The sequence below is a fragment of the Salinicola halimionae genome (genome assembly GCF_003206065.1).
GTDB classification, from domain to species: Bacteria; Pseudomonadota; Gammaproteobacteria; order Pseudomonadales; family Halomonadaceae; genus Salinicola; species Salinicola halimionae.
Map to the genome: position 1 here is coordinate 400,621 of NZ_PZJQ01000005.1, position 455,535 is coordinate 856,155.

A 455,535-nucleotide genomic window follows, 5' to 3' on the forward strand; every position below is an offset into this window, starting at 1 on the left:
CTGTTGCAGGGTGGCGACGGCGGCGTCGAGCAGTTGGGTAATCGTCTCTTTCATGGGCTACTTCGTCGTCGTGGGGCCAGGCTTGGGGCTCGCAGCCCGACCCGGCGCGGGGTTCCGCGGGTCAGAACGCCGTGAACCTGCCGCCACGACGCTGGAAAAAGGCGGCCATTATCAGGGATTGCGCCAACGCTTTAAACCCTGATGCGCGAGCTTGCGACTTTCTGGGGCAAGCCCGGCGCCTACCGCATGGCGGATATGAATGCTGTGCTTAGGCTCGCGATGGTTGGCGCGGCTCTTGGCGTCAGCTCAAAGTCATCGGATCGATGTCCAGCGACCACCGAACCTTGCGCGATGTGCTGCTCTCCAGCCAGCTGCCCAGCCAGGCGCCGGCCTCGTGCAGGGCGCTACGTTTTTCCGACGACAGCATCAACTGCAAGTGGTAACGATTCTGGCGCCGCTCCATGGGAGCGGGCACGGGGCCTAGACAGTGCACGGACGACTGGCGTTCGGCGAGCCACCTGCGCATGGCCTCGCCGGCGCTTTCGGCGGCCTGAAGGGCATCCTCCTCGCGGGTCGCCTCGAAGCGCGTCAGCGCCAGGTGGCGGTACGGGGGCAGGCCGGCCAGGCGTCTTTCCTCCAGCATCTGATAGGCCAGGGCGTCGTAGCCGCTATCGGCCAGCAGGCGAAGATTCGGATCATCGGGGTGCAATGTCTGGACCAGTACGCGGCCCGCGCGATCGGCGCGTCCGGCCCGCCCTGCTACCTGTACCAGTAGCTGCGCACTCTGCTCGAGAGCGCGAAAATCACTGGCGTAAAGGCCGGCATCGGCATTGACCACGACGACCAGTGTCACATGAGGTAGATGATGGCCCTTGGCCAGCATCTGGGTACCCACCAGCAGGCTCGGCTCGCCGCGACGAATCTCGGTCAGGATCTGGTCGAAAGCCTCCTTGCGCCGCGTGCTGTCGCGGTCGATACGATAGACCGGGACATCGGGGAACAGCGTGGTCAGGGTTTCTTCGCTGCGCTCGGTGCCGGCGCCGAGTGGCCTCAGGTCGGCGCTACCGCAGCCGGGGCAGGCATCCGGCTGCGGCGTCTGGTGCTCGCAGTGGTGACAGACCAGGCGCGGCGGTTGGCGATGCAGGGTCATGCGTGAATCACAGTGACGACACTCGGCGATCCAGCCGCACTGGTGGCAGGCCAGCGAAGGCGAAAAGCCGCGCCGGTTGATGAATACCAGCACCTGGCCTTCCGCTTTCAGCGCCTGGCGAATGGCATCGATGGCCGGGGGAATCAAGCCGCCCTGACGCAGGCGCCCTCGCAGGTCCACCAGTTCCAGCTTGGCGGGGGCGTGGCGGCTGGGGCGTTGGGTTAGTCTCAGGTGCCGATAGCGACCGCTGCGCGCCTGGGCAAGGCTCTCCAGCGACGGTGTCGCGCTGCCCAGCAGAATGGGCACGCCATCGCGGTGCGCCCGCGCAATGGCCAGGTCGCGAGCGTGATAGCGCAGGCCATCCTGCTGCTTGAACGAGCCATCATGTTCCTCGTCGACGATGATCGCGCCGGGGCGTGCCAGCGGCGTGAAGATAGCGGACCGTGTGCCGATGACGATGGGCGCGCGGCCGCTGCGCGCGGCTTCCCAGGCATCGAGACGCTCCAGGTCGGTCAGCCCTGAGTGCAACGCCACCACCGGCGCGCGAAAGCGTTTGCGGAAGCGCGACAGTGTCTGCGGCGTCAGACCGATCTCCGGCACCAGAATCAGGGCCTGACGACCTTGACCGAGCACGCCCTCGATCAGCTGCAGATAGACTTCCGTCTTGCCGCTACCGGTAACGCCATGCAGCAGGCACGGATGAAATCGGTCCAGCCCCTCATGCAGGGCGGCCAGCGCTGCTGCCTGCTCCCGGTTGAGGGGTAGGGCCGGCTCGGCCAGCAGGGCGCCTGACCAACCCTCGCTGGCGGTCAGCGGTTCCTGAGTCCGGGTGACGAGCCCCTTGTCGAGCAGGCCTTGGAGTTGAGCGCGGGTATACCCCTGGGCCGTGATCGCGGAGGTGATCATGCCGTGGCGATGCTGGGCCAGCAGCAGGATCAGCTCGCGTTGGCGAGGCGCACGACCGAGGGTATCGAGGGCGGTCGCTTCCGGGCCGTTCAACTGCCAGCGTTCGCGAATTCGGGCCTCGAGCGGGCGTCCCTGACGCAGCGGCCCGGGCAGGGCGTGATGCAACGTATCTCCCAGCGAATGTTGGTAATAGCGGGCAGTGAATTGGCACAGCCATAGCCAGTCTGCCGGCAAGGGTTCGTTGTCCAGACGCGAACTGATTGGCTTGAGTTGCTGAGCAGGCAGCTCGCTCTCCTCCGCGCACGCCATCACGATGCCGACCAGTTGGCGCCGGCCAAACGGCACCTTGACGCGAAGGCCCGGCTGCCAGCCACCTGCGGGCGGCTGCCCGGCAGGGCGATAATCGAACAGACGTCTCAGCGGGGTGGGAACGGCAACGCGAAGCACCCGGGGCACGGGGGGCGGTGCCGTGCGCTTTTCGGGCGCTATTTCGGAATCAGCCAATTGGCCTCCATAAAGAGTTCTGCTAAAATACTCCGCCTTCCGACGTAGGGCGCGTCTTTTATCCGTGGTGTCATCCGCTTGGGTGCGGTGCACTTCGGGATTCCAGGCGTTCCGGTCGCGCGGGAGTGAACCGCGATTCCCTATCCGTGTACGGTGCCTGGCAACAGACCAGGTGGCGGTACACCGCAAAGCGAGGCTTCACGATGAAACAGTCTATTCATCCCGAATACAAGAAAGTCACTGCGACTTGTTCCTGTGGCGCGACCCACGCGATCGGCACGACAGCGAATGACGATTTTCACGTCGACGTTTGCTCTGAGTGCCACCCTTTCTACACCGGTAAGCAGAAGCAGGCGACGACCGGTGGTCGGGTCGAGCGTTTCAACAAGCGTTTCGGTGCTGCCGTGCGACCCACCAAGAGCTCGTAGTATCAGGCGCGATCGGTTGTCGAAAAAGCCCGCCTCGATGGCGGGCTTTTTTGTACCTGCTCGGTGGCTTTTCAAGTTTAAAAAGGCATGGAGTATGACTTCGATCGCTGGAGTGGAAGGGAGGATAAGTAATGTTTTATGGCTGAGCGCTCAGGCATAAGTGTTGCCAAATGCATCTAAGTGGTTCAAACAAGCGCTTAAAATTCATGAAAGAGAGAAAACGGGCGCAAGTTGTACGGTGGGTTGTTTTTCGATAATCTGGCGCGACTTGTCGGCGAACGACGTCGAAAATATCCCCTTATTGTCTTTGGAAAACTTCCATGAATGACGAGAAAAGACAGGCGGCGCTCGATTATCATGCCAAACCCATTCCGGGAAAGTTATCGGTCGAGCTGACCAAGCCGACCGAGACCGCCAAACACTTGGCGCTGGCCTATAGTCCCGGCGTGGCGGAGCCGTGCCGGGAGATCGCGTTGGACCCCGAGAATGCCTATCTCTATACCGGAAAAGGCAATCTGGTCGCTGTAGTTTCCGACGGCAGTGCCATTCTGGGGCTGGGTAATCTGGGTCCATTGGCCAGTAAACCCGTCATGGAAGGCAAGGGCGTGCTATTCAAGCGTTTTGCCGGCATCAATTCCGTCGATATTGAAGTCGAAGTCGACTCTGCTCAGGCGTTCATCGATACCGTCGCTAACATCGCCAACACCTGGGGCGGTATCAACCTGGAAGATATCAAGGCGCCGGAGTGCTTCGAGATCGAGGCGGAGCTCAAGAGGCGCTGCAATATTCCGGTGTTCCACGACGATCAGCACGGTACCGCGATCGTGACGACCGCCGGGTTGCTCAATGCACTCGATATCGCCGGCAAGACGCTGGGCAATGCACGCATCGTCTGTCTCGGTGCCGGGTCTGCCGCGATCGCCTGCATGAAGCTGCTGATCGAGTGCGGCGCCAGAGCCGAAAACATCTTCATGCTGGATCGCAATGGCGTGATTCATAGCGGGCGCAGCGACCTCAACCAGTACAAGGCGCAGTTCGCGACGGAAACGCCCCTGCGTACCCTGGATGACGCGATCGAGGGCGCTGACGTTTTCGTGGGGCTGTCCGGGCCTAACCTGTTCACGCCCGAACAGCTCAAGAAGATGGCAGCCAATCCGGTGGTCTTCGCCTGCTCCAACCCGGACCCGGAGATTCACCCCGACGTGGCTCGAGCGACGCGCAGCGACGTGATCATGGGTACAGGGCGCTCCGACTACCCCAATCAGGTCAACAACGTGCTCGGATTTCCGTTCATTTTCCGCGGCGCTCTGGATGTCCGGGCTACGGCGATCAACGAGCAGATGAAGATTGCCGCCGTTCACGCGTTGAAGGATCTGGCGCGCGAGCCGGTGACGAAAGAAGTGCTGGATGCCTACGAAATCGACTCACTGACGTTCGGCCGTGAATACATTCTCCCGACGCCGGTGGATTCCCGCCTGCTCGAGAAGATTCCGGCAGCGGTGGCGCAGGCAGCAGTGGAGTCCGGTGTAGCGGGCAAACCGTATCCGGCGCACTATCCGCTGAAAAGCGTCAAGGAAATCTACGGGCAGTAACTCACCGGTCGTGGAAACGATGAAGGATACGAAGATGCCGCCCTCCGGGGCGGCATCTTCGTTTTCGGTGTCCAGCATGTGTCTCTTGACGCTGTCTCGCCAGGGTCCTGTGGTTCGTCGCCCGTTACCAGCTATAGAGGAGCGATACCGAAGTCGTGGTATCGGTGCGTGCTTCTGCGCCCGGCGGCGGATGGGTGTTGCTCCTGGCGTCGTAGGAGACGCGCAGCGCAAGGTGCGAGTTCAATTGCGACGTGATCGACGAGAGTGAGCGGGTGGTGACGCTGATGTGCGTCGCTTCCGCCGACAGCTCCTGATCGAAGGAGATGTCGTCGCTGAAGTTGTAGGTGTAGTCCAGCGCCGCGTAGGCCAGCGCCAGATCGTCGCTGCTGCCGCCTTCATAAGCGTCGCCATCGTCATCGTCACTGTCGTCGGCATAGACGTCATGACGATAACCGGGGCCGGCTTCGGCCGAGAGCGTATGCGTCGGCCCGGTCAGAATTTGGCGGCCGTAACCCGCGATGGTGGTGAACTGCGAGTCATAGCCGCTGAAACGGTCGCGTTCCCAGCGCGCGAAGCCGAATAGATAATTGTTGTCCGCGAGCTCATAACGTTCGCGAGCGCCGATCAGGTAGCGTTCCGAGGTGGTATTGTCATTGTCTTGGACACTGCGGGTCTCGGCCCGAAACGTATGCGTATTGCGTCCGGTCAGCCAGGTCAACCTGCCCTTGGCAAGCAGGGTCTGGGTATTGGTGTTGCCAGTCAGCTTGGTATAGCCCAGCTCGGCGCTACCGCTGAAATTGGGCGCGTTTTCATCCGGCGCAGGGGGCGCGTAGAAAAGCTCCGCGTAGGACGGTGTAGCTATCAGGCAGGCGGTCAGCAGCCACCATCGGCAACTGGGCAGGGGCATGACATTTCTCTCAGCGTCGCTGCGACGTCCTGTTGCGGTGAAGAGCGGGTGTGGAGCCCAAAAAGACATGGGACGAAACCGTCGGGGCTTCAGCCCCGACCAGTTAGGTTTCGATCAACCAGGCCTCGATCAATTAAGCCTCGATCAACCAGACCTCGACCAATGTATCAGAAGATGGCTTCGTAGGTACCGGTGCCCTGCGAGCCACTCTCGTCTTCGAGTTCCGGACGTACGCCCCGCGGCTGGTATTCGGGCAGATGGTCCTTGCGGAAGATCTCGCTGATGCCGCCCGACTGGTCATCGTGCAGACGTTTGCCCGTATCCGGATCGATGCGCACGGTCACGATGTCATCCGGTGCTTTCGGAATCACTTCCGGCGTCCCTTCCAGGGCCGGACCCATGAACGCTTTCCAGATCGGCAGTGCCGCCTGGGCGCCATATTCCGCCGTGGTGGTGTTATCGTCCTTACCGACCCAGACGGTGGTCACGATCGAGTTGTTGAAGCCGGAGAACCAGGCATCGCGCTGATCGTTGGTGGTACCGGTCTTGCCGACGATGTCGCCGCGATTGAGCGATAGCGCCCCGCGCCCGGTGCCATGCTCGATGACATCGCGCAGGATGCTGCGCAGGATGTACAGCGCATCCGGGTCCACCACACGAGGTGCGATGCGGCGGGGTTCGCCATCGACTTCTGTCTGCGTGGCACCGGGTGCGCAGTCACGGCAGGCCACCAACGGGTTGGCCTCCTCGACGACGGTATCGTGGCTACCCTGAGTGACCTTCTCGATATACCAGGGCGAGACCTGGAAACCGCCGTTCGCCAGCACTGCATAGGCATTGGCGATCTCCAGCGGTGTCAGCGAAGCGCTACCCAGAGCCAGAGAGAGGCCGTGCGGCAGACGATCCCGCGAGAAACCGAAGCGCTCGAGGAAGTTAAGGGCGTTGTCGAGCCCAAGCGACTGCAGTACGCGGATGGTGACCAGGTTGCGCGAGGTATAAAGCCCGACGCGCAGACGAGTCGGCCCCTGGAACTGACGTTCGGCATTCTCCGGGCGCCAGTCGTCACCGCTGAACTGCGACATCACCACCGGCGCATCGTTGATGATGGTCGCTGCCGTCATCCCGCCTTCCTGTAGTGCTGCCAGATAGACGAAAGGCTTGAAGTTGGAACCGACCTGACGCTGGGCCTGGATCGCACGGTTGAACTTGCTGGCGGCGAAGCTGAAGCCGCCTTGCAGTGCGTCGATCGCGCCGGTCTGCGGGTCGAGCACGACGATCGCGGCTTCCGCGCCGGGGCGCTGCGACAGGCGCCAGTGGTCATCTTCCTTCAGGATTCGAACTAGATCGCCGCGCTGAGCGATCGCCCCGGCATTGGCCGGCACGTCGCCACGCCACTTGGCGCTGTGATAGGTGCGGGCCCACTTGAGACCGTCCCAGTCCAGGCTAATGACCTTGCCATCGGCGTCGAGCACGCGCATCTGTTTGCCATCAGTGGCCGTGACGATGGCGGGTTGAAGCGGACCATATGACGGCGTTCGTTCGAGAACCTTGAGCCAGTTGCTGACATCGCCGTCGACGCCCTCGATCTTGGCCTCGCTACTCTGGGCCGCCTGGCGAGCGGTCTCGATGACTTCGGGAGACTCGGATAGCTCCTCTTCCAGGCCTTGGCGTTCGGTTCGATCCTGCGCTTCGACGAGGCTCGGAGGGACGTCTTTTTCTTCCGCCCCGCGCCAGCCATGGCGCGTGTCGTAGTCGATCAGGCCCTGCACCAAAGCGTCGCGCGCCTCGGCCTGAAGTCGGCTGTCGAGCGACGTGGTGATGCGGATGTTGTCGGTATAGGCCTTGTCGCCGAAGCGCTCGACCGCGTAGGCGCGTGCCATCTCCGCCACGTAGGGTGCATCGACTTCCGCCCGCGCGACATGCCGGCTGGCGGTGATTGGCGCCTTGACGGCTTCGTCGTAGGCTGCCTGATCGATCGAGCCGAGCTGGCGCATGCGGTAGAGAATCCAGTTGCGGCGGATCAGGGCGCGCTCCGGATTGGCCAGCGGATTGAAGCTGGAAGGCGCCTTGGGCAGCCCGGCGATCATCGCGTATTGCGGCAGGGTCAGGTCGGCCAGCGGCTTACCATAGTAGGTATTGGCGGCGGCGGCGATGCCGTACGAGCGGTGCCCCAGGTAGATCTTGTTGACGTAGAGCTCGAGAATTTCCGGCTTGCTCAGGATCTGCTCCATCTGCAGCGCGAGCAGGATTTCACGGATCTTGCGGGTGAATGTCTGATCCAGCGTCAGCAGATAGTTACGGGCGACCTGCATGGTAATCGTACTGCCGCCGGACTGGATGCCGCCCGACGTGGCCAGCTCGACAGCGGCGCGCAGAAGGCCTTTGGGATCGACGCCGGGGTGGTTGTAGAAGTTGGCATCTTCGGCGGCCAGCAGCGCGTCGATCAGAGGCTGGGGGATTTCGTCGTAGCTGATCGGCATGCGGCGTTCTTCGCCGTATTCGCCAATCAACTTGTCGTCTTGGGTATAGATGCGCAGCGGTGTCTGAAGCTCGTAGTTCTGCAGTTGACGAACGTCCGGCAGGCCGGGGGCAAAGTAGAGCCCCGCGCCGACGACTGCCAGTACCACGCCAGCGCAGAGCGCTAGCAGTAGCCAGAAAGCGGACGTCATTAGGCGAGTAAAAAGCTTCATATGAAACGGAGATCCTTGACTGGTGGCGGTCCGGCCGCGTGCGTGCTCGCTATCCTCAGCTTCGGGCATGACTCAGCATCGGGGCATTATATGGATGCGGCAGAGCCGGGGCCAGTTTCGTCCTCGTCACTTCCTGCAAGCAAGAAGAATTAAGTGTAACAAAATGTCTCAAGTTGGCCGTGTCGCCGCCGTTAACTTCAGTTAGGATTTTCGGGTTCCGGCGAGGTGAGACAGTGTTGCGCTTGAAAAGATCCTCTCAAGGATTGGTGGGAGTGGACATTACGTCCGCCACCGTCAAGCTGCTGGAGTTGGGACGTCACGCCGGCGGCTTGAGAATCGACAGCTACGCGGTGCGGCCGCTACGCGAAGGCGCCGTCGTCGAACGGCGGATTCGCGACAAGAGTGAAATCGTCGATGCGTTGCAACGGGCGGTGGAGCACGCGCAGCTGCGCTCTCGGCGTGCGGTGGTGGCGTTGCCCAATTCGGCGGCCATCACCCGGGTCTTATCGTTTCCGGCATCGCTCAGTGACGATGATATCGAAGCGCGGATTCAGATGGAGTCCGACAAGCATATTCCGTTTCCGCTCAATGAAGTCGCTTTCGACTTCCAGCGTCTGGGACGTCACCCCCGTTACGACGATCAACAGGAGGTCATGCTGGTCGCCTGCCGTCTGCAGGATATCGATACGCTGACCTCGACGCTGGATGCCGTGGGCCTCGAAGTGGTCGCCGTGGACGTCGAGGGCTTTGCGCTGGAGCGGGTCTGTCGGGCGTTGCAGGCCCCTCAGGACGAGGAAGAAGAGGGGGAGGAGAGCAGTACGGCACTGATCGATATTGGTGCCAATTTGTGCGCATTCCACATGCTCAAGGGTGGGCGGATCGTCTACAGCCGCGACACGCTGTGTGGTGGGCGACAGCTTACCGATGCCATCAGCCGACACTACGGCATGAGTTTCGACGAAGCCGGGCGAGCCAAGCGGCGCGGCGGGTTGCCCGACGACTATCGTCAGGCGGTGCTGTTGCCGTTCATCGATACCCTGATTCAGCATATCGGGCGCTCGCTGCAGCTCTACTACACCTCGGCGGGGCAGCAGCAGGTTCGGCGGCTGATCCTGGCCGGTGGATCGAGCGCATTGCCGGGTTTTGCCGAGCGGCTGCGTGCCCAGAGTGGCCTGGAAGCCACGCTGGCCAATCCTTTTACCTACATGCGTATCGATCCTCGGCTGGACGTTGGCGCTCTGGCCGCGGACGCGCCGGCGATGCTGACGGCCTGTGGGCTTGCCATGCGGGCGCTGCCATGACGATCGAGATCAATCTTCTGCCCTGGCGAGAGCAGCGGCGTTTTCGCTGTACCCGGCGATTCAAGCAGGGCCTGCTGGTGACGCTGCTGGTCGGGTTGCTGGTTGGATGGGGCATCGCCGAGTACGAGAAGTCTCAGGTGCGGGCTGGGCAGGCGCGCTTGGCAATGATCCAGCGCGACACCGAGTCGCTCACCCGCGATATCCAGGCGATGCGGAATTATCGCGAGCTACGGGAGCGAATGTTGAAGCAGATCGACGTGATCGGCGAGTTGCAGTCGAGCCGCCCATTGACCATCCGCGTTCTCGACCAGCTTACGGCCACGCTGGTCGATGGCATTCACTACACCGAGCTGGATCGCAAGGGTAACCGGCTAGAGCTGAGTGGCGTCGCGGCCTCGAATCGCCAGGTTTCCGATCAGATGCGAGCGCTGGACAACAGTGCCTCGTTCGATGTCCCGCTGCTCTCCGACGTGCAGTCCGCCGAAGGGCGCATGGCCGCCAAGCGATTCCACATGAGTGTCGACGAACATCCGCTCGAGCCTGCGAAGCCGGAGGTCGGTTCATGACGCGCTTCACCCTTTCTCGCCCGGCCCTCAACCGGCTGAGCCTGACCAAGGTTCGCAGCGCTGCCAGGGAGCAGTGGCGCCAGCTGCGCGAACTGCAATGGCGTGAACTCGACGTCAAGGAAGCGGGTACCTGGCCGGTCAGTCTGCAGGCGTTGATTGCACTACTGCTGCTACTCGTATCGATCTGGGTAGCGCAATGGCTGCTGGCGTCCACGCCGCGTGAAACCCATCGGCGTCTCGCAGTAGAGGAGCAGCAAGCGTTGCAGCGTTACGAGACGCTCTCTTATCAGGCCGTCAACCTGCCAGCGATGAAGGCTCAGATGGGAGAGCTCCAGGCGCGTATGCAGAGCGCGCTCGAGATGCTGCCGAGCGACGCCGAAGTGCCGGCGCTGCTGGACGCCATCAGCGACGCCGCACGGGAGCAGCAGCTCGATATCGACAGCATCACGTTACGTCCGGCCGTGGAACAGGATTTCTACATCGAGCAGCCCTTCGATATCCAGGTGCGCGGTGATTTCCATCAGATCGCATCGTTTTTGGCGCGCGTTGCCGCGATGCCTCGCATCGTCACGCTTCACGACTTCACCTTGACGCCGGTGGATGATCATCTGCGCCTGGCGATGCTGGCCAAGACCTATCGCTATCGAGAAGACACCGATTCGAATGTCGATCCCAAAAAGAGAGACGGAAAATCATGAGGTCGAATCGTAGGCATCTTGCCGGCCTGGTGGTCGGAGTGCTCATCTTGGGCGGCCTGGTCGGTTGCGAGGGGGCCGATTTGACGTCGCTGCAGGCCCATCTGGATACGCTGCGGCACAAGCCGCAAGGACAGATTGCCTCGCTGCCGGAAGTGCCTAGGTACCGCAGCGCGAGCTACGACCAGGCAAGTCGGCGGAGTCCATTCGTCGCCGAGCATGCCGAAGAACCCAAGCTCGTGGAGACAGCACCGCTGCCGGATGCCGACCGCCCCCGCCAGCCGCTGGAGGCCTTCGAGCTCGACAGCCTGAGCCTGGTCGGCACGCTTGCGGTAGGCAAGACCCTCTCGGGTCTGGTTGCCGCGCCGGATGGCCGGGTTCATCGGCTCTTCCAGGGAGATTATCTGGGACGCGATTATGGCCGGATCGTCAGCGTCGAGCCTCGGGGGCTGGCTCTGGTCGAGACTGTGCGCGATCCCGCGGGGGGGTGGACCGAACGTCGCCAGCACCTGGAAATGGCAAAACAAGAATCCGACGGTTCCAGCCGGCGGCAACAGTAGCAGGGGAACATGATGACTTCTCGAGGGCGTTTTGCCGCGTGCGTGGCACTACTGACGTTGTGGGGGCTGGCGCTTTCCGCCTGGGCCGCACCGGCGCTGACGACGCCGACGCTGACAGCGATGACGTTTACCGACCGCGGCGCTGGCCGCCTGGATATCGGTCTGAATTTCGTCGGCGGGTTGCCGGAAATTCGTGGTTATCGTACGGACTCCCCGCCGCGATTGGCGCTGGATCTGCTGCAGGCTCAGAACAGCCTGTCGCAGTCGAATTTTGCCGTCGGCAGTGGTGGCGTCAATTCCGTGCGGGTGCTGGCAGCGGGGTCGCGCACTCGACTGGTGTTCGATCTGACATCGCCAACCGACTACCGGCTCGAGCAGCTCGACGACAAGGTCGTCGTTCATCTGGGCGATGATGCCGATATCACCGCCGGCGCTACTGAGCAGGCGCGTCCGGGCAGCATGGCGAACGATGTTGCCTCGCCGGCGGTCTCCGACGAACCCGCGGTGACATCGATCGATTTTAGCCGTGGAACGAATGGTGGTGGGCAGTTGCAGCTGGCACTCAATCGCGCCGGGGTGGCGGCCGAGGTGTCCGCTCAGGGGCGTCAGGTATCGATCACGCTGCCCGGTGTCTCGCTGCCCGATGATCAGTATCAGACATTGGACGTCGGCGATTTCGGTACCGCCGTGCAGCGCATCGTGCCTCGCCGCGGGGCGAATGGCGTCACCTTCGATATCACGGCGTCCGAAGCGGTGGAGCCATTGGTGACCCAGAATGGACGCCGTTTCACCGTCGAGTTGGCGCCAGCGGGAAGTATCGAGCGTCCCGAGACGGAGCAGCGACCCGGTTATAGCGGCCATCGCATCACGCTCGACTTCCAGGACATTCCGGTGCGCGACGTGCTGTCGATCATTGCCGAGGAGTCCGGGCTCAACGTGGTTGCCAGTGACGGTGTGCAGGGCAACGTGACACTCAACCTGACTGATGTGCCCTGGGATCAGGCGCTCGATCTGGTACTGCGCAATCACGGTCTTTCGTCGCGACGGGAAGGTAACGTGATGATGGTGGCGCCGACCGGAGAATTGGCCAGTCTGCAGCGCCAGACGCTGGAAACCCGGGAGCAGTCGCAGCAGTTGGCTCCGCTGGCCACGGAGTTTCTGCAGATTCGCTACGCCAAGGCCGACACGCTCGCGGCGTTGCTGCAAGGAGGCGAGGGCGCTGGCATGATGTCGGCGCGGGGTCGTGTCACCGTCGATCCCCGAACCAATACGCTGATTCTGCAGGACACCCGCGACCAGCTCGATGCCATCCGTCGGACCATCGATCACCTCGACGTGCCCGTCCGCCAAGTCCAGATCGAAGCGCGAATCGTGATTGCCCGCGACAGTGCGACCCGCGAGCTCGGTGTGAACTGGGGGTTGTCAGGCAATGGCGGGCGCCACTTCGATCTCGGTGGGGCTGCCGATGGCAATGCGTCGACGGTGCCGACCACGTCGGACGATCCTGCTTCCTATGGTGGCGGGCTGGCGGTCGACCTGGGCAACGCCACCAATCCGGCCAGCGCATTCAGTTTCGGTTATCTCTCCGGGGATATTTTGATCGATCTGGAGCTGCGGGCACTGGAGAGCGAAGGCAAGAGCCAGACGATCTCACAGCCCAAGGTGATTACCGCCAATCAGCGCACCGCGGTGATCAAGCAGGGGCAGGAAGTGCCCTACCAGGAAGCTTCCTCCAGCGGGGCGACCACCACTGAGTTCAAAGAGGCGGTGTTGTCACTGGAGGTGACGCCGCAGATTACCCCGGACGACCGCATCATCATGGACCTGCGCGTCAACAACGACGATATTTCCGATACGCGTTACGACGGTGCCCCGGCTATCGATACCAACGAGATCCAGACGCAGGTGCTGGTGAATAACGGCGAAACCGTGGTGCTGGGCGGGATTCTGACCTCCGAGCAGCTGCGAACGCTGTTCAAGACGCCGTTCCTCGGCGACATTCCTGTGCTCGGCAATCTTTTCCGCTATACCCAGGAAAGCAACGAGAAGGTAGAATTGCTGGTATTCATCACGCCCAAGATCATCGAGGACGGACTGGCCATTCGCTGATGCGGTCGCTTCCCAATCTTTTTCTCGTCGGCCCCATGGGGGCTGGCAAGAGTACAATCGGCCGCCTCCTGGCGGCCGAGTTGCAGCGCGAATTCCTGGATAGCGATCATCAGATAGAGGGTCGCTGCGGGGCGAATATCCCATGGATTTTCGATGTCGAGGGCGAGCAGGGCTTTCGCGATCGCGAGACCGCGATGATCGACGAAATCAGTCAGCGTAGCGAGATCGTCATGGCCACCGGTGGTGGCGCGATCATGCGCGAGGTCAATCGTCAGCTGCTGCGCGAGCGGGGGACGGTGATCTACCTGGCCACCACCGTCGACCAGCAGATCCGGCGCACCTCGCGGGATCGCAATCGCCCACTGCTGCAGACCACCAACCCCGAGCAGGTGTTGCGGGATCTGTTCGCGATTCGCGATCCGCTCTATCGCGCCACCGCCGACATCGTCGTGCGCACCGATCGACGGGGCCCCAGAAGCGTAGTGGGAGATATCCTGCGTCGGGTTTCGCGCCTGGCGGAGCCGCTCAGCGAGCCAGTTTCTCTCTCTCATCACCGGTAATGTTCTTCTCATATCGAAGGTAACGTCTCATGTCGTCAGTCTCGTCGCTTCCCGTGGAATCGCTGAACGTATCGCTGGGCGAACGTAGCTATCCGATCCATGTCGGAGCGGGCCTGCTGACGAGCCGCAATCATCTGCTGCCTTATCTGGCCGGGCGCCAGGTCATGATCGTCACCAATGAGTTGATCGCCCCGCGCTATCTCGATGCGCTCAGAGAAACGCTGGCTGGTGCCGATCTGGAGATTCGGGAGGTGGTCCTGCCCGACGGCGAGGCGACCAAGACACTGGCCTCGGTCGAGAAGATCTGGGATGCGCTGCTGGCCGCCGGGTTCAATCGTCGCTGCACGCTGATCGCGCTCGGCGGCGGGGTCATCGGCGACATGACGGGCTATGCGGCAGCGAGTTACCAGCGCGGCGTCGCTTTCATCCAGATCCCCACCACGCTGCTGGCGCAGGTGGACTCCTCCGTCGGCGGCAAGACCGGAGTCAATCATCCGCGCGGCAAGAACATGATCGGCGCTTTCTGGCAACCTCGGGCGGTGCTGGTCGATACCGATACGCTGACGACGTTGCCGCCGCGAGAGCTTTCCGCCGGGCTGGCGGAAGTGATCAAGTACGGCTTGATTTGGGATGCTTCCTTTCTCGAATGGCTGGAGAGCAACCTGGCGGCGCTGCGAGCGCTGGAAGAAGCGGCCATACGCCACGCGATCCGACGCAGCTGCGAGATCAAGGCCGAGGTGGTGGCCGAGGACGAGACAGAGCAAGGCGTGCGAGCGCTGCTCAATCTGGGCCACACGTTCGGGCATGCCATCGAAGCGCACCAGGGTTACGGCAACTGGCTGCACGGCGAAGCGGTTGGGGCGGGCATGATGATGGCCACTCGGCTATCTGCCGAACGCGGCTGGCTGAGCGAGGCCGATGTCGAGCGTGTCGCTGCGATTCTAGGTGCGGCGGATCTGCCGGTGACGGCGCCCGTCAACATGCAAGCCGAGGATTTCCTCTCTCGAATGCGACTCGACAAGAAGAATGTCGACAGTCGCTTGCGTTTGATCCTGCTCGAAGCGCTTGGGCGGGCGTGCATTCGAGATGATACCGGTCCAGAACGGCTCGAGCGGCTGCTGACGGATTTTCCCCGAGCCTGATTCCTGGTCAGAGCCTCACCTCCCTTTCCTGGGGTTTCGTCCTTGTTCACCCTAGGTCGGCCGCTATCGCTGACGACTTCCTCTGGCGGTGTCAGTTGATGCAGTTTCTTGCTCTATCATGTCTCCAATGGCGCGCTTTGTCTGGCCATTGTCGAGATTCAGTGGCTCTTTTCCGATTCTAATTTTCCGGCTGGCCGTTTTCCCAGCGGCATCCGATGGCGACGATCTGGTGTAGGCTTCGTTTTGTGGAGCGTTATCCTTATAATTGGTATGCTCCATGCCGTATCGGTATGGTCTTCGCGCATCGATCTCGCAGTGATCGAGCCATGGCGTCAGAGAATAAGACTTTCGTCTACCTGCGGGTCTAAGCCTTTGTGCCAGCAGCGTATTTTTATGCGGTTAAAGCTAAGTCCCAGATTTCTAATGCGTTTGCGGATTGTGCGGCGGTGCGTCGAATTGCGCTGAAGCAGGTAACTGGCTATTCTGTCCGGCCTTTTGGCGACCGCCAGCGGCAAGATTTCGGTGCCTTTAGACGGAAAATAACCCGATTGTTCAGCTATAGATGCGGTTATAAGAATAAAAAAACCTTTAATTATGTCTTTTTACTAGACCGAATACAAGACCCTGTATTCTGACACTGCTTTGTGAGGCACGCCCATGATGAGAGGTCTTCACCAGCCTGGCGAATTCCGCGACAACTGCGGGTTCGGCCTGATTGCTCATATGGAAGGGCAGGCCAGTCATGATCTGCTCAAGACGGCGATCGAGTCCCTGACATGCATGACCCACCGCGGCGGTATCGCAGCGGATGGCAAGACCGGCGACGGCTGCGGCCTCCTGCTGAAGATGCCGGCGGGCTTCATGCGAGAGCTGGCCCAGGATCTGCTGGGGATCTCGTTGGGAGATCGCTTCGCGGTCGGCATGGTGTTCTTCCCCGATGACGACACCCGCGAGCAGCGCGCGCGCGAGATTCTGGAAAGCGAGCTGGCCGAGCGAGGTTTGAGCGTCAAGGGTTGGCGCGATGTCCCCACGGATCCGAGTGTCTGCGGTCCAATGGCGCTGGAATGCCTGCCGCGCATTCGTCAGGTGTTCATCGAAGGGGATACGTCTCAGTCCGATTCCGCCTTCAACGTCGAGCTGTTCATGGCCCGTCGTCTTGCCGAGCAGAAGCTCAGCCAGGAACAAGAGTTCTACGTCTGTTCGCTCTCGTCCAAGGTGGTTTCCTACAAGGGCCTGATGATGCCCGCGGATCTCCCCACCTTCTATCAGGATCTGGGGGACGAACGTCTCGAGACCGCCGTCTGCGTCTTCCACCAGCGTTTCTCGACCAACACGGCGCCGCGCTGGCCGCTGGCGCAGCCGTTTCGCTTCATGGCTCACAACGGCGAGATCAATACCATCGAGGCCAACCGCAGCTGGGCCAACGCGCGCAAGGCCAATTTCGTCAACGAGCTGTTGCCGGATATCGACGGCCTGGACGAAATCGTCAACACGGTCGGCTCCGACTCCTCGAGCATGGACAACATGCTCGAGGTACTGCTGACCGGCGGTATGGATCTCTACAACGCGGTGCGCATGATGGTGCCGCCGGCGTGGCAGAACGTCGAGACCATGGATGGCGATCTGCGCGCCTTCTATGAGTACAACTCCATGCATATGGAGGCATGGGATGGCCCGGCCGGCATCGTGATGACCGACGGCCGCCATGCCGTCTGCATGCTCGATCGAAACGGGCTGCGTCCGGCGCGCTGGGTGATTACCGATAACGGCTACATCACGCTCTCCTCCGAGATCGGAGTATGGAACTACCAGCCGGAGTCCGTCGTCGCCAAGGGCCGCGTCGGGCCGGGGCAGATTCTCGCTGTCGATACCCAGACCGGCGAGGTGCTGCATACCGACGATATCGATCAGCGGCTCAAGTCTGCCTACCCCTATCGCCGCTGGCTCAAGGAGCACGCCCACTATCTCGAGTCCGCGTTGACCGAGCTGGCGCGCTTCCAGCCGATGGAGGCCGACGAGCTCAACGTCTATCAGAAGATGTTCTCGGTGACGTTCGAGGAGCGTGATCAGCTGCTCAGGCCGCTGGCCGAAAGCGGCCAGGAGGCGGTCGGCTCGATGGGCGATGACACCCCAATGGCGGTGCTGTCCCGCCAGAATCGTCTGCTTACCGATTTCTTCCGACAGAAATTCGCTCAGGTCACCAACCCGCCGATCGACCCGCTGCGCGAAGCGATCGTGATGTCCCTGGAGACCTGCTGCGGTGCCGAGCTCAACGTGTTCGAGGCAACACCCGAGCACGCCCATCGTTTGATTCTGACCACGCCGGTACTGTCACCACGCAAGTTCACTGCGCTGGTGACCCAGGAAGACCCCGCGTTCGCCTCGCTCACCCTGCCACTGCAGTACGATCCGGAAACGACGTCGTTGCGTCAGGCGCTGATGTTGCTGTGCCAGCAGGCCGAGCAGGCAGCGAAGGACGATAAGGTCATTCTGGTGCTGTCGGACGCCGAGCTCGAGAAGGGCAAGCAGCCGATCCAGGCGCTGCTGGCCACCGGCGCGGTACACCATCATCTGGCCAGGTTGGCGCTGCGTCCCCGTGTCAACATCGTGGTCGAGACCGGCTACGCTCGCGATGCGCATCAGATGGCGGTGTTCTTCGGCGTCGGCGCCACCGCGGTCTATCCGTATCTCGCCTATCAGGTGATGGCGGACATGCACCGCACCGGCGAGTTGGTCGGCAACCCGGCGGATGCGCGCGAGAACTATCGTAAGGGCATGCAGAAGGGGCTCTACAAGATTCTGTCGAAGATGGGCATCTCGCAGATTTCCTCCTATCGCGGTTCGCAGCTGTTCGAAGCGGTCGGCCTGGGTTCCGAAGTGATGCAGATGTGCTTCGACGGCATGATGTCGCGCATCGAGGGCACCGGCTTCAGCGAACTGCAGATGCAGCAGGAGCTGGCGGCACGCGATGCCTGGATTCCGCGCAAGGGCATCCGCCAGGGCGGGCTGGTCAAGTTCGTTCACGGCCACGAGTATCACGCCTATAACCCCGACGTGGTGATGACGCTGCAGCAGGCGGTTCAGCAAGGCGACTACGCCAAGTGGAAGGCGTTCGCCCGGCTGGTCAACGAACGCCCGGTGGCGACAATTCGCGACCTTTTGACGCTCAAGCCGGCCGCCGAACCGCTGCCGCTGGATGAGATCGAACCAGTCGAGGACCTGCTGCTGCGCTTCGATAGCGCCGGGATGTCGCTGGGCGCGCTGTCGCCGGAGGCGCACGAGGCGCTGGCGCAGGCGATGAACGAAACCGGCGGACGCTCCAACTCGGGCGAGGGCGGCGAAGATCCGGCCCGCTACGGCACTATCCGCTCGTCGAAGATCAAGCAGATTGCTTCCGGACGCTTCGGGGTGACGCCGGCTTATCTGGTCAACGCCGAAGTATTGCAGATCAAGGTTGCCCAGGGCGCCAAGCCCGGCGAAGGGGGGCAGCTGCCGGGCGGCAAGGTCAACGAGATGATCGCACGGCTGCGCTATGCCGTGCCGGGCGTGACCCTGATCTCGCCGCCGCCGCACCATGACATCTATTCGATCGAGGATCTGGCGCAGCTGATCTTCGATCTCAAACAGGTCAATCCGAGCGCTCAGGTATCGGTCAAGCTGGTCTCGGAGCCCGGCATCGGCACGATTGCCACCGGGGTGGCCAAGGCCTATGCGGATCTGATCACCGTCTCCGGTTACGACGGCGGCACCGCAGCGAGTCCGATCACCTCGATCCGGCATGCTGGTAGCCCGTGGGAGCTGGGTCTGCCGGAGGTCCATCAAGCTCTGCGCATCAACGGTCTGCGCGACAAGATTCGGCTGCAGACCGACGGCGGTCTCAAGACCGGTCTCGACGTGGTCAAGGCGGCCATTCTGGGCGCCGAAAGCTTCGGCTTCGGCACGGCGCCGATGGTGGCGCTGGGTTGCAAGTATCTGAAGATCTGCCACCTCAACAACTGCGCCACCGGCGTCGCCACCCAGCACCAGGAGCTGCGCGACGAACACTTCCGCGGCACGGTCGACATGGTCAAGCACTACTTCCGGTTCATTGCCGAAGAAGTACGAGAACTGATGGCGCTGCTGGGCGTACGTCAGTTGACCGATCTGATCGGGCGTACCGATCTGCTCGAAGCGCTCGAAGGCGAAACGCCGGCGCAGCGCAAGCTCGACCTGAGTCCGCTGCTGCTCAACGACTTCGTGCCCAAGGATGCGCCGCAGTTCTGTCAGGTCAGTCGCAACGTGCCACATGATCCTGGCGCCAAAAACCAGGAGGTGTTCGACGCACTGCTACCGGCGATCGAATCGAAGTCCGGCGGTGAGTTCTCATTCAAGATCACCAACTGCGACCGCTCGGTGGCGGCGCGGGTATCCGGCGAGATCGCCAAGCGGTACGGCGAGGCGGGACTGGAAGATGCGCCGATCACGGCGCGCTTCGCCGGTGTCGCGGGCCAGAGTTTCGGGGTGTGGAACGCACGCGGGCTGAACCTGTATCTGGAAGGCGATGCCAACGACTATGTCGGCAAGGGGATGAACGGCGGCAAGGTGGTGATCGTTCCGCCCAAGGCCAGCCGCTTCAAGAGTCACGAGACGGCGATCATCGGCAACACCTGCCTTTACGGCGCCACCGACGGCAAGCTGTTCGCTGCGGGAATGGCCGGCGAGCGCTTCGGCGTGCGCAATTCCGGCACCCATGCGGTGATCGAGGGTGCTGGCGATCACTGCTGCGAATACATGACCGGAGGCCTGGTCTGCGTGCTCGGCAAGACCGGTATCAATTTCGGGGCGGGTATGACCGGCGGCTTCGCCTACGTGCTCGATGAGGATCGTGGCTTCGTGGATCGCTATAACCACGAGCTGGTGGAGATTCATCGGATCAACACCGAATCGATGGAAGCCTATCGTCGCCACCTGCGCGAAGTGATCACCGAATACGTGGAGGAGACCGATTCGCCACGCGGGCATGCGATTCTCGAGGATTTCTCCGATTTCATCCGCCACTTCTGGCTGGTGAAACCTAAAGCGGCAAGTCTCCACGGCCTGCTGGCTCAGTCCACGCGACAGCCTGAATGAGGCATGACGGCAGCTTGAGCAAGCGTAGTGGCAGTCAGAGTCAGCGAGCGTCGTCGGCCCAGTGAGGAGAGAAGACATGGCAAACCGTTTGAGTAACGACTTTCAGTTCATCGACGTGGGGCGACGCGATCCGCAGAAAAAGGATGCGCGTAGCCGTGCGAAGGAATTCGCGGAAATCTACGAACCGTACAAGCCCAGCGAGGCGGCCAGTCAGGCCCACCGCTGTCTGCATTGCGGCAATCCGTATTGCGAGTGGAAATGTCCGGTTCACAACTACATTCCCAACTGGCTGAAGCTGGTCAGCGAAGGCAATATTCTCGAAGCGGCGGAGATGTCGCATCGAACCAATTCGCTGCCGGAAGTGTGCGGTCGCGTCTGTCCGCAGGATCGCCTGTGCGAAGGCGATTGCACCTTGAACGATGGCTTCGGTGCCGTGACGATCGGCTCGGTGGAGAAGTACATCACCGATACCGCCTTCGCCATGGGCTGGCGTCCCGACATGTCCAATGTCGTCATGACCGACAAGCGCGTGGCGGTGATCGGTGCCGGGCCCGCCGGGCTGGGCTGTGCCGATGTGCTGGTCCGCAATGGCGTCACGCCGGTGGTGTTCGATCGTTATCCGGAGATTGGTGGCCTTCTGACGTTCGGGATTCCCGAGTTCAAGCTCGAAAAGCACGTGATGGAGCGGCGTCGCGCGGTGTTCGAGGAAATGGGAATCGAGTTCCGACTCAACACCGAGATTGGTCGCGATATCACCTTCGAACAGCTCTTTGATGAGTTCGATGCGGTGTTTCTCGGCATGGGTACCTATAAATACATGGTCGGTGGTTTTCCCGGCGAGGAGACGGACGGTGTCTACAAGGCGCTCGATTTCCTGATCGCCAACGCCAACCACCACCTCGGTTTCGAGCAGGAGTCGTCCGACTATGTCTCGATGGCCGGCAAGCGCGTAGTGGTGTTGGGCGGCGGCGATACCGCGATGGACTGCAACCGCACCTCGATCCGCCAGGGAGCGACGAGCGTAACCTGCGCCTATCGTCGCGATGAGGCGAACATGCCCGGTTCCAAGCGCGAGGTGACCAACGCTCGCGAGGAGGGAGTCGAATTCCTGTTCAACCGTCAGCCGGTCGCGATCGTTGGCGAGGACAAGGTCGAAGGCGTCAAGCTGGTGCGTACCCGCATGGGAGAACCGGACGAGAAGGGCCGTCGCAGCGCGGAAGTGGTGCCGGGTTCCGAAGAAGTACTGGCCTGCGATGCAGTGGTCATTGCCTTCGGTTTTCAGCCCAGCGAGATCGAATGGTTCGATACCCACCAGATCGATATCGACGAGCGTGGCCGCGTGCTGGCGCCGGAGATTCCGGCACAGATTGAGCGCTTCACCTATCAGACCAGCAATGAGAAGGTGTTCGCCGGTGGCGACATGGTGCGTGGTTCCGACCTGGTCGTGACTGCAGTCTACGAGGGGCGTCAGGCAGCGGAAGGCATCCTCGATTATCTCAAGGTTTGAGTTCAGGATCTGAGTTCAGGGGCCGATAGTGCGTTGGCCTCTCGACGGTAGAAATCGACCGACGACGGGGGCTGTCGGCAGCGTTGGTGCCCGTCGGTCAGCGCGCGCTGCCGTCTTCGATGGGGGACAATAGTCTCTCAGCGGTAGTATAAAGGAGAGGTAGCCTTTAGAGTGGCGCGCTCGAAACGAACCGCAATCTTCGGAAGGTCAAACCATGATCAGGCTTGAACGCAACATTCTCGACCACGCTAATACCCAGCTGCGCGTGCTGGAAGATCATGTGCTGGATCAGGACGGTGGTGATCAGGCCATCATGATCAGTGGTCAGCTGAAGGCGCTGTTCTCACTGGCTAAGCTGCATGACAGCGGGATGTCGGACGAGTGTGCCGGCATGCTCGAAGAAATTGAACGTCGCTCGAATATCCTTACCTCGCGCCTGCCGGAACGCGGCTGAGGCGTCCTGGCGATGCCGGCATCTCCGTTGCCGTGTTCTGGTCTCACGATCCCGGCAATGATTGCAGCCATCGGGTCGATGGCCATGAGATAGCGAAAAAAGCGTCAACGTTGCCGTTGGCGCTTTTTTATTGGCCGATTTCCCGATCGGACAGCGACTCGCGGTGACGATAGAATGCGCGCCGAAACACCGGCAGCGCCGTTTGCCTGTGCCCTCCTGTCGGGCCACCTCATTGTGGAGAATGTAGCCATGTCATCCTGGTTTCCCCGCTGGCAGCGCGTCGATGCCAGTCAAGGTGGTCTGGTCGCCCCTGACCAATCGCTGCCGCCAGCACAAACATTGATGATGGGCGTTCAGCACGCCGTCGCGATGTTCGGTTCCACCGTGCTTGCGCCGTTGTTGATGGGGTTCGATCCCAATCTGGCCATTCTGATGTCGGGGATCGGCACGCTGCTGTTCTTCCTGGTCGTCGGCGGCCGGGTTCCCAGTTATCTGGGGTCGAGTTTTGCCTTCATTGGCGTGGTGATTGCGGCCACGGGGTACGGCGGGAGCGGTGGTAATCCGTCGATCGGGCTGGCGCTGGGCGGTATCATCGCCTGCGGTGCGATCTACGCCATCATCGGTTTGATCGTCATGGCGTCGGGAACGCGTTGGATCGAGTTCCTGCTGCCGCCGGTCGTGACCGGTGCCATCGTCATGACCATCGGTCTCAATCTGGCCCCGGTGGCGGTGTCCAGCGTGGCCGGCTCCAATTTCGACGCCGCGATGGCGCTGGTGACCATTCTCTGCATAGGCCTGGCGGCTGTGCTGACTCGCGGCATGCTGCAGCGGCTACTGATTCTGGTCGGATTGATCGCGGCTTACGTGATCTATGCGTTGGTCACCAATGGCTTGAGGTGGGGGACGCCGATCGACTTTTCGGTGATCGCCAACGCTGCCTGGTTCGGAATGCCGGCGTTCACGGCCCCCGAGTTCAGCCCGCATGCGATGGTGCTGATCGCGCCGGTCGCGGTGATTCTGGTGGCGGAAAATCTGGGCCATATCAAGGCGGTGGGCGCGATGACCGGCCGCGATCTCGACCCCTACATCGGTCGGGCCTTCCTGGGTGACGGCCTGGCGACGATGGTTTCCGGTGCCGCCGGCGGCACCGGGGTGACGACCTATGCCGAAAATATCGGCGTAATGGCAGTCACGCGAGTCTATTCGACGCTGATCTTCGTCGCCGCGGCCGGCTTCGCCATCCTGCTCGGGTTTTCTCCCCGTTTTGGCGCGCTGATCCAGACGATACCCGGCCCGGTGCTTGCCGGTGCCTCGATCGTGGTGTTCGGTCTGATCGCCGTGGCCGGCGCTCGTATCTGGATCCAGAATCAGGTCGATCTGGGTGACAACGCCAATCTGATCGTCGTGGCGGTGACGCTGGTACTGGGGGCAGGCAACTTCACGATCGATATAGGCGGTTTTACCCTCGACGGTATCGGGACCGCGACCTTCGGTGCGATCTTGTTGCATCTCGTCCTGCGTCATGGCGCGGGTCGCAGACAGCGCGACTTGTATTGAGGTTCAAGGTTCCTGCAGATGCCAACTAGCGCTTCGTTTTATGCCGATTGGACGTTAGTCTGGGGTGACGGTATCGGTCAGGCCGGTGCAGTCGTCCGTCATTCACGAATCATACCGATCGCGTCCCCGAGATAGAGCCCCCAATGAGTGAGCCGCAGTCCAGCGATATCAGCGCCGACGAAAAGACTTCTTCGCAGAAGTCGATCGCCATGACACGCGAGGTGCTGGAGCAGGACCTGATTCGCCGCCACTTCGAACACGTGTACCCCGAAGTGGCCTTGAAGAGCCACCAGGAACTGCGCAGCTCGATCCATCATATTCTGAATACGGCGCCGGCCGGTGTGCGGGATGGCGATGGCGTCTATCTCTTCGCCTATGGCTCGTTGATCTGGAATCCCTGTGTCGAGGTTGCCGAGCGCCATACCTGCCGGCTTTATGGCTATCATCGCGACTTCTGCCTCAAACTCGATCATGGCCGCGGCACGCCCGAGACACCGGGCTTGATGCTGGCACTGGCGCCGGGCGGATCATGCCACGGCGTCGCGCTCCGCGTTCCCGGTGACCACCTCGAGCGTGAACTGACCCTGGTGTGGCGGCGCGAGATGCTGACCGGTGCGTATCGTCCGCGCTGGATCAAGCTGAAGACGGACGTCGGCCCGATCTGGGGCATCGCGTTCGTGATCAATCCGCATCATGATCGCTACATCGGGCGCCAGCCCGACGAGACGGTGGTGCATCTGTTGCGTACGGGCCGTGGCGTACTGGGATCTTGCCGCGAATATCTCGACAACACGGTGGGCGATCTCCACGCGCTCGGTATCCGGGATCGACGTCTGGAATCGCTGCAGCGCGCTGTCGCGAGCTGACGCGCTTTTGGTCTCGTGTGCTGATATCACGGCGTTGATGCCCTAGTGTCACTGTCTTGATATTGGACCGAGCGATCCAAAATTGAGCCTTTCGACCGAGTCTGGTAATCTGACGTCCCATCCTGGCCCGACTTTCTCCCCCGGGTCTTTTCTCACGAGCTACGACCACGATTCGACAGGTTTTCCATGACGCGATATATCTTCGTGACCGGCGGCGTTGTGTCCTCACTGGGCAAGGGTATTGCATCCGCCTCGCTGGCTGCGATTCTCGAGGCCCGCGGCCTCAAAGTCACCATCCTCAAGCTGGATCCTTACATCAACGTCGATCCGGGCACCATGAGTCCGTTTCAGCATGGCGAGGTATTCGTCACCGAGGATGGCGCGGAAACCGATCTCGATCTGGGGCATTACGAGCGCTTCATTCGTACCAAGATGACCCAGAGCAACAACTTCACCACCGGGCGGGTCTACGAGCACGTGCTGCGCAAAGAGCGTCGCGGCGATTATCTCGGCGGCACGGTGCAGGTGATTCCGCATATCACCGACGAGATCAAGCATCGCGTGATCAAGGGGGGGGAAGGTTACGACGTGGCGCTGGTGGAAATCGGCGGCACCGTGGGCGATATCGAATCGCTGCCGTTCCTGGAGTCCATCCGTCAGCTGCGCAGTGAAGTGGGGGCCAATCGCGCCTTGTTCATGCACCTGACGCTGGTGCCCTACATCAAGACTGCCGGCGAGACCAAGACCAAACCGACCCAGCACAGCGTCAAGGAGCTGCGCTCGATCGGTATTCAGCCGGATATTCTGATCTGCCGCAGCGAGGTGGAACTCGAGGAGAGTGAGCGGCGCAAGATCGCACTGTTCACTAACGTCGAGGAACGGGCGGTCGTTCCGCTGCAGGATGCCGACACCATCTACCGTATCCCGCTGATGCTGCATGAGCAGGGCCTCGATGAGATCGTCTGTGACAAGCTACGTCTCGAAGCACCGCAGGCCGATCTCGCCGAGTGGATTCATGTCCTCGATGCCAAGCTCAACCCGCTCAAGACGATCAATATCGCCATGGTCGGCAAGTACATGGAGCTGCTCGACGCCTACAAGTCACTCAACGAAGCGCTGATCCACGCCGGCATCCAGACCCGCGTGAAGGTCAACGTCGAGTACATCGACGCCGAACTGATCGAACGCCACGGTACCGAACGCTTGGCCGGCAAGGACGCCATTCTGGTCCCCGGTGGATTCGGCGAGCGAGGCGTGGAAGGCAAGATCCAGGCTGCGCGTTTTGCTCGCGAGAACGATGTGCCCTACCTGGGTATCTGTCTCGGCATGCAGGTGGCGGTGATCGAGTTCGCGCGCCACGTGGCGGGTTGGAGCGATGCCAACTCCACCGAGTTCACCCGCGATACTCGCCATCCGGTGGTCGGCCTGATTACCGAGTGGATCAATGCCGAAGGGCAGATCGAGCTGCGCGACGAAGCCTCCGATCTGGGCGGCACCATGCGCCTCGGTGGGCAGGAGTGTCAGCTCAAGCCGGGCTCTCGGGCCCATCAGGTCTACGGTCTGGACACCATCACCGAACGTCACCGTCATCGTTTCGAGGTCAACGACCAGTTCGTCGAGGAGCTCGAAGCCGCCGGGCTGATCGTGTCGGGCAAGAGCGGCGACCAGTCGCTGGTCGAGATGATCGAACTGCCGGACCACCCCTGGTTCGTGGCGTGTCAGTTCCATCCCGAGTTCACTTCGACGCCGCGCGACGGACATCCGCTATTCACCGGCTTCGTGAATGCAGCGCTGGAGCATAAGGTTCAGCGTCAGCGCCAACATGGCATGGCGCATCAGGAGTGATTTCAGGCGGGGGATGAAACGATTCATCCCCCGCTTCCGTTTTGGGCCCCGCAACCGAGAGTGGTGGACCCAGAGGGATCACTCTGGCTAAGCTCCAAAGCTGTTAACATGTTTCAGGATCATCGCGCCCGGCATCCGTAGGTCATGGACCGGGCGTTTTACGCTCAACGTATGGTGTGATCGATTAACGTACTGAGCGATCAACTGACAGAATTTCCAACCGACAGGACGACGTAACATGGCTGAGATCGTTGATATCCGCGCCCTCGAAGTGCTCGATTCCCGCGGCAATCCCACCGTTCAGGCACAGGTCACGCTGAGTGGCGGCATCACGGGCAGCGCCTGTGCGCCCAGCGGCGCTTCCACCGGCTCTCGTGAGGCGCTGGAGCTACGCGACGGCGACAAGTCACGCTACCTGGGCAAAGGGGTATTGAAGGCTGTCGACGCCGTCAATGGCAAGATCCGTGAGCGTCTGTTGGGCATGGATGCCAGCGACCAGCGTGCGCTCGACGACGCCATGCTCGCTCTCGATGGCACCGACAACAAGGCAAGCCTGGGCGCCAACGCGATTCTTGCGGTATCGCTGGCGGCGGCCAAGGCATCGGCGACCGAGAAAGGCGTGCCGCTATACGCGCACATTGCCGAGCTCTACGGCCAGCCGGGCCAGTACACCATGCCGGTGCCGATGATGAACATCATCAACGGCGGCGAGCACGCCGACAACAACGTCGATATCCAGGAGTTCATGGTGCAGCCGGTGGGCGCGCCCAACTTCCGCGAAGCGCTGCGCATGGGCGCCGAGATCTTCCATTCGCTGAAGAAGGTGCTGACGGCTAAGGGCCTATCCACGTCGGTGGGTGACGAGGGCGGCTTTGCGCCCAACCTGGCTTCCAACGCCGAGGCGCTTGCGGTCATCAAGCAGGCGGTCGACGATGCCGGTTACACCTTGGGCGATGATGTCACGTTGGCACTCGACTGTGCTTCCAGTGAGTTCTATAAGGACGGCACCTACGATCTGTCTGGCGAAGGGAAGCAATATGACGCTGCCGGCTTTACCGACTATCTGGCCGATCTCTGCGATCAGTACCCTATCGTCTCGATCGAAGATGGCATGGACGAGTCAGATTGGGACGGCTGGAAGGCGCTTACCGAAAAGCTGGGCGACAAGATCCAACTGGTCGGTGACGATCTATTCGTCACCAACACCAGGATCCTGAAGCGTGGTATCGACGAGAAGATCGGCAACTCGATTTTGATCAAGTTCAACCAGATCGGCTCGCTCTCAGAGACTCTGGATGCGATCAAAATGGCGCAGGATGCCGGATTCACTGCGGTCATCTCCCATCGCAGTGGTGAAACCGAAGATACCACCATCGCCGACCTTGCCGTGGGCACCGCCGCAGGCCAGATCAAGACCGGCTCGCTGTGTCGTTCCGATCGTGTCGCCAAGTACAACCGTCTGTTGGTGATTGAACACGAGCTGGGTGACAAGGCCGCCTATCCAGGCTTGAAAGCCATCAAAGGACAGTGATGTCGGCTTGATTGACCCATGAACACAAGAAGGCCGCTCGATGAGCGGCCTTCTTCGTTTGCGACTGGTATCCGGTCGATGCCGTGATCAGCGTTCCAGCAGTTCGATCTTGTTGGGTTTGCCGTCCCACTCCTTGGCATCTTCCGGCGGATCTTTCTGCTCGGCAATATTCGGCCACACTTCGGAGAGTTCGGCATTCAGCTCGATGAACGGCTGTTGGCCTTCGGGCAGCTCGTCCTCCGAGAAGATCGCTTCCGCAGGGCATTCAGGCTCGCACAGGGCGCAGTCGATGCACTCGTCGGGATGGATGACGAGGAAGTTGGGCCCCTCGTAGAAGCAGTCCACCGGGCAGACTTCGACGCAGTCGGTGTATTTGCATTTGATGCAGTTTTCGGTGACGACGAACGTCATGGGTGTTCTCTCCTGATTGACGGCCCGGTCGTGGCCCCTGTCTCGGTCTTTCGCTATCACGATCTTGGCGGATAGGCTTTTTCGAGTTCACCGCTCGCGCAGTGCCGCCGACACTATTCGAATGGCGCCATATTCTAGGCGGCCGGCGCCAGGCCGGGCAAGCGGGCGCTGTGAACATCGAGGAATGGCCTTATAGCTTCCCGTCCCTCGGTATGATTACGCCAGGCTCAGTGTTGATCGCGCCAGGCGTAGAGAAGCTCCAGCGCCGCCCGCGGCGTCAGCGAATCGATGTCCAACGATTCCAGCGCCTCAAGAACCGGATGCGGCGTCGCGGCAAACAGATCCGCCTGCTGTGGCCCGCCGGCCGCGGGGCGGCTGTCGGATGCCGGTGGCAGTGTCGTGGGCTGCTCGAGGCTTGCCAGCTTATCGCGGGCGCGGGCGATGACGTTTTGTGGAACGCCGGCCAGCTGGGCGACCTGCAGGCCGTAGCTCTGGCTGGCCGGACCTTCCTCGACACGGTGCATGAAGACGATGCCGTCCTTATGCTCAGCGGCGGTCAGGTGGACGTTGGCGACCGTTTCCTGCTGCTCGGCCAGCGCGGTCATCTCGAAGTAGTGGGTCGCGAACAGCGTGAAGGCACGCTGCGCGGCCAGGTGCTCGGCACTTGCCCAGGCCAGCGAGAGGCCGTCGAAGGTGCTGGTGCCGCGGCCGATCTCGTCCATCAGTACCAGGCTTTCGGCCGTGGCGTTGTGCAGAATGCTCGCGGTCTCTGTCATCTCCACCATGAACGTGGAGCGGCCACCGGCCAGGTCGTCGCTGGAACCGATTCGGGTGAAGATGCGATCCACCGGACCAATTTCGACGCTGTCGGCGGGCACAAAACTTCCGGTGTGGGCGAGCAGGGCGATCAACGCCGCCTGGCGCATGTAGGTCGACTTGCCGCCCATGTTGGGACCGGTGATGACCAGCATGCGGCGGTCATCGTCGAGAATCAGGTCGTTGGGCACGAACGGATGCTGGCTGACGTGTTCCACCACCGGATGACGGCCGCCGCGGATATTGAATCCGGGTGTTTCCAGCAGATGCGGGCGCACGAATTCCAGATGTTGGGCACGCTCGGCGAAGGCGCAAAGGACGTCCAGCGCTGCCAGCGCGCGGCCGGTGGCCTGGAGAGCGTCGAGTTCGGCGTTGAGCGTGTCGATCAGACTCTCGTACAGCAATTTTTCCCGTGCCAGCGCGCGAGACTTCGCCGATAACGCCTTATCCTCGAATTCTTTGAGTTCGGGAATGATGAAACGCTCCGCGTTTTTCAACGTCTGGCGCCGAATGTAATCGGCCGGAACGTCGCGCGCCTGGGCACGCGGAATTTCGATGTAGTAGCCATGGACGCGGTTGTAGCCGACCTTGAGGCCGGGCAGGCCCGAGCGCTCCCGCTCGCGCAGCTCGAGCTGAATCAGATAGTCGCCTGCGTGTTCGGCCAGGCCACGGTACTCGTCGAGCTCGGCATCGAAGCCTTCGCAAATGACACCGCCCTCGCGGAGCACGACTGGCGGATTGTCCATCAGCGCCCGGGTCAGCGTCTCGGCCAGCTCGGGGTAGGGGCAAATGTGGCGGCCGAGATCGTTCAGCGCGCTCTCGCCTTCGACGCGCTGTAGATCCTGCTGCAGTGTCGGCAGTGCGTTGAGCGCGTCGCGCAGGCGGGCCAGATCCCGGGGACGGGCGCTGCGCAGTGCCACGCGTGCCAGGATACGTTCGACGTCGCCCACGGCGTTGAGCGGCTCGCGAAGCAGTAGATACTGATCGTCGTCGAGCAACAGCTGCACGGCGGCCTGACGCGAGCCGATCTGGGCGCGATCGCGCAATGGCCGGTTGAGCCAGCGTTTGAGCAGTCGCGAACCCATCGGCGTCACGGTCGTGTCGAGTACGCTGGCCAGAGTGTTGTCGCCAGTGCCGCCGAGATTGATATCGATCTCGAGATTGCGCCGGCTGGCGGCATCGATCACTACCGCTTCGTCGCGGCTCTCCACCCCCAGCGCGGCGACGTGGGGCAGGCGGGAGCGCTGGGTGTCGCGGGCATAGTCGATCAGCACGCCGGCGGCGATCAGTGCGGTTTCGAGATGCGTACAGCCAAAACCGCGAAGATCGGCGACCTCGAACTGATCGCACAGCAGCCGACTGGCCGTCTCCAGGTCGAAATGCCAGTCGTTCTGACGCCGCAGCCCAGATCGCTCGGCGAGCGCCGACGGCAGATCCAGGCTCTCGGCCGCCAACAGCTCCGCCGGCTGCAAGCGGTGAACTTCGGCCAGCATGTCGGCTTCGGTGTCGACCTCCAGCACATTGAAGCGGCCACTGGACAGTTCGAGCCAGGCGATACCCCAGCGTTCGCCGGCGCTGTGGAGCGATACGAGAAGGTTGTCGCGGCTGGCATCCAGCAAGGCTTCGTCCAGCAATGTGCCCGGCGTGACGATGCGCACGACGCGGCGTTCCACCGGGCCCTTGGATGTGGCGGGATCGCCGATCTGCTCGCAGATGGCCACCGACTGGCCGGACTTTACCAGGCGGGCCAGATAGGACTCGGCGCTGTGATAGGGGATGCCTGCCATGGGGATCGGCTTGCCCGCCGACTGCCCTCGTGCGGTCAGCGTGATATCCAGCAGCTGCGAGGCGCGCTTGGCATCTTCGAAGAACAGCTCGTAGAAATCGCCCATCCGGTAGAAGAGCAACACGTCGGGATGCTCGCGCTTGATCTTGAGGTATTGCGCCATCATCGGCGTGTGCTGGGCACTCTTGCTGGAAGCCGCGTCCTGCATGATATCTCGGTAAGCTCCGTCGATTCTGGGGGTGCCGATGACACATCGGCGTGCCGGATGCTGCGATGAGCGGCAAGGTTACCACGCAGGGCCTGCGCCCAGCACGGCGTGACGCGAAGGATGTGCTTGTCTCGTTCACCCATGGCGATCATCATCGCCTTAGAAGGGATCATGCCTCAGGTCTAGTGATTTCAACCTGAGTACCCGTCCATAACTCGTTACAGTGTTGAAAACCGGCTTCCGAGGACTCCCAAATGGCCCGGTTGGTGCTCAACCATCTTAGCGATTCCACCTATCGGTTACTGGCGATCGAGGCCAATAAGCGTAACGTCAATCTCAGCGAACTGGCCGTGGTGCTGCTGGAAATTGCGGTCGCCGAGCTGGCCGCTCGTCATCCGGCCGTGCTGCCATCGCCGAACGGGGGCTCCCCCGATTCGAATTGAGGCGGTCAACATTGTCTCGTTCCAACCCTCATCTCACTATCGTCATCTTTACCGCCGTCGTCGGCTCGTAACGGCGCGTGCGCCCTCGGTGGGCGTCGATTAAAGCGCGGCGTTGCATCAGTGCCGATTCCTCGCATACTGGATGACACTCGATTTTCCATCAGTATCGAGCTCGCGGTTCGCCTCCCCCCGGATCGTTGTGGGATGCGCTGTGTCATTCGCCCATCAAGGAGAGCCACGTATGACAGATTCCATGCCCCCCGACGTTGAGCGCAGCATCGAAACACTGTCTCGGCGCTTGGGCCAGGCCTGTCTGGCTCGGGGCATTCGAGTGACGACGGCGGAATCCTGCACCGGCGGGGGGGTCGCCAATGCGATCACCGCGATTGCCGGTAGCTCCGCCTATTTCGAAACCGGTTACGTGACCTACGCCAACGTCGCCAAGCAGCGGTTGTTGGGGGTATCAGGTGCTACGCTGGACGCTCACGGCGCCGTCAGTGAGGCGACCGTGCGCGAAATGGTCGTCGGCGCCTGTCGCGATAGCGGGGCGGAGCTGGGCATTTCAGTAAGTGGCGTTGCCGGCCCAGGTGGCGGAAGTCCCGATAAGCCGGTGGGGACGGTGTGGTTTGCCTGGGGTGATGAACATCGCCAGCGTGTGAGATGCCACCATCTGCCTGGAGACCGCCAAAGCGTGCGCGATCTGGCCGTTTCAATAGCACTTGCCGGGTTGATCGAATCGTTGCAAGAAAACGACGTTGATGCCTAGTCCGCGTTAGATGGGGGCCCCGCTCATGGCTTTCCCCGGGGACATGCTTGAAAATCTTTGATCGGGGATAGGCGCGCAAGCTTTTTTTCGCCATACTACTGTCTAACCATACAGTGCATGACAGATGGTGCATGACAAATCAGTACGCGAGCCGAACGCCGTGAATGGCGTTACCCCGACTCACTCTGCGCATTCATAGGAGACGTTCATGGCACAGGACGAAAACCGCAGCAAGGCACTCAATGCGGCTCTGTCACAGATCGATCGCCAATTCGGCAAAGGCACCGTGATGCGTCTGGGTGATACCCCGCGTACCGCGATTCCGGTGGTGTCGACGGGTTCTCTGGGGCTGGATATCGCGCTGGGTGTTGGCGGGCTGCCTTACGGCCGTGTCGTCGAGATCTTCGGGCCTGAATCCTCGGGCAAGACCACGCTGACGCTGTCGGTCATCGCTCAGGCTCAGAAGGATGGCAAAACCTGTGCCTTCGTCGATGCCGAGCACGCACTCGATCCGAGCTACGCCGAGAAGTTGGGCGTCGATCTCGATGAGCTGTTGGTCTCACAGCCCGACACTGGCGAGCAGGCGCTCGAGATCTGCGACATGCTGGTGCGCTCTGGTGGCGTTGACGTCATCATCATCGACTCCGTCGCGGCGCTGACGCCGCGTGCCGAGATCGAAGGCGAGATGGGCGACTCCCACGTCGGCCTGCAAGCGCGTCTGATGTCTCAGGCACTGCGCAAGATTACCGGCAACATCAAGAACGCCAACTGCATGGTGGTGTTCATCAACCAGATTCGCATGAAGATCGGCGTGATGTTCGGCAGCCCCGAAACCACCACTGGCGGTAACGCGCTGAAGTTCTATTCCAGCGTGCGCCTCGACATTCGGCGTATCGGCGCGGTCAAGCAGGGTGACGAGGTGACCGGCAACGAAACTCGGGTCAAGGTGGTCAAGAACAAGGTGGCACCGCCGTTCCGTCAATCCGAGTTTCAGATCCTTTATGGAAAAGGTATCTACCACGCCGGTGAGGTGATCGACCTTGGTGTGCAGTGCAATTTGGTCGACAAGGCCGGCGCCTGGTACAGCTACAAGGGCAGCAAGATCGGTCAGGGCAAGGCTAATGCCGCTCAATATCTCGAAGAGCATCCCGAGATCATGACCGAAATCGAAACGCAGATTCGGGCCCAACTGCTCGCCGTGCCGGAGACCAAGGAAAAGAAAGCACCCGAAGCTGCCGTCGCCGAGAGCGATGACGCCAGCGACACGCTGCTGTAAACCAGCAGACGGTTGTCTTCGATGTTGGATCGTGACAATGGCACTCCCCGCCGGGGGACTTCCACACAGGACGCTTCTCCCCGGAACGTTCCTGCCCGAGACATAGCCATTCAATTTCTGGCTCGTCGCGAGTATTCTCGCGTCGAGCTGGAAAGCCGGATGCGTTCAAAAGGGGTGGAAAACGAAGAGATTCGCACCACTCTGGATGACCTGGCTCGCGCCGATCTTCAATCCGATGCGCGCTTCGCCGAGGTGTTCGTGCGCTCGCGTGTTGCGCGGGGGCAGGGGCCGGTCAAGATTCGAGTCGATCTGGGGCAGCGCGGGATCTCCGAGCCTCTGATGGTGCTTGCCTTCGAAACGGAATCCCCGGATTGGCAGGCGTTGGCCTGTCAGGCGCTGGCCAAGCGATTCGACGACCCTGGTGCCACGCCTCGCGAACGGGCCAAGCGCGAGCGCTTTCTTGCAGGTCGCGGGTTCGAGTTCGACCACGTTCGCCATGCCATGGCTTATGCCTGGTAGGATGAGGCGTGATATCGAGACTCAGACGCTCAACGCGCTCGACCTTTCTTTCCTTGTCTGTCCTTTCCTTCCTCGCTTATATCTAGCTTTGCATGATCGCCAGGATCGCCGAATTTTAGCGACAGCGGTGTCGCACTCGACAGACTATCGGCCGACCACGTTATACTAATGCGCTTTGCGATGGCCGGAGAGGTGCTCATGGCGCCTTTCCGATGCCGAATTTTGCGTCGCCACGTGGTCTGCTAGCCGCCGTGGGCGCGCCTATCGCCACGGATTGTTTATGAAAAGTGCAGATATCAGACAGGCTTTCCTGAGCTACTTCGAGGAGCGCGGACACACCATCGTGCCTTCCGCCTCTCTGGTGCCGGAAAACGACCCGACGCTCCTCTTCACCAACGCCGGTATGGTGCCGTTCAAGGACGCGTTTCTTGGCCGGGATCAGCGCCCGTACGTGCGCGCCACCTCGGCGCAACGCTGCGTGCGCGCCGGTGGCAAGCACAACGACCTGGATAACGTCGGCTACACGGCCCGTCATCACACATTCTTCGAGATGATGGGGAACTTCAGCTTCGGCGACTATTTCAAGGCCGACGCGATCCGCTATGCATGGTCTTTCATTACCGACGTACTGGGTTTGCCCAAGGATAGGCTCTGGGTCACGGTCCACATCAGTGACGATGAAGCGGCCAGAATCTGGGTCGACGACATCGGCGTCGATCCGGCGCGGCTATCCCGTCTGGACGAGGACAACTTCTGGCAGATGGGCGATACCGGCCCCTGCGGACCATGCTCGGAGATCTTCTACGATCACGGTCCCGAGGTCTGGGGTGGTCCGCCAGGAAGTCCGGAAGAGGATGGTGATCGCTATATCGAAGTGTGGAACCTCGTTTTCATGCAGTTCGATCGCGACGCGTCCGGCAAGATGAACCCGCTGCCCAAGCCCTCGATCGACACTGGCATGGGGCTGGAGCGCATGGCTGCCGTGATGCAGGGCGTGCATTCCAATTACGAGATCGATCTATTCCAGAATCTGCTGCTGGCGGCTGCCGAGGTAACCGGCCACGACGATATCAGGACGCCGTCACTGCGCGTGATCGCCGATCATATCCGTTCCTGCGCCTTCCTGATCGTCGACGGCGTGCTGCCCTCCAATGAGGGACGTGGCTACGTGCTGCGCCGCATCATTCGCCGCGCCGTGCGTCACGGTCACAAGCTCGGCGCCACCGAGCCGTTTTTCCACAAGCTGGTAGCGGCGCTCGACGCCGAGATGGGCGAAGCCTATCCCGAGCTGCGTCAGGCGCGTGAGCAGATCGAGCGTGTATTATTGAAGGAAGAGCAGCAGTTCGCCCGCACGCTGGATCACGGTATGGGCCTGCTCGAGGAAGCACTTTCTACGCTCGAGGGCGATGTGCTGCCGGGCGAGACGATCTTCAAGCTCTACGATACCTACGGCTTCCCCTATGACCTTACCGCGGACGTCTGTCGTGAGCGTGGGGTGACGCTCGACGAAGCCGGATTCGAGCGTGAGCTGGAAGCGCAGCGCCAGCGTGCGCGTGCTGCCAGCCAGTTCGGCAGTGACTACAGCGCTGCCCTCGAGCTCGAGGGCAGCACCGAGTTTACCGGTTACGATCGTCTCGAGGATTCGTCGACGGTGATGGCGATCGTCGACGAAGCGGGCAATGCTCGCGAGTCGCTCGAGGAAGGTCAGAAGGGCGTCGTGGTGCTGGATCGCACGCCGTTCTATGCCGAATCGGGCGGCCAGGTGGGTGACACCGGGTATCTCCAGGCCGGTACCGGTCGCTTTCAGGTCACCAACACCCGCAAGCAGGCCGGACATCACTTGCATGAAGGCGTATCGGTCGACGGTCGTCTGGCCGTTGGCGAACGCCTCGTGCCACAAGTGGATCCGTCTTTGCGTCAGGCGACGATGCGCAACCATTCGGCAACGCACCTGATGCATGAAGCGCTGCGTCTGACGCTTGGCGATCACGTGCAGCAGAAGGGCTCGTTGGTGAGCGCCGAGCGACTGCGCTTCGACTTCAGCCATTTCGAACCGGTTACGCCAGATCAACTGGCGCAGGTCGAGCGTATCGTCAATGCTCAGATCATGGCCAACGCGCCGACCCAAACCGAGCTGATGACGCTCGATGAGGCGAAGGCCAAGGGCGCGCGTGCGTTGTTCGAGGCCAAGTATGCCGACAGCGTTCGCGTATTGACGATCGGCAGCGACGATTTTTCGATCGAGCTTTGTGGTGGTACCCACGTGGCGCGTAGTGGCGATATCGGGCCTTTCCATATCGTCGCCGAGTCGGGCACCGCAGCCGGCGTGCGTCGTATCGAGGCGGTCACCGGTGATGGAGCTCTGGCCTGGTTCGATGCCCAGGAGCGCGAGCTGAACGCCGTCGGCGAGCGGCTGAAGGCGAAGCCGGATCAGGTCGTCGAGCGTCTGGACGCCGTTCTCGAGCGTCAACGGTCACTGGAAAAGGAGCTCGAGCGGCTCAAGGCCAAGCTGGCGAGCGCGGCCGGTAACGACCTGTTGGCCGAGGCCCAGGATATCGCCGGTATTCGAGTGCTGGCGACCCAGCTCGAGGGCATCTCGGGTAAGGAGCTACGGGGTCTGCATGATCAGCTCAAGCAGAAGCTGGGCTCCGGGGTGCTGGTGCTGGCGACGGCCCAGGATGGCAAGGTCAGCCTGATCGCCGGGGTCACCGACGATCTGACCGCCAGGGTCAAGGCTGGCGAGCTGGTCAACCATGTCGCCGCGCAGGTAGGCGGCAAGGGCGGCGGGCGCCCTGACATGGCGCAAGCGGGCGGTAGCGATCCGTCGCAGCTGCCGGCGGCGCTGGAAGGCGTGCCGGCCTGGGTCGCGCAGAAACTGAGCTAAGACTAAGAGACGCTCGGCTAAATGCATTCACGTCCGGCGTTCGCGCCGGTCGCCAACGCTAGGGAGCGATAAGCAGACTCATGGCGCTATACGTACAGAAGTTCGGAGGCACATCGGTCGGCTCGGTCGAGCGGATCAAAGCGGTGGCCGAAAAGGTCAAACGCGATCGGGATGCAGGCCATCAAGTCGTGGTCGTGTTATCGGCGATGAGCGGGGAAACCAACCGTCTCATCGGCCTGGCCAGTCAGATCAACGAAGATCCGACGCCACGCGAGATGGACATGCTGGTCTCGACCGGCGAGCAGGTCACCATTTCTCTGCTCGCCATGGCTCTGCACCAGTTGGGCGTGCCGGCGACGTCGTATACCGGCGCCCAGGTGGGCATTCGTACCGATAGCGCGCACACCAAAGCGAGGATCCAGCGGATCGAGACCGATGAGATCCAGGAAGATCTGGACGATGGTCAGGTCGTGGTGGTCGCGGGCTTTCAGGGTGTCGACGAAGAAGGCAACATCACCACCCTGGGGCGTGGCGGTTCGGATACGACCGGTGTTGCCTTGGCCGCGGCCCTGAATGCCGACGAATGCCAGATCTATACCGACGTCGACGGTGTCTACACCACCGATCCACGGGTCTGTTCCAAGGCACGGCGTCTGGAGAAAATCACCGTCGAAGAAATGCTGGAACTGGCGAGTCTCGGCTCCAAGGTACTGCAGATTCGTGCCGTGGAATTCGCTGGCAAATACAACGTACCGCTACGCGTGCTCTCGAGTTTCGAGGAAGGGCCGGGCACGCTGATCGTCGCAGACGAGGAATTCGAATCGATGGAAGAACCGCTGATCTCCGGTATCGCCTTCACGGCGAATGAAGCCAAGCTGACGCTGCTCAACACGCCTGACGTACCTGGCGTCGCCTCGCGAATTCTGGGGCCGATCGCCGATGCCAACATCGAAGTCGACATGATCGTGCAGAATGTGGCGCCTGCCGGTGACTACACCGATTTCACCTTCACGGTGGCCAAGGGCGACTACAAGCAGACCATGCGCATTCTGCAGAACGACGTCATCCCGGCGCTGGGCGGAGGCGATCTACGCGGTGACGAGAACATTGCCAAGGTCTCGCTGGTCGGTGTCGGTATGCGCTCCCACGCGGGTGTGGCTTCCAGGATGTTCCGCGTGCTAGCCGAAGAAAACATCAACATTCGCATGGTGTCCACCTCCGAGATCAAGATCTCCGTGGTGATCGACGAGAAGGCGATGGAGCTGGCCGTACGCGCACTGCATACCGCTTTTGGTCTCGATAAAGACAGTATTCAAAGCGAATAATCGAATAACACCTTCAACAATGTCTCAAGCGTTCTACGCTTAGGGGGAGTTGGAGAGCGGTGGCGGAAAACACACGCTCTTTCAACGACGCCGCGGGTTTTCATGGAAGGCGTCATTGGCCTAATGGTCTGTATGACGCATAATCGCTGCTCGGGTAGGAGGTCTGCTCTGCAGGCGGCCCGAGAGCGTGACCCGAGAATGGAAGAAGGCTCTGAGAAGGAGATCAGATAATGCTCATCCTGACCCGACGAGTGGGAGAGACCCTCATGATCGGTGACGACATTACCGTCACGGTTTTGGGAGTGAAAGGGAATCAGGTGCGTATTGGCGTGAATGCGCCCAAGGATGTGGCTGTCCATCGTGAAGAGATCTATCAGCGTATTCAGCGCGAGAAATCCGAAGATGAAGACGGCGGTCCCGGCGCATGAGTGCTGGATAGGCGCTTTGATACCGTCTGAGCTGGTGAAGTCGTCCCCTTTATCGGCTCGGGCTATTCTGAAGACCTTCTTCGCTCGCGTGTCTTCGCCCGCTGACCTCTGCCTCTCGGTAACTTATTCATCCTCTAAGGTTTTTCACGAAAAAAGTTTAGTCTTCGGCTGGACAATACTCAGCGGAATCGGTAATCTACGCGCCGTGCTGATCGGGAGAGGTGGCCGAGTGGCTGAAGGCGCTCCCCTGCTAAGGGAGTATAGGGTTTATAGCCCTATCGAGGGTTCGAATCCCTCCCTCTCCGCCATTTTCGAGAAATCGGAAATTACGATCGACACCGCGTGAAAGAGTTTGTGGATCAAGCGCCCGTAGCTCAGCTGGATAGAGTACCTGACTACGAATCAGGGGGTCGGAGGTTCGAATCCTCCCGGGCGCACCACCGCTACTGACGAATCAGTCTGGTAGGGTAGTTCCACACTAGCAGCGTCTTTTCACAAGAATTAGCGCCCGTAGCTCAGCTGGATAGAGTACCTGACTACGAATCAGGGGGTCGGAGGTTCGAATCCTCCCGGGCGCACCATAAAGTCAAAAACCCCTGCACTTACTAGTGCGGGGGTTTTTGTTTGTCTGGCATTTGCCCGGGATTCTTCGCTCGATGCGTGCAACATGCGAAGCCGCTTTGCGTTGCGAGCCTAAATGCCAGTTTGAGCTATGCTGGTTTGAGTGATGCTGGTTTGATTAGTGCCAGAGTTTGTCCCACACCAGAGTTTGACCGCTGCCGATGAAGAGGCCTGCTAGATCGCTCTCGAGACGGGGCGAGCCGATGACGAGCCCGGCTCGGAAGCACTCAATCCCATCAAAAAGGGGAGCAGTGCGGTTTCCCGGCGTAGTGCCATGAAGCGCGATGCTGCCTCGGGGTCGCGCCCTCGCATGATGTTCAGCCACTGCTTCAGCAGTGACACGATCACCTTATCCGGCATTCCCGCCAGGCGCTTGGCCTCGGCGTATCGGCATAACATGTCGCTGCGTGCCGACCACGGTGTGGCCAATAGACGTTCGCCGCCCGAAAACTGCCAATGACGAATGCGCCTTGCGAGCCATGGGTCTGCCAGCATCCCCCGCCCCAGCATGACATCACGGCAGCCCGAGAGCGTGCGCGCCTTCCAGTAATCCTCCAGCGACCAGATATCGCCGTTAGCCACTACCGGCACGCTGACCGCGGCACGGATACGGGCGATCCACTCCCAGTGGGCCGGGGGGCGATAGCTCTCGCGGCGCGTTCGGGCGTGAACGACCAGCTCGTCAGCGCCACCGGCTTCGGCGGCCTGCGCGCAGGCCAGCGCCAGCTGCTTGTCGTCGAAGCCGAGCCGCAGCTTGGCGTTGACCGTGACGCCGGCTCGATGACCCACGTCTGCGACAGCCGCGACGACGGCATGTACGCGTATCGGCGTGCGCAGCAGTGACGCACCGCCATCGTGGCGATTGACGGTCTTGGCTGGACAGCCGAAGTTGAGATCGAGGCGTGTTGCCCCCTGGGCGATGGCCTGCTCGGCATTGGCGGCCAACGCCTCGGGGTCAGAGCCTAGCAGTTGTAACGTGACTGGCGTGGAGGAGGGAGTGACCGGTCCGAAGGCTGCTGCGGTCGCCAACTCCGGGCAGTGACGCAGAAATACTCGCGGCGGCAATTTTGCATCGACGACACGCACGAATTCGGTGACGCACCAGTCAAGTGCGCCGTCCTCGCTCAGCAGCGCACGGGTATCCGCATCGATGACGCCCTCCATCGGCGCCAGGCCGAGCCGGCCCGCTACAGCCGAGGGCGACTGAGAGAATGACGTGTTGGAAAAAGGGCTGCCTGAATAGGAGAGAGACTGTGCCATGCGACCTCCGGCTGATCGGCCGCCACGCTAGCACACCTCTCGCCGAGGGCGCATGAAAAGATGAGCGGCGCCCAGGCGGGCCGACCGCTCGTCCCGCCGTTCATCAAATGCTGGCGCGCGCCGCAGCCCGTTGGCGGAGAATGCGTCGGACGGTAAATGCTACGGATAGCACGGCGAGGATCAGTAGCCCGGCCGAGATTGGTCGTGTCAGAAACAGCGTCCAGTGTTCGTCGGCCATCAGCGCTCGGCGCAGATTGGTCTCGGCGATCGGCCCAAGAATCACGCCCAGTACCAACGGGGCCAGCGGATAGTCGAGTTTGGCCAGCAGATAGCCCACCAGGCCAACGCCAATCAACAGATAGAGATCGGTGACACGGTTGTTGAGGGCCAGTGCACCGACCGCACAGCAGACCAGCACCACCGGTACGATGATCGACTTGGGAATCTCGGTGATCCGTAGAAACCAGCGCATGCTGATCAGGCAGAAGGCGAGCACCATGGCTGCTGCCAGAAACATGGCCAGGAACATGCCGTAGACCAGGTCGGCGTTGTCCATGATCAAGCGGGGTCCGACGCTGACGCCTTGCACCATCAAGGCCGCCATCAGCACGGCGTCGACCGCACTGCCGGGAATGCCCAACGCGATCATCGGAATCAGACCGCCGCCGGCCGTCGCGGAATTCCCCGATTCCGAGGCCACCACGCCGTCGGCGATACCGGTACCGAAGCGTTCCGGGGTCTTCGAGGCGCGTTTGGCCTGATCGTAGGCGATCAGGTTGGCGATGCTACCGCCGGCACCGGGTACGGCACCGATGACCACGCCCAGCATCGACGATCGGAGCAAATTTCCAGGACGGCTCAGCACTTCACGCATTACCGCGAACGGTCGAAATTGTATCTTGCCGCTCACCAGGGCCTTCCCCTGGTGTAGTTCTGCCGGATTCTCGACTTCGCTGGCGAGCTGGCTGACCGCAAAGATGCCGATCAGCACCACCAGGAACGGGATACCGGCCGCCAGCACGTCGACACCGAAAGTGAAGCGGGGCACGCCCATCATCGGATCCTGGCCCACCGTGGCGATGAAAAGCCCCAGCAGGCTCATCATCAATCCCTTGAGGATCGACTTGCCGACGAGGCTCGCCACCACGGTAACGGCGAACAGGATCAGCGAAAAATACTCCCATGGGCCGAGTTTGACCGCGATCATTGCCAGCGGCGGGGCGGCGACGATCAGCACCACGGCGCTGATCAATGCGCCGAAGAACGAGGCCCAGATGCCCAGCGCCAGCGCACGCCCGGGTTCACCTTTGCGTGCCATCGGATAGGCATCGAAGGTGGTCGCTACCGCCGAAGGCGTACCGGGAATACCCAGCAGCGCGGCGCTGATCAGACCGCCCGAGCCCCCGCCGACATAGACGGCGAGCATCGTCGCCACGCCTTGCAGCGGTGGCATGGTAAAGGTGACCGGCAGTGTCAGCACGATCGCCATGGTAATCGTGAAGCCGGGAATGGCGGCAGCCACGACGCCTGCCACGACCCCAATCATCATGCTGACGAGGGTCGCCAGCGAAAACAGTTGTTCGACACTGCTGAGCAGCGCATCGGTCATCGGCATGGGAAATTCTCTCGTCCCGTTGGTCTTGTTTGAGTGGGGCTATCGATTTTTCGGGCTGTCGATTTTTCAGGCTGTCGGTTCCGGGCTACCAGAGGCGTCCCGGGGGTAGCGAAATCAGGAACACGTGGCTGAACAGCATATGGAGGCCAAGACCGAAGACCACGGCGATGATCGCGGCAATCAGCAGTCGGCGACCGCGGCGAGCCCCCAGGATGAACTGGACGGCGAGCAGGAACAGCAATGACGCCATCGCAAATCCGATCCATGGCATGAGTAGCGCATAGACAGAAAAGGCTGCCAGCGTCGCGAAGGCCAGACGCCGCTGCAGGAACCACTGTTTCGCCCCGACACTGGCGACCGAGTCGGTCACACGCAGTGCCGTCATCGACTGCACCATGATCGCCAGATTGAAGATCACTAGAGTCCCCAGGATCAGCCGAGGAAACGAGCCTGCACCCAAGGGCTCCCATACCGATGAGGGCAGGTCACCAGCCTGAATGAACAGACCAACGAACAAGGCGGCCAATGCGGCGTTGAAAATGAGGTTGGCGAGCGCCTTGCCGCGCTCGCTGCTGGCCTCCCGCACAGGGCGGGAGACCATCTCGGGGTTGTCGTTCATCGCGCCAGCTTGCCGGAGAGGCGCTTGATCGTTGCATCGATGTCAGCGAGATAATCGGCATAGGCCTGCGGGCCCATGAAATCGACTTCGGCGCCGGCCTTGTTGACCCGTTTGATGAACTCCGGATCCTTGGACATCGTCTTGAAGCTATTGGCCAGCGTCTCTATCTTGGCCGGATCGATCCCCTTGGGAGCGACGATGCCGCGATTGATACTCAGATTGAGATTGTCGTAGCCCAGTTCCTGGAAGGTCGGCACGTCGGGCGTCTGCTTGAGGCGCTCTTTGCTGCCTACGGCGAGGAAGCGCAGGTCGCCATTCTTGACGAACTCCAGGCTCGATGAGATGTCACCGATCGAGGCATCGATGTGACCGCCGACCAGAGCACGAATGCGAGCACCGGTGCCCTCGAAGCCGACATACCGGAACTGGCCACCAATGGCGTCCTCGATCATTGCTGCGTGAACGTGGGGAATGCCGCCGAGCGTTGCGCCAACGCGAATTTCACCCGGATGCGCTTTGGCATATTCGGCGAAATCCTCGAAGGTCTTCCAGTCGCTATCGGCGTTGACCACCAGATATTGGGGCGAGGACGCCAGCGACGCGATCGGCTGGAAATCATCCCAGTTGAGTGTTGTCAGCCCGGTGGCGTTGGAGGCCATCAAGCCCTCGTGGATCTGGCCCACGGTATAGCCATCGGGGTCTTTCTGCGCGAGCTCCTTGAGACCGATAGTCCCGCTGACGCCGGGCATGTTCATCACCGGCATCGGTTGGCCGATGTATTCCTCGGCCGAGTTGGAAATGATGCGCATCAGGGCATCGCTGCCGCCGCCCGGCGACCACGGTACGATGAATTCGATGGCGTGATCGGGGTATTCGTCGGCTTGTGCTATCTGGCTGGTCGCAAGGCCGGTAGCGCCGAGCCCCAGGGTCAGAGAGGCGATCGCGCCGCTGGAGGCGAGCATTCGACCCAATTTTCCATGGGTGGCATTGTGGAGTACGTCGTAGAACATGAGTTGTCCTTATTGATTTGTTGGTTTGACGTCGTATCGTCTGTCTTCGGATCGTTATCTTTCTTGGGGTGCTGCTTTTTCGGCTCGGGTGGTGTCCCACCACTCATCCGAGCAGAAATCCGCCATAGGCCAGGCCCACGAGGACGGCCCATATCGGGTGGAGCTTGAGTCGCCATAGCATCACACTGGCAATCGCACCGAGGATCACGGTGTGAATCCAGCCAGCGCCATCAACGCCCTCGCTGAAAAACGACCAGGTGAGATAGCCCATCAGCACCATGATCACCGGTCTGACCCACTGGCTCATCGATTTGACCTTGATCGAATCCCGGTAGCGATACAGTGCCCCCAGCGCCACCAGCATCAGTATCAGCGAGGGGGCAACGGTGGCGAACGTGGCCACCAGCCCGCCGCCGATGCCGGCGACGTCGTAGCCGATGTAGCCGGCCATCTTGGTGGCGATGGGGCTAGGCAGGGTATTGCCCAGCGCCAGCGTCTCAGCGAACTGCTGGGAGGTCATCCAGCCGTAGCGGCCGACGACCTCGTTCTCGACCAGCGGGATGATGGCCGGGCCGCCGCCATAGCCGATGATGTTGGGGACGAAGAACGCCAGGAACAGATCCCAGTAGATCATGACCTGGCCTCCCCGCTGCGCTCGCGCCGCCGCTCGGGGCGCAGCAGCGCGGCGACCAGAATCGCCGCGATCACCAGGCCTGGATGAATGCCCAGCCCGTAGATCAGGCCGCCGGCGACCGCGCCCATGATCAGCGTCGCGATCCAGCCCAGCGCGGCGCGGGATTTCTGAAAGAAGTCCCACGTGAGCTGCGCCATCATTACCATCACCACCGGCACGACACCCTCGCTCATGCCCTGAATCCAGCGTTGATCGCGGTAGCGTGTGAACAATCCCAGCAGCACCACCATCGCCACGATGCACGGCACGATGACCGCCAGCACCGCATTGATGCAGCCTGCTACGCCGCCGACCCGGTAGCCGATGGTGCCAGCCATCTTGGTGGCGATGGGGCCAGGCAGGGTATTGCCGATGGCAAGGACGTCGCCGAAGTCGTCGTCGTTCATCCACTGATAGCGAGTGACCGCCTCGGCGCGAACCAGTGGAATCATCGACGGGCCACCGCCGAATCCGAGCAGGCCGATGCGCAGGAATGCCATGAACAGTTGGCCTTGAACGGCCAATGAGGACGAAGCCATGGGTCAGAGCACCGCGATGCTGGAGTCGGTGCGCGGTTCGGTGCCACCGCAATACACGCCGCTTTGCGGATCGCGGAGGATGATCTGGCCACGACCATAGGCGGTACTGTCCACGGCCATGACGATCTGATGGCCGCGCTCCGCCATGTCGCGGATCACGTGCATCGGATAGCCGGGCTCGATGCCGATCTTGCGGCCGCCCATCCATTGCCAACGCGGCGCATCCAGTGCCGCCTGCGGATTGAGGCCGAAGTCGATCAGGTTCATCGCCACCTGCATGTGACCCTGGGGTTGCATGAAGCCGCCCATCACCCCGAACGGGCCGATAGCCTTTTCATCGCGGGTCAGGAAACCGGGAATGATGGTATGGAAGGTACGCTTGCCGGGGGCCAGCACGTTGACGTGGTCCGCGTCGAGACTGAAGCCGTGACCGCGATTCTGCAGCGAGATGCCGGTATCCGGCACCACCACGCCGGAACCGAAGCCGTGATAGTTGCTCTGGATGTAAGAGACCATGTTGCCTTCGCTGTCGGCGGTGGCGAGGTAGACCGTACCACCGGCCTGTGGCTGACCGGGCTCGGGGTCGATGGCGCGCTCGCCGATCAGGCGGCGGCGGGTGGCGGCATACTCGTCGCTCAACAGCGAGACCACGCTGGTGCGCATGTGCTCGGCCTGGGTGATGTGATGGTGGCCATCGGTATAGGCCAGCTTCATCGATTCCAGCTGACGATGCAGCAGTTGCGGATCGTCGCGAACGGTAACGTCGAACCCTTCCATCATCCGCAATGCCATCAGCGCCACCATGCCCTGACCGTTGGGCGGGATTTCCCACACATCGTAGCCGCGGTAGTTGACCGAGATAGGCTCGACCCATTCGGGACGATAGTCCGCCAGATCGTCGGCGCGAAGATAGCCGCCCGTCGCCTGCGAGAAGGCATCGATCTTCTTCGCCAACTCGCCGCGATAGAAGCTGTCGCAGCAGCTTTCGGCCAGGGCTTCGAGAGTTCGCGCCTGAGCCTCGTTGCGATGGAGTTCGCCGGGACGGGGCGCGTGTCCGTTGGGTGCAAAGGCCTCGAGCCACGGCGCGATGGCCGGGTCGTCGGCCTTGGCGCGGAATTCGATCTCGGCACGCTGCCACAGCTGGCTGATCACCGGAGAAACGGGAAAGCCTTCCCGGGCGATCCGGATCGCCGGCGCCAGCAGAGTGGCGAAATCGAGCTTGCCGTACTGCTTCGAAAGTTCGGCCCAGGCGGCCGGGATGCCGGGCACGGTAACCGGTGTCCAGCCGTGCAGGGGCATCTCGTCGTGACCCGCGGTCTTGACCGCTTCCGGTGTCAGCCGCTTCGGCGCATGTCCGCTGGCATTGAGGCCGTGAAGTTTACCGCCGCCGTCGTTGCCCTCCGCCAGCCACACCAGAGCAAAGGCATCGCCACCGATACCGTTGCCGCTGGGTTCGACCACGGTGAGGACGGCGGCCGTCGCGATCGCGGCATCGATGGCGTTGCCACCCCGAGCCAGCATGTCGCGACCGGCCTGACTGGCCTGTGGCTGCGAGGCTGCAACCATGCCGCGACTGGCATAGGTGGCGCTGCGGCGAGAAGGAAAAGGATTGTTATGATCGAAAGCGAGGGTCATGAGCGGTTCTCGATTTATTCTTGGCCGGTTCGTCGGACGCCGAAGGTCTTGCGTCGAGGAGGTCTTACCGTAAGAAGGTCTTACGGTAAATTTGCGTCAATCGTTTATGATATGAAAAATCGATTTTTTACTATGGCGTCGATCTCTTGTGCAGGTCAAGCCCTGAGTCAGCAAAACACGTTGTCCACGAAGTCGTGATTTCCGCCACTGGAACAGAAGGTCAGGAGTTATGGGAGCCGAGGCATCCACCGCGAGTACGGCCGCCAGCCAGTTGTATGTGGCATTGAAGCGCGACCTGATTAACGGTCGTTTCACTGCCGGTCAGAAACTGGCCATCACCACACTCAAACAGCACTATCAGGTCGGATTGAGCCCCCTGCGCGAGGCGCTCAACCGGCTGGCGGCCTACGGTCTGCTGGAACAGGAAAACCAGCGTGGCTTTCGCGTTCCTGCGCTGGAGCGCGCGGAGCTCGATGATATCGCCGATCTGCGCAGCCGTTTCGAGGGCCAGGCGCTGGAACAGGCGCTCGAGAACGGTGGCGACGAGTGGGAAGCGGGGTTGCTGGCAGCTTTCCATCGGCTCAAGCGCGCCGATGAGGCGCCGGGGCAGCTCGACCATTGGGAACAGATGCATCTGCAGTTCCATCGTCACTTACTCGAACCCTGTGGCTCACCGTGGCTGGTACGGTTCATCGAACAGCTGCACGATCAGTTCGATCGCTATCGCCGCATGGCGCCGGCCAACGACACCGTACGGGCGATTCTCAACGAGCAGCATGGACGCTTGGTCGATCTGGCGTTGGAACGTGATATCACGGCCGCCCGGACGTTGCTCGAGGAGCATATACGGCTCTCTTACGAGGTGGCGCAAAGTGCCTGCCACGAAGAAGTAGCGAAGGCGTAGCGGAGATTAGTGTCGCAAGCGATGCATCGCGCGCCGGATGGCCAGGGGAATCGGATGCAGAATGGCTGCGAGAGTGGCAGGAAGGGCGTGTGAGTCGTGGAGCTCGGGGCTCGGGTCTCAGGATCGAGCGTTCGCGTCGACGCTCAGAGCCTTGCCAGCGCCCCCTTGAGTCGCTGTTCCAGTGCCGTCATCGGGACGCTGTCGTCTGCCGGCCACGCCAGCGTTAGCCGTGCGCCGTGGCTATCGTACTCGGCATCGGTGACGGGGATGTCACGTTCGGTTAGCCAGTGGCGGGCTTCGGCCTCGTTGCTGAAGTCGACCTGGATCGCGACGACACGCCGTTCGGTGAATTCGCGCCGGGGAAGCGTATCCAGCGCCTTGAGCACGGCCTGGGTGTAGGCGCGCACCAGCCCGCCGGTGCCCAGTTTGGTGCCGCCGAAGTAGCGGGTTACCACGGCGCCGATCTGGCCCATGCTGCTGCCTTCCAGCGCCTGGAACATCGGCCGACCTGCGGTGCCGCCCGGCTCCCCGTCATCCGAAAAACCAATGGCGACTTGCTCGCCCGGTGGACCGGCGATGAACGCGGAACAGTGATGGCTGGCATCGGAGTGCGCAGCGCGCGCCTCGCTCAGCAGCGCCTCGAAGGCGGCGATATCGGGGGTGTGAGCGAGCCAGCAGATGAACCGACTCTTCTCGATCTCGACGCTGTTGACGTGGTGCGCTCGCGGCGCCAGATCGGGAATCGGATAGCGCATCAGGCGGCTTGCGGCGGGTTGCGCATCACGCCCATGACCAGACCGAGCACCTGAACGTCTTCGTTTTTCAGAAAGATCGGCGGCATGGTGTCGTTGGCAGGCTGCAGACGAACGCCGGACTTCTCAATGAACAGCTTTTTCAGCGTCACTTCGTGGTTGTTGATCAGCACTACGGCGGTCTCGCCGTTCTCCGCCGATTCATAGCGTTCGATGATGATCACGTCGCCATCGAAGATATTGCTGTCGATCATCGAGTCGCCGCGCACGCGCAGGGCGTAGGTGTTGCGTCGGACCAGCTTCGCTGGAACGTGAACGGTGGCATTGTCGAGGCAGGCTTCCATCGGGAGGCCGGCTGCGACCTGGCCGAGTAACGGGATCTCGACCATGTCGGTCGCGTCGATGGGTTCCCAGTTGCCGTCGATCAGCGGCAGATTCGGCTGGCGCTGTAGATAGCTCGGTGCGGCGTTTGTCATCGTCTTCTCCCGAGGTGGTGGCGCCATCATAGCAAGGCAAGCGCCGGCGACAAGTCGATACCTTACTCCACAGTGATGTTGCGGTCGGCTATTCCGCGACACTGACGCTGGATATCGATCACGCGGTGCCTTAGGCTCTGCCGAAACCTGCTGTGGCGGGCCGCCATGGCAGGCGGCTCGCCGCCGCGTCACCAGGCCCAGGAGCTTCACTGACCGCATGCGCCTCAAGTCCATCAAACTGGCCGGCTTCAAGTCGTTCGTCGATCCGGTCACGGTACCGTTCGACGGCAATATGACCGCCATCGTCGGACCCAACGGCTGCGGTAAATCCAACATCATCGATGCGGTGCGCTGGGTAATGGGCGAGTCCTCCGCCAAGACGCTGCGCGGCGAGTCGATGACCGATGTCATCTTCAATGGCTCCACCGGCCGCTCTCCCATCGGCCAGGCCTCCATCGAACTGGTTTTCGACAATCGCGACGGTGATCTCGGCGGGGCTTATGCCAGCTACAACGAGATCGCGGTCAAGCGCCTGGTCACTCGCGAGGCGCAGTCCAGCTATTTCCTCAACGGCCAGAAATGTCGCCGTCGCGATATCGCCGATATTTTCCTGGGCACCGGCCTCGGGCCGCGCTCCTACGCGATCATCGGTCAGGGCATGATTTCCCGGCTGGTCGAGGCGCGTCCGGAGGAACTGCGCAATACGCTGGAAGAGGCGGCGGGTATCTCCAAGTACAAGGAGCGTCGGCGGGAAACCGAAAATCGTCTGCGGCGTACCCAGGAGAATCTCGAGCGTCTCGACGATATCCGCGAGGAGCTCGACAAGCAGCTCGAACGGCTCAAGCGTCAGGCCGAGGCCGCACGGCGTTATCGCACCTTGAAATCGGAAGAGCATCGCCTGCGCGGCGAGCTGGCGTTGCTGCGGGAACGGGCGTTGCGCAGCCAGCAGCGCGAGGAAGAGACGCGCGTGCGCGACTGCGAAATCCAGGTCGAGCGCGAGATCCTCGGGCAACGTCAATGTGAAACGCGGCTAGTAGAGGACCGCGAAACGCACGACCTCGTGGCCGCCGAACTGGAAACGCATCAGGCCGCGTTCTACCAGACCGGTGCCGACATCGCTCGGCGGGAGCAGTCTCTCGAACATGCCAGGCAGCGCGAACGGCAACTTTCCAGCGACCTCGATAGCGCCCAGCGCGAGCGTGATTCGCTGGCGCAGCTGGTCGAGCAGGATGCGGCGCGCCGTGAAGAGCTGGATGCTCGGCTGGAAACGCTGTTGCCCGACGCCGAGATCGCGGACGAGGCGCTGCTGACGTTGGAAAGTCAGCTCGAGGAGGCTGAAGCGGCGGCGCATGAAGGCCAGCAGCAGTGGGAGGCATTCAGTGAGCGGGATCGGGAAGCCCGCCATCGAGCCGAGCGTGAACAGGAAACGATCCAACGTCTCGATCGCCAGCTCGGAGAGTTGACCCGCGAGCTGGAGCATCGTCGCGAGCAGCGCTCTGAACTGCCGGACGTCAGCGTTCTCGACGCGGAAAGGGAGTCGCTGCAGGAAGCCTTGGCCATCCTCGATGAGCGGCAACAGACGCTGGAAATTCGCCGCGAGGAGCGTTGGCAATCGCGCGAGCACGTCCGAGAAAGCCAAGCCGAAGCACAGGTGACCAGAGATAGCGAGCGTGAGCGACAGCATCGCTGCCAGGGAGAGCTTGCCTCGCTCGAGGCGCTTATCGAGGCGGCGCTGAACGATGACGACGCCAGTCTTGCCGAACATCTCCTCGACCATCCACTGGGCAGTGCTCCGCGAATTGCCGAGCGTCTCGAGGTGGCGGCCGGCTGGGAACGAACGGTGGCCTGGGTGCTGGCTCCCTGGCTCAAGGCGCGTCTGGCAGACCCGGAAATCGCGCGTGAGCCGATGACGTCATTGACGAGCGGTGAACTGCCGGTAGTTTCGGACCACGCACTGGATCACGCACCGGCGGAGTCCTTGGGGGCCAGGGTAAGCGGCGCCGGTGCGCTGTCGACACTGTTATCGTCGATCCAGTGCGTCGATGACCCGGAAGTCGCCTGGCAAATGGCGGCCGACCTGCCCCAAGGTAAGAGCGTGATCACCCGGGATGGGTTGTGGCTGGCGCGAGGCTGGGCCAGGCGCCTTGGGCGAGACGACGCCAACGCGGACAGCGTGTTGCTGCAGCGTCAGCGACGCGACGCCCTGGTCGAAGATCTGGCGAGGCTCGGAACCACGCTGGCCGAGTGTCAGGCACGGATCACCCAATGGCAGTCCGAGATCGATGCCAGCGAAGCGGCGTTGGAAACCCTGCGGCAGGAAGAGCGCGAACTGGCCGAGCAGCGTCAGAGGCAGTCGACCCGGTTGGCGACCCTGGATAGTCGTCTCGAGCATGTTGCCTCGCGTCTGAAGGAGTTCGATACCGAGCAGGCGCAGGGACAGGACCGACACGCGGCCCAGACGCTGGAACTGGAGGAGTCGCGGGAACGTTGGCAGCAGGCGCTCGATCAGGTCGAGGCGAGCAGCGCCGAGCGCGATGCCCGGCAAGCGGCCCGTGAGCAGAGTCAGTCCCGGTTGGCGGAACTTCGTCAGCAACAGCAGCAGGCACGTCAGACGCAGCAGCAGCTGGCCCTGGAGCGCCAGCGTCTCGAGGCACAGCGCGGCGAACTGCAGCAACAGGCAGAGCGAAGTCGAGAGCAACTCTCCAGACTCGCCGAGCGCTGCGAGCTGTTGCGAGAGCAGCGCGAAACCCTGCATGAGCCCGGCGATGAGCAGCGGGAGCGCCTGGAGCAGTTGCTCGAGACGCGATCGCAGCAGGAAGCCGCGCTCAACCAATGCCGGGATCGCGCCAATCAGATCGGCGAGACGCTGCGCCAGACGGAAATGGATCGCCAGCAGCACGAGCGTCAGCTGGAAGGCTTGCGCCAGCGGCTGCAGGAAGCGCGGATGCAGGTGCAGGCGTTGACCCTCAAGGCGGATGCCCAGCGGGAAACGTTGGCAGAGCAGCAACAGGACATTGACTCCCTGCAGGAAAATCTGGATCCCGATGCCACGGAATCTGCCTGGCAGACTCGCCTGGAAGGCGCCGCTGAGCGCATCCGCCGGCTCGGCGCCATCAACCTGGCGGCGATCGAAGAGTACGAACAGCAAGCCGAACGGCGCGATTATCTCGAAGCCCAGCACGCCGAACTGCGCGAGGCGATCGATACGCTGGAGCGTGCTATCAAGCGTATCGATCAAGAGACACGCACCCGTTTCAAGCAGACTTTCGAGCAAGTGAACCAGGGTCTGATGGCACTTTTTCCGCGAGTCTTCGGCGGCGGGGCCGCGTGGTTGACGCTCACGGGGGAGGATTTGCTGGAGACGGGCGTGGCGATCATGGCACGCCCCCCGGGCAAGAAAAACAGCACCATTCATCTGCTTTCCGGGGGAGAAAAAGCGCTGACGGCGTTGTCATTGGTATTTGCCATCTTCCAGCTCAATCCGGCCCCTTTTTGCATGCTCGATGAAGTCGATGCGCCACTCGATGATGCGAACGTGGGGCGCTATGCGAAACTGGTCAAGGAAATGTCCGAGAGCGTTCAGTTCATCTTCATCACGCATAATAAAATTGCGATGGAAGCTGCCGAGCGATTGATGGGAGTGACCATGCAAGAGCCGGGCGTCTCGCGTCTGGTTTCGGTGGGTGTGGATGAAGCCGCATCGATGGTGGAGGCGTCCTGATGTTGTCGAAAATAGCCAAACCGGCTAATGACGTAATAGGATGTCGCCCATGGGATGGAATTGAAGGGTGATTGCTGATGGGCAAAACTTCACTTGACAAAGAAAAAAAGTAGCCCATTTTTGACAAATCACGCTATGCTAGAGCCAACATGCCGTGAGCATGTTGTCCTCTTCCAGCATAGTGGCACCGCGAACAGGCAAGACGACCCATGGAACTAAGAGAGTGGCTGATCATCCTGGGGCTGGTTTTGGTGGCGACCATCGTGATCGATGGCTTCCGTCGCCTTCAGCGCCAACGTCGGGTTCCGCGCCTAGATCAGGCGATCGGAGACAGTGGAACCGACGACGGATCCGAAGTGGATCCGGAACAGGCGGCCCGTGAGGCCGAGGTCAACTGGGAATTGCCCAATGGAGGGGCACGTATCGTACGTCCGGCGACGTTCGAGCGCAGCGGCAATGGCTCGGAGCCGGTCAGGCCTTCCGAACCCAAACGTCAGGAGCGAATTCCGAAAGAGGAGCTGCAGAGCAGCATTCTCGATCGCGGAACGCGGCCCTCGTTTGCCGACATGCAGCACAAGGTCGACGTGCAGCAAAAGGTCAAGAACGCGGTCCGTGCCGGTGCCAAGCGGTTCAGTGATTCGGCTCAGCGGCTGAGTCACAAACGCGAAGACGCCAGGCGCGATGCCGAAGAAGCGCGTGTTCGCGATTCGGAGCACCACGAGAGAGCGCATCAGGAGCCACGCCTGACGCCGCAGGACGCCGAGATCGCCGACGTGCCAACTCGGCTGCAGATCACCACGCTGGTGCCGCGGGATGGTGACTGGGCATCGGAGCAGCGCGAGCCGATTGCGGAAGCTGAATCGGTGCCGTTGGAGTCGGATCGCGAGTCTACCAACGCCGTCGATGATGCGACGCCGGTCACCGCTTCGAGAGAAGATGCCGATGAAGCGCCGCGTCATGATGTGGTGACACAGCATCCGGCTGTCGAACGTGCCAAACGGCATCACGTCAGTGCGGCGCGCGCCCGTGAGACGCTGGCGCATGCCGAGGAAATCATCGTCATCAGCGTGCTGGCGCGGACAGAGGATGGTTTTGACGGTGCCGATCTGCTCAACCTGATGCTGGCGTGTGGATTGCGGTTCAGTGAGATGGGGATTTTCCATCGATACGAGACCGAATCCGACGACAGCGAGCTGCAGTTCTCGATGGTCAACGTGCTCAAGCCGGGTGTCTTCGATCTCGATAACATGCAGGAAATCGTGACGCCGGGCGTCACCTTCCTGATGCCGCTCCCAGGTGCCAACGATACGTCAGCCGCCTTCGAGGCGATGCTGGAAACCGCCATGGTGTTGGTGCGTAATCTCGGTGGCGAGCTCAAGGATGAAAACCACAGCGTGATGACCGCCCAGACGATCGAGTTTGCACGTCAGCGTGTGCAGGAGTTCGAACGCCGCCATCGGTTGCGTCGCTACCAAGCCAATTGATCCGACCACTCGCGGGATCGAGCGACGGGGCCTGACGGCCCCGTCGTCGTTTCCGTCTTCCTCGAACATCGGGCGCTAGGGCAGTCGCGACCGGCTTCCGCTACAATGCTTACCACTTTTTTGCAGCGATCGAATCGAGCGTCATGAGCCAGATCCCCCAAGCGGTCCGCGAGCGGGCCGATGCCCTGCGCCAGCAGTTGGACGATGCCAACTATCATTACTACGTCGAAGACCAGCCGCAGATCCCGGATATCGAATACGACAAGCTGCTGAGTGAGTTGCAGTCACTCGAGGCTGACCATCCCGAGCTGGTGACGCCGGACTCTCCGACGCAGCGAGTCGGCGCGCGGCCGGCAGATCGCTTTCATGAAGTGACGCATGCCGTGCCAATGCTGTCGTTGGACAACGCCTTCAGCGAAGAGGAACTTTCGGCGTTCGTCAAACGGGTGGCCGACAAGCTCGAGAGTGATGCGGAGACCGTCCGGTTTTGCTGCGAGCCCAAGCTTGATGGCCTGGCGGTATCACTGGTCTATGAAAACGGGCAATTGGTCCAGGGTGCGACTCGCGGTGATGGCCGCACCGGCGAGGATGTCACGTTGAATTTGCGCACGCTCCATTCCATCCCCCTCAAGCTGCGCGGCAAGTCGGTACCGCCGCTGATCGAAGTGCGCGGCGAAGTCTATATGCGCCACTCAGGCTTCGAGGCGATGAACGAGCGTGCTCGAGAGCAGGGGGACAAGGTCTTTGCCAATCCGCGTAACGCCGCCGCCGGCAGCCTACGCCAGCTGAATTCCGCGATCGCTGCCAAGCGACCGCTAGAGTTCTGTGCCTATCAGGTTGCCCGGATCGAGGGCGACGACAGCGCCCGATCCCACTCGGATTATCTGGAACGGCTGCGCGAACTGGGCTTCCGCACCAGCCCGCTGCTCAAGGTGGTCGAGGGTGCCCGCGGCGTGGTGGAGTTCTGTCACACATTGGGCGAGCGGCGTGAAGGGCTCGATTACGATATCGACGGCGCGGTACTCAAGATCGACAGTTTGCGCGATCAGCGTGAACTTGGCTTCGTTTCCCGCGCGCCACGCTGGGCCATCGCCTATAAATACCCGGCCCAGGAGCAGACCACGACGCTCAACGACGTCACGTTTCAGGTCGGTCGCGTCGGCACGCTGACGCCGGTCGCCAAGCTGGAGCCGGTGCAGGTGGCCGGGGTGACGGTGTCCAATGCGACGCTGCATAACATGGACGAGATCGAGCGTCTCGGCGTACGTATCGGCGATACCGTGATCGTGCGGCGCGCCGGCGATGTGATCCCTCAGATCGTGGGAATCGTCGAGTCGCAGCGTCCACACGAAACCCGAGCCATCGAGATGCCCGCCGAGTGCCCGGTCTGCGGTTCGCAGATCGAGCGGCTCGAGGGTGAGGTCGCCGCACGGTGTTCCGGCGGCCTTTACTGCCCGGCGCAGCGCAAGGAGGCGTTGAAACACTTCGCCAGCCGCCGCGCGCTGGATATCGACGGTCTCGGCGAGAAGCTGATCGATCTTCTGGTCGAGCGTGAATGGGTCAAGACGCCGGCGGATCTGTTCCGGCTCAGAGCCGAGCGGCTCGCCGAGCTTCCGCGACTGGCAGAGAAATCCGCCAACAACCTCGTGCAGTCGCTCGAAACGGCCAAGCGTACGACGCTGGCGCGTTTCATCTACGCCATCGGGATTCGTGAAGTGGGCGAAGCCACTGCGGCCAGTCTGGCGCGCCATTTCGGCGTACTGCAGGCGCTGCGTGACGCGCCGCTGGAAGCGTTGACGGCGGTTGACGATGTTGGCCCGGTGGTGGCGCATCACATCCATACGTTCTTCCAGCAACCGCATAATCAGGAGACGCTGAACGATCTGCTCGCGGTTGGCGTGACCTGGGAAGAGCAGACGATCGGCGAGCGCCCACAGCCGCTGGACGGGCAGACCTGGGTATTGACCGGCAGTCTCGAAGACATGACTCGCGACGAAGGCAAGGAGCGTCTGCAGGCGCTGGGCGCCAAGGTCGCGGGCAGCGTCTCCAAGAAGACCGCCACCGTCGTTGCCGGACCTGGCGCCGGCAGCAAGCTGGCCAAGGCCGAAGAGCTGGGAGTCGAAGTGATCGACGAAGCAACATTCGTCGAGCGTCTGAAAGAATGGGAGGCATGAGCATGAGCGACCGCTTTATCGAAATTCCGCATCGAATGTTGCCTGCGGAAACGCTGGACGCGCTGCTCGAGACGTTCGTCACGCGTCAGGGCTACGACACCACCGATGTGGCGACGGACATGCACGACTGGGTGCGTGATCTCAAACGCCAGCTGGAACGCGGCGAATTGTTGATCGTGCACGATCTGCAGACCGAGAGTACCGAGGTGATGACGCTGGCGCAGTGGCGTGGATTCGGTCGTGACATCGCCGATGACGAGGAAGAGGGCTGAGAACGCGCGTTCGGCGGATCAGTTGAAGACACGAAAACGGCGCCCCGTNNACGGGGCGCCGTTTTACATGGCCATTCGTTTGGACTGGCCGTGGCTACAGGATCAAGTGAAGAACAGCGGCACCACGATGCTGGAGATCAACAGGATCAGGGCGCCACCCAGGCGTGACGAGATCTGGGCGAACGGCATCAGCTGCATGCGCTTGGCCGCGGAGAGCACGGCGACGTCGCCGGTACCGCCCATGTTGGCCATGCATAGACCTGCGGTGATCGCCGATTCAATCGGGTAGAAGCCGACCAGCCTGCCGACCAGGCCGGCACCGAAGGCCGCGCCGGCGACGACGGCGAGCACGATCAGCACATAGGTGATGGAGATCGCATCGATCACTTGGCCAAGGTCGGTGTAGGCAATGCCGATTCCGAACAGCAGCGCGAAGGTCCAGTTCTTGGCGACGAACTGGAACCACTGTGCCGCAGCATCGTTGACCGATTCCGGAACGATATTGGCGATCTTGAGCACGGCAACCAGAATGATCATCAACGCGTAAGGGTGTAGCGGGATGACGCTACCCAGAATCTCGCCGGCCACGAAGAAGGTGAGGGCGGCGATGACACCGATGCCCAGTTTGGAAAGGTCCGGCTTGCTCTCGCGCTCTTCGATCTCGACGCCCGGCATCATCTGGCCGTTGCCAGTCAGGCTCGGCATACGATTGGCCAATCCGTTGAGCAGGCCGGCGATGATGATCGCGAAGACGTTGCCCAGTGCCAGCGCCGGCACCAGAATCGAAATGTAGTAGCTGGCCGGCTGGCCCAGCAGTTGCTCGTAGATCTGGCTCATCGGTACCGCGCCTGCGCCCATGCCACCGCCCATGATCGGCAACGCGATGACGACCACCGCGTCCTGCGGCGAGAAGCCCATCACCCAGCCGACCGCGACCGCGAACAGTGCCGCGAACAGTACGGCACAGATCAGCGGCAGCGCATAACGAGAGCCGACCTTGACCAGTACCTTGGAATCCATGCCCAGAATGCTGCCGGTGATCAGCGCGGCGATATAGAAATTGAGGAAACCGCCGCCTTTCATGAACTGAGTCACGTTATCGACGACGCTGGTTGGCAACCACTGCACGTAGACCAGTGCCGCGGCACCGAAGATCGCGAGAATGGCGCCGCCACCCAAATAGCTTTTGACGATCGGCAGGCGATCGCCGATAAAGCCCAGTAGCTCGCCGAAGATCATCATCACCAGCAGGGCACCGATCATGCCGGTTGGGATCGTCTCCGTCGCGATGGAGAGAATCAGCACGCCGGTGGCGATGGCAAAAAGCGGTAGCGGAATACCGAAAATCGGTGTCGCTAGCCAGCTGTCTCGACGGCCGGTGTCAGCGTGCGCGGTTTGCGTCACGGTCGAAGTCATGGTTGGCTCCCCAAGGATTCGCGCCCAAAGGGCGGTAAGCGGTATTTTCCGCCCCGATGGGCGGTACGCAGCCGAGGATAGAGGCCTGACGGTGTCGACCAAGTTTTATGAAATTATTAAAGCCTTTATAAACTATTGAAAGAAATGTGTGGCCGGCTCGCATACCCGCATGCCGTGGGGTATACCACCATGGTCTAAATTTGCAGGTGTTCGCGGAGCCAGGGGCGCCGTGCGTCGATGCGTCAGGCGAGGTCGTTCAGGGGTGTCTACAGGGGAGCTGGGGATGGAGTTCGGGGTCGGTCGACGAAAGACGGAATCGGACGGAAATGCTGGTCCGCGATTACGCTCGGGGAGCGTCGGGTGAAGCGTCTGCGTCTCAGTGCCCAGATATTCATTCTGGTCGCCAGCATGATCGTGCTGACGTTGGGCGTGGCGCTGCTGCTGTTCAACCATCAGTTGCGTGCCAACCTGGAAGAGGCTCAGGGCGAGCGTGTCATCGGTCTGGCGGCGGTGCTGGCCGATCGCGATGACGTCCAGGCCGCGCTCGAGGCTCGTCCGATCGTTCACGACCCTGACTCGGCGTTGCGCCAGAAGATCGAGAGGTTGCGCGAACGCCTGGGCGTGGACTTCATTACCGTCATGGATCTCGATCATCTGCGCCTGACGCACCCCGATCGCGACGAAGTCGGGCGATATTTTCGCGGCGGCGACGAAGGTCCCGCCCTGAACGGTAAATCCTACCTTTCGCGCTCCGAGGGCACTTTGGGGGTGAGTATCCGTGGCTTTTCACCGGTGGTCGATGCGCAAGGGGCGGTGATCGGTGCCGTTTCGACCGGTGTCACGCTCAATCGCGTCGGTCTGCTGCTGGCCGAGCGCCGTCAGGGGCTGTTGCTGGGCATCGTGCTGCTGATGCTGGTAGGTGCCGCGAGTGCCTGGTGTCTGGCGCGCTATATCAAGCGGATTTTGTTGGGGTTCGAGCCGCATCAGATATCCCAGTGGGTTCGCGAGCGTCAGGCGATGCTGGCGTCACTGCACGAAGGGGTATTGGCGATCAACGGCGCCGGGCAAGTCACGCTGGTCAACCCTTCGGCCTGTCAATTGCTGAATCCTATGGGGGCGGATGACGGTTCGGGCATTCCGGCATCGACACTGAAAGAGCTTTTCGACAGCGCGATGCCTGCGCTCAATCGCCGATTGACGCTGAATGGCCGGGCGCTGATCGTCAACCGTGTACCAATCCGTGGCGAACGCGGGGCGGGCGGCAGCGTGGTCACGCTGCGAGATCGCAGCGAGGTCAATCGGCTCGCCGAGGAATTGACTGGCGTGAGTCGCTACGCCCAAGCGTTACGTGCCTCCACCCATGAGTTCAAGAATCGATTGCACGTCATCCTGGGGCTGGTGCAACTACGCGATCTGGGACGGCTGGAACGCTATCTGCGCGAGCTCGACGATACCCTGATCGCTCCGGCAGCGGCGCGGATCGCGGGAGTCAGAGATCCCGTTCTCGCAGGCTTTCTGCTGGCCAAGGGGAGCGAGGCCCGCGAACGCCGCGTGGCCTTCGAGATCGAGCTGGAGAGCGAAATTCCGGCACCCGACGACAGCGAGATCCTTCATCTGCTGGTTTCCATCATCGGTAATCTGGTGGAAAACGCCTTCGAAGCCGTCGCTGGTCGCGAATCGCCGCAGGTCAGCCTGACCCTGGGGGTCGATGGTGGTGCGCTGTCGCTGCACGTGTCGGACAACGGCGGCGGCATGGACGATGACCAGCAGCAGCACGCCATCGAGCAGGGCGTCTCTTCCAAGGGCGAAGGGCGCGGGTATGGGCTCGCCATGGTCAAGACCCATATCGAATCGCTGGGGGGCACGCTGGCGCTCTATTCCACGCTGGGGCGTGGCACCCTGGTCGAGGTGACAGTACCCTATGAGATGGTCATAACGCAGGTAACCGATGGAGTGACGTAGTCCATGCGCGTGCTGGTTGTGGAAGATGATCCAATGGTGATGCGTCTCAACGTCGAATTTCTCAATCGCCTCGACGGTGTCAGCCTGGTCGCGCAATGCGAGGACCTGCCGGCGGCAAGAGAGATCCTGGCGCAGGAACCGGTGGATCTGCTGCTGCTCGATGTCTTTCTGCGCGAGCACAACGGCCTGTCGCTGGTGCGCGATCTGCGCCGGCAGGCTCGTGACATCCAGATCGTGTTGATCACCGCGGCTTCGGAGATGGAAACCGTGCGTGAAGCCAAGCATCTGGGCGTCAGCGACTATCTGGTAAAGCCGTTCGAATTCGAACGCTTCAAGGAGGCCCTGGCGCGGTGTCTGGAGACGCATCAGCGCCTCTCACGGCTGCCTGCGCGGGCACATCAGCGAGATCTGGACGCGCTATTCCGAGAGACAACCTCGAGCCAGCCAACACGGCCCGGCGATCTGCCCAAGGGGCTGACGTCGAATTCCCTGTCGCAGGTAGCGAAGGCCGCCGCGGATCAGGGGGCTTCGCCGTTCACCACCGAGGCCATGAGCGAGAATACCGGCATGTCGCGGGTGTCGGTGCGCAAGTATCTCAAGCACCTGGTGGATCGCGGCGTGCTCGAGGAGTCCTTCCACTATGGCCAGATCGGCCGCCCCTCTTTTACCTATCGCTGCCTCGATGGCGACGCGCTGGCCCGGCTGGGCGAGCCCGGTACGTAGATCGATACGTAATCTGGCACGTCGGGCTAGCGCTTCTCCACTTGTCGAGATTCTCCCGAGCGCCTTCTTGGATCGGGTCGATCTGGCGTCAGCGTCCGCGAATCAGGTCGGCGATGATCCGCCGGCCGGGGTGTAGATGATCGACGAGCTCGCGCTCCAGCGGCATCGGCTCGTCATGAATCCGTGAAGCAATCAGCTCGGCGCAAAGCGGCGCACTGGCCATGCCGCGAGAGCCATGAGCCGTACTCACCCACAGCCCGGGATGGTGATGGCCCGGACAGGCGATGGCACGTTTGGCATCCTTGCTCAGCGCGGCGTAGTCACGTCGCCAGCGAGCAACGTCCGGCAGCGGCCCGGCATAGGGCGTCTTGTCCGGGCTGGCGGCGCGAACGCTGGCACGGCCGCTACAGTCATCGGCAGACAGTCCCGAGAAAAGCTCGGCCAGAGCAGGAGCCGTTCGGCCCAGTTCGTCAAGATTGCGTTGGTGGTCCGGCTGGCGAAGGCCGATGTCGTCGTCGTTGGGGGAGAAGGTCGCACCGAAGGTGAGTTTTCCATCGCGAGCCGGCATCACGTAGCCCTCGGCGCAGAGTACCTGCTGCAGCGGCAAACGTCGGGATAGCGACAGCGTGGATATCTGGCCGCGAACGGACTGCAGCGGCAGGCCATCGAGCCAGTCGCGACTGGCGTGACCGGTTGCAAAAACGACCTGATCGACGCTCAACGTCTCCCGGCCGAGCTGCAGCTGCCAGCCGGCTTCCGTCTGGCGTAGCGAATCGAGTTCGGCCAGACGTGTCTCTACGCCGGGCGTCACCGCGAGGTGGCGACACAGCGCTACCGGGTCGACCCAACCGCCCTGATCGTAGTGAAGCGCCGATTGGGTGATATCGATGCCGGCGAGGGCGGTGGCACGCGCCGGATCGCTGGGCGAAACGACCGCTGGCGGCAGGTCGTAGTTTTGCAGGAATCGAGACTGGCGCTCGACATCACGAGCGTCCCCGGCCAGTTGCAGCAACCCGCAATCCGACCACCAGCGCCGCTCCGGGTCGAGCCGAGCCAGCCAGCGCTGCGTATAGAGCAGCGCGGCGAGATAGAACCGGCTCTGGAGATTGCTCTCGATCGCCAGCTTGACGTAAAGCGCAGCCTGAGGATTGCCCGACGCCCCGCCCGCGACATCCGTACGATCGATCAGGGTCACCTGACTGCCGCGTCGGGCCAGCGCGGCGGCGACGCTGGTGCCGGCGATGCCGCCGCCGATGACCGCGACATGCCCGGCGGCGCCGATGGCGGGCGGCTGAAACCACGGCGTGGCGGCTCGAGGGTAGGGTTGGGGTATCTCGTCCCGCTCTCCTCGCAGCATCTCGCGTTTGCGGCCGAATCCCGGCACCTTGCGCCAGCGGAAGCCGGCCGCCGCCAGTCCGCGGCGAACGAAACCGGCACAGGTGAAAGTGGCGAAGGTGGCCTCTGGCCGGCTGGCGATAGCCATGGCAGTGAACAGTTCGGGCCGCCACATATCGGGGTTCTTCGATGGCGCGAAACCATCGAGGAACCAGGCATCGACCTGGCCATCCAGGCCAGACAGACCGTCCGCCGCGTCGCCGAAGTGCAGGTCGAGGGTGACGCGGGCATCCAGTTGCAGGCGATGAACGCCGGCTACGGCTGGCGGCCACTGGGCGATCAACTCAGCCGCCTGACGCGAGAGTTGCGGCCAGCTGCGCCAGGCTCGCTCGAGCGCTTCACGGGTGAGCGGATGCTTCTCGGTCGAAACCAGATGTAGCCTTGCCTCGGCGGCAGCATGCTCTTCGAAGCAGGCCCAGGCGCACAGCATGTTGAGACCGGTGCCGAAGCCGGTTTCGCCGATCGTGAACGGACGCTGATGATGCCAGTCGGCAAAACGCTGTGGCAGGTCGTTGTTGTCGATGAAGACGAAGCGAGACTCATCGCGGCCATCCTGGCGCGAAAAGTAGACGTCGTCATAATCGGTCGAGAAGGGAGTATCCAGGTCGCTATCGTCGGCTCGCCAGTCGAGCTGGGCATGACGAATGGCACGGCGATGAGCAGATAGCGTCTTGGCATCCATGGGTGGCACGCCCGGTCGTTGATGGCCATTGCGTCTGGCGACAACGTGTTGGTTAAAAATCGAACAGTTTCCGCCAGACGACGGCTTGTCGGCCGCAGCCAAAGCCGTCCGCGGGATCTCAACAGTGTTATCCACAGCAAGTGTGCAAAACCGACACGCCGACTGCTGTGGATAACGCCGATCTCGATGTCAATGACGATGGCGAGATCCTGTGGCGCTAGGGAAGCGCTATTAGCGCAACGCCATCAGCGCAGACCTGTCATTGCAGACCTGTCATTGCAGAACTGTCAGGGCAGAACTCGCTTGAACGGTTTGACTCGGACCCGCGAATAGACGCCGGCAGCGACGTAGGGGTCGGCGTCGGCCCAGCGCTGGGCTGCCTCGAGCGATTCGAACTCTGCCACGATCAGGCTGCCACTGAAGCCGGCATCCCCTGGGTTGTCGCTGTCGATGGCGGGGTGCGGGCCGGCCAGAATCAGACGCCCTTGGTCTTTCAACGCCTCCAGCCGTTTCACGTGCTCTGGGCGAACCGAGAGTCGCTTCTCCAGACTGTCATCGATGTCGTCGCTGATAATGGCGTATAGCATCAAGAGCCTTCCTCTGATTGTGATGACGAAAGATGGCGTGCCAGGAACAGGGCTTGCCCGATCACGAACAGCAACGTCAGGCCCAGCATGCCGAAGAGTTTGAAATCGACCCACGTCGCTTCGTCGTAGTAGCTGAAGACATAGACGTTGAGTGCTGCCATGGCGAAGAAGAATAGCACCCAGGCCAGGTTGAGGCGTTGCCACGTGGCTGCCGGAAGCGTCACGGCCTTACCCATCATTCGCTGGGTCAGCGTCTGGCCACCGAATAACGGCGACAGCAGAAAGGCGATGCCGAACAGGGCGTTGATGACGGTTGGCTTCCACTGGATGAAAGCGGGATTATGGAACGCGATCGTGGCTCCGGCCGAGGCGATCACGATGATCGAGGTGATCAGCAGCATCTTCTCGATGCGTCGCTGACGCCACCAGACCATTCCCAACTGGGCCAGGGTGGCCGGAATCAGCACCATCGTCGCCGTAATGATATCGCCGCTGAGGTGATATACGACGAAGAAGATCGCGATGGGCAGGAAATCGAACAACAGTTTCATACGGGCTAGGCCTCCGGCGGGTGGCGAAGGCGCAGACGATTGACCCGGCTCGTCGCGGCCCTCACCATAGTCGGCCTATTCTGACAAAGACGCTGGCTGGCGTCATGCCCATGAGCGTTTTTCCCATCGACGATACCGAGACCTTGTCCACCGTGCTGCCCGAAACGCTGAACGGCATTCGCGGGGTCGATCTGCATCTTCACTCTACCGCGTCCGACGGCAAGCTTTCCCCTACCGAGCTGGCTGATTTATGTCACGCGCGTGGCCTGACGCATGTCGCGCTCACCGATCACGACACGATAGCGGGTGTGGAAGAGGCGCGACAGCAGTGCGCGCGCCATGGTGTCAGCCTGATCTCTGCCGCCGAGCTTTCTTGCCAATGGCGGGGGATCGGTATCCATATCGTTGGGCTATTGCCCCAGGGCGTTTCCCGGGCTTTCGAGTCGGGGCTGGAAATCTTGAGCAGCGCTCGCGAGAAGCGCTCCCGCGAGATTGCCCACCGACTCGAGAAGATCGGACTGCAGGATGGGCTGGCGAAGGCGAGGCTCGAGGCCGGTAGCGAGCGCCCGCTGGGGCGGCCGGACTTTGCCGCAGCGCTGGTCACGGCTGGCCTGGTGCCGGATCGCAAAGCAGCATTCAAGCGTTATCTCGGCACCGGCAAGCGTGGTGATGTCAAGATGCACTGGCCGGAACTGGCCACGGTGGTCGGCTGGATTCGTGACGCCGGTGGCATCGCTGTCGTTGCCCACCCGCTGCGTTACGGTATGACTCGACGCAAGCGCGATCTGCTATTTTCGGCATTCATCGACGCTGGCGGCGAAGCCGCAGAGCTCGTGAGCGGTTATCAGAATCCTGATTCGACCCACGATCTGGCGCGGCAGCTCGACTTCCACGGCCTCTACGGATCGATTGGCAGCGATTTTCACTATCCCGGAGGGCCGCTGTCGCCGGGGACCATCAGCCCGCCACCGCGCGCCCACGTCAAGCCGGTCTGGTGCCACCCCGCCATGCACGGCTTTGCCAACGGCGAATGACGCCACGTCTGTTACTCTCAAGGTTAACGACCACGCGTAACCGATCGTCGACAGGCGTTTCGCAAGAGATGTCAGCAGAGACTTCAGGCCCGGTTTCAGAAGTGATTTGAGGAGAGCGTGAGATGACCCAGTTTTTCCAGATTCATTCGCAGAACCCGCAAAAGCGTCTGATCGATCAGGCAATCGGTATCCTGAATCAGGGTGGCGTTATCGCCTATCCCACGGATTCAGGCTACGCCCTGGGTTGCCGACTCGGCGAGAAGAAGGCGGTCGAGAAGATCAAGTGGTTGCGTGAACTCGACGACCGCCACAATTTCACTCTGGTCTGCTCCGATCTTTCGGAGATCGGCACTTACGCAAAGGTCGACAACAGCGTGTTTCGGCTGCTCAAGTCACATACGCCCGGTGCCTATACCTTCATCCTGAATGCCACCAACGAAGTTCCCCGGCTACTGTTGCATCCCAAGCGACGCTCGATCGGCGTCCGGGTGCCGGATCACAAAATCACGCACGCGCTGCTCGAGGCGTTGAGAGAGCCACTGATGAGTGTGACGTTGATACCGGTGGGGGAGTCATGGCCAATGACCGATGCGGAAGAGATCCGCGACCGCTTCGGCGCGCATCTGGATGCGATCATCGACGGTGGCGCCTGCCAGCTCGAGCCGACCACGGTCGTCGATCTGCGTGAAATCCCTCCGGTGATCGTGCGCGAAGGGCGGGGGGACCCGGCTCCTTTCCGCTAAGTCTACCTTTCCAACGTGTTGACGAACCTGGCTATCGAAACCCACATGGATCCACGCGGGGCGCTACAGCGCCCCGCAATGTGTTGCAGCGGCGTCAGATCATGACTGCGTCATGGCACGTGAGTCCCATCACTCGCCTAGGGTCGATGGCGTCATGGCTTCGATCATTGAGTCTTCAGCGGTGCCGCCCACGCTTCCAGATCCGCATCGCTCCAGCTGCCGTAGCTAGCGTTGGGGAACATGATCCAGTCCTCGCCGAAATGGGCGCTGTCTTCGGCTACCCGTCGATGCTGGTCCTTCAAGTCGGCATGATGAAAGTCGCTGGAAAAATCAGCCAGTGAATCGCCCAGTTGCAGGATGAGGTCGTAGTCACGTTCGATCGCTGCACGCCTTTCACCCTTGGACGGCCCCAGAAGTCGCACGTGAGTTTCGTCGACCTGGGGTAGCCGCAGGGCGGCGAGGGTGTCGAGCGTGGAAGCCTTGTTTTCCTGATAGCGATCGGAAACATAGAAAATCGTGACCCCGTTGGCATCGGCGTAATTCAGGAAGGCCCGCGCGCCGGGAATCAAGCGTGGGTGTCCCTCGCGCTCCCAAACTTTCCAGGTATCCCAGCCGGTGAAGTCATGACAGGCCTGCATGTCGCGAACCAGCAGCGCCGAGTTGTCGATTACCGTCTCGTCCAGGTCCGTCATGATGGCCAGGTCATCCACATCGGGATTCGCCGCGATCTTCTGCTGCAGTTTCGCCGTGGCCAGCGCGTAGCTCTGCCGCTGCAACGCCTCGATTTCCGCTGACTGCTGTTGATAACGCAGCGCCATCGCATAGGCTTCCGGTGGGCAGGTTTTATCGTCGACGTCGTCGGCCTGGACCGTCGACGCCATGCCCAGGGTCACGATGCTGGATAGCATCCATGGCAGCAGAATCTTCGTTGTCTTGTTCATGATGCCTGCCTGAGCGTTCCTGCAATGTGTCTTGTGGTTCATGTTGTATCCTCTTGGGTTAGCGACCGAGGCCCGGGAAGCGTTCCAACCTAGAGACTTACTGCTTCTCGATCAAACCGGTCACGATGGCGGGCATCGCATCGCTGTCCGCATTGCTGCGGGCGAGCATGACGACGTGGGCACCGCTTCGAAGTGGCTGTTTCTGTCAACCGTCCGAATTCTTCTCGTCGTCATCTGGCGTATCCTCTTCACGAGGCGCATGCGGATCCGGTGTTTCCTCGTCGAGCCAGGTGCCGCAGAAACGGCAGTACTTGGCGTCTCGCTCGTGTCCTTCGTGACCGCAGCCTGGGCAGGCCTCTTCCGAGTAACGTTCGCGCTGGATCGAGCGAATGACTTCAGCGGAGAAGACCCCGGTAGGCACGGCGATGATCGAATAGCCCAGAACCATCATGAATGCCGAGATGAACTGCCCCAGCGGCGTGATTGGTGCGATGTCGCCATAGCCTACCGTCGTCAACGTGACGACCGCCCAGTACATCGCTCGCGGCATGCTGGTAAAGCCGGCTTCCGGAGGTTCGATCATGTAGATGAGCGCGCCGAAGATCGTGATGATCAACAGCACGGTAGTCAGAAACAGCAGAATCTTGCGCTGGCTTCGCTGTAGCGCTTCCACCAGCAAACGACCTTCGCCGACGAATTCCATGAGCCGGAGAACCCGGAACACGCGCAGTACGCGCAACACGCGCACCACCAGTAGCGACTGCGCGCCGGGCAAGAATAGCGCAAGCCAGGTCGGTAGAATCGCCAGCAGATCGAGAACGCCGTAGAAGCTGCGAAGGTAGCGTAATGGCCGATCGAGACAGTAGAGCCTGAGGGCCAGCTCGAGTGTGAAAATCAGCGTGAATCCCCATTCTACGAGGTAGAAAATCTCGCCGAAGCGCTCGTGCAGATGCGGCACGCTGTCGAGAAAAACGGTGGTCACGCTCAGCAGAATGAGCGTGATGAGCACGATGTCGAAAGCCTTGGCCTGCGGAGTGTCGGACTCGAAGATGATTTGAAACAGTCGCTTGCGTAGCGATGAGTCGCCCGATTGCATCAATGAGGTTCCTGTCCTGTTCTGGCGATAAGTCACGAAAGGCGCATGCCCTCGGTAATTCTTCTATATGACGCTAAATTTCGGTTTGCAGGTGCCGATAACGCGAATGATACTTCGGGTTAGCAGAGGTTCATTGATCGGCAGAGCATGCATGCTGACGGTTGGCCGAATCGTTTCGACATTTCCGCGTTATACACAGGCGTGAACTGACGCCAAGGTAGTGCTCCCATGATCGGGTTGATCCAGCGCGTTCTCATTGACCATCTCGAGATCCACCACGGCAAGGCCGCCGTGGAATCGATCGCGGCGCAGGCTGGCGTGCTGTCTCTTGGGCGGCGGATCGATACGGATTACGACGACGCCGACACGCTAGCCTTCTTCGCCGCTGCGGGCGATTACCTCGAGCTCGACTTTGATGCGTTGATGACGCTGTATGCCGACCTATTCATCAAATGGACGCGCCAACACTATCCCATATTCTTCTCGATGGCCGATTCGGCGCAAGCCTTCCTGGGACGTCAGCCGGCGATCCACGCCTCTCTCGGGGCCGGTATCCGCGATCCTCATCTGCGTGACCGTGTGAGCGACAAGTTCCGGGTCGTCGAGAAAAGCGAGCTGAAACTGATCGTCGATTATCGGTCGGCAAACGGGCTTTGCACTCTCTACCGCGCTCTCTTTCTGCGCGTGCTTGAAGAGTACGGTCAGTCCGGCGAACTGGTGGAGACGCGCTGCCAGCATCGCGGCGACGAGGCTTGTCGCTTCGACATGACGTTCGCGGAGGAGTCAGCGGCATGAGCGAAGAGTCCTTGATGGCATCGGACGAAGGTGAAAGGCGCCTGATCGCGCAGGTCGATTCCATCAGCAATCAGCTGTGTCAGGCGGTTGACGGTAATTTCGAGTTCCACATCCATACCGACAGCGATGAAATCGCACTGCAGAAACTGGCTCAGCTCAATAACTTCGTTCTGGATTCGGTGCGGCGCACGATCCGCGATCTCAAGGCCACTCGAGACGAACTCGAAACCCGCGTGGAGGAACGAACGCAGCGGCTCAACCTGGTGTTGACCGCCACCAACGACGGCGTATGGGAATGGGACATCGACAGCGGCAATATCACGCTGTCCCAGCGTTGGTCGAGCATGCTGGGGCTACCCCATGACGGCCAGCAACGTGGTCTCGATGATTGGCTGCTGCGGATTCACGACGACGACCGCGCCGAGGTCCAGAGATCGCTATATCAGCACATTGATGGATTGACGCCATCGGTCAATGTCGAATACCGCATTCGCGATGCTCGAAAAGCTTGGCGTATGGTGCTGTGTCGGGGGCTTTGCCAGCGCGATGGCAACGGCGTGGCCATTCGCATGGCCGGTACCCAGACCGATACCACCGAGCAGCGGCTCGTCGATCCGTTGACGCAGCTGCCCAACGGGGCCTATCTCGATATGGTGCTGCGGGAACGGCTGGCACGGGCACCGCTATTGCCGATGGCGCTGGTCAAGTTCCAGCTGCTCAATGTGGCCTCGCTGTTCGACGGTGTGGCGGTCGATGTCGCCGTTGCCGCGCTGCAGGGTCTGGTTCAGCGAATGCGTCGCCAGTTACCTCCCAGGGTGGCGTTGATCGCGTTGCCGGAGCACACCTTCGCGATGATTTTCGAGACGGATGCTATCGAGAGACTGGATAACGCCCTCGAACCCCTCGAGGCACTGCTCTCGCAGCCGGTGGAGATCGATGGCCAGCAAGTGTGGCTATCGCATGTCAGTGGAGTGGCGGCGTTCAATCCGGCCGAGCCGGTCAGCGTCGACGAATGGCGTCACCAGTCGCGTTTGGCGCTGGCCAATGCACGCCTGTCGGATGTCGGCTCCCGACGCTATTACAGTGAGCCGCTCCGCCATTGGGAGCGCCAGAACAGCCGCGCGGAACAGTTGATCCGTGGCGCGTTGGCGACCCGAGGCGTGCGCTGCTTCGTCCAGCCGATCGTCAATGCGGTGACCGGCGAAATCCGTGGCTTCGAGGCCCTGATGCGTCTCTATGAACCCAGCGAAGGGATCGTGACACCCAGCAGTTTTATCGAAGTCGCGGAACGTTCCGGGTTGATTGCGCCGCTATGGGGGATGCTGATGGAGCAGGCGCTGCCGATGCTCAGAGATGACAAAATTCGCCGGCGCTTTGGCGATGATTTTCTGCTCAGCGTCAATCTCTCGACGCGCCAGCTGATGGACCCGAAGCTGCTCGATGTCATGATCGCGGCGTCGGCGCGCCATGGTGTTTCTTATCGTCGGCTTCAGATCGAAGTGACCGAGACCTCGGTTCTCAGCGACCCGATCAAGGCGTTTCGCATTCTGGACCGAATTCGCGCTGCCGGCATCAGCGTCGCCCTGGACGATTTCGGCAGCGGTTACTCGTCGTTGGCACAGCTGACGTCGATGCCCATGGATACGGTCAAGATCGATCGCGAGCTGGTGATGAACGTCACTTCGTTACCGCGCAAACGTCACGTACTGTCGGCAGTGGTCGCGCTGTGTCAGCGCCTCGACTACCGCATCGTCGTGGAGGGGGTGGAAGAGCGTGACACTCTGGAAATTCTACGCGAATGGGGCGTCACCGATATCCAGGGCTATATCTACTCTCAACCGCTACCGTTGGATCGGCTGGTCGAGGATCTTGCACCGCCCAGACCCTTCCGACCCAGAGCAACAGCCGGAGGGCCTTACGGTTCGTCACTGACGTCGCCGGCCGCTTAAGCACTCAAAGATTGTCAGATTACCGGTCTGGCACTGACGGATCCTGGCGCCTCAGCGTCAGCCAATCCTGACTGCACCAAGGGATCGTGTCTTGGCTCAAGCGTGCCAGGATTCGCTCGCCCGCTAATATTCTCTCGTTTGCCAAGGCCCGATCTTTTGCCAGATCAGACGGGCCAGACGCGCGATCCGCTACGTCCCATTCGGCTTTCCAGCGCCGCACCAGCTGTTCGCACAGCGCCTTGGCCTCGACAAGCCAGGCGGGATCGTGGCTGTCCTGCCAATTGTCGATAGCGTCGATCAGCACGTCCACGGAGGTCTCTGAGCCTGAAGAGGGCTCTTGGCGGGGAGACGGCTCGGGCCAGCCATGACTCAGGCGAGCGGCACGGCTGGCCTTGCTGTGATTGGCCGGACGTGCCGGTAGCATGCCCCTGCCGGGGTTGCCGGCCGCACACAGCGTCTCGGCGAGTTGCCACAGCTGCTCCGGTCGGCCCTGCTTCAACTCGAGTTCGAGTTCGAGGATCGGCAGGCTGGCGCCACCCGCATGAATGGTCCCTTGGTCCAGCGCAATCTCGATGTCGCTGTCGTCGACCTGATAACGCCATAGCCGGCGCTCGAAGTCAGTCGTGAAGACCGGGCTCAGTGCCTCCAGATCTACTTCGGCAAGGGCAGGGTGGTTCAGCGCGCGCAGACCGGGCAGATCGAGGCCGGCCGCATTGCAGTCGGCGTCGTCGATCGACCACTCCCACTCGCCCCGGTTCGATAGTCCTCCGCGACTTTCTGCGGCACTCTTGAGGGTCTGCAGGCGATTGTCTCCCAGGCGTCGAACACGCAGCGCGACGCGCTGAGACTGCAGCACCGCTGCCGGCGTGTCGTAATACTGATTACCCAGAGCGACAGTTTGCGACGCCAGCGTCTGCAGTAGCGGGTGATGACCCAGGTGCTCTGGCCCTTGGGGCGACAGCGCCAGTTTGAGTTCGATTTCTTCGCTCATGCATGCTCCCGCAATGGCTGTCCGTTTGAATGAAAGATAAAAATCGTCTGAAATGATAGATCCGTGCTTCTTGAATGATGAGTCTTTGCGTCTTGAAGGGCATGCATCGGCGTCTAAAATCAGACGCGAACCATCGTCGCCAATATGAATTTTTCATGACGCATCCAGACGCAATCATTATACTGACGCCGCCACTTCCAACGCATCCAGGCCACGTTTTATGGTGAATACCAACCCGTTCTCCGCGCTGTTCGGACGGTCGCCGTTCCAGCCGCTGCTGGCTCATATCGTCAAGACCAGTGAATGTGCCGGTCAACTGCTGCCGTTTTTCGATGCCGCACTGGGTGGCGATTGGGACGAAGCGAAAAAGCACCGCGAGGCGATAACGCGCCTCGAGCATGACGCGGACGAGCTCAAGACGCAGCTGCGTCTCAATCTGCCCAACACCATGTTTCTGCCGGTGTCGCGTTCCGATCTGCTGGAGCTGATCAGCGTTCAGGACAAGATCGCCAACAAGGCGCGTGACATCACCGGGATCATGTTGGGCCGCAACATGATCATCCCCGAACCGCTGGCGGAACCGATGCGCGATTATCTGCGCACCGCGGTGGAGACCGTCGAGCAGGCACGCAAGGCGCTAGAGGAACTCGAGGATCTGCTCGAATCCGGATTCGGTCGCAACGTCTCCGATGTCATGCACGAGCTGATCAAGGAATTGCATGACCTCGAGCACAAGGCCGATGACCAGCAGATCGACATTCGCCGCCAGCTGTTCCAGCTCGAATCGGAGCTGCCGCCGGTCGATGTCATCTTCCTCTACAAAATCATCGAATGGATTGGTGAGCTGTCCGACCGCGCCGAGCGCGTGGGTAGTCGCCTGCAGATACTGACGGCCCGCTGAGTGCGGGTCTTCGTCGTTCTACGCCTTCGTCACGCCACTCAAGCGAACTAAGCCTATGTCCATCATTGCGCAATACGGTGATGTCTTCATCATCCTCGCCTGTGTCTTCGGTTTCTTCATGGCATGGGGGGTGGGGGCCAACGATGTCGCCAACGCCATGGGAACCTCGGTCGGCTCCAAAGCGATCACGATCAAGCAGGCGATCATCATTGCGGTGATCTTCGAATTCCTCGGCGCCTGGTTGGCCGGCGGGCAAGTCACAGAAACGATCCGCAAAGGCATCATCGACCCCGGTCTGCTCGAGAATGACCCGCAAATGCTGATCTACGGCATGCTGGCCTCGCTGCTGGCGGCGGGTTCCTGGTTGATGATCGCGTCGTTCAAAGGCTGGCCGGTTTCCACCACGCATTCGATCGTGGGCGCCATCGTCGGTTTCGCTGTGGCCGGGCTGGGCGTTCAGTCGGTCAACTGGGGGTCGGTGGGTACGATCGCGCTGAGCTGGATCACTTCTCCGCTGATCGCGGGCGTGTTTGCCTTCATGCTGTTTCGCTCGGTGCAGGTATTGATCTTCGATAATCCCGATCCCTTCGCGGCGGCCAAGCGGTACGTGCCGGGCTATATTTTCCTGGTCGGGTTCATCGTCTCGATGGTGACGTTGGTCAAGGGGCTTTCCCACGTCGGCCTGCATCTTTCGTTCGGCGAGAGTCTGCTGCTGGCAGTCGCTTTCGGCGTGGTCATCATGCTGTTCGGGTTGCTGCTGGAAAATCGCATCAACCGCGGTGATCGGCGGGCCCGCAGCAACTATGACTTTTCCAGCGTAGAGCGCATCTTCGGCGTACTGATGATGTTCACCGCCTGTGCCATGGCTTTTGCGCACGGCTCGAACGACGTCGCGAATGCGGTCGGCCCGCTGGCGGCGGTGATCAGTGTGGTCGAGAACGGGGGCAGTGTAACCGGTGCCGCCGCCATGCCATGGTGGGTGCTGGTACTGGGTGGCGGCGGGATCGTGGTCGGTCTGGTCACCTATGGCCACAAAGTCATCGCCACGGTGGGAACCGGGATCACCGAACTGACCCCGAGCCGTGGCTTTGCTGCGACGCTCTCCGCTGCCTCTACCGTGGTGCTGGCTTCCGGCACCGGCTTGCCGATCTCGACCACGCATACGCTGGTTGGCGCCGTGCTCGGGGTGGGTCTGGCCCGAGGCATGGCCGCGCTCAATCTGCGCGTGCTCGGCTCGATCGTGCTCTCGTGGCTGATCACGCTGCCGGCCGGTGCGCTGCTGTCGATTTGTTTCTTCTTCATGTTCAAGGGCATGTTCGGCTGAGCCCGACAACGCCGGTGCCCTGCAAGAAAGACGCTCTGGTATAGTTGAGGCAGACTCTGTTCAAGCCTCATCTCACTGCCGGAGCGTCAACCCCTTGGACTCGCGTTTTCCCTTCGTCGACTGGTTTCGTCACTCATCGCCCTACGTCAATGCCCACCGTGGCAAGACCTTCGTCATCCTGATGGAAGGCGAGGCGATGGCGTCTTCGCGAAGCGGCCAGCTGCTGCAGGATCTGGCGCTGCTGCACACGCTCGGCGTGCGAGTGGTGCTGGTCTACGGTATTCGTCCGCAGGTTTCCACCGTGCTGGACGTCGCGGGGATCAAGCCGGTTCGTGTCGCCGGCCGCTGGGTGGCCGACCGTCAGGTCATGGATCATGTCGAACGCATTGCCGCCGTGCATCGTCTCGATCTCGAAGCCCAGCTCTCGCTGGGGTTGCCCAACACGCCGCTGCACGGTGTCGAGCTGACGGCCGTCTCCGGTAACCTGGTGACGGCGAAGCCGCTAGGCGTGCGAGACGGCGTGGATTTCGATCACAGCGGGGAAGTTCGTCGGGTGCGCAGCCAGGCCATCGAGAGCCTGCTCGCCGGGGGCAATCTGGTGATTCTGCCGCCACTCGGCTATTCCCGCACCGGCGAAATTTTCGATCTCGATGCCTCGGAGATCGCCCAGCACGTGGCGGTTTCGCTCAGGGCGGATAAATTGATACTGCTGGGGGAGTCGGCCGGGCTGCACGACGATGGCGGTCAACTCCAGCGCCAGCTGACGCCCGACGAAGCCGATACGCTACGCGAGCAGGCCACCCCCGGCAGCGAGCTTTCCCGGCACCTGAGTGCGGCCTGCGGCGCGGCCCGCCATGGTGTAGAGCGTACCCACCTGCTCTCCTGGCGCGACCACGATGCGCTGCTGGGCGAGCTTTTCACCCGGGACGGCGTCGGCACCATGATCACGCAGAACCGCTACGAGCTCTTGCGGCAGGCGGTATTGGACGATGTCGGTGGCTTGCTGGCCCTGCTCGCACCGCTGGAGTCCAGCGGCATGCTGGTAGCGCGGACTCGCGAGCGACTGGAGCACGAGATCGAGGATTACGTCGTGATCGATCGCGACGGCATGGCGATCGGCTGCGCCGCTCTGCACGGCTACGCTGAAGCGAAAATGGGCGAGCTGGCCTGTCTTGCCGTTCATGACGATTATCGCCGTGGCGCTCGGGGGGAGACGCTGCTGGCCGAGGTGGAGCGTCGCGCACGTCGGCAAGGGCTCACGCAGCTGTTCGCCCTGACCACGCATACCACGCACTGGTTCGTCGAACGCGGCTTCTCTCTGTCGACCCCGGAGGCGCTACCCGATCTCAAACGTGAGACCTATAATCAGGCCCGGCGCTCCAAGGTACTGTTGAAGTCGCTATAAAGAGACACCCGAAATACCCTGTAGTGTACTTTACCGTCTCCAAATAGAGACTATTTAAATAGCTGATTTTATTATATTTATTATAAATGTCATCAAAGGTGTCTGTTTGTGGAGACGTTTTTGGGGCCATTTAGCGTTGTCTTGACGCCAATCCCACGTCCGGCTCAAACGCTCTCTGTGCAGTCATTTTCAAGTAATTGATTAATATAATTTTTTAATAAGTTGGCACGGGTATCGCTATAGTCTTTATCGAGAGCGACGAGATGGCCTCTCCGGAAGCTATCTCGCCGAATCTTGTCAGGCTCCTAACTACCCTGTGCAGAGCCATCAAGATTCGACAGCGTCTGCTCCACGCGATGTGTGACTTAGGTTGCGATGAGACGGGTGTGGCCCATCGGGCATGGAGATACACCATCCGGGCAAGGATGCCCCGGCAAGGATGCCTTCCCCCTCGCGAGAGGGGACCCATTGCAAGCGGTTGCCGGACTTCCTGAATCAAGCATTCGGAAGTCAGGCGATCGATTCAGAGACGAAGCCGGCGGTTCGCCGCCACGGTATTCGATAGCCCCTGAATGGCTGAGTCGAGTGCTGGCTTCGGGGCCTCCGGGCTCACGGGAGCGATCTCGAGTAGCTGATTCAGGCAGTGTTTCTAGGTCGTTTTCGACCCTTCAGTTCCCTGCGTACCTTGGGCCGGCTCTGCCGGCCCTCTTTTTTTGTCGAGATTTTTTGTCAGAGCTTTTTCAGCGAATTCGCCGGCAGGTCCGGTGTGTGGATATTCCTGGCCCATCCAGGCCTGAATAGGCTTTCAACAATAATGTTATCCTTGCGGAACGATCCATGACCCCGATGGGCATCCTGCATAGAGCGATCTTCATGACCACCGAGCTCTCCCGACGTTGGCGTCCTCGCTCGCTACTTCAATTGGTATTGTTGGCTTTCGTCGTCGTGATGTTGCCGATAGCGGTACTGATGTTTCAGGCTGGCCAGGCGCTTTCGCAACTCTCGACCCTTGCCGATCAAAGTGCGCGGCAGGCCGTCGAAGAGACGCGTCGAGCACGCATGCTGAGTTCGCTGGCGTTACAGATGGAACGCAGCGCGCGCCAGTATGCGGTCATCGAGGAAGAAGGCCTGCGCGACATCTACGACCAGAAGGTTCAGCAGTTCGGCGTGCTGCTGGAGCAGCACGAGCCGTTGATGCGCAACAATGCCGATTTCCAGTCACTGGTTGAGCGCTTCCAGCGCCTGCGCGTCCTTCCCCCGGCGCCGGTGGACGACATGAGCGCCTTCCTGGAAGGTTTCTCCGGATTCGCCACCGAGTCCGAGGCGGTGCGTGACGATACCAACGAGCTGATCGACGCGCGTATCGCCGATATTCGCGAGCAGGCCAATTCGGTCAAGGCGCGTCTGTGGATGCAGACCGCCGCACTCGTCTCTGCCAGCCTGATCCTGATGCTGTTCTTTACCTGGTTGATCACGCGGCCGATTCGACAGCTCGAGCGGCGCATCTTCGGGCTAGGCAGCGGCGACCATAGCGATACGCCGGCGCGTATCCAGGGTCCGGCGGAATTGGTTCAGTTGGGGGATCGGCTGTCCTGGCTGTCGGGTCGACTATGCGAGCTGGAAGCGCAGAAGCAGCAGTTCCTACGGCACATGTCCCATGAATTGAAGACACCCCTGGCCAGCGTTCGAGAGGGGACGGCACTGCTTGGCGATGGCGTGGCCGGAGAGCTCACCGAGCGCCAGAGCGAAGTGGTGAGATTGATCGACGAAGGCGGCCAGGAACTGCAGACACTCATCGAGCAACTGCTGGATTACAATCTGCTCCAGAATAGTCGGCGCATGAAGGTCGCCCAGTTCGATATCGCCACGGTGATCCAGGAGGTGCTGTCCAAACATCGGCTGGCCCTCGATAACAAGGATATGCAGGTCAAGAGCCCGCATCACCCGCTGATGTGGCAGGCGGATCGTGAGCGGACGGCGCGGGTTCTGGATAACCTGATCTCGAACGCCATTGCCTACGGCGCCAACGGCGGTCAACTGGTGATCCGTCTCGCACAGCAGCGCGACTGGCTGGAGGTGGACGTGGCCAATAGCGGTGAACCCATTGCCGAAGCCGATCGCGATCATCTGTTCGAAGCTTTCTATCAAGGCAGCGCGCGCCGCAAGGGGCCGTTGAAGGGGTCGGGGATCGGCCTTTCGGTCGCCTCGGACTGTGCCCGATTGCAGAATGGACAACTGGCGCTGGTCGACGATGCCGAGCTGCCGGTCTGCTTCCGGCTCACGCTGCCATGGGCGGATCGCCGGGCGCGCGGTTCGCAACATGATAGAGCGCAATATGCTAATGAGACTGCTCGGGACGAGGCACTGCCGGGCGGTGATGTAAGGAAGGAACCATGGTCAGTCAGATGAAAACGACGCTGGTACTGGTCGGCGTGATGGCGCTGGCGGGTTGCCAGTCTCTCTCCAGTGAATCCATTCCCGCCGGCTGTGGCGAAATCCCCACCTACGCCGACAATGTTTGCCTGGTCGATTCCTGGGTGGCTTTCGGTCTACAAGCGCAGCGCGGCGACGACGATTGGCGCGAACAGACGCTGGGCAAGGTCGGTCAGCGTCGCATGGAGCAGAAAGCCGTGAGGGCGCTGGTACTCTCCTGGGATGGCCCCGGCGAGTGGCAATACGCGTCGAATCTCTACAAGGCCTCGATCGGCTCGGCTCCGGCCCGACTCCAGCCGTTGCTTCAGCAATGGCTCAACGAACTGGAAGAGCGTCGGAAGCTCTATGCTCAACGAGGCACGGGCGCGAGCCAACAGGGGAGTCTTCACAACGACACGCAGGCACTGAAGAACGAAAACCAGAAGCTGAAGCAACAGCTCAAGGAGATGTCGGACAAGCTCGACGCATTGACCGATATCGAGCGGACGATCAACGCACGCGACTGATAACGGGAACGTTCAGGACTGATTTCGAAGAACGTTCAAGACTGATTTCGAAAACGTTCACGACCGACCTTCGAAGGCACGCGAACGTTTTTCGAAGCAGCAACGCCGCGCGATCGTCAACACTCACGAAAAACCAAGCCAATCGTGCGATTCAAGGCCGTTTCATGGCCACACCGTATCGCACGACCGCGTCACATCGAGCGTGACACGCCCTCTTCGATAACGACGAGGCGAAGCGGTGGCAGAGAGGTGCCTATGTCACTGAACACACAGAATACCCAAGCTCCCAAGACCCGAGCGATCAGAACGCCTGCCATGCAACCGGGGAGGAGCAGTAATACGGCTCATATCCTGCTGGTCGACGACGATACCAGTCTGCTCAAGCTGCTGGGCATGCGTCTGGAAAGCCGCGGATTCCGGGTAACCACAGCGGAAAGTGGCCGCGAAGCGTTGACCCATATCGAAGAGACCTCGCCGGATCTGGTGCTTTCCGATCTGCGGATGGACGAGATGGACGGCCTGGCGCTGTTCCACGAGCTGCAGCGGCGACTGCCCGGCATCCCGGTGATCATTCTGACGGCCCACGGCTCGATCCCGGATGCCGTCAGCGCCACGCGCCAGGGCGTGTTCAGCTTCCTGACCAAACCGGTCGATCGCGACGAGCTGTTCGAGGCCATCGACGAAGCGCTCAAGCAGACCCCGACCACACGCGGAGAGGGCGGCGAGGCGTGGCGTTCGAAAATCATCACCCGCAGCCCGCAGATGGAACGCATTCTCGAGCAGGCCTACATGGTCGCGGCATCGGATGTCAGCGTGCTGTTGACCGGCCCCAGCGGTAGCGGCAAGGAGCTGCTGGCCAATGCCATGCATCAGGCCAGCCCACGCACTGACAAGCCATTCGTGGCGATCAACTGCGGCGCGTTGCCGGAGCAACTGCTGGAGAGCGAACTGTTCGGCCACGCCCGCGGCGCCTTTACCGGTGCGGTCAGTCAGCACGAAGGGCTGTTCCTGGCCGCCGACGGCGGCACGCTGTTCCTCGACGAGATCGGCGACATGCCGCTGCCGTTGCAGGTCAAGCTGTTACGCGTGTTGCAGGAGCGCCAGGTTCGCCCGCTGGGCAGCACCAAGTCGTTTCCCATCGACGTGCGGATCATCTCCGCCACGCACCGGGATCTCGACCGTGCCATGCACGAAGGCGATTTCCGCGAGGATCTCTACTATCGCCTCAACGTGGTCAATCTCAAGTTGCCACCGCTGCGCGATCGCGCCGAGGACATCCCGCTGCTGGCCAAGCACATGGTGTCGCAGATCTCGGCGCGGCATAAACCGTTCGTCAAAGGCTTCTCGCCGGAAGCGCTCAACCTGCTGGCATCGAGCGGCTGGCCAGGCAACGTGCGCCAGCTCGTCAACGTGGTGGAGCAGTGCGTTGCCCTGACCAGCACACCGATGATTCCGGAAGCGCTGGTGTCTCAGGCACTGGTCGCAGAGGAGAACGCGTTGCCCTCGTTCAGCGAGGCACGCGCCGGGTTCGAACGCAGCTATCTGATCAAGGTGCTCAAGATCACCGAAGGCAACGTCACCCAGGCGGCACGCATCGCCGGGCGTAACCGCACCGACTTCTACAAGCTGCTGTCGCGTCACGATCTCGATCCCAGCACCTTCAAGCCGAGCGCGATGCCGGACCCGACGGGCTGATCGCTGCCGAGCGGCTAGCGGCCGTTTTTCGAGATGGCTGCGTGTAGAACCAGATAAATCCCCCCGTCAGACTGACGACGACCCGATCCGGCAAAGTGTTGCCGGATCGGGTTTTTCATGTCGCCGAGACAGCGAGTGCTAGTTCGTGTCAGTACCTGCTTCGCCCGACGCACCCGGGGTCAGTTCGGTAATCCGCTGACGTAGCCATCGGTGAAGAGGATGAGTCGTGGTGCGATCATGCCAGACCATTGCCATGTCGAAACCGGGCACAGGGAGCGGCGGATCGAAAAGTCGCACCCGACCGGCACGGTCATCGGCGACTCGAGTGGGAACCAGCGCGATCATATCGCTGCGCGCAACGATCTCCGGTACCACCAGGAATCCCGGCGCCGACAAGGCTACACGGCGATGAAGCCCGATGGCGGCCAGAGCATCGTCCATGGGCCCGTGAAAGCCGCCGCCTTCCGGCGAGACGATGACATGATCCAGTTCGCAGAAAGTGTCGAGGTCGAGGTGCTGTTCCGGTAACGCAGGATGGTCGGGGCGAACGATGGCGACATATTCCTCCCGGTAGAGTGTGCGCATGCGCAGGTTGTCCGGCGCCGTTTCGGGCGTCGTCAGGGCCAGATCGACCTCTCCGCGCACCATCTGCGCCTCGAGAATCCCGGTGTCTATCGTCCGCCAGGCGATGTTCAGGTTCGGAGCCTCGCGACGCAGTGCCTGCGCCAGCGGCATCAGGATCGAATACTGCACATAGTCACTGGCGGCGATGGCGATCGTGGCCGTGGCGGTGGCCGGGTCGAACGGGCTGCTTTCGGCGACGACCTGGCGCACGCCCTCGAGGGCGGCGTGAAGCGGCGCCTGAAGCTCGAGCGCACGTTGGGTCGGAATCATGCCGCGCTGCGCGGGCAGCAACAGTGGATCACCCAACAACTCACGCAGTCTGGTCAGCCGGGTCGAGATGGCCGGCTGGCTAAGGTGCAGTCGCTTGGCAGCGCGACTGACATTGCGTTCCGCCAGCAGGGTGTCGAGAGTCACCAGCAGATTCAGGTCGAGCCGTTCGATATCCATTTTATTGATACCAAGACATAAATTAAACGATTTCTACAATACCAGACGACGCGTCAGGATCATGGGCCCAACGTGATCATTTCCCCGATCATTGCCACAATGAGGAACCGGCCCATGAGCCATATTCTGATCGTCCATGCGCATCCCGAGCCAAAGTCGCTGACCAGCGCGTTGAAGGATCTGGCGCGAGAAACCCTGCAGGCACAGGGGCATGAGGTGCAGGTCTCGGACCTCTACGCCATGCAGTGGAAAGCGATTGCCGACCGCGAGGATTTCATCGACACGGTCGACCCGGACCGCTTGAGCTACATCGCGGAATCCCGCCATGCCTATGCGTCACAGACGCAAACCCTGGATATCGCGACTGAACAGCAGAAACTACTGTGGGCCGATGCCGTTCTGTTCAGCTTTCCGCTGTGGTGGTTCGGCATGCCGGCAATTCTCAAGGGGTGGGTCGACCGGGTGTTTGCTTTCGGGTTTGCCTACGGTGTCGGCGAACACGGCGGGGAACGGTGGGGCGATCGTTACGGCGAGGGCGTACTGGCCGGCCGTCGCGCGATGCTGATCCTGCCGATTGGCGGCCGCGCGCCGCACTACAGCAATCGCGGCGTCAATGGCAGCCTGGAAGAGATTCTGTGGCCGATACACCACGGCACGCTGTTTTACCCGGGTCTAGAAGTGATGCCGCCGTTCCCTGTCTATCAGAGCGACCGGCTCGATGAAGACGGTTGGCAGCAGGTCGTGGCCAGTTTCAAATACCGTCTCGAGCACTTGTTCAGCGATGCCCCGATTGCTTTTCGGCGACAGAACGGCGGGCACTACGATACGGATCAGCGTCTCAAGCCCGGCCTGGGCAAAGGCGAGGGCGGAACGCGTATTCATCTTGTTCAGACGGGGGAGCCCGAAGAGCGGTGACCTGTCGTCAATGACCGATCGGTAATTTCAGGCCAAGGCTGGCAGCTAAGAGTCGATTTATTCCCGATCGGTAATTTTCCACACTCATCGTCGAACGTCAGCTCTTCAACCGTCGCTTCACTTCCAGCTTCAAGCGGCCTTCGCCGAGGCGGGCCGTTAGCATTTGACCGGGTTGAGTCTGGCTGGCGGCGCGAACGACCTGACCGCTGTCGTCCTGCAGGATCGAATAGCCTCGGGCGAGTACGGCGAGCGGGCTCACTGCATTGAGTTCCCGGGTGATTCCCTGCAGGTTTTGGTGCTCCTGATGCAGGCGACGCTGCTGGGCGGTCTCGAGCCGCTGGCGAAACTGGTCGACCCGTTCGCGGGACTGGCGCAGCGTTCGGCTGGGGTCGTGAAGGTGGAAACGCCGCTTGGCGGCGTCCAGATGCTGGCGCTCACGCTGCAGGCGTTGGCGCATCGCCAGCTGCAAGCGGCGATCCAGCCCCGCCAGATGCTGACGTTGCTGGGCGAGCCGCTCGCCGGGATGGCGCAGCCGGGCGCGTAGGTGATCGAGCCGCTGGGATTCGGCATTGACGCGACCCTGCCAGGCGCGAGCCAATCGCTGGCGCTGCTGGTTCAACGATGCTTCGAGATCGCGGCGATCCGGCACTAGCCGTTCGGCGGCGGCGGAAGGCGTCGGCGCGCGCACGTCGGCAGCGAACTCGGCCAGGGTCACGTCGACCTCATGGCCGATGGCCGCCATTACCGGCAGCCTGGAGTGGAAAATCGCCCGCACCAGGTGCTCGTCGTTGAACGCCCACAGGTCTTCCAGACTGCCGCCGCCGCGGGTGATCAGAATCGCATCGAACGGATCGCTTTCGTCTTCCCGCCGCGCCTGACGATTAATCAAGGCCAGCGCACGGATCAGCGCTGGCGGCGCATCCCGACCCTGAACCACGGACGGAAACACGCTGACGCGGACCATCGGCCAGCGCGCCTGCAGCACCGCCAGGACATCGCGAATGGCCGCGCCGGTGTTCGAGGTGATCAGCGCCAGATGACGGGGCGGATAGGGCAGCGGTCGCGCATTGGCGAACATGCCCTCTGCCTCGAGCTTGCGCTTGAGCCGTTCGTAGGCCGCCATCAGCTCGCCTTCGCCGCTGGGCTGGACGGCATCGACGATCAGTTGATAATCGCCGCGCGGCTCGAAGATCGACACCCGCCCGCGCACCTTGATCCGATCGCCATCCTTCAGCGGCGTGCGCGACAGGCTCGCCCGGTTGCGGAAAAACGCACACTTGAGCTGGGCCTTGGCGTCTTTCAGCGTGAAATAGATATGCCCTGAAGCGGGGCGCGCCAGCCCGGAAATCTCGCCCTCGACCCAGCAGTCGCCGAAGCCGCGCTCCAGCATCTGGCGGGCCTGGCGATTGAGATCGCTGACGGAGATCGCCTGTGGTGACGGTGAGGTGAACGCAGGCATGGGCTGACCCGGACGGAAACGGTTATGGATGGTCGAAAGCCTAACACGAAGCCGGCGGACCTAGTGCTGCTCAGAAACGGTGCTGGTCAGAAACGGTGCTGGTCAGAAACGGTGCCGGTCGAATACAGCGCCGATCGAACCCCGAACCCCTGCTTGCCATTGAGAGGCAACGGCCAAACGACTATAATGCGCGATTAACTTTTCGCGGCCCCGGTCCATGCCGGTCCACACTGCAAGGACCGTCTCCAAGGACACTCGCGGTGCCGCAGGCTGTCACAGGCTCCCCACCACCTGCCAATTGGGTTTCCGACCATGCTACGTATAGCGCAAGAAGCTCTTACGTTCGACGACGTATTACTCGTACCCCGCTACTCGGATGTCCTGCCCAGAGACGTCGACCTCAAATCCCGCCTGACCCGCAACCTGACCCTGAACATCCCGCTGCTCTCTTCGGCCATGGATACCGTGACCGAAGCGCGTCTGGCGATTGCCATGGCGCAGGAAGGCGGTATCGGCATCATCCACAAGAGCATGTCGATCACCCAGCAGGCCGCCGAGGTCCGCAAGGTCAAGAAGCACGAGAGCGTTATCGTCAAGGACCCGGTCACCGTGGGCCCCAACGCCAAGCTGCAGGACCTGCTGGAGATGGCCAAGGAGTACGGCTATTCCGGCTTCCCGGTCGTCGAGGGCGAAACACTGGTCGGGCTCGTCACCGGGCGTGACATGCGTTTCCAGCCGGATTACAGCGACAGCGTCGAAGCGATCATGACCCCGCGTGAAAAGCTGGTCACCGTGCTCGAAGGCACCTCGCTCGATGTGATCAAGACCAAACTGCAGGAAAACCGCATCGAGAAGATCCTGGTCGTCGACAAGGACTTTCACCTGCGTGGCCTGGTCACCGTGCGTGACATCGAAAAAGCCCGCACCTACCCGATGGCCGCCAAGGACGCCGATGGCCGCCTGCTGGTCGGCGCCGCCGTCGGTACCGGCCCGGAAACCCCGGATCGCATCGCCGCGCTGGTCGAAGCCGGCGTCGACGTGCTGGTCGTCGATACCGCCCACGGCCACTCCAAGGGCGTCATCGACCGCGTTCGCTGGGTCAAGGAACACTATCCGGAGCTGCAGGTGATCGGCGGTAACATCGCCACCGGCGACGCCGCCGTGGCGCTGGCTGAAGCCGGCGCTGACGCGGTCAAGGTCGGTATCGGCCCCGGCTCCATCTGCACCACCCGTGTCGTCACCGGCGTTGGTGTGCTGCAGATCACCGCCGTCGCCAACGTCGCCGAAGCGCTCAAGCCGTTCGACATTCCGCTGATCGCCGATGGCGGCGTGCGCTACTCCGGGGATATCGCCAAGGCGATCGTCGCCGGCGCCAGCACCGTGATGCTCGGCAGCATGCTCGCCGGTACCGAAGAGTCACCGGGCGAAGTCGAACTGTTCCAGGGCCGGACCTACAAGGCCTATCGCGGCATGGGTTCCATGGGCGCGATGTCCCAGACCCAGGGCTCCTCGGATCGCTACTTCCAGAGCAAGGATGAAGGCGTCGAGAAGCTGGTGCCGGAAGGGATCGAAGGCCGCGTGCCCTACAAGGGCCAGATGAGCGCCATCGTTCACCAGATGATGGGCGGCCTGCGCGCCTCCATGGGCTACACCGGTTGCCATAACATCGACGAGATGCGCACCCAGCCGGAGTTCGTCAAGATCACCGGCGCCGGGATTACCGAATCCCACGTGCACGACGTACAGATCACCAAGGAAGCGCCGAACTACCGCGCTGGTTGATTGACTCGTTAGTCGGAAGGGGGAAGGGAGGAGTGGGAAGTGCATCTTTCCTCTTCGCTCTTTCCTCTTCATTCTTTTCCGGCCGTGCTTTTGTCTCGGCAATTGAAACCATTACGGCGGTGGCCCCTTCATGACCGACATCCATTCGCACAAGATCCTGATCCTCGACTTCGGCTCCCAGTACACGCAGCTGATCGCGCGCCGCGTGCGCGAGATCGGCGTGTTCTCCGAGATCCGCGCCTTCGATATCACCGAAGAAGAGATCCGCGAATACAATCCCAACGGCATCATCCTCTCCGGTGGGCCGGAATCGGTCTCCGAGCTGGGCTCGCCACGGGCGCCGGCATGCGTGTTCGAGATGGGCCTGCCGGTGTTCGGCATTTGCTACGGCATGCAGACCATGGCCGAACAGCTTGGCGGCGCTACCGAAGGCTCCAACAAGCGCGAGTTCGGCTATGCCCAGATCAGCGTCGCCTCGGAAGACGACCTGCTCGGCGGTATCAAGGATCATGTCGGTAAACGTGGCGATGCGTTGCTCGACGTGTGGATGAGCCACGGTGACAAGGTCGCCCGCGCGCCGGAGGAATTCACCATCACCGCCTCCACGCCGAGCTGCCCGATTGCCGCCATGACCTGGCCGGAGAAGCGCTTCTACGGCGTGCAGTTCCACCCGGAAGTCACCCACACCACACAGGGTCAGCGCATTCTCGAGCGCTTCGTGCTGGATATCTGCAAGGCGGAAAAGCTCTGGACCCCGGCGCAGATCATCGAAGACCTGACCGATCGCGTGCGCGAACAGGTCGGCGACCGCCACGTGCTGCTCGGCCTTTCCGGCGGGGTGGATTCTTCCGTGGTCGCGGCGCTGCTGCACAAGGCGATCGGCACGCAGCTCACCTGCGTATTCGTCGACAACGGCCTGCTGCGCAAGCAGGAAGGCGACCAGGTGATGGAAACCTTCGGCCAACACATGGGCGTCAAGGTGATCCGCGTCGATGCCGAAGACGAGTTCCTGGGCAAGCTGAAAGGGGAGAACGACCCCGAGGCCAAGCGCAAGATTATCGGCAACACCTTCATCGACGTATTCGACCGTGAAGCGGCCAAGATCGACGGCGTCGAATTCCTCGCCCAGGGCACCATCTACCCGGACGTGATCGAATCCGCCGCCAGCAAGACCGGCAAGGCCCACGTGATCAAGTCGCACCACAACGTCGGTGGCCTGCCGGAGACCATGAAGCTCAAGCTGGTCGAGCCGCTGCGGGAACTGTTCAAGGACGAAGTGCGCAAGCTCGGCCTCGAACTCGGCCTGCCGTACGACATGGTCTACCGTCACCCGTTCCCCGGGCCGGGCCTCGGCGTGCGTATTCTGGGTGAGGTGAAGAAGGAGTACGCCGACATCCTGCGCGAAGCCGACGCCATCTTCATCGAAGAACTGCACAACTTCGACTGGTACCACAAGACCAGCCAGGCCTTTGCCGTGTTCCTGCCGGTCAAGTCCGTCGGCGTCGTCGGTGACGGCCGCCGCTACGAATGGGTCATCGCCATTCGCGCCGTCGAAACCGTAGACTTCATGACCGCACGTTGGGCGCATCTACCGTATGAGCTGCTGGAGACAGTCTCCAACCGCATCATTAACGAGATCAGCGGTGTATCGCGTGTGACGTATGATGTCAGCAGCAAGCCGCCCGCGACGATCGAGTGGGAGTGAAGACGGAAACAGTTGCTATCGAAAGGCTCGAAGAAACTTCCAATCTAGGGGGAAGGTAGGGCCAGACGACGCTTTACCGCTTCAAGGCTTCATTGAGGCTAATGAGCTGACTGGCAGTATGACACGGGAAATGCAATAGCTTGGTGACCTAAGCATACAGCCAGTCTTCGACAGTTAATTATTGTTTGGAATTGCACCGAAATCTGCGAAAAATTTTAGGTATTATCGATGGCTAAAACCGGTTTAGTGTTGACGAAATCTATCTTATGGTAGCTTGGCTCCTTTATTTGCCATGAATGGAACCGGTTATTGAAAATTTTTCGGTCGTACCATCAGGACGATTTACCCAAAAGCACTTGGTGCCATAGTCAGCCGACCGAACACTGAAATCAGTAATGCCACATCCAATTTTTGCAGCAGAATCCGGATGATGCTCTAGTGCTGCTTGCAAGATTACTGCGTCGTCGGAGTTGACTCGGTCCCCCACATCATATCGATGAAGCATCTTCTTAAGGTATTCGACTGCATCTCCTCTTTTTTTGAAGTACATGGGGCCGAGGTGTATGGGCTTCGCAGGCATGTGTAACCTCCAATTTTTTTATGTCTATTGTTCTGATGATTAGTCAAAAAGTGAGAGATTTTCGCGCACTTCACGGATGATTATTGCTGGTATATTCATGGCTTGGAATTGATTGACGCGTTCGGCAATCCACTCTATGCACTCTTTCCTGCTGAGGTCATCGCGGGCAATGTTCTCGTACAAGGTAACGGCGCTCATACGGGAAATACCAAGTTCCATAAGCGAGAGAAGCGTTGTCGACGAAACGCCGAACTCTAGTTGCGTTCCGATATCCAGGTCATCTTCGATCAATTCCTTACGACCAATTTCGTGAAGATAAAAGTGCAGCACGTTCATATAAGCAGAGAGGTATTTCGGTGCTCTAAAACGAGCGATTTGCTCTACCAGCTCCATGGTGTCGCGTATTAGCTCAGGAAGCTTGAACGATCGGCCAACTTCTTGGTGCCAGTCGATGCTGTCGCGAATAATCTTCGCGAGCGAGTATCCTTTCAACCATTTAACGACAATCAACGCATATAGCCTAATGCGACCTTGTGGGGTGAAGGCTGGAAATAAGTGCTCGTTGATTCTTCCCATGATTGTGATAAATCGATCATAGCTATCGTTGCTGGAGACATTAGCAGGAAGTAAGTTTTCAACATCCCCAGAGTAGGTGCGAAAAGCTTCAAGAAGGCGCTGAAGACCTATCGCATTTACCCCGGGATGCCGAGAAGCCAGGTCGACGTCGATTTCTATCTTGTCTGCTAGAGAGCCCAGAGTCTGATCGAGCTTGGCAATTGAAGCAGCATCATGTCGTTTTGCAAGACTAGCGGCAGAAATGGAGCCGAGCCGCATAAAGGTAGTAAGCAGATAGGCTCCAACCTGCTCGAATTTATCCTTGTCCTTCATGTTCGACAGATCCGATTTCCCACGCTTAGAGAGATAGTTCTCCATGCTGTCGCCAAGCTCAAGTACAGCGTCGCTTTCCCGCTTAATATGATGGCGAGCTCGATTAGGAATGCCCTCAGGCCAAGCCTGAGTGTCTTCGGGATCAATGCAGATGATATTTCCTTGGAACTCATCGCCCCAACGGCCTGCGCGACCAGCCAGATTCCAGAAGTCGTGCGGTTCCATTGGGTGGCCTTTCCCTTTACGTGGTCCGCGTACCACAATCGTTCGGCAGGATAAGTTCACACCCTCGATCAGAGTAGAGGTGCAGACCAAAAAGCGAATTTTACCTAATCGGAATAGGCGCTCTATCTCCAGTCGGAGCAGTGACGGCATATTGCCATAGTGAAACGCTACCCCTAACTCAACGAGTGGTGCCAATCGGAAATCTTGATGTACGCCCTTACGAGCAAGCTCGGCAAGCTGTGAGAGCTCAGGATCAATGGATTCAAGCTCGGGCAAGAGCTGGCTGATCAGATCAGCGACTTCTTCTGCTTCTCCCGCGCCATTGGTGTAGACGAGTGTTCCGCCTCTTTCGCCGACAGCTGCAGCGATAAACGCGAGTCGCTTCTTGAGCCCCACCGGTTTGCTCGCAAGCTGAAGAGTTCCTATAGGCAGTTCTGAGTCCTGCTGTCGAAGAGTAAGCTCCCAAAGCTTCGATTTACGCGGTAACTGTGCCGCGACCAATAAGTTCTGAAGGACTGTAGATGAGTCACTATTTACGGCTACAGTCTGTACGCCAATGGGGGCGTCCGTAAGTAATTCTTCCGGGTTTTCGGTTGCCGGGCTGATAAAAACAGCTTTTAGTTCTGGGTTGGCACGGGTAATTCTTTCCACTGCATCCTGCAAAATTACACCGCGCTGATTGTCACCGATCTTATGTGCTTCGTCCACGATAAGTAGGTCAACAGAAAATTCATCGTCAAGTACGTTAGCGAGAAGGTGTAATCGTTCTTGCGTAAAAATGTAAATAATTCGTGCGCCACCTGCTCGGGCAGTCCTATAATTAACTGGGAAAGGAAGTGACGTTACATCGATCAGTTCACTATTACCTAAGAGCCTCTTGAGACTGGTTTCTATCTCGGAGACTAGTGCGCGGGTTGGAGCGAGATATACTACCACTCGACTCTCGCCCGCAATAACTTGATCGATTAGCCACTGGAGTACGAGAAATGTTTTACCTGAGGCGGTCGGCGCGGATGCTGAGAGCCAACTAGCTCCGACCGCATTAGCCCAGAAACGTTGCTGAAAATCATTTACTGGTAGCCAAGCTCCACTCGATTGCACAAGGATGGCATGATCGATATCGCGGCGCTGGGCCTCGAGGTGCAACGAGACGCCGAGCCTTCCATGGAGGTTGGTCGCCACCAAGCTACGTTCTGTGGCTAATGTAATGGCCCGAAAATTGGAAAGCTTACCCATTAGGACAATACCAGCATCCGTAAGTGCTTGGTCATCTTTCAAAGTTACTGCAGCGGTTGCGATTCGCAGTGCTGCGTCTTGATCGGTTCTTTTTTCTGAACGTGCAAGAATACTGCCGGCTAGTATTAGTTTGGGCCAGTCAATAGGCTCGGTGGAAGGTGCCGAAATATCTGGCGCTAAATTATCCAGCTCATTGCGTACTGTAAGTCGAATGATCTTATCCAGATCCTCTCGAATGCCTTCTTGGAGAAGCCAGGATTGTAGGTCAATAAGACTCATGATTTTTCAATACCCATTGCTTTGAGAAAAGCGGAACGAAAACCGCCTGCCGAGGGAAGAGGTACACAGAAGACCTCGATTTCTATTCGCTCGAGCTTTTCCAATTTAAGTCGCTCACCAATACGATTGCTCCAATCGGAAAGTGCTGTGCGGGACGCATTAACGATATCTTCAGCAACCGCTTCCGCATTACCATTTGGGTAGAACGGTGCATCGAAGCCTACAAGGGCTACGCCACAATATTTTACCCGCTTTGACATGACCGACGATTTGTCAAAATACATCTTTAAAGCATCGGTAATTACTGGGTCGCTAAGGTCGGCCTTGTCACTTAGCAGCATCAGATCACGCTCTCGCTCTGCTTCTTCATGTTCAGGTTCGATTAAGAAAGGTGAGAGAGAGGAAAAGCAGTCGCGAATCGCAGCACTCGCATCTCTGTATATTTTTGACTCCCCCCAATAGAGCTTTAAAATGCCGTCCGCTGTCACGCCCGCATAAACACCGTCCGCGCCGTGATAGTGCATGCGTGAGTCTGTTTTGAGATCCATCTTGCATAGAATCTGTGGCAGCTTGAGGAAGCGCTCTGCCAGTAGGAACAGCAGCATTTCTCCACCTTCGCCAGTGTTGCCTAAATCGGTAAACGAACGCTTTGCCCGCTCAACTAGCTCGGCGACTGCCTCTGTACTGTTGAATTTACGGTCGCGTGCTTTCGCTTCGGCAAGCTTCGCCCGTGGAATCGCATAATCAACTATCGCGTTTCGCATGAACTCTGCCAGCCTGTGCGGTTGTACATGACCATTTCCATCCACCGAAAGACAGTGGCAGTGGATTTTGACTGAATGACCGTCAATGCGGAGGTCTCGCTCTACCAGCGTTAGGTGGACCTCAAGTGCTTCTGGGTCTCCCGTTAGGCCGGATTCGAGATCGGTGGGGGTAATAGCAGGCAAGCAGCCTCCATTCCATATTGACTAACATATGCTTTCAAATGAATAGAATGAAATCTAATGTAACCGTCCTTAGCTATTTAGTCCACGGACTGATTAAATCTTGATGCTATTGGGACCTCGGCTTTGATGAGGCGGTTTTCGCCTCGGCGAGTGCCCCTTCCCTCGTAGCTATGCACCCTTAAGAGAGCGAACTTCAGGCCCCTTCAGATCGGGGCGATCCGACACCTTCGACCACAGCGTGATTGTCGGCTCGCAGGGTAGCCGCGGCCCGCGGTCGGTCGATGTCGGTCTGGCGGCGTTGACGCTGCTGGTCGCGGAATCCGATCCGGCTAACAAGGAGACGATGATTCGCCTGATCATGAACACGCTCGCCAACGACTTCTCATCTACCTGACGATGCTCGGCGGCAACCCCAAATAATCCGTCAGTCGTCCACTCTAGCGTCGCATCATGAACCCTATTCATGATGAGGTGAAATCATATCGCTTTTCATGCATCCACAGGCTCTGGCATAAAGAGTGCATCCGCTTCGACGGCAGCCGCCATGGCGCCTGTCGGTCGATACGCCAGATATTGCATTGACGGGCGCTGGGCCTTCTGACGGTGCCAGCGCCTCTCTATTACCAGGGTGCCTGTTCGCGATGAGTCACGATTTCACATTCGATATCAAGAGCGTGCGGTTCGACGAGCATTACCGTCCGGCCGAGAACACGCGCACGACCACCAACTTCGCCAACCTGGCAAGAGGGGAGCGTCGCGAGGAAAACCTGCGCAATACCCTGACGATGATCGACAACCGTTTCAACGCGCTGGCGCATTGGGACAACCCCAAGGCGGATCGCTACGCCGTTGAGCTCGACATCATCACCGGTGAGCTGAGCGTGGGAGCCGAGGACGAGGATGACACCTTCCCGGCGATCGAGATGCTGAAAACGACGATCATCGATAAGCAGACCGGCAAGCGTATTCCGGGCATGGTAGGGAACAACTTCTCCTCCTACGTGCGCGACTACGACTTCAGCGTCTGGCTGTCGGAGCACAACCGGGATCGTTCCGAATTCGGCATCCCGGAGGGGTTTGGCGATCTGCACGGCAAGCTGTTCAAGCGCTTCGTCGAGTCCGATGCGTACCGGGCTTCCTTCAGCAAGGCGCCGGTCATCTGCCTCAGCGTCTCCAGCAGTAAGGTCTATCGCCAGACCGACAATCGCCACCCGGTGCTGGGCGTGGAGTACGAAAACGACGAGTCCTCGCTGACGGATTTCTACTTCGGCAAGATGGGCCTGCAGGTGCGCTACTTCATGCCGCCGCATGCCGTCGCGCCGCTGGCGTTCTACTTCTCCGGCGATCTGCTGGCCGATTACACCGATCTCGAGCTGATCAGCGCCATCAGCACCATGGAGACGTTCCAGAAGATCTATCGCCCCGAGATCTACAACGCCAATTCGTTGGCCGGCAAAATCTACCAGCCCAGCCTGAAGCATCAGGACTACTCGCTGACGCGTATCGTCTACGACCGCGAAGAGCGCGGCCAGCTGGCCGTCGAGCAGGGCAAGTTCACCGAGCGGCACTTCATCAAGCCCTACCGCCATGTGCTCGAGCAGTGGTCGGCCAACTACTCCCTTTGATCGACCCGTTCCAACGACTCTTTTTGGTCAACCCGTTACAACGATATTCTTTGATCAACCCGTTATTAAGGTCATTTTTGTATGAAGACTTTGTTGCCCACGTCGACGGCCGGTAGCCTGCCCAAGCCCGCCTGGCTGGCCCAGCCCGAGACGCTCTGGTCGCCGTGGAAACTGCAGGACGAGGAGCTGGCCGAGGGCAAGCAGGATGCGTTGCGGGTCTCCCTGCACGATCAGCGGCGGGCCGGGATCGATATCGTCAGCGATGGCGAGCAGACCCGTCAGCACTTCGTCACCACGTTTATCGAGCATCTTGAAGGTGTTGATTTCGAAAAGCGTGAGATCGTCAAGATTCGGGATCGCTATGAGGCGAGCGTGCCCTCGGTCGTCGGCCCGGTGTCTCGCGTCAAGCCGGTGTTTGTCGAAGATGCCAAATTCCTGCGCCAGCAGACCGACCAACCCATTAAATGGGCGCTGCCCGGCCCGATGACCATGGTCGATACGCTCTATGATGGTCATTACAAGAGCCGCGAAAAGCTGGCCTGGGAGTTCGCCAAGATCCTCAACCAGGAAGCTCGCGATCTCGCCGCCGCCGGCGTGGACATCATTCAGTTCGATGAGCCCGCCTTCAACGTCTTCTTCGACGAGGTGAACGACTGGGGCATCGCCGCGCTGGAAAAAGCCATCGAAGGCGTCGAGTGCGAGACCGCCGTGCATATCTGCTATGGCTATGGCATCAAGGCCAATACCGACTGGAAGAAGACGTTGGGGTCGGAGTGGCGCCAGTACGAAGAGATCTTCCCCAAGCTACAGGCGTCGAACATCGATATCGTCTCGCTGGAGTGCCAGAACTCCCATGTGCCGATGGAGCTGATCGAACTCATTCGAGGCAAGAAAGTGATGGTCGGGGCGATCGACGTGGCCACCAACACCATCGAAACCCCGGAAGAGGTCGCCGAGACCCTGCGCAAGGCGCTCAAGTTCGTCGATGCCGACAAGCTCTACCCCTGCACCAACTGCGGGATGACGCCCTTGTCTCGCCGGGTGGCCCAAGGCAAGCTCAGCGCTCTGAGTGCTGGCGCGGAGATCGTTCGGAAGGAGCTCGCGGCTCGATAGTGGCGTCCTGTTCGGCGATGGCGACGACGACGGCGACTTAGATGATGAGGCCGAGATGGCCCAGACCTAGATATTCGGCCCGGTATTTGCCGTCTATCGGTTCAGGACGGAAGCAGAGGTCATAGAACGTGCCAATGTGTCCCGCGCGTTCGAGACGGGCATGGTCATTCTCAACACCAGCTCGGTGGGCACGGCCTCGGTCCCGTTCGGCGGCGTCAAGCAATCCGGTTATGGTCGCGAGGGCAGTTTCTATGGCATCGAAGAGTACGTGGACGTCAAATACGTGCTGATGAGCGGCTGGATCAGTAGGATCGGTTCCCCCTGAGCGGGGCGACCCGGCGAAAAGAGAACCGCCGGGTTTATAAATCATCGATTATGCTCACCGTGAGTGAACATAATCTTGACAACGTAAACCTCCCCTACAACACCGCTCCATCGAAACCGTTCATCGGCTTACCGATGCACCCATGCAGATGCTCGAGCGCGCTCCGGGCGAGACCCTAGCGGGCCAGCGCTTTGAAGCCACCGTGCGGAAATGGGAAGCGACGTATAGCGAGCTTGGCTTTAGCAACTATTCGTTATTCGAAGGATGCAACCAGTTGGCGATAACCAACCCCGGAACGCGGTCGAACTCCCGCTCGTTATTCGTCACCACCGTTAATCCTCGGCTGCGGGCGTGGGCGGCGATCATTAAGTCGTAGGCGCCGATCGGGGTGCCAGCACGCTCCAGCCCGGCACGAACCTGTCCGAAATGGCTGGCGGCTGCTTCGTCGAAGCCCAACACTGTCAGTCGCGCGACGAAGTTCTCCACTACCGACAGGTTATGCTCCGGCTTGGCCGATTTCTCTGCACCGTAGATCAGCTCTGCGAGCGTGATCGATGAGATGCAGAGCCTGGCAGTATTGTTATTAAATATTTCGCGCAAAGATGGCGGCCGGTTCTTGATGACGTATATGCAGATGTTCGTATCCAGCAGATAGCGCAGCATCAAAAGGCCTCGCGCTTCTGGGGCTCGGGCTGATCGCGACTCTCGTTGATCTCGGCGTCCATGAAGTCGCCAGTCACCGCGTGACATTCATCGGGTTCAAAAAAATCGTCCCAGCTGGTGTCACTAGGCGTGATCAAACGGCTATTGCCGAGGGGGATGATAATGACCTCGGAGACGCCCTCGGGGAATGCTACCGCTTTTGGCAGGCGCACGGCCTGACTTTTGTTGGACAGGAACAGCTTGGCATTCATGGCAATTTCTCCTTATGTATATCCCTGGAGTATCTACCAATTGTGTGCTGACCCGGATGGGCTGTCAAAGCGGCTATCGACGTTTGGCAGAAACCACCCGCAAACTACCGAGGAATCCTCGGCGGCTCTCGGTTGGTGGATCCTCACGAAATAGACCGTGGTCGCAACGCCCGCCCCGGCTCGAAGCGCCTTACCGTCGGCCCTGTCCTTCTGATCGCATCCGGCGCACGGTACCATGCACTCAAGTCAGCGCCTTCCCACTGGGGCTAGCGCTTCACTGCCTGCCGGGGATTTTCTCGCCATGACCACCGTCGCCATCTTCGTCGACACCCAGAACGTCTACTACACCGTGCGCGATGCCTACGGCAAACAGTTCGACTATCGCCGCTTCTGGGCGCGGGTGACGGCGGGCCGCGAAGTGGTGACCGCGCGCTGTTATGCCACCGATAAAGGCGACACCAAGCAGCGCGGTTTTCAGAACACGCTGAGAACGATAGGTTTCGAGGTGAAGCTGAAGCCGTTCATCCAGCGTGCGGATGGATCCGCCAAAGGCGACTGGGACGTCGGCATCACGCTCGATGCCATCGAATACGCGGTGCAGGCGGATGTGATCGTACTGGTCTCCGGCGACGGCGACTTCGACCTGCTGGCGCAGAAGATCCGCGAGGTGCATGGCAAGCGTGTCGAGGTTTACGGCGTGCCGAAGCTCACTGCCAATTCCCTCATCAAGGCTGCGAGCCAGTTCATACCGATCGAGCGCGATCTGCTGCTGGGTTGAGTCGCCGGGGCGGGCGATAGCCGTGGTGATCGGTGAGATTAGCTAGCTTCTTCGGTGGGGCGATTGGTCATGCGATCAAGATTCGAGATAAGTCGTGTCAGTAGCATGCCCAGCTGTTCACACTCCGCTTCACTGAAGCCATCTAGCGCCTCCTGATTGCCTTCCAGGATGACCGAGGTGGCTTCCGGTAGTCGCGCTTTGGCGAGCGCGGTCAGTTCGATGCGGCTGCTACGGCCGTCTTTGGGATCGGACGTGCGGTGAATCAGCCCATCCCGTTCCATGCGTGTCAGCATCTGCGCCATCGGCGGCTGCTCTACCTTGGCAAAACGAGCCAGATCCCGCTGCGTACTCGCGAGGTTTTTCGCTAGTGCTACAAGCACCGGAACCTGGCCGACTCCGAAACCCAGCGGTCTGAGACGGGCAACGCTCAGGCGCGCGAACCCTCGTGCGGCGAGGCTGATCAGGTGGCCTGGCGTATCGAGAACGTTTTTCTGCATATCGATTTTCCGTATTCTTGACTTTTATATATGTGCATATGTAGTTTATTGATTGTCGCCCGCCAAGGCCAGTAGCGGGTGCGGCCTACACCTAGGGGCATCGTCATGCCACACGAGCAGATTGTTATCGTTACCCATGAAGGTGAATGTAAGACTCATATTTTCACCTCTGGAGACAAGCCGGGCGGACCCGCAGTCGTCTTTTATATGGACGCTGGCGGCATTCGCCCTGCCGTGCTTGCCATGGCCCAGCGGTTAGCCGATGCCGGTTTCGTGGTGTTGCTGCCCGATCTGTTTTATCGCTACGGCCCTTATGGGCCGTTCGATCCGCAAGAAGTGTTCAAAGGTGACGTGCGAGCGATTCTTGGGCCTCTGATGGCTACCACAGGTATTTCGCGTTCAGTCGCCGATACTGAGGCATTCCTGACCTATCTGGACACACGAACCGATGTCCGTGGTAGCAAGGTGGGAGCGGTGGGATTTTGCATGGGGGGCGGAATGGCCATTGCCGCCGCTGGCTCGTGGCCTGATCGCTTCACTGCCGTTGCCAGCTTCCACGGTGGAAATCTAGCGACCGATGCTGTCGATAGTCCTCATATCTTTGTGGACACCCTGAAAGCCGAACTCTATATGGCTGTAGCCGAAAACGATGCCAGCTATCCGCCATCAATGGCCGAGCAATTCGAGCACTCGCTGACAAAAGCCAAGGTGCGCTATCAAACAGAGATCTATTCAGCTGCGCATGGCTGGATGAAACCGGATTTTCCTGTTTATGACGAAGAGGCCGCCGAGTATGGATGGCAGCAGATGCTCGAGTTCTTTAGCCGTACGCTTGGATAATTGACCATCAGGTATCGGCGCAACTCAGAGCAAGAACCTGCGGCACCGACAATCTGGCCATCGCGATTCTCTCGCACTTACCGATGCACCCAGTCCAGATGCTCGAACGCGCCCTGGGCGTGATCCTCACGGAACATCTCGTGATCGCGGCGCACGCGGTCGGCGGTCTCGACAGCGAACTCCACCATGTCCTCGGTGAACAGTGCCGGTGGGCCGATGGCGTCGACGATCGCGGGTTCGATGTCGTAGTCGATCCTGCCGGATTCATCGGAAAGCGCGTGTACGCGAGCGAGCACGCGGCCGCAGATACGGGCGTAATTCTTCCATTCGCTCTTGGAGAGGTCATCGAGATCGATGTCATCACGAAACGGCGCGCGCTCTCGCGTCATGTAGCTCAACCCGTCGAATTCGACATGGCCGTAAAACACGTCGCCACGCACCAGATGCACGGCCTGGGCATCGCTGATGCGCTCGGCGAGGCTGTCCATCTCGTAGGGCGAAGGCGGCACCAGGCCGGAGAGGGCGGAGCGACGTGCCTGCTTGTATTCGATGATCAGATCGTCCGTGCCGTCGCGCTCGGGGCCTTCGATCAGCACGTAGTAGCGGTTGAGCCCCAATGAAGCGGTGCCCTGGCCTCGCCGTATCGCCACGTCCTTCACGCGCATGCCTTTCCCTTTCAGCCCTTTCCCGTGACGTGCTTTCCCATGCTGTGCCTTGGCCCTCGTTGGCACCTCGATCCTGTTCTCCTGGATCAGCCGGTCGGTGATCTTCTGGAATTCGTCTCGACGGGAGGAGATCGGTACGAGCTTCTCGGTCGAACGAAAACGGCTTCTGCTCTCGTCGAGATAGTCATCCGTCAGCCATTCGTTGCGCTCTTCATGGGCATCCTTGAACAGCTGGCGAATGATTTTCGGTGCATTGTCGAAGCGCATCTCTCCTTCCTGTTCGTTGCCTTCAAGGGCCAGGCGCTCCATCTCCCTGATGTAGCCGTTGACGAAATGGCGCACGATCTTGACCTGGTGTTTGCGCTTGAGCTCGCCTTCGGTTTTCGCGGCAATCATGAAGCCGGTGGCGCCACGCTTGAGATCCCAGGTGAATGGCGCGTAATAGGCTTCGTCGAAATCGTTGACCGAGAAGATCGGTACGTTGTCGGCATTGGGCATGACGCCGAAGTTTTCGGGGTGAACGTCCCCCAGCGCCAGCACGGTCGGCATCCAGGCGTCGTCGCCGGCCATGTCGCGATAGAACAGCAATGCCGTGCCACGGAAAAACGAGAACAGCGAGCTCGACAGCTTGGCGAACTTGAGATCGGCACCTTCGGCATGGGTCGCAATACGCGTCTGGTGGTCCTCGCGTAGTGTCTGGCGCACATGCTGGCGCCGCTCGAAGCCAGTCAGCGCCCGCGGACGCAGCACGAATTCGCCGGCAGCCACCGCTTCCGCCAATCGGCGAAAAGTCTTGTAGCGTGTCGCGACGACCGGGTCTGTTTTCTCGGACAAATCGCGTTCGAGTGCAGCCGCCAGTTCCGCCTTGCTCATCGAAGAACGCCCTGGGATGTCCTGCTTCTGGGCTTGCTCGTACAGCGCCTGACGCGTGGCTTCCGAATTCGTGGACATGGGCACTCCTTGGCTTTTGGATCTTCGCTCGCTTGGTCCGGGGTCGCGTCGAACGGGCTCAGGATGAATGGATGTCGATGTATTCAGCATGCACGACTTCAATGAATGGTGCATGTGTTGGCCGGGGAGGTATTGATAGGGCAGTCGTGGGCTGCAGGTACATGGCCACTCGAGGAGCTTCGTGGCGCGTGGCGTCCTAATAAGAACAGAGCGGGTAGAAATCCGGTGGGCGAACGTCATGTGTGCCTGCAGGAAAAGGAATTCTATCTTTGTGCCTCGGAGGGCATTTCGCTCTGATCTTGCAACGATATAAACCTTATCTGTGGCTGAGTCATACTGCCACGGTCGGTATTCAATAGATTGACTGGCCGGCAGATAAAGGTTGATCACACATCAGGATTTGCATCTTGGAAGACAGCTTCCACGTTGTTACCGCAAGGATCGATGATGAACGCCGCGTAATAGTGCTCGTGATAATTGGGCCGGAGTCCTGGCTTGCCATTATCTTGACCGCCTGCAGCCAAAGCTGCCGCATGAAATATATTTACCTCGTGCTGGCTTCTGGCGGAAAAGGCCAGGTGGATTGGATCCCGTTTCTGAAGGGGTGCGGCCTCGATGAAGAGCTCGACGCGGTCCCGGCCGAAGCCGGCAACACCACCTTTCGGGCGTTCGGCAAAAAACTTTTGCTGAACGCCCAATGAAGCGAGCGTCGCTTGGTAGAACCTTCGCACGGTGTCGATGTCGTCTGTCCTGATGCTGATGTGGTCAAATAGGCTCATTGCTTATCGCTCCATTGTTCGATGATTCCATTCTGAAGGCTTCAGGTGGTTGGAAGCATGCCGCCGTCCAACCGGATGTTGGAGCCGGTGATGTATGCCGTCCGCGGGCTGGCGAGAAACGCCACGGCGTCAGCGATTTCCGCCAACGTGCCGACCCGGCCGACCGGGACTTGCGCGAAAAGCGGAAGCACGGCCTTTTCCACTTCTGCCCAGGATGCATCCGGTTCGATGCCTTGTTCTGCCGCGATTTCCCGAAACCTCATGTCGAGTTTTGCGCTATGGATCATGCCGGGAGACACGGTATTCACGGTGATACCCTCGGCTGCGACGGCCTTTGCCAGCGATGCCGTCATGGCGATCATTGCCGCCTTGGCCGCAGAATAATCCGGGTTGACCGGAGGCGGCATCAGCCCCGCGAGGCTGGAAATATTGATGATCCGGCCCCATTCCCGAGTGCGCATTTGCAGCAGGACTGCCGTCGTGACCCGCAGGGCAGCCAGCACATTGCGGTCATAGGTTGTGGTCCAGACATCTGACGCCGTCGTGCTCCAATCCGAGCCGTCGCCAGACCCGCCGGCATTGTTGACGAGTATGTCGATGGACCCTGCGGCGGACCGGGCTGCTTGAAGCAACGCAATAACCTCCGCGTCATTTGTCAAGTCTCCAGTCACGACGTGTGCTTGGCCACCCCCGGTTCGGATCTGCTCGGCCACTTCGGATGCCTTGGACTGGTCGCGGCCATGGACGATAATCGTGGCACCTTCCCGCGCGAGCCGCTTTGCAATCGCCTCGCCTATGCCCTTGCTGCTACCGGTCACGAGGGCGACCTTTCCATTCAGATGTAAGTTCACGACTGAGCACCATAAGATAACGTGACCCGAATATAGGAGAGCTGTCATGGACCCCTCAAGAAGGCACGAAAAGGTGCCTATGCCGAATGAGGTAAGAAGCGCTTGTTTAGGGCCGGATGGGGCGGTCGTTCATGTGACGCGCTGTATGCAAATGATCAGCGGACGATGGAAACTGCAGATATTGTTTCGGCTTTATGCGGACGAGGTTCTGCGAAGCTCGCAGTTGCTGCGGGATATCCAGGGCGTTTCACAGAAAATGCTGACCCAGCATCTCCGTGAATTGGAGGAGGACCGGCTAATTGACCGAAGCGATTTCGGCAAGCAGCCACCCCGGGTCGAATACCGCCTCAATGACCGGGGGCGGGCGCTGATGCCCGTGCTGTTGGCAGCGCGGCAGTTCGCGGAAGACCACGAGGCTTAGCTAATCGAATTCAGTGACGGCCTCAAGTCCGGAGGCGTATCGTCTGAGCGAATCAACTTCGAGATGTTTGGCCCCTCGGGATAAGACGGACAAATTTTAGAACGAAGCGATCTCCGACTAAAGTCATAGCCCGCTAGGCCGATTTTCCCCCGAGAGACTTGATACGCTGGGTTTCTTATCGACCCTAGCTGTTTGTCATCGCCGCCTGCGGCGAGCGTCTCTATCACCGCTCCCGAACCGAGCGTTAAGGCGAATCCATGATCATTTCAGGTCCTTCCGATTACCGGCGCGCCGCCAAGCGTCGTGTTCCTCGTTTCCTGTTCGACTATCTCGATGGCGGAGCGGTGACCGAAAGCACGATGCGCGGCAACGTCGAGGCGTTACAGGCAATCCCGCTGCGTCAGCGCGTACTGCAGGGCGGCGGCACGCCTCAGCTCGAAACCGAGGTGCTCGGGAGTCGCTGGAAGATGCCCGTGGCGCTAGCGCCGGTTGGCGCCACCGGGATGTACGCCCGTCGCGGCGAGGTGCAGGCGGCGCGAGCCGCGGAGAAGGTCGGCATTCCCTACACGCTCTCCACGGTATCGGTCTGCTCGATCGAGGAGGTGGCGCAGGCAGCCCAGGGCGAGCTGTGGTCCCAGCTCTACGTGCTCAAGGATCGTGGGTTCATGCAGAACGCGCTGGAGCGGGCCTGGGCCGCCGGCATGAAAACGCTGGTGTTCACGGTCGACATGCCGCTGCCGGGTTCGCGCTATCGTGATCGCCACTCCGGCATGTCCGGCCCGCACGCCAAACTGCGCCAGACCGCTCAGGCGTTGATGCATCCCCGCTGGGCGTTCGATGTCGCGCTCAAGGGCAAGCCGCTGTCGTTCGGCAATATCGAAGCGTATACCGGTCGCCAGATGAACATGGACGACTACATGGGCTTTCTGGCCAAGAACTTCGATCCCTCCATCAGTTGGAGTGAGCTGGAGTGGATTCGGGATAGCTGGAAGGGCAACTTGATCATCAAGGGCCTGCTGGATAAGGAAGACGCGCGCGATGCGGTACGCATGGGTGCCGACGGAATCATCGTCTCCAACCACGGCGGGCGGCAGCTCGACGGCGCGATTCCGACTGCCCAGGCGTTACCGCATATCGCCGAGGCCGTCGGGGACGAACTGACGGTGCTGGCGGATTCCGGCGTTCGCTCCGGGCTGGATGTCGTCAGGATGCTGGCCTTGGGCGCGAAAGGAGTGCTGCTCGGCCGTGCCTACGCCTACGCGCTGGCGGCCGAAGGGGAGCGCGGCGTCTCGCATCTGCTCGAACTGATCGCGGCCGACATGCGCGTGACCATGACGCTGATCGGCGCCCATTCGCCGGCCGATATCAATGCCGACCATCTGGAATCGGTCGAGAAAGCCCTGAAGAGCGACCAGCGCCCGGCGGTCGCGGAGCCCGATAAAGCGGCGTTCTGACTGGCGTTTGTCGCTGCATCGTCCCCTGATAGGTTGAGGACAGCAGCTCGCTTTACGCGCCGGCTGGTTGATCATGAACCAAACGGGTCACGACGCTAAACGATGCTTCTTGCGACTGGCCCCCGGAGGTTGTCCGGTGACGCGCTTATAGGCGCGGCTAAAGGCTGCCTGCGAGTGATAACCGAGACGCAGCGCCACGTCTTCAATATGAAGCCTGTCTTGAGTCAGCCACTGGCCGGCTAGCTGCATTCGCAGCTCTGTGGCATAACGCAGCGGTGGCGTGCCGATGGTGGCTTGAAAACGCTCAGCGAAGACCGAACGAGAAATATGGCATTTGGCTGCCAGCTCTCCCACGCTCCAGTTGTGGGTAGGGTCCCGATGTAACGCGAGGATGCCCATAGCCAATCTGGGATCGCGCAGCGCGGCCACCAGCCCCGCGGCATTATCGCAGCCGCATTCCACCCATCCGCGGACGACCATCGTGGCCACCACGTCGGCGAGCCGGGCGAGGACACCGGCGAACCCAACCCGTCCAGAGCAGATTTCACGTTTCATGGCGGTGAGGATAGACACGAGATCGGGATATCGCTGCCCCGTGGCATCGACCATCATCACGTCGGGCATCAGCCGGCTCAGGCCCTGCATGCCACCAAGATCGAACTCCATGCAGCCGTGAAAGAGAATCGCGCCGGGTGTTTCCTGCTGACTGGGACAGATATCGATGGCGCCAACCGCATCACCGAGAGATGCCACCTCGAAGCTGGAGATGTCCTGAATCGCGAGATCAAGGCCGGATAGCAACTGATGTGCGGTGCCATGCGGCATCAGCACAGCATTGCCCGCTGACAGCTCATACAGCGTGCCATCTTCAGTGCGCAATAGGGCGGAGCCGACCGCGAGGAAGTAAAAATGGGCGTGGTTAGGCCTGGCTTCAAAGCTGAAACCAAATGAAGATCCTGTCTGAATGCGCCGGTACTGGACGCCTCTCAAGCGCATGCCGGTGAGCATTTCGCTGATGAGATCGGAGGAGAGGGCAATAGGATCTGTCGTTGCCATAGTGGTAACCACCTCCGGGGTTTCGATCAAAAAGTTAGGGTTTGGTGTCATGGATCATCCTGTGCTCCGATCATAGACTGCCGCTCATCATGAACTCCAAGGGATATTCTCTGATGAGTAGCAGTGCATGCGGTGCGGTATCTGACGCCAACCTGGAGCGAGCGATCGAGACAGAGCCTACCTCACCAGCCTGGATGGCAGTGTTTTCTCTGGCGATGGGGGTATTTGGGTTACTAACTGCAGAGTACCTGCCTGCCAGTTTGTTGACGCCGATGGCTTCTGCGCTTGAGGTGTCAGAATCGATGGCGGGGCAAGCCGTAACGGTAACTGCGGTGGTGGCGCTCTTTGCCGGTTTATTGGTTCCAAGGCTCACGCGTCGCATCGACCGACGTTTGGTGTTGCTGGGCTTCACCATGATGATGATCGTTTCGAATTTGCTGGTCGCCCTGTCTTCCAGTTTGACCGTTCTCTTGATCATGCGGGTTTTCCTGGGAATCGCCCTTGGCGGCTTCTGGAGCATGGCAGCGGCGGTGGCCATGCGGTTAGTGCCAGCGGCGCTGCTGCCACGCGCTTTATCGATTATCTTCAGTGGCATCGCTGTGGGAACGGTCGTGGCTGTACCGCTTGGCAGCTATATGGGCGGGCTCTATGGCTGGCGTAGTGCCTTTCTGGCGGCAGCTGCGGTCGGCATGATAACGCTCGTCTTCCAGTGGTTCACGCTCCCTCGAATGACACCCAGAAGAACCGCCCGGTTACAAACCGTACTGGAAGTGTTGAGTCGGCCGGGAATTGGCGTGGGCATGTTGGGTTGCATACTGGCTCACACCGGCCATTTTGCTTTGTTCACCTACATTCGCCCCTTTCTGGAAAGTACGACAGGTGTCGGATCGGATGCCCTCGCACTCATGCTGCTGGGGTTCGGCGTGGCGAACTTTATGGGAACGCTGCTGACCGGTTGGTTGATGGAACACAGTTTGAGAGGGGCTCTGGTGCTGATGCCACTACTGGTTGGTGTATCTGCATTGGCGCTGGTGTTACTGCCTTCCTCGGTCATGAGCCAAGCGCTACTGGTCGCCTTCTGGGGAATGGCATTCGGTGGTGTACCGGTTGCATGGTCCAACTGGGTAGCGAATGCCGTGCCGGATCAGACAGAGAGTGCTGGCGGCATGGTGGTCGCGTCGGTGCAGTCTTCCATCGCAGTGGGGGCTGCTGCGGGCGGTGCCATGTTCAGCGTTAGTGGCATCACTGGTGTATTCATAGCTGGGGCCGTCATCATGCTGCTTGCATCGCTGCTGATCACCCTATGGGTCAGGGCATAGCGACGTAAGTTTTAGGGCAATGGGAGATGGCGAAGGGCGCGGTGAGGGTGGCGGTAAGCCTGAAAGCCGGCATCATCCGGGGACTCGCCCAAGTTCGAAGATGGGCCATCGTTTTGGTCGGCTCCTCTTTGACCTCAACGCAAACCCTCGATCTGGCGCAGTCGCGGTGCTGCGAAGTCTATGAACGCTCGGACTTTTGCCGCAGCTCGGCGCCCTTCGACATGTACGAAATGGATCGGCAACGGGGCGGGTTCGTATTCCTCCAGCACGGCCTGGAGATCGCCGGACTCAAGATCGGGCCCAACCTGGTAAGAGAGCACGCGGCACAGGCCCCAGCCTCGTCTGGCGATATCGATGGATGCGGCTACGCTGGTGACCCTGAGCCGCGGGCTCACTCTGACGGCCTGAGATCCATCCGAGCCGAATCGCCATTCGTTCAACGCGGTGGTGGAACCGCTGGAGACGATACGGTGCGAAGCGAGATCGCTCGGTGTCTGTGGATGCCCCCACCTGGCGATGTAGTCCGGCGAGCCGCAGATGACGCGGCGGACCTGGCCGATGCGGACGGCCGAAAGATCAGAGGATGGCAGGTGGCCGATACGCACGGCGATATCGAAGCCTTCCTCGACCAGGTTGACGATGCGGTCCACCATCAGCACGTCGGCGCGGACCTGGGGATGGTCATCGAGAAATTCGGTGAGCAGCGGCGCGACGTAGATTCGCCCGAACTCCTGCGGGCAGGTGATTCGCAGTTGCCCGACGGGTGTATTGGCCGAGCCCGAGGCGATGTCGTCGGCGGCTTGTAGATGAGCGAGGATCTCTCGCACCTCCCCGAGATACGTCTGGCCGACCTCGGTCAGTTTGACTCGCCGCGTCGAACGAGTGAAAAGCCGGGCACCGAGGGCGGTCTCGAGCGTGTTGATGGCTCGCGTGGCGGAAGGCGCACTGAGGCCGGTGGTGCGGGCACCCTTGGCGAAGCTCTCGGCTTCGGCGACGGCGACGAAAACTTTCAGGGCCTGAAGGCGATCCATGACGTTCTGCTCAGTTCGAGGTCAATGATAGTTTCAGAATGCAAAGTAGTGACTTTCATAATAGATGGATTCTTCCGTGATTCGTAAGGATCTACAGTGGCTTCTTCGATAACCCCACTCATCACCGTGATGAAGGAGCCTGTCATGTCGAACGCCGACCTTGAAACCAACGCCCTCACCGATCAGCCCGTAAAACTGTATCGCAACCCCAAGTCCGGCCACTGCCACCGTGTCGAGCTCATGCTCGCGCTGTTGAAGATCCCCTTTGAGGTCATCGATCTCGACATGGTCAACGGCGCCCATCACGAGCCTGGCTACTTGAAGATCAGCCCGTTGGGGCAGGTGCCGGCGATCGATGACAACGGCATCACGCTTTCGGATTCGAACGCCATCCTGGTCTATCTGACTGAGCGCTACGGCGATTCTGCCCTCTGGATCGGCACCGATCCGGTCGAGAAGGCCCGAGTTCAGCGCTGGCTTTCCATCGCGGCGGGCGAGATCGCCGCCGGCCCCTGTGCCGCGCGTCTCGTCACCGTATTCGACGTCCCGCTCGATCACGAGGGCGCCAAGGCGAAGGCGCATAAGCTGCTTGAGATGATGAACATCCATCTCGACTGTCGCGAGTGGCTGGCGGCCGATAGGCCGACGCTGGCCGACATCGCGGGCTACAGCTATATCGCCCATGCGCCGGAAGGTGGCGTCGGTCTCGCCGACTATCCGCACGTCCGGGCCTGGCTCACGCGTATCGAGGCACTGCCTCACTTTATCGGCATGGCGCGCTCGCCAGCACTCGCCTGAGTCGAGGACGTTCGCACGGAGGTCGGTCATGACACACGAAACGACGCCTTTTCACGCAGGAGAAATCGAGGCGCAGCGGCGCGCCGGGGTAGAGGGTATTGCCAGTTCGGCCGGCAGCTTCATTCGCGATTACATGCCCGAGCAGCATCGGGTGTTTTTCGCCCAGTTGCCGTTCATCGTAGTGGCAGCTGGCGATGCGCAGGGGCAGCCTTGGGTCACGCTGCTGGAAGGCGAGGAGGGTTTTATCGATACGCCCGACGCCCGAACGCTAGCCGTTGCGGTAGCGCTCGGTTCTCAGGATCCGCTGGCCTCAGCGATCGATGTCGGGGCCGACGTGGGTCTGCTCGGCATCGAACTGGCAACACGTCGACGCAACCGCCTCAATGGGATGATTCGTGCGTCCGATGACGGCCTGAGCATCGAGGTGCGGCAGAGCTTCGGCAACTGCCCGCAATATATTCGCGAGCGCGAATGGCGGCGTGTCGAATCCACAGCTGGACCTGAAGCGACCGTATCGGATCGACTCGATAGCGGGCAACGTGCGCGAATCGCCGCGGCCGATACGTTCTTTATCGGTTCCGGTTTCGGTGTGAGCTCGCGTCATGAGGGCGAGGAAAGTCGGGCTCGAGGTTACGACGCCTCGCATCGGGGCGGCGAGCCGGGTTTCGTTCGTGTGACCGAGGACGGGACGCTGCAGATCCCGGATTATGCCGGTAATAACTTCTTCAACACGATCGGCAATCTGATCCTCGATCCACGCGTTGGACTGCTCTTCGTCGACTTCGAGACGGGCGGCATGCTGCAGATCACCGGTCGGGCCAAAATCGACTGGGCGCCGACAAGGAGCCACGACCCGAACGCGAAGCGCATGATCGAGGTGACCGTCGAGCAGGTCGTTGATCGCCCGGCTGCACTGGCTCTTCGCTGGCAGCGGGAAGACGAAGCGGCGCTGCGGCTGACAGTCGTCGACAAGGTGATCGAAAGCGATCAGATCACCTCTTTTCATCTGGCGGATGCCCAGGGCGATGCGCTCCCTGCCTTCGAAGCCGGCCAGCATCTGGCGATCGAGCTGGAAGTACCACAACACTCTGGCCGTCTCGGGCGTAGCTACTCGCTCTCGGGATCGCCCTTTGCCGAGACTTATCGCATCAGCATCAAGCGCGAGGGTAGAGGCGTGGTATCAAGGTTTCTTCATGAACAGCTCGTTATCGGCGACCATATCGATGCTCGGCGGCCCTCGGGTGACTTCGTCATGCCTCGGCGACGATGCCCGCTGGTTCTGGTCAGCGCCGGCGTCGGGGTCACGCCGTTGCTCTCGATGCTGCACGCGGTCGCCACGGTAAACGACGGCCTACCGGTCTGGTTCGTGCACGGTGCACGCGATGGTGAATCTCATGCCTTCAAGGCTGAGGTCGACGCGTTGGTGGCCAAATCCGACAACGTGGGGCGTCGTATCTTCTTCAGCGCGCCGGGACCGGGTGACACGCAGGGCATTGATTATGACGCCAAGGGCCGAATTACGGCCAAGGCTCTTCTCGAACTGGAAGCCGGTTCGGAGGCGTGCTATCTGCTCTGTGGCCCGGCCCGATTTCTCGCCGAGATCAGCGCCGGCTTGGAAGATCGGGGTGTCGATGCGAATCGGATCGAGTTCGAGACATTCGGTCCGGCGGGATGAGGGCGCACGGATCGCTCATACAGGCTCGAACCGTCAGGCCTGATGCCGCCTTCGAACGGATAAAAAATACCCCGAGGGCGAGGCCCGTCGGGGTATGGCGTCATGCCGTCATGGGACGCTGACGTTCAGGGTGTGGTGTCGGTTTCGCTCTCGGAGGCGGCTGCCCCCTCTTCCGGAGCAGCGGGTTCTTTATCCGCCGCGTTGGACTCTGCCGATGCCCCGGGCTCATCTTCGGACATGGCGGAGCCATCGGCGGTTGTCGGGGCTTCTCCGTCAGTCGTGGCAGTACTGCCTTCGGACGCGGCGGTTTGGCTCATGCCGCTACCTTGCTCCGAGCTGGCACCGTCCCGCGTGACCCGCCAAACCGCATTGCTCAGGTCGTCGGCGATGATCACCGAGCCATCCGGAGCGACAGTAACGCCGACCGGGCGACCCCGCGTTCTGCCGTCATCGGTGAGAAAGCCGGAGACGAAGTCGACCGGGTCACCGGCGGGCTCTTCGTTCTGAAACGGGACAAAGACGACCTTGTAGCCGACGGGATCGGCGCGGTTCCAGCTGCCGTGTTCGCCGACGAAGGCGCCGTTGGCGAATTGCCCGCCTACGGCATCATTGGAGAAGGCGACACCGAGCGGCGCGCGGTGAGAGCTCAAGCTGTAATCCGGCGCGATGGCCGATTTCACCAGCTCCGGGTTCTCCGGTTTCACCCTAGGGTCGACGTTCTGCCCCCAGTAGCTGTACGGCCAGCCGTAGAAGCCGCCTTCCTGGATCGAGGTCAGATAGTCCGGTACCAGATGCGGGCCGAGTTCGTCTCGCTCGTTGGCGACCGCCCACAGCTCGTTCGTATCCGGTTGGAAGGTTAGCGCGGTGGGGTTGCGCACGCCGGTGGCATATGCGCGGTGCGCGCCGGTTTCCGGATCGATCTCCCAGATTTCGGCGCGGTCGACTTCCGCTTCCATGCCGCGCTCGGTGATGTTGCTGTTGGAGCCGATACCGACATACAAGTGCTGCCCGTCCGGGCTCGCCGCCAGCGACTTGGTCCAGTGATGATTGATCTTGGCGGGAAGCGGCGTCACCACCTCGGGATCACCGCTGGCTTCAGTCTGGCCTTCCTGATAGTCGAACCGCACCAGTGAATCCTGATTGGCCACGTAGAGATCGTTACCGACCAGCGCGAGGCCGTAAGGCGCGTCGAGGTTTTCGGCGAAAACCGTCTGCTCCTCGTAAGTCCCGTCGCCGTCGCTATCCCGCAGCAGGGTCAAGCGGTTGCCGCCCTTGACCGAGGTTTTGCCCTTGGCCTTGATCACGCCGGCGATGAAATCTTTCGGCTTCGTTTTGGGGGCGTGGCCGCCGCTGCCTTCAGCTACCAGGATATCGCCATTCGGCAACACCAACGTCTGGCGCGGAATCTTGAGGTCGGTGGCAATGGCCTTGATGCTATAGCCGTCCGGCACGGTGGGCAGCTTGTCGTCCCATGGCGCCTGCTCGGGTACGCCCATGTTGGGCAGCAGGCCGCGTTGAGGATCGGGCAGTTCCGGATTGGCACCATACTGTGAATCGACGTCGGCGGCATTGGCGCCACCGGCCAGCAGCAGGATCGAAAGTGGAGCGGCGTAACGCAGGCGAGAGTAAGAGCGTGCGTGTTTCATGAATGACCTCCGGTCTTGCGGCTGGTGAATCCGATCCAGATCGCGACAAACGCGAGCACCGCGACGACGACCGACAGGATCAACCCGGTTGGCATCATTGCCCAGGCGTCCCTGGCGTGAACCAGCGCATTGACGAAGCCGAGAACCCAGGTCACCAGCAACAGCACGAAGTAGAGGATGGACAGACCACGACTACCGGCAGGGCGAAAGATCCCGATGAGAGCGCAGATCATCGCAAAGCCGCAGAACACCAGGCCGCCGGCAATCAGCCAGGAGGAAAAAGTGCTCCACAGTATTTCAAAGCTCGTTGAATACATGTAGTCGCTTAGCGCGGCACCCAGGAAGAGGGGGAAGGCGCCGGCAAGCAACATTCCATGAAGTGGATTTGGCCCGGTCTGAACCGGGCGTTCTGCAGTGGCAATCATGGCAAGCTCCTTTTGCGGGTAAGCCAGAACGTCTCTCACATCACGATATTTCCCGATCAGAATAGACCCCGATGCGAGACATTCATCCTGATGCTGATATTTCGTTCGTGTGGCTGGAGTCTAGTCGACGCGGGGAGTCTTCACCCAGACAATAGCTTGGCGCGTGTCATCCTCTGTTTTTGACCTCTTCACGACGGCTCGAGCGCCACGATTTTGCCTCCTGATTGCTTGAAACGAGCGAGATATCCCTCAGGTTCGAGCAACTGATAAGGGAAGTAGAGTCCGGCGGGCGTTGCCGGCTTGCCATCGAGGCCGAGTAATCGCTCGATCAACAGCGCGACACCCAACCCAGTCAGTGGCATCTGCCCGTCGGGATGAACGACCGCGTGACGCGTGTGTAGCGGCTGGTCATCGACATCGATGCCGTGGAGCTCGATCAAAATCTCGGCCGACATCGGCTCGCCATGGGAGTGACCCGCGTCCTGCCTGATGGCCAAATTGAACTCGACGTTGGAGGCGCTGGTCTCCGTTGCGAGCGCGACGACATCGTGGGGCGAGAGCGCCATGGCAGACAGCGTCGTCCCGTCCAGGGTTTGCAGCTCGGCCTTGAGATCGTCACCTTGACGCCAGATCCAGATGCCATCGCGACGCGCTTGAACGGCGGGGATCGTCTGCGTCTGGCGCTCGAGATCGTCGAACCCGGCAGGTCCGGTGGCGTCCTGCTCGCCGAGAACCGCCCCCAAACGAATGGTATCGACTCGCTTGAACGACCTGACGAATTCGAGCGTCGGAATCGTTGTCGCTCCGACCAGCCATTCGGTGCCAAGAACGACCGGCGCAGCCGTTGGTTGATGCATGTACGCTGCGACTTCCGGTCCGACTTCGTGGAGCGCTGGCGAAATACTGATGTACGGTACACGCTGGCGTTGGGCGAAACGGAGCGCGGCGGTCGTCGTATCGGTGAAATAGATCGCGACCGCGCTGACTGGCCGCTTACCAAGGCCCAGATCGGCTGCGGCGAGGTCGATCTTCACGCCCTCGGCATTGCCGATACTGGCTGCCGCCTCTCTCGCTTTTTCAACGTTACGCCCGCCGATCAATAGGGGAGCGTCTGGATGGGTGGAACGCAGGAATTCAGCCGTCTGGCGACCGACGATGCCGGCCCCGCCAATGAGCAGAATGGGATCGAGTGTCATTGCGAATTCTCCTGAGTGCGTGATAAAACCTACCAATAGTAGGTTTTAAAAACGATAATCTACTTTTGGTAGGTTATCAATGAGGAGTGATCGATTGGTAAACGAGGAAAAAAAGGGAAATCCCCTGGAGGAGACGGTAAAGCCTGTGTCTCGCCGGCTTTCCCGAGTTCAGCGGCGACATCAATTGCTGGATACGGCGTTGACGATCGTTCGGGAAGAGGGCGCCGATCGGTTGACGCTGGGGCGCCTGGCGGCGCGCGCCGGGATCTCCAAACCGGTCGCCTACGACCATTTCGGTACGCGTTCGACGTTACTCATCGAACTCTACAAGTCGCTCGACCAGGCACAGGCAGCGGCGCTCAAGGAAGCACTGACCACTGGCGAGCGCGGCATCGAGGAGACCATCACCGCTCTCGCCTCGGCCTACATTCACTGCTACGCCGATACCACTGGCGAATGGCACGCAATCGGCGCGGCGCTGGCGGGGAGCGAGGAGAAAGAGACGGTTTATCAGGAGCTGCTCGATGGTTACGTTCGGCTGTTCGCCGCCGTGCTGAAACCGCATGTCGATCTCCAGCAGGCCGAGCTGGAGCGGCGCTGCATCGGTCTGATCGGCGCCGGTGAAGCCTTGTCAGCCGTGATGGTGCGCGGCAATTGCGGTGAGGCCGAAGCCGCAGAGACTTTCGCATCGCTGATTCGGGGCGGGTTGCGAAACTCCTTTTCATGTCGATCAGACGAGGAGGCGTGAATGGATCTTAAGCCGCACTATGAAGCCTATATCGCGTGTCTGAACGCGCGAGACCTGGACGGTCTCGATGAGTTCGTCAGTGATACCGTCATCCACAACGGCTCGGAGCTTGGCCTAGGGGGGTATCTCGAGATGCTCGCCGGCGACTACCGCGACATACCCGACCTGCGCTTCTCCGTCGAACGGCTGGTATCCGACGCCACGATCGTTGCCAGCAGGCTATGTTTCGACTGTCATCCCAAAGCCGAATTCATGGGGCTACCCGTCGACGGTCGGCGGGTCGTGTTTCACGAGAACGTCTTCTATCGGTTCGCCGAGGGGAAGATCCAGGAGGTTTGGTCGGTCATCGACAAGACGGCGATAGAGCGGCAATTGTAGTTCAACGAAAAGTATTATCTCACGCGCCTATCGATTTCGTCAGATTGAGAGCGTGGAGCGAAGACGAGGATACTCAGCGAATCAACATGCCCCATCAGAAAGCCCATCTTCCGACCAAGACTTGCCCTGTCTGCCAGCGACCTTTCGCATGGCGCAAGAAGTGGGCTCGAGACTGGGACAATGTCGTTTACTGCTCCGACCGGTGTCGGCGGCAGGGGCGCCAACGCTGACTGCCTTTCAAGCGTGTTCGGCTGGTTGTCGCTTCGAGGAAGGAAGTCGAGCTGAAAAATAGAATTCCGTATGCAGGGTCGAAATGGATATCTCCTGACATCCGCCTCTTTTCTCTGTCCACCAGAAGAGGTGAACGTATGAAGAAAAGAGGCGAGTTTTGCTCAAGCGACGTTCAGAAACTCCTTCAAGTCATCCAGGTCGTTATAGTCATCGGAACTGCCCAGTAGTTCGTCGATCTGGGCCGCTAGTCGCTTGTCGAGAACGCCATCCGGGCGGATGATGTCGTGGAGTTCAGTCAGATAGTTCTTGTACTTGTCGAACTCGTTCTCGACCTTGCTGTTGGCGTTGGGGGTCAGCACGTACCAGGTACCTGATTTCTTGAAGTAGATCTGATCCTTGTCCGGCCCGCGTTCGATTCTGATGGAAGCGACATCGACCTTGTCGATATCTTCCTTGAAGTCTCCGAAATTTCCTGGCGATCCGGAATCCCCGAAAATATTGACCGTTCCAGGGTTTTCATTCCAGGCAGCCGGCGCATCGGCATTCAGGTACTGTTTGATGGCGTCGGTATCGTTGTATCGATCGGTCTTGCCGAAGACGTCATTCATCTCATCGACCCGGCGCTGGTCGAGTTCGCCATCGGGACGGGCGATATCATGCAGGTCGGTCAGATAGCGAATGATCTTTTCTCGTGTCTTGCGATCCGAGCTGTCGCCTTCGGACGTGTTGATGATCTGCTTGGTCCCGTCCTTGACGAAGATGACGCGGCCATCATCTTTCAATTCGATCGAGCCGATATCGACGCGGTCGATGTCTTCCTTGAAATCTCCGTAGGTCCCGGGGATGCCGCCGTCCCCAAATACCGGTAATCCGCTCGGGTCGGTTCCGAGATCGAGTTCGTCGCGTAGATCGTCGAGATCGTTGTAATCGTCGGAAGCGCCCTGCAATTCGCTTATCTCGTCGGCCCGTTCCTGATCCAGTTCGCCGTCGGGATGGATTATGGTGTAGAGATTCTTCAGGTAATCGAAGATATCGTTGGCATCACTCTTCGAAAGGCTTCCGCGGTTCTCGGTATCGAGTTGCCAGCGGACTCCATCCTTGATGAAAGTGATCTTGCTGCTGTCGGTCGGGTCGAGTTCGATGGAGTCGATCTCCACGCGGTCGATGTCTTCTTCGAAATCCGAGAACGTTCCGGCTTTGTGCTCGCCATCCTTGCCCAGTAGGTAAGGCTGAGAATCATCCAGAGCACGCTTCAGATCGGTGATGTCATTATAGCGATCTGACTCGTCATGAAGTCGGGTAATCCGGTCGATGATTTTCTGGTCGCTTTCGCCATCGGGGTGGGTTATTTCGTGAAGATCGGTGAGATACTCGATGATTTCCTTGCGTTCGTTTTCACCGGCTTTGTCGCCGATCAACGGATCGATGACCTGCTTGACGCCATCCTTGACGAAAATGACGCGGCCATCGTCGGCCAGTTCGATCGAGCCTACGTCGACGCGATCGATATCCTCCTTGAAGTCACTTGCCGTGCCAGGCTTCCCGTCATCACCGAAGCGGGGCAGTCCGGAGGGATCCGGCGTCCCTTCGCCGATGCCAGTGTCGTGGTCGTCGTCCCAATCGTCGAACCAGCCGTCCGAAATATTGCCGTGATCCGCGACATATTCGGTGAAATCATCGTACTGGTCCGGTCTGGCCTCCCACATGGGGGTATCTTCGGGATAGAGGTCCTCGTAGCCACTGGAACCGTGGTAATAGTTGTATTCATAGCGTGCATGAAGCACGTAATTCAGTTTGTCGCCCCAGTCATCCTCGGTGACGCCAAGATCGCCCCAGGTCCGAAAATCGTCCCGAACTTCCTCTTTTTTCTGGTCCTGCTTCTGCTTGGCAATGACACCGGTCACGATCGCAGCGATGGCGCCGAAGCCAACCCCCGCGATGCCCAGTGCACCTGAAGCCACGCCCAGTGCGGAGGCGGTGGCTGGTCCCGCGATCATGCTGGCCAACTGAGTTCCTGCCATACCGGCGATTCCCACGCCGCCAAGCAATTGCATCGAGGCAGCCGCATATTCGCTCGGAAGTGCATCCGGATTGTCACGCAGCTTGTCGATGGACATCGCGCCCAGGGCCAGATCGAGCACGCCGCCGACCCCGTCCGCGACTCCACCGACCGTGCCGAGTACCGTGCCGACGATTCTGAGTTTGCTGGGTGAATCCATCTCGCCCGGGTCGAGACCCATGTTGCTGATGCGATCGTCGACCATACCCATCACACTGGCGCGGCTATCGGCGTCCAGCTCGTCGAGATCGTCAGCCAGGCTCTGACCATTCTGGCTCCCGGCATTGGATATCCGCTCGTTGGGATCTTCCAGGGCATCCTCGAGACCGACATCGGCATCATCCGGCAAGGGAACGAAACGTGCGCCGTCGCCTTCGTCGGTAGCTATCTCGTCGAAGAAACGCTCGACATCGTCAGCCCAACCCGGAGCGAGATCGGGTTCGTCCAGCTGTGGCGGCGCGCCGGAAATGGCCTGGCGCTGGCTGTCTCGGGATTCCAGCTCGATGACGTCATCCTCGGGTACCGAGACGTTGTCCGTCGAGCCCGGGAAAAGCTCTGCATAGCCTTGGCGAAGCTGTTCGTTGTCTTCTAGCCCCAGTTGGGTCGCCATGCCGGGTTTGTCGAAGAGTGTCTCGAGCGTCTTGGTGGCCGCCAGTGCCATGGCCGGAGATGTTGCCACGGTGATCAGCAGCAGCCGCGCCGCTGCCATGCGGTCTTCCTTCGTTTCTCCCAGATTCTTGTTCAATGTATAGATGGCGGCTGTCGCGGTGAGTATGCCGGCCATGCCAGGCAATACGCCGTTCTTCATGCTGGCTTGCAGCAGGGCAGCCGCGCCGTTTCTCACACCGGTAGGCAGGTCTGGGTTGTTTTGCCCGATGACCTGCGAAATCCGTGAGGAGACATCCTTGATGTCGAAGCTTCCGTTCTCCTTGAATGAGTCGAAGATCGCATGACTGGCGATCTTGACGGCAGCCTTGTAGCTATCCAGCCCCTTCTTGACGTCGTCGGGTAGGTTGCCTTCGCCGTTCTTGAGGTAGTTCTGAACGGCGCGATCGGAGAACGTGATGCCGAAAATGGAGGAAAACGTGCCCTGAAGGCCTTTCTGAACCTGGTCGTTGACGGCTGTCTCGAGCGCTTCGTCGGTGTAGCTGCCCTCTTCGATGACACTGGTGATCTCGTCGATCAGGCCTTTATCGAGCACCTGGCCGCGAACCTCATTCGCCTTGCTGCCATCCAGATAGTCCAGACTCTTGATGTCGTTGGCAAAGCGAGTCTTGGCGGCGTCGTTATTCATCCCCTCGAGCATCTCCAGATACTCGGAGCTCATCATGGTTTCGTAAACCCGATTGGTCAGTCCCGACTTGTCATCGATCTTGTTGACGGAGCCCTGCATCAGGTCATCGACACCGGAGATGACGCTCTCGTTCTGTGAGAGCTCAGCGAGTTTCTGGGAAATCTCCTCTTCCTTGAGCAGACCGTAGGTACTGGCCTGATCCATGATGACCGAGTCCGGCAGGGTCGGCTCCGTATCGCCATCCCAGGGGAAGGCATCTTTCTCCGTCTGGTAGGGAAGAATGCCGTAGCCGTTGACCAATGCGGATTTAGCCTGTATTAGCTCGTAATATTGTCTTCGAGGATCCTCGAGTTCCAGATCGCCCCACGCCTCTTTCATCTTATCGTGAAAGAGTTCGCCAACCGTTTTGTCATCTTCCGTCGTCTTGGCGTTCAGGACGTCCGTCGCTTCGGAGTCTTCGACCTTGACCTCGATATTATTGTCGTTCTGGCTGATTTCCGTGCCTGCCAGCTTGTTCTCCAGTACCGAATACTTGAAGGGCGATATATGTTGAGATACTGCGTAGGTTTCACCTTCGTATTCGAAGGTGATCGTCGTGGTATCTTCACGCCTGGGCTTCAGGTTGCTGACAGGCGGGAGTACGTCGTTCTCGCCCAGCACTTCCCACCCCTCTGCCTTGGCGTTGGCTCTAAAGGCTTCGGCGCTCGAATCGTCTTTGTCGGTCGTCTTGTCATCGTTTGACTTGCGAGATAACTGCTCTTCGATACTGGAAGGCGTAATGAGAACTCCTGACACGGGCATGGCGTGACTCCTGGTCGTTCAGTCTCTCGACTTTCTAAGTCCGATGGTTTTTTGAATTCTGTGTGGTTAGACGTTTGTCTTATAATTGTGATCTGTTATGTGTTTAACGGTGGTCGTTTTTATGTTCAGAGGTGTTGGTGTCCTGAGAGTACAATTTAACGCCACGAAAAAGGGGGGAGTTGGGTTAAGTTAGACGATCGTTACGTATTTTTATGATTTTGTGTGTTTCTGGAAGGTTTTAAATTAGAAATATCCTTCAACTAAGGTGGGTCGACTAGTTTGGCTTTTATTACTCGATAACGTTGCCGTTTGAAAGTCATGATGTCTGATTTTTACATATCATCGATGACCATCTTGACCCACGTGATGGACGCGCTCCGGCGAAGGCGGGATGATCCGCCTGATAGACACGGACGATTCACGAGATCGGTGAAGCACGGATGAAAAAAATGGGTTCATGGCAGCGTTGGTTACTGGCTGCGACGGTGTTGCTGATATCCAGCGTTTGCCTGGCGCAGGAGAAGGGCGCTGCGCAGGACTGGTACGCCATCGACTCGCTCAACACGGGGCTGACTCAGACGCCAGGATCCGTTTCCCTCAGAACGCCTCGGGAATCGATGCGAAGCTTTCGCGATCTGACCAACAAGGGCGACTTCGAGTCGGCGGCGCATATCCTCAATCTCGCCGATCTGACGCCAGCGGAGCAGCGCGGGCGGGGCGCCGAGCGGGCGCAGCAACTCTCCGAGATATTTCAGCGTGGCAAGTCGATCCGAATTTCTCGTCTTTCCGGGCGCCAGGACGCCGCCATCGAGGACCCGACGGGAGAGAGTCCCCATGCCGGTGAGCCGCGTCGGGATATCGAGCTGGCGTCTCTCGAAGCGAACGGGGATACCTATGACATCCGGCTGGGGCGCTATCAGGTCGGGAACGAGGAGCCGATCTGGCTGATCATGCCCGAAAGCGTGGCAGCGATCCCGCCGCTTTATCAGGAGTATGGCCCGCGGGCGTTCGAACGCCATATCCCCGAAAGCCTCAAGAACTCCTTCGGATTGCTCAGGATCTGGGAGTGGATCGCCATCCCGTTGGTACTGTTGGGCGTCGCGCTGATCGGCAAGGGAGTCTACCGGCTGATCGAGGTGGTGACGCGCTGGCTGCCTTCCGGTTCGCCGAGCATTTTCGCCAAGCAGATTCGCGGCCCCATGGCGCTCATCGTGATGTCGCTCCTGACTCAGGCGCTGCTCGATTATGTCGTTTCCTTCTCGGCAGCAGCGACCATCACGCTGCGAGTGGTGCTGATCGCGATTCTGGCCTGGGGAACCGGCACGGTCGCGCTGCGTCTGGTCGACACCATGATGTTGAAGATGACGCGTCGTCTTGCCGGCCAGATCGACGACTCCAAGCCCCAGGATGATCGCAAGCTGCTGACCACGCTTTATGCGGTGCGTCGAATCATCATCCTTATCATGGTGACGGCGGTCACGATCTACGTGCTGGGTCAGATCCAGCTCTTCGAGACGCTGGGGCTGTCGATCCTGGCCTCGGCCAGTGTGCTCGCGGTTCTGGTAGGTGTGGCGGGTCAGGCCGTGCTCGGCAACATTCTGTCGTCCTTCCAGCTGTCGTTGGCGAAGCCGATCCGGGTCGGCGATCTAGTGATGTTCGAGGGCCAGTGGTGCTATGTCGAAGGGATCTTCTACACCCATATTCGGCTGCGACTCTGGAACGAGCGACGTCTGATCGTGCCGGTCACCTATTTCGCCTCCAAAGCCTTCGAGAATCTCTCCTCGAAGAGCACGAAAGAGTATCGAAGTCTCGTGCTGACACTGCACCTGAGCGCCGATATCGCGGTTCTCAGGGAGAAGTTCATCGAGTTCGCCAAGGCGGAAGACAACGTCATCGAGCATCACAAACTGCTCTGTTGTGTGACCGATCAGACTGGCCCTGCGCAGACCGTGACCTGCTACCTGATGACGGTAGATCCGCTCTCTGGATGGGCTGCCGAGGTCAGCGTCAGAGAGAAACTGCTCGCCTTCATCCGCGACAACCATCCGGAATGGTGGCCTAGAGAGATAGTCGTGATCAGCCACCGCGACATCGCTAGGGGACATGCAACGAACGACGCCGCTGAACTGGATCCTTGAGCGGTCATTGAACGATGGCTACGTCGCCGCGTAGCCACGTGGTCGACTATAGCCACGTGGTCGACTATAGCCACGTGGTGGAGTCTAGCCACGTAGCCAAGCTCGTGGTGGCGGCCGTCAGGTTCCGGTCTTGAACGGTGCCATGTTACGGCCATTGCCGAGCACTAGCCTTGGCACGCGGTTTCCCCATCGGCCCACATCCAGTAGCCAGCCCCGAAAAGTAAGCCGACGATCAGGCCGGGGCCCGTCGCGGCACCCGCCAGCACGGCCAAATTCCAGCCGCCTGCGGCCATGCCGGCGGTTTCCACGCCGTAGTGGGCGCAGTCTTCACTCAACCCGCCGTACTCGTGGAGTGAATACTTGATGCCTTGCTTCACCCCCACTGCCGCCAGCGCTGTGAGGTACGGATCGCCGATGGGTGACAGCAAAGGATTGGCCTCGCTGTAGCCATGATCCAGAGCGTAGGCGGTCGTAGCCGCGTCCAGCGCCGTACCTAGACCCGGTGCGCGTGTCGTGGCACAGCCGGTGAGCGTGACGGCTGCCAGCGCGGCTCCTATGAGCATCATCGAACGAGTCAGTTTCGAGCGATTCAGGCTCGAAAGCTTCATGTCGGTGTTGCTCTGGTATCGGTCGCGAAGCGGCGTGACGGCATTGGCTGCATCACCCCATGGCGATCCCGAATAATTCACATCGAAGCCATCATCGACGAGGAGGTCGATCAAATGGAGGCCCAGTTGGGTTGGCCCCCATCGGTCATCGGAGTCGATAAATGCAATATGTTCACCTCGCGCCACCGCGACACCACTGTTGCGAGCATCGGCCGCCCCGCGATTTTGCTGAGTCACGATACGAATGCGTTCATCACGAAACGCGCGACACACCTCCAGGGTGCGATCGACAGATCCGTCGTCAATGATGATCAATTCAAAATCCTGAAACGTCTGATCAAGAACCGACTGAATGGCGTCACCGACACAACGTTCGGCATTGTAAGCGGGTAGTACGATGGAGAAGGTAGGCAGGTTCATGGCATTCACTTTTGCTGAAATAAAGGGAAAATTATTTACCCTTCCTTACAATCAAAAAGCATGCCAACTCTATTTTCATAGTATAAACATTGGCTTAAAAGAATCCCTTCCGCGGGCGCTTCTTAATTTGAAACTAATTGTAAGTGCAGTATGCAATCTAGAAGTCTTAGACTTCGCAAACTGCAAAGGCGAAGAGTGCGTCGAACTGTGTTCCTGACCGATGTCAGGCGGACGCTTCCTGTCCCATCGGAGATACCTTGACGATTCCGCTTCCAGCAAAGGCTGGAGCCGGTGCTAGTCATCGGCCCGATAGAGGCAAGCTTTAATTAGGTTTGTAAGTTTTTCGCCATATATTCCTATGCATCTATTTTAGATGAAGTTTTTTTTACGACCTATGGCTCTTTCCGTTGATAAAACGGAAAGATCGATAGCATGGCTTCGGCACTTGCGAACAGATTTGGGGCTCGATACGCCCGAGCTTCATCGTTTCTCGGGTCGATCAATGAAACGTTCCGGGCTACTTCGCATATCCCAGTGGCGAGCCGATCGCTATTCGGCGCTTCGGCGATATAAGTCGAGTTCTCGGTTCGAAATACCCGGCCCAGGTCGAGCAGCCAGCTTGGGCAAAAGCGGTTAAGCTCGAGATTCGATTGGAGAGGAAGACGGCCGTATGGAACACGATTTCTGGCAGGCGCGGTGGGAGAACGAGCAACTGGGTTTTCATCTCCCTTTCGTTCACCCCATTCTCAAGCGCAATTTGGCGAGTTTCGAACTCGACGCCGACGCGCGGATCTTTCTACCGCTATGCGGCAAGACGATGGATATCGGCTGGCTGCTGGCGCAGGGCTATCGAGTCATTGGCGCGGAGTTGAGCGAGATCGCGGTGGCTCAGCTGTTCGAGAGCCTGATCAATGACCAAGGCATGGCGGAGCCCGTGATCGATGAATGGGTTGGCGGCCAACGCTGGCAGGCGGGAGGCCTGACGATCTTTCAGGGTGATATCTTTCAGTTGACGGCGCAGGATCTGGGTCCGATCGATCTGGTTTATGATCGCGCCGCGCTGGTGGCGCTGCCGCCGGCCATGCGTCCCGCCTATGCCGAGCAAATCGTGGCGCTGACGCGGGGCGCGCCGCAGCTGCTGATCACCTTCGAGTACGACCCTGCCGAAAAGGACGGTCCGCCGTTCCCGGTGCTGGCGGACGAGGTCGAGCGCCATTACGCCGTGCATTACACGACCACCGAATGCTCGCGCAAGGATGTGCTTCAATCGTCTCTCAACTTTCGCGAGGCCGGTGTCACCCGGTTCGTCGAGGTCGCCTGGCGGATGTTGCCGAATTCCGACTCGTAGAGCGTCGTCAGCCACTCCAGAAAGACGCGAACCCGCGGCGACAGATGGCGCCGCTGTGGATAGACCGCATAAAGCGGCAGCGCCGGTTTTTTCCACGCAGGAAGGATTTCCACCAGTTCCCCGTTGGCTAGATGAGACGCCAGTCTGAAACGAGGTAGTTGGATCAGCCCGAAGCCTGCCAGGGCGCTGGTCACGTAGCTCTCGGCATCGTTGACGGTCAACCAGCCTCCGGTGGTAAAGGTTCGCGTCGCGCCATCGACGATCAAGTCGAGGGTCTTGTCGGGCGCGTTGGCCCCGGAGACGAAGTGAATGCCGTGATGGTCGCGGAGCGTGTCGGGTGTGCTCGGTATGCCCATGCGTTCCAGGTAGGCCGGGCTCGCGCAGATGACCTGCTCGAGCGTTACCAGTTTTCGGGCGATCAGGCGGGAATCCTCGGGCTCTCCACTCCGCACCGCGCAATCGATCCCTTCGCCGACGAGGTCGACACGCCGGTCCCCCGTGGTGATGACGAGCTCGAGTGCGGGGTAGCGAGCATGAAAGGCTTCGAGCCGTGGCAGCACGATTCGGCTGGCATGGGTCCCATGCAGTTCGACGCGCAGTACCCCCCGCGGGTTGTCCGCGACCGGCTGTAGAATCGCCTCGGCATCTTCGAGTTCTGCCAACAGGTGAATGCAACGTTCGTGGAACGCAACGCCTTCCGGCGTCGCACGGACCTGGCGCGTGGTGCGTTCCAGCAACCGCACGCCGAGACGGGATTCCAGCTGCTGAATCGCCAGCGTGGCGGTGGCGCGGGGGATGTCTAGCGCGTTGGCGGCCTTGGTGAAGCTGCCACTTTCGACAATGCGCACGAAGAGCGTCATCGAATCGAATCGGTCCATCAGTATTGTTCGCAAAAAATGAATAGTGTTGGCAGATTAGCCGATTTATTCAGGTTAAAGAAACGACAATACTGGCTCCCGTTCGCTTGGCCAGTGTGTCTAGCCCGTTCACTGGTCCCGTTCATTGGGAAAGTGCCAGTCGCCTGGCGCTGTGAGACTCGCTGATGAGTCCGAATTCGATAAGGAGTCGTCGCATGACGAATACCGAACAGAAAGTCGCATTGATCACCGGTGCTTCTCGAGGCATTGGCCGCGCCATCGCTATGCAACTGGCCTCCGACGGCTTCGCCGTGGTGGTCAACTACGCTGGCAATACGGCGCTGGCCGAGGAGGTGGTGGCAGATATCGAATCCCAGGGCGGCCGGGCCTTGGCGGTCCAGGCCGATATCGCCGATGCGAGCGACGTCACGCGTCTGTTCGAGCAGATATCGGCGGCATTCGGGCGGCTCGATGTGGTGATCAACAATGCCGGCATGATGCAGATGGCGAAGATGACCAGCGACAACGTCGAGATTCTCGATAGGACGCTCGCGACCAATCTGCGGGGTAGCTGGCTAGTGATGGCAAAAGCCGCCGAGACCCTGAGCGAAGGCGGCCGGATCATCGCGTTTTCATCCTCGGTGCTTGGCAAATCCTTCCCCGGCTACGGGGCTTATATCGCCAGCAAGGCGGGTGTCGAAGGGCTGGTGAAAGTGCTGGCCAACGAGCTGCGGGGCCGTGATATCGCCGTCAATGCCGTGGCGCCAGGGCCGGTGGGCACCGAGCTGTTCTTCGAGGGCAAGAGCGAGGAGCAGGTCCGATCGATCGCCAATCTGTCGCCGTTCGAACGTCTGGGTCAGCCTGACGAGATCGCCGGCGTCGTCTCATTCCTGGCCGGGCCGCAGGGTCGCTGGGTCAATGGTCAGATTCTGCGCGTCAACGGCGGAATGGTTTGATCGCGTTAACCAAATTTTCGATTCAGGGATAAAATCATGCCATTTGCCAACTACAAGTTCCCCGAGGGCATTCTCGATCACGCCCGCAAGGAAGAGATCATTCATCGCACCACCGACATGTTCGTTGAATATTTCGGCGAGAACGTCCGCCCATACACCATGGTGTTGGTGGAAGAGGTCGCCGACGGCGGCTGGGGGCGTGCTGATGAGACGTTGACGCTGGAGAAGATGGGGTTGCCGCCCAAAAAGACGTGAATCTCGCTGACACCCACACCGCCGGCCTACGCCGGCGGCTTCTTTACGGGCCGATATTTTCTGGCCGCCTCGAATAGCCTCAATTCTGAACAGCGAATGCCGGCGTTCGATCGACCACGCGAATCAGCAAAGCACCCAGCGAGGCCAGCGTCGCCAGCGCGATCACCCCCGGCCAGCCCCACTGCCCCAGCAGCCAGCTTCCCAACGCGGAACCGACGGCCATTCCGACGAATACCATCGTGAACATCACCGCATTGAGACGACTACGAGCCGCGGGATCGAGCCCGTAAATCAATGTCTGATGAGAGACGAGCGTGGCTTGTATACCGAAATCGAAGCCCAGCGCACCGATCACGATAAGCCCCAAAGCCAACGGTGCAGGTAGCCAAGGTTCGGCTGCCATCGCCAGAAACGAGATCACCACGATTGCGCTGCCGATCCGCGTGACCTGATGCGGGCCGCTGCGGTCGGCCATGCGCCCGGCGAGCGGGGCAGCGAGCGCACCGGCGGCGCCGGCCAGCCCGAACGCGCCCGAGACTGCGCTACCGAGTTGATAATCGTCGAGCAGATGGATCGACAGCGTCGACCAGAAGGCACTGAAAGCGATCGAGAGCAACGCCTGCGCCATGGCGGCGCGACGCAGCTCCGGCTGATCGCGCCATAACTGGTAGAGCGTCATCAATAGTCCGCGATAGCTGAGACTCGAGGTCGAATCGAACCGGGGCAGACCCCGCCATAGCGCCACGCCGATCAGCACGATCAGGCCCGTGGCGATGAAGAACATGGCACGCCAGCCCAGCGCCTCTGCCACTACGCCGCTGACGACACGGGACAATAGAATTCCCAGTAGCAGGCCGGTCATGACGGTGCCGACGACCTTGCCCCGTTCCCGGTCGGCAGCCAGCATGGCGGCGGCCGGCACGATATCCTGGGCGATGGTGGCCGTCAGGCCGACGGCCAAGCTCGCCACCAGCAGCGTCGCGATCGACGGCGCCAGCGCGGTGGCGAGCAAGGCCAATGCCAGCAACGCGGCCTTGATCACGATCAGACGCCGACGATCGAAGCGATCACCCAGCGGAATCAACAGCAGAATGCCGAGCGCGTAGCCGAGCTGCGTTAACGTTGGAATCAGGCCGGCCGTGCGGGCATCGATGTCGACGTCTGCGGCCAGAATGCCGAGCAGCGGCTGCACGTAGTAGAGCGACGCGACGCTGAGTCCGGCGCTGATCGCCAGCAGTATGATCAGTCGGCGCGGCACCGAAGGGGCCTGAGCGGGTTCTTTCGATGGTGAGGCCGAAAGCGTGCTCGTCGCGCTCGTGGATGAAGGCGCCATGACGGAGTCCTGAGTGACGGTTTGGATAGGTCGTGCATTCTGATAGTGTATGGCCGTGGCGTGTAGTAGCGTGATTCACACAACGGTTATGCACAGGGTGAATGAAGCGTCATGGATGATTCCCGATTCGGCACCGCCGATCGCCTCGAACTGTTGCAGACCTTCATTCGTATCGTCGAGACCGGTAGTTTGTCGGCTGCCGCGCTTCGGCTGGACGTGAGTCAGCCGACGGTCAGTCGGCGGCTCAAGGCGTTGGAGAGCATGCTGGGCTTGCGCCTGATTCAACGCTCGACTCACAGCCTCAACCTGACCGATGACGGCGAGCGCTGTGCGCGCCATGCGCGGGCAGTCTGCGAGCGCTGGGCTTCGATGGCGGAAGATCTTCAAGGCATGACCGAGACTCCGCGTGGCAGGCTTCGTGTGCTGGTTCCGCATGCCTTCGGTCAGGATCAGTTGCTGGAACTGCTTGAATCCTACCTGCGGGCGTACCCAGAGGTCAGCGTCGAGTGGCTGCTGCACGATCGGTATCCGGATTTCATCGCCGAGGGTATCGACTGTGCGATACGTGTCGGCAAGGTTGAGGATCCCGCGGTGGTCGCGGTGCCCGTGGCAGAGGTACCGCGGATCGTGGTGGCATCGCCTGAGGTGGTTTCCGGAATCGAGATCGACGATATCGACGCCGTGGCCTCACTGCCGTGGCTGGCATTACGCACGTTCTACCGCGATCGCGTCTCGCTGACTCACGCCGATGAGGATCGTGAGCACCACTTCGCCATTGCCCCCCGGGTCAGCACCGATAATCTGGCGGCCATTCGCCAACTCGCCGTTTCCGGCTTTGGCGCCGCAATCGTATCCGCCTGGCGGGTCGCCGACGATCTGGAAAGCGGGCGGCTGATTCAACTGCTACCGACCTGGTATGCCTCGCCGCTGCCGGTCTATCTGGTCTATCCCTATGCCGATGACTATCCGGCGCGTCTGCACCGGTTCATCGAGCTGATTCGAGCCCAGGCCCCCGGCATGTCGGGTATGACGATGCGGCGGTCTGGTCCGCCAGTCCCCCGGTGAGGCCCTGCTAGTTCTGGGGCGGCTGACGACGCCGTTGCTGCAGCAGCAACCGCGCGGCCACCGTTGCAGCCATCACGCCAGCGGCGGCAGCCACCATCATCGCCCAGCGCGGACCGGCATGATCGGCCAGCCATCCGATGATCGGCGCGCCGAGTGGCGTTCCCCCCATGATGACCGCCATTCGCAGTGCCATGACCCGGCCACGCATGGCGGGATCGGTCGTCAATTGCATCAGCGCGTTGGACGCCGTATTGAAAGTCAGTGCGGTGAATCCGGCCAGCGTCAGCATTATGGCGAACACGACGACATTGGGCGCGATGCTGGCGAGGGCACAGGAGATGCCGAAAGCGAGTGTAGAGAGAGCCAACAACCGCATTTTCGGCTGTTCGCGGCGTGCGGCCATGAGCGACCCTCCCACCGAGCCGACCGCCAGGGCTGAGGTAAGAACGCCGTACTGGTCGGCGCCGCCATGGAAGATGGAAACCGACATCGTCGAGATGTAGATCGGAAAGTTGAAGCCGAAGGTGCCGATCAGAAACAGCATCACCATCATTGCTTTCAGATCGGGACGTCGCCACACATAGCGGAAGCCTTCCAGCAGGCCGCCGGCCCGGCGCCCGGGCTTCAACGAGGTGTAGAGCTCGCCGGTGCGCAGCAGGAAAAGCGAGCCAAGCACGGCGGCGAACGAGGCCGCGTTGATCAGAAACACCCAGCCGGTGCCGATAGCGGCAATCAAAACGCCGGCTACCGCGGGGCCGATCATGCGTGCGCTGTTGAACGAGGTCGAATTGAGGGCGACAGCGTTGGCAAGATATCTTTCGCCGACCAGGTCGTTGACGAACACCTGGCGAGCGGGGCCGTCGAAGGCGGTAACGCAGCCAAGACCGAGCGCAAAGGCATAGACCTGCCACAGTGTTACTACGCCGGTGATGGTGACGAGACCGAGCCCCAATGCCAGCAAGCCCAATAGCGCCTGGGTCAGCATGATCAGGCGACGCCGGTCGAAGCGGTCCGCCGCGTAGCCGGTAAACGGTAGCAGCAGCAGTTGCGGACCAAACTGCAGCGCCATGGTAACGCCCACGGCGCTGGCGTTGTGGTCGGTAAGTACCGTGAGTACCAGCCAGTCCTGGGCGACGCGCTGCATCCAGGTGCCGATGTTGGAAACGAGCGCGCCGGCAGTCCAGACCCGATAGTTATAGATTCGCAGCGAGCGAAAGAGGCGGGTATCGCTCATCGCTGGGCGAGTGGTCGATGGCGGGCCAGGGCTGACGTTGAATGATCCGTGGTCATGCGAAGAACGAAGGCTCCTTGTCCATTGAGCCAGCGCCGATCAAAGATCCCTGAGATCGGCGCGGCCCGCTTCCTGCGAGCGCATGGCTGATATCTCAGTGTAACGCGTTTGGCCAGAAGGGCGGAAAGGGCTTGAAGAACGGAGAGGAATTAGAACGGCGGGGCGCGATGTTCGCGCTGACGTTTGCCTGCCTCGGTCCACCACGCTAGATCTTCCGCAAACCGATCGAAAGCGCGCGCAAAGGAATCGCCGGCATCACCGACTGGCGCGCCGTTCTCGTCCAGCGTCCTGCTGATCTGCCCGACGGCGACCGTGCTGGAGACGACCACCATGCCCATCTCGGCAAGGGTCCCATGCCAGGCCATGTTGGCGTGGGCACCGCCGAGACGGCCGGCCGAATAGCTGACGATACCGGCCGGGCGCCAGAACCACTCTTCCAGAAAGTGATCGGTCAGATTCTTGAGTCCTGGCTGCATGCCCCAGTTGTATTCACCGGTAACGAACACGAAACCGTCCGCTTCGCGGATCTTGCTGGCCAGTGTCTCCATCGCTGCAGGCGCTTCGCCCTTGGGGTACTCCTTGTACATTCGATCCAGCATCGGCAGATCGACCTGCATGGCATCGATCAATTCCGCATCGACGCCACGTTCGTTGAGCGCACGAACGGCATAATCGGCGAGCCTTATGCCGGCGCGGTCGGACCGGTACGAACCGTAGAAAACGAGAATGCGATCAGGCATGAAAATTCCTCGAGCAGATGTTGGGGCGAGGCGACCCCAACAGCATAGGCCTAGGCTAAAAAATCAGCGAGGAAGGATCTGACGGTTCTCGCCAGCTTCCCTTCTTGCCGCTTGCCTACCGCATCAGGCACGGACATCTCAGCGAGCGCATGGATGATCCCTTGCCAGGCCGGTATTCGCCTGGCCGGAGGTTCATGTGTCTTGAGTCGCGGTGAAGCGATCGCGTCAATCAGTTCGCCGAACTACTGCTGGCCGTTGCATCACGGTAGCGATCCGCGAAGCGGACCTTGAGCGCCTCGACCTTGGGTACATCGTTGATCCGCAGATACATGTTGTCGGGATGCTTCTGGGCGTAGTCCTGATGGTAGTCTTCCGCCGGATAGAAGTTTTCGCCTGTCGATATCACCGTAGCGATCGGGTTGGCGTAGACGTGTGCCTGCTCTAGCTGCTGCACGTAAGCGCGCGCCACCTGGGCCTGATCATTTGAGGCCGCGAAGATCTCCGAGCGATACTGCGTGCCAACATCCGGTCCCTGACGGTCAACCTGCGTCGGATCATGGGCGACCGAAAAGTAGATCTGAAGTAGCTGGGTATAGCTGACCTGCTCGGGGTCGTATTGGATTCGAATGGCTTCGGCATCATCGTACTGACCGCTGCTGGAATCACGGTAGTTGGCATGGGCTTCGTCGCCGCCGGCATAGCCAGATACCACATCGGTGACGCCGGTGACGTGTTCGAAGACCTCCTCCATTCCCCAGAAGCAGCCCCCGGCGAACACGGCGGTTTGCATGCCGCTGCCCGGCTGGGGCAGTGATTGGCTGGCTTCGGGAATTGTCTTGCCGTAGGGGGTGGCTGCTGAGACGCCGGCCGCGTAAAGCCCAGCCATAATCACGGCGCCGATGGTCACTACCGAAAGGGAACGCTTCAATCCGGGGTGTGAAATGTTCATGTCCGATCTCCTGGCATTCAGTAGGGTGTTTGGCGGTGGCATCAGATACCTGCCCACCAGTTGTAGCCGCGATCTTCCCAATACCCCCCCTTGCCGCCGTGCAGGGTCTTGAAGCTGTCGACGAGTTCGACACGCATGACGTACTTGGCCTGCTTATAGCCCAACTGACGTTCTGCACGAAGTCGAAGCGGCGCACCGTTGGCGATCGGCAGAGCCTCTCCATTGAGATCGTAGGCGAGCAGGGTTTGCGGGTGGTAGGCCTCGATCATATCGAGACTTTCATAATAGAGATCACTGCCGCCGAAGGTGTGATCGGCGCAGTGAAAGACCACGAATCGGGCGTTGTCTTGCGGTTCGGCAAGATCCAGCAGATCGCCCAGCACGGCGCCGGTCCACTGACCAATACAGCTCCAACCCTCGACGCAATCATGGCGCGTGATTTGCGTTCGAGAAGGGAGGTCCCTTAGCTGGGTCAGCGACAGTTCCATTGGCTGGGAAACCAGCCCATCAATACGCAGCCGCCAATCCACGAACTGGCCTTCGGCCATCTGCCGATAATCCGCCTCCTGCGGGTTGATTTCTCCGTTGGGCCGAAAGACCGGGGCAATCTGGCTGGCATCGAACTCCTGTGCCAATGATTGGCGAGACGCGACCAGGCGCTGTGCCTTGCGTGTCAGATTTTCCACCGATCCGACGGCTTGCTGTACGGCCTTGTTGTTCGATAGACGATCACAGCCGCCCAGCATCAGGCCTGCGCCTAGCGCGCCGAGACCCGAAAGAATTTTGCGACGATAGCGATCCGGTTGCTGATCTTCAGAGTCACCCTTGATCAGCTTCTCTTTTATGAGCTTATTCATGGTCACTCTCCGTCCGGTCATGGTCGGATATCTGTATTCGATAGCGACCAGTAATCATCGAGCGTAGATTGTTGAAAACGCCCGAAAGAATAACGAGCGCCAGATGAACGATAAAAAACCCCACCAGGGAAAACGCACAGATGAAATGAATCGTTCGAGCGCTTTGACGACCGCCGAAGAGATGCGTGATCCACGGCCAGGCTGCGTCGATGGTGGGCGACATGGCCAACCCACTCAGCACCATCGCCGGCAGCAATCCGAACAGCACCAGGATATAGGTCAGTTTCTGAATGCCGTTGTAGTCGGCGACATGGTGAAAACGTAGTCGCGCGTGATCGACAAGGGTTTGTGGTATGCCTCGCCATTGAGCCCGGGTAGGAAAGATCAGGCGTCGGCGGCGTCGACTCATCAATGTGTAGAGCAGATAAGCGAAAATCGAGGGGCCAAATATCCACGCGGCGAGGAAGTGCCAATTACGTCCCATGCTGAGCCATTGGGGCCCCGGCAATGTCGCCCATTCGGGAAAGCCGCGCTGGCGCAGTCTGCCGTTGCTTTCGGAGAGCCCCAGCACGCCGGTGGTCGTCATTTCATACCCGGCCAGTTGGACGACGCCGCGCTGATTGCCGTCAGCATCGGTCTTGGCGTGAATGGCGAGAAAGGGCTGTGAAAAAGAGGATTGTTCACCCCAGTACAGTGCCGGGTGCGCGTTGAAAATCTGTAGACCGCTCATCAATAAAATAATGAGGGTGAGAAAGTTGACCCAGTGCCACAACCTTGTGGCCAGGCTGTGACGTTTGATCGTCTTGGTGGAAGTTTGGGCCCGTCCCTCGGACAAGTGCCTGTTTTGAGTGTTGGTATCCGCAGGGACTTGAGTTTGCATGATGGTAGACCTCTGTCACGGGAGCATCGGGCCGCCGGCGCCAAGAGCACCGGCGCGCCCTCCGGCTTTCAGTTGCTGCTGTCGTCCTGCATCATCGAGTCCTTGCCCATCTCGTCGTGATCCATCGAGTCTTTATTCATCGAATCCTGGCTCATCGAATCACTGCCCATGGCATCGTGATCCATCGAATCCTGGCTCATCGAATCACTGCCCATGGCGTCGTGCTCCGTCGAGTCCTGGCTCATCGAATCACTGCCCATGGCGTCGTGATCCATCGAGTCCTGGCTCATCGAATCACTGCCCATGGCGTCGTGATCCATCGAATCTTGAGACATGGAATCCTGGGACATGCTGTCCTGGGCCATTGCCCCCGTCGCGCAGAACAGGCCGCCGGCCAGCAGGCTTGCGCTCAGTACACTCAGGATGCGTGATTGATTGGTTTTCATGGTATTGGCTCCATTGAGAAACATCGTCATTGCCATATCGATTCAATACGGCTGTCTCGCACTGTAGAGGAGCGTGAGTCGGCGAATCATCACGAATTGATAACGTCTTTCGATGTGTGTCTTGCGACGTGTCTCTTTTGTGATGATCTCGTTCAACACTGCCGTTTACACTGAAAGCCCATCATCGAGGACGCCGCCTTCATGTCACGATCCATTCTTTGCGTCGAAGACGATCCCGATATCGGGCGCCTGCTGGTAACGATATTGGAAGAGGCCGGCTACGCCGTGGATTGGGTCATGGATGGAGAAGCCGCACTGGCGCGTTGGGAGTCGGCCTCGCTGATTTTGCTGGATTTGATGCTGCCGGGAATTGATGGCTTGGCGGTCTGTCGTGAGATTCGCGCTCGACATGCCACGCTGCCACTGATCATGTTGACAGCCAGAGCTGGTACCCATGATGTCGTGACCGGGCTCGAAATTGGTGCCGACGACTACCTCACGAAACCTTTCGATAGCGATATCCTGCTGGCGCGTATTCGCGCGCTACTACGCCGGCACGGGCAATCGGAACTCGGGGCGTCTGCTACGTCGATCGTGGCGCATGAACTGGAGATCGATATCGCCAATCATCGCGTTAGTCTGGCTGGGCAGTGGCTGTCGTTGACCGCGCGGGAATTTTCGCTGCTGGTGCTGTTCGCCCAGCATCCCGGACGAGGGTTTTCGAGAGGTGAACTACTGGACCAGGTATGGGGAGCGGAGTTCGAAGGTTTCGATCACACGGTCAACACGCATATCAATCGGCTGCGAGGAAAGATCGAAAAGGATCCGGCCCACCCACGCTATATCCATACCGTGTGGGGTATCGGATATCGCTTTACCGATGACGTGACCGTAGGCAGACAATCATGAAACTGTTACGCGTGTTACGGCGTACCTATCGCAGCCTCTACGCACGTATCGCACTGATTTATCTGGCGAGCCTGATAGCCATGTCGCTGGCAACGGCATGGATTGCGGTAGGGCAGTTCGACCAGCTGGGACGCGAGTGGCTGCAGCGCAGCCAACTGGATCTGGCAAAAAATCTGGCAACGGTCATGCAGACGCCGCTCGAACAGGGGGCGGATAGCGCCGCGGCCCATCGCGCCGCCGAGCGCATCATGAGCATCAACCCGGCGTTATCGGTATTTACGCTAGACGAGCACGGCCTCGTGGTGGCTGCCTACAACGCTCGCGGTTGCGGACTGGGTGCCAATATCGATACGGCTCCGATCCATCAACTGCTATCGAGCACGCCGATGTTGCCTGTGTATGCGCAAATGCCGTGCCGCGATAACGACAATGTCTTTTCCGCCGCGCGGGTAACGCTTGGTGCCGATCACGCCCCCGGTTATCTGTACGTCTCGCTGGAGGCCGACACCCACATGTCGATGGTGGGCATGTGGCAGACCAGCAGTATTTCGCGCTCGCTGGTGATTGCCGGCAGCGTGGCGCTGGCGTTGGCCAGCGGGGTAGGGCTGTTGTTGTTTGCGCTGCTGACTCGGCGTTTTTCCCGACTGACCCGCGCTGTACAGCGCTTTGCTGCCGGTGATTACGCGCAGCGGATCGAGTCCAGCATGGACGATGAAATCGGCCGTGCCGGCTACGCCTTCAACGACATGGCGGCGACCATCGAAGCGCAGTTGGATGCCCTGAGTGAGAATGATCGCCAGCGTCGCGAAATGATCGCCAATCTGTCCCACGAGTTTCGAACACCGCTAACCTCTCTGCGCGGTTATGCCCAGCAACTGGGTAACGACATGTCGCCGACGGATCTCAAGCACCGCGAGCAGTTGAGCGCGATTTTTGCCAACGTGGACCGCCTGACGCGACTGGCCAATCAGTTGTCTCTGCTGGCTCGAGTCGACGTATCAGACCGGCCGTTGAATCGAGAACCGTTCTCGATCCATGAACTGGCCAATGACATCGTGGGCAAATTTCGGCCCCGCGCCGAAGCCGCGTCGATCTCGCTGGTTGTAACCAGTGAGGCCGGATTGGCTCTCGTGAGTGCCGACCTGGAGTTGATCGACCGCGCGTTGACCAATCTGGTCGATAACGCCTTGTCTGCCACGAATGCCGGCGGTGATGTCACGCTATCGATCAGTCGCGAAAGCCCGGGTCTGCAGATTTGCGTCACGGACACCGGCATCGGCCTGGCGAAAGAGGAGATTCCCTTGATCACACAGCGCTTCTACCGTACGGCTGGTAGCCGCGGTCGGGGCGAAGGCAACGGATTGGGATTGGCGATCGTGGCCGAGATCCTGCGGCGGCACGACACGCGATTGGTCATCGATAGCCAGCGAGGCGAGGGAACCCGCTGTCGCTTCACCCTGTCGTCGGCGGAGTCGATCTGATAGCGCTGGCATGATTCGATGTTACCCCGCTTGAAGGACAGGAGTAGGGGAGGGTGGGGGAGATAAGGCGGAAGAGAAAAGTCCGGGGCTGTCGATGAGACGTCGAACTTGGGGCGAATCGCGATTTCTGGCTCGCTGAACAACCTTTAACACGCTATCTTTCCTCCCACACCGAGACGATGCCTCGACGATGGCGTCGTCACAGCAACTCCCGATTCAGGAGATGTCATGAGCGATTACACCCCACCGAAAGTCTGGGAACCGAAAGAGAGCGGCGGCAAGTTCGCGAGTATCAACCGCCCGGTCGCCGGTTCGACACATGAGAAGACGCTGCCGGTCGGCAAGCATCCGTTCCAGCTCTACTCGCTGGCGACACCCAATGGCGTCAAGGCTACCGTGATGCTCGAGGAGTTGCTGGCACTGGGCAAGGATGCCGAGTACGACGCCTGGCTGATCAAGATCGGCGATGGCGATCAATTCGGCAGCGGTTTCGTCGAGGTCAACCCGAACTCAAAGATTCCGGCACTGATGGATCACAGCGCTGACAAGCCGATTCGCGTGTTTGAATCCGGCTCCATCCTTCTGCATCTGGCCGAAAAGTTCGGTGCCTTTGTGCCGACCGATCCGGCCAAACGTGTCGAGACGATGAGCTGGCTGTTCTGGCAGATGGGTAGCGCGCCGTATCTGGGTGGCGGTTTCGGCCATTTCTACGCTTACGCGCCTGAGAAGATCGAATACGCGATCGACCGCTTCACCATGGAAGCCAAGCGTCAGCTCGACGTGCTCGACCGCCGACTGGCCGAGTCCCGCTACCTGGGCGGTGATGAGTACACCATTGCCGATATCGCGACCTGGTCCTGGTACGGTCAGCTGGCGCTCGGCCGCCTCTACGAAGCGGCCGAATTCCTGGACGTCGAGAGTTACGAGAACGTCCAGCGCTGGGCCAAGGAGATCGATGCGCGCCCAGCCGTCCAGCGTGGGCGTATGGTCAACCGCACCTTCGGCGAGCCGGAAACTCAGCTCCATGAACGCCATGGCGCCAGCGATTTCGACACGAAAACGCAGGACAAGATCGGCGACTGATACGGTGATGACGTCATTGAAAGCCCGGCCGCCATGCCGGGCTTTTTGCGTTAGGATTTGGCCCGTGATGCGGGTGTCGATGGCTGCGCTGATGGCGCGAGTTTTTTCCAACAAGGCGTGTTCATGAAAACTCTATTCCGAGGCTATCTCGAATCCTCTCTGATCCTGCGGGTAACCATCGCGCTGGTTCTTGGCGTAGCGGTCGGTCTGATTGGTGGCGAAACGACTGCCGCCTGGTTGGCACCGTTCGGCGATCTGCTGCTTCGATTATTGCAGTTCCTGATCGTACCGATCGTGTTGTTCACGCTGATCGTAGGCATCAATCAGGCCGATCTCGGGCGTATGGGGCGTATCGGCGGCAAGGTGTTCGTCTACTATGTGGCGACCTCGGCCCTGGCGATCGTGGTGGGGTTGGCAGTGGCCTCGCTATTCTCCCCAGGGAGCGGCATGACGCTGGATCAGAGCACGAGCATCGACGTCCCGGAAAACCCGGGCTTCGTCAGCGTACTGCTGAGCATCGTGCCAGATAATATCGTCGGCGCGCTGGCGCAGCCCAACCTGCTGGGGATCATCTTCACGGCGTTCGCCTTCGGTATCGCGCTGCTGAAAATGCGGCATAGCGAAGGGCAGAAAGTGCTGGGCGAAAAGCTCTATGGCGTCATCGAAGCCCTCAACGCAGTCACCATGAAGGTAATGGCTGGTGTGCTTCAGTACGTCCCCATCGGTGTGTTCGCCATCGTCGCGGGGACCGTCGCCAGCCAGGGGCTGGATACGATCCTGTCACTGGGCAACATGGTGGTGGTGCTTTATCTCGCCCTGGCGGTGCACCTGCTCCTCTACTGCGTGCTGATGACGGCTTTCGGCGTACGTTTGAAAGCTTTTTTTCGCGAGGCCCGCACGCCAATGGCAACGGCTTTCGCGACCCAGAGCAGCACCGGAACGCTGCCGCTGACGTTAAATGCGGCCCAACGCCTGGGTGTTTCGCAAAGCCTCTACGGTTTCAGCTTGCCGCTTGGTGCGACGATCAACATGGACGGTGCGGCGATTCGTATCGCCATTTCCGCGGTCTTTGCGGCCAACGTGGTCGGCATGCCGCTGGATCTCATGACCATGGTTGAAATCGTGCTGATCGGTACGCTGACTTCCATCGGTACGGCCGGCGTACCCGGCGCGGGCATCGTGATGATCGCGACGGTGTTTGCCCAGGTCGGGCTGCCGATCGAGACCGTGGCACTATTGACCTCGATCGATGCGTTGGTGGGGATGGGGTGTACCGCACTCAACGTTACCGGCGATCTGACAGGCACGGCGATCATTGCCCGCACTGAAGGCGATCAGATTGAATCGCGCCCAGATGAACGTCAGGCGGTGTAGTGGGGCTGATAGCGGCGGCCCAATTTCCCTCAAAGACGAGCGAATTTTCCAGGGATGACCGAATGAGTGCTTCGATACACGCGAATCATCTGATTATCGGCGGTGGCAGTATGGGGCTGGCGGCAGCGGACTATCTGGCCGGTACCGGGGAGCCATCGGTGCAGGTGCTGGATGCCCACAGTCCGCCCCATGATCAGGGGGCGCATCACGGTGAGACGCGCCTCATTCGATTGGCGTATGGGGAGGGTGGTCGCTACGTACCGTTGGCGCTGCGGGCGCTCGAACGTTGGAACGAGCTCGAACGAGAGACAGGCGAGTCGTTGTTTCTGCCCACGGGTGTGCTCAATCTCGGGCTCGCTTCGGCACCGTTTATCCAACAGGTGCAAGCCAGCGCGAACCAGTTCGATCTGCCGCTGGAGGTGCTCGAAGGACCGACCGTCTCTCAGCGTTGGCCCGGTTGGCAGCTTGATGAGCGGATCAAGGGAGCGTTCGAGGCTCGGGCTGGTGTCTTGCGAGTCGAACGGATTCTCGAGTGCTGGCGGCAGCGGGTGGACCGAAGCGAGAATGTGACCCTCACCACCGGCGCTCAGGTGGTCCGACTCGAGACACTTCAAGCGGGCGGCTACGCAGCGTTTTGTGCCGACGGCCAGCGATTCACCGCCGACCGATTGCTGATTTGCGCAGGGCAGCACGTGTCGCCGTTATTGGCTGAGCTCGGGATCGAGTTGCCGCTGACCCGCGTACGCAAGACGTTTGCCTGGTTCGAGGCCGACCAGCGCTATGCACCCAAGCACTTCCCCGGTTTCAGCTTCACTGACAATGACCTGGGGATCTACTACGGTTTTCCGGATATCGATGGAGCCGGTTTCAAGATCGGCCGCCACGACAGCGGCCAGATCCTGGCACCGGGAGAGCCGATGGCGGCATTCGGTGCCTATCCCGAGGACTTCGCCGAGCTGCAGCAGGTGATCGACCGCCATCTGCCGGGTGTCGGGGCGTTTCGCCATGGAGCCGTCTGCCAGTATATCCGTAGCCCGGACGAGCACTTCCTGATCGACGAACCCTTGCCTGGCTTGATCGTTGCCGGCGGTTTTTCCGGCCACGGCTTCAAATTCGCCAGTGCCTTGGGGGAATCGCTGGGGCAGTGGCTGGCGAGTGGTCGTGCCGCCACCGAGTTGACCGGGTTCGGTCTGGGGCGTTTTCGAGGCAACGTTTCTCCCTGAGAAATGGACTCCCGCCAACGTGGAGGTCGCGTACACTGGGCGGCTTCACAAGCAAGCGGTAGCGATATGTCCTTCATCCCTTTTCCCGCGCTGGCCTGTCCGCTGGACGGCGACCCGATGCATCGCGAGGGCCAGACTTGGCGCTGCGCTGCCGGTCATAGCTACGACATCGCCAAACAGGGATATACCCACCTGCTACCGGTGCAGCATAAGCGTTCCCGCGATCCGGGGGACAGCAAGGCGATGGTGGCGGCGCGCCAGCGTTTCCTCAACGCCGGTCACTATCAGCCCGTTGCCGAAGCGGTCGCGCGTGCCGTGCTGGCACGAAGACCTGACACCGGCACGCTTCACTGCCTGGACGCCGGCTGCGGGGAAGGTTACTACCTGCGCCAGCTGGCGGAAGCAGGGGCCGAGGCAGCGTCGCTCTCCCTGCTGGGATTGGATATTTCCAAGTGGGCGGTGCTGTCGGCTGCGAAGCAGGATAAAGGCGCCGCTAAACAAGAGCGGGCGGTACTTTCGGCTGCGAATGAGGACAAGGGCGCCGCCAAAGGGGAGACCGCCGCTGGTCATCAGCATGAAGCGGTGGAGTCAGCCGAGCGTGCCTCCTGGGTCGTGGCCAGCAATGCCAATCTGCCGGTGCTAGACGGCTCTGTCGACTGCGTACTGTGCCTGTTCGGGTTTCCGGTTTATTCGGAGTTCGCTCGTGTGTTGAAGCCGAAAGGCCTGTTGATACAGGCCGATGTCGGGCCGGACCATCTTCGCGAGCTACGCGAAGTTATCTATCCCAGCCTCAAACCGGAACGCGAGCGTTCGGAAGTGGCACCCGACGGGTTAGTCCGAACGGGCGTCGAGACGATCCGTTACTCGATGACATTGGATAGCGTCGAGGCCATCGCCGACTTGCTGGCAATGACCCCGCATCTCTATCGCGCCAGTGCCGAAGGCCGAGCGCGAGCAGACGCGTTGGAGTCGCTGACCGTCACGGTGGAAGTCAGGCTTACGCGATTCGAGCGGCTGCCAACGTTTACCTGACGCTGGTCCGAGCAGGTACACCTTGACCTCGTCGTCGCAATTCAGAGACCGTGAATTCGGCTACAGTGGTTGGGTGGTAACCTGACTCAAACAACCGAGGGAAAGACTCATGCCAGAAGTTCTGGTGCATATGGTGGAAGGGCGTACTCCCGAACAGAAGAAGATGCTGCTGCAAAAGACCACCCAGGCGGTCGTCGAATCACTGGGCGTGCGGCCAGAGCAAGTAACGGTGCAGATCGTCGAAGCCAAGGCGGATTCCAAGGCCAAGGGAGGCATTCTCTTCAGCGAGCGCTAGCAAACTTCCATAGCAGCCTGCTGCCCGCCATATCTTGAATGAGATGCTGACGCGGGCAGCCAGGTGTAGGCAGCGAGTCGTCGCGGGTGGCCGTCAAAAGAACGATTTAGCGCTTGCCGCATCTCGCCGGCGGTTCGCGACGATAATTGCCTTGCCGATCCCAGCATCCAGCCGGAATCTTCCGGCGGCAGAACAATGACCTTTCAGTGAGACCCCAGGCTCCTCTTGATCCAGATGCGCGCGAGACCTCCTCTCGCCGTGGCTGGACGACCTCGAGTGCCATGAAATTTCCCGATAGCTGATATTGCGCGTAACTATTGGGTCTTGGTTTCCAACAAGCTATTGCCTATAACGCAGCCCTTGCGACATCAGTCTTTGCCACTTTTCCGGTTCCGACGGGCAGCCGCTGTAAGCCGATCAACGTTATCGTGTTGCCCTAAAGTCGTCTCTCCCCGGTTGGACAGCACTCAGGGTTTCTATCTATAAGTGGTGTTGCTCTTGCATCAGACAATCGGAATTCTGGCGGTCAGCCGATGTTGGGCGAGAAAATTTGGCGATCCTGTCGCGGAACTGACAATGAACCTGCGGCGTTCATCGTGACAATCACGCCGAGAGGGTCGCCGCGTGGTTAGGCGTGTCGGGGCGATCAACGCCTCGCATCGTAGAATTAGGGAGAGATCATCGTGACTAGCGACAATAACCGACCGACGACGACAGAAGCTGGCATTCCGGTATCGAGTCAGGAAAATTCCCTGTCCGTAGGCCCGGATGGCCCGATCGTGCTGCATGACCACTACCTGATGGAGCAGATGGCGGCTTTTAACCGCGAGATGATTCCGGATCGCCAGCCGCATGCCAAGGGCAGCGGCGCTTTCGGTCATTTTGAAGTGACTCAGGACGTTAGCCAATTCACCAAGGCCAACTTCCTGCAGCCTGGCAAGAAAACCGAGATGGTTGCGCGTTTCTCGACCGTTGCCGGCGAAGGCGGCAGCCCGGATACCTGGCGTGACCCGCGCGGCTTCGCGCTCAAGTTCTACACCGAGGAAGGCAACTTCGACATGGTGGGTAACAATACCCCCGTGTTCTTCATGCGTGATCCGATGAAGTTCCAGCATTTCATCCACTCCCAGAAGCGCCGTGCGGATAACGGCCTGCGCGATCACGACATGCAGTGGGATTTCTGGACCATGGCGCCGGAATCGGCTCACCAGGTGACCTGGCTGATGGGCGACCGTGGCGTGCCTGCGAGCTGGCGACACATGAATGGATACTCCAGCCACACCTACATGTGGGTCAATGCGCAGAGTGAGCGTTTTTGGGTCAAGTATCACTTCAAAACCGACCAAGGCATCAAGTGCCTGACTCAGGAGCAGGCGGATCAGATGGCGGGCAGCGATGCCGACTATCACCGTCGCGACCTGTTTAATGCGATCAAGCGCGGCGACTACCCGACCTGGACGCTACAGGTCCAGATCATGCCGTTCGAGGATGCCAAGACCTACCGCATCAATCCGTTCGACCTGACCAAGGTCTGGCCGCACGACGACTATCCGCTAATGGAAGTCGGCAAGATGACGCTGGATCGTAATCCGGAGGACTTCCATACCCAGATCGAGCAGGCCGCCTTCGAACCCAACAACATGGTTCCCGGCACCGGGCTGTCACCGGACAAGATGTTGCTGGCGCGTTCCATCTCCTATTCTGATGCACACCGCGCGCGACTCGGGGTGAACTACAAGCACATCCCGGTAAATACGCCCAAAGTGCCGGTGCACAGCTACAGCAAGGGTGGCGCGATGCGTATGCATAACGCCAGCGATCCGGTTTACGCGCCGAACAGCAAGGGTGGCTCCAAGGCCGATCCCGAGCGTTACCCGGAAGATGCGGTGTGGTCGGCAGATGGCGAATTCGTTCGCAGCGCCTACACGCTGCGCCCGGCGGACGATGACTTCAGCCAAGCCAATGACCTCGTCAACAAGGTCATGGATGATGCGGCACGTGATCGCCTGGTCAATAACGTGGTCGGTCACGTTTCCGGCGGCGTCGAGGAGCCGGTACTTTCCCGCGTGTTCGAGTACTGGCACAACATCGATGCGACCATCGGTCGACGTATCGAGGAAGGTGTGAAGGCTAACCGAGGTCAGTGACGCCGGGTTAGTCAGTCCGACAAGAGAACGGCCGCCTCTGGACAGGGGCGGCCGTTGTCGTTGATGCAACAGCTATTCGTCGTCTAAATCTCTTGCCGCCGCGCTTCGCAGTGATGTCTCGCTCAGGAAGTCGATGATGGCATTAAAGGCCTGGTGACGCTCCGGCTCCATCAGAATCATATGGGTTCCGCCGCCGATCTCGAGCCAACGCCGGTAAGCGGCATTGTCCAAACGTGAAAACAGGTCCCGCATCATGTCGATACGGACGTCCTGATCCCACTCGGCGTGCACCAGAAGCACCGGCACGGTGATGAGACTCGGCTCGTAAAGAGGTCGATCGGCCAGCCAGTGCTCGCGAGTATCCTGAATCGCTCCCCCTGGGGCGCGAATACTGCGTGGTTCGGGAGCGTCTGGATCGGTAGCGTCCGTTACCGTGGCCCACTGCTCGAACCAGCCGGGCGGCAACACGCTTTCTTGTTTGGCGAGTGGTACACCAGCCAGCCAGGCAGCTCGGAATGCATCGAGATGCGCCAGGCGCCAAGCCGTCAATGGTTGTCCTGAATCTATGCGGAGCGGACGACTCGACAACCACTGAGGCGCAACCAGCGCCAGTTTTTCGAGCTTCTCACCGTACTGCGTGGCATAGATGCCCGCTACGGAGCCGCCCCAGGACATGGCCACGAGGCTGAGCCGCTCGATGGCATTCTTTTCAAGAACGTGTTCGATGGCAGAACCCAGATCGTGCGCGGCGATTCGGGCCGTCGTCAACGGCGGGTTGGTATCTGGAGCGGCTTCCATCGCCTGGGGTCGAGTCGATCCGCCGTAGCCTCGGGCATCCACGGCCCACACGTCGAATCCGGCTGTGGCCAACACATCCATGAATGAGACGCCATTGATCGACACATCGAACAAGCTCTCGCTGGGAAAGGTCGCGCCGTGCATCAGTATTACCGTGTTGGACGAGCTTTTGCGGACCATGTCGTTACGGCATCGATGTCGCAGTTGCAGGCGGATCCCGTCAGTGTCGCTATCGATGAGATAGTGTTCGCGGAGCAGCGACTGGGGAGATGTGTTGTCACTCATGATTCGACTCCTTGAGCGAAGGTCCAGTCGAAGCCGTGGTCGCCCATGCTGATTTTACCGACAGAGGTATCGCCGAAGTGGGTGGTGAAAACGAGCGCTTGGTGATCGGCAGCGTGGCGGATGATCTTATGACGAGAGTCGCGCGCCGCCTGAGGGAACTCGCAGTACACCGAGTTGATCTCGGGATGACGGAATTGCAGTGGATGATGCATGACGTCGCCCCAGAACAGCGCGGTCTCGCCGTTTGACGTGTAGGAAATGGCAGCATGATCGATGCTGTGGCCCGGGGCTGAAAGAAATCGAAATCCTTCGATACCGGTGTCATCGATATCGATTCGCTGGTCTTGTCCGGCGTCCACGATGGGCGAAACGCTATCGGCGAAAACCCCGGGAAGCGGCTCGTGATCGGGTTTGCCCAGCCCGGCTTGACGGCGGATAGGTGCTATCTCCTCACGTGCCGAAGAGAGTGCCCGGTTGTAGGCATATTCCCGTTCGGAAAACACATAGCGAGCGTTGGGGAATGTCGGAACCCATTGGCCGTTTTTCAGGCGGGTATTCCAACCGACATGATCGGCATGAAGATGCGTGTGTAGCACCAGATCCACGTTTTCCGGTGCGAAGCCAATAGCCTGGAGTCGTTCCAGAAAAGGTTCGTCGAGTTGATGAAACAGCGGGGCGGTGGGGCGCTCCTTGTCGTTACCGGTAGCGGTATCAATCAGCACGGTATGCTCGGGCGTCTCCACCAGCCAGGCATGAATGCTCTGGCGTAGCAGGCGACGTTCGGGGTCGTAACTCCCGTCGCCCCAGTGCCCGGCGTCGGCTTCCAATGCCTGGGCATCGCCGTTGGGGAATAACTGCTGGCTCGTCGCTGTATCGATCGCGATTTCCGGGATTTTGGTGATTCGGGCATCACCAACCCAGAAGGAGGTGTAGGCGGTCATGAAATACTCCGGTTGACTGAGGATGATCGCTAGCGTATTGCTAACCCATCTATTAGCCAAATCGATGCAAATAATGCAGCCAATTGATCACTTCGATCTTCGTAATTTCGACCTGAACCTGCTGATCGCCTTCGACGCGATGATGCGGGAGCGAAGCGTGACCCGGGCGGCCGAGCGTTTGAGAATTCGCCAACCGGCGATGAGCCACAATCTCTCGCTGCTGCGGACACTGTTTCAGGATGATCTTTTCGTACGGGTAGGGATCATCATGCAGCCCACGGTCCGGGCCCAGATGTTGGCAGAGCCGGTGGAACAGGCTCTGGGGATGATGCAGTCGTTGATTCATGCCTCCTCGGAATTCGATCCGGCGACCGATCAGCGCATTTTCCGCATGGGATTTTCGAGTGAAGTCGAGCTCTTGCTGATGCCGGAGCTGGCCTCGCGTTTGCGACAAAGAGCACCTGGCGTCAGGCTGCATGGACGGCCGGCACAACGACGTGACGTCTATCGATTACTGGATGACCGAATTCTGGACCTGGCGATCGGATGTTTCGACAATCAGGCGCAACGCTATCGACAGCATCGTCTGTTCGAGCAGTCGCTGAGCTGCGTGTTCCACCCTGAGCTGATGACGCTTGGGGAGTCGATATCGCTGACCGAGTACCTGCGGTCACCCCACGCTTTGGTCAGTTTGAGCGAGAGTCTGCATGGTTGTCTCGAGTCGGCACTCGACACGGTCGGCGGCACGCTCAATGTGGTCGCGACATCGTCGGAGTTTCTTGGCGTGCTGGGTATGGTCGCGAGCGCGCCGCTCATTGCCACGTTGCCGACCCGAATGGCAAAACGCTATGGCACGGCGTTCGGCTTGTCCGTGATTCCGGTTCCGATGACCTTGACGGTACCTGATGTCTCGCTGGTATGGACGGCCCAGGAGGATAACAATCCTGCCTCTCGCTGGTTGCGAGGGGAAATTCACGACATTCTGGGCCAGATGGAGATCCCCTAGGCTCTGATCCACCTCGTCGATCCCTCGTCGATCCCTCGTCGATCCCTCGTCAGCCCTTACGGTCCTTGATCTGATCTTTCAGTTGCCCGGGCACTTGCTTGATGATCAGACGATCGCGCTCGTCGTCGTATTCTATACTGTTGCCGAGCAGGTGGGAGTCGAAGCTGATCGACACGCCGCTGGCGCGGCCGGCGAAGCGCTTGAACTGCTGCAGGGTCCGCTTGTCCGGCGGAATCTCTGCGGCGAGTCCATAGTCCTGATTGCGGATATAGTCGTAGAACGCCTTGGGCTGCTGCTCGTCGACCAGTTTGGAAAGTTCATCGAGCGTTATCGGCTCTCCACGCTTGGCCTGAGCATTGGCGTAGTCGATCAGCGTCTCGGTCTTCTCGCGGCTGGCTTCTTCGGGGAGATCCTCGCTTTCGACATAGTCGCTGAACGCCTTGAGCAGCGTGCGAGTTTCTGCGCCGGCATTGATGCCTTCCTGGCAGCCTAGCCATAGCCTGAAATCTTCCACCAGCTTCTTGTTGCCGCGATCCTGCACGTAGGTAATGTATTGGCGGGATTGCCCCCGCTGCCACTGGGTCAGGTCGATACGGGCGGCCAACATCAATTGACCGAGATTGAGCTGTTGCACGGGAACGACGTTGAGATCGGAATCGAATCCATAACCCTCACGCTGATGGAGCAGGGTTAGCGTCAAATATTCTGCCTCGCCCTGACGGGAGTGCACGAACCACCAGTGACCGCCGATGGAGAGGTGAGCATCGATCAGCGGCATCAGGCTTTCGGTGGTCTGACGGGTGAAGTCGCTGAAGTTGATTTCGCCGCTACGATAGCGCTCCAGCTCGAAGGCGAATCGCGACGACGCTGCGGGAGCGGCGTCACTATTCTTAGTGCTGTCGGTGTCATCCTCTCCGCCACCCCCGCCGAAGTGCCCCCATGCCTTGGGTTTGCCATGGAAGTTCGAATTGAACGTGGCGAGCAGAGACTCCGCCGTCGTGGTATCCGTCATGGCGTCGCCGCGCGTCAGCGTGGCGGGCTGTTCGTCGCTCTGTTTATCGATGCGGTGAGCACAGGCTTGCAGTATCGGCATGAGGTGACTCGTGAAGCGGGAAAGGGCGGGCGGCCATTCGGCGACCCGCGAAAAAAGACGACGGTGGTTAGGGCTTGGCTGCCGGTCAGGGGCGCAGTCGATAGCCGGTGCGGAAGATCCAACTGATGACGGCCAGACTCACCGCCAGGAAGGCGCCGATCATGACCAGGCTCGCGACCACGCTGACATCGCTGATGCCATAGAAGCTCCAGCGAAAACCGCTAACCAGATAGACCACCGGGTTGGCCAGCGTCACCGCCTGCCAGAACGATGGCAGCATATCGATGGAGTAGAAACTGCCGCCGAGAAAGGTCAGGGGCGTGATGATCAACAGTGGCACCAACTGCAATTTCTCGAAGCTGTCCGCCCAGATCCCGATGATGAAGCCGAGCAGGCTGAAGGTGAGCGCGGTCAACAGCAGAAAAAGCATCATCATGAACGGATGCTGGATATGCAGATCGACGAAGAAGTTGGCCGTGCCCAGAATCACCAGCCCCAGAATGGCCGACTTCGAAGCCGCGGCACCCACGTAACCGAGCACGATCTCGAAATATGAGATCGGCGCCGACAGCAGTTCGTAGATGGTGCCGGTGAACTTGGGGAAGAAAATCCCGAATGACGCATTCGAGACGCTCTGCGTCAGCAGCATCAGCATGATCAGGCCAGGTACGATGAAAGCCCCGTAGCTGACGCCTTCGACCTCCTGAATGCGCGAGCCGATGGCGGCACCGAAGACGACGAAGTACAGGGATGTAGAAATCACCGGCGAAATCAGGCTCTGCAGTAGCGTGCGCCCGGCGCGGGCCATTTCGAAGACATAGATGGAGCGAACGGCTTGCAGGTTCATTGGCGCTCTCTAACCAGGTTGACGAAGATATCTTCCAGCGAACTCTGCTTGGTATGCAGATCCTTGAAGCGGATGCCGGCGGCCTCGATCTCGTTGATCAGGGCGCTGATGCTGACATGATCGCCGTCCCCGGCATCGCTGGCATCATAGGTGTAGACCAGCACGTTGCCTTCCTCGGCCAGCGTCAGCGGGTGATGGGCCAAGGCAGGCGGTACGCTGGCCAACGGCGTCTGTAGATGCAGCGTCAGCTGCTTGCTGCCGAGCTGGCGCATCAGCGCCGCTTTCTCCCGTACCAATACGAGCTCGCCGCCATTGATGACCCCGATTCGATCGGCCATCTCCTCGGCTTCCTCGATATAGTGCGTGGTCAGAATGATGGTCACGCCGCTGTTACGAAGCTCCCTGACGACTTCCCACATATCGCGTCTGAGCTCGACATCGACCCCGGCGGTGGGTTCGTCGAGAAAAAGGATTTCGGGTTCGTGTCCCAGCGCCTTGGCGATCAACACGCGTCGTTTCATGCCGCCGGAGAGCGTGATCAACTTGTTCTTGCGCTTGTCCCACAGCGACAGCGACTTGAGCACGCGCTCGATGTGGGCATCGTTGGGCGGCTTGCCAAACAGCCCGCGACTGAACCGCACCGTATTCCAGACGGTCTCGAAGGCGTCGCTGGTCAGCTCCTGGGGGACCAGGCCGATCTTGGCGCGTGCGGCGCGGTAATCGGTGACGCTGTCGTGGCCGTCGATCATCACGCTGCCGCCGCTGGCATTGACCAGCCCGCAGATGATGCTGATAAGGGTCGTCTTGCCGGCGCCGTTGGGACCGAGCAGGGCAAATATCTCGCCGCGCTGAATTTCCAGGTCGATCTGCTTCAGCGCTTCGAAACCGGAATCGTAGCGTTTGGATAGGCCTGAAATGGCAATCACCGGCGCAGGCTGAACGTTGGCGTTGTGGACCTGTGTACCGATGGTGGCATCGCTGGATGCCGCGCGCTCCGGCGCTAAGGGCGTCTCGTGACTCATGAAGGCGATACATCGTGACGTGAAGGGCCACCATTGTAGGCGAAAAAACGCGCTGGCTGGAGCCGCGAGCATTCCGCATCGCGCTGGTGTTGCCAAAGCCGCCCCTATTTGCGGCGAAACGGGCGCAATGGCGCGGAGTTGTCTATAACAAACAGGCAACATAAAAAATCATACAGGCAAGATCGGTGTTGAAATGACGCCGAAATTTCTAGCAAGGAGGCCATTCATGGCACGTTTGTCATCAATCCACCGTACCGCCATCATGCTGCTCGTCGCCGTTCTCGGCAGCACAGCGCTGACGGCTTGCACGACTACCTCATCCTCGGATCGCGAAAGCCGCCTGTCCCAGCGCTCGCAGTTGGATCAGGATGTCCAGCAGACGCTGGATCGGCTCTATCGGTCGGTGCCCGATTCCCGATCATTGGCGCAACAGGCCAAGGGCGTACTGGTCTTTCCCGGCGTGTTGGGCGCCAGCTTCATCGTCGGCGCCAGTCATGGTGATGGGTCGCTACTGATGGATGGTGCCAAGGCCGGCTACTACACGACGACGAGCGGTTCGATCGGCTTCCAGGCGGGGGCGCAGTCGCAGGCCGTCATCTATATGCTGATGACCGAGAAGGCGCTCAACCGCGTGCGTAGCGACAACGGCTGGTCCATCGGTGCCAGCGCCGGGGTAGCCGTCGCCGATATCGGCGCCAACGGTCAGATCACCAACGACACGGCCAACAAGGAGGTCGTCGCGTTCGTGATGAACAATCAGGGTGTTCAGGGTGGTGTCTCGTTGAACGGTGCCAAGATCTCCAAGGTCAGCCCTTGACCCTGTCTGGATCCAGGCCATGGCCAATGATTCATGGACTCGGATGCAAGAAACCCACCGAAAGGTGGGTTTCTCGTCAATGATCGCGAAGATGACGAAGCCGGAGGGTCAGGCGCTTTCGGGCAGTTCGGCGTTGTGATAGACGTTCTGTACATCGTCGAGATCGTTCAACATGTCGATGAACTTCTCGAACATCGCTACGTCGTCGCCTTCCAGCGGCGTGTGTGTCTGTGGCAGGAACTGAATCTCGTCGGCTTCGAACTCGAGTTCGCCGAAGGTATCGAGCAGAGCCTGCTTGGCTTTGGCATAGTCGGTATGCGGCGCGAACACGGTGATGCGGCCGTCTTCGCTTTCGATATCGGTCACGTCGACATCGGCTTCCATCAGCGCTTCGAGCACGGCTTCCTCGTCCTCGCCGGCGAAGGCAAAGATCGCGCAGTGGTCGAACATATGGCTGACGGCGCCCTGGGTGCCGATCTTGCTCTTGGTCTTGGTGAAGCAGCCGCGGACATCGCCGAAGGTTCGGTTCGGATTATCGGTCAGGCACTCGACAATCACCATGCAGTTGCCGGGGCCGAAACCTTCGTAGCGGGCCGCCGAGAAATCCTCGCCACCGCTGCCCTTGGCCTTGTCGAGCGCCTTGTCGATCACGTGCGACGGCACCTGATCCTTCTTGGCCTTGTCGATCAGCCCGCGAAGCGTCAGGTTACCGGAAGGATCCGTACCACCGGATTTGGCGCAGACGTAAATTTCGCGGCCATACTTGCTGTAGACCTTGGTCTTGGCGTCGGCCGTCTTGGCCATGGATTCCTTGCGATTCTGGAAGGCCCTACCCATTGTCACTACCTATCAGGTTGTCAACGACGGGCGAGATTTTACGCAACATTGCGCGGATGTTGCAGGTTTATTTGGCCTTTCTCGCACCAATTGCCTACCCCGAGCGACGAGACGGCGTCAATCATCGTGCGCTCTGGTATTCTGCCGCGCCTGAGCATGACATGGTGAGACCCGACGCGTCCGCCGGTTGACTGCATCGACCCCTTCATCTCGACCAGGAGCGCTCGCCGTGCCCGAGACTCATCACCCGAAGACTCATCAACCCGTATCGGGGCAGCCCGAGGCGTTTTCCGCGCTGCCGCTGCCCGCGGCGCTTCTGGATAATCTGGAATCGCTGGGCTATCTGGCGATGACGCCGATTCAGGCTTCCAGCCTGCCGCCGATCCTGCGTGGCCAGGACGTGATCGGGCAGGGCAAGACGGGTTCCGGCAAGACGGCTGCCTTTGGGTTGGGATTGCTGTCGGCGCTCGATGTCTCGCGCTTCCAGGTTCAGGCCTTGGTGCTGTGCCCGACTCGTGAGCTGGCGGATCAGGTCGCCGAAGAGCTGCGTCGACTGGCGCGAATGCTGGCCAATGTCAAAATTCTCGCGCTTTGCGGGGGAGCGCCGTTGGGCCCGCAGTTGAATTCGCTGTCGCACGGTGCGCATATCGTCGTCGGCACGCCTGGCCGCATCGAGGAGCATCTGCGCAAGGGCTCGCTGGATCTCTCCTCGCTGGCCGTGCTGGTGCTGGATGAGGCCGACCGTATGCTCGACATGGGCTTCCAGGCGGCGCTGGACACGATCGTCGCGGCAACCCCGAAAGCACGCCAGACGCTATTGTTCAGCGCCACCTACGGCGACAGCGTACGCCCGGTCGCCGAGCGCATGCTGCGTGAGCCGGTAATGGTGGAAGTGGATTCCTCCCATGATGACGAGAGCATTCGCCAGCATTTTCACCGGGTTGCCGACGAACCGGCCCGCCTGGCGGCGCTCAGCCAGCTGCTGCTGCACTATCGGCCGGAATCCAGCGTGGTGTTCTGTAATACCCGACGCGAGACGCAGGAAGTGGCGGACCAGCTGATGGCGGCCGGGTTCAGCACCGAGGCGTTGCATGGTGATCTCGAGCAGCGTGATCGCGATCAGACTCTGATTCGCTTTGCCAACAAGAGCCTGTCGGTTCTCGTCGCCACCGACGTCGCGGCACGCGGACTGGATATCGACGCGCTGGATGCGGTATTCAACTATCAGATCGCCCGTGAGCTCGAAGTGCATGTGCATCGGATTGGCCGCACAGGACGCGCAGGCGCAAGCGGCATCGCCTGTACGATATTGACCGAGAAGGAAGCCTATCGTCTCGAGCGACTCGAGGCGTTTCTGGGTGAGACACTGACCATCGAGCCGCTGCCCGGCCGAGGTTCGGCATCGAAGGCGCCGTTTCAACCCCGTATGGCGACGCTACAGATCGATGCCGGCAAGAAACAGAAAATTCGACCCGGTGACGTGCTGGGAGCTCTCACCAACGGTGACGATGCCATCGGCGGTGACCAGGTCGGCAAGATCAAGGTGCTGGATCGCAGCGCTTATGTGGCGGTCGAACGCTCGATCGCCAAACAGGCGCTGGCGACATTGAGCGCCGGTAAATTGAAAGGGCGCAGCTGTCGGGTGCGCCGAATCGGACGCTGAAGATAGCGGGGACATGTGAGGATGCATGTAAGGATAGCGAAGGCATGAAGGTACCCAAGCGATTGCAGCCGTTGGTCGAAGATGGGCTGGTGGACGAAGTCGTCAGCCAGTTGATGAGTGGCAAGGAGGCGCAGGTTTTCGTGGTTCGTTGCGGTGACGAACTGCGCTGCGCCAAGGTGTTCAAGGAGGCCAAGCAGCGCAGCTTCAAGCAGGCGGTCGCCTATCAGGAAGGTCGTAAGGTGCGTAACACGCGCCGTGCGCGGGCAATGTCGAAGAAGACCCGTTACGGCCAGCGCGAGCAGGAGTCGGCGTGGCTGAATGCGGAAGTCGATGCGCTCTATCGGCTCGCCGAGGCGGGCGTGCGAGTGCCTACGCCGCATGGCTTCGTCGATGGCGTGCTGCTGATGGAGATGATCGTCGATGCCGATGGGGACGTCGCACCGCGCCTCGATGACGTCGAACTGACGCCGGAGCTGGCGCTCGACTATCACCAGCGCCTGATCGGTGAAGTCGTCCAGATGCTCTGCGCCGGCCTGATTCATGGCGATTTGTCGGAGTTCAATATTCTGGTTGGCGGCGAAGGACCGGTGATCATCGATCTACCCCAGGCGGTCGATGCGGCCGGCAACAACAATGCGCCGTGGATGCTGGTGCGCGACGTCGACAACCTGCGCGGCTATTTCGGTCGTTTTGCACCGGCACTTTTGAAGACCGACTACGGCAAGGAAATCTGGGCACTTTACGAGGCCGGGGAACTTCATCCCGAGACACCCCTGACCGGTCGCTTCGAGCCGGACGCGTCGCTCGTCGACGTCAGCGATGTCATGCAGGTCATCGATGCCGCCCGCGAGGAAGCGGCGGAGAGACAGGCACGGGAACAGGATGACGACGAGGACGACTGACAATGACGGTTGACCCAAGCGGCTGCCGGGAGCGACTGACGAATAGGCTCCACAGGCGTCGTTGCATGTCAGGTTGGAGAAGAATGCGAGTTCGGCCTGCTGACTTGATCATCACCGGAGGAGACCGTCTACACTTCGGGCACCCGTTAAACGATTCCAAGGAATCGTTTCGTTCAAGGAGTGCACCATGCAAGTCGTCAATTTGAAGTCTCCCGGTGGTCTGGACCAGCTCAACCTTCATGAGGTCGAAGGGCCCGGCGAACCCGGCCCCGGGGAAGTCCGGGTACGTGTCCATGCCAGCTCTCTCAACTTCCATGACTATATTGTCGTCAGCGGCAAGTCCCCGACGGAGGAAGGGCGCATTCCCATGGCCGATGGCGCCGGCGTCATCGAGGCGGTGGGCAAAGGCGTTACCGAATTCTCGATCGGCGATTCCGTGGTCTCCACGTTCTTCCCGCACTGGCTCGACGGGCCAGCGCGCGTGGCCGATTTCAAGACGGTGCCGGGCGACGGTGTCGACGGTTATGCGCGTGAACAGGTCGTCCGTCCTGCTCAATGGTTCACCCATGTGCCCAAGGGCTACACCCATGCCGAAGCCGCAACGCTGACCACTGCCGGTCTCACGGCGTGGCGTGCGCTGGTCGTCGACGGCGGCCTCAAGCCGGGTGACACGGTGCTGACTCTGGGTACCGGCGGAGTATCGATTTTCGCGCTGCAACTGGCCAAGGCCATGGGCGCCACGGTCATTTCGACCTCGTCGTCCGCGGACAAGATCACGCGGCTGAAGGCGCTGGGTGCCGATCACACGATCAACTACCGCGAAGAGTCGGAGTGGGGCAAGAGAGTGCAGGAGTTGACCCACGGGTATGGCGCCGATCACGTGATCGAAGTCGGCGGGCCGGGCACTTTGCCGCAGTCCATCGATGCCGTTGCTATCGGTGGGCATATCTCACTGATCGGGGTGCTGACCGGCCGCGGTGGGGATATCCCGACCTCCAAGCTGATGGCGAAACAGGCCCGACTGCAGGGCTTGATCGTCGGTAGCCGTCAGCATCAGATCGAGATGATCCGTGCTCTTGAGGTGACCGGGATCAAGCCGGTCGTCGACTGCTCGTTCTCGCTGGATCGGATTGCCGATGCCTTCCGCCATCAGGAATCTGGCAAGCACTTCGGCAAGATCTGTCTGGAGTTTTGAGCGTCACGCGACGATAGGACACGGATCGGTAAACCCGAAGCGCCGCCGGCCCGTAACGTGGAAACGATGCCGGCGGCGTTTTTCACCAGTTGACGATCTTGAATGATGGCTACTTCCGCGATAGCCCTTATTTGCGGGAAGCGGGACGCAGGTCGTAGTCGAAATATTGGTGCATCAGGGTTTCGAAGGTGCCGTCCGCATAGACGCTATCCAGCGCTTGATTGAAGGTCTCGGCAAGATCCTTGTCACGTGGGCGCACCGCGATCGCGTTGCCCTTGCCGAAGATCGACTCCGGGCTATCGATGCGCGGCCCGACTTGCACGAAATCGCTGTCGGCGCTGCCGATTTCCAGCGCGTCCAGTGCCACCGGATAGTTGAGGAACGCCATATCCAGGCGCTGCGATTCCAGATCCAGCGCCACATCCGCCGCCGTGGCGTAGCGCTGGACGTCGAGCTTGTCGCCATACTGCTGGGTAATGTAGCTATCCTGCGTCGTCCCTCGCTGCACGCCCACCGATAACCCCTTCAACGATGCCGGATCATCGAGAGAGATATCGCTGCCGCGTCGTGCCACCCAGACCTTGGGTGACATCGCGTAGGATGCGGTGAACAATACCTGGCGCTCCCGTGCCGGGGTGATCCGCATCGACGACATGATGGCGTCGTACTTGCGTGATAGTAGCCCGGGGATGATGCCGTCCCAGCCCTGTACCACCCATTCACAATCGAGCTTGGCGCGCTCGCAGAGCGTGTTGCCCAGGTCGATCTCGAAGCCTTCCAGCTCGCCATCGGCATTGCGGTATTCGAATGGTGGGTAGGGAACATCGACGGCGATGCGAACGTGCGCCGGCGCAGCGGCATGGGCGGTGGAAACCAGGCTGAGTCCGATCGCCAGGGCGGCGAGCGGGAGAGTGAGACGGATATCGAAACGTTGTGTCACGCGTAAGATCCTTTCTTTGATGGCCCGTTGTCTGGAGACCTTTTATTAGGAAGGGCTTTATCGATAGCCCTTTTGACGATCCGTTGTGTTCATCGACGGTGATGTCACATGAAGATCGTCCCAACATGTTGGCGCAGCCGTCGGCGGATGACCAGTGCGGTGAGACTCGGTAAGCAGGTGGTGCCTGAACGTCAACGCTGACCATCCCGCGTCGCCCGTGGGAGCTCACTGAGCACCGCGGGATTCACCTTTCCAAGGCGCCAGCCAACCTGTAACTTGGCGTCATCGTCATATCGACACCCTCTCTGATTTTCTAACCGGGATTCTTTCTATGCAGACGCCTGTGACCGCCCTTTCCGTCGCTGCCCGTCAACCGTGGCGATGGATGCTGCTGCTGGTACTGATGCTGTCGCTCTCAGGCTGCGGCATCAACAATATCCCGACGCTGGATGAAAAGGTGAAGTCGGCCTGGTCCCAGGTCGAGAACCAGTACCAGCGCCGCGCGGATCTCGTTCCCAATCTGGTGCAGACGGTTAAAGGGTTCGCCAGCCAGGAACGGGAGACGCTGACGGCCGTTACCGAGGCGCGGTCCAAGGCGACCTCGATCCAGGTCGATGCCGACAGCCTGAACGACCCTCAGAAGCTGAAGCAGTTCCAGCAGGCCCAGAGCCAACTGACCGGCGCGTTGAGCCGGCTGATGGCGGTCTCCGAGCGCTATCCGGATTTGAAATCGAACCAGAACTTTCTGGCGCTGCAGTCACAGCTGGAAGGCACCGAAAACCGGATATCCGTGGCGCGCCGCGATTTCATCCAGGCGGTCCAGGCGTACAACACCGAAATCCGGACGTTCCCCGGCAAGATCTGGCATAGCGTGTTCTATAGCGACATGCCGATTCGCGAGAACTTCGAGGCCACGGCGGAAGATGCGGATCAGGCACCCAAGGTGGAGTTCTGATGCCAGCATTGATGCGACAACGGATTCGACGACCGGGTATGCGCGCCATCTCGCTCACGATGGGCCTGTGGCTGCTGGCGTTTACCGCGATCGCCCAGGCGGCGCCGGATTTCCCCGAACTGACCGGCCGTGTCGTCGATAACGCCGATCTGCTCGACGATTCGACCCAGTCCCAGTTGACCGACATGCTGGCGGCTCACGAAGACGCTACCGACGAGCAGGTGGTCGTCGTGACGGTGCCGAATCTGCAGGGCGAGGCCATCGAGGATTACGGCTATCAGCTCGGCCGCGAGTGGGGCATCGGCCAGAAGGGCGAGGATAACGGTGCCCTGCTGATCGTGGCGGTGGACGAACGCGCGGTGCGGATCGAGGTCGGTTATGGCCTCGAGGGCCGGCTGACCGACGCCCAGTCCTCGAGAATCATCAATCAGATCATCACCCCGGCGTTTCGCGACGGCGACTTCGCCGGCGGGATTACTCGCGGGGCCGAGGCGATGGTCAAGGTGCTGGGGGGCGATCCCCTGGCGGAAGCGCCGCCACAGCAACAGCCCGATCGGCAAGAATCGCGGCATATCGGCGGCGCGGGATTCTGGTTCTTCGCGCTGTTCATGATCGTGATGCTGATCGTCCGCAGCGGCGGGGGCGGCGGCGGTCGTGGTGGTAAACGACGTCGACGCGGTGGCTTCATGGGTGGCGTGCTGATGGGCGGCGCTCTCGGCGGGTCCGGTGGCTTCGGCGGCGGAGGTTTCGGCGGTTTCGGCGGTGGCGGCTTCGGCGGCGGTGGCGGTGGTTTTGGCGGCGGCGGTGCCTCGGGTGGCTGGTAGGGAAACGCTGAATAAATCGACGAGCAGGATGAAGCGCAACGCGGCGATTCGCCTGCGTAGCCATTCGGGCAGTGTTCCCGTAGACGACAGGATAATGACAGCATGGCCTTATTGAGTGAAAGCGAACAACGGCAGGTCGGCGATGCGATCACCCGGATCGAGCGCGACACCGACGCCGAAGTCGTCACCGTCCTGGCGCGTCAAGCCGACGATTACACCTATATCCCGCTGCTGTGGGCGGGGCTGACGGCGCTCATCGTTCCCGGCGCTCTGGCCGTGATCGCCAGCTGGCTGAGCGGGCTGGACAGCATCAGCGCCTGGTATCTGCTGCTGGTGCAGTGGCTGGTCTTCATCGTCCTGGCGGTGGTTTTCCGGCTTCCCACGGTCCTCACGCGCCTGATCCCGCGTCATGTGCGGTTCTGGCGCGCTTCCAATCTGGCCCGGCGCCAGTTCCTGGACCAGAACCTGCACCACACCGATGCTGGTACCGGCATGCTGATCTTCGTCTCCGAAGCCGAGCGTTACGTGGAGATTCTCGTCGACCGGGGAATTTCGGATCGACTGGACGATGACACCTGGCAGTCGATCGTGGTCAGCTTCACGGCCAAGGTGAAAGTCGGAGAAACCTTGCAGGGTTTCCTCGACTGCATCGATAGTTGCGGCGAGCTGTTGAAGACCCATGTTCCGGCGACCCACGAGCGCAACGAGTTGCCGAACCGGCTCGTCGTGCTCGATTAGGCTTCACGTGCCGGCACTTGGCCGGCATCCGGATACGACAACGCCACCGTTATTGACGGTGGCGTTGTCGTTGATACTAGCTGAAGCCGTTGATCCGAGCAGAAACGTCTAACTTTCAGACGTTGCCGTTGGGCGTGCCGCCGCCGCTGCGCCGCTGCCCACCACCCGAGCGCTGGCGACGTTGCGCCGGGGCCTCGCTGTTGCGATTGGCGCCGTCCCGGTTGCCGTTGGCATCGCCGCGCTGGCCTGACGAGGAACCGCGCCCGCCGCCATTGCCGCGTCCGCCCGTATTACCGCGGCCGCCGGCGTTGCTGGTGCGTCCGCCACCGTTGCTGCGTCGCTGACCGTTCCCGCCATCGTTGCGACGCTGGCCGCCGCGAGGCTGACGACCTTCATTTTCGTCGACCTTGGGACCGCCACCCGGCGTCGGTTCGAAACCTTCCACTGCCTCGCTGCTCAAGCGTTGGCTGATCAGGCGCTCGATACCGGCAAGCTCCTTCTTTTCGTCCAGGCTGACCAGTGAAACTGCCTGGCCGCTGGCTCCGGCTCGGCCGGTACGACCGATGCGGTGAACGTAGTCCTCCGCCACGTTGGGTAGCTCGAAATTCACTACCTGCGGCAACTGGTCGATATCCAGCCCGCGAGCGGCGATATCGGTCGCGATCAGTGCGCGGACGCCGCCACTCTTGAAATCGGCGAGCGCCTTGGTGCGAGCATTCTGGCTCTTGTTGCCGTGAATCGCCGCAGCCTCGATGCCCTGACCCTCGAGATACTTGGTCAGGCGATTGGCGCCGTGCTTGGTTCGGGTGAAGACCAGCACCTGCTGCCACTGATGGGTCTGGATCAGGTGCGACAGCAAGGCCGGCTTGCGGCTCTTGTCCACCGGATGAACCCACTGGGTCACCGTGGCGGCAGCGGCGTTGCGCGGCGTGACCGACAGCTCGACCGGATCGTTGACCATGCCCTTGGCGAGGTTGCGGATCTCGTTGGAGAACGTCGCCGAGAACAGCAGGTTCTGACGCTGCTTGGGCAGCACCGCCAGAATCTTGCGGATATCATGAATGAAGCCCATGTCGAGCATGCGATCCGCTTCGTCGAGCACCAGCACTTCGAGCTTGTCGAAGCGAACCATTTTCTGCTGATAGAGATCGAGCAGGCGTCCCGGCGTGGCAACGAGAATGTCGACGCCCTGGCGCAGGGTGGCAATCTGCGGGTTGATCTTGACCCCGCCAAAGACCACGGCGCTTTTCAGTGGCAGATGCTTGCCGTAGGTCGCCACGCTCTCGCCGACCTGAGCGGCGAGCTCTCGGGTCGGGGTCAGAATCAAGGCACGTACTGGAATCTGTGAACCACCCTGGGGGCGTTCAGCTTGGGACAGGCGGTGCAGGATCGGCAGGGTGAAACCTGCCGTCTTGCCGGTACCCGTCTGTGCGGCCGCCATGACATCTCTTCCCTCGAGGACGGCGGGAATCGCCTGTGACTGAATCGGGGAAGGGGTGTCGTAGCCTTGTTCGGCAACGACTTTCAGCAACGGGGCACTAAGGCCCAGTGAGGCAAAACTCATTCGGTATTCTCTAGGTCGCGGCGATTGGCGAAGCGAAGCGGCTACGCTCTACCGGGGAATGCCAGTGCTGGCTGATGCGCCTGGAGGCGACAAAAAGGAGGGTCGTCGACTTTTTCAGCTTCGCGTGACGACGGTCAGACAGATAACGGCAATGGGCACGCAGCTTAACGCATGTGCGGGCCCGCCGCCATCCGATACTGCGACTATCGTAGAATGGCGTTCGCCATCGGTTTCATGACGACGCAGATTAATGAAGTGCCTGCCCGCTAGCCTCCAGCCGAAGTAAGGACTGACTGGGGCGGTGGGGAATGTCGCGATGGTTTGCGCTGACTACGATGAAATAATGATAGTCGTGTTGAGATCAACGTGATGGAGAGGAGAGCAACAATGCACAGGAGCCGTCTGGCAGCACTCGTTATCGACAGCCAAGTCGACGAGAAATCTTCCGCCATCGATTTCTGGGCCGGGGCGCTGGGTTGGCGGTGCCACGAGGTCGATGGAAAATACGGCAAACTGGATACGCCACCCAATCAGCCTGACGTGTTGATCCAGCAGGTTGATCATCCCAGCCGGGTTCATCTGGATATCGAAAGCGACGATATCGACGCAGAAGTGGCCCGGCTGGAACGGCTGGGTGCGACGGTCATCGAGCGACTGGAACGCTGGACTGTCATGCAAGCGCCCACGGGTCACCGGTTCTGCGTCGTTCATCCGCAACGGGCGGACTTCGGTGGCAGTGATGACGTCAACGTATGGATCTGACTTGGTCGCTAGCGGGTTATCGGGTAGCGTCAGTACCGGATCGGGCCGGGAACCCGGTATCAACTAGGAGATCGCGATGACCACTTCGACACGTTGCTGGCTATTGGCCTGTGGTGTCAGCCTGCTACTGCCGGTCAGTACCGTCCATGCAGCCGACACTCACGACGACAGCGAACCGCAAGGCTCGACGCTGTGTACCAAGATCCCGATACCCTGCGATGCGGTGATCGCCCACCGGGGGGCGTCCTATCAGGCGCCGGAGTCGACTCGACCCGCCTATCTGCTGGCGCGAGATCTGGGTGTCGACTATCTGGAGCTGGATCTGCAACGCACCAAAGATGGTGTACTGGTGGCCGTTCACGACAATACATTGGGCCGCAACACCAATGTGGCCGAGGTGTTCCCCGATCGTGTCGACGCGCCGGTATCCAGTTTCACGCTGGACGAGCTCGAGCAGCTAGACGCCGGCAGCTGGTTCAACGCCAGCTACCCCGATCGCGCCCGTGATAGCTACTCCGGCCTCAAGATACTGACGCTGGATGAAGTGATCGACATCGCCGAGGATGGCAAAAATCACCCCGGGCTATATATCGAGACCAAGGTGCCTGAACAGTTTCCCGGCATCGAAGAAGATCTGCGCGAGAAGCTCGCGACGCGGGGCTGGCTGAATGATGAGACGAAATCCCGGCAGGCTGCCGAGAAGGGGGCCGTAAGAGTTGGAGACACGCCGGGTCGCGTGGTAATGCAGACCTTTTCCAAGGCCAGTCTGAAGGCGTTGGAAACGGCCATGCCGAATGTGCCGCGGGTGCTTCTGCTATGGCTAGGCAAGGGCGGGATCGAGGCGGCACCGGGCAAGCCGCAGGGTAACGACGAGAGTACGGCCGATTACTACGCCCGTCAGCAGGTCGCCTCACCGGAGGCGTATCGGTCTTGGCTCGATTTGGCCAAGGCGCACGGGGCGATCGGGGTCGGGCCGTCGGCGGTACAGTCCGAGCATGACGGGCCTTTCAGCAGCCAGTTCAGCTACATGGATCTGGCCGAACCGTGGATGATCGGCATGGCCCATGACGATGGCATGCTGGTGCATCTCTACACCGTCGATGAGCCGGCGGATTTCGAACGCTATCAGCAGCGCGGCGTCGATGGTTTCTTCACCAACCGGGCCGAACGGCTGCTGGAATTTTACGGGCACCCGCCTCAGGATCAGGATGCCATCCTGAAACGTTACGGTTATTGACGCGCCAAGGACTTCACGACTCGATGGTTGACATGAGTCGAGGGTCACCGTGATGAACGCGCACCGGCGCAGTGCCGGTGCCGAACACTCTCATTTCCCAGTGAAGGATTCGAATCATGAATTCCCCCCGTCCCCAGGCCCAACCCAGTGTACAAGTGGACAACGACCGGGTTCGGATCACCGAATGGCGGTTCCCGCCAGGCGGTGAAACCGGCTGGCATGCGCATGACTGCGACTACGTCGTGGTGCCGCAGACTACCGGCAAGCTTGAACTCGAGACGTTGGACGGGCATACGTTCTCGACTCTGGAAGCGGGCGTTTCCTACTACCGAGAAAAGGGCGCCGAACACAACGTGGTCAACGCCAACGATGTCGAGTTCGTGTTCGTCGAGATCGAGGTCAAGTAGCGTTTTCTCGCCGCGAGACGATGGCGCCACTTCGATCCATGGAGGATAATTGCGGGTCGGTTATCCTCCACTCGTTACGGTAGCGCTCCATGTCCCAATCTCATGTCCACGGCCCGGATTGTCAGCACGACCACGGCGCCTCTAGTCACAGCCACGAGGCTCCCGGCCACGTTCATGGCCCGCACTGCCAACATCATCACGAGCCGCAAGCGCCGGTGCGCAACGCACTCAAGGAAGTGGGGCGCAACGACCCTTGCCCCTGCGGCAGTGGCAAGAAATTCAAGAAGTGCCACGCTGGCTGAACGCCGTCACGGCTTGCCGGAATCCATCATCCCCTTGAGGTGCTCGACGAACGCGGCGGTCGCCGCTGGCAGCGTGCGATTGGCAAGTGTCTGCAGTTCCACGTGCCGTGCATCCATGCCAGCATCGCGAATCGGCACGGCGACGACGCGATCCTGGAGCAGCCGGTGGCGAACCGAAACTTCCCCGGCCAGAGCAATGCCGCCGCCAAGCATGGCAAAATTGACCAGCGCTTCGGTGTAGTTGCTGGTGAAGATCGATTCGAAGATCAGATTCTGCTGGCTGCAGCAGATATCGAACAGCTGGCGTAGTGTGGTTTCCGGCGGCGGTAGGGCAATGGTGTGGCTCTGCAACTGCGCCAGAGTTACCTGCTGCCTGCCCGCTAACGGGTGTTCGTGCGCCATCAATGCGTGAATGCGCGAACGCTGACGTGATTCCACTTGGATGTCGCGCTCCGGGGCCAGACTGAAGGTCAACCCGATATCCGCCTCTCCTTCGCGTACCTTACGCGTCACCTCGGCCGGCGAATTCACGCTGAGCCGAAATTGAATGCCCTGATAGCGACGACGGAACTGGGTGATCGCCAGGGGAATGAAATCCACCGCAAACCCTTCCGAGCTGGCCAGGCGAACCGTGCCTCGCTCGAGCCCCTGCAGCGCCAGAATCTCACTGGCAACCCGGTCGGTTTCCAATTGCATGCGTCTGGCATGCGCGGCCAGCAGCTCACCGGCGGCGCTCGGCACCATACCTCTGGCGCGGCGCTCGAACAGCTGAGTATCAAGCTCGGACTCGAGCCGGGCAATCTGGCGGCTGATCGCGGAGGCTGCCACGTTGAGCTTGAGCGATGCCTCGCTGATCGAGCCGTTTTTTATCACCGCGAGAAAATAGCGCAGCGCGGTTTCCTGGAGGGCACGACTGTTCATTGCCACTGTGGCGTCCTTGATTCTTGTTCACTGCATGATCGTGGGCTTTGTTTTTATTAGCGTTTGCCGAAATGGCAATGGTTGATTCTAAACATTGTACTTGTGGCATGGGTAGGCGTTCGATAGCTTCGAGGCAACCGGCGTCGGCCCGAAGGCGGCTGCACAACATAAGATCCGATCGCCTGCGACACGCCAATGACGGTAGTCCGGGCTCTCGTGCAGCAACATTCTTTCATCCAACAACAGTCCTTGACCCAGCAACACGCTCTCATCTAACAACACAACAATGAGGTTGAAATGCGATCTAACCTGACGCTTTGCCACATCGTGGTTGGTACGACGCTGTGCTGTCTGTCGCTACCGGCGTTGGCCAACAAAGCCAACGATACGCTGGTATACGCTTCCGACAGCGAGCCCGAGAACATCAGCCCATATCACAACAATCTGCGGGAAGGGGTGATCATTTCGCACCTGGCTTGGGACACGTTGATTTATCGCAATCCAGAGACCAACGACTACGAACCGATGCTCGCCACCAAGTGGAATTGGGTCGATGACACCACGCTGGAGATGACGTTGCGTGAAGGCGTGACCTTCCAGAACGGCGAGCCGTTCAACGCCGATGATGTCGTATTTACCTTTAACTACGTGGTGTCACCGGACTCGAAGGTGGTCACGCGCCAGAACACCGACTGGATCAAGAGCGTCGAGAAGATCGACGACACCCATGTTCGCTTCCATCTCAACGGACCTTTCCCGGCCGCGCTGGAATATCTTTCCGGTCCGCTCCCGGTCTTTCCGGATCAGTATTTTCAGAAAGTCGGTCTCGAGGGCTTCAGCAAGAAGCCGATCGGCACCGGCCCTTATCGCATTACCGAAGTGACGCCGGGAGAGGGGGTCAAAATGACCCGAAACGACGATTATTTCGCCGATAGCCCGATCGGAAAGCCCCACATCGGCAAGCTCGAGTTCAAGGTGATCCCTGATCAGGACTCACGCGTGGCGCAGTTGATGACCGGACAGGTCGACTGGATCTGGCGTGTACCGGCGGATCAGGCCGAGCAGATGCAGGGAATGCCCAATCTGACCGTGGACAGCGGCGAGACCATGCGGGTGGGATATGTGTCTTTCGATGCCGCCAAGCGCGAAAATTCCCCGCTGAGCCACCTCGAGGTTCGCCAGGCGATCAATCACGCGATCAACCGTCAGGGTATGGCCGACAATCTGGTGCGCGGCGGCAGCCGCCCCCTCTATGCGCCATGTTTTCCGGCCCAGTTCGGCTGCAAGACTCAGGATGTCGTCGAGTACGACTACGATCCGGACAAGGCGCGTCAATTGCTGGCGGATGCCGGGTACGGCGACGGTTTCGAGCTGAATCTCTATGCCTACCGCGAGCGAGACTACGCCGAGGCGATGATCGGCGATCTGCGCAATGTCGGCATTCGCGTCAACCTACGCTTCATGACCTCGCCGGCCTTGCTCGAGCAGCAGCGCGGCGGCAACACCGACATGTCGTTCAAGACCTGGGGCTCCTATTCAGTCAATGACGTTTCCGCGTTCACCAGTGTCTATTTCGGTGGCGGCGCTGACGATCACTGGCAGGACGAGCAGGTCCAGTCCTGGCTGCACACCGGCGATACGTCCGTCGATCCTGAAGTTCGCAAGGAAAATTATCGGAAGGCGCTCCAGCGAATCTCGGAGAAGGCTTACTGGGCGCCACTGTTTTCTTACTCCACCTACTACGCCTATACCTCCGATCTGAATTTCTCCCCTTATCCGGACGAGCTGCCGCGGTTTGCCGAGGCCAGCTGGAAGTAACGTCTTTCGATATCCGTAACCGTTCGCGTGGCCCCGTGCTTGATCGACGAGGTCGCGTGGCGTGAGGAGGTTTCATGGGCACTTTCATTTTTCGCCGGGTTCTGGTCGCGATGAGCGTGGCACTGACCATTTCGATCGTCAGCTTCATGCTGCTGCACCTTTCCGGTGATCTGGCGACATCGATCGCCGGTCCTGAGGCCACTGCCGAGCAGGTCGAGCAGATCCGCATCGATTACGGTCTCGATCAGCCGATCGTCAATCAGTATCTCGACTGGCTGGGGGGGGCGTTGACCTTCGATTTCGGCCACTCCTACTACTACCAGAGCACGGTAGTCGATCTGATCGTCGATCGCATGCCGATCACGCTGACGCTGGGCGGCGTAGCCCTCGCGCTGGCGGTGAGCATCTCGATTCCACTGGGCGTATTGGCTGCACTCAAGCGCGATACCTGGGTCGATCGGCTGGCACTGCTGTTCGCCGTGGTCGGACAGGCGATGCCGAGTTTCTGGTTCGGGTTGACCTTGATCGTGGTCTTCGCGGTAACGCTGCAGTGGCTCCCCGCCGCCGGTAGCGACGGCTGGCAGCATTTCGTGCTCCCGGCTATCGCGCTGGGTTACTACGCCACTCCCGCAATGATGCGCCTGACCCGTACCGGCATGCTCGAGGTGCTTGAATCCGACTACATCCGGACGGCTCGGGCCAAGGGGTTGCGGACCGGGGCGGTGATCTTCAAGCACGCGCTGCGCAACGCGATCATTCCGGTAGTGGCGCTGGCCGCGGTCGAGCTCGGTTTCATGCTGGGCGGATCGGTGGTCATCGAATCGGTCTTCTCGCTCAATGGGCTGGGTCAGCTGGCCTGGGACGCCATTTCGCGCAACGACTATCCCGTGGTGCAGGCCGTGGTGCTGATCATTGCGCTGTTCTACATCGTTTTGACGCTGCTGGCGGATGTCGCCAACGCCGCGCTCGATCCCCGCATTCGCACCCGTTGAGGAGAACGACATGACGACTTCGAACGTTTCGGCGACTGTCTCCTCAGCGCGGAGGCCCGGCGCCTCTCTGGGCGAAGTTCCGCTGCCGGTGCCGGCATGGTCGCGCGTGACGCGCCGAATTTTCGGCCATCGCGGGCTGGCGATCGGCCTGATAGTGGTCGGGCTGGCGGTATTGATCGCCATCTTCGCGCCGCTGCTGGCGCCGCATGATCCCTATCATCAGGACATCGCCAATCGGATGGTGCCACCGGTCTGGCATGACAAGGGCTCGTGGGTGCATGTGCTGGGCACCGACAAGCTGGGCCGAGACACCTTGAGCCGGCTGCTGTTCGGCACGCGAATTTCGTTGACCATCGGGCTGGTGGTGGCGCTGATCTCCGGCATCATCGGCACCACGCTGGGCGTGCTGGCCGGCTACTTCGGCGGCCGCGTGGATGCGGTCATCAGCTACATCATCACCACGCGTCTGGCGATGCCGGTGGTACTGGTGGCGTTGGCGCTGGCCTCGCTCACCGGTGGGTCGCTGATCACGGTGATCCTGCTGCTGGGCCTGCTGCTGTGGGACCGTTTCGCGGTGGTGTCGCGCTCGGTCACCCAGCAGATGCGCGACGCCGAATACGTCTACGCGGCGCGTACGCTGGGCTGCTCGTTACCCTACATATTGCTGCGCGAAGTGCTGCCCAACATCGCCGGTTCGCTGATTGTGGTGATGACGCTGGAGATGGCTCACGCGATCCTGCTCGAAGCGACGCTGTCGTTTCTTGGCATGGGCGTTCAGCCGCCGCTGCCGTCCTGGGGCCTGATGGTCGCCGAGGGTAAGGCCTACATGTTCTTCCAGCCCTGGGTCATCGCGATCCCCGGTATCGCACTGTTCTTGCTGGTGCTGGCGATCAACCTGCTTGGCGATGGGCTACGGGACCTCAACGCACCGGGAGGGCGCAACTGATGTCGCGACTCGAGGTGAACAACCTACTCGAAGTGAACAACCTACTCGAAGTGAACAACCTGCGCGTCGATCTGCCGGTCGAGGCAGGGACGCTACACGCCGTGCGCGGGATCGACTTTCATGTCGAACGTGGCGAAATGCTCTGCCTGGTGGGGGAGTCCGGCTGTGGCAAGTCGATGACCTCGCTGGCCCTGATGGGGCTGCTGCCTCGCAAGGCCAGGCTGACCGCCGATCGCCTCCAGTTCGACGGAATCGACCTGACCACGCTTCCCGAACGTCGCCGCAGCGACCTGCGCGGGGCGCGGATGTCGATGATCTTCCAGGAACCGATGACCGCGCTCAATCCGGCGTACACGCTGGGCAACCAGCTCTGCGAGGGCTTGATTCGGCATCGCGGCGTCAGTCGGCGCGAGGCTCGTGACCGGGCGCTTTATCTGCTCGAACGTGTCGGCATCAGTGCCGCCAAGGACCGCCTCGAACAGTATCCACATCAGCTCTCCGGCGGGCTACGTCAGCGAGTGATGATCGCCATGGCACTGATGTGCGAGCCCGATCTGATCATCGCCGACGAGCCGACCACGGCGCTCGATGTGACGATCCAGGCGCAGATTCTGCGTCTGTTGCGAGAGCTGCAGCAGGAGTTCGGCACCGCGGTGATCTTCATCACCCACGATCTCGGCGTCGTCGCGCGCATCGCCGATCGGGTGGCGGTGATGTATGCCGGGGAGATGATCGAATCGGCACCGACGCCGGCGCTCTACGCCAACCCCGCTCACCCTTACACGCGCGGGCTGCTGAGCTGCATCCCCGCGCCGGGCAAGACGCCGCCCGGCAGTCGATTGCAGGCAATTCCGGGTGTCGTCCCCAGTCTCGTCGGTTCTGTCGAAGGCTGTGCCTTTCGCAACCGTTGTCCCCAGGCGCAGCCGGCCTGTGAACGAACCCCGCCATTGATGTCGTTGCCCGGCGATCACCGAGCCCGCTGTCACTATGCCGATCGCCCGGTACCGGCACCGCTTCAACCGGAGATGAGTTCATGAAGGCACAATCGACGGCCGAGATGGTCGGTTCTCGCCCCTCGTCGCGGATATCGAACGCGTCTTCGACGCCTGAAACTTCGCAATCGCCCAACCCCGCGCTGGAGCTTTGCGGACTGTCGAAAAGCTTCACGCTGGGTGGCGGCCTGTTCAAACGCGGGCGCACGCTCGGCGCGGTCAACGACGTCTCGCTGCGGATCCCGCGGGGCCAGGTCATGGGACTGGTGGGCGAGTCGGGCTGCGGCAAGAGTACGCTGGCCAAGATGCTGCTGGGGTTGACGTCGCCAACCGAAGGCGACGTGCTGGTCGATGGCGAGCCATTGCGCGGTGCCGATCAGAAAGCCTTGGCGCGTCACATCCAGCCGATCTTCCAGGATCCTTACTCGTCGCTCAATCCGCGCAAGCGGATCGCTCAGATCGTCGGGCTGCCGTTGCGGGTTCACGGTATCGGTACCGCTCGCGAGCAGGCGACGCGCGTGGCGGAAACCCTGGACGTGGTCGGGTTGCCTCGACGTGCTGCCGAGCAGTTCCCCGGCCAGCTTTCCGGCGGCCAGCGTCAACGCGTAGCCATTGCCCGCGCGCTGATCATGCGACCGGATATCGTGATCTGCGACGAGCCGACCTCGGCACTGGACGTTTCGGTCCAGGCGCAGATTCTCAACCTGCTGCTCGATCTCAAGACCGAGTTCGGGCTGACCTATCTGTTCATCAGCCACGACTTGGCGGTGGTCGAGCATCTGGTCGATAGGGTCGCGGTGATGTACCTGGGTCGCATCGTCGAGGAGGGCTCGCGGGAGCAGATTTTCAGCGCACCGCGCCACCCTTATACCCAAGCGTTGCTGGACTCCGCCCTGACGCCGGAGCCCGGATTGGGCGTGCCGGACATCGGGCTGGGCGACGCCATGCCGGACCCCAGTAATCCGCCCTCCGGTTGCGCCTTTCATCCGCGATGTCCCAAGGCCCAGGCGATCTGCCAGCAGACGCGCCCGCGGTTGGAGGAATTTCGTGGCGGTAATGCTCGGGTGGCCTGCCATCTCGCCTGAAAAGTCCGCCAAGTTCGATCGACCATTCGACGATCGCCAGTTCAATGATTGTCCTGACTCAACGAGGAGAGATTCATGGCGCGAGCAACAGCGCTGCAAAACGTTTGGCATGCTTTCGATAACGGCGACTTTCTACGCCAGCTCGACGCACGCGTTGCGGTGCGCAGTGAAAGCCAGGAGGCCGGACGCGACAGCGAATTACGACGCTACCTGACCGACTTCGTGATCCCCGACATCGAGAAGCTGGGATTTACCTGGGAGATCGTCGATAACCCGGCCGATGGTTTCGGGCCGTTCCTGCTGGCGGAGCGGATCGAATCCGACGCGGCGCTGACGCTGCTCACCTATGGCCACGGTGATGTGGTGCGCGGCTACGATGCGCAGTGGCGGGAAGGGCTGTCGCCCTGGCGCATCGTGGTCGAGGGCGAGCGCTGGTACGGGCGCGGCACCGCCGACAACAAGGGCCAGCACACCCTCAATTTCGCGGCGCTGGCGAGTGTCATCGACGCGCGCGGCGGCAAGCTGGGCTACAACGTCAAGGTGATCCTGGAGATGGGAGAGGAGACCGGATCGCCGGGGCTCAAGGCGGTCTGCGAAGCGTATCGGGACCGTTTGTCGGCGGACGTGTTCATCGCCTCCGATGGCCCGCGCCTATCGGCAGACTCGCCGACGCTGTTTCTCGGCTCCCGCGGGTCTTTCAATTTCGACCTGCGTCTGCGCGCCCGTGACGGCGCGCATCACTCGGGTAACTGGGGCGGTGTTCTGTCCAATCCCGCTACGCGGCTCGCCAATGCCTGGTCGACGCTGGTCGACGCCCACGGCAAGATCCTGATCGAGGGTCTGCTGCCGCCGGCGATTCCCCCGGCGGTACGCGATGCCGTGGCCTCGCTCGACGTCGGCGCTACGCCGGGCGACCCGATGATCGACACGAACTGGGGCGAGCCGGACCTGTCACCGGCGGAGCGGCTGTTCGCCTGGAATACGCTGGAGCTGCTGGCGATCAAGGCTGGCAATCCGGATGCGCCGGCCAACGCCATTCCCGGTGAGGCCTATGCACACTGCCAGCTGCGCTTCGTCGTGGGTAGCGATCGTGAGCACTTTATCGATCATCTACGCGAGCACCTCGATGCCCACGGTTTCGAGGACGTCGAGGCCAGCAGCGCGCGCATGTCGCAGATGAATGCGACGCGGCTCGACCCGACGGATCCGTGGGTGAGCTGGGCGCTGGCGTCGATGAGCGAATCCAGCGGCAAGACACCGACGCTACTGCCCAATCTGGGCGGATCACTGCCCAACGACGTGTTTGCCGAGACGCTGGGATTGCCCACACTGTGGGTGCCGCACTCCTATCCGGCCTGCTCTCAGCACGCGCCCGATGAGCATGCCCTGTCGAGCATCATGCGGGAAGGTCTAGGTATCATGGCGGGATTATGGTGGGATCTGGCCGAGCAGGGCCGCGACATATTGAAGGAGCGTGAGAAATGGAACCGCTGACCGATACGGAGACAATGATGGCTGCTGCCTGCGACTGGCTGGCCGGGCAACAGACGGAGATGGTCGAGTGCCTGAAGACGCTGGTGAACATCGACTCCAATAGCTACGACAAGGCGGGGACCGATGCGGTGGCGGACGTCATCGTCGAGTGGCTGGAGGCCGACGGGATTGCGGTCAGGCGCACGTCGCGACCGGATTCCGGCGATATCGTCGAGGCCTGGCTGGAAGGTGACGGCAGCGACGCCGCCAAGGGGCATGTGCTGATGATGGGGCACCGCGATACGGTCTTTCCAACCGGCACGGTTGCCGAACGTGGCTACACCCAGCAGGGCGATACGGCTTTTGGCCCCGGCGTTGCCGACATGAAATCCGGGCTGGTGCTCAATATTTTCGTACTGCGAGCGCTTAAGCATCTAGCGCCGCTGCCATTCCCGGTGCGTGTACTGTTCACGGCGGATGAGGAGATCGGCTCCCGTGACGGCACGGCTTTCATTCGCGAAGCGGCCAGTGGTGCGCGGGCCGTCCTCAACGCGGAACCGGGGCGAATCAGCGGCAACGTGGTCACTGGCCGCAAGGGGGGCGCGGCCTTCCTGATCGAAGTGAGCGGCAAGGCGGCGCACTCCGGGGTCAGCCATGAGGCTGGCGCCAGCGCCATCGAAGCGCTGGCGCGCAAGATCGTCAAGCTCCATGCCTTGACCGACTACGACAGCGGCGTGACGACCAACATCGGTCTGATCGAGGGCGGTATTTCACGCAATACCGTGGCCCCTTCGGCAACGGCGCAGCTGGATACGCGCTTCGTCACCAACGAGCAACGCGTCGATCTGCTGGCGGCAATCGAGACGATCATCGCCGAAGAGGAGGTCCCGGGGACCCAGGCGACGATCCGCCAGACGTCCGGCTTCCTGCCGATGGAACCCACCATGAGCGAGGCGCTGTTTACGCGTTACCGGGCTCAGGCCGAGAAACTTGGCTTCAACGTCGGCGGCGAATTCACCGGCGGCTGTTCGGACGCAGGCACCACCGCCAGCCTGGGAATTCCCACGCTCTGCGGCACCGGCCCGGTCGGTGCCAAGATGCACACCGACGACGAATATTGTCGGCTGGAGACGTTCTTGCCGCGCGCCCAAGCCGTGGCCGCGACAATAATCGATCTCGCCGTCGAGGGGGCATAGCCGGCATGGAGCGCGATATCTGAGGGCTGATTGGCGTGTTGTATCTTTATGTTTCTCATTACGGCTTTTTGTTTACATTACGTTGATCAATGACACGCTTTGACTGCTGCGCCTTGCGTGCAGCGTGTCATAATCGATTTCATCCTCGATGTTCGAGGAGCCAGCAGAACGCGCGACGTTAATGCCGATGTCATGGGGCCGCGCCACAATAATCGAAACAACCTTCTGCCAGGGGAAACTGATGTCTACTGTAACGCCGACGGGTAATAGTCCCGCCAACCAGCCGTCTTCCTTCTCTTCTTTCGAAGATCAGCTCACCGTCGCCCAGTCCAGCAAGATCCTTGCGGACTACGTCAAGAACCATGGCGGTGCGGTGTGGAAAAGCGACCTCGAGGCATTGGCCAAAGACACCAGTGGCGATACGCCGCCGGAGGTATCTGCGGCCGCCAGTTATATGCTGAGCCATCCTGACGTCTACACGGCTATCGAGACCCTCGACAATCCGAAAGCGGATGGGCTCTCCGGGCACTGGAATTTTCAGGACGCTGCCAATGGCGCGCTCGGGAGTACCGGCACGATGGCTGACCTGAAAGACGTTTTTGATCGTGCCATCAAGAGTTCAGCCGAGATCACCAAGCTGACCACCGAGAAAAAAACGGGACTGGATGCTACCAAGCAGCGCCCTCAGAACTGAGTCGGCCCTCACGAAAATGGGAAGCCGCTGGCTTCCCGTTTTTTATCGCGTTTACGATGGCGTTTCGCGGCCCCGAATCACACGCGATCGGCGAATCGATCGGTCGCTCGCACCAGCGCCGCCAGGGTATCGGGTTCGCTGAACGCGTGGCCGGCGGCTTCGATGATTTCGAGTTCAGCGTCGGGCCAGACTGTCGACAGCTCCCAGGCATTGCGGAGCGGGCAGACCATGTCGTAGCGGCCGTGAATGATAACGCCGGGAATGCCCGCGAGCCGATCGGCTTGGGCTAGCAGTTGATCGTCGAATTCGAAGAAACCCTTGTTGATGAAGTAGTGGTTCTCGATCCGGGCGAAGGCCAGCGCAAAGTGATCGGCAGCGTGGGATTCGGTGGCGTCGACCGGAATCAGCTTCGACGTTTCGCCTTCCCATACGCTCCAGCGCCGGGCTGCTTCGAGCTGGCGTTCGATATCGTCGCCCTTGAGCAGTTGGTGGAAGGCGGGAATGATATCGTCGCGCTGGCCTTCGGGGAGGATCTCCACCAGGCGCGCCCACTTCTCGGGGAACACGTTGCGTGCGCCGTTCTTGTAGAACCAGTCGAGTTCCTGCTGACGCATGGTGAAGATCCCGCGCAGCACCAGTTCGCTGACCCGCGACGGGTACTGTTCGGCATAGGCCAGCGCCAGCGTCGAGCCCCACGAGCCGCCAAATACTTGCCATTTCTCGGCGCCGATCATCTGGCGCAGGCGTTCGATGTCCTCGATCAGGTGCCGGGTGGTGTTGTTGTCGAGACCGGCGTGCGGCGTCGAACGTCCGCAGCCGCGCTGGTCGAACAACACGATATCGTAGCGTTCGGGGTCGAACAGCTGACGATGGACCGGATTACAGCCGCCGCCGGGGCCGCCATGCAGGAAGACCACCGATTTGCCCTGCGGATTGCCGCAGCGCTCCCAGTAGACCTGGTGACCATCGCCGGTCTCCAGGTGGCCGGATGCATGAGGTTCCAGGGGCGGATAGAGAGGATTGGATTGAGACATGATTGACCTTGTTGGAAACTTGACGCTGCCATCGCGTGGCCGAGAATCCAGCATAAAGGGCACGCGGCGGCGGAGCCAGAAGCGAAAGTCGGCTGTGGCCGCTGAATGGCGATCGCGCGGCGAGCTCGTGCAACGCCGGTGATGTCGTCATGTGCCTCTGCTACCATCGTCGCCTATGCACGGCAGAGCGCCGGTACTCGGATCACGTCAGAGGGCAGCCGCCAACCCGGCTGCAACGGATATCCATGAAATCTCGCGACACCGGTTTTCGTCACCTGGTCTACTCCACGGGTTATTCGCTCAAGGGGCTGGTAGCGGCGTTTCGCAACGAGACGGCCTTTCGTCAGGAGGTGGCGCTCTGTGTGGTGATGGTGCCCTTCGCCTGGTGGATCGGAAAAGATCCGGTCGAATGGCTGGTGCTGGTCGGCAGCTGCATCTTCGTGTTGATCGTCGAGCTGCTCAACAGCGCCGTGGAAACCGTCGTCGATCGAATTGGGCCCGAGCATCATGAGCTTTCCGGCCGGGCCAAGGATATCGGCTCGGCGGCGGTGATGCTGGCGCTGGGGATGGCCGCGGTGACCTGGGGGCTATTGGCCTGGGATAAATTCTCCGGTTGATGTCGGAGGCTGTCGCTTTGGATTCGGAGCGCTAGGCCCGTGAGTCAGACACGTGAGCTTCGGCTCACATCGGCTCTTGCAGATCCTGGGGCGTATCCACATCCCGCCAGATGCCGAGGTCGTCGACGTCGATGATCTTCACCGCCTGCGGATTCGACTGTACGACGCTCCTGGCGCCATCGCCGCCTTGGAGTTCCGCCAGTGCCGGCCAGAAGCGTCGCCCGAACAGTACCGGGTGGCCGCGTTTTCCCTGATGAGAGGGAATGACGATGTGCTCGGAATGGGCGTGGCAGTTGAGTTGTGCACAGGTGGTTGCGCTCAGCCACGGCATATCTGCCAGCACCACGGCGGCGGCAATCGCCGGATCGTCTTGCGCGATCAGATGGCGAAACGCGTCGCCCAGACTGCCGCCCAGCCCGTTGCCCGCCTGTGCTGCCACCCACCGTTGAAGCTCGCCTTGCCCAGAGCTGGCATGCAGTGCCCACTCGATGTCGTCATCCTGACGCGTGATCAGCCGGCACCGTGAATAGACCTGCGCGACCGTTGCCAACGTCGTCTCCAGCAGGGTCTGGCCGTCATCCAGTCTGGCCCGGCGCTTGTCGCTGCCGAAACGGCGAGAGACGCCGGCCGCCATGACCAGTGCGACGATATCGGGCCTGCGTTCGGGCGGGTCCGTTTGCCGAGACTCACAGCTCATGGCGTGACTTGCCGCGCCGCACGCGGAGTATGTCGGCGACCACGGCGAGCGCGATCTCGGCGGGGGTCTTGCTGTCGAGATGGAGCCCGATCGGCATGTGAATCCGTGAAACGGCCGTGTCGTCCAGACCGCCGGAGCGCTTCAAGCGCTCGGCACGCTTCTCGGAAGTGCGTGTCGAGCCCATGACGCCGATGTAGAACGCCGGCGTGCGTACCGCCTCGATCATTGCTAGGTCGTCGATCCGTGGATCGTGGGTCAGGGCGACAATAGCGGTAGCGGCGTGGGTGGCGCCGGAACCGATGAACAGTGACGGCAACACCGATTGCACCTCGACGCCTTGGACCTGGAAATCGCGGCGGGCGTCTTCTCTGGGGTCGCAGACGATCACTTCGAAGCCCAGCGTGCGCGCGAACTCGGCGCAGAAACGCGAAACCGGCGAAATGCCCGCGATGATCAGGCGCAGAGCCGGACCGACCCGAAGGTGAATGATCTGGCCATTGCGCTCGACTCGGGAGCCATTCTCGCCGGCCTCGACGAAGCGCTTGCGGCCACTCTCCAGATCGATCCGCCGGACCAGTGAATGCTGACCCAGCAGGGTGGCCTGGAGCACTTCCAGATGGGTCAGGGTGGCCTCATTCGGCATCAGGTGTTCGACCAGCACGTCGAGAATTCCGCCGCAGGGCAGCGACACCTGGGGAGATTCGTCGGCGCCTTCACCGTAGCGCACGACCGATAGCGCATCGTCGAAATGCCCTTCGGCGATCCTGCCGAGAAAGTCCTCTTCGATGCAGCCGCCGGAAAGCGAGCCGACATGGGTGCCGTCGGCCTTGGCGACCAGCATCGAGCCCGGCTCGCGTGGCGATGAGCCGAATGTCGCCAGCACGCTGCAGAGCCAGATCGGCTCGCCGGCATTGGCCCATTCGAGGGCGGCATCGATGACTTGAAGGTCGAGATGTTGCATGGGCGTCATCTGTTGGGGTCAGTGAAATGTCCTGACGCGATGGTGGAACGATGTTGTGTAGAGTAATCGATACAGCCGTCAGGAGGAGAGCGGTTCGCGATCGTCGTGGCCGTTTCAGAGCATCGAGCAAGAATCCCGGACGTTCTGGCTCATGTGGTCATGACTTTTTCACAGAAGTCCTCGAAGCGCCCGCTGTAGTAGTGCTCGCGTGGCCAACCGGTGCGCGAGAGATAGAAGAACATCTCCTCGAGCCGCGACTTGATGGTCGAGTGATTCTTGGTATCGATGACGAATACGTGCTTGCCCTTGGCATCGTTGGGGCTTTCCGCCAACTGACGCAGGATGAAGCGCACCAGCGAGTCCTCCTGCGGCATGCTGTAGCCGACGATCACCAGCACGTCGGTCTCTCGCAGGAGTCGCACGGCCTTGGGAAAGACCTGATGGAAATAGGATTCATCGTAGTCCTGAACCTGAGACGGCAGGATCAGCAACGGCGGCTCCTGACGGATCTCGGTATCGCTGCGGCGCCGATACTCGAAGTCGAAACCCTGCTCTGTGGGCAGGATCTCGAATCCACCGTTGATCTTGATCACGTTGCGGTCGACCGTACGCGGCAGATGCTCCCAGATCGAGCCGCCGCAGATGCGCTGTGGCGTTATTCCGCGATATAGCCGTCCGAATACCGGTGCCTGCTGACGGTAGACATGCTCGAGAATGGTCTCGATGGTGAAATCGTAATTGGTGGTCAGAAAGTGATAGAGCGGCCAGCTGTCGTCGAGTCCGGCGCGACCGGCGCGATCCTCCAGCGAGGCGAAGAATCGCGTGATCGCACGTTGACCGTCGCTATCGTAGGGCGAGGTGAAACGTAGCGTGGTGTCATCGACGTTGTGAATGTCGCAGGCCGCGGTGAAGCGGCGCATCACCAGTGTGCGCAGTTCGTGAATGCTCAGTCGCAGGTTCTGGTCATCGAAGTAGCGGTTGCGGATATCGGGGTAGCGCACCTGCATGTCGAGAACGTAACGCAGGTTCTTGAAGCGCTCGAAGTCGAGATGACGATAATGCTCCCAGCCGATGACGTGCATCACATGCTGGAGATTGGGAAAGTCGCGAATGTCGTCGAGATCGATGGCGAACAGTTCGCCGTCGGTGGGGGAGCGCGGATCCCAGGCCTTGGAAAACCCCGCCCCGCACCAGAAGGTGACGACGGGCGGCTTGCGCAGCTCGAAATTCTGATCCAGCAGACCCGTCATGAGCGCATCGAAAGCGTCGACGGTCGCGGCGTTATTGATGTCGGTGGATGACATCGAATCAATTCTCCTGTGTCGACTGTGCTGGCTGCGGCGCTACTGGCCGTAACGATGCCCGATATGCAGCGCTATCGAGTGCCTCGTCCAGGCCGATGTCGACCGCCGGTGCCGATTGGGTGACACGCCCGACCGAGATGAAATCGACACCGGTTTCGGCAATGGCGCGTATCGTCTCCAGACGCACGCCACCGGACGCTTCCAGCGACACCTTGCCGCCTACCAATTCGACGGCGCTTCGCATCGTCTCGACCGGCATGTTGTCGAGCATGATCACATCCGCACCGGCCGCCAGTGCCTCTTCCACTTGATCCAGTCGGTCGCACTCCACTTCGATACGCGTCAGTACCGGCACTCGCGACTTCGCTCGTGTCACGGCCTCGGTGATGCCGCCACAGACTGCAATGTGGTTGTCTTTCAGCATCACACCGCTGTCCAGGCCGAGGCGGTGGTTGCGGCCACCGCCGCAAGCGACGGCGTGTTTCTCCAGCGCGCGCAGGCCAGGCGTCGTCTTGCGCGTATCGACCAGTTGCGCCCCGGTCCCTGCAATCCGCTCGACATACCGCGCGGTGAGAGTGGCAATGCCCGATAGATGCTGGATCAGGTTCAACGCGGTGCGCTCTACCGTCAGCAGACTGCGGGCCGAGCCCTGTAGGCGCATCAGCGTGGTGCCTTCCGGGACCGTCTGACCGTCGGCGGCCAATACCTCGATGTCGAGACTCGCGTCGTATAGCGAGAAGACTCGCGCCGCGACCGAGAGCCCGGCGATCGTCATCGGCTCTCTTGCCCGCATCTCGAACTGGCCGGTCGAGGCTTCGTCGATCATCAGAGTCGAGGTCAGATCCACATGGCCGATATCCTCGTTCAGGAAATCGCGCAGGCGCGCGTCGAGTGCCATGGGATCCATCTGCCAGACGGCCGAAGCCGAGGAAAGGTGCATTGCGGTCATCGAAAATTCCATTGCGGTTTCATCGTCGTCGAGACTATCGCGTTATCATCGGCTCTGCAGTGTCGGCCTCTCTGCCGACAGGGGAGCGTTGCAACCATCATGATAAGAGGAATTGCCAATGAGCGCTCGGCGCTGGGTCTGGGGCGTGTGGGTACTGGTCCTTTCTTGTTACGTCGTGCCGTATGGTCTGCTCGGCCAGGTACAGGCCTGGTACGGCGCCTTTCTGTTCTGGTGCGTCGTCGGGGTGCTGGTCATCGTCGCCAACGTCATGATCACTCGGACGTTCCGGTCCGAGGATGCGGGTGATGCCTTATCTCGAAATGACCCACTGCGTGACGACAGGGAGAAATAGACGATGACCATCGGACTGATCTGGAGTGCGGTCATCCTCTACCTGATCGTGGGTCTGGGAGTCGCTTTTCTTTCTCGCGGCAAGACCACCAACGGCGCCGGCGTCGACATGTCGGGTTACTTCCTGGGCAACCGTCAGATGAACGGCTTCGTCTCGGCGCTGAGTTACAGCGCGACGACCTACAGTGCCTTCATGATGGTGGGGTTGGCGGGGCTGACCTACGCCGGCGGCGTAGGCGCGTTCGGGTTCGAGATCGTCTATTTCGCCGGCGTCTCGCTGGTGGCGATCTTCGGGCCCAAGTTCTGGGCGGTGGGCAAGCGCTTCGGCTATGTCACTCCCAGCGAGATGCTTGGCCATCGATATGGCAACAAGAAGGTTGCGGTGGTGACCGCCATCGCCAGCTGCGTGTTTTTGATCCCCTACGCGGCGGTGCAGCTGGCGGGCGTGGGTTATCTGCTGGCAGGGATGAGCAGCGGGGCAATCTCGTTCACGACCGGCGTGGTCGTGTCGACGATATTGGCGATCCTGTTCTCCTATATTGCCGGGATTCGGTCGGTGATGTGGACGGACTCGCTGCAGGCGCTGTTCATGATCGTCGCATCGACCTTGGTGGCGTTGCTGGTGGTGCATTCTCTCGGCGGCTTTGCCGAGCTGTTCGACACGCTGGCGGCGGAGCATCCGGCGTCTCTCAGCGTGCCTGGGCCGGGGCTCTTCAGCTTCACGACTTTTCTGGGGCTGACGATCCCGTGGTTCTTCTTCAGTCTTTCCAACCCGCAGGTGAGCCAGCGGCTGTTCATGCCGGCCTCGCTGAAGTCGATGCGCCAGATGCTGATCGGCTTTCTGATCTTCGGCTTTATCTACACCGTGGTCTCGGTGCTGTGGGGCTTCTCGGCGCTGGTGGCATTTCCTGATCTGGCCAAATCGGATCTGGCGACGCCGACGTTGCTGGCGTCCGAGCACGTGCCGCCGGTGCTGGGCGTTATCGTGATGGCGGGGATTCTGGCGGCGGCGGTGTCGACCATCGATTCGATCATGCTGACGCTGTCGTCGATGCTGTCGCGGGACGTCTACGCCAACGTGTCGAGCGGCGCCAGCGAAGCGAAGCAGCTCAAGGTGGGCAAATGGGTGCTGCCGGTCATCGCGATTCTCGCTTTCCTGTTCGCGGAGCTGCAGCTCAACTTGATCGCGGTGCTGTCGGTGGCGGCTTCCACCGGTCTGGTGGTCATCGTGCCGGCGATCATCGGCGCCTTCTACTGGAAACGCGGCACGGCAGCCGGTGCGCTCGCCAGCATCGTGGTCGGCGGCCTGGTAGTCATCGCGCTCTATCTGAGCGGCGCCAAACCGCTGGATCTGCCGGCGGGCATCTGGGCGCTGCCGGTTTCCGTGCTGCTCTTCGTGGCGGTCAGTCTGATGACCCGGCCGAACCCTGAATTGGCCGGGGAATTCATGAAGACCGCCGGGACAGGGCCAGCAACACGAGCCACATCGCGGCGACCAGCGGAATCAGCGTCACGTTGAGCGTCTGCCAGCCGAGCCAGGCATTCAACGGCCCGGCCAACAGTGCGGACATGGTCGTCAGAGAGAAGACCGCAAAGTCATTGCTGGCCTGAACGCGTGGCGCTTCGCTGGGCTCGTAGGTTGTCGTCAGCCAGGCGCTGGCGGGCAGGAAAGTGAAGTTCCAGCCCAAACCCAGCAGGAAGAGGCCGATGGCGAACGTCCAGAAGGTGGTGGGAAGCAGAGCACAGAGCAGGCTGGCCACCAAGCTGAGGGATCCGACGGCGATCATGCGCTGATGGCCGAAGCGCCGGGTCAGATCGCCAGTGATGAACGAGGGGGCGAACATCGCCAGGATGTGCCATTGAATGACGCTGGTGACCTCGCCGAAGTCGTGCCCGGCATGCGTCATCGCCAGCGGCGTCGCGGTCATCGCCAGGTTCATCGTGGCGTAGCTCAAGGCGGCGATCGCGATCGCCGCCAGCAGCCGGGGTTGGCGCAGCAGGGTACCGAGACGTCGGGCCGGCTCGTGATCGGCGGCGCTCTGGGGCAACGGAAGTTCCAGCCGCGACAGCAACAGCAGCGCCAGTGTGTAAAGCCCGGCCAGGCCGACGAAGCAGCCCAGAAACGGTGTCTCGAAAGTGTGCTGCGACGAACGCGCAAGCCAGGGGCCGAGGAAGGCCGCGATCACGCCGCCCGCCATCACCAGACTCAGGGCGCGGTCACGTAGAGCCGGGCTGGCAGCGTCGATGGCAGCGAAGCGGTACAACATGCCGGTGCCGATACTCATGCCGATGGCGAACGTCCCCAGATTGAACAGCGCGAAGGCGGAAGTCTCCAGTGCCAGCAGGCAGATCGCGATGCCGATGAGCCCGAACCCGTTGCCGATCACGAAAGTGCGTTTTCGTCCCAGCCTGTCCGTCAACCAGCCGGAAGGCAGGGTCGCCGCCGTCAGCCCGAGCAATTGGGCGGCCACGGGCAACGTGCTCCAGTCGGCGCTACCCGAAAGTTGATCCCCGACCAGCGGCGAGACGGCGATGAGCAATATATTGCCACTGACCAGCAGGGCCTGACATAGCGCCAGCCCCCAGACGGTGAGCGGCAGACGTGGATTCGCGGCAGTCGTCATGAGTCATCTCGCGTTCTGGAAGTTGACAGGGAGTGGGGCGTCGATAGGGAGTTGGAATCCGATAGAGGCTGGCCGAACCGGGCGCGGTAGACGCTGGGCGCGAGTCCGTAGCGGCGTTGGAACTGGCGGCGAAGCTGTTCGGCCCCGCCAATGCGGCAATGGTCGGCGATCTGCGTCAGCGGAGCATCGCTCTCGGCCAGCAGGCGGCGCGCCGACTCCAGTCTTAGCCGGGTCAGAAACTCGACCGGCGTCATGGACAGCTGTTGGCGAAACAGACGCTGAAAGTGCCTGGGCGTGACGGCCATCGCGTCGGCCAGACGTTCACTGCTCCAGTCGGCCAGCGGATCGCTCAGCACCCGATCGATCAGCTTTCGTAGCCTGCCGTGACTGGCGAGCTGGCAGCGCAACCCTTCGCTGAACTGGGCCTGATCGCCGGGCCGATGCAGAAACATCACCAGTTCTCGCGCCACCTCGCCGGCAAGGCGATGATCGTGATCCATCGCCACGAGGGCGAGCGCCAGGTCCATGCCGGCAGTCACGCCCGCACTGGTGTAGATGCCGCCGCTTTCCCGATAGAGCGCATCGGCGGCAACATCGATCGCGGGAAATTCCCGCGCCAGTCTCTCGGCCTGCCGCCAGTGCGTGGTGACACAGCGGCCGTCGAGCAGCCCGGTTCTGGCCAGCGCGAATGCCCCGCTGCAGATCGAACCCACGCGAGATGCCGATGCGGCACGCTCGGCGAGCCTCCGGATGACCTCGTCGTCGAGTTCGTGTACGCCGTGACCGCCGGCTACCAACAGCGTGCCGCCGGGTGGCAGAGCGGCGGACCGATCGCTACCCAGCGCGTGCGTGGCCACCAGCGTCATGCCGCCATTGGTTCGCACCTCGCCGGGTTCGACGGCGTTGAGGCGCAGCTCATAGTGGGATCGACCCAGCAGCGTATTGGCGCTGGCGAAGACCTGCCAAGGCCCGCTGGCATCCAGTAGCTGGCAGTTGGGATAGACGAAGAGATCGACGATATGAGTCATGACATGGCCCGATGAGAACTGGAAGGCAGTTTGCGCCGAGCCATGAATGTCGGCAATGACGCCATTGCCACCAAAAGCGACATCGGATTCCCGTTACTGGCCTTCTGAAATAGCGTCTTATCCTTTAGTCGATATTGGCCCTCGTGCGGGCCGATCCGCTATCGAAGTATCTTTATCAGGCTTATCATTCTTGGTGCATCAATAACGTGCTAATTAGTTTTCGGGAGGCCAGGTCATGGCAGAGGTCACATCACGGGTTATCAGAATCGGCCGCGCATCGGCGATTCTATTGGGCAGTCTTGGGGTGATGGGCACGGCGCAGGCTTATTCGGCGTTTTCTCCGGATTCCCCCACTATGTTCGGAGACTGGGGCGGGGAGCGTACCGCGCTGGAAGACGCCGGGGTGTCTTTCGATTTCGGCTACGTGGGGGAGGCAGCAACGATTCTCGATGGTGGCTATCGCGACAGCCACGTGAGCAAATACGCGGATCAATTCTCGGTCGGTGCCAACTTCGATCTCGATCGACTGCTGAGCATTCCCGATGCGGAATTCCAGGTCACCGTCACCAACCGCAATGGTCATAGCGTCAACGATCGCCTGAGCGATCCCGGTGCGACGGTCGGTGGATCCAATGCTCAAGAAGTCCAGGGACGCGGCCCGGTCACTCGCCTGACGCAATTCTGGTACCGCCAGCGGTTCTTCGACGATGCGCTGGCGATCAAGCTGGGCCGGATTCCGTTCGGCGATGACTTTGCCACCATCGACAGCAACTTCCAGAACCTGGCCTTCGGCGGGGCGCAGCCGGGCAACTGGGGCAACAATATCTACAACTGGCCGATCGCCCAGTGGGCGGCAGTGGTCCGCGCCAAGATCACTCCCGAGTGGTACGCCCAGGTCGGCGCTTTCAACATCAACGACAGCAACCTGGAGAACGATAACGGCTTCGATCTGCGCACCAGCGGTACCGAGGGCACCCTGTTCCCGGTGGAAATCGGTTACACGCCGACGTTGGACGGTCTGGCGGGCGCCTACAAGCTCGGTTTCTACACCCAGAACGTCGACAACCGTGCCTATGGTAATGGTCCCGCGGATCGCACCAGTGACACCAATACCGGGCTTTATTACGTGGTCCAGCAGCAGGTGACGACACGCGATGGCAATCCGGATCGCGGACTGACGCTCTTCAGCATGGGTAATGCCAATCATGGCGATACCGCGGGTATCGATCGCTACGTTTCGGTCGGCGCGACCTACGACGGGCCGTTCGATGCGCGCCCGCAGGATGATGCCGGCATCGGTCTGGCGTATCTCCACGTCAACGATGACGTCAACGACTCCGTGGACTATTACAACGCCACGCCGGCCGGTTCGCTGTCACCGCTGCCGCGCCAGGGTCACGAATACGATGCCGAGGTCTACTACAGCGTCAACCTGACACCTTATCTGACGCTGCGGCCCAATCTGCAGTACGTGGTCAACCCGTCGGCGGTGGATTCGGTCGATAACGCCTGGGTTGCCGGTACTACCATCAAGGCGACCTTCTGATCCAGTCAAGCTTCTGATCAAGGCGTGCTTCCAGCGCTCGGCGACGGGTTCGGTTGGCGAGTCATCCAGCGGTTTTTACTGGCTTAACGCAAACGGCTGCNNGCAGCCGTTTGCGTTGACGGGTTTTAACAGCGATCGAAAAGGCTTTGACAACATCCGTTAATTCGAGCCGTCGCTTGCCTATGCTGGACGTGTTCCCAGGCCTTGATCCTTGGGCTTGCGAATCACCATGAAGTAGAAGAACACGACCGTGAGAGCGATGAAGAACAGGCTATCCGGGCTGGTGAAGAAGATCAGCGGGTTGCCGTCATTGATCGAAAGGGCGCGACGGCAATACTCCTCCAGGCTAGGGCCCAGCACGAAGCCCAGCAGCAGACAGACGGTGGGGTATTTCTGCTTGCGTAGGAAATAGGCCAGCACACCGAATACCAGCGCCAGTGCCATCTGGAAGGTCGAGTAGGTAGCCACATAACTGCCCACCAGTGCCACGATGGCGATGCTCGAGTAGAGCACGTCGCGGCGAATCGACACGATCTTGAGAAAGTAGGGGCCGAGCAGGTAGAGCGTCAGTGGAATCAGGACCAGCGCGCTGATGAACAGCGAGGCGAACATCGGTGCGATCAGGTCGAGCTGCTGGGTCATGAACTGCGGGCCGGGCTGCAGACCGTTGATGACCAGCACGCCGAGCACGATCGCGGTGGTCGGGTCGCCGGGGATGCCGAACGTCAGCATGGGAACGAAGGCGCCGCCGCACATCGAGTTGTTGGCGCATTCTGCTGCCGCGATGCCTTCCGGATTGCCTTTGCCGTAGCGCTCGGGATGCTTGGAGGAGCGCATCGATTCCGCATAGGAGACAAAGGCTGCCATGGAGCCGCCGGCCCCGGGCAGAATGCCGACGGCGTAGCCGATGGCGGCGCTCTTCAGATAGCGCATCACCCCGATCTCGCGGACTTCCGACAGCGGCGGGATGAAATCGCGACGGCGCACCTTGGCGGCCTTGACCATGCTCGGGTCGACGGTTCGGCTACTGCGACTGTCGGCCTGAACCAATAGTTCGCTGATGGCGAAGGTACCGATGATCAACGGCATCATGTCGATACCCTGGACCAGCACGCTGGTGCCGAAGGTGAAGCGGGCCAGCGGCTGTACCACGTCGATGCCGATGGTCGCGATCATGACGCCGAACAGGGTCGCGATCATGCCCTTGGTGATCGACCCGCGCTGGGAAATGATGATCACGATCAGCGCAAAGGCGATCAACGAGAACTTGCCTGGTGTGCGAATCAGCAAGGCAACATCGGCCGCCAGCGGCGCCATGACCATCAACAGCAACGCGCCCAGCGAGCCACCGATCATCGAACCCAATGCCGCATGGCCGAGTGCCTTGGCACCTTCGCCACGTTGCTGCATCGGATAGCCCTCCAGCGCGGTCATCATCGATGATGGCGCCCCGGGGATATTGATAGTGGTGGCGGTGATGCTGCCGCTGCACATGCCTGCCATGAAGATGCTGGCGCAGGCCACCAGCGCCGTGGTCACGTCGAGGCTGTAGGTCAGTGGCAGCAACAGGGCAATAGCCAGTACCGAGGTGAGGCCCGGCACCGCCCCGAAGAAGGTGCCGACGAGGAAGCCGCCAATCATGTAGAGCAGCGTTTCCGGGTTGGCGAGGGCGGCGAAGCCCCCCAGCAGTCCAGAGATCGAGTCCATGGTCATTGACTCCAGAGGGTGGGCAGGCGGACCTGGAAGACGACTTCGAACAGCAGGTATCCGGCAGCGGTAATGACGATGGCGGCGATCAGCTTGGTCGCCCATTTTTCCCTGAAGCCGCCGCCAAACAGTCCGCTCAGCAGCAGCACGTAGACGAATGTCGCGACGAAATAGCCGATCAGATCGAACGCCAGCAGATAGCCTGCCGTCAGCACGATGACGCCGATCGCGCCAGCCGAAAGGCCGATGTATTGCCGTCCGGCGGATTCTTCATCGCCGCTCTCGGCATCTGCGGCCGTCTCTTTCTCCGCTGTCTCTTTCTCAGACCTTTCGGTCTTGCCGCGCAAGGCATGCACCATGGCAACGATCAAGGCGACCAACATGAGGATGGCAGTCGCGATGGGGAAAAACGACGCGGTCATGTTGCCGTCTTTCATGGGCGGGCCGAGCTGGATCGCCGAGACCAGATAGATGAGAGTGATGACCGATAGCGCCGCGGGGACGAAGAATTCACCACTCAGGGAAGCGCGTCGGGACGACCGATGAGATGAGGGTTTGAGTGACCGTTCAGAGGACATGGAGGCACCTGGATTGACGACGCTGCGCCATGCGTAAAGCATGGCGCAGAGTGAGTGGAATCAAATGAGGGTGACTTATTTTTCCAGCACGCCCTGGTCGACCAGATCATCCATGGTGCTGAAAAGCTGTTTCTGGGTGTCGTTCGCCCACTGGGTTACGTCGTCGGCACCCAGCCAGGCTGGCGTGACGCCGATCTTCTTCAGCCACTGCTGGAATTCATCGCTCTCGTAAGCCGTGTGATAGGTCGTCTCCAACTTCTCGATCACGTCATCCGGGGTGCGCGCTGGTGCCACCATGATGATGAAGCTGCCCATCTGCAGGTCCAGGTCGGTATCGGTTTCGGTGACCGGCGGAACGTTGGGGAAGCCCTCGTTCTGGGTATCCGAGAACTCGACCAGACCGCGGGCCTGACCGGATTCGATCAACGGTGCCAGATCGCCCAGGCTGGTGACGACGGCATCGACTTCGCCGTTGAGCAGGGCTTCCTTCTGGGAGGCGGCGCTATTGTCGTAGGAGACGATCTTGAACTTGGCGCCGGTCTGCTGCTGGAGCTGCAGCAGAGTCAGATGGGTTCTGGCCCCCATGTTCTGAATACCGATACGAACACTGTTGGGTTCTTTCTTGGCGGCGGCGATCAGGTCGTCCAGCGTCTTGTAGGGTGAGCTTTCCGGCACGGTGATCGCGTCGGCTTCGCTGGTGATGCGAGCGATCATGCGCATCTTGTCCATGTTGAAGCCGGGCAGCATGTTCTTCCACGGAATCGTGATGATGCTGTCGTAGGTGATCGCGGCGACGGTCTGACCATCGGGGCGTGCTTTCATTAGCTGAAGAAGGCCGGTTGCCGTCATCCCGCCCTCGACGTTCTCGACGTACATCGATACGGGAAGCGACTCTTCGGCAATGTTGGAAATCTTGCGGACGATGGCATCGGTTCCGCCGCCGGCAGCCGCTGGCACGATGACGCGGACATCCCGGCTGGGGTAGTCGGCGTGGGCAGCGCTGACCGCCAACGACGCGAGGCAGGCGATTCCCAGTAGTGTCTTCTTGAGTTTCATGACGTATCCCTTGCTTGATGTGGTGTTTGGGCGGTTGGGTCGACAAATTGCGTGCCCTTCGGGCGAACACTTGCCGAAACCGACGAACGGGCTTGTACCTTTGTAGTCGTTTTATTCGTACGATGTAATACAACCTTGGTGTGACATCCTCGCTTTGACTCGCCGCTTGGGTCTGGAGCCAGGCTTTCGCTATGCTGAGCGAGTCTGTTAATGCAGACCCGTCAAGCAAGACGATTCGACAAGCCCATTCAGCAAGTTCTCGCCTGGAGCCCCTGATGCCGTTACCCGAGTCCTGGTTTGCCGAAATGGACATTCCCGCTGTGCTGGAGACTGCCTGGTGCGAGGTGAGAGTGAGACTCGGCGAGGGACTCGAATCCTGTGCTGGCGATGAGTCGATTACCGGGGCCTGGCTGTCGTTGGACGAGATACGCCGCCAGGAAATGGCGCGCTTGGTGCTGCTATCGGACTTTGCGTTGGATGCGCTGACCACGCGGCCCGCGCTGCTACCTGCCTTGCTTCACACGCAGGAGCTAGTGACCGCACCGAGCCGGTCCCAGATCGAAGACGCGCTGCGCGAGACGCTGGCCCAGGCGGATAGCGAGGAAGATCTCCACAAAGCATTGCGCCGCTTTCGTCAGGCCCGAATGCTTGGCATCGTCTGGCGGGATCTCAACGGTACCGAGATGTGGCAAACCGCTGCGAAAGTGTCCGAACTGGCCGAGGTCTGCCTCGAAGGTGCACTGGGCTGGCTCGAGACGCATCTGGCATCTCGCTGGGGCACTCCGGCGGCTCGCGTAAACGGGACATCTCAGCGCCTGATCGTGCTCGGGATGGGCAAGCTCGGCGCCGGCGAACTCAATCTCTCCTCGGATATCGATCTGATCTTCGCGTTCGCCGAGAAGGGCACGACGCAGGGCGGGGAGCGCGAATACGAACATCAGCAGTATTTCACCAAGCTGGGCCAGAAACTTATCGCCGCGCTGGATGCGATCACGGCCGACGGTTTCGTGTTCCGGGTCGACATGCGTTTGCGCCCCCTGGGCGATGGCGGGCCGCTGGTGGGTAACTTCAATGCCCTGACCGGTTATTACCAGGATCAAGGGCGTGAATGGGAACGCTTCGCCATGCTCAAGGCGCGCCCCGTGGCCGGCGATCTGGCCGCCGGGCGGGAGCTGCTCGACCTGCTCAGTCCCTTCATCTATCGAAAATACCTGGATTTCGGCGCGATCGAGTCGCTGCGTGACATGAAGGGAATGATTCACCGTGAGGTCAAACGGCTGGGGCGGGATGACAATATCAAGCTGGGCCGAGGTGGAATTCGCGAAGTGGAATTCGTGGTTCAGGCCTTCCAGTTGATTCGTGGCGGTCGCGATACCGAGCTCCAGATTACCTCGCTGCGCGATGCCATGGGACAACTGGTGAGCCTCGAACTGCTGCCCCAGCCGGTGGTAGACGAACTGCGCATCGACTACGAGTTTCTGCGGAACCTGGAACATGCGCTGCAGGCACAGCAGGATCGTCAGACCCAGCAGCTGCCGAGTGACCCGGAAAACCAGGCGAGGTTGGCGATGGCGATGCAGATGCCGGATTGGACGTCCCTGAAGGAAGCTCTCCGTGCGTGTCGAGAGCGGATTCGATGCCATTTCGATGCGGTGGTCGCCGACCCCGATGACGAATCGCATGCGGCCGATAACGAATCGACCGAAGACAACGCGGTCTGGCGCCAGCTGTGGCAGGCGGAGATGGGTGACGCCGAAGCCGAGCGAGTGATGGCGGCCGCCGGTTATGAGCTGCCCGAGGCGCTTCGCCGGCTCAAGGCGTTTCGGGATTCCCGCGGGGTGCAATCGATGCAGCGCATCGGTTACGAACGTCTGGAGGCGGTCATGCCGTTGTTGCTGCAAGCCGCGGCCGAGAGCGAGGCTCCGACCATCGCCCTGGAGCGGGTGTTGCCGTTGATCGAGGCGGTACTGCGCCGCACTGCCTATCTCTCGCTGTTACGCGAAAACCCTCAGGTGCTGCCTTCGCTGATCCGGCTGTGCGCGGCGAGTCCGTGGATTGCCGAACAGCTGGCGCGTCATCCAATTCTTCTCGATGAGCTGCTGACGCCCGCGACACTCTATTCGCCGGCCGACAAGCAGCGGCTGGCGGATGAGCTGCGCCAGACGCTGGCGCGAATCCCCGAAGACGATGAGGAGGGCTGGCTGGAAGCGATGCGAGTCTTCAAGCAGACCCAGGTACTGCGTGTCGCCGCTTCCGATATTGCCGGCGGCCGCGTGCTGATGAAGGTCAGCGATTACCTGACCGCGATCGCCGAGGTGGTGCTGGACAGCGTACTGCAGATGGCATGGCGCTCGCTGACGGCACGATACGGACACCCCAGCGCCAAGGATCCGGCGAGTCAGGCGTCATTTCTGATCGTGGGTTACGGCAAATTGGGCGGCATCGAGCTGGGCTATGGCTCCGACCTCGACCTGGTGTTTCTCTATGACGCTGCGCCTCGAGGTGTCACCGATGGCGCCAAGTCGATCGACAATCTGGTGTTTTTCACACGCCTTGGGCAGCGCATCATCCATCTGCTCAGCGTCACCACGCCCAGTGGAACGCTGTATGAAGTCGACATGCGCTTGCGCCCCTCGGGTAACTCCGGCTTGCTGGTGTCGTCGCTGGAAGCTTTTGCCGAGTATCAGCGCAACGATGCCTGGATCTGGGAACATCAGGCGCTGGTTCGCGCCCGCCCTGTGGCGGGAGACGGCCCGTTGGGAGAGCGTTTCGAGGCCATTCGCCGAGAAGTGCTGATGCGGGAGCGCGACTGTGACGAGCTACGTCGCGAAGTGGTCAAGATGCGCCTGAAGATGCGCGAACACCTCGGCAGCGGCGGCCAGGCGCGGGAGGCGAGGCAGTTTCATCTCAAGCAGGACGCCGGCGGTCTGGTGGATATCGAGTTCATGAATCAGTACGCCGTGCTGGCGCTGTCGGCACGGACGCCTGAGCTGCTCGAGGTCACTGACAACATGCGGCTGATGGACGTGCTGGCCAAGAGCGGAGGGCTTCCCGAGCAGGACGCACGAGACCTGCAGGCCGCGTATCTCGCTTATCGCGATGCCAGTCACCGTGCCTCGCTGGCCAAGCGTGGCAGTCTGGTGGATTCCCAGACGTTTGCGGATCATCGTGAGCACATCCTGACGCTGTGGCGGCGCTGGATGCAGCCGGAGAACGAACGCGAGCCGGACGAGCCATAAAGTTGGAACCAAACGATCAATGAAAACAGCGTTTGATTAAGTTATTATTAACGGGTCATGACGTCTTGATGACGGCTCGGAGTGGCCCGCAATGTATCGACTTGCCTCTGACAACGAAATCGCGCACGGCAACGACCGGGCCATTTATCGGCATCCGGATCATCCCGAGCGCTGTATCAAGGTGCCACGCTTTCCCGAGCGTGGCAGCCATCAGAACGAGCGCGAAAAGATCTATTTCGAGAACCTGAAGCGCCGTGGCATCGATGACTGGCGCCATGTGCCGACATACTTCGGGACGGTGGCGACGGATCTTGGCGAGGGTCTGATCTTTGACCTGATTACCGACGCCGATGGCCAGATTTCCTCCACGATCCGTCAGTACCGTCAGCGCGGAGAAATGGCGTGGCTCGATACCCAAGCGTTTCGGGATGAACTTCAGCAGCTATATCTTTACCTGCGCGCCAACTGGATCGTGCCGTCCGATATCAACGACCGCAATATCGTTTGCCAGCATCGGGCGGACGGCACCCAGCGGTTGTGGTTGATCGACGGGGTTTCCAACCCCGACTTCATGCCGCTGGCCAATGTCTGGCCGTGGTTTGCGCGCCAGAAGATCGATCGTCGCATGACACGGTTTTTCGCCAAGCTGGCCGATTACGGGCTGCTGCCGGAAGCCGAAAGAGAAGAATTGGTACGCAGCGCGCTTTGATTCTCGCAGCGCGTCGATAGCGTTACCTCACTAGTTGTGCACTGTATCTAGCCATGCACCGTATCGATAGCCGTGCACTGGCCGCTGTAATATCCCTCAACGACGAACGGCCTCTCGNNCGAGAGGCCGTTCGTGCTTAGCCGATACTGCTCAACGCTGTGTTGATGGCTCGCGCGGATTGCGGCCTAGCGGATGCGGTTCGTTACGCGCCTTGGCCAGCTCGATCTGCTTCTGGCGCTCGCGGGCGCCGGCGCGGGTCTTTTCCGGCAACGAATCCCAGCAGTGGGGACAGCTCACGCCCGGCGAGTACCGTTCGGAGGCCTGGTCTTCGGTGGAGATCGGCATTCGGCAGGCGTGGCACTGCTCGAATTCGCCTTCGCTGAGATCGTGACGCACGGTGACCCGGTTGTCGAACACGAAACAGTCGCCGCGCCAGCGCGTCTGGGCTTCCGGAACCTTCTCCAGATAGCTGAGGATGCCGCCCTTGAGGTGGAACACTTCCTCGAAACCCTCGTCGAGCATGAAGCTCGAGGCCTTCTCGCAGCGAATGCCGCCGGTGCAGAACATCGCCACCTTTCTGTGGCGGCTGGGGTCGTAGTGCTGCTTGACGTAGTCGGGGAACTCGCGAAAGGATTTTGTGCGAGGGTCCACCGCGCCTTCGAAGCTGCCGATTGCCACCTCGTAGTCGTTACGCGTGTCGATCACCAGCACTTCGGGGTCGTCGATCAGATCGTTCCACTGTTCCGGCTCGACGTAGGTACCGACGCGCCGATTCGGATCGACGTCGGCCACGCCCATGGTGACGATCTCGCGCTTGAGCTTGACCTTGGTGCGGTAGAACGGATGTTCTTCGCAGTAGGACTCCTTTTGCGCCAGGGCGCCAAAACGTGGGTCGCGTTTCAGCCATTCGATTAGCGCATCGATGCTTTCGCGCGTGCCGGAAACGGTACCGTTGATGCCCTCGTTGGCCAGCAGCAACGTACCTTTAACGTCGAGACGTTTCATTTTTTCGACCAGCGGTTCGCGCAACGCTTCACAATCGTCGAGGGTAACGAATTGATACAACGCCGCGACCACGATCGGTTGATCGTTTGATGACATGCTATGGCTCCAGGCTGTCGCCCTCGCAAAGGGCGGACCGGTAAATGGGGCGTGGCCGTGGGCGCCTTGGACAAGCTTCTGGCGCGGCCATGGGCGCCTTGATAAGTAACCGCGACGCATTTTACGCCGCTGGATCATGGAGTCCAGTGACCCTCCGTCGCAGGCATCGAAATCGCTTCCCGCTAGTGAACGGTGTCGGCGATATAACGCGCGATCATCAAATCGAGGTGGGCGCCGCCGCCATTCTTGAACACGGTGATGTCGGTTTCGTTCTGGCGGCCGACATGGTCGGTAAGCAGGTCGTAGAAGTCACCAAGAATATCTTCCTCGACGATGGCGCCGCTGGCGAGCGGAATCTTGAGCTCGCCGATATGCCCCAGGGTCGTCGCCCGGCTGTCCACGAACAGTCGGCCCTTTTGCAGCAAAGCGTCATCGGCTTCCCGCATGTCCGCCTTGTAGGCACCGATCAGATCGACATGGGTGCCAGGGCGTACCCACTCACCGCGAATCAAAGGCGCACGTGCCATCGTGGCGCTGGTGATGATATCGGCTGATCCCGCGGCAGCTTCCAGGTCTGTCACCGCCGTCACTTTCAGGCTCCTGTCGGAACAGGTCCTGGCGAGCGCTTCGGCCTTGTCGTGAGTTCGGTTCCAGACGCTGATGCGCTCAAGACCGGGGAATAGTGTGCTGTAGCCATCGATCAGGCTCGCTGCGACCGCCCCCGCGCCGCAGACGAGTAAATGGCGACTATCGGGCCGGGCAAGTGAAAGCGCGCCCCACAGCGAATCGCTGATCGTCTTGATTTCGGTGACCAGACGACTTTCGATGATCGCCTTCAGTTGGCCATCATCAGGATCGAAATAGAGCATCGCGCCCTGCACGGTAGCCAATCCGCGTGCCGTATTACCGTCGAACACGGTCACTGCCTTGACGCCGTAGCCTACGCCCGGAATGAAACAGGAGCGGTTGAGTAGCGTCTTGTCTGCAGGACCCAGGAAAGTGTCGTCGATTTCCGGCCTAGCCGCTCGATGGCCTTTTTTCAGCGCATCGACGGACTCGGCCCAGGAAAGGCGATCGCGAGCTTCGGAATAATTGATCAGTCGGTGCATCTCTGGACTCTCAAGGGTCGACGATTTCGGTGACGACTTCGGTCTTGACCGAGTTGGCGATGAAACAACCTCGATGAGCTTGGTAGTGCATCTTTTCGAGTTGTTCGCGTGTCGGTTGGCGAGCGTTGGAAAAAGTGACGGCAGGTCGCAGCGTGACCTGTGTGACGGCGAGCCTGCCCTCGGCGTTCTTTTCCATTACGCCGATGGCTTGGTCTTGATATCGATCGACCACAAAGCGGCGTTTGGCGGCGATGCCAAGAAACACCAGCAGATGACAGCTGGATAGTGATGCGACGAAGGCTTCCTCTGGGTCGACGTTCGCTTCGACAGAGTAGGGTAGGGGAACGACGTGTGGTGATGAGGACGCCGGGATCGTGACGCCTCCATCGAAATGCCATTCGTGTCCTCGGCTGTAGTGGCTGTCGGTGAACGTCTCTGCCGGCTGGCGTTGCCAGCGTACGGTGGCGGTGTACTGGGAAGTGTACTGGGACAAGCATTTCTCCTAACTAGTCTATTCCGCTCAGGGTCCTTGCTTCAGAGATATCGTACCCGTACTCGACCTGAAGTCCGTGGAAAATCGCCTCGCGCTCTTCCAGCGGCTTGTGCTGGCTTGCCTTGCGTTTGCCTTCGAGGCGCTCGATGGTCAGTTCGACACCGATGATGGCCCGACACATTCCTGCGATGTAGTCCTCCGGGGCGTCTGTGATCGACCAGGGGGATGGGCGGCCTCGCTCGAACCGCTGGGTCAATCGTCCCACGATCCCTCGCAGCCATTCTGGGTCATCGATCAAGCGAAGTCGGCCGTGGGCGTGAACGACCTGATAGTTCCAGGTCGGCACGACCTTGCCATGCTCGCGCTTGGCCGGATACCAGCTCGGGGTGATATACCCCTGCGGACCGTGAAAGATCGCCAGTGCCGAGATGGTCTCGGCGCCGTTAGCCATTACCTTGGCCAGTGGGTTGCCTCGAGCGATATGCCCGCGCAGCGTGCCCGATGCTGCCCCATCGCCGTCAGGCTCGAACAGCAGAGGCAGGTGGTCGGCCGTAAGTCCTTCTTCCTGACTCTGCGTGATCAGCGTAGCGAACGGCGCCTGATCGATGGCTTGCCCCAGAGCATCGGTATCATCGACGCGGAACTGGCTCGGCTGGTACATGGTCAGCGCTCCGTTTGCGTCAGTTCAGCCGTCATCGCCGAAAGCGACTGCCACTGACGACCATCGGCATCGAAGTTGTCCGCGGCCAGCCACTGTTGATGACAGGCCCGCACCTTCGGCCATTCGCTGTCGATGATCGAAAGCCAGGCCGTATCGCGGTTGCGGCCATTGACCACTCGATGCTGACGAAAAATGCCCTCGAAACGAAAGCCCAAGCGCTCGGCCGCGCGTCGAGATGGTGCGTTCAAGGCATCGCATTTCCATTCGACGCGCCGGTAGCCGAGTTCGAAGGCGTACCGAATCAACAGGATCAGCGCCTCGCTGGAGATCGGCGTTCGCGCCATGCGCGGCGAGAAGCTCAGGTGGCCGATCTCGATGCGACCATCCGCCAGCACGATATTCAGATAAGTCGCCATGCCGACAGCCTGATCGTCCGTCGGGTCGATGATGGCGAAGCAGCACGGATCATCGTTTGCGCACATCGTCTCGAGCCAGCGCTCGCAGCCCGCCAGATCGTCGAACGGGCGCCCGCCGAGGTAGGTCCAGCGGGCCTTGGTCTCGTGGTCGTTGGCGATGGTGGGATCCGGCAGCTGCCACGCCTGCCATAGCGAAGCGCCATGCCGGCGCGGGTCGAGTGGCTCCAGGCGGCAGAAGTGGCCTTCGCGAATGACGCGGCTCGGAGGCGACGGCGGCTGCCAGTCTTCGATGTCTGGACCGATCGGTTGACCATACTGATTCAGTGTCGAGTTCATGGTTTCACACGTTCAAGAGATAGGTATAAAACGACTCGTCGCGCTGCCAGTCGAGTGCCTGATAGCGGGACTGAGCGGCGACGTTGTCGATCTGCGTGCGCAGCATCAGTTGGGGCACGTCGTGCTCGGCTGCCAGATCCCTAGCTGCCTGCAGCAACGCGCTTCCGGCCCCGCTGCGCCGGGCCGCGTGAACGACGAAGAGATCGTTGAGAATCCAGCGGAAGCCGAGCGAAGTGGTCGAGGGTACGGGGAACAGCTGTACGAAGCCGATCGGCGCTCCGGCGTCATCCAGCGCAACCAGAAGATAGGCGTCTTCCCGTTCGAATCGCTGAGCCAGGAAACGCCGAGCACCTTCCGGATCGCTGGGTTGTCGATAAAACTGACGATAGCCATCGACCAGCGGGACGAGGCTGTCGACGTCTGCGGATGTGGCTAGTCGAATGGAGGGCATGGCGAGAAGCTCCGGAATAGGCGTAACGTGAACCGAGTTTGTCGCCATGCTGGTTCCTCGGTAAGAGCCAGTTGGCATAATATTGAAGGGACCAGTAGCGAGGAGCCAGTATCGGGGAAGCCTATGTCCAAGTCTCATGCCCATCGTCTATGGATCATCGAAGCGCTGGAGATGCGGTTGGCCTCGCCCTCGACGCTGACGCTGACCCAGCGGCTGTATCAGTCATTGCGGGACTGGATCCAGGATGGCGCACTTGGCACCGGTAGTGCGCTACCGTCATCACGGCATCTGGCGCGCGAGCTGGGTCTTGGACGTAACACGGTGCTGGGGGCGATCGACCGTCTGACCGCAGAAGGGTTCGTGGAGGCTCGGCCAGGCGCTGGCGTTTTTGTCGCCGAATGGCGAGCGGGCGCGATGACCGAGGCATTGCCGGAATCAGACGCTGCTGCCACAACGCCTGAACTTTCCACTCGGGGACAGCGCATTCTCGATTTCAGTGGTGTGCTGACCGATCGTCACACTGCCTTTGCCCCGGGCGTACCGGCGCTGGACCAGTTTCCGCGTGAGCGCTGGCAGCGGTTGCTACGCCGGCATCATCAGCGAGCGCCGCTCGAGTGGCACGATTACCAGCAACAGGGCGGTGTGCCGGCCCTTCGCGAAGCGCTCTGTGATTATCTGAGGCTGTCGCGTTCGGTGCGCTGTCGGCCCGAGCAAATATTGATCACTCAAGGCGCCCAACAAGGCTTCGAACTGATCGCACGACTGCTCGCCGATGTGGGAGAGACCGTATGGATGGAGGAGCCAGGCTACGGCGGGGCGCACTCCTGTTTCGTGGCGGCCGGACTGAAAACAAGTCCGCTAGAGGTGGATAGCGAGGGCGCTAGGGCGGCGAATATGTCGACCGGGCTCTCATCCCCCCGGTTGATCTACGTCACACCCTCTCATCAGTATCCCAGCGGTGTGACGATGACTCTGCCCCGACGAATGGCGTTGCTGGAAGCCGCCCGACGCTACGCTGTCTGGATCATCGAGGATGACTACGACAGCGAATTTCGCTATGCCAGTGCCCCGATCGCGTCGCTGCAGGGGCTCGTCGATAACGGCCCGGTGATCTATGTCGGCACGTTCAGCAAGGTACTATACCCGGGTCTGCGACTCGGCTATCTGGTCTTGCCAGAGGCCTTGGTCGAACCGTTCAAACGCGCTAATGCGCGTCTCCATCGGGAAGGGCAGTACGTAGCCCAGTCGGCGCTGGCGGAATTCATCGCCGAGGGATATTTCGTGCGCCACGTCTCACGGATGAGAGAGCTTTACCGTCGGCGTCAGGCGAACCTTCGTCACGCACTGGCGCCGGCGATCGCGCTCGGGCTGAAGTTGTCCTCTGGGCAGGCCGGAATGCATCTGGTCGCCGAATTGGGAAGTCTCGAACTCGAAACTACACTGGTCACACGCGGGCGGGAGGCAGGCATCCTGCTCTCGCCCCTCTCGCGCTACTACTCGAAACCACCAGGGAAACCAGGGTTGGTGCTGGGTTATGCCGGTGCTACCGAAACCGAGATCGCCTCGGCAGGAAGATGGCTCAGCGACGCCTGGTGCGAGCTGAGCTGCTCCGATTCCGGTTGAGCCAGACCACTCGGGTCAGGCGTCGCCCTCGCCACCTTCTTCTGTGTCGTTGGGCCCGACGGCGCTCCGATGACTGCCTTTCTGGGATCGTTGTGACGACGTGTCCTTGCGAGCGCTGGGTTGCGATCGCTCATGTTCCGTGTCGGCGCCGTCACGTTCGGCATTTTCATGTCTGATGTCCTCACGCCCGGAGCCTTCTCGTGCGACGCCTTCGGGCAGATAGATCCGCGAGGCGGGAATCGCCAGCTCGGCGCCGTGGTCATCGATGATGTCGCGTACCTTGAGCAGGATGCCCTGTTTGATCTCCTGGAATCGTTGCCAGTCCGTCACCCGCGTGAAGGCGTAAAGCATGATGTTCAACGAATATTCACCGTAGGTGGTGAAGTTGATCGTGATCAGCTCATCCTGGTCGATCTCTTCGTGTTGCTGAAACAGGTTGCGGATATCGCGGGTGATGGCCTCGATCGCGTGGGCATCCTGATAGCGAACGCCGACGTTTTCCCATAGCCGGCGGCTGACCATACGTGTCGGCGTTTCGACCGATATCTGACTGAACCAGGCATTGGGCACGTAGAGCGGCGGCCCTCCGAATGTCCGAACGGTAGTCAGACGCCAGCCGATGTCCTCGACGATACCCTCGATCTGGCGCTCGGGAGAACGGATCCAGTCTCCGACCACGAAGGGCTTGTCCAGATGGACCACCATGCCGCCGAAGAAATTGGCGATGACGTCCCGCGCGGCAAAGCCGATGACCAGCCCGCCGAAGCCGCCCATCGCTAGAATGCTCGACATCGACACGCCGAGAATCTGCAGCCCGATCAATATCAGCGTCACGATCAGGATGGCACCGACGATCTTGGTCAAGGCCGACGCCGAGGTCGGGTCGACGGGCTTGGCGTGACAGTTACCCGGCGGGAAAACCAGGCGCTGTTCGAGACGTCGGAAAAGTCGGATGCCGCCCCAGGCAACCAGCAATAGCGTGATCAGAGCGCCAACCCGCGATAGAACGGTGGTCAGACGTTCGATCTCGAAATGTCCACCGATAACGCCAAGGCTGACCATCAGCGCGGTTATCCAAACCCACCAGCGTAACGGAAGGCGCAATCCGTGCAGGATGGGGTCGTCCCACCGGCGTGGGGAATTGCGTAGACGACGCTCCATCCGGTTGAGGACGAAATGCAGTGCGATGTCGATGACGACCGCCGTCAGCATTATCAGGGCCGGGAATACGATCCAGCCGGGGACATGTAGCCACTGCCCCAGTTCGCTCTGAAAGCGGGAAAGTAGGGTTGTGGCGCTATCGGAAATATTCATGCACCTGCTTTCTGTGTCCGGAAATTGGAGCGCGACTGCGCTGCGATATGGCTGAACGCTCACCCTGTCGGTCAACGTGGGATGGCTTGGTTCTGGAAAGCTTAGCGGGCCGCCGGCCTGTGTTCCAAGGCGATACTCGAATCATTGCGAGCGTTAGCCTGCCAGGGGCCGGCTTGGCCATGCCTTTTTGATCTCACGCTTTGCGGTGGCACCCTATCTGTCCCATCCTGAGGAGGCGGAAGATATTGGACGTCAACGCAGGCAGCAACGTTTGGCTTTCTTGCCGCTACCGCAAGTGCAGGGAGCGTTGCGGCTGACAGCTGACGGCGAAGTCGGGTCCATGACGCCATCCCGATAACGCCATTCCCCCTTGATACGGCGGAAACGCGAGCGCTCGTGAAGGATGTCAGACGATGTCATCGAGGTCGCCCCCAGCGGGCGATAGCGGGCCTTGAATTCGACCACGCCTTGGGCGCCGTCCTCGCGAGCCTCGATGATTTCGAGGCCGAGCCAATGGCTGTCTCGCGTGTCGAGCTGAGCCATCGTCAGCGTCGGATCGCGAGTGCGGGGATCCCACGTGGTGAAGAGATAGGCCCCGAGGCCTCCCAGCGCAAAAGCGCTGTAGCGCGAGCGCATGAGGGCCTCAGGTGTCGGCGCGGAGGCTGCTCCAAGATGATAGATACCGCAACAGTGATCGTAGCTTTGCGCGCTGCCGCAGGGGCATGGGCGGGGGTGATCGCTTTCCGGGGCTGTGGTTGGAAGCTTCATCTGAGTAAACTACGCTATCGTTTGTCGCTAAATGTTAATGGTACGCTGTGATTTACCCGGACATGTGGTAAAAGAGCGGCGCCTAGAATACCAATGAATAACGACGCCAAGCCATTCCATCGCCAAGTCATTCGACATGTGGGTCGACCACCTATGTTTCTCGACGAGTTTCATTCTACCGCCGCCGACTCTTTTTGCATCACGGCAGCGCAGGCCAGTCAGTTCGCGCGTCAGATCGCGGGGGATTACAACCCGATTCACGACCCGTGCGCGCGCCGCTTTTGCGTGCCCGGAGATTTGCTGTTTGCGCTGGTGCTGTCTCGCTACGGTCTGTCCCAGAACATGACGTTCCACTTCTGCGGCATGGTGGGGGATCGGGTTACGTTGCGTTTCGTCGAGGACGATGCCGGCACCGTCAGCGTCGTCGATCAGGCCGGAAAGCAATACCTGAGCGTCAAGCGCAGCGGTTGGACCATCCGTGATCCGGCGACCGTCGAGACATTCACTCGCCGTTACGTGGCGTTCTCCGGACGCAACTTCCCGCACTATCTGAAGCCTCTGCTGGAAGAGAAGGGCGTCATGTTCAATCCTCAGCGCCCGCTGGTGATCTACGACAGCATGGGCTTTTCGTTGAAGGATCATGACCCATGCGATCTGGACCTGGATTTCGCCGGGGCCAATCTGGACGTCAAAGGCAAACGCGGCGAAGCCCATCTCGAATTTCGAATGAGCTGCAACGGTCACGATGTCGGCATCGGTTCCAAAAAACTGGTCATCAGTGGTCTACAGGATTACGACGCGGAAAAAATGGATACGTTCGTGACCAACTTCGCCCAATTGAAAGCAGCCAACCCCTGTTCGGCGTAAGCCTGCGTCTGTGTCCTGTATTTCCACTTTATTGTGTGGCTTTAGCCATACCGAGCGTCGCTAGGTCGCTGCTCCGTATGGTGATGAGCGGGGGCATTTTGGCTTCGTTTCATTGTCTCGTTAGGCCGTCCTGAAGCGCGCGATTGGCATTCACGCGTCCCCCCGCTGGTGAGGTTGTTCACTCTGTTGCGTTTGTTGAACTGACGACGCGGGATCGTTTACCTGAATGGGGCTTGTCATGAAGGAACGCGTTACCCCTTTTCAGTTCTTCATCCTGGCGCTCTCGTTTTACGTGTTGGGCGCCATGCTGGCAGAGCTTTTCCTCGATTTACCGCCAGATATCCTCCAGCTGTTCGATTATCTGGACTATATCGTCTGTTTCTTCTTTTTCATCGACTTCTGCCTCCGGTTTTATCGGGCGCCGAGCAAATGGCGCTACATGCGCTGGGGGTGGCTGGATCTGCTGGCCTGCATTCCCGCAGGGCTGTTTCAAGCCGCGCGCCTGGCTCGCGTCGTCCAGATCATTCGTGTGCTACGGGCGCTGCGCTCGTTGGAACTGATCTGGCAACTGCTGTTTCGCAATCGTGCGGAAGGGGTTTTGGCCTCGGCGGCAACGGCGACCGTATTGCTGGTGGTATTCGGGGCAATGACCGTGCTGATGGTGGAAACCCCCAACCCGGCTAGCCCCATCAATACCGCTGAAGAGGCGCTGTGGTGGGCGATCGTCACAGTGACCACCGTCGGGTATGGCGATTACTACCCGATCACGACGATGGGTCGCATTGTCGCCGTGTTGTTGATGGTCTGCGGCGTGGGGCTCTTCGGTAGCTTCGCGGCGTACGTCAGCTCGCTGTTCGTCGAGGATCAGGGGGAATCGGAGTCTCGTCAGCACAAGGCAAACCGGCGCATGATGCGCCACATGATCGAGCAGGTGAGTGAGCTACAGGTCGAAATCGAGTCGCTTCGCCGAGAACTGCATGATCACCGGCGAGAATTGGCCGAACGCCATGTGCATGGCGAGTCCGACAACGGTAAAGAAAAGACGGGGGAGAGCCAGGGCGTCGATGATGAGGAGCCAGGGCGTGGATAGCGCTAAGCAATTAACCCGATGGTGAAATTGCATTGCGGGGAAAACATGAGGGTGCTAATGTGTATTTATCGAATGAAGATCTTCGATAGCAGTCGTTCGAGTCGCGTCTCAGACGTATCTCCTAGTAACACCCCGCCTCGCCCGCGCATCCCCCCTCTTGCGCGGGCTTTTTTTGCGCCCATTTCTGGAATTCGCCCGCTGCGCTGCTGGGCAGGTCGATCCACGTTAGCAGCTTTTTGCCAGACCCTCGCCGACGCGATGAATCCTTGGCGATCTTCAGCCAGTGCTGCGCTCCGTCTTCAGTATTTCAAGCTCCTGCAGTGCATCGATCAGGCCGGAAACGTCTTTCTGCACGCCGACGAAATAGGTGAGCTGGTCTTCGTCATCATATACCGGGGTGATCGACAGTTCGTTCCAGAACGTACTGCCATCCTTGCGGTAGTTGCGCAGGACCTCTCGGCACGATTTCCCCTCGCGCAGGGCAGCGCGAATCCGATCGATGGCCGGTTGGTCGCGATCGCCGTTCTGCAGGAAACGGCAATCCCGGTAGAGAATTTCGTCGATGCTGTAGCCGGTCAGCCGCTCGAAGCCTTCGTTGGCATAGATCAGAATGTTTTCGTCGCCTTCCTGTTCAGCTACCACGATGCCGTCATCAGAGGCATTGACGATGCGCTCCAATAGCGCCGGGCTGATCAGGGGTGGGCGTTTTTGGGTACTTGCCATCCTAGCCTCCAGGCTGGGCATTTCGACGGATTGTAGGGGCGATGCGTTGGATAATGATGCCACGGTGACACGGTATTACAACGCTTTACCCGCCGCTTGTCTCTTCCACCTCCGCCAGCGCGTGTGAGCTCAGAGCGGCTGCGACCGCAAGCGCGGCAAGCAGCAGCAACAGGCCGGCGCTACCCAGCCATTGTGCAAGCGCTCCCAGCATCAGTCCGACAGCCAGCATCAGGACGCCGGTGAAGGTATTGGAAAACGCCACGTAAAGGGCGCGCGTGTCGCTTTCCGACAGATCGATGACGTAGGTCTTGCGTCCCAGTCGGATGCCGGCATGGGCGATCATCAACAGGCCGTAAACGATGGCATAGGGCCACACGCTGGTGCGCACTGTTTCCGGCAGCCACGTGCAGGCGGCTCCGGCCAGACAACATGCTGCCGCACCGATGGCGCTGTTGCGCATGACGCGGCGACTGGAGCGGTCGGCCAGACGGCCCCAGACCGGCCCGGCGATCATGCTGGCGACACCGGAAGTGACGATCAAAATACCGAGGCTGGCCAGGTCGGTACCACTGTTCTGCTGGCCCAGGAGGGCCAGGTACGGCAATGCGAGCGCACTCGACAGCAGCAGTGCGCGGGAAAGGTTGAAATGCAGGAAGCGTCGATCATGGCGCATCAGCGAAAGTCCCTGCTTGACGCTCTCCCAGGCGTTGGCGCCGCCTTCAGTGGCCCCCGGAACTTCATGAATCGCGGCCGCGCATAGCGCATTAAAGATCCAGCCGAGGGCGGCGGCGAACAGCAGAACGGCCAGTGCCGCCTCTCCGGGATGATCTCCGAGCAGAAACAGGGTGACGCCGACGAGCAGCGTAAGCGCGCCGGCAGCACCGGCGCTCCAGCCCATCAGCTTACCTCGACGCTGTTTGGCGATGGTCTTACCGAGCACGTCCTTGGTCGCGACTGAAGAGAGCCCGCGGCCGAGCGACAATCCGGTCAAGGCGATCAGCACCAGCGCGCCGCCCCAGCTGCCATGGCCGAACAGCGCCAGTAGACCGAGGATTGCGGCGGCAATGGCCTGAGCGATACCGCCTGCGACCCATACCCACTTGCGAACGGGGCGTAGTCGAATGTAGCCAGCGATCAGCAATTGCGGTAGCAGGGCACCGGCCTCGCGAAGCGGCACGAGTAAGCCGACCATCCATACCGGAGCGCCGATCACGCCCATCAGCCACGGCAGGATCAAACGCGCATTGGAGAGTTCGTCGGCGAGCTTGTTGCCGAGAGCGGCAAGCAGATGACGGAAAAAGTTGCCGGGCTGTTGCTGGCAGGCATCCTCGGAGATATCGCGACACAAGCGGCTGTCTTCGTCGCCGGTGACACGCTCGAAGAGACCGGTAAGGCTAGCGTCCTTGGCTGGCATAAAAAACGTTCCCTGTTTGCCTGGCGATTCCCGTTCGGACATGGCCCATTGGCACGGAGTTGTGGGGCAGGCTGGAGCGGGAGCGAACCCAATCATTTTCGCCGCGACTGGCTTGAGTTACCTCGTACCGCCGTCGCATCATGCGATCAGTTGCATCCAAGGAGAGCCCATGGCCCGCATCCGAATTCACTATTGTACTCAATGCCAGTGGCTGCTGCGTGCCGGCTGGTATGCACAGGAGCTGCTGCAGACCTTCGGCGAAGACCTCGAGCAGGTCGCGCTGGCGCCCAGCCACGGCGGGCACTTCGAGGTGCTTTACGACGACGAGACGCTATGGGAGCGCAAGCGCGATGGTGGTTTTCCCGATATCAAGGATCTCAAACGCCGCGTTCGCGATCGTCTCGACCCCGAACGCGACCTGGGACATACCGATCGCGCATAGTTTTAGGCGATCAGGTCGTGAGCGACGAAACGATTACCACCATCGTTTGCGTTTGAGCAACCACATGACCCAGCCGCCGATAACCGCCATGAGCACCAGAAAAATCAGGAAACCGTGAGGACTATCGGCGCCGGGAATACCGCCGACGTTGACGCCCAACAGGCCGGTCAGAAAGCTCAATGGCAGGAACACGGTGGTGACGATGGCCAGCATGTACATGCGCTGGTTGAGTCTTTCATTGTGTTCGTTGACGAGTTGTTCCTGCAGAATCAGGGCCCGCTCCTGCATGGCGTGAAAGTCTTCCACGTATCGGGATAGCTGGTTGGCACTCTCTCGAATCGAGACTTTGGTGTCTCCATCGAGCCAGTCGGGGCCTTGGGCCAACTGGTCCAGGCAATCTCGTTGCGGCCCCATGAAACGTCTCAGTGTGATCAGCGAACGCCGCAGCCGAGACAAGTCGTCGGGATCGACTTCGCGATCACTCAGTTGATCCTCCTCGAGTTCGCCCAGCCGATCGTCGATCTGGTGGGAAATATCACCGACCTTGTCCACCAGAGCTTCGGTCAGCCAGGCCAGCAGGTCCGGAATCGACAGCGCGCCATTGCCGCTATCGATCTTCTCGCGGACGTCGCTGACCGATCTCAATGGCCGGCGGCGAAGCGTGATCAATCGAGTGGGGGCGATCCAAAGGCGTAACGAAATGAGGTCCTCCGGTGCGGCGCCAGGGTTCAGGTTGATACCGCGCAGAGAGCTGACGGCACCTTCGCCGAATTTGGCCACTCGAGGCCGCGTGTCCTCTTCGAGCAGGGCTTCGACCACTGCCTCGTCGAGCCCGGCAATCTCTTCGAGATAGGTATGGACATCGTCGTGGCGAAAATCGAGATGCATCCATAGTGGGCGTTCGGGGTCGGCCCAGGCTTCTCGCAGCTGGCGTATGCTGAGAAGTTTGCCGCCGCCCCGGCCATTCAATTCATACGCGGCGACCAGCGCCGTTTCATTTTCCATCGTCAGCCTCCTTGCCGAGTCGTCTTGCGAGCCTTTTCAAGGTGTTGACGATAGCATGTCAGCCAGGACCAAGTGGCGACATGCTAACAATTACGCCAACCGCAAGGCCGTTATTCCTCGGCGCTCGCGGGCGATGTCAGCAAGGGTTTCAGTTTCGGCCATACGTTGTCGAGAATGATCGGCTGCGCCTCGGCGGTGGGATGAATGCCATCGCTTTGAAGCATGTTCTCCAGATCGACATTCTGGAGCAGGAATGGCAATAACGGCACCTGATACTCACTGGCCAATTGCGTAAAGACGCCGCGGAACGCGTCGCTGTAGGCGGGGCCGTAGTTGGGCGGGACTTCGATGCCCAGCAGCAGGACCTCGGCTCCTCGTTGTTGACTACGTTCGATCATCTTCGCCAGATTGACCTGCATCTGCTGTGGGGACAGGCCACGTAAACCATCGTTGCCGCCGAGCTCCAGCAGAACGATGTCGGGGTGGTATTGTCCGAGCATGTCGAGTAGTCGAGCCGAACCACCGGAAGTCGTCTCTCCGCTGATGCTGGCGTTGACGACGTCATGCTCATCGCCCAATCGCTGTTTCAGCAGGTTGACCCAACCCGCTTGTGGGTCGATGCCGTAAGCTGCGCTCAGGCTATCACCCATGACCAGTATGGTATCGGCACGAGCCGTGCTCGGGGCCAGCGCAAGCACGGAAAGGCCCACCAACAGCGCGCCACCTGCACAGCGCCTTGCCAGTCTGGCGACAGGCCTTTTGATGTCCAGCACAGGGAAACCACGCACCATGTCTTACTCCTCGAACGATCAGCAAACGCGGATTTTATATGCCAACGAACTCGGCAAACGAGTGACAAGCGGCGAACGAGAACTGGTTATTCTCGAATCGCTGGCGTTGGACGTTGATCGCGGTGAGAGTGTCGCCATCGTGGGAAGTTCCGGGGCCGGCAAGTCGACGCTGTTGGGCTTGTTGGCCGGGCTGGATGCTCCCAGTTCGGGTGAACTCGAGATGTTCGGTCAGTCGTTGAGCACTCTCGACGAAGATGGCCGCGCCGCGCTGCGCGCGGGGCGCGTCGGCTTCGTTTTTCAGAACTTCCAGTTATTACCCACTCTCACCGCAATCGAAAACGTTATGTTGCCGTTGGAACTGTCCCCACGGCAAGACGTTGCGGGCAAAAGTCGCCAATGTCTGGAGCGGGTCGGTCTGGGAGCACGCCTGGATCACCTGCCGAAGCAACTTTCCGGCGGCGAACAGCAGCGGGTGGCGGTGGCCCGGGCATTCGTGACCGAGCCCGACCTGGTCTTCGCCGACGAGCCCACCGGCAATCTCGACGAAGCGACGGGCAAGCGCATCATCGACCTGTTGTTCGACCTCAATCGCGAGTCCGGGACGACGTTGATTCTGGTCACGCATGACATGTCGCTTGCCAGGCGGTGCGATCGCTGTCTCAAGCTCGAGGGTGGCGCCCTGCACGAGGTCGTGCAGCGTCAGGGAGTCGAAGCATGAATCTGATCGCGCTCTCGCTCAAGGGCCTCAGGCGGGATCTGCGAGCATCCGACGTGCGCGCGCTGTTCATGGCATTGGCGCTGGCCGTGGCCGCGACCACCATGATCGGTTTCTTTCTCGATCGGCTCGACCGTGGCCTGACTCGCCAGGCGGGTCAGTTGCTCGGCGGTGATCTGGTGCTCGAACAGGGCCAGGCTTTCGACGATGGCCTGCGCCAGGAACTACGCCAGGCCGGCCTGACATTGAGCGATCAGGTTGATCTGGTGTCGATGGTCAGCCAGGGAGACGCTTTCCAGCCGGCGGGGCTGAAAGTCGTCGATGATCACTATCCGCTTTATGGTCAGGTGCGCGTGGATCGCGGCGATGGCATCGAGGGCCTCGCGCACGGTCCGCCGCCGGGCAGTGCCTGGATCGCGCCGCGACTGGCCCAGCTGCTGGGTGCCGAAATCGGAGATAGCGTCCAGGTCGGCTCGCTCGCGCTGACCATCACTGGCCTGATCGATCGCGAACCCGATCAGCAGGCCGGCTTTGCCGGTCTGACGCCGCGCATCATGCTCAATGTCCAGGACCTCGACGCTACAGGATTGGTCAGGCCGGGCTCACGCATCGAATATGAGCTGCTCGCCGCCGGATCGCCGGCCGCCATCGATAGTCTCGATAGCCGGCTCGATGCGCTGCGCGAGGCCGGTGTCGAGATTCGCGATGTGCGCGTGGACCGCCCCAGCCTGGGCCGCTCGCTGGATCGGGCTCAGAAATACCTGAGCCTGGCCGGGCTGGCAGCGGTGCTGCTGGCTGGGGTCGCCGTCGCCATGGCGACACGGCGTTATGTCGATCGGCACCTGGACACGGCCGCGCTATTGCGCTGTTTCGGCGCTTCGCAGCGGCAGTTGGGTCAGCTGTTCGCCTGGCAGTTGGCGTGGCTCGGGTTGGCGGCGGCTATTGTCGGCGCGCTACTGGGGCTCGCCGGTCAGGCGGTACTGCTTTCGCTGTTGACCCGTTTTCTGCCACTGGAACTGCCGGCGCCCGGTGGGATGCCGTGGCTGATGGGTGTGCTGACCGCGTTGGCGGTGCTGGTGGGTTTTGCCGGCCCGACGCTGTTGCGGCTCAAGCGCGTCAGCGCGCTCAAGGTGCTTCGCCGGGAGCTTGATCCGATTCCGGCGTCCGGATGGCTGGTGGTGGCGTTTGCCAGTCTCGTGTTCGGCGCGCTGCTGTGGCTCTATTCCGGCGACCTGGTGTTGTCGGCAGGTCTCCTGCTGGGCGGTCTGGTGGCGCTGATCGTGCTGTGGGGCATCGGACAGTTGCTGCTGAACCTGCTATTGGCGGTGTTGGCACGCCTGCCTCAGCGAGGCCTGAGCAGCCGCGCCTGGCAGCTCGGCGGTCGCCAGCTGGCGCGACGACGTCAGGCAAGCCTGGGTCAGTTGCTGGCGTTCTCGCTCACCTTCGCGGCGATGGCAATCATCGCGCTGGTACGGGGTGATCTATTGACCACTTGGCAGGCTCAGTTGCCAACGGATACGCCCAACTACTTCGCGATCAATATTCAGCCGCAGGAGCGTGACGGTGTCGAATCGCTGATCGACAGCGCCGCCGACAGCGGTAGCGGTCTCTATCCCATGGTTAGGGGCCGGCTGACCGCCATCGATGGCGAGCCTCCCAGGCAGCAAGTGCCCGCGGATCACCAGACCGACGGCGCGCTGCGGCGTGATCTCAACCTGACCTGGCGTGCGGCCCTGCCCGAGGGCAATCGAATCACCGCCGGCGAATGGTTCGATGCCGGTACCGATACGGCGAGTGACGGGGCGGTACCGATATCGGTCGAGGAAGAACTGGCGGGGCGACTCGGACTCTCGCTGGGTGACGAGCTGACGTTCACCATCGGCAGCGACAGCATTACGGGACGGATCACCAGTTTGCGTCATCTCGACTGGGAAAGCTTTCAACCCAATTTCTTCATCATCTTCCCGCCGGGCGCGTTGGATGACTTCGGCCACAGCTATATCACCTCCTTCCATCTCGCCGAAGGCGATAACGACATGCTGGCTACAATGGTGCAGCGGTATCCGGGCGTGTCGGTACTCAATGTCGAGGCGTTGCTGGAGCAGGTCCGCGGCATTCTCGGCCAGGTCACGCGAGCCATCGAGTTCGTGCTCGGTTTCGTGCTGCTGGCGGGGATCAGCGTGCTTTACGCGGCCCTCACCGCCAGCCGTCCGGCGCGGGCCCACGAGGGAGCGTTACTGCGAGTGTTCGGTGCCGGCAATCGCACGTTGGCGCGCATGCAGTGGGCCGAATTTGCGCTGCTCGGTTTTGCCAGCGGGCTGCTGGGCGCGGCGTTGGCCGAGACAGCCGCGCTGGGCATTTATGGTTGGCTGGGGCTGGAACCCCGAATGCACTGGCTGATGTTGATCGTGATGCCGGTTCTGGGCGCTGGGGTCGTCGGCGGCATCGGCTTTCTGCTGTCGCGGGGCACGCGGCGGCAGGCACCGATGGAGAGTCTGCGACTGTTGGGAGAGACCTGAAGAAGCGTTGAATAATTGTCTGCGCGAACTCGGCGTCCCCGGAGAATCACTGTGTTGTGCGGTGCCGGGGTGCCGGTCCGATCGGAATCCTCACCTACACCCCATAGGCTCGGGTTCCTGTGCTCCGTACGCCTTGTGCTTCATCCCGCTCGCCGATTTATTCAGCACGTCTTTGACGATCGCAAACGAGGGCGAGAAATCCTGGAGGCGGCGGCCGTAAGATAGCCGATGCCGTCCTCGAGTACGTTTTACCGATGCTAAAGCCAACGTGAGAAATTATGCGTCTGTGCATGACGGACTTTCATAGGAAAGGCTGTTAGCGCTGGGTTATGATTGCGGCCCACGAAGTCTGGACCTGTGTCGTCAGCGGCGGTGTAAATGTTGGCGCCAGGTCGAACCCTCCCCGAGCCGAGGATACCCGTCGATGTTCACCCGAGAGATGCAGGTTGCCGGATTCGATGATGCCCTTTGGGACGCGATGCAGCAGGAAGTCGCGCGCCAGGAAGCCCACATCGAGCTGATCGCTTCCGAGAACTACGCTAGCCCGCGCGTGATGCAGGCCCAGGGCACGCAGCTGACCAACAAGTACGCGGAAGGCTATCCCGGCAAGCGATACTACGGTGGCTGCGAGCATGTCGACGTGGTCGAGCAAATGGCGATCGATTATGCCAAGGAGCTGTTCGGCGCAACCTATGCCAACGTTCAGCCGCATTCCGGTTCCCAGGCCAACGGTGCCGTGTTCCAGGCGCTGGTCAAGCCGGGCGACACCGTGCTGGGCATGAGTCTGGATGCCGGTGGGCACCTGACCCACGGCGCCAAGCCGAGCTTCTCGGGCAAGCACTACAACGCAATCCAGTACGGCATCGACGACAGCGGCCGGATCGACTACGCCGAAGTGGCCAAGCTGGCGCGTGAACATCAGCCGAAGATGATCATTGCCGGCTTTTCCGCCTACTCGCAGATCATCGACTGGGCCAAGTTCCGCGAAATCGCCGATGAAGTGGGCGCCTACCTGCTGGTCGACATGGCGCATATCGCGGGTCTTGTCGCGGCCGGTCTCTATCCCAGCCCGATGCCGCACGCTCACGTTGTCACCACCACGACGCACAAGACGCTGCGGGGTCCGCGTGGCGGTCTGATCCTGTCCGCCGAGAATGACGCCGATATCGAGAAGAAGCTGCAATCGGCGGTGTTTCCCGGTGGTCAGGGCGGCCCGTTGATGCATGTCATCGCCGCCAAGGCGATCTGCTTCAAGGAGGCGATGGATCCCGAGTTCAAGACCTACCAGCAGCAGGTGATCAAGAACGCTCAGACAATGGCCGGCGTATTCATCGAGCGCGGGTACGAGGTCGTCTCCGGCGGTACCGAAGACCATCTGTTCCTGCTGTCGCTGGTCAAGCAGGGGCTGACGGGCAAGGACGCCGATGCTGCGCTGGGTCGCGCCCACATCACCGTCAACAAGAACGCCGTGCCTGGGGATCCGCAGAGTCCATTCGTGACTTCCGGTCTACGTATCGGCACGCCGGCGGTGACCACCCGCGGTTTTGGTGAAGCCGAATGCCGCGATCTGGCTGGCTGGATCTGCGATATTCTCGACGCCATGCAGCAGGGCGACTCCAGTCAAGTGGAAGGTGAGGTCAAGGCCAAGGTCGAGACCGTCTGCGCTCGGCTGCCGGTTTATCGCTGAGCCTGCCAGACCGGTCGATAGCTCTGAAACGCGTTGGCCGTTGAAATCGTCGGTCTTGAAAGTCGATGTTGTCGAGAGCTGACAATGGCAAGATCATGGCGCCCCTCTCCGGAGGGGCGTCATCGTTTCCGACCCAGGGTAATCCGGACCTTTGACCATGGTCTAAAGGCAGCCGCAGGAAACTTGCTAGAAGCTATGTCGGACATAAGCGTCAGTGAGTTGAACATCGCGATGCCAACAGAACCGTCAATGACCGATGCCGTCGCCCCCCGCAGCGATATCGCCGAGGCGCTCGCCGAAGCCGTGTTCAGCGGCCGCTACGCGATCGGCGACACCATTCCGCGAGAAGTCGATCTTTGCGAGCGCTTCGGCGTGAGTCGAAGCACAGTACGCAGCGCGCTGCAGAAGCTGGTCAATGCCGGTTTACTGGTACGTGTCTCCGGTCAGGGTACACGAGTCTGCGAGCTCTCGGCCTGGCATCTTCTCGACCCACAGGTCAGCGCCTGGATGGCACGATACGCGCAGCCCAACCCCCATCTGCAGCGTGAAGTCTTCGCCTTTCGGGTGGGCGTCGAACCCTTCGTGGCAAGCCTGGCCGCGACTCATGCGACCGCTTCGGATCTGCTGGCCATCGAGACCGCCTACGAGGGCATGCTTCGCACGCTCGAACGGGAGGATCTGCATTGGCAGGGTTTGAGCTACAACGCTTACGACGTGGCGTTTCACGAGGCCATCTTTGCCGCTTCACACAATTTGATCTGGGCACAGATCAGCCATGTGCTCAAACCGGCCATCGCGCTGATCGTCGAGCGTTCCAACCAGAGTGCTACGCTGCATAGCGCCAAGGATCTCGACGACAGCATGGCGCGTCACTATCGAGTCATGGAGGCGATCCGTTTGCGCCAGCCGGAGGAGGCTGCGAAGGCGGCGCTAGCGGTGCTCAAACGCACCGGTCGTGACCTCGGAATGGAAGATCTGGTCGAGAATCCGCCATCGATCGTCGTTCCGCCCCCGATGGGAGAACGATGATGCGGGTGACTCGATGGTGACGGTAGCCCGGCGCGCCCGTGACCGCGTTGGGAGCATTGAAGGCAGCCGTTTTGAACTGAGCTTACCGAGCTGAGCTGGTCGAACTGAATCGACCGAACTGAATCGACAGAATTGACTGAAGAGAACAGGTGAACCATGAAGATTACCCGCTTGAAGACTTGGCAGGTCCCGCCGCGCTGGCTGTTTTTGAAGATCGAGACCGATGAAGGCTGCTATGGCTGGGGCGAGCCGGTAGTCGAAGGTCGCGCGGCCACCGTCGAGGCGGCGGTACATGAGCTCGCGGATTATCTGATCGGCCAGGATCCGCATCGCATCGAGCACCTTTGGAACATCATGTACCGCGCCGGTTTCTATCGCGGCGGCCCGATCCTGATGAGCGCCATTGCCGGTATCGATCAGGCGCTTTGGGATCTCAAGGGGCGCGACTTAGGGGTTCCCGTGCATCAACTGCTGGGCGGCGCCTGTCGCGACAAGATGCGCATGTATGCCTGGACCGGCGGTGACAAGCCCGCGGACGTTGGCGCCGGTGCCAAGTCGCTGGTCGACAAGGGCTTCACCGCGTTCAAGATGAACGGCACCGCCGAGATGGCGATCGTCGATTCTCATGCCAAGGTGGATGAGGCCGTGGCGCGTGTCGCCGAAGCCCGCGATGCGGTAGGGCCGGATGTCGGCATCGGCATCGACTTCCATGGCCGCGTGCATCGGCCGATGGCCAAGGCACTGCTACGTGAGCTGGAGCCGTATCATCCGATGTTCGTCGAAGAGCCGGTGCTGCCGGAGCATCTGCCGAGTCTCAAGCATATCGCCGGCGGACTGAGCTATCCCATTGCCACAGGCGAGCGGCTGCATACGCGCTATCAGTTCCGCGATCTGCTGGTCGAGGGCATGGTCGATATCGTGCAGCCCGATCTCTCTCACTGCGGCGGCATCAGCGAGGGGATGAAGATCGCCACGTTGGCGTCGTGCTTCGATGTGGCGCTGGCACCGCATTGCCCGTTGGGGCCGTTGACGCTGGCCGCCTCTCTGCACGTGGATGCGGTCAATCACAACGCCTTCATCCAGGAGCAGAGCATGGGCATCCACTACAATCGGGACAATGACGTGCTCGATTACCTGGTGGACAAGAACGCGCTGGCGATCGAAGACGGCTTCTGCGCGATTCCGCAGGGGCCAGGCCTGGGTGTCGAGATCGACGAAGCTTTCGTCGAGGAGCGCGCCAAGGTCGGGCACCGCTGGCGCAACCCCGTCTGGACCCATGAAGATGGTTCCGTCGCGGAATGGTAATTTCTGGCGCTCTGCTGTCTGTGCTCGATCATGCGTCTTGAGACCGGCCGAAACGAGGAGAGAGAAATGAACGAGACACGTAAGTTCGCACTGGAAACGGCGCTGCGCGAGCGCCCGCTGGTGGCGATTCTGCGCGGCATCACGCCGGAAGAGATCGATGCCGTGTTCGATGCGCTGGTGGGCGCCGGTTTCAAGCTGATCGAGATTCCGCTCAACTCGCCGCGGGCCTGGGACAGCATCGCAGCGATTGCCAAGCGCTGCCCGGATGACGTGGTGATCGGGGCCGGCACGGTGCTGGATCCGGCGCATGCCGAGCGTCTGGCGGGGCTCGATGCGCCGCTGTTGATCACCCCCAATACCGACCCGGAGGTGATTCGGGCTGGCGTCGACCATGGCCTGGCGCCGATGATCGGCTGCATGACGCCGAGCGAGGCATTGGCGGCGGCCAGAGCGGGCGCGACGGCACTCAAGCTGTTCCCGGCGGCCCGTCTGGGTACCGGCTACTTCAAGGACATCAGCGCGATCCTGCCCAAGGGGCTGCCGGTTCTGGCGGTCGGCGGTATCGACCAGAGCAACATGAGCGAGTGGCACGCCCATGGTATTGCCGGTTTCGGTTTTGGCAGCAATCTTTACAAGCCGGGGCGCAAGGCAGAGCAAGTCGGCGAGATCGCTGTCGAACTGGTCGCCGAATGGCGTCGCCTGCGCGAAGTCGCCGACCAGTCGGAACAGCTCGAACGCGAGGCCGATGCATGAGCAGTGACGTGCCACAACGCCTGATCGTCATCGACTGGGGCACCAGCAACTTTCGTGCATTCCTGGTCGACATGGTGAGTAACGAGGTGCTCGATAGCCGCCGTTCGGCCTCCGGCCTGCGCGCGTTGAGCCAGAGCGAATTTCCGCATTACTGTGCGTCGCAAACCGACGACTGGCGGGAGAGCGGTGGCGCGGCTTCGGACGCTAAAAAAGTCCCGATCTATCTCGCTGGCATGGTGGGCTCGGCGCGGGGCTGGCACGAGGCGCCGCAACTCGAGTTACCGGTAACGGTTGCCGATCTCGCGGATAACGTCGTCGCGGCACCTGGGCTCGACAACGTCTGGATCGTGCCGGGGGTCAAGCAGGTGACGCCCGAACACGTCGATGTGATGCGCGGCGAAGAGGTCCAGGCGTTCGGTGCGCTGGCGCTGGCGGGCATCGATAGCGGCGATTGCTGCCTGCCGGGCACCCACAGCAAGTGGGCCCGCCTTGACGCTGGCCGCATGACCGAATTCACCACGCTGATGACGGGCGAGCTCTACCATGCCGCGCGTTTCCATACCCTGCCGGGAGAGCCGGCTCGCGACGATGCGTCGTTCGACGAGGCCGCGTTCCGGTTGGGCGTTTCCCGGGCCGGTTGTCCGGGGGGCGTGATGCACGCGCTTTTCGAGGCGCGCAGCCGGCATCTCTACGCAGGGCTCAAGGCGGAGCAGGTGGGCAGTTTCCTTTCCGGCGTACTGATCGGCGAGGAGGTGCGCGCCATGCGCCACGCCCGCCCCGGACTCGATACGGTGCGCTTGATTGGCGCTGACACGTTGCGAGAGAGCTACACCATCGCTCTGGAAGCCGCTGGCATTCGCGTGGAGGCGATCGACAGTGATCGGGCCTCGCTTGCCGGCGTTGCTGCGATCGCGGTACGACACGCCCGGCCATAAAGGGGCATGCGCTCGCGATAACGCACCATGAAGGCGCATCGCCATGCGTTTCGACGACACAATATCGTTGACGACGGCCCGAGTTTTTCTCGAATACCTCGGGCCGTCGTGTTTGGCATGATCCGTGCTACCTTCATCTATACGATTGCCGACAGGCGTTCGTTCATGCACGACGTGACGAGGTGAAGCGATGTGGGTGATGCGATGACACAGCCGGCCTTGAACAAACCACCCTTGTTGGTATTTACCGATCTCGATGGATCGCTGCTGGATCACGATACCTACGATTGGCAGCCTGCATCAGCCTGGCTTTCGCGACTCGAAGCGCAGGCGATTCCGGTCATTCCTACCACCAGCAAGACCCGCAGCGAGCTGCTTGCCTTGCGCAAGGAACTGCACCTGGAGCACACACCCTTCATTGCCGAAAACGGTGCCGTCATCGGCTTGCCGCCCTCCTGGCAGCACGCGCGGCTGGACCGTGATCCGGCTTCGCCGGATGGCCTGGTGGTCAAGACCCCCAGCATGGATGTGGACTACATTCGGCGGCGTCTGGACGTGGTGCGCGAACGTCACGGCCTGCGCTTCCGCCGCATGGGCGAGATGGATATCGCCGAGGTACGTGAGTTGACCGGGCTCAGCGAGTCCGGTGCCGAACAGGCCATGATTCGGGAGGGCAGCGAGCCGCTGGTGTGGGAGGACGACGACACCAGACTGCAGACATTGCATGAGACGTTGCAGGTCGATGGCCTGCGACTGACCCTCGGTGGTCGCTTCTGGCATGTGATGGGCGCGGTCGACAAGGGCCAGGCATCGGACTGGTTGGTGGCTCGATTCGAGGCGTTGCGTGGCTGTCGCCCGCAGACGATCGGGCTGGGGGACGGGCCCAACGATCTGACGTTGCTGGCTGCCACCGACATGGCGGTCGTCATCGCCGCGAAACATGGCCAACCGATGCCGCTGGAGAGCTCGCGGGTCTACCGAACCAAAGCACTGGGGCCTGCCGGTTGGTCGGAAGGGATGTCGCATTGGTTAATCCGCGAACTGGGATGGGACGCGAACGCATCGTCCTGAGAGGGATGACGTCGGAATGGATGAGGTTGAACGGATGAGATTGATCGGCTGAGGTCGAACGGATAGTCCCGATAACAGGCGTCAAGGACCGACGCCAGATGACAATATGACGAGGACGCTTCATGAGTGACTTTTATCAGAACGGTATCGTTACCAATTTCCACAATCTCACGCGTCGCTCGGTGGAAGCGCTGGAGAACGATCTCAAGCAGTTCTCTCGCAGCCGGCCGATGGGGCTGATTCTGCCGTCTCTGTACTCCGAGCTGGAGGGGCCGGCGCTCTCGCATATCGTCGACGAGCTGTGCAAGGTGCCGTATCTCAGCGAGATCGTCATTGGCCTGGATCGCGCCGATCGCGAGCAGTTTCTCAAGGCTCGCGAATTCTTTTCCCGCTTGCCGCAGCATCATCGAATCCTTTGGAACGACGGCCCGCGTCTTCAGGCTCTGCAGCAGGAGCTGGCGAAGGAAAACCTGGCACCGCTCGAGCCGGGCAAGGGCTGCAACGTCTGGTACTGTTCGGGTTACGTGCGCGCGTCCGGCAAGGCCGAGGCGATCGCGCTGCACGATTGCGATATCGTCACCTACGACCGTGGTCTGCTGGCCAGGCTGATCTATCCGGTAGCCAATCCGCGCTTCCACTACGAATTCTGCAAGGGTTACTACTCGCGCATCGCGTCCGGCAAGCTCAATGGGCGGGTCGCAAGATTGATGGTTACGCCACTGATCCGCGCCTTCAAGATGATCTACGGTCCGTTGCCGTACCTCGACTATCTCGACAGCTTCCGCTATCCGCTTTCCGGCGAGTTCTCGATGCGTGCCGACGTGCTCGACGGCATCCGTATTCCCAGCGACTGGGGGCTGGAGATCGGCGTACTTTCCGAAGTTCATCGTAATTTTTCGACCAAACGGCTGTGCCAGGTCGATATCGCCGATGCCTACGATCACAAGCATCAGCCGGTATCGGAGGACGACCCCTCGGGTGGCTTGAATCGCATGAGCATGGATATCGCCAAGGCGATGTATCGCAAGCTCGCGACGCTCGGGGTGGAAATGAGCGTCGAAAGCTTCCGCACCGTCAAGGCGACCTACTATCGCGTGGCGCTCGACTTGATCGAAGCCTACGACCACGATGCTGCAATGAACGGTCTCAAGCTGGATCGTCACAGCGAGGAAGCGGCGGTGGAACTCTTTGCCGACAACATCATGCAGGCCGGTGCGGCATTTTTCGAATCGCCCCGCGACAAGCCGTTCATTCCAAGCTGGAACCGGGTTCAGGCGGCGATTCCGGATCTGCAGGATCGACTCTACGAAGCCGTGGAGCTGGATAACAGCGGTGACGTGTGACACTTCGGAGGGTGAGTGCCAACCGTGCTTCGGCGCGGTTTTCCATGGATGTAGCACGCCCACCCGCATGCCGATCACTTCTCGGTCGCCGGCTGCCTGAGCCGGAGGGAATCGGCGAGCGCTACCTGAAAAGTCTACCCGATGCCTTGGGAGGCGCTGTCTGGGAGTCGCGCGGGTGCCGCGTTCACGTTGGAATAGCACGGTTTCGTGGCACAGTCGCTGTAAAGACACTACGTTGGTAGTAGAGCCGTCGTCGAACGGCGCCCACGCGGACACGAAGTCGATCTTTCGCATCGGGTAAAAAACAGAATGACGCAGGGCTCACGTCTGATCCTTCGCAAGAGGAGAAGTACTGTGCCTATCGCTACCGACCGACGCCATCGTCACGTGATCAGCGGTTTCGGCAGCCTGATCGTGCTGTCATTGATGACACTCAAGCCCGCAGCGGCAGACTGGGTCCAGTACAGGACCTCGGCAGACCGCAACGCCAACCTCGACACTCAACTCGATGCGCCAACGGATCGCGTTACTGAACTCGATACGGCCGAGGAAGTTCGCGCCACGCCGACCGTTTTTGCTGGCGACCTGCTGATTGGCAATCATGGCAGTGGCATGCTCCAGCGAATCGATCCCGCCAGTCACGAGACGCGCTGGCGCCTCCGTGCGCCAAACTGGATTCACTCGGAAATCGTCTGGCAGGGCGGGGTTGGCGTGGTCGGTTACGGTAACCGTTTCTTCGGGTCACCCATGCCGGGCAACGTTGCCAACGACACGCGCGGCACCGGGGAGAGCGGCCTGTTGGCAATCGACCTCGAGAGCGGCCAGCCGCGCTGGCAGTACCGCTCGAGCGGCGAAATGATGCCGACGCCGGTGCTCCATGCCGGAGAGGTCTATGCCGCCAGCGGGGATCGCGCCATCCATGTTCTGTCATTGGAGGATGGCCGGCAGACCGGGCTGATCAAGCTGGGCTCCTTCGTCAGCATGTCCTCGCCGGCGTTGGATGATCAGGGGCAGTTGTTCCTGGGCGGCGCCAAACCCTATCGCTTCTTTCGGGTCGATCCCGCGACCCGTTCGATCGTCTGGATGGCAGAGTTTCCCGACGTGGTCTCGGGTCTCGATGACGTGTCTCCGGCGGTCGATGGCGATCTCGTCGTGACCACCGCGGTCTTGCCGGTAACGGCCGAGCGTTTCGAACATCGTCTGTTTGTCCTCGATACGCAGACCGGCGAGAGGCGCTGGGAGGCGTCGCTGGGTGAAGGCGGGCCGGTTGCGAACAATCAGTCCGGCGCCCCGACGATTGCCGAGGGGCGAGTCGTTGTCGGTAGTCCCACCAGCAATACGCTACAGGCGTTCGATCTCCACACCGGTGAGCGTCTATGGCGCGTCGACAGCGGCCCGGTCAAGGCCGCTCCCGTCATCGAGGCCGGTAAAGTCTATGCCACGACTGGCGCGGGCGAGCTCATGGTCGTCGATCTGATCAGTGGTCGTGAGATTCGCCGGCTGGCACTCAGCGATGAGCCACTGGCACCAGCTGGTCCCGTTCGCGTTGGCCAACATCTGGTCATTCCGGCGCAGGATGGGCACGTCTATCTGGTGCCGTTGGCACTGTTGCAATAAAAGCCGACCACGAAAGATGGCGTTGGACGATGCGCTCGCCGGCGTCAGTGCCTCAGCCAACCGTAGCAGGCAATACCGAGCATGGTCATGGCGAACGAGCCGACGACGTGCATCAAGGTGCCGGTGAGCGCCCAAGCCCAGCGGCCGTTCTGGATGGCGTTGACCATTTCCGCTGAAAAGGTTGAGAACGTCGTCAGGGCGCCCAGCAGGCCGGTGATCGCGAATAGCTTCCACTCCACGCTGAGCGAGGAATCCTGGAAGAAGCTGAGCGCAATGCCGATCAGCCAGGCCCCTGTCAGGTTGGCGATCAGCGTGCCGGGAGGAATGTGCAAAAAGTAGCCGTTGTACTGGGCACCAAGCCACCAGCGAAGATTGGCGCCGATCGCGGCGCCGGCGCTGATGGCCAGAATGGGGATCCACATGCTGTTGAATTCCTCGTCAGAAGCTCATTAACGGAGCGGCGTCCCGCAGGCGAGGAGTGCTGTCTGAACCGACGCCTGCGCAGAACGCACCTCGGGTGCGTTGGCAGGCATCATCAGCGCGGGGCGGTTTGCCGTGGTGCCAGGCGCGCCGCGGCGGGAGGAATGCCATCTCCCGCCGCTACTCTAGTTAGCCATGGGCTTGGCGGCAAGAGCGATCTCAAGGCAAGAGAGATCGCCACTGCTTTGAGGATTGCACCGCCGCGCAGGATCACAGGTTGTCAGGGTTGCACCAGCCACAGGCTGCGATAGGGGCGCAGGATGTCCCGTTCGTCGGGGTGCGGGCTCCAGCTCTTGCCGTCCTTGAGCACGTCGTACCATTCGCCATCGTTCAATTCGTCGATCTCCAACGGCTGACGTGTATCGCTAATGTTGTAGATCGCCAGCAGACGACGGCCATTGGCCAGTGGACCGCGTTCGATGGCGAAGATGCCCGGGGGCGTATCGAGCACGCGCTGCGACGCCTCGGGATGGAAACAGGGCTCGCTGGCGCGAATGTTGAGCCGCCTTTTCAGCGAGGTGAATGCCTCGCGAGTCGGCGTGCTGCGGCTGTCGATGAGTTCATCCAGCTCTTCCTTGGGCCAGCGGCGGCGATTGATCGAACGCAACTTGCCGCTGCGCTCGACGCCACCATGGTCGTTGAGCGTCGCGGTCAGGGTGTGGAAGTAGACCCCGGGGATGCCCTGCAGCGCCAGCATCAGGTTCTGACTGCACAGGAAACGTTCGACTTGCCAGGCATCGGCACCCCGTCGCGTGCCCTTTAGCGCGTCGTAATAGGTGATGTTGATCTCGTAGGGGGAGTCACTGCCATCGGCGTTGGTCTTCATGCTGACGTAACCGCCAAAGCGGTGCATCAACTCGAGCATGACTTCGACCTCGTGGGGCGGTAGCAGGCCTTCGAGCGCTCTGACCCCGATCCCATCGTGACTGGCAGTGAAGTTGAAGTAGGTGCAGCCCGGCGGCAGCGCCGGCAGGCTTCGAGCCCATTCACTCAAGATGGTGGCGTCGCCGCTGGTCAGGGTATGCACCAGCAGTGGCGGGAGCGTGAACTGATAGATCATGTGCGCTTCGTCGGGCGCCGACTGAGGCGCGTCGGTGTGATCCGAAGCCGAGTGTTCGACCTCCGGGGGTTCGCTACCTTGACGTTCCACATCGGGACGTGGAAGACCCAGCCGTTCCAGACCAAAGTAGCTCATGTTCTCGTTGTGCGGCACGTTGGTCTCGGTGATCAGCAGTGTACCCGGGGCCATGAAATCCAGAATGGCCCGCAGCAAACGCACGATGGCGTGTGTCTGAGGCAGGTGAACGCAGGAGGTGTCGACTTCCTTCCACAGATAGGTGATGGCATCCAGCCGAATGAGGCGCGCGCCCTGCTGTACGTAGTAGAGCAGGATGCCGATGAATTCGAGCAATACATCGGGATTGGCGAAATTGAGGTCGATCTGGTCTTCGGAGAACGTCGCCCATAGATGCCGAGTACCTCGGCGAGTCGATACCGGCACCAGCAGCGGCGAGTTGCGTGGCCGGGTGACCATGGAAAGATCCGTGTCCGGGTCCATCTCGATGAAATAGTCGCGTCCCGGCTGCGTGCCGGATAGATAGTCGATGAACCATAGCGAGTCGCGGGAGACGTGATTGATGACCAGATCGACCATCAGGTCCACTCGCGAGGCGAGTCGACGCACATCCTGCCAGTCACCCAGTTTGGGATTCACCTCGCGGTAGTGAATCACCGAGAACCCGTCGTCGCTGCTCCAAGGGAAAAAAGGCAGGATATGCAGCCCGCTGAACGTGCCGTTGAGTCGTGTGGCGAGAAAGTCATCCAGCACTTCGAGCGGGGGGCGCTCGCCGTCGATGATGGTGTCCCCGTAAGTGATCAGAATCTGATCGCGCTCGCTCCACATCGGACGGGGCGAGGTATCCAGTGCACTTCGCTGGTGCATCAGCAAGGTCATCAGGCGTCGCATGACCTCGTCACGGCGGGGACCGTAGACCTCTCCCAGGCGCGCAGCGGCGCGCTCGATGAAGGTCTCTTCGGAAAGCGCATGATAGTTCGCGGCACGGCTGGGCATGGGAGCGATTCCTGATTTCAGCGATTGGCGTACACGGCGTGCGTATCAACGATGCTGTCGTGACGGGTTGTCACGATATCCTTGCAGAAGACGGGCCAACATGAAAATTGCCGGGGACTTTCAGTGTATTTCCGCTATGTTGCTCAAACCGTTACACTCTGGTTCGTTCATCAGTACCGTTATCCCGTTCACTCAACACGTTATCTCGTTCACTTAACACGTTATCTCGTTCACTTAACATTAGTGGCGGTTCCCCAGATCGCCCACGCCGACAGGTAGATTACGACGATGCATTGCCCGTTCTGTGGTACGCACGATACCAAGGTGACCGACTCGCGCCTGGTGGCCGAGGGCGACCAGGTGCGTCGTCGCCGTCAGTGCGCTGCATGTGGGGAGCGCTTCACGACCTACGAGACCGCTGAGCTGGTGATGCCTCGCGTGGTCAAGTCCGACGGTTCCCGCGAGAGCTTCGACGAAGCCAAGATGCGCGCAGGGATGGCGCTGTCTCTCGAGAAACGCCCGGTCAGCGTGGAGTCCTTCGAAGCCGCCGTTGAGCGTATCCGTCAACGTCTACGTGCCCGTGGCGATCGCGAGGTCGAGGCTCGCGAGGTCGGTGAAGAGGTCATGGAGACACTCAAGCGTCTCGATCATGTCGCCTATATTCGTTTCGCCTCTGTCTACCGTCGTTTCCAGGATCTCGACGAATTCCGGGCCGAGATCGATCGGCTGTCCCAGGAGCCGAACCTTCCCTCGGGTGAGGACGGTAACCCGCGCTGAAACGTCGCCTTTTTTCTTCGGCAGTTCGGTCTTCCGGGCTGCCGTCTTCTCGAGCGAACTGCCATGTCTGCCTCTCCTTCCATGCACCCATCATCTGATGCCTGTTTCCCTCATGCTTGTACCCCTCGTGCCTGCATGAGTCGCGCCATCCAGCTTGCCTGGCAGGGGCAATACACCTGTGATCCCAATCCGCGAGTCGGCTGCGTGCTGATCAAGGATGGCCGGGTCATCGGTGAAGGTTTTCATGCGCGTGCAGGCGAAGCGCATGCCGAGATCCATGCGCTGCGAATGGCCGGCGAGGCCGCACGCGGCGCGACGGCGTTCGTCACGCTCGAGCCCTGCTCGCATACCGGGCGCACCGGGCCCTGCAGCCAGGCATTGATCCAGGCCGGTGTGGTCAAGGTGGTGGCAGCGATGGAAGACCCCAATCCGCAGGTCTCCGGACGCGGTTTCGCGATGTTGCGCGAAGCGGGGATCGACGTCGAAACGGGACTGCTCGAGGAGGATGCGCGCGCACTGAATCCAGGGTTCATCCGGCGCATGCAATGCGGAATACCGCGCGTCACCCTGAAGATGGCCATGAGTCTCGATGGGCGCACGGCGATGGCCGATGGCGAATCCCAGTGGATCACCGGCCCCGCCGCAAGACAGCAGGTTCAGCGGCTGCGAGCGGCATCGAGTGCGGTGCTGGCGGGTGTGGAATCGATCATTTTCGATGATTCCCGATTGACGGTACGTGCCGAGCAGTTAGGCCTGGAGAATGGTGATGAAATCGCCCAGCGGCAGCCGCTGCGGGTGATCCTCGATAGCAGCCTGCGTCTGCCGCTGGCGGCGGCCTGTCTGAGCGAACCCGGGCGAACGCTGGTGTTCACGCTGCAGGATGCGTCCGATCCGCGCTGGGGCAAGCTGGCGGCTTCCGGAGCCGAACTGGTCTCGATGCCCGCCAACGCGGAGGGGCGTGTCGAATTCGACGCCGTGCTGCGCTATCTGGCGACTCGGGAGGCGTGCAACGAAGTCCTCGTCGAAACCGGGGCGACGCTGGCCGGCGCGCTGCTGGAGGCGGATTGTGTCGACCAGTTGGAGCTGTTCATGGCGCCGACGCTGCTGGGCAGCGAGGCTCGCCCTCTATTTGCCTTGCCGGGGCTGGCGAAGATGAGCCAGCAACGGCAATTGAAAATCGATGATATCCGCGCGCTGGGCGAGGATTGGCGCATTTCCGCGCGTCCGGTCAAAATGGTCTGAGTCCCGCGAGGCGTCGACTACGCTTGGCGCATGTTTGCCGAGAACGTGCGTCGCCATCACCCGACAGTAGCGTCCGTGTCTCGCGACAGGTAGGCTGTGCCGCATCGAACCCTCGTGGTTTCCGAGATCGTGATTTTCGTGGACGAATCAGCAATGACGACAGCGCAATCGAGCCAGCTGGCCCGCATCGACGTCCTTATCGAAGAGATTCGGCAGGGCAGGATGGTCATCCTGATGGATGACGAGGATCGCGAAAACGAAGGCGATATCATCATGGCGGCCGAGTGCGTCGAGGCCGACCACATCAATTTCATGGCTCGGCACGCCCGCGGCCTGATCTGCCAACCGATGTCGAAGGCGCGCTGCCAGCAGCTGAAGTTGCCGCTGATGGTCAGCGACAACGGCTCCGGTTACGGCACCAAGTTTACCGTTTCCATCGAAGCTGCCATTGGCGTCTCCACGGGTATCTCCGCCGCCGATCGCGCGCTCACCGTGCGTGCTGCGGCGGGGCGCGGCGCCAGGCCCGAAGATATCGTTCAACCTGGTCATATCTTCCCGCTGATGGCGGAACCGGGTGGCGTTCTGCGTCGTGCCGGTCACACTGAAGCGGCCTGCGATCTGGCCGCCATGGCCGGGTTCGAGGCCACCGGCGTGATCTGCGAGATCATGAACGACGACGGCAGCATGGCGCGGCGTCCGGAGCTCGAACGCTTCGCCGCTGAGCATGACATCAAGATTGGCACCATTGCCGATCTGATCCACTATCGCATGCTCAACGAGCGCACCGTTGACGCGGTTGAGCAGACGCCGGTGATGACCGCCTTCGGCGAGATGATGCTGCATGTGTTCCACGACACCATCCAGGACAAGCATCACCTGGCATTGGTGAACGGCAAACCCGAGCGCCACTCGGTGACGACGGTGCGTGTGCATGGCGGGGATACGCTTCGCGACCTGCTGGCGCTGTGTCGGTCGGACAGCCACTGGACGGCCCACACCGCGTTGGCCGAGATCGCTCGAGCGGAAGCCGGGGTGTTCGTGCTGCTTGACGATGCCCGCCCCGAGGGTGACTTCAAGCAGCAGCTCGATGTGCTTTTGGGACGACGATCTTCACCGCGTTCTAGCGCCTCCGACGGCTCGGGGAATTTCCTGTCGATCGGCACCGGGGCGCAGATTCTGCGTCAGCTCGGCGTTGGCAAGATGCGGCTGTTGAGTTCGCCGTGGCGTTTCTCGGCGCTATCCGGTTTCGATCTGGAGGTGGTCGAGCTGGTCAGCGGCGACGCCTGAACGAGATTCAAACCAGGACGTCGGTAGGCCTCAGGACTTAGGTTGGCGTCAAGACCTGGGTGGGCATGGTAAGGCCGCGCGGCCATGATAAGATGGCCGGCTTCGCGCGCCGAGCGCCAGGTTCTGGCGCCGGCCAATCAGACTGTTTTATCGTGTGCCAGGTTCGAGTGTGTGACGAACCTGGCGCAGTGTATCCGGAAACCGACAATGCAACCGATCGCTCAACTGGAAGGTCAGTTCACCGATGTCGATGGCCGCTACGCCATCGTCGTGGGACGCTTCAATCATCATGTCGTCGATAGCCTAGTAGAAGGTGCCGTCGACAGCCTGACGCGTCACGGCGTCAGTGAAGAGAACATCGAGCTGATTCATGTTCCCGGTGCCTGGGAGCTGCCGCTGGCGGTCAAACGTGTACTGCAGGTTTCGCGACCCGCAGCCGTCGTTGCTTTGGGTGCGGTGATTCGTGGCGGCACACCGCACTTCGAATATGTGGCGGGCAACTGCAACGCCTCGCTCAGCAGTCTGCAGCTGGAGTTCGGAACCCCGATCGCCAACGGCGTGTTGACGGTCAATTCGATCGATCAAGCGATCGAGCGCGCCGGTACCAAGGCCGGCAACAAGGGCACCGAAGCGGCGATGGCGGCAATGGAAATGGTATCTCTGTTCAAGCGACTGGGAGGCGAGGCATGAGTTCACCGTCACGACAGCCGTCACCGGCTCAGGAATCTCGTCGCGCCGCCCGCGAATTGGCCGTTCAGGGCCTTTATCAGTGGCAGATGACGGGCAAGTCGATTACTGCCGTCGAGGCTGAGTTCCGCGCTCAGGTCGGCGACGACGACCTCGAAGATCATGAAAACTGGCACAAGGTCATGCAGATCGCCGACCAGGCGCTGTTCCATGACCTTCTGCACAATACCGCCAATCATAAAGCCGAGTTGGACGCGGCCATCGCGCCGCTGCTCGATCGCCGGCTGGAAGACCTCGACCGGATCGAACTCGCCATTCTGCGTCTCGGCGCTTACGAGCTGAAGCATCGTCCCGAGGTTCCCTACCGCGCTGTGATCAACGAAGGGGTCGAGCTGGCCAAGATTTTTGGCGCGACCGATGGTCACAAATACGTCAACGGCACTCTCGACAAGCTCGCCTCGCGACTTCGGGGCGCCGAGGTCGCTGCTCGCCGTCGTTGATATGAATCGCGCTTCGTCGAGCGAATTCGAGCTGATCGCACGCTACCTGTCCCGCCCCGCGGCAGCCGAGCGTAGCGACGTCGTCGTCGGGAACGGTGATGACTGTGCCGTGCTGATGCCGTCTCCCGGGCATCAACTGGCGATCAGTGTCGATACTTCCGTGGTCGATGTTCACTTCCCACACGATGCCCCGCCGGCGGCCATCGGCCATCGGGCCCTGGCCGTCGCCTTGAGCGATCTCGCCGCGATGGGCGCGAAAGCCCGCTGGTGCTGCATGGCTCTGACGCTGCCCGCTGCCGATCCCGATTGGCTGGCGGCCTTCGCCGAGGGGTTCCGTGAATTGGCCGCCCGCAGTGGCTGCGAACTGATCGGCGGCGACGTCACGCGAGGTCCGCTGACGATCGGCGTGACAGTGCATGGCGAGCTGCCGGCCGGCACGGCATTGCGGCGTAGTGGCGCGCGGGAGGGCGACCTGATCGCGGTGACCGGCTATCCCGGTCGCGCGGTTGAGGGGCTTGCCCGTTGGCAGCGGGGCGAGCAGGATTCCGGCCACCCACTGCTTGAGGCCTATCTACGTCCCGAGCCGCGCTTGGCAGCCGGTGAGGCGTTGCGAGGACTGGCCAGCAGCGCGATCGACGTTTCCGATGGCCTGCTGGCGGACCTGGCGCACGTGCTGACGGCTTCCGGCGTTGGCGCGCGGCTCGACATCGATGCCTTGCCATTGGCGACGCCGTTGCGTGCGATCCATGAGCTGGACGATGTCCGGGAGCGAGTGCTCAACGGCGGCGACGACTACGAATTGCTGGTGACGCTTGCGGCGTCCGACCTGGCCGAGGCGCAGCGTCGGCTCGCTCCGCTGCATTTGCCGCTGACGCCCATCGGCCGAGTCGTTGCCGGTGAAGGCATCGAGGGAGTTGCGCCGCGCTATCTTGAGCGTCGCGGCTGGGACCACTTCCCGGAGATCGCCTCATGAATCGGGCTCCCTCGAGCGTCTGGCGGCGGCCTACGCATTTTCTGGCATTCGGGTTGGGCAGCGGCGCGGTACCGTTCGCACCCGGCACCTTCGGCACCCTGGCCGCGATTCCGTTCTACTGGCTGCTCTCGGGATTGCCGTTAACGATCTATCTGGGGCTGATGGGCGTGGCGACAATCGTCGGCATCTGGCTCTGCGAGACGACGTCTCGCGATCTCGGCGTTCACGACCATTCCGGCATCGTCTGGGATGAGTTCGTCGGTTACTGGCTGACCATGGCGGCGGTGCCGTTCTCCTGGGAGGCCGCGCTGTGGGGATTCGTGGTTTTTCGCGTATTCGACATTCTCAAGCCCTGGCCGATTCGCTGGGTCGATCGTCGCGTCGCGGGAGGCATCGGCATCATGTTCGATGACATCCTGGCCGGCGTCTACGCCTGGAGCACGATGCACCTGTGGTTCTGGCTGCACTAGGTACGAGCGAAGAGCTACGAGCGAAAACCAGGCGAAGCTTGGTAACAAGATGACGCCCCATGCAGGCCGAGTCATTGTGTGGATCTAGGCTTTGTACGAAAAGTCGACGAGCACAGGCAGTTTTCGTGCAAAACCTAACAGCGTTTCTACCGTCAACGTCTGGAGCAGTACATGCGTAAATGGATGGTCGCCGGGGTAGTTGTGGTCGTTGTGGCGGGAGCGGGATATCTGGGCGCTCAGGCCTATTCGAGCCAACGCTTCGATGCCGAGATGGACAAGCTGATCGCGCGACTCGATGCCAGCCCTGAATGGCAGGTTTCGCGCGATGATGTCGATAGCGGATGGTTTCATTCCAGCGGTCGTCTCGAAGCGCGTTATCTGGCACTGGGGCAGGACATGGACCCGGTTGTCATCGAGGTGCCTTATCAGGCGGGTCATGGGTTGCTCGAGACTACGCTGCAGGGCAATGCTCAGGTCAAGGTCGAAGGCGACAAGACTCTGTTCGGCGATGTGCTGGAAAGCGATGGCCCAGTGACCTGGACCGGCCGTTTTCTGACCCGTGAGCAGAAACTGGAAACTCACTTCGACGTGCCGAGCTTCTCGCAGCAAGTCACTGTGCCCGCGAGTGAAGTGGCTGGCGAAGTGACACCAGCCCGCGACATGCAGCTCGAATTCGGTGGTCTTGCGCTCGATCTCGAACAGGTTGGCGATCACGTCTCGCTGAATGGCCAGGCACCGAAGCTGCACATGGCCGATGAGCAGACCGATATCCTGGTCGAAGGCACCCAGCTTGCCGGCACGTTCGAGGGCAATGATCAGGCCTTCCATCAGGCGATGTCGCTGACCATCCCCATGACGACGGTCACGCCCGATGGCAGTCCGAGCGTGACGTCCCAGGATATCCGTTACGCGGTTGAATCCACGCTCGATGCCGATCGACTGACGATGACGCTGAAGGCAAACATGGGCGAGACGCGAGTACAGGATCAATCGATCTTCGACGGTGGCTTTGCGTTGACACTGGATCACGTCGATGGCGATGCCTATCGCGCGTTGGCCACGGCGCTCGACGAGAACCTGGTCGACATCCAGACTGCCATCGACGCCGATGACGATCAGGCGCTGGATGCAGCTCTGACGCCGTTGCAGCCTTCGATCAAGGCGTTGCTGGCAGGATCGCCTCACCTCTCGCTGGACAACCTCACCGCCAATAGCCCGATGCTGGGAATGAAGATGCGGGGTAACGGTGAACTTGGCGTCGACGGCAGTGGCATCGAGGGTTGGAATCTCGACACGATGAACGCCGACGCGCTGCAGCGTGAACTGGTGCAACGGATGAACGGCAATCTGACCCTCGAGGGCGCGCCGGCGATGCTGATGATGTACCTCGGCTTGCCGATGAATAATGGCCCGCTGCAGCTCAAGCTGGCGAACGGTCAGCTCGAAATCAACGGCCAGCAGATGCCGCTGTTGCCGTCGTCTGCCGCTGCATACTGACGCCAATCAGCGTGTCGAATCGGGCCGCTCCTGAGAGAGCGGCCCGGTAATTTCTGAGCCGATCTCCGGCGCCTGACTTGAACTCCTGCCTCGCTGCCCACATCCCTTGATCATTCGGCCAGTACTGGCCATGAACTCAAGGTGAATGATGAGCGAACATAACCGGGATTCCGCGGACACTTTCGATACCAGCGAAGGTTCGTTCGACGTCGATCAAGACGCGTCCGATGCCAACGATGAGGCGTCTGGCGCCGACCATGAGTCGCAACATTCGACGCGCGGGGCCGTCGTACCCTCCGGCGATTCTCTGCCGGAACGGATCTATCTCCTCCCCATTCACAATCGTCCATTCTTTCCCGCCCAGGTACAGCCGTTGATCATTCAGCGTCAGCGCTGGGAAGAGACCATGAAACGAGTCGCCAACACGCCTCATCACATGGTGGGAGTGGCGTTCGTGGGCGACGTGAGCATGGACGAGCTGGGCCCGGGGAGCTTTCCCGAAATCGGCACGGCGGTGAAGGTCCATCGCAACCAGAACGAAGAGCAGCAGATTCAGTTCATCGCTCAGGGGGTGCGGCGCTTTCGCATTCATCGCTGGCTCTCGAAGACACCACCGTATCTGGTCGAGGTTTCCTACCCCCGCGAGCCGGTCGATGCCGAAGCCGAGGAAGCTCGTGCCTACGCGATGTCGTTGATCAATGGCATCAAGGAGCTGCTGCCGATCAATCCGCTCTACGGGGAAGAGCTGAAGAGCTATCTCAACCGCTTCAGCCCTCACGAGCCCGGCCCGTTGACTGATTTTGCCGCGGCCATCACCTCGGCCAAGGGCCGTGAGCTGCAAAATGTGCTCGAGACGCTGCCGATCATGGATCGAATGCAGAAGGTGCTGCCACTGCTGCGCAAGGAGATCGAAGTCGCTCAGTTGCAGAACCAGATCAGCGAGCAGGTCAATTCGCAGATGCAGGAGCGTCAACGCGAATTCTTCCTGCGCGAGCAGCTCAAGGTGATTCAGAAAGAGCTGGGCATTTCCAAAGACGATCGCGAGAGTGACGTCGACACCTTTCGCGACCGGCTCGAGGCGCTCCAGGTGCCGGAGCGGGTACAGGGGCGCATCGATGATGAGCTCAACAAGCTCTCGGTGCTGGAAACCGGCTCGCCGGAGTACGGCACCACGCGTAACTATCTCGACTGGTTGACCTCGCTGCCCTGGGGGATCACCTCCCAGGACCAGCTCGACCTCAAACGCGCTCGTGGCGTGCTCGATCGCGACCATGATGGTCTCGGCGACGTCAAGGAACGGATCATCGAGTTCCTGGCCGAAGGTTCGTTCAAGGGTGACGTCGGCGGATCGATCGTGCTTCTCGTGGGGCCTCCAGGCGTGGGCAAGACGTCCGTTGGACGCTCGATTGCCGATGCCCTGGGCCGCAAGTTCTACCGATTTTCGGTTGGGGGCATGCGCGACGAGGCCGAGATCAAGGGCCATCGACGAACTTATATTGGCGCGATGCCGGGCAAGCTGGTGCAGGCGCTGAAGGAGGTCGAGGTCGAGAATCCGGTGATCATGCTCGACGAGATCGACAAGATGGGGCAGTCGTTTCAGGGCGACCCGGCTTCGGCGCTGCTCGAGGTGCTCGACCCGGAACAGAACGTCGATTTCCTCGATCACTATCTCGACGTGCGTCTGGATCTCTCCAAGGTGCTGTTCGTGTGCACGGCCAATCAGCTCGATACGATACCGCCAGCGCTGCTCGATCGTATGGAGCAGATTCGGCTATCCGGCTATATCGCCGAGGAGAAAGTGGCGATCGCCAAACATCACTTGTGGCCGAAGCTGTTGAAGCGAGATCGAATACCGAAAAAGCGCATCAACCTGACCGATGCAGCACTCAGGCAGGTGATCGAAGGCTATGCTCGGGAAGCCGGCGTTCGACAGCTCGAAAAGCAACTGCATCGAATCGTGCGCAAGGCGGCGGTCAAGATGCTCGAGCAGGATCAGGAAACGGTCAAGGTCTCGGTTCACAATCTGGAAGATTTCCTCGGGGCGCCGCTCTTCCGCAAGGAAAAGGTACTCAAGGGCGTCGGTGTGGTGACGGGCCTTGCCTGGACGGCCATGGGCGGGGCGACGTTGCCCATCGAGGCCACCAAGGTGCATGCGCTGACCCGCGGCTTCAAGCTGACCGGCAAGCTGGGTGAGGTGATGCAGGAGTCGGCCAATATTGCCTACAGCTACACGCTGGGTCATCTGGGCGAATACGGGGCCGATGCGGACTTCTTCAACGAAGCCTTCATCCATCTTCACGTGCCGGAGGGCGCGACGCCGAAGGACGGCCCCTCTGCGGGCGTGACCATGACCACGGCGCTGATGTCGCTGGCCCGGAACCAGAATATCGATCGGCCATTGGCGATGACCGGCGAGCTGACGCTGACAGGCCAGGTTCTGCCTGTCGGCGGTATCCGCGAGAAGGTGATTGCGGCGCGCCGCAGCGAAATCTTCGAACTGATTCTGCCCGAGGCCAACGAGCGCGATTACAATGAGTTGCCGGACTATCTCAAGGCAGGCATGCGCGTGCATTTCGCCAAGGTTTATTCGGATGTGGCCAAGGTCGTGTTTGGATGATCGGCGCCGGACGGTGACCAGTGAGGTATGTTCTCGGCGTGTTACGCTGAGAGCGACGCCGGCACGACGACCGGCCAGACGATGAGGAGTAGGGTGTGTCGGAGAACAAGGCGAGAAAGCGATCACGCCGTGTGATCACGGTAGCATGGGCGTTATTGGCAATCGCGCTGCTTAGTGCGTGTAGTTATCATCCTGCACGAATCGAATCGGAACCCGCCGTGATCTTCGGTGACGACGACCATCACCACGGTGATGGAGACTTCTGTCCGCCGGGGCAGGCGAAAAAGGGTAACTGCTGAGTTCTTGATTTCGCGAGATGCTTCAAAGCGGCAGCGCACTTGCGTTGCCGCTTTTTTTGGATAGACAATCAGCGCTCATCGATATCGGATTATAGATCGCCATGACATTCGAGAGTGCAGCCACCTATCTGCTGTCCATTTTCCTGTTCGCCATCACACCGGGTCCAGGCGTGTTCGCCTTGATTGCCACGGGCGTGAACGCGGGTTTCCGCCGGTGTCTGCCATTGGCAGCGGGGATGGCGATCAGCGACGTTCTCTATCTGCTTCTCGCGACGTTCGGCCTGGCGACCCTAGCCGAGCACTGGGGGGAATTCTTTGGCGTGGTCCGGATAATGGGCGCGCTTTATCTGTTCTATCTCGGCTGGAAACTGTGGACGAGCCCGACGCAGAGCGACGAGATGGCGGCGCCCGGAGTCTCTTCCAGCTTCCTGGCCGGCGCCATGCAGGGTTTTCTGATCTCCGCGTCCAACCCCAAGGTTATCCTGTTCTATATCGCCTTCCTGCCCACGTTCATCGATCTGGATCGGCTCGGCGGATCTTCTTTGACGCTATTGGTCGGGCTGACCGTCATCGGTCTGAGCGGCGGCCTCGGTCTGGTGGCGGCCAGCGCGGCAAGGGCACGGCGAGTCTTTCGCTCTTCCCGAGCCCAGAGACGACTCAATCGGGGCGCCGGATCATTGATGATCGGTGCCGGCGTGCTGTTAGCGGCCAAGAGCTGAGCGTTCGATCGGCTCTGGTGGATCGATGAGGGCCGATCTCGTGCATCGTCGAGGGGCGTCCGATGGATCGGTCAGCTAGGCTTGGGCTTGCGGCTGACCATGGCGACCCCGGCGGCGGCGATGGCCATGCCCAGCCACGCAATCGGCGGCATCGGTTCGTCGATCAGCCACCAGGAAAATAACGCTGCGCAAGGCGGCACCAGGTAGAACAGCGCCGATACCCGAGAGGCTTCACCACGCCGGATCATCGCCAGCAGCAGCGAAATCGCGATCAGCGAGTTGCCGATGACCAGATAGGCCAGTGAGCCGATGAGTGCCCCGTTCCAATCGAGCGTGAAGTGACCGAACAGCATGATCAGCGGCAGAGTCGTGATCAAGCCGGTGGCATACTGAATGAGATTGGCGCTGACCGGATGAAGCGGGCGTCCGTAGCGCTTTTCATAGAGCGTCGCGCTGCTCATTCCTAGCAGGGCGGCAACGGTCAGCAACAGCCCACCAGTGGTTATGCCCTCCACCGTCGAACGTCCCAGAATCACCACCACGGCGCCGACCAGGCCCAGCGCGAAACCGATCCAGCGTCGTGTGCCGATGGTCTCTCCGACCATTGCGGGGGCGGCGAGGGCCACCAATACCGGCTGCAGTGATACCACCAGGGCCACGACGCCCGCTGAGCTGCCTAGCGCGAAGGAGCTGTAACAGCAGCCGAAGTAGACGGTTTGGATCAGGAAGCCGACGACGGCCTGATGGCCCCAGTCGCGCCACCTGGCGGGCATCGGTGGGCGCAGCCACAGCCAGATCGGCAGCATGATCAGCAGCACGAGCACGAATCGCAGACCCAGAAACAATAGCGAATCCACGTGTTGGGTTCCGATCTTGGCAATCGGAAACCCCAGTGACCATAACAACAGGAAAAGCCCGGGCGCCGCAGTGAGCCACAGGGGGTGCCGCTCGCGAGCGGACGATGCCGCGGCACGGGAAGGTTCAGACATATCGATCCGTGATTTTGATTGTCGTTGTCGACATCAGGCTTTGCGCGAAAAGTCACGCGGCGCCTGATGCCCGGCATGGCCGAGCGTCGGGAATGCCCCGCCGGCCGATGAATTTTCCTGCCGGGTCGGGGCATCCTTCTGCCGGGCGTTCGCTGGTTAGTCTCGGTTGACCGTCAGACCACCCCAAGACTGGCATACGGGCATCAATTCGAGGCGGTTGATATTGAGATGCGGCGGCAACGTCGCGGCGAGAAAGACCTGCTCGGCCACGTCTTCCGGCTGGATGGGCTCCACGCCACCGTAGAGCTTGTCGTGTGCGTTCTGGTCACCTTTCATTCGCACCAGGGTGAATTCGGTCTCCGACATGCCGGGAGCGATGTCTGTGACGCGCACGCCGGTTCCCTTGAGATCGCAGCGCAGGTTGTAGGAAAACTGATTGACGAACGCCTTGGACGCGCCATAGACGTGGCTGCCCGGGTAAGGCCACAGCGCCGCAGTTGAGCTGATGTTGATGATGGCCGCGCCGCGCCCGACATCGATCAGTGTCGGCAATAGCATGCGCGTGACGTTGACCAGCCCGGTAATGTTGGTATCGATGACCGTCTGCCAGTCGTCCAGATCGGCTTCCTGGGCGGGACCGGCACCCATTGCCAGCCCCGCATTGTTGACCAGTACCTTGACTGCCTTGAATGCGGCCGGCAGTTCCTCGACCACATTGGCAACGCTGTCACGCTCGCGGACATCCAGCGTGGCAATGTGTACCGGAACCTGATTTTCCAACTGACGCTTGATCGTTTCCAGCCGGTCCTGTCGGCGACCGGTAAGCACCAGGGCCCAGCCGGCCTCGGCAAAGCGGTGGGCGCAGGCGCGTCCAAACCCTGACGTGGCGCCGGTAATGAAAGCGACGGGGGGATTCTGACTCATGGAGACTCCTGATTGAGGGGGCGTTGAAGTGGCGAAGCTCCGGACGGAACCCGAGCTGAAAGCGTGAAGCAACGAATGAGCTCGTTCCCAGATTAGCGCATCCTGACGCATGGCATGCACGGACTTGAAGACCAAATCCTGTCGTCTATCGACGACAGCCGCCGCCATTTATGTAAAACCCGGTGATTTCTGGTGTCGCGAGAGGATTTTCGTTGCCGTTCGGTTACACTTTGACCACGGCGGTGGCATCATCCGCGCACGTCGGCCCACGTCCTCACATCGATTTTCCACCTGTTCTCGATACCCATTTGAGCCGATCGTATTGCGTTGACGGCATTCGTCTTTGACCACGCCATTCATTTTTACAGGGTCGATGTCCGCCCTTGTGTTGCAGATAGGGTTGCCGCCATGCGCGGTGACGCCAAAAGGAGGTGGCAACATGTCCACGAGCAAACGACAGCGCTACTACGGGCTGGAGTGGCTTCGCTTTCTAATGGCGTTGTGGATGGTCGCCTACCATTTTGGCGGTATCTACGACGATATGCCCGACATGCTGAGAAGTTTTATCGGCATGGGTTTTTTCGCGACCAGCACGTTTTTCATGCTGTCGGGTTTTCTGCTCGCCCATGTCGCGCTGGATGACGTCGGCGAGATGAAAATGCGCGGCCCGGCTTTCGTCGCCAAGCGGCTGTGCAATCTCTATCCGATTCACGTCATCACCATGCTGCTGGCGATTGGCCTGCTGTTGTTGCAGTACCCCATTCGCCCGGAAGGGGTTTATGTTTACTTCAACGCGCATCCTTACTATCCGCTGAGTGACGAAGCGCGCGCGGCGTTCTCGGAACGTCTGTCCTGGCCCGGAGCACTCAAACACATCGCGTTGCAGTTGACGCTATTGCAGGCCTGGGAGCCGCGATTCCTGTGGCTCAACGGCGCTTCGTGGTCAATCTCGGCGTTACTCTTCTTCTATGCCTGTTTCCCCTGGCTGGCTCCCAGGCTCATGCGCGTTCAGCGTTGGGGGCTGATGCTGGTCGCCATTTGGGGATGCTATTCCTTGGGACCGCTCCTGGCGACGTTGGCGGGAGCCTTCGACTACGTTACGGTCGGCGTTCTTCATCGCAATCCCTTATTCCGCCTGCCCGAATTCCTGGCGGGAATCGTGCTTTATCGTGCCTGGCAGTCTGACCGGGTGAGCGATCTGATCCGCCGTTTCCGCTATCCGCTGCTGGCGCTGGGTCTCTGCGGGGTGCCGATCGGTGTCTGGTTGCTCAAGCTGGATGGCTTGCATCTCTATTACCTGACCCACAATGGCTTCCTGTTGCCATTCCAGGCGCTGGTGTTGCTGAGTGCGAGTGCGTTCGCGACCCCGGATAGCGCGGCGGTACGTGCCTGGGCGCAGCGGTTGGGGGAGTCGGCGCTATGTATCTTCGCACTGCACACGCCGCTGATAGGGCCGATGGCGAGAGCCACGCGCTGGCTGCTCCAGCGATGGCACGAGAGCTGGGTAGTGGATAGCGGCAATGCGGCACTGAAATTCGCGATCCCGCTATGGACCATGTTTTTCCACCTGGCGCTGATCGTCGTGCTCGCGGTGCTGATGCAGCGTTTCGTGGTCGCACCCATGCGGCATTGGCTGGAAGCGAGATTGCCTGCGGCATGGCAGCAGCGTCGGTCGGGGCTGGCTGTCGCCAAGGCTTGAGATCGCCTCGAGGGGGAGCGCTCGCGCTTCAGGCACCTGCCTCACCGTTATGGGGAGATCATTGCCCTTCAAGTTGCGATACCCTTGGATAATAGGTGCCTCGCGGTTTTGCCTGTAAAGCTGCCTGCGAAGCGATTGCGAATCTATTTCTAGGGGACCTCAGCATGAAGGGATCCATCCGTGTGGGGCTGGTTGGTTATGGCATGGCCAGCAAACGTTTCCACGCGCCTTTGATCACCGCTCAGGACGGGCTTTCTCTGGTCGCCGTGGCGAGTCGAGACGCCGACAAGGTTCATGCCGACTGGCCGAGCGTGCCGGTAGAGCCGACACCGCAGGCGCTACTTGCTCGTGACGACATCGATCTGGTCGTCATTCCCACGCCGAATGCGACTCACTATCCACTGGTCAGCGAAGCTTTGGCAGCGGGCAAGCATGTCGTGGTCGACAAGCCGTTCACCGTGACGGCGGACGAAGCGCGCAAGCTGTGCGATCAGGCGGTCGAGGCCAAGCGGTTATTGTCGGTATTTCACAATCGGCGCTGGGATGCGGATTTCCTGACCGTGCGCGATCTCATCGATAGTCAGTCGCTGGGTAAGATCGTGCATTTCGAATCGCATTTCGATCGATTTCGACCGGAGGTCGCCCAACGCTGGCGAGAGGAGCCCGCGCCGGGTGCCGGTGCCTGGTTCGATCTCGGCTCTCACCTGCTCGATCAGAGTCTGGTGCTGTTCGGTACACCGGAGTCGATATCGCTCGACCTGTCCTGCCAGCGTGAGGGCGCCAAGGTCGACGACTATTTTCATGCGGTATTGCGCTACGGGGAATCCCGAGTGATCCTGCATGGCGGCACGTTAGTGTCGACTCCGGGGGCACGTTTCACAGTCCACGGGACGCGAGCGAGCTACGTCAAGCACGGCCTCGACCCTCAGGAAGACATGCTCAAGCGTGGCGACCGGCAGCCTTCGCCACAATGGGGGGAGGATTGGCGCCACGGCTTGATGACGATCGGCCAAGTGCGCGAGGGTGGTCAGCCAGAACTGCACGAGATTCCAACCTTGCCGGGCGATTATCTGGCCTACTATGCCGGCGTCCGCGATGCCATCCAGGGCACAGCACCGCTCCCGGTGACCGCAGAAGCTGCGCTGGACGTCATGCGCATGCTCGAAGCCGGCATTCAGAGCGCCGAAACCGGACAGGTCGTCAGGCTGTCCTGATCTGGGCATCGATTCTACTTTCGAACACGAACACGAACACGAACACCAACACCAACACGAACACGAACACGTCGAGCCAGCAAATGCTGGCTCGATTCGTTTCGAGTCGTTATTTTTGGGCCTGTTTCCGGCCCGCTATTTCTGGCCAGATGATGGCGAGATCATTTCATGATCGAGTCAGGGCGTAGACCGGAAGCGTCGTCGATCTCGACGGCGTTTCCTTGGGGCTCGTCGGGTGAGCGTAATTCGCCGTTGCGTTTGAGCAGCCATGAGGCGATGGCCGGTGCCATTAGCGCCGAGACCAGCACGCAGGCGGCGACCTGAGTCGTGGCGACCCCAACGTAGGATTGCAGAGACGGATCGGCTGCGGCGGCAATCGCCGGCGTCGCAATGGAATTGCCGGCGGTGGTGCCTGCAGCGAAACCGATGCCGCTGCGTCGACCGCGTTTTAGTAGATACCGATAGCCGAGATAGACTAGCCCTCCGGTAAACGGCGCGACGATCAGTCCCAGTGCCAATCCCGTGAGTCCGCCGTGTACGACATCGGTAAGGTTGATCCCGGTGCCGAGCCCGAAAGAGAAAAATGGAATCACCATCTCGGGCACAGGACGCAGGACCTCGGTCCATTTCGGGTCGAGATTGCCCACCAGAATGCCCAGCAGCAGCGGAATGATCGCCGCCATGAATACTTCCAGCGGAATGTCGGCCAGACCCGATGCCCCGATCAGAATCAGGGTGAAGAACGGGCCATCATTGATCGCGCTGGCGATGTAGGCGCCGCGATCTCGCTGATCGCCATAACGGCCGGTGAATGCCAGCCAGATCCCGCCGTTGCTATTATCCATTGCGGCCAGCATGGCCAGAATCGAGATTCCGAACAGGCCGTGCATTCCGGTGGTCAAACCCAGCACCGCGATCAACACGCCGGGGATCAGGCTCTTGGTCAGAAGGATGACGCTGGCGGTGCCGACGATGGGCCCGGCGTTGCGGGGCGTGATCTGCATGCCGGTGGCGAAGATCACCAAGCCCATGAAGGCCATGGCGCCTTCCTTGAACAGCGCGGTCGTGAAACTACCGATTTCCAGGGCGGCGGGCGCCAATGTGCCGACGATCGAGCCGAGAATCAACGGCACGATCATCAAGCCGCCGGGGATGCGGTTGAGCGTATCGTAGATGGGGACGCGTGATGCGGGAATCGACATGCGATCTTCTCCATGCCAAGGCTAGGGGAGGCGCCGTCAGTGACGGCGCCTTGAAAGCGTTGAAGTCTGTGGAAGGATGACGCAAGAGTTCAGAAGGGGAGCGAACTCAGGTGATGACACCGATTTGCCAGGGTACGAATTCCTGTTGCCCGTAGCCGTGACATTCGCTGCGGCTGCGTTCGCCGGAAGCCAGGGTCAGAAAGCGTTGGAATATCTGTTCCCCGAGCTGTTCGAACTCGATGTCGCCATCGATCAGGGCGCCGCAATTGATATCCATGTCGTCCGACTGGTGTCGCCATAGGGCGCTGTTGGTCGAAAGCTTCATCGAGGGCACCGGAGCACAGCCAAATGCGCTGCCACGGCCGGTGGTGAAAGCAATCAGGTTGCAGCCGCTGGCGACCTGACCGGTGACCGAGACCGGATCGAATCCGGGAGAATCCATGAACGCCAGCCCCCGCTCTCGCATGGGTTCGGCATACTCGAGGACCTCGACCAGCGGCGTGGTGCCGGCTTTGGCCACGGCCCCCAGCGATTTCTCGAGGATCGTGGTCAATCCGCCGGCCTTGTTGCCGGCAGAGGGGTTGTTATCGAGCGAGGCACCGCGAACCCGACAGAACTCTTCCCACCAATGGATGCGCTCGATCAGCTTGTGGGCAACCGCAGGGCTGACTGCTCTTCGTGTCAGCAGGTGTTCGGCGCCGTAGACTTCCGGCGTCTCGGCGAGTACGGCGCTACCGCCGTGGGCGATGAGGCGATCGACGGCGGCGCCCAGGGCTGGATTGGCGGTGATGCCGGAGTAGCCGTCGGAGCCGCCGCATTGAAGCGCTACCCGAAGATGTTCTACCGAGCAGGGCGTGCGTTCGACATCATTGGCTTCTCTCAGCAGTTGCTTGATGTGATGAATGCCCTCGGCGATGGCTTTGGTGGTGCCGCCGATCTGCTGAATGGTAAACGGATGGAGCTTGGGCCCCGGTTTCAGGCCCTGGGATTCGATCAGCGCATCGATCTGGTTGGTCTCGCAGCCCAGTCCGACCACCAGCACGGCGGCGAAATTGACGTGGCGCGCGTAGCCGGCGAGCGTGCGACGCAACATCTCCAGCGCCTCGCCGTCCGCGGCCACTGCGCACCCCACGCCGTGAGTCAGTGCGACCACGCCATCCACGTTGGGGTAGGGCGCCATCGCTTCGGGGTGCACGTCGCGCCGGAAATGATCGGCGATGGCGTGAGCGACCGTGGCGGAGCAGTTGACCGAGGTGAGAATGCCAATGTAATTGCGGGTCGCGACTCTGCCATCCTCCCGCGGAATTCCCATGAACGTCGCGGCGGGGGAAATTCGCTTCACCGCGTTGACCTCGCTTCCGATGGCGTAGTCTTGTTCGTGGCCGGCGCCTTCCAGGTCGCCAATGCTGAGATTGTGGACGTGGACATGATCGCCGGCGGCGATGGGTCGAGTGGCACGACCGATGATCTGGCCGTAGCGGCGGATCATGTCTCCACTGTTCAGGGCCCGGATGGCAATTTTGTGAGCGGCCGGCACGGCGTCTGTCAGAATGACGCCTGGTGATACCTCGGTGCCTTTGGGTAGCGGCACACGTGCGATGACGACATCATCTCGCTCGTGCAGCCGGATGATCGAGGCTGGCGCCTCGGTGGTGTGTTCGATCAGCGCCATGGCTCGGCTCCTCGGGTTACGGTTGCCACTTTGGTCTATGCGACCTTTGGCGTAAATTCGTTTTTAATCAGTAATTTATTATGAGCTTGAAAGCTGGCAACACGGTATCCGTTTGGCGTACTGCCCACTACTGAGAGTTACTGATCGAGTGATAACGTGCGTGCATTCACCCAAAGTCTTAATGCAACTGAAGTCTTGATTCATCCCAAGCCGTAAATGAGGAACTTCTCCGATGCTCCCGACGCTGGAAACGTTGATGTCGCGCCTTCGCCTGCGCCAGCTGCGGCTATTGATGGCGCTCGACGAGTGCGGATCCATTCATAAGGCGGCCGAGCAGGTAGCGATTTCCCAACCCGGGGCGACGCGAGCGCTCAACGAGATCGAGTCGACGCTGGGAGCGGCGCTGTTCGTGCGTAGCGCACGCGGTCTGGAAACCAACGATCTGGGGCGTTGCGTTGTGCGTTATGCCCGACTGATCCAGACCGATGTGGCACACCTGCGTGAGGAGATGATCGGCATACAGCAGGGGTTTGGGGGGCATCTGGCGGTTGGTGGCACCATGGGCGCCATCGCAGCGATCGTCGAAGCGATCGTCAAGGTGCGCGCCGAACAGCCGTCGCTGTCTTTGCAAGTGATCGAGGACACCAGCGTAGGCCTTTTGCGCTTGCTTGATCAGGGCCGCATCGATGTCGCGCTATGCCGTTCCAACTTCGGTCGGCGGCCCGGCGACTATCACAGCCATGGCAACTTTCCCGAACCGCTGTGGGTGGTTGCCAATCCTCGCCATGCGTTGGCCGCCATCGAAGAACCGGATTTTACCACGCTGGCTCGGCAGACCTGGATCGTCTATCCCGTCAGTATGCCGCGAATGCTGGAGCAGGAGTTCGTGGCTGCCGGCCTTTCGCAGTCGGTGCAGTCGATCGAAATTTCATCGACCTATGCCATTCTGGCGATGTTGGAACGTGATGCAGGCGTGCTGGCCCTGTTGCCGGAAAGAATTGCTCGGGAACAGGTGGGCCGAGGGAGCGTGGCGCAGGTTAACTACCAGTTCCGCACGCCCAATCCCGCCTTCGAATTGCTGTGGCGGCGGGACAGGGAGCTGTCACCGGCGGCTCGTCGATTCATCGAATGCTATGACGCCAAGGGCGGAGCATAAATCGAAATTTGCCAAGTCACGGTTTTATGGCTAAGTTTTGTATAACTTGTTTCGGCAAGGCCGCGTAGTACGAGTGATACTGCAAACGGTAGTGCAAGCGACTGAAAATAGCAGGTCGACGGATTTTAGCCGAAAGATCGGTGCTAAAAGCTATCCCATGACTCGGTCGCTGGATCCGCACTACCTCTAGATGAATTACGGAGGATTCACATGAAAAAACTCAACGCCGCTATTTTTGCCGCACTGATCGCGTTGCCGACCGCTGGCGCCTTTGCGCAGGATCAGGCGCCGAGCGTCAGCCCGGAGACGGGTTCTTCCAACACGCAGTCCGGTGGTTCCGCGCCGACCAAAGCACAGGGTGCTACTTCTGCCGGTGAGAATGCTGGTTCCCTGCCTTCAGAGAACAGCCTGCCGGATACCGACAACGCGCAGACTGGCTCCTCCAATACCCAGCCGGGTAGTTTGAAAGCGGATGGGCCGACGGCTCAGGACAAGTCTGCTGCGCAGGGCAAGATGCAGGACGATATGGAAGGTAACCACGGCGTAGATTCCGCGCAGGATGTCGATCCCAACTAATGACGAGGTAGCACTCGCGTTAGTGCATTAGCTTACTGTCGACGATCGCCCCGCCTAGCGGGGCGATCGTCGTTGTGGAGATAGAACAAGGATGCGTCGGGATTAACGACGGTACGATATCGACGTTATCGAGTTGTTCACAGCGCCGTTCGATGTCACCACCAGCTCTCGGATTCGCGGTCGTTGCGCAGCTTTTCACGAGCAATGAACAAGGCGGCAATGGCACGGCCTTCGTGAAAGTCGTCGCGAGCCAGCAACCCGGTGATATCGTCGATGGCGTGTGTTTCGACGATCAAGGGCTCGGGTTCGTCGCCTTCGAGCTGCTTTTCGTACAGATCGCTTGCCAACATCACCTGAATGCGATGATTCATGTAGTTGGGTGCCAGTGACAGCTCGACCAACGGCTCGATCCGGTTGGCGCCAAAACCGCATTCTTCCATCAGCTCTCGATTGGCCGCCGTGATGATGTCTTCGCCCGGGTCGACCAGCCCCTTGGGCAGGGTCAAGGTATATTCATCGAAGCCTGCGGCATATTCGCGGATCAGCAGCACATGGTCCGGGTCCGGCATGGCCACCAGCATCACCGCCCCACGTCCTTTGCCCTTCAAACGCTCGAAAGTGCGCTCGGCGCCATTGGCGAAGCGTAGATCGAGTGATTCGATGGCAAACAGTTCGCTTTCGGCCACATTGCGCCGCTCGAGAATGGCAGGTTTGGTCAAGGGGGGCGGGGGAGAGTCTTTCGGCCTCATACGGCCTCCGTGCATCGGGCGGGTTGCTCTGGGTACAATAATAGACCCCCGCTCGTGTGGGAAATATCCATTCGATGGCGCTGACAAAGGCCCTTCGAAATGGACGGCGCGCCCGAGGGACTTATACACCCACTCATTTTCCGAGATGTCGCCCGATGATCGACTGGAACGCGATCGATACCGTTTTTCTGGATATGGACGGAACTCTGCTCGATCTCCATTTCGACAGCCATTTCTGGCTGGAGCATCTGCCGCGTCGCTACGTTGAGCTGCATCGGCTCGACGAGAAGCATCGCATGGCGCTGGAGGCACGAATTCTCGATGCCCGTGGAACGCTGGATTGGTACAGCCTGGCGCATTGGAGTCGTGAACTATCGGTGGATATCGTGGCGCTCAAGCGCGAGGTCGCGCACCTGATCGGATGGCGTGCCGATGCGCTGGCATTCATGGAATGGCTCGAAGCGGCGCCGGTCGAAGTCGTGCTCGCCACCAACGCCGATCGCGAGAGTCTCGGGCTCAAGCTCCCGCTGACCGGCCTGGACCGCTACGTCGACCGCATCGTGTCATCCGCGGATGTCGGGGTTCCCAAGGAGGAACCCGCCTTCTGGGAGGCGATGCAGACGCTGCATCCGTTCGATCCGGCCCGTAGTCTGTTCATCGATGACAATACCGACGTGCTGGAGTGCGCTCGGCGCTATGGCATGGGCCATTTGCTGGGTATTCTCAGGCCGGATAGTCAGAAGGCCGAGAGACCGCACCCGACGTTTACCGTCGTCGATCGTTTCGCCTCACTTTTGCCTGGCGCATCGAGTTGAAAACGGGTTGAAGCAGCGACTAGCGACCCCCATCTAGGCAGGTCGAGGTAATAGATCCATGAGTGAAACGGTACGTATCGATAAATGGCTATGGGCGGCGCGATTTTTCAAGACGCGTCAGCTGGCCAAGAAGGCGATCGAGGGCGGCAAGGTTCGTTACAATGGTGGCCGCGTCAAGACCAGCCGAAACGTCGAGATCGGGGCACTGATCGAAGTGCCGCAGGGTTGGGACAATGCGACCGTCGAGGTCGTCGCGTTGTCGGGACAACGTCGCGGTGCGCCGGAAGCCCAGCAGCTTTATGCCGAGACGCCGGAAAGCATCGACCGCCGCGAACGCGAAGCCCATCAGCGCAGGCTGGCCAATCAGATGATGCAGCCACCGATCAAGCGCCCCGACAAGCGCCAGCGTCGCGACATTCATCGCTTCCAGCGCCAGCCTACCGACGACTGAACGGCTGGTTTACGTAATCGCTCAGCGCCGCCACCTACCTGCCATCGCTGGTTCCGTATGGATGAGATGTGTCGATGACGCAACATCGTCACCTGCGGAGCCAGCGTCAGAAGAGATATGAGTCATGAACGACGAAATCCAACGCTTCCTATTCGATGACACCAATGTGCGTGGCGAAATCGTGCAACTGGAGACGGCCTATCGGGAAGTTCTCGAGCGTCAGGCGTATCCCGAGCCGATCCGCCAACAACTGGGAGAGCTGTTGAGCGCGGTCGCGTTGCTGACCGAAACCGTCAAGCTCGACGGTACCGTGAGTGTGGAGGTCCGGGGCAAGCAGGGCGTCGATGTGTTGATGGCCGAGTCCAGCCCGGGCGGACAGCTGCGTGCCATCGCGCGTTACGATGAGGAGCAGGTCTTCGCCGACAACGCCACGTTGCGCCAATTGGTCGGTGACGGTCAGATCGTGATCACGCTCGATCCTGCCGAAGGCAATCGCTACCAGGGTATCGTGGCGCTGGAGCACGACCAGCTCGCGGCGTGTCTGGAAGCGTACTTTGCCCAGTCGGAGCAGCTCGCCACTCGGCTCTGGCTGAGCGCCGACGGTCAACGCAGTGCCGGGCTGCTATTGCAGCAGCTGCCGGACGATCACTCGAACAAGGACCCGGATGCCTGGGATCGGGTCGTGCATCTGGCGGCGACGATCACCGATGACGAAATGCTGACGCTGCCGGCGCAGGACGTGCTGCATCGGCTGTTTCACGAAGAGACCACGCGTGTCTTCACGCCCAAGGCGCTGGCCTTCGGTTGTACCTGCTCGCGTGAGCGAATCGCCAACGCCTTGCATACCTTCGGCGCCGATGAGTTGCGCCAGATACTCGACGAGCAGAAAGCCATCGATACCCAGTGCCATTTTTGTCATACCCAGTACCATTTTAGTGCGGCGGAAATCGAGGCGATCATCGACTCGCCTCAGGCGCCATCGCCGACGCTGCACTAGGGCTTGCGCGGTGGATGGCTTTCCCTTTAATCAGACTTTGATCAAAGCCGAATTGACATCGAGCGTCCAGCGTTTGCGCGCTGGACGCTTTTTGCCATAATGGCGGTCCTTTTTCGCCCGTCAGGTGTCGATGTCACCGGTTCCGCTATAGCGGTGTCGTCGGGTGGCGGGTCTACAACGCTGTGAAACGACACGGAACAGAGGCCTTAGAGCCCAGGACTGGATAATGACCACCTCTCAAGCCACCGCCCCGGCTGCTGGCGAGTCCCGCCTCGCGAAAGCGCACACCAATTTGACCGCGGCCGAGCTGGTCGAATATGCCCTCGCGAGAGGAGAAGGCGTGTTGGCCGTCAACGGCGCGCTGGTGGTGGAGACGGGGGCGCGTACCGGGCGCTCCACGCTGGATCGCTTCATCGTCGAGGAGCCCTCGACGTCGGACCTGATCGATTGGGGACAGGTCAACCGGCCGATCGAACCGAACGTGTTCGATGCGCTGTGGGAGCGGGTGGAAGATTATCTGGTCGGTGGCGACACTTTCGTTTCCGAGCTGCATGTGGGCGCCGATCCGGAGTACTACCTGCCGATTCGCGTGATCACGGAGCAGGCCTGGCACAGCCTTTACGGGCGCAATCTTTTCGTGCGTCCCGATAATTGGAATCCGAAAGACAAGAGCGAATGGACGGTGTTGAGCGCTCCCAAGTTCGTCTGCGATCCGCAGCGTGACGGCACGCGCTCAGAGAGCACCGTGATGATCAATTTCGCGCGCCGCCGGGTACTGCTGGCCGGCATGCGCTACGCGGGCGAGATGAAGAAGGCGATGTTCTCGGTGCAGAATTTTCTGCTGCCGGAAAAGGATGTGCTACCGATGCACTGCAGTGCCAACGTTGGCGAAGACGGCGAGACCACGCTGTTTTTCGGGCTTTCCGGCACCGGCAAGACGACCCTGTCGGCGGACCCGGATCGTTACCTCATCGGCGATGACGAGCATGGTTGGGGGGAGGGCACTGTCTTCAACTTCGAGGGTGGGTGTTACGCCAAGACCATCGATCTATCGCGCAAGAATGAACCGATCATCTGGGATGCGATTCGTTTCGGTACCGTGCTGGAAAACGTGGTGCTGGAGAAAGACCGGGTGCCCGATTTTACCGATGATAGCCTGACCCAGAACGGTCGTGCCGGCTATCCGCTGGAGTTCGTCGAGAAGCGCATCGAGGAGAACCGCGCCGGAGAGCCGAGCGCGATCATCTTCCTTACCTGCGACATGAGCGGCGTGCTGCCCCCGGTATCGCTGCTTTCCAAGGAAGCGGCGGCCTATCATTTTCTCTCCGGCTATACAGCCAAGGTCGGCTCGACCGAAATGGGGTCTACCAGTGGCCTGGAAGCAACGTTCTCGACCTGCTTCGGCGCACCGTTCTTCCCCCGGCCGGCTCACGAATATGCCGAGCTGCTGATCAAGCGCATCGAGGCGTTCGAATCCCGCGTCTATCTGGTCAATACCGGCTGGAGCGGTGGTGCATACGGGAAGGGCGGCAGCCGTTTCAGTATCCCCACGACCCGTGCCATCATCCGCGCCATTCAGGAGGGCGATCTCAAGGGTATCGAGACGCGTCATATCGAGGGGCTCAACCTCGATGTCCCAGTCGCGGTCGAGGGTGTTGACGCCAAGCTGCTAGACCCGCGTGATGCCTGGGGCGATCAGGATGCCTATCGCGAACAGATGAATGCGCTGATTGCCAAATTTACCGGCAACTTCACCAAGTTCGACGATATCGATGCGGATATTCTGGCGGCAGGCCCGCAGACGCTCTAGGCCTTGGGTGAACGATTGAAAGGTCGGTGCAGAGAAGCCTCGGCTGAAAGGTTCGAGAGTGAAGCTCTACATGAAGGTCTTTGTCGAAATCCTGGCGCCGAATGTGGCGCACGCACGACGGGGATGGCCAATTGGCCATCCCCGTTTGCTTTCCGAGACTCCAGCGCCTTCGTAGTGTGAGCCGCTCGCAGCTCTGTGCTAACGTGGCGCGATCTTACCCATCGCGATGGTTTTCATGTCCAACACCCAAACCGCAATCATTGCGCTGATCGCCGACGAGCTCGGCGTTCGCGCCAATCAGATCGCTGCCGCTGTCGAGCTGCTGGATGGCGGCGCCACCGTTCCCTTCGTCGCCCGCTATCGCAAGGAAGTCACCGGCGGCCTGGACGATACTCAGTTGCGCACGCTGGAAGAGCGCCTGGGCTATCTGCGCGAGATGGAAGAGCGCCGCGAAGCCATCCTGCAGGCGATCGATGAACAGGGGCAGATGACGCCTGCGCTGCGCGCCGATCTCGAGAAGGCGACCACCAAGCAGCGTCTGGAAGATCTTTACCTGCCTTATCGCAAGAAGCGCCGGACCAAGGCGCAGATCGCCCGTGAAGCCGGGCTCGAACCGCTGGCGGATCACCTGCTGGTCGACCCGGGTCTCGATTCCGAGCGCGAGGCGGCGGGGTTCATCGACAGTGCCACCGGCGGGAGCCATGGCATCGAGGATGCCATGGCCGCGCTGGACGGGGCCAAACAGATTTTGATGGAACGCTTCAGTGAAGAGGCCGAGCTGGTCGGCCGCCTGCGCGAACGACTGTGGGAAGACGGGCAACTCCGTGCCCGGGTGGTCAAGGGCAAGGAGGCCGAAGGCGCCAAGTTCTCGGACTACTTTGAGCATGACGAAGGCCTATCCAAGACGCCGTCTCACCGGGCGCTGGCGATGTTTCGCGGGCGCAAGGAGGGCGTGCTGTCGCTTTCATTGGTGATGGCTGGCGAAGACGAGGCGCCGATTCACCCCGCCGAGGTGGCGATAGCGCGCCACGTGGGTATCGATCTCGGCGCCGAACAGCCGGCTTCTCGCTGGTTGAAAGAGGTGGTCCGCTGGAGCTGGCGAGTGAAGCTCTACACGCACCTGGAAACCGAGTTGATGGGACGATTGCGGGAGCGCGCCGAACAGGAGGCGATCGACGTCTTCGCCGCCAACCTCAAGGATCTATTGCTGGCGGCGCCGGCCGGGCCACGAACCACGCTGGGGCTCGATCCCGGCCAGCGTACGGGCTGCAAGGTTGCCGTGGTCGATGCCACCGGGCGGTTCCTGGAGCAGGCCGTCATCTACCCGCATGCGCCACAGAAGCGCTGGGACGAGTCGCTGGCCACGCTGGCCGCGTTGGTCGAGCGTCATGACATTTCGCTTGTCGCGATCGGCAACGGCACGGCCAGCCGTGAAACCGACAGACTTGCCGCCGAGCTGGTCCAGCGGGTCGCGCCACGCCAGATCGCCAAGGTGATGGTCAGTGAAGCTGGCGCCTCGGTCTACTCCGCTTCGGCACTGGCGGCCAAGGAGTTTCCCGATCTCGACGTCTCGATTCGCGGTGCGGTGTCGATCGCCCGGCGTCTTCAGGATCCGCAGGCCGAACTGGTCAAGATCGATCCCAAGTCGATCGGCGTGGGTCAGTACCAGCACGATGTTTCCCAGGTGAATCTATCCCGCAGTCTCGAAGCCGTGGTCGAAGACTGCGTCAACGCCGTGGGGGTCGATCTCAATACGGCCTCCAGCGCGCTGCTGACTCGAGTCTCCGGACTGAGTGCGATGCTGGCCGACAATATCGTGGCGCGGCGTGACCGCGAGGGGCCTTTTCGCACTCGCAAGGAGCTGCTGGACGTCGAACGGCTGGGCCCCAAGACCTTCGAGCAGTGCGCCGGTTTTCTGCGCATCATGGGTGGGGCGAATCCACTCGACGCCAGCGCCGTGCATCCGGAAGCCTACCCGTTGGTGGCACGTATCGCCGAACGCAACGGCCGCGAACTGCGCGGGCTGATCGGGGATAGCCGCTATCTCAAGTCGCTCAAGCCGTCGGACTATGTCGATGATGCGCTAGGCGTCGACAAGACATTCGGATTGCCGACCGTGATCGACATTCTGGCCGAGCTCGACAAGCCCGGGCGTGATCCGCGCCCCGAATTCAAGGCGGCGACGTTCCGCGAGGGCGTCGAGAAAATTGGCGATCTCGAACCCGACATGCTGCTGGAAGGTGTCGTGACCAACGTGACCCACTTCGGCGCCTTCGTCGATATCGGGGTACATCAGGATGGTCTTGTGCATATTTCTGCGCTGGCCGACAAGTTCGTCGACGATCCGCGGCAGGTGGTCAAGGCTGGCGACATCGTCAAGGTCAAGGTGATGGAGGTAGACGTGGCGCGTCAGCGGATCGGGTTGACGATGCGACTCGGCGACACGCCCGGCGAGAAGAAGGGGGCCGACGAGAAGAAAGGCGGCAGTGAGCGACGTGGCGGCGGCAAAGCGCGTCAGGGCGATGCGAGTCATGGCCATCAATCCTCGCGCCAGGGCGGCGACCGTCAGGCCGCGCAACCCTCGGGGGCGATGGCAGAGGCGCTTCGCAAGGCGCAGCGACGTACGTAAAAACAGGCACCGAGACGACACTCGCCGAGATCGTTAGCCTTGAAAGCGCTGGCGTCGACTCCATAATGGGGGTTTACCCGGGGCGGGTCCGGCGGAATGACTTTCGTCTGGGTCGTCGACGCACGGATACAACGGGGGAGCGCAGCTCTCCCCATGAGATAAGGTGTTGAGCGTGTCTGATCAACTCGCCAAGAATGTCGGCCATTTGATGGTGCCGGCCCAGAAGGGATTGCTTGGCCGTCTGCGGCGAGGCATCGAAAAGGAGGGGCTGCGTGTCGACCCGAAGGGCGCCATCGTGCAGACCGCTCATCCACATGCCCTGGGCTCCAAGCTGACTCACCCGCACATCACGACCGATTACTCCGAAGCGTTGCTCGAGTACATCACGCCGGTCTACTGTCGCCCCGGCGATGCGCTGTCGTTTCTCGGTGATCTGGTGCGTTTCACCTATCGCCAGCTCGACGGGAAGGACGAGTGGCTGTGGCCGGCCAGCATGCCGGCTCGCCTCGACGGCAACGACAGCATCCCCCTTGCCGATTACGGCACTTCCAACGTTGGCACCATGAAGCACGTCTACCGCAAGGGGCTCGATGCGCGTTACGGCCGGATCATGCAGTCGATCGCGGGAATTCACTACAACGTGTCGCTGCCGGATGACATCTGGCCACTGTTGCAGGAGCTGGAGGGGCGTCAGGATGAATCGCTGCAGGGCTATCGCTCGACACGCTATTTCGACCTGATTCGCAATTTCCGCCGCAATAGCTGGTTGCTGCTCTATCTGTTCGGGGCGTCTCCAGCACTGGATCGCAGTTTTCTGGGCAAGGACGGTGGCGACAATCGCTGCGACAAGCTCAAGCCGCTGGGCAAGGAGACGCTGTACGGGCCCTACGCGACCAGTCTGCGCATGTCCGATCTTGGCTATCAGAACAAGGTGCAGGAGCAGTTGAAGATATGCTTCAACTCGCTTTCCAACTACGTGGGCACCTTGCGCCATGCCATCTCCGCCGAGTGGCCCGATTATCGTCGCATCGGCGTCGAGGTCGACGGCGACTGGCGTCAGCTGAGTGCCAATATTCTCCAGATCGAAAACGAATACTATAGCGACATTCGGCCCAAGCGTGTGGCGCGCTCCGGCGAGACGCCGACGCAGGCCCTCGAGGCGCGCGGTGTCGAATATATCGAGGTGCGCTGCCTCGATCTGAATCCGTTTCTGCCGCTCGGCATCGATGAGCCGCAGATGCGCTTTTTGGATACGTTCCTGTTGTGGTGTCTGCTCTCCGAGAGCCCATGGATTCCGGATGAAGAGTGTGATCATCTCGATGACAATCGTCGGCTGGTGGTCGAGCAGGGGCGCGATCCGCATCTCGAATTACAGATCGGCGATAGGCGTGTGCCGCTGCGCACGCGCGGACACGAGATCATCGACGGCCTGCGTCAGGTCGCCGAGCTGCTCGATGTGATCGAAGGCGATGACCTCCATGTGGCTGCGATCGCGGCGATTGCCCCACGTCTGGATGACCCCGAGCTGACACCGTCTGCACAAATGCTGCGGGCGCTGGAGGCGCATGGCGGGGAATGGGCCGATCTGATAACCGACCTGGCCAAGACGCAGGGGCAGGAGTGGCGTTCGACGCCGATGGACGAGGCCCGTGCCGCGCTGTTTTCGCAGTTGGTCGAGACATCGCACCAGCAGCAGCATGACATCGAGGCCGAAGATCACCTCCCGTTCGCTCAGTTCATCGCCGACTATTTCCAGCGGGCAAGGGAACCTCGTTCCTCGGCGTGAGTCTGTGAACTCGTAAGTCAGTGAACTCATCACGTTTGGCGGCGGTCTTCAAAAGTCGGCTTCGAAATCACTCCTCGATACCGGCTGTTGCCGAAAAGACCATCGGCCTCAGGCTATTCGGCATTCATTGGGGTTGTTCATGAAAATCAAAGATTGGGTGGCGCGGGCCAGTACTCGCCAGTGGTGCGTACTGGGTCTGTTGATGTGCTGCTTCATGATGGCCGTCGCGCTCTTTCTTCAATACGGTCTCGGCCTGGAGCCCTGTCCGTTATGCATCTTTCAGCGTGTCGCCGTGATATCGGCGGGTATCGTCTTTCTGGTCGGTTCGATCCACGGTCCCGGACGCGGTGGCCGCATGGTCTATGCCGTGCTCTCGCTGCTCGCCGTGCTGGGTGGCATCATCGTCGCTGGCCGACATGTCTGGTTGCAGACCCTACCTCCGGATAGTGTGCCTAGCTGTGGGCCTGGCCTAGACTATATGATGGACATGCTCCCACTATGGGACGTGATGGCGCGCGTGCTGCATGGCTCCGGCGAGTGTGCAGTCGTGGAGGGAGTGTTCTGGGGAGTCACGTTGCCTCAATGGACGCTGCTGGGGTTCGTCGTCCTGAGCATCATTCCGGTGATGATGATCGTCTCCCGGTTGCGCTACAGTGGCAAGACGACGCACGAACCAATGGGACAGGCGTCCTGAACCGGCATCGAAGCATCAGACTTCACGAAGCTCCAGGCTTCACGAGGCATCAGGGAGAGGCTGATCATGTTGGAAGATTGCAAGACCGCGCAGGAGCGATGGGGTGGGGTGCATGCGCTGATCGATCGATGGCTGGAGCAGCGCTACGACATGCTGGTGACGCTGGTCGATCTTCGCGAATTCTGTGATACCGACCTGACGGCGGTTTCCAAGTCCCGGATCGATGCGTTCAGTGAAGCGCTGATGGACTACATTAGCGCCGGGCACTTCGAGATTTACCCCCAGCTTCGTGAAGAAGCCAAGGCCTTCGATGATCGAGAGGCTCTGGCGGTGGCCGACAAGCTGCTGGCGAGGGTCGATGCCTCGACCCAGCTGGTGCTCGATTTCGACGCCGAATATGCCACGCCGTCACGCTGCCAGCGTTACACCGATCGTCTTCCCGAGTGGCTCGAAAAGCTGGGTGCGACGATGACGGAGCGATTCGCTCTCGAGGATCAACTGATCAGCCGTCTGCATGCGGCACACGCACCAACCGACTCAGCACGCCACGGTGCGGACTGGCAGTCCGTTCGGGCCGATTGAACTGATTTTCTCGCCTGTCTTCGGCCGTCATCGACTCACTTCCGTTCTGCTGTTATCGATCCGTTCTTGAGCCTCGGTATTTACCGAGGCTTGATGCATGGCGTCGTCCGGTGAATCGCTCGCCACGCATGGCACCGATGCCTATCGCAAGGACAGCACTCGCCAGTCACGCTCGTGGGCCAGCGTTCTGAGCTGTTCATCCGGGTCGACAGCCACTGGCGTCGCGACTTCCTCGAGCAGGTAGCGATCGTTGATCGAGTCGCTGTAGAACCAAGCATCGTCCAGCGTCAGCGTGGGTCGGGGCTCGAGCCATTCTCGCACTCGGGTGACCTTGCCTTCACGGTAGCTGGGAATACCCTCGACCCGGCCGGTATAACGGCCGTTTTCCCGTTCTGCTTCGATTGCGATGAGATCGTCGACACCGAGGCGCCGTGCGATGGGGCCGGTAACGAAGCGGTTGGTGGCAGTAACGATCAACAGGAAATCGCCACGTTGTCGATGCCAGGCCAGTAGCTCTTCGCCTTGCGGCAGGATGTGGGGTTCTATCTTGCAGGCCATGAACTGCTGATGCCAGGCGTCGAGTTGCTCTTCTCGATGCTCGCTCAGCGGTTTCAGTGCCATCGCCAGGTACGCCATGATATCCAGTTGCCCGGCTTGGTAATCCCGGAGATATTGATCGTTGGCACGTCGATAGGCGTCTTCATCCACGGCGCCCTGTTCTATCAGGAACTCGCCCCAGGCATGATCGCTGTCGCAGCTCAGCAGGGTATTGTCGAGATCGAAGATCGCCAGGCTCAAGATGGTCTCCCGTTTTCGTGTGTCAGGGTTCGTTGCGTCACCTCGCTCGCAGGCAAAACGCACGAACAGGGCAATCGATAGTATCGCAAACTCACTGTGCCTTTCCCATGTTGCCGCCCGCGAACGATGTTATTTCAATGTTTTATGGTCGGTTGGCTTAAGGTGTATTGATGCCCTTTCTCGCTTTGTGGAAGAATGATCCCAACGACGATTGAGCTAAGGTGAACGCTGTGATAGACGCCGATGGCTTTCGGCCGAACGTTGGCATCATCATTGCCAACTGTGACGGCCAGCTGCTTTGGGCGCGTCGGGCGGGTCAGGAAGCGTGGCAATTTCCGCAGGGAGGTATCAACGCTTGCGAAACACCCCATCAGGCTCTCTTCCGGGAACTCGAGGAAGAAATTGGGCTGACGTCCAAGGATGTCGATGTGGTGGCCTGCACGCGAGGATGGCTACGTTACCGTCTCCCCCGGCGCATGGTCCGAATGCATTCGAAACCACTCTGTATCGGCCAGAAACAGAAGTGGTTTTTACTGAAAATCCGCTGCCACGACAGTCGGGTTTGTGTCGATAGTACCCCCAAGCCGGAATTCGATGGCTGGCGGTGGGTGAGTTACTGGTATCCTCTGGGACAGGTCGTCTCCTTCAAGCGCGAGGTCTATCGGCGCGCGTTGCGGGAGTTGGCACCCGACTTTCATCGCCTTTCGCTGGAGGAAATGGCGAGGCTGTGAATTTTCGGAGGATCATCCCGGTTTTGAAGACCGGTTTTAAAAAAAGGGCCGGACTGAAGAGCCGCCGATGAACGCGGGCTTTGCCGCCTGATCCGAACCCGATCCGTGGGCCGGGTTCGGATCGGCCCGGCCACCCATTCGATGCCATCACGAGGATTTCCTCGCTCACAAGAAAAGGCTCATGCTCGATACCCTTCGCCGCATCGTCCAGGAAGTCAACGGCGCTCGTAGTCTGGACGCCGCTCTGGCCACCATGGTTCGCCGCATCCGCAAAGCGATGCGCACCGATGTCTGCTCCATCTACCTGTTCGATCGCGAGCGCGACCGGCTGGTACTGATGGACACCATTGGCCTGCGCACTCAGGCGGTGGGCGTGGTGACCCTGCGTCTCGGCGAGGGGTTGGTCGGGCTTGTCGGGCAGCGCGAGGAAGCGCTGAACCTCGAGGACGCCCCCTCTCATCCGCAGTTCCGCTATTTCGTCGAGACCGGGGAGGAACGGTTCTCCAGCTTCCTGGGCGTGCCGATCATTCATCAGCGGCGCATGCTCGGGGTGCTGGTGGTTCAGCAGCAGGAGAAGCGCCGTTTCGACGAGGGCGACGAGGCGTTTCTGGTCACCATGGCGGCGCAGCTGGCCGGCGTGCTGGCCCATGCGCTGGTATCCGGCACTCTCAATCGCCGCGCCCAGCCCGACGGTCAGGCAATGTTTTCCGGGGTGGCGGCATCGCCCGGAATGGCCATCGGCGAGATCGTGGTGATCGCGCCACCGGCGGATCTGGATAGCGTTCCCGATCTCATTCCGACCGATCCGGACGCTGAGGTCATACGCCTGCATGCCGCGCTGGCGCACGTCCGTGAAGACATCCGCAAGGCAGGGGCACGTCTCGCCAGCCGCATTTCCACCCAGGAGCTGGCGCTTTTCGATGTCTACCAGCAGATGCTGGGCGACGCGGCGCTGGGCAACGAGGTCGAGAAGCGCATTCGAGAAGGGCAGTGGGCGCCGGGAGCGCTTGCCGACGTGGTCCGCCGGCACACGCAGTATCTGGAGCGGGTCGACGATGGATATCTACGCGAGCGCGCCACCGATATTCGCGATTTGGGTCGGCGTGTGCTGGCACGTCTGCAGGAAGATAACGAACTGACGCCGTCGACCTATCCGGACAACGCCATTCTGGTGGGTGACGAAATCAGTGCGGCAACTCTAGGCGAGCTACCCAGAGGGCGGCTCGCCGCACTGGTGTCGGTCCGAGGATCCAGCAATTCGCATGTCGCCATTCTGGCGCGGGCGATGGGCATCCCCACGGTACTGGGCATGGTCGATCTGCCGCTGCCGCGAATCAACGGCGCCAAGGCGATTCTCGATGGCCACCGGGGTCGACTGTTCGTGCGGCCCGATCCTCAGTTGGCCAAGCGCTACGAACGCTTGATCAAAGAGGAGCTGGCGCTGGCAGAGGTGCTGGAGCACGAGCAACACCTGCCCAGTGAGACCTCCGATGGCCACAGCATGCCGCTGATGGTCAATACGGGGCTGGCGGTGGATGCCGTGGCACAGCTCAAGCCTCGTGTCAGCGGCGTGGGGCTGTACCGGACGGAAGTGCCGTTCATGATGAACGAGCGCTTTCCCAGCGAGCAGGAACAGACCCGGCTCTATCATGAGCAACTGGCCAGTTTTGCGCCGCTGCCGGTGGTCATGCGTACGCTCGATATCGGCGGTGACAAGGATCTACCTTACTTCCCGATCAACGAAGCCAATCCGTTTCTCGGCTGGCGGGGCATTCGCGTCACGCTCGATCACCCCGAAGTGCTGATGGTTCAGATGCGGGCCATGCTAATGGCGTCGCGTGATCTGGACAATCTGCGCATCCTGCTGCCGATGATTACCAGCGTGGACGAAGTCGACTCCGCATTGCGCCTGCTGGCGCGGGCTCGTGAAGAACTCGCCGAGGATGGTATCGAGGTCGCTTCGCCCAAGGTCGGGGTGATGATCGAAGTGCCGGCGACGCTATACCAGCTCTCGGCGCTGGCGGAACGCGTCGACTTTTTTTCGGTGGGGAGCAACGATCTGACCCAGTATCTGCTGGCGGTCGATCGTAACAACGCGCGCGTTTCCGGCCTCTACGATGCCTGTCATCCGGCGGTGCTCAACGCCTTGGGACGTCTGGCGGAAGAGAGCCGGCAACTGGGTGTGCCGGCCTCCGTCTGCGGCGAACTGGCCGGTGACCCTGCTGGAGCGCTGCTATTGATGGGTATGGGCTTCGATGCGCTGTCGATGAACGCGCCTAGCCTGCCGCGAGTGCGTGCAGCGATTCGGCGCGTAAGCATCGCAGATGCGCGCTCGCTGGTCTCGGAAACACTCTCGCTACCCACCACGGCGGTGGTCAGGGCGCATCTGCGTCAGCGTTTGACGGACTGGCAGATCGGCCATCTGCTGCCGCCTCAGGACTGACCCGCCGCGCTCACCCCCAGGCGAGTAATAGGGCCCGTCGGCACGCCACCGGGACCGAATCGCTGTTCTTCCAACAGGACGCTCCTGTCCGAGACCGTGACCAGCGTCGTTGCTCGTGTCCCGTAGTCCTGGCCTTCAATAAACAGTGGTGAGAGGAAGCGCTCTCGATCTCGGCCCATGCCGGTGGCGGGTAACTCGCTGTCCGGTGCCTGGCGAGTATTGCTCATCGCCGGCCGCATCTCAGTTCTCCAGTCGGGTGCGTTCAGCGCCAATCGCATGGCATCGCGGGCATGGATGAGTTTGGGCCACGGCGTGTCCAGCTTGGCATTGGAGAGTCCATGCAAGCCGGGAGCAACGGACTCACAGCAGGTTTCATGCTGGCTGTGATGAAGCGTCCAGAGTTGGTTGCCCGACATCACCAGCAGGTTGAAACCGGCATAGCGCCGGGCGCCCCGTGAAGCCAGGGTTTCCAGCCAACGGCCCGGGTCGTCGGCTGTCAGCGCTTGATGCACCAGCTCGCCGCGACTGGGAGCGTCGGGCGGGGTCGCTGGCTGACTCTCCCGAACGTTGGTCAATGCCGCCACGCGCGAGTGCGTGGCGGCCAGCCAGCTTCCACCAGCCAGCAAGTCGCGACCGCCGATCAGTTCGGCGTTTGGCCAGCGGTGCAGTGCCTGCGTCGGTCTCGAGTAAAACTCGTCGCGATTTGCCGCGAGACGTAACGTTATCTCGGCTTCCGGTTGCCAATCGAATACGATCAAGCACATCGAGCGGATTCCTGTCAGGGGATGGGCGGCCCGACGAGAGCGCTATCGCCATGACACGGCCTTGGCGGCAGCGTAACATAAGCGTGCTAGCGACTCGTATCCGATGCCTTGTTCTGCTCACGGAATCGCTGCTATTGAACCGCCTCTACAGGACCGCTCCATGCCAGTCTTCATTCTCCCGCTCTTTGCCGCGTCGATGCTAGTCGCCTCGTGTCACGCCGATGCGAGTGACTCTGACACGAGTCATTTCGGCGCTTGTCATTTCGATGAGGGTGCGGCCGCAGAGTCGGGGAGTGTTCGATGCTGACGGCGATCGTGATCTATCTGCTGGTCGGTGCCGTCGCCGGATTGCTGGCCGGGGTATTCGGGATCGGCGGCGGCATCGTCATCGTGCCCGCGCTGGTGTTTACCTTCGTGGCGCAGGGTTTCGACCCCGCGGTCGTCGCGCATCTGGCGGTAGGCACTTCTCTGGCGACGATCGTGGTTACCGGCGCCTCTTCGGCCTGGGGTCACTGGCGTCGCGGTAGCGTACGCCAGGACTGGCTGCGGTTGATGATTCCGGGGCTTCTGGTGGGTGGCATTCTTGGCGTGCTGCTCGCGTCAGCGCTGCCCGGGCATGCACTGACGCGGCTGTTTGGCATTTTCGCGGTTTTGATGGCTTTCAAGATGCTGCTGACGCGTCCGCCCGCGACTCAGGGGCAGGTGCCGCAGCGCTGGCCGATGACGTTTGCCGGCACGGTAATCGGGGGCGTGTCGACGCTATTCGGCGTCGGCGGTGGCGTGATGTCGGTGCCTTGGCTTTCGCGTTTCACCAGCCGTATGACGGAAGCCGTGGGAACCTCCTCGGCGATCGGCCTGCCGATCGCGTTGATCGGCACTGTGACCAACGTCGTCGTGGGCTGGGGCGAGATGACATTGCCAGCAGGTTCGACGGGCTACGTGATGTGGCCGGCTTTCCTTGGCTTGATGGTGACTAGCGTCCCGATGGCTCGAGTCGGCGTCAAATTGGCTCATGCATTGCCTGCCAGGACGCTGCGACGTATCTTTGCCCTCCTGCTGATTGTGGTCGGGGTCAAGCTGATCATTGGCTAAGGAAACACTGCATAAATGTCTGCGCAGGCGAATCGGCTTCGTTGCGCGGTGCTGGAGCGCCAGCCCGGCCGGAATCCTCATATAACCCATATGCTCCGGTTCCTGCGCTCCGTGCGCCTTGCGACGGAGTGCCGCCCACTTCATCCTGTTCGCCGATTTATTCAGCGTTTCCCCTAATTCTTTCGTACCCAAGGAGAAAGCATGCTGGCTTACCCCGAGATCGATCCGGTGGCCGTGTCGTTGGGCCCGCTCAAGGTGCACTGGTACGGATTGATGTATGTCATCGGCTTCGTTGGCGCCTGGTGGTTGGGACGCCGGCGCGCCGATCGGCTGGGACTCAAACCCGACGATATCGGTGACATGCTGTTCTACGGTGCGCTGGGCGTCGTGCTCGGCGGCCGTATCGGCTATGCGCTGTTCTACGGTTTCGATCGTTTTCTCGACAATCCGCTATGGATCTTCCAGGTCTGGGATGGCGGCATGAGCTTCCATGGTGGCCTGCTGGGCGTGCTGCTGGCGTCACTGCTGTTCGCGCGCAAGCACCATCTGGCGTTCTTCCAGCTCACGGATTTTATCGCGCCGCTGGTGCCGATCGGGCTGGGCGCCGGACGCATCGGCAATTTCATCAATCATGAACTGCCGGGTCGCGTGACGGATGTTCCCTGGGCGCTGGTCTTTCCGGGAATGGGTGGGCAGGGACGTCACCCGTCCTCGCTCTATCAGTTCTTTCTGGAAGGCATCGTGATGTTCGTAGTGCTGTGGACGGCCTCGCTGAGGCCACGCCAGCGTGGCTTTATCTCGGGGCTCTTTCTGGTCTGCTACGGCACTTTCCGTTTCATCTCGGAATTTTTCCGGCGTCCGGACCCGCAACTGGGCTTCATCGCCTTCGACTGGCTGACCATGGGTCAGCTGTTATCGCTGCCGATGATCCTTGCCGGTATCGCACTGGTCGTCTGGTCGCGGCACAATAGCGTCGATGACGCTCGCGTCCCCCAGGCCGCGAGCTAATTAGTCTTCCGCCCATGGCGGATGCCCGGCGCGGCTGGTGTTGCAGTCCTGCTGGGTTGGAAAAAATACTTCGACGGCTCGTCTTTTGTAGCGAGCGAGTCATTGGAAAGGAGCGTCGCCATGCGGCCTTATCTCGACTTGATGCAGCGCGTGCTCGACAGCGGCGTTGAAAAAGCCGATCGCACCGGCGTCGGCACGCTCAGCGTGTTCGGTCATCAGATGCGTTTCGATCTGCGTAACGGGTTCCCACTGGTCACCACCAAGAAACTGCATTTGCGTTCGATCATTCACGAGCTGCTGTGGTTTCTGCGTGGTGATACCAATATCGCCTATCTACGTGAGCACAATGTCTCGATCTGGGATGCATGGGCGGATGCCAATGGGGACCTGGGGCCGGTCTACGGTTATCAGTGGCGTAGCTGGCCGACCCCCGACGGTGAGCATATCGACCAGATCGCCAGGCTCGTCGAGCAGATCCGCCGTAATCCGGATTCCCGTCGACATATCGTCTCGGCCTGGAATCCCGCGCTGGTCGACGAGATGGCGCTGCCTCCGTGCCATGCGCTGTTCCAGTTTTACGTCGCCAACGGACGCCTGTCCTGCCAGCTCTACCAGCGCAGCGCCGATATCTTTCTCGGTGTGCCGTTCAACATCGCGAGCTATGCGCTGTTGACCCATATGATTGCCCAAGTCTGTGGTCTCGAGCCAGGCGAATTCGTCCACACTTTCGGCGACGCGCATCTCTATCTCAACCACCTCGAGCAGGCGCGCTTGCAGCTGTCACGTGAACCGTTGGCGTTGCCCTCGCTGAAGCTGAATCCGGCGATCGATGACCTGTTCGATTTTCGCTTCGACGACATCGCCATCGAGGGATATGAGTCTCACCCCGCTATCAAGGCGCCGATTGCCGTATGAGTGACCTGACCTCCCCATCGACACTGCAGACGCCGGTCGCCATGATTGCGGCGATGTCGCGCAATCGCGTGATTGGCGTGGGCAATCGCCTGCCGTGGTACTTGCCGGAAGATCTCAAACACTTCAAAGCCGCCACGCTGGGTAAGCCGCTGGTGATGGGGCGCAAGACATTCGAATCGATCGGCCGGCCTCTGCCGGGACGGCTCAATATCGTGATCACGCGCGATGAGCATTATGCTCATACAAGCGATCGCGAGGGTATTCGTGTCTGTCATTCGTTGGAAGAGGCGCTGCAACTTGCCGATCATCAGGCGTTGATCGACGACGCCGATGAGATCATGGTAATGGGCGGGGGAGAGATTTATCGGCAGGCGCTGATCGTGGCCGCGAGGCTTCACCTCACCGAGGTGGATGTCGAACTCGAGGGTGACGCTTATTTCCCCAGTTTCGAACGCGCCGAGTGGGAGGAGGTCGAGCGTGTCACGATGGCGCCGCAGCCGGGTCAGCCGGACTATGCTTTCGTCCAATACCGTCGCGTGCTCGAGTCTGGCTGAGTCGTCGAATGGATCGTGCGCCTGAGCGGGATCGAGTGGCTGTCGCCAGGATAAGCGACAGCATGTCCCGGTGTTGATTGAGAGGACTTGAGAGGAGTTGTGCCGTGTTGACGGATCGAACACAGGCGCTCCTGGCTGCCATAGAGCACCAGGTCGAAGCGGGTCAAGCCGCTTTGGAAGCCGAGAAAGAGCGGTGCAAGGCGTTGAAGGCCGAGAATCGAGCCCTCAAGGAGCGACTGCTTGCACTGGCGGAATTGGATCCCCTGATGGTCAAGGGGCCAGACCATAATGAAGATCCGGATGGAGGAACCCGCGCCCGAGGCTTGGGAAATCTGGCTTTTCGGCGGCCCCGACCGAAGCCGGATGGCGCCCCCGATGCACAGTCGAGCCGTCAGGCGCACGCCGTTTCTCCGTTACAGCGACTGACATCCGCCTCATCCCACGATAAGACCACCGCTGCTAGTGTGCCGCCGCAGTCTGAAAAGGACTCGGTAGACGAATCGACAAAGGCGAAGCCCGGCGATGCGGGTCAGGAGCCGGCGCTTCAGGACGAGATTGGCACCGAACCTCCGCAGAGTTCACTAGCATTCGGCGCCGAGCATGACGCGCCCTCTCCCCACACGCTGCTCGCGCAATGGTATAAGCGCTATCCCAAGGCGTTTTTCAAAGGGCACACTCGACCACTCAAGACTGGCATTCATCTGGATCTTTGCGAGATCGAGCCTTGGCCGGAAAAACTGGTTCGCCGGGCGCTGGCCTGTTACGTGCATCTGCCTCGCTACATGAAATCGGTTCGAGAGGGCGCGCGACGTGTCGATTTAGCGGGTGAGGATTGCGAGGTCGTCACTGATGATGAGGCCAAGCACTCCAAGCGGCAGTTAGAGGCCCTGCAGAAAAAACAGAAGGTGCGTGAGACCCAGCAGCGATCGGAAAAACTGGATCGCAAGATCGGGGCGCTACTGGCCAAGCATGGTCAGCATTCACAGGAGTGAAGGCCGCAATGGCGGCGGACACCGATTCCAGACGGTACGACGGAGCGTTGAACTTTGGTCTTGGGTGTAAGGGGTAAGGCAGTCGGTGGCAGCGAGTTCACCTGCATTCTCTCGCCCATTCCAGATGAGCCATTTTGCTTACACGGCCCGCGCAATGGTCGCTAGAACCCGCTTTTGGGGCTTCGGGCGGTTACTCGTAGTGGCAGAGTGGTGGCAGAAAAGAGGAAATGGGCGATTCGCGTTGGCAACGAAAACAGTGTTTTTTCTTGTTGCGTTCCACCAAGGCCCGGTATAAGGTTTGCCTTGCGAGCATTGGACAATAACAAGGCTTCAGAGTTCCGCAGCCGTCATTCGTTCGCATGACGATGCTGGTTGAAGGTGCCGAAGCCGACTGCATCTGCAGACACGATCGAACAGTAAGCTAGTTAAGGAACCTATCGCGATGAAAAAGACGCTCTTAGCGACTGCTATTGCTGGTGCCCTGGGCGCCTCCGCCGCTGCCCAGGCAGCGACTGTCTACAACCAGGACGGCACGCAGCTCGACATCTACGGCAACATCCAGATCGCCTATAAGTCGATCGAGACTGGTAACTATGGTGGCCCCGACGGCCGAATCACTGGTTCTTCAGCTAAAGACGAAGTGTTCGACAACGGCTCGACCATCGGCTTCTCTGGCCAGCACATCATCAATCCGGGTCTGACTGGTTACTTCAAGGCCGAGTTCGAGCACCGGGCCGATGAAGAAAAAATCGGTAATGGTCTTGGCAACGGCGACCAGTCTTACCTGGGCCTGAAAGGCAACTTCGGTGATGCTCGCCTGGGTTCTTGGGACCCGTTGATCGATGACTGGGTTCAGGATCCGATTTCCAATAACGAGTATTTCGATAACACCGATTCGACTCGTGACCTAGGCGGCCTCTATGGCTTCAACAACGCCGAGCGTGTCGATCGTGAAGGCGACAAGTTTCAGTACATGTCTCCGGTCTGGGCTGGCCTGCAGTTTGCCATCGGTACTCAGTACAAGGGTGATGCTGAGAACGACTACGACGTTGACGGGTACACCAACAATAACGGCTCCAACGCTTCCTTCTTCGGTGGTCTGAAGTATGCCGTTGGCGCGTTCTCGGTTGCCGCGGTGTATGACGACCTGAACAACTACAAGCTGCAGAACGACGCCACCGGTGAATACTCTGAAGCCAAGGCTTACGGTCTGACCGCTCAGTACACGATTAATACACTGCGCCTGGCGGCCAAGGTCGAAGACACCGACATGGACTACAACGGCGATAGCGGCGACATCATGCGTTACGCAGTTGCAGCACGTTACGGTTACGCCCTGTCCGATAGCTTCGCTGGCGATATTTACGGTTCCTACCAGTACGTCGATGCCGATACAGAAGTTGCAGCGGCCACCAACCGTGGTGCGATCAACTCTGACGGTGACTACGCTGGCGATGACTCCTTCAATGAATTCATCCTCGGCGCGACTTACAACATCTCGCCGGCGATGTACACGTTCGTTGAAGGTGCAATGTACGGTCGTACCCATGATACCGGTGATGGCGTCGCGGTAGGTGCTGTCTACAGCTTCTAAGCTGATTCCGATGTGAGCGGCTTGCCGCTCACTCGAGCGAAGCCGGCCCCTTTTGGGGTCGGCTTTTTTATACGTAAAATAGACCATCGTCGCCAAGACGAACTCCCCTTGTCTCATCCATAAGCTGTCCTCCTCTCTTTCTTCTCTCTTTTCGACTGCCGATTTGTCGTTTACGGCTCGCCTTGGTCTAGGTGTCATTGTCGTGACAGGCTGGTAATCTTCTATTGAGCGAGCGTTCAATAACCATCGATGGGCAAGTCATATCCGTAACGCCGATCATCAATGGGGAACGTCACGCTGTCGTAACAGGTCTGTCGTATAACAACACTTTCCGCCGATCGGGATATGTCAATCCAGACGGGGAATCGACAAACAACAGGAGACCTTCGATGACCTTTTCCCGTCGTCGTTTCTTGCAGGGCGCTGCGGCCGTTGGTGCTGCCGCTTCGGTACCGTTTTATATCAATCGCGCCTGGGCGCAGGACCAGACATTACGGATCTACGCCTGGGCGGGTTATTTCAGCGATGAAATGCTCTCGGATTTTACTGCCAAGACCGGAATCAAGGCGACCTTCACTCCCTATGGTACCAACGACGAGCTGATGAATTCGCTGCGAGCCACCGATGGTTCTGGCTTCGATGTCATCATGCCCACCGTGGATCGGGTGCCCGGCTACCTCGATTATCAACTGATTCAGCCGTTGGATACGTCGCGGATTCATTGGGATGGTTGTCTGGAAACGGCGATGAAGGGCTCGGAAACCGGTGGCGTCATCGACGACAAGCGTTATTTTGCGCCCTCCGATTGGGGTACCGAGGCCATCGCCTACAACACTCGCTATACGGATATCGACCGTTCCCAACTGAGCTACGCCGATCTCTGGGATCCCGATATCGGCGCCGGGGTCACGGTACGTGCCCATTCCGCGCTGGTGGGTATCGGGCTATGGCTGGAGGCGCAGGGAAAACTGCCGCAACCCTTGCTGGAGTCGTTCAAGACGGAGGAGGCCATGCGTGCCAACTTCGACATCATCCTGGCCGAGGCGCTCAAGCACAAGGACATGGTCATCCAGTTCTGGTCGACCGAGAACGAGGCGCAGGGGGCTTTCCGCACCAATGGCGCGTTGATCGGACAGACCTGGGACAGCACCGCATTTCGGCTGCAGAGCGAGGACGAGCCGATCGCTTTCGGCGCACCCAAGGAAGGTGCACTGGCCTGGATGGAAGGCTTCGTGATTCCGCAGAATGCGCGTAACGTCGATGCGGTTTACGAACTGATCAACTGGTACTACACCCCGGAAGCCGGAGCGATGTTCGTCAAGTCCACCGGCTACAATTCCACCGCCGTCGGCGCGGAAGATCTGTTGCCGGAGGCGAGTCGGCAGTTCTTCAAGAATTCCTACACCCAGCAGGACCTGGACAATCTGTGGTGGTGGCCGGTGCAGGACCCATGGTACGTCGCGCTGCGTAACGAATATCAGGATCGTTATCTGTCGGCATGATCGCCGCTCTCGTCAAACGATGCCCCGTGTTAGATGACACGGGGTTTTTCCGAGAGCCAGTAGATATTCGGCAAACAGGTGCTCGGCATAAAGGTCTTGGGCACCGACATCAGTCAAAGAGGGCGTCATGGACGGTCGCGTATCCTTGAGCCAGGTCGCCATGCGATTTGGCGATTTCACGGCGATTCAGCCGACCTCTCTGGAAATCGAATCCGGTGAGTTCTTCAGCTTTCTCGGGCCCTCGGGCTGTGGAAAGACCACGTTGCTGAACATGATCAGTGGATTTCTGACGCCCAGCGAAGGCAGCGTTGCCATCGGCGGCACCGATATGACTCGGGTACCGGTCAACCGCCGGCCCACGGCAATGATCTTCCAGAATCTAGCGCTTTTTCCGCTGATGAGCGTCTACCAGAACATCGAGTTCGGACTCGAGGTGCGAGGTATCGATCGGCAAAAGCGTCGGCGTAGAGCGGATGAACTGCTCGAACTGGTGGCGTTGGGCGGCAGTGGCGACAAGCCGGTTGCCGAACTCTCCGGCGGCCAGAAACAGCGAATCGCGATCGCGCGTGCCCTGGCCGTGGAGCCGCGGGTGCTGCTGCTGGACGAGCCGTTGTCGGCGCTCGATCTCAAGTTGCGCCAACATATGCGTACCGAGCTCAAGGCGATTCAGCGCAAGACCGGCATTACCTTCATCTATATCACGCACGATCAAGGCGAAGCGCTGACCATGTCCGATCGGGTCGCCGTGATGTCGGAAGGGCGAATACAGCAGGTTGCCGATCCAATGACCCTGTATCGTCATCCGCAAACCGATTTCGTGGCCAACTTCGTGGGCGAGAATAATCGCTTCCCGGGTCGTGTCATGGCGATAGAGGGTGATGAAGTGACACTGGATGCCGGCCTGTCGGCACCGTTGCGCGGTCACTCCATGACGCCGCTCGAGCCGGGCGACTCGGCGACGCTCTATATTCGCCCGGAGCAGTGGCGTTTGGGGGCTGCCGATGATCGGTGCCTGCCGCTGGCCGGGGTGATTCAGACCGAGCATTTCGAAGGAGCCTGGCTAACCCTGGAAGTCGAACTGAATCAGGGACCGATGATTCGCGCGCAAGTGCCCCAAATGGCGGCCGGTGCGGATACCCAGGTTCCACTTCGCGTTGGCAGTGCCTGTCGTCTGGGCTACTCGTCCCGTCAGGCGGTCGTCCTGGCGGGTGCGGTGCACGAGCCGACGAGCGAGGAGGTCGTCGATGTGGCAGCAACTGCGTAGACGCTTCGGCGGTCCGCTGGCCGTGGCCATCGTTTCACTGATGGGGATCTGGCTGATCGCCATGGTGCTGCTGCCACAGTGGCAGATGATCGATTATTCTTTTCATCCGTCGCTGTTGCCGGCCGAGCGCGGCGGAGTGAAGGATGTCTGGACGCTGGCCAATTATGCCACTTTCTTCGACAACGACATCCATCTCGCCATTTTCTTCAAGACGATCTGGTCGAGCGTTCTCGTCACCGCGCTGACCCTGCTCGTCAGCTACCCATTGGCCTACTATCTGGCCAAGGTCGCCACGCCCGGCCAGGCTGCGCTGTGTCTGCTGCTGTTGATCATCCCGTTCTGGATCAACGAAATTCTGCGGACTTTCGCCTGGTACATCATCTTTGCCTTCCGCGGACCGCTCAACGAGTTGTTGCTCGCGCTGGGCTGGATCGATCGGCCCATTCGCTTTCTCAATGGCGATACCGGCGTGCTGGTGGGCATGGTCTACGCCTATATCCTGTTCATGGTGTTTCCGCTCTACAACGCCATCGAGAGTCTCGATACCAATCAAATCCGGGCCGCGCGGGATCTTGGGGCAGGCTGGGGTCGCACTCATCGGCGCATCGTCATTCCTCACGCCAAGCCGGGCATCGCGACGGGCTGCATCATGACCTTCATGCTGGCGGCGGGCAGCTACGCGGTTCCGGCGTTACTGGGTTCTCCGGGCAGTCGCTGGTTCACGCAGATCATCTATAACTGGTTTTTCGAAGGGGGCGACTGGAATCAGGGCGCGGCTTACGCCTTTCTGCTGCTGGTTCTTTGCATCGCCTTCGTCAGTATCATCATGCGGGTTTTCAAGGTCGGTCTCGGCGACATCGCTAAATAGACCATGCCAAACAGGAACAGCGCTTCATGAGTTCTTCGCGATTCTTCTCCTGGGCGCTCAAGGCCTATCTGCTGGTGTTCTTCGTCTATCTGTTCCTGCCGCTGGTGATCATGGCGGCTGCCACGTTCAATGAGAGCCGCTTTCCCACCATCACGCCCTGGACCGGCACCACGCTACAGTGGTTTTCGGCGCTATGGGCCGACGGTGGCATGTGGAATTCACTGATCAACAGCCTGATGGTGGCGGTCGGTGTGCTATGCCTGGCATTACCGATCGGCATCGCCAGCGCGCTTTTCCTGACCACGGTCGACGGCCGAGGGAAATCCTTCATCTATGCTCTGATTCTGTCGCCGCTGCTGACGCCGGGCGTGATCATCGGCATCTCGACGCTGATCTTCTGGCGCGGCTGGGGCTTGAATGGAGGGATTGCGCTGACCGTCATTGCACAGAGTGCGTTTATCGCCGCGTACGTCATGCTGATGGTAACGGCACGGCTGCAGCGCTTTGATCGCACGCTGGAGCAGGCGGCGCTCGACCTCGGCGCCAGTCAGTGGCAGGTTTTTCAGCGAGTGTTGTTGCCTTACCTCAAGCCCGCGATTCTGTCGGCGGCGGTGCTGGCATTCCTGCAATCGCTGGAGAACTACAACACCACCCTGTTCGTGGCGGGCTACGACACCACGCTGACGATCTACATCGCCTCGAAGGTGCGCACGGGTCTGACGCCGGCGGTCAATGCACTGGCTTTGCTGATGATCCTGTTCACGGTCGGACTGGCAATGATCTACGAGTTCAAGCGACGGCGCGAAGCTGCCAGGCGTCTAGGCTGACATCGTTCGCGCCCGGCCAAACGCTTGCTGAAAAGCCATTTACTGACGCGTCAGTCTGACCAGGCGGTGTCGAAGCTCCGGATCGAACAGTGCTCGACTACGGTTCTGTAAGCGCGGTAAGGCGTCGTCGTAGAGGAGTCGTTCATCGACGATGCGCAGCCAGCCTTGCTGTTCAAGGGTGTCCATCAGACCGCTGAAGAGCCGCTTGTCGAAAAACTCCGGCGCGTTGAGTCCGGACAACAGTGTCAATCGCTCGGCCAACTGGCGACTATGCTCTTCCAAACCTTCCCGCGTGAGTTCGCCGCTGGAGTAGCGCAACAGAGAGGCCAGCAGCAGATAAGCGCGTTCCAGCGTGGGCTGCACCGGCTGCCCCAGCAGTCTCAGATGCTCGCTCGACTCCAGATGCCCGGGTTGCCGACGCCAGCCGTTGTCGGTGGCATGAAGAAGCCCTTCCTGTTCGAGTACCGACAGGGTCGACGCCAGGCGCTGACGGGGATCGGTCGGTGGCGCGAAGTAGAGTTCGTGCGTCAGCAAGGGCCAGGCCGGGGACAATAGCGTATCGAGATCATCGAGGGAGAAGGCGGCGTTATTGCGGAACGCGAACGCTACCAGCCCGAGATGCATGAACAGATGCAACACGTTATTACGATACCAGGTGAGTAGCGTTGCCTGCTCTGGCCGTGCGGTGATCAATTCGCCCAACGCCTGTGGCTGGCGGTTCACGAAGCCGAGAGCCACTACGTGATCGATCCAATCCGCGGGGTCTCCGCTCGGTAGCTGGCAGCGTTGGCTGCCGGGCAAATTGCGCTGCAGTCTCACCAGCAGACCGATATGGTGTGCCAGCAGATCGGATTCGATGGTGTGGTGCGGCGTGGCCAATAGCGTCATGGCCACGAGCGAAACGGCATTCAGACTGGCGGCGTCGTTGATGCGTCGAGCCAGCGTTTCCCCCAGCAGCGGGACGGCGCGATTCAGCCACTCGGGGCGTGTCGAGACGACGTCCTGTTGCCATTCCGGAACCGTTTGATTCAGGAATCCTGCCAGCGACAGCGGTTCCCCCACACTGACCGTCACGCGGCCGTGGGGCTCGCGCAGGTGCTTGAGCACGCGCAGCAGGTCGAGGGGCGACTCCTTCTTCTTCGTGCCACCGCGGAGCTCGCGGAGATAGCTGTTGCTCTCCAGCACGCGTTCGTAGCCCACGTAAACCGGCACGAAGGCGACATCCCGAATCGCGTCTCGGGCGAACGAGCGTAGTGTCATCGCCAGCATGCCAGGGCGGGGTGAGAGCATTCGCCCAGTGCGTGAACGGCCGCCTTCGATGAAATACTCCACCGGGTGGCCGCGGGCGATCAGACGGTGCAGGTACTCGTTGAAAACGGTGGCGTAGAGACGATTGTCCTTGAAGCTGCGACGCAGGAAGAAGGCCCCGCCGCGGCGCATTAGCGCGCCGATCACCGGCATGTCGAGATTGCGTCCGGCGGCAATGTGCGGCGGCATCAAGCCTTCCCGATAGAGCACATAGGAGAGCAGCAGGTAATCGATATGACTGCGATGACAAGGGACGTAGATGAGCGTGCGTTCGCCGGCGATAGCCTTGACCGTGTCGAGCCCGTATACGTCCACGCCTTCGTAGAGCCGGTTCCACAGACGTTTGAGCAGCTCATAGAAAAAACGCAGAACCGGATAGGACATGTTGGAGGCAATTTCGCGGGCATAGCGTTCGGCGCGGCGGCGCTCCCTTGCTGGCGTGGTGCGATTGAACTGCGCAGCCTCTAGCACCGCTTCACGCACCGGTCGACTGTCGACCACGCCTCGCATCAGCGTGCGATGGTGGGAGATATCCGGACCCAGCACGCGCGCTCGAATGCGCCGGAAGTGAACCCGTAGCACCCGCGCGACCTTGCGTTGCGTCAAGGTGACGGCAGGATCATCGATCAAGGGTCGCAGCCGGATCGGCTCGCCGAAGTGTGCTTCCAGATGGCGTCCGTTGACGCCCACCGACAGCAGCCGGCGCAGACGTCCGCTCCAGGCCCAGTCGTCGGCCGCCAGCATCTTCCAGAAACCGAAGTCCTTGCCTGGGGCACGACTCCAGAACACGCTGACCGGCACCAACTGCGCATCCAGCGAGGGATCGGCCTCGAGCGCATCCAGCAGTTGTTGCAGGTGAGACGAATGCTGCCCCTTGACCCCGCGTCGACTCTTACGCAGCTGCGGCAGCGCAAAGCATGCAGGCAGCTCGCTATGACCGAAAAGGTGCCGGGCACGGGCATCGGGGAGATCGAGATCGTGACTCAAGCGTTCGACGGCGATCTCGTCGGTCAACGACGGCCGGGCGATGACGTAGAGCGTAGGAAGCGCGTCATCGAGGCGAAATGGCTCGGGTTCGACCAGGCGAAAGGCAAGCCAGCGATCGAGCACACGACTGACGAGGCGATGCCATAGTCGGGAAGGTTCAATCATAGTCGTCGAAATTTGATCACTGTCGGCGAAATTTAATCACGGTCGTCGAAGTCCGATCCCGATCATCGAAACCCCATGCGCTTGGGCATCGATGCGGTTGTTCCCCGCGAGTGCCCGAGTATAGCCAACTCACTGCCTGACAGCGACGCCACCCGCAGCGTCCGACTCCGACAGGCTTTCCTTGGGACTGCAAACGTGCGTCAATCGGGAGCGATCAAGGAGGCAGGCGGTTCATGCAAGCGACATGGAAGGATGGCAACCGGTTCGAGCTATTGCCGGAAGGCAAGCGGTTCTGGCCGGCGATGCGCGAGGCCATCGACGGTGCACAACAGTATCTGTGGATCGAACTCTATCTAATGGAGTCAGGCGATCTGGCCGAACGCTTCATTGGCGTGCTGGCAGCAGCAGCGTCGCGCGGGGTCGAAGTCAAACTGATGCTCGATGGCGTGGGCAGCATGGGGCTGTCGGGCAGCGATCGACAGCGACTGCGAGACGGCGGGGTCGAACTGCGGTTTTTCAATCCACTGTCGGTGACGCGACTGGGCGGCAATCTGATGCGTGATCACCGCAAGCTCGTCGTCGTCGACGGCATCACGGCCTTTACCGGCGGCTTCGGCATCGTCGATGAGTTCGTCGAGGCCTGGTATGAAGTCGCGGTGCGCGTTCAGGGCCCCGTGGTCGAGGACTGGATGCGACTGTTCGGTCAGGTCTGGGACTCGCCACTGACTCGAGGGGGAGGGATGAGAACGCGATTGTCGCGGGCGTTGCCCGACCACCACTCGACCGCCGAGACATCGGCCGGTGGTATGCGCGGCAGAGCGATCTGGGGACGGGGGCATCGTTATCAGGCCATTCGAGTATCGCTGCAAGGCCGCATCAACACGGCGGATCGCAGGCTATGGCTGTGCACGCCTTACTTCGTGCCGACGTTGAGCCTGCGTCGGGCACTGGCTCGCGCCGCACGCCGCGGCATCGATGTGCGTCTACTACTGGCGGGCGGTCATCATGATCACCCCGGGGTTCGATATGCCGGACAGCGGTTCTACAACCGGTTGCTCAAGGCCGGCGTCAAGATCTACGAGTTCCAGCCGACGTTCATTCATGCCAAGTTCAGTGTCGTCGATGACTGGGTGTCATTGGGTTCATGCAACTTCGATCACTGGAGTCTGCAGTGGAATCTCGAGGCCAACCAGGAGATTGATGACCCCAGCTTCGCCGCCGAGGTCGCCCAGCTTTTCGAGCGAAATTTCGCTGCCAGCCAGCGCATCGATGCCGCCAGCTGGGCCCAACGCGCCTGGTGGCAGCGTGCGCGCGAGTGGCTGTTCGGCACGCTCAATGCCTGGGTGACGCGCCTCAAGTAGCGCCATTAGTTGTCGTCGAGATATCTAGCGCTTGCGACCCCGTTGCTGACCCGATGTTGCCTTCCTGGAGCCCGGCTTGCCGTTGCCCTTGTGCTTTCCCTTGCCCTGGGACGGCTCCGGCGGGACCCGAAAGTGCAGGTAAAGATCCAGAGTCAATTCCGGAAGCTGGCCCGCCAGGGCGACAAACTGGCTATCCTCGGCGATCATCTCTACAATTTCCGGCTCTTCGTCGAACAGCCCCGACAGCGCCATGAAGGGAAGTAGCAGGGCGGCAACATGGGTTTCGTCCTGGGAGAACCAGGCCGCTTCGTCGAGGAAGACGCATTGCATGAAGCCGGCACACCAGTCCTCGATGGCCGCGGCCATGTCACCGCTTTCATCGAGTTCGTTGTCGAAAGGCAGCTCGACCCAGTTGCCGCGTTCCAGAATGCTGGCAGCGTTGGTCTTGAGAGTTTCCAGCAGACCCAGAATCTCTTCACGCTCGGCGACACCGTCGAAAGGCGGTTCACCCTCGAACAGTTCGGCGACCCATTGCTCCGAGCTGATTTCCCGTGGAGAGACCGCTAGTGCGACTAGATAACCATGAGCGCCAATCACGTCCGGCGCGTCTTCACCGAGGCGCTCGGAGGTCAGGTAGTCATCGAGACGCGCCAGCGCTTCGTCGGCCAGTGGTGGCTGACTTTCGATCGCGTCATCCGGTCGTTCGGACAAGAGTTCAGACATGCGGCTCTCCGGATGGCAAAGATGAGTTCGTGGCCAGTTTGAATTCTTGGCCAGTTTGAATTGGTGACTAGCTCGGATTGTGACACAGGTCAGTGGGCTAGACGCCCGGTGACGGTATCGGCATTCTATCATCCCATGACCGATCTGCGTTCCTCCCCCTTATCCCCCGTGCTTGGCCAGAGCGACGCTCAGGCGCTTGAGGCACTTGACGAAACGGCCCTCGAAAGTCTGCTCCTGAAGCGGGCCGAGGCCGCCTGGCAATTGGCACAGGACGTGCATCCTGATTTACCTCGGCCGAAGGTGTGGTTCGATCTGCGCGGTCGTAGTGCCGGGCAGGCGCATTACCAACGCGGCGGGCTGCGCTTCAACTGGACCCTGCTGCGAGAGAATCGTCAGGCTTTCATGGACGAGATCGTGCCCCATGAAATGGCCCATTGGTTGGTCTTCCACCTTGAGGGCGGGGCTCGGGCTCGACCCCATGGACGCGAGTGGCAAACGGTGATGCGAAAGCTCTATGGGCTGAAGCCGATCGTCACGCACCGCTTCGACGTCGCACGCGCCAGCCCCACTCCCTATCTTTATCGCTGCCGCTGCGAGACGCTGCACCGGTTTACCGGACGGCGCCATTCTCAGGCCATGAAAGGATCCCGATATCGTTGCCGTTACTGCCGGGCGACCTTGACGTTTGCCTATCGCGAAATATCCGAATAACGTCCAATGACGCTTCGGGCGCGCGATCTGTCGATCATCGAGAACGTCGCTATCGATATCGTGGATCTCCGTGCGAACTGCCTTTGTCCTCGATTACTCAGGATCGAGTTGAGACGAAGGTCTAATAGGGGGTGTCGGGGGCCGTCGTTATATGCTGACCGACTGCAGTCGCAGGCCTATCGCATTGAGTCAGCTAGGCTTTCACGAACCGACGAATCATCGCCGACCGAATAGCGACGACCCGAATACGTCTTACAGGGAGACTGGAGCATGAGCGAACAGCAGCGCGTATATCCCGTCGATGAACGCCTGGCAGCCAATGCCTGGATCGATCGCGATCGGTACGAGACGCTCTATCGCCAGTCCGTCGAAGACCCCGAAAACTTCTGGCGCGAACAGGCCGAGAGTCTGAGCTGGAGCAAGAAGCCAGCGACCATCAAGAACACGTCGTTCGCCTCCCGCAATGTCGATATTCGCTGGTTCGAGGATGGCGAACTCAACGTTGCCCATAACTGTCTTGATCGTCATCTGGCCACACGGGGTGACCAGCCCGCTATCATCTGGGAAGGCGACGATCCCGATGATCACAAGATCATCACTTACCGCGAGTTGCACCAGCGGGTATCGCAACTTGCCAACGGTCTCAAATCCCTGGGGGTCGGTAAGGGAGATACGGTAACGCTTTATATGCCGATGGTGCCGGAAGCGGCCATGGCAATGCTTGCCTGCGCGCGTATCGGCGCGGTGCACTCGGTCGTGTTCGGCGGGTTTTCCCCGGATGCGCTGGCCGGGCGTATCGTCGACTCGCAGTCTCGCGTCGTGATCACTGCCGATGAATCGGTTCGTGGTGGCAAGCAGGTGCCGCTCAAGGACAACGTCGATGCCGCGTTGACCCGAGAAGGCACCGACGTGGTTGAAACCGTGCTGGTGGTCAAACGCACCGGCGGCAGTATCGAATGGCACGAAGGCCGCGACCGATGGTTCGACGATGTGGTCGATGCGCAGTCCATCGATTGCCCCGCCGAGACCATGAACGCCGAGGATCCGTTGTTCATTCTTTACACCTCGGGCTCGACGGGCATGCCCAAAGGGTTGAAACACACATCCGGCGGGTATCTTCTTTACGCTGCCCTGACGCATCGCACGGTTTTCGATTATCACGATGGCGAAGTCTACTGGTGTGCTGCCGATGTGGGCTGGATTACCGGTCACAGCTACATCGTCTATGGCCCCTTGGCCAATGGCGCCACCACGCTGATGTTCGAAGGGGTGCCGACCTATCCGACCCATGGGCGCATTGGCCAGATCATCGACAAGCACGATGTCGCCATCCTCTACACCTCGCCCACGGCTATCCGCTCGCTGATGGCCCATGGCGAGCACATCATGGACGACAGCCAACGCTCGTCGTTGCGAATTCTTGGCTCCGTCGGTGAGCCCATCAATCCCGAGGCCTGGGACTGGTTCCATCGGGTCGTTGGCAATTCGCGGTGCCCGATCGTGGACACTTGGTGGCAGACCGAAACCGGCGGACACATGATCACGCCGCTACCCGGGGCAACGGCGCTGAAGCCGGGTTGTGCGACTCAGCCCTTCTTTGGCGTGCAGCCGGCGCTACTCGACAATGACGGCAAGCCATTGGACGGCGCTAACGAAGGTAACCTGGTGATTCTCGACTCCTGGCCCGGGCAGGCGCGCTCGATCTGGAACAATCACGAACGCTTCGTCCAGACCTACTTTTCGACTTACGAAGGGGTCTACTTTACTGGCGACGGTTGCCGGCGCGATGCCGACGGCGATTACTGGATTACCGGACGCATCGATGATGTCCTGAATGTCTCCGGGCATCGCATGGGTACGGCCGAGATCGAGTCCTCGCTGGTGGCGCATCAATCCGTAGCCGAAGCGGCCGTCGTGGGTTATCCGCATGACATTAAAGGGCAGGGCATTTACGTCTATGTGACCCTCAATGACGATGTCGAATCCAGCGACGAGTTGAAGCAGGAACTCAAGCAATGGGTGCGCAAGGATATCGGTCCGATTGCCACGCCCGATGTGATTCAATGGGCGCCGGGGCTACCGAAGACCCGCTCGGGTAAAATCATGCGGCGCATTCTGCGCAAGATCGCCGCCGACGAGTGTGATGGTCTGGGTGACACGTCGACGCTGGCCGACCCCGGCGTTGTCGAAGATCTGATAGAGAACCGCCATTTGCGTCCTTGAATCAACGTTTCCGGTGCCCTGAATCCCATCAGTGGCCTAGAGCGGCGTAACAACTATATGACTGGTTAATGTAAATTATCATTAACCTTATTTTGACCGATGATTATCGTTCGGCCGTCTTGAAAGAGGCTTTCCTCCCGGTACTTTTTCGTGCCGCTCCAAAGGGAGGGAAGCACGCCAGCTTTCCGGGACGACCGAACTTTTTTTATGCTTAATCGGACTTTTTGTAGCTCCCAGTGCGGGTTTATCCGTCAATTTTTACTGGATTTACGTACCGTTGACTTGAGGCTTGGGATTCCATGATCGCATGGGGTAACATGCCGTTAACCATTAGTTGAAGTAACTTATCTGAATGGCGATAGTGGACCGACTAACTCGTCATCTATTCCGATAGCGCCGGAGGAGAATCAATGGCTTTTGCCCAGAAATTCATCGTAGCTGATGACCACCCACTCTTCCGGGCGGCCCTCAATCAGGCGCTGCGACAAGTCTCGCCACAAGCGGAGATCGTCGAGGCGGACAGCATGGAGGCAACGACGGAGGTCGTGACCCGACATCCCGATGCTGACTTGATTCTGCTCGATCTTCACATGCCGGGTGCTCACGGTTTCTCCGGACTGATCCAGCTCCGAGGGCAGATGCCGGACATCCCGGTGACCGTGGTGTCCGGAAGCGAAGAAGTCGATGTCGTTCGTCGTGCCATCGATTACGGCGCGTCGGGCTTCATCCCCAAGTCCGCTTCGCTGGATACTATCGCCGAAGCGATCGGTGAGGTGCTCAAAGGGGAAGTCTGGCTGCCGCAATATCTTGCCGATGCCATGGGTGAGGGTAGTCCGGAGGATGCCCGTTTCGCGGAAGCGATCGCCTCGCTAACGCCACAGCAGTTTCGGGTCCTCAACATGTTGACGGAAGGACTGCTCAACAAGCAGATCGCCTACGAACTCAACGTGTCGGAAGCGACAATCAAGGCCCACGTCACGGCCATACTGCGCAAGTTGGGGGTTCATTCCCGTACACAGGCGGTTATTGCCGCGCAGAAGTTGGAGATCGAACCGCCCAAGGTGACCAACGACTGATCGTGCCGGAAGTCCGGGTATCGGGAGCCGCCGTTTCTTATCGTAGAACCGGCGGCTCTTTACGTTGGGTCGTCAAGGCGCAGATGTGTCGTTGCTGGCCCTCCGGTCCAAGGCCGAGCTTGCTTTCTCTGGGCCCGCCTCGATCGCCCTGGCGCGGCTGATTCGCCGCGCCATCAGCAGCAGTTCGAGGCTGGCGAACAGCAACAGGCTATATCCGGTCAGTTCGGTGATCTCTTCCGCCGCGTCCTTGATGACCCGCAAGTACTGTTCGCCCATCAGTGCATGCCACAGTTCGCTTCGTCCATAGAGGCGGGAAAAGACGTACGTGACAAGAAAACCGGCCGCGAAAAGCCCGAATCCCAGGCTGTTGGACACCTGAGCGAATTCTTCCAAAAATTGGCGACGGGCTCGAATCACCGCCGCCAGAGTCGGTAGCGCGATCATTGCGACCAGACATTCCCAAGCACCATCGAAAATACCACTGTCCAGCCAGAGATCGTTTTCGCGCACGAGTGACATGGCGTAGAAGGCGCCCAGTAGAAGACTTACGGTGCGCAGTACCTTGAAACGCTGGCGGATGATCAACATCGAGGTGGTGCAAAGAAGCAGCAAGATCGACTGAGTGATTTCCGTCAACGACGTTTCACTAAAATTGGGCGCGCCGATGTGTTTGGCGTCGACCGCCAGTATTAGTTGCATGAGACCCGCCAGAAGCAGGGTATAGATGACGGCTCGAAGAGAGACCGATCGGAAGGTCAAAGGAATGAGGGAAAAGGGCATGATTTTTCCTGCCGGCGATTGATAGCCGGCTAAGATTATCAGCCTTAAGAATCTTAAGAAACGCTGTTTTGGTTATTTTTTAAGATAACCTTAATTTTATGGGGCTATTCCGACTCGGAGCTCAGCAGCTTCGATGCCTGCAATGGCTGCGCGTTCGTCGTTGACGGAGCTGTCGCCGCTGACACCGACCGCGCCGATTACCTGATCCTGTTCGTCCAGGATCAGCACGCCGCCGGCGACGGGAATGAATTCACCCCCGGAAGCTGAGGCAACCGCCGACAGAAAGGCAGGGCGCTCCTGGTTGCGCTCACCGATCGTCCCACTGGAGACCCCGTAGCCCAAGGCGGCCTTCGCTTTCCCGTGCGCCACCGCCAACCGCATCACGGCGCAGCCATCTGCTCTGTCGCTGCTGATGGGGCATCCGCTGGTATCCATGACAGTGACGGTGAGAGGGTTTAGCTCGTGCGTCTCCGCATGAGCCAGCGCCGCATCGATAATGGTTCGGGCCTGTTTCAGCGATAGAGTCCGGTGAGTCAGATAGACATTTTGAGCCATGGTCGTATTCCTTGAGTTATTTTTGTATTCATAATTCATTTTGGGTGGCGTCATCCATGCGCCATTGGGAGAATGGCAACATCGAAACGGTTATGAGTGTCCCATGATCAAGATCCAACAGAACACCCTTTACGGTGAAGCGGCTGCCCGCATCCGAGACATGATCAATGAGGGCAGTCTGCTCCCGGGCATCCGTATCCCGGAAAAGCGGCTATGCGAGCAGTTCGGTATTTCCCGGACACCATTGCGGGAGGCTCTCAAGGTGTTGGCATTCGAGGGGATGGTCGAGCTCCTGCCAAACCGAGGCGCCCGCGTCGTGCGTTTGACGCGTCAGATGCTGGAGGAGACCTACAATGTGATGGGGGCGCTGGAAGGTCTGTCCGGCGAGCTGGCATGCCGTTATATCACCGAAAATGAGGTGGCCGACATTCAGGCGCTCCATTATCAGATGGTGGCGCACTACAAGCGTGGAGAGAGCCAGCCGTACTTCGAGCTAAATCAGCGTATTCATGATGCGATCATGCTTGCCGCTCGCAACGACACGCTGCGGGAGACCTACAGCAGTCTGAACTATCGCATTCAGCGGGTGCGCTACTCCACTCACATGATCGACGAGTACTGGGATCAGGCCGTTGCCGATCATGAGGCGATGATCGAGTGTCTGCTGGTTCGCGATGGAGAACGTTTGGGCGCCATTCTGCGCGAGCACTTGCGACACAAACTCGTCGTCGCCGCGGCGAGTGGCGTGATCGACGACGAGCAGAGCGCCGCCGTCTGAGATTGGCGGTTGACTTTCCCGGGTTCGGTGGTTTTGCCTGAGGCTCGTGTTCTTTCCCATACAGACCCCATACCGTTCCCGGCACGAATCCCTGCAAATCCGGCTCATGATGACATCACTGGGTATCACGCACCGGTTCGGCGTGCTCTAGCCTCCCCTGATCTGACATCGAGCCAGTCGAGCGAGCACGATGGCGCGGGGCATCCGCCGAAATTTAAAATGAATTCATTGTGTTGCTACGATTCAGTCCCTCCTGATCGCGATAAATAACTAATTCTAAAAGTATAGTGTTGAGACTTTACGCCAATAGACAAATGTTGGATTGGTTTCAATTGAATTATGAATTCATAATTCACTGGCAGAATCCCAGCGTGCTCGCACTGCGGGGTATCGACCGGGGCGTCGCGATAGTCCCACTGATCTTGCCCGGTCCATCGTTCAGGCGAGCCAATATAAAAAGACGGAAGGACGCCAGTGATGAAAAATCTCAAAGCAGGCCTGTTGGCGCTCGCGCTAATGGCCGGTGCCAACTACGCCAGTGCTCAGGAAGTCCAGGTCAAGTTTGCGCATGTCGGGGAGCCGGGGTCGCTGTTCGCCAATGTTTCCGAGGAGTTCGCCAAACGCGCCAACGAGAAGCTCGCTGGCGAAGCCAAGGTGATCGTCTACGGTTCGAGTCAGCTGGGCGGTGATTCTGAGCTGCTAAAGAAGCTGAAGTTGGGCACGGTCGATCTGGCACTACCCTCGACCGTCATGAGTAGCGTCGCACCCCAGTTCGCCCTGTTCGAAATGCCGTATCTCATTGCCGATCGCGACCATATGGCGAAGGTACGCGACGAGGTCGTGCGCCCGCAGCTCTATCCGGTGGCCGAGAGCCGGGGTTACCACATCATTGGCGTGTGGGAGAACGGCTTCCGTCAGATCACCAACAACGAGCGGCCTATCAACAAGCCGGCCGACCTTTCCGGCATCAAGCTGCGTGTTCCCAAAGGCGTCTGGCGGGTCGAGATGTTCAAGAGCTACGGCGCGAATCCGTCGCCGATGGCGCTATCCGAAGTGTTCGTCGCACTGCAGACAGGGGCGATGGACGGCCAGGAAAATCCGCTGGTTCAGACCTACGCCTCGCGCCTGCAGGAAGTGCAGAAATACCTTTCGCTATCTGGCCATATCTATACCCCGGCTTACGTTACCGCTGGCATGAGCTGGAACCGGCTGCCCCAGCACGTGCGCGACGTGCTAAAGCAAACCGCCGAGGAAATGGAGCCCTATGCGCTCGAGCAGGGTGCGAAGCTCGATGAAGAGACGCTCGCCAAGATGCGCGAGGCCGGTCTGGAGATCAACGAGGTCGATCGCCAAGCTTTTATCGATGCCTCCAAACCGGTCTACGACAAGTTCATCAAGGACGTCGAGGGCGGCCAGGAAATGCTCGACAAGGTGCGTGAACTGCAACCTGCCAGTTAACTCGCGCGCCCGATCGCGGCCGTTAATCTGGACGCGGTCGGGCTGCGGACGAAGGAGCCGCCTGTGAAAACTCTGAATACCCTACGCGATGGCTTCAGTCGCCTGCTCGAGATCATCGTGGTCATCAACATGCTGATGCTGGCGGGGATCGTCATCGTCGGTTTCCTTTCGCGTCTGGTGGGGTCGCCCTTTGCCTGGTACGACGAGGCAGCCTCGATCAGTCTAGCCTGGCTGACCTATTACGGTGCTGCGCTGGCCGCCGCCAAAGGCGCTCACATTGCCTGTCCGAGCATCGTCAACGCGTTTCCGCCACAGGTGCGTCTGCCCATTGCCATGCTGGGCGAGGCGCTGACGATCGCGTTCTTCGTGTTGCTGGCAATAACTGGCTGGCAAGTCGTCGATATTCTCGCGGGCTCGACCATGATCAGTCTCACCAGCGTCTCGCTGCAGTTCACGCAGTCGGCGCTTCCGATTGCCTCTGTGCTGTTCATCATTGCGGAGCTGCTGCGACTACCCGAGATCATTCGACAGGCACGCGGCGAGGGTTTCGTCGACCATGAGCTGGAGGAGATCGGGCTGAGTCCCAACATGGCCAGCCAGAATGATACCGGAACTAATGTAAGGCCTAACGCAGGGAGCACGGGTCGATGATTCTTACACTGATGTTCGTCGGGCTGCTGCTGCTGATCGTGCTCAACGTACCGATCGCCATCGCCCTTGGCTTGGTCGGCGCCGTTGCTGTCTACTCGAGCTATGGTGTCTACGCGCTACCCAATATCGGGCTTACGATGTTCGAGGGTGCGACCAACTTTCCGCTGATCGCCATACCGCTGTTCATCCTGGCCGGGGCAATCATGAATGCCTCCAGCATCTCGCGGCGCTTGATCGACTTCGCTTCCTCGCTGGTCGGTTTCGTCAAGGGTGGGCTGGCGATGGTAACGATCGGCTCCTCGATCTTTTTTGCCGAGATTTCAGGCTCTGCCGTGGCCGGCGTCTCTGCGCTGGGCAGCCTGTTGATTCCGGCGATGAAAAGCCGTGGCTATTCCAAGGAATTCGCCGCAGCGATCTCGTCATCCGCCGCCAGCCTGGCGATCATCCTGCCGCCTTCGATCCCGATGATTCTGTATGCGGTGATGTCGGGAGAGTCGGTGGTCAAGATGTTCGTCGCCGGTATCTTCCCGGGTCTGCTGGGCGCCCTGGGGCTTGCCATCGCCTGTTATTTTCTGGCGCGCAAGCACAACTTCCCCGCCGAGGGTCGCTTTCAGGCGAGCCGGGTCTGGAAATCCTTCAAGGAGGCGATCTGGGCGCTTCTGATTCCGGTGATCATTCTCGGCGGCATTTTCGGCGGCGTCGTCACCGCTACCGAAGGCGCGGCGCTGGCTGTCGTGGTCGCGATCTTCATCAGTGCGGTCATCTACCGGGAATTCACGCTGAAGACACTGTGGAAGTCGTGCCTGGATGCCGGTATCCAGACCGCCGTGGTGATGTTGCTGGTCGCGAGCTCCGCGCTGGTCGGGCTCTATCTCACCGAGTCCCAGCTACCGCAGCAACTGGCCAATTCGATCAGTGGCCTGACCGACAACAAGTACGTCATCCTCGCGCTACTCAACGTCATCTTTCTGATTCTCGGCGTTTTTCTGCACTCGGCGGCGGCGATCATTCTGGTGGTGCCGATTGTGCTGCCGTTGATCATCCAGGTGGGCATCGATCCGCTGCACTTTGGTCTGATCGTCACGCTCAATCTGGCGATCGGTCAGCAGACCCCTCCGGTCGCCAGCGTCCTGATCGCATCATGCTCCATCGCCAAGGCGGATATCTGGCGCACCTCGAAAACCAACCTGTGGTTCCTGGGTGTGCTGTTCATCATTTTGATCTTCAACACCTATGTGCCCGATTTTGCACTGCTGCTGGTACATCTGATTTATGGCAGTTAAGACGCGTTAGTTGATATTCCACGCCGACCAGGCGCCAATCGAGAGAACCGACACCATGCTTCAGGATGACGAGATCCGTTGTTACCAGGAGGGCGCGATCGGCTGGATCCGTTTCAACCGGCCCGAGGCCCGCAACGCCATGACCTGGCATATGTATGACACCATGTCCCAGGCTTGCCAGCGATTCGACGAGAACCAGGAGATCCAGCTGATCGCCTTCCGTGGCGAGGGTACGGAGGCTTTCGTCGCGGGTACCGATATCAAGCAGTTTGCTGCCTTTACCGCCCCCCGTGATGGTATCGACTATGAGCGCCGAATCGATGCCGTGATCGGTGGGATCGAACGCTTGACGACGCCGACGGTGGCGCTGATCGACGGCTACTGTGTTGGCGGTGGTGCGGCCATCGCGATGGCCTGCGACTTCCGCTACGCCAATAGCGCTTTCAAGTTCGGGATTCCCATCGCCAGGACGGTGGGCAACTGCATGTCCATTACCAATATCTCTCGGCTGGTCGATCTGCTCGGTATCGCGCGGTCCAAGCGCGTGCTGATGCTGGCGAAGACGATCGAGATCGACGAGGCATTGGCGGTCGGGCTGGTCGATGTCGTCGTCGACAGCGGGTCACTCGACGAGGCCGCCGAAGCGCTCGCGGAAAAGCTGTCGGGCCATGCGCCGTTGACGATGCGGGCAACGAAGGCCTGCATCAATCGGATTCTGGATCAACGGCGCCCCGATCCTGAAGCCAGCGATGATTTGATCGCGCTTTGCTACACCAGTGAAGATTTTCAGGGTGCCGTCAGACGATTCGTCGACAAGACGCCTTATACCTGGCAGGGCCGCTAGACCCGAACGATTTAGCGTCGTTCCCACCAGGCTGACGTGAACGCCACTCGCCGCTTGTCAGCACGACATGGCATCGCGCGCCCGCGACGGGGTGTGCGAGATGGGGTACGCGCGTCATTCGTCAGCTCCGTTTACGTTATTCGCCATTTCAAGGTTGGCAGGGAGAATCGCCATGTTACCGCTGGAAGGCATGAAGGTACTCGACATCTCGCAGATCATGGCGGGCCCGTACTGCACCATGGTGCTGGGGGACATGGGTGCGGACGTGATCAAGGTCGAAAAAACCAATGGCGGCGATGACAGTCGCCAGATGGGGCCCTACATCAACGACGAGTCCACCTGCTTCGCGCAGATCAATCGCAACAAGCGCAGTATCTCGCTCAATCTCAAGGAATCCGACGGCCTGGAGATCTTCTATCAGTTGGCGCGAGAAGTGGATGTCGTTGTAGAGAACTATCGGCCCGGGGTGACCCAGTCGCTGAAGATCGACTACGAGACCTTAAAGGGCATCAATCCCGGGTTGGTCTACTGTTCGATATCCGGGTACGGCCAGACGGGACCGTATCGGCGCAAGGGTGGATTCGATCTGGTCGCCCAGGGCATGACCGGGCTGATGTCGATGACCGGCGAGCCCGGCCGGCGGCCGTTGAAGACCGGTGTTGCGGTTTACGATATCGGCGCAGGAATCACCGCGATCTACTCGATACTGGCGGCATACATTCACAAGCAGAAAACGGGCGAGGGTCAGCTTGTCGATGTGGCGATCGCTGAGTGCGGCCTGCCCTGGTTTACCTGGGAGGCTGCGGCGTATTTCGCCGAGGGGCGCGTCCCGCAGCCCACCGGTTGGCGGCATCGTGTTTCCGCGCCGTATCAGGCGGTCAAGGTTCGCGACGGCTTCATCATGCTGGGGTGTGCCAATCAACGCACCTGGGAGCGATTCTGCAATGACGTGCTGGCACGCCCTGATCTGACTCAGGACCCTCGCTTCGTCACCAATAGCGACCGAGGGCACAACGTCGATGCGCTGGAGGCCTTGCTGGAAACGTTGATGAGCACGACGGACATGCAGGAGTGGCTGACCCGGTGCGACGAAGCCGGCGTGCCAGCCGGGCCGATCAACGATTTTGCCCAGGCGATGGATGACCCGCACTACCGGGAACGGGGCATGGTTCAGGAGCTCGACCATCCGGTGATCGGGCGGATGCAGACCATCGGTTTTGCCAGCAAGCTTTCGGCAACGCCGCCCCAGATTCGACGGGCGGCACCGGTATTCGCTCAACATACCGAAGAGGTATTGGCGACGCTCGGCATCGAGGGCGATCGCCTGGCAGCCCTGCGCGAACGAGGAGTCATTCGCTAGCTCAGTCAGCATTTCCGACTGGCGCGGCGATTTCCTGCGACCGTCGCGCCTCCTCTTCCAGCCAATCGTGAACCGCCTGTACCCGACGATCGTCCAGCGCTCCCTGCTGGTAAACCAGCCCATAGCGTTTACCGGTCGCTACCGAACCAGCGAACGGCGCAATCAGGCGTCCGCTGGCCAGTTCATCGCCGATCAGGGTTCTTCGGGCAATCGCTACGCCCATGCCAGCGATGGCTGCCTCTACCGTCAGCTGGTTGCGATTGAAGGTATAACCCCGGCGCACGTTGACCCGCTCGCCACCGATCGCGTGCAGATAATGCTCCCATTCGGCGTAGTCGTGGCTGCCGCGCCAGGCCGTCACGTCGTGAAGCAGCGGGTAGTAACCCAGCGCCTCGGGATGGGTGAGCGGGGGGCGACGTCTAAGCAGCTGCGGCGAGCAGACGGCGAAGATCTTTTCATCGATCAACGGCGTGGTCTGAAGGCCGGGATAGTGGCCGTCATTGAGATCGATGGCCAGTTCGTAGCCGCCATCGAGCAGCGACAGATTGCTGTCCTCGGCGCTGATATGCAGATCGATATCGGGGAAGCGTGCCTGCAGGCGCGGCAATCTCGGCATCAGCCATTTGGCCAGGAACGACGGCAGGCAACGCAGCCTCAGCACCCCGCTCATGACACCGCCGCGCAGGCGGTCGACCTCCAGTCCGACGGCGTCATAAGCTTGGGAGACGACTCGCGCCAGCCGCTCTCCCTCCTCGGTCAGCGCCAGCTGGCGCGGCAGACGTCTGAACAGGCGAAACCCCAGGCGGTCTTCGAGCTGTTTGATCTGTTGGCTGACCGCGCCGGTGGTGACATGAAGTTCTTCTGCTGCCCGGGTGAACGAAAGGTGGCGGGCGCTGATGGCGAAGACTTTCAGCCAGGCGTGGGTCTGGGCGTTGAGTGATTGAATCATGATTTAGCCAAGCTATAGGATTCGGCAGTTTTTATCGATTGTGTCTGCAATATACGGCGAGCACACTGAAGTCAAACTATATCGTGCGCCTGTTCCGAGAGCGACGATTCATGGCGTGGGACCGACATCAGAGGTGGCCGTATGACTTTCAGTGTTTTCGATCTGTTCAAGATCGGTATCGGGCCTTCCAGCTCGCATACGGTCGGGCCGATGCAGGCGGCTCATGACTTCGTAGGAACGCTGCGTCAGCGCGAACTGCTGACGGCCGTCACGCGAGTCTCGGTCACCCTTTACGGGTCGTTGTCTGCCACGGGCCGTGGACACAATACGGACAGCGCCGTGTTGGGAGGTCTCATGGGAGAGCGCCCGCTCAGCGTCGACCCGGACGATCTGGCGCTCAGGCTGAGCGCGTTGTCGCGTGACGGTGATCTCAAGCTCGCGGGGGTTCACAGTGTCGCGTTCGATGCGACACGGGATATCGAGTGGTGCGACGAGATTCTCGACTATCACACCAATGCGTTGAAGCTGAGCGCCCAGGACTCGCACGGGATCGTTTACGCCAATACTTACTATTCGATCGGCGGTGGTTTCGTCGTCGATGCCGAGCAGGCCGATCAAGCGTCCCGCAGCGATGCGCTAACTCCCGCGGTAACGCTGCCTTATCCGTTCAAAAATGCCGTTGAGCTGCTGAATATCTGCCGTCGCGAGGGGCTCTCCATCAGCGATGTGATGCTGGCCAACGAGCGGGTCTGGCGCAGCGAATCGGACATTCGCGATGGCCTGTGGCGAATCTGGTTGGCGATGAAGGCATGCGTCGACAGTGGCCTGGACCAGCAGGGCGTCCTGCCGGGAGGCCTCAATGTGAGGCGTCGAGCGCCCGCGCTACATCGTCGCCTGATCGCGCTGGAAGGCGAAAAGAGTCTGATCGCGAGCACCTTCTCGGCGATGGACTGGGTCAATCTGTTCGCGCTGGCCGTCAACGAAGAGAACGCCGCCGGGCGTCGTATGGTTACCGCGCCGACTAACGGGGCGGCAGGGATTGTGCCGGCAGTATTGCACTACTACATGAAGTTTCAGCCGGGCGCTTGTGAAAAGGACGTGGTGCGATTTCTGCTGACCGCCGGCGCGATCGGTATTCTTTGCAAGACCAATGCGTCGATATCCGGCGCCGAGGTCGGTTGCCAGGGCGAGGTCGGCTCGGCTTGTGCCATGGCTGCCGCCGGCCTGGCGGAGCTGATGGGCGGGACGCCGGCTCAGGTCGAAAATGCTGCCGAAATCGGGCTAGAACACAATCTGGGGCTGACCTGCGATCCCATTGCCGGGCTGGTTCAGGTGCCCTGTATCGAACGCAATGCCATCGCTTCGGTCAAGGCGATCAATGCGGCACAGATGGCGCTTTGCGGCGACGGCGAGCATTTCGTCTCTCTCGACAAGGTCATTCGAACCATGCGCGACACCGGGCGTGACATGCAGGATAAATACAAGGAAACCTCTCGAGGCGGGTTGGCCGTCAATACGATCGAGTGCTGAGCGCCGTAAACCCTTAACCACGATAACGACAATCATGGCCGGCTGTGTCAGTATCGATTTTCTTGATGAAAGTGTGATGCGGTCGCTAAAAGTACGGATAAGGGCAGGGATAATGAGCCAAGGCAGTTGCATTGTCTGTCATTTCAAACACTACGGTGAGTTGTCCAAGAATGATGAGGCCCTGTTGGCCGATCTCGAGCAAAGTCCGACTGCGGTCGAGACGGATCAGATCCTGTGGCAGGAAGGTGATCCCGCACGGGAGTTCTGTACCCTCAGCAAAGGTTGGGCCTACTCCTTTCGCCATATGGAAGATGGTTCCAGGCAGATTCTGGAAATCTATCTACCTGGCGACATCATCGGTCTCAGAGAATTCGCCTTCAAGGAACGTCTTACCGGCGTTGCCATGCTGGAAGATGGCGTTGTCTGCCACTTCCCACATCGGCGGTTGATCAACGTTTTTCGCGAATCGTTGACGCTGTCGACGATCTTTTTCGCCATCTCGTCTCATCAGCAGGCATTGCTGACCGAACGCCTGGTCAATCTGGCGCGGCGCAGCGCGCGTCAACGTCTGGCCCATCTGATTTACGAGATGTATGTACGGCTGGATCGCACCAAGGCGCGCCAAGGTAACAGCATCCGTCTGCCGCTATCCCAGCAGCATCTGGGCGATGCGCTGGGGCTGTCGTCTGTTCATGTCAGCCGCACGCTGACCGCGTTCCGCGAGGAGGGGTTGTTGCTTCGTTCGCGTCAACGCGTCGAATTGCCTGATCCCGAGGCGCTGGCTCGCGAAGCGGAGTTCGGCGATGCCTATCTCAACGACGGTATCGATCACTTCTTCAATCACTGATGCTGTGCTGTTCCGTGTTTCTCGCCGGGGTGATCATCCCCGGCAAGTGTGACGACAGAAAATCGACCAGCAGACGGATTTTGGAAGAGAGCTGGCGGTGACGCGGATAAACCGCCCACACTGCGGTGTCAGTGAACTGGTAACGATCGAGTACGGCTATCAGGTCGCCCTGACCCATGGATGTCTCGACGTAATAGTCCGGCAGCTGAGCCAGCCCGATCCCCTTGCAGGCGGCATCCAGCAGTGCCAGCCCAGAATTTCCCCGCCAATTGCCTGACACTCGAACCTCTCGCCGTTGCCCGTCGACGCGAAACAGCCAGCTGTTTCGTGAGCCGATCAGACAATTGTGATGGGCAAGCTCGGACAGAGTGTGCGGCGTCGGCAGTCGCTGAAAGTAGTCGGGGGAGCCCACCACGTACTCGCGGCGTTGACACAGACGCCGGGCCAGCAAGCTCGAATCCTTGAGCACGCCCATTCGAATCGCGATATCGAACCCTTCGTCGATCAGCTCGACCGTGCGGTTGGTGAAGTGCAGACGCACGTCGAGTTGCGGGTAGCGGCAGTGAAATTCGTTGACCAGCGGGGCGATGTAGCGCTCGCCAAAGGTTGTCGCACAGCTGATGGCAAGTCGCCCCTGGGGTTGGGACTGTAGCTCGTTGAGCGCGGCCTCCGCCTCTCCGAAACCATCGAGCAGCGACCGGCAATGTTCATAATAGATGGCGCCGCCGTCGGTCAGGCGAATCTGGCGCGTCGTTCGATAAAGCAACGGCGTTCCCAGCGTCTGTTCCAGCTGACTGACCAGCCGGCTGACGTGGGAGTTGGACACCTTCAGCGACTGAGCCGCGCGCGAAAAAGTACCCAGACGCACCACGGCAACGAACGCTTCTATGCCCTCCCAGCGATTCATGGCGATTCCTTGAGCATGATGGATCGGGCACTGATGATCCGTATTATTGTCGCACAGCAACAATCATGTGTTGAATGCCGGGTTTATTGCCTGTTTGCGAACGCCTAGACTGGATGACATTCGGTCGTCATGTCACCCATCGAACGACTCGCGACCTCAAGAGTCCAAGACTTCAAGCTCAAGTGGAGAACAGTTGATGAAATCTCGTGCCGCAGTCGCCTGGGAAGCGGGCAAGCCGCTTTCGCTGGAAGAGATCGATGTCGAGGGCCCCAAGGCTGGCGAAGTCATGGTGCGCATCGTCGCCACCAGTGTCTGTCATACCGATGCCTATACGCTGTCCGGCAGGGATCCTGAAGGTCTGTTTCCTTCGGTGCTGGGCCATGAAGGCGCGGGTATCGTCGAGGAAGTGGGTAAGGGCGTCACCGGCCTGAAACCCGGCGATCACGTCATTCCGCTTTACACCGCCGAATGCGGAAAGTGCAAGTTTTGCCTGTCTGGCAAAACCAATCTATGTGGCGCGGTTCGCGCGACCCAGGGCAAGGGCTTGATGCCGGATGGCACCACTCGCTTTTCCAAGAACGGTACCTCGCTGCATCACTACATGGGCACTTCGACCTTCTCCGAATATACCGTGCTGCCGGAAGTCTCGTTGGCCAAGGTCTCGACGGAAGCGCCGCTGGACAAGATCTGCCTGCTCGGCTGTGGTGTGACCACGGGTATTGGTGCCGTTCTCAACACCGCCAAGGTGGAGCCGGGGGCCACTGTCGCCGTGTTCGGCCTGGGCGCGATCGGCCTGGCCGTGATTCAGGGCGCGCAGATGGCCAAGGCGTCGCGGATCATCGCCATCGATGTGAACCCGGACAAGTTCGAACTGGCGCGTCAGTTCGGTGCCACCGAGTTCGTCAATCCGAAGGATTACAGCGATCCGATCCAGCAGGTGATCGTCGACCTGACCGATGGTGGTGTGGACTACTCGTTCGAGTGCATCGGTAACGTCAACGTGATGCGTTCGGCGCTGGAGTGCTGCCATAAAGGATGGGGCGAGTCGATCATCATCGGCGTTGCCGGGGCCGGTGAAGAGATCTCCACGCGTCCGTTCCAACTGGTGACCGGGCGGGTCTGGAAGGGCTCCGCCTTCGGTGGCGTCAAGGGCCGCACCGAACTGCCGGGCTACGTTCAGCGCTACATGGATGGCGAGATCAAGATCGACGAGTTCGTGACCCACGACATGCCGTTCGATCAGATCAATGAAGCCTTCGAGCTGCTGCATGCGGGCAAGAGCATCCGGACGGTGCTGCACTTTTAATACGCGCCCGAAGCCGTGCGAAGAGCATTTGATAACACGTGCCCGAAGCTGCGCGAATGGCTCTTGACCGCGTCCGAAGCCGCGCGACGAGCATTTGATTATCGTGCCTCAATTTATAGGCGCCCGAAGCCGCGCGAAAAGCCACGACCCACGCCAGCTCTGGGCGCTGTTGAGTGAAGCTCCGTTTTCGGGGGCGCATAAAGAGTCAAGGAGACAACCATGTCGATGAGCGAACAGCTGGAACTGGTCTCGGCCACCAAGAGTTTCGGTGGTTGGGTCAAGCGCTACCAGCATTACTCCCGGGCGTTGGATTGCGACATGGTTTTCGCGATCTATCTGCCGCCCCAGGCCGAAGAGGGTCGAGTGCCGCTGATGTGGTGGCTGTCGGGCCTGACCTGCAACGACGAGAACTTCATGCAGAAGGCGGGCGCACAGAAGACGGCGGCCGAGCTGGGTGTTGCTATCGTCTGCCCGGACACCAGCCCGCGAGGCCTGGATCTGCCCGGCGAGCACGACAGCTACGACTTCGGCTCTGGTGCCGGTTTTTACCTCAACGCCAAGCGCGAGCCTTGGTCGAAGCATTATCGGATGTACGACTATGTCACCGAGGAGTTGCCCTCGGTGGTGCGGTTGCACTTCCCGGTCAACGGCCGCGAGTCGATCAGCGGCCACTCCATGGGAGGCCACGGCGCACTAGTGCTGGCCCTGCGCCAGCCGGGCCGTTATTCGGCGGTCTCGGCGTTCGCGCCGATCGTCAACCCGACCCAGGTTCCCTGGGGGCAGAAGGCGTTCGAGAACTATCTGGGTGACGATGTCGGCCTGCGTACGCAGTACGATGCCTGTGAACTGGTCGCCAAGGGGTCGTCGCGCCAGCCGCTGTTCATCGATCAGGGCGAAGCGGACAACTTCCTGGAAGAACAGCTCAAGCCGGAGCGGTTGGAAGCGGTATGTGAAGAACACGATCACCCGTTGACCCTGCGCCGTCACCCCGGCTATGACCATAGCTATTTCTTCGTCGCCAGCTTCATCGACGAGCATCTGCGCTATCACGCCGATAGGCTGTACGCCAAGCGCTGAGCGGTGCCAGTCGCGATATCGGTCGAGCCTTGGCCTGCGCTCGACTGGATGGCCAACTGGGACTGAATCGACCCGCCTGATGGATCTGTTAGGCGGGTCAATCGTATCCGCCATTTGAAATCGACGAGAACGATGGTCGGTACTGGCTCGCGACTCGTTCTAATCCTTCTATCGCCTGTCTATCGTCAATGGCGGATAATGCGCAGTTTTCGTCGCTTCAAGTCAAATCATTGCGTCCCAACTCGTCAGAGTAGAAGAGGAGTTCTATTCGATAACAAATCAAGGGAGACGCTTCATGGGTCATTCGAACGTAAAACGCCACATCCTTGCCGCGGCGTTGCCATTGACACTTCTCGCTGCCGGATCGGCGCAGGCGGATCTCGATACCGTCCGCTTTGGCGTGCCGCCATGGCCAGGCGTGACGGTGAAGTCGGAAGTGGCTTCGCAGATTCTAGAGGCCATGGGCTACCAGACTCAGCAGAACGAACTGGCGGTGGGCGTGATTCTCAACGGGGTGGCCAACGATGATCTGGACGTGTATCTGGGCGGTTGGTATCCGATCGAACAGGAGATGATCGATCCACTGGTTGCCGACGACAAGGTGGCCAAGGTCGCCAAGAACATCAGCAACGCCAACTCGGGGCTGGTCGTGCCCGAATACGTGCATGAGGCGGGTGTGGACAGCGTTGCCGACCTCGAGCGCTACAAGGATCGTTTCGATGGCGAGATCCAGGGTATCGAAGCCGGTACCGGCATCAATGACGCGATCCTCGCCGCGATCGACGAGGATGCAGCGGGGCTGGGCGACTGGCACCTGCGGGAAAGTTCGACTGCCGCCATGCTGGCCTATGCCGATCAGAAGATCAGCGACAAGCAGTGGGTGACGTTCGTGGGCTGGGAACCTCACTGGATGAACGTCAGCTACGATCTCTACTATCTCGAGGACTCCGACGACAGTGGCGTGGCGCAGATCGAGAGTACCGTGTGGACGGTGGTGCCGGCGGACCTGGAGGCAGAGGACGCCAATCTCTATCGCTTCCTGTCACAGTACCAGGTTGCTATCGAGGACCAGAACGATTGGGTCTACGAGTACAGCCATGAAGAGCGCTCCGCCGATGACGTCGCGCAGGAATGGATCCGCGATCACTACGATACCGTTGCCCAGTGGCTGGACGGCGTGACCACCAAGGACGGTGAGCCGGCAATCGACGCCGTCAAGGCGCAGCTGGATAGCTGAAGACAGATCGTCTGGGAATAAGGTAGATCGAACGCGTTGGCCCGATCTATGGGTCGCCGTCAAGCCGCCGCTCGACCGCCTTGCAGAAGTCCTGCCAGGCGATTTGCATTGCCGGCAGCTCCGCGTGACCGTGAAGTGAGGCATGCACCATATCGGGCGCGCAACGATAGCCTACCGCGGCCCCTGCCCGACGCCAGGATTCGATAACCTGTTCCAGGGGACGAGTCAGCGGATCGCGCTCTGCGGACAGCGCCTCGATGTTCAGGGTCGGGGGCTGAGCGGCCGGCACGTCGGGTACCTGCGGTGCGGCCATCGTCCACAGCGACAGAATATCTGCGCGCGATAGCAGCGGGGCATCCTCGCCCAGGTTATCGAGCGTCGGCGTTCCCACTACGGGATAGATCAAGCCGAGCAGTCCCTTCCATTCACTGGTGTGGGCGACATCGATCGCCAGCCGTCCTCCGGCGCTGTCACCCACTACCGCAGAGGGGGCGAGCACATCGACCACGGCACGGCAATCGTCCAGCGCCTCGGCATAGCTCACTTCGGGTAGCCGTCGGTAATCGACGCTGATCACTTCACGCTGCAATCGTTCCGCCAGGTTCGCGGTGATACCGTGGTGGCTGTCGACCGAGCCCAGGTTCCAGCCGCCTCCGTGCAGGTAGACCACGCTGCCTGCGATGGATCGAGCGGGGTGGAAGCGGCGCACATTGATACCGGCCAGGCATTCGTCGACGACCTGCATGCCGAACGGATCGGCGATCCGTCGCCGCGCATGCAGCGTCTCGTACGCCCGGCGGCGCGCCGGCAATGATTGATCGCCTCCGTCGTCGCTCGGGTTGAATTCGCGTATGAAGTCCTGGATATGCATGGGTCTTCCTGATCGATAGGTCATGTCGATGATTTTCCGTAGCGAAGAGGATCGGCGAATTGAGCCCATGTCGACAAGCCCTTGTTATACTAGGCTCCCATTCATTCGACCATGAGCTCTCGTCCATGCCTTCCGGTTGGCCGCGCACGTTCCTTCGCTACTTGCTGATCGCCATGGGCGCCTTCGTCGGCCTGTCGGTACTCTTCGTGCTGATTTTTCGCTTCGTGCCGGTATTTGGCTCGATGGTGATGGTCGAGCGCAAGGTCAGCTCATGGTTCCACGGCGATAATCTGGCCATCGAACAGCAATGGGAGCCTTGGTCCAGACTCTCCGACAACGCCAAGGTCGCGGTGATGGCGGGGGAGGACCAACGCTTTCCGGATCATTGGGGCTTCGATGTGGCGCAGATCAAGCGCTCGCTCACCAAGTGGTCCGACGGAGGCGACTTGCGCGGGGCAAGCACGCTGAGCCAACAGACGGCGCGCAATCTGTTCCTGTGGACGGGGCGCAGCTGGATTCGCAAGGGTCTGGAAGCATGGTTCACGTTGCTGCTCGAAGCCCTGTGGCCCAAACAGCGCATTCTCGAGGTCTATCTCAATATCGCCGAATGGGACACCGGCGTGTTCGGACTGGAGGCCGCGGCGCAGCATTATTTCGGTACGTCTGCGGCCAATCTCAGTATCTCGCAAGCCAGTCGGCTCGCCGCGATTCTGCCCAACCCGCGAGGCTGGAGCGCTTCCCAGCCTTCCGCGCACGTTCAGCAGCGTGCGACCTGGATTCAACGCCAGATGCGTCAACTCGGTGGTGCCGACTTCCTGCAACGGCTCGAGTGATCGCGTCACGCCGTTCATTCCTCCTGCCGTGCGGCCAGTACCGCATCGCGCTTCTCCAGCAGATGGCGTTCCATCAGCGCGCCAAGCTCTGGCCCATTGCGGGCTTCCAGCGCGTTCAACATGTCGCGGTGTTCTTCCACGGCCTTTCGCCACTTGCCTTCCGATCGATTGGAGGAGAGTCGCAGCGGATGTAGACGCCGATTGAGCGATAGATAGGTCTGACGCAAGGCCTCGTTGCGCGCGGCGCGATTGATCAGGTCGTGAATGCGTTGGTTGGCGCGGTAATAAGCCGGAAGGTCCTGGCGCTGCCAATGGCTCAGCATCGTCTCGTGGGTGTCGCGAACATCGGCCAGCTCATCCTCGGTCATGCGCTGACACGCCAGTTCCCCAGAAAAACGTTCCAGCGCGCTCATCAACTCGAAAGTGTCGCTTATCTCCTGGTGCGTCATTCGAGTCACGGTGGCCCCGTAGTTGGGGGAGATCGTGACCAGTTTTTCGGCGGCCAGCACGCGCAGCGCCTCCCGCAGGGGCGTGCGTGAGACTTCCAGCCGATCGGCCAGTTCGCGCTCGTTGATGCGCTCACCGGGCTTGAGTTCGCCCTCCGTGATCAGAACATGGAGACGCTCCACGATCCTGTCGTGCAGGGCGGCGCGCTGAATGCGAAGGGGGCGCTCGGTATTGTCGATCGCCGCATCATCGGTGATTTGCATGCATTGCACCTTATTCTGGCTGCTGTTTTTTCTATCGCAGGATCTCGAGGCTGGCTACGCCCCATTTGCCAACAGGATAGCTCAGGAGAGGCCTCCAGAACTCTTTCAAGAGTCTCATGTTCGTTGTCTTGCGACTTATGTCGTGGTTTGTCGGCGGTCAATTATTCGGCATATTGCGTAATGAATGCAAAAAACCACATGAGTGCCAAAACGACGTGAGGCGGTCCTTTGCGTTACTTCTGGCTTCACTTCTGGCTTCACCTCTGGAGATGCCGTCATGTTGAACCTCGACCAACATCCTTCCGGCCGACATTTTCTGCAGATTCCTGGACCGTCACCGGTGCCGGATCGCATTTTACGGGCCATGAGTCTACCCACCATCGATCATCGCGGCCCGGAGTTCGGCGAGCTGGGCCTGAAAGTCCTCGAGGGTATCCAGAAGATTTTCAAGACCGAACATCCAGTTATCGTCTATCCCGCTTCGGGGACGGGGGCATGGGAGGCGGCACTTTCCAACACTTTGAGCCCCGGTGATTCGGTGTTGATGTTCGAGACCGGGCATTTCGCCACGCTATGGAAGCAGATGGCGCTGCGTCTCAAGATCGAGCCGGAATTCCTGGCGCTGCCGGCGTCGCAGAACTGGCGATACGGGGTGCAGCCGAAGCTGATCGAAGAACGCCTGCGTGAAGATCGCGAGCATCGGATCAAGGCGGTATGCGTGGTCCACAACGAAACGTCCACCGGCGTCACCAGCGATATCGCCGCCGTGCGGCGGGCCATCGATGCTGCCGATCACCCGGCGCTGCTGCTGGTCGACACCATCTCGGGACTGGCGAGTGCCGACTATCGTCACGACGAGTGGGGCGTCGACGTGACCGTTTCCGGCTCGCAGAAAGGGCTGATGCTGCCGCCCGGGATCAGTTTCAACGCGCTGTCGCCCAAGGCCATCGAGGCAAGCCGACGCTCGACGATGCCCAAGAGCTTCTGGGCCTGGGACGAAATTCTCGCGACCAACGCCAACGGTTACTGGCCCTACACGCCGAACACCAACTTGCTTTACGGTCTCAACGAGGCGCTGGACATGTTGCTGGAAGAGGGGTTGGACCAGGTGTTTGCCCGCCACGAGCGTTGGGGGGAAGGTGTGCGACGGGCGGTCAACGCCTGGGGGCTGGAGATCCAGTGCCAGGAGCCTGCGCTCTATTCACCGGTGCTGACGGGCGTGGTAACGCCTGAAGGCATCGATGCCGACGAGGTACGCCGCACTATCTATGACCGCTTCGATCTGTCGCTGGGGACAGGGCTCGGCAAGGCCAAGGGCCGGATGTTCCGCATCGGGCATCTCGGCGACTGCAATGACCTGACGTTGATCGCCACGCTCGGCGGCTGTGAAGCGGGTCTCAAGCTCTGCGGGGTCGAGCTGTTCGGCAGTGGTCTGGAGGCCGCTCTGGATTTCTTTGCCGACAATCCGGCTCCGGGTACGCCGGCGGCTCGCAAATTGGCAAATCGCCAACACGCCGACATGGTCCGTGGCTAACAGGAGATCGCCATGAGCGTGATGCCGAAAAGCCCGGTCGCGAGACGGCCCAGACAATCCGCCATGAGCGAATTCGAGAGTCGGCTGCGTGGTGAGATCAAGGGCGAGGTGGCGTTCGATGCCGGATCGAGAGGGCGTTATGCCACCGACGCCTCGATCTATCAGATCATGCCGCTGGGTGTCGTGGTGCCGAGAGACCAGCAGGACCTGACCATCGCCTTGGATATTGCGCGGGATCTCGGTGCGCCGGTGCTGCCGCGAGGCGGTGGTACCAGCCAGTGCGGGCAGACGGTCAACGAGGCATTGGTGATCGACACCAGCCGCTGGTTGACCGGCATCGGCGATCTCGATCTCGAGGCGCGCACCGTTACGGTCGAGCCCGGCGTGGTGCTCGACCATCTCAACGCCTGGCTCAAGCCTCACGGGCTCTGGTTTCCGGTCGATGTCTCCACCTCGGCGCAGTGCACGCTCGGTGGCATGGCCGGCAACAACTCCTGCGGCTCGCGTTCGATCCGCTACGGCAACATGGTTCATAACGTGCTGGGTCTCGAGGCAACGCTGGCGGACGGTCGATCGGCAAGTTTCGGCTTTTTCGACGAGATGGCACCCGGTTCCACGCCGGCGGCGCTTGCGGAGGCCGTGTCGGCCATTATCCAGCGCGAGGCGTTGGCGATTCGCGAGCACTACCCGCAAGTGCTGCGCCGGGTCGGCGGTTACAATCTGGACCTTTTCGATTGCCGCAATCCGATTCCCTATGACGCCGAAGGGCGTGCAAATCTCGCCCACCTGCTGATCGGCTCGGAGGGCACGCTGGCCTTCACCCGCCGGCTCACGCTGAAGCTCTCGCCGTTGCCGATCCATAAAGTGCTCGGTGTGGTCAATTTCCCGACCTTCTATCAAGCGATGGACCTGGCCCAGCATATCGTCGAGCTGGGGCCCGCCGCGGTGGAACTGGTCGATCGCACCATGATCGAGCTGGCACTGGAAAACCCGGCATTCCGACCGACGGTGGAAAAGTCGCTGATCGGCCGCCCGGACGCGTTGCTGCTGGTGGAATTCGCCGGTGAAGATAGGAATTCGCAACGCCGACAACTGAAAGCGCTCGAGACGTTGATGGCTGATCTGGGGCTGCCGGGCAGCGTCGTCGGGCTGGAGTCCGGGGCCGAGCAGTCGGCGCTGTGGAACGTGCGCAAGGCCGGGCTCAACATCATGATGAGCATGAAGGGCGACGGCAAACCGGTCTCGTTCATCGAGGACTGCGCCGTGCCGCTGGAACACTTGGCCGAGTACACCGAGCAGTTGACCGAGGTCTTTCATCGCCACGGCACCGAGGGCACCTGGTACGCCCATGCCAGTGTCGGCACGCTGCACGTGCGCCCGATTCTCGACATGCGCCGCGGCGGTGCCGCCAAGATGCGCGCCATCGCCGAGGAGGCGTCCGCCCTGGTCCGCCGCTACAAAGGGGCCTACTCGGGAGAGCACGGCGATGGCATCTGCCGTGGCGAATGGGTCGCTTGGCAGTTCGGCGCCGAACTCAACGCCGCCTTTGGCGAGATCAAGCGGCTGTTCGATCCGGACAATCGCTTCAATCCCAACAAGATCGTCGATACGCCAAAAATGGACGACGCCCGGCTATTCCGCTTCCCCAGCGACCATCAGATCATTCCGGTGGCGACCGAGCTCGACTGGTCGGCCTGGAACGTGACCCGCGACCCGCTGAGTGGCGATCTGGGCCAACCCGGTAGCGGTGGCGACCCGGCCCACGGGCTCGCCAAGGCAGTGGAGATGTGCAACAACAACGGCCACTGTCGCAAGTTCGACGCGGGCACCATGTGTCCCAGCTATCGGATCAGCCGCGACGAGCGTCACCTGACTCGGGGGCGCGCCAATACGCTGCGGCTGGTGCTGTCGGGCAAGATCGGGGATCACGGCCTGGCCAGCGACGAAGTCGCCGAGACGCTGGACCTCTGCGTCTCCTGCAAAGGCTGCAAACGTGACTGTCCGACCGGCGTCGATATGGCCAAGTTCAAGATCGAGGCACGTGCGGCGCGTGTGAAGAAGCACGGTCTCGGCTGGCGCGAAAAACTGGTGTCGGAGCTGCCGCGCTACGCGCCCCGAATGCGTCATGTGTGCAAGCTTGCCGCGCGTCTCGAAGGTGTCTCGTGGCTGGGCGGACGCGCCAAGCGCTGGCTGGGTTTTGCCGAGGCACGTTCGTTGCCGGTCTTCAGCGGCGACTATCTACGAAACACACGGGGCGAGACGGGGACCCGACCATCGGATCCAGCGCTGTTTCCCGCCGGCGAAGTGCTGCTGTTCGTCGACACCTTCAACAATTACTTCGAGGCCGATAACGCCAATGCCGCACGACGTGTGCTGGAGGCCGCCGGTTATCGGGTCCATTTCAACGTGCGCGAGGGCGAACGACCGCTTTGCTGCGGCAGAACCTATCTCGCTGCCGGGCGCGTCGATCGGGCCCGACAGGAAGCGCGCCGCACACTGGAAGCGCTGATGCCGTTCGTGACCCGCGGCGTCAAGATCGTCGGGCTCGAACCCTCGTGTCTGCTCACGTTGCGCGACGAGTTTCTGCACTACGATTTTGGTGACGAGGCTATACGGTTGGCGGAAGCCGCCATGCTGTTCGAGGAGTTCCTGGTGGCGGAAAGGCAGGCCGGGCGACTGAACCTGGCACTCAAGCCGCTGACGGTTTCTCGAGCCAAGGTCCACGGCCACTGTCATCAGAAAGCCTTCGATGCCTTCACCCCCGTGATGAGCGTACTGAACTGGATCCCCGAGCTCGATGTCGAGGCGATCGTTTCGTCCTGCTGCGGGATGGCCGGGAGTTTCGGTTACGAAGCGGAGCATATCGAAGCGTCTCTGCAGATGGCCGAGTTGTCTCTGCTGCCGGCGGTCCGCACTGCCGGCGAGGACGCCTGGATCGTGGCCGACGGCACCAGTTGCCGACATCAGATCCTCGACGGGGCCGGACGGGAAGCATTGCACGTGGCGAAAGTCCTGGAGGCCGCGCTCGTCTCGTAGGTCTTCAACTTTTCAGCTGCAAGGCGCTGTGCAGGTCCGATGGTAGTTTTTGCCGGTAAAAGAGGGGATTAACACTTCCCGAGGCCTGACGAAAAATTTCGCCAGGCCTTTTTTGTTGGTAGCAACCCACTGTCCTGGAATGGAATTTCGCCGAGGTGCTGACTAACCTTTGAATTGTGACCACCCAACCGTGCGTTGTCGCGACGGCTGGCCATCCGCGTCATCCCGTCGATATCGCTCGTCATAACAATCACAGCTCAAAAGCGAACGGACTCATGGAAGACCTACAATTCTGGGATTTTGCCGTCATCGCGGCCTACTTCGTGATCGTCACTTTTATTGGCTACAAGACTGCGCGAGGCAAGACGACGCCGGAAGAGCTGTTTCTAGCCGGCCGCTCCCTGGGCCCGATGGCGATCGGCTTCTCGCTGTTCGCTTCCAATATTTCCTCGGATACGCTGATCGGCTTGCCCGGAGCGGCATACCAGCACGGGATCTCGGCAGCCAACTACGAATGGATGGCGGGCGTGGTGCTGATGTTCACGGCGATCTTCGTGCTGCCGGTGCTGATGCGAGCCCGGGTCACCACCATGCCGGAACTGATGGAACGGCGCTTCGACTCGCGACTGCGCAAGTACCTGTCGGTCATCACGCTATTTCTGTCGATCATTCTGGATACCGCTGGCACGCTCTACGCCGGTGGCCTGATCGTGACCACGTTCATCCCCGGCACCAATCTGTGGGAAGTCTGTGCGCTGTTGGCGTTGTTCACCAGTATCTACACTGCCTTCGGCGGGCTGCGTGCGGTGGTCTACACGGACGTGATGCAGGCTTGCGTGCTGATCGGTGGGTCGGCGGCGATGACCTGGATCATCTTCGGACATTTCGATCATAGCTGGGCCAACGTCAAGGAGGCGGTCAGCCCGGAAAGGCTATCGCTGATTCGACCGTTGGACGACCCCAGCGTACCGTGGTTGGGATTGATCACCGGGGTACCGATCGTCGGTTTCTACTACTGGTCGATGAATCAGTACGTGGTTCAGCGCCTGCTGGGGGCGCGCAACATTCAAGCGGCGGGGCGGGCGTCGGTATTCGCCGCGGCCCTGAAGCTGCTGCCGATCTTCATCATGACCATTCCCGGAGCGATGGTGATACCTCTATTGCCGGGGCTCGACCATCCCGATCAGGTCTATCCGAAAATGGTTCAGGAGTTCACGCCTACCGGGCTCACGGGCCTGATTCTGGCGGGCCTGATCGCGGCGCTGATGTCGACGCTCTCCTCGACGCTGAACTCCTCGGCGACGTTGCTGACGCTCGACTTCATCAAACCAGCCAGGCCCGATCTCACGGACGCTCAGTTAGCCAAGTGGGGGCGAATCTGCACTTTCATCCTGGCCGCCATCGCTGCACTCTGGGGGCCGATGATCCAGTATTTTTCCGGGCTCTGGGCGTATCTGCAGCAGGTATTCGCCTTCGTGGCATCACCGTTGGTGGCGACTTTCCTGATGGGGTTGTGGGTCAGGTCGCTGGGTCCGTCCGCGGCGCTTCGCGGTCTGGCCTGCGGCCATATTCTCAGCGCGGTACTGTTCATACTGGTGGAAACAGGCGTGCTTCCGATTCACTTCACCATCATCGGCGGCATTCTGTTCGCGGCGACGGCGCTGTTTACCGTGTTCTGGAAGCGCTGGCTCGGCGTCAGCGACCGGCCGGCCGGTGAAGATGCAAGGATCGCGGTCATCGCGAAAGAAGGATTGGAGCGGGTGCCGCGCGATGTCATGATCGGCATCGCCATCGTCTCGGTGCTCACCGCCATCATCGTCTATCTACTGCGCTGAGCACGCCGTCGGGGCCTCTTCTCATTTCAGGCCGCTTTGTCTTCCGGAGCGGCTTTTGATTTCAAGGCTTTTAATTACAAGGACCTTTCATGGACACCCTTCGTCTCGCGATCGTGGGCTACGGCAAGATCGCTCGCGATCAGCATCATCCGGCCATCGATAACGATGCCGGCTATCAGCTGACTGCCGTCGCCAGTCGTAATGCTTCCGTTCCCGGGGTGGCGAATTTCGAAAGCCTCGAAGCTCTGCTCGATCAGCGCCCCGAGATCGATGCGGTCTCGCTGTGCACCCCCGCCGGCGTGCGCACGGCGCAGGCTCGGCTGGCCATGGCGCACGGTAAGCATGTGATGCTCGAAAAACCGCCCGGCGCGACGCTGGCCGAGATCGAGACGCTGCGCGAGGAGGCGGAACGCCACGGCGTCACGCTGTTTGCTTCCTGGCACTCCCGGCATGCCCACGGTGTAGCGGGGGCAAAACGTTGGCTGGCAGAGCGTCAGATTCGCCGTGTCGACATCGAGTGGAAGGAAGACGTGCGGGTCTGGCACCCAGGGCAGGCGTGGATCTGGCAGCCGGGCGGCATGGGCGTGTTCGATCCGGGTATCAACGCGCTATCGATCGCCACCGCGATTCTGCCGCGTCCTTTCCACCTGACCGATGCCCAATTGCAGGTCCCTGGCAACTGCCAGACGCCGATCGCGGCATCGCTGGATTTCGTCGATGGCGACGAAGTCCCGATCCACGCCGAGTTCGACTTTCGCCAGCAGGGCACGCCGCCGATCTGGGAAATTCATGTCGAGACGGATGCCGGACGCCTGACGCTGGAAGCAGGCGGCAGACGACTGCTGATCGACGGCGAGTTGCAGGAAGAAGGCCCCGATGCGGAGTACGCCGGGCTTTACGAACGCTTCGCCACGTTGATCGCCGAAGGCCGTTGTGACGTCGATGTCAGTCCATTCCGACATGTCGCCGATGCGCTGATGCTGGGCTATCGGCATACGGTGGAGGATTTCGTGGAGTAGTCCGAAAGCGACGAGTGAAAAGCCAGCGGCGCTGGCTTTTTCTTACGAGCCTAGCGGTTCATCGCCTGCGGCAGATACAGCACGATATCCGGGAACGCCCGCATCAGCACGATCGCAAACAGCATCAGCAGGAAGAACGGCAGCGTGGCCCTGGCAATGGTGAAGATGTTCTTGCCGGTGAGCCCCTGGATCACGAACAGGTTGAACCCCACCGGAGGCGTGATCTGCGAGATTTCCACCACGATCACCAGATAGATGCCGAACCAGATCGGGTCGATGCCGGCGGCGTTGATCAGCGGCATGATGATCGAGGTCACCAGCAGAATCAGCGAGATTCCGTCGAGAAAACACCCGAGCACCAGCAGGAACAGCGTCAGCATCACCAGCAGCACGTTGGGTGACAGTCCCATGGCGGCGATGGCGCTGGCCAGCTGCGTCGGCAGTTGGGTGAAGCTCATGGCCGACGACAGGAACGAGGCGCCGGCGATGATGAACGCGATCATGCACGAGGTCCGCAGTCCGGCGAACATCGATTCCAGGAAGATCGACTTGTCGAAGTGGCCGTTACAGCGCGCGATCACCATCGACAGCACCACGCCCACCGCGGCGGCCTCGGTCGGTGAGGCGACGCCACCATAGATACTGCCGAGAATACCGCCGATCAGCACCAGCAGCGGGATCAGACGCCAGCTGTTTTTGACCTTGGCGAGAAACGGCATCGGCGTCTCGGCATCACCTGCGCCGCCATTCTTGCCGGCGGTCAGCGACCAGACCACCAGATAGATCATGAACAGCGCGAGCAGCAGCAGGCCAGGCCCGATTCCTGCCATGAACAGGCGTGAGATCGACTGCTCGGTGACCACGCCATAGACGATCATCATGATCGACGGCGGGATCAGCAGGCCCAGCGTGGAGGCGCTGGCCAGCGTGCCGATCGCCAGTGTCTCGCTGTAGCCGCGACGCTCGAGTTCCGGCAGCGTCATCTTGCCGACGGTGGCACAGGTCGCGGCGGAGGAACCGCAGACTGCCGCGAACAGCCCGCTGCCGATGATATTGGAGTGCAGCAGCCGGCCCGGGATGCGATTGAGCCAGGGTGACAGCGCCCGGAACATGTTATCGGCGAGCCCGGAGCGGAACAGGATTTCGCCCATCCACACGAACATCGGCAGGGCGGTCAGATCCCAGCCGTAGCTGGCGCCCCAGAAATCGGAGGCAAGAATGGGGCCGACCTCGAAGCTCGAGAAGCCGGTCAGCGCGATCCAGCCGGTGCCGAGCAGGGCGAAGGCGATCCAGACGCCGCCGCCGAGCAGGATCGCGAGGGTAAAGATCGTTGCAAGACTGAGCGTGAGCACGAGTCGAATCCTCAGGTCGCGAGTTATTGTTGGAGCGAAGCGTTACTCGCCGCCGAAGTTGTCGTTGTCGCCAAAGCCGTCGTTTTCGCCGGGGGCCACGTAGCGCGAGGGCGCCGTTACCGCCTGGCGTAGCGTGGTCAAAAGCGCTTCCAGAATGGCCAGACACAGCAGCGTCAGTCCGACGACCAGAACGGTTTGCGGAATCCATAGGGGAATCGCCATCAGCCCGGAGGAGACATCGCCGTAATCGAGGCTCTCCTGAATCAGACCGACCACTTCCCAGCTCAGCAACGCGCTGAGCGCCAGGGCGATCGCCAGGCACACCACTTCGCACCAGGCTCTGGCCGCTGCCGGCAATCGAGCGATGACCAGCGTGACGCGAATATGGGCGTAGTGGGTAAAGGTATAAGCGAGACTCAAAAAGGTAGCCCCGACCAACAGATAGGAGGCGATTTCCGACACACCGCTGATTTCGTAGCCGAGACGACTGGCGCCAACCAGCACCAGCACCGCATCGAGGCAGCGCAGCAGCACCTGAAACGTGACCATGGCACAGATCGCGAGCATGCAGGCGGCGGCGCCCCAGGCGCCCAGCCGGTAGAGCGGGTCGAGTTTGAACGTCATAAAGACTCACCGGATGTGAGTGAAGGGAGTCCGAAAGCCGAATGGCCCGCAGCAGGGCGGGCCATTCGAACGGTGTTACTGGCTTTGCTGGGACTGAAGCTTGCGATAGCGGTCGACCAGCTGCTTGGCCTGATCGCCGGCACGAGCCTGCCAATCCTCGAACAGCTGTTGACCGGCAGCTTGCAGCTGCTTCTTGAGCGCATCGCTCGGCTCGCTCACGGCAACATCGTGGGATTCGAGGGTCTTGGTGCTCTCCGCGCCGTCTTCCTTGCTCATCTGCCACCCGCGCTGTTCGGCCTTGGCCGCGGCATCGAGAACCGACTTCTGCGTGGCGTCATCGAGGCGGTCAAAAGCGCGTTTGTTGACGAAGACGATGTTCTTCGGCAGCCACAGGTTGGCATCGCTGTAGTTCGATACGTAATCCCACGCAGACATCGACTTGCCGGTGGAAACCGAAGTGATCATGGCGTCGACGCGCCCGGTGCTGAATGCGGTGGGGATATCGGCTTCTTCGGTCTGGGTCGGAATGCCGCCCAGATTCTCGACGAAGCGCTGGGTATTGATGTTAGGAGCACGAACTCGCAGGCCCTCGAACTGGGAAGCATCGGTCAGTTCGAAGTCGGTATAGATGCCCTGTGCAGGCCAAGGCACGGCGTAAAGCGGCATCAACCCTTCCTTGGCGAAGAGCTCGGTGATGATCGGCTTGGAGGCCTGCCACAGATCGTAGGCATCGGCATAGCTACCGGCCAGGCCGGGCAGCGTATCGACTTCGTAGATCGGCGATTCGTTGGAGAGCGTGGAGAGAAATATCTCGCCCGCCTGAACGGTACCACGACGTACGGAAGGCTTGATTTCAGCGTGGCTGATCAGCGAGCCACCGCTGTGAACCGTGATGGTCAACTCGCCGTCCGTCGCTTCGGTCACGTCCTTGGCGAACTGCTTGGTGTTCTGGGTGTGGAAACTGGCATCGCCGTAGGGAGAGGCGAGATTCCACTGGTCGGCGAGAGCCGACGTGGCGACGGTGAGCGAACCCGCCATGGCGATCGTCAACAGGGGGAGATGGGATATGCGCATCGTGGGATTCCGTTTGTTATTGAGAGGGTCGTCATGCACGCCACTTGTTATTGAAAGAGGACGTGATCGAGAAACTGGACTTCTGCATTCTTCAAGTTGGCCGGCGATGGCGTCAAATCGTTAATTCTTATCTGAACTATCGGGCCAGACTTTCACTTCCCGCTGGGGCTCGTCATCGGCATGGTCTTTGGCATAGCTGGCGGCACAATCCTGAGCGAGCTGAGTGACACCACGACAGAAGTTCGGATAGCTGCTGGTTCGCCAGATCGCGTCGTAGTACATCGCCGGCAGGGGTGTGGGCAGCGTTAGCCGCAGCAGTTCACCGCGCTGGCATGCATCCGACACCGTGGAAACGGGTAGCGAACCGACGCCAACGCCGTCGATGGTCATGCGGGCGATGGTCATCAACGTCGTGGCGCAGTGGATCTTGGGATCATCGATACCCTGTTCGGCCAGGTAATTCACGAGTTCGCCATAGGGGCGAGCCAGCTTGCTGAAGGAGACGAAGGGAAGGCCGGACAGCGCGGTCGTGCCGCCGTGATGCAACCGCTCGGCGTGCTGCGGTGATACGAACAGGCCCATCTCGTAGGTGGCCAGCGGTAGTTGCGTCACCGACAACCCCGGCGCGACGCCATCCATGGCGAAGATCATGTCGAGATCGTTGTCCGCCAGGCGCTGCTGGAGGAACGGCGAAATATCCACCGTCAGCTCGATGGTGAGCTGCGGGTGCCGTTCGGCCAACCGGGTCAGGAAAGTGCTGAACCAGCTGTGAGCGATGGTTTCGATGACGCCGAGCCGTAGCGTGCCGGAAAAATCTTCCTGGTTCTGGAATAGCTGCAGCGCCTCCTCCCGATTGTCGAGCAGGCGTTCGGCATGAGCATAGAATTCCCGGCCGCGCAGCGTCGGCTGCACCGGTCGCGCGCTGCGGTCGAGCAGCGACTCTCCGACCACGGCTTCCAGCCGGGTGATGCGATCCGAGATCGACGGCTGGGTCAGGTGCAGTCGCGCTGCCACCTTGCGAAACGAGCCCAGCCTGACGACCCAGACGAAGGCTTCGAGCTCCTTGAAATCGAACATCTCGGGTTCTCGCTATGCAGTCGACAGGGGATAGACGATTCTTCGGCGCGGCGACGTGGACGTCAACTCTTCAGAGAGTGCCGGCTGGCGTCAAGGTCCGCAGAATGAAAGATTGCGCCGATACTGCGCATCGCGAAAAACGATTGGACCCGGGTGCTGGCGGTTTCTTAAAGTGCGGTAAGCCTTGTTCCACGGCAACTATTTACGCCACCTTTTCCACAGCACTGTTTTACAGCAGCGTCTTACAACACTTTCCTGCAATACTCCCTACAACAATACGAGGTAATGCGATGCGCGTGCCCCTGCTCAACTGTGACATGGGTGAGAGTTTCGGCAACTGGGTGCTGGGTCTCGACGATCAGGCGATGCCTTTCGTCGACTGTGCCAATATCGCCTGCGGCTTTCACGCCTCCGACCCCGATGTCATGCGCAAGACTGTGGCGATGGCGGCGTCTCACGACGTCAAGATCGGAGCCCATCCGGGCTATCCGGACCTGATGGGGTTCGGCCGCCGTTCGATGGCCTGCTCGCCGCAGGAAGTCGAAAACTTGATGCTCTACCAGATCGGCGCGCTGGAAGCCTTCTGTCGCGCCGAGGGCACGCGGATTCAGTACGTCAAACCGCACGGCGCGCTCTACAACGACATGGCCAGCGATTTCGATCTGCTGCGCGCGGCGATGAAGGCCGTTGTCAGCTATGACCGCAATCTGCCGCTGCTGGTGATGTCGACCGCCAATCCCGAACCGGTGCGCGAACTCGCTCTGGAGATGGGCGTGACGTTATGGTTCGAGACCTTCGCCGACCGCGCCTACGACGCCAGCGGGCATCTGGTATCGCGGCGTCTGCCGGGGGCCGTGCATCATGAGCGCGGTGCCATCGTCGCTCAGGCCGTGACGCTGGCCAGGGGCGAGCCGCTGACCGCAAGCGATGGCAGCAAGCTCCATCTGCCGGCGGATACGCTTTGCGTCCACGGTGACAATGCCGAATCCGTCGCTGCGGTCAAAGCCATTCGCGAAGCGTTTCAGCAGTTGGTCGACGCATGAGCCGACGCATGAACTTATCGCCTTCCCCCGTGCTTTCGAACTCTTTTCGAATGGAAACGGTCGGCATGGACGCGTTAATGGTCAGGCTGTTCGATGCCATCGATGAGGCGCACATGCCGTGGATTCTGGCCGCCGACAAGGCGCTACGCGAACGTCTCGGCGAGGCGTTGATCGATCTGGTGCCGTCCTATACCACGCTGCTGGTGCATTACGACGTCGAGACCCTGTCTCAGATCGAGGCCAGCCGCCTGATTCGGGAAGCTCTGCAGAATCTGCAGCCGGCTTCCACCGCGGCAGGGCGTGAGCATCGTATTCCGGTGTGGTATGACGACAGTGTCGGCCCCGAGCTCTCCCGCATTGCCGAACGACGAAATGTCGACACCGACGAGATCGTGCGTCGCCACAGCGGCCGCGACTACTGCGCTTTTGCATTGGGGTTCTCACCTGGTTACGCCTTCATGGGCATGATCGAAGAAGCGTTGGCGACGCCGCGGTTAAAGACGCCGCGTCAGAAAGTGGCCGCGGGCAGCGTGGGCATCGCCGAACGTCAGACGGCGATCTACTCGATGCGATCGCCGGGTGGCTGGAACATTCTCGGCCGCACCGCCGTCAAGCTTTTCGATCGCGAGCGCGACGAAATCAGTCTGTTCCGACCCGGCGACCGCGTGCGGTTCGAGCCCATCAGCCGTGAGGCGTTCATCGAACAGGGCGGCGACACCACGCCGCTGGAGGAGCGCTGATGGCGACATCAAAAGACATGCAGACAGCGCAGCAGACGACACGAGCCACCAGCGGTTCCCTTGTCGTCGAGCGCACGGGGCCGCTGGCCCTGATCCAGGACGCCGGCCGCTTCGGTGTCCGTCACCTCGGAGTCGCGCAGGGCGGCGCATTGGATTGGATTTCGCTGGGGTGGGCCAACTGGATGTTGGGCAACGCCCCTGGCGCTGCGGGCATCGAGATTGCCATTGGCGGTCTGGTGCTGAAAGCCGAACGAACGCTTCGACTTGCCATTGCGGGCGCCGATCTGGGTGCCACGCGGGATGGCGAGCCGCTGGCGACCAATGGCAGTTTCATGCTCGAGCAGGGCCAGGTTCTCGCTTTCGACCAGCCCAAAGCCGGCCTGCGCGCTTATCTGGCTTTGCCGGGTGGGATCGGTGCCGAACCGTTCATGGGTAGCCTGTCGACGGTCGCCCGCGAACAATTGGGCGGTCTCGACGGTTTTGGCAGCGCGCTTCAGATCGGTGATCGTCTGGTCGCCGCCAAGGCATCGTCGGAGACTCGGGACATGCCGTCCGTAGCGGCCATGCCGCAAGATGAGGCCGTACTCGAATTGGTCACCGGCGCGCAGATCGCGCACTTCGATGGCGCCAGTCTGTTCGCCGCGTTCAACCAGGCATGGCAAGTGGATAGCCGCGCCGATCGCATGGGCGTGCGGCTGACCGGCCCGGAACTGCGTTGTCAGATGGGAGGCATGGTGTCGGAGGGGATTCCGCTCGGTGCCGTTCAGGTCCCGCCGGACGGGCAGCCGATCATTCTGCTTAACGATCGTCAGACGATCGGCGGTTATCCACGCCTGGGCGCATTGTCGCCTATCGCCTGTGCGCGTCTGGGACAGTGCGCCCCCGGAACGACGATCAGGCTCTCGCCAGTGACACCTCACCAGGCACGCACGCGTTATCGGCACCAGCTCGCCCTTTGGCAATAGCGCGGAATCGGCATCGGGCGAGGACGCACCAAGCCGCGCATCGAGGAATCCGGCCACGACAAGTGCTCGCTGCGGCGGGCGCTTGCCGATCAGTCAGACCACCGGTCAGTCATTGCCGGCCTGACGCATCGGCATGCTGTCGATCGTGCTGTAGATGTCCTGCAACTCGACATCACCCTGCTGCTGCACTTTCTTGCCGCCATCCTTGCCAACCAGAATCGTCGTGACGCCCTGGTCCGGGCTGACTCCCAACGCCTCCAGCAGGGCCTGCGTCTCGTAGGGCGTCATCGGCTGGCCGTGACGAGTGCCGCTGTTGCCTTCGACCGTATAGAGGAGCATGTCACGGTCGGTGAACTGGTCCTGGGTCTCGTCGAGCTGCTGGCGCAGATGTCGGTAGGCCGGTTGCTCGGCGTCCGGCGTTACCAGGATCAGCGGGCGGAAGTTCCATTTGTCGGTGATCAGCGGATTGGCGGGATTCTTGCCGTCGTTTGACTGGGTCTGGGCACTTGCCGCGAACATGGCGCTCGTCACGAAAAGAGTGCCTGCCACCAGTGCACCGTTCCTCAACCAACGTTTCATGGGCGTCTCCGGAGTGTCGTTTAGGCGTACTGTAGACCTTGTGACTCGTGAAGGGGAGAGGTGTTCATGCTGAGTCGGCAGTCGAAGAGTGGCGATACCAGGAGTGAAAATAAAATATCATTATTGAAAATTAATTTGCTATTAGTGTGGCAAAAGGAATAATCTTACTCATTCGAAGCAGAGGGATAGCTCATGGCCGATCACGAAGGTTTCGATATGCCTCCGACATCGATTGCCGCCCTGCAGGCGCTGGCGATCGCCGCGCGGCGAGGAGAGGCGCAGGCACCCAGGCTGACACCCGGTGGACTCAAGCTGCTGGAACAACTGCTGGCGGCACCGGAGTCAGCGGCGACGCTCAGCATTTCGGCGCTGGCAGAGCAGCATGGCATCAATGCCTCCAGCTTGACTCGTCTGGCGCATGCCCTGGGGCTGCCTGGATTCAAGGCGTTTCAGGCACTGTTCCGCGCCGATGCCACCAATGGTGCTTTCTACTCGACCCGCGCAGAGCGCTTGCTCGATCTCGGCCAGATTCCCAAGGATGGCCAGCATCCGGTCCAGCAGCAGGCGCTATGGCAGGAGGAAATGGGCAATCTTTCCCGGACCGCCGAAGGTCTTGACGAGACAATGCTGGCGAGTGCCGCTCGCGCGCTGATCGACGCACGCCGAGTTCATGTCGTCGGCCAGCGTGCCTGCTTCGCGGGGGCCCAATATCTCTCCTATTACCTGAGTTATCTGCGTAGTGACGTGCGCCTGATCGACTCGCTGGGCGGCATCAATCTCGAAGCGGTGCGGGAACTGGGGGAGGGCGACCTGGTGGTGGGCATCAGCTATCGACCCGAGACCCGTGTCAGCGTCGACTATTGCCGGCAGGCGCTCGAGCAGGGAGCCCAGCTGCTCGCGTTGACCAATCATGCTTCGGCACGGCTGGCCATGATGACCGAGATGACGTTGCTGGCGTCCGCCGAAGGCCCGTTCTTCTTCAATCCCATGAGCAGCCTGTTCGTGGTGATCGAGATGCTGCTGTCCCATATGGCCCATGAAATGGGCGGTGACGCAGTGTCTTCGATCCGCCGTCGTGAAGCCTTGATCGCTCGCTGGCAGATCGAGTGATCGATCTGCTCTGAGACACTTTTGCCATACCCTTTCGCCACATCAGGAGATATTCCGTCATGACCGCTCGCCAAGGGCTCGCCGCCGCCCTGTTGAATCGCGACTACCTGGATGACACCAATGCCACGCCGGCATCTGACACCCTATTGATCAACGAGCAGTCACGATGGCTGGAATCTCGCGGTGAAAGAGTCATCAAGTTCGGTTTCGGCCAATCGCCGTTTCCGGTTTACGGGCATGCGGTCAAGGCATTGGCCGATCACGCCGATCACAAGGCCTATTTACCCGTGCAGGGCCTGCCCGCGCTGCGAGAGCGAGTAGCCGCTTTCCATGGCGAACTGGATGACGTCACCTGGAGTGCCTCGCGGACATTGATCGGACCCGGCAGTAAACTGCTGTTGTTTGCCCTGATCAAGGCGCTACCGGCCGCAGAAATCCTGATCCCTGCGCCGGCCTGGGTTTCCTATGCGCCGCAGGCGCGTCTGGCGGGACAGACGGCGATCAAGCTGGCGGCAAATTTCGAGACGCGCTGGCAGATCACGCCCGAGCAGCTGGAGACGCATTGCCGGGAAGGTGGCGACCGTACGCGGTTGTTGATACTCAACGCGCCCGGAAATCCTACCGGGCTATCGCCGGACGTCGATACGCAGCTGGCACTGGCGGAGGTGGCGCGGCGCCATGGCGTAATCGTGCTGGCCGACGAAATCTACGGGCCGCTGACGCACGAGGACGCTCACCGGGCTTTTGCGCGCGACTATCCCGAGGGGACGGTGACGACCAGCGGGCTGTCGAAATGGTGTGGCGCTGGCGGGTGGCGGCTGGGCGTGATGCATGTACCCGAAGCACTGGGAGACGAGATATTCGCGCGTCTTCTGGGTATCGCCTCGGAGACCTGGTCGAGCGTTGCCAGCCCCGTTCAGGAAGCGGCTTGCGTTGCTTATCGGATCACGCCCGAGTTGACCGAGTATCTCGACCGTCAGCGAGCCTGGCTGAGCTTGATCGGCCACTGGTGTGCAACCCAGCTTCACGCGGCGGATATCCGCGTCCATCTCCCCGATGGTGGCTTCTACCTGTTCCCCGATTTCGAAGCGCATCGAGCAACGCTGGCCGAGCGCGGTATCACGACCAGCGCCGAGCTGACTGCAAGGTTGCTGGCGGAGACCGGTGTCGCGTTACTGCCGGGGAGTGCATTCGGTTGCGATCCTGCTCAGCTCACGGCTCGCCTGGCCTACGTCGACTTCGAGGGTGAGACGCTGCTGATGCATCCGCCACAGCGGTATGATCAGCCAATGGCACTGCCGGTGCTGGAACGAGTGCGTCTCGGCATACGGTCGATCATCGAGTGGCTGGAATGAGCTTTTCTCCGACAATTTTCCGAACGCTCTTTGATTGTGCGGCTTTCTTACGGCAACATTAAATTGCCTGACGACACATTTCTTGGGGAACTCACCACGTCATGTGGCATCACAGATAGGCACACGCATAAACGAGAACTTTTGGAGGTCTTCATGCAAAGGATCACTGCAATCATCGCGGCAGCTCTGATGACAACAGGTATGGCTAGCACCGCGGCCATGGCACAGGACAACGCGAACAGTGCTCCGCAGTCCCAGTCTCAGGCACCTGCCAAGAATTTCTCTGACGAGGAACTGCAGCAGTTCGCCGACGCTTCTCAGGAAATCGCTTCGATTTCCCAGAATTATACCGAGAAGCTGCAAAATGCATCCGATGAAGGCGATCAGCAGAAGATTCGCCAGAAAGCCAACGACGAGATGGTCGAGGCAGTCAATGATAGCGGGATGGATGTCGAAAAATTCAATTCCATCGGCCAAGCTATTCAGCAGGATCCTCAGCTGATGCAGCGTGTGAAGGGTATGGTGCAACAGCCCCAGCAGTAAAAGCGCCTCAGTGGCGGCCTTGGACGTTTGATGTTGTAGTTTACAGTGCCAAGGATCGTTCATATAAAAAACCGCCGACATCGAGTCGGCGGTTTTTTTGTGCCAGTGCTGGAGTTCGTTACGTGATCAATTGTTGTCGATCGCATCGCTGGCATCGTTCAGCAGGTTGGATGTTGCAGTCTTGGTATCGTGCCAAGCGCTGGAAGCCCCTTGCTTGGTGTTTTCCCACGCATCGGCGGCCTGCTGTCTGGCCTGGTTCCACCAGTCGTTATCATACTCGGGCTGCTGCTTCAGCTCGTCCTTGTCCAGGTCGAGCACGATGCGATATTCGATGTCATCGAGGTCGTCGTCGTGTTGGGTTTCAACCGTAAAATCGCCTTTCTTGACGACGAAATCCTTGTCACCCATGTCGAGAATGCCACCCGCTTCGACAACCAGCGCCTGGACGCTCATGTCTTCGCCTAGCAGGATGTCTTCGACATCACCGATGTCTTCGTCCTTTTGGCTGGAGAGGTATACGTCTGCGTCCATCAGTTCATCGGCGGAGTAGAGACCTTGACGGCTCTGCGAATCCTGATCGTCCTGAGCCATAGCGGCCTGAGACATCATTACGCTGCTGGCTGCCAGCGTGGCCACGCCGAGTGTCTGCTTCCATGACAGGTTTTGCATCAAAATCTCCTTGCCTTGCGGCTTTTTTGCTTACAACTCACTGTAATCCTGTAAATTTCTAGAGATTACACTTTGTAATATAGTTGTTCGATTCACTTTTGCAAGCCGTGGCAACGAGCCGCTACAGCATGAAGGCCAGTTCCAGCGGCAGATAGATGAAGGCCAGAAGGGTCGAACAGAAGACCAGGCTGGCGACGTATTCGGGTTCACGGCGTGAGCGCTGGGCGAAGAGATAGTTGTAGACGGCAACCGGCATGCTCATCTGAAGTGCCACCGCGCTGGCAGCTACCGAGGGCAAGCCGAGCCAGGATGCGATGCCGAAGGAAAGGCCCAATGCAATGGGCACGCGGCACAGGGTGAACAGAAAGCCGGATGAGAGGTTGTGCGCCTGCATGCTGGCGAGAGAAACGCCCAGGGTGATCAGCATCAAAGGGATCGTCAGGCCCGACAGCAGGTGAACGGTATTGCCAAGCCACATCGGTAGATGAGTACCGGTCAGCATCAGCGTCAACGCGATGAAGATACTATATAGCGTGGGATTGCGTACCAGCGCCTTCCAGGGATTGCCGCGCGTGGCCATCATCATGCCGACCGTGAACTGAATCAGCGCGTTGGCGACCCAGGCCGCCATGGCGTAAGTGAAGCCGATATGACCAAATGCGTAGAGCGACACGGGGAGGCCCATGTTGCCGGCATTGGGATACATCATCGGTGAGATGATGACCTGCCAGGGCTTGCCCAGCAGTCTGGCGACGCCGAAGCTCGCCAGCGCCATCCCGGCGAGTACCAGAAACGTGGTGGCGAGCGTACGGCCGAAGATGTCCGGGTCGACCTCGGCGTTGGCCAGGGAAGCCAACACCAGTGCCGGGGTACCGATATTGAACACCAGTTTGGTGACGAATTCGGTGGGATAGCTGAATCCCAGGCGAATCCAGCCAAACCCGATGCTTGCACCAACCAGCACCGGGGCCATGACCGCGAACAGTTGAGCAAGCATCCAGCGTCCTTGGAAATGATTACGACAAAAGTGGGAAGCTATATTGTCGTCAATCCATCAGCAGGCTGGCAATGCGAGATTGTCGATCCTGTTCACCGAGCCGGGCATCGATCAGGTCATTTCCACCACGATACGGCCATGGTGATTGGCGCAGGTTTCCAGATAGCGATGCGCTTCGATGATCTCCTCGAATGGGAAGCGATAGTCGATTTGCGGTTTGAGTTCGCCGACGCGCGTCATTCGATCGACGTCGGCGATGGCCCGGTCCAGCGCCTCGCGATTCTGGGGAATTCCCAGTTCCGGCTTGCCGCTGAAGTTGGAAAGGCAATGCACATGGAACTGGATGTTCTTACGAAAGGCCGCCTGAGCCGGGAACGTGGTCTGGTTTCCCCCCATCAGACCGTAGAGAATCAGTCGTCCGCGAGTCGCCAGCACATCGCCCAGCAGGTTCATCTGCGGGCCGCCAAGGGCGTCGAGCACCACATCGACGCCATGGTGATCGGTGAGCTTGTCGATCCGGGATACCAGGTCCTGACTTTCGGTATGGATGACCGCAGCGGCCCCCAGCGACTTCAGGTAATCGACCGCCGATGCGTGCGGCGTCGCGGCGATGACGCGGGCACCCAGCGCTCGGGCAATCTGTACGGCGTACGGGCCGCCGATGTGGCAGGCGCCTGTGATCAGCACCGTTTCGCCGGGCTGAAGATCGGCGACCTCGCGAAAGCCGAGCCAACTGATCAACGACGAGACGTAGTGAACGCTAGCTTCGGCAGGCGTCAGGCAGGTCGGGTAGGCGATCAGCGCTTCGGCCGGCAGCAGCACGCGCTCGGCGTGTGCCCTATACTGGTTGGGGTCGAACGCGGGGATCGAAGCGACCCGGTCGCCCAGCGAAAAGGCGGTCACTCCTGCGCCAACGGCGACCACCGTACCGGCCATTTCGGTGCCCGAGCCGGCCGGCAGCTTGGCTTCGGTGGGTGCCATGTTGCGGCGCCACATGATGTCGTACCAGTTGACGCCGAGCGCTTCCGCCTCGACCAGCACTTCCCCTGCGGCGGGTTGTGGGTCGTCGCGCTCGATGATTTCCAGTACGTCGGCATCGCCGAAACGCTGAAATTGTATTGCACGTGACATTGTGCACCTCAATGTATCCAGGGCTTGCCCCTGACTCTATCGACGATGACCGGTAAACACTATGCTCGGGGATCGATAGTGGTTATAACGCTTATCGATACGGCGCCTGCGAAGACGGTCGTGGTCGTCAGGTTCTGGAAGGGGCGAGTGAGCGTTGCCACTCGCTGAAGGGAGGGCATGCATGAATCGTAGTGACCTGCGTGGGGTGGATTTCAAACTGCTGGTCGTGTTCGAGACCCTGATGCAGGAACGCAGCGTCTCGCGCGCCGCGGAGCGGCTGTTCATCGGTCAGCCCGCGACCAGTGCGGCATTGGCGAGGCTCAGGGATGTCTTCGGCGACCCGTTGCTGGTGCGTACCGGGCGCCAGATGGTCCCGACCGCCCGTGCGCAGCAGATCTATGAACAGCTGCAACCCGCCCTCGATGCCATTTCCAACGTCCTCAGCCGGACCAGTGACTTCGATCCGGCGACCAGCGACGCCGTGTTTCGAGTCGGCTTCACCGACGATATCGAGTTTGCCTTGCTGCCGGCGCTGCTCAAGCGGCTGCGTACCGAAGCGCCGGGTATCGTGCTGGTCGTCCGGCGCGCCGACTTCCACTTGATGCCGCAACTGCTCAACACCGGTGAAGTCACCGTGGCCGCCGGCTATGCGCGGGAGTTGCCGGCCAATGCGAAGCAGAAGATTCTGCGTCACAGTCGCGGCAAGGTGTTGCGGGCGGATAGTCGCCCCGGGGCGTTGACGCTGGACGAATACTGCAAGCGGCCGCATGCCTTGGTATCGTTCGACGGCAATCTCGACGGCTACGTCGATGAACTGCTGGCCGAGCAAGGGCGCAAGCGGCGGATCGTGCTTGCCGTGCCCCAGTTCAACAGCCTGGCCTCGCTGCTACGGGACACCGACATGGTCGCCACGGTGCCGGACTACGCCGCAGACGTTCTGGCTTCCCAGGGCGGGTTGCGGGTAGACGAGATGCCGCTGGAGCGGGCGCCGTCGCCGCTGAGCATGGTGTGGCAGAGCGTCTATGACAACGACCCCGCCGAACGTTGGCTGCGCTCGCGAATCCAGATGATGTTTTCCGATAGCGAGGAGTGATCGCCTGACGGGGTCGAGACAGGACACTCAGACAGAGCACGAACGTCGACGCGGCTTGACTTCGTCAGTGAAGATCAGAATCATTCGCGCCTGCGGTCTGCCGTCGACCACTCGGCGCCGCCTCTCTCGCTCGATGCCTGACAAGCGCTTCCGACCTCGCTTCCGCCGCGAAATTCAGCGTGAGGAGAGTCGTTTTCGCTGCCACGAGTGAGCTCAATCGCTGGCTACGGAATCCGAATGGAACTACTGAGCGTCGTCTTTCGCCATTATCGCTGGCCGTTCATCGGCGTCATGCTGCTCAGCCTGCTGAGTGCGGCGCTGGGGATCGGCGTCATCGCCTTCATCAACCACTACCTGATCGTGACTGAAACGGGCGGCGGTGAAATCAGTGCCATGACCGCGCTGGTGCCGTTTATCGCTCTGGTGGCGTTGTTGCTGGCAGTCACGCTCGGTTCCCAACTGGCGCTGACCACGTTGGGCCACCACTTCGTCTACCAGCTGCGCGGTCGGTTGATCAAACGCATTCTCGACACCGATATCGAACGTCTCGAGCAACTCGGTAGCGCGCATCTGCTGTCGTGTCTCTCCAGCGATATACGCAATGTGACCATCGCCTTCGTGCGTCTGCCGGAACTCGTTCAGGGGGTCGTGATCACGTTGGCTTCCGTGGCATATCTATTCTGGCTCTCGCCGCCGCTGCTGATGGTGACGGCGATCTGGATCGCCGTCACCATGCTGATCGGCTGGTGGCTGGTATCCAAGGTCTATCACCACATTCGAATTACCCGTGCCACCGATAGCCGGCTCTACCAGGATTACGAGACGATTCTCCACGGACGCAAGGAGCTGGCGCTCAATCGGGATCGCGCCCGGCACCTGCTGGAAGAGGTCTACGACGCCGACGCGCGAACCTATCGTGATCACATCATTCGCGCTGATACCTATCATCTGAGCGCGGGCAACTGGACCAACATCATGATGTTGGGGGCCATCGGCGTGGTGTTCTTTCTGGCCAACGGTCTGGGCTGGTCGAATACGGCGGTGGCGGCGACGTTTTCGCTGACGCTGCTGTTTCTGCGTTCACCTCTGATCCAGGCCGTCGGCGCGACGCCCACGCTGATCACCGCCCAGGTCTCGTTCGACAAGCTGAGGGAGCTGTCGCTAGCCGAATATCAGGCCGATTTCGATCTGGTCGAGACTCATAGTGAATGGCAGACGCTCGAGATGCGCGACATTACCTATCGCTACCCGGCCAAGGCCGGGCGCGAAGGATTTCCCGTCGGGCCGCTCAATCTGCGTCTGGAGCGCGGCGAGCAGGTCTACCTGATCGGCGGAAATGGCAGCGGGAAGTCGACGCTGGCCAAATTGCTGACCGGGCTCTACCGACCGCACTCGGGAGAGATACGCATCGACGACGAAATCATCGGCGAAGCGGACTGGCACCGTTACCGGCAGCGCTTTTCAGCGGTCTATACCGACTTTCATCAGTTCGATCGGTTGATGGGCCCGCGCGGCGGTGATGCCGACCCCGCGCTGCTGGACAACTGGCTACAGACGCTGGAACTGGCCAGAAAGCTGCAGCTCGACGAAGGCAAGGTGCTCGATACCGAACTCTCCCAGGGCCAGCGCAAACGTCTGGCGCTACTGATGGCGCTGGTCGAACAGCGCCAGATTCTGCTGCTGGACGAGTGGGCCGCGGATCAGGATCCGCAGTTCCGCCGTGCCTTCTATCGTGAACTGATGCCACGCTTTAGAGAGCTAGGTATTACGGTCTTCGCGATCAGCCATGACGATCACTATTTCACTCATGCCGATCGGTTGCTGGAGATGCGTGACGGTCATCTACGCGAGCTGACCGGCGACGAGCGCGAGCTGGCGAGTCGGGATGCGGTGGCGCGAATCGATGCCTGAGTGCCGCGCGAGCCGTCTAGCTAACCATAGGGTTGTCCCTAGGACTATCCGTCGAGCGCGATCTCTTCATCGTCGAAGGTGATCTTCTCGATATCGACCAGCGTCGCCTCGATCCCGTTACCCTCCACCTGCACCTTGCCATCCCGGCGCTCGATGACGTAATCGTCGCGAGCGCCGTCGAAATGCGCCTCGTCCTCACCGGCGCCACCGTCCAGCCAGTTGTCGCCCCAGCCGAACCCCGGATCGAGCACATCGTCGCCGTCACCGCCGTGGAGTTCATCGTTGCCTTGGGCGCCATCGAGCGTCACGCCATCATCGTCGCCACGAACGATGTCATCGCGGCGTGAACCGACTACGTCGCCGAAGGTCACCTCGTTGGTCGACATGTCGGTCGGGGCACCAAAGGATTCCCCTGCGTTGACCCATAGCGTGGTCGAGATCTCGTCGTTGTCCGGATCGCGGTCTGAATGATCGACGTGAACGCGGTTGTCGTGATCGCTACCGCCGTGGAAATTGATATCGCGGTCGGTGCGGGTGACCTCGATATCGTTACCGACGGAAGAATGCCAGGAGGCGAAAAGCACGCCGTGACGCATGCCGCTGTCGTTCAGGTCATCGAAATCTCCGTCGTAGCTCTCTCGCAGTTCGAACGCATAACCGTTGCCGCCGCTGCCCTTGTTGAAGCTACCGTTCGCGGTCAGCGAGTCGGCATCGATGTCCAGCGATCGGGAGAACTCGAAGGCGGTCGAGGGGCCGTCGATGATCGCGACGTCGTCGAGCTCGCCGTCCGTGGTGTCGGCGAACTCGATCGCGTGATAACGGGAAAGTGAATCGAGTTGGTTGTCGAACTCGCTGCCATCCGGCTCGCCGAGCTGGAAGCCCACCGAAAAGCCCCGCAACGAGACATCGTCGGCAGTGTCGACGTGGGTCACTTCTGCCCGGTGATGGTCGAAGTCGAAATGCACGCCACGATCGAGGGTGACGTAGTCGCCATCAACGGCAGTGACCTTGGCCATGCTGGTACGCAGTGGTGAATCGAGCTCGCGCCAGTCATGGTCATCGATCTCGTCGAGATATTCGGTGTCGTTGTCCTGAGCGATGCGAATCGTATCGCCAGCCTTCAGATCGTCGGCATCATCAAGCTTGAGCACGGTCTCGCCCGCGTCGACGTCGGATTCAATCTTGCCGATGCTTTTCTTGGTGCCACCAGTAACCAGGATCGCGTTGTCGTCGTCCTCTTCAAATGCGTCACCAGTGAATGTCAGCCGAGTATTGGCGCTACCTTCGCCTACCAGAGACACGTCGGAACGGGCGATGGTCAGGGCGTGATCGAAGCGATATTCGCCCGACCCGAGTTTGACCGTTTCATCGCGGTTAGCTTCTTCGTTGATGATCCGCTCGAGTTCATCGGCGGTGATGCTGGAGTCGACACGAATCATGGACTCTTCCCTGGTGGGCGACAGCGTGGAACGGCGCCGCGATTTTAAAACGCGACGATCCTACTCAGCTTGTCGCCGGGGCGGGGAAACGGACTGTGGCGATTTGGTATCCGTCTGCAACGCTTGGCGCGGAGTGGTCGCTAGAGGCTTACCGACGTGCACTTAGCTCTTTGCCACGCCCTGCGCTTGATCACGCGCGCCGTCCTGCGCTTCCCTGCGGGGCGGCAGCGCCTTGCCTCGACGCTGCCCCACGCTCGACTCCTGCGCCAGGCGTTGTCCGCCGTGACGCGCCTTGGCTTCCATGGCCGGGATCAGATCGCCTTCGCTGAGGTGACGCCAGAAGCGCTGCGGCATGTGCTGGGTCATCACCTTGTGATTGAGCCGGGCCGGATTGAAGGTGCTGACGAAATAGGTGCGCCAGAGTGCGTGATCGTCGTCGACTCTGGTGTGGCTAGCAGAGGTCCGAGCGGCTGCCGTCCGCGCCTCGCTGGCCCAGGTCGCTGGGCAGGGATCGCGATAATCGAGCACCGAGCCATTCCAGCTCGCGCCACCCTGTGGTGTCGCGATGATCCAGCGCGAGCCGCCCATGCGATCGGCGAAGTGCTCCGCGCCCAGGTCGAGCACGTCATGCGCGGGCTCGAACCAGGCGATATAACGCTCTCCCAGCGCGTCATCACGTCGATGAAATCGCAGAAAGGCATGCATGTGATGCGCTTCACGCTTCACCGCATGCCAGCGTTGATGCAGAACGCGACCGTCCGCGTCGGCGGCATGCGCCGCCGCGGCATCGCCTCGCGCCAAGCGCCACAGGACCTGATACAGCAGCGGCCAGCGCGGCTGATCGTAATCCTGGGTGCGATAGCGCGCGGCATTCCGCAGCAGCGTCAACTGGTCGCGACCGATCCGGATCGGTGTCGAAGATGGCTTCCGAGAGGAGGGCGGGTTTTCCAATGCTCTCGGCGACGAGAACAGGTCGTCATGACTGTCGTTGCCATCGTGCCAAGTGACGCTGGCCGGCGGAGTGCCGGCCTGAAGCAGCCGGCGAGCCTGCTCGCGCCATTCGTCGAAATCGTTGGCCCAGGCAACGCATGGCGCCGAGGATATCGGGGCGCTGCGCATGGTGAGATCTCCTTCGTGCTGTCTCCAATATTCTATTCGGCGCTACCACAGCGCCATCTGGGCAGGCTGGGGTGCGGTCAGGCTCTGACGCAGACGGGTGCTGTCCTGACAGGCATCGGTGGGGCGGTAGTCCTGCGTGATGACGAACGGACGCAAGGTGTCTAGTCGGCAGCGCAGTGCGACCAGATCCAGATAGCGAATGCGCCGTAGTCGTCGCAGATCGACCAGCCGCTGCACGCTGCGCAGGCCGATGCCCGGCACGCGAGCGATCATTGCCGGTTCGGCGCGATTGAGATCGACCGGAAAATCATCGCGATGAGCCAATGCCCAGGCCAGCTTGGGGTCGATCTCCAGATCCAGATTCCCCGGCGCGTTCAGCAGCTCCTCGGCTTGAAAACCGTAACTGCGGATGAGGAAGTCGGCCTGATACAGCCGATGTTCCCGCAGCAGCGGTGGCGCCGCCTGAGGTAGCCCGGCCGGACGCTCGGGAATCGGGCTGAACGCGGAGTAATAGACGCGCTTGAGGCGAAAATCCCGATAGAGGCGCTGGGCGGACTTCAGAATCGTACGGTCATCGGTGGCGTCCGCGCCGACGATCATCTGCGTGCTCTGGCCGCCGGGTGCATAGCGTGGAGCCTGACGCTTGGAGTTGCCGCTGCGTACCGATTGGCGGGCATCCTGTCGGGCATCGTCGTTGGCGGCGTCGATTCCCTGGCGCATATGGCCCATGGCGGCATGGATGGTGCCGAGCTCTTTCTCCGGCGCCAGCGTCTTCAGGCTGGTCAGCGTCGGCAGTTCGATGTTCGCACTTAGCCGGTCGGCGTAACGCCCGGCTTCTTCAAGCAGTTTGGGGTCCGCCTCCGGGATCGCCTTGAGATGAATGTAGCCGCGGAATTGATGCGTCTCCCGGAGTAACTTGGCCACCTGAATCATCTGCTCCATGGTGTAGTCGCTGGAGCGAATGATGCCGGAGCTCAGGAACAATCCGCTGATGGTATTGCGGCGGTAGAACGATAGCGTCAGGCGGACGACTTCCTCCGGTGTGAAACGCGCGCGGGGCACGTTGCTCGAGCGGCGATTGACGCAGTACTGGCAGTCGAAAAGGCAGAAGTTGGTCAGCAGCACCTTGAGCAGGGAGACGCAGCGGCCGTCCGGGGTGAAGCTATGGCAGATCCCCATGCCGTTCGAGGAACCGAGACCCTCCTTGCCGCGGGACGACCGCTTGGGTGCGCCGCTGCTCGCGCAGGAAGCATCGTACTTGGCGGCATCGGCGAGGATGGAGAGCTTGTCGATCAGTTCCATGCACTGAATCCCGTGAGTCGTCTCGAATACTGTTTTAATATACAGTATTCGAGAATGGCGAGATCGACAAGGTGAATTAGCCGAACCTGGTAGGGATTCGATGCCGAGATCGGCAGCAGCGCCTCAACCCGCGTGGGCTATCTGTCCTTCGACCCATGCCCTGACTTCGGGATAGGGCCGCTTTTCGTAGAGACCGAAGCCCCCGAGTTGGCGCGCCTTGAGTGGAGTGAAGATCGGCATCGTGAGTCCGCACAGGAAGTGGGCGATGCGTTGCGCGCCGGGTGCCGTTCCGAGCTGTTCACGATGGCGTTCGATCAGCGGCCGGGCATGCCGCTCGAAATCGGTATCGGTCAGGGGCGGCAGTGCCGGCGCGGCGGGCAGGCGAGCGATGCGGCCGTGGCAGACCGAGCAATGTCCGCAGTTTCGGGCGGCTTGAACAGGCTGGCCGCAGTCTCGGGCGACTTGGACGTTCTGGCCGATGTCCGCTGGAGCGTCATCGTGTTCGAACTGCCTATCGCCAAAGTAGGCGGCTAGCCGACGTGTCAGGCAGGTCTCGGATTCGAACAGGTCGACCATGGCATGCAGCCGCTCGATCTCGGCACCCTCGCGGCTTTCGGCCTCGGCGAAGAGCTGTTTGCTCAAGGCATCGACGTCGAAATCGAGCTGGCACACCTCAAAGACATCGGTCATGCGCTTGCCTTCCAGTACCACCCAGCCCTTGTCCTGGAAGTACTCCAGGGCGGAGATGACGCGCGAGCGCGAGGCATCGATCTCCGCGGTAACGCCGGCGTCGTAGAGCCGCTCGAAATCCACCGTGCCCCAGGTTTTGGCGATGGTGATGTTGTCCACCAGCAGGCGCACGAAATCGGCGCGCTCGCTCTGGAATCGGGCGATCAAATTGGCCGGCTCTTCGAGATAGCGCAGCCGATATTCGGCCAGATAGGCGAAGCGCGGTGCAATGACGCCGTGCATCTCGAGCCGGACCAGCAGGGTTTTCAACGGCAGCAGACGAACGTTGCTGTCGCGGGATAGCGTGTTGAGCAATACCGGCCATTGGCGCTCCGGCCGCTGGCCGGCATCGGCAATTTCGGTCAGTACGTGGCGAATGCCGTCTCGCTCCGGGGTATCGCCGTAGACGAAGTTCTCCAGCACGCGCAGGCCGTCGCGGCCGGCCAGCGTCAGACACCGCGAAGGGTTGCCGTCGCGTCCGGCGCGGCCGATCTCCTGGCTGTAGTTCTCGATCGACTTGGGTAGATCGTAGTGAATGACGTTGCGGATGTTGCCCTTGTCGATGCCCATGCCGAAGGCAATGGTGGCAACGATGCAGGGAATGTCACCATTCATGAAACCGCGCTGGATCTGATCCCGGGTTTCGCTGTCCAGCCCGGCATGATAAGCGCGTACCGCGAGGCCCTGATTGGCGAGCGAGCTGGCTACCGCTTCGGCGGTGTGCTGCAGCGTGACGTAGATGATGGTGGGTGCTTCCGACTTTGACCCTGATCCGGACGTCGGTTGCTGCTGGGGGGATAGCCACTTGGCCAGTGCTGGCAGCCGGCTTTCGGCCTCCATCGGATGCACCAGCAGTTCGAGGTTGCTGCGATAGAAGCCGGTGGTGATGACGTCTTCCGCCGCGATGGCGAACTTGTCTCGCATATCGGTGATCACGGCCGGGGTCGCCGTGGCAGTCAACAGCAGCGCTTGAGGAATGTCGAACTCTCGCTGGTAATCCGGCAGCTTGAGATAGTCCGGGCGGAAGTTGTGACCCCATTCGGAAATACAGTGCGCTTCGTCGATCACCAGCAGCGAGATGGCGATCTGACGCAGGAAGTGGCGAAAGCGCTCGTTCTTGAGGCGCTCCACCGAGACCATCAGGATCTTCAGCTCGCCGCTGCGGGCGCGGTCCATGATCTCGCGGGCAGTGTCGCGATCCTGGGTCGAATCGAGGCTCGCCGCCGCCACGCCGTGACGCTGGAGGAACGCCAACTGGTCCTGCATCAGAGCGAGCAGCGGTGAGACCACTAATGTGAGATTGGGCAGGTGCAATGCCGGCAGTTGATAGCAAAGCGATTTTCCGGCGCCGGTGGCGAAGATCGCCGCCGTCGATCGGCCCTCTATCACTCGCTCGATGACATCTTCCTGTGCGCCGCGAAACGCGGGAAAGCCGAATACCTCGAGCAGGGTTTCGCGGGGGCTTTTCGTGCTTTCCTGGATCATGTTCTCTCCTGGGGCCAGGGTGCGGTCGTGTTGAATGTGGACGAATCGGCCGAGGCGAAATCAGCCGAAGACTCGGCGGGTGGTCGGGTCTGGTTCGGCGTCAAAGCCGGCTGGGCATACCGCGACGAGCGATAGCTGACGCCGTAGCGCAGGTGCGGTGCCGTCGCACCACTGTGGAGTGCCGTGACCCGATCGATGATGGCGCGGTCGGCCAGCGTCAGCCGGTCCAGCATGCGCAGATGCTGCAGCCAGTTGGGGACGAGGAAGACCTCCTGCCACAGATCGCGATCGACGGTGTCGCGGTAGAGCGACCAGCGTTTGGCGCCGTTGCGCAGCCGCAGTTTTCGCAGCGGTCGCACGGCGCGGGCGAATTCACGCAGATGTTCGCTGTCGATAAGGTATTCGACCGTCACCATCACCGATCCGCGCGCCGGATTGAAGTCGAAGTCGGGTCTGTCGGTGTGCGCCTCGGGCGCCTCGACCAGATCGCTGGCGTCCAGATCGGGCAATTTGGAGGGCAGCAGCAACAGCGCCGAGATGATCAGCAGGGCGCCAGCCAGCATCAATGCCATCTGCACGCCCAGCCCTTCCGCCAATTGCCCCCACAGCAGCGAGCCCAGCGTGAGGCCGCCGTAGAGCGCGGTCTGATACAGCGCCAGGGCGCGAGCCTTGACCCAGTCCGGCACCAGTATCTGGACCGAGGAGTTGTAGGAGGCCACCGCGGCGATCCAGCAGCTGCCGCCGACGATGAGCGCCGGAAACAGTACCCACAGAGTATCGAGGCCGCCGAGTGCCAGCATCACCACGCCCAGCGTCATCGCGGCGAAGCTGATCAGGCGGCTGCTGCCGACTCGCTGGCGGGCCCCGTTGACCAACGTGCTGCCGGCAATGGCGCCGATGCCCAGGCCGCCGAGCATGTAGCCGTAGAGCGAGGCGCTGCCGCTGGGATGCTGGTGGGCCAGTAACGGCAGTAGCGCCCATAACGCGCTGGCGGAGATGCCGAAGATGAACGAGCGCATCATCACCAGCCGGGTGACGCTGGAGTACTGGACAAAATGTAGCGCCGCCTTGACGCCTTCCCAGATGCGCTCCGGTGGCAGGGACTTGGGCAGCACGGCACGCTTCCAGCGCCACAGTGCCGCGATCAGCCCGCAGAAACAGAATACGTTGAGCAGGAAGATCCACGACGGCCCCACCGCCGCCAGCAGCAACCCGCCGATGGCCGGGCCGATGGCACGGGCAGCGTTGTAATTGACGCTGTTGAGCAGTACGGCGCTCGAGACCAGGTTACGCGGCACCTGCTCGTTGACCGCGGCCTGCCAGGCCGGCGTGGTAATCGCGCCACCGATCGAGACGCACAGAATCGAGACGATCAGCAAGGTCGGCGAGAGGAGATTCAGAAACGCGATCAGAGTGACGAACACGCCGCCCAGCACCTCGATGCCCAGGCCGAACAGCATCACCTTGCGGCGATCGTAGTTGTCGGCGATCACCCCGGTGACGATCGACATCAGCACCAACGGCAGCGCCGCCGCGACCTGGATCATCGCCACTGCCACCGCGCCGCCGTCGTTCGACGTCACCACCCAGGCCGCCGCCACCGACTGCGCCCATACGCCGAGGTTGGCGAACAGGTTAGCGATCCAGATCATCCGGAACGCGGGTATCCCCAATGGGGCGAGGGTGCTGACATCCGCCGGACGTGGCGGCGTCTGTTCGGACTCGAGGGTCAGATCACTCTGGCGGGAAACGGGTTGCAGCATGACAAGCTCGCAGACAGGAGGCGAATCGGAAGGCAAAGCACGGCTGGCCGAGCGCACAAGGCCTTGCGCTAAAGGTTAGCATCCTGTCTATGGTAGCGAGCGTCCAGTGCTATCGCTTACCGGCAGGCCATATGTCGATCAGGGATAGGTGTCGGCGTCGCGGCTACTGCAGCACTGCGATGGGGCAGGCATCGGCGGGATGGTTCATGACTCGCATGGGGATGCCGTAGATGGCTTCCAGGTTGATATCGTTCATCATGCTGGCCGGTGCGCCCTCGGCGAGCAGCTTGCCACTGTGCAGCGCAACCAGATGATCGCAGTAGCGCGCCGCCATGTTGACGTCATGAAGCACGATGACCACGCCGAGGCCCAGCTCGCGACAGAGCTTGCGCACCAGCGCCAGCACTTCGACCTGATGGGCGATATCGAGTGCGGCCAGCGGCTCATCGAGCAGCAGATAGCGACTACCCTGAGCCAGCAACATCGCTAACCACACGCGTTGGCGCTCGCCGCCGGAGAGCGTATCGACCAGGCGGTCGGCGAAGGCTTCGGTATGGGTCAGGGCGATGGCCCGTTCGATCTGCTGGTGATCGTGACGGGTGAGGCGCCCCAGCAGGCCATGCCAGGGATAGCGGCCAAAGCCGATCAGCTCGCGGCAGGTGAGGTTTTCGGCGCTGGGAAGATGTTGCGGAAGATAGGCGACGTGACGGGCAAACTCGCGCGGTTTCCACTGTGATAGCGGCCGGCCATCGAGCTGGATGCCACCGTGGCTGACCGCCTGCTGCTGCGCGAGCAGCTTGAGCAGCGTCGACTTGCCGGAACCATTGTGTCCGATCAGACCGTAAATCTGGCCTTCACCGAAGGTGAAATCGATAGACGAGAGCAGCGTCTTGCCCGCGATCTCGAAGCTCGCCGATTGGACTTCGAACATGGCTGGGGCAACCTCGCGATGAGTGATAGGTCACAGATGGAAGGCAATCCTAATTCAAATACGAACGGTTATCAAAGACATCTGTCGTCGTTTATCGCCTGGCAGCGTCCATTGACTGCCGAATATCCCTCTCCCAGGAGCGCGAACCCATGAAAGTCTGGTTGTCGATATTGCTGTTTGCGCTCGTCGGTGCGGGCGTGCTCTCCGCCGTGGCCTCCCATGAACCCTTCGAGCCGCGCATGGTTCGACTGGAAACCCAGCGCGCGCTGCCGTCGCTTGCCGATGCGTTGGCCGACGAGTCGCCGGAGATCAATGCGGTCTTTATGAGCTACGCCGACGAGCCGGCGCTCTGGACCAGTGCCTGGTTGGCGATCCGCAATCATGGCGACCTGGCCCGCGAAGCGCTGCTCGATTACGGACTCGATCCGGAATTTCAGAAGGTGCTGGTGCGATTCGGCGCGGATGCGGTATTGCCGGTGATCTATTACCGCGATCACGACATTGCCATGCTGCGCGCTCAGCACTGGCTGGGAAGTCGCTATCGTCAGGCAAGCGAGCAGCTCGACCGGTGGTGGGGCGAGAACGATGAATCCGACGAGGCTGGCGATTCCCGGGGCGCGGCCGATCTGACCGAAAACCCGACCGAGAATCCGACTCAGGCGGAAAACGAAAAAGGCTCGGCGTCGACAGCGTTGACACCCGCCCGTCGCGGCCAAGTTGCCATCGCCATTCTCGACGCCAAGGGCCACGATTTCCTCAAGCAATTCGTCGTCGACCCCGATGGCGAGGTGCAATGGCTGCAGAGTGAGCGCGTCGTGAGCGACATCGGCGACTTCTTCACCAGTGGCCTGCGTGATCTGGAGAGCCAGTGGCGCCGCGGCGAAGCGATCGGCGTTACGGATATTGGCTGGGCCGGTGTCGATCTGCTGGTGATGACCAGCGCGATCAAGGTGCTGCGAGCCGGCCGGGCGGTGCGTGCCGGCGCCGCGGTCGAAGGGCAGGGGGTGCGGGCCGCCGGACGTGGCGTGCTGGCCGGCGGCGGGCGTTTCGTCAACCTGTCGAGAGCGGCCAAGGTCGCGGCGATCACCGGTACGGCCTACGTGGTCGTGCGTCATCCCAGTCTCGTCAGCGCGCTGGGCGCCAACGTCGGGCGGTGGTTGGGTTGGCCGATCTGGCTGAGTCAGCTGCTGATCTGGTTCGTGGTGCTGCTGCCGCTCTTGATCGTCGTTCGTTTCGTCTATCGCTGGTTGTTGGCGCCGCTGCTTTGGCTGTTGGTACCGTTACTGAAAGCGACCTCGAGAACGCCGCGATGGCTAACGAACGGGCAGCGGTCGCCTGGCGATGTCACTCTAGATGCGCTACCGAAAAGTTACGCGAGAACGGATCCCACGTTATGAAAGACGCCAGTCATGATGACAACGCTTATCGGCTGATTTTCGAGCCGCCCGACATCGAGACCTATATGCGGCTGCGCCGCGAGGCTGGCATGAAACCGCGCAGTGCTGCCGGCGCTGCGGTGGGTTTACCCAAGAGCCTGTTTGCCGTGCAGGTCGTTCACCAGGGCGAGAATGCGGGCGAACACGAGAGCGAAATCGTCGGCATGGGCCGCGTCGTCGGTGACGGCGGCTGCTTCTATCAGGTGGTGGACATCGCCGTGCACCCGGTGCATCAAGGGCGGGGCCTGGGCAAGCGGATCATGGGCGAGATTCGCGCCTATATCCTGCGCGAGGCACCGGAAAACGCCTTTGTCAGTCTGCTGGCGGATGGTGAGGCCCATCGGCTTTATGCCCAGTTTGGATTCTCCCCCACCTCGCCTCACGCCATCGGCATGGCGTGGTATCCCCACCCGAGCAACGATTAAACGTCAGGCCACGAGGCGATATCCAGGCTGTCGAGCTCAGCCTGACAACGCGTCATGGCCTGAGCGATATAGCGCCCAGCCATGCGTTCGGAAACGCCGAGCCGCTGGCCGATCTCGCGCTGGGTCAGCCCTTCCAATCGGTGCCAGATCAGCGCCTGACGAAGCCGTTCCGGCAGTTCGCCCAGCGTTCGCGTGAGTTGATGGACGCATTGCTGCTGGCAGGCATCGGTTTCCGGGCAGGCGCGCGGACAGACGAGAACCGGTTCCAGGGCATCGATGGCGATCAGATCCGGTACCTGGCGACGGCGGTGATCGATCAGCAGGTTACGGGCGATACGAAACAGGTAGGCGCGAGGATTATCGAGCATGCTTCGCGAGGGCGCATTGAACAGACGAAGATAGACCTCGTGGCACAGGTCCGCAGCTAGATCGCGAGAGTCCAATTGGCGGCTGAGAAAGCCCAGCAGCTCATGATGATGCTGACGATAGAGAGACTCGAAAGTGACTTCGCGCATGGTGGCGACCCGATGGCATCCCAGGAAAAGTGCCGCGATCATGGCAAAAATGAGAATCATTAGCAATAAGTCATGTTGGCAACAAGTCCTGTTGGCAACAATTCGTCGACCGGGCGCCTCACGGGCGCCCGGTGGTGAAGTGTTGTGTGTAACGGCTAACTTAGTTCGTCGTCGTCAGCGTCCCGGCCTTTACCCCGCCCTGGTTTTCACCGCCTTGGTTTTCAACGCCCTTCGTCGGCCGGTAGGCGGCGATGGGGTTGGCAAGCGAACCGGCGAACTGCAGGTTCTTGGACGGATCGGCGAGATCGATCATCTGGCGGTTGTCGCGAAGCTGCAGGCGATTGAGGCATGACAGCGTGAACTCGGGCGCGAACAGATCGAAGCGCGCGAACTTGTGGTCGAATTGCGGATGCCGCTGCTGATAATCGATCACGCAAGACGCGACCAACTGCCAGAAATCGTCCTCCTGGAGCTGGTTCGACGCCACCAGGATCTCGGCGAGGAAACGGAAGAAACAGTCGAACAGGTCGGTGAAGATCGACAGGATCTTGAGGTGTTCCGGCACCTCCACCGCGATACGCCGGGCCGCTTCCGGCAGCGACTGGCCGTTGTCGAAGATGCCGGTCTCCTCGCCGATATCCTTGAGGATCGCGCCGACCGGCGCGTGATCCTCGAGCTGCAGGATCAGGTTCTCGCCGTGGGGCATGAACACCAGGTCATGGGCGTAGAAGCAGTGCAGCAGCGGTGTCATGTAGGCCGCTAGATAGCGCTCGATCCAGCTGCGTGCGCCGATGCCTGAAGCGTCGATCAGTGCCGGAAGTAGAGTCTGGCCATCCGAATCGCGATGAAGCAGCGCGGCCATGGTCATCAGCCGCCGATTGGGGGCGATGCGCGTATAGGGGCTCTCCCGCCACAGGCACGCCAGCATTTTTTGGTACGGATGCTGTTTGTCCGTGGCAGCCTCGAAAGCGGCGTGGTGATAGCCCAGCGTGGCGACTTCACGCAGTACGCTGAATCCCTGCGCCTGCAGTTCCGGGTCGCTTGCGACCAAGTTCTCGACCCAGGCGTTGATGGCCGGCGTACCGCGCATGTAGTGGGGCGACAGCCCGCGCATGAAGCCCATGTTGAGGATCGACAGCGCGAACTTGACGTAGCGGCGCCGAGGCTGCGAGACATTGAACCAGGTGCGGATCGACTGCTGGGCGCGGTAATCGTCGTCTGCTTCGCCGAGCAGTATCAGACGCTGCTCGGCGACCTCGCCGGCAAAGGTGATCGCCAGTTTGTGGCGCCACTGCCACGGGTGAACCGGCATCAAGAAGTAGTCCACCGGATCGAGATCGAGCTCGCGAAGCCGAGCCTCGAAGCGCTGGCGAACCGGGGCGTCCAGCTCGTCGGCGATCAGCGTTTCGACATCGAGACCCTCGATGGCGCTGTACTCGGTGCAGTGGCGCGCGGCGGCCAGCCACAGCGGCCGAATCGCGGCGCCGGCTTCCGGCGCGTAGCGGTGATAGTCCTCCACATCGAAGCCGATCCTGCCACTATTGGCGACGAAACAGGGATGGCCCTCGCTCATCGCCGTCTCGAGAGTCTGGAAGTCGGCCAGCGCGAGTTCGCCGGCCGGCGGCACGTCACGGCCTAATTTGTAGGCCATGCCGGCCAGCGTACTGGCGATCTCTTCCAGGTAGGTCGGCAGATTGTCGGCGGCGATGTTCAGCCGCCCCCGGCATTCGAGCAGAAACTGCGCCATGTCCAGCGGTTGCGGCGCGCCGTCGCGGGTCTTGGCAAGCGTTTCCTTGTCGATCCACCAGTGATCCAGTGCCATTCGGCGCGCGCGGAATCGATAGCGGACGGCATCGCTATCGGTGGCGAGGCCGTAATTGGCCCAGCCATCCGCGCCGACATCGGTTTCTGCTATCGGCTGAAGCAATCGCTCATGGGCGAATTCGGCGATCGCCTTGCACAGCAGATCGCGATTTGCGCTGTGCCATCGATCGGGCCGCAGATGGGCGCTGGCTTCGGCCGTTGCCGTGTCGCGGCGCTGTGAGGCGTGCAGAGACTCGAACCGCTCGCGGGTGCAGAAGCCCAGGTGAGCGGTCTTCTCCGCCAGCCGGATCTCGCCCTCGTAGACGAATCCCGCCCGGCGGTTGAGCGGGTGGATCCTGTCGTTGGTGACGTCCGGTTCGACGACGATGCGGCGCGTCCCCGGATCGCTGAACAGGAATGCCACGATGGTATCGATCACGGCCTGACTGAAGCCGTGTATCGGCGAGGCCGCCGCCGCTTTCGGCGCGACCAGAAAGTGCATTCCGCGGTCGCCGGGCTGGACGACGTACTGCTCGCCGACCGGATCGTGGCGGGGATCGTAGCATTCGACCAGAAATGCCGGGCGGCCGTCGTGCAGGCCGATGAAGGCCTGGGCGTTTTCGCTCTGCGCCATTTCACGATAGAACGCCACGACCTGATCGCGGGTATCGCTGCTCATGCCCCAGAAACGGGCGGTCTCCCGGCTGACCCAGTCGAAGATGAGGTCAGTATCCTGGTCTAGATCGAGCGGGCGCAGGGTGAGGGTGCCGATGCCTGGCCAGTCGCGGCGAAAACGTACCTCGGGCGAATAGAGGCTGCTGGCCGGGGCCGTAGTTGTCGCGGGGGCTATCGCACTGGCTGTCGCGGCGGCGGTCAGCCGGCTCTGCGGTAGATTCATGAGTCTCTCCTGGCGGAAGTCGGGAATGGCGAATCGGGGCGCGCGGCGGCAGTCATGCCATGGCGCGCCGGGGCTGGAACACGCGCTCGTCGGGGGCACCGAAGTCCTGGAAGGTGAAGCCGCGCTCCACCGGATAGACCTCGCGTCCGACAAGCTCTCGGATGATGCAGGCGTTGCGGTAGCACGCCATGCCGAGATCCGGTGCGACCAGACCGTGGGTATGCAGCTCGGCGTTCTGGACGAAGATGTCGTCGTCGGTGCCGATGCCGTAATAGCGGCCCACCGCATAGCGTCCGTTGCCGTCACGGCGGATCCGGTCCTCGATCGGGGCGAGGAAGGCCGGTGTCTGCGCCGCGTAGCCGGTGGCCAGGATCACGCCCTCCGTCTGGTGTTCGAAGTGCCGATCCTGCTCGGTGTGGGTGAAGGTCAGGTCGAAGCGGCGATGGGCGGCATCGAAGCGGCAGTTCTCGAGCTGGGCGCAGGTCAGCAGATGGGTATCCACTTTGCCCTGCAGGCTCTTGGTGTAGAGGCGGTCGTAGATGGTGTTGATCAGCTCGAGATTGATGCCCTTGTAGAGCCCCTTCTGCTGGCGCATCAGCTCGTCCCGGGTCGCCTCGGGCAGGGCGTGGAAATAGTCGATGTAATCCGGCGAGGTCATTTCGAGGGTCAGCTTGCCGTACTCCAGCGGGAAGAAGCGCGGCGAGCGGGTGACCCAGCTCAGGGTATAGCCGTGGGTGTCGATCTCCTCGAGCAGGTCGAGATAGATCTCGGCGGCGCTCTGGCCGCTGCCGACGATGGTGATCGCCGACTTCGCCTGCAGCGCGGCCTTGTGATCGAGATAGCGGGAGGAGTGCACCACGCGCTCCGCCACCGGCTGGCAGCACGCCGGAATCATCGGCTCGTTGCCGGTGCCCAGTACCAGCCGGCGGGCACGATAGATGCAGTCGTTGTCCTGTAAATCGACCCCGTTGTTGGAATGATGAGAGCGGGTATCGCGGCAGCGGATGCGATAGCACTGCTCGGCGTCGTCGTAGGAGATGCTCTGGACATCGCGATTGAAGCGCAGCGACTCGAGCTGCGTGGTGACCCACTGGCAGTACCGGTTGTACTCGCTGCGCAGCAGGAAGAAGTTCTCGCGGATGTAGAAGTTGTAGAGTCGCCCCTGGGATTTCAGATAGTTGAGAAAGCTGAAGCGGCTGGTCGGGTCGGCCAGCGTGACCAGGTCGGCCATGAACGGCGTCTGCAGGGTGGCGTCCTCGAGCAGCAGACCGGGATGCCAGTCGAAGCTGGAACGACGCTCGAGAAACAGGCCGTCGAGATCGTCGATGGGATCGGTCAGGCTGGCAAGGCCGAGATTGAACGGCCCCAGGCCGACGGCGATGAAGTCGTAGATGCGGCTCAGCATGATGGCGTGCTCCAGACGATTGGCGGACGCGACGACGAGACCAGGGCTTCACCGACCTGGACGATGTCCGAGATCAGGGCCATCAGGTCCTCGACGCGGGTCATCGGGTTGAGCAGTGTGAACTTGAGGTAGAAACGTCCGTCGACCCGAGTGCCGGCAATGACCGCCTCGCCGCGTCGCGACAGCGTCTGACGGATTTGCTGATTGAGCGCGTCGAGATCGACTTCGTTGTCGACGCCGTCAGGGCGGTAACGAAACACCAGCGTGCTAAGCGCCGGCGCCATCAGCACCTCGATATCGTCGATGTCGCGCATGGATCGATAAGTGGCGCGCGCCACTTCGATGACGTCGTCGAGATAGCCGCCCAGGCGATCGGCGCCCATCGTGCGAAGGGTCATCCACAGTTTCAGCGCATCGAAGCGCCGGGTCGTCTGCAGGCTCTTGTTGACCAGATCCGGCGTGCCTTCCTCGGCCTGCTCGCGGGGGTTGAGATAGTCGGCGTGGTAGGTAACGTGTCGCAGCAGGCGGCGATCGCGAACCAGGCAGGCGCTGCAGCTCACTGGCTGGAAGAAGGTCTTGTGGTAATCGATGCTGACCGAGTCCGCCTGCTCGATCCCGGCGAGCCAGTGCCGGTGACGGCGCGAGAGCAATAACCCGCCGCCGTAGGCCGCATCCACATGCAGCCAGATGCCGCGCTGGCGGCAGAGTTCGGCCATGGTGGGGATCGGATCGATGCTGCCGAAGTCCGTGGTGCCCGCGGTGGCGACGATCGCGAACGGGAGCAACCCTTTGTCGTCGCACTCTTTCAGCGCGACCTGAAGCGCGTCGATATCCATGCGCTTATCGGTATCGCTGGGCACGGCGATCACGGCGTCGTAGCCCAACCCCAACAGCGCGGCCGCCTTCTGCACGCTGAAGTGGCTGACCTCGGAGGTGAGCACACGTAGCTGGCGGAAGTTCGTGGGGAGCCCGTGATGGCGATTGCCGGCGTGTCCGGGCATCGCTTCGCAGGCGCTGTCGCGGGCGATGCTCAACGCCATCAGGTTGGACTGGGTGCCGCCGCTGGTGAACACGCCGTCTGCATCCTCGCCGAGTCCGATGCGCGCCGCCGTCCAGTCGATCAGCTTCTGTTCGATCAGGGTCGCGCCGGCGCTCTGGTCCCAGGTTTCCACCGCCGTGTTGAGCGGCGTGGCGATCGCTTCGGCCAGGATCGACGGCAGCGTGATCGGGCAGTTGAGGTGCGCGACATAGCGTGGATGGTGGAAGTACACGGCATGATCGAGATAGAGCCGCTGGATTTCCTCGAGGCTGGCGTCGAGATCGTTCAGGGGCCGGTCGAGATCGATCGCTTCGAAGGCGGGCTGCAGTTCGTGCGGGGCGATGCCACTCGAAGGGCCCTGCGCCCGGCGCAGCGTGCGCTGGACCCGCTCCACGCATTGCTGCATGCCATCACGGTAGGCATCCAGCGACTGCTCGCCGAACAGCGTCAGGGTTTCAGGCGAACCTGGTGGACGGGCCCGATGCAAGGGGATGGGCGTGGCGAATTCCATGTCATGTGGCATGACGTTTCTCCTGATTGCCTTCCTGATGCCTTTGGCAGTCCGTTGGTTTGTGACGGACCTTTTTGCAGACAAAGGCGCGGCCAATGCGACGCTGGGAGCGCGCATGTCGAAAGAGAGCGAAACGATGAGTGATGCGGTGTCGATGAGTGCCGGCCGCGTCCTGCAGCCGGCGATCGATTAGCTTTGGGGCACGCTAGAACGCGCCGTGCTAGAACGGGTTCGCGCTAGAACTGATAGGAAACGGTGGCGGTGACATTCCGCTCCGCCCCGAAATAGCAGTATTCGAGCGAGTTACACGAGGCGACGTACTCCTTGTCGAGCAGGTTGCCTACGTTGACCCGGGCGTTGACGCCTTTTAGCCCGACCTGGCTCAGGTCGTAGCCCACGGCGGCATCCACCAGGGTGTAGTCGGGGACTTTCTCGGTATTGGCCCGGTCGGCGTAGATATCGCCGTAGTACCGTACGCCGACGCCAACATCGAGCCCGTCGAGTGCGCCGTTGTCGAAGGCTCCGTTCTTGAAGGAATAGTGACCCCAGAGACTGGCCTGATGGCGCGGTGCATAGATGGCGTGGTTACCCTGCTCGCCGGGCACGTCGCTTTTTTCGTAGGTGATGTCGGTATAGCTGTAGCCGGCCTGCAACCGGAAGTTGTCGGTCAGGTAGGTGCGCGCCTGTAGCTCGACGCCCTGAGACTGGATCTCGCCGACGGAGCGATAGTCGTCGGTGGGCTGCTCCTTGGTCGCGACGTTTTCCTGGTTGATCCGGAACAGCGACAAGGTGTAGAGATCGCGGCTTTCCGGCGGCTGATACTTGAGCCCGGTCTCCCACTGTTCGCCTTCCATCGGTTCCAGTAGATCGCCGTTACCGTCGACGAAGCTGGTCGGGGTGAAGGCGGTGTTGTAGCTCAAGTAGGGCGCGATCCCGTTATCGAAGCGATAGAGCACACCGGCGCGGCCGCTGAACTGGGTGTCGTCGAGGGTGCTTTCAGTATCGTTCAGATGGTCGGTGTTCTTGATATCGACCCAGTCGTAGCGGCCGCCGAGGGTGAGGCGCCAGCGATCGATCTCCATCTGATCCTGCAGATAGATGCCGGTCTGGGTGAGTTCATGGCGCTCGTCGTTGGTGACCCCAATCTCTCCGATCGGGCCGGCGCCGTAGCTGGGGTTGAAGGCGTCGATGCTGGGGAATGCGCCGGCGGTCCATTCCACATCGTTCTTGCGCTTCTGATAGTCCACGCCGACCAGCACGGTGTGATCGATGAAGCCACTCTTGAGCTTCGCTTCCACCTGGTTGTCGACGGTCCAGGCGTCGAGGGATTCGCGGCCGCCGGAGTAATAGCGGTTCAGTTCGTTGGAGTCCGGCGACACCCAGCCGTAGCCGTAGACCTGATTCAGCTCGACGTCCGAGTTCAGGTAGCGCAGCTTCTGGCGGGCGGTAACGTTGTCGCTGAAGCGGTGCTCGAGGTCATAGCCGAACATGCGCTGCGTACGCTCGAACTTGTCGTAGTCGTCTTCACCGTCGAAGAAATCATTGCTGATGTGGCGGCCGTTATGGCTGCTGACGGCTCCCTCATAGGGCACGCCGGAGTGGTAACCGCCTTCCGGATCCTTTTGCAGGTAGGCCATGAAGGTGACGGACGTGTCATCGGTTGCGTCCCAGGTGATCGACGGCGCGATGGCGTAGCGCTCTTCCTCGATTGGCCCGAACTGGGTATCGCTCTTGCTGCCGATCCCGACCAGGCGATAAGCGACGCGGCTCTCGTCGTCCAGCGGCCCGGAAAAGTCGAACGCGGCGCTGCGCTGGCTGTTGGTACCGGTGCTGAAACGCAGCTCGTTGCGATCCTCGAACAGCGGCTTCTTGCTGGTCAACGCAACCAGGCCGCCGGGTGACGAGCGGCCGTAGAGCACCGACGCCGGCCCTTTGACGATTTCGACGTTATCCAGAAACCACGGGTCGATCACCATCGAGCTGTAGCCGTTGGCGTCGCCCATCACCTTGAGTCCGTCGAGATAGGTGTTGCTCAGGCTGCCGTCGGAGAAGCCCCGCATGACCAGGTAATCGTAGCGGTTCGAGGCCCCGACCTGATTGTTGTAGACCCCGGGCGTGTACTGGGCGGCTTCGCGCAGCGTGCGCACGCCACGTTCGTCCATTTCCTCGCGATCGACATTGGAGACGGTCTGCGGGGTTTCGACGACGGGGGTCTCGGTCTTGGTGGCGGCAGACTGCCCGGTCACCGTGACCGTATCGAGGGAGGTTCCGCTGGCCGCCGTGCCGGCGGGTACCGAGGTGGATACCGTATCGTCACCCGTCTGCTGAGCCCAGACTGGAAACGACAGGCAAGCGCAGGCCAGTGCACTTACCGGGTAACGCAGAACATGATGCATGAATGACAGACTCCCCTTGAATGAAACTCGTTCTTATCCATGGATATTGCACAGGAGAAGACGCAGGGGAGCCGAATTTCTGAACCGAAATGACAATTATTTTCAATAACTAGGCCCGGAAGCTACAACCGCGGCCGAGGGGCGGCGGTGAGTTGCCGGAGCGGAAAGTGGAGCGAGGAAAGGGGAACGGGGGAATGAAAGTGGAGAGGGAAAGCGGCGGACCATGAGCTGCCCGCCGGATTCGTCTACCAGGCAATGATCGCGATGATGACCAACGCGAATAGTGCCCACTTGATCGCGTAGTAGAGTGGCTTGTTGCGCTTTTTCAGCGCCTTGCCCTGACGGCGCACGGCATAGATGTATTTGAACGCTCGGTTGAGGCCGCCGGTATGGTCGTTTTCGTCGTTGGGCGAACTGGCCGCCGCCATGACCGTACGGCCAAAGAAATAGTTGAGGCTGCGCGCCCAGCCATACTTCATCGGCCGTTCGATGTCGCAGAACAGAATAATGCGATTCTGATCCGACCCGTTCTCGGCACGATGTAGATAGGTCTCGTCGAACATCACTGCCTCGCCGTCGCGCCAGCTGTACTTCTCACCATCGACATCGATATAGCAGCGGTCGTCGTTGGGCGTGATCAAGCCCAGGTGGTAGCGAAGCGAGCCGGCGTAAGGATCGCGATGCAACGTCAAGTGGCTGCCTGCCGGAAGCTCGGCGAACATCGCCGCCTTGACGTTGGGGATGCCGGCCAGTAGCCGGGTGGTCTGCGGGCAGAGCTGCTCGGCCGAGGCATGGCTTTCGCCGTACCACTTCAGATAGAAACGTTTCCAGCCGCGGCGGAAGAACGAATTGAAACCGGCGTCGTCGTAGCGCGACGAGGCCTTGATATGATCCTGCAGCGCCATCGCTTCATCGCGGATCGTCTCCCAGTTGCCGGTCAGTCGTTCGAGTTCCGGATAACTCGCCAGATCGTGGTAGGGCCGGTCCTTGTCACGGCCGAACAGCGTCATCAGTGCGTTGATCGGCGCCATGAAAGTGGAATGGTCGGAGGCCTGACGCAGCGGCTTGTGGCGTACGCGACCGCGGTAGTGTGTGTAAAGCACACTAGCCAGAAAAAGCAGTATGAGAATCCATTTGATCATTGGGGAAACGTTCCAGGGGCTAGCCAGTCGCGATCGCGGTCGATGCAATCGCATGTCGCGCAAATGATTTGCTGGCTTACTATTTTCCCTGAATCATGATCAGCGTCAACAGATATTCATCGATTGTCGTAACGTGACCGGATAGACGGCTACCCGCCGGCCACTGTGACGACAACGTCTTGAGCAGTTCGATGGTGACCGAGCCCTCGCGAGCGTCCCAGGCGATCAGTCGGGCGTTCGGAAAGTAGAAGCGCCGACGAACCAGCGGATAGAGCGCCTTGAACAGGCTCTCCTTGAGCGAGAACACCAGCGTCACGAATTCCCCCTGTCTTTCGGCGGGTAATCGTTCGAACCAGGCCTGTTCCGATCCCACCAGAATCTGAGGGGCCAGCCGTTGTGCCCGCTCGGCGCTCATCACCACCTCGGCATCCAGCCCGACGCCGTGAAAGTCCGGGCGCCTGGCGACGACCGCTGCTGCCAGACCTCGGCTATGGGTGATCGAGCCGACGGTATCGGCTGGCCAGCCGGGAAGCTGTTCGGCGTCCTGCGCAGGTGTCGATGGCGAGCCCGTCAGCGCACCGATGGCGTGCCGAGCTGCAAGGCGCCCACCCACGAACTCCGCCCGCCGTTTGGCGGCGGCGGTTTTCAGGCGCTCGGGCGTCGGGAGATCCCAGGCATCGAGATCGGTTTCACATAAGGCGTGGGTGTCGAAGCGAAGGGCGCTAAAGCAGGCCTCGGGAAATGCGAGTTGCCAGGGCCACTCGCTCTTGGGCGAGTGGCAGCCGAATGGCAACGTTTCGAACGGCGGTCCGACTTCAGACATCGATCAACGATCGACCAGCACGGCGTTGAGCTCCACTGGCACCTCATCGCCGATCTGCTGATAACCCATCAGCGACAGAATCGAACGCACGTTCTGATTCTGCATCAGCGCCTTGCCATCGAGCGATACCGGCTCGGCATTGCGCGCGCGCACCACATCCTCCGACTCGCGGGTGAAACGCACCGGCAGCTTCTCCTGACGCTGTTCGCCGTTCGAATCCGTGCGCAGGGTCAGTATCTCGACCGTCGACTGGCCCACCTTCAATGAATTGATTCGCTCCGGCGGCAGTTGCGTGACCACCGTCACCAGCGTGGTGTTGGTCAACGATGACATCCACGGAGGCAGGTCGCCCAGCCGATCGAGCACGTCCGTCTGATTGAGCCTCACGGGCAGCTTTAGCGTGCCGTCCGAGCTGATCTGGCCTTCCATGCGGCGCAGCGAGTGCTCGTGGGTAATCGACTCGCCGTCGCTGGTGATCTCCGTCACCGTCGCCGTGACTCGAGACTGATTGGGGTCGAGCTGCCACGCGGCCTGGGTCAGGCCGCAGAATGTCACCAGGCCCGCAGCCAAGCCGATGCCGGCAATCCGGCGAATGATCGTGTTCGATGACATCGTGTCCTCCCTGGACGTTCATACCGTTCAACAGCGGCTGGCCTGTGCCGGCCGCTTTGGTTATCATACGGCTCCCGCGTTTCAGGGCCTATAGCTCAGTTGGTTAGAGCAGGGGACTCATAATCCCTTGGTCGTAGGTTCAAGTCCTACTGGGCCCACCATCCTCGAAGTCTCCCCATTGATAAGCAGTCCTTCGGCCAGGTAGCTGCCAGCTCGATGTTAGCCGCTCGACATGATCCCGAACCTGTCGAACGCCTAGGTTATGACCTCAACAATGAGATGAAGGTGCATACCCGCCATCAATCCGCATCCAATCGTGCCTTCAGGCCTGCGACGGCAGTGCGTGCTACACCGAGTAACCGGGATTCGTCCATGCCTTCTCGCGCACTGGCTGAAAGCCCGGACATCGTGCTGGCCACGAAGTCGGTAACCGCCGATGCGCGCTCTGGATGGGTGCGGGCGATAAATTCGCGAAGTCGATAACGGCGCTGATTTGCCACCCGGCGTGCGTGAATGACGCTGGCGTCTCCGTCATTGCCTCGGGCGGCTTCGAGAACAAGGCATCCCCGCTGTTCCGGATCTCGCACATAGGTTCTTGCGGCGCTCTCCAGCAATTCCGCCAGTGCATCCGCCGGCGCCCGGCCGGGTAGCAGGATCTCGTCCAGCGCGAGGGCCGATTGTGCGTAGCGCTCGATGACCTGTGCGAAAAACTCGGACTTGCTACCAAACGCCTTGTAGAAACTGGGCGGCTTCACACCGAGTGCGTCGGTCAGTGCCGCCAACCCCACAGTTTCATAACTGCCAGCATGAAATAGACGCTGGCCCGTATCCAGTGCGGTTTCCATGTCGAAGCCACGGGGACGGCCCCGGGACCTCGGCGCTGGTTCGGTATTTTCTTTAGTGTTCACTATAAAAATCCTTGCGCATGCATTCCGCCTAATTTTATAGTGATTGCTATCAAATTTGCTACCCGAGGTGCTTCTCATGAGTTTCGTAGACAAGCGTGTTCTGGTCGTTGGGGGAAGCCGTGGTATTGGCGCCGCCATCGTGGCTCTCTTTGCCGAGAGCGGGGCGCGGGTGAGTTTTACCTACTCGGGCTCGCAGGAAGCGGCGCAAAGCCTGGCGACAAAGACGGGGGCGACAGCGGTTCACACTGATGCGGCTGACCGCGACGCGATGATGGTGACCGTGCGTGAGACGGGACCTCTGGACATCATGATATTCAACGCCGGCGTACTGGTAGCGGGTGACCCTCTGACGCTGGATCCGGATGCGGTCGATCACCTGATCGACGTCAATGTGCGAGCGCCGTACCACGCCTCAGTGGAGGCAGCACGGGCCATGAAGGAGGGCGGGCGCATCATCGTGATCGGGTCGGTCAACGGCGACCGGATGCCGTTTCCGGGACTGGCGGCCTATGCGCTGAGCAAGTCGGCGCTACAGGGTATGGCACGCGGACTGGCTCGGGATTTTGGGCCGCGCGGCATCACTATCAATATCGTGCAGCCGGGGCCGACGGATACCGACATGAACCCCGCCGACGGCGAACTTGCCGAGCAGATGCACAGCGTCATGGCGATCAAGCGTCACGGCACCGCCCAGGACGTGGCCCATCTGACCGCCTATCTGGCCGGGCCGCACGCTAGCGGCATCACCGGTGCCATGCACACGATCGATGGCGGCTTCGGCGCCTGAGCCGTGAATGATCGGCAAGGAGTGTCTGCAAGAGAGACCGCCGTCACGGTCTATGTGAACTATCAGGGGGCAATCGGGAGCCGTTTCGACCGCACCTATTACGTTGGCCAGCATCTGCCGCTGGTGATGCAGGCTTGGCAGCAGTACGGGCTGGAGAGCGTCAGTGCCTTTTTTCCTGCCGTCGAGCAGCCGGGGACGATCGCGATCTGCGAGTGCCGCTTTCGTGACGAGGCGGCGATGCAGGCCGCCTTCGCCTCTCCGGAAGTGCCAGGAGTCATGGCGGATGTCGTGAGTTTCACCGATATCGAGCCGCAACGAGCCCGAGCCATCACTCTCTGAAGGAAACGTGTATGAGCAAGCCCGAAGCAGCGCCGGTCTATGCGCCCTGGGAAAACCACCCCCGCGCGTACCGTCCGGCGCGGACATTTTGGCTGCCTGGCGACCGTGTGAGCTTGGTCGGTAATACCTATCAGTCCGATCTCATGTCGGGGATCGGGCGGCCGTAACTCCAGCCGCTATGAACGGACTGCACCGATTTTGCATAAGACATTGAGGAGAGTGCCATGAACAAGACTTGGCTCATCACCGGTTGTTCCAGCGGTCTCGGGAAGCATGTTGCTGAGGCTGCCGCCGCGCGAGGCGATAACGTCGTCGCCACCGCCCGCAACCCGGACACGCTACGCGATCTCGCCGATCGCTTTCCTGATCATGTGCGGGCCGTTCGGCTCGATGTTACCGAGCCGGGCTCGGTGGCTGCCGCCATTGCGCTTTCGGAGCATGAATTCGGTGGGCTCGATGTGCTGGTCAACAACGCGGGGTATGGCTTCATCGGCGCGGTCGAAGAGGCGGAACCGGAAGAGTACCGACCCATGTTCGAGGTGAACGTGTTCGGTTTGATCGAGACGACACGGATGGCGCTGCCGGTTCTGCGTCGGAGAGCCGGGGCGCGCATCGTCAACCTGTCGTCGGGCGCAGGACTCTCTGGTGGCGCGGGTTCCGGTTACTACAGCGCTACCAAATTTGCGGTGGAGGGGTTCTCGGAAGCGCTGGCCAAGGAAGTCGGACCGTTGGGCGTTCAAGTGATCATCGTGGAGCCAGGTCCGTTTCGTACCGAGTTTCTGGGACGATCCATCGCGACGGCTGCGAGGGAGATCGATGTCTATGCCGAGACGGCGGGCCAGCGGCGTGCCTATCGAGATAGCAATGATGGTAAGCAGGCTGGAGACCCCGAGAAAGCCACGGCGGTGATAATGCAGGCCGTCGATGCCAGGCATCCGCCACTCCATCTGCCGCTGGGGCCGATCGCCTACGGGATTGCCGAGCGCAAGTTCGATGCTTTCCGCGCTGATATGGAAGCCTGGCGGGAGACTGCGTTTCATACCGATTTCGACTGAGCGGCTTCTTCGACATCAGTAGAGAGGCTGGTGACGAAAACCTTCAGACAACAGGAGTGGGGCAATGGACATTGGTGTTATTGGATTAGGGGCGATGGGACGCGCCATGGCGAGCAATCTCGTTGCGGCCGGGCACACGGTCAAGGCCTGGAATCGTTCCGGTGGCGAGCTCGATGGCGTGACCATGGTGGCTTCACCGCAGGAGGCGTTCCAGGGGGACGCGGTGCTGACCATGCTCCCCGACGATGCGGCGATTCGGGAGTCACTGCTGGAGGGCGGTGTCCTGGAACATGCCGCAGCAGGCACCGTGCATATCGTGGCCTCGACCATCTCGTTGGCATTTTCGCACGAGCTGGTGGCCCTGCATGCCAACGCCGGGGTGGATTACGTCGCGGCGCCGGTGCTGGGCAGGCCGGATGTTGCCGCCAAGGGTGAACTCAACATTCTGGCCGGGGGAAGAGCCACGGCGGTTGATCGGGTGCAACCGGTGTTCGAGGCCATTGGCAAAAAGGTATGGCTCATGGGCGACCGGCCACCCGCTGCCAACGCGGCCAAGATCGCTTGCAACATGATGATCGCCATGGCGATCGAGGCGATGGCGGAAGCGGTCTCGCTGACCGAGGGCAACGGCCTGGAGCGTGAACGCTTCTTCGAGTTGATCCTGGGCACGTTGTTCGGCAGTCGCTCCTATCAGGTCTACTCGGCCAATATCGCGAATGACGACTATGAGCCGGGATTCAAGGCGACGTTGGGCCTCAAGGACTTGCGCCTGGCTACTGAGGCCGCCGAGCAAACCGAAGGTTCGCTACCGATGCTGGCAGCGGTCTATCAAAGGATGGCCGAAACGGTCGATGCCGGTCTCGGTGATCGCGACTGGTCGGTGATGGCGGACTATACGATCCAGTCCGCGAAGAGCTGAATCGATATCGACACCGCTGGAGCCTGATAGGTCGTGGCACGGGCTAAATCACTTACTGGAAAGCAGGGTAGGCGGTCTGTGGCAAAATCTGCACTGGTTCACTTTTGGCCTTCGTCATGCTCTTCGCGAGATCGCTGGACGGCTTAAAACTAAATTGGAAACGATACTCATGACCAAGATGATGGTTGTTTGTGTTGGTGACGAAAATACAAGATTCGATCGTGAATATTACGCTACCCAGCATCTCGCGCTGGCGATGAAGTGCTGGGGACAATATGGCCTCGAGGCTGCGGAAGCGTTCTATCCCGCTGGCAACGGGGATGGCTGGCTTTCCATCGGAGTATATCGCTTTCGGGAAACCAACGATATTGATGTGGCACTGGCCTCGCCGGAAACCGAGCTAGTCATGGCTGATGTCAAGAAATTCACGGACGCGACAGTCGTGATGAGAAGCCTTTTTACTCCGCTGTGACCCTTTTCCACTCGCTAGTCGAGAAAGGTGGGTTGTTGCCTTTCCGGTTTATCTCCCCCCGCTGGGTATCCAGCCATGCCCTGTTGTTCTTAGACCACCGGACCTGAGATTGAACATGGCCTTAAGTGATTTCAAATGATAAGCAGGTTTGCCCGTGAGTCTGGGCATTTCATGATTATCGCGTGGGATAAAAGTGATAGGGCGGTGCCAATAAAGCGATTTGTGTTAGACGAATAAGTTTGACTACAGCCCACTAGGGCCATGCATAGGAAGTCATGAAATGACCAACTCTTTGAAGAACAAGGTGGCGATCGTCACTGGTGGTTCCCGCGGTATCGGGGCCGCTATTGTTCGCCGTTTGGCTGCAGATGGTGCGACAGTGGTGCTGACTTACCATTCCTCTCCCGGCAAGGCCGAGACATTGGTCTCGGAAGTTCAGGCATGGGGCGGGAAGGCGAAGGCGATCCAAGCTGACGCAGGTAATCCGGATCAGGTCAGAGCAGCGGTCAATGACGTGTTCGAAGCCTTCGGCAAGATCGATATTCTAGTGAACAATGCTGGCATTCTCGTTCTGGGGAATCCCGGAGAAGTAACATCCGAGGATTATCAGAGAATGCTGGCTGTCAACGTCACTGGTATGGTCGCTGCCACCGAGGAAGCGTTGAAGCATATGGGGCAAGGCGGACGTATTGTTCATATTGGTAGTAATGTCACTCAATATGTCGGGTTTGGTACTATTTCACTTTACACCCTGACCAAGGGCGCCGTATCTGGCTACACGAGAGGGTTGGTGCGTGATCTGGGGCCGCGCGGCATCACTGTCAACACGGTCCAACCTGGCCCAGTGGAAACTGACATGAATCCTATAGATGGCCCTGTGGCCGAGGTAATGCTTCCCCGGTTGGCTGTTGGGCGCTATGGCCAGGGTAAAGACATTGCCGGCGCAGTGGCTTACCTGGTGAGTCACGAGGCGGACTTCGTCACGGGCGCCGAGTTGTTGGTGGATGGCGGTTTTTCCGCCTAGTCCATGATGAGAGGCTGCCTCGTGAGATTTAGCCTCTCATTTTTGTACAAATGGCCCTGCAGCCTGGTCATTGGGCTAGTAATGATCCCTCCTATTGGATCTCTCCCGCACCTTGTCTGGCCGGCGAATTCCAGACGTCGAGGCTGATCGGCCAGCGACCATCGACTTTCTCCCAAGTGAATACGTTCTTGACGGATCGTACCGTTAGATGTTCGGCGGCATCTCTTGACTCACGCGTTCGATGAACAGCTTGCATTACTGCATGATGTTTTCAGTCATATTTTGTATGGATCATTATTTTTGTTCATGATTCAATCAGGTGTTAAAATTGTTGTTTAGGAATACTGCTAAGTTAGCATTAACGCGTCCCATGGAAAATGAACGCGTTGAATTATACTGCCATGCTGAGGCTACGCGGACGCTGGCGGAAAAGCGATTCGAATTACAACGTTCATCGATGTACTGCGACACATTTAATTTCTACAAGCAGGCCTGGTTTAGCAAGTTCGTGAACTCCTATACAAGTCCAGGTGCAAGTGTTCCTAGGGAACACGTTATCCTTCACTTTCCGAAACAGTGGAAGAGTTCGTTGCAAATCGATGTGGTAGGTCGTCAGATCAACGACGTCTCCAAATGAGCAACCTCCGGTTTCCAGGACAAGGCGAACATTTCTCCAAGCGGCCAGGAACTGCAGTTCCGGGTCTTCGACGACAGATAGGTCGGGCGTCCGTCCGACTTGTCCTGCGCAATACAATGTTTGGCCCACCTTCACCGCCGGTGCATAGCCCGTTTGTTCGAACAGTAATTTCATGTCATCGGGAATGACGATCTGACGATCTTCCATAAAGGGCACACTCGAATCTAATGGCGAAAAGATGGCTTACCGCTATGTGCCAGATACCCGGCCATTGGCCGAAGGCGAGATGCTTGGGCGCCGGACGAGAGTGATGCTCAAACCCGACCCGACGGCGAGACACAAAGCGATGCATAGCATGGATACAGCGAAAGCGTGAGTAATGGTAGCCGGATCAGCCCGAAGGCCCAGAAGGGAATAAAAAATTCCACCAATTATCGCGACACTCAGTGCGGCGCTGACTTGCAGCGTAGACGTGGCGATGCCTGCGATCATGCCTGAAAATGCCGGTGCGACTCGGCTCGTCACCATCCGCATCAAGGTGGGCAGCGCAAGCCCCTGACCAAATCCAATCGTGAAGAGCAGGCCCGCGAGCGGCACGAATGCCAACGGCATGCCCAGCGGGGACGTGGTGACCAGCCAGACCAGGCAAAGGAAACCGACGGCTTCAAGCGCCATGCCAATGGCATTGACGTAGACGCCAACGACGCGCCTGCCCAGTGGGGCCGCCAGCGGTCCCAGCAGAAATCCCGCCCCGAACGGCAGGAAGATCAGGCCCGCACTGAGGGCATTCAGATGCAAGGCGCCCTGCAGAAACACCGAGAAGAGAAGGAAGAACGCGGCGATCGTGTAGAACAACAGCGCGATCAATAGTGCTCGTCCCAGGCCCGGCGCTTTTAGCGCGGGAGGATACAGCAGTGGAGCGCGCCCCGTATTGGCGAGCCTGCTTTCATAACGCCAGAAGTACCACGCCAACGGCGGCACTGCGCCGAGTGATAGCCAGGACCACAGGGGCCACCCCGCCTCACGTCCTTCGATGAGCGGTATGATCAGCGCGCCGAGGGTAGCCATCGACAGTACTGTACCGCCGATGTCCAATCTGCGGGCGTGCCGGAGATGCGTATCCTTGAGGAGAGGGAGCCCGAACAGCGCCACCAGAATTGCCAGCGGCAGATTGATCAGGAAGATCGCCCGCCAACCCAGCCCTAGCAGGTCCAGCGAAATCAAGATGCCCCCGAGGGCCTGTCCGATGGTGGCGGCCAGGCCGAACACCGCGCCATAGAGGCTGAGTGCCAGCGGCTTCTCTGTTTCTGGAAAGATCACCTGAATCGAAGCCAGGGCTTGCGGTGCCATGATGGCCGCCGTTACGCCCTGCAGGATGCGCCCGATGATGAGAGCCCAGGGTGACCATGCGATACCGCATAGCGCCGAGGCGACCGCAAAGCCGATCAATCCGCAAAGGAATACTCTGCCGCGCCCAAACAGATCGCCCAGGCGGCCGCCGGTAATTAGCGTCACGGCATAAACCGCGGCATAAGCCGAAATGACCAGTTGCTGGGACGAAGGCGAGGCACCCAGGTCCTCGCGAATCGAGGGAAGTGCGACATTGACGATGAAGAAATCGAGCGGCGGCAGAAAGGTGCCGACAAGCAGGATCGCAAACACCGCCCAACGGTGCGGTGCAGGAGGAGACTTGGTATCAAGCGACATGAGATAGCCCTTTTTTAAGGAACTGATTGGTTCCTAAATGGATAAATTTAATTCCGTTCGAGCATTAGCATCGCGCTATCGACCAGCGCGACCATGTCTGCTTCGAGGCCACCGGTTTTTCCCAGCACGCGCATTCCCTGAATCTGGCAGACCAGAAAGCGTGCCATGACCTGCTCATCCCCTTCGGCGATTTCGCCGTTTGCCTGCCCACGCACGATCGCGCCGACATAGAGTTGCTGTATGCGACGAAACATCTGTGCAGCGCGTTCCGCGAGCGCGGGGTCGTGGGCCGCCATCTCGACTGCGATGGCCACAACGAGGCAGCCACGCCGGCCCGCCTCGTCCGAGGAGAGGTGGGCGTAGCGCAGCAGCGAAGCACGAATAGCCTCTTTGACCGTACCAGGCTGCGACAAGAGGTCTGCGGTGGCCCTGAGTCCCTCTGCCATATACAGGTCGAGCGCCGCGAGCAGCAGCTTTTTCTTATCGCCGAATGCCTTGTAAAGGCTGCCCCGCGACAGCCCAGTGCCTTCGATCAAATCGGGTAGGGATGTCCCTTCGTATCCATGGTCCCAGAACACGTTCATGGCGTCGCGTGCAGCAACGTCCAGGTCGAACTCTCGGGGACGTCCAAGACCAGGGTGAGCTGTCATCGATGTAGTTTCCTGTTAAGTCGAAATAGGAACCGGTTGGTTTCTATGTTAGCGATCGATCACGCTTGGGGCAAGCTCATAGTGTCGTGACCACGAGTAGCCTGGTGGGAGTACTCCTCTACGGGCCTTGGCATGCCTGATGGGCGTGCAGGCAACGGGTGACCGGCTCCGGAGCCTGAACTGCTATATCGGGGATCTGCTCAGGTGATCAGGGGCTCGGGCGGAAGGTGGAACGGCACTGCGAAAATCGAGCAACGGCGTTGACTGCCTACCATTCGGAAGGTAGGCTTTCTTGTCAATGAAGGGTGCCTTCACGATTTGATCTTCTGACCCATGAGGCTTGCATTCCAGGCGGCATCTTGGGAAGCGCTAGTCTTTGCCAGAAGCGCCGTTGAAATCTCTGCTAGAAGCGCCGTTGAAGAGGGAGCGTTATGAAACAACGCGACGTTGTCGCTCAATTAGAATCGCGTCGAAAGACGATCGATAATATCGATGCAGCTTTAGTTTATATTCTCGCTGAGCGTTTTCGGTGTACCAATGAAATCGGTATGTTGAAAGCCGAGCATGGGTTTCCCCCGGTGGATGAAGACAGGGAGAAGTCGCAACATGCTCGCCTGAGAAAACTTGCGGATGACGCCGAGCTCGATCAGGTTTTTATCGAGAGATTAATGAGGTTGATCATTGACGAGGCCGTGCAACGACATGGACAGATCGCTGCTGACCACTTAGCCAAAAACGGTTCGCCCGCGGGCCAATAATATCTCAGTCTTCATTCAACGTCTCGAGCACGATGCCGCGCGCCGCGTCGTCTTGGGTGAGTCGTTTCTCACACTTTACGGAGGATCATAATGGGCGGTGGAAGGTGGTCTTTCATGTCTGTTTTTCATTTCATGCTACGAGCCATCATACCCGTCATATTGGTGCTTGGAGCTGCTTACCAGGCTCGCTCCGCTGAACCTGCTCATGATGCGAAGCCGGTGATGGATCATTTGCTGAGATTGGTTGCTGAGCGTCTTGCCATCGCATCGGATGTCGCAGAGGCTAAATGGAATTCTGGTGATTCCATCGATGCGCCGGCACGGGAAGCAAAAATTTTAGATCGGGTCGTGGTCGAAGCCACACGAGCGGGTATCGATGAGTCATTTGCCCTGGAATTTTTCAGGCACCAGTTTGACGCTAGTAAAATCATTCAGCATCGACTCCATGACCGATGGGAACGAATGAAACACCCACCCTTTGACGCTCCGCCGAGCCTTGCCGAAGATATCCGCCCCAAGCTCGATCATCTGACGCCACAATTGATTGATTCGCTCCGAGATTTCAAACGCATTACCGTCGATGCGAGTATTAGGCGATATATTGAAAACCGGTCCGAGATCTTGATAAACGACGGAATAGGAGGTACGGCAAGAGGCGTCGCATTGCGTCCTTTGCTAGAAGCTTCTGTCTTGAATGAATCGTTTTGAATAATTCGGCTTGGATAAATCGTTGTGAATAAATAGAAGTGCAGACTGGTAGCCGGTCGAAAAAGAGCAGGTCGAAAATGGCTTTCTGTGGAGCCTCTGTTCACGTTTTCTTTTCTATCAACTCTAGCCTGGCTTCACCGGCACGGCGGGCCGATCTTGACAAATATTCTACTAGAAGGTAGATATGCCAATCATGACCAATCCCACAAGTACCGCTGACAAAATCCTTCAATGCGCGCGCTCCCTGATCATCGCTGGGGGATACAACGGCTTCAGCTATGCAGACATCGCTGAAGTCGTAGGCATTCGCAAGGCGAGCATCCACCATCATTTTCCCAGCAAGGTCGATCTGGTTCGGACGCTTCTGGAGCAATATCGTGAAGAGGCAAAGGCGGGGATCGCCGCACTGGAACGTTATAACCCTGACCCCGCGGATCAACTCCGCGCCTATACGGATTACTGGGCGACGTGTATCGCTGATCCCACGAGTGCTTTCTGTGTATGCGCCTTGCTCGCGAGCCAGATACCCGTGCTGCCGCCGGAGATCGTGGTCGAGGTCCGTGCGCATTTCCGCACGTTATCGGCGTGGCTGACCGCTGTCCTGGAGGAGGGCGCGACACAGGAGAGGTTCGTTCTTTCCGGTACCGCTCGATCCGAGGCGGAGGGATTCGTGGCTGGCGTGCACGGAGCGATGCTGTCGGCTCGGGCCTACGGCGATGACAAGGTGTTCAAGGTCGTCACCGATTCCTTGATCGAGAGGTTAATGGCGGATCGGTCATGAACCGGTCCGGTAAGCAAAAATTGGCTCATCATCCCATTTATCTACCATTCAGTAGGTAGACAAACGGTTTGACTGCTGTTAGCCTTGTGTCGGCAGGCAGATAAATCCGCTCTTGTTAGGCTAAATTACCTATCTACTAGTAGATAGCATGGAGAATCGAAATGTTACGTCAATTTGTAGTGGGTTGCTTCACGGCTGCAGCCATTGGCTCAGCGGCTTTCGCTCAAAGCGCCATGGCTGAGCCAATGAACGTGCGCGGCGATGTGGTCAGTTTCAGCGATCAGACGTTGAAGGTGGATACACGTGAAGGTCAGACCGTCGACATTGCGCTTGCAGAAGGAGCAATGGTTTCGGGTGTTGCTCGCGCTGCCATTACCGATATCAAGCCCGGCGATTATGTCGGTATCGCTTCGCTTCCCATGAAGAACGGCGGCAGTGGTGCTCTCGAGGTACTGATATTCCCACCAGCTCTGAAGGGCGCAAGCGAGGGCAGTTTCGGTTGGGATCTGAAGCCCCAAAGCACCATGACCAACGCCACGGTCGCAGACGCTGTCAAAGGTGTGGATGGCCGCACCGTTACCGTCACTTATCACGGAAAAGATAAGAAAATCAGCATCCCTGAAGGAACGCCCGTCGTTACCCTTGCACCAGCCACCAAGGCTGATCTTAAGTCGGGAGCAGTCGTTTTCGTCCCCGTCGAGAAAAGCACGGATGACAGCTTGACCGCGAAGCAGGTCGTCGTTGGCACCAATGGTGTCATCCCGCCGATGTGACTGCAGGCCGCCATCGTCCTGGCTGGACTCAAGATTTTGCCAGGCCGATGGCGCATTCGATCTCGCAAACGTTGCGCTGTTCCGATCGACGCCGCAAACCCACCAGGACCGACTCATGAACCAGGAGACACCACCGCTCCGATCGACACCACCGCAATCGGCACCGCGGGGGACCACCGTCTTTATCCGACGCCATTCCGTGGTGACGCGCTTATCGCACTGGCTGAACGTGCTGTGCCTGAGCTTTCTGCTAATGAGCGGTCTTCAGATATTCAACGCCTACCCGCAACTCCACTGGGGTCAATACGGCATGGATTCCGATCCTGCCTTTCTCACGGTAGGAGCGGGCGAAAGCCATGGGGCGCCGCACGGCTTCGTCAGGATCGGCAGTGTCTCCGTGCCCACCACGGGTGTTCTGGGCCTGTCGAAGGTTGAGGGCGAGTGGGCACCGCAAGCGTTTCCGACTTGGCTTACGTTCCCGTCCTATCAGGACCTTGCCGCTGGCCGGAACTGGCATTTCTTTTTCGCCTGGGTGTTCGTCATCAACGGTCTTATCTACTTGGGATACGGCGTTCTGAGCGGGCATTTTCATCGGGATTTGGCGGTGAAGCGGCATGAAATCGCACCGCGTCATTTCTGGCGGGAAATCGTCGATCATGCTCGCTTGCGCTTCCCTGCCGGGGAAGATGCCCGGCACTATAACGTGCTTCAGAAGCTGGCCTATATCGGAGTCTTTGCCGGGCTGCTTCCTCTGATGATCTTGACCGGATTGACTCTGTCCCCAGGCATTGACGCCGCGTTTCCGGTCCTCCTCGACCTCTTCGGTGGTCGCCAGTCCGCTCGCTCGCTTCACTTCATCACCGCCTCGCTGCTGGTCGTGTTCGTGATCGTTCACGTCGCCATGGTCATCCTGTCAGGACCCTGGAACAACCTGCGTTCGATGGTCACGGGTCGCTATGCGATCCGCAAGAAGGAGTCTGATGCATGACAGGTCTTACACGCCGTCGCTTTCTGATCGGCAGCACTTTGGGGGTGAGCGCGCTCGCGCTGTCCGGCTGTGACAGGCTGGAACAGAATCCCGAAGTGGGAGGCGTGATTCGCTCCGCAGAGAAGCTGACCATGAGAGCCCAGAGACTGCTTCTGGGCCGTGATGCACTCGCTCGCGAATTTGCCGAAACGGACATCTCGCCAGCGTTCCGCGTGAACGGAACCAGCGCCCCGGACAGCGAGGCGTATGCGCAGCTGGCCGAAGGCAACTTCGCACACTGGCGGTTGAAGATCGACGGGCTTGTCGACCGGCCGCTTGAGCTCTCGCTGGCAGATCTCAAGAAACTTCCCGCACGCACTCAGATCACTCGTCATGACTGCGTCGAAGGGTGGAGTGCCATTGCCAAATGGACCGGTGTTCCACTCGGGAGTCTCCTGGCAGCGAGCGGACTCAAGCCTACGGCGCGCTTCGCGGTCTTCCACTGCGCCGACGAGCTCGAAAAGACGCTCGATGGCAGTGGTCAATATTATGAAAGCATCGACCTCATTGACGCTTTCCACCCGCAGACGATTCTCGCATACCGAATGAACGACCAGGATCTATCGGTGGGCCACGGCGCACCGCTGCGTCTTAGAGTCGAACGACAGCTGGGTTACAAGCAGGCCAAGTACATCATGCGCATCGCGATCGTCGACAGTTTCGCCGCCTTGTGGGGTGGCAACGGCGGCTTTTGGGAAGATCGGGGTTATGAATGGTACGCCGGAATTTGAGCGGTGCAGTCTGCCGATAACCAGTCCCCGTGGCCATGACGATAGGCGGGTGATTTTATTTGTTTTTTAAGACTACCTACTAGTCGGATGTCAATCATGAAGGGTTATGTGGACTTCACCGTTATCGGTCAGGAAGGTTGGCTAAAATCCTATTACTTCTTCCGTGCGGGGTTTTCGGCCATCTGGGTGGCTACTGCCTTCACCGCGGAGCGCGATGCGCCGATGCTCACGATGATCCTGCTCGTGCTGTATCCGGCCTGGGACGCGGCGGCCAACTTCATCGATGCGCAGCGCAGCGGCGGATGGGGCAGGAATCGGGTACAGTCCATCAATGTCTTCATCAGTGCTTTCACGGCACTCTCCGTGGTCGTCGCACTACAGATGAGCGATAACTCGGTGCTCGCCGTGTTCGGTGTCTGGGCGATTCTCTCGGGCCTGCTGCAACTGAGCATCGCCCTCGGGCGCTGGAAGCGTTGTGAGGCCTCGTGGGCCCTGGTGATGATCCTGAGCGGTCTTCAGTCTGCCTGGGCAGGCGCCTTTTTTCTCTGGCTGGCCCGACTGCCAGCGCCACCCTTGATGACGACCGTGGCCTACTATGCGGCGCTGGGCGCCATCTATTTCCTGATCTCGGCAATAGGATTGTTCGTCAGCGAGCTGCGTCGCTCGGGCTTCTGATCGATCTCAATGCGACGAGACGTAATCCGATTTGGCGAAGGCCGGCGGTATCGCAAAGTTCTCCCGCATGCGCTTTGTTTCAGCGGCCGGCGTCAACCCGAAAAGCCGTTTGAATTCCCGATTGAACTGCGAAGGGCTCGCATAACCCACGGCATGGCAGGCGGTCTCGGCGGTCATTCCCTGACGCACCATCAGCAAGCGCGCCTGATGCAGCCGCGTGGATTTCACGTACTGCATCGGCGAGGTGTGGGTAATGGTCTTGAAGTGGTTGTGGAACGTGGGAACGCTCATGCCGGCTTCACCGGCGAGTTGCGCCAGATCGAGCGGCTGGGCGTAAGTCGCGTGAATACAGCGTAGCGCCTTGCCGATCTTTCCGAACTGCCCGCGCATGGCCAGCGCCGCTCGCATCGCATCGCCCTGTGCTCCGGTGAGCACGCGAAAATAGAGCTCCCTAACCAGCGCCGGGCCGAGAATCGTCGCCTCGAGCGGCTGGTTCATCGCTTCGAGAAAGCGCACCAGAGATGCCCGTAACGCCGGGTCCATGGGGCTGGACATCAAGCTCTGCGGTGCACTTGGCCGTGCTGTTACAGCATCGCGCTCGATCTCAATCATCAGTTCGGCGGCGAGCTGAAAGTCCAGGTGCATGTAGATGGCTAGCAGCGGGCGCTCCGGTGTCGCCTCGGTTTCCATCGTGAAGGGCACCGGCACCGAGACTGCCAGGTAGTGCTGCTCGTCGTACAGATACACCTGATTACCGAAAAACCCCCGTTTTCGCCCCTGACATACGAGTACGATGCCTGGATCGTACAGAACCGGAGTACGCGATAAGGGGCGATCTGAGCGCAGGATGCGCACGTCAGGCAGCGCGGTCAGGTTATAGCCCTCGTCCGGCGCCAGCGCCCGAAGCAATGCCACCATATGGTGCGGTTCAGCCGTCGGTGAAGTGACAATGGTCTTGTTCATGCCGTATCGCGTGAGATGATAAGAATAGGCAATAAAACGAGAACAATAAGCCTGAAAGGAAGGAAATAAAAGGCGTAATGTGCAGCTCTCACTGATTCATTGGAGCTATTGCCATGTCGTCCAGCAAATCGTCGTCCAACAAACTCATTCTCATCACCGGCGTCAGCAGCGGCTTTGGCCGGGCGCTGGCTCAGGAAGCGCTGGCTAACGGTCATCGCGTCGTCGGCACGGTCCGCAACGAACACGCCAGGCAAGCGTTCGAGCAGCTCGACCCAGCGAACACGGTGGGCCGAGTGCTTGACGTGACCGACTTCGATGCCATCGACGGTGTCGTGGCCGACATCGAGGCGAGCGTCGGGCCGATCGACGTTCTCGTCAACAATGCCGGCTACGGCCATGAAGGGATCATGGAAGAGTCCACGCTGGCCGAGATGCGTCGCCAGTTCGATGTGAACGTATTCGGGGCGGTTGCCGTGACGAAGGCAGTGTTGCCCTACATGCGTGTTCGCCGAAGCGGACATATCCTCAACATCACCTCGATGGGCGGCTTCATCACCATGCCTGGGATTGCCTATTACTGCGGCAGCAAGTTTGCGCTGGAAGGGATTTCCGAGGTGCTCGGCAAGGAAGTGAAGCCGTTCAATATCCACGTCACCGCCGTGGCCCCCGGCTCGTTTCGCACCGACTGGGCCGGCCGTTCGATGTCCCGTACGCCGCGCTCGATTCCCGACTATGACGCGCTGTTCGATCCGATCCGGCGTGCCCGCGAGGAGAAGAGCGGCCAGCAACTCGGCGATCCGGCAAAGGCTGCCCGCGCGATGCTGGCAGTGATCGACAGCGAAATGCCGCCGGCACATCTGCTACTGGGCAGCGACGCGCTTGGACTGGTGCGTGAAAAACTGTCAGCGATGAGCGACGAGATCCAGGCATGGGAAACGCTCACGCGTTCGACCGATGGCTGATGGCAAAACCGGCTTACCTGCGGTGTCGTTTCTTCTGGGAGCGACACCGAAGCCTGACGCCGGTGCGATGCAGGTCCGTCTTATCGCTTATCACCGGGCTGCAGAAGCTCACCGGCTCGCGGCTTTCATTCTAGCGTTAGCGCTACTTTCAGGAGGCAGCGCCGGCGAACTCAAGCACGGCCGCTGCAGCTGCTCTCCTACCACGCCGACGTGCTCAATGGCACCGACGCGACCAGCTGCGCAACCTGGCATTTGTTTCCGTCAACGCTCCAGAGGCAATTGGTATATCTCGGGAGAGTCGGAGAGCGACTGATGCACGCTGCGGGAAATCTCGTCGGCGAGCACCTCTCTCGCATTCGCCTCTAGCGCTGCATAGGTCGTAGCCACGACCTCGCCAGGGGCGGTCTTGGGCACATCCAAATCGCGGGTGAGATCGGTGTCGATAAAGCCGACATGTAGCGCCAATACCTGGGTGTGCTGCTCGGTGAGCGCGTGTCGTAGGCCATTTGTCAGCGACCAGGCAGCGGCCTTGCTGATACCGTAGGTGCTAAGAAATGGCGTATTGATCCAACTGGCGACCGAGAGCACGTTGATAATTCCGCCACCACCATTGGCCTTCAGCACGGGTGCAAAGGCCTGTGTGACACGCAATGGGCCGAATAAATTCACCGCCAACTCTGCTTGCATGGCGATTTCCGCCTCAGCATCGAGAAGCGGACGCGAGTCAGCAATGCCGGCGTTGTTGACCAGTAGGGTGACGTCATTGCAGCGCTTGGCCGCGGTCTGCACCTCGTCAGGTAAAGTCACGTCCATTTGAACCGGTATCACGCCCGGGATGGTTACTGCATCAGGGTTGCGCGCTGCGCCATAGACCTTTTTCGCGCCTAACGTCAGCGCGCATTCGGCAAAGGCCTTTCCCAGGCCGCGATTGGCGCCAGTCACGAGGACGACGGCATCTTTGAGTTTCATGGCTTTCTCCCGTGAAGACTATTGGGCGTACTTCTCGAATGACACCACCAATCTAGCCTGATAGATTACGAGTGTCATCTAAAAAGAGTTGAAAGATGAGTCGAGTTTCCAAGGAACGTGCTGCCCTCAATCGCGAAGCCGCTGTGGTGGCGGCTTCCGCCCTGATCCGCGAAAAAGGACTGAACGGTATCGGCGTGCGAGAGCTGATGGCGTCGGTGGGTCTGACCCAGGGCGCTTTGTCGAAGCAATTCGGTAGCAAGGAACGACTGGCGGCCGAGGCCTGTCGTCACGCTTTCGAGAGCGCGAGCGAAGCATTGAGCGCTGCTGCGGGCGCGAACGATGGCGATCAGCCGAGGCGTCTGACCGCGTTTTATCTCGAACCCAAGGCGGCGCATCGGAGCTGCCCTATGGCGATGCTCTCGTTGGACGCCGCGCGCTGTCCGCAGGAGAGCGCTTTTCGTCAAGCCTATGATGAGGGACTCAGCGCGATGATCACCGACTTCACCGGCAATCCACCGTCACGGGACCGTTTGGCGCTGGTTGCTGCTTGGGTGGGTGCGGCCCTGTTGATCAACGCCACGCAGGACGAGGCGCTGATCTTGCAGATTAGGCAGGCCGTCGAGCAACTGAGCGAGACGATAGCCTAGTTGGATTCCGCTGATGCAGTGGCGGGAAAGCGCTTGCGGTGGCGGGCGTCACGAAAATGGCAAGACTCAACTCTCCCGCAGCATCTCTTCGAGCATGGCGGCGTTGGGATCGTCCGGCTGGCTGACGACGGCATAGTTGTAATTGCCTTTCGACCAGTACTGCGCCATGAGCTTGCCGTCGATTCGCTTGCCCGGCTCCAGCATGTGATTGCCGGCACCCGGCGGGCGTATGTACATCATCATCTGACGCCCGGTCTGGTCACGGTAGACCACCATCGCGGCCGGCCCTTGATCGGTGGCCAGCAGCCGCGCACCCGTCATCTCCAGGCCGGCGGCGCTAAGATCGGGCGGCATGATCCCGTCGCTGAAATGGGCCTGAAACAATTTGACGATTCTCTCGCGACTGTTGGCGTCCGGTTCGGTGACCGCGGTATCGCTGGCGTCGACAATACCGTTCCCGTCGATAGCCGTGTTCCGGTTGAGCGAGACGTTATCGGTGAACAGGCGATAGGCCTGAACGGCGTCTGCCATCGGCTGCGCCGAGATCGAGGGCGGGGTCATCATGTCGTGCACTTTCCAACCGCCGGTCATGCCGATACCCACGGCCATGACCAGCATCGCCGCCGTCGCCAGCCAGCGTTGACTATTGGCTCGCTGGCGACGGCGAATCGCGGCGGGATCAAGCGCCGGGTTGTCTGGCCACTGTTCGGGGTTGGCGTAACGCGCGCGCAAGCGTCTTGCATCCACGCGCCACTTTTCGAGCTCCGCCGACTGGTCGGGATTGGCCTGGAGCCAGGATTCAATCCACTGCCGGCGCTCGGCATCCAGCTGATCATCGAGATAGGCGTGCAGGTCCTGCTCGGTGGGGTGACGTGGATTCATTTGAGTCTCCAGAGTGACGGTGTCGACGGTTTCTCCCGCGATGTTCCCTCGTCCAGGTCGCGCAGCGATCGGCGTGCCCGGGACAGTCGTGACATTACCGTGCCGATCGGAATGTCCAGGGTTTCGCTGACTTCGCGGTAACTCAGCCCCTCCACCGAGACGAGCATCAGCAGCGCCCGATGTTCCGGAGAAAGTCGGTCGAACGCCTCCCAGGTGGCGTTGGCCACGACGATATCTTCCGCCGAGGCGCTGGTCTGGGGCTCGCCAGTGAACAGCTGCATGAGCCTTGCGTAGCGCCCGGCGCGACGGCGACCGTCGATGAACTGACGGTACAGGATCGAGAACAGCCAGGCGCGCAGGTCGCCATCGGGGTGGCGGCGCTGCCAGTGGCTGATGGCCTTTTCCAGCGTCGACTGCACCAGGTCATCGGCATCGCTGGGATTCTGGGTCAGCGACACGGCAAAGCGCCGCAAACGGGGCAGTACTTCACGCAGTTGATCGTCATCGGGTGGATTCATGGATGTTCCAGCGTATCGAAGGAAGTCGCTGTAGGACGAACCGGCTGGAATTCTATTCCCTTCGGCTTCCAAAGGAACCGCCAAATTGTCGACGACGGAGTTCGATAGGCAGGAAATGATCGATCGGGAATAAATCGTCGACAGCGGCGTCCTACTCGCTCCATTCGGACAACGTTCCCCGGAGCGAACATGATCCTGAAAACCCCTCCACCGCTGAACACGATATTTCGGTTCACGGTCATCGGACTCGTTATCGCCATCCTGGCGACGGCTTTTGCCTACGTTGGCGGCTGGCTGGACCCGGGCCGGCTGACCCCAGATCGGATGATCAACACGCTGGAAGACAACGCCGGTGTTCACGAAGGCTATCGCCGCAATCACGCCAAAGGGTACTGCGTGGTGGGCCGCTTCGAGAGCAATGGCAATGCGGTCAGCCTGTCCCGCGCCAGCGTTTTCGAGACGGGACGCGTTAGCCCGGTCATCGGCCGCCTCGCGATCCCCGGGGGAGACCCGCATGCCAATGATGGCATGCCGCCGATACGCAGTTTCGCGCTGCAGTTCCAACTGCCGAACGACGAGCAGTGGCGAACCGCTATGAACGCGATGCCGGTATTTCCGGTATCGACGCCGCAGGCATTCTGGGAACTGTTGAAAGCGTCCCAGCCGGATTCGCAGAGCGGCAAGCCGGATGCCGCGAAAATGGCGGCCTTTTTTGCCGACCATCCGGAAACCAAGCCATTCCTGGCATGGGCGAAAACAGCCCAGCGCTCCTCGAGCTTCGTCAACGTCGAGTACAACAGCCTCGATGCCTTCCGCTTCATCGATGCCGACGGGACTACCCAGTTCGTTCGCTGGGGACTGGTACCGGAAGCGCCCTTCACCTCGATGACCGAGGCGCAGAAGCGGGATCCCGATTTCCTGTCCAAGGACCTGCGTGAACGCCTGAATCAAGGGCCGCAGCGTTGGCATCTGATCGTGGCCGTGGCGAATCCGGGTGATCCGACCAACGATGCCACCCTGGTCTGGCCCGAGGATCGTCGCCAGATCGATGCCGGCGTCGTCACCATTGAGAGTGCCCAGGCTCAGGCCGATGGCCCCTGTCGCGACATCAATTACGATCCGTTGGTGCTACCCGATGGCATCGCCGGCTCCGATGATCCGCTACTGAGCGCGCGCTCTGCGGCCTATTCGGAATCCTACAACCGACGTACCCGCGAGGAGGCCGAATCGGCCACACCCTCCACCCAGGAGCCACGATCATGAACTCACCGACCACCGGTACCTTTTCCGTTCCTGCGCGCCTGTTGCACTGGTCGATGGCCATTATGGTCATGTCGATGCTGTTCATCGGTATCGGCATGGTGGCCACGGTTTCCGAGCGTCACGTCTGGCTCCTCCAGCTCCACAAGCCACTGGGGATCGCGATTCTCGCACTGGTCATCGTGCGTCTTTTCGTGCGCTGGCGGTACGGCACGCCAGCGTTACCGTCGGATTTACCGCCGTGGCAGCGCGCCGCGGCCCATCTGTCCCATTGGATGCTGTACGCACTGATGCTGGCGATACCACTCATCGGCTGGACCATGCTCTCGGCCGGCGGTTATCCGGTGACCCTCTTTTCCGGCGTCACGCTACCGGATCTGGTGTCGCCTTCTGCCACGCTGTATAGCGCGTTGCGGTTTGCCCATACGTGGCTGGCGCTGAGTCTTTTCGCCGTCATTCTCATTCATCTGGCGGCAGCCTTGTACCACGGCTTGATTCGTCGGGATGGTGTACTGGCAAGCATGACGAAAGGTCAAAAGCACCCGTGAACCGCATACCCTTTTCGTGAAAAGGTGAACGGGTTACCCATGAAAAAAACGATCGGATCGGCGGCATGTCGATCCTGATCGCTTTGACGTTCCTGTATCAAGCTCATGGCAGTAAGTGATCGATTTTTCCTCGGTTCCGGGATCATCGGAAAACAATATCGCCAATGATCGAGCGCGGGATAAACGGATAAAAGCCGAGGTTATCAGCCTCGGCTTCGGGAGTTTTCGACCGTTTTAAAACAGTCGAATTTCAGGCGGGATTGTTGCTGTAGAGCCGTTTGACGACGGCCATTTGCGCAGCACTCTGTCCCTCCGCTATCAAGCTCTGCTGGTCCCTGCCCAGCGCTTTCATGGTGGTCATGCCGGTGCGGTTCTGTTCGGCGCGAAGTACATTGGCACTGGCTTCACTGTGACCCGCGCCGATATCCAAGCGCCAGACGCCGAACTGGTTGGCCGTCATCATGGCCGGCTGCAGATTCAGCGGTTGGTGCAGTCTCTGCATGGCTTCCTGCTGGGCGATACTATCGTTGGCCTGCGCCAGTACCGGCATGATGCCGGCGAGGGCCACGGCGGCAGCGATCTGGGCCAGGCGGGTCATTATCTTGGTTTTCATCATCGACTCCTGTCATGGAAATAGCTACGACCTACGGTGTCGGTCGCTGTCGACAGAGGGAGAAACCCTGTCACTGTCGGCTGCAGGTAAGACGAATGACCGTGAGACTTATTCCACTGTCGCGATGATGATGTCCGCGACAGGCTATCGCGATCAAAACCCTTCTCTGGTCATCCATGTCTCTGGAACACGTAAGATGGCAGTATTCGTCGCATCACGTCGATTGAAGACAGGGCCGTGGCAGACAAGAATTCAGACACCCACCTGCCAGAGGATCGACCCATGACGACTTTTACTGATATCGCCGTTCCGGATAGTCGACTTGCACGCGAGATTACCGAACTTGTGCGCGATACCGAGTCGCCATTGCTGTTTCACCACTCGAGCCGGGTTTACCATTTTGCCGCGCTTGGCGGTAAGCAACGGGATCTGCGTTTCGATCCCGAACTGCTGTATGCCGGCGCCATGTTCCACGACATGGGTTTGACGCACGCCCACAGCAGCGCCGATGAACGTTTCGAAGTCGATGGCGCCAACGCTGCTCGCCAGTTCCTGCGCGGGCACGGCATCGCCGAGGCCGATATCAACATCGTCTGGACGGCAATCGCACTGCACACGACACCGGGTATTCCCCAGCACATGCATCCGATCATCGCCCTGGTGACGACGGGCGTCGAAATGGATGTACTGGGGATCGGTTACGATCATTTCAGTTCGGAAGACCGCGATGCGATCATACGTGCCCATCCACGGGGGGATCGGTTCAAGGAAGCGATCATTCAAACGTTCTACGACGGCATCAAGCACAAGCCGGATACCACCTTCGGCAACGTCAAGGCCGATGTCATCTCAGACAAGGAAAAGGCCTTCGCACCCACCAACTTCTGTCACATCATTCGCTGCTCAAGCTGGCCGAATTGATCGTAGGTCTTGCTTCTATGGGCACGTCGGGTTGAACAGGCGTGCCGTCGGCGATGGGGCGCCGGTTTGATCCTGCCACGCAGGCATCCGGCGCATCGACCGGATCGTTTCCATACGCCGCGTCTTTGGGGAATGTCGGGTTTTTCAGATATGAAAACGCTTCCGGTACTCCGCAGGTGTTATGCCGACGTGCTTCACGAAGGCTCGGCGGAGGGTATCGACACTGGTGAATCCGACTCTGGCGGCGACCTGCTTTGGCGCCTGACCATCTTCCTCTAGAAGCAGGCGTGCTGCTCCGATGCGCGCACGCTCCAACCACGCGGCCGGCGTTACACCGACTTCGGCGGAGAACAGCCGAGCGAAATGGCGGGGGCTTTTTCCCGCGTGAGCGGCCAGTGTCTTCACCGAATGGGGCAGAGCCAGATTGGCCATAACCCACCGCTGTGTTTCCTGCAGAACCGTCCTTCCCTCAAGGCTGGATTCTCCATGCCGACTGAATTGAAGCTGCCCTCCCGGACGCTTGAAATACATGACCAGTTGAGAGGCCACGCGCCGGGCGATGTCTCGACCGAGATCTTCTTCGACAAGGGCCAGCGCGAGATCAAGGCCTGCCGTGACGCCCGCTGATGTCCGTACCTTGCCGTCGCGAATGTAGATGGCGTCCTCCTCGACCTTGAGGTCGGGATACGCCTCGGCAAGCGCCTCGGCGCAGGCCCAGTGAGTCGTGACGCGACGCCCCTGCAGCAACCCGCTGTGAGCCAGGATGAAGGCACCCGTGCAGACGGAACCATAGCGTCGAGCGCTGCCCGCGGCGCTGCGCATCCAGTCCATGGTTGCCGGGTTGAGCTCGGCCGAGGCGGCTTGAGGGGCGCCTGCAACCAGCACTGTATCGAATCGCTCAGTAGCGTCCCTGACCGAGGCATCGGCATATAAGCGGGCACCCGAGGAACTGCGAATAGGGCCGGGCGTGGTGCCGATGATTCTGCACTGGTAAGGCGTCGCCCCCGACTCCAGGTTGGCCTGTGAAAACACATCGAGAGGGCCTGCAACGTCGAGCAGCTGCACGCCAGGCAGCGCCAGAATGGCAATGACCTTGGCCACTGGAATTTGTCCTCTGTGTCCTGTCTGGACAGTAATGACGGCCTATTCTACCTGAGACGACAGCGTGGACCGGCAGGCGTCGTCGCTTCTTGCGAGTATCGGTCAAGCAGGCGATTCTGCGCATTGTCTGCCTACGCTTCTGGGGACGTTTTTTCGACGGGCTCGCTTTCGATGCTACCGCTGGTCGATTCCGCCTACGCCGCCCCGGTCAATTCACACGACACTGCCCTTAGCCGATCTTCCACGGCCTGATCCCTGGCTGCCTTGCTGCGGAAGCCGCGTTTGGGTGCGCCGCGGGTCTCGCTGAATCCGTCGGGGCCGAAGTAGTAACCGGGGCGCACATCGTCTCCGAGCGAGGCGTGAAGCGTGGGCCTGGCTCCTTCGGAGGCGGATTGGCTGATCAGCGGCATCACCAATTTGAAGGCCTTGCCGATCAGCGCACGGCTTTTCACGCTGGCATCGAACAGGGCGGGGTACGCGAAAGCCCAGGATGCGCGGCGACGCTGAGACCTCATCAAACGCAGAGGGAGTCGAGCTGGCAGCGTTTCATCTACCTCGGTAGGGCGAGCCTGACGCGTCGTAGGCGGTGCAGTAGCCGCAAGTGCACTCGGCACTCCAATCTAGGCCCGAACGAGACAAGCCGGGCTAGGCTTGCTGGTTCAAAAAGTCAGCAAGCCATGAAACTCTACGCTGCAGATCGTCGTCTGCTGAAGCCTGGCTATCCTCGCTGGTTCCTGCGAGATAGAGATCCATGATCCAGCCCGAGCATTGCTCGGTGGTCAGGTGCGCCTGCTGGATCTCGAGCATGGGCGCGAAAGCCTGCTGGCTCATGAATTCATCGCCCAGCATCGCGCTGAGCAGGTTGCCGGCGACTCGGTAGCAGTGGCTCTGGTCGGCGAAATGGCTTCTGTCCTGGAAGAAAAATCCCAACGCGCACACGCTTGAATAACCGGCTTCGTCATCGCGCCAGGTCATCATCCTGGCAGTTTCGAAAGGGTTGCCAGGCTGATTGATTCGAACGAGAGCGTCACGGATGCGGGGGAACTCGCGGACTTCCGGTATCGCGTCGATCTGCTCCGGATGGTCCACGAGTCGTTGATACGGGTACGCCTCTCCGTTTTCACTTTCCTCTGCGCTGTACGGAATGTTGACGCTGCCGTCATCCAGACTGAGGCGCAGTTCGACTCGGTTATCCATATTCTCTCCATGCATTTGGGTCGCGCCAAATTATCAGGAACTTCTGGAGGTATGCCACTAGGCATGGCGATAGCAGCCTCGGTGTACGTGAGCGTGCTAAACGCTCAAGAATCCCAAGAATCTACCGATTAACCATAAAATCTATAACGATGGTATCGGGGCGGGGGAGTGTAGAGTGCAAGGCATTAATATTTGGCAAATGGTTCTCGAGAACAGTGTGGCTTTGAAGATCATCGGCCCGTTGGCTCTTCTAATGATCGTAGTCAGTGTATTCAAAAGAATATCACTTCCACAAAGAAAGAAAGTGACAGCCCAAGGATTGATCGGCAAGGGCGACGCCTATATCAAGAAGGCTCGGCTGATCACCGAAACCGAACAAGTTCTTTTCACCGTACTGCTATCCAAATACAGCGACACTCATCACGTGTTCTGCCAAGTCCGCGTGGCCGACGTGATCCAACCGAATACGACTCTCTACAAGGAGCGAAGCCGCGAATGGATGGCCCTGTTTCGACAGATGTCACAATGGCACTTTGATTTCGTGATTTGCGATAAAGGGTCGATGGAAGTGGTGAGGGTTATTGAATTGGATGATGCAAGTCATAAGCGCAAAGATCGAGCGAGACGCGACGGAATCATGAACCGGATTTGCGACGATGCGAACGTGGCACTGGAACGCGTGGATTTAAGCGCCCTGCAAGCAATGACCAATAAAGTGTAGAGTCGATGTGTTGGGTCGCTCTCATAATGCCTTCCGCATTTTAATCGAAATCCTTCGCCTCCTTTGTAAAGCGAGTCGGCCGCCTACGTTTCTCCAGTTCGTTTAGCAATCAACCGCTCTGGGGCGCCATTGGCACCCCAGAACGGTCAGTCGTCGTATTGAGCGAGTTGCTTACAAGGCGGTGATCTTGGCGCGCTGTTCGACGAGGACCTGACGCGCTGCCAGATACTCCTTGAGCTTGCTGCGTTCTTTCTCGACCACCGCTTCCGGCGCCTTGGCGGTGAAGCTTTCGTTGCCGAGCTTCTTCTCGATGCCGGTGATCAGCTTGTCCTGCTTGTCTATCTCCTTGGCGAGGCGTTGGAGTTCGGCGTCCTTGTCGATCAGATCGGCCATCGGCACCAGCACTTCCATGTCGCCGACCAGTTGCGTCGCCGACAGCGGTGCCTGCTCGGGATCGTCGAGCCAGGTCACGCTCTCGAGCTTGGCCAGTTTGGAGAGGAACAGGCGGTTGGCCTCGAGACGCTCGCGGTCGCCGGTGGCGCCCTTGGTCAGTAGGGCGTCCAGCGGCTTGCCGGGGGCGATGTTCATTTCGGCGCGGATGTTACGCACCGCGACGATCACGCCCTTGAGCCATTCGATATCACGAATCGACTGCTCGTCGATACGTGAGGCATCCGCTTCCGGCCACGGCTGCGTCATCAGGCTGTCGTCATCCTTCGACCGGGTGCCGGCCAGCGGGGCGACGCGCTGCCAGATTTCTTCACTGATGAACGGCATCATCGGATGGGCCAGGCGGAGAATCACCTCGAGCACACGGACCAGCGTGCGACGAGTGCCGCGCTTGGCCTCGACGGAGGCGTTCTCGTCCCACAGTACCGGCTTGGAAAGCTCCAGATACCAGTCGCAGTACTCGTTCCAGACGAAGTCGTAGAGCGCCTGAGAGGCGTGATCGAAACGATACTCTTCCAGCGCCTTGGTGACCTGGGCTTCGGTCTGCTGCAGGCGAGAGATGATCCAGCGGTCGGCCAATGATAGCTCGACGCTCTCGCCGGCGCGGCCAACATCCTGGTCTTCGGCATTCATCAGCACGTAGCGCGAGGCGTTCCACAGCTTGTTGCAGAAGTTGCGGTAGCCGTCGAGGCGGCCCATGTCGAACTTGACGTCGCGTCCGGTGGTCGCCAGCGACAGGAAGGTGTAGCGCAGCGCGTCGGTACCGTGGGACTCGATGCCGTCAGGGAACTCGCTACGGGTCGCTTTCTCGATCGCGCGGGCCTTCTGCGGCTGCATCATGTTGCCGGTGCGTTTGGCGACGAGGGTTTCCAGGTCGATACCGTCGATCAGGTCGATGGGATCGAGCACGTTGCCCTTGGACTTGGACATCTTCTGACCCTGGGCATCGCGCACCAGGCCGTGGACGTAGACGGTCTTGAACGGCACCTCGCCGGTGAAGTGACCGGTGAGCATGATCATCCGCGCGACCCAGAAGAAGATGATGTCGAAACCCGTAACCAGCACGCTGGTCGAGTGAAAGGTCTCGAGCTCCGGGGTCTTTTCCGGCCAGCCCAGCGTGCCGAACGTCCACAGGCCGGAGCTGAACCAGGTGTCGAGCACGTCGTCGTCCTGGGTCAGCGTCACGTCGGCCGCGATCCCGTGCTTGTCGCGGGCTTCCTGTTCGGTGCGGGCGACATAGACGCTGCCCTCGGCGTCGTACCAGGCCGGAATGCGATGGCCCCACCACAGCTGACGGGAGATGCACCAGTCCTGCAGATCTCGCATCCAGGCGAAGTACATGTTCTCGTAGTTCTTGGGCACGAACTCGATGTCGCCGTTTTCGACGGCCTCGATCGCCGGCTTGGCCAGCTTTTCGACCGCGACGAACCATTGATCGGTCAGCAGCGGCTCGATCACGTCGCCGGAGCGGTCGCCATAGGGCAGGGTGTTGGTGACCGTCTCGATCTGCTCGAGCAGACCGGCAGCGTCCATGTCGGCGACGATTCGCTCACGCGCAACGTAGCGATCCAGCCCGGCGTAGGCCGCCGGCAGGGTGGCGTCGACATCGGGCAGCGGGCGGCCCTGCAGGTCGAACACCTCGGCACGCTCGAGGATGGCGGCATCCTGCGAGAACACGTTGATCAGGGCGTGGTCGTGGCGCTTGCCGACTTCGTAGTCGTTGAAGTCGTGGGCCGGGGTGATCTTGACGCAGCCCGAGCCTTTTTCCATGTCGGCATGGTCGTCGGCGATGATTGGAATCCGACGGCCGACCAGCGGCAGCTCGATGAACTTGCCGATCAGCGAGGCGTAACGCGGATCTTCCGGATTGACCGCCACGCCGGTATCGCCGAGCAGCGTTTCCGGACGCGTGGTGGCGACGACCAGGTAGTCCTTGCCATCCGCGGTCCTGGCGCCATCGGCCAGCGGGTAGCGGAAGTGCCAGAACTGGCCCTGTTGCTCGCGGTTTTCGACCTCGAGATCGGAGATCGCCGTGTGCAGGGTCGGGTCCCAGTTGACCAGGCGCTTGCCTCGATAGATCAGGCCCTCGTCATGCAGGCGCACGAAGACTTCCTGTACCGCCTTGTAGAAGCCGTCGTCCATGGTGAAGCGCTCGCGGCTCCAATCGACGCTGGCACCCATGCGCCGCAGCTGGCGGGTAATGTGCCCGCCGGACTCTTCCTTCCACTCCCAGATCTTGTCGGTGAACGCGTCGCGACCCAGGTCGTGACGGGTCTGGCCGGTCTCCGCCGCTAGCTTGCGCTCCACCAGCATCTGGGTGGCGATGCCGGCATGATCGGTGCCGACCTGCCATAGCGTGTTGTTGCCGCGCATGCGCTTCCAGCGCACCAGCGTATCCATGATCGTGTCCTGGAAGGCGTGGCCCATGTGCAGGCTGCCGGTCACGTTGGGCGGCGGGATCATGATCGAGAACGGCTCGCCTTCACCGCTCGGGGCGAAACGGTTGTCGGCTTCCCAGCGTTCGTACCAGCGGGTTTCGATCTGATCGGGTTGGTAGGTCTTGTCCATAGCGGCTATCGGGCTCGAATCGGTGACGACGACACGCGGCACGGCGACATGCTGCGTAGCGAAAAATGGCGGAGATTATACCCTTTGGCGGCAGGCGGCGTCATGGCGGCACCGTTGCGAAAAGTTGGCGAGCGCAGCCACTTTTGCTAGGAAACGCTGAATAAATCGACGAGCAGAGTAAAGCGCAAGGCGTACGGAGCACAGGAACCGGAGCCTATGGGGTATAGGTGAGGATTCCGATCGGACCGGCGCCCCGGCACCGCACAACGAAGCGATTTGCCGGGGACGCCGAGTTCGCGCAGACATTTATGCAGTGTTTCCCTAGAGCTTATGTGCCTCGACGCGATAACCCCGATCCTTATAGGTCTTCCAGCAGGCGCGCTTGGTGCGCAGCACGTCCTGATGCTGGTTGATGATCTCGGCCACCCGTTCCAGCCGGGAGAACCACTCTGGGATCTCGTCGTTCAGGTTGAGCATCGCCTGCACGCCGGGTTCGGGCACGGCTTCCCAGCCGATCGTCACCGGCGGCGCCGGATCCATGGCGTCACCCGCCACCCGATGGGGGATGTAGCTATCCTCTCGGAACGTCCACAGCAGCTCGTCCAGCTCGCGCGCCATCGATTCATCCTGGGTATGGATATGCAGCTGATAGCCCTTGCGATAGATCGTCTCCGCCAGACGGCAGGCGAAATTGAGCCGGGCTTCCAGCGTGGTATCGGGCAGGATGTAGAAATCGACTTTGGTCATGACATTCCGTTGATGACGGGCGGCGGGCGGAAGTGTGCAGGGTACCTGATTCTGTGACTGACGACTCAATGCGAGAGCGGCGGGTAGACCATGACGACAAGCACTGAGTCGTCGCCGAGCGAGATGAGTGACAAGTGAGCCCGAGCGGTTGCGCGAGCTAGCCTCAGGCAAGGCGAATCCAGCTGAACGGCGCAGTTGAGGGGGCTTCAATGAGCATCGCGAAGCTGGATTCAGCATCTCGTCATTGAGTCGGCGCCGAGCGAGATGAGTGGCTAGGCGCACGGCGCGTAAGGAACGAGACATAACAGGGGGTTAGGCGAGGCCCGCGCGCGCCGTGCAACAACGCCAATCGCTCGCGCAGGCCCGACCTCTCCTAAACGCCGCCGTCGATATCGACCAAAGCCCCCGTCGTGAACCCCGCCTCGGCCAGCCACAGAATGCCGTTGGCGATCTCTTCGGGCTCGCCGATGCGGCCCATGGGAATCACCGAGCCGGCCACATCCGGCTTGTCCGGATTGCCGCCACTGGCGTGGATGGTCGTGCGGATGACGCCGGGGCGAATGGTATTGACGCGAATTCCCTCACCGGCCACTTCCTTCGCAAGCCCCTCGGTCATGGTATCGATGGCACCCTTGGAGGCGGCGTAGTCGACATACTCCCCGGGCCCACCCAGGTGAGAGGCCGCCGAGCCGATATTGACGATGGCGCCACCCTTGCCGCCATGCTTCGTCGACATGCGCTTGACCGCTTCACGTGCGCAGATGAACGGGCCGACGACGTTGATCTTCATCATGCGGTCGATGCGCTCGAAGCTCATCTCGTCGACGCGGCTGATCTGGTCGACGATGCCGGCGTTGTTGACCAGCACATCGACGCTTCCCAGCTCGCGGTCGACGGTCTCGAACATGGCGACGATCGCCGCTTCGTCGATGACGTCGGCCTGAATCGCAATCGCGCGGCCGCCGTCGGCTTCGATCTCGGCGACCACCTTGTCGGCGGAGGCCTTGTCACTGCGATAGTTGACCGCCACCGCGTAGCCTTTCTGGGCGGCCATGATGGCCGTGGCAGCGCCGATTCCGCGTCCGGCACCGGTAATGATCATCACGGGTTTCATTGCATCATCCTTTCGTGAGTGGGTCGTCTCGAGATTTTTCGAAAGCCTCGAGACGACGCGACCGCCGGTGGGCGGTCGCGTCTGGATCGGCATGGGATCCGGTACTCAATTGTCCTGCCCGGTCTTCAGGGTAGGACCAAATCACGCCAGTCGCATCAACCAGCCACGGGTGTCTTCGCTACGGCCGTACTGGATGTCGAGCAGACGCTTGCGCAGCTTGGCGCTGACCGCTTCGCCTTCGATCGCCGGCGTCACGATGCGATCGTTTTCGGTAACCAGCTGGCCGATCTGGGTGATGACGGCCGCGGTGCCGCAGGCGAAGACTTCGACGATCTCGCCGCTGGCCACGCCATCTCGCCATTCGTCGATGCTGATCGGCCGCTCTTCCGGCGTGAGGCCGGCATCACGGGCCAGTTCCAGAATGGAATCGCGGGTGACACCTTCCAGAATGGTACCGGTCAGCGCCGGCGTTACCAGGCGCCCGTCACGGTAGACGAAGAACAGGTTCATGCCGCCCAGCTCTTCGATCCACTTGTTCTCCGCCGCGTCGAGAAACGCGACCTGATCGCAGCCATGGCTTTCGGCTTCGGCCTGCGCCAGCAGCGATGCAGCATAGTTGCCACCGCACTTGGCGAAACCGGTACCGCCAGGTGCGGCGCGGTTGTAATGCTGGGAGAGCCAGATCGAAACCGGCTTGCCGCCGCCCTTGAAATAGGCCGCGGCCGGCGAGGCGATCAGATAGTAGTCGACCTCGGCCGCCGGTTTGACGCCCAGGGACTTGCCGTTGCCGATCATGAACGGACGCAGGTAGAGGCTGCACTCTTCGGCTTCGTTCTGCGGCGTCGGCACCCAGTCGGCGTCTTGCTCTACCAGTGTCTTGAGCGAGCCCAGAAAAGTCTCGTCATCGAGTTCCGGCAAGGCTAGACGACGCGCGGACGCCCGGAAGCGGGCTGCGTTCTTCTCCGGACGGAAGGTCCAGACCGAACCGTCGGCGTGACGGTAGGCCTTGATGCCTTCGAAGATTTCCTGACCGTAATGCAGGACCGGCGATGCCGGGTCGATCAGCAGCGGCCCGTAGGGGCGAATCTCGCCGCGCTGCCAGCCACCGGTCTTGGTCCAGCGCACGTGTACCATATGATCGGTGAAGTAGCGGCCGAAGCCCGGGTTGGCAAGAATCTCGTTGCGCAGAGTGGCATCGAGCGGGGTGGATGAAAGGCGGGCTTCGAAACCTGAAGTGGACACTGCGACTTCTCCTGACAGTCCATGATGCCTGGCGACTCGGGGAGCGCCAGACGGTCGGTGACTTCGGTTGGGAGCCACCCGTTATAGGGGCGGGCGGCAGATGTTTTAAATTAGCATGCAAAGCGTTGGCTGCGAAGAGGGCGGCCGCCGCTCTTCACGGCCGCTCTTCACGGCCGCTTTGCACTGCGATCAAGCCTCCGGCGTGACCACCAGCTCGCTTTCGCGATCCAGCAGATAACGCGTCAGCAGACCTACCGGGCGACCGCTGGCACCTTTCTGCTTGCCGCTGTCCCAGCCGGTGCCAGCGATATCGAGATGCGCCCACGGGTACTTGTCGGCGAAGCGTGAAAGGAAGCAGGCTGCGGTGATGGCGCCCGCCGGGCGTCCGCCGATATTGGCGAGATCGGCGAAGTTGGACTCCAGCTGCTGCTGATAGTCGTCCCACAGCGGCATGTGCCAGGCGCGATCCCAGGACGCTTCGCCGGCTTCGAGCAGGTCGAGGGCGAGATCGTCATCGTTGGAGAACAGCCCGCTGGCGTGATCGCCCAGCGCGATCATGCAGGCGCCGGTCAGGGTGGCGATATCGACGACGCTGGCCGGATCGAAACGCTCGGCGTAGGTCAGGGCGTCGCACAGCACCAGACGACCTTCGGCATCGGTATTGAGAATTTCGACCGTCAGCCCCTTGAGTGTGGTGACGATATCGCCAGGTTTGATCGCGCGGCCATCCGGCATGTTCTCGGCGCTGGCGACGATCGCCACCACATTGAGCTTCGGCTTCAGGGCGATGAGACTCTTCATGGTGCCGAAGACGCTGGCAGCGCCGCACATGTCGAACTTCATCTCGTCCATGCCGGCACCCGCCTTGAGCGAGATCCCGCCGGTATCGAAGGTGATGCCTTTGCCGACCAGCACGTGGGGCGATTCTTCGGCGTCGTCGGCGCCTTGATACTTCATCACGATCAGCTTGGAAGGTTCGGCGCTGCCACGGCCCACCGCCAGCAGCGAGTGAGCGCCAAGCGTTTCAAGCGCCGCTTCGTCGAGAATCTCGACGTCCAGCGATCCGGCGGATTCCGCGGCCAGCGTCTCTGCCTGATTGGCGAGATAGGTCGGGGTGCAGATATTGCCGGGCAGATTGCCCAGGGTGCGGGCCAGATTGACGCCGTCACCCAGCGCGGCGCCGATGCGGGCACCAGCCTTGGCGTTATCCGCCTGATTTGCATCGCCCACCAGCAGTTCGATCTTGTTGAGCTGGGGCGCTTCTGGCGGAGTCGACTTGCACTGGGTGAAGCGATAGACCGCGCGCGTCGCTGACTCCAGCGTCATCTGCGCGTTCCAGGCGATATCGCGATCTTCGACTTCGGCGTCATCGAAGGCCACGGCAGCGCTATCGACCGGCAGCTTGGCCAGCGCGGTGAAGGCGGCGTCGAGCGACTTGCGCAGCGCGCCTTCGTTGAACGTTTCACGTTTGCCCAGCCCTACCAGCAACAGTCGCTCAGCGGCGAGGCCCGGCGCAAACGGAATCAGCTGTACGTTGGCAAGCTCCGGAGAGAAATCGCCGCGTTCGACGAGCTGCGCGATCAAGCGTTCGCTGGCGTCATCCAGTTTGGCAGCGGCGGACAGCAGGTCGCCATCCTGAAACAGCGGTACCACCAGGCAGGCTGTCTCGACCTTGGCCGGATTGACGGTCAGTACGGAAAATTCCATGTCGCCTCCAATGAACGATTGAGCTGGCTTCACGTCACATGCCTGTCGGTAACGAGACAAGCGAGTGGTGATTCAGGATAATGGCGCCGAATAGAGTCGCGCGGCAATGACGACGGCGCCTGTACTGGATTCTCGAGGACGGCCCCGACATTGATTGTCGGATCGACTTCGAAAGTCATGTCGACGAGCCCGACACGTTGCCGCCGACGAAGGCCCGACGATGCGCTCAGTTTACGCAAAGCCGAAGCGCGTTGCACAAGGCGCTTCGACAGCGGGTATCTTCGGCCCCAGCGACGAAGCGTTCTGGTTCGCCGAGGGGATGGCCGGCGAAGCGGACCGCGGCAGGAAGCCAAATCAGATGTGGATGTTGCCAGGAGTTTAGATTGATCGTATTCCGCTATTTGACACGCGAAATTCTGCTGACGATGTCGGCGGTAGCCGGCGTGCTGCTGCTGGTGATCATGGGCAGTCGTTTCATCCGCTATTTCACCGATGCGGCCCAGGGCGAGTTGCCGCTCAGCGCGCTGGGCACCCTGATGCTGTTTCATATGCCCAGCTTTCTGGAGCTGGTGCTGCCGCTGTCGTTCTTTCTCGCCATCCTGCTTGCCTACGGCCAGCTCTATCTCAATAGCGAGATTACCGTGCTGGTCGCCTGCGGTGTCAGCCCCAACCGGCTGCTGAGGGTCACCTTGCTGCCGGCAGCGCTCATCGCGGTGCTGGTCGGGCTTTGCAGCCTATGGCTGACGCCAACGGGAGCCGCGCACAACGAGCGCTTGATCGACGAGCAGAAGAGCCAGCTCGATTTTTCGCTGCTCTCGCCCGGACGCTTTCAGGATTTCGGCGATAACCGCACCGCCTATACGCAGTCGCTCAGCGATGACAACTCCCGCCTGCAGGGTGTGTTCATCAGCGAACTCCAGGGCAGCGGCGATGGCTCGCAGCAGCAGGTGGTGACGCGAGCCGAAAGCGGCTATCAAACCACCGATCCCGATACCGGCAGCCGTTATCTGGTCCTCGAAAACGGCGAGCGATACAGCGTCGACCCCGGCACCCCGATGGCGGATCAGCTGGAGTTCGGCAGTTACGGCGTGCGTCTGGCCACCGATGAAACGACCGAACTCGACCAGGACAGCGAGTTGATGACCACAGCCGCGCTGATTGCCGATGGTGACGACGGGTCCATGGCGCAACTGCAGTGGCGCATTTCGATGCCGTTGATGATCCCCATTCTGACGCTCCTGGCGTTGCCCCTGTCACGGGTGAATCCACGCCAGGGCCGTTTCGCCAAGTTGCTGCCGGCGATCTTCCTGCATGTCAGCTATCTCAGTTTGTTGCTGGCGGCGCAGGATGCGATCGGGCGGGGTAGTCTGCCGGCAAGTATCGGCATGTGGCCCATCCATGGGGTCTATCTGGTGCTTGGCCTGTTTCTGCTGCGCCGCGACCAGAAGCAGGGGGGCCGCTAATGCTGATCGATCGTCTTGACCGTTACATTGCCCGCAGCGTTCTGGGGGCAATGCTCGTCGTCCAGGTCATGGTGCTGGGGCTGGATCTGGTGATCTCCTACATCAATGATCTGGGCGATGTCTCCGGCAATTACACCGCTCTAGACGTGCTGATCTATCTGATCATGCGGCTGCCATGGCGATTCTATGAATATGCCCCGGTGGCGGTACTGATCGGCGCGCTGGTAGGGCTGGGATCGATGGCGTCCAGCAACGAGCTGACGGTGATGCGTGCCGCCGGGCGCTCGTTGAGCCGGATTCTGTTGGGCGTACTCAAACCGCTGGTGCTGGTGATTCTGATCACCATGGCGATCGGAGAGTTCGTCGGGCCGGCCACCGAGCAGAAAGCCGAGGCCTGGCGTCTGGAGCAATCCGAGGGCTCGGAGGCGGTGCTGTCGCATCGTGGTGGCTGGCAGCGTGAGGGCGACGACTTCTATCGCTTTGGTACGATTCGTGCCGACGACACGCTGATCAATGTCACCTGGTATCACTTCGACGGTCAGAAGTTGATCGATGCGACTCAGGCGGCGCGAGCGGTATGGGACGGCGACAGCTGGACGCTGGAAGATGTCGAGGTCACCCATTTCGAGGATGGCGGTACACGTGCCGAAACGCTGGCGACCGAGACCTGGGAGACGGCATTGACGCCGGCGCAGCTCAATCGACTGCTGCGGCCGCTGGATAGCCAGCCCATGACCAGTCTATGGCGCTACGCCGACTATCTGCAGGCCCAGGGACAGGAGGCGACCCAGCCGCTGCTCTACTTCTGGCAGAAGAGTCTGCTGCCGGTAACCCTGGCCGGGCTCGTACTGCTCGCCGCGTCTTTCGTGTTCGGCCCCTTGCGCAGCGTCGCCGCGGGCACGCGAATCTTCTATGGCGTGATCGTCGGGTTGACCTTCAAGTATCTGCAGGACCTGCTGGCACCGGCATCGGTACTGTTCGGCTTCTCGCCCTCGCTGGCGGTGGTGGTGCCGACCGCAGCCTGTTACCTGTTGGGTTTCTGGCTGCTGCGCCGTACCGGCTGAGAATCTGTCTACGATCTGCTGCGCGTCGGCCAAACATTGTTGAAAACACTTTCGGAATGCTCATTTAACCCCATGTAAACTCGTGCGCGAGCCCGGTCCTTTCTTCAAGTGTTGTCGCCTCGTTTGGCTCTAGCTCGCTAGATCGTAAAAAAGATTCCCACAGACATCGTTAGCAGGATGGATCACAGGACGCCGCGACCCGAAAGGGCGCGGCGTCTTCGTATCTGGGGAGCACGAGTTGGACGCCATGGGTCACTCACGATCGCCGATCGACGGCAGGCCATCTTCAGGTTTCTTTAAGACACGAGCGCTTAGTATTGGCGAGATGATTATGATTACGGGTTGAAATTGCCTATGCGAATCATTTACATTTGCTATCTCGTTAACAATGAGGCCTGCCCGTGTACGTCTGTCTCTGTGTAGGGGTCACCGACCGCGATATCGAAAATGCCGTTTCGGACGGCGCCAGAAGCTGGCGCGAGATCCGCGAGACGACCGGCTGTGCCGGTCAGTGCGGCAAGTGTGCCTGCACGGGCAAGAGCGTCATGCGCGAGGCGATCAGTCAGGAAATGGCGATGGATATGGATCTCGCCTACGCGGTTTGAGTCCGTTTCGCTCTCCCGAATTTCTCTCGACGTCAGCGGCTTCTCCTTGATTCTGCAGCGATTCACCCGTGGCCTACATGTTGTAGCCCATGTCTCGCGGACGTTGTTCGCTAGCGCGAGTCGTTATCAGCCGCGTTTCCATCTGCCAACCGCTTGCAGATGCGATCTTGTCGTAACCCACTGTAATAGTTGTAATTTCTTTTCCTTCTGGGCGATACTGCCGCTACCGGATCGACGCCGCCAATTGTGGTAGCGTGATTCACACGGGAGTGCGTGGCCTAAGCGTGCCTCCCCATCGCCAGATACTGGTTACTCGATGCAATGAGGAGAACACGACAATGAAAGGCGACGCCAAGGTCATTTCCTATCTCAACACCGTGCTCGGCAACGAGCTGGTCGCGATCAACCAGTATTTCCTGCACAGCAAGATGTACAAGGACTGGGGCTTCAGCGTGCTGGCCAAGTGGGAGTACGAAGAGTCCATCGAAGAGATGCAGCACGCCGACAGGCTGATCGAACGCATCCTGTTCCTGGAAGGCATTCCCAACCTGCAGGACCTGGGCAAGCTCAACATCGGCGAGAACTGCCAGGAGATGCTGCAGAGCGATCTCAAGATCGAGCACAAGGCCCGCGCCGACCTGCAGGAAGCGATTCCCTACTGTGAGTCCGTCCGTGACTACGTCAGCCGCGATCTGTTCATCAAGATCCTCGACGACGAAGAAGAGCACATCGACAAGCTCGAAGCGGAGCTGGGCCTGATCGACAAGGTCGGCATCCAGAACTATCTGCAGAAGCACATGTTCACGACAGAAAAAGAGTAATCCTCTAGATTCCATCTAGCGGTCGGCGACTGCGCAACCGCTCTTGCCGTCAATGAAAAGCCCCGATATCGGGGCTTTCAATTATCCGCGGCTACATTTTGAATTCTTGAAGTCTCGCAGTCTTGACGCCTCGAATTCGTGATCGTATTGAAGTCCCTAACTTAGCCCAGATCGTTCTTGAGCAGCAGTTCGACCGCATCAATGCGCGCCTTCAGCGTTTCGTCATCGGCGGCCAGCACGGTGATATGGCCGATCTTGCGGCCGGGGCGGGGCGCCTTGCCGTAGTCGTGCCAGCGCGTTCCGGGCAGCGCGAGCACGGCATCGCGTTCCGGGAAGGCACCAATCACGTTGAGCATCGCGCACGGTGCCAGACGCTCGGTCTCGCCCAGCGGCAGCCCGGCGATCGCCCGCACGTGATTCTCGAACTGGCTGGTCACCGCGCCCTCGATGCTCCAGTGGCCGGAGTTATGAACCCGTGGAGCGATCTCGTTGGCGAGCAGGCCGGCGGCGGTGACGAAGAATTCGAACGCCATCACCCCGACGTAGTCGAGCTCGTTCATCACCCGGCTGGCGTAATCTTCCGCCTGCGCCTGCAGCGGGTGAGACACCTGCGGCACCGAGCAGTGCAGAATGCCCTGGCGATGCTCGTTGCGCACCACCGGCCAATGGCGGATTTCTCCGTCACGGCTGCGCACGGCAATCACCGAGATTTCGTGGTCGAAGTCGATGAAGCCTTCGAGAATCAGCGGCACGCTGCCCAGTTCCTCGAACGTGCCAGCGACGTCCTCGGGCTCGCGCAGCACTTTCTGGCCCTTGCCGTCATAGCCCATGGTGCGCGTCTTGATCACCACCGGCAGGCCGATTTCGCTCACCGCGGTATCGATATCCGTCTGGCTGTCGATTCTGGCGATCGGCGGCACGTCGATATCCAGCGAGCGGAACAGCGACTTCTCGACCCAGCGGTCCCGGGCCGTGGCGAGCGCCTGCGCCGGCGGATAAGCCGGGCGCTGTTGGGCCAGGCGTTCGACCGCTTCGGTCGGCACGTTCTCGAATTCGAAGGTGATCGCGTCGCAGGTCGCGGTCAGCGTGTTCAGCGCCTCCGGATCCTGCCAGTCGGCCTGCAGGTGCTGGCCGTGAGCGGCGGCACATGGCTCGCTGCCCGGATCGAGGAAGGTGAAGCGCAGGTCCAGCGGTGCGCCTGCCTGGGCGAGCATGCGGCCGAGCTGGCCGCCACCGACGATTCCGATTCGCATGGTCACTCCTGGTCTTCGGGTCGAGGATCGGGGTTGTCGAGCACCTTGCGCGTCTGTTCGGCGCGGTAGGCTTCCAGCGCGTCACGGATACGCTCGTCGTGATTGGCCAGCATGGCGGCGGCGAGCAGCGCGGCGTTGATCGCCCCGGCGCGGCCGATCGCCAGCGTCGCGGTGGGGATGCCGGCCGGCATCTGGACGATGGAAAGCAGCGAGTCGACGCCGGAAAGCGTGCTCGACTTGACCGGCACGCCGAGCACCGGCAGTCGCGTCTTGGCGGCGCACATGCCCGGCAGATGGGCGGCGCCGCCGGCACCGGCGATGATCACTTCCAGCCCACGGTCGGCAGCGGTCTCGGCGTACTCGAACAGCAGGTCCGGCGTGCGGTGAGCGGAGACCACCTTGGTTTCATGCTCGATACCCAGCTTTTCGAGGGTCTCGACGGTATGGCAGAGAGTCGACCAGTCCGACTTAGAGCCCATGATCACGCCGACGCGTACGCTCATGCTTCCTCCCGTGGGAAATGATTCGCCGACCGCTGTCCTACAGTGACGGGCCGTCGCTTGGAAAGCGGCGCATTATACCCGTCCTGCCGGCAATCAGACAGCCACGAGGCGCAGTGCTGATCACGCTGGCGAATTAGCGAAACGCCTTCTCCAGCGCGAATCTCGCCACCGGCTCGTCGCTGACGCTGACCTGTTCGCAGAACATGGCGAGCGGGCGCACCCACAGGCCGTAGTCGCCGTAGAGCGCGCGGTAGATCACCAGCCACTCTTCGGTCTCGCTATGCTGAGCCACGTCCAGGACTTCGTAGAGCTGGCCCTTGTAGTGGCGATAGATGCCCGGCACGGGCCTGTGGTGTTCACTCATGACGGAGTCTCCAGGGTCTCGGCTGATCTCTCGGACGCCATCTTCTGCGTCGGTGTTTCCATGCCCTCGGCGGCGCGTTTGGCTCTCTCGGCCAGCCGGGTCAGCACACGACCGGCGGCGACGAAGCCGAAAGTGCCGGTGACCACGCTGACCGCACCGAAGCCGGCGGCGCAGTCGAGCCGCGTAGCCTGGCCCGGGGCCGGTTTCTGCAGACAGACTTCGCCGTCTTCACCGGGATAGACCAGCTGCTCGTCCGAATAGACGCATTCGATGCCGAAGCGGCGTTTGGGGTTGCGCGAGAAGCCGAAATCGCGACGTAGTTTCGAGCGCACCTTGGCCAGCAGCGGGTCATGTTCGGTGCGAGTGAGATCGGCCACGCGCACGCGGGTCGGATCGCTCTGACCGCCGGCACCGCCGGTCACCGTGATCGGCAACTTGCGCCGGTTGCAGTAGTGGATCAGCGCGGCCTTGGCGCCGACATGGTCGATGGCGTCGATCACGTGGTCGGCGTCGGCCGGAATCCGCTCGGCCAGATTGGTCGGGGTGATGAAAGCGGCGTCGGTATTAATCTCGATGCCCGGCCAGATCGCGCGGCAGCGCTCGGCGAGCACCTCGACCTTGGGCTTGCCGATCTGACCGTCCAGCGCATGGAGCTGACGGTTGACGTTGGAGACGCAGACTTCGTCCAGATCGATCAGGGTCAGCTTGCCGATGCCGGAACGCGCCAGCGCCTCGGCGCTCCAGCTACCCACGCCGCCCACGCCGATCACCACCACGTGCGCCCGGCGAAAGGCGTTGGCAGCGCGGGTGCCGTAGAGGCGTCGAATGCCACCGAAGCGGAAGTCGTAGTCGTCGTTGTCTCGAGTCTCGGTCAATTCGGTCATGGGCTCTCGATCATAAAGGGATGTCGATCGGTTCGGCATGCTCGGTGGCGCTGGCGCCATCTTCCCACCGGGCACCGTTCAGCGTCAGATGCGCCTGCCAGCCGAACCGCGTGAGCAGGGCGGTAAAATGATCGTCGGGGGCCGCTTCCAGCGTCAGCGTGCGGTCCTCGAACGGGTGTCGAAATTGCAAGAAAACCGCTGCAAGCAGCAGGTGCGGGCAGTCCAGATGATCGCGAAAGTAGCGGTTGTGAACGCCCTTGCCATGCTTGGCATCATTGATGATCGGGTGCCCACAGTGGGCCAGATGACGCCGAATCTGATGGCGCCGGCCCGTCTCCGGACGCGCTTCCATCAGCGAGTAGCGCGACTGCGGATAGCGATCGACTGCCACCGGGATCTCCACCGTCGTCAGGCGCCGGAAATGGGTCAGCGCCGGATGCGCTGGCATCTCCGCCTTGGGGCGAACGCCGTCTTCCTCGCGCAGGGCAGCATCGACACTGACCGCCTCCGGGCCCCAGCCGCGAACCACCGCCAGATAGCGCTTGGTCATCTGCTGCTCGGTGAACGCCCGGCTCATCGCCGCCGCCGCTTCGCTGTCCAACGCGAACAGCAAAACGCCGCCGGTAGGGCGGTCCAGCCGATGAACCGGATAGACGTGCTGGCCGATTTGATCGCGCAGCGTCTGCATCACGAAGCGGGTTTCGCCACGGGCCAGCGCCGTACGATGCACCAGCATGCCGGGCGGCTTGGCCACGGCGATCAGGCGTGCGTCGCGGTAGATCACCGGCAGCGGCCCAAGGCGCTCGGTTGGGATAAGCGGCGCGGTCATGGCACTGGCCTGGGTGAACTAACAGGGCGCTATTGTCGCGGCTGGCGCGGGCTATCTCAAGGGCTGGCTCAAGGGCTTGGCTCAAGGGCTTGGCTCGAGTGCCGCCCGGCACCTCGCATGCTAGCCTCGATGATAACGAATGCGTGAACCCTCAGGATGAGCCTGCCGCCATGAACGACGTCACGAACGACGCCACGAATGACGATAACGACGCCCGCCATCTGGTCGTGCTGACCGGTGCCGGTATCAGTGCCGAAAGCGGCCTCAAGACCTTCCGCGATGGCGATGGTCTTTGGGAGAGCCATCGCGTCGAGGATGTCGCCACGCCGGAAGCCTGGGCGCGCGACCCGGCAAGCGTGCTGCGCTTCTACGACGAGCGCCGCGAACAGACCCGCCGGGCCCAGCCGAACGCCGCGCATCGGGCGCTGGCCGAACTCGAGGCCTCGGGCTTTCGAGTCAGCGTGATCACGCAGAACATCGATGACCTGCACGAGCGCGCCGGCTCGCGACACGTCCTGCACCTGCACGGTGAGATTCTGCTGGCGCGTTCCTCGGCCGATGCCAATCTACGTTATCCGGTGGACCAGACCTCGCCGAATGGGGCCATCGCGATCGGCGATCTGTGCGACAAGGGCAGCCAGCTGCGCCCAGACGTGGTCTGGTTCGGCGAAGCCGTGCCACGCTACGCCGAGGCCTGCGATATCGTCGCCGAAGCCGATGCCTTGCTGGTCGTCGGCACCTCGTTGGCGGTGATGCCGGCCGCGTTGCTGCTAGAGCAGGCACCGTTCGAGGCGCCATGCTGGCTGGTCGATCCCCATGCAAGAGAACTGGCGCCGCCGGGTGTCAGCCCCATTGCCGAACCGGCCAGCCAGGGCGTGCCGGCGCTCGTCGCACGTTGGCGAAAACAGGATCGTTTCGCTGACTGATTCCTTGACTGACTTTCTAGGCAGATGCTGTAGACCGTCTTCCAGACTGACAGACGTGTTCCGCACGCTTCCTGCCTTTTGCCTATTTAGTCGCGGCACGCTCTGCGGCAAAATGGCGCGCCCGGTCGATGTCGGATTCGCTCTCGCATCGACCCCAACAGAGCCGCTCGAGCGGCCCCGACTTGCCCGTTGGCAGGTCAATCATCGCTAGGACACATCATCATGTTTGAACGCATCAACCGGTTGTTCCCGGTCTGGGCCGTCTTGCTGGCCGTCATCGCGGCTTTCGAGCCGCAACTTTTCGTCGGGCTGAAGGCGGATATCACGACCCTGCTGGTGGTGATCATGTTCGCCATGGGCCTGACGCTGACCCGCGAAGACTTCGCGCGGGTGATCAAGTCGCCCAAGCCGATCGCCGTCGGCGTCGTGCTGCAGTTTCTGATCATGCCCGTCGCCGCGCTGCTGGTGTCCCGCGTGCTGCAGTTGAGCCCGGAGCTGACCACCGGGATGATCCTGGTCGGTGCCACCGCGGGCGGCACCTCTTCCAACGTGATGACCTGGCTTGCCGGCGGCCACGTGGCGCTCTCCGTGTCGATGACCATGGTTTCCACCGTCATTTCGGTCGTCGCCACGCCGTTCATTACCTGGCTGCTGGTCGGCCAGAGCATCGACGTGCCGGTTCTCGGCATGCTGTTGAGCATCGCCAAGCTGGTCATCGCGCCGATCGCGCTGGGTGTCATCGTGCATCACCTGCTGGGCGCGCGTATCCGCAAGATCGAATCGGCGCTGGCCACGCTCGCCATGGCTGCCATCGTGCTGATCATTGCCATCGTGGTTGCGCTCAATGCGGGCAATCTGGCCACGCTGGGACCGATCGTCGCGATCGCGGTGATTGCCCATAACAGTATCGGGCTTGCCGCCGGTTACTGGCTGAGCCGCGCGCTGGGCTTCGATATTCGCACCGCCCGCACCATCGCTTTCGAAGTCGGTCTGCAGAATTCCGGCCTCGCGGTCTCGCTCGCCAACCAGTTCTTCACGGCCGGTGCCGCGCTGCCGGGCGCGCTGTTCTCCGTATGGCACAACGTCTCCGGTTCGCTGCTGGCGGGCTACTGGAAACAGCGTGGTGTTCGATCCGAGGGTAAGGCAGCGAAAACGAGCGAGAGCGTCAGCCGCTGAGATCGATACGAATGTTGTCTTAATTCCAACGCTGGGGAAGCGGGGCGAAGTGCTAGAATGCGCGCCCCGCTTTTTTGTGCGCGAGACAGCCGAACCATGCGTGATGATGCCGAACTGACGACCGAAGCCCGGTCACTGAGCGAGACCGAGTTTCCGAGTCCTGAGGCCAGGCGCGACTCGGCTGTCGGAGACACGACCCCGCCGCGCCGCGAATTCAAGGCGCGGGGTAGCTTCGTCGAACGCTGCGACGGCTGCCGCCTGCCAGTGCTCAATTGTCTTTGCCCGTACCGCGTGACCGCCACTAGCGATGCCCAGGTATGGCTGCTGACGCACTCCTACGAACACAACAAGCCCACCAACACCGGGCGGTTGATCGCCGACGTGCTGCCGCAGACCCAGACCTTTACCTGGTATCGCACCGCGCCGGAGGCACGCCTGCTCGAGCTGCTGGCGGATCGCCGCTACGTACCGTTCGTGGTGTTCCCCGATGACCAGCCGGACTACCAGCACCGCGTGGTCGACGAGCGTGCGGTGATCGGCGCCAAGCAGGATGGCTTCATTCCCGTTTTCATCCTGATCGACGGCACCTGGCGCCAGGCGCGGCGCATCTTCCGCAAGAGCCCGTATCTGGATGGCCTGCCGGTATTGCCGCTGCATACTGACCGCTTGACCCGCTATCGGTTGCGCAAGCCGGCATCGGCTGCGCATCTCTGTACCGCCGAGGTCGCCGCCGAACTGCTGCGCAAGGCGGGTGACGTCAACGCCGCCAACGTGCTCGACGACTATTTCGACGCCTTCAACGAGAGCTACGCCGAGAGCCGCTTCTATCGCAAGATCGAGAAACCTAGTGCCGCCATGCAGCGCCTGCTCGACCGACGCGCCATGGGTACGACTGACTCCTGAGCTTGTTTCTCGTCTGTTCCGTCATCCTGACTTTTATCGTTCCCCCATTTTTCCCCCTATCTGACTGCCGCCTCGACGCGGCAGAGGGGGTGCGCTGTCCGCTCCAAGCGGTGCTGAACGATCGCAGTGATTGATAAAATGTTATGATATAACGTATTGTATGGGCGGCGAGCTAGCCATTACGTGGATCAGAGAGGGGAATCAATTCATGAAGTTAGTATCAGCGCATAACGCGGGTGCCGTGTTGATCGGCTTGCTGACGATGGGCAGCTATCAGGCCGTATTCGCCGCGGATCACGATCACGACCATAGCCATGAACACGCGCATAGCCACGACCACAGCCATGCACATGGCCACGATCACGACGATGATATCCACGCGGGTTATTTCGACGATGGCCAGGTCAAGGATCGTCAGCTTTCTGACTGGGAAGGGGATTGGCAGTCCGTCTATCCTTATCTGGAGGATGGCACCCTCGATGACGTCTTTGCTCACAAGGCCGAGCACGGTGACAAGAGCGCCGACGAGTACAAGACCTATTATGAGAAAGGCTATCGGACCGACGTGAATCGTATCGTCATCGACGGCGACAAAGTCACCTTTTTTGATGGCGGCGAAGCGCACACCGGCGAGTACGCCTACGACGGCTACGAGATACTGACCTACGAAGCCGGCAATCGTGGCGTGCGTTATATCTTCGAGCGGGAAGGCGGCGATCAAGACGCCCCGCAATATTTCCAGTTCAGCGATCACGTCATCGCGCCCACCGATGCGGACCACTACCATATCTATATGGGTGATGACCGCGAAGCGCTGCTCCAGGAAGTCGTCAACTGGCCGACCTACTATCCCTCCGATCTGAGCGGTGAAGAGGTCGCCGAAGAAATGATGGCGCACTGATAAGTCACGGCAGGCCTTCGAGGCACTCGCATCGGAGGCCCCTGTAATGTTATTGTCTGCGCCGTGCGCCCGAGTGGCTCAACTGGATAGAGCAACGGCCTTCGAAGCCGTGGGTTGCAGGTTCGAGTCCTGCCTCGGGCGCCATTTCGATTGATCTCGAATGATCCCGCCTCATCAAACCGCGCATCACCACTGACCTTGCCTGCTGTTCGGCTCATCAATACCCATTCTGAATTACGATCTTCAAAGCTCACGCCACTAGTTTCTCCACCATCAAAATGATCGAGTGGATCACTTTGATATGGATCTCCTGGATGCGGTCGGCGTAGCCGAAGTGAGGAACCCGGATTTCCACGTCGGCGAGCCCCGCCAATTTGCCGCCATCCTTGCCGGTCAGCAGTATGACGTTCATGTTCTGGGCTCTAGCGGCTTCGACGGCCTTGATGATGGTCTCGGAGTTACCCGAGGTCGAAAGACCGAACAGCACGTCTCCGTGCCTGCCCACGGCTTCGACATAGCGGGAAAATACGTGTTCGTAGCCGAAGTCATTGGCGACGCAGGAAAGGTGACTTGGGTCCGAGATCGCGATGGCCGGCAGGCCGCGGCGGTCCTCCCGAAAGCGTCCGGTCAATTCTTCGGCGAAGTGCATCGCATCACAGTGTGAGCCGCCATTGCCGCAGGCGAGTACCTTTCCACCAGCCTTGAAGCGTGCCGCCAATAATTCAGCTGCCTGAGAAATGGCCTCCAGCTGGGTTTCATCTTGCCTGAAGCGAGACAGCACGTCCGCTGCTTCGCTCAACTGATCTCTTGCGATGTCTTTCAATTCCAATGGGTTTTCCTTTACGACGTTGTGGCGCGCTATGGTTGTCATGGCTTTCTGACTGCAATCTTACTCTCGAGTATCGTATTGCCGCGATAGAGCCAAGCTCGTGCCTGCCTTGAGGTGCTTAACTAAACCGCTAAGCCGAGGTAGGCAGCTAATACAAACGGTGGATGCTTATGACTCAAGAGCAGCGGGAGATGTTCACAAGTTATCTGACAACTCTCAGCGAGCGCGCGCGGAGTGATGTCTCGCAGGTAGCAGTGGAACATTTTTGCGACAACGAGGCGGATGCTAACGACTGTGCCGCCTTAATCAATGATGGCATCAAACGTGCAACCTGCGCGCTGATGCAATCCTATCGAGCTGAAGGCTCACCACTACCCACGCCAGGCGCTTTAACGCTTGTTCTCGATTGGTCTCAGGCTCCGGTATGCATCGTCAGAACAACAGGCGTCGAGGTTTCGGCATTTGATCAGGTTCCGGAGACGTTCGCTTATCTTGAGGGAGAAGGGGACAGGACCTACAAATCTTGGAGAGAGGCGCATGTTCTCTTCTTTGAGCGAGAGGCGCAGCGACTAGGCTTGAGGTTTTCCAACGATACTTCCTTGGTAATGGAGCACTTCGAAAAAGTCTTTCCCTGAAGTTTGGTTCGCAACGGATACTCATGGCCGATCAGACTGTCGCGGCCAGACGTCCAGCTTAATCGATGGCGCTGATCGCACCGTGCCCTTCATGCGCTCTGTCTCTCGACGAAATGCCTGCGCTGGTTAATGTAGAGAGCCGTCATTATGATGAATGTGGAAGTCTTTCAGCCAAGCGAAGAGCACCAATCGGCGTTCCTGTCTGCTGTTCAGCGTAGCGAGTCCGTTTTGGGGCATTGGGTTTCTCCGCCAGACACACCGGAGAAATACGCGGATCATTTGCGCCGGTACTCAGCGGAGTCGCACTACAGCTATTTTGCCAAGGCAGGGGACGGCACGCTGGTTGGGTGTATCAATCTGAATGAGATCGTTCGGGGTGCGCTCCAGTCGGCGTATCTCGGCTACTACGCCTTCAGCCCGAACCAGGGCAAAGGGATGATGAAGGAAGCATTGAGTGCCGTGATTTCCCACGCCTTTGGCGAACACGAGCTTCACCGGTTGGAGGCCAACATTCAGCCAGGTAACGTGCGTTCGGCTGGCCTGGTCAAGTCCCTGGGCTTTCGGTTGGAGGGGTATTCGCCTCGGTACCTGAAAATTGATGGTGAGTGGAGAGATCATGAGCGCTATGCGATCACGTCGGAGGATTGGGCTGTCGAGGCAGCCGCCGCCCGCGACCGGTCAAAAGGCACCTGAGCTCAGCCGTTGCATGTCTGCTTCGCACCAAACTTTTTCCGTGTCCACTAGCCCTTATCCGGGACAGACAGGCGCCAGATGTTTAAACGATAACTAGCTCTCTTATGGCGAGCGGGGACGTTAGACCCACTGATCATTTTCAGCGGTTAGCTCTCCATCTTCATCGCCGGTGTTTTTTACGCCCTTGGGTTCTATCAGCATCAAGCGAACCTCCCGTGCGGCGTACGGTTTGTGCTCAATACCCTTTGGCACGACGTATAGATCGCCGGAGTGCAATGTGACCGCGCCATCACGGAAATCAATACGCAACTCGCCCTCCAGTACATAAAACGCTTCATCAGTGTCGGCGTGACTGTGCCAGATAAAATCGCCTTCGATCCGCGACACCTTGAACTGGTAGTCATTCATTTCGGCGATGACATGTGGCGACCACAGGTCGACGACTAAATCGCTTTTTCGAAAGGGGCTGACGGCTTGGGAGGGGCGCTGTTCGATCATGGGGAAGCTCCGGTCTGTTGGAGCGAACCACGTTAATACCGAGCAGGGTGTGGGTCTTGAACGATCCTGCAGAAGGGTCGATCAGTCTTGCTTCAGTAGCGAACGCCAGCGCGATGGGGTGACGCCAAAAGCACCACCGAAGGCACGAGTCATGTGGCTTTGATCGGCGAAACCCACCGAGACTGCGACATCCGTCAGACGGGCACCGGCTGCGATCTGCCGACGAGCAAGATCCAGTCGGCGTAGCGTGAGGTAGCGATAGGGACTGGTGCCGAACAGCGCTCGGAAATCGCGGGAGAGCGTCCAGCGTTCCTGGCCGGCTATCCCTTCCAGTTCTTGCAGGGTCACGCTGTCACAGCGGTGCGCGTCAAGATAGTCCCGCACCCGGCTTGCCGCGTGGTAATCCAGTGTCTGCCGTTGACGAGAAGGGCGGCCATCGCTGTTGGCCTCCAGTGCATGGGCGAGATCGGCGAGGCCGTCGTCCTCTTCCAGGGGGTCGAGTGGAGCATCTAGCGTGCGCAACAGCGACTGCACTGCGCTGGTCAGGCCAGGATCGGTCGATAGACCTCCATCGAGATAGGGGAGCGCCTTGCCGCCGAGCACTGACTGAATGAGCGATGGTGCTACATAGAGGATGCGGTAGTGAAAACCGCGTTCGTCTCCGGCGTGGCCATCGTGAACTTCGTCTGGGTGGAGCACGATGACCGTGCCGGGCAGGCTGTGCCGGTGACTTCTGCGATAGTGAAAGCTTTGTACACCGCCCAGGGTGATACCGATTGCGAAGGTATCGTGGCGGTGCATGCCGTAAGCGTGGCCCTGAAAACGCGCTTCCAAACGCTCGATACGAAGCGAGGGCGCGACGATACACCAATCTCCAGCGGAACCTGCCATAACCTGTTTCCGGGTGACAACACTTAGCGCTGAAGCATAACGCTTCCATGGAGAGTGCGTTAGAGATCTGGTGACCTCGCTAACGCCAGCCTCGTTGTCACCCCGCAGCGCACAGCGCACACTTCGATTACCTAACGGATTGCGCGAGCCCACCTCCCGCATGGATGCGTTGCGAATTTCGAGATGATCGCGATCATCGCTTGCGCTTACCTTGTGGCTGCCTTAGTCAACGGGGCGACGGGCTTGAGATTTTCGACATTCGCGCTGCCCATTCTCGCACGTGGCCTGAAATCCACTATACCGCTGATCATCATTCCCGTGCTGATCAGCAATGCCATTGTGATGATATAGGCGGGGCATGGGTTCGGATCATTACGCTCTGAGCTTTCGCTCGTCGACTGGGCTCAACCGACGGTTTTACTACCGGCTTCACTGATGGTCCATGATAGCCTTAGAGCCTTGGCTTGAAGCATTCAGTCGGCGAATCTCGAGCAAACCTGAGGCAGGGGTAGGAAAATGGATCTGACGTTTCTGCTGGTATTTTTGCCAGCTTGTTTCGCCATAAACATGGCGTTCGGCCCCAACAATTTGCTGGCGACGACCAACGCCGCTCGCATTGGGCCGGTTCGCACCATCATCGCCTCGTTCGGGCGGATCGCCGCTTTCATCCCCATGATCGCGATTGCGGGTATCGGAATGGGCACGCTGTTGACCACCTCGATGTGGTTTTTCATCGTCGTGAAATGGGCAGGAGCGGCCTATCTGGCATGGCTCGGGATCAAGCTTCTGATGAGCAAGCCGCAGTCGGTGATCGTCGAGGGGGTAGCGCCTCAGTCGATGAGGTCGCTAATGCGTCAGGAATTCCTGGTTGCCGCCGGTAACCCCAAGGCGATTTTGGTCTTCACCGCCTTTTTGCCGCAGTTTGTAATACCCGAACACTACGCCTTGAGCTTCACCCTGGTGGGCGCATTGTTCCTGATCATGGAAATGTTCGCGATCGCGATCGCGATCTACGCCGTGCTGGGTAGCAAGATCGGCCGATATCTGCGCAACGGCAAAGCAATGCAATGGTTCAACCGCGCCAGCGGCGCCCTGATGGTCGTCTTTAGCATCGGCATGTTGGCGATGAGGCGCCCGGGGGTTTAAATCGCACGTTTCCGAGCGTCGCTCTCTCGATTCTTGACGAATGAATGGGTTTTGCCTGAAGACGTTCGGGGCGTTCGCTATTCCGAATTATCGCCAACTGCTAACACGCGAAAGGGCAGAGCAAACTTCCGTGTGAACTCTACCTTGAGCATGGACACGCCGTGAATCTCGAGACGATTCTGATCATCGCCTGTGCCTACCTCGTGGCCGCCTTTGTCAAAGGGGCGACCGGACTGGGGTTCTCGACATCCGCGCTACCCATCCTCGCGCTTGGGCTGGGACTGAAGTTCGCGATGCCGCTTGTGATCATTCCCTCGCTGGTCAGCAACGCCATCGTGATGAAGCAGGCAGGGCATTTCGGCGAAACGATGCGGCGCTTCTGGCCGATGTTTCTTGCCACCATTCCCGGCCTGCTGATCGGCCTCGCCGTGCTGGGTCTGATCGATAGCCTGGTCGCCGGCGCGATATTGGGCTTGGTGCTGATCGGTTACGGCGCCTTCACGCTGTTTCGACCTGGCCAGCCGATGCCGGAGAGCCTGGGCCGTAAGCTCGCACCGGTTTCCGGCTTTCTCACCGGTCTGGTGAATGGCATGACTGGATCGCAAGTCATGCCGGTACTGCCGTTCCTGCTCGCGCTCCGGCTAGATCCCAAGCGGTTTATCCAGGCGATCAATATCTCCTTCAGCCTCTCGAGCCTGATCATGGCCGTGGGCCTGGCGAAGCTGGGGCTCATGACAGTCGAATCGATCTGGATCTCGCTGCTGGGGCTGATACCCGTCTACGTCGGCACCAAGATCGGCGGCATCGTGCGTCAGCGGATGGATGCCGACACCTTCCGCAAAGTGGTGTTGGTGATGCTGATCATCTTCGGTGTGGTGCTGGTCAGCAAGACCGCACTGGCATAGGGCGGATAGCGCCATTCGGGGCGGCTCTAAGTTCTGGATGGGGCTTGGCCACCGGTTCCTAGTCAACTCCCCTTGGCGAGCGAAGGGGCCGCTCCAATTGGGTCGATACGGCGCGCGATATCACTGCGGTGTTTCTACGATCTCAAGAGTCAGCTCCACGCCAAGACGATCCAACATGCGGCGAAAATCACTGACGGAATAACGCTCGTCTTCCGTCACTATCGTTCGAATCCTGCCGCTTCCCTCTGTCCCGTCGCCTAGGCTTGCGACAACGCTTTCGGCTGGGTCCAGAAAGAGACACTGAGGGCGTGCGCGTTCAAAAAACGGCTTGAGCCAGGGTAGGTGAGTGCTCGAGAGCGTCAGTGCATCGAGGTCGGGCTTTCGTTCAAAGAGGGAGGTCATAAAGTCGTCGACTTTCTTTTGCGTACCCGGCGGATCGAACAGAAACTCGCCGCTCTCGACCAATTCGACCATGCTCGAAGCATTGATCAGTTCGACACTGGTCCCATCGAGATCGTGACCCGCCACGAACTCTCGCAGCATTTTGCTTTCTACGAGTGACCGGACACCCATGATCCCTATTGCATGGTTGGTCGAGGCTGCCAGCGCTGCTGTCAGCGGGGGGAATACGCCAAAGACGGGAAGCCGAGTCATTGGCCTTACATCTTTCAGCACGGTGATCGACGGGGCGTTTGACGCCACAACGATTGCTGAAGGGTCGAATGTCTCCAGAAAGCCCAGTGTCCGCCTCATGACTTGTGCCAGCTCCTCCGGCGCTTTGCTGCCGTAGGGGAAACTGGCGCGATCCGCGAAATAAATCACGTCCTGACGGGGCAGCCGCCGCTGTATCTCGGCCACGATGGCGTAACTGCCGATGCCGGCATCGAAGACGGCAATGGGGCGGTGAAGGGTCTGTGATTCCATGAGGCGCGATCCTTATCTGTGTGAAGCAGCCAGCGCGCCACCCGCTGCCATGAACAGCCCGCCAGTAGTGCGATTGAACAGGCGGACTCGGCGGGATGTACCGAACCATCGGCTCACCGTTGAGCCCACCGAGGCATATGTGGTCATGGTTACCAGATCGACTACCAGCCACGTAAGCGCGAGGATCGCGAACTGCGACCACTGCGGCTGGCTTAGGTCTATGAAGTTGGGAAAGAGCGCGCCAAAGAACAGCAGATCCTTGGGATTGCTGATCCCTATCGTAAATCCTTTGCTGAATAGCTTCCGTGTAGGGCGAGCGCTAGTCGTCACGGCGTCGGCATCCGGTACGCTTTCAGTCGCCATCGGCTCGGAAGGTGCGCGCCAAGCCTGAACGCCGAGATAAACCAAATACGCGGCGCCGAACGCCTTCAATACGATAAAAGCGGCTTCGGATGTCGCGAGGATCGCCCCCAGTCCCATCGATGACAGAGCCATCAAAGCGAGCGAGGCCAGTGCGCCGCCCATCACCGTCGCCAGTGCCCGCCGACGGCCATGGCGCAGTCCATGATGCATGCAAAGTAAGGCTACCGGTCCGGGGAACAGAATCAGTGCGGTAATGACGCCGAGATAGGTGATCCAGACGGCGGGATCCATTGTGTTCTCGTCCTTACGTGGGCTTGGTGGCGGTGAATGACACACGGCGCGAAACATGCGACCGGCTTGAGCATACCGCAGCTTGAAGGAACTCGAGCCCGCCGACTCTGACAGGCTGGCCTAAACGCCTGGGCGCATTTTATGGGTGAACGCTGCCCTATCCAGCGACATTGCCCCCTGTGGCCACCAGCCAGCCTTAACTTCGCCGCAACCTGCCGGCGCGCTGTCGACTCCCCGCCCCGCCTGCGCGCTAAATGGGTCGGTTTTGATGCAGCGTTGCAGAGGGCGCTGGGCCGCGCCAGTATTGGGGCGGCGGGGCGATTCAAGAAGCTGGAAAACGATGCAAAATGATGCGTTTTGCAGCTTACTCGACGAAAGATGGTGGGATACAAAATAGATAAGTGAAACAGTGTGTGGCAGGTTGATACAAAAAGTGTTCTTAAGACAGCCTGAGAGAGCACAAGTGAGACTAGCGGGAAGCGGTATTCGATTTTTCCTGCTCCTATACATCGAAGTTGCACCGATATTGGGGCTTCTATAGTCGCATGCCTGGACACGGACACGGACACGGACACGGACACGGACACGGACACGGACACGGACACGGACACGGACCTGTGCATAAATTTGGTTAGCAATCGCATGCACGTACCGTGATTACATTATAGTTTGCGGGGATGGACTAATGGTCAGGACGATTTCCATTTGCAACCGTAAAAGCTTTCATCCTACCAAGGTGTATCCAGTTTGCTTGGATCCCACCAAGACTGCTACATACATTTATGGCCTTAATTGAGTAGGAAAGTCTGCCATTGGTGAGGTTGTCGATGGGATCAGTCGTGGCGATCCGAAGTTCGACCATTGCGGAGTTGAAACTACTGATGGGGCGAGATGCCGCTATCTAGTTTACAACCAAAGCTTTGTTGATCGTTTGATTGGTCCGCCTATGGAGGGAATCTTTACTGTCGGCGAGGTTGATACAACTCGACAGCAGCGAATTGATGAAGTTATTGCTCAGGCTGGCAAGCTGGATGCAAAGATCGTAACTGATGATGCACGAGTAAATGAGGCTGGTCAGAACGTCGATAAAGAACTAAAACGTGCAAAACAGAAAATTTGGAAAGCGTATGAATTGGTTGTCTTAAATGTTTCGCTTGTGCCAATTCCATGCTAGCGACACGGGGATAGAGGTGGTATGTTGTTTGATCATACGATGGAATGACCATGGATGTTTAATGCCTGCTAACTGAAGATGAGGCTTTTGTGAATTCATACTGTCGCCATAAAGCTCACCATTTTTTTGAAATTTATCAAAATCGTAGTTTTGATCAAGATGATATTGCTCTTTTTACTGTTTTGACACGCGATTATTCGGAGCAAGGTAGTATTTTACGAGAGTTAGGAGATTTCTTAGCCCACCCTGATGAAAAGGACCGAGGCCTTGTCTTAAAAAACGTTAAACAAGCGGCTTCTCACTTTGAGAATAATTGTCTAGCCTATTTTCATGATGAAGCGTTTGAGCCGCCACTCTTCAAAGGGCTTGGTACGCTTGACGAACTCAGTAACGAGCTCAAAAGAATTTTTATTGCTTCAGGGGTGTGGGTGGAAGACATCGAAATCGACGGTGTGCATTTTAGAGACTTTGTTTTTGGTATTATTTTTTTACTTAGTTCTTTTAGGGTTAAGCTGGGCGACCGTCTGTTTAACATGAGTGTCGAGTATGCGCACGGTTTAACCCTTTATATATCCTATGAAAGTCTAAATTTTCCAAGGCGACACATTAGGCTGCCGGTGATGTTTCTAGGTAATGTGTGGATTGAGAATATCTCTCCTTTTGGCGGCTCAAAGTCGATTCTTAAGGATCATATTGCTCGCAGGTTTGAAGAAGGGTTTTTAGGAGCTGTTCATTATGACGACGATCCAAATGGAGAACTGTTGAGTGCTGCGCGCTTTGAACGAGGAAAAATATGGCCTTTGCCGAGTTAATGGAAAATCCCCAGTCATCCATTTCAGTCGCTTGGGTGGCGATCTATGAGCGGCGCTGATATAAAATAAGGTCAGCGTTTCGAGCTATTTAATGTTTTGGCGTTAAAAGAGTGGGCTGTTGGCTTTGAATGCTATGTGGTGGGTGGTCGCTGGTTCACGCCAATCGGTTCGGTCGCAGCTCGCATGGCTAGCGATGAATTTCAATTTTTACCTAATTGGCAATTTTTTATTTGACGCTTACTAACTATAGAGGAATGGGTGGTATATGGAAAAGCTACATTGCGCCACAATTGGAGAGCTCAAAGAAACTTTAAAACGATATGGACCAGGCATCCTCTATCGAGGACAAACTAAGAATTACCCGGATTCTAATGGGGCCCCTTCATTGCTAAGCTCGTTTCAGCGCCAGGGGTGTGTGCCTGACCTGATGATTAAATGGTCCTATTATGCCAAGAAGGCTTTGCAGCATTTAGTGCGTGGCTGAGAAGAAAATGAGGATACAGCCACCAATCAAGCAATTTTACAACACTATGGGTTTCGCTCTTTTTTCCTCGATGCTTCTGGTGATCCCCGCGTTGCCGCTTGGTTCGCCAATAATCGATTTAAGTCAAAGTACGCGTTCACTTTGGTGGAAGACTGTTTTGAAGATCCGGTTTGGCTGCGCACCCTCAATGCATGGTTTGAACCAATCGAGGATACAGGCCACCTCTATCTAATAAGTAAGAAGTCTCTTCGTCAGTCCGGTGCTCAGGCGGTTCACTTATCAGAAATCGCCACAAGCCAAGGAACACCCAGGTATGTGCGCCAAGATGGATATATGGTTGGTCCATTAAATCAGAATGGTTTAAGTAGCAACTGCATCCTTTGTCATATTACAGCTCCGGCAGAAGTTCTCCGCAGCTTCGCGGGCAAGTGCAACGTTAGCTGGCTCTTCCCCGAGCCTTCGGATGATCCCGTTTATCGCGAGTTACTAGCGATGCCATGGGATAAGATTCGATATAGCTCGGACGAAGGCCTCGAAGCATTCCAACGGTCGCTAGAGCTTCCAGAGTATTCTTGTCACCTTCAGAAGCACATGCCGGCTCGCAGCGCAATGTATAGGCCATTCTGGACCAGGGACCTTCTCTCTCCATCCGCTTGCAAAGGTGAGGCTGTCACATGCATCGTGCAACTTCTTTGCGGTAGCTCCCTATATCATGGAACTAGTGCGCCTAGCTTTATCCTCCCAGAGATAAATACGCTCCTTAAGGAGTACGACGAAATATCCATAGAGCTGGATGGACTTGTCTACCATGGGATGGCCCCACTATATGCGAAGGGAGTGGGAATTTTGAAGATGTCTAGAGATACCGTCTGTGTTTTTGAGTATGGCATCCATCATCCAGGGCTGCGCATCAAGGAGATTGGGCGCTTCCCTGGGCTGCACTACCGAATCAACAACGGTGGTGAATGGGAGCGTATTACCCACGAGGATGACTGCGCATGCGGATCGGATCACGTAGAGAACTTCTGTCTACTCGGCCGTGTGGAAATTTCGCTGAAGGACGGCTGGTTGAATTATGTCGAACCCGGCCTATACGTTCAGCAGGGTATTGAACGCACTTCTGATCCACGAGCGACTTGGGGGGAGCCTTACTAGCCTACAAGTAGCACTATTTTTAGCCCATGATGATTCCAATACGGAGCAAGGCGTAGGCATCCGATCCTATCTCATGGTATATGAAATGGTATATATAACGGCGACCGCGTGGAACTATCCTTTTAAATCAGATGCATGCATTATTTTTCTAGTCCTGCCTCGTCTATAAGCCAACCTTCCACGGAATCGGCGGCGGCATGATTCTTTCACCATCGAACCCCGGCACTTCGCCGAAGCGCTCGCTGCTCTCTTCCCACGCTTGCTGTGCCTCGGCGATTTCCCCCTTGCTGTGGCCGACGAAGTTCCACCAGATAAAGATGTCTTCGTTCAGCGGTTCGCCGCCGAGCAGCAGAACGCGTGTGCCGCTTTCCATCTCTAACGTGATCTCGTCGAGCCCGCTGCCGAGGTAGGCCATTTCGTCTGCTTCGAAGCTGTCTCGCTCGAGGGTCAGGTGGCCTTCCAGCACGAGAACGCCATATTCGAAGTCTGAACGTACCGGGAACTGGCAACGGGCTGCATCGATGCTGACGATATCGAGCCCGACCAGCGGTGAGAACGCCAGTGTGGGTGCCTGGTGGCCGCTGAAGTCGCCGATCAACAGGGTGATGTCGACTTCCTGTTTGGTCCAGCGCGGCAAGTCGGGGTAGTGGTCGAAGCGTGGCTGGGTATGGCGTTCGGCGTGGGGCAGGGCGATCCACAGTTGCGCAGCGTGTAGTTGGCCGGATTCGGGCACCGACTCTTCGGTATGGGCGATCCCACGGCCCGCGGTCATCAGGTTGAGTTCGCCGGGGCGGATCTTCTGTGCGCTACCCAGGCTGTCACGATGCATGACTTCGCCGGCCAGCATCCAGGTGAAAGTCTGCAGGCCGATGTGCGGGTGAGGGCCGACATGCATGCCGCCTGCGTCGCTGGTGAAGGTGGCGGGGCCTGCGTGGTCGAGAAAACACCAGGCGCCGATCAGCCGGCGGCCTCTTTGAGGCAGGACGCGGTTGACCGGAATTCCGCCGACATCCGCCGTGCGGGCGGTGAGATGCTGGATCAGCCGGTGGCCGTCCTCGACGGGGCACTCACGGGAATCGTAGAGACGAGAATGATGCTCTGTGTTGCTCATGTGCGTCCTCCTGAGCGAGACGAGGGCTGCCGCACCGAGCGAATCGGTGGCGGCAGCGGTAATGCGCTTGTCGTTTAGCTTTTCAGTGTCGCGTCGCGGCTTTGAATCAGGTTCGAGTAGTGCGGCAGGTGTCGGGTGAGAATACCGCCAAAACCTTCGATGTCGTTACGCCAATCACGATGCAGCTCGCCTGCGACCGAGAACCAGTTCATCAACTGGACACCGGCCTGAGACATACGACTCCACGCCGCATCGCGCACGGTCGTATTGAAGGTGCCCGAAGCGTCGGTGACCACGAAGACTTCGTAGCCCGCTTCACGCGCGGCCAGCGCCGGGAAGGCCACGCAGACATCGGTCACCACGCCGGCGATCAGCAGCTGCTTCTTGCCGGTGTTCTTGATTGCCTGCACGAACTCTTCGTTATCCCAGGCGTTGATCTGGCCGGGGCGGGCGATGTAGGGCGCATCGGGGAATTTCTCTTTCAACTCCGGAACGATCGGGCCGTTGGGGCCGTCCTCGAAGCTGGTGGTGAGAATCGTCGGCAAATTGAAGAACTCGGCGATGTCGGCGAGTGCCATCACGTTGTTCTTGAATTCGTCGGGGCCGAAGTCGCGGACCAGCGATAGCAGGCCGGCTTGATGATCGATCATCAGTACGGCGACGTCGTTCTTGTCGAGTCTCTGGTAGGAATAGGCCATCACGTATCTCCTTCTCTTTAGGGAAAGGGCGGAACACCAGGCTCGGTATTCCGCTGGGCATCAGGCGATACTGGAACGGTCTGGAGCGTCCCCGGCATCGCCCGAATTCTTTACGACGCCGTGTCGACTTGTTCGGCTTGAAACTGCCCGGCCTGGAACTGGCGCATCGATTCTTCGATCTCTTCGCTAGAGTTCATGACGAACGGCCCGTACCCCACGACAGGTTCGTTGATCGGCTCACCGGTCAGCACGAGCAGCTTGGCCGCGTTGTTGGCTTCGTCGTTGGCCTCGATTACGATCTCGCGGCCTGCTCGCTCGAACAGGGCAAGCTCGGCATCCCGTGCGACTTTGGTGCCGTTGAGCTGCACGGTGCCGTTCAGAACGACGATCATCGTGGTGTGGCCTTCCGGCACACTGAGCGTGGTCGAGCCGCCCTGATTCAGACGCAGATCCCAGACGTTGATCGGGCTGAAGGTCTGTGCCGGGCCGTTCGCGCCGGCGTATTCCCCGGCGATCACCGCGAGGTGGCCGGCATCGTCGGCCAGCGCGACACGCGGTATTTCCGAAGCCTTGAGCGACTGATAACCGGGGGGCGCCGATTTGTTCGCGGCCGCCAGATTGACCCACAGCTGGACGACTTCGAAACGCCCGCCGCGCTCGGTGAACGCCGGGGAGTGAAACTCTTCATGGACGATGCCGTTGCCGGCGGTCATCCACTGAACGTCACCCGGGCTGATGATGCCGCCGTTGCCGGTGGAATCTTTATGCTCGACTTCGCCTTCGTAGACGATGGTCACGGTCTCGAAGCCGCGATGCGGATGCGCGCCGACACCGCGTGGCTTGATCGCCGGGGTAAAATCTTTCGGCCCGGCGTAGTCGAGCATCAGAAACGGTGTGACGTGATGCGCGCCCATGCGGTCATAAGTGAATAGGGAGCGCACGGGGAAGCCGTTGCCGACCCAGTGGGCTCGAGGCGCGGAGTAGATACCCGTGATGTTTTTCATTTTGCCCTCCCGCCGATCGCTCGGCTTTGGTTGATGGAGAGAGCTTATAGGTAGGACGAAATGTCGATAAGATGGCGATAACTCAACGCAGCGTCTTATGTATAGAACGATCTAATTGAGTGACGATCTTGTTCAGGGAGAGGGGACATGCAGGATCTCAACGACCTCTACTACTTCGTTCAGGTGGTCGAGCATGGTGGGTTCGCGCCGGCGGGCCGGGCGATCGGGGTGCCGAAGTCCAAGCTGAGCCGGCGAGTGGCTGAACTCGAAACCCGTATCGGCGTGCGCTTGATTCATCGCGGCACGCGTAGTCTCGCCATTACCGATCTGGGGCGTGCCTATTACGATCACTGCGCGGCCATGGTGGTGGAGGCCGAGGCAGCACAGGAGACGATCGACCGTTCGATTGCCGAGCCGCAGGGCCTGGTGCGCTTGAGCTGCCCGCCAGGGTTGCTGTGCTTTATCGTTGGAGATCTACTTACCCAGTTCATGGCGATGCATCCGCAGGTTCGAATCGAACTGGAGGCGAGTGGTCGACGTGTCGATGTGGTGCGTGAGGGGTTCGATCTGGCCATTCGAGTGAGATTCCCCCCGATCGAGGACAGCGATCTCAGCCAGCGCTTGCTGTCGCGCAGCCCGCAGCGTTTGATGGCGTCACCGGCGCTGTTCGAGCGTTTCTCCCGGCCGAGCGTGCCGGGGGATCTGTACGATTGGCCGTCGCTCGATTGGGAGCGGCCGGGCGCGGGTCATACCTGGTGTCTTGATGGCCCGGATGGTGTGAGTACGCGTATCGATCATCGGCCGCGGCTGGTTACCGATGATCTGGTGACGTTGCGACGCGCAGCGCTGGCGGGGCTCGGGATCGTGCAGCTGCCGATGCTGGTGGCCGGGCCGGATATCGCCAAGGGTCGGCTCGTCGATGTGCTGCCGGACTGGGCGCCACGCGACGGCGTGGTGCAGGCGGTCTTCCCCTCGAGACGCGGTTTGCTGCCGGCTGTACGCTCGCTGATCGATTTTCTGGCCGACAACTTCGGGCAGGAGGATTTCATGACGGATGTCGGCCCGGCGCATCAAGAGTGACGGTAAGTGGGCTAAGTGAGAATGAGAAACGAGAGGTGAACGCATGCACGACGCCATCACGATCAGTCTCACCGTCGATTGCCCCTGGCAGTCCGTCTATGAAGCCTTTTGGCGGCCGGAGGCTTTTCCTCTGTGGGCTTCCGGGCTCAGCCAATCCCGACTCAGCCGGCAGGGCGAACGCTGGTTGGCGCAAGGCCCGGAGGGCTCGGTCGTCATCCGCTTTACGCCGCATAACCCTTACGGCGTCATGGATCATTGGGTCGAGCTGGAAGACGGGCAGGTGGTCTATGTGCCGCTGCGCATTGTCGCCAACGGCGATGGGGCAGAAGTCCAGCTGACGCTCTTTCATCTTCCCCTGATGGATGAAGCAGCGGATGAAGCGACATTTCAGCGCGATGCCGATTGGGTCCGCCGTGATCTGGCGGCGCTCAAGGTGCTGGCCGAAACGACGATATCGATCCGTGCCGGTTGATGAACTCGGTCACCGATTGGGCGATGGCGTCCGGTTGGTCCTCGGGTGAGAAATGGCCGCAGTTCTCCAGAACGGTGAGTTCCGATCCCGGAATGTCCGCATTCAGGCGGTGGGCGTAATCCACGCTCTGCCAGGCATCGTCCGCACCCCAGATCAGCTTGACCGGCAGGTTGCCCAGCTCGGGCAACCGTTCAGCCACTTCCATCGTATGCTTCGGGTCGTAGTGGCGTATCTGATGCTGGAACAGGCTGGGCTGGCCGATCGGGCCGCTGATGAAGCAAAGATAGGTCTCGAGTGCGGAAGCTTCCAGCGCGCTCTGGTGATGAACGGCGGTCAGTAGCCACTCGCGAAAGTGGGCGCGGTGTTCGTCATCGGGGGCCTTAATCAGCCTTTCCAACCCTGCAGCCATCTGTTGGCGGGTGCGCGGCGAGGGGTAGCTGTCGTAACTCACCACGTCGATGAGCGTGAGCGAGCGCACTCGGTGGGGCTGGAAAATGCCGAACCGTTGGGCGATGCCGCCGCCGAAGTCATGCGAGACGATATGCGCTGTCTCCAGCCCCCAGTAATCCATCAGCTTTTCCAGCACCGGGACCTGAGCGGAAATCGAGGTGTCGACCGAAGGATCCCAGGGGCGCTCGGAGTGACCGTAACCCAGCAGATCGAAGAGATGAACGCGGTAGCCGGCCTCGACCAGCCGGGGCATGACATGGCGCCAGATGAGAGAAGAGGAGGGCGTGCCATGCAGCAGCACGATGGGGTCGCCCTGGCCGTAGGTGCCGTGAGCGATACGTTTGCCGTCGATCAGTACGTTGTCGATCGCGATGGGTTCCATGTTCCAGCTCCGCCTTGAGGTGTCTCGATGAGCTTGCGAGACTTGGCGGCATGACTCAAATGAGTTATTTCACGATGATGATCGATATCTGTCATGCCGATCCCGGCGCGATTCGCGCACGGCTCGATCTCTGGGAGTGACGCAAGTGAGTGCAAGACTGGAAATGGGGGCGTTGCAGGCACTGCAGGCCGTTGTCGATCAGGGCGGCATCACGCGGGGCGCCCATTCTCTGGCGCTGACGCAGTCGGCCGTCTCGCACAAGATTCGGCGGCTCGAGACGGCGCTGGGTTGCGAGCTGTTGGCGAGGCGCGCCGGAGCCCCATTGTTGACCCCCGAGGGCGAAAAACTGCTGCGTTACGCACGCCGCATTCTGGAGCTGCATGACGAGGCGATACTCAGCCTGGGGACGGAACCATTGAGCGGACGAATCCGGCTCGGTGTCACCGAGGATACGACCAGCGGCGGTCTGTCACGCATTCTGGGAAGATTCGCCCGGCGTCATCCGGAGGTTTCGGTGCAGACGCGCGTGAGTCAGAGCCTGACCATCGAGGGTCAGCTCGACCGGGGCGAGATTGATGTCGGCTTTCTACAACTGTTCGAGCATCGTCAACGAGCTTCGGACGTGGTCATCGCTCGGGAATCGCTGCATTGGGTAAAATCGCCGGACCTTTCGCTCGATACGGGTCGGCCGTTACCGCTCGTCGCGTTCGATGATGACTGCTTCTACCGCCAGTGGGCGATGGAGGTCGGGCAGTCGCAATCTCCGGGGTTAACCACTGTCATGACCTGCGGGAGCATCGCTGGTGTCGTGTCGGCAGTGCTTTACGGGTTAGGCGTGACACTCTTGAACAGCCGGCACATCACGCCCGAGATGGAGATCATGAAGGCCCCGTTTCCTGCGCCGCCGCCGATCGTTTACGTCATCCGAACCGGGCGCAAGAGTCACTCCGGTGCGGTTCTTGGGTTGGTCGAGGCGATTTCTGGAGAGACTGATTCCGTCTGAGAAAGAGAGGTGGCGGGGGGGTGTCGCCGGGGTCAGCGCTAGCGCGGGAGAGGCTTACACTCGTGTCAGTCGCACCTTGCAGTCGAACGATAGTAGGGTGCAGGCTGCGAAGTGATGAAAGAGAGGCTATGATCTCTCTGTGGGGAAAATCTGTGGGGAAAATCCGGTCTGTCGATCGAGATGGAAAGTTTTTAGCTTTCTGATGAGCAACGGGGTTGACTAGCCGTCGATGAGAGAGCAAACTGGCTGCCTAGTTGGTTAGCAAGTCGCATATTGTCAGTTGCACTCGAATCATTCGGTAGCCTGGTTATATCCCCTTGTTTTACCCACTATATCGGGTAGCACCCGGCAATCGTAATTAAGCGTTAAGCGCATTAAAGGAATTCGTAACATGGCAACTGGCACAGTTAAGTGGTTCAACGACACTAAAGGCTTTGGCTTCATTTCTCCGGCAGACGGTGGCGACGACCTGTTCGCACACTTCTCCGAGATCCAAGCTGACGGCTTCAAGTCTCTGCAGGACGGTCAAGAAGTTTCTTTTGACGTCACTCAGGGCAAAAAAGGTCTCCAGGCTGCGAACATCAAGCCTATCTGAGCCTTTCGGTAGACTCGTCGCTTTAAGCGATAGAGCTTCCAGCACCAAGGCCCGCTAACGCGGGCCTTGGTGTTTTTGTGTGTCTTACACGTAATCAATGCGAGAAGACCATGGTTGGCGAGGCGTCATTGGCCCTCCGGTATGTCTTTCAGCCTGGATTATCGATGAATCTAAGCTGCGATTGTCGAAACCTTCAGATCACGGCGCCAATGCCGGCGAGCGTAACTCGCTGCAACTGTGGTATATGTCGGCGCTACCAGGCGCTGTGGGGTTACTACCACCCTGATGACGTCGATGTGGTCATCGGTATTTCCGGTAGCACCCTATACCAACGTGGGGATCGAGAGATTGAGTTCGTGCGTTGTAGTGAATGTGGGTGCGTGACGCATTACCAGACGTTGCCAAATGATCCGGATCCATTACTGGCTGTTAATTTCTGCATGGCGGAGAAGCCAATCGATGATGTTCCGATTCGCTATGCGGACAATGCAAGCAGCTAAGCCAAACGAAGGATTCGTGTAGATAAAACCTTGCAGGTAAGGTCTACCCGGCTGGAAGTGGCAGATACCATGACCAGCTCGCCAGCCGACGATCGGCCGGCGAGCTGGGAGCGTTGATTAGCTGCGACGTGCAGCGATGCTGCCAAAACGGCGCTTGAACTGCGCGGCGCGACCTTCGGTGCCGACCTCTCGTTGCTTCCCGGTGTAAAACGGGTGCGATGCGGAGGAGATGTCGAGATGAACGAGGGGATAGGTGTTGCCGTCTTCCCACTCGATCGTTTCATCCGAGGTCATGGTCGAGCCAATCTTGAAGTACTCATTGACGCTGGTGTCGTGGAAGATGATCTGACGATAGTCGGGGTGGATGCCTTCTTTCATGGGAGCCTCCTGTGCAGTGGTTTTGTTATGTTATTACAATTTTGAGGGTCTGGACAATCTTTTGTCCCAAGCCCGCCTGACACGAAAGCCCGATATGGTACGCCGCTGCTACTCCCGAAATCATGCGGGGAGGGCGGCGATCCGCTATCATCGCCGTTCTTCCTGACAGACGTTGACTCGCCATGCACAACCTCTATATCCCCGTTGTCGCCATATTGGTGGCATTCGCCATCATCTTTGGCGGGCAGGCCATTTCGGATAGCCATGTCGATGACGACATCAAGTCGCTGATCTCGGCTGGTCTCGATACCGACGACGAGATCGAGTTGACGGCGATAAAAGAGGTACAGAAGGGGTACGGCGTTTGCGGCGACTACAAGACGACCGCCCAGCGCGAGAAAGCTTTGCCTTTCTACTATAGCAAGGTCAACGAGCGCGTCGTCCTGGACACGGATTCCCGGTCATACAAACGTCATTGCGAATAACGGCTCTCGGCCATCAAGGCCGAAACCTTCCTCGCCCTGGCGGGGTATCTCGCTCCCGCGCTAGATCTGTTGGAAGCGGTCGATACGCTCGCGGATCGAGTTCTCGGGCCCGATCAGATCTTGCAGGTCCCGCTCGGTCAGGCCGATATCGCGATGTCCGTGAACGATCGAAGTGTAATTCTCGCCTTCCCGGATCGCTTCCTCGACCAATAGCGAAAGCTCCTTGCGATCATCAAGAGAGGTCGGGTCGAAGCTCTGTCGCGATCGCTTGAGCTGATTGGCTTGTTCTCTGCGACAGCGTTGCAACAGGCTCTCAGTGATGAACGATGTGCTTTTCATATAACCGTGCTCCCGGCGGCGAAGTTCACTCTGAGATTAGAACCGATTCAAAGCATTCCACCATTGGCTTTTTGTTGTAGATCGGCATTTGCTTGTGAAACGCGGTCGACGGACGCATTTGCGATCTACGACCAAGGTCGGTAGGGTCTCGCCCTTCATGCCCAAAGAACCGATCTGATATGACCTCCGACAACAACATGTCGTCCACTCAGCGTGGCCGATTTGGCGATCCCGTGGTTCTGGTACTGACCATCGGTTTCATCGTCGCGTTCGTGCTGCTTTCAGCGATCTCCCCGGATGGCGTGACCGATGCCATCGGCGCCGGCTTTACCTGGACAGCCGCAACGTTCGGCAGTTTTTTCCAGTTGCTACTGCTATTGACGTTCTTCATCGCGCTCGGTGTCGCGATCACGCCCGCCGGTCGCGCTCGCATCGGCGGCAGGGATCGCCCCGAGATGAGCACGTTCAAATGGATCTCGATCATCCTGTGTACGCTGCTGGCAGGCGGCGGCGTATTCTTCGCCGCCGGCGAGCCTGTCTACCATTTCGTGGTCACGCCGCCGGCCTTCGATACCGAACCCGATACCGCGGCTGCGGTCCCGGCTGCCCTGGCGCAGTCGTTCATGCATTGGGGCTTTCTGGCCTGGGCCGTGCTCGGCACGCTGCCGGCCATCGTGCTGGCGCATCAGCACTATCATCGTGGGCTGCCGCTTCAGCCGCGCACGCTGCTGGCGCCGATGATTGGCGAGCGTCGTGTCCGTGGTGTGCTGGGCAGCGTGGTCGATGCGGTCTGTGTCATCGCGCTGGTGGCAGGTACGGTCGGGCCGATCGGCTTTCTCGCCACCCAGGTCAGCTTCGGCTTTCATGAGCTCTTCGGCCTGGTGGACGATTACGGCACGCAATTGATCATCATGGCGATTCTGGGCGCCATCTATGTGACCTCGGCGATGACGGGGATCGATCGAGGCATTCAGATTCTCAGTCGTTTCAACGTGATTCTGGCGATGGCCATCGCGGCGGTGATTCTGGTGTTCGGTCCGACGCAATTTCTCGTCGATGCCTGGTTCCAGGGTTTCGGTACTTATCTGGGGTCGTTCTTCGAAATGGCTTCGATGACCGCACAGACCGCCCCGGCCTGGTGGATGAAGTGGTGGACGGTGTTTTTCTTCGCCTGGTTCATCGGCTACGCGCCGTTGATGGCAATCTTCGTGGCGCGGATCTCCAAAGGCCGCAGCATTCGCGAAATGATTGTTGCCGTCGCGATTCTTGCGCCGCTGGCGACCACCGCGTGGTTCACGCTGCTCGGGGGTTCAGGGATCTTCTACCAGCTTCATGGCCTCATCGACCTCACCGAACCGTTGCAGAACTTTCGTTTCGACGTCGCCACGCTGACGGTAGCGCAGGCGTTGCCGGGCGGTGTCTTCATGGCGTTGGCGATTCTGCTGCTGACCACGATCTTCGTGGCGACCACGGGAGATTCGATGAGCTATGCCATTTCCGTGGTGTGCGCCGGTCATGATGAGCCCAAGCCCGCGCTGCGCGCTTTCTGGGGCGTGGCGATGGCATTGATGGCGGCGATATTGCTGAAGATGGGCGCCGGTCAGATCAGCGTGCTCCAGCAGTTCATCGTGATCTCGGCGATTCCGGTGTCGCTGGTGCTGCTGCCGACCCTCTGGCACGGGCCGAAGTCCGCCTACGCGATGGCGCGAGAGCAGGGCCTGCTAGGTGATATCCGGGAGACCGGACTCGCTGACTGACCCCATCGCCAATTCATGAGTGCAACGCCTCCGGTAGCTGTTCATCGGGGGCGTTTTGGGTTGGAGGCGAGATTATGGGTGCGGAGACGTTGGAAAAGCGAGGTTGGAGAAAAGGGGGGGCGGATGCGTTTGCGATCTACGACTAAGGTCGGTAGTGTGGCGCGCTTCATGCCTAAAGAACCCTCCCTCTGATATGACCTCCGACACCAACGTGCCATCGACGCAGGGTGGCCGTTTTGGCGATCCCGTCGTACTTGTCTTGACCATCGGTTTCATCCTGATCTTTCTGGCGGGGTCGGCGATCGCGCCCGATACCGTCGCGCAGTGGATCGATATCGGCTTTACCTGGTCCGCCAGGACCTTCGGCGGTCTGTTCCAGCTGCTGATGCTGCTGACCTTTTTCATCGCCATCGGTGTAGCGGTATCGCCGGCCGGCAGGGCGAGAATCGGCTCGCAATCGCGACCCGACATGAGCACGTTCCGCTGGGTGTCGATCATCCTGTGTACGCTGTTGGCGGGCGGTGGCGTGTTCTTCGCCGCCGGCGAGCCGATCTATCATTTCGTGGTCACGCCGCCGGCTTTCGACTCGCAGCCGGGGAGTGCCGACGCCGTTCCGAATGCGTTGGCCCAGGCATTCTTTCACTGGGGCTTCACCGGCTGGGCGATTCTCGGCACCTTGCCGGTCGCGATCCTGTCGCATCAGCATTATCAGCGCGGTATGCCGCTTCAGCCGAGAACCTTGCTGGCGCCATTGATTGGTGACCGCCTGGTGCGTGGCCCCCTTGGCGGGGTGATCGATGCCATCTGTGCGATTGCCGTCACGGCAGGAACGGTGGGGCCGCTGGGTTTTCTGGCGACTCAGGTCAGTTTCGGCCTGCACGATCTGTTCGGGTTTCCGCGAGGCTATGACGTGCAGCTGGGCATTCTGGCCGCACTGGGGGCGATCTATGTAACGTCGGCGGTGACCGGCATCGATCGCGGCATTCAGGTGTTGAGCCGTTTGAACGTCATCCTGGCCATGGTCATTGGCGGCATCATCCTGCTCTTCGGCCCTACACAGTTTCTGGTCGACAGCTGGTTCCAGGGCTTCGGCACCTATCTGGGCCATTTCTTCGAGATGTCGACGATGACCACGGTGACGGCGTCGGCAAGCTGGATGAAGTGGTGGACGGTATTCTTTTTTGCCTGGTTCGTCGGCTTCGCGCCACCCATGGCAATCTTCGTCACGCGGATCTCCCGTGGCCGCACGGTGCGTGAAATGATCATCGCCACGGCGGTTCTTGCGCCCATCGTGACCACCGTCTGGTTCACGTTGCTGGGTGGTTCGGGCATCTTCTATCAGCTGAGCGGCGCGATCGATCTCGCCGAGCCGTTGAAGAACTTCCAGTTCGACATCGCCACATTGACCGTGGCGCAGGCACTGCCGGGCGGCACCTGGATGGCGCTGGCGATACTGGTGCTGACCACGGTGTTCGTGGCCACGACCGGAGATTCGATGAGTTACGCCGTGTCCGTGGTCTGTGCTGGCAACGATAATCCGGGATCGGCCCTGCGTGCCTTCTGGGGAATCGTCTTCGCCCTGATGGCAGCGATCCTGCTGGGGATGGGCGAGGGTCAGGTCAGCGTGCTGCAGCAGTTCGTGGTGATTCCCGCCGTACCGGTCGCGCTGGTATTGGTGCCGACCCTGTGGCTCGGGCCCAAGGCGGCCTATGCGATGGCGAAAGCGCAGGGCGTGCTGGGTGATACGCAAAAGGTTCAGCCCTCGCACTGACGTTTCGCTTTCAGCCCTGGAAAATCGACGCCCCCCGATGGATCATCCATCGGGGGGCGTTGCGGTTCTAGCCGCCGCCATGAAGCAGGCGGTTAGTGGTGACGGTCGGTCCCGTTCAGGCCGTGACCGTTTCCCCGATCGATTGCGTCTCGGTCAGGCGACGCTGACTGCCGTTGATCGGGATCTGTCGCGGACGCTGCTCTTCCGGTATCACGCGGAGCAGATCGACGATCAGCAGGCCATTTTCCAGCCGTGCCCCCTGAACCTCGATATTTTCGTCGAGTCGGAACGACAGCTTGAAGGCGCGCTGAGCGATGCCTTGGTGAAGGTACTGAACCTTGTCGGCGTCCTCACGTTCGCCCTTGCCGGCCGTGATGGTAAGCACTCGCTTTTCGACGTTGACATCGAGCTCCTGCTCGGCGAAGCCGGCCGTGGCCACGGCAATGCGATAGTCGTTCTCGCCATACTTTTCGACGTTGTACGGCGGGTAGCTGGGCACGTCGTTCTGTATCGCGGATTCGAACAGATCGTTGAGACGGTCGAAGCCCACGGAGCGACGGAACAGCGGAGAGAGTGACAGCGTGTTCATGGTAAGAAACCCCCTGATGACAGCGAAGCTTTGCTGACGCCCGGACCCATTCCGGAGCGTCGGATCGCAGACCCGCTTGGCGGCATCTGCCGTCGAGAACGAACGCATCGATGATGCCGTTCGCGATTGCTCAGTCTCGACGTTATGTTAAATAGGGCCGCCGAATTCTTTTTCAAGCGCGGAAGTCGAAGAATCGTGGAAAGTTTCGGTCGGTCCGAAACCGGCGTGGTTGCCGGTCTCGAGCGCTATAGAGTGACTTGGACAGGGGGTTCAAGCTTCCGCTGTCGACGGAAGGTCGTGCGATTAGCCGAATAGTTGGCCGGCGATGCGCAGCCCGGCGACCCAGGTCGCGATGGCGGAGCCCACGCTCGACAGCAGGAATACGAGCAGTGTGCGGGCGACGCGATTGCGCCACCAGCCCTGCCAATGGCTGACGTCGCTACGTAAGCGCGAGAAGTCGCCGACGGTGGGGCGGCGCAGATAGAGTTCGACGCCTGCCGTGACGAAGCCGACCCCGATCGTCGGGTTGAGCGAGGTCAGTGGGGCGCCGACGAAGGCGGCGATGATCGTCAGCGGATGGGCCAGGGCGATCAGCGCGCCGAGAGCGGAGAAGCTGCCGTTGATCAGCACCCATTCGCCCACCAGTGACCAGCCGAGTGAGGTATCGCGACTGAAACCGATGGCGAAGCCGGTCAGGACCAGCGCGACGATCACCCAAGGGATTACTTTCCACCAGCGCGAACGGGGAGCGGTCGCTTCCAGGTTGGCACGCTCCTGGATCACGGCATCGAGTTCGGGCGTCCGCTGGTTCAAGGTCTGGAGATGATCCGTCATGCCTTTGAGGTGCCCGGCACCAATTACGACCAGCACGCGCTTGGCGCTGCCGTCCGGCAGTTCCTCGACCAGCTTGAGCGCCATGTAGCGATCACGCTCGGTGATCAGCGGTTCGTAGAGGGTCTGAGACTGCTCGGCGAATTCGGCGAAGGTGGATTCGAGCACGTCGCCCTGCTTTAGCTTCTCGATATCTTCGCTGGAGACCTTCTGTCGCGACAGCACGCTACCCAGTAGGCCGGAAATCAGGCTGAAGCGCTTGTACCAAGGCACGTTCTGGTAGATGCGCTTGAGCGTGACGCCGATCTCGCGATCGATCAGATACAGCGGCAGGCCGGCGCGCTGGGTTTCCTTGACCGCGGCCCGCATTTCCGCTCCGGGCTCGATGCCCGATTGCTCTGCGACCCGTTGCTGAAAGGCGCCCAGCGCCAGACTGGCAGCGACCATGCCGGCCTTGCCCTGCTTGAGCACCTGAAACAGATCGAGCTTGGCCATGGCGTTGGGCTGGACCAGGCTCTGGTGGCGCGACGTGCAGAGCTCGATCGCGACGGCGTCGAAGTCGCCGGAACGAATCAGCTCGCTAACCTCGTCGGCGCTGGCCTGGGAAACGTGCGCGGTGCCCAGCAGCGTCAGATGATGATCGGCGAGATCGACGATCTCGCGAGGTCCGGCAGCGGTGTCAGACATCAAGGGGCGGTTCCAGGCTGAAGGAGGGTAAGACTTAACGGTAGTCGTCCATATTGCACGTCATGTTGCCAATTCCAAGCCATTGACCGCGAAAATCGATGAGGAACAGTGGCGGGCGGGGACGTAGTGGCGAGTGGATAGTAGTGTCGGCGAGAGAGGTCAAACCTCTCCCGTTTACCCCTCGGTGGTCTTTTCATCACCCGCGGATCGCTCTCACGAGCGCCCCTCGCTAGTCCGATCAATCGCGGCCGGCGAGATGCGCTTCGGCGTGAGGCGAGCGGCAGGCGGCGGCAGTGAACAGCACATCGGTGGAGGAGTTGAGCGCCGTTTCGGTGGCGTCCTGCAGCACGCTGATGACGAAGCCGATCGCCACGACCTGCATGGCGACGTCCGCCGAAATACCGAACAGGCTGGCCGCCATCGGGATCAGCAGCAGCGAGCCGCCGGCGACACCGGAAACCCCGCACGCTGCCAGAGCGGATACCACGCATAGCAATACTGCCGTGGAGAAATCGACGTTGATGCCCAGCGTATTGACGGCGGCCAGCGTCATCACCGTGATCGTCACCGCCGCGCCGGACATGTTGATCGTGGCACCCAGCGGAATCGAAACGGAATAGGTGTCGGTGTGCAGATCGAGCCGCTTGCACAGCTCCATGTTGACCGGAATGTTGGCCGCGCTGCTGCGGGTGAAAAACGCGGTAATGGCACTGCCGCGAAGACAGGCGAAAACCAGCGGATAGGGATTGCGCCGGGTGTAGAGGAAGACGATCAACGGGTTGGTCACCAGGGCCACGAACGCCATGCAGCCGAGCAGAACGACCAGCAGTCGGGCGTAATCGATCAGGGCGTCCATTCCGGTCGAGGCGAAGGTGTTGGCGACCAGGCCGAAGATGCCCAGCGGCGCGAGACGGATGATCCAGCGCACCAGCCCTGAGACGGCGTCGGACATATCGCCCAGCGCCCGGCGCGTGGTGTCGTTGGCACGGCGCAGCAGTAACCCGAGCCCGACGGCCCACGCCAGAATACCGATGAAGTTGGCTTCGGTCAGGGCGTGCACCGGGTTGTCGACTGCGCTCATGGCCAGGTTGCGCAGTATCTCGATGACACCGGTTGGCGGCGTGCCGTCGGCGCTAGGTGCGTCGAGGATCAGTGTCGTCGGGAACGCGAAGCTGGCGGTCACCGCGACCAGGGCGGCGACCAGCGTGCCGATCAGGTAAAGCATCAGCACGCCGCGAATCTGGGTCGGCTGGCCTCGTTGATGACCGGCGATCGCGGCCATGACCAGCACGAAAACCAGAATCGGGGCCACCGCCTTGAGCGCACCGATGAAGAGTTCGCCCAGAATGGCGACCGATGACGCTATCGAGGGCGCCAGCGAGGCCAGAATCAGCCCTAAGACGATGCCGATCAGGATCTGGGGGATGAGACCGATGCGAAACCGGGATGAAGAGGCGGTGCGGGATTCGGAACTGGCAGACATGACGCTCTCTTGAGATTGCCGGGTGGCGATGTGATGGCGATGCGACGACGAAGCGGCGCATTCTATCACTGCCATCTATCCCGTACCCGGAAGAAGACCTGTTCGGAGGTTAATCTTTAGTGTCATTCACCAAGTTTTTGGCCGACTGTCGATGGAAATTTCGTCCGACCGCGGCGAACCCAGCGCGAACCATCGTGCCACCGGCGATACGGCGGCGTTCGAAGTGCAACGGTGTCCTCTCAGCGGCGCCAAAAAGCCGGTGTGAACAGCACCAGAATGGTGAAGATCTCCAGTCGACCCAGCATCATCGCCAATACCAGGATCCATTTGGCGATGCTGGGAATGTCGCCGTAATCGGTGGAGACCTTGCCCAGACCCGGCCCGAGGTTATTGAGCGCCGAGCCGATCGCCGACCACGCCGTTACCTGGTCCAGCCCGGTGGCGAGCAGCGCCAGCAGCATCACCACGAACAGCATCATATAGACCGAGAAAAACCCCCATACAGCCTCGGCGACGCCTTCCGAGATGCGCATCTTGCCGACCTTGACGGCGAAGACGGCATTCGGATGGATCAGACGATGAATCTCGCGAATGCCCTGCTTGAGGATCAGCAGAATACGGATCACCTTCATGCCGCCCCCCGCCGAGCCGGAACAGGCGCCGACGAAGGCCGCCATGAACAGCATGATCGGTAGCACGCCTGGCCAGAGCGTGAAGTCGGCCACGCTGAAACCGGAGGTTGTCGCCACGGAGACCGCTTCGAACAGGCCGTGGCGAATGCCGGTGGCATCGTGATAGGTGCCGGTGGCGAACAGGGTGACGATGGTGATCGCGACCAGCAGCCCTAGAAAGGTCACGAAAAAGCGGAATTCCGGATCGCGGATGTACTGCAGCAGGCGCCGCTCGCGCCAGACCGCAAAGTGCAGGCCGAAGCTGACCGAAGAGACGATCATGAAAAATACGCAGATCATCTCGATCGTGGCGCTATCGAAATGCGAGATGCTGGCGTCGTAGGTGGAGAATCCGCCAACGGCCACGGTGGCGAAGCTGTGCCCGATGGCATCGAACCAGTTCATCCCCGCGCCCCAGTAGGCCAGCGCGCAGATCACGGTGAGGATCACGTAGATGTACCACAGTGCCTTGGCCGTCTCGGTAATTCTGGGGGTCAGCTTGGAATCCTTCAGTGGCCCGGGAATCTCCGTCCGGTAGAGCTGCATGCCGCCGATGCCGAGCGTCGGCAGAATCGCCACCGCCAGTACCACGATCCCCATGCCGCCCAGCCATTGCAGCTGCTGGCGGTAGAAGCGAATTGAAGCTGGCAGATGGTCGATGCCGCTGAGCACCGTGGCGCCGGTCGTGGTGAGCCCCGAGAACGATTCGAACACCGCATCGGTGAACGACATCGAGGGCGCCTCGGAGACCATGAACGGAATGGTCCCGAACAGCCCGAGCACGCTCCAGAACAGCACGGTGATGATGAAGCCGTCGCGGGTGCGCAGCTCGCGCTTGGCGCGGCGATTGGGCCAGTAGAGCAGGGCGCCGGTGACGATCGAGATCACCATGCCGGCGCCGAAGGCGTACCAGTTGCCGTCGTGAAAGATCCGGGCGATGACCATGGGCGGAACCATGGTCAAGCTGAACACCATCAGCAGCAGCCCGACGATTCGCAGAATCACCAGAAAACTCAAGAGGCGGTGCTCCCTGCCGAGCGAAACGGATGGGCGATCGTGAGAATGGAGGCGGTGGTCGCGGCGTCGAACATCAGAAGAAGGTCAAGCCGACCTGGAACAGCCTTTCGACGTCTCGGATCCGGCGCTTGTCGATAACGAACAGGATCAGGTGGTCGCCGGTCTCGATCATGACGTCGTCGTGGGCGATCAGCACTTCCTTGCCGCGCACGATGGCGCCGATGCTGGTGCCGCTGGGCAGGTCGACTTCACCGATGACGCGCCCGACCACGCGGGAGGAGCGCTTGTCGCCGTGGGCGATCGCCTCGATCGCCTCGGCGGCGCCACGGCGTAGCGAGTGCACGTTGACGATATCGCCACGGCGCACGTGGGTGAGCAGGCTGCCGATGGTGGTCTGCTGCGGTGAGATCGCGATATCGATCTCGCCGCCCTGCACCAGGTCCACGTAAGCGGCGTTGTTGATCAGGGTCAGCACTTTCTTGGCGCCGAGACGTTTGGCGAGCATCGACGACATGATGTTGACCTCGTCGTCATTGGTCAGCGCGCAGTAGATATCGCAGTCCTCGATGTTCTCTTCGAGCATTAGCCGCTTGCTGGTGGCACTGCCGTGCAGCACCACGGTACGGTCGAGCTTTTCGGAAAGCGCGCCGCAGCGGGTGAGGTCATGCTCGATGATCTTGACCTGATGCTTGTGCTCCAGAGTCTCGGCCAGGCGTTCGCCGATATTCCCGCCCCCGGCGATCAATACGCGGCGGAAGTCGCGGTCGACCTTGCGTAGTTCGCCCATCACGGTGCGGATATCGCGGCGCGCGGCGATGAAGAACACCTCGTCGTCGGCCTCGATCACGGTGTCGCCGGTGGGGATGATTGGCCGGTCGCGGCGGTAGATGGCCGCCACGCGGGTGTCGATGTTCGGCATGTGTCGGCGCAGAAACCCCAGCTCCTGACCCACCAGCGGGCCGCCGTAATAGGCCTTGACCGCCACCAGCTGGACCAGGCCGCCGGCGAAATCGAGAACCTGTAATGCACCGGGATACTCGATCAGGCGGCGAATATGGTCGGTCACGACCTGCTCGGGACTGATCAGGACGTCCACGGGAATGGCGTCGTTGGAGAACAGACTCTTGCGGGTCAGGTAGGCGGTCGAGCGGACGCGCCCGATCTTGGTCGGCGTGCGGAACAACGTGTGCGCGACCTGACAGGCGATCATGTTGATCTCGTCGGAGCTGGTCACCGCAATCAGCATGTCGGCATCTTCACCGCCGGCCTGGCGCAGAATATTGGGGTAGGACGCCGTACCGATGACCGTGCGGATATCGAGCCGGTTCTGCAGTTCGCGCAGCCGCTCTTCGTTGATATCGACGACGGTAATGTCGTTCTCTTCGTGGGCCAGGTGTTCGGCCAATGTGCCGCCGACCTGACCGGCACCCAGAATGATAATTTTCATGCCAAACCTTCACGGAAGCACGGCGGGCCGCCTGTCAGTTTACCGGCGCAGGAGCAGCGAGATCATACCGTCCGGCGCCGAAATCAGCGCGTAGCATAACGAGCCGACAGGCTGAATGACAGGACCGTGATCGACAACGCGTCGGCGGGACGAAACCGTCCCGCCAAGCGGCATGGCTCAATCCATCGTGATGCCGACCTTGATGGTGACCTGCCAGTGGGAAAGCTTGTTGTCCTCCAGGTGGCCGCGGGTTTCGATGACCTCGAACCAGCGCATGCCGTGCAGTGTTTTGCTGGCCTTCTGCAGGGCGTTCTGCACGGCATCCTCGATGCCGGTGGGTGAAGAACCGGTCAGTTCGATCTGCTTGTAGACGTGGTCGCTCATGTGATGCTCCTTGCGTGGGTGAACGTGGTTGATGAACGTGGTCGGTGAAAACGCGTGGGTGACAGAGCGCCTGCGTCCTGCGAGGCGCTGAGAACTCAGGTGTCGACGATGACGACACCCAGCTCCGAAAGTCGCTGACGCGTGATGTCATCGGTCTCGAAGGTGACCGGGCGCGTCAACGACCAGAGAAAGTGCGTGTTGAACCCCGCCGCCACGGCGTCCTCTGCGGTCCACCGCACGCAGACATCGCGAGCCAGGCCGCAGACATAGACGTCGGTGACGCGCCGGTCGCGCAGCCAGCCGGCGAGCCCGGTGGCGGGGCGATGGCCGTCGGGGCCATGATTGTTGCGAAAGGCACTGTAGGAGTCGATGCCGGGATCGGTGCCCTTGCGAATGATCGCGTCGCAGTACGACCAGTCGATGGCCGGGTGCAGCGCCGCCCCTTCGGTGCGCTGAATACAGTGATTGGGCCACAGGGTCTGGGGGTGGCCATAGAGCTCTAGCGACTCGAAGGGTTGATGCGGCGGGTGCTTGGAGGCAAACGACACATGTCCGGCCGGGTGCCAGTCCTGAGTTGCCACGACATGTCCGAAGGCGTGCTGGGCCAACAGCCATTCGAGTCCCAGAAGAATTTCGTCGCCCTCGGCACAAGCCAAGGCGCCGCCGGGCATGAAGTCCGGCTGAACGTCGACGATGATCAGGGCGCTATGTGGAGAGACGCCGCCGAGTGCCAGCCCGGCGGGCTGCGTCTCGGTGCGCTGCTTGGTATTGAGAACGTCCGTCTCGAGAACCTCGTTGTCAGGCACGGCCGACGCTTCCTGAGTGGCGAATTCCCTTTCAGTATCGAAGGCGGATGAGCATGTCGCAAGCGGGAGGCGGGGGACAGGGGTTCGGGGCAGCGAGCTACCCCGATGAGGAAGTCACGACGTCGCTCGATCCGGCGCGCTTGGCCGGGAGCGCTTGAATCAGGCTCGCTTGATCAGGCGGGCGTAGAAAAAGCCATCGTGGCCAGCTTGCGCCGGCATCAGTTGTTGCCCCTGGCCGGCGGGACGACCCCAGCTCAGATCGCTCGGGGTATCGGCGACGGCATCCGGTGTGCGGGCCAGAAAACGCTCGATCTGGGTCGCATTTTCCGCCGGCAGCACCGAACAGGTGGCATAAAGCAACGTGCCGCCCGGTGCGAGCTTGCTCCACAGCGTGTCGAGCAGGCGTGACTGCAGCGCGGCGAGCTCGGCCACGTCGCTGTGACGTCGCGCGAGCTTGATGTCGGGATGTCGGCGAATGACGCCGGTACCCGAGCAGGGCGCGTCGAGCAGAATCGCATCGAAGGGCTCGCCATTCCACCAGCTGTCGTCGGCACTCGCAGCGCTGGCATCCGCGGCATGCAGTGTGGCGTCCAGATGCAGGCGCTGCAGCGTCGTCGCGACGCGTTTGAGGCGAGTGGCGTCGACATCCAGTGCCGTGAGCTTGACGTCGAAGCGTTCCAGCAGGTGGGCCGTCTTGCCGCCGGGGGCACTGCAGGCATCGAGTACGCGCTTGTCGTTGCCATCCGTCAGCACCGCTGACAGCAGCTCGGCGCAGAGCTGAGCGGATTCATCCTGAACGCTGATGTCGCCCTCGGCGAAACCGGGGAGCTGAGAGACGTCGCAGGGGCTTTCCAGTTGGATGCCATCCTCGGCGATCGCGCAGGGCGATGCCGATAATCCGGCGGTCGCAAGATGCTGGAGATAGTCCTCGCGGGTGACGCGGCGGCGATTGACGCGAAGGGTCATCGGCCCCGGTTCGTTATTGGCCTCGCAGATCGCCCGCCAATCGTCCGGCCAGGCGTCGCGAAACTCCAGCAGCAGCCAGGCAGGATGCCACAGCGCCACCGGCGCTTCGCGGTCGACCTTGGCTTGCAGGGCTACCGATTCGCGTTGAAAGCGACGCAGACAGCCGTTGAGCACCTTCGTCGCCCACCCCTTGCCGAAGGCGCGAGCCGCACCGGCGGTTTCACTGACGGCGGCGTGGGGCGGCACGCGCATGTGCAAAATCTGATACAGGCCGATGAGCAGCAGCGCCTGAATGTCGGTGTCGCGCGCTTTCAGCGGCTCGCGCAGCAATTGGCTGGCGAGGGCTTCCAGGCGCGGGTGCGTGCGGCACACGCCGAAGCACAACGCCTTGACGAAGCCGCGATCGCGCTCCTTGATCACGCTGGAGGCCAGATCGGCGTCCAGGCCCGATAGCGAGCCCTTGCCGTTCAATACCGGCACCAGCAGTTGCGCGGCAAACGCGCGGGTATCGCCAGAATTCATTGGGGGGCTTCCTTGGATGACGGATCGAGTGGCTGACCGAGGCCTTGGCCGGAGACCCGGCCGAAACACTGGCCGGGGGCGAGACGGGAATGATTGGCGTTGAGCAGATCGCGCGCCGCCAGCGGCTTGCCGCCGGGCATTTGCAACTGGCTCACTCGCAGAACCTCGCGGCCATTGTTGCCGCAGGCGATCCGCAGAGCATCCGCCGCGGGTTCGAGCAGCGTCCCGGGCTCGACGTTCTGCTCTCCGAGTTCAAGGCTGTCGAGTTCAGGATCGTCGAGTTCAGGACCGTCGAGTTCAGGACCACCGAGTTCGGTTTCCGGTGTCGCGAACCACAGCCTCAGAGTTTCGCCATCGAGTCGCGTCCAGGCCACCGGCCAGGGGTTGAAGGCACGAATCCGCCGAGACAGCGTCGACGCCGATTGGCTGAAGTCGAGCTCCGCTTCCGGTTTGGAGAGTTTGCTGGCGTAGGTAACACCGTCTTCGGGCTGGGCGGTTTCGCTCAGGCCCGATTCCGCCAGTGCCTCGAGGCCTTCGATCAGGGTCTGGCCGCCCAATTCGGCGAGGCGGTCGTGCAGATCGCCGCCGGTCGTGGTGTCATCGATCGGAGTGCGCTTGATCAGCAGCATGGCGCCGGTATCGAGGCCGGCATCCATCTGCATCAGGGTGATACCGCTCTCGGTGTCGCCCGCCTCGATGGCACGCTGGATCGGCGCCGCGCCTCGCCAGCGTGGCAATAGCGAGGCGTGCACGTTGAGGCAGCCCAGGCGTGGAATGTCAAGCACGGCTTGCGGCAGCAGCAGGCCGTACGCAACGACGATCATCACGTCGGCATCGAATTCGGCCAGCCGACGCTGAGCGTCTTCGTTCTTGAGGCTGATCGGCGTTTCCACCGGCAGGCCATGCTCGAGCGCCAGTCTTTTGACCGGGCTGGGTGTGAGCTTGCGGCCTCGACCGGCCGGCCGGTCCGGCTGCGTATAGACGCCGACGATCTGGTGACGTGAGGCGAGCAGGGCCTTTAGGCTCTCGGCGGCAAAGTCGGGCGTGCCGGCGAAGAGGACACGCAGCGATTGCCCTTCAGAACGGTGACTCATTCGGCGCTTTTCCTGAAGATGAATGATGCCTGCAAAGACGGTAGCTTCTGCAAAGACAGTGGTTCCTGTGAAGAGTGGTGACCCCTGCGCATGAAATGACGAAAGGCCGGCGTCACGGGGACGGCCGGCCTCTGGGCGGCAGGATCACGACCTGACCGACGGCTAGGCGTCCTGCTTCAGCCGCTTCTGCATCTTCTTGAGAATCCGATCGCGCTTGAGCGGGGACAGATAGTCGACGAACAGCACGCCTTCGAGATGATCGCACTCGTGCTGGATGCAGTGTGCCAACAGGCCATCGGCGTCCAGTTCGTAGGCGTTGCCGTCGCGATCGGTGGCCTTGAGATGAACGCGCAGCGCGCGCGGCACCTCGGCGTAGTAATCGGGAATCGACAGGCAGCCTTCCTGCAGCGGTTCGCGCTCGTCGTCCAGCGGCTCGTAGCTCGGGTTGATCAGCACCAGCGGGCCGTTACGGTCGTCGCTGACATCCATGACGATCACGCGCTGATGAACGTCTACCTGGGTCGCGGCCAGGCCGATACCGGAGGCGTCGTACATGGTTTCGATCATGTCGTCGACGAGCGCACGGCTCTTGTCGTCGACCTGAGCGACCGCCACCGCCTTGGTGCGAAGACGCGGATCGGGATACTGAAGAATGGTTCTGATAGCCATATTCGTTTGCGTGCCTATCGGCATGAGTGACGTGTATTGCCTATTGTAGAGCGCCAGCGCCGACGGGGGAACCGCTGGGACGTCTCGACGCCTTGCCCGGCGGGTGGGGAATGTCTCTCATCTCCGGGTCCGTCCTGTGTCTTGTCCTCAAGTCCGCCTGGCTCTCATCCTCAAGTCCGCCTCTCGGGCGCCGATCTATACGGGAAGACGTCGGCGTTCATCTCGGGGGAAGACTACAGCAATGATCAGTGTGCAGGGTTGGCGGGCGCGTCGTTGCCGCTCGGTGGCGGGGCGTTGGCTGCTGGCCGCGGCTCTGGGTATGGCGGCGCTGCCGGCATCGGTCTGGGCTCAGTCCGAGTCGCTCTCGCTCAGGGCCGATGCGCCGGCCAGCTACACGGTTCGTGAAGGCGATACGCTGTGGGGAATCGCCGCGCGCTTTCTCGACGCACCATGGCAATGGCAGCAACTGTGGCAGCGTAATCCGCAGTTGGCTTCGCCGCGGAAGCTCTATCCCGGAGACGTGATCCGTCTGGGAGCGGACGCAGGCGCGCCGCGCCTTTCGCTGGAGCGCGGTCGCGGACAACCGGTACGCCTTTCCCCCGGAGTGCGCCGCGCACCGGCGCGGGACGCGGTGCCCGGTTTGCCGCTGGATCGAATCAAGGTTTTTCTCGACGCCTACCAGATCGTCGATCCTGGCGTTCTCGACGACGCGCCGACGGTCGTTGCCGGACAGTCCCAGCGGCTGCTGAGCGGCGCCGGCGATAGGCTTTATGCCCATGGTGATCTGCCAGCGGCGGGGGCCACGCTGGGTGTGTATCGGCCGGGAACGGATTATCGTACGCCGTTGCCGACCGGCCAGCCTCGACAAGCCGCCCAGCAAGCGACCGACCAGACGACGCCCGGTCAAGAAACATTGGAAATGACATCTCGGGGTCTGGAGCTTCAGCGGCTCGGCCACGTGAAGGTGATTCGCAACGTGGATGGCGTCGGCGAGCTCCAGGTGCTGGATGCGGTGCAGGAGATCCGCAATGGCGATTATCTACTGGCGCTGGACGAAGGCGGAATCGCGACCCAGTTCCAACCGCGTGCCCCGGAGACGCCAGTGGTCGCGACCATCCTTGCAGTGCCTGCTGGCGTTCGCTTCATCGGTCGCTATGACGTCGTGGCGATCGACCGGGGGCGCGCGGATGGCCTCGAAACGGGGCACGTGCTGCAGGTCATGCGCCAGGGCGAGCGTGTGCGTGACGACACTCGTGATGCCTGGGTCACGTTACCGGATACCGAAGCGGGCGCGGTGATGGTGTTTCGCGTCTTCGATCACCTCAGTTATGCCTTGGTGATGCGGGCTTCTCAGCCACTGGCGGTGGGGGACCGGCTGGTAGTGCCGCGCGATCTGCGTGAAACGGTGGCGAGTGGAGGCGCTTTTTGACCACCAAGGCTGCGCAGAGGCTCGGTGCCACCATCGGCGAGTATCGGCCATGACGTTGGGGGTTCGCGACTGGTTGGCACTGAATGCGCTACCCGGGCTGGGGCCGGCCAGATTGTTGCCGCTGATGCGCCGCTGGCGCGAGGACGACGACCTGCCCTGGCCGCAGGGCTGGTTGGCGGCGCTTCCTCTCGGTCTGGCGCAACCGCTGCGGCTGTGGCTCGAGCATCCCGCGCGTAGCCCGCTCACGGCTTCGATCGATGCCGCGATCGCCTGGGAACGTGACGATATCCGGCATCACCTTCTGCATCCCGGTCATCCGGCTTGGCCGGAATTACTGACCCAACTGCCGGACCCGCCAACCGTTCTCTGGGCCAAGGGCGACCTCGATGTGCTGGCTCGTCCGGCCATGGCGATCGTGGGTACCCGGCGGCCAACGCGGGAAGGTCAGGACAACGCGATGCGCTTCGCCCGTGAACTGGTCGAGCGGGGCTTCTGCATTGCCAGCGGCATGGCGCTGGGCATCGATGGTGTCGCCCAACGAGCGGCGTTGCAGGCGGGTGGCGCGACCATCGGCGTGCTCGGCTGCGGAGTGGACGTGATCTATCCGCCGCGCCATGCCTCGCTTTACCGGGAGCTGCTGGCGGGGCAGGGGCTGCTGCTCTCCGAGCATCCGCCGGAAACCCGGGCGCATCCCCGATTCTTCCCGCGGCGCAACCGCCTGATCACCGGTCTTGCCCAGGGCGTGCTGGTGGTGGAGGCGGCAGAAAAGAGCGGTTCTCTGGTCAGCGCCAGACTGGCGCTGGAGCAGGACCGGGAAGTCTTCGCCATACCCGGGTCGATTCACAACCCGCAGTCGACGGGCTGCCTGCGCTTGATTCGTCAGGGCGAAGCGGCGCTGGTGCGCCATGTCGACGATATGCTTGCCGATCTGGCGCCGTGGCAGGTACCGCCATCAAGGAATGACTCGCCAGCAGCGTCGAAATCGCTGCGGCCGTTGCAGCCGAGCGAAGCGTCTCGCGCACTCGGTTCGTCATCCGCGGCGCATCAGATGCCGACCGAAAGCGCCCCCGACTCGCCGCTATTGGCAGCGCTAACCGACGCTCCGACGCCGGTGGATCTGCTGGTCGATCTGACCGGACAATCGGTGGCCGAACTCCAGCTGGGATTGCTCGAGCTCGAACTCGACGGCTGGGTTGCTCAGACCACCGGTGGCTGGGTCCGGCGAGGGCGCTGAAACCTACCCTCACCTCGACCGTCTCCGATGCTTTACGCTGGCCGACATGTGCGGCTTTCGTCTGTCGAGTTACTGGGTCGCTGGCCCACCCCACACTTCCAGATGGTTACGCCGAGCACGAGATTTTTCCTCGTCGCTCAGGCTCCAGTCGCCGCCATAGATCGCTTCTTCCCAGGCGCCGTAGGCCGGGTTGGGCAACAGGATATAGCGACTGCCGAAAGCGTCGGCCTGAGCGCCGACAGCGGATCGTCGCGCTGCGGCGGTCTCGCGATCAAAGCCGGCGGAGAAGTCTCCCAGATTGTCCCCCATCAGCAGTAAGACCCAGTGCGACTGCGACACGCGCTGACGTCGTGGTGTCTTGTCGCTGGCATCGGTACGCGGCAGGAAATGCTCACTGTCGGCATCGGGAAATCCGACCTGGCGCAGGTTGCGCAGCGTCGCGTCTGACTCGTTCTCGCGTCGGTTAGTGACGTAGAAGACCTCGACCCCGCGGGATGCGGCGTAGTCCAGAAATGCCTTGGCGCCGGGCATCGGTACCGCGCTGGCCTTTTCCACCCACTGGTGCCAGCTGTCGCTGGCGTAGTTCTCGCCGCTGGCAATCAACCACGCCTCGTAGGCCGAATTATCGAGAACGGTCTCGTCGACATCGACGATGATCGCTGGCGGGCGCTGTTGGCCGTTGCCGGGTGCGGAGAGCGCGCGATCCAGATTCATCCGGGCGAGATTGAAGGCCTGGTGGCTGAGTGCGGCGTACTCTCCCGAAGATTGCATCCACACCGTCGCCATCACCAATTCGTCGGAAAGAGAAACTGGCGGGTTGGAGGATTGTGCAGGCTGCTGAGCACAGGCAGTGAGGCCGCCTGCCAGTGCCAGCGAGAGAAGGGATAACGATAGCGATGAACGTGGCATGGCCGGTTTCCTGGTCGATTATTGTCCGTCGAGTGCCGATTATTGTCCGTCGAGTGTCGGTTGTTGCCTGCCGAAGATCGGTTGTTGTCTGTCGATGAGGGGATTCGACTGATCAATATGGCCGGCGAGCCATGTGTTCGCCACTCCTGGATACGAAAGCCGGATTCGAGGCGAGGTGCGACGTTGAGGCACGGTCGGGCGGGATGCCGACATGTTAGAATTATCCTCAAGTTCAGCGCCCTGTTTTGATGCAGGTCCCGCGGGAGAGAGACCAGGATGAGGCAAGGATGAAACAAGAGTATTCGGCGGCCGTCGCGGTACTCCAACGTGGCGGTATTATCGCCTATCCCACCGAAGGGGTCTGGGGGCTTGGTTGCGACCCGGACAATGAGCGGGCGCTGGCAGCGCTGATCGCGCTCAAGGGCCGCGCCAGCGAGAAAGGCTTGATCCTGATCGCCGGTGACATCCAGCAGCTATCGGCCTGGCTCGAGGGAGTCGACGACGCGGCGATGGCCCGGCTGAGTGCTACCTGGCCCGGCCCCAATACCTGGTTGATTCCCGATAATGGCCGCGCCTTGCCGCTGCTTCGAGGCGAGCATTCCACCTTGGCGGTTCGCGTCAGCGACCATCCGCTGGTGCAGACGCTCTGCGCCGACTGGGGCGGGCCGCTGGTATCGACTTCGGCCAACCGTGCCGGTGAGCCGGCAGCGATGAGCGCCGAGCAGGTGCGCGAAACGTTCGGCACGACGCTGGACGGGATCGTCGACGGGCCTTTGGGCGGGCGCGACAGGCCGAGTACCATCCGTGACCTGATGACCAACCGAACCCTGCGTGCCTGAGGGCGCAAGCCTATCTCGGTGAGATCCCCGATTCACGCGCTGAACTCATATTCTCCGGACCTGAAGGAACGACGATCGTGGCACATCTTCATCTCGAACGCGTCAAGGACTACCTGCTGACGTTCCAGGACCGGCTCAGCGACTCGCTGGCTGCACTCGACGGCGGCGGTCGCTTTCACGAGGAAACCTGGGATCGCCCCGAGGGCGGGGGCGGGCGCTCGCGGGTGATCGAAGAGGGTGCGTTGTTCGAGAAAGGCGGCGTCAATTTCTCGCACGTCTACGGCGAGAAACTGCCGCCCTCGGCGAGTGCGGCGCGGCCCGAGCTGGCGGGCCGTAGTTTCCATGCGGTCGGCGTCTCCTGGGTACTGCATCCCCGCAATCCCCACGTCCCGACCGTTCATGGCAACATCCGTTTTTTCATCGCCGACAAGGCCGGCGAGGAACCCGTATGGTGGTTTGGCGGGGGTTACGATCTGACGCCTTACTATCCCTATCTCGAAGACGTTCAGCATTGGCATCGTATCGCCAAGGCGACCTGTGATCCCTTCGGTGACGACGTTTATCCGCGCTTCAAGGGCTGGTGCGATGAATACTTCACCCTCAAGCATCGCGGCGAGACGCGCGGTATCGGGGGGCTGTTCTTCGACGATCTCAACGAATGGCCGTTCGAGCATTGCTTCGCCTTCCAGCGTGCAGTGGGCGAAAGTTTCCTCGAGGCGTTCGAGCCGATCGCCGAGCGTCGCCGTGAGGTGCCATTCGGCGAACGCGAGCGGGAATTCCAGTCCTACCGGCGCGGTCGTTACGTCGAGTTCAACCTGGTATGGGACCGCGGTACCCTGTTTGGCTTGCAGAGTGGAGGCCGCACCGAATCCATTCTGATGTCGATGCCACCGCTGGCTCGCTGGAAGTACCAGTGGACGCCGCAAGCCGATACCGAGGAGGCTCGTCTGCAGGCGTTTCTCGAGCCCCGCGACTGGCTGTCCGCAACCGAGGAATCCTTACTTTCATGACCGACCGTTACGCCGTTTTCGGCAACCCCATTGGCCATTCGAAATCACCGCGTATTCATGCCGCGTTCGCCGAGCAGACCGCGCAGTCGCTGCGCTACGACGCCATCGAAGCCCCCGAGGCTGACTTCGCGGGTGCCTGGCAAGCATTCGTCGAGGCCGGTGGCCGAGGCGCCAATGTCACGGTGCCGTTCAAGCAGGATGCCTATTCGCTGACGCAAGTGCTGTCGCCGCGGGCGCAACTGGCCGGCGCCGTGAATACGTTGATGGTGGGTCGCGACGGCAAGACCTATGGCGACACCACCGATGGTGTCGGCCTGGTCCGGGACCTGCAGGCTCATGCAGCCCCTCTCAAGGACGCGCGCGTACTGCTGCTCGGCGCCGGTGGCGCCTCTCGTGGAGTGATCGAGCCGCTGCTGGAAGCCGGTGTCTCATCGCTGACGGTGGCCAACCGTACGGTCGCCAAGGCGGAGGAGCTGGCGTTGCTGTTTGCCGCCAAGGGCGAAGTGTCCGGCTGTGGATTCGATGCCGTCGAGGGACCGTTCGATCTGGTCATCAACGCGACCAGCGCTAGCTTGGCAGGCGATCTGCCACCGCTGCCCGACGAGACTTTCGCTGCGGAAGGTCTGGCTTACGACATGATGTATGCCGCCGAGCCGACGGTGTTTCTACGCTGGGCGGCCGAGCACGGGGCGCGCACCGTCGACGGGCTCGGTATGTTGATCGAGCAGGCGGCGGAGTCGTTCTGGCTGTGGCGCCAGGTACGCCCCGATACCGGGCCGCTGCGGGAGTCGTTACGGCGGGAACTGTCGCAACGAAATTGATGGCGGTCGTGAAATCTCGAGACCCACTGTCGAGTCGGCTGACGACTGAAACGATAGTGGGTCTTTGCGTTGGATCATCTGACTCCGGCTGGTCTCAGGCCTTGCAGTTGGGCCGCTTGCCATCGGCCTTGGCCTGCTCATAGCGCGGCTCGGCTTCGCTGAGCCGGTCATGCAGGGCTTCCATGCGCTGGGCATTACTGGGGTGGGTCGACATCCAGGCAGGCTGTTCGCCCTGGCTGCTGGCCGACATGTTCTGCCACAGCTGAATACTCGAGCTGGGGTCGAAGCCGGCGTCGGCCATCAGATCCAGCCCGACCAGATCCGCTTCTGACTCCTGCTTGCGCGAGAACGGCAGGATCACGCCATACTGCGCGCCAGCGCCCAACAAGCCCATGACCTGCTCGCCGCCAGCGCCCTGCAGGCCGGCAACCGTCTGTAGTATCGACAACCCGCTCTGCGTCGCGGCCTGCGTCGAGACGCGCTCGTTGGCATGGTGCGCCAGCACGTGACCGACTTCGTGGCCGATGACAGCGGCCAGTTGGTCCTGATTGGTCGCGACGTTGAGCAGCCCGGTGTTGACGCCGATATAGCCACCCGGCAAGGCGAAGGCGTTGGCGGTGTCGTCCTTGAATACCTTGACTTCCCAATCGGAGATGCCGGCACTGGCGGGAACAGCCGCAGTAATCGCCTTGGCGACGCACTGCACGTAGGTGGCCTGCGCGCCGCTCACCGTGGGCAGCTCCTGTTCATACTGGGAGAAGCTCTGCTTACCCATCTGGGAAAGCTCGTCATCGGAGTAGAACGCCAGCTGATTGCGGCCCATCGGCGAGGTGCTGCAGGCACTCAGCAGCGCGGCGATGCCCAGAGCACCGATCAGCCGCGCGGAGGGTCTTTTCGACGCGAGGGTCGATGCAAGAGGCGATGCGAAGGTCTTCGAATCTTCCATGAGGGCTCCGAGGGTTCCAGCGTTATCTGCCGCCGCGGCGATATGCCGAGGCGAATTATCGATCCGCTCAAGATACCCGGCTTGGCGGGCCGGTCAACCCGAGGTTTCACGCCGTGCCGCCGTATATCACTCGTCGCCTTGCTCGATCAGCTGCCGACATCGAGGGTCAGCGTCGGCGCGGTGACGATACCGCTGAGCGCAGCCGGCAACGTCGGCGTCAACGACAGCTGGCTGCCCGCCGGGAGCTCTCCCGTAGCGCTGAGTCGTCGCGCCAGCGAGAGTAGCGACGAGACGCGTTCGGCCTTCGAGGTCATGTCGTCGAGTCCGGCCGGTTCGAGGGCGACGGGTAGCGTCACGGTGGTTGGCTCGCCGCCTTGCAGCTGGATGGACTCGTCGACCTCGCCGGCGATAGGCTCGGCGCCGGGAACCTGTAGCTGCCAATCGAAGCCCTGGAGTTCGAGCGAGGGCGCGTTCACCGGCAGCATCATCGACAACGGGAGGTCGATATTCACCGGCAAGCCGGCCAGTGCCAGCCCGGAACTCAGCAGCGAGAGCTCGTCGATGCCTTCCAGGCCGGGCGAAAAGTGATAGTTGCCGATCCGCACGTTTTCCACGCCCATCGATGAAAGGGCGATTCGTCCCAGCATGAGGCCGACCTGCGGCAGTGCCAGACAGCCGCCCAGCAGGGCCACCAACATCAGTGCAATGAACGGACGGGAACGAGATGGCATCGGTTTTCCTGGCAAGCACAGCAATAACGTCGTGAAAGACGACTCGCACCGGGGGGCGGGGAATCATCGTTGCCTACGGTGCGTGACTGGACCCGTGGATTCAACCGGCACAAGATACGCGGTTTCTGGCATTCTGCAATTGTCTGTCATCACGGTCGTTATCGCCGAGTCATGGCGCTGTCAGCACGCTGTTGTCCAGCCATTATCCGTTTGCCCGGCGAGTTTATAAGGAGAGTCGAAAATGTATGGGGATCTCGCGCTACGTGTGAGTCGCTTGCTGGATCGTGTCGAAAGCTGGCTGCCAGAGCAGCCGCCAGCCGTGGACTGGAGCCGTGATGTCGCGGCGCTGTGGCAATCTCATCCCCTGGGTGGACAGCTGGTGGCGGTATCGCCGCGCGACGGCGTGCAGCTCGATGATCTGATCGGCGTCGAGCGGCAGAAGCACGCCCTGTTGGAGAATACCCGAGCCTTTCTCAAAGGGTATCCTGCCAACCATGCTCTGCTTTGGGGCGCTCGTGGCAGCGGCAAGTCGTCGATGGTCCGTGCCCTGCTCAATACCCTGTCGAGTGAAGGACTGCGTCTGATTCAGGTCGACCGTCACGATCTGGTGGCATTGCCCATCCTGGTGCAGCGTCTGCGTGACCGGTCGGAACGTTTCGTCGTCTACTGTGACGATCTCTCTTTCGAAGGCAGCGACGACGCCTACAAGGCCTTGAAAAGCGTACTCGATGGCACATTGACCGGCCCGCCGGATAACGTGCTGCTTTACGCCACGTCGAACCGTCGCCATTTATTGCCGGAATCCATGGCCGACAACCAGGAAACGCATCTGGTCGACGGTGAACTGCATCATGGCGATGCGGTGGAGGAAAAGATTTCACTATCGGATCGGTTTGGGCTGTGGCTCGCTTTCCACCCGTTCAGCCAGCAGGCCTATCTCGAGACCTGCCAGCATTGGGTCGTTCATCTGGGAGGCCAGACCGCCTGGACCGAGGCGGCCCGCGCCGAAGCCGTTCGCTACGCCACGTTGCGAGGCGTTCGCAGTGGTCGCGCCGCGTGGCAATTCGCCTGTCAGTGGGTCGGTTCGCAATCTATTCAACGCTCCAACGTGTAGGTAAATGGTTTACCCTCATTAAAAAGTATGAGTCCTTCTGCTCATGCTGACTCGTCATGAGGGTACGGACTGGTGAAACTCTCTCGCTTACCGATCTGGTTGATTCTGCTGGGCAGCACCTTGCTGACGCTGTTCTTTGGCTGGATGTTATTCCAGGCGTTGCACAATGATCGTGAGGCTTTCGTGCGCGATCTGCATTTTCAGTCACAAGAGCAGGGGATCACGGTCAGCGCCTCCCGCGCTGGACTCGAGCGACGTGTTCGACTTTTGGCAACGACACTAGTTGCGGACCCCGTCGTCCGTGGCCTCATGTTGCAAGCCTCCAATCCGAACCCGCCGGAGAAACTCCAGGCTATTCGAGCTCGACTGCGCGACGCCCTCTCGCCCTATTGGGAATCGCTACAAGACGGCAATGCACTGGAGCTTAATCTCTTTCGTCTGATCGACAGTGAGGCCAACCCTTTCCTGAGTTTCGAGTCCGTGGGTGCTGGCCCGACAACCTACGGGGATAGCGATTACTTACTGCGCCAGAGTTTGATGACACGGAAGCCAGTCCAAGGTATCGAGTTCGACGGCCTGCGAGCTTCCACGGCAGGTATCGCGCCGATATTTGGTCCGGAGGATGAAAAGAACGATACGCTCGTCGGGTTATTGGAAGTCGAATTTGCCGTCGTGCCAAACGTCGGCAAGCTTTCCGAGCAGTTGGACAGTGGTGTCGCGATCCTTTCTCGGCAGAAGGGCGAGCAGCAGGGCGCGTCGTCATGGCGGGTAGCCGAAAGCTCACGGACACTGATCGGCGGCTGGCTTTCACAGCAAAAGACACCTGACGCCCTTGAACAACCCGATTGGACCGTGGTGAAGGGAAGCGGCGGGCGCGGATACCTGTTGACGCTGGTGCCTCTGAGTCCATCCGGCGATGAGACGATGCTGACGGTAGCCGCGATAGCCGTCTGGAAGGACATTACCGCGCTGCTTGAGCACCGTGACGCATTGGTTATCAATACTTGGTTACGCTGGGGTGTGGCTTGGCTGATCGCAGAGGCATGCCTATTGCTGCTGCTATGGGGTACGCGTCGGGCGACCCGTCACGCAATGCTGGAGAGCCATCGGCGCTTGAACAATCAGAAGGAGGCGCTGCAAACGCTCAATGATATCGCTGCGCTGCAGCAGACGTCCTTTCTCGAACTCGTCGACCACGCATTGGAAGCCGGTTGTCGCTTCCTCGGCATGCCCTTCGGTATCGTCAGCCATATCGAGGACGGGATTTATCATGTCGAGTCGGCCCATTCGCCTGGCGGTATCCTGAAACGGGGCCAGACATTCGATGTGCGAGAGACGTTTTGCGAGTTTACGCTTCAGGCCGATGATGTCGTGGCGTTCGCCAATGCTGACGAGGCCGGCCACGGTGAGCATCCCTGTCGTGTCGTGCATGAATTCAAGGGATATGTAGGTGCGCCAATCTGGGTGAACGGACAGCGTTATGGCACGCTCGGTTTCAGCAGCGACACCGTGCGGGAACGTTCTTTCGACGAAGCCGAACAGGAGTTCGTGAGGCTGATGGCCCGATGGGTGGGGGCCACGCTGTCTCGCTGGAAAGAAATCGAAGCACGGGAGGAGTTGAGCCAACGCTTGAGCAAGATCGCCTCGCAGACCCCCGGCCTGATCTATCAGTATCGTCAGGGTCCCGACGGCCGCCCCTCGTTTCCGTATGCCAGTGACGCGATCAAGACGTTCTATGGGATCACGCCCGAGGAGGCCGCCGAGGATGCTTCTCAAGTCTTCGAGCGAGTACATGAAGATGATGCAGAGCGTCTGGCGATTTCCGTCAACGAGTCGGCGCGTAATTTGACTCCATGGAATTGCGAGTACCGGGTGAGACAGGACAATGGAGAGTTTATCTGGCTCGCGGGGCAATCGATTCCGGAACGAGAAGCCGATGGCGGGACGATATGGCACGGATTTCTGCATGACGTGACTGCGCGCAAGCGTGACGAACGTCTGAAAAGCGAGTTCATTTCGACCGTTAGTCATGAGTTGCGTACACCATTGACCTCCATTTCCGGTGCGCTGGGATTGATCCAGGGCGGAGCGCTGGGCGTACCGCCGGACACCATGCGCGGCATGCTGGCCACGGCGCATAACAATTCTCAGCGTCTGATCATGTTGATCAACGATCTGCTCGACATGGAGAAGCTGGTCGCCGGCAAGATGGCATTCCAGATGCAGGAACAACGGCTGATGCCATTGATCGACCAGGCCATCGAATCCAATCAGGCCTATGCCGATCAGTTTCAGGCTCGCTACGTGGTGACCGAGCGAATGGATCGCGTGGGCGTCAACGTCGATGCGATGCGTCTCCAGCAGGTGATGAGTAATCTGCTGTCCAACGCCGCCAAGTTCACGCCGCCGAACACGCAGGTCGAGATTCGCGTCGAACCCATCGCCGATCGAGTTCGCGTCAGCGTCATCGATAACGGACCCGGGATCCCGGCCGAGTTTCATGATCGTATTTTCCAGAAGTTCTCTCAGGCCGACGCCTCGACCACGCGAAAGCAGGGTGGTACCGGTCTGGGGCTGGCCATCACGCGGGAACTCGTCGAGCGCATGCGGGGCTCGATCAACTTCTTCTCCGAGGCAGGGCAGGGCGCGTGCTTCTTCTTCGAACTGCCTTGCATCGAACTACCCGAGGATCTGGAGGAGATCGCTTCGCCCGCCCCTGTGGCCCTGACCGGCGCGCCGGTCGAGTCGGTGGCGGATGGGTCCCGACTATTGATCGTGGAGGACGATCACGATACGGCGGTGCTGCTGGCGACACTGGTCAGGCACTGGGGGTATGAAGCCGAAATCGCGCATAGCATGGGCGATGCCTTGCGTTGGCTGGAGCGCCGCAGCTTCGATGCCATTACGCTCGATTTGATGCTACCGGACGGTAATGGTTTGACATTACTGCGCCAGCTGCGCGAACAGCCACAGACCCGTGAGCTGCCGGTGCTGGTGGTTTCTGCCAAGGCGGAGGAAGGGCAGCTCGAGATCGGCGGTCGATTGGACGCCGTAGATTGGCTGGCCAAACCCTTCGACGAGAAACGCTTGGCCGGAGCGCTGCACAGCTCGTTGAGTCTGAGACCGGAGCGTGCACGCATCCTGCATGTCGAAAGTGATGCCAAATTGTCCCAGCGTATTGCAGCGCAGATTGCGCCGAGCATGACGCTTGACGTCGCGCGGTCGCTGCAGGAGGCACGCTACCTGCTCGATAGCTATGATTATGGCCTGATATCGTTGGATCTTACTGCTTCCTATGGGCCCGGCTGGGAAGTCATTCCCATGTTGAGCCAATTGGCCAGGCAGCCGGCTGTGATCATGCTGTCCGAGGAGGCTCTGGCGCCGACGCTACTGGGGCGTGTAGAAACCGCAATCGCCAAGCCCGGACTTTCTGCCGAGGCTTTGATGGGGGCGTTCGATCGCCAGCTTCGCGGCTCGAAAACGTTATCGTCCGCTGATCAACGAGACGATCGGCAAGGCGATAAAGAGGAAAACGACTGATATGAAACCCCTTCAACGTATTTTGCACGTCGAGGACGACATCTCGATTCAGGAAGTGGCCAAGGTCGCGCTCGAGATCGTCGGCGGCTTCGAAGTCACGAGCTGTGACGATGGCCAGTCGGCGATCTCGAGAGCCGCCGAATGGCAACCGGACCTGATTCTGCTCGATGTGATGATGCCCGGCATCGATGGCCCTACGACCCTGGTCAGACTGCGAGAGCAGGCGTCGACCCAGGGCATTCCCGTGATCTTCATGACCGCCAAGGTTCAGCCCAGCGAGCTCGAGCACTATCGTGCCCTTGGCGCTCTGGATGTGGTGGTCAAACCTTTCGACCCAATGACGCTGGCAGAGCAGCTGCGCACGATCTGGGAGCGCTCGAATGGCTGATATCGACGTTCAGGCCCGGCTGGCCGCGCTGCGTGAGCAGTATGGCCTTCGTCTGAGCAACGACTTGCAGACGCTGATGTCGCAGTCCCGGGAGGTGAGTACGCGGCAAAGCGCTGTCGATTTCGAGTCTCTCGACGTGTTACGTCAGGGTCTGCACCGTATCGCCGGTTCAGCGGGCAGCTTCGGCTACGCCGCATTGAGCCGCGATGCGCGCGAGCTGGAGATCGGGCTGCAGGCAGCCATCGAAGGAGCCAACCCGCCAACGCCCTCCATGTTGACGGCGCTCCATGATCGTCTACAGGCTTGTTATCGTGCACTGGAGAGCCCAAAGCTTTCGGAAGTCGGTGAGCCGCAGGGCAGTTATCATCTGGCCAGCGGTGATCGTGCGATACGTGTCGCGGTGCTGGCGGACGGTGATACCGAAACGCTGATCCAGTCCCTGAGCGGCTTCGGGTACGAGTGTCGGCAACTGACGGATATCCTCGGCCCCCATCGAGGCGGGACCACGTGGCATCCGGATATCGCCATCGTCGATACCGCCAAGGTTGCCGACGAGGTCTGGAAGCCTGCGGTGGAGGAAGTGCCTCAGGCGGCATTGATCATGCTGAGTGCCGAGAGCGGCTTCGAGCCACGGTTGAAGGCGGTCCGTCATGGCGCCATGGGATTCTTCGTTCATCCGGTGGATGTGCCCTCGCTGGAGCATCGTCTGCGCCATCTAGTCAACCTGCCGCAACAGGACCCCTACCGGGTGTTGATCGTCGACGACGATGTCGAGCTGGCCGAGCATTTTAGGTTGACCCTGAAGATGTCCGGCATCGAGTCCCGAGTGATCAACGATCCTCACGATGTCCTGCAGGGCCTGCGGGAATTCATCCCCGATCTGGTGCTGATCGATATCAATATGCCGGGCTGCTCTGGCCCGGAACTGGCGCGGATCATCCGTTTCGATGACGATTGGCTCAAGATTCCGCTGATCTATCTGTCGGCGGAGTCGGATGCCCACCTTCAGGCGCAGGCGCTGGCGCAGGCGGGGGATGATTTCCTGGTCAAGCCGATCTCCGACGTGGGCCTGGTCGCCGCCGTTACCGCGCGGGCGCAGCGATCCCGTCAGTTGAGTCTGGCGCTGGCTCGCGACGGCCTCACCGGGTTGATCAAGCACCCGGCGATCAAGGAGCTGATCGAGCTCGAGATGGCCCGCGGTCAGCGCACCGATACCGCGGCTTGCGTCGTGATGATCGATATCGATCGTTTCAAGTCGATCAACGACACCTACGGCCATGGCACCGGCGACTATGTCATCCGGCTGCTGGCCAACCTGCTGCGCCAGCGGCTGCGGCGAGTCGATCACGTCGGTCGATATGGCGGGGAAGAGTTTGTTGCCGTGCTACCGTCTTGCTCGCTGGAGAACGCCCGCGAGGCCATCGAGCGCATTCGCGTCAGCTTTTCGGAGCTCGAGTGCGTGGCGGCGACGGAGACCTTTCACGCCACTTTCAGCGCCGGGGTGTCGAGCACTCATCAATGGCCGAATGCCGAGACGCTACTGGAGGCCGCCGATAGGGCGATGTACGAGGCCAAACAGGGCGGGCGCGACCAGACGCGGATCGCCGTTCCGCCCAGCTGAGTTGCGAGTTTCGGCTTAGCGCCGATTCTTGCGCGCTTCGCGAGTCCGGCTGAGCTGGCGCTCGCGCGCCTTCTCGCGATCGCTGGCGCCGGCCTGACTGTCGTAGGGGTTGTCGCCGGAACGGAATTCGAACCGAATCGGCGTACCACGCACTTTCAGCACTTTGCGGAAGGTGTTGGTCAGGTAGCGTTTGTAGGCTTCCTGCAGCGACGAAGTCTGGTTGCCATGCACGACGATGATGGGCGGATTGCTGCCGCCTTGGTGGGCCATGCGCAGCTTGATGCGGCGGCCGTTGATCATCGGGGGCTGATGTTCGCTGACGGCATCCTGCAGAATCGTGGTCAAGCGATTGGTCGACCAGTGGCTGTTGGCGCTGTCGAAGGCCTTGTCGACCGACTTGTAGAGATCGCCGACGCCGGTGCCGTGGAGTGCCGAGATGAAATGCAACTCGGCGTAGTCGGCGAATCCCAGCCGGCGCTTGATATCGGAGCGCATCTTGTCCCGCGCTTCGCTCTCCAGACCGTCCCACTTGTTGACTGCCAGCACCAGCGCACGGCCGCTGCTGAGCACGTAGTCGAGCAGGTGCATGTCCTGTTCCACCAGGCCCGTGCGGGCGTCCAGTACCATGATCGCGACGTGGCACTCCTTGATCGCCTCAAGCGTCTTCACGATCGAGAACTTCTCGGCGATCAGGCTGACGTTCTTGCGTCGTCGGACGCCGGCGGTATCCACCAGTACGTAGGGCTTGCCGCGGCGCTCGAACGGAATTTCGATGGAATCGCGAGTGGTGCCCGCCTCGTCGAAGACCACCACGCGCTCTTCGCCCAGCATTCGATTGACCAGCGTCGACTTGCCGACGTTGGGTCGGCCGATCACACCGATGTGGATGCCGGGATAGTGGCCGGTCGGGCCTGCATTGGGGTCGCGCTCGGGGAAGGGGGCCAGCACCTCGTCGATCAGAGTGGTGACGTTACGCCCGTGCGAGGCCGCGATCGGGTGCGGATCGCCCAGACCCAGCGCCCAGAAATCGGCCATCGCGGTGTGTTCTTCCAGACCGTCGGTCTTGTTCACCACCAGCCAGGTCTTCTTCTGGTTGACGCGCAGATGATTGGCGATCGCCTGGTCGGCGGGCATCAGACCGGCGCGCCCATCGACCATGAACAGCACGATATCGGCGTCGTCGATGGCGGTCAGAGATTGCTCCGCCATCACGGCGTCGATGCCCTGTTCGTCGCCGCTGATACCGCCGGTATCGATCACGGTGTAGGTCTTGTCGCCGAGCTGACCGCTACCGTACTTGCGATCGCGGGTCAGGCCGGGGAAATCGGCCACCAGCGCATCGCGAGTGCGTGTCAGGCGGTTGAAAAGGGTCGACTTGCCGACGTTGGGTCGGCCAACCAGGGCGATAACGGGGTTCATGGCGATTCGCAAAAGGGCGGTGACAAGATGGACGATCAGCGGGAGGGGTTGGAGAACCCGGTGCGATCGATGTTAATAACCGGGCATTCTAGCATGTGAAGAGCGCGAAGTCCGAATCTCACGGCCGGGGCTCTCCAAACGCAATCGGCCCCGCGCAGGCGGGGCCGATTGACGCTGTCCGGAGCTGATCAGTTCTGGTCGGAAAGCGTCTTCAGATCGTAGGCCGTCAGGGTGCCGTCGTTGCTCAGCGCATAGATGCGGCGATCGCCGGTCAGCAGAGGCAGCGTCAGGCCATCGCCGCCGAGATGTTCGCGGCCGCTCATTTCGCCGGTCGAGGCATCGATGAGGTGGATATAACCCTCGTAGTCACCCACCGCGATGTTGCCGTCGACGAATGCGGGTGCGGTCAGCGAACGGCCTTCGAGCGTGTCGGAATCCCACATCACGCGGCCGGTATCGGCCTCGATGGCGATGACGTGGCTGGCGGCATTGACCGTGAACAGGTAGTTCCCCACGACCAATGGGGTCAGGTAGCTGGACTCTTCATGCTCCCACAATACCTTGCCCGAGGTGGCTTCCAGTGCCAGCAGGCGACCGTTGTAGCTGGTCACGAACAGGCGCCCGTCCTGGGTCAGAACCGGCTGGCCGTCGAGGTCGACGAGCTGGTCGACTTCGGTACGCCCCTTGGGCACGGCAACACGCATGTCCCACAGCGGCTGGCCGCTGCGATTGTCCAGCGTCACCAGACGACCGTTGGCGAATCCAGCGAACGAGACCGGTTCGATGACGCGAGGCGCGCCAGTACCGCGTAACGTCAACGCCGGTTGAGAGCTGGAGTAGACCCACTGTTCTTTGCCACCCAGGCGGTCGAGGGCCGTGACGGCGCCATCGACACTCTGTACCACGACCAGCTCGCTGTTGACCTGCGGTGCGGCCAGCACTTCGCTGGAAACGCGTGATTTCCAGTCGATGCTGCCGTCCTCGCGGTCCACTGCCAGCACTTCACCATTGCGCGTGCCGAGGTAGAGACGTCCGCTGTCGGCGCCGATGCCGCTGGAGATAGGCGTGCCCAGATCGACGTCCCACTGGGTGTCGCCACTCTGGGTGTCGATCGCGCGCAGATCGCCGGTTTCGTCGACGGCGTAGATCGTGCCGTTGTCGACGATGGGGGTCAGCGGGTAGCGAGCGCGACCCAGGCCTTCGCCGACGCCCTGGTCCCAGCGCTCGTCGAGGCTCACTTTGGGTGTGAAGTCCTGAAGCGGCTTGGGCGGATACTGCGGTTCGACGCTACCGGCACAGCCGGCCAGCAGTGTGGCGGTCAACCCCAGGGGCAGAAGTAGGTGGGTCAATTTCATCGGGTGGCGTCCTCCGCACCGAGATCGTCTAGCTTGAGCTGCAGGCCATAGATTGTCTGGTCAGCATCCTGCGCCAGACTTTGCGCCTGTTGATAGGCCTTGCGCGCGTCATCGGAGCGCTCGAGCGCCAGATAGGCGTCACCGAGCACGTTCTGTCGCTGCGCTTCGAGTGTACCGGGTACGGCATCCTCGAGTGTCTCGAGGGCCTTGCTCGGATCGTCGCTGGTCATCTGCAGGCGCGCCAGATCGATCCGGGCCAGACCCTGCATGTAGGGCCGGTCGCTGTCGTCGATGACGTCGTTCAACGCCTGGCGGGCGCGGTCGGTATCATCGGCGTTGACGGCGATCTTGGCTTCCAGCAGGCCGGCCAGATCGGCGTAAAGCGTATCGCCATGGTCGCTCTGCAAGTTATCGGCAAGATCGAATGCTTGCGTACGGGCATTATCGTCGAGCGTATCGCTGCTGGCGATGGCGATCAGCTGCTGATAGCTGTTGGAGGCTTCGGCAGACTGGCCTTCCTGATGGCGCTGCCATGCCTGCCAGCCAAAGACACCGGCGGCGGCGATGACAATGCCGACCAGCAGGGCGCTGCCGTTGGACTTCCACCACTCCTTGATCGCGTCCAGCTGCTCTTCTTCGGTCCTAAGCTCCGCCACGGGCGGTCTCCTTAATTCGTTCCAAAACGGCTATGGCCAGGCAGACACGTCATTCGCGCCCACCCAGCATTCATTCGTGGCCGGGTGCAGGTTCAGAATCATGCTGTTCGGTGCCAAGCTGTTCGGTGCACGTTGCTCGGTACTATGCCGCCCGGTCTGATGACAACCAGAATCAGGCCAGTCTCGCTCGTACCAGTCAATTGCCCCGCTCAGGTGAACTGGCGGCCGAGCCAGGCGATAGCGTCGTCCTGAGCGAGAGTCTGCTGCTCGCTATCGTCACGCAGTGGCTTCAATGTCAGCCGTGCGTTGGCGATCTCGTCTTCACCCAGAATCAGAGCGACCCGAGCGCCGCTGCGATCGGCACGGCGGATCTGGCTCTTGAAGCTACCGCCGCCGCAGTGTACCTGAAGACGCAGCGCGGGCAGAGCATCGCGCAGACGCTCGCCAAGCAGCAGTGCTTCACGCTCGGCCGATTCACCCATCGCCAGCAGATAGGCGTCGGCACCACCCTTGGCATCCTCGGGGACCAGCTCGAGCGTTTCGAGCAACAGCATGAGGCGTTCGAGACCGATGGCAAAACCCACGCCGGGCGTGGGTTTGCCGCCAAGCTGTTCGACCAGGCCGTCGTAGCGTCCGCCACCACAAACGGTACCCTGACTGCCGAGGGCAGTGGTGGTCCATTCGAATACCGTGCGCGAGTAGTAATCGAGGCCTCGGACCAGTCGCGGATTGATCCGATAGTCGATACCGGCGGCATCGAGTGTCGACTTGAGCCGTTCGAAGTGCTCGCGGGATTCGTCGTCGAGATGTTCCAGCAGCTGCGGCGCGCCGGCGAGCATCTCGCCCATGGCCGGATTCTTGGAATCCAGGATGCGCAGCGGGTTGGTCGTCAAACGACGAAGTGAATCCTCGTCGAGTACGTCGCGATGAGACTCGAAGTAGGCGACCAGAGACTCGCGGTAGGCCGCCCGGGCCTCCGAAGAACCCAGCGAATTGAGCTCGAGCGTCACGTGTTCGGCCATACCGAGCTGACGCCACAGACGGGCGGAGAGCAGAATGATCTCAGCATCGATATCCGGGCCGGTCATGCCGTAAGCCTCGATACCGATCTGATGGAATTGTCGATAGCGCCCTTTCTGCGGGCGCTCGTAGCGGAACATCGGCCCCATGTACCACAGTCGCTGAGTCTGATTGTGGAGCAGGCCATGCTCCATCGCTGCGCGCACCACCGCAGCGGTATTTTCCGGGCGCAGTGTCAGGCTTTCGCCATTGCGGTCGTCGAAGGTATACATCTCCTTCTCGACGACATCGGTCGCCTCACCGATGGAACGGGCAAACAGCACCGTCGGTTCGACGATCGGCGTACGGATCTCGCGATAATCGTAGCGGTCCACCAGGGAGCGCAGCTGTCGTTCGACGTATTGCCACGCGGGCGACTGATCCGGCAGCAGATCGTTCATGCCGCGAATGGCTTGTAATTTGTTGCTCAACTGACACTCCTGCCTATAGCAAAACGCCACAGGCTGCCTGCCTGGGCGTTCGTCGATAATTCTCTGTTTGGGGGTTGCGGAGCATCAAGCGTCGCGGACACGCTTTCATGCTTCGCCTGTTCAAGCTCCGCGCGCAATGACGGCGCCTTCCCGACTCTCTTTCTCTTTGGCCTTGGCGCGGATCAGCGCTTCGAGATCGTCGACCAGATGGTCGTTGCGCAACTTGCTGGCCGGCTTGCCATCGATGTAGACCAGGTTGGCCGGGCTGCCGCCGGTGAGGCCTATGTCGGTCTCCTTGGCTTCGCCGGGGCCGTTGACCACGCAGCCGATCACCGAGACGTTCAGCGGGGTCATCACGTCCTCGAGACGCGTCTCGAGGGCGTTCATGGTGGCGATGACGTCGAAGTTCTGGCGCGAGCAGCTCGGGCATGCGATGAAGTTGATGCCCTTGGCGCGCAGCTTGAGGCTCTTCAGCATATCGAAGCCGACCTTGATCTCTTCGACCGGGTCGGCAGCGAGCGAGACGCGAATCGTGTCACCGATACCGTCCATCAGCAGCATGCCCAGGCCGATCGAGGATTTCACCGTGCCGGAGCGCAGGCCACCGGCCTCGGTGATGCCCAGATGCAGCGGCTGTTCGATCTGCTTGGCCAGCAGCCGGTAGGCGGCCACGGCCATGAACACGTCGCTCGCCTTGACGCTGACCTTGAAATCATGGAAATCGAGGCGGTCGAGATGGTCGATATGGCGCATGGCCGATTCGACCAGCGCTTCCGGCGTGGGCTCGCCGTATTTCTTCTGCAGATCCTTCTCCAGCGAGCCGGCATTGACGCCGATGCGGATGGGAATGCCGTGGTGTCGCGCAGCATCGACGACGGCGCGGACGCGATCCTCGCGGCCGATGTTACCGGGATTGATGCGCAGACAGTCGACGCCGAGCTCGGCCACGCGCAGGGCGATCTTGTAGTCGAAATGGATGTCGGCAACCAACGGAACGCTGACCTGCCGCTTGATCTTGCCGAAGGCTTCGGCCGCATCCATGTCGGGCACCGAGACACGCACGATATCGGCGCCGGCCTGCTGCAGGCGCTCAATTTGCCCTACGGTGGCAGCGACATCGTTGGTGTCGGTATTGGTCATGCTCTGCACGGCGATAGGCGCACCGCCGCCGACAGGTACGTCACCGACATGGATCTGTCGAGAGAGACGACGGGTGATCGGAGATGGCATCTGCATGGCGCTTCTCAGTCTCCCAGGGTAAAGCGGGCAACGTTGTTGCCGCCCGTGTATTGACCAAGATCGATCGACTTGCCGCGGTATTCGAGCGTCACGCCACTGGCGTTGCCGATGGTCAGACGGAAGGGCGGTTCGCCTTCCGCGGTTGCCTGACTGTCGGCGGACTGCAGGCCGCTAAAAATTCGATCGTCATTGGCATCATAGATTTCGGTCCATGACTCTTCGCTGAAAGTCAGGGAGAGCGAGTTGTCGCTGGCGCCCGCAGCCGCCGTATCATCGCCCACCGCCGCAGAGCTCGCCTGCGCTGCCTGACGTTCGTCGCGATTCGGGGGTGCCGTCTCCGCCGATGCGGAAACTCCCGTCGCACCACCCGTTTCGGCGGCATCGTTCGAGGCTGCCGCGTCAATATCGGTGGCCGGCGTATTCTGTTGATTTGGCAGGGGGGGTAGTTGGGTATCGGTGTTAGGTGCCATCGCCGAACTGCTGCCGTTTGTGCCAGAAGCGTTCGAGCCAGAGATGCCGGAACCGGCAGCGCCTGAGTCAGTGGCGTCGCCGGTGTTCGCAGCAGCTCCGCTGCCATCATCGTTCAGACGATCGACGGCAATCGGGCTGTCATCGCTGCCACCCCCGAAGATGTCATTGCCTTCTCGGCTCTGCCACCACAATAGCGTCAACGATATCAGACCGATGATGACCAGCAGAGTGAACAGGCGGAAGATCCAAGGACCGACTCGGGAAGGCGCTCGGGTGGTATGAACCGGCGCCAGTTTCCGCTCCATGTCGCCGCGGCCATGCGTGGCGTCGTAGGCGTTGACGACGCGGGTCTCGTCCATTCCCAACAGGCGCGCGTACGCCCTCACGTAGCCTCGACGGTAAGCGGCGATCGGTACCTGGTCGAAGCGGTCTTCCTCCAGACCGGCCACGACGACCGGACGTAAATTGAGCTGCAGCGCGACATCTTCGAGGCTCAGCCCCTGACGTTCGCGCTCGCTCTGGAGCATGTGACCCGCCATCTCTTGAGAAGGGCTGGGCACATCGTGTTGCTGGACTGATGGTTCGTTCATTTCGCTCATGGGCGAAAATCCTTCTGATCTCTCTTGGGCACGAGCTCGAACTCGGGCTCAAGTACGGGTTCTATTCGCCTCTGGAACCGCCGAGCTGCTGACGGTAAAAGGCCGCACGAGTCGAGTCTCCCTGAGCACTGGCGATGTCGCTCGCCAGACGCAGGCTATCGTCATCGGTGCCGGCCACGGTGAAATAACGCTGCAGGCGTTCCCAGGCGCGTTCGTCTTTACCCTGCGTGTGATCGAGGCGAGCGAGCGCCAACAGGCTGCGCGCATTACGCGCATCGATATCGAGGGCTCGCTCGTAATACTGCTGAGCGGCTGTCGCATCGCCGTTGGCGGTCTCGCACTGTCCCAGGTTCGCAAACAACTGGGCTCTCTGGGTGTAATTGATGTCCTGACTGGCAACGGCCAATTGCGCGCAGGCGCTGGCGTACTGCCCTCGCTGATACAAAAGGGCCGCATAATTGTTGCGTATGCGCGTCGCATCGGGGTCGGCTTTCAAGGCTTTCTGAAAAAAACCGTCGGCCAGATCCAGCTCTTTCTGGCGCTGATAGAGCAGCGCCAGGCCTTCCATGGCACCACTGTCGCCAGCATCGAGGTCAATGGCGTGCTGCAGGGCCTGTTGCGCACGAGGCAGATTGCCCTCGGCGAGGTACGCCTTGCCTAGGCGAGTGTAGGCTGCTGCCGCATCCTCAGGGCTGTCCTGTTTCGGCCCATTGGAGGAGACCGCCGTGGCGCAGCCGCTCAATAGACACGCCATCCCCATCGCGACACACAACGATCGTATCGAAAAGGAGCGAGATGGGCGGGTCATGCGCGGCTCTCCCATGGTTCGAGACAGCGACAACCGAAAGGTCGAATCCCGAGCAACTGAAAACAAAGCGATTTTGGGGCTCCCATCAAAGCGCTGCACCGAGTCGAAGTCAAGGCGAGGCCTGACCACGACGATGCCGACATCGATGACCGGAGCCCAATTCGGTGGACGCGTTGCGGTTTCATGCCCAATGTTCAGTCGGCATCCAGCTGGATCGACTGGATGTAGCGCTCGTGACGCTTGGTTCGATCCTTGACCTTTCCTACCAGCTGGCCGCACGCGGCATCGATATCGTCACCGCGGGTGGTACGTACCATGGCCGTGTGGCCGAGTTCGTAAAGCCAGCTCTGGAAGCGCATCACCTGGTTGCGCGAAGGCTTTTCGTAACCCGAATGCGGGAACGGGTTGAACGGAATCAGGTTGATCTTGCACGGCAATTCCTCGAGCAGCACCACCAGTTCCTCGGCGTGTACCTGCTGGTCGTTGACGTCCTTGATCAGGGTGTACTCGATGGTGACATGACGCGTCGTCTCGCATTTGGCGAGATAGCGCTGGCACGCATCCAGCAGCATGCGGATATTGTACTTGCGATTGAGCGGCACCAGCTCGTTGCGCAATTCGTCATTCGCGGCATGTAGCGAGATCGCCAGGCTGACGTCGATATCGTCGCCCAGCTTGTCGATCATCGGCACCACACCGGAGGTCGACAGCGTGACACGGCGTTTGGACATGCCATAGGCGTTGTCGTCGAGCATCAGCTTCATCGACGGCACCACGTTGTCGTAGTTGAGCAGAGGTTCACCCATGCCCATCATCACCACGTTGGTGATCGCCTTGCGTCCGTCGGGGGCGCTCATGCGGCCGCCGGCACGCTGCTGGGCGACCCAGACCTGGCCGATGATCTCGGCGCTGGTCAGGTTGCGCTGAAAACCCTGCTTGCCGGTGGAGCAGAAGCTGCAGTCCAGCGAACAGCCGACCTGGGACGACACGCATAGCGTCCGCCGTGCGCCGTTGTCGGCCGGAATCAGCACGGTCTCGACGTAGCTTCCATCCTCGACTTCCAGCACCCATTTGCGGGTACCGTCGCTCGAAGTGCCTTCGTAGACCACGCTCGGGCCACGGATCTCGGCGTGCTCTTCCAGTCGGCCACGCAGTGACTTGGAAAGATTGGTCATCGACTCGAAGTCGTCGCAACCTTCCTGATGAATCCACTTCATGACCTGGGCGGCGCGGAATTTCTTCTCGCCCAGAGAGACGAAGAACGTCTCCATCTGCTCGCGGGAGAGCCCCAATAGATTGGTGCGCGGAGTAGCGGTGGCAGCGGTCATGGCAACGGAATCGGCTCGAGAGTGGCGGGGTGTGCAGGGACGGAGGAGGCCGACCGGCCCCGAGGGCCGGTCGATCGACGAATCAGCTGCGCGAGCAGAGTTCGTCATCCTTGAAGAAGTAGCTGATTTCACGAGCGGCGGATTCCGGTGCATCGGAACCGTGCGCGGCGTTGGCGTCGATTGAAGACGCGAAGTCGGCGCGGATGGTGCCCGGCGCGGCTTCTTTGGGATTGGTCGCACCCATCAGCTCGCGGTTCTTGGCGATTGCGCTTTCACCTTCGAGAACCTGGACCATCACCGGACCGGACGTCATGAAGCCGACCAGATCGGCGAAGAAACCACGCTCGGCGTGCTCGGCATAGAAGCCTTCTGCCTGCCCCTTGGAAAGGTGCAGCATCTTGGCGCCGACGATCTGCAGGCCGGCTTTTTCGAAGCGGCTGTAGATGTCGCCGATCACGTTCTTGGCAACGGCATCGGGCTTGATGATGGAAAGCGTGCGTTCGGTGGCCATGAATTAGGTCTCCTGCTGTCGTGAATCGATCGCGATTGTCGCGAGCGGAAAAAAGGTGTGCGAGACGAGGGGATGGTTCACATCGAACCACCGTTCTCAACCACAACGCCCCGGCCGAAAAATCGCGCCATTGTAGCGCAAGCCCTCGGCCGACGCATCCCGGCCTCATCGGCCAAGAAGTGTCGGCGCGTGCCGGCGCGAAGTCGATCTGGGGCGGAGCTCAGACGTTGAAGCTTTCGCCGCAGCCGCACTCGTCGGTGACGTTGGGGTTGTTGAAGCGGAAGAAGCGATTGAGCCCTTCGCTGACGTAGTCGACTTCGGTACCGTCGAGGACTTCCAGCGCTTCCTTGTCGACGAGGACCTTGACGCCGCGTTCCTCGAACTCGACATCGCTGTCACGCAGGTCGTCGGCGATATCGAGTACGTAGCTGTAACCGGAACAGCCGCTCGGTTTGATGGCCACACGCAGGCCGAGACCGGTGCCGCGCTCTTCCAGCACGTGCCGAATCTGGGTGGCGGCGGATTCACTGATGGTGATGTTCTGCATGGTATTTCTCCTGCCGAAGAGGAATGGCAGCTGCCGCTCCTCTAACGATGATTCATGGCGGCTTTCGAGGGTTGGCGTAACCCGCTCAAAGCCCGGCGTATGTCGGCTACGGCCGCATCGATCTCATCAAGCGTGGTGAAGCGGCCGAAGCTGAAGCGAATCGAGGCCAGCGCCTGGGAATGGGGCACGCCGATCCCCGCGAGAACGTAGGATGGCTCCACGCTGGCCGAGTTGCAGGCCGACCCCGTGGAGACGGCCAGCCCTCTTAGCGCCATCAGTAGCGACTCCCCGTCCACGCCATCAAAAGCGAGATTGACGATGTTGGGAACGGACTGTTCCTGCGGCGAATGGTTATGAATGCCACCGCAGTCGGCCAGTCCGTCGAGAAAACGTTGGCGCAGCGCCCGCACATGCTCGCCATCGGATTCGCGCTCGTCGCGAGCCAGCGCGAAGGCTTCGCCCATGCCCACGATCTGGTGGGTGGGCAGCGTGCCGGAGCGCATCCCGCGCTCGTGTCCGCCGCCGTGGATCAGTGCCTCGATGCGCAGATCCGGGTCGCGGCGAACGTACAGCGCGCCGATGCCTTTGGGGCCGTAGGCCTTGTGCGCCGAGAGCGACATCAGGTCGATGCCCATGGCTTCGACATCGAGCGCCAGCCGCCCGCAGGCCTGCGCGGCATCGACGTGAAAGCGCGCGCCGAACTCGTGCACGACGGCGGATAGCGCCGTCAGGTCGTTGACGCTGCCGAGCTCGTTGTTCACCGCCATCAGTGAGACCAGAACCGTATCCTTGCGCATGGCGCTGCGCAGTTGATCCGGCGTGATACGCCCGTCGCGGCCCGGCGTCAGCCAGGTAACCTCGAATCCTTCCGACTCCAGCGCTATCGCGGTATCCACGATCGCCTTGTGTTCGATGACCGATGTGACCAGATGGCGTCCGCGGGCGCGATTGGCGCGCATGAAGCCGATCAGTGCCAGATTGTCCGCTTCGGTGGCGCCGGAAGTCCACACGATCTCGCGTGGATCGGCGCCGATCAGATCGGCGACCTGACGGCGAGCGTTTTCCACTGCCTGTTCGGCCAGCCATCCCGGCATGTGACTGCGCGAGGCCGGGTTGGCATAGACGCCGTCCATCGTCAGATGACGCATCATCTGCTCGGCCACGCGCGGATCGGTCGGCGTGGTGGCGGCGTAATCGAGATAAATCGGAGCACTCATGGCACGCAAGATCTCTGGCAGTCGATCGAAAGGAAATCGGACCCGATACGCAAAAACAAAAGACGCTAACGCGTAGCCGCCCGATGGCATTCGCCTAGTGCGACGACACCGTGATCGTGGCGGCGTCATCGGCGCGCGAGTGCGTATCAGGCTCTCGTTGCATGGCGGCGCGGGCCTGTTCGCGGTGCACCAGCTCCAGCAGGCTGATGTCACTCAAGAAGCGTTGAATCTCATCGGAGAGATCGCCCCATAGATGATGCGTGATGCACTTGCTGCCCCGATGACAGTCCGCTCGCCCCTGACAGCGCGTGGCATCGACCGACTCGTTGACCGCATCGATCACGCCGGCCACGGAAATCTCGGCGGGCGCCTTACCCAGGAGGTAGCCACCGCCCGGGCCGCGCACGCTGCTGACGAGCTCGGCTCGGCGCAGCCTCGCGAACAACTGCTCCAGATAAGAGAGCGAAATGTCCTGGCGTCTGGAGATATCCGCCAGGCACACCGGGCCTTTATCGGCATTGAGTGCCAGATCGAGCATGGCGGTGACGGCGTAGCGCCCTTTGGTAGTCAAACGCATCGGCGGATATCGGCTGTCGCTGCATCGGTATCGACATTATGGAAAAACCCAGTAATACGGTCAACCATTCTGCCGAAGGCGAAGATGTACCCCGAGAGATCGCGGTCACCTCCTGTGGATCGGTGCGACTCGAGCCCGGATTCCTAGAAATCAGGGCTATCGAGGGTCAGGGCTATCGAGAGTCAGGGCTTGTCGCCCAATCGTTTGTCGATCGTCCCCAGAATGCCGCGCAGGATATTCATTTCCATGCTGTCGAGGTGGGCGCGCATGAACAGCCGACGAAGGCGCGCCATCAACTGGCGGGGATTATCGGGATCGTGGAACTCGATCGCCGTGAGAGTGTTTTCAAGATGCACGAAAAAGCGCTCGAGGTCGGCGTGGGTCGCCGGCGGGTTGTCCCAGATCACCCCGAACGGCTGTTCGGCTTCGAGGTCCGGGGCGAGTGCGGCACTCGACGATGTGTCTTCCAGGGCCAGGAACGCCTGACGGCATTCGTAGGCTAGCACCTGGACGGCAGCGGCCAGATTCAGCGAGCTGAAGTCGGGGTTGGTCGGGATGTGCACGTGCTGATGGCAGCGCTGCAGTTCGGCATTGGTCAGGCCGGTATCCTCGCGCCCGAATACCAGCGCGACACGGGCCTCGGCCGGCTTGAGCGCCTGCGGCAAGCTCTCCGCCAGAGCGCGAGGCCCGATCATTGGCCAGGGAAGATGGCGGGAGCGAGCACTCGCACCTACCACCAGCGTGCAGTCGGCGACGGCATCTTCGAGCGCGTCGAATTGCCGCGCGCTATCCACCAGCGTGGTCGCCCCGGAAGCTCGCGAATAGGCTTCGAGATCCTTGGGATTGCAGCGCGGGGTCACCAGGGCGAGATCCTCCAGGCCCATGTTGCGCATGGCGCGAGTGGCGGCGCCGATATTGCCGGGATGGCTGGTGCCGATGAGAACGATACGGATACGGTCGAGCATAGAAAGGGGCATGGGACACTGTGAAAGAGGCATCGGGTACGGATCGAATGCTGGGGCGAGCGGGAAAACGCGTAGTCTAGCATGACTGGAAAGGCCGACTTCTGCTAGACTGCGCGGCGTTCTTTAACAGCCCCCGACACCCCAAGGCCAGATCCATGCATCCGATGGTTCAATATGCGCTGCGCGCCGCTCGCAGCGCCGCTGAGCAATTCGTTCGTATCCGTGACCGTCTCGAGGTCAATCACGACGAGCAGGCAACCGCCAGTCTGCTCGAGGATACGGCACGTAATGCCGAAACGCTGATCGTTCATCAGCTATCCCGCGGTTATCCGCAGCACGGGATTTCCGGTCGCTACACGCCTTATCGCGAAGGCAAGGGCACCGACAAGGAAACGGTGTGGCACATCGAGCCGATCCACGGCGAGTCCAATCTCGGCGTGGCGAACCGCCAGTTCGCGATCTCGATGGTGTGCCTGGTCAAGGGGCGCCCGGAACATGCGGTGATCGTGTCGCCATTCAGCGATGACGAATTTCTGATCAGTCGTGGTCGCGGCGCGCAGGGCAACGGCAAGCGCATGCGTGTCTCCAAGGCCGTCAATATCGACGGTGCCAGACTCTCGCTGGCCTGGCCGGCGCTTGACAGCCGCTCGCGCTGGTTGCCGCAGTATCTTACGGTGGTCGAGCGTCTGGGACCTCAGATCGATACGTTGACTGGTACCGGCTGTGCGCTGCTCGACATGATCGAGTTCGCTTCCGGCCGTGCCGACGCCGTGTTCGTGATGGGGCTGGAACAGCAGGACCGTCTGGTCGGCTCATTGCTGCTGAAGGAAGCCGGAGCGTTGACCGGCGCCATCGACGGCTCGCCCAGTGTCGAAGACGGCGGCAGCCTGATGGCCGCTGGCCCGCGTCTCTACAAGGCGCTGGCGCAGCAGCTCAAGGCCAGCATCTAAGCGAGCCGCCGAGCGACTCACTTTTGAAAGCGTCGCCGCGAAACGAAGCGCCCTGCCGGGTTATCCCGGCAGGGCGCTTTGCGTTGAGGCGTACATCCGTTCTGGTTCAGGGCATCGAGGACGCCATCGATTGAGGCCGAGTGAGCAGGCTCCCCACCAAGAACGCGAGCATCGCGGCGGCGAGGCCGGCGTAAATTGGCGAGTTGGCCAGCAGACCATCCTTGAGCATGAAGACGATCACGCCCGTGCAGCCGGCCAGCATGCTGGCTATCGCGCCGGTGGTGGTCGATCGCTTCCAGAACAGCGCCCCGAGCATGGGAATCAACATGCCGCCGACCAGCAGGTTATAGGCGACCGTCAATGCCCCGATGACATCGCTGACGTTGATCGCGATGATGACGCTGACCACGCCAACCAGACCGGTGCAGAGTCGATTGATTCTGACGCCCTCGATCTCGCGGCCACCGCGGAGTGCCGGGAGGATATCCTGAGTCAGCAGTGTCGATGAGGCGAGCATGCCAGCGCTGGAAGTTGACATCATCGCGGCCATGGCGGCCGCGATGATCAGCCCGCGGATGCCATCCGGCAGAGCCAGTTGCGCAATGGCGGCGAAAGCGTTGTTGGCGTCATCGAGATTCGGCAGCAGGATGCTGGCGGCAATACCGACCACAGCACCAATCACGCCGTAGAGAATGCAGTAGATGCCGGCGAAGGTACCGGCGCTGCGGGCCACGCGACTGGAGCGGGCGGTAAAGACTCGCTGCCAGATATCCTGGCCGATCAGGATGCCCAGAAAATAGATGACGAAGTAGGTGATGATGGTGTCCCAGCCGATCGCCGTCAGCGAAAAGCTGCTTTCCGGCGCTTTCTCCAGCAGTGCACTCCAGCCCCACCGAATCGATCGTCAGCGGCAGAAGCAGTGCCACCATGCCGACGGTCATGATCAGGAACTGCACGATATCGGTCAGCGTCAATGACCACATGCCGCCGATCGTCGAATAGATGACGACCACCACGCCGCCAATGACGACTGCCTGCCAGGCCGGCATGCCGAAGATTACGCTCAGTACGGTGCCGATGCCGATCGTCGAGGTCACCGCCAGCATCAGATCGTAGGCAAACATGATGAGCGAGCTGATCAACTTGGCGGCCGGGCTATAGCGACGTTCGAGCACCTGGGTCACGGTGTAGAGCTTGAGCTTCATCAGCGGTTTGGCCAGTACCACGCTCAGCACGATCAGCCCGAGGCCCAGAGAAGCACAGAGCCAGAGACCGGAAAGCCCGTAGGTATAACCGAGCTTGACCGTGCCCACGGTCGATGCGCCACCAAGCACCACCGCCGACAGGGTGCCGATATACATGCCTGGCCCCAGGCGGCGGCCGGCAACGAGATAGTCTTCACGGTTACGCGCACGCTTCATGCCCCACCAGCCCAGGCCGAGCATGCCAACCGCATAAAGTGCGACGACGAAGAGATCCAGCATCGTGGTGTCCTATCCTGCCGCTGCGTCAGCGGCGATTGTTGTTGTCGAAAGACGATCTTGTAGAAGGTGACGACTCGGTGTCCGTCAGCGGCGTTTGACGCCAGGTAGAATGCACAGCATCTCGAACAGCAGGTTGGCTGCCACGACGGCGGTCTGGCCGTGAGCGTCGTAGGGAGGCGAGACTTCGACCAGATCGCAGCCGACAATATCGAGACCATGAGCGCCGCGGATGATTTCCAGCGACTGCGGGATGGTCAGACCACCGATCTCGACCGTACCGGTGCCCGGCGCGTAGGCTGGATCGAGGCTGTCGATATCGAAGGTCACATAGACCGGGCCCCCTTTGAGCTTGTCGCGAATCTCCGCCATCAACGGTGTCAGGCTTTTGTGCCAGCAATCCTCGGCCGGCACGACACGAAAACCCTGTTCGCGCCCCCAATCGAATTCCTCGGGGGAGTAGCCCGTGCCGCGCAGGCCGATCTGGGCGACGCGATTGCAGTCGAGCAGGCCTTCCTCGACCGCACGGCGGAAAGGCGTTCCATGAGCGATGGCTTCACCGAACATGTGCTCGTTGATGTCGGCATGAGCGTCGACGTGGAGGAGTCCCACCGGTCCGTGCTTTCTGGCCATGGCGCGCAGGATCGGCAGTGCGAGGGTGTGGTCGCCACCCAGGGTCAGCGGGATGACGTCGTGGGTCAGCAGGTCGTTGTAGTAACGCTCGATGATGTCGACGCTCTTCTTGAGGTCGAAGGTATTGATCGGCACATCACCGATGTCCGCCACCTGCAGACTCTCGAACGGCGCGGCGCGGGTTGCCATGTTGAAGGGCCGCAGCATCCGGGATTCATCCCGGATCTGGCGTGGCCCGAAGCGAGTGCCCGGGCGATTCGAGGTGCCAATATCCATCGGAATGCCGACGAAGCAGGCATCGAGTCCTTCGGCGCTCTTCTGCGTCGGCAGGCGCATCATCGTGGCTGGCCCGCCGAAACGGGGCATCTCGTTGCCGCCGAGCGGCTGGTTGTATGGCGGTCGGTTAGACATTGCAGTCCCGGACGTTGTGATTGTGGGTGGTGAATACCGAATAAATACCAGCAGGAATCGTGCCAATCGGTCAGTTATTGATAGACCGGGGTGCTGCGCGGCAATTGATTCATTCATGAATCACGGCTTGCGTTTAAGTGATACTTTTATGTATTAATGATTCAACAATGTATCGATGGCGGATTCTTCAATGACGGTTCGCCATGGCGGCGCATAAATGACAGTTTCGGTGATGAAAAGGCGCGTGATGACGGATTTGACGAAAGAGGAAGACGCTGCGGCTCAGTTGACGCTGGAGACATTGATCCAGACGGCTCAGGATCATCTGTTCATCGTCGACGGCGACGGTCATATCCTGGATGTGAGCCCGGGCAGTGCCGCGGTCTACGGACTGCGTCGTGAAGAGCTTCGGGCGACGACCGTTCAGGCGCTGCAGGCCAGCGGAGTACTGTCGCCCTCGGTGTCGCTCGAGGTCATCCGCACTGGTCAATCCGCGCAGATCATGCAGCGTACGGGTACCGGTCGTCAGGTGATCGCCGAAGCGTTTCCGGTCTACGCCAACGGCGAGCTGATCCGTGTGATCAGTCGTTCGCGGGACCTCACCGATCTCCAGCTACTGCAGGATGAGTACGCACTTCTGCAGCGCCGATTTGCCGAGCATCTCAAGCGCCACCCTGAGCCCGACGGCGACGAAGAGACTTCCGTGGGCGAACTGGTAGTCAAGAGCCGGATCATGCGTGAGATAGTTCACATGTTGAAGCGCAGTGCGCCGACCGATGCCACCGTACTGATGCTGGGTGAATCGGGCGTGGGCAAGACGGCATTTGCTCGCCTGCTGCATCGCTGGAGCCGTCGACGGGAGGGCGCTTTCGTCGACGTCAACTGCGCGGCCATCCCCGAGTCGCTGTTCGAGTCGGAGATGTTCGGCTATCAGCCCGGCGCCTTTAGTGGCGCATCGCGCCAGGGCAAGGCGGGGCTGCTCGAGCAGGCTCACGGAGGCACGCTGTTTCTGGACGAAATCGGCGAACTGCCGCTGTCGATGCAGTCGAAACTGCTCAAGGTGATCCAGGATGGTTCGCTGATGCGTCTGGGCGATACCCAGTCGCGCCAGGTCGATTTCCGTCTCGTCGTGGCGACCAACCAGGATCTGGCCAAACGGGTCGAGGAGGGCGCCTTTCGGCTTGATCTCTATTACCGGCTCAACGTGATTCCGGTGACACTGCCGCCGCTGCGCGAGCGTCGCGAGGATATCCGGGGGGTTGCCGAGCGCCATCTCGAGCGCCTAAACCGTCGCTACGGTCAAGACAAGGTACTATATCCCGGCGCCTGGTCGGGTCTGATAGGCAACGACTGGCCGGGCAATGTCAGAGAGCTGGAAAATTGGCTCGAGCGGGCCTGGCTATCGGCGGAAGGGAATGTCGTGGGCGTACCGGCATCGAACCTGCCTGGCAGCGACATCACACCGAATGGGGTGGGTAATGTCGAAATCGGGGGAGAAGCCGGCGAGGGTTCAGGCATGGGTATCGCGCTGGCCCCGGGGCAGGGGCTCAAGGCTGCCATGGAGGCGCATGAACGCGATATTCTAAAAGGGCTGATGACGACCCATCTTACGACCTATGCGCTGGCCGCCCGTCTCGGCATCAGCCAGCCCAGCGTCGTGCGCAAACTCAAACGCCATCACCTTCGGATCGAACGCTGGCCGGACTCGCTCAACGGCTGATATCGGCGTTCTTATCCACATCCGTGCTCGCCTTCGCTCCCACATCTCGCGACGAACCGCTCCGAGGCGTGGCGTGGTGGGGACTCCCGGTATATCGCGTTATCGACTGGCGCTTGCCGTAGCCCCAGCGCTCCGCTTCTGACGGCGCATCCGGTGCATCGTCGTCATGCAGCCATTCTCGCCAGCTGGCGACCAGTAGCGCCATTAGTACCGGACCGACGAACAACCCGACGATTCCCATGGTCTTCACGCCGCCGATCAGGCCGAAGAAGGTCGGCAGGAAGGGCAGCTTGATCGGGCCACCGACCAGTCGCGGGCGCAGCGTCTTGTCGACGACGAAGAGCTCGAACGCGCCCCAGATGAAGAGTCCGACGCCATTGATCATATGCCCGGTCGCTAGCAGATAGAGCGACACCAGCGTGAACGTCAGCGGCGCGCCACCGGGTACCAAAGCCATGAAGGCGGTGATAACACCGAGTACCACCGGCGATTGAATGCCGGCGATCCAATACGCCGTGCCGAGCACCAGCCCCTCGCCGAGGGCAATCAGGCCCATGCCCATCACGGTCGAGCTGACCGTAGCCGGCACCACGCGCGAAAACCGCTGCCAGCGAGCCGGCAACACCCGCTCACCGACGATGTCCAGTTGACGCGCCATGCCGGCGCCGTCCTTGTAGAGAAAAAACAGCGTGATCAGCATGAACAGCAGAGTCAGCGCCAGATGCAGCGCGTTGCTCCCCAGTGCCAGCACCCAGCGCGAGATATTGCCGATATGCTCGCCGCCTATGAGCTGAATCAGAGACTCCGGCGCATGGGGCTCGGCCAGAGTTTGTTGCCATTGCTCGGCCAGCCAGTCTCCCACGCCCGGCAGGTGTTCGATCCAGACCGGGGGCGGGATGCCGTGCTCGTTCGCAATCATCAGCCACCCGACCCAGCCCTTCAATTCCTGGAAGGCGTAGGAGCTGGCAAGCACCATCGGGATCACCAGGCACAGCATGATCAACCCCAGCGCGATGCTGGCAGCAAGCGTCTTGCGCTGCCCGCAGCCTGCCAGGAGGCGACGATAGAGTGGCCAACTGGCGAGACAGATGATCAATGCGGCGAGTACCGGGATCAGGAAGTCGATGAAGAAGTAGACGCCGGCAATCATCACCAGCACCAGGAGCCAGCGAGCAACGCTACTATCGGCAAAGATTGGGGCCATGAATGACTCGTGAACGCGACAGAGGAACCGGTGAGCCCGGGACGAGATCGAACGGCATGCCAATCGGCAGCCAATTATCATAACCCAACGGATTCGATCCGAGGTTATCGTTCCGTCGGAAAATGGCGGGTGCAGACAACCGCCGGGAACGGTTTCTGATATCGCGTAGTGGCGGCTCGCTGAGGATCGCCAGGGATGACAGGCGAAAAAAAGGCCCCTCGTTGCGCGAGGAGCCTTGAAGGCGTGATCGAAGCGCTCGTTTTACGGCGTGTCGTCCACGACCTCTCCTTTCTTCGCCGGGATCAAATCCAGGCGCTCCAGTTTGAACACGATCAGCAGAGCGGCGGCGACGTAGACCGAGGAGAACGTGCCGGCCACGATCCCCAGGATCAGCGATATCGCGAAGTTGTGGATCATGTCGCCGCCGAGGAAGAACAGCGCGAACAGCACCAGCAAGGTGGTACCGGAAGTCGCCAAGGTGCGCGACAACGTCTGGTTGATCGCTTCGTTGAAGATCTGCGCCAGATCTTCGCTGCGTGACAGCCGGATATTCTCGCGAATCCGGTCGTAGACGATAATGGTGTCGTTCAGCGAGTAGCCGATGACCGCCATGATCCCCGCCAGTACCGTCAGGTCGAATTCCCACTGGAACAGCGCGAACAGGCCCAGCACGATCAGCACGTCGTGGCCCAGCGAGATGATCGCGCACAGCGCGAACTTGTACTGGAAGCGGAAGGCGACGTAGACCGCCACGCCGGCCAGTGCCACCAGCATGCCCAGACCACTCTGGTCGCGTAGCTGATCGCCGACCTGGGCGCCGACGAATTCGGCGCGAACCAGCTCGATCGAGGCATTGCCGCTACTCAGGGCCGAAACGACCTGATTGCCGACATCGTTGCTGAAGGTCTGCTGCAGCCGCACCAGGATTTCGTCCGTGGCGCCAAAGGTCTGCACCGAGAAGTTCTCGAAACCGCTATTGGCCAGTAGCGTGCGAATATCATCCAGCGAGGGGGCTGCAGCATAGTGAAGCTCGACGACCGTGCCGCCGGTGAAGTCGAGCCCGAGATTGAGGTTCAGAAGGGCGAGGGCCGCCACCGACACGATCGTGAGTACGATCGAGACGATAAAGGCGATGCGGCGCTTGCCCATGAAGTCGAATTGGCGCATTGCTCGCATCTCCTAGATCCAGAGTTTCTTCAACGGCTTGCCGCCGATGGAGAGGTTGACGAGGGCACGCGACACCATGATGCCGGTGAACATCGAGGTCAAAATGCCGAGAGACAGCGTCACGGCGAAGCCCTTGATCGGGCCGGTACCGATCGAGAACAGCACGACCGCCACCAGCAGCGTGGTGAGGTTGGCATCGACGATTGACGTGAAGGCGCGTCCATAACCGGCGTGAACCGCCTGCTGCGGTAGCGTCTTGTTTCTCAGCTCCTCGCGTATGCGCTCGTAGATCAAAACGTTGGCATCCACCGCCATCCCCAGCGTCAGCACGATCCCGGCAATCCCCGGTAGTGTCAGCGTGGCGCCAAGCAGTGACATGGCGGCGATCAAAAGCACCAGATTGACCGCCAGCGCCACGTTGGCAATGATGCCAAAGGCTTTATAGCGGATCAGCATGAACGCCACGACCAGCAGACCGCCGACGATCACCGAGAAGATGCCACGCTCGATGTTCTGGGCACCCAGGCTTGGACCGATGGTGCGTTCCTGGACGAAGTAGATCGGCGCGGCGAGCGAGCCTGAACGTAGCAGCAGCGCCAGTTCGCTGGCCTCGGTGGGGGAGTCCAGGCCGGTGATGCGGAAGCGATTGCTCAGCGCGCTTTGTATCGTTGCCAGACTGATGATGCTGCGGCTGGTGGTCGGGATGCGCTCTTCGACCTGCTTGCCGTCCTTGGTCACCGTGCGCGTATTCGTACTGTGATCGATGTACAGCACGGCCATATTACGACCGATATTGGTACGCGTTGCCTGGTTCATCAGCGAACCGCCGGTGCCATCGAGGTTGATGTTGACCTGCGGTCGGCCATTCTGATCGAAGCCCTGGCTGGCGCTGGAGACCCTGTCACCGGTGATGATCACGTCACGCGAAAGCGTCGCCGTACGCTGTGAGCCGTTGCGGAACGGGAAACTCTCGGTTTCGGAGTCCGTGGCGTCCGGCCGCGCCTCGAGACGGAACTCGAGGTTGGCGGTGGCACCGACGATGCGCTTGGCTTCGGCGGTATCCTGTACGCCGGGCAGTTCGACCACGATACGGCTTGGACCCTGACGCTGAACTAGTGGCTCGGATACCCCGAGCTCGTTGACGCGATTACGGATCGTGGTCAGGTTTTGCTGAACCGCGTAATCCTGAATGTCCTTGATCGACTGTTCGGTCAGTGTCATGTCGAGATAGGCACGGCGCCCTTCGTCCCGATCTTCCAGCTGAAATTCGCCGAAGGTCTGACTGATCTTTTCGCGAGCGGCGTCTCGGTCTTCGCTATTGGCGAATTCGAGATGCAGCGCATTGTCGTCGACCTGAGTGTCGCGGTAGCGGATGCGTTCGTCGCGCAAATCGGCGCGGATGGCGCTAGCCGTCGCCTTGAGACGCTGCTCGACCGCGGCTTCCATGTCGACTTCGAGCAGAAAGTGTACGCCACCGCGTAGATCGAGACCGAGTTTCATCGGTGCCGCGGAGAGGCTGGTCAGCCAGGACGGGGTGGAATCCGCGAGATTGAGTGCCACGGTGTAGCTGTCATCGAGAGTATCGTCGACCACATCGCGGGCGGGAAGCTGCTGTTCGGCATCATCGAGCCGAATCAGTGCGGTGTTGTTACCGGTCATTGTTGCCGACTTGACCTGAATATCGTCGTCGGACAATGCCTGGGTGACTCGGTCGAGCTGCTGACTGCCGAGGGAACCGTTGGTCGTGCTGATCTGGACGGCGGGGTCCTGAGGGTAAAGATTGGGTAACGCGTAGATGACGCCGACAACACAGACAATGAGTATCAGCAGATACTTCCACAGGGGGTAACGATTGAGCATGGAAGCCCTGTCCTTTCAATCAATGACGATCGGGAGGTGACCGTCGTGCGAAGAGTGTCGCGGAAAGAGATGGCTGCCGATGGGGGCATCGGCAGCCAGGAGAGTTACAGCGACTTCAACGTGCCTTTGGGGAGGACGGAGGCCACGGCGCTCTTCTGAACGCTGACGATGGTGCCTTCGGCAATCTCCATGCTGATGAAGTCATCGGTCACGTCGGTAATTCGGCCGAGCAGTCCGCCGCCGATTACGATCTCGTCACCCTTGGACAGATTGGTGACCAGCTTCTTGTGCTCCTTGGCGCGCTTGGACTGCGGGCGCCACAACAGGAAGTAAAAGATCAACACGAAACCGACCAGCATGATGATCTGGGCAATACCACCACCGGCAGGGCCGCCCGCATCCTGGGCGTGAGCCGCAGGGATGAAAAAGTCCAGCATGGATGTATCTCCGAAGGTTGTGTAATGAAACGGCTGTGTAATGAAACGGTTGCCTGGATAAAGCTGACTATACGGCGTACTGGGCGACTACCGAGAACCGTTCGAATCGTCCCAATCGGCCTCGGGCGGCACGGACAGCCCGCGTCGCCGATAGAATTGTGCTACGAAGTCGGCCAATGTACCCGCTTCGATAGCGCCGCGCAAACCCGCCATCAGGCGCTGGTAGTAGCGCAGATTGTGGACCGTATTGAGCATCGAACCGAGCATTTCACCGCACCGGTCCAGGTGATGTAGATAGCCGCGAGAAAAGTTCTGACAGGTGTAGCAATCGCAGTCAGCCTCTAGCGGGGCAGTATCGTGACGATGCACGGCGTTACGAATCTTGACCGTGCCGTCGGCGGTAAACAGATGGCCATTGCGCGCATTGCGGGTTGGCATCACGCAATCGAACATGTCGATGCCTCGTCGCACCCCTTCGACCAGATCCTCCGGTTTGCCGACGCCCATCAGATAGCGCGGCTTGTCTTCCGGCATCCAGGTCGGCAGATAATCCAGCACGCGGATCATCTCCTCCTTCGGTTCGCCCACCGATAGCCCACCGATCGCCAGCCCGTCGAAGCCGATCTCGAGCAGGCCTTCGAGAGAGCGCTTGCGCAGCTCGGGATACATACCGCCCTGGACGATGCCGAACAGCGCCGACGGTGAATTGCCATGCGCGGCGCGGGAACGGGCCGCCCAGCGTAGCGACAGCTCCATCGACTTCTTCGCCTCGGCCTCGCTGGCCGGGTAGGGTGTGCACTCGTCGAAGATCATCACGACGTCGGAGCCCAGCGAGCGTTGCACCGCCATCGATTCTTCCGGCCCCATGAACACCTTGGCACCGTCCACCGGCGAGCGGAAATGAACCCCCTGCTCGGTGATCTTGCGCGTGGCGCCCAGCGAGAACACCTGGAAACCGCCGGAGTCGGTCAGGATCGGCTTGTGCCATTGGGAAAAATCATGCAGATCGCCATGGCCTTCGATCACCTCGGTGCCCGGGCGCAGCCACAGATGAAAGGTATTGCCGAGGATGATCTCGGCGCCGATCGCCTCGACATCCTTGGGTGTCATGCCCTTGACCGTGCCGTAGGTGCCCACCGGCATGAAGGCCGGCGTTTCCACCGTGCCGCGCGGGAAGGTCAGGCGTCCACGGCGGGCGCGTCCTTGCTGGCCCAGTCGCTCGAATTTCATGAAACATTCGTCTCGCATGGTGTCTCTTCTCTTTTATCTATCGCGCCCGAAGCCGCGCGCAAGGCGTTCATGGATTTATCGCGCCCGAAGCCGCGCGCAAAACCTATGACATGAACGCGCCCGGAGCCGCGCAAGTGGCCTATGAATTAAACGTCCGAAGCCGCGCAAGGCGTTCGTGGATTAGCTGGGTCGACGAGTCAGGAACATCGCATCGCCATAACTGAAGAAGCGGTATTCCTCGGTGACGGCTTCCTGGTAGGCGCGTATCACGGCGTCATAGCCGGCAAAGGAGGAGACCAGCATCAGCAGGGTCGACTCCGGCAGGTGGAAGTTGGTCACGAGCGCATCCACGCAGCGCCAGCGATAGCCGGGGTAGATGAAGATGTCGGTCTCGCCACGATAGGGCGTGAGTTCATCATCCTCACCCTGGCTGGCGGTTTCCAAGCAGCGCACGCTGGTGGTACCGACGGCGATCACCTTGTTGCCGGAGGCGTGAGCGCGATTGACCTGTTCGCAGACCGATTCGTCGACTTCCAGCCACTCGCTGTGCATTTGGTGTTCGCGGATGTCGTCGACACGCACCGGCTGAAACGTGCCTGCGCCGACGTGGAGCGTGACGAAGGCCGTCTCGATACCCTTGGTGCGCAGGGCGTCCATCATCGTCTCGTCGAAATGCAGACCTGCGGTGGGGGCGGCGACGGCGCCTTCCCGGCGCGCGTAAACCGTCTGATAACGCTCACGGTCCGCCAGCTCATCCTCACGGGTGATGTAGGGCGGCAACGGCATATGGCCATGTTGCTCGAGCAGGGCGATCAACGGTGTCTCGCCCAGGAAACGCAATTCGAACAGCGCATCCTGACGGCCTTCGACCACGGCATGTATGCCGCCCTCGAAGATCAGCTCCGTGCCCGGCTTGGGCGACTTGCTCGATCGCAAATGCGCCAGCCCGCGATGGGCATCCAGCGGACGTTCCAGCAGCATCTCGACCTTGCCGCCGCTCGCTTTCTGCCCGAACAGCCGCGCCGGAATCACGCGAGTATCATTGAATACCACCACGTCGCCGGGTTCGAGTCTTGTCAGCAAGTCGGGAAAGCGAGCGTGTTCCAACACACCTGACTCACCGTCGACACACAGCAGGCGGCAGTCCGTACGCTGTTCGGAGGGATAACGAGCGATCAGCTCGTCGGGCAGGTCAAAATGAAAATCGGCGCGCTGCATGGCTTGGGTCGCGTATCGGCTCGAATCTGAATGGAGAATGGATGGGGTGACGTTCGAAAGGGCGCCATCATAAAGCACCCGAACGATTAAGTCAGCGTGATGATTGACGCGGGGCCGAGCGTCCGTATAATGCGTTTCCGCTGCCGGCGTGGCGGAATTGGTAGACGCAGCGGATTCAAAATCCGCCGCTG

The 455,535-nt window shown here is 60.7% G+C and carries 414 protein-coding genes, 6 tRNA genes, 1 pseudogene and 1 riboswitch (2 of these 422 cut by a window edge); of the genes and pseudogenes, 235 read left to right on the forward strand and 186 right to left on the reverse strand.

Going from position 1 to position 455,535, the window contains the following annotated elements; all coding sequences use genetic code 11:
- Both argS and DOM27_RS14725 read right to left on the reverse strand, forming a co-directional pair.
- Positions 1-54 carry the 5' end (the start) of an arginine--tRNA ligase gene (gene argS / locus DOM27_RS14720; protein WP_110657018.1) on the reverse strand. The gene continues 1,632 nt to the left of window position 1, outside the view, so only the first 54 of its 1,686 coding nucleotides appear in the window; the start codon lies at positions 52-54; the stop codon falls past the left edge of the window.
- 247 nt (positions 55-301) lie between these two features.
- The gene (locus DOM27_RS14725) at positions 302-2,560 is read right to left on the reverse strand and encodes a primosomal protein N' (RefSeq protein ID WP_245392740.1); all 2,259 of its coding nucleotides are present in this window, start codon (positions 2,558-2,560) and stop codon (positions 302-304) included.
- Positions 2,561-2,763: 203 nt separating this feature from the next.
- Between DOM27_RS14725 and rpmE the strand changes: the two genes are divergently transcribed.
- Both rpmE and DOM27_RS14735 read left to right on the forward strand, forming a co-directional pair.
- Positions 2,764-2,988, forward strand: a complete 225-nt coding sequence (gene rpmE, locus DOM27_RS14730) for a 50S ribosomal protein L31 (RefSeq protein ID WP_110657022.1) — start codon at positions 2,764-2,766, stop codon at positions 2,986-2,988.
- 320 nt (positions 2,989-3,308) lie between these two features.
- Positions 3,309-4,580, forward strand: a complete 1,272-nt coding sequence (locus DOM27_RS14735; protein WP_110657024.1) for a malic enzyme-like NAD(P)-binding protein — start codon at positions 3,309-3,311, stop codon at positions 4,578-4,580.
- Positions 4,581-4,704: 124 nt separating this feature from the next.
- Here the strand turns inward: DOM27_RS14735 and DOM27_RS14740 are convergent, their stop codons facing one another.
- Together DOM27_RS14740 and DOM27_RS14745 are read right to left on the reverse strand one after the other, a co-directional pair.
- On the reverse strand, positions 4,705-5,487 hold the full coding sequence (locus tag DOM27_RS14740; protein ID WP_110657026.1) for a DUF481 domain-containing protein: 783 nt from the start codon (positions 5,485-5,487) through the stop codon (positions 4,705-4,707).
- Positions 5,488-5,654: 167 nt separating this feature from the next.
- Positions 5,655-8,177, reverse strand: coding sequence for a penicillin-binding protein 1A (locus DOM27_RS14745; protein ID WP_110657028.1), 2,523 nt, complete (start codon positions 8,175-8,177; stop codon positions 5,655-5,657).
- A gap of 236 nt (positions 8,178-8,413) precedes the next feature.
- On the opposite strand from DOM27_RS14745, the gene pilM reads away from it, so the two are divergent.
- The 14 genes from pilM to eno all read left to right on the forward strand — a co-directional run bounded on the left by pilM (position 8,414) and on the right by eno (position 27,979).
- Positions 8,414-9,478 (forward strand): type IV pilus assembly protein PilM, encoded by a 1,065-nt coding sequence (gene pilM, locus DOM27_RS14750; RefSeq protein WP_110657834.1) that lies wholly within the window; start codon positions 8,414-8,416, stop codon positions 9,476-9,478.
- Positions 9,475-10,044 carry a PilN domain-containing protein gene (locus DOM27_RS14755; protein WP_110657030.1) on the forward strand — a complete coding sequence of 190 codons (570 nt, stop codon included), beginning with the start codon at positions 9,475-9,477 and terminating at the stop codon, positions 10,042-10,044. The genes pilM and DOM27_RS14755 overlap by 4 nt, the downstream gene beginning before the upstream one ends.
- On the forward strand, positions 10,041-10,742 hold the full coding sequence (locus tag DOM27_RS14760; protein WP_110657032.1) for a type IV pilus inner membrane component PilO: 702 nt from the start codon (positions 10,041-10,043) through the stop codon (positions 10,740-10,742). Before DOM27_RS14755 ends, DOM27_RS14760 begins: the two co-directional genes overlap by 4 nt.
- Positions 10,739-11,299, forward strand: coding sequence for a pilus assembly protein PilP (locus tag DOM27_RS14765; protein ID WP_110657034.1), 561 nt, complete (start codon positions 10,739-10,741; stop codon positions 11,297-11,299). Before DOM27_RS14760 ends, DOM27_RS14765 begins: the two co-directional genes overlap by 4 nt.
- A gap of 9 nt (positions 11,300-11,308) precedes the next feature.
- Complete coding sequence (locus tag DOM27_RS14770) at positions 11,309-13,408, forward strand: type IV pilus secretin PilQ (protein WP_245392742.1); 2,100 nt, start codon at positions 11,309-11,311, stop codon at positions 13,406-13,408.
- Positions 13,408-13,968 (forward strand): shikimate kinase AroK, encoded by a 561-nt coding sequence (gene aroK, locus DOM27_RS14775; protein WP_110657038.1) that lies wholly within the window; start codon positions 13,408-13,410, stop codon positions 13,966-13,968. The genes DOM27_RS14770 and aroK overlap by 1 nt, the downstream gene beginning before the upstream one ends.
- A 29-nt stretch (positions 13,969-13,997) precedes the next feature.
- Positions 13,998-15,110 carry a 3-dehydroquinate synthase gene (gene aroB, locus DOM27_RS14780; protein ID WP_110657041.1) on the forward strand — a complete coding sequence of 371 codons (1,113 nt, stop codon included), beginning with the start codon at positions 13,998-14,000 and terminating at the stop codon, positions 15,108-15,110.
- A 657-nt stretch (positions 15,111-15,767) separates the two neighbouring features.
- Positions 15,768-20,219: a glutamate synthase large subunit gene (gene gltB / locus DOM27_RS14785; RefSeq protein ID WP_110657043.1), complete on the forward strand. Its 4,452-nt coding sequence runs from the start codon at positions 15,768-15,770 to the stop codon at positions 20,217-20,219.
- A gap of 76 nt (positions 20,220-20,295) precedes the next feature.
- Positions 20,296-21,726: a glutamate synthase subunit beta gene (locus DOM27_RS14790; protein ID WP_110657045.1), complete on the forward strand. Its 1,431-nt coding sequence runs from the start codon at positions 20,296-20,298 to the stop codon at positions 21,724-21,726.
- A gap of 214 nt (positions 21,727-21,940) precedes the next feature.
- Positions 21,941-22,180 (forward strand): hypothetical protein, encoded by a 240-nt coding sequence (locus DOM27_RS14795; RefSeq protein ID WP_110657047.1) that lies wholly within the window; start codon positions 21,941-21,943, stop codon positions 22,178-22,180.
- A 249-nt stretch (positions 22,181-22,429) separates the two neighbouring features.
- On the forward strand, positions 22,430-23,737 hold the full coding sequence (locus DOM27_RS14800; protein ID WP_110657049.1) for a solute carrier family 23 protein: 1,308 nt from the start codon (positions 22,430-22,432) through the stop codon (positions 23,735-23,737).
- A 143-nt stretch (positions 23,738-23,880) separates the two neighbouring features.
- Positions 23,881-24,603 carry a gamma-glutamylcyclotransferase gene (locus DOM27_RS14805; protein WP_110657051.1) on the forward strand — a complete coding sequence of 241 codons (723 nt, stop codon included), beginning with the start codon at positions 23,881-23,883 and terminating at the stop codon, positions 24,601-24,603.
- Between the two features lie 186 nt (positions 24,604-24,789).
- Positions 24,790-26,448: a CTP synthase gene (locus DOM27_RS14810; protein ID WP_110657053.1), complete on the forward strand. Its 1,659-nt coding sequence runs from the start codon at positions 24,790-24,792 to the stop codon at positions 26,446-26,448.
- Positions 26,449-26,686: 238 nt separating this feature from the next.
- Positions 26,687-27,979, forward strand: a complete 1,293-nt coding sequence (gene eno / locus DOM27_RS14815) for a phosphopyruvate hydratase (protein WP_110657055.1) — start codon at positions 26,687-26,689, stop codon at positions 27,977-27,979.
- 87 nt (positions 27,980-28,066) lie between these two features.
- Here the strand turns inward: eno and fdxA are convergent, their stop codons facing one another.
- Together fdxA and mutS are read right to left on the reverse strand one after the other, a co-directional pair.
- Entirely contained in the window at positions 28,067-28,390 is a 324-nt protein-coding gene (fdxA, locus tag DOM27_RS14820) for a ferredoxin FdxA (RefSeq protein WP_110657057.1), read from the reverse strand.
- 227 nt (positions 28,391-28,617) lie between these two features.
- A complete protein-coding gene (mutS, locus tag DOM27_RS14825; RefSeq protein WP_110657059.1) occupies positions 28,618-31,200 on the reverse strand; it encodes a DNA mismatch repair protein MutS in 2,583 nt (860 codons plus the stop codon).
- A gap of 254 nt (positions 31,201-31,454) precedes the next feature.
- Between mutS and DOM27_RS14830 the strand changes: the two genes are divergently transcribed.
- From DOM27_RS14830 to DOM27_RS14875, 10 genes are all read left to right on the forward strand, one after another.
- On the forward strand, positions 31,455-31,643 hold the full coding sequence (locus DOM27_RS14830; protein WP_110657061.1) for a hypothetical protein: 189 nt from the start codon (positions 31,455-31,457) through the stop codon (positions 31,641-31,643).
- Between the two features lie 241 nt (positions 31,644-31,884).
- Positions 31,885-32,409: a CinA family protein gene (locus DOM27_RS14835; RefSeq protein ID WP_245392743.1), complete on the forward strand. Its 525-nt coding sequence runs from the start codon at positions 31,885-31,887 to the stop codon at positions 32,407-32,409.
- A gap of 208 nt (positions 32,410-32,617) precedes the next feature.
- On the forward strand, positions 32,618-33,685 hold the full coding sequence (gene recA, locus DOM27_RS14840) for a recombinase RecA (RefSeq protein ID WP_110657063.1): 1,068 nt from the start codon (positions 32,618-32,620) through the stop codon (positions 33,683-33,685).
- A gap of 102 nt (positions 33,686-33,787) precedes the next feature.
- Positions 33,788-34,204: a regulatory protein RecX gene (locus DOM27_RS14845; RefSeq protein WP_425353298.1), complete on the forward strand. Its 417-nt coding sequence runs from the start codon at positions 33,788-33,790 to the stop codon at positions 34,202-34,204.
- A 280-nt stretch (positions 34,205-34,484) separates the two neighbouring features.
- Positions 34,485-37,088 carry an alanine--tRNA ligase gene (alaS, locus tag DOM27_RS14850; RefSeq protein ID WP_110657067.1) on the forward strand — a complete coding sequence of 868 codons (2,604 nt, stop codon included), beginning with the start codon at positions 34,485-34,487 and terminating at the stop codon, positions 37,086-37,088.
- Positions 37,089-37,168: 80 nt separating this feature from the next.
- Positions 37,169-38,413: an aspartate kinase gene (locus DOM27_RS14855; protein WP_110657069.1), complete on the forward strand. Its 1,245-nt coding sequence runs from the start codon at positions 37,169-37,171 to the stop codon at positions 38,411-38,413.
- Between the two features lie 230 nt (positions 38,414-38,643).
- Positions 38,644-38,841, forward strand: a complete 198-nt coding sequence (gene csrA, locus DOM27_RS14860) for a carbon storage regulator CsrA (protein ID WP_075561144.1) — start codon at positions 38,644-38,646, stop codon at positions 38,839-38,841.
- 215 nt (positions 38,842-39,056) lie between these two features.
- Positions 39,057-39,149, forward strand: a tRNA-Ser gene (locus DOM27_RS14865).
- Between the two features lie 55 nt (positions 39,150-39,204).
- Positions 39,205-39,281, forward strand: a tRNA-Arg gene (locus tag DOM27_RS14870).
- A 64-nt stretch (positions 39,282-39,345) separates the two neighbouring features.
- A tRNA-Arg gene (locus DOM27_RS14875) sits at positions 39,346-39,422 on the forward strand.
- Positions 39,423-39,636: 214 nt separating this feature from the next.
- On the opposite strand, the gene DOM27_RS14880 is transcribed toward DOM27_RS14875, so the two are convergent.
- From DOM27_RS14880 to DOM27_RS14910, 7 genes are all read right to left on the reverse strand, one after another.
- Positions 39,637-40,626: a tRNA dihydrouridine synthase gene (locus tag DOM27_RS14880; protein WP_110657838.1), complete on the reverse strand. Its 990-nt coding sequence runs from the start codon at positions 40,624-40,626 to the stop codon at positions 39,637-39,639.
- 199 nt (positions 40,627-40,825) lie between these two features.
- Positions 40,826-42,337: a tripartite tricarboxylate transporter permease gene (locus DOM27_RS14885; RefSeq protein WP_245392744.1), complete on the reverse strand. Its 1,512-nt coding sequence runs from the start codon at positions 42,335-42,337 to the stop codon at positions 40,826-40,828.
- Between the two features lie 85 nt (positions 42,338-42,422).
- The gene (locus tag DOM27_RS14890) at positions 42,423-42,956 is read right to left on the reverse strand and encodes a tripartite tricarboxylate transporter TctB family protein (protein WP_110657071.1); all 534 of its coding nucleotides are present in this window, start codon (positions 42,954-42,956) and stop codon (positions 42,423-42,425) included.
- On the reverse strand, positions 42,953-43,966 hold the full coding sequence (locus DOM27_RS14895) for a Bug family tripartite tricarboxylate transporter substrate binding protein (RefSeq protein ID WP_223162359.1): 1,014 nt from the start codon (positions 43,964-43,966) through the stop codon (positions 42,953-42,955). The genes DOM27_RS14890 and DOM27_RS14895 overlap by 4 nt, the downstream gene beginning before the upstream one ends.
- 103 nt (positions 43,967-44,069) lie before the next feature.
- Positions 44,070-44,600 carry a chromate transporter gene (locus DOM27_RS14900; protein WP_110657073.1) on the reverse strand — a complete coding sequence of 177 codons (531 nt, stop codon included), beginning with the start codon at positions 44,598-44,600 and terminating at the stop codon, positions 44,070-44,072.
- Positions 44,597-45,178: a chromate transporter gene (locus DOM27_RS14905; RefSeq protein WP_110657075.1), complete on the reverse strand. Its 582-nt coding sequence runs from the start codon at positions 45,176-45,178 to the stop codon at positions 44,597-44,599. The genes DOM27_RS14900 and DOM27_RS14905 overlap by 4 nt, the downstream gene beginning before the upstream one ends.
- Positions 45,179-45,181: 3 nt before the next feature.
- Positions 45,182-46,813, reverse strand: a complete 1,632-nt coding sequence (locus tag DOM27_RS14910; RefSeq protein WP_110657077.1) for a gamma-glutamyltransferase family protein — start codon at positions 46,811-46,813, stop codon at positions 45,182-45,184.
- 229 nt (positions 46,814-47,042) lie between these two features.
- Between DOM27_RS14910 and DOM27_RS14915 the strand changes: the two genes are divergently transcribed.
- Complete coding sequence (locus DOM27_RS14915) at positions 47,043-47,717, forward strand: GntR family transcriptional regulator (RefSeq protein ID WP_110657079.1); 675 nt, start codon at positions 47,043-47,045, stop codon at positions 47,715-47,717.
- A gap of 143 nt (positions 47,718-47,860) precedes the next feature.
- On the opposite strand, the gene DOM27_RS14920 is transcribed toward DOM27_RS14915, so the two are convergent.
- Entirely contained in the window at positions 47,861-48,472 is a 612-nt protein-coding gene (locus DOM27_RS14920) for an IMPACT family protein (protein ID WP_110657081.1), read from the reverse strand.
- Positions 48,472-48,945 (reverse strand): LexA family protein, encoded by a 474-nt coding sequence (locus DOM27_RS14925; RefSeq protein ID WP_075562436.1) that lies wholly within the window; start codon positions 48,943-48,945, stop codon positions 48,472-48,474. Before DOM27_RS14925 ends, DOM27_RS14920 begins: the two co-directional genes overlap by 1 nt.
- 217 nt (positions 48,946-49,162) lie before the next feature.
- On the opposite strand from DOM27_RS14925, the gene smc reads away from it, so the two are divergent.
- The 4 genes from smc to DOM27_RS14945 all read left to right on the forward strand — a co-directional run bounded on the left by smc (position 49,163) and on the right by DOM27_RS14945 (position 56,596).
- Positions 49,163-52,666, forward strand: a complete 3,504-nt coding sequence (smc, locus tag DOM27_RS14930) for a chromosome segregation protein SMC (RefSeq protein ID WP_110657083.1) — start codon at positions 49,163-49,165, stop codon at positions 52,664-52,666.
- A 209-nt stretch (positions 52,667-52,875) separates the two neighbouring features.
- Positions 52,876-54,150, forward strand: a complete 1,275-nt coding sequence (gene zipA, locus DOM27_RS14935; RefSeq protein WP_110657085.1) for a cell division protein ZipA — start codon at positions 52,876-52,878, stop codon at positions 54,148-54,150.
- Positions 54,151-54,293: 143 nt separating this feature from the next.
- Entirely contained in the window at positions 54,294-56,324 is a 2,031-nt protein-coding gene (gene ligA, locus DOM27_RS14940) for an NAD-dependent DNA ligase LigA (RefSeq protein WP_110657087.1), read from the forward strand.
- A gap of 2 nt (positions 56,325-56,326) precedes the next feature.
- Complete coding sequence (locus tag DOM27_RS14945; RefSeq protein WP_110657845.1) at positions 56,327-56,596, forward strand: YheU family protein; 270 nt, start codon at positions 56,327-56,329, stop codon at positions 56,594-56,596.
- 102 nt (positions 56,597-56,698) lie between these two features.
- On the opposite strand, the gene DOM27_RS14950 is transcribed toward DOM27_RS14945, so the two are convergent.
- Positions 56,699-58,012: a 2-hydroxycarboxylate transporter family protein gene (locus tag DOM27_RS14950; protein ID WP_110657090.1), complete on the reverse strand. Its 1,314-nt coding sequence runs from the start codon at positions 58,010-58,012 to the stop codon at positions 56,699-56,701.
- 360 nt (positions 58,013-58,372) lie between these two features.
- On the opposite strand from DOM27_RS14950, the gene DOM27_RS14955 reads away from it, so the two are divergent.
- Both DOM27_RS14955 and DOM27_RS14960 read left to right on the forward strand, forming a co-directional pair.
- Entirely contained in the window at positions 58,373-59,974 is a 1,602-nt protein-coding gene (locus tag DOM27_RS14955; protein ID WP_245392745.1) for an ATP-binding protein, read from the forward strand.
- Positions 59,975-59,977: 3 nt separating this feature from the next.
- On the forward strand, positions 59,978-60,697 hold the full coding sequence (locus DOM27_RS14960; protein WP_110657094.1) for a response regulator: 720 nt from the start codon (positions 59,978-59,980) through the stop codon (positions 60,695-60,697).
- A gap of 88 nt (positions 60,698-60,785) precedes the next feature.
- Here the strand turns inward: DOM27_RS14960 and mnmC are convergent, their stop codons facing one another.
- The 3 genes from mnmC to DOM27_RS14975 all read right to left on the reverse strand — a co-directional run bounded on the left by mnmC (position 60,786) and on the right by DOM27_RS14975 (position 63,912).
- A complete protein-coding gene (mnmC, locus tag DOM27_RS14965; RefSeq protein ID WP_110657096.1) occupies positions 60,786-62,774 on the reverse strand; it encodes a bifunctional tRNA (5-methylaminomethyl-2-thiouridine)(34)-methyltransferase MnmC2/FAD-dependent 5-carboxymethylaminomethyl-2-thiouridine(34) oxidoreductase MnmC1 in 1,989 nt (662 codons plus the stop codon).
- Between the two features lie 287 nt (positions 62,775-63,061).
- Complete coding sequence (locus DOM27_RS14970; RefSeq protein ID WP_110657098.1) at positions 63,062-63,361, reverse strand: YciI family protein; 300 nt, start codon at positions 63,359-63,361, stop codon at positions 63,062-63,064.
- Positions 63,361-63,912: a septation protein A gene (locus DOM27_RS14975; protein WP_110657100.1), complete on the reverse strand. Its 552-nt coding sequence runs from the start codon at positions 63,910-63,912 to the stop codon at positions 63,361-63,363. Before DOM27_RS14975 ends, DOM27_RS14970 begins: the two co-directional genes overlap by 1 nt.
- Before the next feature lie 110 nt (positions 63,913-64,022).
- Here DOM27_RS14975 and DOM27_RS14980 point away from each other — a divergent pair, with 110 nt between their 5' ends.
- Entirely contained in the window at positions 64,023-64,946 is a 924-nt protein-coding gene (locus DOM27_RS14980; protein ID WP_110657102.1) for a PHP domain-containing protein, read from the forward strand.
- A gap of 122 nt (positions 64,947-65,068) precedes the next feature.
- Positions 65,069-65,689: an L-threonylcarbamoyladenylate synthase gene (locus DOM27_RS14985; RefSeq protein ID WP_110657104.1), complete on the forward strand. Its 621-nt coding sequence runs from the start codon at positions 65,069-65,071 to the stop codon at positions 65,687-65,689.
- Between the two features lie 164 nt (positions 65,690-65,853).
- Here the strand turns inward: DOM27_RS14985 and DOM27_RS14990 are convergent, their stop codons facing one another.
- Together DOM27_RS14990 and DOM27_RS14995 are read right to left on the reverse strand one after the other, a co-directional pair.
- The gene (locus tag DOM27_RS14990) at positions 65,854-66,630 is read right to left on the reverse strand and encodes an HAD family acid phosphatase (RefSeq protein WP_110657106.1); all 777 of its coding nucleotides are present in this window, start codon (positions 66,628-66,630) and stop codon (positions 65,854-65,856) included.
- A gap of 205 nt (positions 66,631-66,835) precedes the next feature.
- Positions 66,836-67,726, reverse strand: coding sequence for an ion transporter (locus DOM27_RS14995; protein ID WP_110657108.1), 891 nt, complete (start codon positions 67,724-67,726; stop codon positions 66,836-66,838).
- A 228-nt stretch (positions 67,727-67,954) separates the two neighbouring features.
- On the opposite strand from DOM27_RS14995, the gene DOM27_RS15000 reads away from it, so the two are divergent.
- Together DOM27_RS15000 and DOM27_RS15005 are read left to right on the forward strand one after the other, a co-directional pair.
- On the forward strand, positions 67,955-68,521 hold the full coding sequence (locus DOM27_RS15000) for a heme NO-binding domain-containing protein (protein ID WP_110657110.1): 567 nt from the start codon (positions 67,955-67,957) through the stop codon (positions 68,519-68,521).
- A complete protein-coding gene (locus DOM27_RS15005) occupies positions 68,518-70,470 on the forward strand; it encodes a GGDEF domain-containing phosphodiesterase (protein WP_110657113.1) in 1,953 nt (650 codons plus the stop codon). Before DOM27_RS15000 ends, DOM27_RS15005 begins: the two co-directional genes overlap by 4 nt.
- A 19-nt stretch (positions 70,471-70,489) precedes the next feature.
- On the opposite strand, the gene DOM27_RS15010 is transcribed toward DOM27_RS15005, so the two are convergent.
- On the reverse strand, positions 70,490-71,461 hold the full coding sequence (locus DOM27_RS15010; RefSeq protein ID WP_110657114.1) for a CYTH domain-containing protein: 972 nt from the start codon (positions 71,459-71,461) through the stop codon (positions 70,490-70,492).
- A 220-nt stretch (positions 71,462-71,681) separates the two neighbouring features.
- On the opposite strand from DOM27_RS15010, the gene DOM27_RS15015 reads away from it, so the two are divergent.
- From DOM27_RS15015 to glrR, 6 genes are all read left to right on the forward strand, one after another.
- The gene (locus DOM27_RS15015) at positions 71,682-72,362 is read left to right on the forward strand and encodes a TIGR00153 family protein (protein ID WP_110657117.1); all 681 of its coding nucleotides are present in this window, start codon (positions 71,682-71,684) and stop codon (positions 72,360-72,362) included.
- 55 nt (positions 72,363-72,417) lie between these two features.
- Complete coding sequence (locus DOM27_RS15020; protein WP_110657119.1) at positions 72,418-73,686, forward strand: inorganic phosphate transporter; 1,269 nt, start codon at positions 72,418-72,420, stop codon at positions 73,684-73,686.
- 94 nt (positions 73,687-73,780) lie between these two features.
- Positions 73,781-75,091, forward strand: coding sequence for an amino-acid N-acetyltransferase (argA, locus tag DOM27_RS15025; protein WP_110657121.1), 1,311 nt, complete (start codon positions 73,781-73,783; stop codon positions 75,089-75,091).
- Between the two features lie 837 nt (positions 75,092-75,928).
- Positions 75,929-77,500 (forward strand): sensor histidine kinase, encoded by a 1,572-nt coding sequence (locus tag DOM27_RS15030; protein WP_245392746.1) that lies wholly within the window; start codon positions 75,929-75,931, stop codon positions 77,498-77,500.
- The gene (locus DOM27_RS15035) at positions 77,485-78,030 is read left to right on the forward strand and encodes a hypothetical protein (RefSeq protein ID WP_245392747.1); all 546 of its coding nucleotides are present in this window, start codon (positions 77,485-77,487) and stop codon (positions 78,028-78,030) included. Before DOM27_RS15030 ends, DOM27_RS15035 begins: the two co-directional genes overlap by 16 nt.
- Before the next feature lie 315 nt (positions 78,031-78,345).
- Complete coding sequence (gene glrR, locus DOM27_RS15040) at positions 78,346-79,725, forward strand: two-component system response regulator GlrR (protein ID WP_110657851.1); 1,380 nt, start codon at positions 78,346-78,348, stop codon at positions 79,723-79,725.
- A 138-nt stretch (positions 79,726-79,863) separates the two neighbouring features.
- On the opposite strand, the gene DOM27_RS15045 is transcribed toward glrR, so the two are convergent.
- The gene (locus DOM27_RS15045) at positions 79,864-80,796 is read right to left on the reverse strand and encodes a LysR family transcriptional regulator (RefSeq protein WP_110657123.1); all 933 of its coding nucleotides are present in this window, start codon (positions 80,794-80,796) and stop codon (positions 79,864-79,866) included.
- A 114-nt stretch (positions 80,797-80,910) separates the two neighbouring features.
- Here DOM27_RS15045 and DOM27_RS15050 point away from each other — a divergent pair, with 114 nt between their 5' ends.
- On the forward strand, positions 80,911-81,711 hold the full coding sequence (locus DOM27_RS15050; RefSeq protein ID WP_110657125.1) for an NAD(P)H-dependent oxidoreductase: 801 nt from the start codon (positions 80,911-80,913) through the stop codon (positions 81,709-81,711).
- A gap of 97 nt (positions 81,712-81,808) precedes the next feature.
- On the opposite strand, the gene xseA is transcribed toward DOM27_RS15050, so the two are convergent.
- A complete protein-coding gene (gene xseA / locus DOM27_RS15055; protein ID WP_110657128.1) occupies positions 81,809-83,170 on the reverse strand; it encodes an exodeoxyribonuclease VII large subunit in 1,362 nt (453 codons plus the stop codon).
- 312 nt (positions 83,171-83,482) lie between these two features.
- Between xseA and guaB the strand changes: the two genes are divergently transcribed.
- Positions 83,483-84,952 carry an IMP dehydrogenase gene (gene guaB, locus DOM27_RS15060; RefSeq protein WP_110657130.1) on the forward strand — a complete coding sequence of 490 codons (1,470 nt, stop codon included), beginning with the start codon at positions 83,483-83,485 and terminating at the stop codon, positions 84,950-84,952.
- Between the two features lie 130 nt (positions 84,953-85,082).
- A complete protein-coding gene (guaA, locus tag DOM27_RS15065; protein ID WP_110657132.1) occupies positions 85,083-86,657 on the forward strand; it encodes a glutamine-hydrolyzing GMP synthase in 1,575 nt (524 codons plus the stop codon).
- Between the two features lie 283 nt (positions 86,658-86,940).
- On the opposite strand, the gene DOM27_RS15070 is transcribed toward guaA, so the two are convergent.
- From DOM27_RS15070 to DOM27_RS15080, 3 genes are read right to left on the reverse strand one after another with little or no spacing between them, the layout of a single operon-like run.
- Entirely contained in the window at positions 86,941-87,237 is a 297-nt protein-coding gene (locus DOM27_RS15070; protein WP_110657134.1) for a DCL family protein, read from the reverse strand.
- Between the two features lie 39 nt (positions 87,238-87,276).
- Entirely contained in the window at positions 87,277-89,865 is a 2,589-nt protein-coding gene (locus DOM27_RS15075; protein ID WP_110657136.1) for a DEAD/DEAH box helicase, read from the reverse strand.
- A complete protein-coding gene (locus DOM27_RS15080) occupies positions 89,862-90,812 on the reverse strand; it encodes a HamA C-terminal domain-containing protein (RefSeq protein ID WP_110657139.1) in 951 nt (316 codons plus the stop codon). The genes DOM27_RS15075 and DOM27_RS15080 overlap by 4 nt, the downstream gene beginning before the upstream one ends.
- A 238-nt stretch (positions 90,813-91,050) precedes the next feature.
- Here DOM27_RS15080 and DOM27_RS17930 point away from each other — a divergent pair, with 238 nt between their 5' ends.
- The 4 genes from DOM27_RS17930 (at position 91,051) to DOM27_RS15095 (ending at position 93,875) form a co-directional block, all read left to right on the forward strand.
- The gene (locus DOM27_RS17930) at positions 91,051-91,206 is read left to right on the forward strand and encodes a hypothetical protein (RefSeq protein WP_157956775.1); all 156 of its coding nucleotides are present in this window, start codon (positions 91,051-91,053) and stop codon (positions 91,204-91,206) included.
- A 247-nt stretch (positions 91,207-91,453) separates the two neighbouring features.
- Positions 91,454-92,437, forward strand: coding sequence for a DUF1852 domain-containing protein (locus tag DOM27_RS15085; RefSeq protein WP_110657141.1), 984 nt, complete (start codon positions 91,454-91,456; stop codon positions 92,435-92,437).
- Between the two features lie 81 nt (positions 92,438-92,518).
- On the forward strand, positions 92,519-93,550 hold the full coding sequence (locus tag DOM27_RS15090; RefSeq protein WP_110657143.1) for a methionine synthase: 1,032 nt from the start codon (positions 92,519-92,521) through the stop codon (positions 93,548-93,550).
- A 136-nt stretch (positions 93,551-93,686) separates the two neighbouring features.
- Positions 93,687-93,875, forward strand: coding sequence for an aldehyde dehydrogenase family protein (locus DOM27_RS15095; RefSeq protein WP_342588625.1), 189 nt, complete (start codon positions 93,687-93,689; stop codon positions 93,873-93,875).
- Positions 93,876-94,121: 246 nt separating this feature from the next.
- Here DOM27_RS15095 and vapC read toward each other — a convergent pair whose 3' ends face one another.
- Both vapC and vapB read right to left on the reverse strand, forming a co-directional pair.
- Positions 94,122-94,538 (reverse strand): type II toxin-antitoxin system tRNA(fMet)-specific endonuclease VapC, encoded by a 417-nt coding sequence (gene vapC / locus DOM27_RS15100; protein ID WP_110657145.1) that lies wholly within the window; start codon positions 94,536-94,538, stop codon positions 94,122-94,124.
- Positions 94,538-94,789, reverse strand: a complete 252-nt coding sequence (gene vapB / locus DOM27_RS15105; RefSeq protein ID WP_110657147.1) for a type II toxin-antitoxin system VapB family antitoxin — start codon at positions 94,787-94,789, stop codon at positions 94,538-94,540. The genes vapC and vapB overlap by 1 nt, the downstream gene beginning before the upstream one ends.
- A 301-nt stretch (positions 94,790-95,090) precedes the next feature.
- Here vapB and DOM27_RS15110 point away from each other — a divergent pair, with 301 nt between their 5' ends.
- Complete coding sequence (locus tag DOM27_RS15110; RefSeq protein WP_110657149.1) at positions 95,091-95,567, forward strand: NYN domain-containing protein; 477 nt, start codon at positions 95,091-95,093, stop codon at positions 95,565-95,567.
- Positions 95,568-95,605: 38 nt separating this feature from the next.
- Here the strand turns inward: DOM27_RS15110 and DOM27_RS15115 are convergent, their stop codons facing one another.
- A complete protein-coding gene (locus tag DOM27_RS15115) occupies positions 95,606-96,064 on the reverse strand; it encodes a MarR family winged helix-turn-helix transcriptional regulator (protein WP_110657151.1) in 459 nt (152 codons plus the stop codon).
- A gap of 105 nt (positions 96,065-96,169) precedes the next feature.
- On the opposite strand from DOM27_RS15115, the gene DOM27_RS15120 reads away from it, so the two are divergent.
- On the forward strand, positions 96,170-96,904 hold the full coding sequence (locus tag DOM27_RS15120; protein WP_110657153.1) for a dienelactone hydrolase family protein: 735 nt from the start codon (positions 96,170-96,172) through the stop codon (positions 96,902-96,904).
- A gap of 77 nt (positions 96,905-96,981) precedes the next feature.
- Here DOM27_RS15120 and DOM27_RS15125 read toward each other — a convergent pair whose 3' ends face one another.
- The 3 genes from DOM27_RS15125 to DOM27_RS15135 all read right to left on the reverse strand — a co-directional run bounded on the left by DOM27_RS15125 (position 96,982) and on the right by DOM27_RS15135 (position 100,150).
- Positions 96,982-98,520 (reverse strand): DUF2252 domain-containing protein, encoded by a 1,539-nt coding sequence (locus DOM27_RS15125; RefSeq protein ID WP_110657155.1) that lies wholly within the window; start codon positions 98,518-98,520, stop codon positions 96,982-96,984.
- A gap of 386 nt (positions 98,521-98,906) precedes the next feature.
- Positions 98,907-99,299 carry a VOC family protein gene (locus DOM27_RS15130; protein WP_110657156.1) on the reverse strand — a complete coding sequence of 131 codons (393 nt, stop codon included), beginning with the start codon at positions 99,297-99,299 and terminating at the stop codon, positions 98,907-98,909.
- Between the two features lie 41 nt (positions 99,300-99,340).
- Positions 99,341-100,150, reverse strand: a complete 810-nt coding sequence (locus DOM27_RS15135; protein WP_110657853.1) for an SDR family NAD(P)-dependent oxidoreductase — start codon at positions 100,148-100,150, stop codon at positions 99,341-99,343.
- Positions 100,151-100,295: 145 nt separating this feature from the next.
- Here DOM27_RS15135 and DOM27_RS15140 point away from each other — a divergent pair, with 145 nt between their 5' ends.
- Positions 100,296-100,571, forward strand: a complete 276-nt coding sequence (locus tag DOM27_RS15140; protein WP_223162360.1) for a winged helix-turn-helix transcriptional regulator — start codon at positions 100,296-100,298, stop codon at positions 100,569-100,571.
- Positions 100,572-100,828: 257 nt separating this feature from the next.
- Positions 100,829-102,025, forward strand: a complete 1,197-nt coding sequence (gene lldD / locus DOM27_RS15145) for an FMN-dependent L-lactate dehydrogenase LldD (protein WP_110657160.1) — start codon at positions 100,829-100,831, stop codon at positions 102,023-102,025.
- Between the two features lie 87 nt (positions 102,026-102,112).
- Here the strand turns inward: lldD and DOM27_RS15150 are convergent, their stop codons facing one another.
- Complete coding sequence (locus DOM27_RS15150; protein ID WP_110657162.1) at positions 102,113-103,132, reverse strand: AraC family transcriptional regulator; 1,020 nt, start codon at positions 103,130-103,132, stop codon at positions 102,113-102,115.
- Positions 103,133-103,194: 62 nt separating this feature from the next.
- Here DOM27_RS15150 and DOM27_RS15155 point away from each other — a divergent pair, with 62 nt between their 5' ends.
- A complete protein-coding gene (locus DOM27_RS15155; RefSeq protein ID WP_110657164.1) occupies positions 103,195-104,400 on the forward strand; it encodes an MFS transporter in 1,206 nt (401 codons plus the stop codon).
- 134 nt (positions 104,401-104,534) lie between these two features.
- On the opposite strand, the gene DOM27_RS15160 is transcribed toward DOM27_RS15155, so the two are convergent.
- Positions 104,535-105,431, reverse strand: coding sequence for a LysR family transcriptional regulator (locus tag DOM27_RS15160; RefSeq protein ID WP_110657166.1), 897 nt, complete (start codon positions 105,429-105,431; stop codon positions 104,535-104,537).
- A gap of 144 nt (positions 105,432-105,575) precedes the next feature.
- Between DOM27_RS15160 and DOM27_RS15165 the strand changes: the two genes are divergently transcribed.
- Positions 105,576-106,229 (forward strand): glutathione S-transferase family protein, encoded by a 654-nt coding sequence (locus tag DOM27_RS15165; RefSeq protein WP_110657168.1) that lies wholly within the window; start codon positions 105,576-105,578, stop codon positions 106,227-106,229.
- Between the two features lie 28 nt (positions 106,230-106,257).
- Positions 106,258-107,904: an FAD-binding oxidoreductase gene (locus tag DOM27_RS15170; protein WP_110657170.1), complete on the forward strand. Its 1,647-nt coding sequence runs from the start codon at positions 106,258-106,260 to the stop codon at positions 107,902-107,904.
- A gap of 125 nt (positions 107,905-108,029) precedes the next feature.
- On the opposite strand, the gene DOM27_RS15175 is transcribed toward DOM27_RS15170, so the two are convergent.
- The 3 genes from DOM27_RS15175 to DOM27_RS15185 form a co-directional block, all read right to left on the reverse strand.
- Positions 108,030-109,550, reverse strand: a complete 1,521-nt coding sequence (locus DOM27_RS15175; RefSeq protein WP_110657172.1) for a PQQ-dependent sugar dehydrogenase — start codon at positions 109,548-109,550, stop codon at positions 108,030-108,032.
- Positions 109,547-109,975: a DUF2231 domain-containing protein gene (locus DOM27_RS15180; RefSeq protein ID WP_110657174.1), complete on the reverse strand. Its 429-nt coding sequence runs from the start codon at positions 109,973-109,975 to the stop codon at positions 109,547-109,549. Before DOM27_RS15180 ends, DOM27_RS15175 begins: the two co-directional genes overlap by 4 nt.
- A gap of 188 nt (positions 109,976-110,163) precedes the next feature.
- Complete coding sequence (locus DOM27_RS15185; protein WP_110657175.1) at positions 110,164-111,171, reverse strand: Rossmann-fold NAD(P)-binding domain-containing protein; 1,008 nt, start codon at positions 111,169-111,171, stop codon at positions 110,164-110,166.
- Between the two features lie 145 nt (positions 111,172-111,316).
- Here DOM27_RS15185 and DOM27_RS15190 point away from each other — a divergent pair, with 145 nt between their 5' ends.
- From DOM27_RS15190 to DOM27_RS15200, 3 genes are all read left to right on the forward strand, one after another.
- Complete coding sequence (locus DOM27_RS15190) at positions 111,317-111,919, forward strand: TetR/AcrR family transcriptional regulator (RefSeq protein ID WP_245392748.1); 603 nt, start codon at positions 111,317-111,319, stop codon at positions 111,917-111,919.
- A complete protein-coding gene (locus tag DOM27_RS15195; protein ID WP_110657179.1) occupies positions 111,920-112,297 on the forward strand; it encodes an ester cyclase in 378 nt (125 codons plus the stop codon).
- 86 nt (positions 112,298-112,383) lie between these two features.
- Positions 112,384-112,527, forward strand: coding sequence for a DUF2256 domain-containing protein (locus DOM27_RS15200; RefSeq protein ID WP_110657181.1), 144 nt, complete (start codon positions 112,384-112,386; stop codon positions 112,525-112,527).
- A gap of 162 nt (positions 112,528-112,689) precedes the next feature.
- On the opposite strand, the gene DOM27_RS15205 is transcribed toward DOM27_RS15200, so the two are convergent.
- Positions 112,690-116,682: an MgtC/SapB family protein gene (locus DOM27_RS15205; RefSeq protein ID WP_110657184.1), complete on the reverse strand. Its 3,993-nt coding sequence runs from the start codon at positions 116,680-116,682 to the stop codon at positions 112,690-112,692.
- A 440-nt stretch (positions 116,683-117,122) separates the two neighbouring features.
- Between DOM27_RS15205 and DOM27_RS15210 the strand changes: the two genes are divergently transcribed.
- Positions 117,123-118,820, forward strand: a complete 1,698-nt coding sequence (locus DOM27_RS15210; RefSeq protein ID WP_110657186.1) for a mechanosensitive ion channel family protein — start codon at positions 117,123-117,125, stop codon at positions 118,818-118,820.
- 164 nt (positions 118,821-118,984) lie between these two features.
- Here the strand turns inward: DOM27_RS15210 and DOM27_RS15215 are convergent, their stop codons facing one another.
- On the reverse strand, positions 118,985-119,848 hold the full coding sequence (locus DOM27_RS15215; RefSeq protein ID WP_110657855.1) for a glycosyltransferase family 2 protein: 864 nt from the start codon (positions 119,846-119,848) through the stop codon (positions 118,985-118,987).
- Positions 119,849-120,518: 670 nt separating this feature from the next.
- Between DOM27_RS15215 and tmpT the strand changes: the two genes are divergently transcribed.
- Positions 120,519-121,196: a thiopurine S-methyltransferase gene (gene tmpT, locus DOM27_RS15220; protein WP_110657188.1), complete on the forward strand. Its 678-nt coding sequence runs from the start codon at positions 120,519-120,521 to the stop codon at positions 121,194-121,196.
- Here tmpT and DOM27_RS15225 read toward each other — a convergent pair.
- Entirely contained in the window at positions 121,112-122,074 is a 963-nt protein-coding gene (locus tag DOM27_RS15225; protein WP_110657190.1) for a LysR family transcriptional regulator, read from the reverse strand. The two genes, tmpT and DOM27_RS15225, sit on opposite strands and share 85 nt — an antisense overlap.
- Positions 122,075-122,268: 194 nt before the next feature.
- On the opposite strand from DOM27_RS15225, the gene DOM27_RS15230 reads away from it, so the two are divergent.
- On the forward strand, positions 122,269-123,009 hold the full coding sequence (locus DOM27_RS15230; protein ID WP_110657192.1) for an SDR family oxidoreductase: 741 nt from the start codon (positions 122,269-122,271) through the stop codon (positions 123,007-123,009).
- A gap of 36 nt (positions 123,010-123,045) precedes the next feature.
- Positions 123,046-123,264, forward strand: coding sequence for a tautomerase family protein (locus tag DOM27_RS15235; protein WP_110657194.1), 219 nt, complete (start codon positions 123,046-123,048; stop codon positions 123,262-123,264).
- Between the two features lie 79 nt (positions 123,265-123,343).
- Here DOM27_RS15235 and DOM27_RS15240 read toward each other — a convergent pair whose 3' ends face one another.
- Positions 123,344-124,597 carry an MFS transporter gene (locus DOM27_RS15240; protein ID WP_110657196.1) on the reverse strand — a complete coding sequence of 418 codons (1,254 nt, stop codon included), beginning with the start codon at positions 124,595-124,597 and terminating at the stop codon, positions 123,344-123,346.
- A 111-nt stretch (positions 124,598-124,708) separates the two neighbouring features.
- Here DOM27_RS15240 and DOM27_RS15245 point away from each other — a divergent pair, with 111 nt between their 5' ends.
- Positions 124,709-125,662: a LysR family transcriptional regulator gene (locus DOM27_RS15245; protein WP_110657198.1), complete on the forward strand. Its 954-nt coding sequence runs from the start codon at positions 124,709-124,711 to the stop codon at positions 125,660-125,662.
- Between the two features lie 7 nt (positions 125,663-125,669).
- On the opposite strand, the gene DOM27_RS15250 is transcribed toward DOM27_RS15245, so the two are convergent.
- The 6 genes from DOM27_RS15250 to DOM27_RS15275 form a co-directional block, all read right to left on the reverse strand.
- On the reverse strand, positions 125,670-126,896 hold the full coding sequence (locus DOM27_RS15250; protein WP_110657200.1) for an MFS transporter: 1,227 nt from the start codon (positions 126,894-126,896) through the stop codon (positions 125,670-125,672).
- A 206-nt stretch (positions 126,897-127,102) separates the two neighbouring features.
- Positions 127,103-127,693, reverse strand: a complete 591-nt coding sequence (locus tag DOM27_RS15255; protein WP_110657202.1) for an NADPH-dependent FMN reductase — start codon at positions 127,691-127,693, stop codon at positions 127,103-127,105.
- 229 nt (positions 127,694-127,922) lie between these two features.
- Positions 127,923-128,642, reverse strand: coding sequence for a peptide-methionine (S)-S-oxide reductase MsrA (gene msrA, locus DOM27_RS15260; protein ID WP_223162361.1), 720 nt, complete (start codon positions 128,640-128,642; stop codon positions 127,923-127,925).
- 41 nt (positions 128,643-128,683) lie between these two features.
- On the reverse strand, positions 128,684-129,499 hold the full coding sequence (locus tag DOM27_RS15265) for a molybdopterin-binding protein (protein WP_110657204.1): 816 nt from the start codon (positions 129,497-129,499) through the stop codon (positions 128,684-128,686).
- Entirely contained in the window at positions 129,492-130,379 is an 888-nt protein-coding gene (locus DOM27_RS15270) for a cytochrome b/b6 domain-containing protein (protein WP_110657206.1), read from the reverse strand. The genes DOM27_RS15265 and DOM27_RS15270 overlap by 8 nt, the downstream gene beginning before the upstream one ends.
- A gap of 68 nt (positions 130,380-130,447) precedes the next feature.
- The gene (locus DOM27_RS15275) at positions 130,448-130,825 is read right to left on the reverse strand and encodes a pentapeptide MXKDX repeat protein (RefSeq protein ID WP_110657859.1); all 378 of its coding nucleotides are present in this window, start codon (positions 130,823-130,825) and stop codon (positions 130,448-130,450) included.
- Between the two features lie 201 nt (positions 130,826-131,026).
- On the opposite strand from DOM27_RS15275, the gene DOM27_RS15280 reads away from it, so the two are divergent.
- From DOM27_RS15280 to DOM27_RS15315, 8 genes are all read left to right on the forward strand, one after another.
- A complete protein-coding gene (locus DOM27_RS15280) occupies positions 131,027-131,734 on the forward strand; it encodes a response regulator transcription factor (RefSeq protein ID WP_110657208.1) in 708 nt (235 codons plus the stop codon).
- A complete protein-coding gene (locus tag DOM27_RS15285; RefSeq protein ID WP_110657210.1) occupies positions 131,731-133,215 on the forward strand; it encodes a sensor histidine kinase in 1,485 nt (494 codons plus the stop codon). The genes DOM27_RS15280 and DOM27_RS15285 overlap by 4 nt, the downstream gene beginning before the upstream one ends.
- A 228-nt stretch (positions 133,216-133,443) precedes the next feature.
- Positions 133,444-134,298, forward strand: coding sequence for a glutathione-dependent disulfide-bond oxidoreductase (gene yghU, locus DOM27_RS15290; RefSeq protein ID WP_110657212.1), 855 nt, complete (start codon positions 133,444-133,446; stop codon positions 134,296-134,298).
- A gap of 123 nt (positions 134,299-134,421) precedes the next feature.
- On the forward strand, positions 134,422-135,672 hold the full coding sequence (locus DOM27_RS15295) for a dicarboxylate/amino acid:cation symporter (RefSeq protein ID WP_110657214.1): 1,251 nt from the start codon (positions 134,422-134,424) through the stop codon (positions 135,670-135,672).
- Positions 135,673-135,734: 62 nt separating this feature from the next.
- A complete protein-coding gene (gene solA, locus DOM27_RS15300; protein ID WP_110657216.1) occupies positions 135,735-136,895 on the forward strand; it encodes an N-methyl-L-tryptophan oxidase in 1,161 nt (386 codons plus the stop codon).
- Positions 136,896-136,961: 66 nt separating this feature from the next.
- Entirely contained in the window at positions 136,962-137,927 is a 966-nt protein-coding gene (locus DOM27_RS15305) for a putative RNA methyltransferase (RefSeq protein ID WP_110657218.1), read from the forward strand.
- A gap of 109 nt (positions 137,928-138,036) precedes the next feature.
- Positions 138,037-138,222: a tautomerase family protein gene (locus tag DOM27_RS15310; RefSeq protein ID WP_110657220.1), complete on the forward strand. Its 186-nt coding sequence runs from the start codon at positions 138,037-138,039 to the stop codon at positions 138,220-138,222.
- Between the two features lie 683 nt (positions 138,223-138,905).
- A complete protein-coding gene (locus tag DOM27_RS15315) occupies positions 138,906-140,369 on the forward strand; it encodes a catalase (protein WP_110657222.1) in 1,464 nt (487 codons plus the stop codon).
- A gap of 72 nt (positions 140,370-140,441) precedes the next feature.
- On the opposite strand, the gene DOM27_RS15320 is transcribed toward DOM27_RS15315, so the two are convergent.
- Complete coding sequence (locus DOM27_RS15320) at positions 140,442-141,452, reverse strand: alpha/beta hydrolase (RefSeq protein ID WP_110657224.1); 1,011 nt, start codon at positions 141,450-141,452, stop codon at positions 140,442-140,444.
- Positions 141,449-142,393, reverse strand: coding sequence for an MBL fold metallo-hydrolase (locus DOM27_RS15325; protein WP_110657226.1), 945 nt, complete (start codon positions 142,391-142,393; stop codon positions 141,449-141,451). Before DOM27_RS15325 ends, DOM27_RS15320 begins: the two co-directional genes overlap by 4 nt.
- 73 nt (positions 142,394-142,466) lie before the next feature.
- Between DOM27_RS15325 and DOM27_RS15330 the strand changes: the two genes are divergently transcribed.
- Positions 142,467-143,399, forward strand: a complete 933-nt coding sequence (locus DOM27_RS15330) for a LysR family transcriptional regulator (RefSeq protein WP_110657228.1) — start codon at positions 142,467-142,469, stop codon at positions 143,397-143,399.
- A 49-nt stretch (positions 143,400-143,448) separates the two neighbouring features.
- Here DOM27_RS15330 and DOM27_RS15335 read toward each other — a convergent pair whose 3' ends face one another.
- The 3 genes from DOM27_RS15335 to DOM27_RS15345 all read right to left on the reverse strand — a co-directional run bounded on the left by DOM27_RS15335 (position 143,449) and on the right by DOM27_RS15345 (position 146,361).
- Positions 143,449-144,492: a nucleoid-associated protein gene (locus DOM27_RS15335; RefSeq protein WP_110657230.1), complete on the reverse strand. Its 1,044-nt coding sequence runs from the start codon at positions 144,490-144,492 to the stop codon at positions 143,449-143,451.
- An 85-nt stretch (positions 144,493-144,577) separates the two neighbouring features.
- A complete protein-coding gene (locus tag DOM27_RS15340; protein ID WP_110657232.1) occupies positions 144,578-145,339 on the reverse strand; it encodes an ABC transporter permease in 762 nt (253 codons plus the stop codon).
- A complete protein-coding gene (locus DOM27_RS15345) occupies positions 145,336-146,361 on the reverse strand; it encodes an ABC transporter ATP-binding protein (RefSeq protein WP_110657234.1) in 1,026 nt (341 codons plus the stop codon). Before DOM27_RS15345 ends, DOM27_RS15340 begins: the two co-directional genes overlap by 4 nt.
- A 226-nt stretch (positions 146,362-146,587) precedes the next feature.
- On the opposite strand from DOM27_RS15345, the gene DOM27_RS15350 reads away from it, so the two are divergent.
- On the forward strand, positions 146,588-147,178 hold the full coding sequence (locus DOM27_RS15350; protein ID WP_110657236.1) for a BPSL1445 family SYLF domain-containing lipoprotein: 591 nt from the start codon (positions 146,588-146,590) through the stop codon (positions 147,176-147,178).
- Positions 147,179-147,286: 108 nt separating this feature from the next.
- Here DOM27_RS15350 and DOM27_RS15355 read toward each other — a convergent pair whose 3' ends face one another.
- On the reverse strand, positions 147,287-148,015 hold the full coding sequence (locus tag DOM27_RS15355) for a YebC/PmpR family DNA-binding transcriptional regulator (RefSeq protein ID WP_110657238.1): 729 nt from the start codon (positions 148,013-148,015) through the stop codon (positions 147,287-147,289).
- Positions 148,016-148,244: 229 nt separating this feature from the next.
- Between DOM27_RS15355 and dbpA the strand changes: the two genes are divergently transcribed.
- From dbpA to DOM27_RS15370, 3 genes are all read left to right on the forward strand, one after another.
- A complete protein-coding gene (dbpA, locus tag DOM27_RS15360; RefSeq protein ID WP_110657240.1) occupies positions 148,245-149,678 on the forward strand; it encodes an ATP-dependent RNA helicase DbpA in 1,434 nt (477 codons plus the stop codon).
- Between the two features lie 44 nt (positions 149,679-149,722).
- Positions 149,723-150,580, forward strand: a complete 858-nt coding sequence (locus DOM27_RS15365) for a PA4780 family RIO1-like protein kinase (RefSeq protein ID WP_110657242.1) — start codon at positions 149,723-149,725, stop codon at positions 150,578-150,580.
- Between the two features lie 187 nt (positions 150,581-150,767).
- On the forward strand, positions 150,768-151,775 hold the full coding sequence (locus DOM27_RS15370) for a zinc-dependent alcohol dehydrogenase family protein (RefSeq protein ID WP_110657244.1): 1,008 nt from the start codon (positions 150,768-150,770) through the stop codon (positions 151,773-151,775).
- Positions 151,776-151,902: 127 nt separating this feature from the next.
- On the opposite strand, the gene DOM27_RS15375 is transcribed toward DOM27_RS15370, so the two are convergent.
- On the reverse strand, positions 151,903-152,715 hold the full coding sequence (locus DOM27_RS15375) for a transporter substrate-binding domain-containing protein (protein WP_245392749.1): 813 nt from the start codon (positions 152,713-152,715) through the stop codon (positions 151,903-151,905).
- A 331-nt stretch (positions 152,716-153,046) separates the two neighbouring features.
- Here DOM27_RS15375 and DOM27_RS15380 point away from each other — a divergent pair, with 331 nt between their 5' ends.
- The 3 genes from DOM27_RS15380 to DOM27_RS15390 all read left to right on the forward strand — a co-directional run bounded on the left by DOM27_RS15380 (position 153,047) and on the right by DOM27_RS15390 (position 155,232).
- Positions 153,047-153,670: a LemA family protein gene (locus DOM27_RS15380; protein WP_110657246.1), complete on the forward strand. Its 624-nt coding sequence runs from the start codon at positions 153,047-153,049 to the stop codon at positions 153,668-153,670.
- Positions 153,670-154,494, forward strand: a complete 825-nt coding sequence (locus DOM27_RS15385) for a TPM domain-containing protein (protein WP_245392750.1) — start codon at positions 153,670-153,672, stop codon at positions 154,492-154,494. The genes DOM27_RS15380 and DOM27_RS15385 overlap by 1 nt, the downstream gene beginning before the upstream one ends.
- A gap of 102 nt (positions 154,495-154,596) precedes the next feature.
- Complete coding sequence (locus DOM27_RS15390) at positions 154,597-155,232, forward strand: TPM domain-containing protein (protein ID WP_110657248.1); 636 nt, start codon at positions 154,597-154,599, stop codon at positions 155,230-155,232.
- 115 nt (positions 155,233-155,347) lie between these two features.
- Here the strand turns inward: DOM27_RS15390 and DOM27_RS15395 are convergent, their stop codons facing one another.
- Complete coding sequence (locus DOM27_RS15395; protein ID WP_110657250.1) at positions 155,348-156,796, reverse strand: DEAD/DEAH box helicase; 1,449 nt, start codon at positions 156,794-156,796, stop codon at positions 155,348-155,350.
- A gap of 387 nt (positions 156,797-157,183) precedes the next feature.
- On the opposite strand from DOM27_RS15395, the gene DOM27_RS15400 reads away from it, so the two are divergent.
- The 4 genes from DOM27_RS15400 (at position 157,184) to DOM27_RS15415 (ending at position 159,504) form a co-directional block, all read left to right on the forward strand.
- On the forward strand, positions 157,184-157,558 hold the full coding sequence (locus DOM27_RS15400) for a VOC family protein (protein ID WP_110657252.1): 375 nt from the start codon (positions 157,184-157,186) through the stop codon (positions 157,556-157,558).
- Between the two features lie 76 nt (positions 157,559-157,634).
- A complete protein-coding gene (locus DOM27_RS15405; protein WP_110657254.1) occupies positions 157,635-158,795 on the forward strand; it encodes a glycerophosphodiester phosphodiesterase in 1,161 nt (386 codons plus the stop codon).
- Between the two features lie 116 nt (positions 158,796-158,911).
- Positions 158,912-159,202, forward strand: a complete 291-nt coding sequence (locus DOM27_RS15410; RefSeq protein ID WP_110657256.1) for a cupin domain-containing protein — start codon at positions 158,912-158,914, stop codon at positions 159,200-159,202.
- 89 nt (positions 159,203-159,291) lie between these two features.
- Complete coding sequence (locus DOM27_RS15415) at positions 159,292-159,504, forward strand: SEC-C metal-binding domain-containing protein (protein ID WP_110657258.1); 213 nt, start codon at positions 159,292-159,294, stop codon at positions 159,502-159,504.
- Between the two features lie 6 nt (positions 159,505-159,510).
- Here DOM27_RS15415 and DOM27_RS15420 read toward each other — a convergent pair whose 3' ends face one another.
- Entirely contained in the window at positions 159,511-160,425 is a 915-nt protein-coding gene (locus DOM27_RS15420) for a LysR family transcriptional regulator (protein WP_110657260.1), read from the reverse strand.
- A 297-nt stretch (positions 160,426-160,722) separates the two neighbouring features.
- Between DOM27_RS15420 and DOM27_RS15425 the strand changes: the two genes are divergently transcribed.
- From DOM27_RS15425 to DOM27_RS15460, 8 genes are all read left to right on the forward strand, one after another.
- Complete coding sequence (locus DOM27_RS15425; RefSeq protein ID WP_110657262.1) at positions 160,723-162,243, forward strand: ABC transporter substrate-binding protein; 1,521 nt, start codon at positions 160,723-160,725, stop codon at positions 162,241-162,243.
- Between the two features lie 74 nt (positions 162,244-162,317).
- Positions 162,318-163,235, forward strand: coding sequence for an ABC transporter permease (locus tag DOM27_RS15430; protein ID WP_110657264.1), 918 nt, complete (start codon positions 162,318-162,320; stop codon positions 163,233-163,235).
- A 10-nt stretch (positions 163,236-163,245) separates the two neighbouring features.
- A complete protein-coding gene (locus tag DOM27_RS15435; protein ID WP_110657266.1) occupies positions 163,246-164,181 on the forward strand; it encodes an ABC transporter permease in 936 nt (311 codons plus the stop codon).
- Positions 164,181-165,218 carry an ABC transporter ATP-binding protein gene (locus DOM27_RS15440; protein WP_245392751.1) on the forward strand — a complete coding sequence of 346 codons (1,038 nt, stop codon included), beginning with the start codon at positions 164,181-164,183 and terminating at the stop codon, positions 165,216-165,218. The genes DOM27_RS15435 and DOM27_RS15440 overlap by 1 nt, the downstream gene beginning before the upstream one ends.
- Positions 165,215-166,258, forward strand: coding sequence for an ABC transporter ATP-binding protein (locus DOM27_RS15445; protein WP_245392752.1), 1,044 nt, complete (start codon positions 165,215-165,217; stop codon positions 166,256-166,258). Before DOM27_RS15440 ends, DOM27_RS15445 begins: the two co-directional genes overlap by 4 nt.
- 75 nt (positions 166,259-166,333) lie before the next feature.
- Entirely contained in the window at positions 166,334-167,752 is a 1,419-nt protein-coding gene (locus tag DOM27_RS15450; RefSeq protein ID WP_110657268.1) for a M20 family metallopeptidase, read from the forward strand.
- Positions 167,740-168,927: a M20 family metallopeptidase gene (locus DOM27_RS15455; RefSeq protein ID WP_245392753.1), complete on the forward strand. Its 1,188-nt coding sequence runs from the start codon at positions 167,740-167,742 to the stop codon at positions 168,925-168,927. The genes DOM27_RS15450 and DOM27_RS15455 overlap by 13 nt, the downstream gene beginning before the upstream one ends.
- A 148-nt stretch (positions 168,928-169,075) precedes the next feature.
- A complete protein-coding gene (locus tag DOM27_RS15460; RefSeq protein WP_223162362.1) occupies positions 169,076-169,621 on the forward strand; it encodes a hypothetical protein in 546 nt (181 codons plus the stop codon).
- Positions 169,622-169,698: 77 nt separating this feature from the next.
- Here the strand turns inward: DOM27_RS15460 and pip are convergent, their stop codons facing one another.
- Positions 169,699-170,655, reverse strand: a complete 957-nt coding sequence (gene pip, locus DOM27_RS15465; protein ID WP_110657270.1) for a prolyl aminopeptidase — start codon at positions 170,653-170,655, stop codon at positions 169,699-169,701.
- 245 nt (positions 170,656-170,900) lie between these two features.
- On the opposite strand from pip, the gene DOM27_RS15470 reads away from it, so the two are divergent.
- A complete protein-coding gene (locus DOM27_RS15470; RefSeq protein ID WP_110657272.1) occupies positions 170,901-171,272 on the forward strand; it encodes a diacylglycerol kinase in 372 nt (123 codons plus the stop codon).
- 64 nt (positions 171,273-171,336) lie between these two features.
- Here DOM27_RS15470 and DOM27_RS15475 read toward each other — a convergent pair whose 3' ends face one another.
- From DOM27_RS15475 to nadC, 4 genes are all read right to left on the reverse strand, one after another.
- Complete coding sequence (locus DOM27_RS15475) at positions 171,337-171,969, reverse strand: nucleotidyltransferase family protein (RefSeq protein ID WP_110657274.1); 633 nt, start codon at positions 171,967-171,969, stop codon at positions 171,337-171,339.
- Positions 171,959-172,930, reverse strand: a complete 972-nt coding sequence (locus DOM27_RS15480) for an XdhC family protein (protein WP_110657872.1) — start codon at positions 172,928-172,930, stop codon at positions 171,959-171,961. Before DOM27_RS15480 ends, DOM27_RS15475 begins: the two co-directional genes overlap by 11 nt.
- 149 nt (positions 172,931-173,079) lie before the next feature.
- A complete protein-coding gene (locus tag DOM27_RS15485; protein ID WP_110657276.1) occupies positions 173,080-174,234 on the reverse strand; it encodes an SIR2 family protein in 1,155 nt (384 codons plus the stop codon).
- Between the two features lie 4 nt (positions 174,235-174,238).
- Entirely contained in the window at positions 174,239-175,183 is a 945-nt protein-coding gene (gene nadC, locus DOM27_RS15490; RefSeq protein ID WP_223162363.1) for a carboxylating nicotinate-nucleotide diphosphorylase, read from the reverse strand.
- A 118-nt stretch (positions 175,184-175,301) separates the two neighbouring features.
- Here nadC and DOM27_RS15495 point away from each other — a divergent pair, with 118 nt between their 5' ends.
- Entirely contained in the window at positions 175,302-175,535 is a 234-nt protein-coding gene (locus DOM27_RS15495; protein WP_110657278.1) for a hypothetical protein, read from the forward strand.
- A 3-nt stretch (positions 175,536-175,538) separates the two neighbouring features.
- The gene (locus DOM27_RS15500; protein WP_110657280.1) at positions 175,539-177,053 is read left to right on the forward strand and encodes a sodium:solute symporter family protein; all 1,515 of its coding nucleotides are present in this window, start codon (positions 175,539-175,541) and stop codon (positions 177,051-177,053) included.
- On the opposite strand, the gene DOM27_RS15505 is transcribed toward DOM27_RS15500, so the two are convergent.
- Together DOM27_RS15505 and DOM27_RS15510 are read right to left on the reverse strand one after the other, a co-directional pair.
- Positions 176,980-178,158: an MFS transporter gene (locus DOM27_RS15505; RefSeq protein WP_110657282.1), complete on the reverse strand. Its 1,179-nt coding sequence runs from the start codon at positions 178,156-178,158 to the stop codon at positions 176,980-176,982. The genes DOM27_RS15500 and DOM27_RS15505 overlap by 74 nt on opposite strands.
- Complete coding sequence (locus DOM27_RS15510) at positions 178,155-179,186, reverse strand: GlxA family transcriptional regulator (RefSeq protein WP_110657284.1); 1,032 nt, start codon at positions 179,184-179,186, stop codon at positions 178,155-178,157. The genes DOM27_RS15505 and DOM27_RS15510 overlap by 4 nt, the downstream gene beginning before the upstream one ends.
- A 235-nt stretch (positions 179,187-179,421) precedes the next feature.
- Between DOM27_RS15510 and DOM27_RS15515 the strand changes: the two genes are divergently transcribed.
- A complete protein-coding gene (locus tag DOM27_RS15515; RefSeq protein WP_110657286.1) occupies positions 179,422-180,732 on the forward strand; it encodes a carbohydrate porin in 1,311 nt (436 codons plus the stop codon).
- A 180-nt stretch (positions 180,733-180,912) separates the two neighbouring features.
- Here the strand turns inward: DOM27_RS15515 and DOM27_RS15520 are convergent, their stop codons facing one another.
- The 3 genes from DOM27_RS15520 to DOM27_RS15530 all read right to left on the reverse strand — a co-directional run bounded on the left by DOM27_RS15520 (position 180,913) and on the right by DOM27_RS15530 (position 184,073).
- The gene (locus DOM27_RS15520) at positions 180,913-182,439 is read right to left on the reverse strand and encodes a tripartite tricarboxylate transporter permease (protein ID WP_110657288.1); all 1,527 of its coding nucleotides are present in this window, start codon (positions 182,437-182,439) and stop codon (positions 180,913-180,915) included.
- A gap of 2 nt (positions 182,440-182,441) precedes the next feature.
- Entirely contained in the window at positions 182,442-183,017 is a 576-nt protein-coding gene (locus DOM27_RS15525; protein ID WP_157956776.1) for a tripartite tricarboxylate transporter TctB family protein, read from the reverse strand.
- A gap of 75 nt (positions 183,018-183,092) precedes the next feature.
- Positions 183,093-184,073 carry a Bug family tripartite tricarboxylate transporter substrate binding protein gene (locus DOM27_RS15530; protein WP_110657292.1) on the reverse strand — a complete coding sequence of 327 codons (981 nt, stop codon included), beginning with the start codon at positions 184,071-184,073 and terminating at the stop codon, positions 183,093-183,095.
- Positions 184,074-184,348: 275 nt separating this feature from the next.
- On the opposite strand from DOM27_RS15530, the gene glnE reads away from it, so the two are divergent.
- Both glnE and DOM27_RS15540 read left to right on the forward strand, forming a co-directional pair.
- Complete coding sequence (gene glnE / locus DOM27_RS15535) at positions 184,349-187,312, forward strand: bifunctional [glutamate--ammonia ligase]-adenylyl-L-tyrosine phosphorylase/[glutamate--ammonia-ligase] adenylyltransferase (protein ID WP_110657294.1); 2,964 nt, start codon at positions 184,349-184,351, stop codon at positions 187,310-187,312.
- Between the two features lie 91 nt (positions 187,313-187,403).
- Positions 187,404-188,021 carry a YrbL family protein gene (locus tag DOM27_RS15540; protein WP_110657296.1) on the forward strand — a complete coding sequence of 206 codons (618 nt, stop codon included), beginning with the start codon at positions 187,404-187,406 and terminating at the stop codon, positions 188,019-188,021.
- A 150-nt stretch (positions 188,022-188,171) separates the two neighbouring features.
- Here DOM27_RS15540 and trhO read toward each other — a convergent pair whose 3' ends face one another.
- From trhO to DOM27_RS15570, 6 genes are all read right to left on the reverse strand, one after another.
- A complete protein-coding gene (gene trhO, locus DOM27_RS15545) occupies positions 188,172-189,122 on the reverse strand; it encodes an oxygen-dependent tRNA uridine(34) hydroxylase TrhO (protein ID WP_110657298.1) in 951 nt (316 codons plus the stop codon).
- 182 nt (positions 189,123-189,304) lie between these two features.
- Positions 189,305-190,231 (reverse strand): ornithine cyclodeaminase family protein, encoded by a 927-nt coding sequence (locus DOM27_RS15550; protein WP_110657300.1) that lies wholly within the window; start codon positions 190,229-190,231, stop codon positions 189,305-189,307.
- Between the two features lie 10 nt (positions 190,232-190,241).
- Entirely contained in the window at positions 190,242-190,724 is a 483-nt protein-coding gene (locus tag DOM27_RS15555) for an OsmC family protein (RefSeq protein ID WP_110657302.1), read from the reverse strand.
- A gap of 13 nt (positions 190,725-190,737) precedes the next feature.
- Positions 190,738-191,385, reverse strand: a complete 648-nt coding sequence (locus tag DOM27_RS15560) for an FMN-binding negative transcriptional regulator (protein WP_110657304.1) — start codon at positions 191,383-191,385, stop codon at positions 190,738-190,740.
- A 2-nt stretch (positions 191,386-191,387) separates the two neighbouring features.
- Complete coding sequence (locus DOM27_RS15565; RefSeq protein WP_110657306.1) at positions 191,388-192,137, reverse strand: GNAT family N-acetyltransferase; 750 nt, start codon at positions 192,135-192,137, stop codon at positions 191,388-191,390.
- 4 nt (positions 192,138-192,141) lie between these two features.
- Positions 192,142-192,588: a GNAT family N-acetyltransferase gene (locus DOM27_RS15570; protein WP_110657308.1), complete on the reverse strand. Its 447-nt coding sequence runs from the start codon at positions 192,586-192,588 to the stop codon at positions 192,142-192,144.
- Between the two features lie 123 nt (positions 192,589-192,711).
- Here DOM27_RS15570 and pdxR point away from each other — a divergent pair, with 123 nt between their 5' ends.
- Positions 192,712-194,211: a MocR-like pyridoxine biosynthesis transcription factor PdxR gene (pdxR, locus tag DOM27_RS15575; RefSeq protein ID WP_110657310.1), complete on the forward strand. Its 1,500-nt coding sequence runs from the start codon at positions 192,712-192,714 to the stop codon at positions 194,209-194,211.
- A 15-nt stretch (positions 194,212-194,226) separates the two neighbouring features.
- Here the strand turns inward: pdxR and DOM27_RS15580 are convergent, their stop codons facing one another.
- Together DOM27_RS15580 and DOM27_RS15585 are read right to left on the reverse strand one after the other, a co-directional pair.
- Complete coding sequence (locus DOM27_RS15580; RefSeq protein ID WP_110657312.1) at positions 194,227-195,525, reverse strand: mechanosensitive ion channel family protein; 1,299 nt, start codon at positions 195,523-195,525, stop codon at positions 194,227-194,229.
- 252 nt (positions 195,526-195,777) lie between these two features.
- Positions 195,778-196,293, reverse strand: a complete 516-nt coding sequence (locus DOM27_RS15585) for a YchJ family protein (protein WP_110657314.1) — start codon at positions 196,291-196,293, stop codon at positions 195,778-195,780.
- 153 nt (positions 196,294-196,446) lie between these two features.
- Between DOM27_RS15585 and DOM27_RS15590 the strand changes: the two genes are divergently transcribed.
- Both DOM27_RS15590 and DOM27_RS15595 read left to right on the forward strand, forming a co-directional pair.
- Entirely contained in the window at positions 196,447-197,160 is a 714-nt protein-coding gene (locus DOM27_RS15590) for a DUF3581 family protein (protein WP_110657876.1), read from the forward strand.
- Positions 197,161-197,398: 238 nt separating this feature from the next.
- Positions 197,399-198,250, forward strand: coding sequence for an ion transporter (locus DOM27_RS15595; RefSeq protein WP_110657316.1), 852 nt, complete (start codon positions 197,399-197,401; stop codon positions 198,248-198,250).
- A 276-nt stretch (positions 198,251-198,526) separates the two neighbouring features.
- Here the strand turns inward: DOM27_RS15595 and DOM27_RS15600 are convergent, their stop codons facing one another.
- Both DOM27_RS15600 and DOM27_RS15605 read right to left on the reverse strand, forming a co-directional pair.
- Positions 198,527-198,973 (reverse strand): PAS domain-containing protein, encoded by a 447-nt coding sequence (locus tag DOM27_RS15600; RefSeq protein WP_110657318.1) that lies wholly within the window; start codon positions 198,971-198,973, stop codon positions 198,527-198,529.
- A gap of 85 nt (positions 198,974-199,058) precedes the next feature.
- Entirely contained in the window at positions 199,059-200,387 is a 1,329-nt protein-coding gene (locus DOM27_RS15605) for an MFS transporter (protein ID WP_110657319.1), read from the reverse strand.
- Positions 200,388-200,556: 169 nt separating this feature from the next.
- Between DOM27_RS15605 and DOM27_RS15610 the strand changes: the two genes are divergently transcribed.
- Positions 200,557-200,829: an Rdx family protein gene (locus DOM27_RS15610; protein ID WP_110657321.1), complete on the forward strand. Its 273-nt coding sequence runs from the start codon at positions 200,557-200,559 to the stop codon at positions 200,827-200,829.
- A 33-nt stretch (positions 200,830-200,862) separates the two neighbouring features.
- On the opposite strand, the gene DOM27_RS15615 is transcribed toward DOM27_RS15610, so the two are convergent.
- Positions 200,863-201,834 (reverse strand): zinc transporter ZntB, encoded by a 972-nt coding sequence (locus DOM27_RS15615; RefSeq protein ID WP_110657323.1) that lies wholly within the window; start codon positions 201,832-201,834, stop codon positions 200,863-200,865.
- Between the two features lie 110 nt (positions 201,835-201,944).
- Entirely contained in the window at positions 201,945-202,625 is a 681-nt protein-coding gene (locus tag DOM27_RS15620) for an arylesterase (protein WP_110657325.1), read from the reverse strand.
- On the opposite strand from DOM27_RS15620, the gene DOM27_RS15625 reads away from it, so the two are divergent.
- From DOM27_RS15625 to DOM27_RS15670, 10 genes are all read left to right on the forward strand, one after another.
- Positions 202,624-203,343 (forward strand): ABC transporter ATP-binding protein, encoded by a 720-nt coding sequence (locus DOM27_RS15625; RefSeq protein WP_110657327.1) that lies wholly within the window; start codon positions 202,624-202,626, stop codon positions 203,341-203,343. The genes DOM27_RS15620 and DOM27_RS15625 overlap by 2 nt on opposite strands.
- On the forward strand, positions 203,340-205,859 hold the full coding sequence (locus DOM27_RS15630; protein WP_110657329.1) for an ABC transporter permease: 2,520 nt from the start codon (positions 203,340-203,342) through the stop codon (positions 205,857-205,859). The genes DOM27_RS15625 and DOM27_RS15630 overlap by 4 nt, the downstream gene beginning before the upstream one ends.
- 424 nt (positions 205,860-206,283) lie before the next feature.
- The gene (glyA, locus tag DOM27_RS15635) at positions 206,284-207,546 is read left to right on the forward strand and encodes a serine hydroxymethyltransferase (protein ID WP_110657331.1); all 1,263 of its coding nucleotides are present in this window, start codon (positions 206,284-206,286) and stop codon (positions 207,544-207,546) included.
- 249 nt (positions 207,547-207,795) lie between these two features.
- Positions 207,796-208,575, forward strand: coding sequence for a FadR/GntR family transcriptional regulator (locus DOM27_RS15640; RefSeq protein ID WP_110657333.1), 780 nt, complete (start codon positions 207,796-207,798; stop codon positions 208,573-208,575).
- A gap of 156 nt (positions 208,576-208,731) precedes the next feature.
- The gene (gene dgoD / locus DOM27_RS15645) at positions 208,732-209,880 is read left to right on the forward strand and encodes a galactonate dehydratase (protein ID WP_110657335.1); all 1,149 of its coding nucleotides are present in this window, start codon (positions 208,732-208,734) and stop codon (positions 209,878-209,880) included.
- Between the two features lie 66 nt (positions 209,881-209,946).
- Positions 209,947-210,633, forward strand: a complete 687-nt coding sequence (locus tag DOM27_RS15650; protein WP_110657337.1) for a 2-dehydro-3-deoxy-6-phosphogalactonate aldolase — start codon at positions 209,947-209,949, stop codon at positions 210,631-210,633.
- On the forward strand, positions 210,630-211,568 hold the full coding sequence (locus DOM27_RS15655) for a 2-dehydro-3-deoxygalactonokinase (RefSeq protein WP_110657339.1): 939 nt from the start codon (positions 210,630-210,632) through the stop codon (positions 211,566-211,568). Before DOM27_RS15650 ends, DOM27_RS15655 begins: the two co-directional genes overlap by 4 nt.
- Positions 211,569-211,787: 219 nt before the next feature.
- Positions 211,788-212,639 carry an HAD-IIB family hydrolase gene (locus DOM27_RS15660; RefSeq protein WP_245392755.1) on the forward strand — a complete coding sequence of 284 codons (852 nt, stop codon included), beginning with the start codon at positions 211,788-211,790 and terminating at the stop codon, positions 212,637-212,639.
- Between the two features lie 122 nt (positions 212,640-212,761).
- Entirely contained in the window at positions 212,762-213,982 is a 1,221-nt protein-coding gene (locus tag DOM27_RS15665; RefSeq protein ID WP_110657341.1) for a glycosyltransferase family protein, read from the forward strand.
- 354 nt (positions 213,983-214,336) lie between these two features.
- A complete protein-coding gene (locus DOM27_RS15670; protein ID WP_157956777.1) occupies positions 214,337-215,599 on the forward strand; it encodes an outer membrane protein assembly factor BamB family protein in 1,263 nt (420 codons plus the stop codon).
- A 44-nt stretch (positions 215,600-215,643) separates the two neighbouring features.
- Here DOM27_RS15670 and crcB read toward each other — a convergent pair whose 3' ends face one another.
- Both crcB and DOM27_RS15680 read right to left on the reverse strand, forming a co-directional pair.
- Positions 215,644-216,021 carry a fluoride efflux transporter CrcB gene (crcB, locus tag DOM27_RS15675; RefSeq protein ID WP_110657345.1) on the reverse strand — a complete coding sequence of 126 codons (378 nt, stop codon included), beginning with the start codon at positions 216,019-216,021 and terminating at the stop codon, positions 215,644-215,646.
- A gap of 97 nt (positions 216,022-216,118) precedes the next feature.
- A riboswitch (Fluoride riboswitch) is annotated at positions 216,119-216,203 on the reverse strand.
- Between the two features lie 96 nt (positions 216,204-216,299).
- Positions 216,300-218,150, reverse strand: coding sequence for a sugar phosphorylase (locus DOM27_RS15680; protein WP_110657347.1), 1,851 nt, complete (start codon positions 218,148-218,150; stop codon positions 216,300-216,302).
- Positions 218,151-218,438: 288 nt separating this feature from the next.
- On the opposite strand from DOM27_RS15680, the gene nrdR reads away from it, so the two are divergent.
- The 10 genes from nrdR to DOM27_RS15735 all read left to right on the forward strand — a co-directional run bounded on the left by nrdR (position 218,439) and on the right by DOM27_RS15735 (position 229,218).
- Positions 218,439-218,927 (forward strand): transcriptional regulator NrdR, encoded by a 489-nt coding sequence (gene nrdR / locus DOM27_RS15685; protein ID WP_110657349.1) that lies wholly within the window; start codon positions 218,439-218,441, stop codon positions 218,925-218,927.
- 135 nt (positions 218,928-219,062) lie between these two features.
- Positions 219,063-220,169 carry a bifunctional diaminohydroxyphosphoribosylaminopyrimidine deaminase/5-amino-6-(5-phosphoribosylamino)uracil reductase RibD gene (gene ribD, locus DOM27_RS15690; protein WP_245392756.1) on the forward strand — a complete coding sequence of 369 codons (1,107 nt, stop codon included), beginning with the start codon at positions 219,063-219,065 and terminating at the stop codon, positions 220,167-220,169.
- Between the two features lie 153 nt (positions 220,170-220,322).
- On the forward strand, positions 220,323-221,456 hold the full coding sequence (ribBA, locus tag DOM27_RS15695) for a bifunctional 3,4-dihydroxy-2-butanone-4-phosphate synthase/GTP cyclohydrolase II (RefSeq protein ID WP_110657882.1): 1,134 nt from the start codon (positions 220,323-220,325) through the stop codon (positions 221,454-221,456).
- 207 nt (positions 221,457-221,663) lie between these two features.
- The gene (ribH, locus tag DOM27_RS15700) at positions 221,664-222,146 is read left to right on the forward strand and encodes a 6,7-dimethyl-8-ribityllumazine synthase (RefSeq protein ID WP_110657351.1); all 483 of its coding nucleotides are present in this window, start codon (positions 221,664-221,666) and stop codon (positions 222,144-222,146) included.
- The gene (gene nusB / locus DOM27_RS15705; RefSeq protein WP_110657353.1) at positions 222,143-222,643 is read left to right on the forward strand and encodes a transcription antitermination factor NusB; all 501 of its coding nucleotides are present in this window, start codon (positions 222,143-222,145) and stop codon (positions 222,641-222,643) included. The genes ribH and nusB overlap by 4 nt, the downstream gene beginning before the upstream one ends.
- Position 222,644: 1 nt before the next feature.
- Positions 222,645-223,616: a thiamine-phosphate kinase gene (gene thiL / locus DOM27_RS15710; protein ID WP_110657355.1), complete on the forward strand. Its 972-nt coding sequence runs from the start codon at positions 222,645-222,647 to the stop codon at positions 223,614-223,616.
- Positions 223,613-224,086, forward strand: a complete 474-nt coding sequence (locus DOM27_RS15715; RefSeq protein WP_110657357.1) for a phosphatidylglycerophosphatase A family protein — start codon at positions 223,613-223,615, stop codon at positions 224,084-224,086. Before thiL ends, DOM27_RS15715 begins: the two co-directional genes overlap by 4 nt.
- Before the next feature lie 171 nt (positions 224,087-224,257).
- A complete protein-coding gene (locus DOM27_RS15720; RefSeq protein ID WP_110657358.1) occupies positions 224,258-225,583 on the forward strand; it encodes a DUF945 family protein in 1,326 nt (441 codons plus the stop codon).
- Positions 225,584-225,731: 148 nt separating this feature from the next.
- The gene (lon, locus tag DOM27_RS15725) at positions 225,732-228,200 is read left to right on the forward strand and encodes an endopeptidase La (RefSeq protein ID WP_110657884.1); all 2,469 of its coding nucleotides are present in this window, start codon (positions 225,732-225,734) and stop codon (positions 228,198-228,200) included.
- A 400-nt stretch (positions 228,201-228,600) separates the two neighbouring features.
- Positions 228,601-229,218 carry a LysE family translocator gene (locus DOM27_RS15735; protein ID WP_110657362.1) on the forward strand — a complete coding sequence of 206 codons (618 nt, stop codon included), beginning with the start codon at positions 228,601-228,603 and terminating at the stop codon, positions 229,216-229,218.
- A gap of 71 nt (positions 229,219-229,289) precedes the next feature.
- On the opposite strand, the gene DOM27_RS15740 is transcribed toward DOM27_RS15735, so the two are convergent.
- Positions 229,290-230,207 carry a DMT family transporter gene (locus DOM27_RS15740; protein ID WP_110657364.1) on the reverse strand — a complete coding sequence of 306 codons (918 nt, stop codon included), beginning with the start codon at positions 230,205-230,207 and terminating at the stop codon, positions 229,290-229,292.
- Between the two features lie 156 nt (positions 230,208-230,363).
- The gene (locus tag DOM27_RS15745) at positions 230,364-231,131 is read right to left on the reverse strand and encodes an SDR family NAD(P)-dependent oxidoreductase (protein ID WP_110657366.1); all 768 of its coding nucleotides are present in this window, start codon (positions 231,129-231,131) and stop codon (positions 230,364-230,366) included.
- Between the two features lie 439 nt (positions 231,132-231,570).
- Here DOM27_RS15745 and DOM27_RS15750 point away from each other — a divergent pair, with 439 nt between their 5' ends.
- Together DOM27_RS15750 and DOM27_RS15755 are read left to right on the forward strand one after the other, a co-directional pair.
- Positions 231,571-232,830 carry an acyltransferase family protein gene (locus tag DOM27_RS15750; RefSeq protein WP_110657368.1) on the forward strand — a complete coding sequence of 420 codons (1,260 nt, stop codon included), beginning with the start codon at positions 231,571-231,573 and terminating at the stop codon, positions 232,828-232,830.
- A 164-nt stretch (positions 232,831-232,994) separates the two neighbouring features.
- Entirely contained in the window at positions 232,995-234,044 is a 1,050-nt protein-coding gene (locus DOM27_RS15755; protein ID WP_110657370.1) for an oxidoreductase, read from the forward strand.
- A 161-nt stretch (positions 234,045-234,205) separates the two neighbouring features.
- On the opposite strand, the gene DOM27_RS15765 is transcribed toward DOM27_RS15755, so the two are convergent.
- Complete coding sequence (locus DOM27_RS15765) at positions 234,206-235,246, reverse strand: 2-keto-3-deoxygluconate permease (RefSeq protein WP_110657372.1); 1,041 nt, start codon at positions 235,244-235,246, stop codon at positions 234,206-234,208.
- A 106-nt stretch (positions 235,247-235,352) separates the two neighbouring features.
- A complete protein-coding gene (locus DOM27_RS15770; RefSeq protein ID WP_110657374.1) occupies positions 235,353-236,918 on the reverse strand; it encodes a UxaA family hydrolase in 1,566 nt (521 codons plus the stop codon).
- Positions 236,919-237,150: 232 nt separating this feature from the next.
- Here DOM27_RS15770 and DOM27_RS15775 point away from each other — a divergent pair, with 232 nt between their 5' ends.
- The gene (locus DOM27_RS15775; protein WP_110657376.1) at positions 237,151-238,074 is read left to right on the forward strand and encodes a LysR family transcriptional regulator; all 924 of its coding nucleotides are present in this window, start codon (positions 237,151-237,153) and stop codon (positions 238,072-238,074) included.
- Positions 238,075-238,284: 210 nt separating this feature from the next.
- On the forward strand, positions 238,285-238,650 hold the full coding sequence (locus DOM27_RS15780; protein ID WP_110657378.1) for a hypothetical protein: 366 nt from the start codon (positions 238,285-238,287) through the stop codon (positions 238,648-238,650).
- Positions 238,651-238,805: 155 nt separating this feature from the next.
- On the opposite strand, the gene nudE is transcribed toward DOM27_RS15780, so the two are convergent.
- Positions 238,806-239,399 (reverse strand): ADP compounds hydrolase NudE, encoded by a 594-nt coding sequence (nudE, locus tag DOM27_RS15785; protein ID WP_188113736.1) that lies wholly within the window; start codon positions 239,397-239,399, stop codon positions 238,806-238,808.
- Between the two features lie 155 nt (positions 239,400-239,554).
- On the opposite strand from nudE, the gene DOM27_RS15790 reads away from it, so the two are divergent.
- The 8 genes from DOM27_RS15790 (at position 239,555) to rsd (ending at position 249,163) form a co-directional block, all read left to right on the forward strand.
- The gene (locus DOM27_RS15790) at positions 239,555-240,214 is read left to right on the forward strand and encodes an HAD-IA family hydrolase (protein ID WP_110657382.1); all 660 of its coding nucleotides are present in this window, start codon (positions 239,555-239,557) and stop codon (positions 240,212-240,214) included.
- A gap of 58 nt (positions 240,215-240,272) precedes the next feature.
- Positions 240,273-240,665, forward strand: a complete 393-nt coding sequence (locus DOM27_RS15795; protein ID WP_110657384.1) for an RNA-binding S4 domain-containing protein — start codon at positions 240,273-240,275, stop codon at positions 240,663-240,665.
- Positions 240,666-240,789: 124 nt separating this feature from the next.
- Complete coding sequence (gene hslO / locus DOM27_RS15800) at positions 240,790-241,662, forward strand: Hsp33 family molecular chaperone HslO (RefSeq protein WP_110657386.1); 873 nt, start codon at positions 240,790-240,792, stop codon at positions 241,660-241,662.
- A gap of 226 nt (positions 241,663-241,888) precedes the next feature.
- Positions 241,889-243,472 carry a phosphoenolpyruvate carboxykinase gene (locus DOM27_RS15805; protein ID WP_110657388.1) on the forward strand — a complete coding sequence of 528 codons (1,584 nt, stop codon included), beginning with the start codon at positions 241,889-241,891 and terminating at the stop codon, positions 243,470-243,472.
- A 235-nt stretch (positions 243,473-243,707) separates the two neighbouring features.
- Positions 243,708-246,101, forward strand: coding sequence for a Tex family protein (locus DOM27_RS15810; protein ID WP_110657390.1), 2,394 nt, complete (start codon positions 243,708-243,710; stop codon positions 246,099-246,101).
- Between the two features lie 208 nt (positions 246,102-246,309).
- Positions 246,310-247,887 (forward strand): glutamate--cysteine ligase, encoded by a 1,578-nt coding sequence (gene gshA / locus DOM27_RS15815; RefSeq protein WP_223162382.1) that lies wholly within the window; start codon positions 246,310-246,312, stop codon positions 247,885-247,887.
- Positions 247,888-248,026: 139 nt separating this feature from the next.
- Positions 248,027-248,581: a disulfide bond formation protein B gene (locus DOM27_RS15820; protein WP_110657392.1), complete on the forward strand. Its 555-nt coding sequence runs from the start codon at positions 248,027-248,029 to the stop codon at positions 248,579-248,581.
- Positions 248,582-248,647: 66 nt separating this feature from the next.
- Positions 248,648-249,163 carry a sigma D regulator gene (gene rsd, locus DOM27_RS15825; protein ID WP_110657394.1) on the forward strand — a complete coding sequence of 172 codons (516 nt, stop codon included), beginning with the start codon at positions 248,648-248,650 and terminating at the stop codon, positions 249,161-249,163.
- Between the two features lie 141 nt (positions 249,164-249,304).
- On the opposite strand, the gene DOM27_RS15830 is transcribed toward rsd, so the two are convergent.
- The gene (locus DOM27_RS15830; RefSeq protein WP_110657396.1) at positions 249,305-249,961 is read right to left on the reverse strand and encodes a histidinol-phosphatase; all 657 of its coding nucleotides are present in this window, start codon (positions 249,959-249,961) and stop codon (positions 249,305-249,307) included.
- Between the two features lie 230 nt (positions 249,962-250,191).
- Here DOM27_RS15830 and DOM27_RS15835 point away from each other — a divergent pair, with 230 nt between their 5' ends.
- Both DOM27_RS15835 and ptsP read left to right on the forward strand, forming a co-directional pair.
- The gene (locus DOM27_RS15835; protein WP_110657888.1) at positions 250,192-250,692 is read left to right on the forward strand and encodes an RNA pyrophosphohydrolase; all 501 of its coding nucleotides are present in this window, start codon (positions 250,192-250,194) and stop codon (positions 250,690-250,692) included.
- A 181-nt stretch (positions 250,693-250,873) separates the two neighbouring features.
- Complete coding sequence (ptsP, locus tag DOM27_RS15840; protein ID WP_110657398.1) at positions 250,874-253,135, forward strand: phosphoenolpyruvate--protein phosphotransferase; 2,262 nt, start codon at positions 250,874-250,876, stop codon at positions 253,133-253,135.
- Here the strand turns inward: ptsP and DOM27_RS15845 are convergent.
- The gene (locus tag DOM27_RS15845; protein WP_110657400.1) at positions 253,126-253,899 is read right to left on the reverse strand and encodes an NRDE family protein; all 774 of its coding nucleotides are present in this window, start codon (positions 253,897-253,899) and stop codon (positions 253,126-253,128) included. The genes ptsP and DOM27_RS15845 overlap by 10 nt on opposite strands.
- Before the next feature lie 300 nt (positions 253,900-254,199).
- Between DOM27_RS15845 and DOM27_RS15850 the strand changes: the two genes are divergently transcribed.
- The 10 genes from DOM27_RS15850 (at position 254,200) to DOM27_RS15895 (ending at position 264,515) form a co-directional block, all read left to right on the forward strand.
- On the forward strand, positions 254,200-254,991 hold the full coding sequence (locus DOM27_RS15850; RefSeq protein ID WP_110657402.1) for a sulfite exporter TauE/SafE family protein: 792 nt from the start codon (positions 254,200-254,202) through the stop codon (positions 254,989-254,991).
- 201 nt (positions 254,992-255,192) lie between these two features.
- Positions 255,193-255,999, forward strand: a complete 807-nt coding sequence (lgt, locus tag DOM27_RS15855) for a prolipoprotein diacylglyceryl transferase (RefSeq protein WP_110657404.1) — start codon at positions 255,193-255,195, stop codon at positions 255,997-255,999.
- A 120-nt stretch (positions 256,000-256,119) separates the two neighbouring features.
- Positions 256,120-256,914, forward strand: a complete 795-nt coding sequence (locus tag DOM27_RS15860) for a thymidylate synthase (RefSeq protein ID WP_110657406.1) — start codon at positions 256,120-256,122, stop codon at positions 256,912-256,914.
- Positions 256,911-257,468, forward strand: a complete 558-nt coding sequence (locus DOM27_RS15865) for a dihydrofolate reductase (RefSeq protein ID WP_110657408.1) — start codon at positions 256,911-256,913, stop codon at positions 257,466-257,468. The genes DOM27_RS15860 and DOM27_RS15865 overlap by 4 nt, the downstream gene beginning before the upstream one ends.
- Positions 257,469-257,572: 104 nt before the next feature.
- Positions 257,573-258,460: a ProQ/FINO family protein gene (locus DOM27_RS15870; protein WP_245392757.1), complete on the forward strand. Its 888-nt coding sequence runs from the start codon at positions 257,573-257,575 to the stop codon at positions 258,458-258,460.
- A gap of 442 nt (positions 258,461-258,902) precedes the next feature.
- Complete coding sequence (locus DOM27_RS15875; RefSeq protein WP_110657410.1) at positions 258,903-260,054, forward strand: porin; 1,152 nt, start codon at positions 258,903-258,905, stop codon at positions 260,052-260,054.
- A 389-nt stretch (positions 260,055-260,443) separates the two neighbouring features.
- Positions 260,444-261,556, forward strand: a complete 1,113-nt coding sequence (locus DOM27_RS15880; protein ID WP_110657412.1) for an extracellular solute-binding protein — start codon at positions 260,444-260,446, stop codon at positions 261,554-261,556.
- Between the two features lie 127 nt (positions 261,557-261,683).
- Positions 261,684-262,820 carry an ABC transporter ATP-binding protein gene (locus tag DOM27_RS15885; RefSeq protein WP_110657414.1) on the forward strand — a complete coding sequence of 379 codons (1,137 nt, stop codon included), beginning with the start codon at positions 261,684-261,686 and terminating at the stop codon, positions 262,818-262,820.
- Positions 262,801-263,688, forward strand: a complete 888-nt coding sequence (locus DOM27_RS15890) for an ABC transporter permease (RefSeq protein WP_110657416.1) — start codon at positions 262,801-262,803, stop codon at positions 263,686-263,688. The genes DOM27_RS15885 and DOM27_RS15890 overlap by 20 nt, the downstream gene beginning before the upstream one ends.
- 26 nt (positions 263,689-263,714) lie before the next feature.
- Positions 263,715-264,515 carry an ABC transporter permease gene (locus tag DOM27_RS15895; protein WP_110657418.1) on the forward strand — a complete coding sequence of 267 codons (801 nt, stop codon included), beginning with the start codon at positions 263,715-263,717 and terminating at the stop codon, positions 264,513-264,515.
- 39 nt (positions 264,516-264,554) lie between these two features.
- Here the strand turns inward: DOM27_RS15895 and plsB are convergent, their stop codons facing one another.
- The gene (gene plsB / locus DOM27_RS15900; RefSeq protein WP_110657420.1) at positions 264,555-266,975 is read right to left on the reverse strand and encodes a glycerol-3-phosphate 1-O-acyltransferase PlsB; all 2,421 of its coding nucleotides are present in this window, start codon (positions 266,973-266,975) and stop codon (positions 264,555-264,557) included.
- A gap of 233 nt (positions 266,976-267,208) precedes the next feature.
- Between plsB and DOM27_RS15905 the strand changes: the two genes are divergently transcribed.
- Positions 267,209-268,336 (forward strand): phospholipase D-like domain-containing protein, encoded by a 1,128-nt coding sequence (locus tag DOM27_RS15905; RefSeq protein ID WP_110657422.1) that lies wholly within the window; start codon positions 267,209-267,211, stop codon positions 268,334-268,336.
- Positions 268,337-268,360: 24 nt separating this feature from the next.
- Here DOM27_RS15905 and DOM27_RS15910 read toward each other — a convergent pair whose 3' ends face one another.
- A complete protein-coding gene (locus DOM27_RS15910) occupies positions 268,361-269,059 on the reverse strand; it encodes a YecA/YgfB family protein (RefSeq protein WP_110657424.1) in 699 nt (232 codons plus the stop codon).
- Between the two features lie 135 nt (positions 269,060-269,194).
- On the opposite strand from DOM27_RS15910, the gene DOM27_RS15915 reads away from it, so the two are divergent.
- From DOM27_RS15915 to DOM27_RS15925, 3 genes are all read left to right on the forward strand, one after another.
- Entirely contained in the window at positions 269,195-269,770 is a 576-nt protein-coding gene (locus DOM27_RS15915) for a SprT family zinc-dependent metalloprotease (protein ID WP_110657892.1), read from the forward strand.
- A 270-nt stretch (positions 269,771-270,040) separates the two neighbouring features.
- Positions 270,041-271,993 (forward strand): acetate--CoA ligase, encoded by a 1,953-nt coding sequence (gene acs / locus DOM27_RS15920; RefSeq protein ID WP_110657426.1) that lies wholly within the window; start codon positions 270,041-270,043, stop codon positions 271,991-271,993.
- A gap of 410 nt (positions 271,994-272,403) precedes the next feature.
- Positions 272,404-273,069, forward strand: a complete 666-nt coding sequence (locus DOM27_RS15925) for a response regulator (RefSeq protein WP_110657428.1) — start codon at positions 272,404-272,406, stop codon at positions 273,067-273,069.
- A gap of 72 nt (positions 273,070-273,141) precedes the next feature.
- On the opposite strand, the gene DOM27_RS15930 is transcribed toward DOM27_RS15925, so the two are convergent.
- Both DOM27_RS15930 and DOM27_RS15935 read right to left on the reverse strand, forming a co-directional pair.
- A complete protein-coding gene (locus tag DOM27_RS15930; RefSeq protein ID WP_188113737.1) occupies positions 273,142-273,768 on the reverse strand; it encodes a hypothetical protein in 627 nt (208 codons plus the stop codon).
- A gap of 177 nt (positions 273,769-273,945) precedes the next feature.
- Positions 273,946-274,458 carry a GlcG/HbpS family heme-binding protein gene (locus DOM27_RS15935; RefSeq protein ID WP_245392758.1) on the reverse strand — a complete coding sequence of 171 codons (513 nt, stop codon included), beginning with the start codon at positions 274,456-274,458 and terminating at the stop codon, positions 273,946-273,948.
- 49 nt (positions 274,459-274,507) lie between these two features.
- Here DOM27_RS15935 and DOM27_RS15940 point away from each other — a divergent pair, with 49 nt between their 5' ends.
- The 6 genes from DOM27_RS15940 (at position 274,508) to DOM27_RS15965 (ending at position 280,778) form a co-directional block, all read left to right on the forward strand.
- Entirely contained in the window at positions 274,508-275,182 is a 675-nt protein-coding gene (locus DOM27_RS15940; protein ID WP_110657432.1) for a GntR family transcriptional regulator, read from the forward strand.
- Positions 275,183-275,659: 477 nt separating this feature from the next.
- Positions 275,660-276,640, forward strand: coding sequence for a TRAP transporter substrate-binding protein (locus DOM27_RS15945; protein ID WP_110657434.1), 981 nt, complete (start codon positions 275,660-275,662; stop codon positions 276,638-276,640).
- A gap of 63 nt (positions 276,641-276,703) precedes the next feature.
- Positions 276,704-277,291 (forward strand): TRAP transporter small permease, encoded by a 588-nt coding sequence (locus DOM27_RS15950; RefSeq protein ID WP_245392759.1) that lies wholly within the window; start codon positions 276,704-276,706, stop codon positions 277,289-277,291.
- A complete protein-coding gene (locus DOM27_RS15955) occupies positions 277,288-278,574 on the forward strand; it encodes a TRAP transporter large permease (protein WP_110657436.1) in 1,287 nt (428 codons plus the stop codon). Before DOM27_RS15950 ends, DOM27_RS15955 begins: the two co-directional genes overlap by 4 nt.
- A gap of 55 nt (positions 278,575-278,629) precedes the next feature.
- On the forward strand, positions 278,630-279,418 hold the full coding sequence (locus DOM27_RS15960) for an enoyl-CoA hydratase/isomerase family protein (protein ID WP_110657438.1): 789 nt from the start codon (positions 278,630-278,632) through the stop codon (positions 279,416-279,418).
- 172 nt (positions 279,419-279,590) lie between these two features.
- Positions 279,591-280,778, forward strand: coding sequence for a CaiB/BaiF CoA transferase family protein (locus DOM27_RS15965; RefSeq protein WP_110657440.1), 1,188 nt, complete (start codon positions 279,591-279,593; stop codon positions 280,776-280,778).
- A 1-nt stretch (position 280,779) separates the two neighbouring features.
- Here DOM27_RS15965 and DOM27_RS15970 read toward each other — a convergent pair whose 3' ends face one another.
- Complete coding sequence (locus DOM27_RS15970) at positions 280,780-281,727, reverse strand: LysR substrate-binding domain-containing protein (RefSeq protein ID WP_110657442.1); 948 nt, start codon at positions 281,725-281,727, stop codon at positions 280,780-280,782.
- A gap of 141 nt (positions 281,728-281,868) precedes the next feature.
- On the opposite strand from DOM27_RS15970, the gene DOM27_RS15975 reads away from it, so the two are divergent.
- Together DOM27_RS15975 and DOM27_RS15980 are read left to right on the forward strand one after the other, a co-directional pair.
- Positions 281,869-283,257 carry an L-serine ammonia-lyase gene (locus DOM27_RS15975; RefSeq protein WP_110657444.1) on the forward strand — a complete coding sequence of 463 codons (1,389 nt, stop codon included), beginning with the start codon at positions 281,869-281,871 and terminating at the stop codon, positions 283,255-283,257.
- 112 nt (positions 283,258-283,369) lie between these two features.
- Complete coding sequence (locus DOM27_RS15980) at positions 283,370-284,104, forward strand: Crp/Fnr family transcriptional regulator (RefSeq protein ID WP_110657446.1); 735 nt, start codon at positions 283,370-283,372, stop codon at positions 284,102-284,104.
- Here DOM27_RS15980 and DOM27_RS15985 read toward each other — a convergent pair.
- The gene (locus tag DOM27_RS15985) at positions 284,094-285,011 is read right to left on the reverse strand and encodes a LysR family transcriptional regulator (protein ID WP_110657448.1); all 918 of its coding nucleotides are present in this window, start codon (positions 285,009-285,011) and stop codon (positions 284,094-284,096) included. The two genes, DOM27_RS15980 and DOM27_RS15985, sit on opposite strands and share 11 nt — an antisense overlap.
- Before the next feature lie 196 nt (positions 285,012-285,207).
- Here DOM27_RS15985 and DOM27_RS15990 point away from each other — a divergent pair, with 196 nt between their 5' ends.
- The 3 genes from DOM27_RS15990 (at position 285,208) to DOM27_RS16000 (ending at position 288,631) form a co-directional block, all read left to right on the forward strand.
- Positions 285,208-286,317, forward strand: a complete 1,110-nt coding sequence (locus DOM27_RS15990; RefSeq protein WP_110657450.1) for an S-(hydroxymethyl)glutathione dehydrogenase/class III alcohol dehydrogenase — start codon at positions 285,208-285,210, stop codon at positions 286,315-286,317.
- Between the two features lie 219 nt (positions 286,318-286,536).
- On the forward strand, positions 286,537-287,394 hold the full coding sequence (fghA, locus tag DOM27_RS15995) for an S-formylglutathione hydrolase (RefSeq protein WP_110657452.1): 858 nt from the start codon (positions 286,537-286,539) through the stop codon (positions 287,392-287,394).
- 295 nt (positions 287,395-287,689) lie between these two features.
- On the forward strand, positions 287,690-288,631 hold the full coding sequence (locus DOM27_RS16000) for an ABC transporter substrate-binding protein (RefSeq protein WP_110657454.1): 942 nt from the start codon (positions 287,690-287,692) through the stop codon (positions 288,629-288,631).
- 46 nt (positions 288,632-288,677) lie between these two features.
- On the opposite strand, the gene DOM27_RS16005 is transcribed toward DOM27_RS16000, so the two are convergent.
- Entirely contained in the window at positions 288,678-289,502 is an 825-nt protein-coding gene (locus DOM27_RS16005) for an alpha/beta hydrolase fold domain-containing protein (RefSeq protein ID WP_110657456.1), read from the reverse strand.
- A gap of 125 nt (positions 289,503-289,627) precedes the next feature.
- On the opposite strand from DOM27_RS16005, the gene mtgA reads away from it, so the two are divergent.
- Positions 289,628-290,335: a monofunctional biosynthetic peptidoglycan transglycosylase gene (mtgA, locus tag DOM27_RS16010; protein WP_110657458.1), complete on the forward strand. Its 708-nt coding sequence runs from the start codon at positions 289,628-289,630 to the stop codon at positions 290,333-290,335.
- A gap of 14 nt (positions 290,336-290,349) precedes the next feature.
- Here the strand turns inward: mtgA and DOM27_RS16015 are convergent, their stop codons facing one another.
- On the reverse strand, positions 290,350-291,045 hold the full coding sequence (locus DOM27_RS16015; protein ID WP_110657460.1) for a GntR family transcriptional regulator: 696 nt from the start codon (positions 291,043-291,045) through the stop codon (positions 290,350-290,352).
- Positions 291,046-291,322: 277 nt separating this feature from the next.
- On the opposite strand from DOM27_RS16015, the gene DOM27_RS16020 reads away from it, so the two are divergent.
- From DOM27_RS16020 to DOM27_RS16035, 4 genes are all read left to right on the forward strand, one after another.
- Positions 291,323-292,579 carry a pyridoxal-phosphate-dependent aminotransferase family protein gene (locus tag DOM27_RS16020; protein ID WP_110657462.1) on the forward strand — a complete coding sequence of 419 codons (1,257 nt, stop codon included), beginning with the start codon at positions 291,323-291,325 and terminating at the stop codon, positions 292,577-292,579.
- Positions 292,580-292,642: 63 nt separating this feature from the next.
- Positions 292,643-295,615, forward strand: coding sequence for an FAD-binding and (Fe-S)-binding domain-containing protein (locus DOM27_RS16025; protein WP_245392760.1), 2,973 nt, complete (start codon positions 292,643-292,645; stop codon positions 295,613-295,615).
- 275 nt (positions 295,616-295,890) lie between these two features.
- Entirely contained in the window at positions 295,891-297,450 is a 1,560-nt protein-coding gene (locus DOM27_RS16030) for a sodium:solute symporter family transporter (RefSeq protein WP_110657466.1), read from the forward strand.
- 89 nt (positions 297,451-297,539) lie between these two features.
- A complete protein-coding gene (locus tag DOM27_RS16035; RefSeq protein ID WP_110657468.1) occupies positions 297,540-298,469 on the forward strand; it encodes a Gfo/Idh/MocA family protein in 930 nt (309 codons plus the stop codon).
- 50 nt (positions 298,470-298,519) lie between these two features.
- On the opposite strand, the gene DOM27_RS16040 is transcribed toward DOM27_RS16035, so the two are convergent.
- The 4 genes from DOM27_RS16040 to DOM27_RS16055 all read right to left on the reverse strand — a co-directional run bounded on the left by DOM27_RS16040 (position 298,520) and on the right by DOM27_RS16055 (position 302,596).
- Positions 298,520-299,821, reverse strand: a complete 1,302-nt coding sequence (locus tag DOM27_RS16040) for a TRAP transporter large permease (RefSeq protein ID WP_110657470.1) — start codon at positions 299,819-299,821, stop codon at positions 298,520-298,522.
- Between the two features lie 42 nt (positions 299,822-299,863).
- Entirely contained in the window at positions 299,864-300,445 is a 582-nt protein-coding gene (locus DOM27_RS16045) for a TRAP transporter small permease (RefSeq protein WP_110657472.1), read from the reverse strand.
- 75 nt (positions 300,446-300,520) lie between these two features.
- Complete coding sequence (locus tag DOM27_RS16050; protein WP_110657474.1) at positions 300,521-301,519, reverse strand: TRAP transporter substrate-binding protein; 999 nt, start codon at positions 301,517-301,519, stop codon at positions 300,521-300,523.
- Positions 301,520-301,639: 120 nt separating this feature from the next.
- Positions 301,640-302,596, reverse strand: a complete 957-nt coding sequence (locus tag DOM27_RS16055; RefSeq protein ID WP_110657476.1) for a LysR family transcriptional regulator — start codon at positions 302,594-302,596, stop codon at positions 301,640-301,642.
- A gap of 290 nt (positions 302,597-302,886) precedes the next feature.
- Between DOM27_RS16055 and DOM27_RS16060 the strand changes: the two genes are divergently transcribed.
- From DOM27_RS16060 to DOM27_RS16070, 3 genes are read left to right on the forward strand one after another with little or no spacing between them, the layout of a single operon-like run.
- The gene (locus DOM27_RS16060; RefSeq protein ID WP_110657478.1) at positions 302,887-303,639 is read left to right on the forward strand and encodes a 5-oxoprolinase subunit PxpA; all 753 of its coding nucleotides are present in this window, start codon (positions 302,887-302,889) and stop codon (positions 303,637-303,639) included.
- A gap of 8 nt (positions 303,640-303,647) precedes the next feature.
- Positions 303,648-304,379 carry a 5-oxoprolinase subunit PxpB gene (gene pxpB / locus DOM27_RS16065; RefSeq protein WP_110657480.1) on the forward strand — a complete coding sequence of 244 codons (732 nt, stop codon included), beginning with the start codon at positions 303,648-303,650 and terminating at the stop codon, positions 304,377-304,379.
- Positions 304,379-305,344: a 5-oxoprolinase subunit C family protein gene (locus tag DOM27_RS16070; RefSeq protein ID WP_245392762.1), complete on the forward strand. Its 966-nt coding sequence runs from the start codon at positions 304,379-304,381 to the stop codon at positions 305,342-305,344. Before pxpB ends, DOM27_RS16070 begins: the two co-directional genes overlap by 1 nt.
- A 105-nt stretch (positions 305,345-305,449) precedes the next feature.
- Here DOM27_RS16070 and DOM27_RS16075 read toward each other — a convergent pair whose 3' ends face one another.
- Positions 305,450-305,923 carry a DUF4174 domain-containing protein gene (locus DOM27_RS16075; protein WP_245392763.1) on the reverse strand — a complete coding sequence of 158 codons (474 nt, stop codon included), beginning with the start codon at positions 305,921-305,923 and terminating at the stop codon, positions 305,450-305,452.
- A 192-nt stretch (positions 305,924-306,115) separates the two neighbouring features.
- Between DOM27_RS16075 and DOM27_RS16080 the strand changes: the two genes are divergently transcribed.
- The 3 genes from DOM27_RS16080 to DOM27_RS16090 all read left to right on the forward strand — a co-directional run bounded on the left by DOM27_RS16080 (position 306,116) and on the right by DOM27_RS16090 (position 308,931).
- Positions 306,116-307,033: a MurR/RpiR family transcriptional regulator gene (locus DOM27_RS16080; RefSeq protein ID WP_110657481.1), complete on the forward strand. Its 918-nt coding sequence runs from the start codon at positions 306,116-306,118 to the stop codon at positions 307,031-307,033.
- Between the two features lie 59 nt (positions 307,034-307,092).
- Complete coding sequence (locus DOM27_RS16085) at positions 307,093-308,388, forward strand: pyridoxal phosphate-dependent aminotransferase (protein ID WP_110657484.1); 1,296 nt, start codon at positions 307,093-307,095, stop codon at positions 308,386-308,388.
- Positions 308,389-308,541: 153 nt separating this feature from the next.
- A complete protein-coding gene (locus DOM27_RS16090) occupies positions 308,542-308,931 on the forward strand; it encodes a DUF4168 domain-containing protein (protein ID WP_110657900.1) in 390 nt (129 codons plus the stop codon).
- 126 nt (positions 308,932-309,057) lie between these two features.
- Here the strand turns inward: DOM27_RS16090 and DOM27_RS16095 are convergent, their stop codons facing one another.
- The 3 genes from DOM27_RS16095 to DOM27_RS16105 form a co-directional block, all read right to left on the reverse strand.
- Entirely contained in the window at positions 309,058-309,600 is a 543-nt protein-coding gene (locus DOM27_RS16095) for a PRC-barrel domain-containing protein (RefSeq protein WP_110657486.1), read from the reverse strand.
- 121 nt (positions 309,601-309,721) lie between these two features.
- A complete protein-coding gene (locus DOM27_RS16100) occupies positions 309,722-310,597 on the reverse strand; it encodes an AEC family transporter (protein WP_110657489.1) in 876 nt (291 codons plus the stop codon).
- 111 nt (positions 310,598-310,708) lie between these two features.
- Positions 310,709-311,728, reverse strand: coding sequence for a zinc-dependent alcohol dehydrogenase family protein (locus DOM27_RS16105; protein ID WP_110657491.1), 1,020 nt, complete (start codon positions 311,726-311,728; stop codon positions 310,709-310,711).
- A 181-nt stretch (positions 311,729-311,909) separates the two neighbouring features.
- Between DOM27_RS16105 and DOM27_RS16110 the strand changes: the two genes are divergently transcribed.
- The gene (locus DOM27_RS16110) at positions 311,910-312,821 is read left to right on the forward strand and encodes a LysR family transcriptional regulator (RefSeq protein WP_110657493.1); all 912 of its coding nucleotides are present in this window, start codon (positions 311,910-311,912) and stop codon (positions 312,819-312,821) included.
- A 237-nt stretch (positions 312,822-313,058) separates the two neighbouring features.
- Positions 313,059-314,732 carry a multidrug ABC transporter permease/ATP-binding protein gene (locus DOM27_RS16115; protein WP_110657495.1) on the forward strand — a complete coding sequence of 558 codons (1,674 nt, stop codon included), beginning with the start codon at positions 313,059-313,061 and terminating at the stop codon, positions 314,730-314,732.
- A 44-nt stretch (positions 314,733-314,776) separates the two neighbouring features.
- On the opposite strand, the gene DOM27_RS16120 is transcribed toward DOM27_RS16115, so the two are convergent.
- From DOM27_RS16120 to DOM27_RS16145, 6 genes are all read right to left on the reverse strand, one after another.
- Positions 314,777-316,171, reverse strand: coding sequence for a calcium-binding protein (locus DOM27_RS16120; RefSeq protein WP_110657497.1), 1,395 nt, complete (start codon positions 316,169-316,171; stop codon positions 314,777-314,779).
- A gap of 162 nt (positions 316,172-316,333) precedes the next feature.
- On the reverse strand, positions 316,334-317,290 hold the full coding sequence (locus DOM27_RS16125; RefSeq protein ID WP_110657499.1) for a TIGR03915 family putative DNA repair protein: 957 nt from the start codon (positions 317,288-317,290) through the stop codon (positions 316,334-316,336).
- 42 nt (positions 317,291-317,332) lie between these two features.
- Entirely contained in the window at positions 317,333-318,592 is a 1,260-nt protein-coding gene (locus DOM27_RS16130; protein WP_110657501.1) for a putative DNA modification/repair radical SAM protein, read from the reverse strand.
- 123 nt (positions 318,593-318,715) lie between these two features.
- A complete protein-coding gene (locus tag DOM27_RS16135) occupies positions 318,716-320,806 on the reverse strand; it encodes a RecQ family ATP-dependent DNA helicase (protein WP_110657503.1) in 2,091 nt (696 codons plus the stop codon).
- On the reverse strand, positions 320,803-322,569 hold the full coding sequence (locus tag DOM27_RS16140; RefSeq protein ID WP_110657505.1) for an MFS transporter: 1,767 nt from the start codon (positions 322,567-322,569) through the stop codon (positions 320,803-320,805). Before DOM27_RS16140 ends, DOM27_RS16135 begins: the two co-directional genes overlap by 4 nt.
- A gap of 163 nt (positions 322,570-322,732) precedes the next feature.
- The gene (locus DOM27_RS16145; protein ID WP_110657507.1) at positions 322,733-323,500 is read right to left on the reverse strand and encodes an ABC transporter ATP-binding protein; all 768 of its coding nucleotides are present in this window, start codon (positions 323,498-323,500) and stop codon (positions 322,733-322,735) included.
- Between the two features lie 149 nt (positions 323,501-323,649).
- Here DOM27_RS16145 and DOM27_RS16150 point away from each other — a divergent pair, with 149 nt between their 5' ends.
- Positions 323,650-324,897: a hypothetical protein gene (locus DOM27_RS16150; RefSeq protein WP_188113738.1), complete on the forward strand. Its 1,248-nt coding sequence runs from the start codon at positions 323,650-323,652 to the stop codon at positions 324,895-324,897.
- Complete coding sequence (locus DOM27_RS16155; RefSeq protein ID WP_110657509.1) at positions 324,894-325,361, forward strand: GNAT family N-acetyltransferase; 468 nt, start codon at positions 324,894-324,896, stop codon at positions 325,359-325,361. Before DOM27_RS16150 ends, DOM27_RS16155 begins: the two co-directional genes overlap by 4 nt.
- Here DOM27_RS16155 and DOM27_RS16160 read toward each other — a convergent pair.
- From DOM27_RS16160 to DOM27_RS16175, 4 genes are all read right to left on the reverse strand, one after another.
- Positions 325,358-325,936: an RNA polymerase sigma factor gene (locus DOM27_RS16160; RefSeq protein WP_245392764.1), complete on the reverse strand. Its 579-nt coding sequence runs from the start codon at positions 325,934-325,936 to the stop codon at positions 325,358-325,360. The genes DOM27_RS16155 and DOM27_RS16160 overlap by 4 nt on opposite strands.
- Before the next feature lie 100 nt (positions 325,937-326,036).
- Entirely contained in the window at positions 326,037-328,577 is a 2,541-nt protein-coding gene (locus DOM27_RS16165; RefSeq protein WP_110657511.1) for a GNAT family N-acetyltransferase, read from the reverse strand.
- A 52-nt stretch (positions 328,578-328,629) separates the two neighbouring features.
- A complete protein-coding gene (locus DOM27_RS16170; RefSeq protein WP_110657513.1) occupies positions 328,630-329,982 on the reverse strand; it encodes a lysine N(6)-hydroxylase/L-ornithine N(5)-oxygenase family protein in 1,353 nt (450 codons plus the stop codon).
- Entirely contained in the window at positions 329,976-331,544 is a 1,569-nt protein-coding gene (locus tag DOM27_RS16175; RefSeq protein WP_280952153.1) for a pyridoxal phosphate-dependent decarboxylase family protein, read from the reverse strand. Before DOM27_RS16175 ends, DOM27_RS16170 begins: the two co-directional genes overlap by 7 nt.
- Here DOM27_RS16175 and DOM27_RS16180 point away from each other — a divergent pair.
- The gene (locus tag DOM27_RS16180; RefSeq protein WP_110657515.1) at positions 331,543-331,725 is read left to right on the forward strand and encodes a hypothetical protein; all 183 of its coding nucleotides are present in this window, start codon (positions 331,543-331,545) and stop codon (positions 331,723-331,725) included. The two genes, DOM27_RS16175 and DOM27_RS16180, sit on opposite strands and share 2 nt — an antisense overlap.
- A 43-nt stretch (positions 331,726-331,768) precedes the next feature.
- Here DOM27_RS16180 and DOM27_RS16185 read toward each other — a convergent pair whose 3' ends face one another.
- The 4 genes from DOM27_RS16185 to DOM27_RS16200 form a co-directional block, all read right to left on the reverse strand.
- A complete protein-coding gene (locus tag DOM27_RS16185; protein WP_110657517.1) occupies positions 331,769-333,928 on the reverse strand; it encodes a TonB-dependent siderophore receptor in 2,160 nt (719 codons plus the stop codon).
- 245 nt (positions 333,929-334,173) lie between these two features.
- The gene (lpxO, locus tag DOM27_RS16190; RefSeq protein WP_110657519.1) at positions 334,174-335,070 is read right to left on the reverse strand and encodes a lipid A hydroxylase LpxO; all 897 of its coding nucleotides are present in this window, start codon (positions 335,068-335,070) and stop codon (positions 334,174-334,176) included.
- Positions 335,071-335,149: 79 nt separating this feature from the next.
- A complete protein-coding gene (locus tag DOM27_RS16195) occupies positions 335,150-335,893 on the reverse strand; it encodes a 4'-phosphopantetheinyl transferase family protein (RefSeq protein ID WP_110657521.1) in 744 nt (247 codons plus the stop codon).
- Between the two features lie 3 nt (positions 335,894-335,896).
- On the reverse strand, positions 335,897-336,505 hold the full coding sequence (locus DOM27_RS16200; protein ID WP_245392765.1) for a hypothetical protein: 609 nt from the start codon (positions 336,503-336,505) through the stop codon (positions 335,897-335,899).
- A gap of 84 nt (positions 336,506-336,589) precedes the next feature.
- Here DOM27_RS16200 and DOM27_RS16205 point away from each other — a divergent pair.
- A tRNA-Ile gene (locus DOM27_RS16205) sits at positions 336,590-336,666 on the forward strand.
- A gap of 138 nt (positions 336,667-336,804) precedes the next feature.
- Here DOM27_RS16205 and DOM27_RS16210 read toward each other — a convergent pair.
- Positions 336,805-337,350 (reverse strand): TetR/AcrR family transcriptional regulator, encoded by a 546-nt coding sequence (locus DOM27_RS16210; protein ID WP_223162364.1) that lies wholly within the window; start codon positions 337,348-337,350, stop codon positions 336,805-336,807.
- 139 nt (positions 337,351-337,489) lie between these two features.
- On the opposite strand from DOM27_RS16210, the gene bdcA reads away from it, so the two are divergent.
- The 6 genes from bdcA to DOM27_RS16240 all read left to right on the forward strand — a co-directional run bounded on the left by bdcA (position 337,490) and on the right by DOM27_RS16240 (position 342,009).
- Positions 337,490-338,200 (forward strand): SDR family oxidoreductase, encoded by a 711-nt coding sequence (gene bdcA / locus DOM27_RS16215; RefSeq protein ID WP_110657525.1) that lies wholly within the window; start codon positions 337,490-337,492, stop codon positions 338,198-338,200.
- 21 nt (positions 338,201-338,221) lie between these two features.
- Positions 338,222-338,539, forward strand: a complete 318-nt coding sequence (locus DOM27_RS16220) for an EthD family reductase (RefSeq protein WP_110657527.1) — start codon at positions 338,222-338,224, stop codon at positions 338,537-338,539.
- Positions 338,540-338,763: 224 nt separating this feature from the next.
- Positions 338,764-339,594, forward strand: coding sequence for an oxidoreductase (locus tag DOM27_RS16225; RefSeq protein ID WP_110657529.1), 831 nt, complete (start codon positions 338,764-338,766; stop codon positions 339,592-339,594).
- 64 nt (positions 339,595-339,658) lie between these two features.
- Complete coding sequence (locus tag DOM27_RS16230; RefSeq protein WP_110657531.1) at positions 339,659-340,513, forward strand: NAD(P)-dependent oxidoreductase; 855 nt, start codon at positions 339,659-339,661, stop codon at positions 340,511-340,513.
- A 169-nt stretch (positions 340,514-340,682) separates the two neighbouring features.
- Positions 340,683-340,985, forward strand: coding sequence for an EthD family reductase (locus DOM27_RS16235; protein WP_110657533.1), 303 nt, complete (start codon positions 340,683-340,685; stop codon positions 340,983-340,985).
- A 280-nt stretch (positions 340,986-341,265) separates the two neighbouring features.
- A complete protein-coding gene (locus tag DOM27_RS16240; RefSeq protein ID WP_110657535.1) occupies positions 341,266-342,009 on the forward strand; it encodes a 3-oxoacyl-ACP reductase family protein in 744 nt (247 codons plus the stop codon).
- Positions 342,010-342,460: 451 nt separating this feature from the next.
- On the opposite strand, the gene DOM27_RS16245 is transcribed toward DOM27_RS16240, so the two are convergent.
- Genes DOM27_RS16245 through DOM27_RS16255 form a run of 3 tightly spaced genes read right to left on the reverse strand, consistent with a single transcriptional unit; the run spans position 342,461 to position 345,003 of the window.
- Positions 342,461-342,853: a Rid family hydrolase gene (locus DOM27_RS16245; protein ID WP_110657537.1), complete on the reverse strand. Its 393-nt coding sequence runs from the start codon at positions 342,851-342,853 to the stop codon at positions 342,461-342,463.
- Between the two features lie 42 nt (positions 342,854-342,895).
- A complete protein-coding gene (locus DOM27_RS16250; protein ID WP_110657539.1) occupies positions 342,896-344,353 on the reverse strand; it encodes an MFS transporter in 1,458 nt (485 codons plus the stop codon).
- 47 nt (positions 344,354-344,400) lie between these two features.
- A complete protein-coding gene (locus tag DOM27_RS16255; RefSeq protein ID WP_110657541.1) occupies positions 344,401-345,003 on the reverse strand; it encodes a TetR/AcrR family transcriptional regulator in 603 nt (200 codons plus the stop codon).
- Between the two features lie 431 nt (positions 345,004-345,434).
- On the opposite strand from DOM27_RS16255, the gene DOM27_RS16260 reads away from it, so the two are divergent.
- The 7 genes from DOM27_RS16260 (at position 345,435) to DOM27_RS16290 (ending at position 350,456) form a co-directional block, all read left to right on the forward strand.
- The gene (locus DOM27_RS16260) at positions 345,435-345,761 is read left to right on the forward strand and encodes a chorismate mutase (protein WP_110657543.1); all 327 of its coding nucleotides are present in this window, start codon (positions 345,435-345,437) and stop codon (positions 345,759-345,761) included.
- A gap of 114 nt (positions 345,762-345,875) precedes the next feature.
- Complete coding sequence (gene aroQ, locus DOM27_RS16265; RefSeq protein WP_245392766.1) at positions 345,876-346,469, forward strand: gamma subclass chorismate mutase AroQ; 594 nt, start codon at positions 345,876-345,878, stop codon at positions 346,467-346,469.
- A 193-nt stretch (positions 346,470-346,662) separates the two neighbouring features.
- Positions 346,663-347,250 carry a TetR/AcrR family transcriptional regulator gene (locus DOM27_RS16270; protein WP_110657909.1) on the forward strand — a complete coding sequence of 196 codons (588 nt, stop codon included), beginning with the start codon at positions 346,663-346,665 and terminating at the stop codon, positions 347,248-347,250.
- 161 nt (positions 347,251-347,411) lie between these two features.
- On the forward strand, positions 347,412-348,023 hold the full coding sequence (locus DOM27_RS16275) for a hypothetical protein (RefSeq protein ID WP_110657547.1): 612 nt from the start codon (positions 347,412-347,414) through the stop codon (positions 348,021-348,023).
- 202 nt (positions 348,024-348,225) lie between these two features.
- Positions 348,226-349,011: a cytochrome b/b6 domain-containing protein gene (locus tag DOM27_RS16280; RefSeq protein WP_280952155.1), complete on the forward strand. Its 786-nt coding sequence runs from the start codon at positions 348,226-348,228 to the stop codon at positions 349,009-349,011.
- Entirely contained in the window at positions 349,008-349,781 is a 774-nt protein-coding gene (locus DOM27_RS16285; protein ID WP_110657551.1) for a molybdopterin-binding protein, read from the forward strand. The genes DOM27_RS16280 and DOM27_RS16285 overlap by 4 nt, the downstream gene beginning before the upstream one ends.
- A gap of 96 nt (positions 349,782-349,877) precedes the next feature.
- Complete coding sequence (locus DOM27_RS16290) at positions 349,878-350,456, forward strand: hypothetical protein (RefSeq protein WP_223162365.1); 579 nt, start codon at positions 349,878-349,880, stop codon at positions 350,454-350,456.
- Positions 350,457-350,462: 6 nt separating this feature from the next.
- Here the strand turns inward: DOM27_RS16290 and DOM27_RS16295 are convergent, their stop codons facing one another.
- Positions 350,463-351,419: an AraC family transcriptional regulator gene (locus DOM27_RS16295; protein WP_245392767.1), complete on the reverse strand. Its 957-nt coding sequence runs from the start codon at positions 351,417-351,419 to the stop codon at positions 350,463-350,465.
- Positions 351,420-351,532: 113 nt separating this feature from the next.
- Here DOM27_RS16295 and DOM27_RS16300 point away from each other — a divergent pair, with 113 nt between their 5' ends.
- Entirely contained in the window at positions 351,533-352,381 is an 849-nt protein-coding gene (locus DOM27_RS16300; RefSeq protein ID WP_110657555.1) for an oxidoreductase, read from the forward strand.
- Between the two features lie 261 nt (positions 352,382-352,642).
- On the opposite strand, the gene DOM27_RS16305 is transcribed toward DOM27_RS16300, so the two are convergent.
- Entirely contained in the window at positions 352,643-353,350 is a 708-nt protein-coding gene (locus DOM27_RS16305; RefSeq protein ID WP_110657557.1) for an SDR family oxidoreductase, read from the reverse strand.
- A gap of 95 nt (positions 353,351-353,445) precedes the next feature.
- On the opposite strand from DOM27_RS16305, the gene DOM27_RS16310 reads away from it, so the two are divergent.
- The gene (locus tag DOM27_RS16310; protein ID WP_110657559.1) at positions 353,446-353,997 is read left to right on the forward strand and encodes a TetR/AcrR family transcriptional regulator; all 552 of its coding nucleotides are present in this window, start codon (positions 353,446-353,448) and stop codon (positions 353,995-353,997) included.
- A gap of 66 nt (positions 353,998-354,063) precedes the next feature.
- Here DOM27_RS16310 and DOM27_RS16315 read toward each other — a convergent pair whose 3' ends face one another.
- Both DOM27_RS16315 and DOM27_RS16320 read right to left on the reverse strand, forming a co-directional pair.
- Positions 354,064-354,879, reverse strand: coding sequence for an anti-sigma factor family protein (locus DOM27_RS16315; RefSeq protein ID WP_110657561.1), 816 nt, complete (start codon positions 354,877-354,879; stop codon positions 354,064-354,066).
- Entirely contained in the window at positions 354,876-355,397 is a 522-nt protein-coding gene (locus tag DOM27_RS16320; RefSeq protein ID WP_110657563.1) for an RNA polymerase sigma factor, read from the reverse strand. The genes DOM27_RS16315 and DOM27_RS16320 overlap by 4 nt, the downstream gene beginning before the upstream one ends.
- 189 nt (positions 355,398-355,586) lie before the next feature.
- On the opposite strand from DOM27_RS16320, the gene DOM27_RS16325 reads away from it, so the two are divergent.
- Positions 355,587-356,660, forward strand: a complete 1,074-nt coding sequence (locus tag DOM27_RS16325) for a catalase family peroxidase (protein ID WP_110657565.1) — start codon at positions 355,587-355,589, stop codon at positions 356,658-356,660.
- Positions 356,657-357,205 carry a cytochrome b gene (locus DOM27_RS16330; RefSeq protein WP_110657567.1) on the forward strand — a complete coding sequence of 183 codons (549 nt, stop codon included), beginning with the start codon at positions 356,657-356,659 and terminating at the stop codon, positions 357,203-357,205. The genes DOM27_RS16325 and DOM27_RS16330 overlap by 4 nt, the downstream gene beginning before the upstream one ends.
- 250 nt (positions 357,206-357,455) lie before the next feature.
- Here DOM27_RS16330 and DOM27_RS16335 read toward each other — a convergent pair whose 3' ends face one another.
- Positions 357,456-357,818 carry a hypothetical protein gene (locus tag DOM27_RS16335; protein ID WP_110657569.1) on the reverse strand — a complete coding sequence of 121 codons (363 nt, stop codon included), beginning with the start codon at positions 357,816-357,818 and terminating at the stop codon, positions 357,456-357,458.
- Between the two features lie 282 nt (positions 357,819-358,100).
- Here DOM27_RS16335 and DOM27_RS16340 point away from each other — a divergent pair, with 282 nt between their 5' ends.
- Entirely contained in the window at positions 358,101-358,739 is a 639-nt protein-coding gene (locus tag DOM27_RS16340) for an HD domain-containing protein (RefSeq protein WP_110657571.1), read from the forward strand.
- A 144-nt stretch (positions 358,740-358,883) separates the two neighbouring features.
- Here the strand turns inward: DOM27_RS16340 and DOM27_RS16345 are convergent, their stop codons facing one another.
- The 3 genes from DOM27_RS16345 to DOM27_RS16355 all read right to left on the reverse strand — a co-directional run bounded on the left by DOM27_RS16345 (position 358,884) and on the right by DOM27_RS16355 (position 361,037).
- Entirely contained in the window at positions 358,884-359,840 is a 957-nt protein-coding gene (locus DOM27_RS16345; RefSeq protein WP_110657573.1) for a GlxA family transcriptional regulator, read from the reverse strand.
- 194 nt (positions 359,841-360,034) lie between these two features.
- Positions 360,035-360,292, reverse strand: coding sequence for an SDR family NAD(P)-dependent oxidoreductase (locus DOM27_RS16350; RefSeq protein WP_157956778.1), 258 nt, complete (start codon positions 360,290-360,292; stop codon positions 360,035-360,037).
- A 193-nt stretch (positions 360,293-360,485) separates the two neighbouring features.
- The gene (locus DOM27_RS16355; protein ID WP_110657577.1) at positions 360,486-361,037 is read right to left on the reverse strand and encodes a hypothetical protein; all 552 of its coding nucleotides are present in this window, start codon (positions 361,035-361,037) and stop codon (positions 360,486-360,488) included.
- Positions 361,038-361,212: 175 nt separating this feature from the next.
- Here DOM27_RS16355 and DOM27_RS16360 point away from each other — a divergent pair, with 175 nt between their 5' ends.
- Positions 361,213-361,758, forward strand: a complete 546-nt coding sequence (locus DOM27_RS16360) for a DUF2726 domain-containing protein (protein WP_157956779.1) — start codon at positions 361,213-361,215, stop codon at positions 361,756-361,758.
- Between the two features lie 171 nt (positions 361,759-361,929).
- Here the strand turns inward: DOM27_RS16360 and DOM27_RS16365 are convergent, their stop codons facing one another.
- From DOM27_RS16365 to DOM27_RS16385, 5 genes are all read right to left on the reverse strand, one after another.
- Entirely contained in the window at positions 361,930-364,776 is a 2,847-nt protein-coding gene (locus tag DOM27_RS16365; RefSeq protein WP_110657582.1) for a valine--tRNA ligase, read from the reverse strand.
- 321 nt (positions 364,777-365,097) lie between these two features.
- Positions 365,098-365,523, reverse strand: a complete 426-nt coding sequence (locus DOM27_RS16370) for a DNA polymerase III subunit chi (protein ID WP_110657584.1) — start codon at positions 365,521-365,523, stop codon at positions 365,098-365,100.
- A gap of 373 nt (positions 365,524-365,896) precedes the next feature.
- Positions 365,897-366,637 carry an SDR family oxidoreductase gene (locus DOM27_RS16375; RefSeq protein ID WP_110657586.1) on the reverse strand — a complete coding sequence of 247 codons (741 nt, stop codon included), beginning with the start codon at positions 366,635-366,637 and terminating at the stop codon, positions 365,897-365,899.
- A gap of 141 nt (positions 366,638-366,778) precedes the next feature.
- On the reverse strand, positions 366,779-367,879 hold the full coding sequence (locus DOM27_RS16380; RefSeq protein ID WP_110657588.1) for a branched-chain amino acid aminotransferase: 1,101 nt from the start codon (positions 367,877-367,879) through the stop codon (positions 366,779-366,781).
- A gap of 189 nt (positions 367,880-368,068) precedes the next feature.
- On the reverse strand, positions 368,069-369,586 hold the full coding sequence (locus DOM27_RS16385) for a leucyl aminopeptidase (protein WP_110657590.1): 1,518 nt from the start codon (positions 369,584-369,586) through the stop codon (positions 368,069-368,071).
- A 383-nt stretch (positions 369,587-369,969) separates the two neighbouring features.
- Here DOM27_RS16385 and lptF point away from each other — a divergent pair, with 383 nt between their 5' ends.
- From lptF to bfr, 4 genes are all read left to right on the forward strand, one after another.
- Positions 369,970-371,049, forward strand: coding sequence for an LPS export ABC transporter permease LptF (lptF, locus tag DOM27_RS16390; protein ID WP_110657592.1), 1,080 nt, complete (start codon positions 369,970-369,972; stop codon positions 371,047-371,049).
- Positions 371,049-372,113, forward strand: a complete 1,065-nt coding sequence (gene lptG / locus DOM27_RS16395; protein WP_110657594.1) for an LPS export ABC transporter permease LptG — start codon at positions 371,049-371,051, stop codon at positions 372,111-372,113. The genes lptF and lptG overlap by 1 nt, the downstream gene beginning before the upstream one ends.
- Positions 372,114-372,514: 401 nt before the next feature.
- Positions 372,515-372,718, forward strand: a complete 204-nt coding sequence (locus tag DOM27_RS16400; protein ID WP_110657596.1) for a (2Fe-2S)-binding protein — start codon at positions 372,515-372,517, stop codon at positions 372,716-372,718.
- Between the two features lie 338 nt (positions 372,719-373,056).
- Positions 373,057-373,539 carry a bacterioferritin gene (bfr, locus tag DOM27_RS16405; protein WP_075562680.1) on the forward strand — a complete coding sequence of 161 codons (483 nt, stop codon included), beginning with the start codon at positions 373,057-373,059 and terminating at the stop codon, positions 373,537-373,539.
- A gap of 161 nt (positions 373,540-373,700) precedes the next feature.
- On the opposite strand, the gene DOM27_RS16410 is transcribed toward bfr, so the two are convergent.
- The 5 genes from DOM27_RS16410 to DOM27_RS16430 form a co-directional block, all read right to left on the reverse strand.
- Positions 373,701-374,792, reverse strand: coding sequence for a 5-(carboxyamino)imidazole ribonucleotide synthase (locus tag DOM27_RS16410; protein ID WP_110657598.1), 1,092 nt, complete (start codon positions 374,790-374,792; stop codon positions 373,701-373,703).
- Positions 374,793-374,794: 2 nt separating this feature from the next.
- Positions 374,795-375,295, reverse strand: a complete 501-nt coding sequence (purE, locus tag DOM27_RS16415) for a 5-(carboxyamino)imidazole ribonucleotide mutase (RefSeq protein WP_110657600.1) — start codon at positions 375,293-375,295, stop codon at positions 374,795-374,797.
- A 133-nt stretch (positions 375,296-375,428) separates the two neighbouring features.
- On the reverse strand, positions 375,429-375,659 hold the full coding sequence (locus DOM27_RS16420) for a DUF1653 domain-containing protein (RefSeq protein WP_110657602.1): 231 nt from the start codon (positions 375,657-375,659) through the stop codon (positions 375,429-375,431).
- Positions 375,656-376,543: a tRNA cyclic N6-threonylcarbamoyladenosine(37) synthase TcdA gene (tcdA, locus tag DOM27_RS16425; protein WP_110657604.1), complete on the reverse strand. Its 888-nt coding sequence runs from the start codon at positions 376,541-376,543 to the stop codon at positions 375,656-375,658. The genes DOM27_RS16420 and tcdA overlap by 4 nt, the downstream gene beginning before the upstream one ends.
- A gap of 10 nt (positions 376,544-376,553) precedes the next feature.
- Positions 376,554-377,372: a pseudouridine synthase gene (locus DOM27_RS16430; protein ID WP_110657606.1), complete on the reverse strand. Its 819-nt coding sequence runs from the start codon at positions 377,370-377,372 to the stop codon at positions 376,554-376,556.
- 170 nt (positions 377,373-377,542) lie between these two features.
- Here DOM27_RS16430 and DOM27_RS16435 point away from each other — a divergent pair, with 170 nt between their 5' ends.
- The 5 genes from DOM27_RS16435 (at position 377,543) to DOM27_RS16455 (ending at position 381,422) form a co-directional block, all read left to right on the forward strand.
- Positions 377,543-378,298, forward strand: a complete 756-nt coding sequence (locus tag DOM27_RS16435) for an SIR2 family NAD-dependent protein deacylase (protein WP_110657608.1) — start codon at positions 377,543-377,545, stop codon at positions 378,296-378,298.
- 222 nt (positions 378,299-378,520) lie between these two features.
- Positions 378,521-379,474 (forward strand): bile acid:sodium symporter family protein, encoded by a 954-nt coding sequence (locus DOM27_RS16440; protein ID WP_110657610.1) that lies wholly within the window; start codon positions 378,521-378,523, stop codon positions 379,472-379,474.
- Between the two features lie 96 nt (positions 379,475-379,570).
- Entirely contained in the window at positions 379,571-380,377 is an 807-nt protein-coding gene (locus tag DOM27_RS16445) for a tRNA-uridine aminocarboxypropyltransferase (RefSeq protein WP_110657612.1), read from the forward strand.
- A 208-nt stretch (positions 380,378-380,585) separates the two neighbouring features.
- Positions 380,586-381,278, forward strand: a complete 693-nt coding sequence (locus DOM27_RS16450) for a metal-binding protein ZinT (protein ID WP_110657614.1) — start codon at positions 380,586-380,588, stop codon at positions 381,276-381,278.
- A 67-nt stretch (positions 381,279-381,345) separates the two neighbouring features.
- Positions 381,346-381,422: transfer RNA gene (locus tag DOM27_RS16455), tRNA-Arg, on the forward strand.
- A gap of 106 nt (positions 381,423-381,528) precedes the next feature.
- On the opposite strand, the gene lpcA is transcribed toward DOM27_RS16455, so the two are convergent.
- Entirely contained in the window at positions 381,529-382,149 is a 621-nt protein-coding gene (gene lpcA / locus DOM27_RS16460) for a D-sedoheptulose 7-phosphate isomerase (RefSeq protein ID WP_110657616.1), read from the reverse strand.
- 128 nt (positions 382,150-382,277) lie between these two features.
- Between lpcA and DOM27_RS16465 the strand changes: the two genes are divergently transcribed.
- Together DOM27_RS16465 and DOM27_RS16470 are read left to right on the forward strand one after the other, a co-directional pair.
- A complete protein-coding gene (locus DOM27_RS16465) occupies positions 382,278-382,742 on the forward strand; it encodes an ASCH domain-containing protein (protein WP_110657618.1) in 465 nt (154 codons plus the stop codon).
- Positions 382,743-382,889: 147 nt separating this feature from the next.
- On the forward strand, positions 382,890-383,435 hold the full coding sequence (locus DOM27_RS16470) for a GNAT family N-acetyltransferase (RefSeq protein WP_110657620.1): 546 nt from the start codon (positions 382,890-382,892) through the stop codon (positions 383,433-383,435).
- A gap of 120 nt (positions 383,436-383,555) precedes the next feature.
- Here DOM27_RS16470 and DOM27_RS16475 read toward each other — a convergent pair whose 3' ends face one another.
- Positions 383,556-383,933 (reverse strand): cupin domain-containing protein, encoded by a 378-nt coding sequence (locus DOM27_RS16475; protein ID WP_110657622.1) that lies wholly within the window; start codon positions 383,931-383,933, stop codon positions 383,556-383,558.
- A gap of 81 nt (positions 383,934-384,014) precedes the next feature.
- Positions 384,015-384,824: an AraC family transcriptional regulator gene (locus tag DOM27_RS16480; RefSeq protein ID WP_110657624.1), complete on the reverse strand. Its 810-nt coding sequence runs from the start codon at positions 384,822-384,824 to the stop codon at positions 384,015-384,017.
- Positions 384,825-385,007: 183 nt separating this feature from the next.
- Here DOM27_RS16480 and DOM27_RS16485 point away from each other — a divergent pair, with 183 nt between their 5' ends.
- From DOM27_RS16485 to DOM27_RS16495, 3 genes are all read left to right on the forward strand, one after another.
- Positions 385,008-385,175 (forward strand): hypothetical protein, encoded by a 168-nt coding sequence (locus DOM27_RS16485; protein WP_188113739.1) that lies wholly within the window; start codon positions 385,008-385,010, stop codon positions 385,173-385,175.
- Positions 385,176-385,340: 165 nt separating this feature from the next.
- Complete coding sequence (locus tag DOM27_RS16490; RefSeq protein ID WP_110657626.1) at positions 385,341-385,970, forward strand: LysE family translocator; 630 nt, start codon at positions 385,341-385,343, stop codon at positions 385,968-385,970.
- A gap of 161 nt (positions 385,971-386,131) precedes the next feature.
- Positions 386,132-386,875 (forward strand): sulfite exporter TauE/SafE family protein, encoded by a 744-nt coding sequence (locus DOM27_RS16495; RefSeq protein WP_110657628.1) that lies wholly within the window; start codon positions 386,132-386,134, stop codon positions 386,873-386,875.
- Between the two features lie 120 nt (positions 386,876-386,995).
- Here DOM27_RS16495 and DOM27_RS16500 read toward each other — a convergent pair whose 3' ends face one another.
- Together DOM27_RS16500 and DOM27_RS16505 are read right to left on the reverse strand one after the other, a co-directional pair.
- Positions 386,996-387,799: a glutamate racemase gene (locus DOM27_RS16500; protein ID WP_110657630.1), complete on the reverse strand. Its 804-nt coding sequence runs from the start codon at positions 387,797-387,799 to the stop codon at positions 386,996-386,998.
- A gap of 12 nt (positions 387,800-387,811) precedes the next feature.
- Positions 387,812-388,453 carry a LysE family translocator gene (locus tag DOM27_RS16505; RefSeq protein WP_110657632.1) on the reverse strand — a complete coding sequence of 214 codons (642 nt, stop codon included), beginning with the start codon at positions 388,451-388,453 and terminating at the stop codon, positions 387,812-387,814.
- An 811-nt stretch (positions 388,454-389,264) separates the two neighbouring features.
- Here DOM27_RS16505 and DOM27_RS16510 point away from each other — a divergent pair.
- The 3 genes from DOM27_RS16510 to DOM27_RS18015 all read left to right on the forward strand — a co-directional run bounded on the left by DOM27_RS16510 (position 389,265) and on the right by DOM27_RS18015 (position 392,078).
- Positions 389,265-389,627: an AAA family ATPase gene (locus DOM27_RS16510; RefSeq protein ID WP_110657634.1), complete on the forward strand. Its 363-nt coding sequence runs from the start codon at positions 389,265-389,267 to the stop codon at positions 389,625-389,627.
- A gap of 89 nt (positions 389,628-389,716) precedes the next feature.
- The gene (locus DOM27_RS17935) at positions 389,717-390,439 is read left to right on the forward strand and encodes a hypothetical protein (protein ID WP_157956780.1); all 723 of its coding nucleotides are present in this window, start codon (positions 389,717-389,719) and stop codon (positions 390,437-390,439) included.
- Positions 390,440-391,775: 1,336 nt separating this feature from the next.
- Entirely contained in the window at positions 391,776-392,078 is a 303-nt protein-coding gene (locus DOM27_RS18015) for a hypothetical protein (protein ID WP_223162366.1), read from the forward strand.
- 163 nt (positions 392,079-392,241) lie between these two features.
- Here DOM27_RS18015 and DOM27_RS16520 read toward each other — a convergent pair whose 3' ends face one another.
- From DOM27_RS16520 to DOM27_RS16530, 3 genes are all read right to left on the reverse strand, one after another.
- Complete coding sequence (locus DOM27_RS16520; RefSeq protein WP_110657636.1) at positions 392,242-393,189, reverse strand: pirin family protein; 948 nt, start codon at positions 393,187-393,189, stop codon at positions 392,242-392,244.
- A 74-nt stretch (positions 393,190-393,263) separates the two neighbouring features.
- The gene (gene ycaC, locus DOM27_RS16525; protein ID WP_110657638.1) at positions 393,264-393,887 is read right to left on the reverse strand and encodes an isochorismate family cysteine hydrolase YcaC; all 624 of its coding nucleotides are present in this window, start codon (positions 393,885-393,887) and stop codon (positions 393,264-393,266) included.
- A 110-nt stretch (positions 393,888-393,997) separates the two neighbouring features.
- Entirely contained in the window at positions 393,998-394,891 is an 894-nt protein-coding gene (locus DOM27_RS16530) for a pirin family protein (RefSeq protein ID WP_110657640.1), read from the reverse strand.
- A gap of 147 nt (positions 394,892-395,038) precedes the next feature.
- On the opposite strand from DOM27_RS16530, the gene DOM27_RS16535 reads away from it, so the two are divergent.
- Both DOM27_RS16535 and DOM27_RS16540 read left to right on the forward strand, forming a co-directional pair.
- Positions 395,039-395,971, forward strand: a complete 933-nt coding sequence (locus DOM27_RS16535) for a LysR substrate-binding domain-containing protein (protein WP_110657642.1) — start codon at positions 395,039-395,041, stop codon at positions 395,969-395,971.
- A gap of 43 nt (positions 395,972-396,014) precedes the next feature.
- Positions 396,015-396,443, forward strand: coding sequence for a polyketide cyclase (locus DOM27_RS16540; RefSeq protein ID WP_110657644.1), 429 nt, complete (start codon positions 396,015-396,017; stop codon positions 396,441-396,443).
- Here the strand turns inward: DOM27_RS16540 and DOM27_RS16545 are convergent.
- The gene (locus tag DOM27_RS16545) at positions 396,400-397,275 is read right to left on the reverse strand and encodes an alpha/beta fold hydrolase (protein ID WP_110657646.1); all 876 of its coding nucleotides are present in this window, start codon (positions 397,273-397,275) and stop codon (positions 396,400-396,402) included. The two genes, DOM27_RS16540 and DOM27_RS16545, sit on opposite strands and share 44 nt — an antisense overlap.
- Positions 397,276-397,420: 145 nt before the next feature.
- Between DOM27_RS16545 and DOM27_RS16550 the strand changes: the two genes are divergently transcribed.
- The 3 genes from DOM27_RS16550 (at position 397,421) to DOM27_RS18300 (ending at position 399,373) form a co-directional block, all read left to right on the forward strand.
- On the forward strand, positions 397,421-398,278 hold the full coding sequence (locus tag DOM27_RS16550) for a LysR family transcriptional regulator (RefSeq protein ID WP_223162367.1): 858 nt from the start codon (positions 397,421-397,423) through the stop codon (positions 398,276-398,278).
- Positions 398,279-398,669: 391 nt separating this feature from the next.
- Entirely contained in the window at positions 398,670-398,873 is a 204-nt protein-coding gene (locus DOM27_RS16555; protein WP_110651733.1) for a cold-shock protein, read from the forward strand.
- 164 nt (positions 398,874-399,037) lie between these two features.
- Complete coding sequence (locus DOM27_RS18300) at positions 399,038-399,373, forward strand: GFA family protein (protein WP_110657913.1); 336 nt, start codon at positions 399,038-399,040, stop codon at positions 399,371-399,373.
- 117 nt (positions 399,374-399,490) lie between these two features.
- On the opposite strand, the gene DOM27_RS16565 is transcribed toward DOM27_RS18300, so the two are convergent.
- A complete protein-coding gene (locus tag DOM27_RS16565; RefSeq protein WP_110657650.1) occupies positions 399,491-399,751 on the reverse strand; it encodes a type B 50S ribosomal protein L31 in 261 nt (86 codons plus the stop codon).
- Between the two features lie 182 nt (positions 399,752-399,933).
- On the opposite strand from DOM27_RS16565, the gene DOM27_RS16570 reads away from it, so the two are divergent.
- A complete protein-coding gene (locus DOM27_RS16570; protein WP_110657651.1) occupies positions 399,934-400,236 on the forward strand; it encodes a hypothetical protein in 303 nt (100 codons plus the stop codon).
- A 60-nt stretch (positions 400,237-400,296) separates the two neighbouring features.
- Here the strand turns inward: DOM27_RS16570 and DOM27_RS16575 are convergent, their stop codons facing one another.
- The gene (locus DOM27_RS16575; protein WP_110657654.1) at positions 400,297-400,575 is read right to left on the reverse strand and encodes a hypothetical protein; all 279 of its coding nucleotides are present in this window, start codon (positions 400,573-400,575) and stop codon (positions 400,297-400,299) included.
- Between the two features lie 179 nt (positions 400,576-400,754).
- On the opposite strand from DOM27_RS16575, the gene DOM27_RS16580 reads away from it, so the two are divergent.
- The gene (locus tag DOM27_RS16580; RefSeq protein ID WP_110657656.1) at positions 400,755-402,332 is read left to right on the forward strand and encodes a BCCT family transporter; all 1,578 of its coding nucleotides are present in this window, start codon (positions 400,755-400,757) and stop codon (positions 402,330-402,332) included.
- Between the two features lie 193 nt (positions 402,333-402,525).
- Positions 402,526-404,103: a BCCT family transporter gene (locus DOM27_RS16585; RefSeq protein ID WP_110657658.1), complete on the forward strand. Its 1,578-nt coding sequence runs from the start codon at positions 402,526-402,528 to the stop codon at positions 404,101-404,103.
- A gap of 115 nt (positions 404,104-404,218) precedes the next feature.
- Here DOM27_RS16585 and DOM27_RS16590 read toward each other — a convergent pair whose 3' ends face one another.
- From DOM27_RS16590 to def, 10 genes are all read right to left on the reverse strand, one after another.
- Complete coding sequence (locus DOM27_RS16590) at positions 404,219-404,692, reverse strand: Hsp20 family protein (protein ID WP_110657915.1); 474 nt, start codon at positions 404,690-404,692, stop codon at positions 404,219-404,221.
- Between the two features lie 303 nt (positions 404,693-404,995).
- Positions 404,996-406,210 (reverse strand): TraB/GumN family protein, encoded by a 1,215-nt coding sequence (locus DOM27_RS16595; RefSeq protein ID WP_110657660.1) that lies wholly within the window; start codon positions 406,208-406,210, stop codon positions 404,996-404,998.
- 238 nt (positions 406,211-406,448) lie between these two features.
- Positions 406,449-407,693, reverse strand: a complete 1,245-nt coding sequence (gene sstT / locus DOM27_RS16600; protein WP_110657662.1) for a serine/threonine transporter SstT — start codon at positions 407,691-407,693, stop codon at positions 406,449-406,451.
- Positions 407,694-407,932: 239 nt separating this feature from the next.
- On the reverse strand, positions 407,933-409,381 hold the full coding sequence (locus DOM27_RS16605) for a TrkH family potassium uptake protein (RefSeq protein WP_110657664.1): 1,449 nt from the start codon (positions 409,379-409,381) through the stop codon (positions 407,933-407,935).
- 73 nt (positions 409,382-409,454) lie between these two features.
- Entirely contained in the window at positions 409,455-410,828 is a 1,374-nt protein-coding gene (gene trkA, locus DOM27_RS16610; RefSeq protein ID WP_110657666.1) for a Trk system potassium transporter TrkA, read from the reverse strand.
- Between the two features lie 177 nt (positions 410,829-411,005).
- Positions 411,006-411,212, reverse strand: coding sequence for a dodecin (locus DOM27_RS16615; protein ID WP_110657668.1), 207 nt, complete (start codon positions 411,210-411,212; stop codon positions 411,006-411,008).
- A 95-nt stretch (positions 411,213-411,307) separates the two neighbouring features.
- Positions 411,308-412,018, reverse strand: a complete 711-nt coding sequence (gene pncA, locus DOM27_RS16620) for a bifunctional nicotinamidase/pyrazinamidase (protein ID WP_245392768.1) — start codon at positions 412,016-412,018, stop codon at positions 411,308-411,310.
- A 159-nt stretch (positions 412,019-412,177) separates the two neighbouring features.
- Positions 412,178-413,506 (reverse strand): 16S rRNA (cytosine(967)-C(5))-methyltransferase RsmB, encoded by a 1,329-nt coding sequence (rsmB, locus tag DOM27_RS16625; RefSeq protein WP_110657670.1) that lies wholly within the window; start codon positions 413,504-413,506, stop codon positions 412,178-412,180.
- The gene (gene fmt, locus DOM27_RS16630) at positions 413,503-414,600 is read right to left on the reverse strand and encodes a methionyl-tRNA formyltransferase (RefSeq protein WP_110657672.1); all 1,098 of its coding nucleotides are present in this window, start codon (positions 414,598-414,600) and stop codon (positions 413,503-413,505) included. Before fmt ends, rsmB begins: the two co-directional genes overlap by 4 nt.
- Positions 414,601-414,762: 162 nt before the next feature.
- On the reverse strand, positions 414,763-415,269 hold the full coding sequence (gene def, locus DOM27_RS16635) for a peptide deformylase (RefSeq protein WP_110657674.1): 507 nt from the start codon (positions 415,267-415,269) through the stop codon (positions 414,763-414,765).
- Positions 415,270-415,510: 241 nt separating this feature from the next.
- Here def and DOM27_RS16640 point away from each other — a divergent pair, with 241 nt between their 5' ends.
- Positions 415,511-416,698 (forward strand): LysM peptidoglycan-binding domain-containing protein, encoded by a 1,188-nt coding sequence (locus DOM27_RS16640; protein ID WP_110657676.1) that lies wholly within the window; start codon positions 415,511-415,513, stop codon positions 416,696-416,698.
- 49 nt (positions 416,699-416,747) lie between these two features.
- Positions 416,748-417,932: a DNA-processing protein DprA gene (gene dprA / locus DOM27_RS16645; RefSeq protein WP_110657678.1), complete on the forward strand. Its 1,185-nt coding sequence runs from the start codon at positions 416,748-416,750 to the stop codon at positions 417,930-417,932.
- Between the two features lie 69 nt (positions 417,933-418,001).
- On the opposite strand, the gene DOM27_RS16650 is transcribed toward dprA, so the two are convergent.
- The gene (locus tag DOM27_RS16650; protein WP_110657680.1) at positions 418,002-418,841 is read right to left on the reverse strand and encodes a 5'-nucleotidase, lipoprotein e(P4) family; all 840 of its coding nucleotides are present in this window, start codon (positions 418,839-418,841) and stop codon (positions 418,002-418,004) included.
- Positions 418,842-419,128: 287 nt separating this feature from the next.
- On the opposite strand from DOM27_RS16650, the gene tsaC reads away from it, so the two are divergent.
- The 3 genes from tsaC to aroE all read left to right on the forward strand — a co-directional run bounded on the left by tsaC (position 419,129) and on the right by aroE (position 421,511).
- Positions 419,129-419,680 (forward strand): L-threonylcarbamoyladenylate synthase type 1 TsaC, encoded by a 552-nt coding sequence (gene tsaC / locus DOM27_RS16655; protein WP_110657682.1) that lies wholly within the window; start codon positions 419,129-419,131, stop codon positions 419,678-419,680.
- Between the two features lie 77 nt (positions 419,681-419,757).
- Positions 419,758-420,690: an oxygen-dependent coproporphyrinogen oxidase gene (gene hemF, locus DOM27_RS16660; protein WP_110657684.1), complete on the forward strand. Its 933-nt coding sequence runs from the start codon at positions 419,758-419,760 to the stop codon at positions 420,688-420,690.
- The gene (gene aroE / locus DOM27_RS16665) at positions 420,687-421,511 is read left to right on the forward strand and encodes a shikimate dehydrogenase (protein WP_110657686.1); all 825 of its coding nucleotides are present in this window, start codon (positions 420,687-420,689) and stop codon (positions 421,509-421,511) included. The genes hemF and aroE overlap by 4 nt, the downstream gene beginning before the upstream one ends.
- Before the next feature lie 94 nt (positions 421,512-421,605).
- Here aroE and DOM27_RS16670 read toward each other — a convergent pair whose 3' ends face one another.
- Both DOM27_RS16670 and DOM27_RS16675 read right to left on the reverse strand, forming a co-directional pair.
- On the reverse strand, positions 421,606-422,457 hold the full coding sequence (locus tag DOM27_RS16670) for a M48 family metallopeptidase (protein ID WP_110657688.1): 852 nt from the start codon (positions 422,455-422,457) through the stop codon (positions 421,606-421,608).
- A 146-nt stretch (positions 422,458-422,603) separates the two neighbouring features.
- Positions 422,604-423,188 carry a hypothetical protein gene (locus DOM27_RS16675; RefSeq protein ID WP_110657690.1) on the reverse strand — a complete coding sequence of 195 codons (585 nt, stop codon included), beginning with the start codon at positions 423,186-423,188 and terminating at the stop codon, positions 422,604-422,606.
- A 241-nt stretch (positions 423,189-423,429) separates the two neighbouring features.
- Here DOM27_RS16675 and DOM27_RS16680 point away from each other — a divergent pair, with 241 nt between their 5' ends.
- The 4 genes from DOM27_RS16680 (at position 423,430) to DOM27_RS16695 (ending at position 429,851) form a co-directional block, all read left to right on the forward strand.
- Entirely contained in the window at positions 423,430-424,302 is an 873-nt protein-coding gene (locus tag DOM27_RS16680) for an ATP-binding protein (protein WP_110657692.1), read from the forward strand.
- A gap of 72 nt (positions 424,303-424,374) precedes the next feature.
- Positions 424,375-427,842 (forward strand): ATP-binding protein, encoded by a 3,468-nt coding sequence (locus tag DOM27_RS16685; protein WP_110657694.1) that lies wholly within the window; start codon positions 424,375-424,377, stop codon positions 427,840-427,842.
- Position 427,843: 1 nt separating this feature from the next.
- Positions 427,844-428,230, forward strand: a complete 387-nt coding sequence (locus DOM27_RS16690; protein ID WP_110657696.1) for a response regulator — start codon at positions 427,844-427,846, stop codon at positions 428,228-428,230.
- Positions 428,223-429,851 (forward strand): diguanylate cyclase, encoded by a 1,629-nt coding sequence (locus tag DOM27_RS16695; RefSeq protein WP_110657698.1) that lies wholly within the window; start codon positions 428,223-428,225, stop codon positions 429,849-429,851. Before DOM27_RS16690 ends, DOM27_RS16695 begins: the two co-directional genes overlap by 8 nt.
- Positions 429,852-429,866: 15 nt before the next feature.
- On the opposite strand, the gene der is transcribed toward DOM27_RS16695, so the two are convergent.
- From der to DOM27_RS16760, 13 genes are all read right to left on the reverse strand, one after another.
- Positions 429,867-431,270, reverse strand: coding sequence for a ribosome biogenesis GTPase Der (gene der, locus DOM27_RS16700; protein ID WP_110657700.1), 1,404 nt, complete (start codon positions 431,268-431,270; stop codon positions 429,867-429,869).
- Positions 431,271-431,458: 188 nt separating this feature from the next.
- The gene (gene bamB / locus DOM27_RS16705; protein ID WP_110657702.1) at positions 431,459-432,625 is read right to left on the reverse strand and encodes an outer membrane protein assembly factor BamB; all 1,167 of its coding nucleotides are present in this window, start codon (positions 432,623-432,625) and stop codon (positions 431,459-431,461) included.
- Complete coding sequence (locus DOM27_RS16710; RefSeq protein WP_110657704.1) at positions 432,622-433,281, reverse strand: YfgM family protein; 660 nt, start codon at positions 433,279-433,281, stop codon at positions 432,622-432,624. Before DOM27_RS16710 ends, bamB begins: the two co-directional genes overlap by 4 nt.
- Before the next feature lie 209 nt (positions 433,282-433,490).
- Complete coding sequence (gene hisS / locus DOM27_RS16715; protein WP_110657706.1) at positions 433,491-434,771, reverse strand: histidine--tRNA ligase; 1,281 nt, start codon at positions 434,769-434,771, stop codon at positions 433,491-433,493.
- A gap of 120 nt (positions 434,772-434,891) precedes the next feature.
- Positions 434,892-436,007 (reverse strand): flavodoxin-dependent (E)-4-hydroxy-3-methylbut-2-enyl-diphosphate synthase, encoded by a 1,116-nt coding sequence (gene ispG, locus DOM27_RS16720; RefSeq protein ID WP_110657708.1) that lies wholly within the window; start codon positions 436,005-436,007, stop codon positions 434,892-434,894.
- An 8-nt stretch (positions 436,008-436,015) separates the two neighbouring features.
- A complete protein-coding gene (locus DOM27_RS16725) occupies positions 436,016-437,080 on the reverse strand; it encodes a RodZ domain-containing protein (protein ID WP_110657710.1) in 1,065 nt (354 codons plus the stop codon).
- A gap of 61 nt (positions 437,081-437,141) precedes the next feature.
- Positions 437,142-437,888, reverse strand: coding sequence for a type IV pilus biogenesis/stability protein PilW (pilW, locus tag DOM27_RS16730; protein ID WP_157956781.1), 747 nt, complete (start codon positions 437,886-437,888; stop codon positions 437,142-437,144).
- Between the two features lie 194 nt (positions 437,889-438,082).
- Positions 438,083-439,216, reverse strand: coding sequence for a dual-specificity RNA methyltransferase RlmN (gene rlmN, locus DOM27_RS16735; protein ID WP_110657714.1), 1,134 nt, complete (start codon positions 439,214-439,216; stop codon positions 438,083-438,085).
- 82 nt (positions 439,217-439,298) lie between these two features.
- Positions 439,299-439,727, reverse strand: a complete 429-nt coding sequence (gene ndk / locus DOM27_RS16740) for a nucleoside-diphosphate kinase (RefSeq protein ID WP_110657716.1) — start codon at positions 439,725-439,727, stop codon at positions 439,299-439,301.
- A gap of 220 nt (positions 439,728-439,947) precedes the next feature.
- Complete coding sequence (locus DOM27_RS16745) at positions 439,948-440,274, reverse strand: HesB/IscA family protein (RefSeq protein ID WP_110657718.1); 327 nt, start codon at positions 440,272-440,274, stop codon at positions 439,948-439,950.
- 41 nt (positions 440,275-440,315) lie between these two features.
- The gene (locus DOM27_RS16750) at positions 440,316-441,491 is read right to left on the reverse strand and encodes an aminotransferase class V-fold PLP-dependent enzyme (RefSeq protein WP_110657920.1); all 1,176 of its coding nucleotides are present in this window, start codon (positions 441,489-441,491) and stop codon (positions 440,316-440,318) included.
- Positions 441,492-441,585: 94 nt separating this feature from the next.
- Positions 441,586-442,068 (reverse strand): Fe-S cluster assembly transcriptional regulator IscR, encoded by a 483-nt coding sequence (iscR, locus tag DOM27_RS16755; protein ID WP_110657720.1) that lies wholly within the window; start codon positions 442,066-442,068, stop codon positions 441,586-441,588.
- A 182-nt stretch (positions 442,069-442,250) separates the two neighbouring features.
- On the reverse strand, positions 442,251-443,033 hold the full coding sequence (locus DOM27_RS16760; protein ID WP_110657722.1) for an RNA methyltransferase: 783 nt from the start codon (positions 443,031-443,033) through the stop codon (positions 442,251-442,253).
- A gap of 155 nt (positions 443,034-443,188) precedes the next feature.
- Between DOM27_RS16760 and DOM27_RS16765 the strand changes: the two genes are divergently transcribed.
- Complete coding sequence (locus DOM27_RS16765; protein WP_110657724.1) at positions 443,189-443,983, forward strand: inositol monophosphatase family protein; 795 nt, start codon at positions 443,189-443,191, stop codon at positions 443,981-443,983.
- 106 nt (positions 443,984-444,089) lie between these two features.
- Here DOM27_RS16765 and DOM27_RS18235 read toward each other — a convergent pair whose 3' ends face one another.
- From DOM27_RS18235 to speB, 3 genes and pseudogenes are all read right to left on the reverse strand, one after another.
- The gene (locus tag DOM27_RS18235; RefSeq protein ID WP_342588627.1) at positions 444,090-444,881 is read right to left on the reverse strand and encodes a sodium:solute symporter family transporter; all 792 of its coding nucleotides are present in this window, start codon (positions 444,879-444,881) and stop codon (positions 444,090-444,092) included.
- A 1-nt stretch (position 444,882) separates the two neighbouring features.
- Positions 444,883-445,467: pseudogene (locus DOM27_RS18240) on the reverse strand (sodium:solute symporter family transporter); the annotation flags it as partial.
- 84 nt (positions 445,468-445,551) lie between these two features.
- Complete coding sequence (speB, locus tag DOM27_RS16775; RefSeq protein ID WP_110657726.1) at positions 445,552-446,508, reverse strand: agmatinase; 957 nt, start codon at positions 446,506-446,508, stop codon at positions 445,552-445,554.
- 247 nt (positions 446,509-446,755) lie between these two features.
- Here speB and DOM27_RS16780 point away from each other — a divergent pair, with 247 nt between their 5' ends.
- Positions 446,756-448,228: a sigma-54 interaction domain-containing protein gene (locus DOM27_RS16780; protein ID WP_245392769.1), complete on the forward strand. Its 1,473-nt coding sequence runs from the start codon at positions 446,756-446,758 to the stop codon at positions 448,226-448,228.
- Here DOM27_RS16780 and DOM27_RS16785 read toward each other — a convergent pair.
- From DOM27_RS16785 to queA, 6 genes are all read right to left on the reverse strand, one after another.
- Complete coding sequence (locus DOM27_RS16785) at positions 448,218-449,432, reverse strand: AI-2E family transporter (RefSeq protein ID WP_110657730.1); 1,215 nt, start codon at positions 449,430-449,432, stop codon at positions 448,218-448,220. The two genes, DOM27_RS16780 and DOM27_RS16785, sit on opposite strands and share 11 nt — an antisense overlap.
- Before the next feature lie 261 nt (positions 449,433-449,693).
- Positions 449,694-450,599, reverse strand: a complete 906-nt coding sequence (gene secF, locus DOM27_RS16790; RefSeq protein WP_110657732.1) for a protein translocase subunit SecF — start codon at positions 450,597-450,599, stop codon at positions 449,694-449,696.
- A gap of 12 nt (positions 450,600-450,611) precedes the next feature.
- Positions 450,612-452,459, reverse strand: a complete 1,848-nt coding sequence (gene secD / locus DOM27_RS16795) for a protein translocase subunit SecD (protein ID WP_110657734.1) — start codon at positions 452,457-452,459, stop codon at positions 450,612-450,614.
- A gap of 104 nt (positions 452,460-452,563) precedes the next feature.
- Positions 452,564-452,896: a preprotein translocase subunit YajC gene (gene yajC, locus DOM27_RS16800; protein WP_110657736.1), complete on the reverse strand. Its 333-nt coding sequence runs from the start codon at positions 452,894-452,896 to the stop codon at positions 452,564-452,566.
- Between the two features lie 87 nt (positions 452,897-452,983).
- Positions 452,984-454,126: a tRNA guanosine(34) transglycosylase Tgt gene (gene tgt / locus DOM27_RS16805; protein WP_110657921.1), complete on the reverse strand. Its 1,143-nt coding sequence runs from the start codon at positions 454,124-454,126 to the stop codon at positions 452,984-452,986.
- Between the two features lie 180 nt (positions 454,127-454,306).
- Entirely contained in the window at positions 454,307-455,344 is a 1,038-nt protein-coding gene (queA, locus tag DOM27_RS16810) for a tRNA preQ1(34) S-adenosylmethionine ribosyltransferase-isomerase QueA (protein WP_110657737.1), read from the reverse strand.
- 142 nt (positions 455,345-455,486) lie between these two features.
- Between queA and DOM27_RS16815 the strand changes: the two genes are divergently transcribed.
- Positions 455,487-455,535, forward strand: a tRNA-Leu gene (locus tag DOM27_RS16815); it runs 38 nt beyond the window's last position.

Bases quoted from the DNA above. Each gene is read 5' to 3' on its own strand.
- DOM27_RS15455 (WP_245392753.1), top strand. From the start codon at position 167,740: ATGGAACCGCTGACCGATACGGAGACAATGATGGCTGCTGCCTGCGAC.
- DOM27_RS15185 (WP_110657175.1), bottom strand. From the start codon at position 111,171: ATGACACTCGATCCCATTCTGCTCATTGGCGGGGCCGGCATCGTCGGT.
- pip (WP_110657270.1), bottom strand. From the start codon at position 170,655: ATGTCTCAATCCAATCCTCTCTATCCGCCCCTGGAACCTCATGCATCC.
- DOM27_RS15380 (WP_110657246.1), top strand. From the start codon at position 153,047: ATGCAGACGCCTGTGACCGCCCTTTCCGTCGCTGCCCGTCAACCGTGG.
- DOM27_RS15070 (WP_110657134.1), bottom strand. From the start codon at position 87,237: ATGCCTGCGAAGCCCATACACCTCGGCCCCATGTACTTCAAAAAAAGA.
- DOM27_RS16200 (WP_245392765.1), bottom strand. From the start codon at position 336,505: ATGTCATCGAACACGATCATTCGCCGGATTGCCGGCATCGGCTTGGCT.
- DOM27_RS14800 (WP_110657049.1), top strand. From the start codon at position 22,430: ATGTCATCCTGGTTTCCCCGCTGGCAGCGCGTCGATGCCAGTCAAGGT.
- DOM27_RS16300 (WP_110657555.1), top strand. From the start codon at position 351,533: ATGTCGTCCAGCAAATCGTCGTCCAACAAACTCATTCTCATCACCGGC.
- DOM27_RS16210 (WP_223162364.1), bottom strand. From the start codon at position 337,350: ATGGAAACCGCACTGGATACGGGCCAGCGTCTATTTCATGCTGGCAGT.
- DOM27_RS15130 (WP_110657156.1), bottom strand. From the start codon at position 99,299: ATGAGCCTATTTGACCACATCAGCATCAGGACAGACGACATCGACACC.
- DOM27_RS16305 (WP_110657557.1), bottom strand. From the start codon at position 353,350: ATGAAACTCAAAGATGCCGTCGTCCTCGTGACTGGCGCCAATCGCGGC.
- DOM27_RS16120 (WP_110657497.1), bottom strand. From the start codon at position 316,171: ATGATTCGTGTCGACTCCAGCATCACCGCCGATGAACTCGAGCGGATC.
- DOM27_RS16175 (WP_280952153.1), bottom strand. From the start codon at position 331,544: ATGCCACATGACATGGAATTCGCCACGCCCATCCCCTTGCATCGGGCC.
- gltB (WP_110657043.1), top strand. From the start codon at position 15,768: ATGATGAGAGGTCTTCACCAGCCTGGCGAATTCCGCGACAACTGCGGG.
- DOM27_RS16005 (WP_110657456.1), bottom strand. From the start codon at position 289,502: ATGCATATCCAGGACTTCATACGCGAATTCAACCCGAGCGACGACGGA.
- lpxO (WP_110657519.1), bottom strand. From the start codon at position 335,070: ATGATCAAATGGATTCTCATACTGCTTTTTCTGGCTAGTGTGCTTTAC.
- DOM27_RS16105 (WP_110657491.1), bottom strand. From the start codon at position 311,728: ATGTCACGTGCAATACAATTTCAGCGTTTCGGCGATGCCGACGTACTG.
- tcdA (WP_110657604.1), bottom strand. From the start codon at position 376,543: ATGACCGAATTGACCGAGACTCGAGACAACGACGACTACGACTTCCGC.
- DOM27_RS15860 (WP_110657406.1), top strand. From the start codon at position 256,120: ATGCGGCCTTATCTCGACTTGATGCAGCGCGTGCTCGACAGCGGCGTT.
- DOM27_RS16055 (WP_110657476.1), bottom strand. From the start codon at position 302,596: ATGTTCGATTTCAAGGAGCTCGAAGCCTTCGTCTGGGTCGTCAGGCTG.
- DOM27_RS15250 (WP_110657200.1), bottom strand. From the start codon at position 126,896: ATGAGCGATACCCGCCTCTTTCGCTCGCTGCGAATCTATAACTATCGG.
- DOM27_RS15605 (WP_110657319.1), bottom strand. From the start codon at position 200,387: ATGCCAGCCAAGGACGCTAGCCTTACCGGTCTCTTCGAGCGTGTCACC.
- DOM27_RS15985 (WP_110657448.1), bottom strand. From the start codon at position 285,011: ATGAATCGCTGGGAGGGCATAGAAGCGTTCGTTGCCGTGGTGCGTCTG.
- crcB (WP_110657345.1), bottom strand. From the start codon at position 216,021: ATGTGGATCCCCATTCTGGCCATCAGCGCCGGCGCCGCGATCGGCGCC.
- DOM27_RS15790 (WP_110657382.1), top strand. From the start codon at position 239,555: ATGATCGACTGGAACGCGATCGATACCGTTTTTCTGGATATGGACGGA.
- DOM27_RS15595 (WP_110657316.1), top strand. From the start codon at position 197,399: ATGAAGGAACGCGTTACCCCTTTTCAGTTCTTCATCCTGGCGCTCTCG.
- DOM27_RS15890 (WP_110657416.1), top strand. From the start codon at position 262,801: ATGTGGCAGCAACTGCGTAGACGCTTCGGCGGTCCGCTGGCCGTGGCC.
- DOM27_RS15395 (WP_110657250.1), bottom strand. From the start codon at position 156,796: ATGAGTTTTGCCTCACTGGGCCTTAGTGCCCCGTTGCTGAAAGTCGTT.
- vapC (WP_110657145.1), bottom strand. From the start codon at position 94,538: ATGCTGCGCTATCTGCTGGATACGAACATCTGCATATACGTCATCAAG.
- DOM27_RS16695 (WP_110657698.1), top strand. From the start codon at position 428,223: ATGGCTGATATCGACGTTCAGGCCCGGCTGGCCGCGCTGCGTGAGCAG.
- DOM27_RS15370 (WP_110657244.1), top strand. From the start codon at position 150,768: ATGCAAGTCGTCAATTTGAAGTCTCCCGGTGGTCTGGACCAGCTCAAC.
- tgt (WP_110657921.1), bottom strand. From the start codon at position 454,126: ATGAAATTCGAGCGACTGGGCCAGCAAGGACGCGCCCGCCGTGGACGC.
- DOM27_RS15495 (WP_110657278.1), top strand. From the start codon at position 175,302: ATGAGCGCTCGGCGCTGGGTCTGGGGCGTGTGGGTACTGGTCCTTTCT.
- yghU (WP_110657212.1), top strand. From the start codon at position 133,444: ATGAGCGATTACACCCCACCGAAAGTCTGGGAACCGAAAGAGAGCGGC.
- DOM27_RS16090 (WP_110657900.1), top strand. From the start codon at position 308,542: ATGCAAAGGATCACTGCAATCATCGCGGCAGCTCTGATGACAACAGGT.
- DOM27_RS16580 (WP_110657656.1), top strand. From the start codon at position 400,755: ATGACCTCCGACAACAACATGTCGTCCACTCAGCGTGGCCGATTTGGC.
- sstT (WP_110657662.1), bottom strand. From the start codon at position 407,693: ATGTCTGCCAGTTCCGAATCCCGCACCGCCTCTTCATCCCGGTTTCGC.
- DOM27_RS14910 (WP_110657077.1), bottom strand. From the start codon at position 46,813: ATGACCCTCGCTTTCGATCATAACAATCCTTTTCCTTCTCGCCGCAGC.
- DOM27_RS16440 (WP_110657610.1), top strand. From the start codon at position 378,521: ATGTTTGAACGCATCAACCGGTTGTTCCCGGTCTGGGCCGTCTTGCTG.
- DOM27_RS15895 (WP_110657418.1), top strand. From the start codon at position 263,715: ATGAGTTCTTCGCGATTCTTCTCCTGGGCGCTCAAGGCCTATCTGCTG.
- purE (WP_110657600.1), bottom strand. From the start codon at position 375,295: ATGAGCGTACGCGTCGGCGTGATCATGGGCTCTAAGTCGGACTGGTCG.
- DOM27_RS14970 (WP_110657098.1), bottom strand. From the start codon at position 63,361: ATGCTATACGCCATTATCAGCGACGACATCGATGACAGTCTGGAGAAG.
- DOM27_RS15745 (WP_110657366.1), bottom strand. From the start codon at position 231,131: ATGAGTCAGAATCCCCCCGTCGCTTTCATTACCGGCGCCACGTCAGGG.
- plsB (WP_110657420.1), bottom strand. From the start codon at position 266,975: ATGATTGAACCTTCCCGACTATGGCATCGCCTCGTCAGTCGTGTGCTC.
- DOM27_RS15210 (WP_110657186.1), top strand. From the start codon at position 117,123: ATGAAAAAAATGGGTTCATGGCAGCGTTGGTTACTGGCTGCGACGGTG.
- glnE (WP_110657294.1), top strand. From the start codon at position 184,349: ATGCCGTTACCCGAGTCCTGGTTTGCCGAAATGGACATTCCCGCTGTG.
- DOM27_RS16505 (WP_110657632.1), bottom strand. From the start codon at position 388,453: ATGGATCCCGCCGTCTGGATCACCTATCTCGGCGTCATTACCGCACTG.
- DOM27_RS16270 (WP_110657909.1), top strand. From the start codon at position 346,663: ATGACCAATCCCACAAGTACCGCTGACAAAATCCTTCAATGCGCGCGC.
- DOM27_RS15615 (WP_110657323.1), bottom strand. From the start codon at position 201,834: ATGGAAAATGAAACGGCGCTGGTCGCCGCGTATGAATTGAATGGCCGG.
- DOM27_RS15005 (WP_110657113.1), top strand. From the start codon at position 68,518: ATGAGCGAAGAGTCCTTGATGGCATCGGACGAAGGTGAAAGGCGCCTG.
- queA (WP_110657737.1), bottom strand. From the start codon at position 455,344: ATGCAGCGCGCCGATTTTCATTTTGACCTGCCCGACGAGCTGATCGCT.
- DOM27_RS15340 (WP_110657232.1), bottom strand. From the start codon at position 145,339: ATGAACCTGCAAGCCGTTCGCTCCATCTATGTCTTCGAAATGGCCCGC.
- DOM27_RS14770 (WP_245392742.1), top strand. From the start codon at position 11,309: ATGATGACTTCTCGAGGGCGTTTTGCCGCGTGCGTGGCACTACTGACG.
- aroK (WP_110657038.1), top strand. From the start codon at position 13,408: ATGCGGTCGCTTCCCAATCTTTTTCTCGTCGGCCCCATGGGGGCTGGC.
- DOM27_RS15050 (WP_110657125.1), top strand. From the start codon at position 80,911: ATGAGCCATATTCTGATCGTCCATGCGCATCCCGAGCCAAAGTCGCTG.
- DOM27_RS16020 (WP_110657462.1), top strand. From the start codon at position 291,323: ATGTTGAACCTCGACCAACATCCTTCCGGCCGACATTTTCTGCAGATT.
- DOM27_RS16545 (WP_110657646.1), bottom strand. From the start codon at position 397,275: ATGGAACCCATCGCGATCGACAACGTACTGATCGACGGCAAACGTATC.
- DOM27_RS16050 (WP_110657474.1), bottom strand. From the start codon at position 301,519: ATGCGCATATCCCATCTCCCCCTGTTGACGATCGCCATGGCGGGTTCG.
- DOM27_RS15030 (WP_245392746.1), top strand. From the start codon at position 75,929: ATGACCCCGATGGGCATCCTGCATAGAGCGATCTTCATGACCACCGAG.
- DOM27_RS16595 (WP_110657660.1), bottom strand. From the start codon at position 406,210: ATGTCTGACACCGCTGCCGGACCTCGCGAGATCGTCGATCTCGCCGAT.
- ligA (WP_110657087.1), top strand. From the start codon at position 54,294: ATGAGCCAGATCCCCCAAGCGGTCCGCGAGCGGGCCGATGCCCTGCGC.
- DOM27_RS16475 (WP_110657622.1), bottom strand. From the start codon at position 383,933: ATGATCGAACAGCGCCCCTCCCAAGCCGTCAGCCCCTTTCGAAAAAGC.
- DOM27_RS15915 (WP_110657892.1), top strand. From the start codon at position 269,195: ATGACCGATCTGCGTTCCTCCCCCTTATCCCCCGTGCTTGGCCAGAGC.
- DOM27_RS15625 (WP_110657327.1), top strand. From the start codon at position 202,624: ATGTCTTACTCCTCGAACGATCAGCAAACGCGGATTTTATATGCCAAC.
- DOM27_RS15320 (WP_110657224.1), bottom strand. From the start codon at position 141,452: ATGAGTGACAACACATCTCCCCAGTCGCTGCTCCGCGAACACTATCTC.
- DOM27_RS15650 (WP_110657337.1), top strand. From the start codon at position 209,947: ATGAACGAGACACGTAAGTTCGCACTGGAAACGGCGCTGCGCGAGCGC.
- DOM27_RS16295 (WP_245392767.1), bottom strand. From the start codon at position 351,419: ATGAACAAGACCATTGTCACTTCACCGACGGCTGAACCGCACCATATG.
- DOM27_RS15505 (WP_110657282.1), bottom strand. From the start codon at position 178,158: ATGACGACTGCCGCGAATCCACGTCTGCCGCTCACCGTCTGGGGGCTG.
- DOM27_RS15305 (WP_110657218.1), top strand. From the start codon at position 136,962: ATGTCCTTCATCCCTTTTCCCGCGCTGGCCTGTCCGCTGGACGGCGAC.
- DOM27_RS16080 (WP_110657481.1), top strand. From the start codon at position 306,116: ATGGCCGATCACGAAGGTTTCGATATGCCTCCGACATCGATTGCCGCC.
- xseA (WP_110657128.1), bottom strand. From the start codon at position 83,170: ATGCCTGCGTTCACCTCACCGTCACCACAGGCGATCTCCGTCAGCGAT.
- DOM27_RS15570 (WP_110657308.1), bottom strand. From the start codon at position 192,588: ATGCCCTCCATTCGACTAGCCACATCCGCAGACGTCGACAGCCTCGTC.
- glyA (WP_110657331.1), top strand. From the start codon at position 206,284: ATGTTCACCCGAGAGATGCAGGTTGCCGGATTCGATGATGCCCTTTGG.
- DOM27_RS16420 (WP_110657602.1), bottom strand. From the start codon at position 375,659: ATGAGTGAACACCACAGGCCCGTGCCGGGCATCTATCGCCACTACAAG.
- csrA (WP_075561144.1), top strand. From the start codon at position 38,644: ATGCTCATCCTGACCCGACGAGTGGGAGAGACCCTCATGATCGGTGAC.
- nadC (WP_223162363.1), bottom strand. From the start codon at position 175,183: ATGACCGCAATGCACCTTTCCTCGGCTTCGGCCGTCTGGCAGATGGAT.
- DOM27_RS16100 (WP_110657489.1), bottom strand. From the start codon at position 310,597: ATGCTTGCTCAACTGTTCGCGGTCATGGCCCCGGTGCTGGTTGGTGCA.
- DOM27_RS16520 (WP_110657636.1), bottom strand. From the start codon at position 393,189: ATGAGCAACACAGAGCATCATTCTCGTCTCTACGATTCCCGTGAGTGC.
- DOM27_RS15405 (WP_110657254.1), top strand. From the start codon at position 157,635: ATGACCACTTCGACACGTTGCTGGCTATTGGCCTGTGGTGTCAGCCTG.
- recA (WP_110657063.1), top strand. From the start codon at position 32,618: ATGGCACAGGACGAAAACCGCAGCAAGGCACTCAATGCGGCTCTGTCA.
- DOM27_RS15940 (WP_110657432.1), top strand. From the start codon at position 274,508: ATGATCAAGATCCAACAGAACACCCTTTACGGTGAAGCGGCTGCCCGC.
- DOM27_RS15480 (WP_110657872.1), bottom strand. From the start codon at position 172,930: ATGCAACATCTCGACCTTCAAGTCATCGATGCCGCCCTCGAATGGGCC.
- DOM27_RS15255 (WP_110657202.1), bottom strand. From the start codon at position 127,693: ATGCCTGATCGCATTCTCGTTTTCTACGGTTCGTACCGGTCCGACCGC.
- DOM27_RS15975 (WP_110657444.1), top strand. From the start codon at position 281,869: ATGACTTTCAGTGTTTTCGATCTGTTCAAGATCGGTATCGGGCCTTCC.
- DOM27_RS15960 (WP_110657438.1), top strand. From the start codon at position 278,630: ATGCTTCAGGATGACGAGATCCGTTGTTACCAGGAGGGCGCGATCGGC.
- thiL (WP_110657355.1), top strand. From the start codon at position 222,645: ATGAATCGCGCTTCGTCGAGCGAATTCGAGCTGATCGCACGCTACCTG.
- DOM27_RS16015 (WP_110657460.1), bottom strand. From the start codon at position 291,045: ATGCAAATCACCGATGATGCGGCGATCGACAATACCGAGCGCCCCCTT.
- DOM27_RS16500 (WP_110657630.1), bottom strand. From the start codon at position 387,799: ATGGAATCACAGACCCTTCACCGCCCCATTGCCGTCTTCGATGCCGGC.
- DOM27_RS16085 (WP_110657484.1), top strand. From the start codon at position 307,093: ATGACCGCTCGCCAAGGGCTCGCCGCCGCCCTGTTGAATCGCGACTAC.
- DOM27_RS15990 (WP_110657450.1), top strand. From the start codon at position 285,208: ATGAAATCTCGTGCCGCAGTCGCCTGGGAAGCGGGCAAGCCGCTTTCG.
- DOM27_RS14985 (WP_110657104.1), top strand. From the start codon at position 65,069: ATGACCCAGTTTTTCCAGATTCATTCGCAGAACCCGCAAAAGCGTCTG.
- DOM27_RS16060 (WP_110657478.1), top strand. From the start codon at position 302,887: ATGCGCGTGCCCCTGCTCAACTGTGACATGGGTGAGAGTTTCGGCAAC.
- DOM27_RS14745 (WP_110657028.1), bottom strand. From the start codon at position 8,177: ATGAAGCTTTTTACTCGCCTAATGACGTCCGCTTTCTGGCTACTGCTA.
- bamB (WP_110657702.1), bottom strand. From the start codon at position 432,625: ATGAAATTGACCCACCTACTTCTGCCCCTGGGGTTGACCGCCACACTG.
- DOM27_RS15475 (WP_110657274.1), bottom strand. From the start codon at position 171,969: ATGAGCTGTGAGTCTCGGCAAACGGACCCGCCCGAACGCAGGCCCGAT.
- DOM27_RS16110 (WP_110657493.1), top strand. From the start codon at position 311,910: ATGAATCGTAGTGACCTGCGTGGGGTGGATTTCAAACTGCTGGTCGTG.
- DOM27_RS15170 (WP_110657170.1), top strand. From the start codon at position 106,258: ATGACACACGAAACGACGCCTTTTCACGCAGGAGAAATCGAGGCGCAG.
- DOM27_RS15400 (WP_110657252.1), top strand. From the start codon at position 157,184: ATGCACAGGAGCCGTCTGGCAGCACTCGTTATCGACAGCCAAGTCGAC.
- DOM27_RS15485 (WP_110657276.1), bottom strand. From the start codon at position 174,234: ATGTCATCCACCGACATCAATAACGCCGCGACCGTCGACGCTTTCGAT.
- DOM27_RS15775 (WP_110657376.1), top strand. From the start codon at position 237,151: ATGCTCCCGACGCTGGAAACGTTGATGTCGCGCCTTCGCCTGCGCCAG.
- DOM27_RS15735 (WP_110657362.1), top strand. From the start codon at position 228,601: ATGACATTCGAGAGTGCAGCCACCTATCTGCTGTCCATTTTCCTGTTC.
- DOM27_RS16540 (WP_110657644.1), top strand. From the start codon at position 396,015: ATGCACGACGCCATCACGATCAGTCTCACCGTCGATTGCCCCTGGCAG.
- DOM27_RS15910 (WP_110657424.1), bottom strand. From the start codon at position 269,059: ATGTCTGAACTCTTGTCCGAACGACCGGATGACGCGATCGAAAGTCAG.
- DOM27_RS16195 (WP_110657521.1), bottom strand. From the start codon at position 335,893: ATGTCTGAAGTCGGACCGCCGTTCGAAACGTTGCCATTCGGCTGCCAC.
- vapB (WP_110657147.1), bottom strand. From the start codon at position 94,789: ATGAATGCCAAGCTGTTCCTGTCCAACAAAAGTCAGGCCGTGCGCCTG.
- DOM27_RS16320 (WP_110657563.1), bottom strand. From the start codon at position 355,397: ATGAATCCACCCGATGACGATCAACTGCGTGAAGTACTGCCCCGTTTG.
- trkA (WP_110657666.1), bottom strand. From the start codon at position 410,828: ATGAAAATTATCATTCTGGGTGCCGGTCAGGTCGGCGGCACATTGGCC.
- DOM27_RS14920 (WP_110657081.1), bottom strand. From the start codon at position 48,472: ATGCGCTATCCGATTCCCGATCTGGCGCCGCGAGCGCACCACGTCAAC.
- DOM27_RS14980 (WP_110657102.1), top strand. From the start codon at position 64,023: ATGAGCGTTTTTCCCATCGACGATACCGAGACCTTGTCCACCGTGCTG.
- DOM27_RS15175 (WP_110657172.1), bottom strand. From the start codon at position 109,550: ATGAAACACGCACGCTCTTACTCTCGCCTGCGTTACGCCGCTCCACTT.
- DOM27_RS16675 (WP_110657690.1), bottom strand. From the start codon at position 423,188: ATGCCATCTCGTTCCCGTCCGTTCATTGCACTGATGTTGGTGGCCCTG.
- DOM27_RS15905 (WP_110657422.1), top strand. From the start codon at position 267,209: ATGCAAGCGACATGGAAGGATGGCAACCGGTTCGAGCTATTGCCGGAA.
- bfr (WP_075562680.1), top strand. From the start codon at position 373,057: ATGAAAGGCGACGCCAAGGTCATTTCCTATCTCAACACCGTGCTCGGC.
- DOM27_RS15880 (WP_110657412.1), top strand. From the start codon at position 260,444: ATGACCTTTTCCCGTCGTCGTTTCTTGCAGGGCGCTGCGGCCGTTGGT.
- DOM27_RS16680 (WP_110657692.1), top strand. From the start codon at position 423,430: ATGTATGGGGATCTCGCGCTACGTGTGAGTCGCTTGCTGGATCGTGTC.
- DOM27_RS14960 (WP_110657094.1), top strand. From the start codon at position 59,978: ATGCGCGTGCTGGTTGTGGAAGATGATCCAATGGTGATGCGTCTCAAC.
- DOM27_RS16485 (WP_188113739.1), top strand. From the start codon at position 385,008: ATGATCGCGATCATCGCTTGCGCTTACCTTGTGGCTGCCTTAGTCAAC.
- DOM27_RS15510 (WP_110657284.1), bottom strand. From the start codon at position 179,186: ATGACTCATATCGTCGATCTCTTCGTCTATCCCAACTGCCAGCTACTG.
- DOM27_RS16370 (WP_110657584.1), bottom strand. From the start codon at position 365,523: ATGACCAAAGTCGATTTCTACATCCTGCCCGATACCACGCTGGAAGCC.
- DOM27_RS15850 (WP_110657402.1), top strand. From the start codon at position 254,200: ATGCTGACGGCGATCGTGATCTATCTGCTGGTCGGTGCCGTCGCCGGA.
- glrR (WP_110657851.1), top strand. From the start codon at position 78,346: ATGCAACCGGGGAGGAGCAGTAATACGGCTCATATCCTGCTGGTCGAC.
- DOM27_RS16565 (WP_110657650.1), bottom strand. From the start codon at position 399,751: ATGAAAGAAGGCATCCACCCCGACTATCGTCAGATCATCTTCCACGAC.
- DOM27_RS15630 (WP_110657329.1), top strand. From the start codon at position 203,340: ATGAATCTGATCGCGCTCTCGCTCAAGGGCCTCAGGCGGGATCTGCGA.
- DOM27_RS14990 (WP_110657106.1), bottom strand. From the start codon at position 66,630: ATGAACAAGACAACGAAGATTCTGCTGCCATGGATGCTATCCAGCATC.
- DOM27_RS15525 (WP_157956776.1), bottom strand. From the start codon at position 183,017: ATGTCCTCTGAACGGTCACTCAAACCCTCATCTCATCGGTCGTCCCGA.
- fdxA (WP_110657057.1), bottom strand. From the start codon at position 28,390: ATGACGTTCGTCGTCACCGAAAACTGCATCAAATGCAAATACACCGAC.
- ispG (WP_110657708.1), bottom strand. From the start codon at position 436,007: ATGCAGATGCCATCTCCGATCACCCGTCGTCTCTCTCGACAGATCCAT.
- rsd (WP_110657394.1), top strand. From the start codon at position 248,648: ATGTTGGAAGATTGCAAGACCGCGCAGGAGCGATGGGGTGGGGTGCAT.
- DOM27_RS14755 (WP_110657030.1), top strand. From the start codon at position 9,475: ATGACGATCGAGATCAATCTTCTGCCCTGGCGAGAGCAGCGGCGTTTT.
- DOM27_RS16165 (WP_110657511.1), bottom strand. From the start codon at position 328,577: ATGAATCTACCGCAGAGCCGGCTGACCGCCGCCGCGACAGCCAGTGCG.
- DOM27_RS16130 (WP_110657501.1), bottom strand. From the start codon at position 318,592: ATGGAACTGATCGACAAGCTCTCCATCCTCGCCGATGCCGCCAAGTAC.
- solA (WP_110657216.1), top strand. From the start codon at position 135,735: ATGAGTGCTTCGATACACGCGAATCATCTGATTATCGGCGGTGGCAGT.
- DOM27_RS16570 (WP_110657651.1), top strand. From the start codon at position 399,934: ATGCACAACCTCTATATCCCCGTTGTCGCCATATTGGTGGCATTCGCC.
- eno (WP_110657055.1), top strand. From the start codon at position 26,687: ATGGCTGAGATCGTTGATATCCGCGCCCTCGAAGTGCTCGATTCCCGC.
- DOM27_RS16135 (WP_110657503.1), bottom strand. From the start codon at position 320,806: ATGATCCAGGAAAGCACGAAAAGCCCCCGCGAAACCCTGCTCGAGGTA.
- DOM27_RS15965 (WP_110657440.1), top strand. From the start codon at position 279,591: ATGTTACCGCTGGAAGGCATGAAGGTACTCGACATCTCGCAGATCATG.
- DOM27_RS16000 (WP_110657454.1), top strand. From the start codon at position 287,690: ATGGGTCATTCGAACGTAAAACGCCACATCCTTGCCGCGGCGTTGCCA.
- DOM27_RS18300 (WP_110657913.1), top strand. From the start codon at position 399,038: ATGAATCTAAGCTGCGATTGTCGAAACCTTCAGATCACGGCGCCAATG.
- DOM27_RS16150 (WP_188113738.1), top strand. From the start codon at position 323,650: ATGAAAGTCTGGTTGTCGATATTGCTGTTTGCGCTCGTCGGTGCGGGC.
- DOM27_RS14890 (WP_110657071.1), bottom strand. From the start codon at position 42,956: ATGAACGACAACCCCGAGATGGTCTCCCGCCCTGTGCGGGAGGCCAGC.
- DOM27_RS15420 (WP_110657260.1), bottom strand. From the start codon at position 160,425: ATGAACAGTCGTGCCCTCCAGGAAACCGCGCTGCGCTATTTTCTCGCG.
- DOM27_RS15090 (WP_110657143.1), top strand. From the start codon at position 92,519: ATGAAGACTTTGTTGCCCACGTCGACGGCCGGTAGCCTGCCCAAGCCC.
- DOM27_RS16140 (WP_110657505.1), bottom strand. From the start codon at position 322,569: ATGCTGCAACCCGTTTCCCGCCAGAGTGATCTGACCCTCGAGTCCGAA.
- DOM27_RS16290 (WP_223162365.1), top strand. From the start codon at position 349,878: ATGAAGGGTTATGTGGACTTCACCGTTATCGGTCAGGAAGGTTGGCTA.
- DOM27_RS15390 (WP_110657248.1), top strand. From the start codon at position 154,597: ATGGCCTTATTGAGTGAAAGCGAACAACGGCAGGTCGGCGATGCGATC.
- DOM27_RS15770 (WP_110657374.1), bottom strand. From the start codon at position 236,918: ATGGCGCTGATCGAACACACCACCGAGGCGCCAGCCTCGATCATCCGG.
- DOM27_RS16155 (WP_110657509.1), top strand. From the start codon at position 324,894: ATGAAAGACGCCAGTCATGATGACAACGCTTATCGGCTGATTTTCGAG.
- DOM27_RS15010 (WP_110657114.1), bottom strand. From the start codon at position 71,461: ATGAGCGAAGAAATCGAACTCAAACTGGCGCTGTCGCCCCAAGGGCCA.
- acs (WP_110657426.1), top strand. From the start codon at position 270,041: ATGAGCGAACAGCAGCGCGTATATCCCGTCGATGAACGCCTGGCAGCC.
- DOM27_RS15330 (WP_110657228.1), top strand. From the start codon at position 142,467: ATGCAGCCAATTGATCACTTCGATCTTCGTAATTTCGACCTGAACCTG.
- alaS (WP_110657067.1), top strand. From the start codon at position 34,485: ATGAAAAGTGCAGATATCAGACAGGCTTTCCTGAGCTACTTCGAGGAG.
- msrA (WP_223162361.1), bottom strand. From the start codon at position 128,642: ATGAACATTTCACACCCCGGATTGAAGCGTTCCCTTTCGGTAGTGACC.
- DOM27_RS15110 (WP_110657149.1), top strand. From the start codon at position 95,091: ATGACCACCGTCGCCATCTTCGTCGACACCCAGAACGTCTACTACACC.
- DOM27_RS16490 (WP_110657626.1), top strand. From the start codon at position 385,341: ATGGATCTGACGTTTCTGCTGGTATTTTTGCCAGCTTGTTTCGCCATA.
- DOM27_RS15425 (WP_110657262.1), top strand. From the start codon at position 160,723: ATGCGATCTAACCTGACGCTTTGCCACATCGTGGTTGGTACGACGCTG.
- DOM27_RS15550 (WP_110657300.1), bottom strand. From the start codon at position 190,231: ATGCACCGACTGATCAATTATTCCGAAGCTCGCGATCGCCTTTCCTGG.
- DOM27_RS15240 (WP_110657196.1), bottom strand. From the start codon at position 124,597: ATGGCGCCTTCATCCACGAGCGCGACGAGCACGCTTTCGGCCTCACCA.
- dgoD (WP_110657335.1), top strand. From the start codon at position 208,732: ATGAAGATTACCCGCTTGAAGACTTGGCAGGTCCCGCCGCGCTGGCTG.
- DOM27_RS15115 (WP_110657151.1), bottom strand. From the start codon at position 96,064: ATGCAGAAAAACGTTCTCGATACGCCAGGCCACCTGATCAGCCTCGCC.
- DOM27_RS15350 (WP_110657236.1), top strand. From the start codon at position 146,588: ATGGCACGTTTGTCATCAATCCACCGTACCGCCATCATGCTGCTCGTC.
- trhO (WP_110657298.1), bottom strand. From the start codon at position 189,122: ATGTCATCAAACGATCAACCGATCGTGGTCGCGGCGTTGTATCAATTC.
- DOM27_RS15245 (WP_110657198.1), top strand. From the start codon at position 124,709: ATGGATGATTCCCGATTCGGCACCGCCGATCGCCTCGAACTGTTGCAG.
- DOM27_RS15820 (WP_110657392.1), top strand. From the start codon at position 248,027: ATGAAAATCAAAGATTGGGTGGCGCGGGCCAGTACTCGCCAGTGGTGC.
- DOM27_RS15715 (WP_110657357.1), top strand. From the start codon at position 223,613: ATGAATCGGGCTCCCTCGAGCGTCTGGCGGCGGCCTACGCATTTTCTG.
- DOM27_RS15805 (WP_110657388.1), top strand. From the start codon at position 241,889: ATGACCACCTCTCAAGCCACCGCCCCGGCTGCTGGCGAGTCCCGCCTC.
- DOM27_RS16235 (WP_110657533.1), top strand. From the start codon at position 340,683: ATGACCAAGATGATGGTTGTTTGTGTTGGTGACGAAAATACAAGATTC.
- mtgA (WP_110657458.1), top strand. From the start codon at position 289,628: ATGCCTTCCGGTTGGCCGCGCACGTTCCTTCGCTACTTGCTGATCGCC.
- DOM27_RS16260 (WP_110657543.1), top strand. From the start codon at position 345,435: ATGAAACAACGCGACGTTGTCGCTCAATTAGAATCGCGTCGAAAGACG.
- DOM27_RS16245 (WP_110657537.1), bottom strand. From the start codon at position 342,853: ATGGAAGATCGTCAGATCGTCATTCCCGATGACATGAAATTACTGTTC.
- DOM27_RS15295 (WP_110657214.1), top strand. From the start codon at position 134,422: ATGAAAACTCTATTCCGAGGCTATCTCGAATCCTCTCTGATCCTGCGG.
- DOM27_RS15980 (WP_110657446.1), top strand. From the start codon at position 283,370: ATGAGCCAAGGCAGTTGCATTGTCTGTCATTTCAAACACTACGGTGAG.
- DOM27_RS14735 (WP_110657024.1), top strand. From the start codon at position 3,309: ATGAATGACGAGAAAAGACAGGCGGCGCTCGATTATCATGCCAAACCC.
- DOM27_RS16045 (WP_110657472.1), bottom strand. From the start codon at position 300,445: ATGACGTTCAAACTCGACCCGCTCTACCGGCTGGGCGCCTGGGGCGCC.
- ribD (WP_245392756.1), top strand. From the start codon at position 219,063: ATGAGTCGCGCCATCCAGCTTGCCTGGCAGGGGCAATACACCTGTGAT.
- DOM27_RS15740 (WP_110657364.1), bottom strand. From the start codon at position 230,207: ATGTCTGAACCTTCCCGTGCCGCGGCATCGTCCGCTCGCGAGCGGCAC.
- DOM27_RS15345 (WP_110657234.1), bottom strand. From the start codon at position 146,361: ATGAGTCACGAGACGCCCTTAGCGCCGGAGCGCGCGGCATCCAGCGAT.
- DOM27_RS16765 (WP_110657724.1), top strand. From the start codon at position 443,189: ATGCATCCGATGGTTCAATATGCGCTGCGCGCCGCTCGCAGCGCCGCT.
- DOM27_RS16125 (WP_110657499.1), bottom strand. From the start codon at position 317,290: ATGCGCAGCGCCCCGATATCCTCGGCGCCATGCGTTGCCTGGGCCAAC.
- DOM27_RS18015 (WP_223162366.1), top strand. From the start codon at position 391,776: ATGTCTAGAGATACCGTCTGTGTTTTTGAGTATGGCATCCATCATCCA.
- pdxR (WP_110657310.1), top strand. From the start codon at position 192,712: ATGTCCAAGTCTCATGCCCATCGTCTATGGATCATCGAAGCGCTGGAG.
- pxpB (WP_110657480.1), top strand. From the start codon at position 303,648: ATGAACTTATCGCCTTCCCCCGTGCTTTCGAACTCTTTTCGAATGGAA.
- ptsP (WP_110657398.1), top strand. From the start codon at position 250,874: ATGCTCGATACCCTTCGCCGCATCGTCCAGGAAGTCAACGGCGCTCGT.
- DOM27_RS15165 (WP_110657168.1), top strand. From the start codon at position 105,576: ATGTCGAACGCCGACCTTGAAACCAACGCCCTCACCGATCAGCCCGTA.
- DOM27_RS16470 (WP_110657620.1), top strand. From the start codon at position 382,890: ATGATGAATGTGGAAGTCTTTCAGCCAAGCGAAGAGCACCAATCGGCG.
- DOM27_RS14805 (WP_110657051.1), top strand. From the start codon at position 23,881: ATGAGTGAGCCGCAGTCCAGCGATATCAGCGCCGACGAAAAGACTTCT.
- DOM27_RS14895 (WP_223162359.1), bottom strand. From the start codon at position 43,966: ATGTTCTACGACGTACTCCACAATGCCACCCATGGAAAATTGGGTCGA.
- DOM27_RS16285 (WP_110657551.1), top strand. From the start codon at position 349,008: ATGACAGGTCTTACACGCCGTCGCTTTCTGATCGGCAGCACTTTGGGG.
- DOM27_RS16355 (WP_110657577.1), bottom strand. From the start codon at position 361,037: ATGGATAACCGAGTCGAACTGCGCCTCAGTCTGGATGACGGCAGCGTC.
- DOM27_RS16115 (WP_110657495.1), top strand. From the start codon at position 313,059: ATGGAACTACTGAGCGTCGTCTTTCGCCATTATCGCTGGCCGTTCATC.
- DOM27_RS15970 (WP_110657442.1), bottom strand. From the start codon at position 281,727: ATGATTCAATCACTCAACGCCCAGACCCACGCCTGGCTGAAAGTCTTC.
- DOM27_RS16690 (WP_110657696.1), top strand. From the start codon at position 427,844: ATGAAACCCCTTCAACGTATTTTGCACGTCGAGGACGACATCTCGATT.
- DOM27_RS15470 (WP_110657272.1), top strand. From the start codon at position 170,901: ATGAAATCTCGCGACACCGGTTTTCGTCACCTGGTCTACTCCACGGGT.
- DOM27_RS16615 (WP_110657668.1), bottom strand. From the start codon at position 411,212: ATGAGCGACCACGTCTACAAGCAGATCGAACTGACCGGTTCTTCACCC.
- DOM27_RS15140 (WP_223162360.1), top strand. From the start codon at position 100,296: ATGCAAATGATCAGCGGACGATGGAAACTGCAGATATTGTTTCGGCTT.
- DOM27_RS15460 (WP_223162362.1), top strand. From the start codon at position 169,076: ATGTTCGAGGAGCCAGCAGAACGCGCGACGTTAATGCCGATGTCATGG.
- DOM27_RS15200 (WP_110657181.1), top strand. From the start codon at position 112,384: ATGCCCCATCAGAAAGCCCATCTTCCGACCAAGACTTGCCCTGTCTGC.
- DOM27_RS15865 (WP_110657408.1), top strand. From the start codon at position 256,911: ATGAGTGACCTGACCTCCCCATCGACACTGCAGACGCCGGTCGCCATG.
- nusB (WP_110657353.1), top strand. From the start codon at position 222,143: ATGAGTTCACCGTCACGACAGCCGTCACCGGCTCAGGAATCTCGTCGC.
- gshA (WP_223162382.1), top strand. From the start codon at position 246,310: ATGGTGCCGGCCCAGAAGGGATTGCTTGGCCGTCTGCGGCGAGGCATC.
- DOM27_RS15590 (WP_110657876.1), top strand. From the start codon at position 196,447: ATGTTTCTCGACGAGTTTCATTCTACCGCCGCCGACTCTTTTTGCATC.
- DOM27_RS15945 (WP_110657434.1), top strand. From the start codon at position 275,660: ATGAAAAATCTCAAAGCAGGCCTGTTGGCGCTCGCGCTAATGGCCGGT.
- nrdR (WP_110657349.1), top strand. From the start codon at position 218,439: ATGCATTGCCCGTTCTGTGGTACGCACGATACCAAGGTGACCGACTCG.
- DOM27_RS16650 (WP_110657680.1), bottom strand. From the start codon at position 418,841: ATGCCACGTTCATCGCTATCGTTATCCCTTCTCTCGCTGGCACTGGCA.
- tmpT (WP_110657188.1), top strand. From the start codon at position 120,519: ATGGAACACGATTTCTGGCAGGCGCGGTGGGAGAACGAGCAACTGGGT.
- rsmB (WP_110657670.1), bottom strand. From the start codon at position 413,506: ATGAATTCTGGCGATACCCGCGCGTTTGCCGCGCAACTGCTGGTGCCG.
- ndk (WP_110657716.1), bottom strand. From the start codon at position 439,727: ATGGCCACCGAACGCACGCTTTCCATCATCAAGCCCGATGCCGTTGCC.
- DOM27_RS15600 (WP_110657318.1), bottom strand. From the start codon at position 198,973: ATGGCAAGTACCCAAAAACGCCCACCCCTGATCAGCCCGGCGCTATTG.
- bdcA (WP_110657525.1), top strand. From the start codon at position 337,490: ATGAGTTTCGTAGACAAGCGTGTTCTGGTCGTTGGGGGAAGCCGTGGT.
- guaB (WP_110657130.1), top strand. From the start codon at position 83,483: ATGCTACGTATAGCGCAAGAAGCTCTTACGTTCGACGACGTATTACTC.
- DOM27_RS14950 (WP_110657090.1), bottom strand. From the start codon at position 58,012: ATGACTTCGACCGTGACGCAAACCGCGCACGCTGACACCGGCCGTCGA.
- hslO (WP_110657386.1), top strand. From the start codon at position 240,790: ATGAACGACGAAATCCAACGCTTCCTATTCGATGACACCAATGTGCGT.
- DOM27_RS14915 (WP_110657079.1), top strand. From the start codon at position 47,043: ATGGGAGCCGAGGCATCCACCGCGAGTACGGCCGCCAGCCAGTTGTAT.
- DOM27_RS16330 (WP_110657567.1), top strand. From the start codon at position 356,657: ATGAACTCACCGACCACCGGTACCTTTTCCGTTCCTGCGCGCCTGTTG.
- DOM27_RS15925 (WP_110657428.1), top strand. From the start codon at position 272,404: ATGGCTTTTGCCCAGAAATTCATCGTAGCTGATGACCACCCACTCTTC.
- DOM27_RS16315 (WP_110657561.1), bottom strand. From the start codon at position 354,879: ATGAATCCACGTCACCCCACCGAGCAGGACCTGCACGCCTATCTCGAT.
- DOM27_RS15195 (WP_110657179.1), top strand. From the start codon at position 111,920: ATGGATCTTAAGCCGCACTATGAAGCCTATATCGCGTGTCTGAACGCG.
- guaA (WP_110657132.1), top strand. From the start codon at position 85,083: ATGACCGACATCCATTCGCACAAGATCCTGATCCTCGACTTCGGCTCC.
- DOM27_RS16275 (WP_110657547.1), top strand. From the start codon at position 347,412: ATGTTACGTCAATTTGTAGTGGGTTGCTTCACGGCTGCAGCCATTGGC.
- ribBA (WP_110657882.1), top strand. From the start codon at position 220,323: ATGACGACAGCGCAATCGAGCCAGCTGGCCCGCATCGACGTCCTTATC.
- DOM27_RS16585 (WP_110657658.1), top strand. From the start codon at position 402,526: ATGACCTCCGACACCAACGTGCCATCGACGCAGGGTGGCCGTTTTGGC.
- DOM27_RS15885 (WP_110657414.1), top strand. From the start codon at position 261,684: ATGGACGGTCGCGTATCCTTGAGCCAGGTCGCCATGCGATTTGGCGAT.
- DOM27_RS15155 (WP_110657164.1), top strand. From the start codon at position 103,195: ATGAGTAGCAGTGCATGCGGTGCGGTATCTGACGCCAACCTGGAGCGA.
- DOM27_RS14885 (WP_245392744.1), bottom strand. From the start codon at position 42,337: ATGCCGATGACCGATGCGCTGCTCAGCAGTGTCGAACAACTGTTTTCG.
- DOM27_RS15780 (WP_110657378.1), top strand. From the start codon at position 238,285: ATGAAAAAACTCAACGCCGCTATTTTTGCCGCACTGATCGCGTTGCCG.
- pilW (WP_157956781.1), bottom strand. From the start codon at position 437,888: ATGACCCGCCCATCTCGCTCCTTTTCGATACGATCGTTGTGTGTCGCG.
- DOM27_RS14765 (WP_110657034.1), top strand. From the start codon at position 10,739: ATGAGGTCGAATCGTAGGCATCTTGCCGGCCTGGTGGTCGGAGTGCTC.
- DOM27_RS14795 (WP_110657047.1), top strand. From the start codon at position 21,941: ATGATCAGGCTTGAACGCAACATTCTCGACCACGCTAATACCCAGCTG.
- DOM27_RS15365 (WP_110657242.1), top strand. From the start codon at position 149,723: ATGAAGGTACCCAAGCGATTGCAGCCGTTGGTCGAAGATGGGCTGGTG.
- DOM27_RS16750 (WP_110657920.1), bottom strand. From the start codon at position 441,491: ATGAGTGCTCCGATTTATCTCGATTACGCCGCCACCACGCCGACCGAT.
- DOM27_RS15410 (WP_110657256.1), top strand. From the start codon at position 158,912: ATGAATTCCCCCCGTCCCCAGGCCCAACCCAGTGTACAAGTGGACAAC.
- DOM27_RS16035 (WP_110657468.1), top strand. From the start codon at position 297,540: ATGGACACCCTTCGTCTCGCGATCGTGGGCTACGGCAAGATCGCTCGC.
- DOM27_RS16640 (WP_110657676.1), top strand. From the start codon at position 415,511: ATGATCAGTGTGCAGGGTTGGCGGGCGCGTCGTTGCCGCTCGGTGGCG.
- DOM27_RS14995 (WP_110657108.1), bottom strand. From the start codon at position 67,726: ATGCAATCGGGCGACTCATCGCTACGCAAGCGACTGTTTCAAATCATC.
- DOM27_RS16450 (WP_110657614.1), top strand. From the start codon at position 380,586: ATGAAGTTAGTATCAGCGCATAACGCGGGTGCCGTGTTGATCGGCTTG.
- DOM27_RS15150 (WP_110657162.1), bottom strand. From the start codon at position 103,132: ATGACACCAAACCCTAACTTTTTGATCGAAACCCCGGAGGTGGTTACC.
- DOM27_RS15875 (WP_110657410.1), top strand. From the start codon at position 258,903: ATGAAAAAGACGCTCTTAGCGACTGCTATTGCTGGTGCCCTGGGCGCC.
- DOM27_RS15450 (WP_110657268.1), top strand. From the start codon at position 166,334: ATGGCGCGAGCAACAGCGCTGCAAAACGTTTGGCATGCTTTCGATAAC.
- der (WP_110657700.1), bottom strand. From the start codon at position 431,270: ATGAACCCCGTTATCGCCCTGGTTGGCCGACCCAACGTCGGCAAGTCG.
- DOM27_RS16250 (WP_110657539.1), bottom strand. From the start codon at position 344,353: ATGTCGCTTGATACCAAGTCTCCTCCTGCACCGCACCGTTGGGCGGTG.
- DOM27_RS15045 (WP_110657123.1), bottom strand. From the start codon at position 80,796: ATGGATATCGAACGGCTCGACCTGAATCTGCTGGTGACTCTCGACACC.
- DOM27_RS16465 (WP_110657618.1), top strand. From the start codon at position 382,278: ATGACTCAAGAGCAGCGGGAGATGTTCACAAGTTATCTGACAACTCTC.
- DOM27_RS16785 (WP_110657730.1), bottom strand. From the start codon at position 449,432: ATGGCCCCAATCTTTGCCGATAGTAGCGTTGCTCGCTGGCTCCTGGTG.
- DOM27_RS16310 (WP_110657559.1), top strand. From the start codon at position 353,446: ATGAGTCGAGTTTCCAAGGAACGTGCTGCCCTCAATCGCGAAGCCGCT.
- DOM27_RS15020 (WP_110657119.1), top strand. From the start codon at position 72,418: ATGTCCATCATTGCGCAATACGGTGATGTCTTCATCATCCTCGCCTGT.
- secD (WP_110657734.1), bottom strand. From the start codon at position 452,459: ATGCTCAATCGTTACCCCCTGTGGAAGTATCTGCTGATACTCATTGTC.
- DOM27_RS16590 (WP_110657915.1), bottom strand. From the start codon at position 404,692: ATGAACACGCTGTCACTCTCTCCGCTGTTCCGTCGCTCCGTGGGCTTC.
- DOM27_RS15435 (WP_110657266.1), top strand. From the start codon at position 163,246: ATGACGACTTCGAACGTTTCGGCGACTGTCTCCTCAGCGCGGAGGCCC.
- DOM27_RS14855 (WP_110657069.1), top strand. From the start codon at position 37,169: ATGGCGCTATACGTACAGAAGTTCGGAGGCACATCGGTCGGCTCGGTC.
- DOM27_RS16170 (WP_110657513.1), bottom strand. From the start codon at position 329,982: ATGCTGAGCCGCATCTACGACTTCATCGCCGTCGGCCTGGGGCCGTTC.
- lptG (WP_110657594.1), top strand. From the start codon at position 371,049: ATGCTGATCGATCGTCTTGACCGTTACATTGCCCGCAGCGTTCTGGGG.
- DOM27_RS16430 (WP_110657606.1), bottom strand. From the start codon at position 377,372: ATGACCGCGCCGCTTATCCCAACCGAGCGCCTTGGGCCGCTGCCGGTG.
- DOM27_RS16025 (WP_245392760.1), top strand. From the start codon at position 292,643: ATGAGCGAATTCGAGAGTCGGCTGCGTGGTGAGATCAAGGGCGAGGTG.
- secF (WP_110657732.1), bottom strand. From the start codon at position 450,599: ATGCGCCAATTCGACTTCATGGGCAAGCGCCGCATCGCCTTTATCGTC.
- DOM27_RS14760 (WP_110657032.1), top strand. From the start codon at position 10,041: ATGACGCGCTTCACCCTTTCTCGCCCGGCCCTCAACCGGCTGAGCCTG.
- fmt (WP_110657672.1), bottom strand. From the start codon at position 414,600: ATGAGTCACCGTTCTGAAGGGCAATCGCTGCGTGTCCTCTTCGCCGGC.
- DOM27_RS15270 (WP_110657206.1), bottom strand. From the start codon at position 130,379: ATGCAAACTCAAGTCCCTGCGGATACCAACACTCAAAACAGGCACTTG.
- DOM27_RS16745 (WP_110657718.1), bottom strand. From the start codon at position 440,274: ATGCAGAACATCACCATCAGTGAATCCGCCGCCACCCAGATTCGGCAC.
- DOM27_RS16070 (WP_245392762.1), top strand. From the start codon at position 304,379: ATGGCGACATCAAAAGACATGCAGACAGCGCAGCAGACGACACGAGCC.
- DOM27_RS16575 (WP_110657654.1), bottom strand. From the start codon at position 400,575: ATGAAAAGCACATCGTTCATCACTGAGAGCCTGTTGCAACGCTGTCGC.
- lgt (WP_110657404.1), top strand. From the start codon at position 255,193: ATGCTGGCTTACCCCGAGATCGATCCGGTGGCCGTGTCGTTGGGCCCG.
- iscR (WP_110657720.1), bottom strand. From the start codon at position 442,068: ATGCGTTTGACTACCAAAGGGCGCTACGCCGTCACCGCCATGCTCGAT.
- DOM27_RS15440 (WP_245392751.1), top strand. From the start codon at position 164,181: ATGTCGCGACTCGAGGTGAACAACCTACTCGAAGTGAACAACCTACTC.
- tsaC (WP_110657682.1), top strand. From the start codon at position 419,129: ATGAAACAAGAGTATTCGGCGGCCGTCGCGGTACTCCAACGTGGCGGT.
- DOM27_RS16555 (WP_110651733.1), top strand. From the start codon at position 398,670: ATGGCAACTGGCACAGTTAAGTGGTTCAACGACACTAAAGGCTTTGGC.
- DOM27_RS15750 (WP_110657368.1), top strand. From the start codon at position 231,571: ATGTCCACGAGCAAACGACAGCGCTACTACGGGCTGGAGTGGCTTCGC.
- DOM27_RS16780 (WP_245392769.1), top strand. From the start codon at position 446,756: ATGACGGATTTGACGAAAGAGGAAGACGCTGCGGCTCAGTTGACGCTG.
- mutS (WP_110657059.1), bottom strand. From the start codon at position 31,200: ATGCAGGACGCGGCTTCCAGCAAGAGTGCCCAGCACACGCCGATGATG.
- DOM27_RS15275 (WP_110657859.1), bottom strand. From the start codon at position 130,825: ATGAAAACCAATCAATCACGCATCCTGAGTGTACTGAGCGCAAGCCTG.
- DOM27_RS16095 (WP_110657486.1), bottom strand. From the start codon at position 309,600: ATGCAAAACCTGTCATGGAAGCAGACACTCGGCGTGGCCACGCTGGCA.
- DOM27_RS14900 (WP_110657073.1), bottom strand. From the start codon at position 44,600: ATGATCTACTGGGATCTGTTCCTGGCGTTCTTCGTCCCCAACATCATC.
- DOM27_RS16670 (WP_110657688.1), bottom strand. From the start codon at position 422,457: ATGGAAGATTCGAAGACCTTCGCATCGCCTCTTGCATCGACCCTCGCG.
- DOM27_RS14790 (WP_110657045.1), top strand. From the start codon at position 20,296: ATGGCAAACCGTTTGAGTAACGACTTTCAGTTCATCGACGTGGGGCGA.
- DOM27_RS16075 (WP_245392763.1), bottom strand. From the start codon at position 305,923: ATGAAACGTTGGTTGAGGAACGGTGCACTGGTGGCAGGCACTCTTTTC.
- dprA (WP_110657678.1), top strand. From the start codon at position 416,748: ATGACGTTGGGGGTTCGCGACTGGTTGGCACTGAATGCGCTACCCGGG.
- DOM27_RS15415 (WP_110657258.1), top strand. From the start codon at position 159,292: ATGTCCCAATCTCATGTCCACGGCCCGGATTGTCAGCACGACCACGGC.
- DOM27_RS16335 (WP_110657569.1), bottom strand. From the start codon at position 357,818: ATGAAAACCAAGATAATGACCCGCCTGGCCCAGATCGCTGCCGCCGTG.
- mnmC (WP_110657096.1), bottom strand. From the start codon at position 62,774: ATGGATGCCAAGACGCTATCTGCTCATCGCCGTGCCATTCGTCATGCC.
- DOM27_RS16030 (WP_110657466.1), top strand. From the start codon at position 295,891: ATGGAAGACCTACAATTCTGGGATTTTGCCGTCATCGCGGCCTACTTC.
- DOM27_RS14835 (WP_245392743.1), top strand. From the start codon at position 31,885: ATGACAGATTCCATGCCCCCCGACGTTGAGCGCAGCATCGAAACACTG.
- DOM27_RS15640 (WP_110657333.1), top strand. From the start codon at position 207,796: ATGACCGATGCCGTCGCCCCCCGCAGCGATATCGCCGAGGCGCTCGCC.
- DOM27_RS15075 (WP_110657136.1), bottom strand. From the start codon at position 89,865: ATGAGTCTTATTGACCTACAATCCTGGCTTCTCCAAGAAGGCATTCGA.
- DOM27_RS15205 (WP_110657184.1), bottom strand. From the start codon at position 116,682: ATGCCCGTGTCAGGAGTTCTCATTACGCCTTCCAGTATCGAAGAGCAG.
- DOM27_RS15015 (WP_110657117.1), top strand. From the start codon at position 71,682: ATGGTGAATACCAACCCGTTCTCCGCGCTGTTCGGACGGTCGCCGTTC.
- DOM27_RS15565 (WP_110657306.1), bottom strand. From the start codon at position 192,137: ATGAACTCGACACTGAATCAGTATGGTCAACCGATCGGTCCAGACATC.
- DOM27_RS16255 (WP_110657541.1), bottom strand. From the start codon at position 345,003: ATGACAGCTCACCCTGGTCTTGGACGTCCCCGAGAGTTCGACCTGGAC.
- DOM27_RS16225 (WP_110657529.1), top strand. From the start codon at position 338,764: ATGAACAAGACTTGGCTCATCACCGGTTGTTCCAGCGGTCTCGGGAAG.
- DOM27_RS15160 (WP_110657166.1), bottom strand. From the start codon at position 105,431: ATGGATCGCCTTCAGGCCCTGAAAGTTTTCGTCGCCGTCGCCGAAGCC.
- lpcA (WP_110657616.1), bottom strand. From the start codon at position 382,149: ATGACAACCATAGCGCGCCACAACGTCGTAAAGGAAAACCCATTGGAA.
- DOM27_RS15445 (WP_245392752.1), top strand. From the start codon at position 165,215: ATGAAGGCACAATCGACGGCCGAGATGGTCGGTTCTCGCCCCTCGTCG.
- speB (WP_110657726.1), bottom strand. From the start codon at position 446,508: ATGTCTAACCGACCGCCATACAACCAGCCGCTCGGCGGCAACGAGATG.
- ycaC (WP_110657638.1), bottom strand. From the start codon at position 393,887: ATGGCCTATTCCTACCAGAGACTCGACAAGAACGACGTCGCCGTACTG.
- DOM27_RS14810 (WP_110657053.1), top strand. From the start codon at position 24,790: ATGACGCGATATATCTTCGTGACCGGCGGCGTTGTGTCCTCACTGGGC.
- DOM27_RS16480 (WP_110657624.1), bottom strand. From the start codon at position 384,824: ATGGCAGGTTCCGCTGGAGATTGGTGTATCGTCGCGCCCTCGCTTCGT.
- DOM27_RS15610 (WP_110657321.1), top strand. From the start codon at position 200,557: ATGGCCCGCATCCGAATTCACTATTGTACTCAATGCCAGTGGCTGCTG.
- DOM27_RS15035 (WP_245392747.1), top strand. From the start codon at position 77,485: ATGGTCAGTCAGATGAAAACGACGCTGGTACTGGTCGGCGTGATGGCG.
- DOM27_RS15385 (WP_245392750.1), top strand. From the start codon at position 153,670: ATGCCAGCATTGATGCGACAACGGATTCGACGACCGGGTATGCGCGCC.
- DOM27_RS14830 (WP_110657061.1), top strand. From the start codon at position 31,455: ATGGCCCGGTTGGTGCTCAACCATCTTAGCGATTCCACCTATCGGTTA.
- aroE (WP_110657686.1), top strand. From the start codon at position 420,687: ATGACCGACCGTTACGCCGTTTTCGGCAACCCCATTGGCCATTCGAAA.
- DOM27_RS15430 (WP_110657264.1), top strand. From the start codon at position 162,318: ATGGGCACTTTCATTTTTCGCCGGGTTCTGGTCGCGATGAGCGTGGCA.
- DOM27_RS14975 (WP_110657100.1), bottom strand. From the start codon at position 63,912: ATGAAACTGTTGTTCGATTTCCTGCCCATCGCGATCTTCTTCGTCGTA.
- DOM27_RS15620 (WP_110657325.1), bottom strand. From the start codon at position 202,625: ATGGTGCGTGGTTTCCCTGTGCTGGACATCAAAAGGCCTGTCGCCAGA.
- DOM27_RS16240 (WP_110657535.1), top strand. From the start codon at position 341,266: ATGACCAACTCTTTGAAGAACAAGGTGGCGATCGTCACTGGTGGTTCC.
- rpmE (WP_110657022.1), top strand. From the start codon at position 2,764: ATGAAACAGTCTATTCATCCCGAATACAAGAAAGTCACTGCGACTTGT.
- DOM27_RS16365 (WP_110657582.1), bottom strand. From the start codon at position 364,776: ATGGACAAGACCTACCAACCCGATCAGATCGAAACCCGCTGGTACGAA.
- aroB (WP_110657041.1), top strand. From the start codon at position 13,998: ATGTCGTCAGTCTCGTCGCTTCCCGTGGAATCGCTGAACGTATCGCTG.
- DOM27_RS16375 (WP_110657586.1), bottom strand. From the start codon at position 366,637: ATGAAACCCGTGATGATCATTACCGGTGCCGGACGCGGAATCGGCGCT.
- DOM27_RS15560 (WP_110657304.1), bottom strand. From the start codon at position 191,385: ATGTACCAGCCGAGCCAGTTCCGCGTCGATGATACCGATGCTCTGGGG.
- DOM27_RS15845 (WP_110657400.1), bottom strand. From the start codon at position 253,899: ATGTGCTTGATCGTATTCGATTGGCAACCGGAAGCCGAGATAACGTTA.
- rlmN (WP_110657714.1), bottom strand. From the start codon at position 439,216: ATGACCGCTGCCACCGCTACTCCGCGCACCAATCTATTGGGGCTCTCC.
- DOM27_RS14945 (WP_110657845.1), top strand. From the start codon at position 56,327: ATGAGCGACCGCTTTATCGAAATTCCGCATCGAATGTTGCCTGCGGAA.
- DOM27_RS14880 (WP_110657838.1), bottom strand. From the start codon at position 40,626: ATGGAGGGCGTCATCGATGCGGATACCCGTGCGCTGCTGAGCGAGGAC.
- DOM27_RS14905 (WP_110657075.1), bottom strand. From the start codon at position 45,178: ATGGCTTCGTCCTCATTGGCCGTTCAAGGCCAACTGTTCATGGCATTC.
- DOM27_RS15520 (WP_110657288.1), bottom strand. From the start codon at position 182,439: ATGGACTCGATCTCTGGACTGCTGGGGGGCTTCGCCGCCCTCGCCAAC.
- lon (WP_110657884.1), top strand. From the start codon at position 225,732: ATGAGCGAACATAACCGGGATTCCGCGGACACTTTCGATACCAGCGAA.
- DOM27_RS16435 (WP_110657608.1), top strand. From the start codon at position 377,543: ATGAACGACGTCACGAACGACGCCACGAATGACGATAACGACGCCCGC.
- DOM27_RS16230 (WP_110657531.1), top strand. From the start codon at position 339,659: ATGGACATTGGTGTTATTGGATTAGGGGCGATGGGACGCGCCATGGCG.
- nudE (WP_188113736.1), bottom strand. From the start codon at position 239,399: ATGAGGCCGAAAGACTCTCCCCCGCCCCCCTTGACCAAACCTGCCATT.
- ribH (WP_110657351.1), top strand. From the start codon at position 221,664: ATGCAACCGATCGCTCAACTGGAAGGTCAGTTCACCGATGTCGATGGC.
- DOM27_RS15955 (WP_110657436.1), top strand. From the start codon at position 277,288: ATGATTCTTACACTGATGTTCGTCGGGCTGCTGCTGCTGATCGTGCTC.
- lldD (WP_110657160.1), top strand. From the start codon at position 100,829: ATGATCATTTCAGGTCCTTCCGATTACCGGCGCGCCGCCAAGCGTCGT.
- DOM27_RS14740 (WP_110657026.1), bottom strand. From the start codon at position 5,487: ATGCCCCTGCCCAGTTGCCGATGGTGGCTGCTGACCGCCTGCCTGATA.
- DOM27_RS15285 (WP_110657210.1), top strand. From the start codon at position 131,731: ATGAAACTGTTACGCGTGTTACGGCGTACCTATCGCAGCCTCTACGCA.
- DOM27_RS16385 (WP_110657590.1), bottom strand. From the start codon at position 369,586: ATGGAATTTTCCGTACTGACCGTCAATCCGGCCAAGGTCGAGACAGCC.
- DOM27_RS15530 (WP_110657292.1), bottom strand. From the start codon at position 184,073: ATGAAACTCAAGAAGACACTACTGGGAATCGCCTGCCTCGCGTCGTTG.
- DOM27_RS15540 (WP_110657296.1), top strand. From the start codon at position 187,404: ATGTATCGACTTGCCTCTGACAACGAAATCGCGCACGGCAACGACCGG.
- DOM27_RS16535 (WP_110657642.1), top strand. From the start codon at position 395,039: ATGCAGGATCTCAACGACCTCTACTACTTCGTTCAGGTGGTCGAGCAT.
- fghA (WP_110657452.1), top strand. From the start codon at position 286,537: ATGTCGATGAGCGAACAGCTGGAACTGGTCTCGGCCACCAAGAGTTTC.
- DOM27_RS16145 (WP_110657507.1), bottom strand. From the start codon at position 323,500: ATGTTCGAAGTCCAATCGGCGAGCTTCGAGATCGCGGGCAAGACGCTG.
- DOM27_RS15125 (WP_110657155.1), bottom strand. From the start codon at position 98,520: ATGTCCACGAATTCGGAAGCCACGCGTCAGGCGCTGTACGAGCAAGCC.
- DOM27_RS16530 (WP_110657640.1), bottom strand. From the start codon at position 394,891: ATGAAAAACATCACGGGTATCTACTCCGCGCCTCGAGCCCACTGGGTC.
- DOM27_RS15755 (WP_110657370.1), top strand. From the start codon at position 232,995: ATGAAGGGATCCATCCGTGTGGGGCTGGTTGGTTATGGCATGGCCAGC.
- DOM27_RS15765 (WP_110657372.1), bottom strand. From the start codon at position 235,246: ATGTCGATTCCCGCATCACGCGTCCCCATCTACGATACGCTCAACCGC.
- DOM27_RS16410 (WP_110657598.1), bottom strand. From the start codon at position 374,792: ATGCGAATCGGAATCGTCGGTGGCGGCCAGCTCGGCCGCATGCTCGCC.
- DOM27_RS15935 (WP_245392758.1), bottom strand. From the start codon at position 274,458: ATGACGCCACCCAAAATGAATTATGAATACAAAAATAACTCAAGGAAT.
- DOM27_RS15655 (WP_110657339.1), top strand. From the start codon at position 210,630: ATGAGCAGTGACGTGCCACAACGCCTGATCGTCATCGACTGGGGCACC.
- DOM27_RS15325 (WP_110657226.1), bottom strand. From the start codon at position 142,393: ATGACCGCCTACACCTCCTTCTGGGTTGGTGATGCCCGAATCACCAAA.
- DOM27_RS15500 (WP_110657280.1), top strand. From the start codon at position 175,539: ATGACCATCGGACTGATCTGGAGTGCGGTCATCCTCTACCTGATCGTG.
- DOM27_RS15810 (WP_110657390.1), top strand. From the start codon at position 243,708: ATGTCCAACACCCAAACCGCAATCATTGCGCTGATCGCCGACGAGCTC.
- DOM27_RS16325 (WP_110657565.1), top strand. From the start codon at position 355,587: ATGATCCTGAAAACCCCTCCACCGCTGAACACGATATTTCGGTTCACG.
- DOM27_RS16760 (WP_110657722.1), bottom strand. From the start codon at position 443,033: ATGCTCGACCGTATCCGTATCGTTCTCATCGGCACCAGCCATCCCGGC.
- DOM27_RS15795 (WP_110657384.1), top strand. From the start codon at position 240,273: ATGAGTGAAACGGTACGTATCGATAAATGGCTATGGGCGGCGCGATTT.
- DOM27_RS15280 (WP_110657208.1), top strand. From the start codon at position 131,027: ATGTCACGATCCATTCTTTGCGTCGAAGACGATCCCGATATCGGGCGC.
- DOM27_RS15580 (WP_110657312.1), bottom strand. From the start codon at position 195,525: ATGAATATTTCCGATAGCGCCACAACCCTACTTTCCCGCTTTCAGAGC.
- DOM27_RS16185 (WP_110657517.1), bottom strand. From the start codon at position 333,928: ATGCATCATGTTCTGCGTTACCCGGTAAGTGCACTGGCCTGCGCTTGC.
- DOM27_RS14925 (WP_075562436.1), bottom strand. From the start codon at position 48,945: ATGACAAACGCCGCACCGAGCTATCTACAGCGCCAGCCGAATCTGCCG.
- DOM27_RS15180 (WP_110657174.1), bottom strand. From the start codon at position 109,975: ATGATTGCCACTGCAGAACGCCCGGTTCAGACCGGGCCAAATCCACTT.
- DOM27_RS15680 (WP_110657347.1), bottom strand. From the start codon at position 218,150: ATGCCCAGCCGTGCCGCGAACTATCATGCGCTTTCCGAAGAGACCTTC.
- DOM27_RS15235 (WP_110657194.1), top strand. From the start codon at position 123,046: ATGCCATTTGCCAACTACAAGTTCCCCGAGGGCATTCTCGATCACGCC.
- DOM27_RS15310 (WP_110657220.1), top strand. From the start codon at position 138,037: ATGCCAGAAGTTCTGGTGCATATGGTGGAAGGGCGTACTCCCGAACAG.
- DOM27_RS15930 (WP_188113737.1), bottom strand. From the start codon at position 273,768: ATGCAACTAATACTGGCGGTCGACGCCAAACACATCGGCGCGCCCAAT.
- DOM27_RS15665 (WP_110657341.1), top strand. From the start codon at position 212,762: ATGAGTGACTTTTATCAGAACGGTATCGTTACCAATTTCCACAATCTC.
- DOM27_RS15585 (WP_110657314.1), bottom strand. From the start codon at position 196,293: ATGAAGCTTCCAACCACAGCCCCGGAAAGCGATCACCCCCGCCCATGC.
- aroQ (WP_245392766.1), top strand. From the start codon at position 345,876: ATGTCTGTTTTTCATTTCATGCTACGAGCCATCATACCCGTCATATTG.
- DOM27_RS15515 (WP_110657286.1), top strand. From the start codon at position 179,422: ATGGCAGAGGTCACATCACGGGTTATCAGAATCGGCCGCGCATCGGCG.
- DOM27_RS16340 (WP_110657571.1), top strand. From the start codon at position 358,101: ATGACGACTTTTACTGATATCGCCGTTCCGGATAGTCGACTTGCACGC.
- DOM27_RS15000 (WP_110657110.1), top strand. From the start codon at position 67,955: ATGATCGGGTTGATCCAGCGCGTTCTCATTGACCATCTCGAGATCCAC.
- zipA (WP_110657085.1), top strand. From the start codon at position 52,876: ATGGAACTAAGAGAGTGGCTGATCATCCTGGGGCTGGTTTTGGTGGCG.
- DOM27_RS15335 (WP_110657230.1), bottom strand. From the start codon at position 144,492: ATGCCGATACTGCAAGCCTGTGCTCACCGCATCGATAAACAGAGCGAC.
- DOM27_RS16160 (WP_245392764.1), bottom strand. From the start codon at position 325,936: ATGATTCTCATTTTTGCCATGATCGCGGCACTTTTCCTGGGATGCCAT.
- DOM27_RS15225 (WP_110657190.1), bottom strand. From the start codon at position 122,074: ATGGACCGATTCGATTCGATGACGCTCTTCGTGCGCATTGTCGAAAGT.
- DOM27_RS16180 (WP_110657515.1), top strand. From the start codon at position 331,543: ATGACGTTTCTCCTGATTGCCTTCCTGATGCCTTTGGCAGTCCGTTGG.
- DOM27_RS15720 (WP_110657358.1), top strand. From the start codon at position 224,258: ATGCGTAAATGGATGGTCGCCGGGGTAGTTGTGGTCGTTGTGGCGGGA.
- DOM27_RS15120 (WP_110657153.1), top strand. From the start codon at position 96,170: ATGCCACACGAGCAGATTGTTATCGTTACCCATGAAGGTGAATGTAAG.
- DOM27_RS15355 (WP_110657238.1), bottom strand. From the start codon at position 148,015: ATGGGTAGGGCCTTCCAGAATCGCAAGGAATCCATGGCCAAGACGGCC.
- DOM27_RS15215 (WP_110657855.1), bottom strand. From the start codon at position 119,848: ATGAACCTGCCTACCTTCTCCATCGTACTACCCGCTTACAATGCCGAA.
- DOM27_RS16725 (WP_110657710.1), bottom strand. From the start codon at position 437,080: ATGAGCGAAATGAACGAACCATCAGTCCAGCAACACGATGTGCCCAGC.
- DOM27_RS15265 (WP_110657204.1), bottom strand. From the start codon at position 129,499: ATGAATAAGCTCATAAAAGAGAAGCTGATCAAGGGTGACTCTGAAGAT.
- def (WP_110657674.1), bottom strand. From the start codon at position 415,269: ATGGCTATCAGAACCATTCTTCAGTATCCCGATCCGCGTCTTCGCACC.
- smc (WP_110657083.1), top strand. From the start codon at position 49,163: ATGCGCCTCAAGTCCATCAAACTGGCCGGCTTCAAGTCGTTCGTCGAT.
- DOM27_RS15085 (WP_110657141.1), top strand. From the start codon at position 91,454: ATGAGTCACGATTTCACATTCGATATCAAGAGCGTGCGGTTCGACGAG.
- DOM27_RS16445 (WP_110657612.1), top strand. From the start codon at position 379,571: ATGCGTGATGATGCCGAACTGACGACCGAAGCCCGGTCACTGAGCGAG.
- DOM27_RS15230 (WP_110657192.1), top strand. From the start codon at position 122,269: ATGACGAATACCGAACAGAAAGTCGCATTGATCACCGGTGCTTCTCGA.
- yajC (WP_110657736.1), bottom strand. From the start codon at position 452,896: ATGCTGGACTTTTTCATCCCTGCGGCTCACGCCCAGGATGCGGGCGGC.